This is a genomic window from Microlunatus parietis (assembly GCF_013407955.1).
In the GTDB taxonomy this organism is placed as follows: domain Bacteria; phylum Actinomycetota; class Actinomycetes; order Propionibacteriales; family Propionibacteriaceae; genus Microlunatus; species Microlunatus parietis.
Genome location: NZ_JACCBU010000001.1, coordinates 3,614,680 through 4,067,818, shown reverse-complemented (window position 1 = coordinate 4,067,818; position 453,139 = coordinate 3,614,680). Strand labels below are relative to the sequence as shown.

421 protein-coding genes, 2 tRNA genes, 2 pseudogenes and 3 riboswitches (2 of these 428 running past the window's edge) are annotated in these 453,139 nt (G+C 69.8%); of the genes and pseudogenes, 215 read left to right on the top strand and 210 right to left on the bottom strand.

The genetic code is table 11. The features are described 5' to 3' along the window. A protein-coding gene (locus BKA15_RS19435) for a hypothetical protein (RefSeq protein WP_179753505.1) crosses the window boundary here: on the bottom strand, positions 1-713 show its 5' portion. The gene continues 202 nt to the left of window position 1, outside the view; 713 of the gene's 915 nt are visible here — the first part of the coding sequence; the start codon lies at positions 711-713; its stop codon lies off the left edge, out of view. Positions 714-840: 127 nt separating this feature from the next. Here BKA15_RS19435 and BKA15_RS36450 point away from each other — a divergent pair, with 127 nt between their 5' ends. Further along, on the top strand, positions 841-1,308 hold the full coding sequence (locus BKA15_RS36450; RefSeq protein WP_218871483.1) for a tyrosine-type recombinase/integrase: 468 nt from the start codon (positions 841-843) through the stop codon (positions 1,306-1,308). Positions 1,309-1,368: 60 nt separating this feature from the next. On the opposite strand, the gene BKA15_RS19425 is transcribed toward BKA15_RS36450, so the two are convergent. Next, positions 1,369-1,442 (bottom strand) — tRNA-Gly (locus tag BKA15_RS19425). A 95-nt stretch (positions 1,443-1,537) separates the two neighbouring features. On the opposite strand from BKA15_RS19425, the gene BKA15_RS19420 reads away from it, so the two are divergent. From BKA15_RS19420 to ppgK, 6 genes are all read left to right on the top strand, one after another. Next, positions 1,538-2,341: a MerR family transcriptional regulator gene (locus BKA15_RS19420; protein WP_179753503.1), complete on the top strand. Its 804-nt coding sequence runs from the start codon at positions 1,538-1,540 to the stop codon at positions 2,339-2,341. Between the two features lie 19 nt (positions 2,342-2,360). Then, positions 2,361-2,705, top strand: a complete 345-nt coding sequence (locus tag BKA15_RS19415; RefSeq protein WP_179753501.1) for a VOC family protein — start codon at positions 2,361-2,363, stop codon at positions 2,703-2,705. A gap of 86 nt (positions 2,706-2,791) precedes the next feature. Beyond that, entirely contained in the window at positions 2,792-3,451 is a 660-nt protein-coding gene (locus BKA15_RS19410) for a DUF1707 SHOCT-like domain-containing protein (RefSeq protein WP_179753499.1), read from the top strand. 37 nt (positions 3,452-3,488) lie between these two features. Then, positions 3,489-3,977: a PH domain-containing protein gene (locus BKA15_RS19405; protein WP_179753497.1), complete on the top strand. Its 489-nt coding sequence runs from the start codon at positions 3,489-3,491 to the stop codon at positions 3,975-3,977. Positions 3,978-3,995: 18 nt separating this feature from the next. After that, positions 3,996-6,365: a PH domain-containing protein gene (locus BKA15_RS19400; protein WP_179753490.1), complete on the top strand. Its 2,370-nt coding sequence runs from the start codon at positions 3,996-3,998 to the stop codon at positions 6,363-6,365. A gap of 10 nt (positions 6,366-6,375) precedes the next feature. Further along, positions 6,376-7,173, top strand: coding sequence for a polyphosphate--glucose phosphotransferase (gene ppgK, locus BKA15_RS19395; RefSeq protein ID WP_179753488.1), 798 nt, complete (start codon positions 6,376-6,378; stop codon positions 7,171-7,173). Positions 7,174-7,236: 63 nt separating this feature from the next. On the opposite strand, the gene argS is transcribed toward ppgK, so the two are convergent. Further along, entirely contained in the window at positions 7,237-8,874 is a 1,638-nt protein-coding gene (argS, locus tag BKA15_RS19390) for an arginine--tRNA ligase (RefSeq protein WP_179753486.1), read from the bottom strand. 71 nt (positions 8,875-8,945) lie between these two features. Between argS and BKA15_RS19385 the strand changes: the two genes are divergently transcribed. Beyond that, on the top strand, positions 8,946-9,461 hold the full coding sequence (locus tag BKA15_RS19385) for an ATP-binding cassette domain-containing protein (RefSeq protein WP_179753484.1): 516 nt from the start codon (positions 8,946-8,948) through the stop codon (positions 9,459-9,461). Beyond that, positions 9,458-10,063, top strand: coding sequence for a diacylglycerol/polyprenol kinase family protein (locus tag BKA15_RS19380; protein WP_179753482.1), 606 nt, complete (start codon positions 9,458-9,460; stop codon positions 10,061-10,063). Before BKA15_RS19385 ends, BKA15_RS19380 begins: the two co-directional genes overlap by 4 nt. Here the strand turns inward: BKA15_RS19380 and BKA15_RS19375 are convergent. Then, positions 10,047-11,039, bottom strand: coding sequence for a UbiA family prenyltransferase (locus tag BKA15_RS19375; protein WP_179753480.1), 993 nt, complete (start codon positions 11,037-11,039; stop codon positions 10,047-10,049). The genes BKA15_RS19380 and BKA15_RS19375 overlap by 17 nt on opposite strands. Positions 11,040-11,216: 177 nt before the next feature. Between BKA15_RS19375 and BKA15_RS19370 the strand changes: the two genes are divergently transcribed. Further along, positions 11,217-11,810, top strand: coding sequence for a hypothetical protein (locus BKA15_RS19370; RefSeq protein WP_179753478.1), 594 nt, complete (start codon positions 11,217-11,219; stop codon positions 11,808-11,810). A 676-nt stretch (positions 11,811-12,486) separates the two neighbouring features. Here BKA15_RS19370 and BKA15_RS19365 read toward each other — a convergent pair. Continuing rightward, positions 12,487-13,119, bottom strand: a complete 633-nt coding sequence (locus BKA15_RS19365; RefSeq protein WP_179753476.1) for a class I SAM-dependent methyltransferase — start codon at positions 13,117-13,119, stop codon at positions 12,487-12,489. A 120-nt stretch (positions 13,120-13,239) separates the two neighbouring features. Here BKA15_RS19365 and BKA15_RS19360 point away from each other — a divergent pair, with 120 nt between their 5' ends. Then, positions 13,240-14,064: an aldo/keto reductase gene (locus BKA15_RS19360; RefSeq protein WP_179753474.1), complete on the top strand. Its 825-nt coding sequence runs from the start codon at positions 13,240-13,242 to the stop codon at positions 14,062-14,064. 20 nt (positions 14,065-14,084) lie between these two features. On the opposite strand, the gene BKA15_RS19355 is transcribed toward BKA15_RS19360, so the two are convergent. Continuing rightward, the gene (locus BKA15_RS19355; RefSeq protein ID WP_179753472.1) at positions 14,085-14,609 is read right to left on the bottom strand and encodes a GNAT family N-acetyltransferase; all 525 of its coding nucleotides are present in this window, start codon (positions 14,607-14,609) and stop codon (positions 14,085-14,087) included. 119 nt (positions 14,610-14,728) lie between these two features. Here BKA15_RS19355 and BKA15_RS19350 point away from each other — a divergent pair, with 119 nt between their 5' ends. Together BKA15_RS19350 and BKA15_RS19345 are read left to right on the top strand one after the other, a co-directional pair. Next, on the top strand, positions 14,729-16,645 hold the full coding sequence (locus BKA15_RS19350; protein ID WP_179753470.1) for a glycogen debranching N-terminal domain-containing protein: 1,917 nt from the start codon (positions 14,729-14,731) through the stop codon (positions 16,643-16,645). Between the two features lie 4 nt (positions 16,646-16,649). Next, positions 16,650-17,060: a VOC family protein gene (locus tag BKA15_RS19345; protein WP_179753468.1), complete on the top strand. Its 411-nt coding sequence runs from the start codon at positions 16,650-16,652 to the stop codon at positions 17,058-17,060. Between the two features lie 22 nt (positions 17,061-17,082). On the opposite strand, the gene BKA15_RS19340 is transcribed toward BKA15_RS19345, so the two are convergent. From BKA15_RS19340 to BKA15_RS19330, 3 genes are all read right to left on the bottom strand, one after another. Beyond that, a complete protein-coding gene (locus BKA15_RS19340) occupies positions 17,083-17,595 on the bottom strand; it encodes a PIN domain-containing protein (protein WP_218871480.1) in 513 nt (170 codons plus the stop codon). Positions 17,596-17,681: 86 nt separating this feature from the next. Beyond that, positions 17,682-17,960 carry an excisionase family DNA-binding protein gene (locus tag BKA15_RS34940; protein ID WP_218871479.1) on the bottom strand — a complete coding sequence of 93 codons (279 nt, stop codon included), beginning with the start codon at positions 17,958-17,960 and terminating at the stop codon, positions 17,682-17,684. A 20-nt stretch (positions 17,961-17,980) separates the two neighbouring features. Beyond that, positions 17,981-18,763, bottom strand: coding sequence for an Fpg/Nei family DNA glycosylase (locus BKA15_RS19330; protein WP_179753466.1), 783 nt, complete (start codon positions 18,761-18,763; stop codon positions 17,981-17,983). 28 nt (positions 18,764-18,791) lie between these two features. Between BKA15_RS19330 and BKA15_RS19325 the strand changes: the two genes are divergently transcribed. Both BKA15_RS19325 and abmR read left to right on the top strand, forming a co-directional pair. Further along, on the top strand, positions 18,792-19,439 hold the full coding sequence (locus tag BKA15_RS19325) for a SanA/YdcF family protein (RefSeq protein WP_218871478.1): 648 nt from the start codon (positions 18,792-18,794) through the stop codon (positions 19,437-19,439). Between the two features lie 162 nt (positions 19,440-19,601). Continuing rightward, positions 19,602-20,345, top strand: coding sequence for an ATP-binding transcription factor AbmR (abmR, locus tag BKA15_RS19320; protein WP_281385297.1), 744 nt, complete (start codon positions 19,602-19,604; stop codon positions 20,343-20,345). 571 nt (positions 20,346-20,916) lie between these two features. Here abmR and pgi read toward each other — a convergent pair. The 4 genes from pgi to BKA15_RS19300 are packed head-to-tail and all read right to left on the bottom strand — an operon-like array spanning position 20,917 to position 25,015. Next, on the bottom strand, positions 20,917-22,593 hold the full coding sequence (pgi, locus tag BKA15_RS19315; RefSeq protein WP_179753462.1) for a glucose-6-phosphate isomerase: 1,677 nt from the start codon (positions 22,591-22,593) through the stop codon (positions 20,917-20,919). A 36-nt stretch (positions 22,594-22,629) separates the two neighbouring features. Beyond that, positions 22,630-23,238, bottom strand: coding sequence for a response regulator transcription factor (locus BKA15_RS19310; protein WP_179753460.1), 609 nt, complete (start codon positions 23,236-23,238; stop codon positions 22,630-22,632). Then, entirely contained in the window at positions 23,235-24,413 is a 1,179-nt protein-coding gene (locus tag BKA15_RS36915) for a sensor histidine kinase (protein WP_179753458.1), read from the bottom strand. Before BKA15_RS36915 ends, BKA15_RS19310 begins: the two co-directional genes overlap by 4 nt. Continuing rightward, entirely contained in the window at positions 24,410-25,015 is a 606-nt protein-coding gene (locus BKA15_RS19300; protein WP_246322381.1) for a hypothetical protein, read from the bottom strand. The genes BKA15_RS36915 and BKA15_RS19300 overlap by 4 nt, the downstream gene beginning before the upstream one ends. A 214-nt stretch (positions 25,016-25,229) precedes the next feature. Between BKA15_RS19300 and BKA15_RS19295 the strand changes: the two genes are divergently transcribed. From BKA15_RS19295 to BKA15_RS19285, 3 genes are read left to right on the top strand one after another with little or no spacing between them, the layout of a single operon-like run. Further along, positions 25,230-26,639 (top strand): MFS transporter, encoded by a 1,410-nt coding sequence (locus BKA15_RS19295; protein WP_218871477.1) that lies wholly within the window; start codon positions 25,230-25,232, stop codon positions 26,637-26,639. 57 nt (positions 26,640-26,696) lie between these two features. Beyond that, complete coding sequence (locus BKA15_RS19290) at positions 26,697-28,235, top strand: deoxyguanosinetriphosphate triphosphohydrolase family protein (protein WP_179753456.1); 1,539 nt, start codon at positions 26,697-26,699, stop codon at positions 28,233-28,235. A 3-nt stretch (positions 28,236-28,238) separates the two neighbouring features. After that, complete coding sequence (locus tag BKA15_RS19285) at positions 28,239-29,009, top strand: M50 family metallopeptidase (protein ID WP_246322380.1); 771 nt, start codon at positions 28,239-28,241, stop codon at positions 29,007-29,009. A gap of 69 nt (positions 29,010-29,078) precedes the next feature. Here the strand turns inward: BKA15_RS19285 and BKA15_RS19280 are convergent, their stop codons facing one another. Then, positions 29,079-29,234 carry a hypothetical protein gene (locus tag BKA15_RS19280; protein WP_179753454.1) on the bottom strand — a complete coding sequence of 52 codons (156 nt, stop codon included), beginning with the start codon at positions 29,232-29,234 and terminating at the stop codon, positions 29,079-29,081. Between the two features lie 137 nt (positions 29,235-29,371). On the opposite strand from BKA15_RS19280, the gene BKA15_RS19275 reads away from it, so the two are divergent. Beyond that, complete coding sequence (locus tag BKA15_RS19275; protein WP_179753452.1) at positions 29,372-29,872, top strand: SRPBCC family protein; 501 nt, start codon at positions 29,372-29,374, stop codon at positions 29,870-29,872. Positions 29,873-29,883: 11 nt separating this feature from the next. Continuing rightward, a complete protein-coding gene (locus BKA15_RS19270) occupies positions 29,884-31,032 on the top strand; it encodes a serine hydrolase domain-containing protein (RefSeq protein ID WP_179753451.1) in 1,149 nt (382 codons plus the stop codon). A gap of 823 nt (positions 31,033-31,855) precedes the next feature. Here the strand turns inward: BKA15_RS19270 and BKA15_RS19265 are convergent. Next, on the bottom strand, positions 31,856-32,314 hold the full coding sequence (locus tag BKA15_RS19265; RefSeq protein ID WP_179753449.1) for a MarR family winged helix-turn-helix transcriptional regulator: 459 nt from the start codon (positions 32,312-32,314) through the stop codon (positions 31,856-31,858). A 57-nt stretch (positions 32,315-32,371) separates the two neighbouring features. Here BKA15_RS19265 and BKA15_RS19260 point away from each other — a divergent pair, with 57 nt between their 5' ends. Beyond that, on the top strand, positions 32,372-32,716 hold the full coding sequence (locus tag BKA15_RS19260; protein WP_179753447.1) for a VOC family protein: 345 nt from the start codon (positions 32,372-32,374) through the stop codon (positions 32,714-32,716). Positions 32,717-33,307: 591 nt separating this feature from the next. On the opposite strand, the gene BKA15_RS19255 is transcribed toward BKA15_RS19260, so the two are convergent. The 3 genes from BKA15_RS19255 to BKA15_RS19245 form a co-directional block, all read right to left on the bottom strand. Beyond that, a complete protein-coding gene (locus BKA15_RS19255; RefSeq protein WP_179753445.1) occupies positions 33,308-33,772 on the bottom strand; it encodes a hypothetical protein in 465 nt (154 codons plus the stop codon). A gap of 101 nt (positions 33,773-33,873) precedes the next feature. Further along, positions 33,874-34,935, bottom strand: coding sequence for a VldE C-terminal domain-containing protein (locus BKA15_RS19250; protein ID WP_179753443.1), 1,062 nt, complete (start codon positions 34,933-34,935; stop codon positions 33,874-33,876). A 222-nt stretch (positions 34,936-35,157) separates the two neighbouring features. After that, positions 35,158-35,748 carry a DNA-3-methyladenine glycosylase gene (locus BKA15_RS19245; RefSeq protein ID WP_179753441.1) on the bottom strand — a complete coding sequence of 197 codons (591 nt, stop codon included), beginning with the start codon at positions 35,746-35,748 and terminating at the stop codon, positions 35,158-35,160. Positions 35,749-35,820: 72 nt separating this feature from the next. Here BKA15_RS19245 and BKA15_RS19240 point away from each other — a divergent pair, with 72 nt between their 5' ends. Next, on the top strand, positions 35,821-36,174 hold the full coding sequence (locus BKA15_RS19240) for a VOC family protein (protein WP_179753439.1): 354 nt from the start codon (positions 35,821-35,823) through the stop codon (positions 36,172-36,174). Positions 36,175-36,184: 10 nt separating this feature from the next. Here the strand turns inward: BKA15_RS19240 and BKA15_RS19235 are convergent, their stop codons facing one another. Genes BKA15_RS19235 through BKA15_RS19225 form a run of 3 tightly spaced genes read right to left on the bottom strand, consistent with a single transcriptional unit; the run spans position 36,185 to position 40,904 of the window. Further along, entirely contained in the window at positions 36,185-38,746 is a 2,562-nt protein-coding gene (locus tag BKA15_RS19235) for a PEP/pyruvate-binding domain-containing protein (RefSeq protein ID WP_179753437.1), read from the bottom strand. A gap of 2 nt (positions 38,747-38,748) precedes the next feature. Then, positions 38,749-39,339, bottom strand: coding sequence for a TetR/AcrR family transcriptional regulator (locus BKA15_RS19230; protein ID WP_179753435.1), 591 nt, complete (start codon positions 39,337-39,339; stop codon positions 38,749-38,751). A gap of 32 nt (positions 39,340-39,371) precedes the next feature. Beyond that, complete coding sequence (locus BKA15_RS19225) at positions 39,372-40,904, bottom strand: MFS transporter (protein ID WP_179753433.1); 1,533 nt, start codon at positions 40,902-40,904, stop codon at positions 39,372-39,374. 54 nt (positions 40,905-40,958) lie between these two features. On the opposite strand from BKA15_RS19225, the gene BKA15_RS19220 reads away from it, so the two are divergent. The 7 genes from BKA15_RS19220 (at position 40,959) to BKA15_RS19195 (ending at position 46,841) form a co-directional block, all read left to right on the top strand. After that, positions 40,959-41,861 carry a helix-turn-helix transcriptional regulator gene (locus tag BKA15_RS19220; RefSeq protein ID WP_179753431.1) on the top strand — a complete coding sequence of 301 codons (903 nt, stop codon included), beginning with the start codon at positions 40,959-40,961 and terminating at the stop codon, positions 41,859-41,861. 55 nt (positions 41,862-41,916) lie between these two features. Next, positions 41,917-42,309, top strand: coding sequence for a VOC family protein (locus tag BKA15_RS19215; RefSeq protein WP_179753429.1), 393 nt, complete (start codon positions 41,917-41,919; stop codon positions 42,307-42,309). A 239-nt stretch (positions 42,310-42,548) separates the two neighbouring features. Continuing rightward, positions 42,549-43,130, top strand: coding sequence for a type 2 periplasmic-binding domain-containing protein (locus BKA15_RS35675; RefSeq protein ID WP_246322379.1), 582 nt, complete (start codon positions 42,549-42,551; stop codon positions 43,128-43,130). Then, a complete protein-coding gene (locus BKA15_RS19210; RefSeq protein ID WP_246323028.1) occupies positions 43,046-43,879 on the top strand; it encodes an extracellular solute-binding protein in 834 nt (277 codons plus the stop codon). The genes BKA15_RS35675 and BKA15_RS19210 overlap by 85 nt, the downstream gene beginning before the upstream one ends. A gap of 17 nt (positions 43,880-43,896) precedes the next feature. After that, positions 43,897-44,880, top strand: a complete 984-nt coding sequence (locus tag BKA15_RS19205) for a carbohydrate ABC transporter permease (protein WP_218871475.1) — start codon at positions 43,897-43,899, stop codon at positions 44,878-44,880. Further along, complete coding sequence (locus tag BKA15_RS19200) at positions 44,877-45,728, top strand: carbohydrate ABC transporter permease (protein WP_179753427.1); 852 nt, start codon at positions 44,877-44,879, stop codon at positions 45,726-45,728. Before BKA15_RS19205 ends, BKA15_RS19200 begins: the two co-directional genes overlap by 4 nt. Before the next feature lie 84 nt (positions 45,729-45,812). After that, positions 45,813-46,841, top strand: a complete 1,029-nt coding sequence (locus tag BKA15_RS19195; RefSeq protein ID WP_218871474.1) for a LacI family DNA-binding transcriptional regulator — start codon at positions 45,813-45,815, stop codon at positions 46,839-46,841. A gap of 65 nt (positions 46,842-46,906) precedes the next feature. Here BKA15_RS19195 and BKA15_RS19190 read toward each other — a convergent pair whose 3' ends face one another. Then, positions 46,907-48,049, bottom strand: coding sequence for a Gfo/Idh/MocA family protein (locus BKA15_RS19190; protein ID WP_246322378.1), 1,143 nt, complete (start codon positions 48,047-48,049; stop codon positions 46,907-46,909). Between the two features lie 147 nt (positions 48,050-48,196). Between BKA15_RS19190 and BKA15_RS19185 the strand changes: the two genes are divergently transcribed. Next, positions 48,197-48,550, top strand: a complete 354-nt coding sequence (locus BKA15_RS19185; protein ID WP_218871473.1) for an AbrB/MazE/SpoVT family DNA-binding domain-containing protein — start codon at positions 48,197-48,199, stop codon at positions 48,548-48,550. Next, the gene (locus BKA15_RS19180) at positions 48,547-48,993 is read left to right on the top strand and encodes a PIN domain-containing protein (RefSeq protein ID WP_179753421.1); all 447 of its coding nucleotides are present in this window, start codon (positions 48,547-48,549) and stop codon (positions 48,991-48,993) included. Before BKA15_RS19185 ends, BKA15_RS19180 begins: the two co-directional genes overlap by 4 nt. A 63-nt stretch (positions 48,994-49,056) precedes the next feature. On the opposite strand, the gene BKA15_RS19175 is transcribed toward BKA15_RS19180, so the two are convergent. Continuing rightward, positions 49,057-50,175, bottom strand: coding sequence for an epoxide hydrolase family protein (locus tag BKA15_RS19175; RefSeq protein ID WP_179753419.1), 1,119 nt, complete (start codon positions 50,173-50,175; stop codon positions 49,057-49,059). A gap of 71 nt (positions 50,176-50,246) precedes the next feature. Here BKA15_RS19175 and BKA15_RS19170 point away from each other — a divergent pair, with 71 nt between their 5' ends. After that, positions 50,247-51,221 carry a helix-turn-helix transcriptional regulator gene (locus tag BKA15_RS19170; RefSeq protein WP_179753417.1) on the top strand — a complete coding sequence of 325 codons (975 nt, stop codon included), beginning with the start codon at positions 50,247-50,249 and terminating at the stop codon, positions 51,219-51,221. 75 nt (positions 51,222-51,296) lie between these two features. On the opposite strand, the gene BKA15_RS19165 is transcribed toward BKA15_RS19170, so the two are convergent. Beyond that, a complete protein-coding gene (locus BKA15_RS19165; RefSeq protein ID WP_179753415.1) occupies positions 51,297-51,899 on the bottom strand; it encodes a dihydrofolate reductase family protein in 603 nt (200 codons plus the stop codon). 123 nt (positions 51,900-52,022) lie between these two features. Between BKA15_RS19165 and BKA15_RS36445 the strand changes: the two genes are divergently transcribed. Next, positions 52,023-54,752, top strand: coding sequence for a helix-turn-helix transcriptional regulator (locus BKA15_RS36445; RefSeq protein ID WP_281385296.1), 2,730 nt, complete (start codon positions 52,023-52,025; stop codon positions 54,750-54,752). A 10-nt stretch (positions 54,753-54,762) separates the two neighbouring features. Here BKA15_RS36445 and BKA15_RS19155 read toward each other — a convergent pair whose 3' ends face one another. Next, positions 54,763-55,374, bottom strand: coding sequence for a TetR/AcrR family transcriptional regulator (locus BKA15_RS19155; RefSeq protein ID WP_218871472.1), 612 nt, complete (start codon positions 55,372-55,374; stop codon positions 54,763-54,765). A gap of 100 nt (positions 55,375-55,474) precedes the next feature. Between BKA15_RS19155 and BKA15_RS19150 the strand changes: the two genes are divergently transcribed. Next, a complete protein-coding gene (locus BKA15_RS19150; RefSeq protein WP_179753413.1) occupies positions 55,475-56,548 on the top strand; it encodes a saccharopine dehydrogenase family protein in 1,074 nt (357 codons plus the stop codon). 7 nt (positions 56,549-56,555) lie between these two features. Here the strand turns inward: BKA15_RS19150 and BKA15_RS19145 are convergent, their stop codons facing one another. Then, a complete protein-coding gene (locus BKA15_RS19145; RefSeq protein ID WP_179753411.1) occupies positions 56,556-57,437 on the bottom strand; it encodes a transglutaminase-like domain-containing protein in 882 nt (293 codons plus the stop codon). 28 nt (positions 57,438-57,465) lie between these two features. Continuing rightward, entirely contained in the window at positions 57,466-58,347 is an 882-nt protein-coding gene (locus BKA15_RS19140) for a transglutaminase-like domain-containing protein (RefSeq protein ID WP_179753409.1), read from the bottom strand. Positions 58,348-58,494: 147 nt separating this feature from the next. Here BKA15_RS19140 and BKA15_RS19135 point away from each other — a divergent pair, with 147 nt between their 5' ends. The 3 genes from BKA15_RS19135 (at position 58,495) to BKA15_RS19125 (ending at position 60,849) form a co-directional block, all read left to right on the top strand. Next, the gene (locus tag BKA15_RS19135) at positions 58,495-58,896 is read left to right on the top strand and encodes an FAD synthase family protein (protein WP_179753407.1); all 402 of its coding nucleotides are present in this window, start codon (positions 58,495-58,497) and stop codon (positions 58,894-58,896) included. Between the two features lie 423 nt (positions 58,897-59,319). Beyond that, the gene (locus BKA15_RS19130; RefSeq protein ID WP_179753405.1) at positions 59,320-59,814 is read left to right on the top strand and encodes a DinB family protein; all 495 of its coding nucleotides are present in this window, start codon (positions 59,320-59,322) and stop codon (positions 59,812-59,814) included. A 186-nt stretch (positions 59,815-60,000) separates the two neighbouring features. Beyond that, positions 60,001-60,849, top strand: a complete 849-nt coding sequence (locus BKA15_RS19125; protein WP_312879135.1) for a phosphoribosylaminoimidazolesuccinocarboxamide synthase — start codon at positions 60,001-60,003, stop codon at positions 60,847-60,849. Positions 60,850-61,079: 230 nt separating this feature from the next. Here the strand turns inward: BKA15_RS19125 and BKA15_RS19120 are convergent, their stop codons facing one another. From BKA15_RS19120 to BKA15_RS19100, 5 genes are all read right to left on the bottom strand, one after another. Beyond that, positions 61,080-61,514, bottom strand: a complete 435-nt coding sequence (locus BKA15_RS19120; RefSeq protein WP_179753403.1) for a VOC family protein — start codon at positions 61,512-61,514, stop codon at positions 61,080-61,082. 1 nt (position 61,515) lies between these two features. Beyond that, positions 61,516-62,268, bottom strand: coding sequence for a nucleotidyltransferase domain-containing protein (locus BKA15_RS19115; protein ID WP_376766836.1), 753 nt, complete (start codon positions 62,266-62,268; stop codon positions 61,516-61,518). Positions 62,269-62,337: 69 nt separating this feature from the next. After that, a complete protein-coding gene (locus BKA15_RS19110) occupies positions 62,338-63,138 on the bottom strand; it encodes a sugar phosphate isomerase/epimerase family protein (RefSeq protein ID WP_179753399.1) in 801 nt (266 codons plus the stop codon). Positions 63,139-63,202: 64 nt separating this feature from the next. Then, positions 63,203-63,634, bottom strand: coding sequence for a hypothetical protein (locus BKA15_RS19105; protein WP_179753397.1), 432 nt, complete (start codon positions 63,632-63,634; stop codon positions 63,203-63,205). A gap of 320 nt (positions 63,635-63,954) precedes the next feature. Beyond that, on the bottom strand, positions 63,955-64,749 hold the full coding sequence (locus tag BKA15_RS19100) for a GNAT family N-acetyltransferase (RefSeq protein WP_179753395.1): 795 nt from the start codon (positions 64,747-64,749) through the stop codon (positions 63,955-63,957). A 50-nt stretch (positions 64,750-64,799) separates the two neighbouring features. On the opposite strand from BKA15_RS19100, the gene BKA15_RS19095 reads away from it, so the two are divergent. Further along, entirely contained in the window at positions 64,800-65,612 is an 813-nt protein-coding gene (locus tag BKA15_RS19095; protein ID WP_179753393.1) for a hypothetical protein, read from the top strand. 87 nt (positions 65,613-65,699) lie between these two features. On the opposite strand, the gene BKA15_RS19090 is transcribed toward BKA15_RS19095, so the two are convergent. From BKA15_RS19090 to BKA15_RS19080, 3 genes are all read right to left on the bottom strand, one after another. Continuing rightward, on the bottom strand, positions 65,700-66,344 hold the full coding sequence (locus BKA15_RS19090) for a DedA family protein (RefSeq protein WP_179753391.1): 645 nt from the start codon (positions 66,342-66,344) through the stop codon (positions 65,700-65,702). Between the two features lie 123 nt (positions 66,345-66,467). Further along, positions 66,468-68,801, bottom strand: a complete 2,334-nt coding sequence (locus BKA15_RS19085) for an asparagine synthase-related protein (protein ID WP_179753389.1) — start codon at positions 68,799-68,801, stop codon at positions 66,468-66,470. Between the two features lie 69 nt (positions 68,802-68,870). Continuing rightward, positions 68,871-69,890 (bottom strand): phosphotransferase, encoded by a 1,020-nt coding sequence (locus tag BKA15_RS19080; RefSeq protein ID WP_179753387.1) that lies wholly within the window; start codon positions 69,888-69,890, stop codon positions 68,871-68,873. A 49-nt stretch (positions 69,891-69,939) separates the two neighbouring features. Here BKA15_RS19080 and BKA15_RS19075 point away from each other — a divergent pair, with 49 nt between their 5' ends. Both BKA15_RS19075 and BKA15_RS19070 read left to right on the top strand, forming a co-directional pair. Continuing rightward, positions 69,940-70,827 (top strand): phosphotransferase family protein, encoded by an 888-nt coding sequence (locus tag BKA15_RS19075; protein ID WP_179753386.1) that lies wholly within the window; start codon positions 69,940-69,942, stop codon positions 70,825-70,827. Positions 70,828-70,922: 95 nt separating this feature from the next. Then, complete coding sequence (locus tag BKA15_RS19070; protein ID WP_179753384.1) at positions 70,923-72,047, top strand: hypothetical protein; 1,125 nt, start codon at positions 70,923-70,925, stop codon at positions 72,045-72,047. Here BKA15_RS19070 and BKA15_RS35665 read toward each other — a convergent pair. Both BKA15_RS35665 and BKA15_RS37330 read right to left on the bottom strand, forming a co-directional pair. Beyond that, positions 72,013-72,813 (bottom strand): exo-beta-N-acetylmuramidase NamZ family protein, encoded by an 801-nt coding sequence (locus BKA15_RS35665; RefSeq protein WP_281385295.1) that lies wholly within the window; start codon positions 72,811-72,813, stop codon positions 72,013-72,015. The genes BKA15_RS19070 and BKA15_RS35665 overlap by 35 nt on opposite strands. 64 nt (positions 72,814-72,877) lie before the next feature. Further along, positions 72,878-73,069, bottom strand: a pseudogene (locus BKA15_RS37330) (exo-beta-N-acetylmuramidase NamZ domain-containing protein); the annotation flags it as partial. Here BKA15_RS37330 and BKA15_RS35660 point away from each other — a divergent pair. From BKA15_RS35660 to BKA15_RS19040, 6 genes are all read left to right on the top strand, one after another. Then, complete coding sequence (locus tag BKA15_RS35660) at positions 73,019-73,309, top strand: hypothetical protein (RefSeq protein ID WP_246323485.1); 291 nt, start codon at positions 73,019-73,021, stop codon at positions 73,307-73,309. The pseudogene BKA15_RS37330 and the gene BKA15_RS35660 sit on opposite strands and share 51 nt — an antisense overlap. A 49-nt stretch (positions 73,310-73,358) precedes the next feature. Continuing rightward, positions 73,359-74,015, top strand: a complete 657-nt coding sequence (locus BKA15_RS19060; RefSeq protein ID WP_179753382.1) for a pentapeptide repeat-containing protein — start codon at positions 73,359-73,361, stop codon at positions 74,013-74,015. A 51-nt stretch (positions 74,016-74,066) separates the two neighbouring features. Continuing rightward, complete coding sequence (locus BKA15_RS19055) at positions 74,067-74,321, top strand: hypothetical protein (RefSeq protein WP_179753380.1); 255 nt, start codon at positions 74,067-74,069, stop codon at positions 74,319-74,321. A gap of 31 nt (positions 74,322-74,352) precedes the next feature. Beyond that, positions 74,353-74,748, top strand: a complete 396-nt coding sequence (locus tag BKA15_RS19050; protein ID WP_179753378.1) for a VOC family protein — start codon at positions 74,353-74,355, stop codon at positions 74,746-74,748. Between the two features lie 187 nt (positions 74,749-74,935). Further along, positions 74,936-75,502: a hypothetical protein gene (locus BKA15_RS19045; RefSeq protein WP_179753376.1), complete on the top strand. Its 567-nt coding sequence runs from the start codon at positions 74,936-74,938 to the stop codon at positions 75,500-75,502. Further along, the gene (locus BKA15_RS19040) at positions 75,499-75,822 is read left to right on the top strand and encodes a winged helix-turn-helix domain-containing protein (RefSeq protein ID WP_179753374.1); all 324 of its coding nucleotides are present in this window, start codon (positions 75,499-75,501) and stop codon (positions 75,820-75,822) included. The genes BKA15_RS19045 and BKA15_RS19040 overlap by 4 nt, the downstream gene beginning before the upstream one ends. A gap of 141 nt (positions 75,823-75,963) precedes the next feature. On the opposite strand, the gene BKA15_RS19035 is transcribed toward BKA15_RS19040, so the two are convergent. Further along, a complete protein-coding gene (locus BKA15_RS19035; protein WP_179753372.1) occupies positions 75,964-76,566 on the bottom strand; it encodes an HAD family hydrolase in 603 nt (200 codons plus the stop codon). A 429-nt stretch (positions 76,567-76,995) separates the two neighbouring features. Here BKA15_RS19035 and guaB point away from each other — a divergent pair, with 429 nt between their 5' ends. Continuing rightward, positions 76,996-78,483 carry an IMP dehydrogenase gene (gene guaB, locus BKA15_RS19030; RefSeq protein ID WP_179753370.1) on the top strand — a complete coding sequence of 496 codons (1,488 nt, stop codon included), beginning with the start codon at positions 76,996-76,998 and terminating at the stop codon, positions 78,481-78,483. A gap of 9 nt (positions 78,484-78,492) precedes the next feature. Here guaB and BKA15_RS19025 read toward each other — a convergent pair whose 3' ends face one another. Both BKA15_RS19025 and BKA15_RS19020 read right to left on the bottom strand, forming a co-directional pair. After that, positions 78,493-79,545, bottom strand: coding sequence for a serine hydrolase domain-containing protein (locus BKA15_RS19025; protein ID WP_179753368.1), 1,053 nt, complete (start codon positions 79,543-79,545; stop codon positions 78,493-78,495). A 21-nt stretch (positions 79,546-79,566) separates the two neighbouring features. Then, positions 79,567-80,619, bottom strand: coding sequence for a DUF4037 domain-containing protein (locus BKA15_RS19020; protein WP_312879134.1), 1,053 nt, complete (start codon positions 80,617-80,619; stop codon positions 79,567-79,569). A gap of 60 nt (positions 80,620-80,679) precedes the next feature. Between BKA15_RS19020 and BKA15_RS19015 the strand changes: the two genes are divergently transcribed. Further along, complete coding sequence (locus BKA15_RS19015) at positions 80,680-81,087, top strand: helix-turn-helix domain-containing protein (RefSeq protein WP_179753365.1); 408 nt, start codon at positions 80,680-80,682, stop codon at positions 81,085-81,087. Between the two features lie 34 nt (positions 81,088-81,121). Then, positions 81,122-81,529, top strand: a complete 408-nt coding sequence (locus tag BKA15_RS19010) for a VOC family protein (protein ID WP_179753363.1) — start codon at positions 81,122-81,124, stop codon at positions 81,527-81,529. A 66-nt stretch (positions 81,530-81,595) separates the two neighbouring features. On the opposite strand, the gene BKA15_RS19005 is transcribed toward BKA15_RS19010, so the two are convergent. Next, complete coding sequence (locus BKA15_RS19005) at positions 81,596-82,117, bottom strand: DUF1697 domain-containing protein (protein WP_179753361.1); 522 nt, start codon at positions 82,115-82,117, stop codon at positions 81,596-81,598. Between the two features lie 417 nt (positions 82,118-82,534). Between BKA15_RS19005 and BKA15_RS19000 the strand changes: the two genes are divergently transcribed. The 5 genes from BKA15_RS19000 to BKA15_RS18980 all read left to right on the top strand — a co-directional run bounded on the left by BKA15_RS19000 (position 82,535) and on the right by BKA15_RS18980 (position 91,426). Beyond that, a complete protein-coding gene (locus BKA15_RS19000; RefSeq protein WP_179753359.1) occupies positions 82,535-84,388 on the top strand; it encodes an acyl-CoA dehydrogenase in 1,854 nt (617 codons plus the stop codon). Positions 84,389-84,523: 135 nt separating this feature from the next. Further along, a complete protein-coding gene (locus tag BKA15_RS18995) occupies positions 84,524-85,375 on the top strand; it encodes a hypothetical protein (protein ID WP_179753357.1) in 852 nt (283 codons plus the stop codon). Further along, positions 85,362-85,703 (top strand): hypothetical protein, encoded by a 342-nt coding sequence (locus BKA15_RS18990; RefSeq protein ID WP_179753355.1) that lies wholly within the window; start codon positions 85,362-85,364, stop codon positions 85,701-85,703. The genes BKA15_RS18995 and BKA15_RS18990 overlap by 14 nt, the downstream gene beginning before the upstream one ends. A 299-nt stretch (positions 85,704-86,002) precedes the next feature. Further along, positions 86,003-90,262: an ExeM/NucH family extracellular endonuclease gene (locus BKA15_RS18985; protein WP_218871469.1), complete on the top strand. Its 4,260-nt coding sequence runs from the start codon at positions 86,003-86,005 to the stop codon at positions 90,260-90,262. 33 nt (positions 90,263-90,295) lie between these two features. After that, complete coding sequence (locus BKA15_RS18980; protein ID WP_179753352.1) at positions 90,296-91,426, top strand: DUF4282 domain-containing protein; 1,131 nt, start codon at positions 90,296-90,298, stop codon at positions 91,424-91,426. A 3-nt stretch (positions 91,427-91,429) separates the two neighbouring features. On the opposite strand, the gene BKA15_RS18975 is transcribed toward BKA15_RS18980, so the two are convergent. Next, positions 91,430-94,228 carry an AfsR/SARP family transcriptional regulator gene (locus tag BKA15_RS18975; protein WP_179753350.1) on the bottom strand — a complete coding sequence of 933 codons (2,799 nt, stop codon included), beginning with the start codon at positions 94,226-94,228 and terminating at the stop codon, positions 91,430-91,432. A gap of 168 nt (positions 94,229-94,396) precedes the next feature. Between BKA15_RS18975 and BKA15_RS18970 the strand changes: the two genes are divergently transcribed. Continuing rightward, the gene (locus BKA15_RS18970) at positions 94,397-96,136 is read left to right on the top strand and encodes a phospholipase D-like domain-containing protein (protein ID WP_179753348.1); all 1,740 of its coding nucleotides are present in this window, start codon (positions 94,397-94,399) and stop codon (positions 96,134-96,136) included. 276 nt (positions 96,137-96,412) lie between these two features. Then, complete coding sequence (locus BKA15_RS18965; protein WP_179753346.1) at positions 96,413-96,856, top strand: hypothetical protein; 444 nt, start codon at positions 96,413-96,415, stop codon at positions 96,854-96,856. 100 nt (positions 96,857-96,956) lie between these two features. Here the strand turns inward: BKA15_RS18965 and BKA15_RS18960 are convergent, their stop codons facing one another. The 5 genes from BKA15_RS18960 to pdhA all read right to left on the bottom strand — a co-directional run bounded on the left by BKA15_RS18960 (position 96,957) and on the right by pdhA (position 104,531). Then, a complete protein-coding gene (locus BKA15_RS18960; RefSeq protein ID WP_179753344.1) occupies positions 96,957-98,735 on the bottom strand; it encodes an ABC transporter ATP-binding protein in 1,779 nt (592 codons plus the stop codon). After that, positions 98,728-100,578 (bottom strand): ABC transporter ATP-binding protein, encoded by a 1,851-nt coding sequence (locus BKA15_RS18955; RefSeq protein WP_179753342.1) that lies wholly within the window; start codon positions 100,576-100,578, stop codon positions 98,728-98,730. The genes BKA15_RS18960 and BKA15_RS18955 overlap by 8 nt, the downstream gene beginning before the upstream one ends. A 418-nt stretch (positions 100,579-100,996) precedes the next feature. Next, positions 100,997-102,409, bottom strand: a complete 1,413-nt coding sequence (locus BKA15_RS18950) for a dihydrolipoamide acetyltransferase family protein (RefSeq protein WP_179753340.1) — start codon at positions 102,407-102,409, stop codon at positions 100,997-100,999. Positions 102,410-102,423: 14 nt separating this feature from the next. Then, a complete protein-coding gene (locus BKA15_RS18945) occupies positions 102,424-103,401 on the bottom strand; it encodes an alpha-ketoacid dehydrogenase subunit beta (RefSeq protein WP_179753338.1) in 978 nt (325 codons plus the stop codon). Continuing rightward, the gene (gene pdhA / locus BKA15_RS18940; RefSeq protein ID WP_179753336.1) at positions 103,398-104,531 is read right to left on the bottom strand and encodes a pyruvate dehydrogenase (acetyl-transferring) E1 component subunit alpha; all 1,134 of its coding nucleotides are present in this window, start codon (positions 104,529-104,531) and stop codon (positions 103,398-103,400) included. Before pdhA ends, BKA15_RS18945 begins: the two co-directional genes overlap by 4 nt. Positions 104,532-104,800: 269 nt before the next feature. Here pdhA and BKA15_RS18935 point away from each other — a divergent pair, with 269 nt between their 5' ends. After that, complete coding sequence (locus tag BKA15_RS18935; protein WP_179753334.1) at positions 104,801-105,988, top strand: endonuclease; 1,188 nt, start codon at positions 104,801-104,803, stop codon at positions 105,986-105,988. 129 nt (positions 105,989-106,117) lie between these two features. Beyond that, positions 106,118-107,062, top strand: coding sequence for a type IV toxin-antitoxin system AbiEi family antitoxin domain-containing protein (locus BKA15_RS18930; RefSeq protein WP_179753332.1), 945 nt, complete (start codon positions 106,118-106,120; stop codon positions 107,060-107,062). Positions 107,063-107,090: 28 nt separating this feature from the next. Here the strand turns inward: BKA15_RS18930 and BKA15_RS18925 are convergent, their stop codons facing one another. Further along, positions 107,091-107,642, bottom strand: a complete 552-nt coding sequence (locus BKA15_RS18925) for a CGNR zinc finger domain-containing protein (protein WP_179753331.1) — start codon at positions 107,640-107,642, stop codon at positions 107,091-107,093. 74 nt (positions 107,643-107,716) lie between these two features. Between BKA15_RS18925 and BKA15_RS18920 the strand changes: the two genes are divergently transcribed. Further along, on the top strand, positions 107,717-108,697 hold the full coding sequence (locus BKA15_RS18920) for an EamA family transporter (protein ID WP_179753329.1): 981 nt from the start codon (positions 107,717-107,719) through the stop codon (positions 108,695-108,697). Here the strand turns inward: BKA15_RS18920 and BKA15_RS18915 are convergent. The 8 genes from BKA15_RS18915 to BKA15_RS18880 all read right to left on the bottom strand — a co-directional run bounded on the left by BKA15_RS18915 (position 108,694) and on the right by BKA15_RS18880 (position 118,511). Continuing rightward, positions 108,694-109,368: a class I SAM-dependent methyltransferase gene (locus BKA15_RS18915; RefSeq protein WP_179753327.1), complete on the bottom strand. Its 675-nt coding sequence runs from the start codon at positions 109,366-109,368 to the stop codon at positions 108,694-108,696. The two genes, BKA15_RS18920 and BKA15_RS18915, sit on opposite strands and share 4 nt — an antisense overlap. 377 nt (positions 109,369-109,745) lie before the next feature. Continuing rightward, a complete protein-coding gene (locus tag BKA15_RS18910; protein WP_179753325.1) occupies positions 109,746-110,705 on the bottom strand; it encodes a phosphotransferase enzyme family protein in 960 nt (319 codons plus the stop codon). After that, positions 110,702-112,387 (bottom strand): dipeptide ABC transporter ATP-binding protein, encoded by a 1,686-nt coding sequence (locus tag BKA15_RS18905; protein ID WP_179753323.1) that lies wholly within the window; start codon positions 112,385-112,387, stop codon positions 110,702-110,704. Before BKA15_RS18905 ends, BKA15_RS18910 begins: the two co-directional genes overlap by 4 nt. Continuing rightward, a complete protein-coding gene (locus tag BKA15_RS18900) occupies positions 112,387-113,286 on the bottom strand; it encodes an ABC transporter permease (RefSeq protein WP_179753321.1) in 900 nt (299 codons plus the stop codon). Before BKA15_RS18900 ends, BKA15_RS18905 begins: the two co-directional genes overlap by 1 nt. After that, positions 113,283-114,314 (bottom strand): ABC transporter permease, encoded by a 1,032-nt coding sequence (locus BKA15_RS18895; protein ID WP_246322376.1) that lies wholly within the window; start codon positions 114,312-114,314, stop codon positions 113,283-113,285. The genes BKA15_RS18900 and BKA15_RS18895 overlap by 4 nt, the downstream gene beginning before the upstream one ends. A gap of 4 nt (positions 114,315-114,318) precedes the next feature. Continuing rightward, the gene (locus BKA15_RS18890) at positions 114,319-116,145 is read right to left on the bottom strand and encodes an ABC transporter substrate-binding protein (protein WP_179753319.1); all 1,827 of its coding nucleotides are present in this window, start codon (positions 116,143-116,145) and stop codon (positions 114,319-114,321) included. Between the two features lie 143 nt (positions 116,146-116,288). Then, positions 116,289-117,725, bottom strand: a complete 1,437-nt coding sequence (locus BKA15_RS18885) for a glycosyltransferase family 39 protein (protein ID WP_246323018.1) — start codon at positions 117,723-117,725, stop codon at positions 116,289-116,291. Positions 117,726-117,893: 168 nt separating this feature from the next. Next, positions 117,894-118,511 carry a TetR/AcrR family transcriptional regulator gene (locus BKA15_RS18880; RefSeq protein WP_179753315.1) on the bottom strand — a complete coding sequence of 206 codons (618 nt, stop codon included), beginning with the start codon at positions 118,509-118,511 and terminating at the stop codon, positions 117,894-117,896. Between the two features lie 71 nt (positions 118,512-118,582). Between BKA15_RS18880 and BKA15_RS18875 the strand changes: the two genes are divergently transcribed. The 5 genes and pseudogenes from BKA15_RS18875 to BKA15_RS18860 all read left to right on the top strand — a co-directional run bounded on the left by BKA15_RS18875 (position 118,583) and on the right by BKA15_RS18860 (position 122,399). Further along, entirely contained in the window at positions 118,583-119,065 is a 483-nt protein-coding gene (locus BKA15_RS18875; protein WP_179753313.1) for a DUF1453 domain-containing protein, read from the top strand. Positions 119,066-119,082: 17 nt separating this feature from the next. Further along, entirely contained in the window at positions 119,083-119,889 is an 807-nt protein-coding gene (locus BKA15_RS18870) for a phosphotransferase family protein (RefSeq protein WP_179753311.1), read from the top strand. Positions 119,890-120,438: 549 nt separating this feature from the next. Next, positions 120,439-120,720 (top strand): annotated as a pseudogene (locus BKA15_RS36440) (NAD(P)-dependent oxidoreductase); the annotation flags it as partial. 12 nt (positions 120,721-120,732) lie between these two features. Beyond that, positions 120,733-121,491: a uroporphyrinogen-III C-methyltransferase gene (gene cobA, locus BKA15_RS18865; RefSeq protein WP_246323017.1), complete on the top strand. Its 759-nt coding sequence runs from the start codon at positions 120,733-120,735 to the stop codon at positions 121,489-121,491. Beyond that, positions 121,488-122,399, top strand: a complete 912-nt coding sequence (locus tag BKA15_RS18860; RefSeq protein ID WP_179753307.1) for a phosphotransferase enzyme family protein — start codon at positions 121,488-121,490, stop codon at positions 122,397-122,399. The genes cobA and BKA15_RS18860 overlap by 4 nt, the downstream gene beginning before the upstream one ends. Here BKA15_RS18860 and BKA15_RS18855 read toward each other — a convergent pair. Together BKA15_RS18855 and BKA15_RS18850 are read right to left on the bottom strand one after the other, a co-directional pair. Further along, a complete protein-coding gene (locus BKA15_RS18855) occupies positions 122,380-123,057 on the bottom strand; it encodes a potassium channel family protein (RefSeq protein WP_179753305.1) in 678 nt (225 codons plus the stop codon). The two genes, BKA15_RS18860 and BKA15_RS18855, sit on opposite strands and share 20 nt — an antisense overlap. A 17-nt stretch (positions 123,058-123,074) precedes the next feature. Further along, positions 123,075-128,573 carry an ATP-binding protein gene (locus BKA15_RS18850; RefSeq protein WP_179753303.1) on the bottom strand — a complete coding sequence of 1,833 codons (5,499 nt, stop codon included), beginning with the start codon at positions 128,571-128,573 and terminating at the stop codon, positions 123,075-123,077. Between the two features lie 172 nt (positions 128,574-128,745). Between BKA15_RS18850 and BKA15_RS18845 the strand changes: the two genes are divergently transcribed. After that, positions 128,746-129,294 carry a cobalamin biosynthesis protein gene (locus BKA15_RS18845; RefSeq protein ID WP_179753301.1) on the top strand — a complete coding sequence of 183 codons (549 nt, stop codon included), beginning with the start codon at positions 128,746-128,748 and terminating at the stop codon, positions 129,292-129,294. Between the two features lie 7 nt (positions 129,295-129,301). Here BKA15_RS18845 and BKA15_RS18840 read toward each other — a convergent pair whose 3' ends face one another. Further along, entirely contained in the window at positions 129,302-131,161 is a 1,860-nt protein-coding gene (locus tag BKA15_RS18840; RefSeq protein ID WP_218871466.1) for an ABC transporter ATP-binding protein, read from the bottom strand. Continuing rightward, entirely contained in the window at positions 131,158-133,101 is a 1,944-nt protein-coding gene (locus BKA15_RS18835; protein WP_246322374.1) for an ABC transporter ATP-binding protein, read from the bottom strand. Before BKA15_RS18835 ends, BKA15_RS18840 begins: the two co-directional genes overlap by 4 nt. Positions 133,102-133,299: 198 nt before the next feature. Here BKA15_RS18835 and BKA15_RS18830 point away from each other — a divergent pair, with 198 nt between their 5' ends. Next, complete coding sequence (locus BKA15_RS18830) at positions 133,300-134,076, top strand: CPBP family intramembrane glutamic endopeptidase (protein WP_179753299.1); 777 nt, start codon at positions 133,300-133,302, stop codon at positions 134,074-134,076. Between the two features lie 157 nt (positions 134,077-134,233). On the opposite strand, the gene BKA15_RS18825 is transcribed toward BKA15_RS18830, so the two are convergent. Next, entirely contained in the window at positions 134,234-135,151 is a 918-nt protein-coding gene (locus tag BKA15_RS18825) for a sigma-70 family RNA polymerase sigma factor (protein ID WP_179753297.1), read from the bottom strand. 152 nt (positions 135,152-135,303) lie between these two features. Here BKA15_RS18825 and BKA15_RS18820 point away from each other — a divergent pair, with 152 nt between their 5' ends. Together BKA15_RS18820 and BKA15_RS18815 are read left to right on the top strand one after the other, a co-directional pair. Continuing rightward, complete coding sequence (locus tag BKA15_RS18820; RefSeq protein WP_179753295.1) at positions 135,304-136,389, top strand: S-(hydroxymethyl)mycothiol dehydrogenase; 1,086 nt, start codon at positions 135,304-135,306, stop codon at positions 136,387-136,389. Further along, entirely contained in the window at positions 136,386-136,994 is a 609-nt protein-coding gene (locus BKA15_RS18815) for an MBL fold metallo-hydrolase (protein WP_179753293.1), read from the top strand. The genes BKA15_RS18820 and BKA15_RS18815 overlap by 4 nt, the downstream gene beginning before the upstream one ends. Here the strand turns inward: BKA15_RS18815 and BKA15_RS18810 are convergent, their stop codons facing one another. After that, positions 136,995-138,020, bottom strand: a complete 1,026-nt coding sequence (locus tag BKA15_RS18810) for a serine hydrolase domain-containing protein (protein ID WP_179753291.1) — start codon at positions 138,018-138,020, stop codon at positions 136,995-136,997. A 54-nt stretch (positions 138,021-138,074) separates the two neighbouring features. On the opposite strand from BKA15_RS18810, the gene BKA15_RS18805 reads away from it, so the two are divergent. Then, complete coding sequence (locus tag BKA15_RS18805; RefSeq protein ID WP_179753289.1) at positions 138,075-138,464, top strand: phage holin family protein; 390 nt, start codon at positions 138,075-138,077, stop codon at positions 138,462-138,464. Continuing rightward, positions 138,457-138,951, top strand: coding sequence for a low molecular weight protein-tyrosine-phosphatase (locus BKA15_RS18800; protein ID WP_179753287.1), 495 nt, complete (start codon positions 138,457-138,459; stop codon positions 138,949-138,951). Before BKA15_RS18805 ends, BKA15_RS18800 begins: the two co-directional genes overlap by 8 nt. 133 nt (positions 138,952-139,084) lie before the next feature. Here the strand turns inward: BKA15_RS18800 and BKA15_RS18795 are convergent, their stop codons facing one another. Beyond that, a complete protein-coding gene (locus BKA15_RS18795; protein ID WP_179753284.1) occupies positions 139,085-139,606 on the bottom strand; it encodes a winged helix-turn-helix transcriptional regulator in 522 nt (173 codons plus the stop codon). Between the two features lie 93 nt (positions 139,607-139,699). Between BKA15_RS18795 and BKA15_RS18790 the strand changes: the two genes are divergently transcribed. Next, complete coding sequence (locus BKA15_RS18790; RefSeq protein ID WP_179753282.1) at positions 139,700-140,260, top strand: dihydrofolate reductase family protein; 561 nt, start codon at positions 139,700-139,702, stop codon at positions 140,258-140,260. 87 nt (positions 140,261-140,347) lie between these two features. After that, complete coding sequence (locus tag BKA15_RS18785; protein WP_179753279.1) at positions 140,348-140,974, top strand: hypothetical protein; 627 nt, start codon at positions 140,348-140,350, stop codon at positions 140,972-140,974. Here the strand turns inward: BKA15_RS18785 and BKA15_RS18780 are convergent. The 6 genes from BKA15_RS18780 to BKA15_RS18755 all read right to left on the bottom strand — a co-directional run bounded on the left by BKA15_RS18780 (position 140,971) and on the right by BKA15_RS18755 (position 150,524). Beyond that, the gene (locus BKA15_RS18780; RefSeq protein ID WP_179753276.1) at positions 140,971-141,720 is read right to left on the bottom strand and encodes an energy-coupling factor transporter transmembrane component T family protein; all 750 of its coding nucleotides are present in this window, start codon (positions 141,718-141,720) and stop codon (positions 140,971-140,973) included. The two genes, BKA15_RS18785 and BKA15_RS18780, sit on opposite strands and share 4 nt — an antisense overlap. Continuing rightward, positions 141,717-143,372: an ABC transporter ATP-binding protein gene (locus BKA15_RS18775; protein ID WP_179753272.1), complete on the bottom strand. Its 1,656-nt coding sequence runs from the start codon at positions 143,370-143,372 to the stop codon at positions 141,717-141,719. The genes BKA15_RS18780 and BKA15_RS18775 overlap by 4 nt, the downstream gene beginning before the upstream one ends. Next, positions 143,362-143,961, bottom strand: coding sequence for an ECF transporter S component (locus BKA15_RS18770; RefSeq protein WP_179753269.1), 600 nt, complete (start codon positions 143,959-143,961; stop codon positions 143,362-143,364). The genes BKA15_RS18775 and BKA15_RS18770 overlap by 11 nt, the downstream gene beginning before the upstream one ends. After that, complete coding sequence (locus tag BKA15_RS18765) at positions 143,954-144,568, bottom strand: YkoF family thiamine/hydroxymethylpyrimidine-binding protein (protein WP_179753267.1); 615 nt, start codon at positions 144,566-144,568, stop codon at positions 143,954-143,956. Before BKA15_RS18765 ends, BKA15_RS18770 begins: the two co-directional genes overlap by 8 nt. Before the next feature lie 46 nt (positions 144,569-144,614). Then, positions 144,615-144,723: riboswitch (TPP riboswitch) on the bottom strand. Positions 144,724-144,886: 163 nt separating this feature from the next. Then, positions 144,887-147,832: a YhgE/Pip domain-containing protein gene (locus tag BKA15_RS18760; protein WP_179753264.1), complete on the bottom strand. Its 2,946-nt coding sequence runs from the start codon at positions 147,830-147,832 to the stop codon at positions 144,887-144,889. Between the two features lie 16 nt (positions 147,833-147,848). Beyond that, entirely contained in the window at positions 147,849-150,524 is a 2,676-nt protein-coding gene (locus tag BKA15_RS18755; protein ID WP_179753263.1) for an MMPL family transporter, read from the bottom strand. A gap of 135 nt (positions 150,525-150,659) precedes the next feature. Between BKA15_RS18755 and BKA15_RS36910 the strand changes: the two genes are divergently transcribed. Next, positions 150,660-151,280, top strand: a complete 621-nt coding sequence (locus BKA15_RS36910; RefSeq protein ID WP_179753262.1) for a TetR/AcrR family transcriptional regulator — start codon at positions 150,660-150,662, stop codon at positions 151,278-151,280. Positions 151,281-151,433: 153 nt separating this feature from the next. Here BKA15_RS36910 and BKA15_RS18745 read toward each other — a convergent pair whose 3' ends face one another. After that, positions 151,434-152,072, bottom strand: coding sequence for a nucleoside/nucleotide kinase family protein (locus BKA15_RS18745; RefSeq protein ID WP_312879123.1), 639 nt, complete (start codon positions 152,070-152,072; stop codon positions 151,434-151,436). 71 nt (positions 152,073-152,143) lie between these two features. Between BKA15_RS18745 and BKA15_RS18740 the strand changes: the two genes are divergently transcribed. Genes BKA15_RS18740 through BKA15_RS18730 form a run of 3 tightly spaced genes read left to right on the top strand, consistent with a single transcriptional unit; the run spans position 152,144 to position 155,286 of the window. Next, entirely contained in the window at positions 152,144-152,839 is a 696-nt protein-coding gene (locus BKA15_RS18740) for a response regulator transcription factor (RefSeq protein WP_179753259.1), read from the top strand. A 13-nt stretch (positions 152,840-152,852) separates the two neighbouring features. Further along, positions 152,853-154,289: a HAMP domain-containing sensor histidine kinase gene (locus BKA15_RS18735; protein WP_179753257.1), complete on the top strand. Its 1,437-nt coding sequence runs from the start codon at positions 152,853-152,855 to the stop codon at positions 154,287-154,289. A gap of 4 nt (positions 154,290-154,293) precedes the next feature. Beyond that, on the top strand, positions 154,294-155,286 hold the full coding sequence (locus tag BKA15_RS18730) for a phosphotransferase enzyme family protein (protein ID WP_179753254.1): 993 nt from the start codon (positions 154,294-154,296) through the stop codon (positions 155,284-155,286). A gap of 239 nt (positions 155,287-155,525) precedes the next feature. Here BKA15_RS18730 and BKA15_RS18725 read toward each other — a convergent pair whose 3' ends face one another. The 4 genes from BKA15_RS18725 to BKA15_RS18710 are packed head-to-tail and all read right to left on the bottom strand — an operon-like array spanning position 155,526 to position 158,498. Continuing rightward, on the bottom strand, positions 155,526-156,479 hold the full coding sequence (locus BKA15_RS18725; protein WP_179753253.1) for a DNA-3-methyladenine glycosylase family protein: 954 nt from the start codon (positions 156,477-156,479) through the stop codon (positions 155,526-155,528). Further along, positions 156,473-156,931 carry a GNAT family N-acetyltransferase gene (locus BKA15_RS18720; RefSeq protein WP_179753251.1) on the bottom strand — a complete coding sequence of 153 codons (459 nt, stop codon included), beginning with the start codon at positions 156,929-156,931 and terminating at the stop codon, positions 156,473-156,475. The genes BKA15_RS18725 and BKA15_RS18720 overlap by 7 nt, the downstream gene beginning before the upstream one ends. Positions 156,932-156,945: 14 nt before the next feature. Continuing rightward, entirely contained in the window at positions 156,946-157,710 is a 765-nt protein-coding gene (locus BKA15_RS18715; protein WP_179753247.1) for a YaaA family protein, read from the bottom strand. Beyond that, entirely contained in the window at positions 157,710-158,498 is a 789-nt protein-coding gene (locus BKA15_RS18710) for a DUF3152 domain-containing protein (protein ID WP_312879122.1), read from the bottom strand. Before BKA15_RS18710 ends, BKA15_RS18715 begins: the two co-directional genes overlap by 1 nt. Before the next feature lie 181 nt (positions 158,499-158,679). On the opposite strand from BKA15_RS18710, the gene BKA15_RS18705 reads away from it, so the two are divergent. Then, positions 158,680-160,260 carry a YibE/F family protein gene (locus BKA15_RS18705; RefSeq protein ID WP_179753243.1) on the top strand — a complete coding sequence of 527 codons (1,581 nt, stop codon included), beginning with the start codon at positions 158,680-158,682 and terminating at the stop codon, positions 160,258-160,260. A gap of 6 nt (positions 160,261-160,266) precedes the next feature. On the opposite strand, the gene BKA15_RS34925 is transcribed toward BKA15_RS18705, so the two are convergent. From BKA15_RS34925 to BKA15_RS18685, 4 genes are all read right to left on the bottom strand, one after another. Beyond that, a complete protein-coding gene (locus tag BKA15_RS34925; protein WP_218871464.1) occupies positions 160,267-160,944 on the bottom strand; it encodes a hypothetical protein in 678 nt (225 codons plus the stop codon). A gap of 495 nt (positions 160,945-161,439) precedes the next feature. After that, a complete protein-coding gene (locus BKA15_RS18695; RefSeq protein WP_179753241.1) occupies positions 161,440-162,102 on the bottom strand; it encodes a class I SAM-dependent methyltransferase in 663 nt (220 codons plus the stop codon). Positions 162,103-162,126: 24 nt separating this feature from the next. Continuing rightward, positions 162,127-162,678, bottom strand: coding sequence for an AAA family ATPase (locus BKA15_RS18690; protein WP_179753239.1), 552 nt, complete (start codon positions 162,676-162,678; stop codon positions 162,127-162,129). After that, positions 162,675-163,199, bottom strand: coding sequence for an HIT family protein (locus BKA15_RS18685; RefSeq protein ID WP_179753237.1), 525 nt, complete (start codon positions 163,197-163,199; stop codon positions 162,675-162,677). Before BKA15_RS18685 ends, BKA15_RS18690 begins: the two co-directional genes overlap by 4 nt. Positions 163,200-163,364: 165 nt before the next feature. Here BKA15_RS18685 and tyrS point away from each other — a divergent pair, with 165 nt between their 5' ends. Genes tyrS through BKA15_RS18665 form a run of 4 tightly spaced genes read left to right on the top strand, consistent with a single transcriptional unit; the run spans position 163,365 to position 165,895 of the window. Beyond that, entirely contained in the window at positions 163,365-164,573 is a 1,209-nt protein-coding gene (gene tyrS / locus BKA15_RS18680) for a tyrosine--tRNA ligase (protein ID WP_179753233.1), read from the top strand. Positions 164,574-164,613: 40 nt separating this feature from the next. Beyond that, entirely contained in the window at positions 164,614-164,895 is a 282-nt protein-coding gene (locus tag BKA15_RS18675) for a type II toxin-antitoxin system Phd/YefM family antitoxin (protein ID WP_179753231.1), read from the top strand. Next, complete coding sequence (locus BKA15_RS18670) at positions 164,892-165,290, top strand: type II toxin-antitoxin system VapC family toxin (RefSeq protein ID WP_179753230.1); 399 nt, start codon at positions 164,892-164,894, stop codon at positions 165,288-165,290. The genes BKA15_RS18675 and BKA15_RS18670 overlap by 4 nt, the downstream gene beginning before the upstream one ends. Positions 165,291-165,328: 38 nt before the next feature. Then, positions 165,329-165,895, top strand: coding sequence for a hypothetical protein (locus BKA15_RS18665; protein ID WP_179753229.1), 567 nt, complete (start codon positions 165,329-165,331; stop codon positions 165,893-165,895). Between the two features lie 12 nt (positions 165,896-165,907). Here BKA15_RS18665 and BKA15_RS18660 read toward each other — a convergent pair whose 3' ends face one another. Further along, the gene (locus tag BKA15_RS18660) at positions 165,908-167,362 is read right to left on the bottom strand and encodes an aldehyde dehydrogenase (NADP(+)) (RefSeq protein WP_179753227.1); all 1,455 of its coding nucleotides are present in this window, start codon (positions 167,360-167,362) and stop codon (positions 165,908-165,910) included. Positions 167,363-167,468: 106 nt separating this feature from the next. Here BKA15_RS18660 and BKA15_RS18655 point away from each other — a divergent pair, with 106 nt between their 5' ends. The 3 genes from BKA15_RS18655 to BKA15_RS18645 are packed head-to-tail and all read left to right on the top strand — an operon-like array spanning position 167,469 to position 170,339. Beyond that, on the top strand, positions 167,469-168,524 hold the full coding sequence (locus tag BKA15_RS18655; protein ID WP_179753225.1) for a LacI family DNA-binding transcriptional regulator: 1,056 nt from the start codon (positions 167,469-167,471) through the stop codon (positions 168,522-168,524). A 56-nt stretch (positions 168,525-168,580) separates the two neighbouring features. Continuing rightward, positions 168,581-169,255 carry an SDR family NAD(P)-dependent oxidoreductase gene (locus tag BKA15_RS18650; RefSeq protein ID WP_179753223.1) on the top strand — a complete coding sequence of 225 codons (675 nt, stop codon included), beginning with the start codon at positions 168,581-168,583 and terminating at the stop codon, positions 169,253-169,255. A gap of 1 nt (position 169,256) precedes the next feature. Next, positions 169,257-170,339 carry an S-adenosylmethionine:tRNA ribosyltransferase-isomerase gene (locus tag BKA15_RS18645; RefSeq protein ID WP_179753222.1) on the top strand — a complete coding sequence of 361 codons (1,083 nt, stop codon included), beginning with the start codon at positions 169,257-169,259 and terminating at the stop codon, positions 170,337-170,339. Here the strand turns inward: BKA15_RS18645 and BKA15_RS18640 are convergent. Then, complete coding sequence (locus tag BKA15_RS18640; RefSeq protein ID WP_179753219.1) at positions 170,294-171,289, bottom strand: TIGR01777 family oxidoreductase; 996 nt, start codon at positions 171,287-171,289, stop codon at positions 170,294-170,296. The genes BKA15_RS18645 and BKA15_RS18640 overlap by 46 nt on opposite strands. Before the next feature lie 1,148 nt (positions 171,290-172,437). Then, positions 172,438-172,890: a PaaI family thioesterase gene (locus BKA15_RS18635; RefSeq protein ID WP_179753217.1), complete on the bottom strand. Its 453-nt coding sequence runs from the start codon at positions 172,888-172,890 to the stop codon at positions 172,438-172,440. A gap of 67 nt (positions 172,891-172,957) precedes the next feature. Between BKA15_RS18635 and BKA15_RS18630 the strand changes: the two genes are divergently transcribed. Further along, on the top strand, positions 172,958-173,464 hold the full coding sequence (locus BKA15_RS18630) for a DUF4395 domain-containing protein (RefSeq protein WP_179753215.1): 507 nt from the start codon (positions 172,958-172,960) through the stop codon (positions 173,462-173,464). 26 nt (positions 173,465-173,490) lie between these two features. On the opposite strand, the gene BKA15_RS18625 is transcribed toward BKA15_RS18630, so the two are convergent. Then, positions 173,491-173,979: an NUDIX hydrolase gene (locus tag BKA15_RS18625; protein ID WP_179753214.1), complete on the bottom strand. Its 489-nt coding sequence runs from the start codon at positions 173,977-173,979 to the stop codon at positions 173,491-173,493. Then, positions 173,976-175,484 (bottom strand): lysine--tRNA ligase, encoded by a 1,509-nt coding sequence (lysS, locus tag BKA15_RS18620; protein WP_179753213.1) that lies wholly within the window; start codon positions 175,482-175,484, stop codon positions 173,976-173,978. Before lysS ends, BKA15_RS18625 begins: the two co-directional genes overlap by 4 nt. A 79-nt stretch (positions 175,485-175,563) precedes the next feature. On the opposite strand from lysS, the gene BKA15_RS18615 reads away from it, so the two are divergent. The 3 genes from BKA15_RS18615 (at position 175,564) to BKA15_RS18605 (ending at position 177,162) form a co-directional block, all read left to right on the top strand. Next, positions 175,564-176,013, top strand: coding sequence for a hypothetical protein (locus BKA15_RS18615; RefSeq protein ID WP_179753212.1), 450 nt, complete (start codon positions 175,564-175,566; stop codon positions 176,011-176,013). A 73-nt stretch (positions 176,014-176,086) separates the two neighbouring features. Then, the gene (locus BKA15_RS18610) at positions 176,087-176,926 is read left to right on the top strand and encodes a YbjQ family protein (protein ID WP_179753211.1); all 840 of its coding nucleotides are present in this window, start codon (positions 176,087-176,089) and stop codon (positions 176,924-176,926) included. A gap of 41 nt (positions 176,927-176,967) precedes the next feature. Further along, on the top strand, positions 176,968-177,162 hold the full coding sequence (locus tag BKA15_RS18605; protein WP_179753210.1) for a DUF5302 domain-containing protein: 195 nt from the start codon (positions 176,968-176,970) through the stop codon (positions 177,160-177,162). 2 nt (positions 177,163-177,164) lie between these two features. Here BKA15_RS18605 and BKA15_RS18600 read toward each other — a convergent pair whose 3' ends face one another. Next, positions 177,165-177,854: an HAD family hydrolase gene (locus BKA15_RS18600; protein ID WP_312879120.1), complete on the bottom strand. Its 690-nt coding sequence runs from the start codon at positions 177,852-177,854 to the stop codon at positions 177,165-177,167. A gap of 122 nt (positions 177,855-177,976) precedes the next feature. Between BKA15_RS18600 and BKA15_RS18595 the strand changes: the two genes are divergently transcribed. The 3 genes from BKA15_RS18595 to BKA15_RS18585 are packed head-to-tail and all read left to right on the top strand — an operon-like array spanning position 177,977 to position 182,412. Next, positions 177,977-178,624 (top strand): TetR/AcrR family transcriptional regulator, encoded by a 648-nt coding sequence (locus tag BKA15_RS18595; RefSeq protein WP_179753209.1) that lies wholly within the window; start codon positions 177,977-177,979, stop codon positions 178,622-178,624. Positions 178,625-178,678: 54 nt separating this feature from the next. Further along, positions 178,679-180,415, top strand: coding sequence for an ABC transporter ATP-binding protein (locus tag BKA15_RS18590; protein ID WP_179753208.1), 1,737 nt, complete (start codon positions 178,679-178,681; stop codon positions 180,413-180,415). Positions 180,416-180,444: 29 nt separating this feature from the next. Next, positions 180,445-182,412, top strand: a complete 1,968-nt coding sequence (locus tag BKA15_RS18585; RefSeq protein ID WP_376766833.1) for an ABC transporter ATP-binding protein — start codon at positions 180,445-180,447, stop codon at positions 182,410-182,412. Between the two features lie 93 nt (positions 182,413-182,505). On the opposite strand, the gene BKA15_RS18580 is transcribed toward BKA15_RS18585, so the two are convergent. Next, on the bottom strand, positions 182,506-183,501 hold the full coding sequence (locus BKA15_RS18580) for a methyltransferase (RefSeq protein ID WP_179753207.1): 996 nt from the start codon (positions 183,499-183,501) through the stop codon (positions 182,506-182,508). 367 nt (positions 183,502-183,868) lie between these two features. Here BKA15_RS18580 and BKA15_RS18575 point away from each other — a divergent pair, with 367 nt between their 5' ends. Beyond that, positions 183,869-186,367 (top strand): ATP-binding protein, encoded by a 2,499-nt coding sequence (locus BKA15_RS18575; protein WP_179753206.1) that lies wholly within the window; start codon positions 183,869-183,871, stop codon positions 186,365-186,367. A 24-nt stretch (positions 186,368-186,391) separates the two neighbouring features. On the opposite strand, the gene BKA15_RS34920 is transcribed toward BKA15_RS18575, so the two are convergent. From BKA15_RS34920 to BKA15_RS18560, 3 genes are read right to left on the bottom strand one after another with little or no spacing between them, the layout of a single operon-like run. Then, a complete protein-coding gene (locus BKA15_RS34920; protein WP_218871458.1) occupies positions 186,392-186,838 on the bottom strand; it encodes a type II toxin-antitoxin system CcdA family antitoxin in 447 nt (148 codons plus the stop codon). 29 nt (positions 186,839-186,867) lie between these two features. Continuing rightward, entirely contained in the window at positions 186,868-187,542 is a 675-nt protein-coding gene (locus tag BKA15_RS18565; protein ID WP_179753205.1) for an ArsR/SmtB family transcription factor, read from the bottom strand. A gap of 2 nt (positions 187,543-187,544) precedes the next feature. After that, entirely contained in the window at positions 187,545-188,975 is a 1,431-nt protein-coding gene (locus tag BKA15_RS18560; RefSeq protein ID WP_218871452.1) for an MFS transporter, read from the bottom strand. 94 nt (positions 188,976-189,069) lie between these two features. On the opposite strand from BKA15_RS18560, the gene BKA15_RS36435 reads away from it, so the two are divergent. Next, entirely contained in the window at positions 189,070-190,683 is a 1,614-nt protein-coding gene (locus BKA15_RS36435) for a molybdopterin-dependent oxidoreductase (RefSeq protein WP_312879118.1), read from the top strand. On the opposite strand, the gene BKA15_RS18550 is transcribed toward BKA15_RS36435, so the two are convergent. The 8 genes from BKA15_RS18550 to BKA15_RS18515 all read right to left on the bottom strand — a co-directional run bounded on the left by BKA15_RS18550 (position 190,684) and on the right by BKA15_RS18515 (position 200,945). Beyond that, the gene (locus tag BKA15_RS18550) at positions 190,684-191,028 is read right to left on the bottom strand and encodes a cupin domain-containing protein (RefSeq protein WP_179753204.1); all 345 of its coding nucleotides are present in this window, start codon (positions 191,026-191,028) and stop codon (positions 190,684-190,686) included. It abuts the gene before it with no gap. A gap of 27 nt (positions 191,029-191,055) precedes the next feature. Continuing rightward, positions 191,056-192,060: a dienelactone hydrolase family protein gene (locus BKA15_RS18545; protein ID WP_179753202.1), complete on the bottom strand. Its 1,005-nt coding sequence runs from the start codon at positions 192,058-192,060 to the stop codon at positions 191,056-191,058. Then, positions 192,050-193,342, bottom strand: coding sequence for an ABC transporter substrate-binding protein (locus tag BKA15_RS18540; RefSeq protein WP_179753200.1), 1,293 nt, complete (start codon positions 193,340-193,342; stop codon positions 192,050-192,052). The genes BKA15_RS18545 and BKA15_RS18540 overlap by 11 nt, the downstream gene beginning before the upstream one ends. Before the next feature lie 83 nt (positions 193,343-193,425). Continuing rightward, entirely contained in the window at positions 193,426-194,715 is a 1,290-nt protein-coding gene (locus BKA15_RS18535) for an ABC transporter substrate-binding protein (protein ID WP_179753198.1), read from the bottom strand. Between the two features lie 829 nt (positions 194,716-195,544). Beyond that, the gene (locus BKA15_RS18530) at positions 195,545-196,354 is read right to left on the bottom strand and encodes an ABC transporter ATP-binding protein (RefSeq protein ID WP_179753196.1); all 810 of its coding nucleotides are present in this window, start codon (positions 196,352-196,354) and stop codon (positions 195,545-195,547) included. After that, complete coding sequence (locus BKA15_RS18525) at positions 196,351-198,267, bottom strand: dipeptide/oligopeptide/nickel ABC transporter permease/ATP-binding protein (RefSeq protein ID WP_179753194.1); 1,917 nt, start codon at positions 198,265-198,267, stop codon at positions 196,351-196,353. The genes BKA15_RS18530 and BKA15_RS18525 overlap by 4 nt, the downstream gene beginning before the upstream one ends. Further along, positions 198,264-199,244: an ABC transporter permease gene (locus tag BKA15_RS18520; RefSeq protein WP_179753192.1), complete on the bottom strand. Its 981-nt coding sequence runs from the start codon at positions 199,242-199,244 to the stop codon at positions 198,264-198,266. The genes BKA15_RS18525 and BKA15_RS18520 overlap by 4 nt, the downstream gene beginning before the upstream one ends. 12 nt (positions 199,245-199,256) lie before the next feature. Next, positions 199,257-200,945: an ABC transporter substrate-binding protein gene (locus BKA15_RS18515; protein ID WP_179753190.1), complete on the bottom strand. Its 1,689-nt coding sequence runs from the start codon at positions 200,943-200,945 to the stop codon at positions 199,257-199,259. A gap of 226 nt (positions 200,946-201,171) precedes the next feature. Between BKA15_RS18515 and BKA15_RS18510 the strand changes: the two genes are divergently transcribed. Together BKA15_RS18510 and BKA15_RS36905 are read left to right on the top strand one after the other, a co-directional pair. After that, positions 201,172-201,477 carry a hypothetical protein gene (locus tag BKA15_RS18510; protein ID WP_179753188.1) on the top strand — a complete coding sequence of 102 codons (306 nt, stop codon included), beginning with the start codon at positions 201,172-201,174 and terminating at the stop codon, positions 201,475-201,477. Beyond that, positions 201,474-202,109 carry a helix-turn-helix domain-containing protein gene (locus BKA15_RS36905; protein WP_179753187.1) on the top strand — a complete coding sequence of 212 codons (636 nt, stop codon included), beginning with the start codon at positions 201,474-201,476 and terminating at the stop codon, positions 202,107-202,109. Before BKA15_RS18510 ends, BKA15_RS36905 begins: the two co-directional genes overlap by 4 nt. Before the next feature lie 36 nt (positions 202,110-202,145). Here BKA15_RS36905 and BKA15_RS18500 read toward each other — a convergent pair whose 3' ends face one another. From BKA15_RS18500 to BKA15_RS18480, 5 genes are all read right to left on the bottom strand, one after another. Further along, a complete protein-coding gene (locus BKA15_RS18500) occupies positions 202,146-203,753 on the bottom strand; it encodes a glycosyl hydrolase family 28-related protein (protein WP_179753186.1) in 1,608 nt (535 codons plus the stop codon). Between the two features lie 164 nt (positions 203,754-203,917). Continuing rightward, positions 203,918-204,529 carry a HEAT repeat domain-containing protein gene (locus tag BKA15_RS18495; protein WP_179753185.1) on the bottom strand — a complete coding sequence of 204 codons (612 nt, stop codon included), beginning with the start codon at positions 204,527-204,529 and terminating at the stop codon, positions 203,918-203,920. 41 nt (positions 204,530-204,570) lie between these two features. Then, positions 204,571-206,811, bottom strand: coding sequence for a heavy metal translocating P-type ATPase (locus tag BKA15_RS18490; RefSeq protein ID WP_179753184.1), 2,241 nt, complete (start codon positions 206,809-206,811; stop codon positions 204,571-204,573). Beyond that, a complete protein-coding gene (locus tag BKA15_RS18485; protein ID WP_179753182.1) occupies positions 206,808-207,839 on the bottom strand; it encodes a DUF8832 domain-containing protein in 1,032 nt (343 codons plus the stop codon). The genes BKA15_RS18490 and BKA15_RS18485 overlap by 4 nt, the downstream gene beginning before the upstream one ends. After that, positions 207,836-208,048, bottom strand: coding sequence for a heavy-metal-associated domain-containing protein (locus tag BKA15_RS18480; protein ID WP_179753180.1), 213 nt, complete (start codon positions 208,046-208,048; stop codon positions 207,836-207,838). Before BKA15_RS18480 ends, BKA15_RS18485 begins: the two co-directional genes overlap by 4 nt. Positions 208,049-208,254: 206 nt before the next feature. On the opposite strand from BKA15_RS18480, the gene BKA15_RS18475 reads away from it, so the two are divergent. From BKA15_RS18475 to BKA15_RS18460, 4 genes are all read left to right on the top strand, one after another. Next, on the top strand, positions 208,255-209,139 hold the full coding sequence (locus tag BKA15_RS18475; protein ID WP_179753178.1) for an NAD(P)-dependent oxidoreductase: 885 nt from the start codon (positions 208,255-208,257) through the stop codon (positions 209,137-209,139). Between the two features lie 134 nt (positions 209,140-209,273). Beyond that, a complete protein-coding gene (locus tag BKA15_RS18470) occupies positions 209,274-210,371 on the top strand; it encodes an integrase core domain-containing protein (protein WP_179753176.1) in 1,098 nt (365 codons plus the stop codon). Then, positions 210,368-210,511: a hypothetical protein gene (locus BKA15_RS18465; protein ID WP_179753174.1), complete on the top strand. Its 144-nt coding sequence runs from the start codon at positions 210,368-210,370 to the stop codon at positions 210,509-210,511. Before BKA15_RS18470 ends, BKA15_RS18465 begins: the two co-directional genes overlap by 4 nt. Beyond that, entirely contained in the window at positions 210,508-210,756 is a 249-nt protein-coding gene (locus BKA15_RS18460) for a hypothetical protein (RefSeq protein WP_179753172.1), read from the top strand. Before BKA15_RS18465 ends, BKA15_RS18460 begins: the two co-directional genes overlap by 4 nt. A gap of 1,865 nt (positions 210,757-212,621) precedes the next feature. Here the strand turns inward: BKA15_RS18460 and BKA15_RS18455 are convergent. Then, positions 212,622-213,521, bottom strand: a complete 900-nt coding sequence (locus BKA15_RS18455) for a M56 family metallopeptidase (protein WP_179753170.1) — start codon at positions 213,519-213,521, stop codon at positions 212,622-212,624. Between the two features lie 6 nt (positions 213,522-213,527). Further along, a complete protein-coding gene (locus BKA15_RS18450; RefSeq protein WP_179753168.1) occupies positions 213,528-213,932 on the bottom strand; it encodes a BlaI/MecI/CopY family transcriptional regulator in 405 nt (134 codons plus the stop codon). A gap of 84 nt (positions 213,933-214,016) precedes the next feature. Between BKA15_RS18450 and BKA15_RS18445 the strand changes: the two genes are divergently transcribed. From BKA15_RS18445 to BKA15_RS18425, 5 genes are all read left to right on the top strand, one after another. Continuing rightward, the gene (locus tag BKA15_RS18445; protein ID WP_179753166.1) at positions 214,017-215,420 is read left to right on the top strand and encodes a cytochrome ubiquinol oxidase subunit I; all 1,404 of its coding nucleotides are present in this window, start codon (positions 214,017-214,019) and stop codon (positions 215,418-215,420) included. A gap of 9 nt (positions 215,421-215,429) precedes the next feature. Then, positions 215,430-216,440, top strand: a complete 1,011-nt coding sequence (gene cydB / locus BKA15_RS18440) for a cytochrome d ubiquinol oxidase subunit II (RefSeq protein ID WP_179753164.1) — start codon at positions 215,430-215,432, stop codon at positions 216,438-216,440. Continuing rightward, positions 216,430-218,157: a thiol reductant ABC exporter subunit CydD gene (gene cydD, locus BKA15_RS18435; RefSeq protein ID WP_179753162.1), complete on the top strand. Its 1,728-nt coding sequence runs from the start codon at positions 216,430-216,432 to the stop codon at positions 218,155-218,157. Before cydB ends, cydD begins: the two co-directional genes overlap by 11 nt. After that, entirely contained in the window at positions 218,144-219,709 is a 1,566-nt protein-coding gene (cydC, locus tag BKA15_RS18430; protein ID WP_179753160.1) for a thiol reductant ABC exporter subunit CydC, read from the top strand. Before cydD ends, cydC begins: the two co-directional genes overlap by 14 nt. Positions 219,710-219,860: 151 nt before the next feature. Continuing rightward, a complete protein-coding gene (locus BKA15_RS18425) occupies positions 219,861-220,439 on the top strand; it encodes a hypothetical protein (protein WP_218871450.1) in 579 nt (192 codons plus the stop codon). Between the two features lie 10 nt (positions 220,440-220,449). On the opposite strand, the gene BKA15_RS18420 is transcribed toward BKA15_RS18425, so the two are convergent. Continuing rightward, the gene (locus tag BKA15_RS18420) at positions 220,450-221,706 is read right to left on the bottom strand and encodes an RNA polymerase sigma factor (protein ID WP_179753158.1); all 1,257 of its coding nucleotides are present in this window, start codon (positions 221,704-221,706) and stop codon (positions 220,450-220,452) included. Then, the gene (locus tag BKA15_RS18415) at positions 221,693-222,061 is read right to left on the bottom strand and encodes a YciI family protein (RefSeq protein ID WP_179753156.1); all 369 of its coding nucleotides are present in this window, start codon (positions 222,059-222,061) and stop codon (positions 221,693-221,695) included. The genes BKA15_RS18420 and BKA15_RS18415 overlap by 14 nt, the downstream gene beginning before the upstream one ends. Before the next feature lie 176 nt (positions 222,062-222,237). Here BKA15_RS18415 and BKA15_RS18410 point away from each other — a divergent pair, with 176 nt between their 5' ends. The 4 genes from BKA15_RS18410 to BKA15_RS18395 all read left to right on the top strand — a co-directional run bounded on the left by BKA15_RS18410 (position 222,238) and on the right by BKA15_RS18395 (position 225,073). Continuing rightward, entirely contained in the window at positions 222,238-222,684 is a 447-nt protein-coding gene (locus BKA15_RS18410; protein WP_179753154.1) for a hypothetical protein, read from the top strand. A gap of 82 nt (positions 222,685-222,766) precedes the next feature. Further along, positions 222,767-223,174 (top strand): hypothetical protein, encoded by a 408-nt coding sequence (locus BKA15_RS18405; RefSeq protein ID WP_179753153.1) that lies wholly within the window; start codon positions 222,767-222,769, stop codon positions 223,172-223,174. 10 nt (positions 223,175-223,184) lie between these two features. Then, positions 223,185-223,709, top strand: a complete 525-nt coding sequence (locus tag BKA15_RS18400) for a P-loop nucleotide/nucleoside kinase family protein (protein WP_179753151.1) — start codon at positions 223,185-223,187, stop codon at positions 223,707-223,709. Between the two features lie 29 nt (positions 223,710-223,738). Next, positions 223,739-225,073, top strand: a complete 1,335-nt coding sequence (locus BKA15_RS18395; RefSeq protein ID WP_179753149.1) for a CoA transferase — start codon at positions 223,739-223,741, stop codon at positions 225,071-225,073. A 1,101-nt stretch (positions 225,074-226,174) separates the two neighbouring features. Here the strand turns inward: BKA15_RS18395 and BKA15_RS18390 are convergent. The 4 genes from BKA15_RS18390 to BKA15_RS18375 are packed head-to-tail and all read right to left on the bottom strand — an operon-like array spanning position 226,175 to position 229,191. Continuing rightward, positions 226,175-226,888, bottom strand: coding sequence for a queuosine precursor transporter (locus BKA15_RS18390; protein WP_179753147.1), 714 nt, complete (start codon positions 226,886-226,888; stop codon positions 226,175-226,177). 6 nt (positions 226,889-226,894) lie between these two features. Continuing rightward, the gene (locus tag BKA15_RS18385; RefSeq protein WP_179753145.1) at positions 226,895-227,929 is read right to left on the bottom strand and encodes a nucleoside hydrolase; all 1,035 of its coding nucleotides are present in this window, start codon (positions 227,927-227,929) and stop codon (positions 226,895-226,897) included. A gap of 7 nt (positions 227,930-227,936) precedes the next feature. Beyond that, on the bottom strand, positions 227,937-228,110 hold the full coding sequence (locus BKA15_RS18380) for a hypothetical protein (protein WP_179753143.1): 174 nt from the start codon (positions 228,108-228,110) through the stop codon (positions 227,937-227,939). Between the two features lie 49 nt (positions 228,111-228,159). Then, a complete protein-coding gene (locus BKA15_RS18375; RefSeq protein WP_218871448.1) occupies positions 228,160-229,191 on the bottom strand; it encodes a sugar-binding transcriptional regulator in 1,032 nt (343 codons plus the stop codon). Between the two features lie 162 nt (positions 229,192-229,353). Here BKA15_RS18375 and BKA15_RS18370 point away from each other — a divergent pair, with 162 nt between their 5' ends. The 14 genes from BKA15_RS18370 to BKA15_RS18305 all read left to right on the top strand — a co-directional run bounded on the left by BKA15_RS18370 (position 229,354) and on the right by BKA15_RS18305 (position 243,838). Beyond that, entirely contained in the window at positions 229,354-230,445 is a 1,092-nt protein-coding gene (locus tag BKA15_RS18370) for a zinc-binding dehydrogenase (protein WP_179753141.1), read from the top strand. Between the two features lie 70 nt (positions 230,446-230,515). After that, positions 230,516-231,910: an ABC transporter substrate-binding protein gene (locus tag BKA15_RS18365; protein ID WP_179753139.1), complete on the top strand. Its 1,395-nt coding sequence runs from the start codon at positions 230,516-230,518 to the stop codon at positions 231,908-231,910. Positions 231,911-231,921: 11 nt separating this feature from the next. After that, positions 231,922-232,866 carry a carbohydrate ABC transporter permease gene (locus BKA15_RS18360; RefSeq protein WP_179753137.1) on the top strand — a complete coding sequence of 315 codons (945 nt, stop codon included), beginning with the start codon at positions 231,922-231,924 and terminating at the stop codon, positions 232,864-232,866. A gap of 3 nt (positions 232,867-232,869) precedes the next feature. Then, the gene (locus BKA15_RS18355; RefSeq protein ID WP_179753135.1) at positions 232,870-233,736 is read left to right on the top strand and encodes a carbohydrate ABC transporter permease; all 867 of its coding nucleotides are present in this window, start codon (positions 232,870-232,872) and stop codon (positions 233,734-233,736) included. Then, entirely contained in the window at positions 233,736-234,860 is a 1,125-nt protein-coding gene (locus tag BKA15_RS18350; protein WP_179753133.1) for an ABC transporter ATP-binding protein, read from the top strand. The genes BKA15_RS18355 and BKA15_RS18350 overlap by 1 nt, the downstream gene beginning before the upstream one ends. A gap of 2 nt (positions 234,861-234,862) precedes the next feature. After that, positions 234,863-235,975 (top strand): ABC transporter ATP-binding protein, encoded by a 1,113-nt coding sequence (locus BKA15_RS18345; protein WP_179753131.1) that lies wholly within the window; start codon positions 234,863-234,865, stop codon positions 235,973-235,975. Positions 235,976-235,988: 13 nt separating this feature from the next. Next, positions 235,989-237,713 (top strand): dihydroxyacetone kinase family protein, encoded by a 1,725-nt coding sequence (locus BKA15_RS18340; RefSeq protein WP_179753129.1) that lies wholly within the window; start codon positions 235,989-235,991, stop codon positions 237,711-237,713. Positions 237,714-237,722: 9 nt separating this feature from the next. Beyond that, a complete protein-coding gene (locus BKA15_RS18335; RefSeq protein WP_179753127.1) occupies positions 237,723-238,190 on the top strand; it encodes a ribose-5-phosphate isomerase in 468 nt (155 codons plus the stop codon). 4 nt (positions 238,191-238,194) lie between these two features. Next, the gene (locus tag BKA15_RS18330) at positions 238,195-238,989 is read left to right on the top strand and encodes an alpha/beta hydrolase (RefSeq protein WP_179753125.1); all 795 of its coding nucleotides are present in this window, start codon (positions 238,195-238,197) and stop codon (positions 238,987-238,989) included. Between the two features lie 39 nt (positions 238,990-239,028). After that, complete coding sequence (locus BKA15_RS18325) at positions 239,029-239,271, top strand: hypothetical protein (protein ID WP_179753123.1); 243 nt, start codon at positions 239,029-239,031, stop codon at positions 239,269-239,271. Between the two features lie 82 nt (positions 239,272-239,353). Next, a complete protein-coding gene (gene map / locus BKA15_RS18320) occupies positions 239,354-240,124 on the top strand; it encodes a type I methionyl aminopeptidase (protein ID WP_179753121.1) in 771 nt (256 codons plus the stop codon). A gap of 30 nt (positions 240,125-240,154) precedes the next feature. Beyond that, positions 240,155-241,330, top strand: a complete 1,176-nt coding sequence (locus tag BKA15_RS18315) for an MFS transporter (RefSeq protein ID WP_312879113.1) — start codon at positions 240,155-240,157, stop codon at positions 241,328-241,330. Positions 241,331-241,392: 62 nt separating this feature from the next. Further along, positions 241,393-242,721, top strand: a complete 1,329-nt coding sequence (locus BKA15_RS18310; protein WP_218871446.1) for an SGNH/GDSL hydrolase family protein — start codon at positions 241,393-241,395, stop codon at positions 242,719-242,721. Then, entirely contained in the window at positions 242,699-243,838 is a 1,140-nt protein-coding gene (locus BKA15_RS18305) for an Rv2578c family radical SAM protein (protein WP_312879111.1), read from the top strand. The genes BKA15_RS18310 and BKA15_RS18305 overlap by 23 nt, the downstream gene beginning before the upstream one ends. Positions 243,839-244,261: 423 nt before the next feature. Here the strand turns inward: BKA15_RS18305 and BKA15_RS18300 are convergent, their stop codons facing one another. Further along, positions 244,262-246,619: a HelD family protein gene (locus BKA15_RS18300; RefSeq protein WP_179753115.1), complete on the bottom strand. Its 2,358-nt coding sequence runs from the start codon at positions 246,617-246,619 to the stop codon at positions 244,262-244,264. Between the two features lie 185 nt (positions 246,620-246,804). Here BKA15_RS18300 and BKA15_RS18295 point away from each other — a divergent pair, with 185 nt between their 5' ends. From BKA15_RS18295 to BKA15_RS18285, 3 genes are read left to right on the top strand one after another with little or no spacing between them, the layout of a single operon-like run. Further along, the gene (locus tag BKA15_RS18295) at positions 246,805-248,061 is read left to right on the top strand and encodes an ABC transporter substrate-binding protein (protein WP_218871442.1); all 1,257 of its coding nucleotides are present in this window, start codon (positions 246,805-246,807) and stop codon (positions 248,059-248,061) included. Beyond that, complete coding sequence (locus BKA15_RS18290) at positions 248,058-248,969, top strand: carbohydrate ABC transporter permease (protein ID WP_179753113.1); 912 nt, start codon at positions 248,058-248,060, stop codon at positions 248,967-248,969. The genes BKA15_RS18295 and BKA15_RS18290 overlap by 4 nt, the downstream gene beginning before the upstream one ends. Then, entirely contained in the window at positions 248,966-249,781 is an 816-nt protein-coding gene (locus BKA15_RS18285) for a carbohydrate ABC transporter permease (protein ID WP_179753111.1), read from the top strand. Before BKA15_RS18290 ends, BKA15_RS18285 begins: the two co-directional genes overlap by 4 nt. Here the strand turns inward: BKA15_RS18285 and BKA15_RS18280 are convergent, their stop codons facing one another. Together BKA15_RS18280 and BKA15_RS18275 are read right to left on the bottom strand one after the other, a co-directional pair. Beyond that, complete coding sequence (locus BKA15_RS18280; protein ID WP_179753110.1) at positions 249,782-250,381, bottom strand: TetR/AcrR family transcriptional regulator; 600 nt, start codon at positions 250,379-250,381, stop codon at positions 249,782-249,784. Next, positions 250,381-251,349, bottom strand: coding sequence for an alpha/beta fold hydrolase (locus BKA15_RS18275; protein WP_179753108.1), 969 nt, complete (start codon positions 251,347-251,349; stop codon positions 250,381-250,383). Before BKA15_RS18275 ends, BKA15_RS18280 begins: the two co-directional genes overlap by 1 nt. Positions 251,350-251,493: 144 nt before the next feature. On the opposite strand from BKA15_RS18275, the gene BKA15_RS18270 reads away from it, so the two are divergent. The 7 genes from BKA15_RS18270 to BKA15_RS18240 all read left to right on the top strand — a co-directional run bounded on the left by BKA15_RS18270 (position 251,494) and on the right by BKA15_RS18240 (position 260,484). Further along, a complete protein-coding gene (locus tag BKA15_RS18270) occupies positions 251,494-252,495 on the top strand; it encodes a Bug family tripartite tricarboxylate transporter substrate binding protein (protein WP_179753106.1) in 1,002 nt (333 codons plus the stop codon). Then, complete coding sequence (locus BKA15_RS18265) at positions 252,492-253,052, top strand: tripartite tricarboxylate transporter TctB family protein (protein WP_218871440.1); 561 nt, start codon at positions 252,492-252,494, stop codon at positions 253,050-253,052. Before BKA15_RS18270 ends, BKA15_RS18265 begins: the two co-directional genes overlap by 4 nt. Then, positions 253,052-254,557 (top strand): tripartite tricarboxylate transporter permease, encoded by a 1,506-nt coding sequence (locus tag BKA15_RS18260; RefSeq protein WP_179758546.1) that lies wholly within the window; start codon positions 253,052-253,054, stop codon positions 254,555-254,557. The genes BKA15_RS18265 and BKA15_RS18260 overlap by 1 nt, the downstream gene beginning before the upstream one ends. Before the next feature lie 149 nt (positions 254,558-254,706). After that, the gene (locus tag BKA15_RS18255) at positions 254,707-256,467 is read left to right on the top strand and encodes an ATP-binding protein (RefSeq protein ID WP_179753104.1); all 1,761 of its coding nucleotides are present in this window, start codon (positions 254,707-254,709) and stop codon (positions 256,465-256,467) included. Positions 256,468-256,599: 132 nt separating this feature from the next. Continuing rightward, positions 256,600-258,423 carry a gamma-glutamyltransferase gene (ggt, locus tag BKA15_RS18250; protein ID WP_179753102.1) on the top strand — a complete coding sequence of 608 codons (1,824 nt, stop codon included), beginning with the start codon at positions 256,600-256,602 and terminating at the stop codon, positions 258,421-258,423. 13 nt (positions 258,424-258,436) lie between these two features. Continuing rightward, positions 258,437-260,080, top strand: coding sequence for a long-chain fatty acid--CoA ligase (locus BKA15_RS18245; RefSeq protein ID WP_218871438.1), 1,644 nt, complete (start codon positions 258,437-258,439; stop codon positions 260,078-260,080). Next, a complete protein-coding gene (locus tag BKA15_RS18240; protein WP_179753100.1) occupies positions 260,077-260,484 on the top strand; it encodes an NUDIX hydrolase in 408 nt (135 codons plus the stop codon). Before BKA15_RS18245 ends, BKA15_RS18240 begins: the two co-directional genes overlap by 4 nt. A 21-nt stretch (positions 260,485-260,505) precedes the next feature. Here the strand turns inward: BKA15_RS18240 and BKA15_RS18235 are convergent, their stop codons facing one another. Then, positions 260,506-261,519 (bottom strand): LacI family DNA-binding transcriptional regulator, encoded by a 1,014-nt coding sequence (locus BKA15_RS18235; RefSeq protein WP_179753098.1) that lies wholly within the window; start codon positions 261,517-261,519, stop codon positions 260,506-260,508. A 105-nt stretch (positions 261,520-261,624) separates the two neighbouring features. Here BKA15_RS18235 and BKA15_RS18230 point away from each other — a divergent pair, with 105 nt between their 5' ends. Continuing rightward, entirely contained in the window at positions 261,625-262,800 is a 1,176-nt protein-coding gene (locus BKA15_RS18230; RefSeq protein WP_179753096.1) for a DUF5005 domain-containing protein, read from the top strand. A gap of 13 nt (positions 262,801-262,813) precedes the next feature. Here BKA15_RS18230 and BKA15_RS18225 read toward each other — a convergent pair whose 3' ends face one another. The 5 genes from BKA15_RS18225 to panD all read right to left on the bottom strand — a co-directional run bounded on the left by BKA15_RS18225 (position 262,814) and on the right by panD (position 266,713). Further along, entirely contained in the window at positions 262,814-263,158 is a 345-nt protein-coding gene (locus tag BKA15_RS18225) for a hypothetical protein (protein WP_179753095.1), read from the bottom strand. A gap of 16 nt (positions 263,159-263,174) precedes the next feature. Beyond that, a complete protein-coding gene (locus BKA15_RS18220; protein WP_218871437.1) occupies positions 263,175-264,359 on the bottom strand; it encodes a L,D-transpeptidase family protein in 1,185 nt (394 codons plus the stop codon). A 194-nt stretch (positions 264,360-264,553) separates the two neighbouring features. Next, positions 264,554-265,450, bottom strand: a complete 897-nt coding sequence (gene panC / locus BKA15_RS18215; protein WP_179753093.1) for a pantoate--beta-alanine ligase — start codon at positions 265,448-265,450, stop codon at positions 264,554-264,556. Between the two features lie 10 nt (positions 265,451-265,460). After that, a complete protein-coding gene (panB, locus tag BKA15_RS18210; RefSeq protein ID WP_179753091.1) occupies positions 265,461-266,321 on the bottom strand; it encodes a 3-methyl-2-oxobutanoate hydroxymethyltransferase in 861 nt (286 codons plus the stop codon). Next, entirely contained in the window at positions 266,321-266,713 is a 393-nt protein-coding gene (gene panD, locus BKA15_RS18205) for an aspartate 1-decarboxylase (protein ID WP_376766809.1), read from the bottom strand. The genes panB and panD overlap by 1 nt, the downstream gene beginning before the upstream one ends. Positions 266,714-266,874: 161 nt before the next feature. Between panD and BKA15_RS18200 the strand changes: the two genes are divergently transcribed. Beyond that, positions 266,875-267,933 carry a DUF6282 family protein gene (locus BKA15_RS18200; protein WP_179753087.1) on the top strand — a complete coding sequence of 353 codons (1,059 nt, stop codon included), beginning with the start codon at positions 266,875-266,877 and terminating at the stop codon, positions 267,931-267,933. A 12-nt stretch (positions 267,934-267,945) separates the two neighbouring features. On the opposite strand, the gene BKA15_RS18195 is transcribed toward BKA15_RS18200, so the two are convergent. Beyond that, positions 267,946-269,490 carry an ankyrin repeat domain-containing protein gene (locus tag BKA15_RS18195; protein ID WP_179753085.1) on the bottom strand — a complete coding sequence of 515 codons (1,545 nt, stop codon included), beginning with the start codon at positions 269,488-269,490 and terminating at the stop codon, positions 267,946-267,948. 212 nt (positions 269,491-269,702) lie between these two features. Here BKA15_RS18195 and BKA15_RS18190 point away from each other — a divergent pair, with 212 nt between their 5' ends. Beyond that, on the top strand, positions 269,703-270,809 hold the full coding sequence (locus tag BKA15_RS18190) for an FAD-dependent oxidoreductase (RefSeq protein ID WP_179753083.1): 1,107 nt from the start codon (positions 269,703-269,705) through the stop codon (positions 270,807-270,809). Here the strand turns inward: BKA15_RS18190 and BKA15_RS18185 are convergent. Next, complete coding sequence (locus BKA15_RS18185; RefSeq protein ID WP_179753081.1) at positions 270,783-271,220, bottom strand: hypothetical protein; 438 nt, start codon at positions 271,218-271,220, stop codon at positions 270,783-270,785. The two genes, BKA15_RS18190 and BKA15_RS18185, sit on opposite strands and share 27 nt — an antisense overlap. A 314-nt stretch (positions 271,221-271,534) precedes the next feature. Between BKA15_RS18185 and BKA15_RS18180 the strand changes: the two genes are divergently transcribed. The 4 genes from BKA15_RS18180 to BKA15_RS18165 all read left to right on the top strand — a co-directional run bounded on the left by BKA15_RS18180 (position 271,535) and on the right by BKA15_RS18165 (position 276,073). After that, positions 271,535-272,725: a pyridoxal phosphate-dependent aminotransferase gene (locus BKA15_RS18180; protein WP_179753080.1), complete on the top strand. Its 1,191-nt coding sequence runs from the start codon at positions 271,535-271,537 to the stop codon at positions 272,723-272,725. Next, positions 272,722-273,900, top strand: coding sequence for a sensor histidine kinase (locus BKA15_RS18175; protein ID WP_179753078.1), 1,179 nt, complete (start codon positions 272,722-272,724; stop codon positions 273,898-273,900). The genes BKA15_RS18180 and BKA15_RS18175 overlap by 4 nt, the downstream gene beginning before the upstream one ends. Continuing rightward, on the top strand, positions 273,897-274,553 hold the full coding sequence (locus BKA15_RS18170) for a response regulator (protein ID WP_179753076.1): 657 nt from the start codon (positions 273,897-273,899) through the stop codon (positions 274,551-274,553). The genes BKA15_RS18175 and BKA15_RS18170 overlap by 4 nt, the downstream gene beginning before the upstream one ends. A 62-nt stretch (positions 274,554-274,615) precedes the next feature. Then, complete coding sequence (locus tag BKA15_RS18165; protein WP_179753074.1) at positions 274,616-276,073, top strand: alpha/beta hydrolase; 1,458 nt, start codon at positions 274,616-274,618, stop codon at positions 276,071-276,073. Between the two features lie 34 nt (positions 276,074-276,107). Here the strand turns inward: BKA15_RS18165 and BKA15_RS18160 are convergent, their stop codons facing one another. Beyond that, entirely contained in the window at positions 276,108-278,600 is a 2,493-nt protein-coding gene (locus BKA15_RS18160; protein ID WP_179753072.1) for an alpha-L-rhamnosidase, read from the bottom strand. A gap of 342 nt (positions 278,601-278,942) precedes the next feature. Between BKA15_RS18160 and BKA15_RS18155 the strand changes: the two genes are divergently transcribed. Next, positions 278,943-280,448, top strand: a complete 1,506-nt coding sequence (locus tag BKA15_RS18155; RefSeq protein ID WP_179753070.1) for an MDR family MFS transporter — start codon at positions 278,943-278,945, stop codon at positions 280,446-280,448. Between the two features lie 48 nt (positions 280,449-280,496). Here the strand turns inward: BKA15_RS18155 and BKA15_RS18150 are convergent, their stop codons facing one another. Further along, positions 280,497-280,736, bottom strand: coding sequence for a KTSC domain-containing protein (locus BKA15_RS18150; protein WP_218871435.1), 240 nt, complete (start codon positions 280,734-280,736; stop codon positions 280,497-280,499). Between the two features lie 49 nt (positions 280,737-280,785). Here BKA15_RS18150 and BKA15_RS18145 point away from each other — a divergent pair, with 49 nt between their 5' ends. From BKA15_RS18145 to BKA15_RS18135, 3 genes are all read left to right on the top strand, one after another. Continuing rightward, positions 280,786-281,787 (top strand): winged helix DNA-binding domain-containing protein, encoded by a 1,002-nt coding sequence (locus BKA15_RS18145; protein ID WP_179753068.1) that lies wholly within the window; start codon positions 280,786-280,788, stop codon positions 281,785-281,787. Positions 281,788-281,857: 70 nt separating this feature from the next. Further along, a complete protein-coding gene (locus BKA15_RS18140) occupies positions 281,858-282,454 on the top strand; it encodes an NADPH-dependent FMN reductase (protein ID WP_179753066.1) in 597 nt (198 codons plus the stop codon). Further along, positions 282,451-283,914, top strand: a complete 1,464-nt coding sequence (locus BKA15_RS18135; RefSeq protein ID WP_179753064.1) for a DHA2 family efflux MFS transporter permease subunit — start codon at positions 282,451-282,453, stop codon at positions 283,912-283,914. The genes BKA15_RS18140 and BKA15_RS18135 overlap by 4 nt, the downstream gene beginning before the upstream one ends. Here BKA15_RS18135 and dnaB read toward each other — a convergent pair whose 3' ends face one another. Next, a complete protein-coding gene (gene dnaB, locus BKA15_RS18130) occupies positions 283,915-285,258 on the bottom strand; it encodes a replicative DNA helicase (RefSeq protein ID WP_218872185.1) in 1,344 nt (447 codons plus the stop codon). Positions 285,259-285,876: 618 nt separating this feature from the next. Here dnaB and BKA15_RS18125 point away from each other — a divergent pair. After that, positions 285,877-286,173 (top strand): metal-sensitive transcriptional regulator, encoded by a 297-nt coding sequence (locus BKA15_RS18125; RefSeq protein ID WP_179753060.1) that lies wholly within the window; start codon positions 285,877-285,879, stop codon positions 286,171-286,173. 19 nt (positions 286,174-286,192) lie between these two features. Here BKA15_RS18125 and BKA15_RS18120 read toward each other — a convergent pair whose 3' ends face one another. From BKA15_RS18120 to BKA15_RS18075, 11 genes are all read right to left on the bottom strand, one after another. Next, positions 286,193-290,434 (bottom strand): LysM peptidoglycan-binding domain-containing protein, encoded by a 4,242-nt coding sequence (locus tag BKA15_RS18120; protein WP_179753058.1) that lies wholly within the window; start codon positions 290,432-290,434, stop codon positions 286,193-286,195. Further along, positions 290,434-290,565, bottom strand: a complete 132-nt coding sequence (locus BKA15_RS36430; protein WP_281385294.1) for a hypothetical protein — start codon at positions 290,563-290,565, stop codon at positions 290,434-290,436. The genes BKA15_RS18120 and BKA15_RS36430 overlap by 1 nt, the downstream gene beginning before the upstream one ends. A 2-nt stretch (positions 290,566-290,567) precedes the next feature. Then, positions 290,568-291,464, bottom strand: coding sequence for a type II secretion system F family protein (locus BKA15_RS18115; RefSeq protein ID WP_179753056.1), 897 nt, complete (start codon positions 291,462-291,464; stop codon positions 290,568-290,570). 13 nt (positions 291,465-291,477) lie between these two features. Then, on the bottom strand, positions 291,478-292,350 hold the full coding sequence (locus tag BKA15_RS18110; RefSeq protein WP_179753054.1) for a type II secretion system F family protein: 873 nt from the start codon (positions 292,348-292,350) through the stop codon (positions 291,478-291,480). Then, positions 292,347-293,870, bottom strand: a complete 1,524-nt coding sequence (locus tag BKA15_RS18105) for a TadA family conjugal transfer-associated ATPase (protein WP_246322372.1) — start codon at positions 293,868-293,870, stop codon at positions 292,347-292,349. The genes BKA15_RS18110 and BKA15_RS18105 overlap by 4 nt, the downstream gene beginning before the upstream one ends. Next, entirely contained in the window at positions 293,867-294,649 is a 783-nt protein-coding gene (locus BKA15_RS18100; protein WP_179753052.1) for a CpaE/TadZ family protein, read from the bottom strand. Before BKA15_RS18100 ends, BKA15_RS18105 begins: the two co-directional genes overlap by 4 nt. A 2-nt stretch (positions 294,650-294,651) precedes the next feature. Beyond that, positions 294,652-295,389: an SAF domain-containing protein gene (locus BKA15_RS18095; RefSeq protein ID WP_179753051.1), complete on the bottom strand. Its 738-nt coding sequence runs from the start codon at positions 295,387-295,389 to the stop codon at positions 294,652-294,654. 102 nt (positions 295,390-295,491) lie between these two features. Then, positions 295,492-295,905 carry a pilus assembly protein TadG-related protein gene (locus BKA15_RS18090; RefSeq protein ID WP_179753049.1) on the bottom strand — a complete coding sequence of 138 codons (414 nt, stop codon included), beginning with the start codon at positions 295,903-295,905 and terminating at the stop codon, positions 295,492-295,494. Further along, complete coding sequence (locus BKA15_RS18085; RefSeq protein WP_179753047.1) at positions 295,902-296,321, bottom strand: TadE/TadG family type IV pilus assembly protein; 420 nt, start codon at positions 296,319-296,321, stop codon at positions 295,902-295,904. The genes BKA15_RS18090 and BKA15_RS18085 overlap by 4 nt, the downstream gene beginning before the upstream one ends. Before the next feature lie 32 nt (positions 296,322-296,353). Then, positions 296,354-296,731, bottom strand: coding sequence for a TadE/TadG family type IV pilus assembly protein (locus BKA15_RS18080; RefSeq protein ID WP_179753045.1), 378 nt, complete (start codon positions 296,729-296,731; stop codon positions 296,354-296,356). 6 nt (positions 296,732-296,737) lie between these two features. Beyond that, on the bottom strand, positions 296,738-296,929 hold the full coding sequence (locus BKA15_RS18075; protein WP_179753043.1) for a hypothetical protein: 192 nt from the start codon (positions 296,927-296,929) through the stop codon (positions 296,738-296,740). Between the two features lie 740 nt (positions 296,930-297,669). Between BKA15_RS18075 and BKA15_RS18070 the strand changes: the two genes are divergently transcribed. Continuing rightward, positions 297,670-298,920, top strand: coding sequence for an MFS transporter (locus BKA15_RS18070; RefSeq protein ID WP_179753041.1), 1,251 nt, complete (start codon positions 297,670-297,672; stop codon positions 298,918-298,920). Positions 298,921-298,942: 22 nt separating this feature from the next. Here the strand turns inward: BKA15_RS18070 and BKA15_RS18065 are convergent, their stop codons facing one another. Next, the gene (locus BKA15_RS18065; protein ID WP_179753039.1) at positions 298,943-299,377 is read right to left on the bottom strand and encodes a cytidine/deoxycytidylate deaminase family protein; all 435 of its coding nucleotides are present in this window, start codon (positions 299,375-299,377) and stop codon (positions 298,943-298,945) included. Positions 299,378-299,427: 50 nt separating this feature from the next. On the opposite strand from BKA15_RS18065, the gene BKA15_RS18060 reads away from it, so the two are divergent. Genes BKA15_RS18060 through BKA15_RS18050 form a run of 3 tightly spaced genes read left to right on the top strand, consistent with a single transcriptional unit; the run spans position 299,428 to position 302,619 of the window. Next, positions 299,428-300,798, top strand: a complete 1,371-nt coding sequence (locus BKA15_RS18060) for a dihydrofolate reductase family protein (RefSeq protein ID WP_179753037.1) — start codon at positions 299,428-299,430, stop codon at positions 300,796-300,798. Positions 300,799-300,832: 34 nt separating this feature from the next. Beyond that, the gene (locus BKA15_RS18055; protein ID WP_179753035.1) at positions 300,833-301,486 is read left to right on the top strand and encodes a TetR/AcrR family transcriptional regulator; all 654 of its coding nucleotides are present in this window, start codon (positions 300,833-300,835) and stop codon (positions 301,484-301,486) included. After that, positions 301,483-302,619: an acyltransferase family protein gene (locus BKA15_RS18050; protein ID WP_179753033.1), complete on the top strand. Its 1,137-nt coding sequence runs from the start codon at positions 301,483-301,485 to the stop codon at positions 302,617-302,619. The genes BKA15_RS18055 and BKA15_RS18050 overlap by 4 nt, the downstream gene beginning before the upstream one ends. On the opposite strand, the gene BKA15_RS18045 is transcribed toward BKA15_RS18050, so the two are convergent. After that, entirely contained in the window at positions 302,612-303,166 is a 555-nt protein-coding gene (locus BKA15_RS18045; RefSeq protein ID WP_179753031.1) for a TetR/AcrR family transcriptional regulator, read from the bottom strand. The two genes, BKA15_RS18050 and BKA15_RS18045, sit on opposite strands and share 8 nt — an antisense overlap. Positions 303,167-303,247: 81 nt before the next feature. On the opposite strand from BKA15_RS18045, the gene BKA15_RS18040 reads away from it, so the two are divergent. Further along, positions 303,248-303,769 (top strand): nuclear transport factor 2 family protein, encoded by a 522-nt coding sequence (locus tag BKA15_RS18040; protein ID WP_179753029.1) that lies wholly within the window; start codon positions 303,248-303,250, stop codon positions 303,767-303,769. Here BKA15_RS18040 and BKA15_RS18035 read toward each other — a convergent pair. Next, on the bottom strand, positions 303,712-304,704 hold the full coding sequence (locus BKA15_RS18035; protein WP_179753027.1) for an LLM class F420-dependent oxidoreductase: 993 nt from the start codon (positions 304,702-304,704) through the stop codon (positions 303,712-303,714). The genes BKA15_RS18040 and BKA15_RS18035 overlap by 58 nt on opposite strands. Before the next feature lie 78 nt (positions 304,705-304,782). Here BKA15_RS18035 and BKA15_RS18030 point away from each other — a divergent pair, with 78 nt between their 5' ends. Next, the gene (locus BKA15_RS18030; RefSeq protein ID WP_179753025.1) at positions 304,783-305,895 is read left to right on the top strand and encodes a hypothetical protein; all 1,113 of its coding nucleotides are present in this window, start codon (positions 304,783-304,785) and stop codon (positions 305,893-305,895) included. Here BKA15_RS18030 and BKA15_RS18025 read toward each other — a convergent pair. After that, positions 305,818-306,327 carry a 2'-5' RNA ligase family protein gene (locus BKA15_RS18025; RefSeq protein ID WP_179753023.1) on the bottom strand — a complete coding sequence of 170 codons (510 nt, stop codon included), beginning with the start codon at positions 306,325-306,327 and terminating at the stop codon, positions 305,818-305,820. The genes BKA15_RS18030 and BKA15_RS18025 overlap by 78 nt on opposite strands. Before the next feature lie 83 nt (positions 306,328-306,410). Between BKA15_RS18025 and BKA15_RS18020 the strand changes: the two genes are divergently transcribed. Then, positions 306,411-308,771 carry a phosphoketolase family protein gene (locus BKA15_RS18020; protein ID WP_179753021.1) on the top strand — a complete coding sequence of 787 codons (2,361 nt, stop codon included), beginning with the start codon at positions 306,411-306,413 and terminating at the stop codon, positions 308,769-308,771. Between the two features lie 5 nt (positions 308,772-308,776). Here the strand turns inward: BKA15_RS18020 and pyrH are convergent, their stop codons facing one another. From pyrH to BKA15_RS18000, 4 genes are all read right to left on the bottom strand, one after another. After that, positions 308,777-309,502, bottom strand: a complete 726-nt coding sequence (pyrH, locus tag BKA15_RS18015; protein WP_179753019.1) for a UMP kinase — start codon at positions 309,500-309,502, stop codon at positions 308,777-308,779. Beyond that, positions 309,502-310,026 carry an SRPBCC domain-containing protein gene (locus BKA15_RS18010; RefSeq protein WP_179753017.1) on the bottom strand — a complete coding sequence of 175 codons (525 nt, stop codon included), beginning with the start codon at positions 310,024-310,026 and terminating at the stop codon, positions 309,502-309,504. The genes pyrH and BKA15_RS18010 overlap by 1 nt, the downstream gene beginning before the upstream one ends. After that, positions 310,023-310,403 carry an ArsR/SmtB family transcription factor gene (locus BKA15_RS18005; RefSeq protein ID WP_218871433.1) on the bottom strand — a complete coding sequence of 127 codons (381 nt, stop codon included), beginning with the start codon at positions 310,401-310,403 and terminating at the stop codon, positions 310,023-310,025. The genes BKA15_RS18010 and BKA15_RS18005 overlap by 4 nt, the downstream gene beginning before the upstream one ends. A 76-nt stretch (positions 310,404-310,479) precedes the next feature. Continuing rightward, entirely contained in the window at positions 310,480-310,620 is a 141-nt protein-coding gene (locus BKA15_RS18000; protein WP_179753015.1) for a DLW-39 family protein, read from the bottom strand. A 73-nt stretch (positions 310,621-310,693) separates the two neighbouring features. On the opposite strand from BKA15_RS18000, the gene BKA15_RS17995 reads away from it, so the two are divergent. The 5 genes from BKA15_RS17995 to BKA15_RS17975 all read left to right on the top strand — a co-directional run bounded on the left by BKA15_RS17995 (position 310,694) and on the right by BKA15_RS17975 (position 316,806). After that, positions 310,694-311,308, top strand: coding sequence for a hypothetical protein (locus BKA15_RS17995; RefSeq protein WP_179753013.1), 615 nt, complete (start codon positions 310,694-310,696; stop codon positions 311,306-311,308). A gap of 144 nt (positions 311,309-311,452) precedes the next feature. Then, positions 311,453-312,757: a sensor histidine kinase gene (locus BKA15_RS17990; protein WP_179753011.1), complete on the top strand. Its 1,305-nt coding sequence runs from the start codon at positions 311,453-311,455 to the stop codon at positions 312,755-312,757. 10 nt (positions 312,758-312,767) lie between these two features. Next, the gene (locus tag BKA15_RS17985; protein ID WP_179753009.1) at positions 312,768-313,427 is read left to right on the top strand and encodes a response regulator; all 660 of its coding nucleotides are present in this window, start codon (positions 312,768-312,770) and stop codon (positions 313,425-313,427) included. A 109-nt stretch (positions 313,428-313,536) separates the two neighbouring features. After that, on the top strand, positions 313,537-314,325 hold the full coding sequence (locus BKA15_RS17980) for an ABC transporter ATP-binding protein (protein WP_179753008.1): 789 nt from the start codon (positions 313,537-313,539) through the stop codon (positions 314,323-314,325). Next, complete coding sequence (locus BKA15_RS17975; protein ID WP_179753006.1) at positions 314,326-316,806, top strand: ABC transporter permease; 2,481 nt, start codon at positions 314,326-314,328, stop codon at positions 316,804-316,806. An 18-nt stretch (positions 316,807-316,824) separates the two neighbouring features. On the opposite strand, the gene BKA15_RS17970 is transcribed toward BKA15_RS17975, so the two are convergent. Continuing rightward, positions 316,825-317,211, bottom strand: a complete 387-nt coding sequence (locus tag BKA15_RS17970; RefSeq protein ID WP_312879105.1) for a winged helix-turn-helix transcriptional regulator — start codon at positions 317,209-317,211, stop codon at positions 316,825-316,827. Between the two features lie 55 nt (positions 317,212-317,266). Here BKA15_RS17970 and BKA15_RS17965 point away from each other — a divergent pair, with 55 nt between their 5' ends. Then, on the top strand, positions 317,267-318,109 hold the full coding sequence (locus tag BKA15_RS17965) for an NAD(P)H-binding protein (protein ID WP_179753004.1): 843 nt from the start codon (positions 317,267-317,269) through the stop codon (positions 318,107-318,109). A gap of 59 nt (positions 318,110-318,168) precedes the next feature. Here the strand turns inward: BKA15_RS17965 and BKA15_RS17960 are convergent, their stop codons facing one another. The 3 genes from BKA15_RS17960 to BKA15_RS17950 all read right to left on the bottom strand — a co-directional run bounded on the left by BKA15_RS17960 (position 318,169) and on the right by BKA15_RS17950 (position 322,128). Further along, positions 318,169-321,000, bottom strand: a complete 2,832-nt coding sequence (locus BKA15_RS17960; RefSeq protein WP_179753002.1) for a helix-turn-helix transcriptional regulator — start codon at positions 320,998-321,000, stop codon at positions 318,169-318,171. Between the two features lie 79 nt (positions 321,001-321,079). Next, entirely contained in the window at positions 321,080-321,385 is a 306-nt protein-coding gene (locus tag BKA15_RS17955; protein ID WP_179753000.1) for a hypothetical protein, read from the bottom strand. Between the two features lie 134 nt (positions 321,386-321,519). Further along, positions 321,520-322,128 carry an acyl-CoA-like ligand-binding transcription factor gene (locus BKA15_RS17950; RefSeq protein ID WP_218871432.1) on the bottom strand — a complete coding sequence of 203 codons (609 nt, stop codon included), beginning with the start codon at positions 322,126-322,128 and terminating at the stop codon, positions 321,520-321,522. Positions 322,129-322,233: 105 nt separating this feature from the next. Between BKA15_RS17950 and BKA15_RS17945 the strand changes: the two genes are divergently transcribed. Both BKA15_RS17945 and BKA15_RS17940 read left to right on the top strand, forming a co-directional pair. Beyond that, positions 322,234-323,124, top strand: coding sequence for an SDR family oxidoreductase (locus BKA15_RS17945; protein WP_179752996.1), 891 nt, complete (start codon positions 322,234-322,236; stop codon positions 323,122-323,124). A gap of 59 nt (positions 323,125-323,183) precedes the next feature. Next, positions 323,184-324,656, top strand: coding sequence for an AAA family ATPase (locus BKA15_RS17940; RefSeq protein ID WP_179758539.1), 1,473 nt, complete (start codon positions 323,184-323,186; stop codon positions 324,654-324,656). A 28-nt stretch (positions 324,657-324,684) separates the two neighbouring features. Here the strand turns inward: BKA15_RS17940 and BKA15_RS17935 are convergent, their stop codons facing one another. Beyond that, a complete protein-coding gene (locus BKA15_RS17935; protein WP_179752994.1) occupies positions 324,685-325,512 on the bottom strand; it encodes a phytanoyl-CoA dioxygenase family protein in 828 nt (275 codons plus the stop codon). Positions 325,513-325,625: 113 nt separating this feature from the next. Between BKA15_RS17935 and BKA15_RS17930 the strand changes: the two genes are divergently transcribed. Next, positions 325,626-326,153: a helix-turn-helix transcriptional regulator gene (locus BKA15_RS17930; protein WP_179752992.1), complete on the top strand. Its 528-nt coding sequence runs from the start codon at positions 325,626-325,628 to the stop codon at positions 326,151-326,153. Further along, positions 326,150-326,536, top strand: coding sequence for a hypothetical protein (locus tag BKA15_RS17925; RefSeq protein ID WP_179752990.1), 387 nt, complete (start codon positions 326,150-326,152; stop codon positions 326,534-326,536). The genes BKA15_RS17930 and BKA15_RS17925 overlap by 4 nt, the downstream gene beginning before the upstream one ends. Here the strand turns inward: BKA15_RS17925 and BKA15_RS17920 are convergent. Together BKA15_RS17920 and BKA15_RS17915 are read right to left on the bottom strand one after the other, a co-directional pair. Further along, entirely contained in the window at positions 326,511-327,524 is a 1,014-nt protein-coding gene (locus tag BKA15_RS17920; RefSeq protein ID WP_179752987.1) for a Gfo/Idh/MocA family protein, read from the bottom strand. The genes BKA15_RS17925 and BKA15_RS17920 overlap by 26 nt on opposite strands. After that, a complete protein-coding gene (locus BKA15_RS17915; protein ID WP_179752985.1) occupies positions 327,517-328,311 on the bottom strand; it encodes a ThuA domain-containing protein in 795 nt (264 codons plus the stop codon). The genes BKA15_RS17920 and BKA15_RS17915 overlap by 8 nt, the downstream gene beginning before the upstream one ends. Positions 328,312-328,519: 208 nt before the next feature. Between BKA15_RS17915 and BKA15_RS17910 the strand changes: the two genes are divergently transcribed. Then, positions 328,520-329,536 carry a LacI family DNA-binding transcriptional regulator gene (locus BKA15_RS17910; protein ID WP_179752984.1) on the top strand — a complete coding sequence of 339 codons (1,017 nt, stop codon included), beginning with the start codon at positions 328,520-328,522 and terminating at the stop codon, positions 329,534-329,536. Positions 329,537-329,639: 103 nt separating this feature from the next. Then, positions 329,640-330,875 carry a DUF418 domain-containing protein gene (locus BKA15_RS17905; RefSeq protein ID WP_179752982.1) on the top strand — a complete coding sequence of 412 codons (1,236 nt, stop codon included), beginning with the start codon at positions 329,640-329,642 and terminating at the stop codon, positions 330,873-330,875. Here BKA15_RS17905 and BKA15_RS17900 read toward each other — a convergent pair. Continuing rightward, positions 330,848-331,105, bottom strand: coding sequence for a hypothetical protein (locus BKA15_RS17900; RefSeq protein WP_179752980.1), 258 nt, complete (start codon positions 331,103-331,105; stop codon positions 330,848-330,850). The genes BKA15_RS17905 and BKA15_RS17900 overlap by 28 nt on opposite strands. 59 nt (positions 331,106-331,164) lie before the next feature. Then, entirely contained in the window at positions 331,165-331,374 is a 210-nt protein-coding gene (locus tag BKA15_RS17895; protein WP_179752978.1) for a hypothetical protein, read from the bottom strand. 71 nt (positions 331,375-331,445) lie between these two features. Here BKA15_RS17895 and BKA15_RS17890 point away from each other — a divergent pair, with 71 nt between their 5' ends. Then, positions 331,446-331,949, top strand: coding sequence for a GNAT family N-acetyltransferase (locus tag BKA15_RS17890; RefSeq protein ID WP_179752975.1), 504 nt, complete (start codon positions 331,446-331,448; stop codon positions 331,947-331,949). 339 nt (positions 331,950-332,288) lie between these two features. Here BKA15_RS17890 and BKA15_RS17885 read toward each other — a convergent pair whose 3' ends face one another. From BKA15_RS17885 to arfA, 4 genes are all read right to left on the bottom strand, one after another. Beyond that, a complete protein-coding gene (locus BKA15_RS17885; RefSeq protein WP_179752973.1) occupies positions 332,289-333,605 on the bottom strand; it encodes a family 43 glycosylhydrolase in 1,317 nt (438 codons plus the stop codon). A 22-nt stretch (positions 333,606-333,627) separates the two neighbouring features. After that, entirely contained in the window at positions 333,628-334,554 is a 927-nt protein-coding gene (locus tag BKA15_RS17880) for a glycoside hydrolase family 43 protein (protein ID WP_312879102.1), read from the bottom strand. A 120-nt stretch (positions 334,555-334,674) separates the two neighbouring features. After that, positions 334,675-336,903: a glycoside hydrolase family 43 protein gene (locus BKA15_RS17875; protein WP_179752969.1), complete on the bottom strand. Its 2,229-nt coding sequence runs from the start codon at positions 336,901-336,903 to the stop codon at positions 334,675-334,677. 37 nt (positions 336,904-336,940) lie between these two features. Beyond that, positions 336,941-338,545 (bottom strand): arabinosylfuranosidase ArfA, encoded by a 1,605-nt coding sequence (gene arfA / locus BKA15_RS17870; protein WP_179752967.1) that lies wholly within the window; start codon positions 338,543-338,545, stop codon positions 336,941-336,943. Between the two features lie 453 nt (positions 338,546-338,998). Between arfA and BKA15_RS17865 the strand changes: the two genes are divergently transcribed. The 5 genes from BKA15_RS17865 (at position 338,999) to BKA15_RS17845 (ending at position 344,561) form a co-directional block, all read left to right on the top strand. Beyond that, a complete protein-coding gene (locus BKA15_RS17865; RefSeq protein ID WP_179752966.1) occupies positions 338,999-340,342 on the top strand; it encodes an ABC transporter substrate-binding protein in 1,344 nt (447 codons plus the stop codon). After that, complete coding sequence (locus BKA15_RS17860; protein WP_179752964.1) at positions 340,342-341,328, top strand: carbohydrate ABC transporter permease; 987 nt, start codon at positions 340,342-340,344, stop codon at positions 341,326-341,328. The genes BKA15_RS17865 and BKA15_RS17860 overlap by 1 nt, the downstream gene beginning before the upstream one ends. After that, the gene (locus BKA15_RS17855; RefSeq protein WP_179752962.1) at positions 341,325-342,215 is read left to right on the top strand and encodes a carbohydrate ABC transporter permease; all 891 of its coding nucleotides are present in this window, start codon (positions 341,325-341,327) and stop codon (positions 342,213-342,215) included. Before BKA15_RS17860 ends, BKA15_RS17855 begins: the two co-directional genes overlap by 4 nt. A gap of 16 nt (positions 342,216-342,231) precedes the next feature. Then, on the top strand, positions 342,232-343,233 hold the full coding sequence (locus BKA15_RS17850) for a LacI family DNA-binding transcriptional regulator (protein ID WP_179752960.1): 1,002 nt from the start codon (positions 342,232-342,234) through the stop codon (positions 343,231-343,233). A gap of 149 nt (positions 343,234-343,382) precedes the next feature. Beyond that, positions 343,383-344,561: a DUF418 domain-containing protein gene (locus tag BKA15_RS17845; RefSeq protein ID WP_179752958.1), complete on the top strand. Its 1,179-nt coding sequence runs from the start codon at positions 343,383-343,385 to the stop codon at positions 344,559-344,561. Here BKA15_RS17845 and BKA15_RS17840 read toward each other — a convergent pair. Continuing rightward, the gene (locus tag BKA15_RS17840; RefSeq protein ID WP_179752957.1) at positions 344,515-344,973 is read right to left on the bottom strand and encodes a rhodanese-like domain-containing protein; all 459 of its coding nucleotides are present in this window, start codon (positions 344,971-344,973) and stop codon (positions 344,515-344,517) included. The two genes, BKA15_RS17845 and BKA15_RS17840, sit on opposite strands and share 47 nt — an antisense overlap. Continuing rightward, positions 344,970-345,452 (bottom strand): cysteine dioxygenase, encoded by a 483-nt coding sequence (locus BKA15_RS17835; protein WP_179752955.1) that lies wholly within the window; start codon positions 345,450-345,452, stop codon positions 344,970-344,972. The genes BKA15_RS17840 and BKA15_RS17835 overlap by 4 nt, the downstream gene beginning before the upstream one ends. Before the next feature lie 213 nt (positions 345,453-345,665). Next, a riboswitch (SAM riboswitch) is annotated at positions 345,666-345,778 on the bottom strand. A 113-nt stretch (positions 345,779-345,891) separates the two neighbouring features. Here BKA15_RS17835 and BKA15_RS17830 point away from each other — a divergent pair. Together BKA15_RS17830 and BKA15_RS17825 are read left to right on the top strand one after the other, a co-directional pair. Continuing rightward, positions 345,892-346,218 carry a hypothetical protein gene (locus BKA15_RS17830; protein WP_179752953.1) on the top strand — a complete coding sequence of 109 codons (327 nt, stop codon included), beginning with the start codon at positions 345,892-345,894 and terminating at the stop codon, positions 346,216-346,218. Positions 346,219-346,289: 71 nt separating this feature from the next. Further along, complete coding sequence (locus BKA15_RS17825) at positions 346,290-348,782, top strand: glycoside hydrolase domain-containing protein (RefSeq protein WP_179752950.1); 2,493 nt, start codon at positions 346,290-346,292, stop codon at positions 348,780-348,782. Here the strand turns inward: BKA15_RS17825 and BKA15_RS17820 are convergent. Beyond that, positions 348,776-350,503 carry an ABC transporter ATP-binding protein gene (locus tag BKA15_RS17820; RefSeq protein ID WP_179752948.1) on the bottom strand — a complete coding sequence of 576 codons (1,728 nt, stop codon included), beginning with the start codon at positions 350,501-350,503 and terminating at the stop codon, positions 348,776-348,778. The genes BKA15_RS17825 and BKA15_RS17820 overlap by 7 nt on opposite strands. A gap of 191 nt (positions 350,504-350,694) precedes the next feature. Between BKA15_RS17820 and BKA15_RS17815 the strand changes: the two genes are divergently transcribed. Next, positions 350,695-351,324, top strand: coding sequence for a hypothetical protein (locus BKA15_RS17815; protein ID WP_179752946.1), 630 nt, complete (start codon positions 350,695-350,697; stop codon positions 351,322-351,324). A gap of 70 nt (positions 351,325-351,394) precedes the next feature. Then, complete coding sequence (locus BKA15_RS17810) at positions 351,395-352,396, top strand: phosphotransferase (protein ID WP_179752944.1); 1,002 nt, start codon at positions 351,395-351,397, stop codon at positions 352,394-352,396. On the opposite strand, the gene BKA15_RS17805 is transcribed toward BKA15_RS17810, so the two are convergent. Then, complete coding sequence (locus tag BKA15_RS17805; RefSeq protein WP_179752942.1) at positions 352,344-353,186, bottom strand: phosphotransferase; 843 nt, start codon at positions 353,184-353,186, stop codon at positions 352,344-352,346. The genes BKA15_RS17810 and BKA15_RS17805 overlap by 53 nt on opposite strands. Positions 353,187-353,331: 145 nt before the next feature. On the opposite strand from BKA15_RS17805, the gene BKA15_RS17800 reads away from it, so the two are divergent. After that, the gene (locus tag BKA15_RS17800; RefSeq protein ID WP_179752940.1) at positions 353,332-353,769 is read left to right on the top strand and encodes an HIT family protein; all 438 of its coding nucleotides are present in this window, start codon (positions 353,332-353,334) and stop codon (positions 353,767-353,769) included. A gap of 75 nt (positions 353,770-353,844) precedes the next feature. Here the strand turns inward: BKA15_RS17800 and BKA15_RS17795 are convergent, their stop codons facing one another. The 5 genes from BKA15_RS17795 to BKA15_RS17775 all read right to left on the bottom strand — a co-directional run bounded on the left by BKA15_RS17795 (position 353,845) and on the right by BKA15_RS17775 (position 357,695). Beyond that, on the bottom strand, positions 353,845-354,807 hold the full coding sequence (locus BKA15_RS17795) for a hypothetical protein (RefSeq protein ID WP_179752938.1): 963 nt from the start codon (positions 354,805-354,807) through the stop codon (positions 353,845-353,847). A gap of 111 nt (positions 354,808-354,918) precedes the next feature. Beyond that, positions 354,919-355,401, bottom strand: a complete 483-nt coding sequence (locus tag BKA15_RS17790; RefSeq protein ID WP_179752936.1) for a PIN domain-containing protein — start codon at positions 355,399-355,401, stop codon at positions 354,919-354,921. Next, positions 355,394-356,248 carry a hypothetical protein gene (locus BKA15_RS17785; protein ID WP_179752934.1) on the bottom strand — a complete coding sequence of 285 codons (855 nt, stop codon included), beginning with the start codon at positions 356,246-356,248 and terminating at the stop codon, positions 355,394-355,396. The genes BKA15_RS17790 and BKA15_RS17785 overlap by 8 nt, the downstream gene beginning before the upstream one ends. 134 nt (positions 356,249-356,382) lie before the next feature. After that, positions 356,383-356,955 (bottom strand): DinB family protein, encoded by a 573-nt coding sequence (locus BKA15_RS17780; RefSeq protein WP_179752932.1) that lies wholly within the window; start codon positions 356,953-356,955, stop codon positions 356,383-356,385. After that, complete coding sequence (locus tag BKA15_RS17775; RefSeq protein WP_179752930.1) at positions 356,928-357,695, bottom strand: VOC family protein; 768 nt, start codon at positions 357,693-357,695, stop codon at positions 356,928-356,930. Before BKA15_RS17775 ends, BKA15_RS17780 begins: the two co-directional genes overlap by 28 nt. A gap of 72 nt (positions 357,696-357,767) precedes the next feature. On the opposite strand from BKA15_RS17775, the gene BKA15_RS17770 reads away from it, so the two are divergent. Next, positions 357,768-358,709, top strand: a complete 942-nt coding sequence (locus BKA15_RS17770; RefSeq protein WP_312879099.1) for a phosphotransferase — start codon at positions 357,768-357,770, stop codon at positions 358,707-358,709. Positions 358,710-359,023: 314 nt separating this feature from the next. On the opposite strand, the gene BKA15_RS17765 is transcribed toward BKA15_RS17770, so the two are convergent. Together BKA15_RS17765 and BKA15_RS17760 are read right to left on the bottom strand one after the other, a co-directional pair. Further along, positions 359,024-359,097 (bottom strand) — tRNA-Ile (locus BKA15_RS17765). Between the two features lie 73 nt (positions 359,098-359,170). Then, positions 359,171-359,983, bottom strand: coding sequence for a helix-turn-helix domain-containing protein (locus BKA15_RS17760; RefSeq protein WP_312879098.1), 813 nt, complete (start codon positions 359,981-359,983; stop codon positions 359,171-359,173). Positions 359,984-360,054: 71 nt separating this feature from the next. Here BKA15_RS17760 and BKA15_RS17755 point away from each other — a divergent pair, with 71 nt between their 5' ends. Next, positions 360,055-360,870: a phytanoyl-CoA dioxygenase family protein gene (locus BKA15_RS17755; RefSeq protein WP_179752928.1), complete on the top strand. Its 816-nt coding sequence runs from the start codon at positions 360,055-360,057 to the stop codon at positions 360,868-360,870. Positions 360,871-361,233: 363 nt separating this feature from the next. Here BKA15_RS17755 and BKA15_RS35635 read toward each other — a convergent pair whose 3' ends face one another. The 3 genes from BKA15_RS35635 to gyrB all read right to left on the bottom strand — a co-directional run bounded on the left by BKA15_RS35635 (position 361,234) and on the right by gyrB (position 367,235). Then, entirely contained in the window at positions 361,234-361,962 is a 729-nt protein-coding gene (locus BKA15_RS35635) for a DUF3566 domain-containing protein (RefSeq protein WP_179752926.1), read from the bottom strand. A 485-nt stretch (positions 361,963-362,447) separates the two neighbouring features. Further along, positions 362,448-365,081, bottom strand: coding sequence for a DNA gyrase subunit A (gene gyrA / locus BKA15_RS17745; protein ID WP_179752924.1), 2,634 nt, complete (start codon positions 365,079-365,081; stop codon positions 362,448-362,450). Positions 365,082-365,147: 66 nt separating this feature from the next. Beyond that, positions 365,148-367,235: a DNA topoisomerase (ATP-hydrolyzing) subunit B gene (gene gyrB / locus BKA15_RS17740; protein WP_179752922.1), complete on the bottom strand. Its 2,088-nt coding sequence runs from the start codon at positions 367,233-367,235 to the stop codon at positions 365,148-365,150. A 347-nt stretch (positions 367,236-367,582) separates the two neighbouring features. Between gyrB and BKA15_RS17735 the strand changes: the two genes are divergently transcribed. Next, positions 367,583-368,281: a hypothetical protein gene (locus BKA15_RS17735; RefSeq protein WP_179752920.1), complete on the top strand. Its 699-nt coding sequence runs from the start codon at positions 367,583-367,585 to the stop codon at positions 368,279-368,281. Here the strand turns inward: BKA15_RS17735 and BKA15_RS17730 are convergent, their stop codons facing one another. From BKA15_RS17730 to BKA15_RS17705, 6 genes are all read right to left on the bottom strand, one after another. Continuing rightward, a complete protein-coding gene (locus BKA15_RS17730; protein ID WP_179752918.1) occupies positions 368,282-368,992 on the bottom strand; it encodes a hypothetical protein in 711 nt (236 codons plus the stop codon). After that, on the bottom strand, positions 368,989-369,618 hold the full coding sequence (locus tag BKA15_RS17725) for a hypothetical protein (protein ID WP_179752916.1): 630 nt from the start codon (positions 369,616-369,618) through the stop codon (positions 368,989-368,991). The genes BKA15_RS17730 and BKA15_RS17725 overlap by 4 nt, the downstream gene beginning before the upstream one ends. Next, positions 369,615-370,976 carry a hypothetical protein gene (locus BKA15_RS17720; protein WP_179752914.1) on the bottom strand — a complete coding sequence of 454 codons (1,362 nt, stop codon included), beginning with the start codon at positions 370,974-370,976 and terminating at the stop codon, positions 369,615-369,617. The genes BKA15_RS17725 and BKA15_RS17720 overlap by 4 nt, the downstream gene beginning before the upstream one ends. A gap of 137 nt (positions 370,977-371,113) precedes the next feature. Then, positions 371,114-372,784, bottom strand: coding sequence for a fucose isomerase (locus BKA15_RS17715; protein WP_179752912.1), 1,671 nt, complete (start codon positions 372,782-372,784; stop codon positions 371,114-371,116). A gap of 33 nt (positions 372,785-372,817) precedes the next feature. Continuing rightward, positions 372,818-375,319: a GH116 family glycosyl hydrolase gene (locus tag BKA15_RS17710; protein ID WP_179752910.1), complete on the bottom strand. Its 2,502-nt coding sequence runs from the start codon at positions 375,317-375,319 to the stop codon at positions 372,818-372,820. A gap of 1,068 nt (positions 375,320-376,387) precedes the next feature. Beyond that, entirely contained in the window at positions 376,388-377,377 is a 990-nt protein-coding gene (locus tag BKA15_RS17705) for a LacI family DNA-binding transcriptional regulator (RefSeq protein WP_179752908.1), read from the bottom strand. A gap of 204 nt (positions 377,378-377,581) precedes the next feature. Here BKA15_RS17705 and BKA15_RS17700 point away from each other — a divergent pair, with 204 nt between their 5' ends. Continuing rightward, entirely contained in the window at positions 377,582-378,679 is a 1,098-nt protein-coding gene (locus BKA15_RS17700; protein ID WP_179752906.1) for a glycoside hydrolase family 172 protein, read from the top strand. An 81-nt stretch (positions 378,680-378,760) separates the two neighbouring features. Here the strand turns inward: BKA15_RS17700 and BKA15_RS17695 are convergent, their stop codons facing one another. From BKA15_RS17695 to recF, 3 genes are read right to left on the bottom strand one after another with little or no spacing between them, the layout of a single operon-like run. Beyond that, positions 378,761-379,639, bottom strand: a complete 879-nt coding sequence (locus BKA15_RS17695) for a TerC family protein (protein ID WP_179752904.1) — start codon at positions 379,637-379,639, stop codon at positions 378,761-378,763. A gap of 51 nt (positions 379,640-379,690) precedes the next feature. Next, a complete protein-coding gene (locus tag BKA15_RS17690) occupies positions 379,691-380,251 on the bottom strand; it encodes a DciA family protein (RefSeq protein ID WP_312879096.1) in 561 nt (186 codons plus the stop codon). Continuing rightward, the gene (gene recF, locus BKA15_RS17685) at positions 380,244-381,383 is read right to left on the bottom strand and encodes a DNA replication/repair protein RecF (protein WP_179752902.1); all 1,140 of its coding nucleotides are present in this window, start codon (positions 381,381-381,383) and stop codon (positions 380,244-380,246) included. Before recF ends, BKA15_RS17690 begins: the two co-directional genes overlap by 8 nt. Positions 381,384-381,432: 49 nt before the next feature. On the opposite strand from recF, the gene BKA15_RS17680 reads away from it, so the two are divergent. Continuing rightward, positions 381,433-381,912, top strand: a complete 480-nt coding sequence (locus BKA15_RS17680) for a GNAT family N-acetyltransferase (protein WP_179752900.1) — start codon at positions 381,433-381,435, stop codon at positions 381,910-381,912. Between the two features lie 276 nt (positions 381,913-382,188). Here BKA15_RS17680 and gnd read toward each other — a convergent pair whose 3' ends face one another. The 3 genes from gnd to dnaA form a co-directional block, all read right to left on the bottom strand. Beyond that, entirely contained in the window at positions 382,189-383,085 is an 897-nt protein-coding gene (gene gnd, locus BKA15_RS17675) for a phosphogluconate dehydrogenase (NAD(+)-dependent, decarboxylating) (RefSeq protein WP_179752898.1), read from the bottom strand. Positions 383,086-383,116: 31 nt separating this feature from the next. After that, positions 383,117-384,277 (bottom strand): DNA polymerase III subunit beta, encoded by a 1,161-nt coding sequence (dnaN, locus tag BKA15_RS17670; RefSeq protein WP_179752896.1) that lies wholly within the window; start codon positions 384,275-384,277, stop codon positions 383,117-383,119. Positions 384,278-384,835: 558 nt separating this feature from the next. Further along, the gene (gene dnaA / locus BKA15_RS17665; protein ID WP_179752894.1) at positions 384,836-386,398 is read right to left on the bottom strand and encodes a chromosomal replication initiator protein DnaA; all 1,563 of its coding nucleotides are present in this window, start codon (positions 386,396-386,398) and stop codon (positions 384,836-384,838) included. A 517-nt stretch (positions 386,399-386,915) separates the two neighbouring features. Between dnaA and rpmH the strand changes: the two genes are divergently transcribed. The 6 genes from rpmH (at position 386,916) to rsmG (ending at position 390,131) form a co-directional block, all read left to right on the top strand. Further along, positions 386,916-387,053 (top strand): 50S ribosomal protein L34, encoded by a 138-nt coding sequence (gene rpmH, locus BKA15_RS35630; RefSeq protein ID WP_152365128.1) that lies wholly within the window; start codon positions 386,916-386,918, stop codon positions 387,051-387,053. 15 nt (positions 387,054-387,068) lie between these two features. Beyond that, the gene (gene rnpA, locus BKA15_RS17655; protein ID WP_179752892.1) at positions 387,069-387,437 is read left to right on the top strand and encodes a ribonuclease P protein component; all 369 of its coding nucleotides are present in this window, start codon (positions 387,069-387,071) and stop codon (positions 387,435-387,437) included. Beyond that, positions 387,434-387,727: a membrane protein insertion efficiency factor YidD gene (yidD, locus tag BKA15_RS17650; protein ID WP_179752890.1), complete on the top strand. Its 294-nt coding sequence runs from the start codon at positions 387,434-387,436 to the stop codon at positions 387,725-387,727. Before rnpA ends, yidD begins: the two co-directional genes overlap by 4 nt. Before the next feature lie 45 nt (positions 387,728-387,772). Beyond that, complete coding sequence (gene yidC / locus BKA15_RS17645; protein WP_179758535.1) at positions 387,773-388,792, top strand: membrane protein insertase YidC; 1,020 nt, start codon at positions 387,773-387,775, stop codon at positions 388,790-388,792. 107 nt (positions 388,793-388,899) lie between these two features. Then, positions 388,900-389,514, top strand: coding sequence for a Jag family protein (locus tag BKA15_RS17640; RefSeq protein ID WP_376766832.1), 615 nt, complete (start codon positions 388,900-388,902; stop codon positions 389,512-389,514). After that, complete coding sequence (gene rsmG, locus BKA15_RS17635; protein ID WP_179752888.1) at positions 389,511-390,131, top strand: 16S rRNA (guanine(527)-N(7))-methyltransferase RsmG; 621 nt, start codon at positions 389,511-389,513, stop codon at positions 390,129-390,131. Before BKA15_RS17640 ends, rsmG begins: the two co-directional genes overlap by 4 nt. A gap of 119 nt (positions 390,132-390,250) precedes the next feature. On the opposite strand, the gene BKA15_RS17630 is transcribed toward rsmG, so the two are convergent. Further along, on the bottom strand, positions 390,251-390,958 hold the full coding sequence (locus BKA15_RS17630) for an endonuclease/exonuclease/phosphatase family protein (RefSeq protein ID WP_246322990.1): 708 nt from the start codon (positions 390,956-390,958) through the stop codon (positions 390,251-390,253). Between the two features lie 1,804 nt (positions 390,959-392,762). On the opposite strand from BKA15_RS17630, the gene BKA15_RS37325 reads away from it, so the two are divergent. From BKA15_RS37325 to BKA15_RS17615, 4 genes are all read left to right on the top strand, one after another. After that, positions 392,763-393,650 carry a phosphotransferase gene (locus BKA15_RS37325; RefSeq protein WP_376766808.1) on the top strand — a complete coding sequence of 296 codons (888 nt, stop codon included), beginning with the start codon at positions 392,763-392,765 and terminating at the stop codon, positions 393,648-393,650. Between the two features lie 611 nt (positions 393,651-394,261). Beyond that, entirely contained in the window at positions 394,262-395,215 is a 954-nt protein-coding gene (locus BKA15_RS17625; protein ID WP_179758533.1) for a ParA family protein, read from the top strand. After that, a complete protein-coding gene (locus BKA15_RS17620) occupies positions 395,212-396,165 on the top strand; it encodes a ParB/RepB/Spo0J family partition protein (RefSeq protein WP_179752884.1) in 954 nt (317 codons plus the stop codon). Before BKA15_RS17625 ends, BKA15_RS17620 begins: the two co-directional genes overlap by 4 nt. Before the next feature lie 118 nt (positions 396,166-396,283). Continuing rightward, entirely contained in the window at positions 396,284-396,757 is a 474-nt protein-coding gene (locus BKA15_RS17615) for a hypothetical protein (RefSeq protein WP_179752882.1), read from the top strand. 21 nt (positions 396,758-396,778) lie between these two features. Here BKA15_RS17615 and BKA15_RS17610 read toward each other — a convergent pair whose 3' ends face one another. From BKA15_RS17610 to BKA15_RS17595, 4 genes are read right to left on the bottom strand one after another with little or no spacing between them, the layout of a single operon-like run. Then, entirely contained in the window at positions 396,779-397,159 is a 381-nt protein-coding gene (locus BKA15_RS17610; RefSeq protein ID WP_179752880.1) for a DUF3817 domain-containing protein, read from the bottom strand. A 2-nt stretch (positions 397,160-397,161) separates the two neighbouring features. After that, entirely contained in the window at positions 397,162-397,914 is a 753-nt protein-coding gene (locus BKA15_RS17605) for an SURF1 family protein (RefSeq protein WP_179752878.1), read from the bottom strand. Continuing rightward, positions 397,911-398,867: a D-alanine--D-alanine ligase family protein gene (locus tag BKA15_RS17600; protein WP_312879094.1), complete on the bottom strand. Its 957-nt coding sequence runs from the start codon at positions 398,865-398,867 to the stop codon at positions 397,911-397,913. The genes BKA15_RS17605 and BKA15_RS17600 overlap by 4 nt, the downstream gene beginning before the upstream one ends. 46 nt (positions 398,868-398,913) lie before the next feature. Next, complete coding sequence (locus BKA15_RS17595) at positions 398,914-400,266, bottom strand: aminotransferase-like domain-containing protein (protein WP_179752876.1); 1,353 nt, start codon at positions 400,264-400,266, stop codon at positions 398,914-398,916. A gap of 66 nt (positions 400,267-400,332) precedes the next feature. On the opposite strand from BKA15_RS17595, the gene BKA15_RS17590 reads away from it, so the two are divergent. The 8 genes from BKA15_RS17590 to BKA15_RS17555 all read left to right on the top strand — a co-directional run bounded on the left by BKA15_RS17590 (position 400,333) and on the right by BKA15_RS17555 (position 406,448). After that, complete coding sequence (locus tag BKA15_RS17590) at positions 400,333-400,503, top strand: hypothetical protein (RefSeq protein ID WP_179752874.1); 171 nt, start codon at positions 400,333-400,335, stop codon at positions 400,501-400,503. Beyond that, complete coding sequence (locus BKA15_RS17585) at positions 400,503-401,144, top strand: GNAT family N-acetyltransferase (RefSeq protein WP_179752872.1); 642 nt, start codon at positions 400,503-400,505, stop codon at positions 401,142-401,144. Before BKA15_RS17590 ends, BKA15_RS17585 begins: the two co-directional genes overlap by 1 nt. 13 nt (positions 401,145-401,157) lie before the next feature. Further along, positions 401,158-402,294 carry a Gfo/Idh/MocA family protein gene (locus BKA15_RS17580; protein WP_179752871.1) on the top strand — a complete coding sequence of 379 codons (1,137 nt, stop codon included), beginning with the start codon at positions 401,158-401,160 and terminating at the stop codon, positions 402,292-402,294. Positions 402,295-402,443: 149 nt separating this feature from the next. Next, complete coding sequence (locus BKA15_RS17575) at positions 402,444-403,865, top strand: extracellular solute-binding protein (protein ID WP_179752869.1); 1,422 nt, start codon at positions 402,444-402,446, stop codon at positions 403,863-403,865. 6 nt (positions 403,866-403,871) lie between these two features. Beyond that, positions 403,872-404,804 (top strand): carbohydrate ABC transporter permease, encoded by a 933-nt coding sequence (locus BKA15_RS17570; RefSeq protein WP_179752867.1) that lies wholly within the window; start codon positions 403,872-403,874, stop codon positions 404,802-404,804. Between the two features lie 2 nt (positions 404,805-404,806). Next, positions 404,807-405,730 (top strand): carbohydrate ABC transporter permease, encoded by a 924-nt coding sequence (locus BKA15_RS17565; protein WP_179752865.1) that lies wholly within the window; start codon positions 404,807-404,809, stop codon positions 405,728-405,730. A 32-nt stretch (positions 405,731-405,762) separates the two neighbouring features. Further along, positions 405,763-406,035 carry a type II toxin-antitoxin system VapB family antitoxin gene (locus tag BKA15_RS17560; RefSeq protein WP_179752864.1) on the top strand — a complete coding sequence of 91 codons (273 nt, stop codon included), beginning with the start codon at positions 405,763-405,765 and terminating at the stop codon, positions 406,033-406,035. Then, positions 406,032-406,448, top strand: a complete 417-nt coding sequence (locus tag BKA15_RS17555) for a type II toxin-antitoxin system VapC family toxin (RefSeq protein WP_218871427.1) — start codon at positions 406,032-406,034, stop codon at positions 406,446-406,448. Before BKA15_RS17560 ends, BKA15_RS17555 begins: the two co-directional genes overlap by 4 nt. Before the next feature lie 88 nt (positions 406,449-406,536). On the opposite strand, the gene BKA15_RS17550 is transcribed toward BKA15_RS17555, so the two are convergent. Further along, a complete protein-coding gene (locus tag BKA15_RS17550; RefSeq protein ID WP_179752863.1) occupies positions 406,537-407,475 on the bottom strand; it encodes a hypothetical protein in 939 nt (312 codons plus the stop codon). A gap of 323 nt (positions 407,476-407,798) precedes the next feature. On the opposite strand from BKA15_RS17550, the gene BKA15_RS17545 reads away from it, so the two are divergent. Together BKA15_RS17545 and BKA15_RS17540 are read left to right on the top strand one after the other, a co-directional pair. Further along, positions 407,799-409,076 (top strand): alpha-L-fucosidase, encoded by a 1,278-nt coding sequence (locus BKA15_RS17545; protein WP_179752861.1) that lies wholly within the window; start codon positions 407,799-407,801, stop codon positions 409,074-409,076. A gap of 106 nt (positions 409,077-409,182) precedes the next feature. Beyond that, on the top strand, positions 409,183-410,430 hold the full coding sequence (locus tag BKA15_RS17540) for a GNAT family N-acetyltransferase (RefSeq protein WP_179752860.1): 1,248 nt from the start codon (positions 409,183-409,185) through the stop codon (positions 410,428-410,430). Between the two features lie 57 nt (positions 410,431-410,487). Here the strand turns inward: BKA15_RS17540 and BKA15_RS17535 are convergent, their stop codons facing one another. Beyond that, entirely contained in the window at positions 410,488-411,909 is a 1,422-nt protein-coding gene (locus tag BKA15_RS17535) for a glycoside hydrolase family protein (RefSeq protein WP_179752859.1), read from the bottom strand. Between the two features lie 127 nt (positions 411,910-412,036). Here BKA15_RS17535 and BKA15_RS17530 point away from each other — a divergent pair, with 127 nt between their 5' ends. The 9 genes from BKA15_RS17530 (at position 412,037) to manD (ending at position 422,167) form a co-directional block, all read left to right on the top strand. After that, on the top strand, positions 412,037-413,422 hold the full coding sequence (locus tag BKA15_RS17530) for an ABC transporter substrate-binding protein (protein WP_179752858.1): 1,386 nt from the start codon (positions 412,037-412,039) through the stop codon (positions 413,420-413,422). Next, the gene (locus BKA15_RS17525) at positions 413,419-414,321 is read left to right on the top strand and encodes a carbohydrate ABC transporter permease (RefSeq protein ID WP_179752857.1); all 903 of its coding nucleotides are present in this window, start codon (positions 413,419-413,421) and stop codon (positions 414,319-414,321) included. Before BKA15_RS17530 ends, BKA15_RS17525 begins: the two co-directional genes overlap by 4 nt. A gap of 10 nt (positions 414,322-414,331) precedes the next feature. After that, positions 414,332-415,210: a carbohydrate ABC transporter permease gene (locus tag BKA15_RS17520; RefSeq protein ID WP_179752856.1), complete on the top strand. Its 879-nt coding sequence runs from the start codon at positions 414,332-414,334 to the stop codon at positions 415,208-415,210. Beyond that, on the top strand, positions 415,207-416,430 hold the full coding sequence (locus tag BKA15_RS17515; protein WP_179752855.1) for a glycoside hydrolase family 32 protein: 1,224 nt from the start codon (positions 415,207-415,209) through the stop codon (positions 416,428-416,430). The genes BKA15_RS17520 and BKA15_RS17515 overlap by 4 nt, the downstream gene beginning before the upstream one ends. A gap of 9 nt (positions 416,431-416,439) precedes the next feature. Beyond that, positions 416,440-417,453, top strand: coding sequence for a LacI family DNA-binding transcriptional regulator (locus BKA15_RS17510; protein WP_179752854.1), 1,014 nt, complete (start codon positions 416,440-416,442; stop codon positions 417,451-417,453). A 99-nt stretch (positions 417,454-417,552) separates the two neighbouring features. Beyond that, complete coding sequence (locus BKA15_RS17505) at positions 417,553-418,389, top strand: sugar phosphate isomerase/epimerase family protein (protein ID WP_179752853.1); 837 nt, start codon at positions 417,553-417,555, stop codon at positions 418,387-418,389. Next, complete coding sequence (locus BKA15_RS17500) at positions 418,386-419,585, top strand: Gfo/Idh/MocA family protein (RefSeq protein ID WP_179752851.1); 1,200 nt, start codon at positions 418,386-418,388, stop codon at positions 419,583-419,585. The genes BKA15_RS17505 and BKA15_RS17500 overlap by 4 nt, the downstream gene beginning before the upstream one ends. Positions 419,586-419,621: 36 nt before the next feature. Continuing rightward, entirely contained in the window at positions 419,622-420,932 is a 1,311-nt protein-coding gene (locus BKA15_RS17495) for a mannitol dehydrogenase family protein (RefSeq protein WP_179752849.1), read from the top strand. Continuing rightward, positions 420,929-422,167, top strand: coding sequence for a D-mannonate dehydratase ManD (gene manD, locus BKA15_RS17490; protein ID WP_179752847.1), 1,239 nt, complete (start codon positions 420,929-420,931; stop codon positions 422,165-422,167). The genes BKA15_RS17495 and manD overlap by 4 nt, the downstream gene beginning before the upstream one ends. Before the next feature lie 59 nt (positions 422,168-422,226). On the opposite strand, the gene BKA15_RS17485 is transcribed toward manD, so the two are convergent. Beyond that, on the bottom strand, positions 422,227-423,021 hold the full coding sequence (locus BKA15_RS17485; RefSeq protein WP_179752845.1) for a hypothetical protein: 795 nt from the start codon (positions 423,019-423,021) through the stop codon (positions 422,227-422,229). Between the two features lie 345 nt (positions 423,022-423,366). Further along, positions 423,367-423,471, top strand: a riboswitch (TPP riboswitch). 56 nt (positions 423,472-423,527) lie between these two features. Between BKA15_RS17485 and BKA15_RS17480 the strand changes: the two genes are divergently transcribed. Continuing rightward, positions 423,528-424,157: an ECF transporter S component gene (locus BKA15_RS17480; protein WP_218871425.1), complete on the top strand. Its 630-nt coding sequence runs from the start codon at positions 423,528-423,530 to the stop codon at positions 424,155-424,157. Between the two features lies 1 nt (position 424,158). Further along, positions 424,159-426,516: an ATP-binding cassette domain-containing protein gene (locus tag BKA15_RS17475; RefSeq protein ID WP_179752843.1), complete on the top strand. Its 2,358-nt coding sequence runs from the start codon at positions 424,159-424,161 to the stop codon at positions 426,514-426,516. Between the two features lie 97 nt (positions 426,517-426,613). Here BKA15_RS17475 and trxA read toward each other — a convergent pair whose 3' ends face one another. From trxA to BKA15_RS17435, 8 genes are all read right to left on the bottom strand, one after another. Then, positions 426,614-426,937, bottom strand: coding sequence for a thioredoxin (trxA, locus tag BKA15_RS17470; protein ID WP_179752841.1), 324 nt, complete (start codon positions 426,935-426,937; stop codon positions 426,614-426,616). Positions 426,938-426,972: 35 nt separating this feature from the next. Then, complete coding sequence (gene trxB / locus BKA15_RS17465; RefSeq protein ID WP_179752839.1) at positions 426,973-428,025, bottom strand: thioredoxin-disulfide reductase; 1,053 nt, start codon at positions 428,023-428,025, stop codon at positions 426,973-426,975. Positions 428,026-428,112: 87 nt separating this feature from the next. Next, complete coding sequence (locus tag BKA15_RS17460) at positions 428,113-429,297, bottom strand: MFS transporter (RefSeq protein ID WP_179752837.1); 1,185 nt, start codon at positions 429,295-429,297, stop codon at positions 428,113-428,115. 278 nt (positions 429,298-429,575) lie between these two features. Continuing rightward, on the bottom strand, positions 429,576-430,286 hold the full coding sequence (locus BKA15_RS17455; protein WP_179752835.1) for an anti-sigma factor: 711 nt from the start codon (positions 430,284-430,286) through the stop codon (positions 429,576-429,578). Positions 430,287-430,429: 143 nt separating this feature from the next. Continuing rightward, complete coding sequence (locus BKA15_RS17450; protein WP_179752834.1) at positions 430,430-430,909, bottom strand: hypothetical protein; 480 nt, start codon at positions 430,907-430,909, stop codon at positions 430,430-430,432. A 57-nt stretch (positions 430,910-430,966) separates the two neighbouring features. Then, on the bottom strand, positions 430,967-431,629 hold the full coding sequence (gene sigM, locus BKA15_RS17445; RefSeq protein WP_179752833.1) for an RNA polymerase sigma factor SigM: 663 nt from the start codon (positions 431,627-431,629) through the stop codon (positions 430,967-430,969). Beyond that, positions 431,626-435,411 carry a murein biosynthesis integral membrane protein MurJ gene (murJ, locus tag BKA15_RS35625; protein WP_179752832.1) on the bottom strand — a complete coding sequence of 1,262 codons (3,786 nt, stop codon included), beginning with the start codon at positions 435,409-435,411 and terminating at the stop codon, positions 431,626-431,628. The genes sigM and murJ overlap by 4 nt, the downstream gene beginning before the upstream one ends. A 13-nt stretch (positions 435,412-435,424) precedes the next feature. After that, positions 435,425-437,566, bottom strand: coding sequence for a DUF6049 family protein (locus BKA15_RS17435; RefSeq protein ID WP_179752831.1), 2,142 nt, complete (start codon positions 437,564-437,566; stop codon positions 435,425-435,427). 201 nt (positions 437,567-437,767) lie between these two features. Between BKA15_RS17435 and BKA15_RS17430 the strand changes: the two genes are divergently transcribed. Then, positions 437,768-439,201 carry a CCA tRNA nucleotidyltransferase gene (locus tag BKA15_RS17430; protein ID WP_376766807.1) on the top strand — a complete coding sequence of 478 codons (1,434 nt, stop codon included), beginning with the start codon at positions 437,768-437,770 and terminating at the stop codon, positions 439,199-439,201. Between the two features lie 118 nt (positions 439,202-439,319). On the opposite strand, the gene BKA15_RS17425 is transcribed toward BKA15_RS17430, so the two are convergent. Together BKA15_RS17425 and BKA15_RS17420 are read right to left on the bottom strand one after the other, a co-directional pair. Then, positions 439,320-439,814: a hypothetical protein gene (locus tag BKA15_RS17425; protein ID WP_179752829.1), complete on the bottom strand. Its 495-nt coding sequence runs from the start codon at positions 439,812-439,814 to the stop codon at positions 439,320-439,322. 35 nt (positions 439,815-439,849) lie between these two features. Beyond that, positions 439,850-440,515 (bottom strand): TetR/AcrR family transcriptional regulator, encoded by a 666-nt coding sequence (locus BKA15_RS17420; protein ID WP_179752828.1) that lies wholly within the window; start codon positions 440,513-440,515, stop codon positions 439,850-439,852. A gap of 63 nt (positions 440,516-440,578) precedes the next feature. Between BKA15_RS17420 and BKA15_RS17415 the strand changes: the two genes are divergently transcribed. Beyond that, a complete protein-coding gene (locus tag BKA15_RS17415; protein ID WP_179752827.1) occupies positions 440,579-441,481 on the top strand; it encodes an SDR family oxidoreductase in 903 nt (300 codons plus the stop codon). Between the two features lie 10 nt (positions 441,482-441,491). On the opposite strand, the gene BKA15_RS17410 is transcribed toward BKA15_RS17415, so the two are convergent. The 3 genes from BKA15_RS17410 to BKA15_RS17400 form a co-directional block, all read right to left on the bottom strand. Further along, a complete protein-coding gene (locus BKA15_RS17410; protein ID WP_179752826.1) occupies positions 441,492-442,439 on the bottom strand; it encodes a hypothetical protein in 948 nt (315 codons plus the stop codon). Between the two features lie 63 nt (positions 442,440-442,502). Continuing rightward, on the bottom strand, positions 442,503-443,855 hold the full coding sequence (locus tag BKA15_RS17405) for an MFS transporter (protein ID WP_179752825.1): 1,353 nt from the start codon (positions 443,853-443,855) through the stop codon (positions 442,503-442,505). Positions 443,856-443,885: 30 nt separating this feature from the next. Then, on the bottom strand, positions 443,886-444,941 hold the full coding sequence (locus tag BKA15_RS17400) for an LCP family protein (RefSeq protein ID WP_179752824.1): 1,056 nt from the start codon (positions 444,939-444,941) through the stop codon (positions 443,886-443,888). Between the two features lie 151 nt (positions 444,942-445,092). Here BKA15_RS17400 and BKA15_RS17395 point away from each other — a divergent pair, with 151 nt between their 5' ends. Genes BKA15_RS17395 through BKA15_RS17385 form a run of 3 tightly spaced genes read left to right on the top strand, consistent with a single transcriptional unit; the run spans position 445,093 to position 446,557 of the window. Then, on the top strand, positions 445,093-445,497 hold the full coding sequence (locus BKA15_RS17395) for a hypothetical protein (RefSeq protein WP_376766806.1): 405 nt from the start codon (positions 445,093-445,095) through the stop codon (positions 445,495-445,497). Then, complete coding sequence (locus BKA15_RS17390) at positions 445,494-446,132, top strand: IMPACT family protein (RefSeq protein WP_312879090.1); 639 nt, start codon at positions 445,494-445,496, stop codon at positions 446,130-446,132. The genes BKA15_RS17395 and BKA15_RS17390 overlap by 4 nt, the downstream gene beginning before the upstream one ends. Further along, on the top strand, positions 446,129-446,557 hold the full coding sequence (locus tag BKA15_RS17385) for a GNAT family N-acetyltransferase (protein WP_179752822.1): 429 nt from the start codon (positions 446,129-446,131) through the stop codon (positions 446,555-446,557). The genes BKA15_RS17390 and BKA15_RS17385 overlap by 4 nt, the downstream gene beginning before the upstream one ends. A gap of 139 nt (positions 446,558-446,696) precedes the next feature. Here the strand turns inward: BKA15_RS17385 and BKA15_RS17380 are convergent, their stop codons facing one another. From BKA15_RS17380 to BKA15_RS17345, 8 genes are all read right to left on the bottom strand, one after another. Continuing rightward, positions 446,697-447,320 carry a nucleoside kinase gene (locus BKA15_RS17380; protein WP_179752821.1) on the bottom strand — a complete coding sequence of 208 codons (624 nt, stop codon included), beginning with the start codon at positions 447,318-447,320 and terminating at the stop codon, positions 446,697-446,699. Positions 447,321-447,397: 77 nt separating this feature from the next. Beyond that, entirely contained in the window at positions 447,398-448,093 is a 696-nt protein-coding gene (locus tag BKA15_RS17375) for an NAD(P)-dependent oxidoreductase (RefSeq protein ID WP_179752820.1), read from the bottom strand. 163 nt (positions 448,094-448,256) lie between these two features. Further along, complete coding sequence (locus tag BKA15_RS17370; RefSeq protein WP_179752818.1) at positions 448,257-448,514, bottom strand: hypothetical protein; 258 nt, start codon at positions 448,512-448,514, stop codon at positions 448,257-448,259. 124 nt (positions 448,515-448,638) lie between these two features. Further along, entirely contained in the window at positions 448,639-449,817 is a 1,179-nt protein-coding gene (locus tag BKA15_RS17365; RefSeq protein ID WP_179752816.1) for a sialidase family protein, read from the bottom strand. Next, positions 449,814-450,740 (bottom strand): phosphotransferase enzyme family protein, encoded by a 927-nt coding sequence (locus BKA15_RS17360; RefSeq protein ID WP_179752813.1) that lies wholly within the window; start codon positions 450,738-450,740, stop codon positions 449,814-449,816. The genes BKA15_RS17365 and BKA15_RS17360 overlap by 4 nt, the downstream gene beginning before the upstream one ends. 4 nt (positions 450,741-450,744) lie before the next feature. Next, positions 450,745-451,500, bottom strand: coding sequence for an ABC transporter ATP-binding protein (locus BKA15_RS17355; protein WP_312879088.1), 756 nt, complete (start codon positions 451,498-451,500; stop codon positions 450,745-450,747). 37 nt (positions 451,501-451,537) lie between these two features. Continuing rightward, positions 451,538-452,410: an ABC transporter permease gene (locus BKA15_RS17350; protein WP_179752810.1), complete on the bottom strand. Its 873-nt coding sequence runs from the start codon at positions 452,408-452,410 to the stop codon at positions 451,538-451,540. 191 nt (positions 452,411-452,601) lie between these two features. Next, positions 452,602-453,139: the 3' portion of an RNA/DNA-binding domain-containing protein gene (locus tag BKA15_RS17345; protein ID WP_218871424.1), read on the bottom strand. 1,232 nt of this gene lie beyond the right edge of the window; 538 of the gene's 1,770 nt are visible here — the last part of the coding sequence; the start codon falls outside the window, past its right edge; it ends in the stop codon at positions 452,602-452,604.

Sequence of the window (453,139 nt, the reverse complement as noted above, 5' to 3'; positions counted from 1 at the left end):
GCCGCGGCCTTCAAGGCGGCTTCCTGAGCAAGCACGGCGTTGGCGTACGCCCTTCCGCACGAGTCGGTCACCCGATCGCACAGAATTTGGGCGTCTATTACCCCGCTCATGGCTGAGAGATCCCGCTTGACCGTGCTTCCCCACCCATTCCAGGCCAGAAGCTCCTGCGGTGGGAGTATCGCGCTGGCGGTCACGGATCTCTCGCCTGAGTCGTCGAGTTTCTCGTTGATCTCCAGTCGCATGACGGTTCCAGCGTGCTGCATGAAGTTTCTCAGCTTGTACGCGATTCGGTAGGCAGCCTGGTTGTCGTATTCCAAGCTCAATGCAGCCTTGAAGACTCGGTACGGCTTCGACTCCTTGCCGTATTTTGCGGATAACGACGCACACGTCTTATCGTCGAACGCACGGAGCGAGGACAGAAAATTCTCCAATGCAGTTGAGACACGCCGGCGTAAGGCCATGTATTCCGCATCCTGGTTGCTCCACTCCTTGACGACGTCCGCCAGCACCAGGTCCAATGCTCGCCGCTGGTCCCGTAGGACGAAGTAGGCAGAATTCGTGTTTGCATCGAGAAGCTCGTTCTCCGCGTGATGAATCGCCTTGACTTCGGCCGAACTCAGCTGATCCGTCGTGTGGAGCGGCGCCGTTCTATCAGACGTCTTGGGGCGCCAACGGCCAAGGTAGTGGCGCACCGGATGCGAGTCGCTGATCATGTGATCAATAATGCCAAGGCGGATGCAGAAGCGGCGCGGCCCGCAGCGAAGCGAGGACACGCGCCGCCGCGCCGGCGGAGCCGGCGCCTTGATCTAGTAGAGGTCAATCCGGCAGATTGAGCGGGCCGTGTCCCAGATCGGTGCGCGCCAGGTGATCAAGGCGCCAAAGACGGCAGCCGGCATCCGCACCGTGACCTTTCCTGAGTGGCTGGTTCCCGAGGTCGAGCAGCACTTTGCGACCTTCGGCGAGCTCGGCGGTCTCCGTCGCGTGTTCGTCGGACCGTACGGTGTGACGCCGGCCCGGACCAACTTCTCGAAGATCTGGGCACGTGCCCTGAAGGACGCCGGCCTGGCCGGGATTCACATCCATGACCTGCGGCACACCGGTAACCACCTGGCGGCGATCTCGGGCGCCAGCACCCGCGAGCTGATGGCTCGGATGGGGCACGCCAGCGTTGACGCCGCGCTCGTCTACCAGCACCGGAGTGACAGCCGGGACCGGGTGATCGCCGAGTCGTTGAACGCCATGATCAAGACCGCCCGACCGGCGAACTCCCGTCGTTCGGGGCACGTTGAGGGCACGCACACTGGCTAGCCTCGATGTTCGAATAAAACCCCTAGTGGCGATTTGGCCTGCCACTAGGGGTTTCGATCTTGGAGCGGATGACGAGAATCGAACTCGCATTCTCAGCTTGGGAAGCTGATGTTCTGCCATTGAACTACATCCGCGCTGACCGGCAGCATACCGGCGCAGAGAGCAGTGTAGCCAACTCGTCCGGGCGCTGCTTGACCCTCCCATTGTCGGAGGGTGCAGTGTTGCGGTCATGAGCGTATCGGTACCGATCGGGGAGTTCTCCCGGTTGACTCATCTCAGCGTCAAGATGCTCCGGCACTACCACGAGATCGGGCTGCTGGAGCCGGCCGAGGTGGATGCGACGACCAGCTATCGGCGGTACGGGATCGGGCAGGTCCCGACCGCCCTCCTCATCGCCAGACTCCGCCACCTGGACATGCCGCTGCCGGAGATCGCGACGGTGGTCCGGGCGGACTCGGAGGAGGCGCGGAACGCGATCATCGCCGACCATCTGCGCCGGATGGAGGAGGAGCTGGACCGGACCCGGGAGATCGTCGGGTCGCTGCGCCGGCTGCTCTCCCAGCCCAGGATCGGGTACGAGTTCCGCTCCACGAATCAACCGGAGCAGCGGGTCGCCGCGATCGTGGACCGGGTCGACCGCAGCGTGATCGACCTCTGGTGCGCGCAGACGTTCCCGAGGCTGTACGAGAGCCTCGGCGCGGCCGGGATCGCACCGATCGGCCCCGGCGCCGCGACGTACGACGACTCCTTCTTCACCGACAGCATCGGCGAGGTCGTCGCCTACGTCCCGATCCCGACCTCGGCGCCGCCGGGCCTGCGGGAGCTCACGCTGCCAGCCGGCCGGTTCGCGACCACCGTGCACCACGGCAGCTTCACCGACATCGACCGTACCTACGCCGCGCTCGGCAGCTACGTCGCCGAACGCGAGACTCTCGCGCCCGGACCCGTGCGCGAGCTCTACCTGGTCGGTCCGGGCGACGTGACCGATCCGGCCGACTACACCACCGAACTCTGCTGGCCCATCGCCGGCTGACCGAAAGGACCAACTCAGCATGCAACTCGGACAGATCGTGATCGACTCCGCCGACCCGACCCAGCTGGCCGGCTTCTACGCCGGCGTGATCGGCCGGCCGGTCGCCGACGGCGGCAATCCCTTCATGGCCCAGATCCACGGCGACGGCGCCTTCCCTTCGCTGATGTTCCTGGCCGTGCCCGAGCCCCGTACCGGCAAGAACCGGCTGCACCTCGACCTCGTCTCGGACGACTTCCAGGCCGCGGCCGAGCGGGCAATCGGGCTCGGCGCGACGAAGGTCGGCGAGTTCGAGGAGTACGGGACGGCCTGGGTCACGTTGGCCGATCCGGAGGGCAACGTCTTCGACATCGGCCGTCCGCATTGATCCGCGCTCGGGGTTCGCCCGGGTTCCTCCATTGTCTGACCGACGAGCAGTTCGGACCTCGGAAGGAACGCGTTACGGTACGGGGTGTGACCGCGAGCAACAACGTGCCGGAGCCGTTCGGTCGGGAGCCGCGCGACGTCGGACCGATCGCCGGTGGCAACCTGCGCGCGTCCGACGCCGACCGGGAGCAGGTCGCGAACCTGCTCGGTACGGCGTTCGCGGAGGGCCGGCTCACCCACGAGGAATACGACGAGCGTCTCGAGCAGGCGATGAGCGCGCGAACGTTCGACGACCTGGTGCCGATCACCAGCGACCTCGTTCCGGTGACCCCGCCCACGCTGCCGCAGCCACAACCGCAAGCTCAGTCCAACTTCACCATCGACCAGTCCCACCCGGCCGAGGAACGCGACACCATGATCGCGATCTTCGGTGGCGCGTCGCGCAAGGGGAAGTGGCGGATTCGCAAGTCCAGCACGGCGATCGCGGTGTTCGGCGGCGTCGAACTCGATCTTCGCGACGCGGTCTTCGAGGCTCCGGTGGTGGAGATCATCGGGTTCTGGTGCTTCGGCGGGATGGACGTCCTGGTGCCGGAGGGCGTCGAGGTCCGTGATCAGACCGCGGGCGTCTTCGGCGGCACCGACATCACCCGGCTCGGCGATCCGGTGCCCGGCGCACCGGTGATCGTCCTCAAGGGGATGTCGCTGTTCGGCGGCGTCAGCGTCAAGGGACCCAAGAAGCGCCGCTGACGTGCGTCAGGCGTAGGACACTAGGGTGGGAGTCGCTATGGATGACCTGTTCGCGCCCCCGCAGTACGAGTGGAAGCGCCTCGCTCCCCCGTACCGGACCTTGCGCCGCCTCACCACCGGAATCGCCGCGGTCGTCTTCCTCGTTCCGGCGGTGATCTTCGGTGTACTGACCCAGCTCTGGTGGGTCAGCGCGATCGTGATCGCCATCGGCCTGGCGATCACCGTGCCCCGGTGGCTGCTGGTCGAACGGCACTACCGCTCCTGGGGGTACGTGGAGCGCGAGGACGACCTCTACATCACGCACGGCGTCATGTTCCGCACCTTGGTCGCGGTGCCGTACGGGCGGATGCAGTTGGTCGAGGTCGAGTCCGGCCCACTGGAACGGGCGCTCGGCCTGGCCCACGTCACCCTGGTCACCGCCAGCGCATCCACCAACGCAACCATCCCGGGCCTGGTCCCGGATGAGGCGGCCCGCCTGCGGGACAGCCTGACCCAGCTGGGCGAGGCACATGCCTCGGGCCTGTGATCGCCGGAAGCCCGGACGATGACCGACCAAGATCATGATCAGGCGACCGCGCCGGCCGAGCTGGCGCCGGTGGTCGAGGGCGCGCCCGCGGTCAAGCAGACCGAACGTCCGCACCCGCTGACCCCGTTCATCCGCGGCTGGCTCGTGCTGGTCGCGATCATTGTGGCCGGCGGCCGCGAGTTGATCCCGGACTCGTCCAACGGCCGGGGCGGGTTCGTGCTGCCGGAGCTGCGCTGGCTGCTGCTGGGGATCGCGGTGATCGTCATCCTGGCCGCCGCCGTCGGCTTCGTCAGTTGGTACTTCACCCGGTTCGTCATCGACGACGAAGAGCTCCGGGTCGAGACCGGGGCGATCTTCAAGAGTTCCAAGAAGGTCCCGTTCGAACGGCTGCAGTCGGTGGACATCATCCAGCCGTTCGCGGCCCGGATCTTCGGCCTGGTCGAGCTGCGGCTCGAGGTCGGCGCCGGCGACAACACGATCAAACTCCGTTATCTGCAACGGGATCGGGCGGCCCGACTGCGGGACTACCTGCTGGTCCGCGCGCACGGTGAGCAGAGCAGCCTGCACGGTGCCGAGCACGGCGAGAAGACCAGCGCCTTCACCGACCTGCGCCAGTCCGACCGGCCGCTGGTGGTGATCAATCCGGCGATGCTGGTGGGCAGCTTCCTGCTGTCCAGCGAGTTCTTGATCACCGCCTTCCTCACCGTCGGCGCGCTGGTCGTGACCGGCGTCCTCGGCGTGATCATCTACGCGCTGCCCGGCCTGGTGCCGGCGGTGATCGGTCTGGTGTCGCTGGTCGGCCGCCGGCTGATCGCGATGTTCAACTTCACCCTGGCCGAGTCGTCCCGGGGCCTGCGGATCACCCGCGGCCTGACCGCCCTGACCAGTCAGTCGGTGCCGTTGGACCGGATCCAGGGGCTCTCGGTGTCGCAGCCGATGCTGTGGCGCCGGCTCGGCTGGTGGCGGGTCGACGTCGACATCCTCGGCTACGGCACGTCCGAGGGCGAGAACAACGACAACAACGCCACCAGCGTGCTGCTGCCGGTGGCCAACAAAGATCAACTTCAGGTGACCCTGGACCGGGTGCTGCCCGGCGTCGACCTGTCGGCGATCGAGTTGCATCCGTCGCCGCGCCGGGCCCGCTGGCCGGCCTGGTACAACTTCTGGACCCTCAAGTACGGCTACGACGACCGGGTCCTGATCACCGAGCACGGTTGGCTGACCCATCGCCGCGACATCGTGCCGCACGCCAAGAGCCAGTCGGTACGGATCGAGCAGGGCCCCTGGCAGCGGGGGCTGCGGCTGGCCGACGTCCACGTCGACACCCCGAAGGGCCCGGTCAACGCGGTGGCCCGGCAACTGGACGAGACCGCCGCCCGCGAGCTCGCGCTGACCCAGCTCGACCGGGCCCGGACCGCCCGTGCCGCGGACCGCCAGCGACGGCTGTCCGCGGGCCGGCCCGGTGCCACCGACCGCGACGAACTGGCCGTGTTGGACCGGTTCCGGATCGGGCCCGAGGCGCTGCTCGGCGGTGGTTCGGAGTCGCAGGTGTTCGCCCTCGACGACGACCGGGTGCTGCGGCTGCAGGCGCCCGGCGCCCGGCCCGAGGTCGCGGCGCAGCGGCGGGCGCTGGCCGACCTGTGGGCCGCCGTGGATCTCGGCTACGCGGTCCCGCGGGTGCTCGACGCCGGCGAGTTCGCCGGCCGGCGCTACACCGTCGAGCACCGGATCGAGGGCGAGGAGCTGCGCGACCATCTCGCCGCGACGCCGGATGAGGGCCTCCGCCGGCTGAGCCTGGAGCGCTATCTGACCGCCGCGATGGATCTGCAGCGGCTGCCCGTACCCGTGGCCGGCTTCGCCCAGCTGATCGGCCCGGATGCGCCCCGCCGGTTCGACACCCTGGCCGACCTGCTGGCGGCACAGCTGCACCGGACCGTCGGGTCCGTACGGCCTCGGCTCGAGGCCGACCTGCCGGACCTGACCGAGCGGTGGCAGCAGCTGTTCGACGCGCTGGCCCGGCGGCAGACCTGGCCGGCGCTGGTGCACGGCGACTACTTCCCGGGCAACGTCCTGGTCCGTCGCGAACCGGACGGGTCCGCGTGCGTCACCGGCGTGGTCGACTTCAGCCCGCACACGCTGGCCGCCGATCCGATGATGGACGTCGCGGGAGCGATCGCGTTCCTCGGACTGGAATCCAGGACCGCGCATCCCGGTGACGAGGAGTGGCTGACCGACCTCGCCGTCGCCCGGCTCGGCGACGAGGCGCGGTTCTGGATCGAGGTCTACCGCAGGTTCTACGCCTTCTACTTCGCCGAGGATCCGGCCATCTATGACTGGTCCGTGGAACAGCTGCGGCGCGACCTCCGGGGTACCGAGACGCGCCGCTAAGCTCAGCGGCATGACCGAACGTCCAGTGTTGGGGATCGATATCGGCGGGAGCGGAATCAAGGGAGCCCCGGTTGATCTCGCCGAAGGTGTGTTCGCGGAGAAGCGTCTCCGGATCGAGACCCCGCAGGAGTCGACGCCGGAGAATGTCGCGGCCGTCGTCAGCGAGATCGTTGATCATTTCGCCGACCAGATCGGCGACGGACCGATCGGGGTCACCGTGCCGGCCGTGGTGACCCACGGGCGCACTCGGTCGGCCGCGAACATCGACAAGTCCTGGATCGACGCCCCCGCGGAGAAGATCTTCGAAGATCGACTCGGCCGGCCGATCGTGCTGGTCAACGACGCCGACGCGGCCGGGGTCGCCGAGGTGCAGTACGGCGCGGCGAAGGGGCATCCGGGCCTGGTCCTGATGACCACCCTCGGCACCGGGATCGGCAGTGCGCTGATCTACCGCGGCGTGCTGATCCCCAACTCCGAGCTGGGCCACCTGGAGATCGACGGCCACGACGCCGAAAGCCGGGCCGCGGCCAGCGTGAAGGACAAGACGGGCATGTCGTACGAGGAGTACGCGGTCCGGCTGCAGCGCTACTACGAGGTCGTCGAGGCCCTGTTCTGGCCGGACCTGATCGTCGTCGGCGGCGGCGTCAGCAAGGACTCCGACGAGTTCCTGCCCCACCTCAAGCTGAACAGCCCGATCGTGCCGGCCACGCTGCGCAACAAGGCCGGCATCATCGGCGCCGCGTGGCTCGCCAACGACGCCCAGGAGCACCCGGACCCGATCAAGCACGTAGGCCCCAACGCACCCTGAGCTTGGTCGTTGGGCCGAGCCCATGTGACCTGCCCTTCGACAGGCTCAGGACGCGGAGTTTGGTTACATCCGTTCCAGGGCTTCGATTCCGAGCAGGTCCAGGCCGGCGGCGAGGACCCGCTTGGTGGCCAGACAGAGGGCGAGCCGGGAGGCCCGGATCTCGCCCTCGGCCTTGAGCACCGGGCAGTTCTCGTAGAAGTCGGTGTAGGCGACCGCGAGGTCGTACAGGTAACCGCAGAGCCGGTGCGGTTGCAGCGTCTCGGCCACATCCGCGACGGTCTCGCCGTACTTGGTCAACTGGAGCGCGAGAGTCTGCTCCGCCGGCTCGTCGATCACCGTGATCTTGGTCGGCACGTCGAACTGCTCGGCCTCGGCCTTCCGGAGCACCTGGCTGCACCGGGCGTGCGCGTACTGCAGATAGGGCCCGGTGTTGCCCTGCGCCTTGACCATCCGGTCGATGTCAAAGACGTAGTCCTTCTGCAGCCCGCTGGACAGGTCGGCGTACTTGATCGCCGCCAGCGCGATCGGGGGTGACGCCTTCTCCTCGGCCGCGTCGAGCAGGTTGATCAACTTCATCGTGCCGCCGTCCCGGGTCCGCAGCCGCTTGCCGTCGGCGCCCAGGATCAGGCCGTAACCGGCGTGCTCGGCGACCACGTCGTCCGGGAGATAGCCGGCCTTGCGGCAGACCGCGAAGACCTGGTTGAAGTGGTACGTCTGCTCGGTGCCGACCACGTAGATCATCCGGTCGGCCTTCAGATCCCGGACCCGGTGCCGGACCGCGGCCAGGTCCGTGATGCCGTAGCCGTACCCGCCGTCGGACTTGCGGATGATCATGGGCGAGTTGAAGCCCTCGACGAAGACGCACAGCGCGCCGTCGTCGATCACCGCCGTGCCGCTCTCCTCCAGCTCGCGGGCGACCACCGCAAGATCATCGTTGTACGTCGACTCGCCGGCAAGATCATCGTCGGTGAGCTTGACGTGGAGCCGCGCGTAGACGCCGTTGAAGCCCGCCACCGAGAGCGTGATCAACTGTCGCCAGATGGACAGCGTCTGCTCGTCGCCGGACTGCAGCGCGACCACCCGCTTCCGCGCCTTGTCGGCGAACACGGGGTCTTCCTTGAAGTGCTCGTTGGCCCGCCGGTACAGCTCCTCGGCCTTGATCAGGTCGAACGTGGACGCGTCCAGGCCCTCCTCGAGGATCTGCTCGACCAGCATGCCGAACTGGGTGCCCCAGTCGCCGAGGTGGTTCTGCGGGATCACCGTGTGGCCGAGCGCGGTCAGCACCCGGTTGAAGCAGTCCCCGATCACCGTCGACCGAAGGTGGCCGACGTGCATCTGCTTGGCCACGTTGGCGCCCGAGTAGTCGATCACCACCCGCTGCGGCATGTCGGTCGGCACCACTCCGACCGCCGGGTCGGTCAGTTGCCGGCTCGCCTCAGCAGCCAGCACGTCGGCCTTGATCCGGAAGTTGATGAAGCCCGGGCCGGCGATCTCCAGCGGCTCGCACCATTCCGACACGTCGAGGGTGTCGACGATCCGCGCCGCGACCTCGCGCGGCGGCTTGCCCTCGGCCTTGGCCAGGCGGAGCGCGACGTTGGACTGGAAGTGTCCGAACTGCGGCTTCGTGGCAGGCCGGAGCTCGGGGTCGACGCCGGCAATCGCCTCGACCGCGGAACTCAGCAGGGTGGGAATCGATGACACGGGAAGCAAGTATTCCACTCTCCGAACGGCCGCTCCGCCCGGTTTCCGATCGCCCCCGTACAGTGCGGCTCATGGCTGCCGCGGCTCTCGTGCTGATCGGCCCGAGCGGGGCGGGCAAGTCGACCCTGCTCCGGGCCCTGAGCGCCCAGTTGCCCGATCTGCGGACCGTACGCACGCTCACCACTCGACCCCGCCGCCCGGGCGAGACCTCCGACACCCACGAATTCGTCGACGAGGCCGAGTTCGCGGAGCGGAAGTCGGCGGCGCTCGGGGTGCACCGGCACTACGGCCACGACTACGCCCTGCCGCGGCTGGACTCCGAACCGGGTCACCCGGTCGCGGCCTGCCTGCGGGCCGTCGTCCTGGACCGGCTGCGGGCCCTGCATCCCGACCTGTATGTGGTCGCCGCCGAGGCTCCGGTCCCGGACCTGCTGCGGCGGCTGCGCGAACGCGGCGACCTGGAGCGGGCCGAGCCGGAGGTGCTGGCCGCCGAGCTGGACCACGGTCGCCGGCTCGCCGACCTGGTCGTCGACACCCGCGAACCCGTACCGGAGTGCCTGGACCGGATCCGCGAGGTCTGGCCATGATCACCGCGGTCACCGTGGTCACCACGGTGGCGCTGCTGGCCGGCTTCCTGGCGATCAACGAGGTCGTCGCCCGGCGGTGGGAGCCGCCGCCCGAGCTGAGCCGCAAGATCGCCCACGTCGGCTCCGCGCTGCTCGCCGTCCTGTCCTGCCTCTGGCTCGACTTCCGGTGGTACGTGCTGATCGGGTTGCTGTTCTCCGCGGCGCTGCTGCTGGCCCGCCGCTACCTGCCGCTGCGCAGCCTGAGCTCGCGCGCCGAGGGATCCTGGGGCGACCTGCTGTTCGGGGTCGGCGTGGCACTGGCCGCGTTGCTGGCCGACAACGCGATCGTCTTCGTCTTGGCGGTGCTGATCCTCGGCCTGGCCGACACCGCGGCCTACCTGGTCGGGCGGCGGTGGCCGATCCGGACCATCGTGCTGGGCCGCTCGGTCGGCGGGGCACTCACCTTTCTGGTGGTCGCGTTCCTGATCACGCTGCCGGCCGGTCCGATGCCGGCGGCCGTGGTTGCCCTGGGCTGTACGGTCACCGAGCTGGTAAGCCCGCGCGGCACCGACAACCTCACCGTGCCGGCGATCGCGGCGATCCTGATCAGCGCGCTCGCCTGAGCTCCTCGCGGTACGGCAGGAACGAGAACGCGAACATGATCACGCCGAGCGCGGTCACCACCTCCTGCTGCCACCAGGGTCCTGGATTCCAGCGGCTCACGGCCAGCGACACCGTGCAGCAGAACGTCCACAGGCTGGCCAGCCGGCCGACCAGGCCGACCCAGAGCAGCCGCCGGTTCAGCCCTTCGGCCAGGCCGACCTTGATCAACAACAGCGGCGCGCCGACCGCCGTGATCACGGCCGCGAGGATCAGCGCGTACCGGGCCGGCGGCATGATCGCCAGCGCCATGATCACCACGCCGAGGACCAGCAGCACGGCCGACGCGACCAGCGTGGCCGGCAGCCCGTGCCGGACCAGGAAGGTCCGCTTCCCGGTCCGCCGGTCGCCCTCGACGTCGCGGATGTCCTTGAGGAACAGCCTTCCGCAGAGCAGCAGGTAGAGCCCGGCCACGCCGATCAGGCCGCGCCCGTCGACCGGCGGCTGGCCCGAGATCGCCCAGACCACGACGGCCGGGAAGATCACGTACCCGATCGGGAGCAGCAGCTGGGCGGCACCGCCGCGGCCGGACAGCCGGACCGGCGGCAGCGAGTAGGCCAGGTTGAGCAGCACCATGATCAAGCCGGCCAACCCGAGCCACGGCGATAACAGCAGCCCGATGATCACCACCGCCGCGGCCAGCAGCCAGCCGGTCAGCCGCAGCCGGCCCACGCTCGCGGTCCGGTTGATCAACGGCCGGTCCGCAGCCCCGGCCAGGTTGATCGCGTCCGTATCGGCGTCGCTCAGGTCGTTGATCGCCACCGCGTGGGCGTACCAGAGCGCAAGCAGGACCAACCCGCCCAGGAAACCCAGCGGATGCGGCGCGGGCAGGCCGAGCAGCAGGTGACAGAGCAGAGCCTGCAGCAAGATCAGGATCGCCGTGCCAGGCCGCAGCAGCTGCCACAGCAACGGCGAGCGCCTCTCCCTCGTCCGCACCACCCTCCCGACCCTAATCCCCCACCCCCACCCAAACCTCCGCCGACCGGTCACCAAAGCAGCGGTTTTTGCGGCGTGTCGGTGCACAACTGACCGGTCACCGGGGTTTCGGACAAGGTCGACGGACTTACGGACCGCGCCGTTCGGGCGGTTGATTCGGCGAAGTGGGACGATGCGGGCATGGACACCGGACCGCTGGCCATCATCCTGGTGAACCTCGTCGGAGGCGCCGCGGTGCTCGCCCTGCTGCTGCCCGCGTACGTGCTCGGGCGGCGACGGCTGGTCGCGTCGGAGGAGCCGCTCGCCCACGACCCGGCGCTGCTGGCCGGCTATCGCCACGTCACCGGTGGGGCGCGCCCGGTGTTGATCTTCCTGGCCGTGGTCCTCGGCGTGATCGTGGTCGGCCTGGTGATCCAATACCTGATCACCGAGCAGCTCGAGCCCGACGCCGGCATGATCGCCGCCGGGGTGTCGGCCCTGGTCTTCATCGCCGCGCCGGTCCCGATCGTGCTGGCGATCGTGCTGATCGCCATGCTGATCTGGCTGATCGCCACCACCCGGGCCCGCTACCACTACCTGGAGCAGATCGCCCACCAGCCGGGCGCACCGGAAGCGGCGGCTCAACTGCGCAACGAGCGCGGCTCGCTCGGCATCGCCGGTGCCGCCGGCTTCGCGGCCGTCACCTGCCTGCTGCTCGGGATCGGCTGGATCGCCCTCCTGTTCGCCGCCGCCGGCGGAGCGATCCAGTGCGTCCGCAACCCGAAGTGCCTTTAGCCCGGTTCCCCGGACGGGCGGCCTGGCGCACGGACGACACCACCACATACCCTCCCGGTGCCGGCCGCAAGGCGTCCGGTCGAGGGACTGTCGACGCAAAGCGGTGCCCGAGCGGCGGTCGAGCGTCAACGCCGCAGCCACCACGCTCCGCGCTGGCGCTCACAGACCCGGATGGCGGGCATGTCGGAATTCCTCCACGGACGGGGCATTTCCACGTGGCAGTCGCGATCGGTTGCTCGCCCGTGGAGAAATAACGACATCACTTTGGAGGCAGGTGCGCGGCTGAGGCGACGGGTCCACGGATCCAGGTTGGGCTCGAGAGGCCGGCGGCTTCGGCAGCGAGTGATCGGCAGCGGCCTGGGTAGGTGGAGCGAGCCCGGACACGGTGCCCGGGACCCGCAGATTCGCCAGGGCGTGCGCCGAGCGAATCCTTGGCCCTGCGCCTGCCGCCGGATCGAGGTCAAGGCGTCCGTTCAGTGTCGGGACCCGCTCAGTGTCGGGGACCGGGCCGATCGTGGTCTGGCTGCAAGATCTGCGTGGCACGCCTGGACGGAGCGATCCAGCGTCGACCCGATGTGGCGCCAACGATGGTGGGGTTGTCGACATTCGTACGTCTGGCTGGCGAAATCAGGGTGCGGTTGTCGACAAACCCACGCTCTCGATCCGGCAGGATCCCCTACCGCCGGAACTCGGCCAGCCAAGGTGACAGATCGGGGCGATCCGGGCGTTCCCAGCGGTTGATCGCGATCGGTTCGAGGCCGTACTCGCCGAACCGTTCGACGTCGGCCCGGTCCAGCGGCCAGGGCGGCCCCGGTTCCCGCACCGCGTCGTCGAGCGCCGAGGCGATCACCAGCACCGTGCCGCCGGGAGCTGCCAGGCGGGCGATCGCGGCCGTGGCGTCGCTGCGCTGCTCGCGCGGAATGGACTGCACGGTCAGGCTCTCCACCACGAGGTCGAAGGCGCCGTTCCACTCCGGCGGCAGCGCGAACAGGTCGGCCACCCGAAGATCGAATCCGGCGTCGGGATGGCGCCGCCGGGCACCCTCGATCGCGTCGGCCACGTAGTCGAACCCGGTGGTACGGAAGCCCAGCGAGGCCACGAACGCCGCATCGTCCCCGTACCCGCAACCGACGATCATCGCCGACCGGCCGCTGCCGCTGATCTTGTTCTCCCGCACCCACCGGACCAGATGCGGGTGCGGCGCCTGCCAGTCCCAGGGCGGTTGCCGGCCGCCGGCGTTCGCGGCCCGATACGTGTCGGTGAACATCGTGATCATCTCGCCCTGCTGCGGTCGGCTCTGACCGGACATTCCGATCCTCCCTACTCCTGCTCCGGTGGCGGGCACCATCGTGCCGTACCCGGGTCGATTCCGCATCGCGGATCGGAAATACTCACCTCTGACAACCCGACACGAGAAGGAGCAACGGTCATGAGCCAGGTGCCCACGATCACCCTCAACGACGGCAACGAGATCCCGCAGCTCGGGTTCGGCGTATGGCAGGTCTCGACCGAGGACATCGTCACCTCGGTGGCCAAGGCGCTCGAGGTCGGCTACCGGCACATCGACACCGCCGCGATCTACGGCAACGAGGAGGGCGTCGGGCGCGCGATCGCCGAGTCCGGCATCCCGCGCGAGGAACTGTTCGTCACCACCAAGCTGTGGAACGACAAGCACGCCCACGACGACGCGCTCGCCGCGATCCAGACCAGCCTGGAGAAGCTCGGTCTCGAGTACGTCGATCTCTACCTGATCCACTGGCCGACGCCGGAGAAGGACAACTACGTCGAGGCCTGGCTGGCGCTCGAGGAGATCAAGTCGAAGGGCTGGTCCAAGTCGATCGGCGTCTCCAACTTCCTCGAAGATCATCTTCGTCGCGTCGTGGCCGAGAGCTCTACCGTGCCCACGGTGAACCAGATCGAGCTGCACCCGACGTTCAGCCAGGAGCCGCTCGTCGCGGTGAACAACGAGCTCGGCATCGTCACCCAGTCCTACAGCCCGCTCGGCCTGGCCAAGGACCTGGCCAACCCGCAGATCCAGGAGTTGGCCGGCAAGCTCGGCCGCACCCCGGCCCAGGTGATCTTGCGCTGGCACATCCAGAAGGGCTACGTGGTGTTCCCGAAGTCGGTCACGCCGGCCCGGATCGAGGAGAACTTCGACATCTTCGGGTTCGAGCTGTCCGCCGACGACATCGCAGTGATCGACGCGGTGAACGTCGACGGCCGGAACAACCCGCACCCGAACGAGTTCAACTGATCATGAGTGCCGGCGGCTGATCATGGTCGCCGGCACCAGATCCGGTCGTCGTCGACCCGGTCGCCGAGCATGAAGGTGCACCGGCCGACCTCAGTGAAGCCATAGCGCCGGTAGAAGCGCTTCGCCCGCTCGTTGTGGTCGAAGACGGTCAGATAGACCTCCGGTGCCTCGGCAGCGGCGGCCAACGCCCACTCCATCAGCCGATCGGCGACGCCGGTGCCGTGCCATTCCTTGAGTACGTACAGCTGCTGCAGTTCCAGAGCGCCCGGCAGCGGAGCTTCGGCCGGAGCCCGGAGCGGGGTCAGCTTCGCGTACCCGATCGGGCCGGCGTCGCCGACCGCGACGAACCACCGTAGTTCCGGGTCCTGGAGGTCGCGCGCCATGCCGCCGTCCGGGCCGTAAGTGGTTTCCAGGAAGGCACCGAACGGCTCCGGATCGTAGTGCCGGGCGAACGTGTCCGCGAAGCAGCGGCGGGCCATCGCCCGCAGCGCGTCGTGCTGGTCCGCCGTCGGGGCGGCGTAGTCGATCACTCGTTGATCATCCATCTGCGTCTCCTCTCGTGGAAGACGCCCTTGACTGATCATCCGGTCGGTCCGAGCGTGGCGGGTCTCCTCGCTGCAGCGTCTCTCGGACTCGCGCCCAGTGTAGGAGATAGCCTCGACACATGAGTCGACTGCATCCGTTGCTGCACGACGTCCTGATCTTGGTCGCCGCTCCGACCCAGGTGCTGTCCGGTGCCGACGGGGCCATCCGGGCCGACGCCCGGACCGCGCATGGCGTGCTGCACGCAGACTGCCGGGTGATCAGTGAGGCGACGGTGACGGTGGTGGCGCCGGACGGTGGCGAGAGCGCCGGCGAGTCGATCGCCCGCCTCGGTTCCGGGACCGCGGCGACGTTCACCGCGCTGCTCCGCGAGCTGAGCGTGGCGCCGAGCCCGGACCCGGTGCTCCGGCTCGACCGGGAGCGCACCGTCGCACCCGGCACCGTGACCGAACGGATCACCGTGTCGTCGGTCCTCGAGGATCCGGTGGAATGTCTGGTACGGCTTCGGCTGGCGGCCGACCAGGCGGGCATGGACGCCATCCGGTCCGGGACTCCGGTGGAGCCGATCGAGCTGCCGGAGCCCGACGGCGGGTCGGTGACCTGGGCCGACGTACGGACCTCGACCACGATCACCGCCGACGACGCCCGGCTGCGGCGAACCGACGACCACCGCACCATGATCATCGAGTGGCCGATCACGGTGCCGGCGCGCGGATCGGTGACCTGCGCCTGGCGAGCCGAGATCACTGATCAACAGCCGGTGATCATCGCGGCGGGCAGCGCCGGGCTCGCCGTTCATGATCACGTACGGGCCGCCGGGGAACGACTGGCCACCCGCCCTGAACCGCGGCTGGGTCGCTGGCTGGAGCTGGCGTTGACCGACCTGGACGCCCTGCGGATGGCGTTGCCCGACTCGCCGCCGGACGCCTTCTTCGCGGCCGGGGCGCCCTGGTATCTCACCTTGTTCGGCCGGGACAGCCTGTGGACCGCCCGGCTGCTGCTGCCCGTTGATCATCGCCCCGCCCTGGGTACGTTGCGTACCCTCGCCGGGCTGCAGGGCAGCAAGGACGATCCGGAAACCGGCGAGCAGCCGGGCAAGATCATCCACGAGCTGCGCCGGGCCACCCAGGGTTACGGGGACAGCTGGCTGCCGCCGCGCTACTACGGGACGATCGACGCGACGCCGCTCTGGGTCTGCCTGCTGCACGACACCTGGCGGGCCGGCGGGGTTCCGGAGCAGGAACTGACCGCCCTCGCGCCGGCGCTGACCGGCGCGTTGTCCTGGATGATCGACTTCGGTGACGCCGACGGCGACGGGTTCTTGGAATACATCGACGCCAGCGGTCGCGGGCTGGCCAACCAGGGCTGGAAGGACTCCGGCGACGCGGTGCGGTTCAGCGACGGCAGCCAGGCCGACGGGCCGGTGGCCCTGTCCGAGGTGCAGGGCTACGCGTACGAGGCCGCGATCAAGGGCGCCGAACTGCTGGACCTCCTGGGTCTCGACGGCGCTCATCGTTTCCGCAGCTGGGCAGCCGCTCTCGCCGACCGGTTCCGCGGCGCCCTCTGGTGCGAGCGGGACGGTGAGCGCTACCCGGCGCTGGCCCTGGACGGGTCGAAGCGTCGCGTGGATTCGCTGACCAGCAACATCGGCCACCTGCTCGGCACCGGCATCTTGGACTCCGACGAGGAACGCCAGGTGGCCCGCATGATCGCCACCCCGGAACTCGACTCCGGACTGGGCCTGCGCACGATGTCGATCAAGGACGGCGGCTACTCGCCGCTCAGCTACCACTGCGGCTCGGTCTGGCCGCACGACACCGCGATCGTGATCAACGGCCTGGTCCGCTCCGGCCAGGCCGAGCACGCGACCGGCCTGATCGAGGGCCTGCTCCGAGCCTCGGTCCTCTTCGAGCAACGGCTCCCGGAACTCTGGTCCGGCGAAGGCCGCCCGGTCCCGTACCCCGCCGCCTGCCGCCCCCAGGCCTGGTCCGCCGCAGCCGCCGTCACTGTCGCTCAAGCCCTCGGCGCCCTGCCCTGACGACATGGGACTCGGGTTCAGCGGCATCCATCACCTGACCCTCCGGGTCCGTGATCTTGATCGCGCACGCTGGTTCTACGGCGAGGTGCTCGGCCTGGAGATCGATCAGGACTTCCCGCCCGAACCGGACTATCCGGGGAAGCTGCGGCTGCGGCTGCCGGACGGAACCAGGATCGTGCTGGTCCGGCCGCTTCCCGGCACCGCTGCCGACGACCGATTCAGTGAGCGCCGGATCGGACTGGATCATGTCTCGCTGTCAATGCCGGGCGAGCTGCTCGAGCCGCTGGTCGAGCGGCTCCGCAGCCACGGCATCGACACCGAGGGAGCACGGCACGATGAGCTCGGACCGCGACTGGTTTCGTTCCGGGACCCGGACAACATCGCCTGGGAGTGCTTCGAAGATGATCAAGGCTGACTTCGAGGCACCAGATCGGGGGTTACGCCGCAGGCAGCTGACATAGATGCTGCAAGACCCTTACGGCGAAACTCGGGCAACCCACGTCACGTAGCGCTTGCGCCAAGGACTTCGAGCCCGGGATAGCGCTCCAGTACTTGTCCTGTTCCGCCGTCACCCTCCGCACGATGTACGGCCAGGAGTCATCGACGAAAACGAAGAAGTCATCTGGCTTGTAGACCTCGTACGGCAGATCATCAAGCTCGATCGTTGACGATCGGAACCCGCCGTCGACCGTCATCAGATAACTGGCTTCACAGGCCATGGCGGCCGCGTGCACGTGCTGGTCCTTCGGATCGGGACCGGGATAACTCCCGTCGATGACGAAGTCGGCCACGCGTCCGCCTGACATCGCGCCGGTGATGCCGTCTCGGATCGCGGTGATCTGCCCGCCATCCCAAGAGGGATGGTCCTCGCGGAGGTTGGTGACGACCTCCGCGAGGATGTCCTCAGTCCAGTAGTTCTTGAAGAGTCCACCCTTGGAGCGCAACTCCAACAGGATGAGCCAATCTCGCAGTGTCCTGGACTAGAGCACGTTGGCATCCGCAAGCACCCGCGTGACCACCATCGGAGAAGGCTGGTTCACTCCGCAATCGTCCGCTCCAGTTCACGCAATCTGTCGAACGCGATCTGCTGTTGCTCCAGGCGGTCCCGCTGGAAGTCCAGAACATCGGCCAGCTTGAGCCGTCGATGACTGCCGACCATGTGAGCCTTGATCTCTCCTGCCTTGATCATTTTGACGAGCGTGGGACGAGACAGGCCCAACAGATCCGCCGGCACGCTCCGCCGCCCCGGAGTATGCGCGCTGAGCGTCGAGGTCCGTGGTGTCTTCTCCACCAGTTCGCGGGCAAGGCGCAACACGATCGCTCAAGCCACCTTGATCAGGGCTGGCAGGTCGGGCACCAGTAGCTGCGCCGCTCCTGGCCGTCCGGGCCGAACTCCTCACTCATGATCATGGTCCGGCAGCGGCGGCACGATTCGCCGGCGCGGCCGTACACATAACTGCGGGCGCCCGCGCGAAGATCACCGGTGCTGGTCTGCTCGGGGCGCTCTCGATTGGCCATGATCAACCGGTGAGCCCGGTCGACCAGGCGGCGCAGGTTCGGCACCTCGGCGACGGGGCGGCGTGGATGGATCCCTTGCAGGAAACAGATCTCGGCCCGGTAGAAGGTGCCAAGGCCGGCCAGGTTGCGCTGGTCGAGCAGCGCCTCGCCGATCGCCCGGTCGGGGTCTGCGCCGAATCTGCGTACCGCTTCGTCGAGGTCCCAGTCCGGGCCGAGCAGGTCTGGGCCGAGGTGACCGATGACCAGGTCCTCGTCGGCGGTCGGCAACAGGTCCAGCACCGGCAGCCGGTAGCCGACGGCAACCTGGTCGGCGTTGGCCAGCAGGGCCCGGATCTCGTGCGCCGGACCGCCCCGGACCGGTCGCCCGCTCGGGAAGATGCGCCAGGTGCCGTCCATCCGGAAATGGCTGTGCAGGGTCCGCCCGTCGTCGAACCGGAACAGCTGGTGCTTGCCCCGGGACACCACCTCGCGCACCGTACGCCCGACCAGGTCGGCGGTCGCCAGGGTCGGTACCCGGAGTTCGGCACGGACCAGCGGGCGGCCGGCCAGGGCGGCGTGCAGCCGCCGGCAGGCCAGCCAGACCGTGTCGCCTTCGGGCATGCCGCCCATTGTGGCCCACCCTCCTAGGGTGGGACGCGTGAACAGCCCGGCACCCCTGCTCGACAACCTCGGCCGACTCGTGACCGGCGGCGCGGTGTTGGGAGGGCTGGGACTGCTCGCCTCGATCGGGTACGTCCGCGGCGCCGCCGTCGGCCACGTGCACACGCTCGAGGACGTACCGGCGGCACCGGTCGCGATGATCCTCGGCGCCAAGGTGCACCCCGACGGGCACCCGTCCTCGTTCCTGTCGGCCCGGCTGGACCTCGGCCGGCGGCTCTTCGAACTGGGCAAGGTGGAGCGCCTGCTGGTGTCCGGCGACGGCCTCCGCCCGGAGTACGACGAGCCGGCCGCCATGATCAACTACCTGACCGACGCCGGTGTCCCGGAGGACGTGATCATGGCCGACCGGGCCGGGCTGGACACCTACGACTCGTGCCTCCGCGCCAAGACCTTGTACGGCTGCCGCGAGTTGATCATCGTCACTCAGACCTACCACCTGGCCCGCGCGGTCGGCATCGCCCGCCACCTCGGGCTGGTCGCCCACGGCGTCGGCGACCGGTCCGTCCGCCGGCACCGGCGTCCCTGGCTGATCGGCTCCGTGCGCGAACAGCTCGCGTACCTGAAGGCGGCCGGTGACCTGATCAGCCGCCGCGACCCCGCCACACCAGCCACCTGAGTCCCACTCCACCAACCTTCTTGGCGCTTTACGCGAGAAGCATCTCTGGTAAGGCGCCAGTTTTTCACGTTACGTGAAAAACCGACGAGGCCCCCCTACCAGGATTGACGCGCGCCTGCAAGCGTGTAATGCTGTAATCAAGTAACGCGAAAGGAGAGTCAGATGACCTGGCACTCACCATGGGACGAGGGCACGCGGGAACGCCGCGGGCGCCCCGGACTACGAGACGACCGCCGGCGTGGTGCCGGCGAAGGCCGCGGGCGGGGACGCCGCCGCGGCGAACCTGAAGATCCGACCGCCGAGGGGACCGAGGACGACCCCCGCGAACGTCGCCGCCACGAACGTCGTGGCGGACGTGGCTTCGGCCGCCCGGGCGGCTGGCAGAACGTTGACCTGCCGCTGGCCGACGACGCTCAGGCCTGGTTCGAGGGACGACTTCCCGACGGCTGGTTCTCCGACGTCGAGGTCAGCGTCGACCGCGAGGAGATCCTCGTCATCGGCACGCTGCCCGACGACACCACCGACGACACCGCGGCGGCGGAGGGCCGGATCAGCCGGTTCCGCGCCGACACCCGCAGCACCCGGATGCAGATCGCCGACGAGGCTCAGGCCCGGTACCGGCGGAAGGTGTCCTGGGGCGCCGAACTCGGGGACGTACGCACGCTGTTCACGCACATCTCCGTTCCGGTGATGACCCGGCTCCGGCAGCCCGAGCGGCAGGTCCTGGACACCCTGGTCGACGCGGGCGTCGCCCGGTCCCGGTCCGAGGCGCTGGCCTGGGCGGTGAAGCTGGTCGGCGAACACACCGAGTCCTGGTTGTCCGGACTGCGCGACGCCATGGCCGAGGTCGACAAGCTCCGCGCCACGGGCCCGAAGCTCGACCGGGACGACGATTCCGACGACTGACCGAGGGCTGGTCGGGCCCGCCCTGTGGATCCCCGGCTCGCGGGTCGCGCTGCGACCCGAGCCGGGACGATCCAGCGCACCGGAGGCCGTACCACTGCTGTTGCGGGTGCTGGCCGAACTCGGACTCCGAGCCCGCCGGCCCGGGCCGAAGGGCCCGACCCGAACTCCCGGGCCCGAATGACACGACCCGGCCCTACACGGCTCCCTTACCGGACCGCCCTCCCGGCCCTAACCACAGAATCCGTGGATCGGCCACCGTTGCGGTGAGCATCGGCTGGACATTGAGTGGATGACCCAAAGGGCACGGATTCCCGGAACAGCCATTTGGGTCCGCTCGGAGTGAGCCCGGCACCGGTCGAGGGGCCGTAGCGAGCGGGTATGGGGGGGCGCGCAGTCGGCGGGCCATTCACGGATCGAGGCCAAGGCCCTGCCCGGCCGACTCGGGTCAACCCGAACCGAACCGATGGCACTCCCGCCGACCCGAACCGATAACCCTTCCGACCACCGAACTTCTGATCGACCGGTCAGTTCTGCAGCGACACGCCGCAGAAACGCCTGCTTTTGTGACTGGTCAGCGGGTTCTTTGGGTGCGGTAGTAGGTGATCAGGGAGCGGGTGGAGGAGTCCTGGGCGGCCAGCGCGGCCTCGTCGCCGGCGACCGCGGGCGCGAGCTGCAAAGCCAGTTGCTTGCCCAGCTCGACGCCCCACTGATCGAAGCTGTCGATGCCCCAGATCGCACCCTGGACGAAGGTCAGGTGCTCATAGAGCGCGATCAGCTGGCCGAGCACGGCCGGCGTGAGCGCCGGGGCCATGATCGAGGTCGACGGACGATTACCGGAGAACACCCGAGCCGGCACGATCGGCTCGGGTGTTCCCTCCTCCCTGACCTCGTCGGCCGTCTTGCCGAAGGCCAAGGCCGCGGTCTGGGCGAAGAAGTTGGCCAGGAACAACTCGTGCACGTCGGTGTCGCCGTCCCGCAGCGGGTGCGCCGGGTTGGCGAACGCGATGAAGTCGGTCGGGATCAGCCGGGTGCCCTGGTGGATCAGCTGGTAGAACGCGTGCTGGCCGTTGGTGCCCGGCTCGCCCCAGAACACCTCGCCGGTCTCGGTGGTGACCGGCGACCCGTCGTAGCGGACGCCCTTGCCGTTGGACTCCATGGTCAGCTGCTGCAGGTAGGCCGGGAACCGGTGCAGATATTGCGCGTACGGCAGCACGGCGTGGGTCGCGGCGCCGAGGAAGTTGCCGTACCAGACGTTGAGCAGGCCGAGCAGGATCGGCAGGTTCCGGGTCGGTTCGGCGGTCCGGAAATGATCATCGACGGCCCGGAAGCCGGCCAGGAACTCGGCGAACCGCTCCGGGCCGATCGCGACCGCGAGCGAGGTCCCGATCGCGGAGTCGACCGAGTAGCGGCCGCCGACCCAGTCCCAGAACCCGAACGCGTTGGCCGGATCGATGCCGAACGCGGCCACCTTGTCCAGCGCGGTGGAGACCGCGACGAAATGCTTCGCCACCGCCGTCTTGGCTTGATCATCTCCGGCGTCGATCACGCCGGCGGCGCGCAGGCTGTCCAGCAGCCAGGCCCGGGCCAGCCGCGCGTTGGTCAGCGTCTCCAAGGTCCCGAACGTCTTCGAGGACACGATGAACAGCGTCGTCTCCGGGTCCAGGCCGGCGGTCTTCGTGGCCAGGTCGGTCGGGTCGATGTTGGAGATGAAGCGGGCCTCCAGGCCCTCCTTGACGTACGGCTTCAGAGCTTCGTACGCCATCACCGGACCAAGATCGGAACCGCCGATGCCGATGTTGATCACCGTACTGATCGGCTTGCCGGTGACGCCGGTCCACTCGCCGCTGCGGACCCGGTCGGCGAAGGCATACACCTTGGCCAGTTCGGCGTGCACCTGCTCGACGACCTCGTGGCCGTCCACCGCCAGCCGCTCGCCCTCCGGGGCCCGGAGCGCCGTATGCAGCACGGCCCGGTCCTCGGTGACGTTGATGTGCTTGCCGGCGAACATCGCCGCGATCCGGTCGGGCAAGCCGACCTCGCCGGCCAGGTCAACCAGTGCCGCCAGCACCTCGTCGGTGATCAGGTTCTTGGACAGGTCGGCCCGCAGCTCGGCCGCTTCGAAGGTCAGCCGCTCGGCCCGGCTGGGATCGTCGGCGAACCAGGCCCGCAGGTCGGGTCGCAGCGAGTCGGCCAGCCCGGACAGGGTCCGCCAGGCCTCGGTTCGAGTCGGGTCCACCGGTGCGCTCATGGAGGCCATCCTGCCAGGGGCGGATCCGGGCCGGGATCAGAGCCAGCCCTTGACCTCCGCACGGCGGGCCGCCTCCACCCGGTTGCTGGTGCCGAGCTTGCGGATCGCGTTGGACAGGTAGTTGCGTACGGTGCCCGGCGACAGGTGCAGCCGGTCCGCGACGGCGCTGATCGAGGCGCCGTCGGAGGCAGCCCGGAGCACGTCCCGTTCCCTTTCGGTCAAGGGGTTCTCGCCGTCGCGGACCGCCGTGATCGCGAGGTCGGGGTCGATCACCCGCTCGCCCGCGGCGGCCTGCCGGACCGCCTCGGCCAGCTCGGACGCCGGCGCGTCCTTGAGCAGGAAGCCGACCGCGCCGGCCGCCATCGCCCGCCGCAGATAGCCGGTCCGGCCGAACGTGGTCAGCATGATGATCTTGGTCCCGGGCAGCTGCCGGGTCAACTCGGCGGCCGCGCTGATCCCGTCCGTGCCGGGCATCTCGATGTCCAGCAGCGCGACATCCGGCCGGCCCGCCAGGGCGGCCGGCAGCACCTCGTCGCCGCGGGACGCCTCCGCGACGATCTCGATGTCGCCCTCCAGCGAGAGCAGCGCGGACAACGCCCCGCGCACCATCGCCTGGTCCTCGGCGATCAGCACCTTGATGATCATGGAACCTCCGGTTCGGCCGGCACAGTGACCCGGAGCCGGAAGCCGGGTCCGAGATCCTCGATGGTCAGGGTCGCGCCGTCGGCTTGGTGCACCCGCTCCGCCAGCCCGGCCAGCCCGCTACCCGGTCCGGCCAGGCCACTGCCCGGACCGGCCTGGCTCGGCAGGGTCCGGGCCGGCCCGCGGCCGTCGTCGTCGACGACCAGGCAGATCAGCCGGCCGGACCGCCGGAGCTCGATCCGGCACCGACCGGCGCCGCTGTGCCGGACCACGTTCGTCACCGCTTCCCGGACGGCCCAGGCCAGCACCGCGTCGTGCCGGATCGGGTCGCCGTCGAGTTGATCATCGATCACGGTCTCGATGCCGGCCGATTCGAGCAGTTCCCGGGCCCCGTCGAGCTCGGTGGTGAGGACCGGGCGGCGATAGCCGCCGACCGCCTCGCGGACCTCGCGCAGGGAGCGCCGGGCCACCGCGTGCGCGTCGGCAATCTCCGTGCGAGCCCGTACCGGATCGGCGTCGATCAACCGCTCGCCCAGCTCCGTCTTCAGGCTGATCAAGGAGAGGCTGTGGCCGAGCAGGTCGTGCAGGTCGCGGGCGAACCGCAGCCGCTCCTCGGCCACCGCCAGCTCGGCCAGCCGTCGCCGGGCCATGATCAACTCGGCCAGATTCGCGGTCTGGCCGATCGTCGCGGCACCCCACAGGCCGAGCAACCCGACCGGCAACCCCAGGAACGACAGCCCGTACGGCCAGCCCAGCACGAGCAGGACGACGACCAGCACGGCCACGCCGAGATACGCCTCGCGGACCGGCAGCATCACCCCGACGGCCATACCGACATGGAAGAACAGCGAGAGCCAGGCCGGACCGGTGACCTGGGCCAGCATGATCAACAGCACGGCCAGAGCGATGATCAAGCCGCGGCGCAGCCACAGGCCGGCCGCGGCCGGCGGGCCGACCAGCAGCGGAGCGGGCCGCAGCCAGCACATCAGGTACGTGAAGCCGGCCGCGAACAACACCGCACCCGCGAAGCTGATCATGGACGTCGGCAGCGCCGGCCCGGCCTCGACCGCGTTCCGGATCGGATAGCCGAGCATGATCAGGCTGAGCGGCGTCAGCACCTGCCACCAGTGCCGGTAGAACAGCCGTGGCAGTGAGCGCAGGTCCGCTCCGTTGATCACGCCGAGCGCCGCTTCCGGATCCGGCCCCACGGCTTGAAGACCGCCAGCACCATCGCGATGGTCAGCGCGGTGGGCGAGACGATCGGCGGGTAGATGATGTTGCTCAGGTCCGCCGTCGCGGTCGGATCGGCGGCCAGCAACCGCCCGTACGCGCCGAGCTCCTGCACTCCGCTCATCAGCGACAACGGCACCAGCGCGGTCAAGATCAGGTTCAGCACGAGCTTGATCAACACCCACCAGTAGCGGACGATGCCGTACCGCGAACCCCAGCCGAGGAGCACGCCGGTGATCAAGCAGACCAGGCCGGCGCAGAGCAGCGGCATGACGGTGATCGTCTCCAGAGCCTGGAACAGTGCCGCGGCCAGCTGCGGGTCGTCGGTGGTCAGTCCGGTGAAGACCGCGAAGGCCATCGCCACGTCCAGCCCGATCCAGATCCCGGCGGACATGATGTGCAGCAACAGCACGAGCTTGCGTACCGGAGCCTTGAGCCGCAGCCGGATCGGTGACCCGGCGCTCTTCGTCGTGGTCGCCATCTCGTCGCCCTCCTCGCTGACGCCAACCCTGCCCGGAGGCCGGTCGGCCAGGCCAGTGACTTCTGTCATTCCGAAATCCTCGCCGAGCGGGCCGCCGCTGTCGTCGGTCGAGCAACGGCCGTCGGCTCAACATCCGGCGCAGGCCCGCCGCCCGTCACTACGTTTCCCGACGTAGTCGCCGCCGTGCTCGCGGATTCGCCCGGCCTTTCTCGGCGGCGGTGTCGATCTGGCGACCGGGACCTTCGTCGGTGGGGCAAAGAAGGCTTCACGGAGGGAGAATCCGATGTCCAGCACCGCAATCCAGACCGAACCCGCCGCGAGCGTCGCGACGGCCAGGCCGAAGCGCGCCGCAGCCGGCCTCGTGCTGGGGCTGGCCTGCGCGGCCGACGCGATGGTCGGCCTGGACATGGCGATCGTCAACGTCGCGCTGCCGTCGATCCAGCGAGATCTCGGCGTCGGCCAGGGCGCCGTGCAGTGGGTGATCGTCGCCTACGGGCTGCTGCTCGGCGGCTTCCTGCTGTTCGGCGGGCGGCTGGGCGACCAGTTGGGCCGGAAGCGGGTCTTCATCGCGGGCCTCGCCGTCTTCACCGTCTCATCGCTGCTGGCCGGTCTCGCCGCCGAGGCCTGGCAGCTGATCGCGGCCCGGGCGGTCCAAGGCTTCGGCGCCGCGCTGATCGCTCCGACCGCGCTGTCCCTGCTCGCGGTCAGCTACGCCGAGGGACGTGAGCGCAATCGCGCGCTCGGCATTTTCGGAGCCGTCGGCGGCGTCTCCGGCTCCGTCGGGGTGGTGGCCAGCGGACTGCTCACCGGCGGTCCGGGGTGGCGCTGGGGCTTCTTGATCAACGTACCGGCGGGGATCTTGATGATCACGCTGGCCGCCGTCTTCCTCGCCTCCGACCGGGTCACCCGCCGGACCGCCCGGCTCGACACGGCCGGCGCGACGACGGTCACCGGCGGCCTGCTGCTCCTCGTGTACGCGCTGCACCACGGCGCCAGTCACGGCTGGCTGACCTGGTCGACCCTGGCGCTGGCCGCCGCGGCCGTGGCGTTGTTGATCGTCTTCGTACGGATCGAACGCCGCAGCGCCAACCCGCTGGTGCCGCCGTCGACCTGGCGGAACCGGACCCTCGTGGTGGCCAACGCGGCGGCGTTCCTGACCACCTGCGCCTTCCTGTCGTTCATCTTCATCGCCTCGCTGCTGATGCAGCAGGTGCTCGGCTACTCGCCGCAGCTGACCGGCCTGGCCTGGCTGGCCACCACGGCGACGATCTTCCCGGTGGCCATGATCGGCGGCCGGCTGACGGCCCTGGTCGGGGTCCGGCCGCTGCTCGTCGTCGGGCTCGGGCTGTTCGCCGCCGGAGCGTTCTGGCTGGGCCGGGTGCCCGCGACGGGCAGCTACTGGACCGACCTGCTGCCGTCGTTCCTGGCCGCCGGAATCGGCTTCGGGTTGTGTGTTCCGGCCTTGCAGGTCGGCGCGCTGGCCGGGGTCTCCGAGAAGGACTCGGGGCTGGCGTCCGGGCTGGTCGAGACGATGCGCGAGGTCGGCGGTGCGGCCGGCGTCGCCGCCGTGTCGACCGTGCTGGTGGCCGGTTCCGGGTTGGCCGGGTTCCACCTGGCCTTCCTGTTCATCGGCATTGTGGCCGCGCTCGCGCTGGTCACCGCCGCCCTCGGGTTCGCCGGCCGGCGAGCCTGACCATCCGATCCGGGCCGCTGGCGCTGCGGGGTTCGGCGTCCCAGTAGATTCCCCATCATGGGTACGGACAGCCGGCAGGCCCGGGCGCGCGCCGAGCAGGCCGAGCAGCCCGTCCGGGACGGCGCGCCGACGGGCACGTCGCCGTACCGGACGGATCTAGAGCGGATCCGCTTCGCGCCGTCGTTCTCCCGGCTGGCCGAGGTGACCCAGGTGGTCGCCTCGGCTGCGACGGCGGGCGTCGTGCACAACCGGCTGACCCACACGATCAAGGTCACCGCGGTCGCCCGGGCGCTGGCCGAGCGGCTGGTCCGGAGCGAGCCGGCGGAACTTCTGCGGGAGCTGGGCGGGCTGGATCAGGTCGTGGTCCAGGCGGCGGCCAGTGCGCACGATCTCGGCCATCCGCCGTTCGGGCATCTGGGCGAGCGGGTGCTGGACCGGCTGGCCCGGCAGCGGTTCGGCCTGCACGACGGCTTCGAGGGCAACGCGCAGACGTACCGGATCATCACCGAGCTCGAGGTCCGCGGCCCGGGCGAGGAGGGGCTGAACCTGACCGCGGCGGTGCGGGCGGCCGTGCTGAAGTATCCGTGGGGTCGGCTCGACGTACCGGATCCGCATCCGAGCGGCTGGCCGGAGACGCCGCGCGGGGCCCGGGTCGGGATCGACGGTCCGGGGTCGGCGAAGTTCTCGGCGTACGTGATCGACCTGCCCGAGTTGATCGCGGCGCGGGCCGCCTTTCCGATGCTCGGGCCGGGCCGGCAGACCGTCGAGTGTTCGGTGATGGATCTGGCCGACGACATCGCCTACTCACTGCACGACCTGGAGGATTTCCACCGGTCCGGAGTGCTCCAGTTCTCGCCCGTGTCGGCCGAGTTCCGGGCCTGGGCGGCCGACCGGAAGACGCTGGCCGGCCTGGAATCCGAAGCCGTGCAGCAACTGGACCGCAAGCCCGGCGCCGGACTTGAGCGGCTGCGGCGCCGGTTGCGGGACCGGGACGGCTGGATCTTCGACGAGGAGCTCTTCGCGGGGGCGGTGGCCCGGGTCGGCGACGAGTTCGTCGACGGGGTGCTGGACCGGCCGTACGACGGGTCGATGGCGGCAGACCGGACCATCTCGGGCTTCACCGGGCGCTGGATCGACGAGTTCATCGCGGCCGCCCGGCTGGATCCGGCTCCGAAGATCAGGGCCGGCTGGGTCGAGCCGACCCCGGAGGCCTGGCACCGGGTCCAGGTGCTCAAGTTCGTGCACGCCTACTTCATCCTGGAGCGGCCGGATCTCGCGATGTTCCAGCGCGGCCAGGCCGAGATCCTGTCCCGGCTGGTGGCCGCCCTGGACGACTGGCTGTCGGACCGGCTGGACGCCGGCCGGGCGCCGCGGCGATTGCTCGATCTGGTCCGGGTGGCGACGCTGGCGTACCGGAGGATGGCGGAGGAGCGCCCGGACTGGCTGGGCGGGCGGACCGGCGACGGCGAGCTGGCCCGGATGGGGCGGGGCCGCGGCATCATCGACTACGTGAGCGGACTGACCGACGAGCAGGCGGTCGCGTTCTCGTCCCGGCTCTCCGGCGGCAACAGCATCCTGTGGAGCGGGGCGGTCTGACCCTTGGATTCGCTGCAGGAGTTCGCCCGGGCCGCCGGGACGGTGTTGCGGGAGATCATCAACCGGGCGGTGTCGGTGCAGCCGGCGCCGCCGAGCGAGGTGATCCTGGTCATCGCCGCGATCGCCGCGCTGGCCGTGCTGCTCCGGCCGGTCTGGCCGGCCACCCGGCTGTTGATCACGATCACCCACGAGGGCGCGCACGGCGTCGCGGCGCTGCTGACCGGGCGCCGCCTGCACGGCATCCGGCTGCACTCGGACACGTCCGGCGTGACGCTGTCCAGCGGCAGGCCGGACGGGCCGGGCATGATCATCATGCTCGCGGCCGGCTATCTCGGGCCGGCCGTGGTGGGCATCGGCGCGGCGCTGCTGCTCGCCGCCGGCCGCAGCGTCGGCCTGCTCTGGCTGTTGTTGATCTTGCTCGCGCTACTGCTGGTGCAGATCCGGAACTTCTACGGGCTGCTGGTGATTCTCGGAGTCGGCGCCGGCCTGGTGGCGATCAGTTGGTACGCGCCGCCGACGGTCCAGTCCGGGGTCGCGTACTTGATCACCTGGATTCTGCTGATCGCCGCGCCGAAGCCGGTGATCGAACTGATCCGGCACCGGAACCATCCGCAGACCGCCGGTTCGGACGCCGCCCAGTTGGCCGGGCTGACTCGGCTGCCGGCGCTGGCCTGGTCGCTGCTGTTCCTGGTCGCCAACGTCGCCGGACTGGTCCTCGGGATCAGCTTCCTACTGCCGGGCCTGATTCAGCGGCTGATGGCACTGGCCGGCTGAATCGCCTGTAAAACAAAGGACTCCCGGCCGGAGCCGGGAGTCCCTTTCTGGGGAGGAAGGGAAGTTCGATCAGCGGTGCGGGCTGAAGACGCCGTGACGCTGCGCGACCATGATCAGCTCATCGCGCATCGCCGGAGTGGCGGCGTTGCTGATGGCGCGGGTGATCTCGCGGCGGGTCCGAACGATCTCACGGCGGCTTCGAAGAGCCTTCGCGAGGCGTGACATGCGTGGTCCTTTCACAGGGGTTGGTGAGTGGCAGCTTCGGCGTCGAAACTTTCGATTTCGAATTAATCTTACCTCGCCCGGCAAGCCGATCCGAAGCCGGCAGCTATGATCTCGCCCACACGGCTGGGAGGTGTCGGATGCCGCAGGTGGAAGCCCGGGTTCGGGTCGCGGTCGACCCCGCGACCGCCTTCGCGGTGTCCCAGACCACCGGGCCGACCAGGCTCCGCTGGGACCCGTTCATCCGGCGCCAGCACTTCCTCGACGGTGCCACCACGGCCGGCCGCGGCGTTCGTACCTTCACCCGGTCCCGGCACGGACTTTCCATGATCAGCAGGTACGGCTCGTACGCCCCGCCGGCGCCGGGCCGGGACACCGGCAACGTCGGCATGACCATGGAACGCGGGCCCTGGTTCTTCGAGACGTTCGGCGGCGGCTGGCGCTTCGTACCGGACGGCGAGGGCGGCACGGTGGCCACCTGGAAGTACACCTTCAGTTGCCGGCCGGCCTGGGCGCGGCCGGTGCTGGAGCGGCTCGGCAGCTGGCTGCTCGGCCGGGACATCCGCCGCCGGATCGCCGGTTTCGCCAACGGGTGCAGCGATCCCGAGGTGCTCGCGGCAGCCCGGTCCGGGTCGGGATAGGGTCGAGCGTCATGGACACCGAACCGTTGGCACGGTTGCTCCGCAGCGGGCTCGCGGCCCATCCCCGACCCCTGTTCCCCGGTGCGGTGTGCGCCGTCGATCATGGCGGGGAACGCGACGTGATCATGGTCGGCGACGCGTACCGCTATGCGGCTCTGGACGGCGCCCGGGTGCCGGAAGAGCAGCGGACGCCACTGGCGACCGACACCGTCTTCGACTTGGCCTCGCTGACCAAGCTGTTCACCGCGATCTTGATCATGCAACTGGTGGACCAGGACCAGGTGGAGCTGGACGCGCCGGTCGCGGACTACCTCGAGGCGTGGTCGGACCGGGAGCGTTCCTCGGTGACCGTACGGCAGTTGCTGACGCACACGAGTGGTCTCGCTGCCGTACTCGGGCTGTGGCACGAGCCCGACCCCGACGCCCGGGTCCGCGCGGTCCTCGAGGCTCCCCTGGAATCACCGCCGGGCACGGTCTTCCGCTACTCGTGCGTCGGCTATCTCAACCTCGGCCTGCTCTACCAGGCGATCACCGGCATCGACCTCGCGCACGCGGTGATCAACCGGATCTGCCGGCCGCTCGGGCTGATCGAGACCGGCTATCGGCCGTTGGCCGCCGGGATTCCCCGGGAGCGGATCGCGGCGACCGAGATGCGGCCGATCGCCTGGTCTGCGGACCTGCCGCCGGCCGGGCCGGACGAACCGGCCCAGGACCACCGCGGCATCGTGCACGACGAGAACGCCGCCTCCCTCGGCGGGATCGCCGGGAACGCCGGAATCTTCGGTACGGCCGCCGACCTGCTCACGTTCGGCCGCGCCGTGCTGACCGGGCTCGCCGGCGACGGCTCGGCCCTCGGCCTCCGATCGGAGACCCTGGCCGAGATGGCCAGGCCGCAACTCCCGGACGGCCTGAACCCCGACTTCCAGCAGGGGTTGGGCTTCCGGATCGGCCAGACCGGCTTCATGGGGCGGCTCGCCGAGACCGCGGCGATCGGGCACACCGGCTACACCGGGACGTCGATCACCATCGACCCGTCCCGAGACCTTGTGCTGGTGCTGCTGACCAACCGGGTGCACCCGTCCCGGGAGTGGTCCGAGCTGAACCCGTTCCGCAGCCAGGTCTCCGACCAGGTCGCCGACCTCCTCGGGCCTCCGGCCTGACGCGGGGGTTGCGCAAGCGGGGGACGGGCACCGACTCCCGGCCCACGCGGCCAGTCTCATGCCCCCCCCCCGCGACCACGTAGCGAACCGGCCGCACCGCCGCGTCCCGCTGCGTCCGCCATCCCGCATCGCCGGCCGATCCCCCGCCGTGCCCGGGCACCGACATCCGCGGCCGACCCGAGGATCAGCCCGATCTGCTCACGAGCCTCGTACCGCTAGCCCCCGGACCGTTCCCGGTCCGCCCGAACCGGCCGGCACGCCTCCTGACCCCGTGTCCGCCAACGATTCACGCTTCCGCGACCGCTCCAAGATCAGACCCGGCACCTCAGCCGTCGGGTGCAATTCCTGCGCCACCTCAGCGCGTTGCAGAATTCCATCCGTAGGCGCGATCGCCGACGATCTTGCGGCCCTGCCCTTACTCGATGCACACGACTACTCGATGCACACGACCGGAGTGAGTTTCAGCCGGTCAGTCGCGGCGGAAATCCACAGCGGGTCGGGTTGTGGGGTGGACGCCATCCAGCGGGCCGGCGAATGGCACGGTTCTGCACTTCGCTGCACTGGGTCACCGATCTCTCGGCCCTCGAGCCGCAGCAAAGTGCAATTTTGTGCCACAACCCGTTGAGCAACAGCAAGCTGCGCGCCGCGCCACTCCCCCTTCACTCAGCGGACGCGTTGACCTCCATTCGGGCCGGATTCGCCGGTCAGGGCGTCCGCTCGACGACGTCACCGCACCAAAAGACCTCCGCGGGGTCGCACGACCGTGCCGAATCCGCAACAAGCTCACTTGACGCCGGGCGCAGGCCCAACTCTGCCCGGACGGTCAGGCCTCCAGTCCGGATGGCCGGGGTGCGGCGGTCACGCAGGCGGCGAGGTCTTCGCGGAGTCGGCGTTGCCGCTCGGGCGACAGGGGCGAGAAGACCTGCTTCTCGACAGCACGGACCGCGACGCTCGCCCTCCGCAACAGCGCCCGGCCGTCGGGCGTGAGCTCGGTCGGCCGGCTCCGGCCGTGGGGTGCCTGATCGGGCCTGGTGAGCAGTCCGTGATCTTGGAGCCGGCGGACCACGAGGTTCATCGACTGGCGGGTGACGAACGCACCGCGGGCCAGTTCGGAGTTGGAGAGTCCCGGACGCCGGCCGAGCAGCTCGAGGCAGGCGTATTGCGGAACCGTCAGGTCCAGCGGCCGCAGCGCCTCGTCCATCGCCGTGCGCAGGGACGCATGCACCTGCTTGAGCACGTACCCGACCGACAGCCCGAGGTCTCCGACCATCTCTTGCGCCATGTCAGTAGTCTGACATAGCCTCGATGTCAGCACACTGACATCGCCGAAAGGAAGATCATGAACGGGAACGTCACGTACTTCGAGGTACCGAGCCGCGACATCGCCGCCACGGAACGCTTCTGGGGCACGCTGTTCGACTGGAAATTCAAGGGGGGCAACTTCCCGGGCTACTCGATGATCGACGGCCCCGAGCCGATGGGCGGCGCCCCGCACGACGACGCGTCGCGACACCCGCGGATCTACTTCGCCGTCGACGACCTCGAGACCGCCCTCGCCCGAGTACGTGAGCTCGGCGGCACCGCCCAGGACCCGGTGACGATCCCCTCCGGCGCGTTCGCCCACTGCACCGACGACCAGGGCGTGGAGTTCAGCCTGTTCCAGGATCCCGTCCCCGCGGACTGACCGACAGGCGTCGCGAACGTCCCCGCTGTGGGCCCATCCGGCCGAATCGCGCGGGTTCTGCCCAGAGCGAGAGATGTTCGCGACAACGCGGGCTTCACCGCGCACCCGCGACAACGCGAGGCCCCCACCATCAGCCCGGCCGCGACGAGTCCGGGCCCGCACCACCATCGGTCCCGACCGACCCCGCGAGAACGCCGGGCCGCCCGACCATCAGCTCGAGCCATCGGAGCGGTCCCGGCCGAGCAGCCGGGCCAGCTCACCGGCGTGCGGAGGGCATCGCCGCGCGACCGGCAGCCAGCGGCCTCGACCGACGCCGGGATCGCGCTGGCGACCGGCCGCCCGACCGCGCCCTGCCCGGCGACCTGACCGCCCTGTCAACCTGGGCCGGTCTGATCGTCGCCCGGAGGAGTCCCCGCCCGACCTTCGCGTAGGCAATCCGACAAGCATCAGCCCGATCCTGCCGGGCGGACTCCCTTCGCACCACTCCCTCCACCACGGCGCGACTCCCGGCCGCGCCATCCCTGCCGACCGGTCACCAACGCAGCGACACGCCGCAAAAACACCTGCTTTTGTGACTGGTCGGCGGGTTTGTCAGGCGGCTCGGCCGTAGCCGGTGGAGAGGACGACGCCGGCGCGTTCGAGTTCGGCCTCGACGCGGAGGCGCTCGATGTCGCGGGCGTGGCCGGCCAGGCCGCTGTCCAGCTCGTGTTCGATGCCGAGCATGGCGCAGCACTGGACCAGCAGCCGGTCGTAGGCGAGGCGGTTGCCGAGCTGGTGGGCCGCCGACGAGCCGGCATCGGCAGCGACGATCCGGCGCAGCCGACGTAGGTCGGCGGCCAGGCGTTCGATCGGGATGCCGCACTGGTGCCGGAGTGCGGACACGTTGCGGTGATGCTCGGCCCGCTGTCTTACGGCTTCGGCGACTCGGTCCAACAGGTCCGCCTCGGAAGCTTGGAGCCGTCGGCGACGGCGCCACCGGGAACCGGCCCACCAGAGGGCCGCCAGTCCGCACAGCAGGCCGGCGAACACCAGGTATCCGAGCACCAGCCAGCCCACAGTTGAACTGTAGGCACGGTGTGAGCTAACACACAAGGAAGTTCAGACATGGCTCTGCCCGGCCGGACATGTTCCGGCCGGGCAGATCCTCAGGCGTTGGATTATCCGGTGCCTTCGTTGCCGTACACGGAGACGTGCACGTGGTCGTAGTGGTTCGCGGTCGCCGAGCCGCGATCCTCCATCGAACGCCAACCTTCGCTGCTGCGCTGGACCGTCCAGATCTTCTGGGAGTAGATCACTTCCATCACACCCAGCTCCTTGGCGTTCGCGCGGACCCAGCGGGCCACCTCCCAGCCGAGATCGCCGTCCACCATCGCGTCGAGCGCCCGGCCGGAGCCGTGGTAGCCGTACGCAGCAGCCCGGACGCCGCCGTAGTCGGTGATGGACGGGAACCTGTGGCAGATCGCGCGGTGCACCCGGATCGCGTCCTTGGTCAGGCCGTCCTCGACTCCGGATCCGCTCGGGCAGGGCTCCGAGGAGAACCCGTCATCGCCCGACGAGTCGCCGCCGTCGTCCTCACGCGGCTCCGGCTTCGTCTTGGACAGGTACTCGGTGGCCAGCCAGCGCGGCTCGCCCGAGTAGATGACGAGGGTGTAGTCGCGCTCCTCGGTCGAGGTCGCGGTGACCTTCTCACCCTCCGGCAGAACCTTGAGGATCTTGCCCTCGGGCGACGGCTCGAGGCGGAGGTTGAGGGCCGTGGTCACGTACCGGTCGCCGACTTCCTCCCAGTCAGTCGGCGCCCGGTACGCATCCTCGGATCCCGAGTCCCCCGACTTCTCCTCCGAGTCCCCAGACTTGCCCGATTTCTCGGACCCGTCACCGGACTTCTGCGACCCCGCTCCCTCGGAGTCGCCGTCCGATTCCTTCTCCTGGGCCTTCTTCTCAGCGGCTTCCTGCTCGGCCTTCTCCTTGGCCGCCTTGTCCTTGGCGGCCTGCTCTTCAGCCGCCTTCTTGTCGGCGGCCTTCTGCTTGGCGGCCTTTTCCTTGGCCGCCTTCTCCTTGGCCGCCTTCTCCTTGGCGGCCTTGTCAGCGGTGGTGGGCGGTGTCGACGGGCGGTCGGTGCTCCGATCCGGCCGGTCCTCGCGGGAATCGGTCAGCGGTGTCGCTGACGAGGGGATTGGTGGCTCCGCAGTGACTGACTCTTGTTGGGGCCAATACGCCACAGCAACCCCCGTCGCCAGGGCTACCGCAGCCACGGCCGGAATCCCGATGCGGGCGATCCGGACGATCATGGGCGGTCGCGCCGCGCGGCGGGGTCGTACCACGAAATCTGCCTCCTGCGTTTATCAAACCGTTACCAAACGCTGGCAGTCTAACCACACGGGTGCCGGATTCGGCAAACGTGGCCGCAAAAAACCTGCAGGAAGTCCTCCGGACCAGGCCTTTCAGGACCTTTCCGGTACGGGAGCGCGGGGGCTTCTGCGGTATGGCGACACGCTGGGATCACCGTCGAGCCAGAACCGCCACGGCCGGTCCGCGGCGACCGAGACGCCCACCCGCGGGCCCTGCGCCACGCCGCGGGCCGGCCGGGTCGCGAGCGTGAGGCTGACCGGCCCGTCGCCGAACAGGTCGGCACCTCGATGCTCACCGGTCAGGCCGAGCGCCTGGGTGAGCCGGCCCGGGCCGCGAGCAAGATCACGATCCTTCCTCGCCGACAGCCGCCGGCTCCGGGCCAGCTCGATCCCGTCGATCACTTCGCCGGCCCGGAGCAGCACCGCGGCCGACTGCCCGTCGGGGCCGCAGACGACGTTCGCGGCCCAGTGCACGCCGTAGGAGAAGTAGACGTAGAGGAATCCGGGCGGGCCGAACATGATCGCGTTCCGCTGCGTCAGTCCGCGGTATGCGTGCGAGGCGGGATCGTTCCCGCCGTCGTACGCCTCCACCTCGGTGAGCCGGACCGCGACGTCACCGTTCCGCAGCACCGCGTTGAGCAGCCGGGGCGCCACCTGCGCCACCGGGCGGGCAAGATCGATCATCGGCGGCGGCGCTCCCGGAGTCGGATCATGATCATGATGGTAGTCAGGTCGTCAGGGACTAAGGTCTGACCCATGGCCATCCGTGCAATGACGCTGATCATGGACGATCCCTCGCGCGCGGTCCGCGCGCTCAGCGACGTCTTCGGCTGGACGATCGAGAGCGACTTCGGCAGGTTCGCCTCGGTGTTGCCCCCGTCCGGCATCCCAATCTGGATCAACGTGCCCGGCGAACCCGGCGCCACCACCGCCCACCTGGTCGTCCACCTGGCCACCGAAGATGTCGACGCCGATGCCGCGGCTGCCGTCAGCCGCGGCGCGCGGATCCTCCGCGGCCCGGTCGACATGGGGTACGGCGAGCGGTCTGCGGTCGTCGAGGTCGAGGGCGTCCCGGGCGTCACCTTCGACTTCTCGCGCCCGCTCGCTTAACCCCTCACGATCACGTCAGCAGTTCGACCGTCCCGGCCGACCCGTCCACCCGGATCCGGTCCCCGGAGCTGATCCGCATGGTGGCCGTACCGGTGCCGACGACGGCCGGGATGCCGAGCTCGCGGGCCACGATCGCGGCGTGGGAGAGCGGTGCGCCGATGTCGGTGACGACCGCGGAAGCCCTGGGAAACAAGGGAGTCCAGCCAACATTGGTGATCGACGTGACGAGGATCTCGCCCGGCTGCAGACGGTCACCTTCGGCCGGGTCGATGATCACCCGGGCGACGCCCTCGACGGATCCGCCGGCGCCGGCGAAGCCCGTGATCTTCGCGCCGGTCTCGTGATCATCGGCCCGGCCGGGCGCCCACAGGTCGGTCCGCCGGTTCGGCTGCGCGGCCCAGCGGTACGGGTCGAACGGGCCCAAGATCAAACTCGGCGGGGCGGGCAGCGCCCGGTAGTGCTCGTACGCGTCCCGCCGCTCCATGATCAACGTCGCGTCCACCGGCGCGCAGCGCAGGGCGGCGATCAGTTCGTCCAGGTCGAGGAAGTACGCGTCGTCGCCGATCCCGAGCAGCTCGCCGGCCCGCCGGACGAAGTCGCGGATCACCCAGAAGTAGCGGACCACCTCGCTGCGGGTCTGCTCCCGGTCCCGGCTCATCTTGGCCCAGCGCGCCAACAGCGGGCGCAGCCGGGTGGCCTGCTTCGGGTGTGCGGCGGCCAGCCGGTCCCACGCCTCGCGTTGCTGTTCCTGCTGCCGGGTGATCATGGTGGCGAAGTCCGGCCCGTCGCCCTGCTCGGCGAGCCGCTGCTCGATCCAGTGTGGGTCCTCGGCCGGCCGCGGGCTGGACAGTTCGAACTCGTGCGGCCCGCGGTGGGCGTAACGCCGGTTGAAGGTCTCGACGTCGAGCTCGCCGCGGGCCAGTTGATCAAGGCCGGCCACCAGACCGAGGCTGGCCAGCTGGCCGGCGCTGGCGCCGAGCCCGGAGGTGATCTTGGCCGCCTCCGCCTCGCCGACCAGGGCGGCCAACTTCTCCGGCGTCGTGATCGGCCCCATGCCGGTGCTGCGGGTCGCGGCGGTGAGCATCTCGCTGGCCCGGTCGAGTTCCGGCCGGAGGGTGTCGGTCCACAGCGCGGCCAGCATGCTCGGGTCCTCGATCCCGGCGATCTCGGCCCGGCGCCGTTCGCAAAGCGCGGGGTGTTCGGCGACGTACTGATCGATCTTCGGGGCGTTCCGGCGGACCAGGATCCGCATCCAGATCACGATCGGCAGCAACGACCGGATCGCCCGCCACCGGCCGATGGCCGCCTTCGGGATCGGCAGGTCCTCCGGGATCCGGCCGAACACCGTGCCGATCATGGACCGGAACCTGGCCTCGCCGACGCCGACCGCGCCGAGCAGGCTGGCCTGCATCGACAGGTCGAGATAGATCCGGCCGGCGATCCGTCCGTAGCCGAGGTAGCCCGGGATGCTCGCCGTCGGCATCGTCCCGGCCATGAACAACTGCACCGCCGACCAGGAGGCCGGCGTGAGCACATCCGGGATCGCCTCGCCGACGTTGGTGTTGGCCCACAGATGATCACTGAACCGGGCGTCGTTCCACGGGTCCGGTCCGCTCGCCGGCACGGGCTCGGCGGCGACCGCGGTCACCGGCCGGGACTGCAAGATCTGCAGCCGGTCGCCGGTCCGGCACCATTCAACGTCGCGTTCGGAGCCGGACCAGTCGGCCAGCCGGATTCCCAACTCCGCAAGGGAGACCGCCTGTTCGGTGGTCAGCGCGGGCGCGGTCCGAAGGTCGGCCGGGACCGGGCGTTCCTCGGTGCCGCCCTCGGTCAGCACGGTCATGATCGTCTTGTAGGCGACGGTCGCCTCGATCACCGTACGGTCTCCACGCCGGACCCGGTAGACGTCCGGCGTGACGGCACCGCTGACCACCGCCTCGCCGAGTCCCCAGGCCGCGTTGATCACGATCTGGTCGGCGGCTCCGGTGACCGGGTCCACGGTGAACAGCACGCCCGAGGCGTCGGCCTCGACCAGCCGCTGCACGACGACGGCGAGCGCGACCTGATCATGGTCGATGCCCTGCCGGACTCGGTAGGCGATCGCCCGGTCGGTCCACAGCGAGGCCCAGCAGTCCCGGACCGCGGCCAGCAACGGCTCCGGCCCGCGGATGTTGAGGAAGCTGTCCTGCTGACCGGCGAACGACGCCGACTCCAGGTCCTCGGCGGTGGCGGACGAACGGACCGCCACCGGCGGTGCCCCCAAGTCGGCGTACGCCTTCTCGATCGAGGTCGCGACCGCCGCCGGCACCGGGTACGACCGGAACAGGCCGATGATCTCGGCCGACGCGGCGGCGGTGCTCGCCGGATCGCCGGGTTCGACCCGGGCCAGCGCCGCGTCGATCGGGCCGCGCAGTTCATGATCGTCGACGAAGGCGCGGTAGGCGTCGGTGACAACCTGGAAGCCGTCCGGGACGTCGAAACCGGCGCCGATCATGGCGGCCAGTGAGGCGCCCTTGCCGCCGACGTCGGCCAGCCCGGCACCGGGATCGGCGAGCTCGCGTACGAAGATCATGATCATTCCTTCGGGGGGAGGAGGATGCCGCGGCTCCGCAGGTCGTCCGCCGCGGCCTTGACGCGCTCGAGGACGTCCGGGTCGAGCAGGCTGACCCCGCCCAGCCGGGCCGCGATGGCGTCACCGAGCATCATGGACGCGGCGTTCCAGCTGGCCAGGATCGCCGCGTAGGCCTCGAGATCGTCCACCGGCCGGATCCGGCCGGCCTCGATCCCGGTGACCAGGTTGTTGCGAGCGGCGTCGATCATCCGGTCGAACATCCGGCGGCTGGCCGCGCCGCCGATCAGCAGTGCCTGAGCGAGATAGCGGGTCATCGCGATCAACTCCGGGTGATCACCCAGGTAGTCGGCGACCGAGTCGATCGTTGTGCCGCCGCGCAGGTAGTCGTCCCGCAGCTTCTCGATGTGGCCGAGGACGTAGTCGTCGCAGTGCCGGATCAGGCCGTCCTTGCTGCCGAAGTGGTGCATGATCAACGCTGGCGAGACCTCGGCCCTCGCGGCGATCGCCCGCACCGTGGTGCCTCCGAAGCCGGCCCGGCCGAACAGCTCGACCGCGGCCTCCCGAATCCGGATCAGACCCGAGTCGTCACTCACCCCACCAGACTAAACATGTGTTCAGCCAACGGTCAACGGTCGTTCATGCGACGTTCATCACCACGGCCACCGACACCCGCGCAAAGGGCCGTGATCCCTGCCAGGACAGCCATTCCGGCGAACACGATCGCGGTCAGCCAGGCCCAGCCGGGCGAGTGCACCGGACCGTGCGGTTCGGCGAACAGCACCGCACCGAAGACCGCCGCACCGAGCGCGATGCCGATCTGCTGAGTGGTGGTCAGCACCCCGGCGGCCGTTCCGGCCCGTTCGGCCGGCAGCTGGGCCAGCACCTGGCCGAACACCGGGATCATCACCAGACTCTGTCCGATGCCGAGCATGATCAACTCCGGCAGCAGGGACGTCCCACTGAGGGTCGGGTACGTCAGCCAGGACCGCACCGCGATGATCAGGTTCGCCACCACCAGGATTGCCGCGCCGGCGATGATCACCCGGACGCCGAACCGCCGGACCAGCCACGGAATGATCATGGAACAGGCCAGGAACCCCAGTGCGTAGGGCGTGAGCACCAGGGCCGCGCCGAGCGCGCCGAGGCCGAGGCCGCCCTGCAGCACGAAACCGATCACCAGGAAGAAGCCGCCGAGGCCGAGGAAGAAGGCGAGCGCGGTCACCAGCCCGCGCCGGAACGGCCGCAGGGCGAACAGCGACGGCGGCAGCAGCGGCATCCGCCCGGCCGCCTCGATCCGCCGTTCCACGGCGACGAAGATCACTACCGCCGGGACCGCCGCGAGCAGGCTCAGCCAGGTCCACACCGGCCAGCCCAGCCGCGCACCGAGGCTGAGCGGCAGGAGCAGCAAGATCAACGGCAGCGCCAGCAAGGCGCCACCGAGGATGTCGATCTTGACCGCCTGCCCGGTCGTCTCCGGCACCAGCCGGACGGCCAGCAGGGCCAGCAGCGCCGCGACGACGACCAGCGGCAGGAAGATCGCCCGCCAGCCCAGGCCGCCGAGATCGTACTCGGCGATCACGCCACCGAGCAGCTGACCGCCGGCCGCCGCCAGACCCAGCGTCGAACCGAACCAGGCGATCGCGCGTTGCCGGGCGGCTCCGCTGAACGTGGCCTGGATCGTGCCGAGCACCTGCGGCGTCAGCAGAGCCGCCGCCGTACCCTGCACCAACCGGGCCGCGACCAGGGTCCAGAAATCTGGCGCGATCGTGCAGCACAGGGTGCCCAGCGCGAAGGCCGCGGCGCCGATCACGAACATCCGGCGCCGTCCGTACCGATCGCCGAGCCGGCCGCCGGCCACCAGCAGAGCCGCGTACGGGGTGCTGTAGCCGGCCACCAGCAGCGGCAACAGCCCCGGGTCGGCACCGAGCTGGCGACCGATCGTCGGCAGCGCGACGTTGATCACGAAAAAGCTTCCGGTGGCCAGGAAGGCCCCGGCCAGGATCACCACCAGGCCAGGGATCCCGCCCGTCGTCCGCTCGCGCGTCGTCAGGTTCCGGGTCAAGTTCCGGGCCCGAGTTCGGGGTCGGGTCAACACCCGTTCGTCGGTCACGCTGATCACCCTCGGCTCGCCGGGAACCTGGTACCAGAGCGTCTTCATCCTGGTACCGGAAGCACCTGGAAACCGGTCAGCGGCACGGGGCACGATGGACGCATGTCGACCGCGGTCAGCCGTACCGAACTCGCCGCCTTCCTGCGCTCCCGGCGGGAACGTGTGCAGCCGGAGGAGGTCGGACTGCCGAGCGGTGGTCGGCGCCGGACGCCCGGGCTGCGCCGCGAGGAGGTCGCGCAGCTGGCCCGGGTCGGCGTCACCTGGTACACCTGGCTCGAGCAGGGCCGGCCGATCAACGCCTCGCCGTCGGTGCTGGAGGCGATCGCCGGCGCGCTGCGGCTGGACGGCGGTGAGACCACGCACCTGTTCACGCTGGCCGGGGCGACCCCGCCGCCGGCCGTCGACGACGCGGCCCAGGTCGACCCGGTCACCCGGCACGTGCTCGACGCGGTCGCCCCACTGCCCGCCTGCCTGGTCAACACGAGGCTGGACGTGATCACCCAGAACGGGCCGTCGGAGCAGTTGTTCGGAGCCACCCAGGAACTGCCGCCGGGACGCCGGAACAACCTCTGGCTGGCCTTCGCCGAGCCGCGCTGGCGGACCATGATGGCGGACTGGGACCTCGAGTCGGCCCACCTGATCGGGCTCTACCGGGCCGCGCTGGCCGAGCACCTCGGCGAGCCGAGTTGGCAGGATCTGGTGGACGAGTTGATCGAGATCTCCCCGGAGTTCCGGAGCATCTGGGCGGAGCACCGGGTCGCCCAGCCCGGCGGCCGGACCAAGCTGTTCCAGCACCCGACCGCGGGGCTGCTCCGCTTCCGTACCGCCAGCCAGTGGTTGCAGCCGCGGGCCGGGCTGCGGATGGTGATCTACTGCCCGGTCGACGCCGCCACCGACCACACTCTGCACCGGTGGCAGCAGGACGGTCCGAAGCCGTTCACCCACTGGTCCGACCTGGCCCGATACGGCCGCTGTGCGAGCGCGCCGCTGCAGCAGGTCGGCTGACGATAGGTCGGATTTCTTCAAGCTCGCCCGGGCCCGTTGCGGTTGACTCGGCGTCATGAGTACAGAGGAAGCTGCCAAGGCAGCCGCGCCGGCCAGCGTGGCGATGTTCACGATCGACTGCGCCGATCCGGCCCCGCTGGTCGACTTCTACACGAAGCTGCTCGGGATGACCGTCGCCTACCAGGACGAGAACGTCGCCATGATCACCAGCGACGGCGGCCCGGCGATCGGTTTCGGCAAGGTGGACCACTACACCCCGCCGCCGTGGCCGGACGACGACAGCGCCAAGCAGTTCCACCTCGACCTCAAGGTCGACGACATCGACGCCGTGGCGAGGCAGGCCGTCGAGCTCGGCGCGACCCAACCGGAGCACCAGCCGGGCGAGACCTGGCGCGTGCTGCTCGACCCGGCCGGCCACCCGTTCTGCCTAGCTCTCTGGCAGAGCTGAAATACATCGAAGCGAATATTTCGTGATCAGTTGGCGATCTTTCTGACCTAGCCGATGCGGCATTAGGACCCGAGTCACCCTTGTGTGGCTCGGGTCTTGGCCCGTCCGAGCGGTTGACATCGCCTGGGACGAGGCGCATGCTGAACAAAGTCGTACGAATCTTTTCGTCGACCTGCGACATTTTTCGTTCATCGCCGAACAGCAGCCCGCGACGGCGCGTGGCCGCGGAAGGGCAGATCATGGCGACATCGCTCACCGCGCTCGCTCGACGGGGATTCCTCGGCCTGGCCGCGACGGCCGGCCTGGCCGGTGCCGGCGCCCTGGCCGGCTGCAACCGGGCGGCCGACAACGGCGGGGCCGGCGGGACGACTCCGCTCAAGTTCTGGAACATGCCCTGGGGCAACACCGAGTTCAACGTCGTCGACGAGAAGATCACCACCGCCTACCAGCCGGCCGACGGGCTCAACCCGGCCAGCTACCAGGTGATCCAGTGGGCGAACTTCACCCAGACCTTCTCCTCCGCGGTCGCCTCCAACACCGGGCCCGCGGCCAGCTCCGGCGGCGGCACCCAGGCGTTCCAGTTCGAGGCACAGGGCAAGATCGCCTACGCCGACGGGCTGCTGGAGTCCTGGAAGGCCGACGGCCTCTACGACGACTTCCTGCCCGGCCTGATCGACACGATGAAGGTCGAGAAGGGATACGCGGCGATCCCGTACAACCTCGACATGCGGGTGCTCTGGTACAACGAATCCCTGCTGCAAAAGCGGATGCGGAGCCGCCGAAGGACTGGCCGGGCTTCCTCGAGACCTGTGCCGCGCTGAAGAAGATCGGCGTCTACGGGTACGGCACCGCGGCCGGCGCCGGCGCGTACACCGGCAGCCACATCCTGGTCAGCTGGATGATCAACAACGGCGGCGGGCTGTTCGGCGCCGACCAGCAGCCGGACATGCTGACCGACGCCAACCTCGAGGCGATCGAGTTCGTCCTCGAATGCGTCGGCAAGGGCTACGTGGACCCGGCCAGCCCGACCTACACCAGCGACAACGCGCAGTCCCAATGGCGGGCGCAGAAGTACGGGATGGGCTTCGACACCGCGGGCCTGGCCAACAACGTCGGCGGCGACATCGCCAAGCAGCTGGCCGTCGGCAGCCCGCTGACCAGCCCGGCCGGGAAGCAGGGCATGCTCTACTTCCCGAACAACATCATGATGTACACGAACACCCCGAGCCAGCCGGCCACCGAGGCGTTCGTCACCTACTACTACAAGAACATGGCGCCGCTCTGGACCGAGAACACCGGCATCGGGCTGCCGCCGCTGAAGTCGATCACCGAGACCGAGGGCTTCCGCAAGGACGCCAACGCCGTGAAGGCGATCACCGAATACCAGCCGATCGCCCGGACCTGGGCCGCGCCCGGCTCGGACGCCCTGTTCCTCGGCGTCACCACGGTCGACGGCACGCCGGCGATGGACACGTTCACCCAGTCGGTGCTCGGCGGCAAGACCACGGCCCGGGACGCGCTGACCAAGCTGCAGGACGCCGTGGCCAAGGCGATCGAGGCCCAGGGCTGAGCGGGCGGGTGTCCGACGTGACACGCGCGACCGCCGGTCTGGCCGACCGCCTCGCCCGAGCCGGGCGCGGCGTCGGGATGGCCGGTCCCGGCCGCCGACCGGCCCCGAGCCGCTCCGGCGGCCGTCCCCGCCGCGGCGTGCGCCGGTCCGTGATCACGCTGGTGCTGCTGGCCCTGCCGTCGTTGATCTTGCTCCTGTTGATCAACCTCTATCCGCTGCTCTACGCGGGCATGCAGTCGGTCCGGGCCGGCAACCTGATCAGCCTGGGCCGGTTCGTCGGGCTGGACAACTACGCCGACGTACTGCAGAACCCGGACTTCTGGAGCTCGGCGCGGTTCACCGTGATCTTCACCGTGACCGGGGTCTTCGGCAGCTGGGTGATCGGACTGACACTGGCGCTGCTGCTGCGGACCAGGATCCCGGCCGGCGGCGTGTTCAAGGTGCTGCTGCTGTTGCCGTGGGTGGTCCCGATCGTCGTGTCCGCGACGGCCTGGAACTGGCTGGTCGCCACGCCGCAGAGCCCGCTGCCGGTGCTGGCCGAGGCGATCGGCTTCGGGAATGTCTTGTTCCTCGCCGATCCGCTGCTGGCTCAGGTCACCGTCTGCGTGTTCAAGGTGTGGGTCAGCTTCCCGTTCATGATGATGATGATGAGTTCGGCGCTGGCCGGAGTCGATCAAGGTGTGTACGAGGCCGCGAAGGTGGACGGGGCGACCGGCTGGCAGGCGTTCCGGACGATCACGATGCCGTTGATCTCCCGCTCCACGTACATCAGCTGGATCCTGATGACGATCTTCTGCGTGAACGACTTCCCGACGATCTTCCTGCTCACCGGCGGCGGCCCGGTCAACGCGACCACCTCGCTCGTCGTGCTGGCGTACCGCACGGTGTTCCAGAACTTCCAGACCGGACCGGGCGTGGCGATCGCGTTCCTGATGACGCTGGTGCTGGTCGTGATCTCGGTGCTGCTCTACCGGCAGATCAGGAAGGTGGCGATCGAATGACGGAGACCGTACGCGAGCGGCGCCGGAACCGGCGAGCGCCGCTGGAGGACCGCGGCCGGTGGTGGCGGTTCGTGCTGATCTTGATCGTCACCGCCGTGACCGTGGTCCCGATCGCGGCCGTGGTCTACCTGTCCCTGCAGCCCGGCCTGGGCAGCGCGACCACCGGCGTCACGCTGGAGAACTTCGCCCTGGTGTTCAGCCAGACCAACGTGGACTACTGGCTGGAGAACAGCCTCGGCGTCACCCTGGTCACGGTGATCATCTCGCTGGCCGTCGCGGCGCCGGCCGGCTACGTGCTGTCCCGGGTCCGGAACCGGCTCGTCTCCGGCTATTCGCTGACCCTGTTCATCGTGCAGTCGCTGCCGGTGGTGACCGCCGTGATCCCGCTGTTCATGCTGTTCTCGACGCTCGGCCTGGTGGACAACCTGGGCGGGGTGACGATCATCTACGTCGGCTCCACGCTGTCGGTGGCGATCTGGATGATGGCGGCCTACTACGACTCGATCCCGATCTCGCTGGAGGAGGCGGCCTGGATGGACGGCTGCTCGCTGTTCGGCGGGTTCGTCCGGGTGGTGCTGCGGAACGCGCTGCCGGGCGTGCTGTCGACGGCGATCTTCTGCTTCCTGCTGGCCTGGAACGACTACCTGATCTCGGTGGTGTTCCTGCGTTCCGACGTGAACTACACGCTGCCGGTCGGATTGCAGACGTTCTTCCAGCAGAATGCGACCAACTGGGGCCCGGTGATGGCGGTGGCCGTGATCATGATGCTGCCGCCGGTGATCTTGTTCGCCGCACTCAACCGGTACTTCAGTGTGGGAGGCATCGGCGGTGCGCTGGCCGGCCGCTGACCGGAACACGGTGCGGCGCGAATCCCTGGTTCTGGTGCAGGATGGGCCCGAATGACCGCGGGAGCGGTCCCGGAGGGAGGCAGCGTGGACACCACGGACAACGGCAGCGACGTCGCGCGGTCGACCCTGTCCCGGATCGCGGCGGACGCCGACGTCTCCACCTCCACCGTGTCGAAGGTACTGAACGGGCGGGCCGGCGTCTCCGAGGCGACCCGGGCCCGGGTCGAGGCCCTGCTGCAGCAGCACGGCTACCAGCGGCGCGGGCTGCGCGATGCGGCACCGCTGATCGAGCTCGTGTTCGCCCGGTTCTCGTCGGTCTGGGCGCTGCAGATCCTGCGCGGCGTGCAGCAGGTGGCCCGGGAGCGTGGTCTCGGTGTCGTGGTCACCGAGAGCGGTGATCATTCCGGGCCGGGACCGGAGTGGGTGGACGGGCTGATGCAGCGCAATCCGGCCGGCATCGTGCTGGTGCTGTCGGGCATCTCGCGATCACAGCGGGATCAGTTGCGGGCCCGCGGGATTCCCTTTGTGGTGGTCGATCCGGCCGGCGATCCGGCGCCGGACGTCGCGTCGGTCGGCTCGGCCAACTGGAACGGCGGGCTGCTCGCGACCCGGCATCTGCTGTCCCTCGGCCATCGCCGGATCGGCGTCGTCGGCGGCCCGGTCGACACCATGTGCTCACGGGCTCGGCTGTCCGGCTTCCGGGCGGCGATGGAGGAGGCCGGCGCTCCGGTCTGCGAGGAGTTGATCGTCTTCGGCGACTTCGAGCGGAACAGCGGTCTGGCCCGCGGCCGCGAGCTGTTGGACCGGCCCGAGCGGCCGACCGCGATCTTCGCCTGCAACGACCTGATGGCCCTCGGCGTGTACGAGGCCGCGCGGCTGGCCGGGCTCGCCATCCCGGAACAGCTGTCGGTGATCGGCTACGACGACCTGAGCGTGGCCGAGTGGGCCGGACCGCCGCTGACCACGATCCGGCAGCCGCTGGCCGAGATGGGTCGGCAGGCGGCTCAGCTGGTGCTCGACCTCGACGACACCGCACCGGCGCCGCGGCTCGACCTGGCGATCGACCTGATCATCCGCGGCAGCACGACCACTGCACCGAACCTCGCGCCCTGAGCCTGTCGAAGGGCCAAGCACGCTGTGACCTGCCCTTCGACAAGCTCAGGGAGCGTCGGAGAAGCTCAGCCGACCTTGACCCAGGTCTTCTCCGCGTCGGAGCGCAGCATGGCGTCGCAGATCTCGGCGGCACGGACCCCGTCGGCGAAGGTCGGCAGGCCCTGCGGGGCCTCGCCGGTGCCGGACGTCTTGGCGTCGATCGCCGCATACGAATCCGCGACGTAGTGCTCGAAGCACTGCGCGTAGCCCTCCGCGTGACCGGCCGGCAGCCCGGCCAGCCGGCGCTGCTCCGGCGAACCCTGGTTGGGATCCCGGACCAGCAGCGTGGTCTCCGCGTCGGCGCCGATCCACAGCTGCTCGGCATGTTCTTGATCGAAAACGGCGCTCTGCGTACCGCCGTCGACCTCGATCCAGAGCCGGTTCTTCCGGCCCGCGCTGAGCTGCGAGATCACCGCCGAACCGGCGATCCCCTTCTGGGTCCGGAACAAGATCAACGCACTGTCCTCGGTGGTCACGTCGACCAGTTCGGCGTCGCCGCCCTCGACCGCGCTGAACGAGGCCGCGGTCGCCGCCGGCCGCTTCGGGATCGTGATCGACGTGGTCGAGACGAGCTCGGCGATCCGGTCGCCGGTGACCCATTCGGCAAGATCACACCAGTGCGAGCCGATGTCGCCGAACGCCCGGGAAGGCCCGCCGGCCTTGGCATCGACGCGCCAGCCGCTGGCCATCGGGTTGAGCATCCAGTCCTGCAGGTAGCTGCCGTGGATCAGGTTCACCGCGCCGAACGCGTCGGACTGCACCCGGGCCCGGAGCTCGCGGGCCATCGGATGGAACCGGTACGCGAACGGGATGGTGTTGATCATGCCCGTCCGCTCCGCGACCGCCGCCGCCTCGCGGGCCTCGTCCAGCCCGGTGCCGAGCGGCTTCTCGCACAGGACGTGCTTGCCGGCCTCCATCAGCTGGATCGAGTACGGAACGTGGGAGGAGTTCGGCGTGCAGATGTGCACCGCCTCGACATCGGACGCGGCCACCTCGTCGATGCTGGCGTACGCCGTCTCGACACCCCATGCGTCCGCCACCTCGCGGGACCGCTCCGGGCTGGAGGCCATCACGCCGGCCACCTCGGCCCCCGCCAGCACCGCCGCCCGCCGATGCACCTCGCCGATCATGCCGGCACCCAGGATCGCTACTTTTCGCCTCGTCGCCATGCCGATCATCCTATTGAGATCGACTCCTGCGCCGCGCCCGGATCCTCGCATTCGTGGACGGCTGGGTTGCGCGGAGCACTGGGCTTCGGCTAGCCCAGTGATTCGGTGCCCTGGCAATGATCTCTGATCTGACATAGGCTTGGCCGCATGGCAGACCGGATGGACTTTGACACGAAAGTGAGCAATGAGGGCCGGGTCGTGATCCCTGCCGCTGTCCGCTCGGTCCTGGGTGTCGGGCCGGGCGACCGGGTTCGGTTCGTGGTTCAAGACGGTGAGGTGAGGCTCGTGACGGCCAGATCTCTGCTGTTCGCCATCTGGGCCAACAACAACAACGGTGGCGATGCAGGCGATTCGACGTCAGCCGTGCGACAGGCGCGGCGTGTCGACATCGAGCGGGCGGCCGGCAAGTGGGCCCGGGTCGAGATCACCGCGCGCGAGGAAGCCCGCACCGAGGATGAGATCGAGGACGGACTCCTGGCCCAGCTCGGGCTTCGACGGTGACCGCCCTCTGTCTCGACTCGTCGATCGTGTGCACGCTGCTGCTGCAGGAACCCGGCTGGCAAGCCGTTCACCGGGTCATCCTGCGCGACGACGTCGACGGCATCCTGCCCGGCCCGGCCCTGACCGAGTCCATCACGGTGGTGCGACGGAAGGGCAACACGAGCACGCCGAAGCACCTCTACGAAGCCCTCACTGCGCTCGGCCTGGCAGTCGAGCACCCGACCGACACCGACCTGATCCGAGCCGCAGAGCTGATCGAGATCTCCATCGACAACCCCGGTCCCCCGTCACCGCGATCCGATCAGGACGCGACTCTGTCGCTCGGCGATGCGCTGATCCTTGCCGTGACGGAGCGTCTGGGCTGCATGGTGTTGACCCGGGACACCTACTGGAAGTGGATGGTCGATCAGGGCCTGCTCGGCGTCCGGGTCGCCGTTCCCTGAAGCGAGTTCCAGCCCGCCGAAGGACTGGCCTTCGACGGGCTGGGCCCGACTGATCCGGTCTTGTCAGCCGGCGAAGAAGGTACGGATGTCGACGGCGACGTCGGCCGGGCGTTCCATTGCGGCGAAGTGGCCGCCGCTCTCGTACCGGCTCCAGTGGTCGATCGCGGCGTTGTCCCGTTCGGCGAAGACCCGGATGGTCTGGAAGTCCGAGGCGAAGACGGCGACGCCGGTCCGGGACTTGTTGACCTGCGGCTCGGCCTGGGCCCGGGCCTCCTCGTAGTAGAAGCGGGCGGCGGTCGCACCGGTGTTGGTCAGCCAGTAGAGCGAGACCTGGGTGAGCAGCTGGTCCCGGGTGATCAGGCTGGTGCCGTTGCCGAAGGACTCGAGGAGTTCCGAGTACGCCAGCTGGGCGACCGGCGAATCGGCGAGGCCGGCGCCGATGGTCTGCGGCCGGGACGCGTTCATCCCGTTGTAGCCGCCGACCGACTGGAACCACTGCATGTGCTCCAGGCCCGCGTAGTCGGCCGGCTCCAGCTTCTCGAACTCGGCCGGATCGCCGCTCGGGAAGGAGAACAGCTGCAGCACGTGCAGGCCGAGGAAGCCCTCCGGCTCGAGCAGCCCCAGCTCGCGGGCGACCATGGCGCCGGCGTCGCTGCCGTGCACCCCGTACGCGTCGTAGCCGAGGTCCCGCATCAGGGTGTCGAAGGCCTTGGCCACCCGGGCCAGCGTCCAGCCGCCCTCGGCCAGCGGGGTGCTGAAACCGAAGCCGGGAATCGATGGGACGACCACCGAGCAGGCGTCCTCGGCCTTGCCGCCGTGGGCCTCCGGGTCGACCAGCGGGCCGATCACGTCGAGGAAGTCGGCGAACGATCCCGGGTAGCTGTGCACCAGCAGCACCGGTGTCGCGCCTTCCACCTTCGACGGGACGTGCAGGTAGTGGATGGTCTGGCCGTCGATCTCGGTCAGGTACTGCGGGAACGCGTTCAGCCGCTCCTCCTGGGCCCGCCAGTCGAACTCGTCCTTCCAGTACGCGACGGTCTCGGCGAGGTAGCTGTTCGGGGTGCCGTAGTCCCAGCTGTCGCCGGGGGCGGCCTGCGGCAGGCGGGTCCGGGCCAGCCGAGCCTTGAGGTCGTCGAGGTCGGTCTGCGGGATCTGGACGGTGAACGGGGTGTGGTTCGTCATGGGCACTACTATGGAGCCCAATCAGGCACGTTTCGTTCCTGTTTGAAGAACTCCGTCGAAGGAATTTCTCGATGGCAACGCGTGGGACTGGTGAGGGGGCCGGCCGGCTGCTCGCCCTGCTCGGGCTGCTGCAGACCCGCCCGGACTGGACCGGACCGGAGCTGGCGCAGCGGCTCAAGGTCAGTGAGCGTACGGTGCGCAACGACATCGCCCGGCTGCGCGAGCTCGACTATCCCGTGGATGCGGTCCGCGGCGCCGCGGGTCACTACCGGCTCGGGGCCGGCGGGAAACTGCCGCCGCTGCTGCTCGACGACGCGGAGGCGGTCGCCGTGGCGCTCGGCCTGCGCGCCACCACGGGCGTCGGTGGCATCGAGGAGAGCAGCGCCCGGGCACTGGCCAAGCTGGAGCAGGTGCTGCCGAACCGGCTGAAGCGGCGGGTCACCGCCCTGCACGAGGCGACCAGCCAGGGACCCCGGAACACCGCCACCGCCGATCCCGAGGTCGAGGTCGACGCCGAACTGCTGAGCACGCTGGCGGCGGCGGTACGGGACCGCGAGCTGGTCCGCTTCGACTATCCGAACGCCGAGCTGCCGCTGACCGTCGAGCCCTATCGGCTGGTGGCCTGGCAGGGCCGCTGGTATCTGGTCGGCCGCGAGTCCGACCGCTGGCGTACGTTCCGGGTGGACTGGATCGAGCCGCGGATGGCCACCGGACGGCGCTTTGCGCCGGTGCCGCTGCCGGGCGGCGACTTCACCGCCTTCGTCCTGCGCGACGTCGCCGCGACCGGCTGGAACGTGCACGTCCGGATCACCGTACTGGCGCCCGCGGCGGAGGTGCTGTCCAAGATCAATCCGGCCGTCGGGCTGGTCGAGGAGATCGATGATCATCGCTGCGTGCTGGTCACCGGCGCCGACAGCGTGGACACGGTCGCGGTTTACATCGGCATGCTCGGCCTGGACTTCCGCGTCACCGAGCCGCCGGAACTGGTGGCCGCACTCCGTACCGTCGCCGAGCGTTACCTGCGGGCGATCGAGACCGCCCCATGATCATCAGGGGCCGGCGGCGAAGGTCATCGCCGCCGAACCGGATCCTGATCATGTTCGGAGTCAGCCGTTCGGCGCTCAGCGCTGCCGGTCGTACTGCAGCACCAGGGCACCGGTGTCGGTGCTGACGACGTCGGTCAGGCTCCACGAGGTCGACGGGAAACCGTCCTCGAACATCCGGACCCCGCCGCCGGACAGCTCCGGGCACAGGGTGACGATCAACCGGTCCAGCTCGTCGGCGGCCAGCAGCGCGCGGATCAGGCTCAGACTGTTGTTGATCACGATGTCGCCGCCGGGCAGATCGCGCAGCTCCCGGATGATCTTGGCCGGATCGTCGTTGACCATCCGGGCGTTGTTCCAGTCGGTCTCGGTCTGGGTGGTGGAGAAGATCACCTTGTCCACCTGCTCGATCCACTGTCCGTAGGCGCGGTCACGGGGGTCGGCGGTCTCGTCCCGGCCGACCGGGACCCAGTAGCCGCGGAACCCTTCGGCGTTCACCCGGCCCAGCACGGCGGTGGTGCCGTTGACGATCCGGGTCAGGATGTCCCGCGCCTGGTCGCTCACCGCGTGCTTAGCCACCCAGCTCATGTCGGCCGGCCCGCCCGGCCCGGTGACGTAGCCGTCGATCGACATCGTGAAGTTGGCCAGAACGGTCCGGGTGGTGGTCTGCTGCTCGGTCATTTCGGTCGTTCCTCTCGGTTTGGCTGCGGTGTTTCGCAGTGATTCGATCCTGTCCGGAGGGGGTGGGCGGCTACATCTGCCAGGTGGCCGATCTTCCCGAGCCGGGTGGCAGACTCGACCACCATGGGGATCCCTCCTTCGACAGGCTCAGGACGGCGGCTGCCGGGCGAGCTGTCGTCGTTCGTCGGGCGCGCCGGCGAGTTGGAATCGGTCGCCCAGGCGCTGGCCGGCAGCCGGCTGCTCACCCTGGTCGGGCCGGGCGGCTGCGGCAAGACCCGGCTCGCGATCCGCGCCGCCCGGAAGGCCGGCCCGGCCGACGTGGTCTGGGTCGATCTGTCCGAGGAGGGGCGCGACGAGCAGGTGGTGGCGCGGGTCGCGGAGGCCGTGGCGGCACCCGTCCCGGGTTCGGATCCGACCGCCGTGGCCGCAGCGCTGGCGGACCGGCCGGCCCTGATCGTGATCGACAACTGCGAGCAAGTACGGGCCGGGGTGGCCGCGTTCGCCGAGACCGCGCTGCGCCGGCACCCCGACCTGACCGTGCTGGCCACCAGCCGGGAGCCGCTCGGCGTGACCGGGGAGCGGGTCTGGCGGCTGGCGCCGATGATCTTGGACGAGGCGATCGCACTGTTCCTGGACCGGGCCGGCGCCGACCCGGAGGACCCCGACGCGAGGGCTGCGGCACGCCGGATCTGCGACCGGCTGGATCGACTACCACTGGCGCTCGAACTGGCCGCGTCGTGGTCCGGAACCCTTTCCCTGCAAGAGATCTCGGAGTTGTTGATCAAGGAGTCGGGGCATCCGCTGCTGGACGGCGACGGCCGGTCGGCACCGTTCCGGCAGCGCACGCTGGCCGAGTCCTTCGCCTGGAGCCATCGGTTGCTGACCGAGGACGAACGGGTGCTGCTGCGCCGGCTGGCGCCGTTCCAGCAGTTCGGCGTCGAGACCGTACGGGCACTGGCCGAGGGCACCGGCCGGACCGCCGAAGATCAACTCCGGGCGCTGCGTAGCCTGATCGACAAGTCCCTGGTGGTCTGCGACCCGACCGGTCCGCGGGCCCGGCACCACCTGCTCACGATCATCGGCGAGTACGCGCTGGCCCGGCTCCGGGAGGCCGGCGAGGAGGAGGAACTGCGGCATCGGCACGCGCGGATCGTGGCCGATCAGCTCGCCGCCCTGGCGCCGCTGCTGATCACCGACAAGGACGCCTGGCGGGACCGGGTCCGCGACCTGCGGGCCGACCTGGTCGCGGCCGCGGAATGGTGCCTCACCCGCCGAACGCGCACTGAGCCTGTCGAAGTGCCAAGCCAGACCGGGCCCCGCCCCCTTCGACAGGCTCAGGACGACGCTTCGACAGGCTCAGGGAACGTGTCCGACACCATCCAACTGGGCCGGCAGCTCTGTGCCGACGCGGCCTGGTGGTGGCACCTCACGGGCGACCGCTCCGGTTTGCGGCTGCTGCAGCGAGCCGCCGAACTGAACCCGGGCACCGACGGCGCCTTGCAGGCCAGGGTCCTGGTCGGACTCGCCCTGGTCGGCGACGTGGTCGATCCCGGCGTCGGCTATCCGTCCGCCGAGCGTGCCCTGGCCCTGGCCGAGGCGGCCGGCGACCGGGCTACGGTCGGGCTGGCCCGGCAGCTGATGGCGATCGGCCGGATCGGTTTCGACCTGGCGGCGGCGCGTGAGCTGGCGTACCTCGGGCATCAGGAGGGCGCCGCGAGCGGCGACCTCTTCGCCCGGGACGCCGGCGGAGTGCTGGTCGGTCTCGTTCACTCGCTGCTGGATCAGCACCGGGAGGCGATCGACTGGCTGAGCCGCTCAGTGCCGGGACTGGTCGACCGCGGCGACCGCGGGATCGCCGGCACCGGCCTGTGCGCCCTGGCCCTGAGCCAGGCGGCGGTCGGGGACCTGGCCGCGGCCGAGCAAGCGGCCCGCCGGGCCCGGGAGGTGACCGAGCCGCTGCACGACTTCGCCCGGGTCGGCGTGGCCACCTGGGGGCTGGCCCGGATCCTGGCCCTCCGCGGCGGCCTGGCCGAGGCCGAGGCCCTGCTGGACGAGCTGCAACGGCTGATCGATCGGGCGGAGGAGGAGCCCTACTTGCCCGGCTGGTACGCCACTCGCGCCCGGATCGCCTTGTGGGGCGGCGATCCCGCGGCCGCGACCGGTTGGTGCGAGCGGGAGCGGTTCGCGGCGACCCCGGACCTGCTGATCGTCCAGGCGGCGGCCCGCCGGACGGCCGGTGATCATGACGGCGCGGCCGCCCTGCTGGACCGGGCGCAGGACTCGCCGATCCTCGCGGCGATGCCGGCGATCCGGGCGGAGTTGATCTTCGAACGGGCTCGGCTGCGCGAGGCGGACGACCCGGTCGGCGCGGCGAGTGCGCATCGGGAGGCGCTCCGGCTCCGGTCCGAGCACGGCCTGGTGCTGGGCCAGGTCGACAGCCTGGAGGCCCTGGCGGCGCTGGCCGGGACGCCGGACCGCGCCGCGATCCGGTACGGCGCCGCGGACCGGGCCCGTACCGACACCGGCTACCGGGCCGGGCGTCCGGAACTGCCCCGGGGTGAGGAGTTCGCGGCCGGACTCGACCGGGGCCGCGCACTGACCCTGGAGCAGGCGGTCGAGCGCGCCCTCCGGGTCCGGTCGGCCGACCGCGCCACCTCCGGCTGGGCCAGCCTGACCCCGGCCGAGCGCTCCGTCGTCGACCTCGCCGTGCGCGGGCTGTCCAATCCCGAGATCGCCGCCGAGCTGTTCATCGGCCGCGGCACCGTGAAGACCCACCTCGCCCACGTGTACGCCAAGCTGGGCGTGGCCAACCGGACCGAGCTGGCCCGCAGCGCCGGCGAGTCCGGCCCTTGATCGGCGGCGATCAGGCCGGCTGCCGCTGTCCGCGGACCGTGGCCACGCACTGGTCGTACAGCTGCTCGAGCGGCACCGAGTCGTCCTCGATCCAGGTGTCCAGCGCCGCATCGAAGCAGGCGAACGAGGTCGCGATGACGGCCCGCGGCCGAGGGTCTGCGGGCTGGTCGCCGAGTCCCATCCGGTCCGCGATCAAGGGCAGCAGGTCGGACTGCCAGCGGAGCCGCTTCTCCAGGTAGCGGGCCCGCAGCGTCGGGATGGTCAAGATCAACCGGAACCGGTCGCGGAAGTGCTCCGGCGCGTCATGCGCGGCCAGGACCGCGACGATGCCGGCGCGCAGCGCGGCCCAGCTGGACGCCCTGGCCGGCTGCTCCGCCACGGCTTGGCGGAGCACGTCGCCGAACACCTCCTGATCACCGCCGATCAGGTCCTCTTTGGTCCCGAAGTAGCGGAACAGGGTTCGCTGGGACACGCCGGCCTCGCGGGCCACCTGGGCGATGGTCGTCGCCTCGAAGCCTTGTTCGGCGAACAGTCGCATGGCGGCGTCCATGATCGACTGCCGAGCCAGCAGGCGAGAGCGGTCCCACAGTGTCGGCGGCGCCTCCTCGGTTGACCTGGTCACGAGGACACCTTAGGCGAACCCTGCCGACAAGACAGCTTCCGCCAGCTTGGCAGTCGCTGCCACTTCTGTCTAGACTCGATGGCGAACACAAGGAGTGGCCATGGACGAGATCTGGATCCTGGGCGCGACCGGCCGCATCGGACGCGCCGTCGCCGCGCGCCTGGTGGAGCTGCACCGGTCGGTGGTGCTGGTCGGACGGGACGAACCACGGCTCCGCGCCCTCGCCCGCGAGCTCGGCGACGCGCCGTCCGTGCTGACCGAGGAATCACTGGAAGGCGTCGCCCGGCGGATCGCGGAACGCGCCCCGGCCGTCGTTGTGAACACCGTTGGCCCGTTCGGGACGACCGGCCCCTTGATCGCCGACAGTTGCCCGGCCGGAACGCACTACGTCGATCTGGCCAACGAACTTCCCGCCGTGACGGGAATGCTGGACCGCCACGACGCCGCGGCCATGAGCGGCCACTGCGTGGTCACCGGCGCCGGCTTTGGCGTCCTCGGTACGGAGAGCGCGATTCTGCAGGCCCGTGCCGACCGGTCCGCCCCGGTCCGGGTCCGAGTCGATGCCCTCGCCGAGTATCGCGGCGGCGGCACCGTCGGCGCGGTGCTGGCCGAGACCATGGTCGACGTCTTCGCCGGCGGCGGTTTCAGCTACCGGTCGGGGCGACTGACCCCGGCCCGACTCGGCGGCGGAGCCGAGCAGCTCACCCTGCCCGACGGGCGAACCGCCACCACCGCCGCGGCGCCGTCCGGCGAACTCGTCGCCGCCCAGCGCGGCAGCGGCGCACCTGAGGTCGTCGCCGCTTCCAAGGAGATCCCGGCCGGGCGGATGGCAAGCCTCGCCCTGCCGATCGTCGGCGCCCTGCTGAGGGTTCCGCCGCTCCGGCGCGCCGCAGTCCGGTTGCTCGCCGGGATCGAGGTCAAGGACAGCCTTGGGTCCCGCGAACCGACCACCTGGGCTCGAGCCCGCGCCACCTGGGCCGACGGTTCCGACCGGGTGGTCTGGTTGCGCGCCGACGACGGGATGGACTTCACCGCGGCAGTCGCCGCCGAGGTCGCGGACCGCCTGGTGAGGGGCGCCGGCCGGCCGGGTGCCTACACCCCCGGCGCCCTCTTCGGCCCGGACCTGGCCGAAGCGGCCGGCGGCACGTTCCTGGTCGAGGACCGGGTCGACTGAGCGCTGATCAGCCGGCCGCGGACGATGCGCCGTCGCGGGTGAGATCGACGGTGATCGGCGGCTCCCCGTACGGCGACAACTGGGTCACCGTAGCGGTCGGCCGCAGCCGCGGATCGGCCCGGAACCGCTGCTCCAGTTCGGTCTCGGCTTCCTCGTCGCCGGCGTCGGCCTTGATCAACAGCGCCGCGATCCGGTCCGTCTCCTGGTCCGTGACGCCGGTGCCGACGACGTCCCAGAGCAGCAGTTCGTTGCCGTACCGGTGGTTGAGTTCGAGGAAGACGTACGTCTTGATCAACGCCGGCCCGATCAGCTCCGAGCCCGGCATCACCCCGTAACGGTCGGGATCCAGCCGACCGGCCCGGTAGCCGGTCCAGACCTCGGCCGCGGTCGGGAACGGTGAGTCCTCACCGATCGCAAGATCGAGGACGTCGAACGGATGATCTTGCTGCCGCAGCCCCGGGTCGGACCGCTGCCAGCGGTTGCCCTGCCACCATTCGGCGACGACGTGGTCGTAGTGGAAGTCGGGGCCGAAGTAGCCGGCGAAGCCGACCCGGGTGCGGGCCGGGATCCCCTGCTCGCGCAGCCCGGCGACCGTGAACAGCGAATGATCACGACAGCAGCCGGCGACCCGGCTGTCCGGCGGCCGCGGGGTCAGCAGGGAGCCCGGGTGGCGTTGCTGGTCGACGTCGAGGATGACCCAGACCCACCGGGAGTTGATCTCGTCCTTCCGGTCCTCGTGGAGCAGCTCGGCCTCGCCCCGGTAGTGCAGGATGAGGTTCCGCGCCGTTGCGCAGAGTTGCTCGATGCCGACCGGTTCGCGGAGCAGCGCGGCGTGCCGGCCGGGATCGGTGAATGCCGTGTGGGCGGCGAAGCGGTGTGGTGTGGTCATGGTCGCCAGCGTGCGCCCTGACACCGTGTCAGAGTCCAGCCCGGACCGGCGGCCCGGCCGCGAGATCGATGATCACCGGCGGCTCCCCGTACGGCGACAACTGGGTCACCACCGCCGGCGGCCGCAGCCGCGGGTCGGTCCGGAACCATGGCTCCAGTTCGGATTCGGCCGCCTCGTCACCGGCATCCGCCTTGATCAACAACGTCGCCAGCCGGTCGGCGTCCTCATCGGTGACGCCAGCCCCCAGTTCGTCCCAGAGCAGCAACTCGTCGCCGTACCGGTGATGGAGTTCCATGATCACGGAGAACTTGATGAAGGTCGGGCCGGTCAGCGCGGCAACGCCCGCGACGCCGTACTGCTGCGGGTCGAGCCGCCCGGCCCGGTAGCCGGCCCAGACCTCCGCGGCGGTCTCGAACGGCGCGCCTTCGCCGGTGGCCAGGTCGTGCACGTCGAACTCGCGCGTCCCCGGCACCAGCTCCGGATCGGCCCGCTGCCAGCGATCACCGTTCCACCAGTCGAGGACGACATGATCACCGTGGAAGTCCGGATCGAAGTAGCTGGTGAAGCCGACCCTGGTGCGGGCCGGGATCCCCTGCTCCCGCAGCATCGCCACGGCGAGCAGCGCATGATCACGACAGCAGCCGGCCACCCGGTCGCCGGGAGGCCGCGGCACCAGTACTGGTTCCGGGTGCCGTTCTTGATCAAGATCAAGGATCACCGAGACCCAGCGCGCGTTGATCTCGTACCGTCGATCGTCCGGCAGCAGATCCGCCTCGGCCCGGTAGTGCAGCACCAGATTGCGCACCGCCTCCCCGATCGACCCGATGCCGACCGGCTCGCGCAGCAGCGCCGCATGGCGGCCTGGATCGGAATAGGGCGAGTGAGCGGCGAAGTGTTCCCGAGCGGCCATGACCCGATCTCACGCCAGAACCCGCCGAAATGTCCAGAAATCCGCCGCCGTCCTGGACGGTCCGCGGGACGGCCGGTGGCGTCACCCGGTCGCTGCCGTACGTTCCCGTAGAGTTGACCGGAAGTTCACGAGGGAAGGGCAACTGCGATGGCTGACACGACGGTGATCACGTTCGGCACATTCGACGTGTTCCACGTCGGGCACGTCAGGGTCTTGAACCGGGCGGCCGAGTTCGGCGACCGGCTGCTGGTCGGCGTCTCCTCCGACCAGCTCAACCTGGCCAAGAAGGGCCGGCGGCCGGTGTTCACCCAGGACGAGCGGATGGAGATCCTGACCAACATCAAGGTCGTCGACGGCGTCTTCCTCGAGGAGAGCCTCGAGCTGAAGCGGCAGTACGTCGAGGAACACCAGGCCGACATCCTGGTCATGGGCGACGACTGGGCCGGCAAGTTCGACTTCCTGAACGACATCTGCAAGGTCGTCTACCTGCCCCGCACCCCGTCCGTCTCGACCACCGCGATCATCGAGCACATCACCACCATCGCCTGACCGCAGTTGTCCCCAGGACCCTGTGCACAACATGTGGACGAGGGTAGGGAAACGGTGGGTATCCGGCCGGTGACTGTGGATCGACCGGTGGACGAAGAATTGCTCAGAATTCTTTTGCAGGAGGCCTTGCGGACCCCTGGCACCGGGTGTAGAACTTACTCACTGGAAGCCGCAAGGCAACCGGGATCGGATGAAGGAAGGTCCATACGGAGGGTTTCGGCCCACCGCGTCGGTCGTGACGGACCGCGGGACCGGAGAGCATCCGATGGTCAGACAGCGTCACCCGTCGGGCCCCACCAGTAGGGCCCGTCCAACTCATACTTGGACGGGCCCTACACCCATTTTCACACACGTCCATTCCCGGGGCGAACCTACGAAACTGCTCCTGACACCGACTGCGGAACAGCCGACGTTAGGTCACCGATGACCCGTGTCCGCCACGGCTCCGAGCGCGAGTTGCTGCAGGCGTTCATCGATCAGCAACGCGACGTTGTGCTGTGGAAGATCGACGGACTCACCGATGAGCAGTTGCGCCGGCCCGTCGGAGCGTCGCGGCTCTACCTGCTGGGCATCGTCAAGCACCTCGCTGCCGCAGAGCAGTACTGGCTGTGCGAGCTGTTCGGCCGCCCAGCCGAGCCGCTCAGCCTCGCAGCAACGGACGACCTCCAGGCCGAACCCGGCGACACGACCGATTCCGTCCTCGCCTATTACGCCAGGGCACGTGCCGCCTCGGATGCCGCGATCGCCGTCGTCGATCTCGATACTTCGGCCAGGACCTGGACCCACGACACCGTGAGCTTCCGGTTCGCCCTGCTGCACATGATCGAGGAAACCGCTCGGCACGCGGGACACATCGACGGCATCCGCCAACTGCTCGACGGAAGGACCGGCTACCTTCCTCACGACGCGCCGTACTAGCCGGCGATCGTCGGCCCGGTCCCCTGGGTCAGGGCAGCGCGAGGTCGACCAGGTCGGCGTTCGTCCCGGCCGAGCGGACGGACACGGTCTGAAGATCACGAGCTGGAAGGCCGGCGGTACCGAGCGGGTCACCACACCCGGCGGGCCCTGACAGCGCGGCGCGGCTCGCCTGCCAGACTGCTGCCCGTGACCGAGTTGACGCTGCTGCATCAGGGCAAGGTTCGCGACATCTACACCGATCGGCCGGGTGAGATCCTGCTCGTCGCGTCCGACCGGGTTTCGACCTACGACGTCGTGCACCCGACGCCGATCCCGGACAAGGGAAAGGTGCTGACGGCACTCTCCCTGTGGTGGTTCGAGCAGTTCGCTGACGTACCCAATCATGTGCTGTCGGTGACCGATGTCCCGGAGCAGTTCGCCGGGCGGGCGATGCGCTGCCAGCAGGTCGAGATCGTGCCGGTGGAATGCATCGCTCGCGGCTATCTCTCCGGCACCGGGTTGAGGGCCTATCAGCAGTCCGGCGAGATTTCCGGGGTACGGCTTCCGGAAGGCCTGGTCGAGGCCTCGCAACTGCCGGAGCCCACGTTCACGCCGTCCACCAAGGCGCCGGTCGGACAAGGGCATGACGAGCTGATCACGTTCGACGACGTTGTCGGCCTGGTCGGCGCGGAGACCGCCGAGAAGCTGCGCAGTCTGACCTTGGACCTTTACACTCGGGCCGCCGAACTCGCCCGGAGCCGGGGCGTGATCATCGGCGACACGAAGTTCGAGTTCGGCCGCACACCGGACGGCGAGATCCTCCTCGCCGACGAGATCTTCACCCCCGACTCGTCCCGCTTCTGGGCCGCCGAGGAATGGGAACCGGGCCGCCCGCAGAACTATCTCGACAAGCAGTACCTGCGGAACTGGGTCGAGACGACGGACTGGGACAAGACACCGCCGGCGCCGGAACTGCCGGCCGAGGTCGTCGCCGAGACCCGGCGCCGCTACATCGCCATGTACGAGCGCTTCACCGGCAACACCTGGTCCGGCTGACCGCAAGAACCCCGCGAAAGATGCGGACCCTTGACCGGTAGATCCGGGGGCCGAAATGGGGGCAAGGCGTCCGCTCAGTGAGTGGGAGCGCTCGCCGGGGGTTGACCGTGTTGCGGATTCGGCCCGTTCACCTCACGCCACGACCGCTGTGGATTTCCGCCGCGACTGACCGGCTGAAATTCACTCCGGTCGTGCGGCTCGAGTCCGGGGCGGAGAATCACCCTCGATCGCTACTCCGGCGCGAACAACTCGGGCGACATCGCGATCGGTGTGCTGATGTCCAGCACGGTGCCGGCCGGATCGCGGGTCAGGAACCGCCGTTGACCGTACGGCTCGTCGCGGAGCCGGAGCACGATCGGCAGCCCGATCCGTTCGGCCTCCGCGAACACCCGGTCGACGTCGTCCACGACGACGTTGATCACGCCGCTGCCCTGGCCGCGGACCGCCGGCGGGACCAGGTCATGATCACGTTGCCAGACCGCGACCTCGGCAGCGTCGTTGCCCGGCGCCTTGAGGTTGGCGAACCAGTCGCTGTCGAACGCGATCTCGAAGCCCAGCAGGGACACGTAGAAGTCCCGCACCCCCGCGACATCCTCCGCGAAGATGATCGGCATCACCCGGGTGATCAACAAACCGCGGCCCTCCATGGTCGAGACTGCTCCCACCCTAGCGATGCGTCGCGAAGGCGACGGCCAACTCGATGAACCGGCGAGCTTGCGGCCCGACCCGGACCGGCACCGCGGAAAACAGGGCCGGGCCGGCGGGTCGCAGTTGGTCCATCCGATCCGCCAACGCGGCGAGAGTGCGGAACGGGTCCGGGGCCGGAGCCGGCGCTGCCTGGTCCCGACCGAGGAAGCGCGCGACGTCGGCCACCGCGCCGATGGTCGCGGCCAGCATCGGCAGTGAGCCGTCGTGCCGGGCCGCGTGCTTGGCGTTCCACAGCAGCGTCATCCAGAACCATGGGACAGCATGACAGGCGATCTCGAACTCCGTACGTTCCGGTGCCGGGCCGGGCCCGGTCGGCTCGGTCGCCGACATCCGCACGGATGGAAGCTCCCGGTCGATCAAGATCACCGACTCGGCCGGCCTGCGGGCGGAACGCCGGGGCAGCCATGCCCAGTCGATCTGCTGCGGACCGGCCTCCCCGGCGGTCAATGACGTCAGGAAGGCTCCTCCTGGCGGTGCGTTCTGCGGCGCCTCGAGCAGCAGCAGCGGGTCGACGACGGACGCCACCCAGCGGCCCCGCGGCGAGTCCAGCACGCTCCGATAGTCGACCGGCGACCGCGGCCCGGCCGCGACCTCATTGATCAACTCGTCCCGAACGACGACCACGAGGTCAAGATCACTGAGTGCGTCACCGCCGCCCCGGGCCGACGAGCCGTACAGCCAGGCCGCGCAGACGCGCTCGTCGTCCGCCAGGGCGGCGGTGATCGTGGCCAGCAGGCGTCGACGTTCGTTCAGCCGCCGGCCGATGAGGTCGTCCAGGGCTCAGCCGAGAGTGTCGGTGAGGAACAGGTAGCTCTGGGCGATGCCGTCGAAGGTGTCGCCTTCGTAGTGATCGAATTCGACCACCGCGTAGGGAATCGTCAGGTCGGAGGTCAGCACGTCGGCCAGCGGGACGTCGCCCTGGCCGGCGGGCTGCTGGTCGTTCGGCAGTTCCCGAGCGCTGATGCCCGGGCGCATCGGGCCGTCCTTGACGTGCACCGCGATCACCCGGTCGCCGAGCTTGCGCAGCAGCGGCAGCAGGTCGGCGCCGCCGGCGAACGCCCAGTACAGATCGACCTCCAGCAGCACCGACGGGTCGAGCTGCTCGGCGAAGAGCTCCAGCACCGGGCGGTCGTCGATCTTGGCGGTGAGTTCGTGATCATGGTTGTGGTAGCCGACCTTGAGGCCGAACTCCTTCGCCTGCTCGGCCCGCTCGTTGAGCCGCTCGGCGTTGCGCTTCACGTCGTCCGCGGTGGCCCAGCGGTCCGGAGCGACGAACGGGTCGATCACCACCTGGACGCCGAGAGCGTTGGCGGCGGCGAAGGTCTCCTCGGCCGGCGGCACGGACAGCAGGCCGTCCGGCGTGGCCACGCCGGCCTCCTCCAGCAGCAGGGCGTGCGCGGTCGGCGAGGTGAGACCGTGCTTCTCGAAGGACGCCTTCAGCGCATCGACGCGGCGCACGAAGTCGAACGCCTCGACGGTCCGGAACCCGATCTCGGCGAGCTTCGCCAGGGAGCCGTCCAGGTCGGCCTCCAACTCGGGGTGGATGGAATACAGCTGCACAGAGATCTCGGGCGTCGCCATGTTGATCATCCTCACGTGATGCGGGCAGGGACGGCCAGTATCTCCCGCCGCCGCCGGGCGTCTGTTACCGGGCGAGGCTGAACGTCACCGTTGAGGATTCGCCGCGGTCCATGCCTGCGGCCGCCGTCCTCACCTCGGCGTTGAGGGAGCCGTCGGCCACGCCAGGGATGCCCAACGGTTCACAGTCGGCCGGGATCGTCGCGGTGCCGTGCCAGGTCGCCACGACTTCGGACTCGGGCGGCTGGTGGGTCGAGGCCGGCACCTGGAACGTCACCGTGTCGGCGAACGTCGCGTTCTCGCAGAGCGCCTCGATGATGATCTTGGTCCCGACCGGTTGCTTGCCGTAGTTGTGGAAGTCGAGTGACAGGTGGAGCGTCTGACCGGGCCGCACCAGATACTGACCCTCGTCGTTCGTCGGCCCGTCGACCTTGAGCTCCCCGGGTTCCGCTCCGTCCAGGACGCCAACGCCCTTCGTCGGCGGGCCGAACGAACCCACTGGCTCCTCGGGTAGGGGCGGGCTCGGCTGTGGCGCGGGTGCCTCGGATGTGCACGCAGTCACTACTAGTACGACGAGCAGCGCGAAGCCGCCTCTTCGCAGTCTCATGCACGAACGCTACCTCCGGGCGGCGCCGAAGCAGGCGACACCACCGCTTGGCCTGCCCGCCAAACTCGAGCCCGCCCTAGAGCCGAATCCGCGACCGTTGCAGGCGTCCGCGACTGTTGCAGCGGTCGCGCACGAGTGGAACGGTCGCGGATTCGAGTCGCTCGCACGTCGGGTGGAGGCGCAGTTGCGCGATCTCGCGTTCGGTCAGGTGATCATGCTGTCCGGTCATCGCCGTTGCCTTCCGGATGATCATCCTGAGCGGGGACGGAGTGGTCGATCCAGACGTTCGGCTCGACGTAGCAGCCGATCCCGAGGGAAACGGAGACGGCCAGCGGGGCCAGGCCGCCCGGGATCGCGACCGGCCCGTCAGCGTCGAGCGGGAGACCGGTCCAGGTCCGCCAGCGGTCCAGGCCGGCCGAAACCGTGGCCGAGCACGGAGCGATGGCGCGGATCCGGCCACCTTCCCGGACATGGACCCGGAGCCACGGATCCTCCGGCAGGCCGTCGTCACGGGTCCGGCGCGCGTACTCCACCATCGGGGTCCACGGCTCGTCGGCCTTCCGCGGCGGCCGGACCGGGGCGATGAAGCGGGCGAATCCCGCGTCCACCGCGTTTTGCCGCATCGCCTGCAGGGCCCGGATCGAAAGGCCTCGACGTTGGTGATCCGGGTGTACGGCGATCTCCAGGGCGCACAACGTGTCCGGCTCGCGACCGTCCAGTGCATCCTCGGTCGCCCAGACCACCGCCTGTTCCCAGCCGGCTTCCGGGTACGGATCCCGTCCCGGCACCGTCGACGCGTACGGGATCGTCACGCCGCGCGCCACGCAACTACCGTCGTCGTCGACCAGGGCAACACTCAGTTCCGGCCAGCGACGAGCCAGCCGGGGCCGCGACACGAGCTTCGCGATCAGGTGGCCGGCCATGAAGCCGCCGGGGCCCTTCCCGTACGGGATCGCGAACGCCGCCTCGGCCACGGCGTCGGACTCGGCGAGGTTCGTCCAGCGCATGGCCGCCAGTCAACCAGCCCGGACGACGCCCGCGTGTGAGAATCGGGGCCGTGGAGTTCTCCGAGATCGCCGCCGAACTGTACGCCGGGTCGCCGGACGGGTTCGTCGCGCGGCGGAAGGAGTTGGCCGACCAGGCCAAGAAGGAGGGCGACAAGGAGCTGGCCAAGCGGGTCGGGGCGCTGCGTCGGCCGACCAAGTCGGCCTGGCTGGTCAACCTGTTGGCGCACCACGACCCGGATCGGATCGAGTCCTGGCTCGAGCTGGGTACGGCGCTCTCCGACGCGCAGCAGCGGCTCGCCGGTGATCAACTTCGGGAGCTCAACCAGCAGCGGGCGACGGCCGCCCGGCAGCTGTCCCGGCGGGCGGCGGAGCTGGCCAAGGAGGCCGGGCAGTCGACCACCGACACCGCGCTGCAAGAGGTCGCCTCCACTCTGCAGGCCGCCTGGACCGACCCCGAGCTGGCCGAGGCGGTCCGCAACGGCTGGGTCAGCCAGGTCGTCGCCTACGGCGGGTTCGGCCCGCTCACCCCCGGAGCCGTACCTGCTCCGGCACCGGCCAAGGCCGCCAAACCCAAGCCGGACGAGAAGGCCGCCGAGGCGAAGCCGAAGACCGAGGATCCCGAGGTACGGAAGGCGCGCGAGGAGGCCGAGCGGAAGCGGGCCGAGCAGGCCCGGCTGCGCAAGGAGTTGGATCAGGCCAAGGCGGAGCTGGACGCCGCGGCCGAGGTGCTGGCCGAACTGCGGGAACGCCAGTCCGAGCTTTCCGAGCAGCTCAAGCAGGTCACCGCCGAGGAGCGGGAGCAGGCGAAGGTCGTTGCCGAACTGCGGGCCAAGGCGACCACGCTGCGCCGCGACCTGCCCTGAGCCAGACGTGCCGCGAGCCTGTCGAAGGGGGCCAAGCCACAACGTGCTGTGGCTTGGCCCTTCGACAGGCTCAGGAACCGTGGGAGTTCAGGAAACCTTCGCCGGCTCGGCGTCCTGGTCGGCAGCCTCGGGCAGCCGGCTCCGGCCGGTGAGCCGGCCGACGATCTTGTCGATCGCGAAGCCGATGATCATGGCGGCGACGATCGCGATGCCGGCACCCAGGATCGGGTTGTCCTTCACCCAGTGGCCGGCGAGGGCGCCGATCAAGATCGAGTACGCGGCCCAGGACGTACCGGCCAGAATGCTCAGCGGGAAGAACCGGCGCCAGGAGAAGCCGGTCGCCCCGGCGGTCATGTTCACCGCGACCCGGCCGACCGGGATGTAGCGGGCGGTCAAGATCAACAGGGCGCCGCGGTGCTGCAACTGCCGGTGCGCGAAGTCGAACACCCTCGCGACCCGCGGCCGGCGCATCCAGGCGAACCGGCCCACGCCGAGCTTCCGGCCCATCAGGAACGCGATGTTGTCACCGGCGATCGCACCGAACGCGGCGACGATGGCGATGCCGATCACCCACGGCTGGCCGGTCGCGACGCCGACCGCAGCGAGCGCGACGACGACCGACTCGCTGGGGACCGGCGGGAAGAACCCGTCGATGCAGGCGGCCAGCAACACCAGCACGTAGACCAGCGGCGAACCAGCGGCCCCCAGAATGAAATCGGTCAGCGTCTCCATATCCACTATCCAACGCAATTCCGCCGGACAGCACATTGAGGTAGTCACCCGAATCGGTGTCGGGTTAGCCCTACCCGGAGCCGGGGTCCGGGATGACCCCGACCCTGATTCGCTCCCGCTGCGTCAGGGCAGTTCGAAGACGATCGCGAGCGGCGTCTGCTGGCTGCCCTGGCCGAGCGGATTGTCCGCGAACATCTCCTCGTAGACCCGCGGCTCGCCCGGCACGTCCTGGCCGAGCGCGTTCCGACCAAGATCATTCGCGTCCATCACGACGGTGCCGGCGAACGTGCTCGCGTACGGCTCCGGGAGCAGCGGCCGGATCGCCGCGGTCAGTTCCGCGGCCACCTTGTCCGGGTCCTTCGGCGGCAGCTTCGCCGACACGTTCGAGGGATAGGCGGAGTATTCGGTCGGCCCGTCGATCGCCCGTACGTCGTGCCCGACCAACTGGTAGAAGACGCCCGACTTGCCGGCCAGCTTGCCGACCACGCTGCCCGCCGACGCGAACAGGATCCGCGGCAGCCCGGCCTCGCCGATCGCCAACTGCATGGTGAACGGCGACCCGAGCCCGATCCCGGTCGGGGTCCGGGTGACGAAGCGGGACAGCACCCGGGCCGCCCAGCTGACCTTGATGTCCCAGACGAACATCGAGCGGCCCTGCGTGATCGCCACGATCTTCTCGCTGATGAAGAAGTACCAGCGGCCGGCGGTCGCCACGCGATGATCTTGGTCCGCCGTACTGCTGAGGGTCTGGAAGAACTCGCCGACGCGCTCGACCACGCGTGCGGTCAGATCGTCGCTGGCGCTGAACAACTCGGTTCGCAGCGGGTAGCGCCGCACCGAGCGCCCGTTCGGCAGGACAAGATCAAGTTCCTTGCCCTCGTTCGCCTCCAGGTCGGTCTTGATCTTGACCTCGGGCGCCGGCTGGGCCTTGTCGAAGAACTCGCGACACCAGAGCTCGACGTTGAGGATCCGCCAGAACACGGCGGCCGCGGCACTGCTCGGCCGCTTGATGAACGCCTCGAACGACTCCACCACAGCGGTCTGGTCGAAGTAGCCGCGGTTCGCGAACGACTCGCTCATGAACACGTCGTACACGGTGTTCTTGATCCGCAGCAGCCAGTCGGCCTGCGACGGCTCGCTGTCGTGCTGGGTCGCCCCGCCCAGCAGTTTGATCAAGGTCTCGTCGTCCTGGCCGAGCAGCCAGCGGACCGTGCCGAGGTCCAGGTACGGCAGCGCGAACCGGGTCCCGAAATGGTCGGCGGTCTTGGCCAGTGACCGCAGCCGGTACGGCAGCGAAGTCGAGGTCAACGCGTCCACCCGGAGCCGGACCGGCTCGACGGCCAGCGGCGCCGGCCCCTCGTCGGAGTAGCGGGACCGCAACTCGTCCGAGAGCAGGCTCACCGACAGTTCGGCCCGCCCGCCGCTCGCCGCCCCGGTCACCGCCCGGACGCCGCCGCGGACCACCGCGCCGACCAGCATCACGGCACCGGCGATCCTGTTCACCGACGGCGCGGTGCCGAGCAGCAGCTGCGCGGCGCCCTCGGAGTTGATCAAGGTCTCCAGGTCCGCGCCCTCCTGGGCCAGCCGGTAGTGCAGGTACGCGGCGGCCGAGCCGGTCGGCTCCTCCTGGACCCGGATGAAGTCCGACCAGTCCGCCTTGAACTGGTCGGCGGTCAGCCGCACCCGGCCGGGCAGGGGCGCGGTGCTGGCCTGGGCGTGATCCGGATACTCCGGGGTCAGGGTGGTGTCGGCCAGCCCGGACAGCGCCGCCGAGCCCGGACCGGCGACGACCACGGCCACGGGCTGGTCGGGCGTCCCGACGGTCGCGGCCAGCCGACGGCGCAGCTCGGCCTCGGGGTCGGCGGACGACGCGGACGGGTCCGGACGCAGCAGGTCGGAGACGTGGCGAGGGGTCGGGCGCAGCAGTTCGGTCCCGGCCCGCAGAAACGCCTGGCGCCGGACGCCGCTCGACTCGGCGATCAGGGCCTGGCCGGGCAGCACCCGCTCGACGCCCTCGAAGAAGGTGGCCGGCTCGTCGTCCAGCGCGCCGGTGGACAGATAGCGGTGCACCACGCGGGCGGACGGTGTCGGCTCCGGACCGTCGGCGAGCACGGCCGCGATCGTGGACCCGTACCGCACTCGGCAGCCGTCCGCGTCGTGCCGGAAATAGAGCTGCTCGACCCCGAGCGGGTCCCGGGCCAGCACCAGCCGATCGGCGTCGGAGATCGCCAGCGCGAACGTGCCGGACAGCCGACGGAACCCGTCGATCCCCCAGATCCGGTACGCCTGCAAGGCCAGCGTGGCGTCGTCGGCCCCCGCGGCCGGAGCCGCCTCCGGGTCGGCCTGCCGCATCTCGGTGACCAGCGACTCGGTGTCGGTGAGCCGGCCGCTGAACTCGATCGTCCCGTCCGACGACGTCAGCTCGGCACAGTGGTACGACCCGGCCAACGCGATCATCGAAACGTCCTTACATCCAGGGGGCTTTGGGGGCCGGACGATCCTACCGAAGCGTCCGACCGCCCGACCTTAACGTGTACTGGACACTGACCCACACAACAACGAACTCAAATAGCCGACGTGGCTCTCCAACATGTCCTTCGGCAGGTACGGCAGCAGCCGGTGCCACGAGTTGTACCGGTGCAGGCGCCCGATCACCAGGGCCGGCTCGACCAGCCGACGCAGCTCGGCGAGCGGAGCCAGGTCCGACCAGCACTCGAGATAGGCGTCGACCAGCCGGTCCAGCCGCGGGTCGGCGCCGGTCACGGACCACTCGTCGCAGGACCACTCCTGGGCGAGTACGACCAGCGTCACGTGCAGCACACAGAACGGGTGGCCCCAGACCGCGTCGCCGAAGTCGAAGAACTGCAGCGGGTGTCCCGGCTCGGCGGCGAACGCGTTGTTCTGGTGCAGGTCGTTGTGCTGCAGCGACGACGGGATCGGTGTCTCGGCGAGTCGGTCGGCGGCGGCCACGAGCACCGGGCGGTAGCCGGCGGCCCGAGCCAGCAGGTCGGCGCGGGCGTGCAGCGGGTGCCCGGCCGGAAGCGCCGCGAGTTCTGCGACCTGGCCGGCCACGTGGTCGGCGGTCCGTTCCGGTTCCAGGGCCGGCAATCCGGTGCCGACCAGCTCGGCGCCGTGGCCGGCCAGTTGTCGCTGCAGCTCGGCGTACTCGGTCAGGATCCGGGTGAAGCTCGCCTCGTCGGCACCGCCGGTCTCGCGCACCGTACGGCCGCCGTCGGGCACCAACAGCCAGCCGCGGTCGGCCGCCACCGCGACCGGATCCAGCACCCGGCCGGGGATCAGGTCGGAGAGCCGGGCGACGAGGGCGGCCTCGAAGGCCATGGCCGGGTTGTTCTCCTTGAACCAGTACCGGCCACGGTCCGTCGGCACCACCAGTTGGGTGGACCAGGGCCGTACCCGCGGCTGCTCGATCGCGCCGGTGACCACAATCCCGGCCGCGCCGAGCTGGTCCCGGATCCAGTCCTCCGCCTCCGCCCGCCAGGCCGCGCTGGTCCAGAGCGCCACCAGGTCGACCCTCGCCGTAGTCATCAGGGCATCCTGGCAGTTCGTTTCCGCGACGACCGGAAGGCCCCCGAGGATGAACGCGCAGTTCCCGCCCCCGATCCCCCGGCTCGATCCCGCTCGGCTGATCATGGCCGTGGCCGAGCAGCACGGCATCCGCCTCGACCTGATCGGCACCGCCGCCGAGGGCGAGGTCGGCGCCGCCTTCGTCCGCTGGCCGGACGGCCGGGAGGGCGTCCTCGGCACCGTCGGCGATGCGAGCCCCGAGACCGGCCACCGGTTGGGCCGGACCGCCGAGGCGCTGCAGCTGGCCCGCACCGCGGGCGTTCCGGTGCCGCGCTATGACCTGATCGTTCCCGTCGACGGCACCCATGTCGTGGTGCAGGAACGCCTGCCCGGCCGGCCGCCGGCATCGGTCGACGCCGCCCTGATCGACCGGATGATCATGGTCACCGAGCCGTGGGCCGGGCTGCTCGCCGGGTTCGAGGCAGCACCGGCCTCACTGCACCTGACCGAGAGCGGCCCCGGGTTCTGTGTGCACGAATCGTTGGAGCGCTACGATCCGCGGACCCGGCGGCTGCTCGGTCGGGTACGGGAGATCGGCCGCACCGGGCCGAACGTGATCATGGGCGATGATCTGGTCCACCTCGACTATCACGCGGGCAACATTCTGGTCGAGGACGCCGGTGTGATCACCGGGATCATCGACTGGGACGCCGCCGCCCGGGGCGATCGGTGGTTCTCGCTGGAAACCTTGTCGCAGTGCGTGATCCGGGCCGGCCGGGCTCCGGAGTCGCAGCACCGGCTCCGGGAACTGATCGAGGCCGCGGTGCCGCCGGACCGGCTGCGGTCCTACCGGGCTCATCTGGCGCTGCGGCAGGTCGACTGGTCGATCCGGCACCACGGCCCGGCCGACGTGGACTTCTGGCTGGACGTCGCGGCCGACCGGCTCGAACCATGGTGATCAAGATGCCGGGGTAGGCCGAACTCCCACGCGTGGCGGGCCGGTTCACCCGTGCCGGGGAGGCCTTGGCGGCCGGGGACCGTGAGCATCGAGGCATGCATCCTCGTCGAGCTCGGAGCTTGTTGATCATCGCGGCGCTGTGGTCGGCCGGCTATCTGGTGGTCGCGGTCGCGTGGGCCGCCGGAGCTCCCGGCTACCCGTACGGCGATCACTGGGATCCGGCCCCGGGACCGGTGTCGCTGCTCGATGCCGTACCGGCGCCGACCGGTTCCTTGATCATGATCATCGCGGCCGGGCTCGGGCTGCTGACCGCCGCCTGGCTGCTCACCCACCCGCGCGGCGGTGGGCCGGCCCGCGTGCTGACCGGCGGCATCCTGGCGGTCGGTGCCGGGATCATCGTCGCCGGCGACTACCGGCTCCTGATGGCGATCGGCCGCACGCCGGTGTTCCTGATCACCAAGCTCACCACCGGCTTCCCGCCCGACATGAGCTTCGGCCTGTTCTTCGCCGAGATGTACAAGCTTCCGGTCCTGCACCAGCTCTGGCTCCTGGTCGGGCTCGCGATCTGGCTGATCGCGCTCCGGGCCTACTGGACACACGCACGAGGCGGCTGCCCTGCCTGCGGCCGGCCCGAACGGCTGCGCTGGTGGGCCACCCGGCGCGGCGCCCGGCGCTGGGGGCTGGTCGCGACCGCGGTCGCCGTCGTCTGCCCGCTGCCGTACGTGGCGAGCCGGTATCTGCTGGCGGCCGGCATTCCGGCCGGCGGCTTCAGCCGGGACGAAATGGTCCAGATGAACGCGGAGGCGCCCGGACTCTGGCTCTTCGGCGCGGGCCTGGCGACGTTCGGCCTGATCGGGGCCCTGCTCACGTTGGGCCTCGTCCAGCGGTGGGGCGAACGCTGGCCGTTCTGGGTGCCGGTCCTGCGCGGAAGGCAGATCAACCCGCTGGCCGCCGTCATTCCGGCGGGCCTGGTCTCGCTCCTGCTGCCGGGCGCGGCACTGATGCTGGTCCGGATCGACCTGGTGCGCTATGCGGCCGGCGAGTTCAACATCGTGCCCCTGCTGTTGACCGCGCCCTGGGTGCTGTGGGGCTTCGCCCTGGCCGCGGCGACGCTGGCGTACTGGCTCCGCCGACGGCCCGACTGCCCGGTCTGCCGGGTCGACGCGACGGTTCCCGACCCGTCGCTCAGTAGTGCAGGAAGCGCCGCCGCAGCCCGTTGAACCGGGCCAGGTCGTCCTGCCAGCCGGCGACGATGGCGTCCACGTCGTCGCCGGCGTCGACCGCGAGCCGGACCCGGTCGGAGCCGGTCAGGTGGTCGATCCACCACTGCGGCTTGGCGTCCGTACCCGAGTTCAGCCACGCGAAATCCCTGGGATACAAGGACTTCAGCGTGACCAGCAGCGCGATGCCGAGCGCGACCGCGTCGACCTTCGCCTGGTCCGTGACGTTGATGTCGACGCCGCCACAGTTCTTGCCCTGATAGGTGGAGAACGTCGGCGTGAAGTAGGCCTCCCGAAACGCCAGGCCGGGCAGCCGGCGTGCGGTCAACTCGGCCGCCCACCGGTGATCGATGAACGGCGCTCCGACCAGCTGGAACGGGCGAGTGGTGCCGCGGCCCTGGGACAGGTTGGTGCCGGAGAAGAGACAGCTACCCGGGTAGACGTACGCGGTCTCCAGGGACGGCAGGTTCGGCGACGGCAGCACCCACGGCAGCCCGGTCCGGTCGTACGAGAGCTCGCGGCGCCATCCGCGCAGCCACTGCACCGACAGCTCGACCGGGCCGCTCGGCCGCTCGGGCAGGAATTCGGCGTTGAACAGTTCGGCCAGCTCGCCGACCGTCATCCCGTGCTGCTGCGCGATCGGCGCCCGCCCGACGAACGTCGCGTACTCCGGATGCAGCACCGGGCCGGTGGCACGGCGCCCGGTGATCGGGTTCGGCCGGTCCAGCACGACGAACCGTTTGCCGGCCAGTGCGGCCGCCTCCAACGAGAAAGAACATCGTCCAGATGTAGGTGTAGAACCGGGCGCCGACGTCCTGCACGTCGAACAGGATCGTGTCCGCCTCGGACGCGGTGAAGAGGTCCGCGAGCTGCTGCCCCGACGTCTCGAACGTGTCGTACACCGGCAGCCCGGTCTTCGGGTCGGTGAAGAAGTCCTCCGAGTCTCCTGCCTGGGCGGTGCCACGGAACCCGTGCTCCGGCCCGAACACCGCGACCAGGTCGACGTCGTCACTCTCGGCCATCACGTCGACGCCGTGCCGCAGGTCCGGCAGCACACCGGTCGGGTTCGTGATCACGCCGACGCGCTGGTCGCGAAGATCACGGAAGCGGTCCCGGACCAGGAGTTCCAGGCCGGTACGCACTCGGCCCTCGTGAGCGCCGGCCGGTGCTCCGAGCCCGAACGCTCCGGCCAGGGCGCCGGCGCCGATCAAGGCTCCGCGTCTGGTCATCGTCATGATCATGAGGCTAACGACGCCCGGTGACCGGCGGCTGACGTACGGGTGTCGGGAGGCTGGCGTACCGTGAGGTGGCATGGAGAGCCGGGAGCCGAAGCCGCCGAAGATCACCGCCGTCCGACTCGGGGAGCTGACCCGGCCCGACCTGCGGGACGTGCTGGACGGGGACCTGCGGGAGGGCGAGCAGTATGTCCGGGCCGACTTCACCGACCGGGACCTGACCGCCGCCTCGTTCACCGGTTGCGAGTTCGATCAGGTGCAGCTGCTGGACGCCGAACTGCGCGGTGCGCACTTCGCCGGTGGCCGCTGGCGTGACGTCGACGCACCCGTACTGCGCGGACCGCGGACCGGCTGGCGGAACATGATCATCGAGCGGTCCCGGATCGGCTCCGCGGAGTTGTACGAGTCGAACTGGCGCGACGTGACGATCACCGACTGCAAGCTGGGCTACCTGAACCTGCGCGGGTCGGAGTGGCGGGATGTGATCATCGCCGACTCCGGGATCGAGGAGCTCGACCTCAACGGCGCCAAGATCAACCGGCTCGCGATCCGCAACTGCCGGATCGGCACGCTCGACCTGACCGACGCGAAGCTGACCGATGTTGATCTTCGTGGCGCCGAGCTGTCGACGATCAACGGGCTGGCCGGGATCGCCGGGGCGACGATCAGCGAGGAACAACTGATGCTGATGTCCCGCCTGCTGGCCCGACAGCTCGGGCTCAACGTCCTGTGACGTCCGTCAGGATATCTTGACAACCTTGGGATTGTCAGGGATTCTTGACACATGATCGCGACCACGGAACACGAAGATCAGGACGGCACGCCCGTCCACGTCAAGGTGACCGTCGGCATCAGCGGCGACTGGCGCGCCGAGCCGATCAAGGTCATCACCGGTATCACGGAAGGCATCCGCTCGCTCGACAGCACACTCGCCGAGGCCGTACGGCTGGCCCGGAAGCAGGGCGTGACCTGGGCCGAGATCGGCTCGGCACTCGGCGTCAGCCGGCAGGCCGCGTGGGAGCGCTTCTCGGTCGACTGACGTTCACGGCACGACGTGGTTGACTCGTTCGATGAAGATCACCGAGATCAACCTCGTCGTCGAGGACCTCGCCCGAAGCCACGCGTTCTATGCGGCGCTCGGCTGCACCCTGCGCCAGGTTTCCGAGTCGAGTGAGGAGACCTCGGCCTGGCTCACCGCCGGTGGGCCGATCCCGGTTTCCTTGCACAGCAGGGAATTCGCCGCCTGGTGGGATGCGTCCGCACCACCCGTCGCTCCCGGCTCGGCCACCATCGATCTCACCGTCGACTCCGCCGAGGAAGCCGAGGCCGTCCTGGCGAAGGCGGAGCAGGCGGGCGGCCGGGTGATCGCCGCGGCCCGGCCGATGCCCTGGGGCCAGCAGTACGCGATCTTCGCCGATCCCGACGGCTACCGCTGGGGCATCAAATCCCCGCCCCGCCCCAGCTGATGATCAACCTGCGTGTCCCGATTTCTCTTGGCATCGAGGGCTCCCGGGCACCCAATGCGCTTTATCGGTTCATGCGAAGAGAAATCGCGACATGCACTTCGCCAGCTGTGAGTTTGTGGTGCAGACTAGTTTCCTTTGCGCGGTACTTTGTGTAGGCTGGTCGCATCGGCGAGATGGGGGCGATGACGTGACGGGCGAATTCGATCAGGGGCACGCATCGGTCCGCCGCGCAGCCGACATTGCCGCCGACTACGAAGGTCTGCAGGGGCTGGTCAACGCCGGACTCGGCGTCGCCTTGCTCTACATGGCGGCCAGCGGCAATGTCGCCGCCGGCGTCGCGCTCATGGCCGGTTTGATGGCGGCAGGTCAGGGCTACTACCTCAAGAAGTACGGGCGGGCGATCAATTCCCCACGCCGCACCTGGGCGATTGTTGCCGTGTCGATCCCGGCCTGCTTGCTCACGGTCGGCGGTCTCGCCCTTGACGCCTCTGGCGGGGCACCGATCGCGTTGGGGGCTCTCTTCGCGGCGGTCGCCCTGGTCGGAGTGGACCTGATCACCTACCGCCATGTCGGAGTGACGGCTCTCCATTGGGCCCTGATCGTGATCTTGGGACTGGCCGCGCTCGTGCCGACGCTGGGCTGGCCGAGCACCGGTCTTTGGCAGTACTCCCTGACCTTGATCGGGACAGCGCTCCTGATCCAGGGCGCGAGTGACCACCTGCGACTGACCCGCGCCATGGCGCCCGCCCGATGAGCCAGGCACAGAAACGCTCGCGGCCAGGCAGACAGCCGGAAGAGATTGACAAGCTCGTCCGCGATCACACCCGGATGGGCATCTTGACTGTCCTCTCCCGACTCCAATCGGCCGAGTTCCTGTTCCTGCAGTCGACCCTGAAACTGACCCAGGGGAATCTGTCCAGCCATCTCGCCAAACTGGAGTCGGCCGGGCTGATCAGCGTGCTCAAGTCATTCCGTGGCAAGAAGCCAGTCACCACGCTGGCCATCACCCCGCTCGGACGAGAGGCGATCGACCGACACTGGGAGCACCTCGAAGCGCTGCGCCGGATCAGCTGACATCCCGGCCGGCAGGGCCCCATTCGCGGAAGTACGCCGCCGCGGCTGACTCCCTGGAGACGGACGATGCGATCTTCGGCGGTCACGACGGCTACCGCTGGGGCGTCGAGTTCCCGCTCGCACAGCCTGCCGACCATCCAGTCAGCGAGCTCCGGTCAGGGCGCCGAGCGGGTACAGGTCGGCTACCGAGGAGAAGTGGATGCCGGTCATGCCGAGCGCCCGGGCCGCGTCGACGTTCTCGCGCCGATCGTCGATGAAGAGGCATCTCCTGGGTTCCGTACCGGCAGCCTCGGCTGCGAGCTCGTAGATGCGGCGGTCGGGTTTCGCGACACCGACCCGCGCGCTGCTGATCACCGCATGGGCGTAGTCGGTCAGGCCGACCCGTTCGAGATGCTCGTCCAACGTGTCGGTGGCGTTCGTCACGATCACGACCGGCACGTGAACCATCGCGCGATCCAAGATCTGCTTGACTTGTTGATCAACCGAGAACGGAACCTCGACGAACTCCTCCATCGCCCGGCGAGCCCGCTGATCACCACCGAGTGCGTCGATGACCGACTCGATCCACTCCCGTTCGGTCGCCTGGCCGAGAGTCGCCGGCCCGATGAGCGCGGGGTCGAAGGCGGTACGCATCAGCGGCAACGCATAGCGAGCCTCGATCTCGGCCTGGACCTCATGATCGAAAACGCGAAGCACCCCGTCGAGATCGCAGAGCACGGCCCCGATGTCGTTGATGATCTTCACAACTCGACCTCCGGCTGATCGCGGTCGCCCCAGGCTACGACACGCCCGCCGCCCCAACCCGGATCGCCCATCCTCAGCGCCGGGAGCGGTCAATGGGCGTCGGCGGAGTCACGCCGCGACTGACTGCCGGGCCCCGGACGGTTCGCCACGACCCATCAAAAGCGCCCTCGCCCGTGTCCCACCTGCGCTCTGGCCGAACCTTCCACCCCCACCTCTTCCCGCCTGCAGGCCGGCGGAACACCCGGGACTCTCGCCGCAACTCCCACCACCGTGCACCCGCGCTGCCGGCAAGCGAACTCATCGACCGGACGCTAAGGGCACATCCCGGGCGCCCAGAGTTGCCCATCCCGTCCGCTCAGTGACCACACCCCGGCCGGGCTGACAGGTTAGTAGTTGTGCGTGCAACTACGGTTGGGGTTAGAGTTGGGCATGGACAAGCTGAATTGGGGATTGACCTTCGACGACGTACTGCTGCAGCCCGGGGAGTCGGAGGTGATTCCTTCGCAGGCGGACACCCGGTCTCGGGTGTCTCGCAACATCTCGGTCAAGGTGCCGCTGCTGAGCTCTCCGATGGACACGGTGACCGAGGCTCGGATGGCGGTGGCGATGGCTCGGGTCGGCGGGCTCGGGGTGATCCATCGCAATCTCCCGCCGGACCAGCAGGCCGCGCAGGTGGATCAGGTGAAGCGGTCCGAGTCGGGCATGATCGACGACCCGGTGACCATCTCGCCGGACGCGAGCCTGCGCGACGTCGAGGAGGTGTGCGCGCATTACCGGATCTCCGGGGTGCCGGTGGTCGACGCCGACGGGCGGCTGGTCGGGATCGTGACCAATCGCGACCTGCGGTTCGAGACCGATCCGCTGCGCCGGGTCGACGAGGTGATGACGCCGATGCCGTTGATCACGGGGCGGGTCGGCATCGGGCGTACGGAAGCGCTCCGGCTGCTGGCTGCGCACAAGATCGAGAAGTTGCCGCTGGTCGACGAGCATGATCGACTTCGCGGGCTGATCACGGTCAAGGACTTCGTGAAGGCCGATCAGCACCCGGACGCGACCAAGGACGAGCAGGGCCGGCTTCGGGTCGCGGCCGCGGTCGGGTTCTTCGGTGATGCCTGGGAGCGGGCGATGGCGTTGATCGATGCCGGGGTCGACCTGTTGATCGTGGATACGGCGCACGGGCACACCCGGGCCGTGCTGGACATGATCAACAAGCTTCGGGTGGAGCCACGGGCCGACCAGGTGGACATCGTCGGCGGCAACGTCGCGACCGCCGCCGGGGCGCGGGCCCTCATCGAAGCGGGTGTGGACGGGATCCGGGTCGGCGTGGGGCCGGGCTCGATCTGCACCACCCGGGTGGTGGCCGGCGTCGGCGTGCCGCAGGTGACGGCGATCAGCGAGGCCGCCTCGGTGGCCGGTCCGGCCGGCATCCCGGTGATCGGTGACGGCGGTCTGCAGTATTCGGGCGACATCGCCAAGGCGCTGGTGGCCGGCGCCGACACGGTGATGCTCGGCTCGCTGCTGGCCGGCTGCGACGAGAGCCCGGGCGAGTTGATCTTCGTCAACGGCAAGCAATACAAGGAGTATCGCGGGATGGCTTCGCTGCCCGCCTTGTCCGGCCGGGGTCGCCAGGGCTCGTACTCGAAGGACCGCTACTTCCAGGGCGACGTCACGGCCGAGCGCGACCTGGTGCCGGAGGGGATCGAGGGGCGGGTGCCGCACCGCGGGCCGGTCGCCGCGGTGGCGTACCAGCTGGTCGGCGGGCTGCGGCAGTCGATGTTCTACGCGGGCGCTGCGACGATTCCTGAGCTGAAGGAGCGCGGCCGGTTCGTCAGGATCACCTCGGCCGGGCTCCGTGAGTCGCACCCGCACGACATCCAGCTGACCGCCGAGGCTCCGAACTACACCGGGCGCGGCTGAGCGGCAGGGTCAGCGGAGCAGCCGCAGCACGGCGCTGACCACCTCGGACCCGCGATCACCGTTGGTCAGGACCACCACCCCGAACCGTTCCCGCGGGTTCACCACCAGCCGGGCGTAGTAGCCGCGGTTCACGCCGAGATGCCCGACGTGGTCCGGGTGATCGATCTCGACGCCGAGCCCGTACTTCCCGTCGGTCCCGGCCTCGGCCGTACGCAGCCGCACCGCAACCGGGTCGGCCGAGCCGAGCCAGGCCGCGAACCGACCAAGATCATTCGCGGTGCTGCACAGGCCGGCCGCGGCCGCCTCCGGATAACGGTAGCCCGGCGTCGGCCGGCCGTGTTGATCATGACCTGGTACGACCTCGGCGCCACAACCGAAGCCGCTCCGCTCGAGCCGCAGCGGCGCCAGCACCTGATCATGGACCAGGTCGGCGAACGGCCGGCCGGTGTCCGACTCGGCGAACAGCTGCGCGACGGTGTAGCCGCCGCCACTGTAGCGGTACGGTCCCGGCGCCTCGCTCTGCCGCACCGGATCGGCCCCCGTCCGGCCGTTCAGTGAGTCGATCGTCGAGCCGCCCTGCACCGTGCCGAGGTAGCCCGACACGTTCATCCCGGCCGTGTGGCTGAGCAGCCGGCGCAGCGTGATCGCCTCCGGATCGGGCCCGCCGGGCGGCAGGGTCCAGCCGCGCAGCCTGCTCACGATCGGCTCGTCCAGCCGGTCCGGATAATGCCCGACCAGCGCCGCCGCGGCGACGGTCTTGGAGATCGAGCCGGCCTGGAAGACGGTGTCGCCGGTGACCGGCGCGCCGGACCCGCCCGCGATGCCGTACCCGCGGGAAAAGATCACCCGGTCCCCGGACACCAGCGCCACCGCGGCCGCCGGCACACGCGTCGCGGCCAGCAGGCCGGGCAGCTCCCGGTCCAGCGCCGCGGTCGTCCCGGCAAGATCACGCGGCGGCCAGAGTCGCGGCGGCTCGTCGGCGGACCACCAGAGGCCGAGCCCGGCACCGGCGGCCAGGATCAGGATTCCGGCCAGGATGCGGCGGAGCCAGCGGCTGATCATCGGGTCCGCCCTTCGACAGACTCAGGGAACGTTCGGGCGAAGGACCATGGCCGCGGCGGCGTCACGCAGACCATGATCATTGAGCGCGTCGGTGCTGTCCAGGTACTGGTCCGCGGCGCCGACCCGGGGCAGGCTCCGCAGCGCCGGGTCGGTGATCGACTCGATCAGCGCGTCGGCGTAGCGACCGGCGGCCGGCACCAGGAACGGCCGGGTGTGGAACGGGACCAGGGCCGGCTCGATCGGCGCGGTCAGGCCGAGCGCATTGTGGGCGCGGCCGGCCGCCAGATAGGCCTGATTGAGCAGCCGTTCCCGCTCCGGCCAGTCTCGGGCGGTGAGAGCGCCGGCCAGCAGCGGCTCGATCTCGGCCGCGATCGGCAGCCGGCGGAAGGCGGTGCCGAGCCATTTCGGGTACGGCGGGTAGCAGCGCTCCATCAGCAGGCACAGCTTGATCACGTCCCGGGCCAGCCGGCCGGCGATGATCATGGAGCCGACATCGTCGCCGACCTCGGCGCAGCGCCCCGGGAACGGCTCCTCCTGGCTGATCCGCGCCCACTGACAGGCTAGCAGGTAGCGCCACACGTCGTCCGGATACCAGGCCAGTTCCTCCCGAATCCGGCCCAACTCGCCGGGTTCGTCGTGGAAGACCGCGCCACCGGTGACCTCGGCCAGCAGCTGGGCCGGCACGCCGAGCCAGTCCCGCAGCCCCGTTCCGGCCCGCGGATCGAAGCCGAGCCGCCGGCGCAGCCAGTCGCCCAGCCCGGCGACCGCGACCCGATGATCACCCTCCGGGAAGACCGTCGGGAACCCGTGGAACCGCTCCGGCAGCCGCCGCCCGACCGCCTCCCGGACCTGCGCAGCCCGTTCCGCATGATCATCGTCGAGGAAGATCAACAACCGCGGTCCCCAGTCGTGATCGGTGGACCGCTCGGTGTCGTACCCGAGAACCTCGGAGCCCGGACCGATCAGAGCAGCCGCGTACGGCAGCCCCGGGTAGTCCGCCGCCAGCCCGGGGCCGACCACCTCGACGTACAACCGGCGGGCGAGTTCGATCCCGGACAGGAAGGCTGGCGGCACCCGCCAAGTCTGGCCAGCCCGCCGCCGTCTCGTCCAAGGGGTTTCCGGCAGGATGGCCCCATGAGCCGGGCCGTCGAGGACACCCATCGGCGGATGCTCCGCGCCCGGGACGCGATGGATCGCAGCTACGCCGAGCCGTTGGACATCGCGGAGCTGGCCCGGCTGGCGCACGTCTCGGAGGCGCACTTCATCCGGACCTTCCGGGCCACCTTCGGCGAGACGCCGCACCGTTATCTGCAGCGGCGCCGGGTGGAGCGGGCGATGCGGCTGCTCCGGGAGACCGAGCGCAGCGTCACCGACATCTGCCTCGAGGTCGGGTTCAACAGTCTCGGCACGTTCAGCCGGACGTTCCGCGACATCATCGGAGAGTCGCCGACCGAGTTCCGCCGCCGGATCGTCGGGCTGCCGCCGCTCGTCGCGCCGACCTGCTTCGCGAAGGCCTGGCTCAGACCGAGCAGTTTCGGATAAGCACCGGACCGGCCGCGACCCCTAGGTTCGAGGCATGTTCAACGCCATCACGATTTCCTCGATCTTCGTCCTCGACCAGGACGAGGCCCTCGCCTTCTACGTCGACAAGCTCGGCTTGGAGGTCCGCACCGACCAGGACCTCGGCTTCATGCGCTGGCTCACCGTCGGCGTGCCCGGCCAGCCCGACCGCGAACTGTTGCTGGAACGGCCCGGCGCGCCGGCGCACGACGACAGCACCGCCGAGCAGGTCCGCGAGCTCGTCACCAAGGGCGCCGGCGGTGGCTGGATCGGCCTGGCCACCGACGATGTTCACAAGACGTACGAGGAGCTGACCGCCAAGGGAGTCGAGTTCACCGAACCGCCCACCGAGCGCCCGTACGGGATCGACTGCGGGCTGCGGGACCCGTTCGGCAACGCGATCCGGATCAACCAACCGAAGTAGTCCCTACCCAGCGGTATCCCTGCCCGGCGACCGGCGGGCCGGCCACCCAGGTCAGCCGGCCGGTCGTCAGGTCAGGAGCTCCACCAACTTCTGCACCGTACGCAGGTTGCGCCCGGTCGCGGTGACGCCGATGACCTTGTCCCCGGCGCCGGCGAGCTTGCTCCGGCCGATCCCGTCCCGGTAGTCCACCACGACCTCCTGGCCGACCACGGCGACTGGTTCCGCGTCGGTGGCCAGCCGGGCCATCCGGTCCAGCACGTCGGGCGGCGGCGGGCTCGCGCAGAAGTTGATGATCAGCCGCGACGGGTCCGCGTCCGGAAACGGATTCGCGGCCAGCACCTCCCGGAGTTGATCAACGGTCCGGACGACGACCGGCACCTCGAAGCCGAACCGCTCCGCGATCGCGGGCTCCAGCAGCTCCCGTACCGCCTCGGCCTGGTGGTCGCTCGCGATGATCAGATTGCCGCTGTTCAGATGGGTCCGGACGTCCTCGAAGCCGGCCGCCTCGGCGACCTCGCGCAGCTCGGCCATTGCGACCTTGCGCCGGCCGACGTTGATCCCGCGCAGCAACACCGCGTACCGCGTCATGGCCCCATCGAACCACGGCCGGACCGCGGACTTTGTCAGGATGTGAAGATCATCAAGATTTTGCTTGTACGGCAGAAAGACGGGACCAACTTCCCCTACCGCGACGGGTCGCCGAAACCTAGAATGTAGCTCTCTCTTCTGCCGGGTATCTCCCCGGAATCCGGCAGGTCAGGAGTGTGAATCGGCGAAGCTCGTAAGACCGCACTCAACCCCACCTTCTCGTGGCCCGTGTGGCCGAGCTACCCGTCCGTGCTGATCACACCCTGCTCGAGAGAGTGACGCCGGGTGAGGCCATGGTGCCTCACCCGGCGAATCACTTTGTCCGCGACCGTTCGCCCGGATCGGCTTGCCAGGGTTACCAGCGAGTAGCATACTTCTGGTTACTGGCGGGTAACTTCGGTCCTGGCGAGGAGTCCCATGGCGCACTACAAGTCCAATGTCCGCGACATCGCGTTCAACCTGTTCGAGGTGCTGCACACCGAGAAGGTGCTCGGCACCGGCCCGTACGCGGAGCTCGACCGGGAGACGGCCGAGGCCATGCTGGCCGAGGTCGACCTGCTGGCTCGGACCAAGCTGGCCGAGTCCTTCGTCGACGGCGACCGCAACCCGCCCGTGTTCGACCCGGTGACGCAGACGGCGCCGCTGCCCGAGTCGTTCAAGAAGTCGTACCAGGCCTATATCGACTCCGACTGGTGGCGCGTGGTGCTGCCGGAGGAGCTCGACGGCCAGCCGACGCCGCCGAGCCTGGCCTGGGGTCTGGCCGAGATGGTGCTCGGCGCGAACCCGTCGATCTACATGTACGCGGAGGGCCCGCACATGGGCTACGCGGTGTGGCGCAACGGCACCGAACGGGACAAGAAGATCGGCAAGCACATCGTCGACCGGAAGTGGGCGGCGACGATGGTGCTGACCGAGCCGGACGCCGGCTCCGATGTCGGCGCGGGACGGACCCGGGCCGTACCGCAGCCGGACGGCTCCTGGCACCTCGAGGGCGTCAAGCGCTTCATCACGGGCGGTGAGCACGATCTCACCGAGAACATCATTCACCTGGTGCTGGCGCGGCCCCACGGCGTCGAGGGCGAGGGCGGGCCCGGCACCAAGGGGCTCAGCCTGTTCATCGTGCCCAAGTACCACTTCGATCATGAGACCGGTGAGCTGACCGGGGAGCGCAACGGCGTCAACGTCACCGGACTGGAGCACAAGATGGGGCTCAAGGTGTCCAACACCTGCGAGCTCACCTTCGGCGACGGCGACACTCCGGCCAAGGGCTGGCTGCTCGGCGAGGTGCACAACGGGATCAAGCAGATGTTCGAGATCATCGAGCACGCCCGAATGCTGGTCGGCACCAAGGCCATCGCGACCCTGTCCACGGGTTATCTCAACGCGCTGGAGTATGCGAAGGCGCGGGTCCAGGGGCCCGACCTGGCCAAGGCCGCCGACAAGGCGTCGCCCCGGGTGACGATCATCAACCACCCGGACGTCCGGCGTTCGCTGATGACCCAGAAGTCTGCCGTGGAAGGGATGCGGGCCCTGGTGCTGTACGCGGCGAGCATCCAGGACCGGGTGGCGGTCGCGCGCGCCGAGGGCCGTACCGACGAATTGGCGGAGCGACTCAACGATCTGATGCTGCCGATCGTCAAGGGGTACGGGTCCGAACGCTCCTGGGTGTTGCTCGGCACCGAGTCCCTGCAGACGTTCGGCGGCTCCGGCTTCATCGCCGACTTCCCCCTGGAGCAGTACGTTCGCGACGCCAAGATCGACACGCTCTACGAGGGCACCACCGCGATCCAGGGCCAGGACCTGTTCTTCCGCAAGATCATCAAGGACCAGGGCAAGGCGCTCGGGGCCCTGTCCGCGGAGATCGGCGCGTTCGCGGCCGGCGGCGATGATCAAGGTCAGCTGAAGGAGGAGCGAGAGCTGCTCCAGAAGGGCCTCGAGGACGTCGGTTCGATCGTCGCCGCGATGATCACCCGGCTGCAGTCCTCCGCCGCCGGCGAGCCGCGCGACCTCTACCAGGTCGGGCTGAACACCACCCGGCTGCTGATGGCTGCCGGCGACCTGATCTGCGCCTGGCTGCTGCTGCGCGGCGCCGAGGTCGCCCTGCAGGCCCTGGCCGGCAACGTGTCCGACGCCGATCGCGCCTTCTACGAGGGCAAGGTCGCCGCCGCCCGCTGGTTCGCCCGGACCATGCTGCCGCGCCTGACCGCCGAACGGACCATCGCCGAGCAGACCGACAACGCGGTGATGGACCTACCCGAGTCCGCATTCTGAGCCGATCCCGGACCGCATCGAGCGGGGCGCTTCCGACGTCCTTCATCCCCCCGAAGTGAAGGAACCGCCCCGCTCGGTGCCCGGCTCGACGCCGAGCGGTAGTCGCCGGCCGCTCCAGCCTCGTATCGTCGAGCCATGCGGATCGACCGACCGTCAGGCCGGCCAGACGACCCTGGCGAGATCGAACGACCACGGCCACCGGAACCGGTCCAGGAGGACCGGTCCCGCTACGCGTTGCGCGACGACAATGGGCTGACGCCGGCCGAGTACATCCGCGAGTGGAACAAGAAGGTGGATTCCGGACAGGCCGAGACCGAGCAGGTCGATGCCGAGCGTCCTCGCCGGGACCCGGTCATGAGGGACGCCGACGGTATGACCGCAGCCGAGCTGCGGTTCGAGCGCAACAAGCGGATCGACGAGGCCAAGGCCGCGACGGACATGAGCGCGCCTGTGGAGAAGGTCGAACCCTCGGCCGAGCCGCGCCGAGATTCGGTCATGCGGGACTCGAACGGGCTGACGCCCGTAGAGTACATCCGCCAGCACAACCGTCGGATCAAGGAAGATGCCGAGAAGTCGGCGCCCGAACCGGCCAACGAGGGCGACGAGAAGCCCGAGAAGCAGCGCGAGTTCAAGACGCTCACTGAGGAGTTCGGAGAGTCCAGGACCTTCAGCACCTTCGACGCGGCCCGGCGGGCGAGCATCCGGGAGCACGGGCCGCGGCCCGGCCAGGACTTGCATCACCTGGTGGAGCGCTCGCAGGCCCGGCCAGAGCGCTCCGGGTTCACCCCGGAGCAGATTCACTCCAGTGACAATCTGGGCTGGCTCGATCGACCAGTGCACGAGAAGATCACGGCACGCTATAACAAGGGCATTCCGGGTTTCTCGCACCTGCGGGACTCGCTCGACGGGCTGCCGTTCGAGACGCAGCACGCCTTCGGCCGGAACGTGGTCGACGAAGAGATAGGGAAGTACCGTGGCGACGCTTGACGAGGACCGTAACGAGGTCCGGCACCAACTGCTGGAAGCCGAACGCCTGCTCAGCGGCGACGACCCCGAAGCCACTGCATCGAACGCAGCCACGGCCAAGATGGAAGCAATCGCCGCGCGTCACGACGCCGCGGGACACCTCGTTGAGCTGCTAGCTCCCCTGCTCGCGGAGGCCGAGGACAAGCAGGTCCGCTTCGGAGCCGCAACGTTCCTCCTGAGCCGTGGTCACGCCGACCTGGCCGTGCCCGTGCTGGAGACCATTGATGTCCTTGAGGCCAGCATCGTCCTGGCCCAGTGGCGTCGCCGGCAACAGCCGGGCACCGCGTAGCCCCCTGCTGTGCCCGAGTGGCACAGAATTGCATCTCGCGACCCCGCCGAAGCCGAGAAACCGATCTCCGAACCCAGCAGAACGCAATTCTGTGCCACTCGCCGCCGAGGCCCGCTGCGCAGGTGACGTCTGCGCGAATTTCTTCGGAGTGGGTTGCGAACCGGGGCCGGGCGCGAGAGGTTGTCCCAGGGGATTTCCGCGGTCCGATCGGGGTCGCGGTGGCGGACTCGGAGGAGACGTAGGTGCTGGTGTCAGGTCACGGCCGCAGGATTCGGATCATCCTCTCGACGCTCTTGGCCGTGGCACTGGCCCTCGGGCTGTTCCTGACCGCTCCACCGGCCTACGCGGCCGAGCCGGTCGCGATCGCCGACATCCAGGGCACCGGTGACAGCACGCCCCTGAACGGCCAGGAGGTGACCACCGAGACCTCGGTCGTGACGGCGGTCTATCCCAAGGCGGGCAACGGGTTCAACGGGTTCGTCATCCAGACCCCGGGGACCGGCGGCGAGGACAAGGATCCGGCCGGGGCATCCGATGCGATCTTCGTCTACGCGGGCAATGTCGCGTTCGACGTCGAGGTCGGCGACGGCGTGACGGTGACCGGCACGGCCGGCGAGTACCGGGGCCTGACCCAGCTCGCGCTCAAGTCGGTGACCGTCGTCGAGGCCGACGTCGAGCCGCCGGCGCCGGTGACGACGGCCTGGGCGGAGACGGCGGAGCACCGCGAGAACTTCGAGTCGATGCTGTACGAGAGCGACGAGGAGTTCCTGGTCAGCGACACCTACCCGCTGCTGGCGTACGGCGAGCTCGGCCTGGCCGCCGGCGGCGAACTGCCGGTGCAGCCGACCGACGTCGGGGCGCCGGGTTCGGACGCCGCCGCGCAGCAGGCCGCGGCCAACCTGATCAATCGGGTCAACCTCGACGACGGCACCAACCGCGGGACCGCCGGCCAGACGCTGCCGTACCTGAAGACGGGCGAGGGCGTCACGGTCGGCGACACTCTCGAGCTGACCGCGCCGGTGATCATCGACTGGCGCAACGACAAGTGGAAGTTCAACCCGGCCGGACCGATCGAGGCGGGCGACGAGCCGGCTAAGATCGACGCGGGCGAGACGCCGGCGGCGCCGAAGCCGGAGGGCGACTTCTCGATCGCGTCGTTCAACGTGCTCAACTACTTCACCACCACCGGCCAGGGCCGGACCGACTGCGTCGGCGGCAACAAGTCGCTCGACGCCACGTTCAACGTGACCTTCGACTGCGACGTGCGGGGCGCCTGGGACACCGACGACCTGGCCCGGCAGCAGGCCAAGATCATCAACGCGATCAACGAGCTGGACGCGTCCGTGGTCGGCCTGATGGAGATCGAGAACTCGGCCAAGCTCGGCGAGGATGTCGACGAGGCGACCGCGACCCTGGTGTACGCGCTGAACGGGGCCGCCGGTAGTGACAAGTGGGCCTTCGTCCCGTCCTCGACGCAATTGCAGCCGGTCGCCGATCAGGACTTCATCACCAACGCGCTGATCTACCAGCCGGCCGAGGTGGAACTCAACGGCAACGCGTACGCGCTCGGCTCGGCGGCAACCGACGACGGCGCGTTCGCCAACGCGCGGACCCCGATCGCGGCCAGCTTCACGGCGGCCGAGGGCGGCGAGCCGACCCTGGTCGTGGTGAACCACTTCAAGTCCAAGAGCAGCTCCGGCGCGACCGGCGACAACGCGGACACCGGCGACGGGCAGGGCGCCTACAACGGCGACCGGGTCCGGCAGGCCGAGGCGCTGGTCGACTGGCTGCCGACGCTGCGCCGGAGCACCCGGGCGAACTCGATCGCGCTGGTCGGCGATTTCAACGCCTACTCGCAGGAGGACCCGATGCGGGTCCTCTACGACGCCGGGTTCGCCGCGGCGGCGCCGGCCGACCAGTACTCGTACAACTTCTCCGGGCTGGCCGGCTCTCTTGATCACATCCTGATCAACCGGCCGCTGGCCCAGCGCAAGACCACCGCCGCGGTCTGGAACATCAACTCCGGCGAGTCGACCGCGCTGGAGTACTCGCAGTACCGCACGACCAAGATCGACTACTACACCGACGACGTGCGCCGGGCCAGTGATCATGATCCGGTGATCATGGGGATCACCGCCGGTCGCGGCGGCACCCCGAAGGTCGCGGCCGCCGGCGACGACCTGACCTTGCTCAACCTGAACGACTTCCACGGCCGGATCGCCGAGGAGTTCCCCAACACGGTCGCCCTGTTCGGCACGGTCGAGCAGCAGCGCGAGCAAGCCGGCGAGGACAACACGCTGTTCCTGAGTGCCGGCGACAACATCGGCGCCTCGCTGTTCGCGTCGTCGATCCAGCAGGACCAGCCGACGATCGACGTACTGAACGCGGCCGAGCTGGCCGCGGCGGCGGTGGGCAACCACGAGTTCGACCGCGGCTTCGCGGACCTGACCGACCGAGTGATCAAGAACGCCGACTGGACCTACCTCGGCGCGAACGTCTACCGCAAGGGCACCACGACGCCGGCGCTGCCGGAGTACGCGACGTTCGAGAAGGCCGGCCGGACGGTCGCGGTGATCGGCGCAGTCACCGCCGAGACCCGGTCCCTGGTGGCCCCGGACGGCATCGCCGACATCGACTTCGGTGATCCGGTGGACGCGGTGAACCGGGTCGCGAAGAAGCTCAGCGATGGCGACGATTCCAACGGCGAGGCCGACGTGATCATCGCCGAGTACCACGAGGGCGCCGTCGAGGGCGAGCCGAACGGAACCCTCGAGGACGAGGTGTCCAAGGGCGGCACGTTCGCCAAGATCGTCAACGAGACCTCGGCGGAGGTGGCGGCGATCTTCACCGCGCACACCCACCAGGCCTACGTCTGGGACGGCCCGATTCCCGGTGTCCAGGGCAAGACCCGGCCGATCCTGCAGTCGGAGTCGTACGGTGCGCTGCTCGGCAAGGTGACGCTGCGGTTCGACGAGGCCGGCGCCGTCGCCTCGTACACGGCGGAGAACGTGGAGATCACCGAGACGCCGAACGACGAGTTGATCACGAAGTACCCGCGGGTCGCCAAGATCAGCAAGATCGTCGCCGACGCGCTGGCGAAGGCGGACGAGCTGGGCAGCAAGGTGATCGGCGAGACCACCGCACCGATCACCCGCGGCGTCGTCGAGACCGACGAGGGTCCGCTGGAGGACCGGGCCGCCGAGTCGACGATCAGCAATCTGGTCGCCACCATGTTCCGGGAGCAGCTGTCCGATCCGCAGCGCGGCGGCGCCCAGATCGGCATCCAGAACGCCGGCGGCAACCGGGCCGATCTTGATCAGGGCGACATCACCTACTCCGAGGCGGCGGCCGTGCTGCCGTTCGCCAACACGCTGGTGACGCTGGACCTGACCGGTGATCAATTCAGGACGCTGCTGGAGCAGCAGTGGCAGACCAACGCGGACGGTTCGCCGTTCACCGGGTCGAGGCCGTACCTGCAACTCGGGCTGTCCGACAACGTCAGCTACACCTACGATGAGTCGCAGCCGTGGGGCCAGCGGATCACGACGATCATGATCGACGGGAAGCCGTACGACCCGGCTGCCACCTACCGGATCGGCACGGCCAGCTTCCTGGCCGCCGGCGGCGACAACTTCCACGTGCTGGCCGACGCCGCGAACAAGCGCGACTCCGGCCTGATCGATCTTGATTCCTGGACCGAGTACGTACAGCAGGCCTCACCGCTCAGCCCGTCGTACGCCAAGCGAGCCGTGTTCCTCGACGGGCCGCTGCAGGACCTGAACCGCGACGACTGGTCGATCCTGAAGATCGGCAGCGCGGACCGGACCACCGGCGGCCCGCTGAACACGATCGACTTCACCGGTGCCGAGGCACCGAAGAACAAGACGATCACGGCCAACATCGGCGATCGCACGGTGGGCACCGGGACGGTGCTGGACGGGGTCGCCGAGTTGCGGATCGATCTCCCGGCCGACCTCCCGACCGGCCCGGCGACGATGGTGATCACCGCCGAGCCGACCGGGACGACGATCAGCTTCCCGATCACGATCTACAACAATCCGGACGAGTTCGAGCCGAAGATCAAGATGCCGGCCGAGGCCTCCCCCGGCGAGCGGATCAAGCTTGAGTTGTACCAGTTCGAGCAGAACGGCGACACGATCGAGATCAGTCTGGTCCGTGGCGACGCCCCGAACGACAGCGAAGCCGTGCCGCTCGGCTCCGTCGATCCGGACGAGAACGGCAAGGCGACGGCCTGGGTGACGATCCCGGAGGACACCGAGCTCGGCCCGTACGTGATGGTCGGGTCTGATGGCAAGGCGCAAGCCCGGACCAGGTTCATGATCGTCAAGGGCTCCGATGAGCCCGGCCCGGGCAACGGCGGCGAGAATCCGGGCGGCTCGGGTGAGGATCCGGGGGACGACGGCGAACTGCCCAACACCGGCTCCGACATCGGGCTCTGGCTGCTGATCGTGGCCGGGGTCGCGGTGGTCGGCGGCGGCACGTTGTTGATCATCTCGCTGATCCGGAAGCGGGCTGCCGCGAACAGGTCGGCGTCCTAGCCACGGAGAAGCAAACAAGAGATAGTTGGGGACATGTCACAACAGCCAGGAGACCCGAACGACCACGGTCCGAACCAGGACGGACCGGCGAACGAGCCGGGTCCGGCGGCCTTCGGCCAGTCCAGCGAGACGCCGAGCCGTCCCGATCAGGGGCCGGCCGCCACGCCGCGGCACGCGTTCGAGCAGCCGGAGGACACCGCGCCCGGCGGCTCCGGGCCGGGTTCGGACCAGGGCAGCGGCTCCGACCGGCCGAGCTTCGGCTCCTCGGATCCGGACGCGACCGTGCTGTCGCCGCCGCCGCCGAGTGCTGCCGTACCGCCGGTGCCGCCGAACCGACCGGAATCGTCCTCGGCTCCGTCGGCCTCCTCGCAGTCCAGCGCACCGCGCCCGACCCCCTGGGGTTCGCCGGCCGGTTCCCCGGTCTCCAGCTCGGTGCCCGAGGAGACCCAGCAGCTCGGCGGCCCGGGCCAGTTCAACTGGGGTGACCAGCAGCAGCCCTACGGCGGCCAGCAGCAGTACGGCGGTCAGCAGCAGTACGGCCAGGCCCAGAATCAGCCGCAGTACGGCCAGGCGCAGCCGCAGTACGGCCAGCCGCAGCAGGCCCAGCAGCAGTACGGTGACCAGCAGCAGCAACCGCAGCAGCAGTACGGCGAGCAACAGCAGCAGTACGGTCAGGCGCAGCCGCAGTACGGGCAGCAGCAGGGCTATGGCCAGCAGCAACAGCAGCAGTACCAGCCGCCGCAGCAGCAGCAGGGCTTCGGCTATCAGGGCGGCCAGCAGCCGGCTCCGGTGGCGTCGCCCTACAAGATCGACAAGGGTCCATCCGACGCGAACCCGGTGGCGGCTCTGTTCGACCTGTCCTTCGGCAAGTACGCAACGCCAGGACTGGCCAAGATCGTGTTCGTCGTGGCGATCGCCGTCGGCGTCTTCTACTGGCTGATGGCGATCATCGGAGGCTTCTCCGCCGGTTCCGGAATGGGCGGCGGCAGCCCGGTGCTCGGCATCCTGGCCCTGCTGCTCGGCTGGATCCCGGTGCTGTTCTGGATCCTCGTCGTCCGGGTCGGGCTGGAGGCCGCCATCGCCAACGTCCGTACGGCGACCGACATCCGGGCCGTCCGGGACAAGCTCGCCGAGGCCGACGAGGACGAGCAGAAGACCGACTGACCGTCAGGTATTGCGGCGGATGATCTCCGGCGGCTCCGGGCAACCGGGGCCGCCGATCCGTTCCCGCTCCGCGGCGTCGATCAGGCCGAGCTCGTCGAGGATCCGGGCGGATTCGCGATGCTCGGTGGCGGCGCGTTCGGCGTCGCCGAGATCGTGGTGGGCTCGGCCGATCCCCCACCGGATCTCGGCGTCCAGGAAGGTCTGGGTCCGCTCCGAACTCCCGCTCGCGTCCAGGGCCCGGGCGAAGACGGCGAGCGCCTCGGCGGGTCGGCCCACCCGTCGGGTCGCCTCGCCGAGGTTCGCCAACACGTTGGCCAGCCAGTTCCGCTCCGGCAGCGTCTCGGCGATCGCGGCGGCCTCGGCGTGGACGGCGAGTTCGGCGTCCGGCTTCCCCATCCGGCGGTACGTCAGCCCGAGGCTGGTCAGGCAGTCGACCAGCGCGGTCCGCCGGGCGATCCGGCGGTTGATCTCGATGGCCCGGGTGGAATGCGCGACCGCCTCGGGCAGCCGGCCGAGCAGCCGGAACGCGGTCGCCATCGCCGCCAGCTGGACGGCCGCACCGGCCGGGTTCCCGGCACGCTCGAACCCGTCGCACGCCGACCGCAGATGGTGCAGCGCCTGCTCGGGATCACCACAGCGCAACAGCGCCGAGCCGAGACAGTCGTGCGCGATCGCCCGCAGCTCGTCGTTCTCGGCGGCGGCCGCCAGCGCGACCCGGCCCAGCTGCAGCTTGTCCTGCGCCCGGCCGCGGAGCGTCAGCACCAGCCCGACCGCGGCACAGAGCGCGCCGACCAGTCGCGGCCCGTCGTCCGGCAGCGCCGCCGCCTGCCGGAACACGCCCGGCAGGTTCGGCGACTCGGCCCGCAGCCAGGCGTAGGCCTCGTCCCGGTCGCGCAACCCGAGCCCGGCCCGGCGCGGCAGGTCCGGGCCGAACCCGGTCCGCCAGGTCGCGTCGGCGTTGAGCAGCAGGCAGGCGGTCCGCGCCGTGGCCAGATAGAAGTGCACGGCCCGCCGGGTCAGCCCGTCTCGCTCCGCCGAGGTCGTACCGGCTTCGAGGTGTTCCCGGGCGTACAGGCGGATCAGGTCGTGCAGCCGGTAGCGGCCGGGCGACGGACTGTCCACCAGTTGTACGTCGACCAGGCCCTCCAGCTGAGCCTCGGTGGATGCCGGGTCGGCGCCGGCCAGCGCGGCCGCGGTGGGCAGCCCGATGTCGGCGCACTCGAGCAGGCCGAGCAGGCCGAAGGTCCGCTGCTGCCGCGGGTCGAGCTGGCAATGGCTCGCCTCGAAGCCGACCCGGACCGCGCGGTCGGCGGTGGCGAGTTCGTCGAGCCGCTGCGCCTCGTCCCGGAGCCGGTCCGCCAGGTCGCGCAGGGTCCAGGCCGGCCGGGAGTTCAGTCGGGCGGCGGCGATCGAGATCGCCAGCGGCAGGCCGCCGCACCAGCGGAGCATCTCGGCGGCCGCCGCGCGGTCCCAGCGGACCGGGTCGACCAGCGCCTGTGCCATGGCCAGCGCCCCGGCCTCGTCCAGTACCTCGACCGGCAGATGGGTCACCCCGGCCAGCCCGACCAGCGGCACTCGCGCGGTGATCACGACCCGGCAGGTCCGGCTGGCCGGGATCAGCGGCGCGACCTGGGCGGCGTCGCGGGCGTTGTCGAGCACGATCAACAGCCGGCGGCCCTCGGTCAGCGACCGGAACCGGGCTGCGGCCTCGTCCGGGTCGGCCGGCACCGAACGCTCGTCGGCGCCGAGCGAGCGCATCATCCTGGTCAGCGCCGCCAACGGCGTGACCGGCTCGACGCCCGGGGTCGAGCCGCACAGGTCGACGTAGAGGCGCCCGTCGGGCAGGTCAGCGGCGGCACGGTGCGCGGCCTGGACGGCGAGTTCGGACTTCCCGATCCCGCCGGGGCCGGAGACGGCCACGACCACGGTCTGGTCCGCCTCCGGGCAGCGCAGCAGGGCGGTCAGGCGCTCCAGCTCGGCGGTCCGGCCGCTGAAGCCCGGACTGGCCCGCGGCAGCTCGGCCGGCACCACCGACCTCTCCGGTGCCGGTGCGGGTTCGGGTTCGGACTCGGGTTCGGGTTCGGCGAGGATCCGCTGGTGCAGGCGGCGCAGCGCGGAGCCGGGCTCGACCCCGAGTTCCTCGACCACCTTCGCTCGCCCGTCGCGGAAGCAGGCCAGCGCCTCGGCGCGTCGCCCGGTCCGCCACAGCGCCGTCATCAGCAGCGCCCGCAGCCCCTCCCGGATCGGCGCGGCGTCGACCAGCCGGGCCAGCTCGTCGATCAGCCACGGTGCGCGGCCGCGGGCCAGTTCGAGCCCGTACAGGTGTTCCGCGATCCGCAGCCGCAGCTCCTCCAGCCGGTGCGCGACCGGTTCGAGGACGTCCAGCTCGACGTCGTCGTACGGCCTCCCGCGCCACAGGCCCAGCGCCGACCGGAGCAGCCGGACCGCCTCGTCCCGGCCCGCGGCAGCGGCGTCCCGCAGCGCCCGTTCGGCGAGGTGGGCGTCGATCCGTACCGCCTCGGAGTCGAGCCGGTAGCCGGTGCCCGTGGTCTCGATCGCGTCCGCGGGCGCGCCGGCCCCGGCGAACGCCCGGCGCAGGCCGGACACCTGGATGGACACCTGGGTCCGCGCCGACGCCGGCGGGGCAGGCCCCCAGACGGCGTCGATCAACCTGTCGGTCGACACCGCATTCCCGGCCTCCGCAGCGAGCACCGCCAGCACCTGGCGCGAGCGCCGGCCGGTCAGTGTCACGAGTGCGCCCGACTCCACCACTTCGAGAGGCCCCAACACTCGTAGGTCCACCCGCTCAGGCTAAGCAGCGCCCGGGTCCCGGTGACCGGACCCGGGCATGCCGAGAACCGAATGGGCCGGTTCGGGGGCGGTTATAACCGCTCGATAAGGCGCCGATAACGCTGCTGCCTACGCTGCGGAACCTTGCTTCGTGCACAGCCTGACTGACGGGAGACTGTGGTGTTCCGGACCCCCGCTGGACGATCGCCGCTGCTCGTCGCCGTGCTCGCGGCGGCCCTCGTCGTGGCTGGGGCGGTGATCGCGATCGGGCCGGCGGCGGCCGACCCGAAGGCGGCATACTGCGCCAGGACGGGTGCGATCTTCAACAACCCGCACACCGATCCGCGCCGGATCCACGAGCACCTCGAGTGCCTGATCGACGGCACGCCCGAAGGTGCCGAGATCCGGCTGGCGAGCTATCGGTTCGCCGACGCGGAGGTGGTGGCCGCGCTGCACCGGGCCGTCGATCGCGGCGTCAAGGTCAAGATCATCGTGGAGCACCGGTTCGTGTCCGACGACGAGCAACCCGACTTCGCCCTGTTCTGGGGACTGCAGGAGAGGATCGGCAGTGACAAGGCTCAGGACTCGTGGGCGGCGCCTTGTCCCGGCGAGGGTTCCGACGGCGCCTGCATCGGCAGCTTCAAGATGCACAACAAGCAGTTCACGTTCTCCGAAACTCACGGCGTTCCCGACGTCACCTTCATCACGTCCTCCAATCTCGAGGACCAGAAGATTCCGGAGAAGGACAACGACGGCATCTTCATGTGGAACAGCGGTTATACCGCCGCCGATGATGCACCGCTCTACGACTGGTTCGCCAACCAGTATTTCCATGATCTCGCCGCCGATCATCCGGCGAACGACGACTATTACGCCGACCGGGGACTTCCGGTCCGCATCGGGAATTATCAGGTGTTCCACGCGCCGCGGAAGTCCGGGAACACTGTGCTGGACATTCTCGACAAGGTGGAGTGCCACGACAACACGACCGGCGGTACGAATCCGGGGAATCGCACCATCGTTCGCGTCGCGGTGTGGGCGATCAGCGGCAACGAATTGAGCGACCCCGGGGTCAAGATCGCGAAGCGGCTGTGGGACCTCGACAACGAGGGTTGTTACGTCGACATCGTCGCGGACCGCATCGATGCGGGAACGAACGGCCCGCTGCGGACCTTGTTGCGCAAGCCCGAGCGGACGGAGATCGGCAAGCAGCAGAACTACCACGGCCCGGAGGTGCGGGAGTTCTACAGCCGGCAGCACCGCGGGACCCATCAGAAGAACCTGCTGATCGAGGGCAACTACGACGGCCGGCCGAATCAGAAGATCGTCTTCACCGGCAGCGTCAATTTCACCTACCGGTCGGTCCGCGTGAACGACGAGACCTGGCTGCAGATCAACGACGCAAACGTCTACGACCGGTTCGCCGAGAACTTCGCCGAGGTACGGAACGCGGCGCACACCTGCTGGCAGACCAGCAAGGCCGACGGCTGCACCGACGATCGCGAGCGCCCGGAGCCCGTCAGGCCGTTCACCTGTCACGAAACGGCGGACGAGTACCGCGACTCCGGAAACCTGTACCTCTACCGGGGCGAGGTCTGCGATGGCGGCAACGACGCCAAGGATGCCGACAACGACCAGGACTACGGCGATGGCAAGGGCGACATCAAGGACTTCGACAACGAGACCGTGTCGATCGTCAACACCACGAAACGGCACGTGAAGTTCTACAACTATCCGCGCTACAACGCCGGCCATCCGGAAGGAGACAGCTTCTGCGTGCGCCCGGGCCAGTGGGTGAACCGCCTCTCACCGTACAGCGACAACGACGGAGGCTGGACCGGCAGCATCAGTTCCCACGAACTCGTCGACAAGCGCGACTGCGACCGCTGGTTCGGCGGCTATCACGAGCCGAATCAATGATCATGAGCTAGGCGGACAACACCGAATATCTCCCGAAATTGCCGGGTTGAGCGGACCCGGCAATTCGGCATGCCTTCAAGGAATTCCGCACAGTTGATCATGATCGTTCTCGTATATCTTCGGTGACCCTTTCATGTGCCAGTTTTGTGCAGGAAATGTATCTGGAAATGCCAGCGTGGACCACGGTTGCGAAATCCGCGACCAGGGAAGGGAGAGATCATCAGCATGATCAACGACGAAATCGGAATCCAACCGCGAAGCGCAGCTCGGCGCGTCTTGACTCGCATCCTGGCCGGTGCGGCCGGCGTGGCCGCGACGGCGGCGATGCTCTCGATCGGGCCGGCGCCCGCCGCTGCGGACACCCGGGCGAGCTGCGGCAGCGACAGCGGCGGGAAGAACGTCACGGCCAAGTACGGCAGCAACTACGTCGCCAAGTTCTGTGCCCGTGGCGAGAAGCTGCACGTCAGCGACGGCGTGACCGACGGCAAGGCGGCCTATGCCTACGTCCGGGTGCTCCGGCCGGACCCGCACTCGCCGGACGGCTGGATCCACTACGACTCGGACTCGTTCAAGGTCCCGTGGCGGGCCACCTACGGCCTCGACTCGCCGGACAGCGCCAGCGGCATCACCGAGGGCTATCCCGTCGGGGTCCAGGTCTGCAAGGGCGCCAAGAAGAAGGATGAGAGCAACTGCTCCAAGATGGTCTGGGGCCGCGCCTGATCCACTGACCCGCGCCCCCCAAAACCAGCCGACCGGGCACAAAAGCAGCGTTCGGAGCCTGTCGAAGGAGCGTGTCGCTGCTCAACTGCCCGGTCGGCGGTCAGTGGTAGCCGCGGGACTGCAGCCGGTAGAGCTCCGCGTAGTGCCCGCCGCGGCGGATCAGCGCGTCGTGGGTGCCCTGCTCGATCAGCCGCCCGCGGTCCAGGACGAGCACCAGGTCGGCGTCGCGGACGGTGGCGAACCGGTGCGTCACCAGCAGCGTGATCGCGCCCCGGTCGACGCCCTCCCGCGCCTGCTCGATGTAGCGCTCGAACAGCTCGTGCTCGGTCTGCGCATCGAGTGCCGCGGTCGGCTCGTCGAAGACCCGCAACAGCGGCGATTCCCGCACCATGGCGCGGGCCAGGGCGAGCCGCTGCCACTGGCCGCCGGAAAGATCAACTCCGCCGTGCCACTGCGCGCCGAGCTGGGTGTCCAGGCCGTCCGGCAGCGCCTTCCGTAGCCCCTCCGCGGCGGCCAGCCGGAGCGCGCGGCCGGTCGCGTCCCGATCGTCGATCCGTTCCGGGTCGCCGAACCCGACGGCCTGCTGCGCGGTCAGTTCGAGCCTGAGATGATCTTGGAACGCAGCGGTCAGATGCCGCCGCCAGTCGTCGACGTCCAACTCGGCGAGGTCCACGCCGTCGACCAGGATCCGGCCGGTGCTCGGTCGGTAGAGGCCGGCCAGCAGCTTCACCAGGGTCGACTTGCCGGCACCGTTCTCGCCGACCACCGCGACGACCGACCCGGCCGGCAGGTGCACCTCGATGCCGTCCAAGGACGGCCGATCGGCCCCGTGGTACGTGAAGCCGACGTCGTCCAGGGTGATCCCGTGGCGCAGCCGATCCGGCGTCGGGCGGCGGCCGGCGAAGTCGTGGCCGACCGTGGCGGCATGATCATCGAGCCAGATCATCCGGCGTACGTTGCGCAGGATGTCGGCCATCGAGCCGAACTGGCCGACCAGGCCGAACACGGTCCACTGGATCTGCCGTGCCGCGACCACCGCGACGGCGATGGCCGGCGCCGCGGTACCGGAACCGAGTTGCAGAATCAGCCAGAGCAGCACGGCCACCAGGACGGCGAGGAAGATGATCTCCTCCACCGCGGTGGTGATCGCGCCGCGGCGGGTGGCCCAGAGGGTGGGCCGGCGCCAACGATCAAGATCGGCGATCAGCCACCGGCCGAGCGTCGCCCGGACGCCGAAGGCGCGAAGCTCGCTGCCCGTACTCGGGCGCAGGGCCACGCCGGCGAGCTGCCGGGAGCGGCGGCCGGGCAGCGCCGACTCCTCTTCGGCCCGGGCCTTCCAGCGGTTGCGGAGCCGGGTGCCGATGATCGCCGGGATCGCGCTGAGCGTGATCAACAACAGCCGCGGGTCGATCGACGCGGCGACGCTGATCGAGGCGACGGCCATCGCGATCACGTTGACCGACCAGAGCAGCGAGGCGAGCCCGGTGCCGATCAGTCCCCGGGTGGAACGCAGGATCTCCAGTTGATCGAGATAGTCAGCCCGTTCCAGGTGTTCGATGCTGGGGATCGACGCGTTCAGCCTGGCGACCCGCCGGTCGAACGCGAAGCCGAGCTTCTCGGACAGGGTCATCCGCGCCTCGGCGCCGGTGAGACTGAGCGTCCAGCCGCTGGCGATCGTGATCACCATCGCCACCAGTCCGAACCAGATCCGGTCCGGCTGGCGTCGGATGACGCCGTCCACGATGATACCGATCCACAGCGCGGTGAGGATCTCGGCGACCGAGCCCAGCACCTCCAGCAGGACCAGCAGGCTCCGCCCCGGCGCGACCCGGGCACTGGTGCTGATCAACAGCCCGAGCGCCCGTAGCGTGTCACGCATCGTGATCACCCTCCGCTTCGGCGGTGACGAAACGCCGCGCCTGCAGCCGGAACATTCGCGCGTACGCACCGTCGGCGGCCAGCAGCGACGCGTGATCACCGTCCTCGGTGATCCGGCCGCCGTCGATCACGACGATCCGGTCGGCGTGCCGGACACTGTTCAGGCGGTGCGACACCAGGATGGAGGTACGGCCGCGGCTGACCTCGAGCAACCGCTCGAACAGCTCCGTCTCCGCCCTGATGTCCAACGCCGCGGTCGGCTCGTCCAAGATCAACACCTCGGCGCCGCGATCGAGGGCGTACAGGGCTCGGGCCAGCGCGACCCGCTGCCACTGCCCGCCGGACAACTCGGTGCCGTCCGGATAGCCGGCGGCCAGGACGGTGTCCAGGGTCAGCCGGGTCAACAGCTCCTCGGCCCCGGCCGCCGCCAGGGCCGCCTCGATCGCCCGATCATCGTCACGGTCGTCCCGGAAGGCCACGTTCTGACGCAGGCTCAGCTCGTACCGCCCGAAGTCCTGGAAGATCACCGCCGCACGGCGGCGCCCCGCCAGCGGAGACCGGCCGCCGATCGTCACCCGTCCGGAGTCGGGCGCGTAGAGGCCGGCGAGCAGCTTGATGCAGGTCGACTTGCCGGCCCCGTTCTCGCCGACGATCGCCAGCGCCTGCCCCTCGGGCACGTCCAGGGCGAAGTCGCGCAGCGTCGGTTCCGCGCGGCCCGGATAACGGAAGCTGACCGCGTCGAACGCGACCGTCACGGCGGATCGCCGTACGGAATGATCATGGTCCGGCTCTTCCGCCGGCTCGCCCTCCGCCGGCTCGTTCTCCGTCTGCCGGTCGAGGTCGTGCTCCAGGGCGTCGAGCTGCCGCAAGGCGGAGCCGGACCGGCTCAACTGGGCCCCGACATCCCCGTAACTGCTCAGACTCTCCAGCCCGTTCGCGGCCTGGATGATCACCACGACCGCCCCGGCCCCGAGGACGCCGGCGATCGCGGTCCAGCCCAGCCAGCCGAAGACAATCGCATAGGCGATCAGCAGCGCCAGGATCCCCAGCAGCAGGGGCCCGGCCGCCCGCCCTCGGCGCCGCCACAACCCGGACATGACGGCCTGCCAGGACTCGCCGAACCGGGCGTCCAGCCAGGGCACGGCTGCGAAGATCCGCAGTTCCTTCGCCCCCGCCGGCTCCATCAGCAACCGGCGCAGATATTCCGGCCGGCGGCGCTGATCCGCCACCGCCTCGTCCAGGTCGGCATAGATCGTGGCCAGCCAGCGCCGGAACATCCCGGTGAAGATCAGATAGCCGGTGACCAGCACCGGCGCGATCCACCAGGAGTACTGCAACAGCAGGATCGCCGCCGCAACCCCGGAGACCCGCCAGCGCAGCACCGTGAACACGGCGGTCACCGCCACCAACTGCACGCCCTCGCGGTGCGCCTCCGCCACGCCGTCGATCCGGCCCTTGAGCCGCGGGTCCTCCAGATGCCCGATCGTCGTCGGGGCCAGGGCCGCGGCAACCAGCGAACGCTCGACCTCGACCACGAACCGCCGGGACAGTTCGGCCTGGGCGACGTTGTGGATCGCGGCGAGCACCGGACTGATCACCGAGAGCCCGCCGAACCAGGCGAGCGCCGTCAACGCAGCGGTCACGTCCGCCGCCGCCACCGCGTCGACCAGGCGACCGGACGTGATCATGACGAACACCGGCAGCACGCCGAGCACGAGCGTCGTCGCCGTACAGCCCAGCGTCGGGCCCGGAGCCAACCGAAAGAAGGTCCGACCGAGCGTCGCGAGATTCTGCGGCCACAGCCTGCTGAGCCGGTCCCACCACCGACCGGTGCCGCCGCTCATGGCGCCCACTGTGCCAGAGGGCCGCCGCGCCGGCAGCCGATCGCGTCGGACAACTCACGACCCGGTCGGGACTCGCACCTGACGCCCTGCTCACCGCGCCGCCGTCGGGCCCGCATCTGACGCCCATTTATCGCCTCGCCGTCGGCCCCGCGCCTGACGCCCGTTCACCACCCGCCGTCGGCCAACGCCAGACGCCCCACTCACCACCGCTGCCGGACCCCGCGACGCCCGTTCACCGCCCCGCAGTCGGGCCCGCGGCAGACGCCCTGTTCACCGCGCCTCCCGATCCGGCCTCACGCTGACGCCCGCCCCATCGGGCTTCGGTCGCTCCCTTCCCCGATCGACCGGTCAGTTCTGCAGCGACACGCCGTCAAAATGCCTGCGTTTGTGACCGGTCGGCGGGCTTTTTGGGGAGGGTTTAGAACAGGAGGGCCTGGGCGGGGTCGGTCAGGACTCGGGCTACGTCGGCGAGGAAGCGGGAGCCTTGTTCGCCGTCGACCAGGCGGTGGTCGAAGCTGACGGCGAGGGTGGTCACCCAGCGGGGCTCGATGCGCTCCTCGGCACCCGTACCGACCACCCAGGGGCGGCGTTGGATCGCTCCCATGCACAGGATCCCGGCCTCCCCCGGATTGAGGATCGGGGTGCCGCCGTCGATGCCGAAGACGCCGATGTTGGTGATCGTGAACGTACCACCGCTGGTGTCGGCCGGCTGCGTCTTGCCCTCCTTGGCGGCCTTGACCAACTTGTCGATCCGGTGCGCCAGGGTGACCAGGTCGTCGGCGTGGGCGCCCTTGAGATTGGGCACCAGCAGGCCGCGCGGAGTGGCCGCGGCGATGCCGAGGTTCACGCCGCGGCGCAGCACGATCTCGCGGTTCGCCTCGTCCCAGGACGAGTGCAGTTCCGGGGTACGGCCGAGCGCGAGCAGGACCGCCTTGGCGACCACGACCAGCGGCGTCCAGCGGACCTCACCAAGATCACGGCGCTGCTTCAGCCGGTCCAGCAGTTCCATCGTCGCGGTCACATCGCAGGTCAACCACTCGGTGACGTGCGGAGCCGTGAACGCCGACGAGGTGACGGCCGCGGCCGTCGCCTTGCGGACGCCCTTGATCGGGATCCGCTCCTCGAACAGTTCGTGCACTGAGCTTGTCGAAGTGCCCAGGACCGGTGTGGCCTGACCTTCGACAGGCTCAGGGGATGTTGTGGTGGCGGCCTGTTCGACATCGGCGCGGGTGATCACGCCGCCCTCGCCGGTCCCGGTGATCGTGGTCAGGTCCAGGCCCAGATCCTTGGCCAGCTTACGAACCGGGGGCTTGGCCAGGACCGCGCCGCCGGTCGGGGCGGGTTCGGCCGGGGCCGGTCCGGGGTCGGGCAGCGGGCTGCCGCTCGGCTCGGCCTGGCCCGGGCGCAACGGCGCCTGCTCGTCGGCGCGCCGGGACACCGGGGCAGCGGTCTGGAACGCCGCCACGAACTGATCATGAGCCTCGGCCGGACCGGCCTCGGCCGCCGCCGCACCCTTGCGCGGCCGGCGTCTGGTCTCCGACTTCTTCGGCCCGCTGCCGACCAGGTTGGCCACCGGGGCCTCCTCGTCGGGCTCCTCGCCGTCGTCGATGATCACGATCGGCGTACCGACGTCGATCAACTGGCCTTCCGGAACGAGCAGTTCCTTGATCGTTCCCTCGAACGGGCTGGGCAGTTCGACCAGCGACTTGCTGGTCTCCACCTCGACCAGGATGTCGTTGATCTTGACCTGATCACCCGGCTTCACCCGCCAGGTGACGATCTCGGCCTCGACCAGGCCCTCGCCCGGGTCCGGGAGCAGGAAGTTCTTCATGATCGGACTCCTCCTCAGTAGGCGAGCGAACGGTCGACGGCGTCCAGGATCCGATCAAGATCGGGAAGGTAGTCCTCCTCGACCCGGCTCGGCGGGTACGGCATGTCGTAGCCGCCGACCCTGATCACCGGGGCCTCCAACGAATAGAAGCACTGCTCGGTGATCCGGGCCGAGATCTCCGCGCCGACGCCGAGGTTGAGCGGCGCCTCCTGGACGGTGATCAACCGGCCGGTCCGCTGTACGGACTCGACGGTGCTGGACAGGTCGAGCGGCGCGATCGTCCGGAGATCGATCACCTCCAGCTCACGGCCCTCCTCGGCGGCGGCCGCGGCGGCGTCCAGGCAGATCTTCACCATCGTCCCGTACGCGACCACGGTGGCATCGCGGCCCGGCCGGACCACCTGTGCTGAGTGCAGCGGCGGCGGGCTGGCCTTCTCGTCGACCTCGACGCCCTTCTCGTGGTAGCGCCGCTTCGGCTCCAGGAAGATCACCGGATCGTCGGAGGCGACCGCCTGCTGGATCATCCAGTAGCCGTCCACCGGGTTGGAACAGGTGACCACCTTGAGCCCCGGAGTGTGCGCGAAGTACGCCTCCGGGGACTCGCTGTGGTGCTCCACGGACCCGATGCCGCCGCCGTACGGAATCCTGATCACGAGCGGCATCCGGAGCTTGCCGCCGGACCGGTAGTGCAGCCGTGCGACCTGGCTGACGATCTGGTCGAAGGCCGGGAAGACGAACCCGTCGAACTGGATCTCGCAGACCGGCCGGTAGCCCCGCAGCGCCATCCCGATCGCGGTGCCGATGATGCCGGCCTCGGCCAGCGGCGAGTCGATCACCCGATGCTCGCCGAAGTCCTTCTGCAACCCCTCGGTGACCCGGAAGACGCCGCCGAGCTTGCCGATGTCCTCGCCCGCCAGCACCACCTTCGGATCGGCCTCCAGCGCGCGCCGCAAGCCGGCGTTGAGCGCCTTGGCCAGACTCATCTTGGTCATGCCCGTCCCCCTTCGCCCGTCTCCGCGAACGACGCCTGGTATTCCTCGAAACCGGCCCGCTGCTCGGTGAGATAGGGAGTCGTGTCCGCGTACACGTTGTCGAACAGTTCGCCCAGCTCCGGGTCGGGCAGGCTCAGGCAGGCCTGCCGCAGCTCGGTCGCGACCTGCTGCGCCTCCGCGTCGACCGCATCGAAGAAGTCATGATCAACAACGCCGGACCGGGTCAGGTACGCCCGCAGCCGCTCGATCGGGTCCTTCAGCCGCCAGTGCTCGACCTCGTCGCTGAGCCGGTACTTGGTCGGGTCGTCGGCCGTGGTGTGCGCGCCCATCCGATAGGTGTAGGCCTCGATGAACGTCGGGCCGTTGCCGGAGCGGGCTCGCTCCAGGGCCTCGGTGGTCACCGCGTGGACGGCCAGCACGTCGTTGCCGTCGACCCGTACGCCCGGGAAGCCGAAGCCAGAAGCCCTGCGATACAAGGGGATTCGGGACTGCCGTTCGATCGGCTCGGAGATCGCCCACTGGTTGTTCTGACAGAAGAACACCACCGGCGCGTTGTACGAGCTGGCGAACACCATCGCCTCGCTCACGTCACCCTGGCTGGTCGCGCCGTCGCCCAGATAGCTGATCACCGCAAGATCACGACCGGGCTCACCGGTGCCGACCAGGCCGTCCCGTTCGACGCCCATCGCGTAGCCGACCGCGTGCAGGGTCTGCGCCCCGATCACGATCGTGTACAGGTGGAAGCGGGACTCGGCGGTGTCCCAGGCACCAAGATCAACTCCGCGGAACATCGCCAGCAGCCGGACCGGCGGAACGCCGAGGCAGTAGGCCACGCCGTGCTCGCGGTAGGTCGGGAAGACGAAGTCCTTCGCGCCCAACGCTCGGCCGGAGCCGACCTGGGCCGCCTCCTGGCCCAGACAGGAGGCCCAGAGGCTGAGTTCACCCTGGCGCTGCAGGGCGGTTGCCTCGGTGTCGATCTTCCGGGTGATCACCATGTCGCGGTAATAACCCTTGATCGTTTCGTCGTCGCCGTTGAAGGCGTACCGGGGGTGGCTGAGCCGATCACCCTCCGGGGTCAGGAGCTGTACCAGCTCGACCTCGGCGTCGTTGACCTCGGTCACGTCGTACATCCTCTCGTCGGGACACGTCGGTATCCGTGCTTGCCGGCACCCGGTCGTGGGGTGGGCGTCCGGGTGAACTTGAGGGATTCCGCGGCCGCGGAACCGGGCCGTGATCATGCTGGGTGTGGCATCAACCCCGACCGTTCCCACAACGTACATCTTGATTGCCGGGTGCGAGAAAACTCCTCGGATGTCCTAGTGGTGAAGGGCACCTGAACGAGGCTCGAAACGCTCCGCCGACCATTGCGGTCGTCCGTGAATTCAGAAAAGACTGCCCTATGACCCTCGTCACGCGGAGTGATCAACCATCCCGGACCACCCCTCTACGTGCCGCGCTGACCGTGCTCCTCGCCGTCGCGGTCGCGCTCGCCGGCCTCGCCGTACCAGGACGGGCGCAGGCGGCCACGATCGTCGCCACCGCGATCGCGAACCAGGACGGATCGACGGCCTCCGTCACCGGCTACGTCGTCGGCCAACCGGTCGGCAGCGACCAGGTCGTCACGACCGACTTCCCGAACGACTACGCCCTCGCCCTGGCCGATGCCGCCGGCGAGACCGACCCCGCCGCGATGCTGTACGTGCAGTTGAGCGGCGCCTTCCGTGCCGACTGGGGTCTGAGCTCCAACGCCGGCCTGCTCGGCGACCGGATCACGGTGACCGGCACCCTGACCCCGTACTTCTCGCCGCACGCCGGGCTGAAGAACCCGACCGCGATCACCGCGGCCGGCTCGGGCGACCCGGATCCCGGCCCCGGCGATCCGGGAGATCCGGACCCGGGTACCGGCGACGACTACTACCAGCCGGCGATCGGCAAGACCGGGCCGGAATTGCGGGCCGCGCTGCACGGCATCATCGACGACCACACGCAGCTTTCGTACGACCAGGTCTGGGACGCGCTGAAGCGGACCGACGAGGACCCGGCCAACTCCTCGAACGTGATCGAGCTCTACTCCCGCCGCTCCGTACCGAAGTCGTCCAACGGCGGCGACCCGGACGACTGGAACCGCGAGCACACCTGGGCCAAGAGCCACGGCGACTTCGGCACCTCCCCCGGACCGGGCACCGACATCCATCACCTGCGGCCGACCGACGTCAGCGTCAACGCCGACCGAGGCAACCTCGACTTCGACCTCGGCGGGTCGGCCGTCGACGAGTGCTCCGGCTGCCGGCGCGACGGCGACTCCTTCGAGCCGCCGGACGAGGTGAAGGGCGACGTGGCGCGGATGCTGTTCTACATGGCGATCCGGTACGAGGGCGACGACGGCAAGCCGAATCTGGAGCTGAACGACCAGGTCGGCAACGGCTCCGCCCCGCTGCACGGCAAGCTCTCCGTCCTGTTGGCCTGGCACGCCGCCGATCCGGTCTCGGCGAGCGAGCAGCGCCGCAACGAGCTCATCTACACCGACTACCAGCACAACCGGAACCCGTTCATCGACCACCCGGAGTGGGCCGAGTCCATCTGGTAGCGGACCGGAGTGACTTTCCGCCGGTCAGTCGCGGCGGAAATCATCCACAGATCGACCGCACCCCAGCGCCTCATCCACAGACTTTCTTCGGGGCGGCGGAAACCGGGGATTCTGCACAGAATCCCCGGCATGAACCAGACCATCGATCCGCCATCGCTGCTGCTCCGGCTGGCGGCCGCGCAGGACGGAGTGCTGACCGCGGCGCAGGCGGCCGAGCTCGGGGTGGGACGGCACAGCATCGCCCGGTTGGTGCGGTCCGGCCGCTGGCGCCGGCTCGGTCCGTCGGTGTTCTTCGTCCACGACGTCGATCCGCCGTGGATCGCCCTGGTCTGGGCGGGCGTGCTCCGGGCCGGGCCGGCCGCGCGGGTCGGCGGCCTGGCCGCGGCCCGGCTGCACGAACTCTGCGACGACGAGCCGGAACTGATCACGATCTTGGTGCCGCGGCGGCAGCTGACCTCCCGGCCGCCGTGGGACTTCCACCGCGAACATCCTGGAGTCAGATCGCCCCGTTCGCCCGGAAACCCGCCTCGGCTGACCGTCGAGGACACGGTGTTGGACCTGTGCACCGACCCGAGCGCGACCGTGCAGTGGGTGACCGCCGCCGTCCAACGCCGGCGCACCTCGCCGGCGCGGCTCCGCGAGGCGGTCGAAGGAAGGGCCCAGCTGCCTCATCGGCGCCTGCTCGCCGAACTGCTCGCCGACACCCGGGAAGGAGCCGAGTCGCCGCTGGAGGTCCGCTATCTGCGCGAGGTCGAGCGTGCCCACGGGCTGCCCCGGGGTCGTCGCCAGGTCGGCCGGCACGGGCGCAGGGCCTGCCATGACGTCGGCTACCGCGAGTTCGGCCTGATCGTCGAACTCGATGGACTCCACGGGCACGAGGGCGCGGGCCGGTTCCGGGACATGAGTCGCGACAATGCGGCGCTGATCGACGGCTACGTCACCCTCCGGTACGGCTGGGCCGATGTCACCGAGCGCCCGTGCGAGGTGGCGATCCAGGTCGCCGACCTCCTCATCCGCCGCGGCTGGACCGGCCTCCCCAGCGGCTGTGCCCACTGCCGCCGCGTTCCACGGTGAATTTCCGCCGGTCAGTCGAGGCGGAAATTCACTCAAGACCTCGCTGGCGGGCGCGGTAGGCGGTGACGTGCATTCGGTTGGCGCAGTTGCCGGTGTCGCAGAAGCGCTTGGAACGGTTGCGGGAGAGGTCGATCAGTACGTCAGAGCAGTCGGTGGCGGCGCAACGCTTCAGCCGCGACCACTCGTCGGTCCGGATCAGGTCGAGGAAGGCCATCGCGGTCTCGGCAGCGATCCGCTGCTCCAGCGGCTGGTCGTTCCTGGTCAGGTGCAGATGCCAGTCGAGTTCGTCGTGCCGGATCAGGTACGGCCTCGCGTCGCACTCGGCCAGCAGTTCGTTGACCAGGTCCGCGGCCTGATCACGGTCGTCGACGTCCCAGAACCGGCGCAGCCGCGGCCGCAGGGCACGGACCTGGCGCAGTTCCTCGGCCGTGCCCAGGATGTCGCCGGAATAGCGCTCGTTGGTCAGGAACTCGTCCAACTGCGCCCGCTCGGTGAGCCGGTCCCCGTCGGTCGGGCTGAGCGAGTTGACCAGCCAGACGGCAGCCCGCAACACAGCCTCGGTGTCATGGGCGAAAATCACATTGACTCCTGACATGGCGGCGAACTACTGTCATGGGCGAACCAACTCTTTACCCCTTACAGCCTAGGCAGCCCATGTCCACTACCGAAGCGGTCACCGAGGCGGCGCGCAAGCACGGCGCGCGCTCCGGCCTCACCCTGGCGTTGTTCTCCGCGATGGCGTTCGGCCTGTCCGGCTCGCTGGCCAAGCCGCTGCTGGAGACCGGCTGGTCGCCCGCCGCCGTGGTCGCGGTCCGGATCGGCGGCGCCTTCCTGGTGCTGTTGGTGCCGTGCCTGCTGATGCTCCGCCGGTACGGGACGGGCGGCCGGCTGTGGCGACCGACCGGGCGGCAGGGCCTGCGCATGATCGGGTACGGGACGACCGCGATGGCGTTGGCCCAGCTGTGCTACTTCAGCGCCGTGCAGTACGTCTCGGTCGGAGTGGCCCTGCTGCTGGAATACCTGGCCCCGGTCCTGTTGATCTTCTGGCACTGGGCCAGGACCCGGGTCCGGCCGGAGCCGCGCCGCTTCCTCGGCGCCGGGCTCGCCGTCCTCGGGCTGTTCCTGGTGCTCGACGTGGTCCGGGGCGCCGCGGTACACCCGCTCGGGCTGCTCTGGGGTCTCGGCGCCGCCGCCTGCCTGTGCTGCTACTTCATCCTCGGCGACAACGGTGCGGACACTCCGGTGCCGCCGCTGGTGATGACGACCGTGGGCACCGGCGTCGGTGCCACCCTGATCCTCGGCCTCGGCGGGCTCGGCGTCCTGCCGCTGGCGGCCGCAGCGGCACCGATCCACATCCTGTCGGCGGCCGAGCTGCCCTGGTGGGTGCCGGCCCTGCTGTTGATCTTGATCACCTCCGTAGCGGCGTACCTGGCCGGAATCGTCGCCGTCCGCCGGCTCGGCGCTCCGATCGCCTCCTTCGTCGCGCTGACCGAAGTGATCTTCGCGGTGATCTTCGCCGCCGTCCTGCTGAGCGAGTCGCTGAGCCCGGTCCAGCTGCTCGGCGGCGCGCTGGTGATCGCCGGAATCACCGTGGTACAAGGGATCCGACTGCGCGGCAGAGCGAGCCGCAACTAGGTTCGCGTCCACTCCAGCGTGTACCGGAAGAACAGCCGACGCCTGATCCTGGCGCCCGGCAGCACCCGGCGTGCGGTCGCCGAGATCTCCGAGAACGTCTCAACGGGATCGCGTACCGGCATCTCGGGTCCGTCCTGATCATGAGGCCTCAGGACGGGCCGGGGATGCTTGATCAGCCCGACCACCGGATTGAGCAGCGATGACGCACCGTCCCAGGCGAAGTCGGCCGGGGACTCGGCCCAGGCCAGACCGACGACCAGCAGTCGGCCACCGGGTTCGAGCAACTCGGACGCGTGCCGCAGCGCGGGCTCCAGCGGCAGGTGGTGCAGCGATGCGATCATCGTGATCATGTCGAAGGTGCCGTCGATTTGCTCGAACCCGGCGTACCGCACGCTGACCGACGGATCCTCGGCGAACCGGGCGCCCGCGGCCGCCGCCATGGCGGCGTCGGCGTCCACACCCAGCACCTGGTCGAAGGCCCCGCGCAGCCGGTCGATCAGCAGACCGGCACCGCAGCCGACGTCCAGCGCGCGCCGCCGCCGGACCGGGAGCCGCCGCAGGATCCAGGCATGGAAGTGGTCGTTGTGGCTCCACGGGTGCCGGGCATTGATCGACGCCAGCCGCCGGCCTGCCGCACGGATCAAGGGGTTGGGCACAGTCCGGATGTCCATACGTTCACCGTAACGGCGCTGGCCGGCGCCTCGTTCGTGCTGCCCGGACTCGGAGCCGTGGCCAGGCGCTGGCCGCGATGTTGATCATGCTCGGCTTCCTCGGCTTCGGCTGGTACGCCCGCGGGGCCCGAATCGCCGAGTTCGCGCCGCCCGGCCGAACCGGCCCGATCCTCTGGCTGGCGATGGCCGGCAACCAACTCGCCGCCGCCCGGCGCCCCGCCGCTGCGCGACCTGCCCGCCCTCGCCCGCCCTCGCCCGCCATCGCAACACCTGACCCACCTCACCAACTTTCCTGTCGCTTTACGTGAGATGTTTCTCGCGGAAAGTGCCAGTTTTTCACGTAACGTGAAAAACCGACCGGCGCCGGCGAGTCGGGGTCAGGGGGCGGGGGCGAGCCAGCGGGTGGCGTCGGGGAGCCAGCCTTGGCGGAGCATGCCGGCGCCGACCAAGGGGTGCAGCCAGGCCTGTTCGGCGTCGGTGAGCGGGCGACGGTCGCTGTAGGCGGCGAGGAAGAGTTGCTGGGCTTCCGGGGTGATCGGCCGCCAGTCGCGATACCAGGTGCCGAGCAGGACCAGGGCGTGCGCGAGGTCGATCACCGGCGCCTCCAGCCGGGCCTCCTCGAAGTCGAGCACCGCACCGATCCGGCCGTCGTGCCAGAGCAGGTTGGCGCCGCGGAAATCGGTGTGTACGGGTTGCCGGCCGGGGCGGTCCGGCAGGTCGGCCGCCAGCCCGTCCAGCCGAGCCGTGAGCTCCGGCGCCGCCGCGGCGCTGTGCTCGGGAATCGCCAGGAAGTCTGCGCGTCCGTCGGGTGGACCGTCGGGGCCCCAGCGATGATCATGGTGCAGGGTGGGGCGGTCCGGCCAGGCCGCCAGATCCTCGTGCAGCGCGGCCAGGGTCGCCCCCGCAGCTCGTACCTGATCATGGTCGGAGCCGTCCAGGAGCTCACCCGGCAACACCGGCTGGATCCCGATCGACCAACCGTCCCGCCGCAGTTGCAGCTCGCCCGCGACCGTGCGGACCGGCCGAGCCACCGGCTGCCCGCGATCGGCGAGCCAGTCGACCAGCGCGGCCCGGGGCAGCAGCCAGTCGTGGCTGCCGCCGAAGCGGCAGACCTTGATCATCAGCCGCTGGTCGGCGCCGGTGACCCAGATCATCAGGTTCTGGGCGCTCAGCACCAGCCGGTCGACCGACCGGAGGGCGATCCCGTATTCGTCGGCCAGCAGGGCGGTCGCCCACCGGCCCGCGGCCTCGGCCGTGGCGAAGCCGAACCGGCGGGAAAGCTCCGCCACCGGATCGCTGGCCTCCCAGAGCATCTCCGGGGCCGGCGCCGTGATCATGACTGGCCGAGCTTCGACGGTACGACCTCGAGCAGCGTCTTCGTGTAGGGGTGCGTCGGCTCCAGCAGCACCTGCTCCACCGGCCCGGACTCGACGATCTTGCCCTGGTGCATCACCAGCACCCGGTCGGCGATGTTCCAGGCCAGACCAAGATCATGAGTGATCACCAGGGCGCCCAGCCCGAGATCGCGCTTGAGTTGCAGCAGCAGGGCCAGGATCTCGCCGCGAACCGACGCATCGAGGCTGGCCACCGGCTCGTCGGCGACCAGGTAGGACGGCTCGAGGGCCAATGCTCCGGCGATCACCACTCGCTGTCGCTGGCCGCCGGACAGTTCCTGCGGAATCGCTCCGAGGTAGCGGCTGGGCGGGGTGAGCTCGGCCTGGGTGAGTGCCTTCGCGACCCGTTCGGCCTCGTCGCCCGGCAGCCGGTGGATCCGGATGCCCTCGGCGACCGCCTCGTAGACGCTGTGCTTGGGATTCAGCGAAGCGCTCGGATCCTGCAGCACGAACTGCACCTGGCGGCGGTACGCCTTCAGACCGGCGCGATCGGTCGGCATCGGCCTGCCCTGGTACGAGATCCGGCCGGAGGTGGGCCGCTGCAGCCCGAGTACGGTTCGGGCCAGCGTGGTCTTGCCGGACCCGGACTGCCCCACCAGGGCGACGATCTCGCCCGGGTGGCAGGCCAGCGATACATGATCAACAGCCCTGGTGTGGCGGCCGCGGGCGTGGAAGTCCACCACCAGGTCCTCGACCGCGAGCAGCGGAGCCGATGCCTCTTCGACAGGCTCAGGGCGCGGGGAGTTCGGGCGGCCAGGGCGCGGTGGGTTGGGGGCGTCGGGGCGCGGGGAGGTGGTGATCATCCGGGAGGCCGGGTCGCCGATGATCGGGAACGCGGCGGCCAGCTCGCGGGTGTGCTCGTGCTGCGGGTTGCTGATCACCTCGTGCGCGGGGCCCTGCTCGACGATCCTGCCGTCCCGCATCACGACGATCCGCTCGCACACCGCGGCCAGCACGGAGAGGTCGTGGCTGATCATCATCAGGGTCAGGTTGCGGTCCCGGACCAGGCCGCTCAGCACGTCCAGCACCTGCGCCTGGATCACCACGTCCAGTGCCGTGGTCGGCTCGTCGGCGATGATCACGTCCGGGTCGCAGGCCAGCGCCATCGCGATCATGACCCGCTGTTTCTGCCCGCCGGACAACTCGTGCGGGTACGAGTCCGCGCGGGCCGCGGGCAACTCGACCAGCCCCAGCAACTCCGCCACCCGAGCCGCCCGGGTCTCCTTCGTGGATCCCTTCTCAACATGGAGTTCCAGCGCCTCGAGGATCTGCTTGCCGACGGTCCGGACCGGGTTCAGCGAGTGCATCGCACCCTGGAAGACGATCGCCGCCTCGGTCCAGCGGACCGCGCGGAGCCGGCCCCAGCGCATTGAGCCGATGTCCTCGCCGGCCAGTTCGATCGCCCCGCTGATCTCGGCGTTGCGCGGCAGCAGCCGCAGCACCGACATCGCCAGGGTGGACTTCCCGCAGCCGGATTCGCCCGCGATGCCGACGGTGCCACCGGCCTCGATCGCCAACGACAGCCCGTCCACGGCGGCGATCTCGCCGGAGTCCGAACGCGCCGTCCGGTAGGAGATCCGGACGTCCTTCCACTCCAGGGCCGTCGTCGTCTTTGGGGTGCTCATCAGCGCGCTCGCAGGGTGGGGTTGAAGACCGCTTCCAGCGCGCGGCCGACCAGGGTGAAGCAGAGCACGACGGCGACGATCGCCAGGCCGGGCGGGATGACGTACCACCAGTAACCGGCGGTCGCGGCGCCGGTGTCCAGGGCGGTCTTCAGCATCGAGCCCCACGATACGGTGCCCGGATCGCCGAGGCCGAGGAAGCTCAGTGTGGATTCCGAGATCACCGCCGAGCCGACGGTCAGCGTGGTGTTGGCCAGCACGATCGGCAGCACCGCGGGCAGCACGTGCCGGCCCAGGATGTGGCCGTCGCCGGCGCCGAGCGCCCGGGCCCGTTCGATGTAGGGCCGGGCCTCGATGGTCAGTGTCTGCGACCGGACCACCCGCGCGGTGCCGGCCCAACTGGTCACGCCGATCGCGATGATGATCGTCCAGACGCCGCGGCTGAGCACCGAGGACAGCACGATCGCCAGCACCAGGCCGGGAATCACCAGGAAGAAGTCGATGACCCGCATGATCACGGCCTGCGCCATCCCGGTGAAGTGGCCGGCCGCCATCCCGACCACGGTGCCGATGATCATGGACACCGCGGTCGCCGCAAAGCCCACCAGCAGGGAGATCCGGGAGCCCCAGAGCAGCATCCCGAGCACGTCCCGGCCGGCCGGGTCGGTGCCGAGCGGGTGGGCCGCGGTCGGCGGCTCGTTCTGCTCGGCAGTGATCTTGGTGACGTCCAGCGTCTCGGCCGGGACCAGGATCGGCGTGATCACCGAGAGCAGGATCACGATCAGCAGCAGCACCGCGCCGACCAGCCCGGACCGGGTCCGGGTGAACTCGGTCCAGTTGTCCTTGAACTGCTGCTTGCGCCGTTCGGCGACGGCGCTGCCACGAGTGATCGTCGCGCTCATGCTGCCTTCAATCTCGGGTCGAGCAGCCGATAGACCAGCTCGGCGACCAGGTTCATGACGATCACCAGCGCGGAGAAGACGACGAAGGTGCCCTGCAGCAGCGGCAGGTCCGGCGCGTCGAGTCCCTTGAACGTCAGGAATCCGAGCCCCGGCCAGGAGAAGACCGTCTCCACCGTGACCGCCCCGCCGATCAGCCCGCCCGCGGTCAGGAAGATCAACGTCACCGTCGGCAGCAGGGCGTTCGGCACCGCGTGCCGAGTCCGTACCTTGTCCTCGGGCAGACCCTTCGCCCGGGCCGTGGTCAGGTAGTCGGACGTCATCTCCTCCAGCACCGAGGCCCGCATCACCATCAGGTACTGGGCGTAGACGACGGCCACCATGGTGAGCACCGGCAGCACCAGATGCCAGGCCACGTCCAGCACCCAGGCCAGACCGGTGGCCGTGGTCCCGGCGGTCACCATGCCGCCGGCCGGGAACAGCCGCAGTCCCCCGCCGAAGATCAACAACAGCAGCAGGCCGAGCCAGAACGTCGGCACCGACCAGAAGATCAACGCCAGCCCGGTCTGCCCCTTGTCGAACAGGCTGCCGCGCTTCCAGGCGGCCCGCTGCCCGATCCACAGGCCGAGCACGATCGACACCACCGCGGCAGTGCCGGTCAGCAGCAGAGTCGGCGGGATCCCTTCCAGGATGAGATCCCCGACCGGCCGGTTGTAGACGTACGACCAACCAAGATCACCGCGGAACAGGTCGCCGACGAAGTTGAAGAACTGGATGATCAACGGCTGATCCAGGCCGAACTGGTGCCGCAGCCGCTCCACCTCCTCGGCACTCACCCGGCGACCCCGGGTCATGTTGATCGCCGGATCGGAACCGGGCAGGATCCGGAACGCGAAGAACCCGACGACCACCACCATGGCCAGGCTGACCAAGGCACCGCCGGCCTTGGTCAGCAGGTAGCGCGGCAGAGTCGAGCCGCGCGGAGCCTCCTCCTCGACGACCAGCGTTTCGCCGGCGGGGGTGATGCTCAACGCATCACTCCCGGTCGTCGGCGGTACGCCTACCGCGGAGCACCAGCAGCACCGCGCCGCCGGCGATCACGACCAGGACGGCGATACCGACGCCGATCGCCCAGCCGGGCACGCCGCCGCCGGTACCGGCTTGATCACCGGGCGCGCCGTTCCCGGCCTGTACCGGAGTCGCGCTGTAGAGGCCCCAGTAGCTGTTCTGGCCGGTGATCGGACCCTGGCCCTCCGGCTGCCGGATGAACCCGCCGAACTTGTCGCTGCGGTAGGCCTCCAGGCTGTCGGCGTACCAGAGCACCATGTTGACGGCGGACTCGTGGATCATGCTGAAGGCCTGCTTGACGATCTCGCCCCGCTTGGCCGGATCCAGCTCCGTGTGCTGGGCCTGGTAGAGCTTGTCGAACTCAGGGTCGCACCAATTGTTCTCGCTGGTGTTGCCGGAACCGTCGGCGTTCGGCCGCGAGTTGCACTGGTTGATCGACAGCTGGAAGTCCGGGTCCGGCCCGATGCCCCAGCCGGTGAAGTAGAGGTCGTACTTGCCCAGCGTCGAGTCGTCGTTCACCTGCTGCGGCGTGACCATCGAGACGGTGATCTCGATCCCGATCTCCTTCAGCCACGGCTTGAGGAAGTCGGCGATCAGCTGGTGCGACGGCTCGGTGTTGCGGCCCATCAGGCGCAGCTTGAGCGGTTTGCCCTCCTTGTCCAGCCGAATCCCGTCCGGACCCTTGGTGTAGCCGGCGTCGTCGAGCGCCTTGTTCGCGGCGGCCGGATCGAACGGGTGCGCCTTCACGCCCGGCGCGAAGCCGTAGTACTGCGGGTAGACGGTCGGCATCTCGGTCTCGCCGAGCTTGCCCAGCCCGTGCAGCACCCGGTCGAACAGGGTCTGCCGGTCGATCGCCATCATGATCGCCTTGCGCAGCACGGGATCCTTGAGCGCCGGGTGGCCGTCGCCCATCGGCTTGCCCTCGGCGTCGATGGTGCCCGGGTTGATCGCGATCGAGCTGTAGCGACGGCCGGCGCCGGTCACGGTGGTGATGCCGGGTGCGCTCTTCAGCGATTCGAACTGGGCCGCGGTCAGGCCGCTGACGATGTCGACCTCGCCGGTCTTCAGCGCCTGCACGGCCGCGTCGCCGTTCTTGTAATAGACCCAGGTCAGGCCGGACAGCTTCGCCGCGCCGCGCCAGAAGTGCGGGTTGGCGACGAGCTGGACGTTCTGGCTCTGCGCGTACGACTTGATCGTGTACGGCCCCGAGCCGACCGTGTCCGTGTCGTTCTCATACGTCGCCGCGTCGACCTTCTCCCAGACGTGCTTGGGCACGATCGGCAGCTCGCCGCCCGGGTTCGCGGCCTGCGGCGCGGTGAGCACGATCTCCAGCGTCTGCGGATCCTTGACGTTGACCGAGGCGACGTTCTCCACCAGACCGCCGTTGGCCTGCTGCAGCTTGTTGTCGTTCTTGATCGCGTTGAACGTCCAGGCCGCGTCCTCCGCGGTCAGCGGCTGGCCGTCGGACCACTTGCGGTCCTCGGGAATGTGGAACGTCCAGGTCTTCCCGTCCGGCGAGGTCTCCCACGTGTCGGCCAGGCCGGGCACGGTCTCGTTGTTCTTGCCCCAGGTGACCAGGCTCTCGTACTGGAACCGCAGGATCGCCGTGCTGGAGGCGAGGATCGCCTGGAACGGGTTGAACGTGTCGATGTCGGTGGTGATCGCCACCTTCATCACCGTCGCGGGGTCGTCGGCGGCAGCGCGCGGCGTCACCGGCCCGGTCAGCGCCGTGGTCACCGTCAGCGCGAGCGCGGCCGCGAGGCCCGCCAGGATCCGCTTCGGCTTGGCTTTCATGTCCGCCCCTTCGCAAACGTCGGAGAAAGAATCAAACGACAACCTACGGCCTCCGGCCCGGGTCGACGGGCCGTTCGGCGGCCCGTGGGTGAAGATTTACATAGGCGTGACAGATCAGGGAAGACTTCACCCTGAACTGGTCGTCAGCCGAGGTGGCGAACGTCGGGCCACAAGTCGGCCCAGGAACCGCGCGGCTCGGCGCAGAGGCGGAACGGGGCGCCGTCCTCCTCGTTGTCGACCCCGGGCGGCGAGGCGTACCGGAGCAGCAGGGTGCAGCGGCCGAACCAGCGGTCCAGGTCGGCCTCGTCGAAGTCCCCGATCACGAGCGCTGTGCGTACGGACTCGGGCGGCGGGCCCCACTCACCGAAGGCGTTGTGCCCGGAGTAGACCGGCGGCAGCGCGCCGGCCGGACCGGCCGGAGTGGCCAGGTCGAGCCGGCGGGCCCGGGCCAGCGACCCGGCCTCGCCGTAGTTGGCCGTCAAGATCATCGACGCGTCCGGCTGCTCGCGCGCGAGCCGGACCGCGGTCTCGGTGAAGCCGTCCCAGCCGACCGTCTCGGCTGCGTCCGGATTGACCGCGGTGGCCACCTGGAAAACCGGCGAACCGGGCGGCGCCAGCGGCAGCGAGAAGATCGCGGTCGGTACGGCGAAGATCACCAGGAGCGTGATCGCGAGAACCCGGCGCCAGGCGATCCTGGTCAGCCAATCCGACAGGGCCAGTACGCCGAGCCCCAGAGCCACCGGGAAGAACCCGGCCAGGTAGTACGGCTTGCCGCCGGTGACCACGACCATGATCAACATCAGGGCGTACGCGAGCGCCAGCCACCGGTGATCATGCAGCCGCCGCAGCGCGAAGGTGGCGACCAGGCCGGCGATCGCGAGCACCGCGAGCAGCGGGCCGATCAGCAACAGGTGCAGCGGGACGATCATGATCCGGTCCGCCGACGACACCGAGCCGCCGGCCGCGATGTTGGCGGCGATCTCGCGCATCGGGAACCCGTGCACGGCCTGCCAGATCAGGTTCGGTGCGGCCAGCAGCAGGGCGATCCCAGCGGCCAGCCACGGACCCGGACGGGCCAGCGGCGCCCTCGGCCCGATGATCAACAACCCGGCCAGGCAACAGGCCAGCACCAGCGCGGGCAGCACCTTGACCTCGAGCGCCACACCCGCGATCACGCCGAGCAGCAGCCAGCCGGGGAGCTGGTCCGGGGTCCGGAGGGCGCGGAGCAGGAGCATGATCACCGCGGCCGTGAGCAGCAGGTCGAACGTCGAGATCGAGAACAGGTGGCCGACCGCCATCGGGAACGAGCTGAGCGCCGTGACCAGGGCGGTCAGGGTCTGCTGCCGGGCGGTGCCGCCGAGCTGGCGGGCGGTCGCGGCGGCGGTCAGGATCGTGCCGGCCGCGGCCAGGGCGGGCAGGATCCGGAACAAGATCAGGTTCCCGCCGACCAGGTCGTGCCAGGCCGTCGCCAGCAGCGGGACCAGGATCGGGTTGTCCGGCTGCGCCCAGTCCGGGTGCCGGCCGCCCTCGATGAAGTAGAACTCGTCGCGGTGGAAGCCGTACCGGGCGGCGACCAACATCAGCGCCAAGAACAGCAATCCGGTAACGATCCAGGGACCCCGGGGACGCGGCGACACCGACCCACCCCCGTTCGCTCGATCCCGACGGCTGAATTCAACGCTCTGAGAGGCCTCCCGCGCAAGATCATCGAGGTACGGCGGACGGCGGAGCCGGTCCGGCCGGACGGATCAAGCGCGCATCGACCCGTCGGGATCGCGGTCCAATTGGCCGATGAGCAGGTGCCGGAGCACCTGCCGGGTGCGCCGGGGTGTCAGCCGACTGGGGTAGTGCACGCCGTTGAAGGCCAGCCCGTCGATCGCGGCGGCGATCGTCTCGGTGCGCAGCGCCGGCTGATCGACGGCCGCCCGGTCGACGATCCGCCGGATCAGGGTGCGAGTGCCGTCGAACAACCGCTCCACCGCGGGCCGGAGCGAGGGCACGGTGCGGGCCCGCTCCACCATGGCCAGCCAGACCGTCACCTCGCCGCGCCGACGCTCGTCCAGCGGCAGCAACTCCTCGAGCATGTCCAGCGCCACCTGGTAGCGACCCGCACGGTCACCGGGCGGCGGCAGCCGGTCCAGGTGCTCCAGCAGGCGGTCCGAGATCCGTTCCACCAGCGCTTCGCCGGCCGCGGTGAGCAGGTCGTCGTAGTCGGCGAAGTAGTGCCGGACCGAGCCGATGTTGAGTTCGGCCTCGTCGGCGACGTTGCGCAGCGAGGCCCGCTCGACCCCATGGTCGCGGACGAGTCGGAAGAAGGCGTCGATCACGACCCTGCGGCGCTCCTGCGCGTCGACCAGCTTCGGCATTCGATCATTTTATCCCACCTGTGCTAACTTTGTTTTATCGCGAGCGTGATAAATAAAAGGGAGGCTTGTCGATGCGTGATGTCCTGATGCCGGTACTGATCATCGGCCTGGTGATCTACGTCATCGTGCGGCGGTTCCGGGGCGAGCCGCTGGTCGCGAAGGACCTGGTCGTGACGCCGCTGATCATGCTCGGCATCGGCGTCTACAGCCTGACCAAGGTGACCGGGTGGACCGGCCTGGACGTCGGCTGGCTGGTGCTCGGGGTGGGCACCGGGCTGGTTCTCGGCGCGGTTCGCGGGGCGTCCAGCGAGTTGTTCGTCCGGGACGGCGTGCTGCACCAGCGCTACACCTGGAAGACGCTGGTCGTCTGGGCCGGTTCGGCCGCACTCAGCTTCGGTCTCGGTATCGCCGGCACGGCGCTCGGCGTCCACCCGGAGACCCGGCCGTATCCGCTGTCGATCGGGATCGGTCTGTTCGGTGAGATGATCACCTGCGGCCTGCGCGCCCTGCGGACCGGCGAATCCTTCGCTCCGCCGCGCCAGAACGTGCGCTGACCCGTAGGCTCGTGATCATGCACGTCGATCCGGCCGAGTTCCTGCCTCGATTGGGCGTGCCCGAGCCGGCGTCGGTCGAGGCGGTGACCGGTGGCGCGGACGGGCTGCTCTGGCGGGTCCGCTGCGGTACGCAGACGTACGCGCTCCGGGTGCTGGGCACCGATCGGCAGGCGCAGGCGAGCCGCGAAGTGACCATGCTGCGGTCGCTGGCCGACACCGAGATCCCGGTGCCCGGCGTCCGGGCAGCGGCGATCGACGCCGAACGTCCGGCGTACCTGATGGACTGGATCGACGGCCGGCCGTTGGCCGCGCGGCTGCTCGACCCGGCCGCGACCGAGGAGGTCCGGCGCCGGCTGATGATCGAGTTCGGACGCATCCAGGCCATGATCAACGCGCGCACCGGCCCCGCGCTGGACGACGGCCCGGACTGGATCGCCCGGCGCGGCGACCCGGTCCCCGGCGCGACCGGTCCGGCCCGGCTGCTGCACCTGGACTACCACCCGCTGAACGTGATGGTCCGCGACGACCGGATCGTCGCCGTCCTCGACTGGGCCAACGCGACCCTCGGCGACCCGCGCTACGACCGGGCCCGCACCGAATCCATCCTCGCCCTGATGCCCGATCCGGACGGCACGCTGGAGCCGCTACTGGCCCAGTGCATCGCCGACTGGCGCGCCGGCTACGGCGACCCGACCCCGCCCGGGCCCGAGTTCCGTCGCTGGGCCGGTGCCGCCATGGCCGCCGACCTGGCCCCGCGCCTCGACGACCCCGCCGTCGGTTGGCTCACCCCCGCCCACCTGGCCCGCATCCGCGCTTACCGCTGACGCGAGGCGGCCAACCCGCGTGTCGCGATTTCTCTTCGCATCAGAGCGTGCAACGTTGCACCGAGCGGTTTCGGGTCGATACCAAGAGAAAACGCGACATCACCCGGGGATCGCAGGGAGCGATCCGGGCTGACCGCGGAACGTCGACGCCCCCGGGCGAAGGGTCGGGTCCGATCGGGCCGAGCGCCGGCACTCGTTGCCGCACCGACTGCCCGCTTGACCCAGGCCTCAGCGCGGAACCTCGAGGCCATCCGAGATCTGTCGCAGGGACGTGTGGCGACATGCCGTGTCGCTCGCCGTGCACCCGACGGGCGCGGACCTGATCCCCGTAGCTCGAGCGGCGTCCGACCGGGCGCATCCCGTGCGGCCCGCGCCGATCCCGGCAAGGTGTCCCAAATCTGCAATGGAACCGATGTTCGAAAGCCATGAAAACGGTTGCAGACCTGTTCCATTGCAGATCTGTGACAGCCAGGCCCAGCCGCGGCCGGACTTCGACGCTCACCGTGGGGCGGAGGTTCCGGCTCGGCCGGTCCCGGTAGCGTCTGCGGTGTGGATGAGGTTGGGGTGGCCGGGTGTGCCGTGCTCGTGGTCGGCGGCGGCGCCGGAGTGTTGGCGACCGTGGCGGCGTTGCGCGAAGCCAGGGCTGTGGTCACGGTCGCGGCCGAGGACGTCGTGGCCAGTCTGGAGGACCTCGCCGACCGCGGGCTGATCCGGTGGCACCGCGGGCCGGTCACCGAAGACCTGATCCGGGCCGCTGCGCTGGTGGTCGCCGGCTCGGGCGACGCCGACCATGATCAGGACCTCGCCGAACGGTGCGAACGAGCGGGCCGGCCGGTCCGGCGACTGGAGGTTGATCAAGGAGCACCCGGGCAGGCGGGCGGCGAGGTGATCTTGGTCGGCGGCGGGCCGGGCGACCCGGGGTTGCTCACGGTCGCCGGCCTGGCCGCGCTGCGCCGGGCGGACGTGATCATCACCGACCGACTGGCACCGCTGGCCAGTATCGCCGAGGCACGGCCCGGCACCGAGGTGATCGACGTGGGCAAGGTGCCGGGCGGGCGCTCCACCCGCCAGGAGTCGATCAACGCGCTGCTGATCGAGCACGCGCGGGCCGGCCGGGTCGCGGTCCGGCTCAAGGGCGGCGACAACTTCGTGTTCGGCCGCGGCGGCGAGGAGTGGGAGGCCTGCAGCGAGGCCGGGATCCCGGTCACGATCGTGCCCGGCGTCAGCTCGGCGACGGCGGTGCCCGGGCTGGCCGGCATCCCGGTCACCCATCGCGAACTGGTCCAGGGCTTCACCGTGGTGACCGGGCATGTGCCGCCCGATCACCCGGGCAGCACCCTGGACTGGGCCGGGCTGGCCCGGTCCGGCACCACGCTGGTGATCATGATGGGCGTCGCCACGCTGCCCGCGATCGCCGCCGAGTTGATCAAGCACGGGATGCCGGCCGACCTTCCCGCCGCGACCATCGCGGACGGCGGTCTGCCCAGCATGGCGGTGGTCCGCGGGCCGCTGGAGCGGATCGGCGAGCTGACCGAGCGGGCCGGGATCCGACCGCCAGCGATCACCGTGATCGGCGCCGTGGCGGGACTCTCGTTCGGATGATCGGGCATCCGCTGGTCCGGAGCTGGGTCCGGCGGCATCCCGATCACGAGTTCGAGCAGTCGGCCAACGCTCCGGCGGTCCGCCGACTGCTCGACGAGCTTGATCTTGGTCCCGTTACCTGCGTCCTGAGCGGGGAAGATCATCTCAACCTCCTGGTCGGCGCCGGTCGGCTGGTGCTGCGCAGCTACAAGCCGTTCGTCACCCGGCCCCGGATCCTCGACCTACAACGGATCCGGGCCGGTCTGGCCGTGCAGGGGCTGCGGGTCACGGTCCCGATCATGATCGGCGGCCGGTCGGTCTTCCGGTGCGGCACTCGGTGGGCCGAGGTCGAGCCCTACCTTGATCATCAGGCCGGCCATGGCACGCCGGAGGAGTTGTTCGCGGCGATCGGGCGACTGCACCGCGCCCTGCGTCGGCTACCGCCACCGACCACCCGTGACCTGCGCCCCGCGTACGTCGATCCCGACCTGCTGGGACGCTGGCTCCGCCGCAACGCGGCCGACGGTGCGACGTCAGACCCGGATGAGCTCGCGCCGATGATCAAGGAGCTCGGGCGACGCTGGATCCCGGCCGAGGAAGTCCAGACGATCCACGGCGATCCACACGGCGCCAACTTGGTGCGCACCGATGACGGCCCGGTGTACTTCGACTTCGGCGGCCTGGCCACGGCACCGCGCGCCTGGGACCTGGCCGTCGCCCATGCCTACCTGCTCCGTACCCTGCAGGCACCCGACCCGGCCGGCCTCTACGACGCCTACGAGGGTGCGGCGGCGTCCGCGTTGACGCCGGGCGAGCGATCGGCGCTGCGGGTCTATCCGGCCGCGGCCGCGCTGATGTACGCGATCTGTGGCTGGGGCGAGGGCTGGCGCCGGATCGCCCGGGACCAGCTCACTGGTGATCACCAGTGACCCGCAGGGTGGTCAGCGCGACCAGCCGGGACACCACCAGCGCGACATAGCCCAGCCCGGCCAGCTGTTCGATCATGACCACGGACCGGGCATGGCCGGTGACCGGGACGATGTCGGACAGGCCGGTGCTGGACAGCGTGGTGAAGCTGAGGAACAGCAGTTCGGTCCAGGTCCGCGGCTGATCGGAATCGACGGCCGCGATGAAGCAACCGGGCTGCAGCACCTGCAGCAGGACATAGAGATAGGCGAAGCCCCAGGCGACCAGCGTGAACGTCGCGCCGACCGCGAACAGCTCGTCCGTGGTCACCTTCCGGTCGGCCAACATGTAGCGCAGCAGCACCACGGTGGCCCAGAAGTAGAAGGCCGCGTGCAGTGCGGCCGAGGCGACCTGGAGCACCGGGTTATGCCAGAAGATGTCGATGATCGCCAGCGCCGCCGCGGACGAGGCGAGCGTGATCACCACCCAGGTCGGGCCGGGCAGCTCGCGTACCGAGAAGATCGCCAGCAACAGCACCAGCAGGCCGAACGTCTCGAACGCCAGCCGCCCCGGCGTCGAGGAGCCCATCGCCGGGTAGAGCAGAACGCCGATCAACTGGACCGCGAGCAGCACGGCCGAAGGATGCCGGCGGACTTGACGGAACGCTGAGCTCACACTCATTCGCGAAGGGTAGCGTTCTACCGCTTCAGGCCGCGCTCGATCGCGTTGATCAACTGCGGCCGCAGTTCCTCGGGCGTGATCACCGCGTCGACGGAGCCGACCTCGACGGCGCGCCGGATGCTGTGCACCTGGTCGAACTCGTCGGCGACCTCACCGATCTTCTCCGTCCGTACGGCAGCGCGCAGCTCCGCCAGCTCGGCGGCCAGCCCGGCCCGGTCGGCTTCGTCGGCCTCGGCCAGCCGAGCCTCCAGTTCGATCACCCGCGGGTCGGCCGCGATCCGGCGCCGCACGTCACCGGCGAAGACGACCGCCGCGGCCGGCGCCCCGCCGATCACCGAGGCGAACGACCCCTCGACCGCGAGCACGGTCATCTTCGGGTTGAGCGCCTTGGAGAACACGACGAACGCACCACCGTGGTAGCGGGAGATGACGCAGAACACGATCGGGCCGCGGAAGTTGACGATCGCCCGGCCGATCTCGGCGCCGTACTCCAGCTGCAGGTTGCGCATCGAGTCCGGTGACCCGTCGAAGCCGGACAGGTTCGCCAGCACCACCAGCGGCCGGTTCCCGCTGGCCGCGTTGATCGCCCGGGCCACCTTCTTCGATGATCGTGGAAACAGGGTGCCGGCGGTCCAGGTGTCCGGGCCATCGGTGGGCGGGAATCCCCGTCGTGGCACGGGTTTCGACTCGATCCCGATCAGGCAGACCGGCAGCCCGCCGAGCCGCGCGTCCTGCACCACGGCCGTCTCAGCGTCCGCCATCCCGGCCCAGCGTTCCAGCACCGGATGATCAAGGTCGGCGACGGCCCGCATCACCGTCCTGATGTTGAACGCCTTCTTCCGGTCCGGGTTCGTCGCGGGCGAGAAGATCTCCCCCACGGTACGGAAGCCGCCCTCGCCCGGGTCGTGCGGATAGGCCGTCACGTCCCGCTCGTACGGGTCGGTCGTCTCGGCCCGCCGCGGCGTCGACTCGCCCGGCGCCAGATACGTGTAGTCGTAGTGCGACAGCAGGATGTCCCGCGCCCCGGCGAGATCCGGCGCCCAGTACTGCGCCTGCCCGTTCGGCCCCATCACGCGGTCGTACCCGCCGATGCCGAAGTTGTCCTCGGCCGACACCCCGCCGGAGAAGTCCAGCGACTGCTTCCCGGTCAGCACCATCGCGCTGTCCGGGGTCATGATCAAGATCCCCTTGGTGTGCATCAGCATGGTCGCCTCGGCGTTCCAGTACGGCTGCGCACCGACATTGATCCCGGCCACGACGATGTTGATCTCCCCGCCGGCCTGGGTGAACTCGACGATCCGCTTCAGCGCCTTGGCGACCCAGTCCATGTTCTCGGTGCCGGAGTCCATCGAGATCTTCGCGCCGGAGGACAGCGCGAACCACTCGACCGGCACCTTGAGCTTGGTGGCCAGGTCGAGCGCCGCGATGATCCGGGCGCACTCCGGCTCGGCCAGCGCACCGAGTGCCTTGGTCGGATCGCCCAGCAGCACCACCCGGGTCAGGCCCTTCGGGTAGCGCCGGGTCGGCGTGCTGACCACACCGGCGATGATCGCCGACGTGTTCTGGCCGCGCGGCCGCTTCACCGGGGCGAGCGTCCCGTTCGGCTTCAGGTCGTGCTCGACGAACGAGCCGCCGGTGCCGGCGATCATGCCCGCGAGTTCGTACGGGTAGACGGTGTTGCGCCGGCGCGCCCGGACCACCTTCTGCGCATAGTCGTCCAGCGGCAGCAGCGGTTCGGTCGGCGGCCGCTCGACGACGGTCTGCACGCCCGCCCCGGGCTGGTTGTAGAACCGGCCGACCACCGGCAGCGGGTCGCCGTGCGAGCCCGTGACCCGGCCCTGGATCAGCACCTCTTCGATCCCGGCACCCACGGTCAGCGGGGTGATGTTGCGTTCCAGCGCGGTGAGTTCGGCGACCTCGGCGTCGATCACCGGCCAGACCGTCACCCAGACATGGTTCATGTCCAGCTTGGCCCCGTCCGGCCGTTCGGTACGGGCTCGGCGGATCCCCTCCAGGCAGTTGGCGATCGCCCGCTCCACGTGCGGCAGCGAGGTGATCAGTCCGTCGTCGTCGCGGACCACCGCGAACTGGCGCACCTGGGCCAGCGCGACCAGCCGGACATCGGCCGGGTTCTCCCTGGCCACACAGTGATAGAGGAGGACGTCCTCGGGCGCGTCCAGCCTGGTGATCATGAAATCGCGGAGCCGCCACAGGTTCAGCCGGCGGCCGACCATCGGGTGCACCCCGCGGACGTTCTCGTCCTCGACAAGATCACGACGCTGCGGCCGGTAGGTGAAGTAGAAGACCGGTCGCCCGTCACCGGCCGCCACCGCAATGGCGATCCGGCGCATCCGCTTCCGGAACGGCAGCGCCGCGACCAGTTCCCGGAGCACGTCCGAGGCCTCCTGGACGTCGGTCGGCGCCTCCGGCCAGTGCAGATAGAGATCGGCCACCGTCTCGTAGCCGGACGGCCGGCCGCCGACCGCCGACTTCAGGTCCCGGACCAGCGTGCTCCGGCCGCTGGCCAGCTCCTCGACGGTGCCGACCGTGCTGACCAGGTACGTCTTCCGGTCGTCGAGTTCGTAGCCGGCCATGGTGAACGGGCGCCCGTGCAGGCTCTTGTTGGCGACGTCGTGCAGGCCGTACTCGAGGTAGTGCCGGCGGATCAGCACCTCGAGCATCGGCTCGGTCCGCGGCACTCCGCGTTCCAACCGGTCGGTGAGGAATCTGATCAACTGCTCCGGGATCGTGGCCAGCGCCTCGACCCGCTTCGCGTAGTCCCGCGCGTGCGGATGCGCGGCCAGATCGGCCAACTCGGACCGGACGCCGGCCAGCACCTCGGCCCGATCCTCGTCGACCTGCGGCTGGTCGAACCAGCGGAACCGGACCGACCGGGCCAGGTCGCCGATCTCCGGGAACCGAAGCTGGGTGGACAGCACCAGATGATCAAGGACCGCGTGGGTCTCCTCGGTCCGCTCCGGGGCGGGCCGCGGCTCCACCAGCCAACGCTCCAGCAGCGAGGTGACCAGCCGGACGTCCGGCGCCACCCGCTGCTGCGCCAGGAAGATCCGGAACACCGCGTCGACCAGCGGCTCGCTGCGGTCGAGGTCGGTGATGCCGTAGTGCCCGAGCACCCGTGACAGCCGGCCGACGAACGACTCCGGCAGCGCGGCCCGTTCGACGTCCAGTGTCTGCAGGTAGGCGTGGAACAGTTCCCGCGGCGTGTGCACCCGAAGTTCGGTGTCCAACTCCTCGCCGGCCGGCCGGTTCCGGCTCAGGTCGGCGACGTCGGCGAACAGCCGGAGCAGCGCACTGTCGGAGTCCATCGGCGGCTCGGGCAGCTCGGCCCGCGCCGCGAAGTACTCGGTCAGCGCCCGGCCCTCGTCGCGCGGATCAAGATCAAATCCGAGCAGCATGCTGCGCAGATCCTCGTACCCGCGGGCCAACCGCTCGGCCGGGCCCGGCTCGGCCGCCGGCGCCGGCAGTTCAAGATCAACGGAGGCCGACGACTCGGCGGCCAGGTCCTCCTCGCCGAGCGGCTCCAGCCGGATCAGCGGGGCGCCGGTCTCGACCTGGGTGCCGGTGCTCACCGACAGTTCGCGGACGACGGCCCGGAACGGCGCCGGGACGACCGTCTCCATCTTCATGCTCTCCAGCACCAGCACTGGAGCGCCGGCCTCGACCTCGGCGCCGACCGCGACCGGCGTCGCCACCACCAGGGCCGGCACCGGTGACCGCAGCACGCCGCCCTCGTCCCGGGTGACCCGGTGCGTGACGCCGTCCACCTCGACGAAGTGGACCGGGCCGTGGGTCGCGGTGATCAACCGGAATCGCTGCCCAGCAACGGAAAGCCGGGCCTCGTAGCTGTCGTACCGCTCCAGCTCGGCGTCGACCGTGCTGAGTTCGTCGCCGCTACGGACCGTGACCCGATAGCGGCGCGGGCCGATCCGCGCCACCGCCAGCCGGTACGGGGCCCCGCGCAGCTTCACGTCGATCGCCCGGCCCGCCTCGTGCTGCACCTGGGGCCGGCCGCCGAACGCGGACACCAACAACTGCTGGCGTTCCAGCGCCTCGGCCTCCTGATAGGCCTCGATGCCGGCCGCGACCAGCGCCACCCCGGAATGCCGATGCGTGATCAACTCGCCCTGCGCCCGGACCCGGTCGATCCAGCCGGTGTCGGCCCAGCCGGTGCCGCCGCCGGTGATCACCTCGGGCCGGCCGAGCAGCTCGAGGATGAAGCTCTTGTTCGTCGTACCGCCGTCGAGCACCACCGTCGTGTCGGCCACCGCCCGCCGCAACCGGCCCAGGGCCTCGTCGCGGGTGCGTCCGTACGCGATGATCTTGGCGATCATGGAATCGAAGTCGGCCGGAATGGTGTCCCCCTCGCCGACGCCGGTGTCGACCCGGATGCCCGGGCCGCGCGGCAGGTCGAGCCGGACGATCCGGCCCGGCGACGGGGCGAAGTCGCGGTCCGGATCCTCAGCGTTCAGCCGTGCCTCGACCGCATGGCCGATCTCCGGCGGCGGTTCCTCGGTCAGCCGTTCACCGGCCGCCACCCGCAACTGCAGCCGGACCAGGTCGACGTAGCGGGTCGCCTCGGTGATCGGGTGCTCGACCTGGAGCCGGGTGTTCACCTCGAGGAACGCGAACAGCTTCTCGTCCGGGTGATACAGGAACTCGACGGTCCCGGCGCCGCAATAGCCGACCGCGAGGGCCAGCCGCTCGGCCGACGCCTTCAGCTCGGCCACCTGTCCCGGATCGAGCACCGGCGAGGCGGACTCCTCGATGATCTTCTGGTTCCGCCGCTGCACCGAGCAGTCCCGTACGCCGAGCGCCCAGGCCGTGCCCTGCCCGTCGGCGATCACCTGCACCTCGACGTGCCGGGCGCCGGTGACCAGCCGCTCCAGGAAGACGACCCCGCTGCCGAACGCCCGTTCTGCCTCGTCCCGGGTCCGCTGGTAGGCGTCCCGCAGTTCGGCGTCGGATTCGATCACCCGGATCCCGCGCCCGCCGCCGCCGGCGGTCGCCTTGAGCATCACCGGGTAGCCGATCTGGTTCGCCACCGCCAGCGCGTCGTCCAACGTGTCCAGGGCCCCGCGGCTCCAGGCCGCGACCGGGACGCCGACCTCCTCGGCGATCAACTTGGAGCCGATCTTGTCGCCCAGCTTGCGCATCGCCTCCGGGCTCGGCCCGATGAACGTGACGCCGATCCGCTCGCACAGTTCGGCGAACCCCGGATCCTCGGCGACGAAACCCCAGCCGACCCACGCGGCGTCCGCCTCGGTCTCGATCAGGGCGCGCTCCAGCACGGCGTGATCGAGATAGGGGCGGTTGGCGGCCGGACCGAGCGGGTGGGCCAGGTCGGCCTCGCGGACGAACATCGCGGTCCGCTCCGCCTCGGTGTAGAGCGCCACCGTTTCGATCCCGGTGCCCTGTTCGGCATTCAGCTCGCGAACCGCGTTGATCAGCCGCATCGCGGCTTCCCCCCGATTGACGATGGCGATGCGCCTGAACACTGAGCGTTGCCTCCTGACCTCGGGGTTACGGTACGGGTTCGGACCGAAGGGACCAAAGAGACACATTTCCACCGAACCCGCCCGGGCGTCGAGTCGGACCCCACCAACATTCACCGTCCGGACTTGTGCCCTCCCTACAGTCGGTGCTCGCCGTGCGGCACAATCGGCTGACATGTCTGCGACCTCCCAACTTTCCCGCGTTGCCGGGCTTGCCCTCGGCTATCTCGCCGGGCGCATGATCGAACAGCCGCTCCGCCGCAAGCCGGTCGAGGGGTTCGAGCGCGTCTCGACCGCGATCGAGGACCGTACCTATGCCGACGACGCCAACTGGGGCACGGTGCACACGGCCACCGTGGTCGGCGGGATCGCCGTCGCCGGGCTGGCCGTGGAGCGGCTGACCCGGAACGTCCCGGTGCTGCACGCGCTCGCCACCGCCGCCGCGACCGCCGTCGTCCTGGAGGGCGGGCCGGACGACGAGCCGCGGCCGGCCCGGGCCGTGATCGGGCCGCTGATCTGGGGAGCCGCGTTCGGCATCCCCGGGCTGCTCGGCTACCGGGCCGCGCACGTCGTCGCCGACCAGATCGGCACCGGCGACGAGAAGTACGCCAGCTTCGGCCGGTCGGCGATCCTCCTGCGCGACCTGCTGGACTGGCTGCCGAACCAGCTCACCGAGATCGTGGAGGATTCGGCCGCGAACTCGCGGCCGAATCCTCCCCGCTGAGCTCGGATCAGGCCAGGGACTCGACCCAGGCGTCGTGCAGGGCTGCGTACCTGCCGTCCTGGGTCGCCATCAGCTGCTTGGGGCTGCCGTCCTCGAGGATCCGGCCGTGCTCCAGCACCAGCACCCGGTCGGCGATCTCGACCGTGCTCAGCCGGTGCGCGATGATCACCGCGGTGCGGTCCTTGAGGATCGTCTGCAGCGCCTGCTGGACCAGCCGTTCGCTCGGCACGTCGAGGCTCGAGGTCGCCTCGTCCAAGATCAACACCGCCGGGTCGGCCAGGAACGCCCGGGCGAACGCGACCAGCTGACGCTGGCCCGCGGACAACCGGGAACCCCGCTTGGCCACGTCGGTGTCGTAGCCCTGCGGCAGCGCGGTGATGAACTCGTGCGCGCCGACCGCCTTGGCCGCGTTGATCACCTCGTCCCGGCTCGCTGCGGGCTTGCCGAAGGCGATGTTGTCGGCGACCGTACCGTCGAACATGAAGTTCTCCTGGGTCACCATCACCACCGACTGCCGGAGATCGTCGTTGCCGATCTCGCGCAGGTCGGTGCCGTCCAGCGTGACCCGGCCCTCGGTCGGGTCGTAGAAGCGGGCCATCAGCTTCGCGATCGTCGTCTTGCCGGCGCCGGTGGTGCCGACCAGGGCGAGCGTCTGCCCGGCCGGGATCCTCAGTTCCAGGTCCGGCAGCACCGGCCGGTCCTTCACGTACGAGAAGGTGACCCGGTCGAAGTGCAGTTCGCCCTTGGCGTCGCGGACCCGGACCGGGTTCTTCGGCTCCGGCACGCCCGGCGCCTCCTCCAGCACGCCGGACGCCTTCTCCAGCGCCGACGAGGCCGACTGGAACGTGTTGTAGAACTGGCTGATCTCCTGCATCGGCTCGAAGAACATCCGCAGGTAGAGCAGGAACGCGGCCAGCACGCCGACCGTCATGTCGCCCTGGATCACCCGGTAGCCGCCGTACAGCAGGACGCCGCCGATCGTGATGTTGCCGATCAGCTTGATCCCCGGCTGGAAGATCGCGACCAGCCGGAAGGAGGTCAGGTTCGCGTCGCGGTAGCGCTCGGACAGGTCCTCGAAGATCTGCTGGTTACGCGGCTCCCGGCGGTACGACTCGACCGCACGGATCCCGGTCATCGTCTCGATGAAGTGGACGATGACCATCGCCGAGTGCTCGCGCACCTTCCGGTACGTGAGTTGGCTCTGCCGGGAGAACCAGCGGACCAGCACGATCAGGATCGGGAAGCCGATCAGGCAGATCAGGCCGAGCTGCAGGTCCATCGTCAGCAGCAGGATCGCGACGCCGACCAGGGTCAGTACGGCGGTGACCAGGCCGTCGAAGCCGCCGGCCAGCAGCTCCATGATCGCGTCGATGTCGTTGGTCAGCCGGGAGATCACCCGGCCGGACGTGTAGCGATCATGGAACTTGACGTCGAGCTTCTGGAAGTGCCGGTAGAGCCGCCGCCGGATCTCCAGCAGCACCTGCTGGCCGACCCGGCCGGAGTTGCGGAGGAAGAACCAGCGGGCGCAGCCCTGCATGATCAACGCGCCGAGCATCACCCCGAGCACCTTGAGCAGTTCGGTGGCCACCCCGCCGTTCGCCAGCGGCGGGACACCGAAGTCGATGCCCAGCTGGACCAGCCGCGGAATGCTTAGCCGGGCCGCGTTCTCGACCAGGACCACCGCGATCAAGATCACGATGAACTTGCGGTACGGCTTCAGCAGGCTGCCCAGCAGCGCGCGGCTGCGGCGCTTCAGGAAGACGCTGCCGCGGGCCTGGATGTCCTCGTTCTCCTCGGCCCCGACACCACGCCAGTCCTCGACCGCCAGCTTCTTCTTGTCCCGGGACTCGGTCTGGACGGCGGTCATCGGTTGGTCTCCTGCAGTTCGAGGCGGTCCAGTTCGGCCAGCTCGTCCTCGCTGTCGAAGTCGGCGCTGAGCAGCTCCCGGTACTCCGGCACCGTCTTCAGCAGCTGGGCGTGGGTGCCCACGTGGCTGATCGTGCCGTTGCTGAGCAGGGCCACCTTGTCGGCCAGCATCACGGTGGACGCGCGGTGCGCGACCACGATGCCGGTGACGCCGACCAGGACCCGCTTGAGCGCCTCCTCGACCAGTGCCTCGGTGTGCACGTCGAGCGCGGACAGGGTGTCGTCCAGCACCAGCACGCCGGGCTTGGCGAGCACGGCGCGGGCCAGCGCGAGCCGCTGCCGCTGACCGCCGGACAGGCTCATCCCCTGCTCGCCGATCCGGGTGTTCAGGCCCCACGGCAGGTCGTACACGAAGTGGGCCTGGGCCACGTCGATCGCCTGGGTGATCTCGGCCTCGGTCGCGTCCGGGTTGCCCAGGGTGAGGTTCTCCCGGGCGGACATCGAGAACAGCGTCGGGTCCTCGAACGCGGTGGCGACGATGGAGCGGACCTGCTCCAGCTTGAGGTCGCGAATGTCGACGCCGTCGATGGTGATCCGGCCGGCGGTGACGTCGTACAGGCGCGGCACCAGGGCGGTCAGCGCGGTCTTGCCGGAGCCGGTCGCCCCGACCACGGCAACGGTCTCACCCGGCTTGATGGTCAGGTTGAGGTCGTGCAGGACGTCGGTGTCGGCATCCGGGTACCGGAACGCGGCGCCCTCGAAGCGGAGCTCGCCGCGCACGTCGGTGAGCTTCTTGGTGCCGTCGGTGATCGTGTTTTCGGCGTCGAAGATCTCCGCGATCCGGTCGGCCGCCGTCATCGCCTCCTGCGTCTGCGAGAGCAGCAGGCCCAGCGCGGCGATCGGCCAGACCAGCGACAGCAGCATCGTGATGAACGCGACCAGGGTGCCCAGGGTGACCTCGCCACGGCCGGCCGCGAGGGCGCCCAGGCCGAGCACGATGATCACGGTGCCGCTCGGCACGATCTCCAGGAAGGTGCGGAACTTCGCCAGCAGCCGGATCCGCTGGTACGTGGTGTCGAACAGCTGGACGGCCTTGCCGTCGAACTTCTCGAACATGTGCTCGGAGCGGCCGAACGACTTGATCACCCGCAGGCCGTGCGCGCTCTCCTCGACCGAGGACGCGACGTCGCCGGTCTCGTCCTGCATCTTGCGGGACAGCCGGGTGAGCTCACGCTCGTTCTTCAGGCACATCAGGGTGATCGGGACGATCGCCGCCAGCACCACCAGGCCGAGCGGCCAGTACATGTTGAGCAGCAGCCCGACCACGACCGCGATCTGGACGATGTTGATCATCAGGAAGATCGCGCCGAAGTTGAGGAACCGGCGGATGGTGGACAGGTCGTTCATGATCCGCGACAGCAGCTGGCCGGACTGCCAGCGGTCGTGGAAGCTCATCGGCAGCCGCTGCAGCTTCGCGTACAGGTCGGTCCGGATCGTGTTCTCCGTCGCCAGGGTGCCCTTCGAGATCACCCAGCGACGGCCGAACACGACCAGCGCCTCGACGATGCCGATCGCCATCGCGGCCGCGCCGAGGGTGTAGAGCCCCACCTGGTCGCTGTTCGCGATCGGGCCGTCGATCACCGCCCGGGTGACCAGCGGGATCACGATGCTCGCCGCGACGCTGAGCACGGCGAAGATGATCATGACCACGAACCGCCACACGTGCGGCCGCAGGTAGGGACCGAAGCGGAACAGGGAAGAGAGCCGGCTGTGCCGGACCGTGCCGTCACGCTTGGGCTTGCCGGGTCGTGGTGGCGCCATCAGTGGCGGCCGATCCAGCGAGGTCGGCGGCGCAACCGGTGCGGTGCGTTGCGCGGGCTCGGCCGAATCGGGAGCTTCGTTGGGCGGGCAGGACGTGGGAGCCGAAATGTCGGCAGACATGAAAGGAGTCCTCAAACGGTGAGAGAAGATCGTGCAGACGTACGAATCTGTAACTATCCAACCCCATGCAAGTGCCCGATCCCAAACAATATTCCCGACCTCTGGGGTATTCATTACGTACGCCGATAGATCATGATTCAGTGATTAGCGTCACAATCCGGGGTTCGAGAACTCCTACGCCACCGTAGGGTTCTGGTCATGATCGAGCAGCCCGCCCACGCGTCCCCGCCGCCTGCTGAACGGCCGCCGGAGAACAAGATCACCATCGGTGCCAACGCGGCCGGGAAGCGGATCGGACTACCCGAATTCGTGATCGGCGCGCTGGTCTACTTCGCGATTCAGATCGGCGGAGTCTTTGTGATCTTGGCCGCATTCGGCGGCGACGCGCTGACCAGCGGCGCACCGGGTCCCACCTTGGTGCTGGTCCTCATCGCCGCGGTGTCGGCGGGTTTGGCGGCGCTGGTCGCCCTGCTGCCGCGGATCCGCTCGGCGGCAGCGCTCGGGCTGGTCCGGCCGGCGGCACGCTGGCTGCTGATCGGCGCCGGCTGCGGCCTGGCCGGCTTCCTGGCCAACCGGATCGTCATCCTGCTGTACGTCGCGATCACCGGCGACCAAGGCAATCCGCAGCAGAATCTGGCCGACACCGCGATGGGCGGCTCGGTGGCCCAGTTCGCGCTGCTGCTGCTGTTCGGCGCGGTGCTCACGCCGATCGGTGAGGAGGCGCTGTTCCGCGGCATCGGGTACGGCTGGCTGCGCCGCTGGGGCTTCGTGCTGGCCGCCGTGGTCAGCTCCGCGATCTTCGGCCTCGCCCACGGCATCAACGTCGTCCTCCCGGCCGCCGTGCTGTTGGGCCTGGTGCACGCCTGGCTGTACGAGAAGAGCGGCTCGATCTGGCCGGCCGTGATCTCGCACGCGGTCAACAACGGGATCATCTTCATCCTGACCCGGGTGGTCATCTCGCTCGGGATCAGCTGAGGCCCCTCCCGTAGGGGCGTTGTCCGTCAGGTGAGGGATAACGACCCCTTGGCAGCACGAAATCGGGTGCGTTGTCGCGCACTTGATGGAAGACGAACGCGGGGGGAGCGTCAGCTGAGGGCGGCGGCCGCGTGGATCTCGTCGGCCGGCGGCTCGGTCAGTCGATGATCTCGATCGAGAAGGAGTCGACCAACTCGCGGTCGGCGTACAGCTCGATGCCGGTGATCCGCCCGTTCCGCACGGTGAGTTCGAAGACCGAGATCGGCCGGCCGCCCGGCGCGTAGGTGGCGCCGATGTAGCCGTCGACCAGGGCCAGCTGAGCGCCCCGCGCGGTGCCGGACAGAGCGCTCGCGACGGCCTCCGAGCCGCGCAGCTCGGCCGCGATCCGCGGTGCGCCGCGATCGCCGAACCGGGTCGCGGCCAGCACGGCCGCGGCGTCGGCGCGCAGCACCACGTCGGGATCGAGCAGTTCGAGCAGCCGGTCGAAGTTGGCGTTCCGGGCGGCGTCGAAGAACGCACTGACGACCTCGGTCTCGCGGCCCTGGTGCCGGCGCCCGTCCCCGCCCGGCGGTTCCTCCGGCGGCCCGCCTCGTACTCGGCGCCGGGCCCGGCTGGCCAGCTGCCGGGTCGCGGCCGGGGTCTTGTCGACGATGGTGGCGATCTCGTCGAACGGGACGCCGAACAGATCGTGCAGCACGAACGCCATCCGCTCGGCCGGCGCGAGCGTGTCCAGCACGACCATCAGCGCGGCACCCATCGCGTCGGCCTGGACCGCCTGCTCCTCCGGCCCGGCCTCCTCGTCCTCGGCCGGTTCGACCGGCCGGACGTCCAGCGAGTCCTCCCGCCGTGCGGTACGGGAGCGCAGCTGGTCCAGGCAGATCCGGGAGACGACCGTGGTCAGCCAGCCGCCGAGGTTGTCGATCCGCTCCGCCTCGGAGCGGTTCAGCCGCAGCCAGGCCTCCTGCACCGCGTCCTCGGCGTCGCTGGTCGACCCGAGGATCCGGTACGCGACGTTGCGCAGCCGCGGCCGGTTCTCCTCGAACGCGGTCGCCAACACGTCGCCGTCGGATGCCATCCACCCATTCTGTTCGTTCTTCGATTCGGTAGCCACATCACGGTGACGAGCCGTGGCCCGCGGGTGTGACAGCGCCTGCCCCTCGCTGATCGCGGCTGACTACGATGCTGCCGAGGATCCTGACCAGATCACCAGTTCAGCGAGGAGCAGCTGTGCCGCAGCAAGTGAAGGGCGTCATCGCCCGTGCCAAGGGAGCACCCACCGAACTCGTCACGATCAACATCCCGGATCCGGGCCCGGGCGAGGCGGTGGTCAAGATCAGCGCCTGCGGCGTCTGTCACACCGATCTGCACTACCGCGAGGGCGGGATCGGCGAGGACTTTCCGTACCTGCTCGGTCACGAGGCCGCCGGCATCGTCGAGGCGGTCGGCGAAGGCGTTCGTGATCTTGAACCGGGCGACTACGTGATCTTGAACTGGCGCGCCGTCTGCGGGACCTGCCGGGCGTGCAAGCGCGGCCGGCCCTGGTACTGCTTCGCGACGTTCAACGCGACCCAGAAGATGACCCTCGAGGACGGCACTGAGCTGTCACCGGCGCTCGGCATCGGGGCGTTCGCCGACAAGACGCTGGTCGCCGCGGGCCAGTGCACCAAGATCGACCCGAGGGCGCGGCCGGCGGCGGCCGGGCTGCTCGGCTGCGGGGTCATGGCCGGCATCGGCGCGGCAATCAACACCGGCAACGTCGGCCGCGGCGACTCGGTCGCGGTGATCGGCTGCGGCGGGGTCGGTTCGGCCGCGATCGCCGGCGCCCGGCTGGCCGGGGCGAACAAGATCATCGCGATCGACATCGACGACCGGAAGCTGGCCAAGGCCAAGGAACTCGGCGCCACCGACGTGATCAACTCCTCCGGCGGTGATCCGGTGGAGCAGCTGCAGCAACTGACCGGCGGGTTCGGCGCCGACGTCGTGATCGAGGCGGTGGGCCGGCCGGAAACGTACCAGCAGGCGTTCTACGGCCGTGATCTGGCCGGCACCGTGGTGCTGGTCGGCGTCCCGACGCCGGAGATGAAGCTGGAACTCCCGCTGCTCGACGTGTTCGGGCGTGGCGGCTCGCTCAAGTCCAGCTGGTACGGCGACTGCCTGCCGGACCGGGACTTCCCGATGCTGATCGACCTCTACCTGCAGGGCCGGTTGCCGCTGGACGCGTTCGTCTCCGAGGAGATCGGGATCGACGGGATCGAGGGCGCGTTCGAGAAGATGCACCACGGCGACGTGCTGCGCTCGGTGGTGGTCTGGTGACCGCCCGGATCGATCATGCCGTCACGTCCGGTACGTTCTCGCTGGACGGCCAGACGTTCGACGTCGACAACAACGTCTGGGTGATCGGCGACGACAGCGAGTGCGTGGTGATCGACGCGCCGCACGACGTGGACGCGATCGCCGCCGTGATCGGTGATCGCCGGGTGCTGGCCGTGCTCTGCAGCCACGCCCATGATGATCATGTCCGCTACGCGCCCGAGCTGGGCGAGCGGTTCGAGGCTCCGGTGCTGCTGCATCCGGACGATCTGGTGGTCTGGCGGCTGACCCACGACTCCGAGCCGGACGGCGAACTGGCCGACGGTCAGCGGATCGTGGTCGCCGGCACCACACTGACCGTGCTGCACACGCCCGGCCATGCCCCGGGCGCGGTCTGCTTCCACGCGCCGGAGCTGGGCGTGGTGTTCACCGGCGACACGTTGTTCAACGGCGGGCCGGGCGCCACTGGCCGTTCCTACAGCAACTACGACACGATCGTCGCGTCGATCAAGGACCGGCTGTTCGCGCTGCCGGACGAGACGGTCGTCAAGACCGGGCACGGCGAGGACACCACAATCGGCGCCGAACGCGCCGCGCTGGCTTCCTGATCATGGTCGGAGCAGTTCGGCGCCGAGGTGGTCGACCGACTTCGAGGTGTTGCTGAGGACGACCGCGCCGAGCCGCGCGTCCGGCCGGAAGCCGAGGAAGCTCCGGTAACCGGGCAGTGATCCGTTGTGCCAGATGCCGTTCAGTCCGTCGCCGTCCGGCACCGGGCCGATGTGCCAGAGCAGGCCGATCCGGTTGTCGCCGAACGCGTCCGCGCGCGGAGTGGTGGTCAGCCGCAGGGCCGAGTCGGTGTCGGCGTCGCCGGTGCCGGCCCAGTGCGCCCGGACCAGGTTCAGCAGCGCCTCCGCCGACGCGATCAGGCCGCCGGACGCGACGCCGAGCGGATAGTCCGGGGTCGCGCAGGGCGCGCCGGCCGTGTCGTGACCAGGTGCCAGCCCTGCCCCGGCGAGTTGATCAACGATGCCTGCGGTGCCGGGGATCATGCCGAGTCCCTCCCGGAGCAGCGTCCCGAACGGCTGCCGGGTGCCGCCAGTGAGGGCCATCCCGATCAACTGGGCGCCCAGGTTGGAGTAGGCGTACTGGGTGCCGGGCGGGGTCGACGGCCGGAGCCCGACCAGCCCGCTGACGTAGCCGGCCAGGTCCAGCGGGCCGCGCTCGGGTCCCAGCCGCACGGTTCGGGGGAGCGTGGCGGAGGCGGCCTGCGCCGTGGGATGGTCCTGCAGCCCGTGCGGCAGACCGGCCCGGTGGGTGGCCAGGTGTTCCAGCGTGATCGTCTCGTACGGGTCCGCCGGCAGCTCCCACTCCGGCAGCAGTTCGCGGATGGGCCGGTCCAGTCCGACCTCGCCCCGGACCACGGCGCGCGCCAGCAGGGTCGCCGTGATCGGCTTGGTCACCGAAGCGATCCGGAAGCTCGTCAGCCGGTCCGGAATCCCCGCGCCGGACCCGCCGACCCGGCCCGCTCCCGCGATGACGAGGCGATCGTCCTCGACCACGCCGGCGACCACGCCCACGTGCCCGTTCCGGACCGCACGCTCGGCCAGCTCACGTACCTTCGCCTCGGGGTTCACCACCTCACCGTAGCCGCCGTGCCGATCTTGGCGTCCCGTGCCAGGATCGAGGGCATGAGGATGATTCTCCGCCTGCTGGCCAACGCCGCGGCCCTGGCGATCGCAACCTGGCTGCTGCCCGGGATCTCGCTGACGGCCGACTCGACCTCCGACAAGGTCATCTCGATGTTGATCATCGCGCTGATCTTCGGCGTGCTGAACGCGGTGGTGAAACCGATCTTCACCCTGTTCACGTCGCCGATCGTGCTGCTGACGCTCGGCCTGTTCCTGCTGGTGATCAACGCGGTGATGCTGCTGCTGGTCTCCTGGATCGCCGGCCTGGTCAGTCTCGGCTGGCACGTGGACAACTTCTGGTGGGCGGTGCTCGGCGCCCTGATCGTCTCCGTCGTCAGCTTCCTGCTGAACGCGTTCCTGAAGGACAAGAACGAGGGGCGGCGTGACTGATCGCGAACCGGTCCGGGTGATCTTCGTCTGCTGGGGCAACATCTGCCGCTCCCCGATGGCCGAGCGCATCGCGATCTCGTACGCCGAGCGGGACGGGCTCACCGGGGTCGAGTTCACCAGCGCGGCGACCAGCAGCGAGGAGCTCGGCGAGCCGATGGACCCGCGGGCGGCGCGCACCCTGCGCCGGCACGGCTACCCGGCCGATGATCATGTGGCGCACCAGATCGACCGGGCCGAGCTGGGCCGGGCCGACCTGGTGATCGCGATGGAGGACCTGCACGTCCAGCGCCTGCACCGGCTCGACCCGGACGCCGGGATCGCGCTGCTGACCGACTTCGACCCGGCCGCCGAGCCGGGCTCGGGCGTCCCGGATCCCTGGTACGGAAGCGAATCCGGCTTCCTGGACACGCTGAACGCGATCGAGGCGGCGATGCCGGGGATCATCGACCGGGCGCGCACCCTCGCCGAGTCCCGCGCCTCCGGCTGAGCCCGTACCGCTGAAGCCAAACGCGCAACAGCAGCCCCACCTCACCAACTTTCTTGTCGCATTACCAGAGAAGTTTCTGTGGTATTGCGACAGTTTTTCACGTTACGTGAAAAACTGCCCGGGGCCCCGGGAGTCAGGCCAGGGCGGGGGCCTCGGTGCGGCCGGCGACCACGTCGAGGTAGGCCTCTTGGAGGCGCTGCCGGACGGTCTTGCCCTCGGGGTCGGGCGGGATCACGGTGCCCAGGTGTTCGGCCCGCAGCTCGTCCATGAACCGGTCCCACAACGGCTGGCCGCCATCGGTGAGCAGCCTGGCCCGGATCGACAACTCGTCGCTGACCGGGAGCCATTTGGTGCCCCAGGTGCCGAGCGCGGCCATGATCGGGATCAGTTCGATCGAGCGTTCGGTGAGGCTGTAGATCGCCTTCTGCTTGTGGGTCGGGTCGTCCGATCGGGTCAGCATGCCCGCCTCGACGAGCCGCTTCAGCCGACTGGCCAGGATGTTGGAGGCGATCCCCTCCTCCGAGCCGGTGAGCAGTTCCCGGAAGTGCCGGCGGCCGCCGAAGATCATGTCGCGCAGCACCAGCAGGCTCCACTTGTCGCCGAAAACCTCGAGTGAGAGGTTGATCGGGCAACCCGAACGGTGTGCCTCGGTCATGTCCACCCCTTCTAGTTGCGCAATGCAACCATTGTAGCCTACCGTTCATTGTGCTTGCACTTCGCAAGCAGTTGCCTGGGAAGGGGCATCACCATGGGCCGGCTGATCTATTCGATGATCACCTCACTCGACGGCTACACCGAGGATGCGAACGGGGCCTTCGGCTGGAACGCCGTGGAGGACGAGGTGCACGCGTTCGTCAACGAGCAGTACGCGGACCTCGGCACCTACCTCTACGGCCGCCGGATGTACGAGACGATGGTCTACTGGGAGACCGCCGACCAGGAGCCCGGCCAGCCACAGATCATGATCGACTACGCCAAGGTCTGGCAGGCGGCCGACAAGATCGTCTACTCCAGCACCCTGGCCGAGGTGACCAGCAAGCGCACCCGGATCGAGCGGACCTTCGACCCCGAGGCCGTACGCAAGCTGAAGGAATCCTCCGACCGCGACCTGTCCGTCGACGGCCCGACCCTCGCCGGCGCCGCGATCAAGGCCGGGCTCGTGGACGAGATCCACCAGCTGGTCTGCCCCGTGATCGTCGGCGGCGGCAACCGATTCTTCCCGGACGGAGCCCGGCTCGAGCTCGAGTTGATCGACGAGCGGCGATTCGACAACGGCGTGGTCTGGCTTTGTCACCGCCCACAGAGTTGACGCAAGTTCTTCCCCTGAGGGGTGGATCTGGCGCAAGATAGGCGGGTCTCGGGGACAGCGTTGGTCAAAGTAAGGGGTAGGGACCACATGCGGTTTGCCGACGCCCAGGCTGTTGCCTGGCATGATCCGTGGCCGAGCGAGATGAAGATCGCCACCACGGTCGACGATGAATTCCTGTTGCAGTACTTGTTCTTCCGGGCCTCGCACGGGCTCCGGTCGTCGACGCCGATTCCGGAGCTCGAGCCTGATCCGCCGCCCAGTGTCCGTCATCTCTCCCGGCTCCAGCGGTCCGAGTGGGACGCCGCCTGGGACCAGGGTTGGCGTGACCTGTGGGCCTGGCGGAGCCGGCTCGACGGCTGCCGCAACACGGGCACCCTGCAGGGCTTGTTCACCCGGATCGGGAAGCCGCCGCTGTGGCCGATGGAGCGGGGCGCGTACTTCGACCGGGACGCCTTCAGCGCCTGGAAGGACACCTTGATCGACGCCGACCGCAGCCGAGCGGCCCGCGAGCGGCCGGAGAACCGGTTCGTCGCGGAGCTGGCCTCGGCCTGGCGGCGCGGGCTGCACGAGATCGTCGTGCTGCCGTACCGCGGGGAGTTCTATCGCTCCGTCGGCGGGTTCGCGTTGGAGCTGTCGCGGACGAGTTACCTCAGCCCGACGTCCTTCCCGGCGGCCTTGGCCGAGTTCGGGGTCAGTCGGCTCCGGTACGCCTAGCCGGCGAGTACCGCGAAACCGATCAGGACCAGGGCGACCGCCACGGCAACGGCGGCGGCCAGGACGAGGTCGGCCGGCCCGAACGGGACCGGCCGCCAGACCGTCCTGGGCCCGTCGCCGAGGCCGCGCGTCTCCAGGGCCAGCGCGGTCCGTTCCGAGCTTCGGATCGACGCCACCAGCAGCGCGAACGCCGCGCGGGCGAACTGGCGCGGACCGAAGCGCGGCCGGCCGCCCAGGCGGACCGGTCCACGGACCGCCTGGGCGGCCCGGATGGTCGACCAGCGGTTCGGCATCGCCTGCAGCATGCGGTGTCCGGCGAGGATCGCGTACGCGTAACGCGGGCTGAGCCGGGCCTGCCGGACCAGGCTGATCATCAGGTCGCGCGGCGGAGTCGAGGCCAGGAAACCGATCGTCAGCACGCCGATCACCAGGCCGCGGAGTGCCAGTGCGACGCCGAACGTGACGCCCTCCGCGGTGACCCGGACCGGCAGCTCGGGCAGCAGGTCCCGGCCGGGCCGGCTCAGCGCGTTGACCGCGACCAGGCCGACGCCGAAGGCCAGGAACGGCAGTTGGGCCGTCAGCAGGGTCCGCCACCGGACCCTGGCACCGAGCCGGATCGCGGCGAGGGCGCTGCCGTACAGGATGAGCAGCGGGTACGGATCGGTCAGGAACAACGTCACCACCGAGACGGCGAACAGCAACGCCACCTTGACGGCCGGGTTGCGGCGGCCGAGGACGCTCGTCATCGCGACACCTGCTCTCGGAGCGCGGCCGCGTCCAGCCCGGTGAGGATCCCTCGGAGCGAGGCCTCGTCGATCGGCTCGGCGGCGAGCCTTTGCAGCAGGCGTGGGGCCCTCAGTCCGGCTTCGGCCAGCAGGGCGTCGTCGCGGAGCAGGCTCAGCGGCGTGGTGTCGGCGAGCAGGGCACCCCGGCCGAGGACGAGCACCCGGTCGGCATAGCCCGCGACGGCACGCAGATCGTGACTGGAGAACAGGACACCGTGGCCGGCTGCCGCCGTTTCGGCGAGGATGCGCAGCATGGTGATCGTGGCCGGCCGGTCCAACCCGAAACCGGGCTCGTCGGCGAGCAGGAACGGACGGTCGTGCAGCAGCATCGCGGCCAGGCTGACCCGGCGCTGCTGACCACCGGAGAGCCGGTACGGGTTGCGGTCGGCGAGCTCGGCCAGGCCGAACCGACGGAGCAGCTCGGCCACCCTGGATCGACGTTCCGGCGGCAGGCCGAAGGCGAGTTCGTCGGCGACCGTGGCCGCGGCGAACTGGTGCTCCGGGTTCTGGAACACCAGGCCCGGCCGAGGCCCGTCGACGGTGCCGGCCAGCGGGCGTTCCAGGCCGGCCAGGCAGCGCAGCAGCGTCGACTTGCCGCTCCCGTTCGCCCCGACCAGCGCCGTCACCTCGCCCGGGCGTAGCTCCAGCTCGAGCCCGTCCAGCACCGCTCGGCCGCCCCGACCCACGGCCAGGTTTCGTGCCCTGAGCCTGTCGAAGGGCCGAGGTGATGCCACCTGGTCTCGCCCTTCGAGAGGCTCAGGGCGCGGTGGGGCGAGCCGGAGCAGAGCGTCGAGCACGGCGGGATCTTCCAGCCCGCCGGGCAGGCCGAGGGCGGCCCGGAGTTCCAGGTCGATCGGCAGCCAGCAGCCCTGCTCGACCAGATCGCGCAAGGCTTCCGTACCAAGATCATCGGGCGGTCCGTCGTGCCGGACCAGACCGTCGGAGTCGATCATGATCCAACGTTCCGGCAGCTCGAAGCCCTCCCCGGTCAGCTCGTCCAGCCGGTGCTCGACCAGGACGCAGGCCGCCCCGGTGCCGCGGCGCGCGGTCGCGATCGCGTTCCGGACCGCGTCGACGCCGGCCGCATCCAGCATCGAGGTCGGCTCGTCGAGCAGCAGCAGCCGCGGCTCGGCGGCGACGGCGGCGGCGAGTGCGACCCGTTGCAGTTCGCCGCCGGACAGCTGGCCGGTGTCCCGGTCGGCGAGCCGGGCGGCGTCGGCCCGGTCCAGGGCCTTGGCGACGGCCGGTCCGATCGCGGCCGGGTCCACGGCCAGGTTCTCCAGCGGGAAGGCGACCTCGTCGGCCACACCGGACAGGCAGACTCCGGACTCGGGATCCTGCGCCACGACGCCGATCAGGTCGGCCAGTTCGGCGATCTCGTGGTCGGCGACCCGGCGGCCGGTGACCGTGAGTTCGCCGGTGACCTCGGCGTCGATCGCCCGGGGCACCGCGCCGTGCAGCAGCCGGAGCAGCGTCGACTTGCCGGAGCCGGACGGTCCCAGGACGAGGACGTACTCCCCGGGCCGGACGACGAGGTCGACCGGACCGAGCCGGCCGCCGCCGGGATAGCGCGCGGCCAGCCCGACGGCGTGGACGGTCGGCTCAGCGGGCACGGCCCGCCTCGCGGACGATCGCGAACTGGTCCAGGACGCCGGTCCGGAGCAGGGCGTCGACGATGATCTTGGCCAGCAGGCCGCCGAGCACCAGGCCGGACGCGAGCTGCAGGCCGAGCCGGAGCAGCAGGATGTCCTGCCCGAACCAGGCGTACCGGAACGCCGAGAAGATGAACACCAGGCCGGCGCCGCACAGCCCGGAGAGCGCGTACGTCAGCCAGCTGAACCGCCGGTACCGGGTGATCGCGAACGGCAGCTCGCTGCCGGCACCCTGCAGCGCCGCGGCGACCATCAGCAGCGGACCGACCGGCGAGCCGAGGAACACGACCTCGATGACGGAGGCGATCACCTCGGCGATGATCCCGACGAACGGCCGCCGGATGATCGCCACCGCGATCGGCGCGACCAGCAGCCAGCCGCCGAGCAGCAGATGCTGAGCAAGATCACCGGCCGGCCCCATCGCCACCGCGAGCAGGTTCCAGGCCTGCACCAGCGCCCAGTAGAGGAAGCCGAACACGACGCCGAGCATCACCATCAGGACGATGTCGCGCAGCGGCAGCCTCTTGTTGATCTTCGCCCGGTCAGCCATGGGACGGACTGTTCAGCGAGACGGTCAGGTGGCTGGTCACGTGCTGCACTCTGCGGCCGACCATCACCCAGCCGGCGACCACGGTCGCCAGCACGGTGCCCAGGTCACCCTCCAGCCGGGTCACGAAATGCTCCGAGGCGCGGAACGTCCCGTTCTCCTTGGCCAGCTCGATCGCGGCGTAGATGTCGCGCATGTGATCCGGCTCGATCCCCGCCCGGACGTCGTCGGCCAGCGGGTAGAGCGCCCACTCGGCCGCGGCGAACCGCCCGGTCTCTCTTCCTTCCGGTACGTCGACCGGGCGCGGCCCGGCCCCGCCCGGCAGCTCGCAGACCACTTCGCCGGGGCAGCCGCGGGACAGCTGCACGGTGATCGAGGCGTGCTCGCCGGTCGCGGCGATCGCGGCGGCGAGGTCGGTCAGATAGCGCAGCAGCTCGGTCTCGCTGCCACCCAGGTAGGTGCTGACGTCGCCGGTCTGCACCACGAGGTCGCCCGGATCCGTTGTCTGTAAGGCGTTCGTGATGACGTCGACGTACCGGTCGGTCATCACGGCCACGGTCACCCGGGCCCCGACGCCGAACCGCATCGGGTCGTCGATGATCTTGGTCATAGCAGTCCCCCTTGCCTTCTCGTCGGCACGGGGACCGGGGCACGCTGCCCCACCCAAGTTCGCTTCCTGCGCTGGCATGACCCAGATCAGGTTCAACGGTCGGAGTTCGAGTACTCCCTCTCAGCCCGGCTCACCGGACTCCCGTGCTCATGCTGAACGTACTTCACCCACCTTGGTCTGGGTCACGCCGGTCCACACCGTGGAACTCCGGGCCCCGCTGTCGCGATTTCACTGCTGACGGGCCGTTGCCGCGTGGCAACGGCGCTTGGTGGCTGATGCCAAGAGAAATCGCGACATCCAAAGCAAGTCACCACCCGGTCAGGTGGCCTCCGCGGGCAGCGGTTGCAGGATGCGGCGCCTTGCAACAGCGAGGAGACCGGCGCCGAGGCCGACCACCAGCCAGGCCAGCAGGGAGAGGATCGCCGAGCTCACCCCGGGTCCGTCGGTGACGATCGCGCGCATGCCGTCCAGCGCCGGGGTCAGCGGCAGCAGGGGGCGGATCACGTCGAAGACGGCGGGGACGGCCGCGGTGATCGCACCGGCGGTGGCCAGCACGACCATGATCACCGAGACGAACCGGCCGACGCCGCCGAACCAGGCGACCAGCGCGTGGTTCACCGCGACGAAGGCGAGACCGCCGAGCAGGGTGAAGCCGATCAGCCCCGCGGTCTGGCCCGCGGACAGGTCCAGCAGCACCCGCAGCATCACGGCCAGCACGACCGACTGGACGGCCGCGATGATCACGCCCGGCAGCCAACCCTCCACGGCGATCCGTACCGACGACTTCATCGAGGTGAGCACCCGGGAGCTGACCGCCTGCACGATCAGGTACGTGGCCAGGGCGCCGATCCACAGGGCGAAGACGGCGAGGAACGTCGTCGTGGCGCTGTCGGCGAAGGCCTGGTCGGGCCGTTCCGTGGTGACCGGTGTGGAGACCACGTCGGCCAGCGCGGTCCGGTCGGCCGCGGTGTAGCTGGGCACCTGTTTCGCCCCGTCGGCCAGCCCGTCCGCGAGCTTCGTGGTGCCGTCGGCCAGTTGATCGCCACCCGCGGCCAGCTGGACCACACCTTGGCTCAGTTCGGCGGCGCCCGCGGCGGACTGCCCGGTGCCGTCGGCCAGCTGCCCGGCGCCGTCGCTCAGCTGCGCGGTGCCGGTCTTCAGCTCCGCCGCACCGGCGGCAAGCTCACCGATCCCCTTGGAGAGCGCCGGCATTCCTTCCGCCAGCTGCCCGGTCCCGGCCGCGAGTTGATCAAGACCGCCAGCCAGCGCCTTGGTCCCGGTGGCCAGTTGCCCGGTCCCGTCGGCGAGCTGATCACCGCCCACGGCGAGTTGATCAAGGCCACCGGCGAGCGCCTTCGTTCCGTCGGCCAGCTGCCCAGAACCCAGCGCCAATTGATCGCCGCCGTCGGCGAGTTGATCAAGACCGCCGGCCAGCTGCTCGTTGCCACCGGCCAGTTGAGCCGAACCCTGCGCGAGCTGGTCGGCACCCGCCGCGAGTTGATCAAGTCCGGGGGCGAGCTGGTCGATCCCGCCGGCCACCTGGCCGGAACCCTTGGCCAGTTGATCACCGCCGCCGGCCAGCTGCTCCAGGCCATCGGCCAGGCCGAGGTTGCCCGCGGCCAACCGCTGCAGGCCTTCCGCGAAACCGCCGACGCCTTCGACCAGCCTGGCGATCCCGGTGCTCAGTTCCTTGGCTCCCGCGGCCAACTCGTCTCCGCCGTCGGCCAGCTCCGGGCCGCCCTCGGCCAGCGACCCGGACAGCCCGATCAGGCTCGGATTGCCGTCCTGCTTGCGTTCCAGGCCTTCGACGGCGGCACCGGCACCGGCCTTGAAGCCCGCCTTGAAGGCCGGGCAGGCGGATTCGGGGATCTCGTCGGGGCAGGCGATGCCGTCCTCGGCCAGCTCTTCCATCGAGTCGCGGTACTGGTTGAGTCCGCGGTCCAGCCCGGCCACGCCCTCGGTGTAGTCGCGGACACCCTCCGCGTACTTCCGCACGCCGCCGGCGTTCTTCTCGGCGCCGGCCTTCAGCTCGTCCGCCCCGCCGCTCAGGTCGGTAGCGCCCTCGGCCGCCTTCTCGGCGGCGCCGGACAAGTCCCGCGACCCTTCGGCCGACTTCCGGGCTCCCTTCGCCAGCTCCTCGGCCCCGTCGGCGACGCCGCGGGCGCCCTCGGCCAGTTCCTTCGTTCCGCCGGCGGTCTGCCGCATCCCCTTCGCCAGTTCCGTGGTGCCGTCGGCGACGCCGCGGGCGCCCTTGGCCAGCTCCCGGGCACCGCCGGCCGACTGCCGGGCGCCCTTGGCCAACTCGCCGGTCCCCTGCGCGGCCGCGTCCGCGCCCTTGGCCAAGTCACCGGCACCCTTCGCGGTGTCCCGGATCCCCTTCGCCAGCTGGCCGGCACCCTCGGCCGTCTTGGCGGTCCCGTCGGCCAACTCACCTGCGCCCTGGGCCGACTGCCGCGCACCGTCGGCCAACTGGCCGACCTGGACCGGCAGGTCTCGCGTCTGCCGGGCCAGCTCGCCGGCGCCGTCGGCGAACTGGCCGACGCCCTTGTCAAGATCACGAATGCCGCCCGCGATGCCCTTCGCGCCGGTGTCCAGTTCGGCCAGGCCGCCGGCCAGTTGCTCGGTGCCGTCAGAGGTCTGGTGCAGGCCCTTGGCCAGATCACCGGCGCCATCGGCGAGCTTGCCGGCGCCGTCCGCCACTTCCTGGAACTGCTTGCCGGTGTCGTTGAAGCCGACGTAGATGTTCTTCAGGTACTCCTCGGTGAGCTGCTTGTTCACCGCGGTCTGGGCGGCGGCCGCGATGGCCTGCCCGACCACCGGGTCGGCGATGCCGGAGACCTGCGAGGTCTTCACGTCGAGCGTTGCCGACCGGGCCGAGTCCGCGTCGTTGGCCGCATAGGAAGTCGCGTCGGCTGAGAAGGATTCTGGGATCGTCACCACGGCGGCGTACCGGCCACTGGCCAGCCCGTCCGCCGCGTCGGCCTCGTCGCTCAGCACCCAGTCGAAGTTCGGTGCCTCCGCGTCGTCGGGGTCTCCCTCGACCAGGGCGCCGGCCAACTGCCGGCCCAGCGGCACCAGCTGCCCGTTCAGCTCCACCGCCTCGTCCTGGTTGACGATCGCCGCCTGGACCCGGCCGAGTCTCGTGTCGGACTGCCAGGTCGCCAGCAGCATGCCGCCGGCGATGATCAACGGAATCAGGATCAGACCGATGATCGCGATCGGACCGACCGGGTTCCCGGAGCGGGCGCGTTCCAGCTTCAGCATCGTGATGTTTCCTTGATCATCCGTGGTGGACGTCGGCGAGTTCGTTGACCCGACCGAGGGTGAGAAAGTTGTACGGGCCGCCGACGACCGGTTCGATCCGGTCCCGGTCCGGCGCGGACCAGACCAGAGCGCGGCCGAGTTCCCGGAGGGCGTCGACCTGTTCGGCCAGCCGGTCCCGCCCGGCAGCCGTACCCTCGCCGTCGACGAAGATCAACGACGCCCGACTGCGGACCGCTTCGTCGATCGCCTCGGCGTCCCAGTCACCCGCGACCACGGCGGTACGGGAGCGCAGTTCACCGGCCTGGCTCGGCAGCACCAGCCCGGCCACCTTGACCAGTCCCTCGGTCAGCCGCATCCGCCCGGCCAGGGTCAGCAGCAGGGCCCGGCGACCGGTCTCATCCGGCCCGTCCATGATCAACACGTCGCCCGGCCGGACCGCCACCGAAACCGACTCTCCGCCGACCCGTACCCCTTCGGCGTAGACGAGATGATCATCACCGGGGGCCGGCCAGTCGGCCAGCGCCAACTGGTGGGCCAGCCCCTCACCCTCGACGTCGAACGTCGGCAGCCGCCGCTCCAGCCACCTGGGCAGCCACCAGGCGGCGTTGCCGAGCAGCGCCAGGACGGCCGGCACCAGCGTCATCCGGACCAGGAACGCGTCGACGAACACCCCGACCGCGAGCCCGAACGCGATCGCCTTGATCGCCCCCTCGCCCTCCGGTACGAACGCGGCGAAGACGGCGAACATGATCACCGCGGCGGCCGTCACCACCTTCGCCGAAGCAGAGAACCCGGTCCCGATCGCGGCGCGCGCGTCGCCGCCGTGCACGTAGTCCTCCCGGATCCGGGAGACCAGGAAGACCTCGTAGTCCATCGCCAGCCCGAACAGGATGCCCATCAGGATGATCGGCAGGAAGCTGATCACCGGTCCGGTCTGGTGCACGTTCAGCGGGCCGGACAGCCAGCCCCAGTGGAACACCGCGGCGGTCGCCCCGAACGAGGCACCGACGCTGAGCAGGTAGCCGACGGTCGCCTTGATCGGCACCGCGATCGACCGGAACACGATCGTCAGCAGCACCAGCGACAGGCCGACCACGAGGACGCCGAACGGGAGCAGGGCATTGCCGAGCCGGTCCGAGACGTCGATCGCGACCGCGGTGTAACCGGTGACGGCGATCGTGACGCCGTACTCCTCCTCGAAATGATCTTTGAGAGCCCGGATCCGCAGCACCAGATCCTTGGTCTCGTCACTGTCCGGCGCCGTCTCCGGGATCACCTGGACGATTCCGACCTCGGCGTTCTGGTTCGGCGTGGCGAGCGGGATCTCGGCGACGCCGGGCAGCTCACGCAACTCGTCGGCGATGCCGTCCATCACGCCGAGCGGGTCGTCGGAGGTGACGATCGTGGTGGAGACGATCAAGGGCCCGTTGTGGCCGGGCCCGAAATGATCACTGATCAGGTCGTACGTGACCCGGGCCGGAGCACCCGGCGCACCGGCCCCGTCGCTGGGCAGCGCGAGCCGGAGATCCTTGGCCGGAATGGACATCACACCCAGCCCGGCGATCACGATCACGACGGTGATCACCGGGATCTTGGTGACCAACCGGACCCAGCGGGTGCCGAGCGGGATCCGCTCCGCCCGCGGAGCCTTGTTCCTCCGGGGCTTGCGCGGCTTCGGCCGCAGCGCCTCGCCGGCGAACCCGACCAGGGCCGGCAGCAGCGTCAGCGCGACGGCGACGGCGATCGCGACCCCGACGGCGGCGGCGACGCCCATCACGGTGAGGAACGGGATCTGTGCCACGGCCAGGCCGATCAGCGCGATCATCACCGTGATCCCGGCGAAGACGACGGCCGAGCCGGCGGTCGCGACCGAGCGGGCGATCGACTCCTCGACCGACATCCCGGAGCTGAGTTGATCACGGTGCCGGGCCAGGATGAACAGGGCGTAGTCGATCCCGACGGCCAGGCCGAGCATCAGCGCCAGCATCGGCGTCGTCGAGGACACGGTGCCCAGCCCGGTCGCCGCGAAGATCAACGCCATCGTGATCCCGACCCCGAGCAAGGCGGTCAGCAGGGGCATCCCGGCGGCCCGCAGCGAGCCGAGGGTGAAGAAGAGGACGATCAGCGCGATCACGACACCGATCGCCTCGGTGATGGTGAGCTTGGGGATGTTCTCGCTGAACACCTCGCCGCCGATCGAGGTGGTCGAGCCCGGCACCGCCGCCGCGATCGCGTCGGCCTCGTGCCGCAACGCTTCCCGAATGTGCTCCGGAATAGTGGCCGCCGCGCCCTCCAGCTGCACCGACACGATCGCCGCGCTGTCGTCGTCGGCGATGGCCCCGTCGATGTTCTTGTCGTATGGCGAGGCGACGGACTTCACCAGGTCGAGGTCATCGATCCGCTCGACGCCGTCCTCGACCGCGTCCCGGACCGCAGGGCCGCGGACCGACTCGCCGTCCGGCGCGACGACGATGATCCGGGCGGCCGAGCCGCTCACCTCGGGGAACGTGCGGGACAACGAGTCCAGCGCTGCCTGTGATTCCGTACCCGGAAGCGTGAAGGCGTCGTCGAACGACCGGCCGAGCAGGCCGGCCATCCCGCCGACGGCGGCCAGGACGGCGAGCCAGGCCAGCAGCATGGCGATGCGTCGACGGACCGCGTACCGACCGAGCCGGTACAGCAAGGACGACATGAGTTACCCCCGACCGAGCCGCCAGACAGTTCGATACAGTAATGTATCCAATACAGATGTGTATGCAAATCTCGCTGACCCGTGATCAGCACCACAGCCGGTAGGGTCCGGTCTGTCGACCAAGGGGACGGAACCATGACCGAGGCAGGCGCTCAGCCGACGGCCCGGCGCGCCCAGACGCAGGACAAGCTGATGGCCGCGGCGGTCCGGGTGTTCGCCGCGCGCGGGATCATCGGCGCCTCGGTCGAGGAGATCTCCGAGGAGGCCGGCTTCACCCGCGGCGCCTTCTACTCCAACTTCGGCGACAAGGACGAGCTGGTGCTCGCGCTGCTGAAGCGCCAGGTCGAGGAGCAGTACGCGGCGCTGGAGCAGATCGCCGAGCTGCCGCTGGACCCCGACCGGTCGCTCGACGACCTGATCTCCGAGTCCCTCGACGTGCTGCAGGGCGCCGCCCGGCCGGACCCGGAATTGATCTTGATCAACCAGGAGCTGATGCTCTACGCCGCGCGCCAGCGCAGCGTCGGCCGGCAGTACCTGACGTACCAGGACGAATGCCTGGCCCGGTTCCGGGTGTTGATCAACGACCTGCTGCACAAGCTCGGCCAGGAGTTCACGATCGACCTGGACGACGCTGTGACGCTGTGCGCGGCCGCCCACCACCAGGCCCACCTGCTCGCCGCCCTCAACAACAGCCGGCCGGACCTGCGGCCGCTGCACCTGCTGATCCGCGCGATCACCCGCCCGCTGACCCCTTGACGATCTTGGACCGCTGACCTCGGGCCAGCCCTCGTCACTCTGGCCCCAAGTTTTTCACGTAACGTGAAAAACTGGCGCCATACCCGAGAAGCTTCTGTGGTAAAGCGGCAGGAAATGTGGTGAAGACGGACCGGGCTCGTCGTGCTGCGGCCATCACCCGTCTCTGGTCCTGATGATCTTGGGTCGGTGCGGTTCGGCCGTGTCGATCACCAGATCGGCCCCGGCCAGGGGATCGTGCCGCGCGCGATAGAGCGCCTGCCCGGGCAGGTATTTCAGGCGATAGCGCCGCTCGACCTCCGCCGCGTCGCCGAAACGATCAAGGTCGCGCCGGAGCGCCCGCTGCAGGGTCACCCGCTCCGGGACGTGCAGGTAGCAGGCCAGGTCCCAGAACGGCGCCAGCTCGGGCCGGAGCAGGAACACGCCGTCGACGATCAGCACGCTCCGCGGTGGGACCTTGAGCTCGGTCCGGCGAGGTTGGTCCGTGTCCAGGTCGCGGATGCCGACGACTACGGACGGGTCCCCGGCGGCGAACCCACGCAGCGACGCGGCCAGCGCCGCCACGTCGAAGGAGTCCTCCAGGTAGGACTCCGGAGTCAGCCCGCGGGCCCGCCGGCGCTCGGCCGGGTGGTGGAAGTCGTCCACCGAGAGCCTGGTCACGGCCGAGCCGAGGAGGTCCGCCAGGTCGTCGGCCAGGGTGGTCTTGCCGGCAGCATCGGGACCGTCCACGGCGACCAGCGAGCGTGGCCCGGTCAGGGCTCGGATCCGTACCGCGAGAGTTTCGAGAACGTCCACCCCTCCAGTGTCTCGACACGCCGCGAGAGCCCGCGCGCCCGGGAGGTGGCGGCGGTTGGGATGCTTGGGCCATGCACATCCTTGTTGTCGACGACGATCAGGCCGTCCGAGACTCGTTGAAGCGCTCCCTCAGCTACAACGGGTACGAGGTCAGCACGGCCGGTGACGGTGCCGAGGCGATGGCCCGGCTCGCCGCCGTCCGGCCGGACGCCGTGATCATGGACGTCATGATGCCCCGGGTGGACGGGCTGGAGGCGACCCAGATGCTCCGCGCCGCCGGCAATGACGTACCCATCCTGGTCCTCACCGCGCGGGACGCCGTCGGCGACCGGGTGGACGGCCTCGACGCCGGCGCCGACGACTACATGGTCAAGCCGTTCGCGCTGGACGAGCTGCTGGCCCGGCTGCGGGCCCTGGTCCGCCGCGCCGGTACGACAGCGGAGTCCAGCGACCCGTCCAAGCAGAGCCTGACGTTCTCCGATCTGGTCCTGAACACCCACACCCGGGAGGTGCTGCGCGGCGCCCGCCCGATCACCCTGACCCGGACCGAATTCGCCCTGCTGCAGGCGTTCCTGGAACATCCGCGCCGGGTGCTGGAGCGCAGCTGGCTGCTCAACGAGGTGTGGGGCTTCGACTTCCCGACCACCGCGAACTCGCTCGAGGTCTACATCGGCTACCTGCGCCGCAAGACCGAGGCCGAGGGCGAGCCGCGGCTGATCCACACCGTCCGCGGTGTCGGGTACGTGCTCCGCGAGACGCCGCCGTGATCATGGTGGGCTCATGGTCAGCCCGCTGAGGCGGAAGTGGCGGAAGCTTCCGCTGCGCAGCCGGGTCGCCTACCTGACCTCGGTCGCGGTAGCGCTGGCCGTCGCGGTGACCAGCGTCGCCGGCTATCTGACGATCCGGATCTCGCTCTACCGGGCGATGGACGCCGAGTTGACCGCGATCGCGAACGACCTGACCCCTGCGGTCGCCCGGGACATCAGCCGGCTCGGCGGGCTGACCGAGGACGGGCTTCGGGCCGGTGGCATGTCGGTCGCGGCGATCCGGGCGGACGGCGAGATCTACTACGTCCCCGACCAGGGCGCCCACCTGATCCTCGGGCCGAAGGAGCTCGCCGTCGCGCGGCTGCAGACCGAGCCATCGGCCCGGACCGGTCTGACCACCCGCGGCGAGTCGTACCGGATCATCGCGGTGCCGATCCGCGGGCTGCCCTCGTACGCGCTGGTGCTCGGCCGACCGCTGCAGCCGACCCAGGACGCACTCAGCTCGCTCTGGCTGGTCTTGATCATCTTCGGCGGCGCCGGCGTGATCATCTCGGCCGCCGCCGGAGCGGCGATCGCCCGGTCCAGCCTGCGTCCCGTACGGGCGCTGACCAGGGCCGTCGAGCGGGTCACCGCCACCGATGAGCTGAAGCCGATCGAGGTCACCTCCGGCGACGACGAACTGACCCGGCTGGCCGAGTCGTTCAACCGGATGCTGCGGTCGCTGGCGTCGTCGCGGGAACGGCAGCGGCAGCTGATCGCCGACACCGGGCACGAACTGCGGACCCCGCTGACCAGCCTGCGCACCAACATCGAGCTGCTGGTGTCCGACGTCGAGACCGGGATGCTCCGGCCGGAGGACCGCGAGGAGATCCTGCACGACGTGTCGGCGCAGTTGGTCGAGTTCACCTCGCTGATCGGCGACCTGGTGCAGCTGGCCCGGGAGGACCGGGTGAAGCCGGCCCCGGAGCCGATCGACTTTCGCGACGTGGTCAACGCCGCTTTGGATCGGGTACGGCGGCGCGGGCCGGGACTGACCTTCGACGTCGAACTGAACCCGTTCTACGTGATCGGCGAGGCCGACAACCTGGAGCGGGCCGTGACCAACCTGCTCGACAACGCGGTCAAGTGGAGCCCGCCCGGCGGCACCATCCGAGTCCAGCTCGAGGGCGACCGGCTGCGCGTGGCCGACCAGGGCCCCGGCATCGCGGAGGAGGACCTGCCGTACGTCTTCGACCGCTTCTACCGCTCCGACACCTCGCGGAACACCCCGGGCACCGGACTCGGCCTCTCGATCGTGGCCCAGGCCGTACACCGGCACGGCGGCAGCGTCACCGCCGGCCGCTCCGCCCAGGGCGGCGCCGAGTTCACCCTCCGCCTGCCCGGCTCGACCACCCTGGAAGGCTTGGCCGCCACCCCGCCGCGGCTGACCGATCAGCAGCGCACCTCCTGATCCGATGACTGATCTGCTGTGCCTCCGAGCGCTGATCATGGACCAGTACGGCCTCGCCGACCCGCATATCAGCCGGCTCGCCGACGATCATCCGGTCTTCCTGATGATCACCGGCGCGGAGCGCTGGGTGATTCGGGTCGGGCACGACCTGGATCGCTATGCCGCGGTGCTCGATGCCCTGACCCGGGCCGGATTCCCCGCCCCACCTGTGCTGCTCACTCGCGATGGCCGGCCGGTGGTCGAGTTCCAGAAGGCGGCCGAGACCCTGCACGTCATGATCATCGGCTACGTCGACGGAGAGCCGACACCGTTCCGGCCGGAGCCTCTGGGCCGCCTTGGCGGGACCCTCGGCCGGCTTCATCGGGAGGGCACGGCCGCGATCGTGGCCGCCGCCGATCCGCGGCCCGGGCTTCCCGTGATCGACCGAGCCGGCATGTTGCCAGCCGGTGAGCTCCGGTTCGGGCTGAGTCGTTTGGCGGCGGCGAGCGGGCGCGGCACGGCAGCCGAGCGCAACGAGGCCGACCGGCTTGCCGAAGCCTGCCGGGCGGCGCTCGACTTCGGACCCGGTCTGACCTCGGTGTTCCTGCACGGCGACGCGCACCCGTGGAACAGCCTGCTCGCGGCTGACGGGTCGGTGATCTTGATCGACTGGGACAGCGCGGGTCCCGGGCCCGCAGTGATCGACCTCGGGTTCCTCGCCGTCTCCTGCGCGACCGGCGGGCTGGCCGGTCCACCCGCACCGCCCGACCCGGCCAGACTGGCGGCGGTCGCGGCCGGCTACCGGAACGAATTCACGCTGACCCGCACCGACCTCGACGCGCTGCCCTTCGCGGTGAGCTTTCGAGTCCTGGTCAACGCCACCGTCGGCTTCGGCAACTTCCTGATCGCCGGGCGCCACCCGCTGACCGAGCCGTCGATCCGGTGGAGCCTTGACCGCCTGCGCGCCGCGCCGCGGATCGCCGCCGATCTCCGCCAGCTGCTCGAGACCGGCACCTGATCCGGCGGACCGTGTCGCCAAAGCTCTTCAACTCAGCCGCTGGAGCCCGTATAGCGCTCCAGCGTTCGAGTTGAGGAGTACTCGCGACAGGGCGACCCAACCGAATCCTCGCTCGTTCCGTGCTGCTGGTCGCCGATCGGCGGGCCGAGGGCCTCGCCGAGCCGGGACCCGACTTCCCGTTCGGCGCCGACGACCTGGTCGAGGCCGCGGCCGACCTTCGGATCGTCCTCGGTCGGTGATCAACTTCGGCCGCGGGTGGCGTACGGCGTGTGCGTCGGCAGCGTCATCCGCGGGCCGCGGCGCGGGGGCGTGTGACCGGCCATCCCGAGCAGGGCCTGGACCCGGTACCGGTGTCCGCGGTAGGGCTCCAGGAGCTCGGTGCAGGCGTCGTCGTCGAGCTTCTCCCCGGTCAGTGCCCAGGTGATCGCCCTCCCGACGTGATAGTCGCCGATGCTCCACGCGTCCGGGTCGCCGTGGGCTCGCTGCCGTACCTCGGCGGAGGTCCACGGTCCGATTCCGGGCTGGCTCTGCAGGGCTCGGTCGGCGTCGGCGAAGGTCAGGGCCAGGGTCCGTTCCAGGGCGGCCGCCCGGCCGGCGGCGCGGACCAGCGGCCGGCTGCGCCGCTGCTCGACACCGGCCATCAGGAACTTCCAGCTCGGCACCCGGGCCCAGGTCTCGGGCGCCGGCGGCACCCGCATCCCGTACACCGGCGAGTCCGGATCGCCACCCGGGCCGGGCGGCACCTCGCCGTACTCGGTGACCAGCAGCCGCCAGGCGCGGAACGCCTCCTTGCCGGTCACCACCTGCTCGATGCAGGAGGGCAGGATCGCCTCGATCACCCGCTCGGTCCGGCCGACCCGGAAGTACGGGAAGCGCCGGTGCGCCTCGACCAGCGGCGGATGCTCGGGCAGCGGCCGGAAGCCGGACGGGTCGTCGTCGGCGCCGAGCAGCCGGGGCAGTTGATCAAGAGCCCACTGCGCGCCGTCGCCCCAGGCTCGCGCCCGCACCGTCCGGCCGGTTGCACCGATCATGATCAACACCGGTCCGCTCGGCGTCCGGGACGCGCGCAGCCAGCCGTTGCCGATCCGGCGGTGGGTCGGATCGCCCGACCCGCGGCGCAGGCCGAGCATGATCGAATCCAGCATCACGTCGTGGTCCAGGACGATCGTGCGCGTGTCGGGGCCGATCACCATCGCAGCCGGAATCTCACCGCGCCGGGCTCGTCGACATCGACCCGGACGAAGCCGTTCTTGATCAAGATCCGTTGCGAGCCGAGGTTGTCCGGCTCCGTCTCGGCGGTCACCTCGGTGACGCCGGCGTCCCGGGCGATCCCGATGATCGCGGCGCAGGCCGCCGACCCGATGCCCTGTCCCCACAGGGAATCCACGATGTCATAGCCGATCTCCACCCTTCCTTGATCATCGGGCGGTCCGTGGAAGCCGATGTTGCCGACCACCTGGTCGTCACGGACCACGTGATACATCCACCACGGCGTCGTGTCGGGTTCCGGCTGCCCGGCCTCCACCGACAGCCGGTAGCCGATCAAGGTGTTCTCGGTGGGGTACTCGGGATGCCAGCGGAGCCCGTCGGCCGGCCCCGGCAGCAGGCCCGTCGCCTCGAACCCGAGCCGATCCCGCTGGTCCAAGCGGCGCAGCGTGATCACATGATCACGTCCAGCGTGAAGCCGCGCCGGCCCTGGGCGGTCAGCTCACAGCGGTATTCGGCGGCGACCAGTTCGGCCACCCCGGCCGGCGAACGCGGTGCCGCCGGGGCCTCCAGCAGCAGCCGCGCGACCAGCCCGCGGGTGTGCTTGGCCTGGTGCGAGATCGCGACCCGCCGGCCGTCCACCTCGGCGAACACGCGCACGGCGACGTAGCGGTGCGCGGCGGCCGGCTCGGGCTGCCAGGCGCCCGTGTACGTCGACGAGCGGCAGTCGACCACCACCCCGGAGCCGGCCAGCTCGCCGAGCACCGGCCCGAGCCGGGACCGCCAGAACCGTGCCAGCGGGCCGATCCCGGGCAGCGAGACCCCCATCGACAGCCGGTACGGCGCGATCCGGTCACCGGGCCCGACCGGACCCCAGAGCGCGCTCTGCACCCGAACCGAACGATTGGCCCGGCGCCGGGCCGTGACCGACAGGCTGTCGTAGGAGAGCGCGTCGTAGAGCACACCCGTATAGACCTTCGACACCGGCTGAGCGGGCAGGGTGTCCAGCCGCGTGTTGAACTCAACCTCACCGGCCAGCCCGGGCGCGACGCCGAGAATCTCGAGGGCGTCGGCATGCCCGCTGGCCTTGATCAAGGCGTCCCGGACCGCGATCCGGGCCTCGGCGAGTTCGGGATGCGACAGCCGGTCGGGGTCGACCGGACGGCCGCGCCGGGTCGGCGCGGCCTTGCCCTCCGACGGCGGCAGCAAGATCAACATCAGTCGTCGCCCGCCGGCCAGGGATTCGGCCGGCAGCCGTCCACACCCTTGGTCTGCTGCATCATGATCGGCGCCGGCCGGCCCCGGCCCGGACAACCCACATGGCCGAAGCCGAGCGCGTGCCCGAACTCGTGATTGACCAGGTAGCGCCGGTAGTTCGTCACGTCGTCCCCGTACGCCTCCGCCCCGAACGCCCAGCGCTTCGCGTTCAGCACCACCTTGTCACCGTTGCGGCAGGACACCTCGCCACCGGTGAGCAGCGGGGCGCACAACTTGTCGGTGGTCTTCGGCGTCGCCAGATACGCGTGCAGGTCGGCCTCCTCGTCCGGCCCGACCAGCTCGAACCGCCATTGCCCGGTCCCGCTCCAGGACCGCTCGTCGTTGAGGATCGTGTGGATCGTCTTGGCGATGTCGTCGACCTCGTACGGCAGCCCCTTCTCGACCCGGACGTCGTAGGTGATCTTCTGGCCGGAGTCGCCGGCCGGCTTCGCGGTCCGCTGCTGCCGGTCGTAGGTGCCCTTCCCGGCGGCCGGGATCTGCGGCGTCTCCTTCGGCTTGGGCTGCTTCGACGGCGGCGGGTCGGAGCGGGACGGTCGCTCGGAGCGGTCGTCCCGCGGGTCGGGCTCGGGCTCCGGTTCGGGCGGCGGAGTCTCCTCCGGCGTGCCGCCGGGAGCCTCCGGCAGGTTCGGCGGAACCGCTGATCCGGCACCGGCGCTGGTGTCGGTCCGAGTCGTCCAGATGGCGATGCCGGCGGTCAGCGCGACGGCCCAGACCACGACGGTGAGCACCAGGACCATGGGTGCGGTGCGGGAGCCGGATTCGCCGGAACGCTGCGATCTGGGTCGTGAGCGGGTATCGTCGCCGCCGGCCCTAGGCCAACTCGGATCATGTTCTCGTTTCGCCGCGGGCAGACTCGACCGGGTAGCTTTCTTCTTGCCCTTCGGAATCTGGCTCACGGGAACTAAGACTATGACGGAGACTCACACTCACCACGAGGACGACCGCGCCCTGACGCAGGCCGACCGGGTCCGGCACCAGAAGGCGCTGCGGATCATGGTGGTGATTCTGATCCCGTTGCTGATCTGGACCATTGCCGGACTGGTCTTCCTGTGGCCGCGCGACGTCGAGTCCAAGATCGACCCGAGCCTCGCCAATCCGCCGGACATCACGTTCGTCACCGGCAAGGTGACCAACATCAACCAGATCAAGTGCGAGGGCCTGCCGGGCATGGTGACCGGCCGGACCGACCAGGTCTGTGCTGACCTAGCGGTGGAGCTGACCGACGGGCCGGAGCAGGGCCAGACGGTCCAGGTCGCGGTCTCCGACACGATCTTCAAGTCCGGTGTCTCGATCGGCCAGAAGTTGAAGCTGATGCGGGTGCCGGCCGAGCCGGGCCAGCCGCCCGCGTACCAGTTCTCCGATTTCGAACGTACGGTTCCGCTGGCGATCCTGGCCCTGATCTTCGCGGTACTCGTGGTGCTGGTCGCGCGATGGCGCGGGTTCGCGTCGCTGATCGGATTGGCGTTCGCCGGCTTCATCCTGATCAAGTTCATGTTCCCGGCGCTGGTGGTCGGCTCGAGTCCGATCCTGGTCGGCCTGATCGGGTCGGCCGCGATCATGTTCGTTGTCTTGTACGCGGCGCACGGGTTCAGTGCCCGAACCACGACAGCGTTGCTCGGCACCCTGTTCGGGCTGGTGCTGAGCGCGCTCTTCGGCTGGATCGCCACCAAGTGGGCGCATCTGACCGGGGTCTCGGCAGAGGACGACTACGTCCTCGCGGCGACCGCGCCGAACATGGAACTCACCTCGGTGGTGATCTGCGGCATCATCATCGCCGGCCTCGGCGTCCTGAACGACGTCACGATCACCCAGGCCTCGGCGGTCTGGGAGCTGGCCGATGCCGACCCGGACCGGAAGCGGCTGTTCTCCCGGGCGATGCGGATCGGCCGCGACCACATCGCCTCGACGGTCTACACGATCGCCTTCGCCACCGCCGGCGCCGTGCTGCCGGTGCTGCTGCTGATCGTGATCTACCAGCGGCCGCTGATCGAGGTGGTGCAGACCGAGCAGTTCGCGGGCGAGGTGATCCGCACCCTGGTCGGCTCGATCGGCCTGATCCTGGCCGTACCGCTGACGACCTTCATCGGCGTCGCCGTGGTCCGGGTCAGCGACCGGTCCAAGGCCGGATCGCCGGCACTCGCCTCGGGCGGCGGAGCCGTGGCCGCCAACCGCTCCCATACCGCCTCGGCACGGTCCGGCCGAACCTCCGGCTCGGGTCGCTCGGCCGGCTCCGGCCGGTCCGCCGAGTCGCCACGCTCGGCCGAGCCGCGGCCGCGCCCGGCCCGGAGCGCCGTCGGCCGGCGGTCCGAGCCGCCGGCGCCGGAACCGGATCCCGACTCGACGATGACCCAGACCGCGGTCGGCCGATTGTTCCGCCGCGGCGACACGAGCCACGGCGGCGCCCGCTCCCGCCGGGCCCGGGACGACGACGACTTCGGCGACTTCTCCCACCTGCGCGAGACCGACGACGACACCGACGGCGGCCGCTGACCCCCGTCAGCCCGTGAGGCCGATCGAGTGCAGGGCGATCGCCCGATCGATGGTCAGATCGGCGAACCGCTCCCGATAGGACCGGAACAGGGCGGGAGTCAGCCCGACGCTGACCGCGCCCATGATCTCCTCCAGCGGGGCGGACGGGTCGATCGTGTGCCAGTCCCGAATCACCTCGGCTGAGATCCCCATGCTGTGCAGACCGGCGACATCATCGAGCGTGATGCCGGGCCACGCGGCGCGGGCATCGGCGAAGGCCGCCGGGCTGATCCCGAGCGAGCCGAGCATGATCAGGTCGTCGATGCTGAGGGTCGGCTCGACGTCGAGGTAGGCGGCGACGCTGAGGGACGCCGGCTGCTCGGGGCCGCTCGGCTCGGCCTGCTCATCGGTCACGTCCTCGATACCCGCCCCGGCCCAGTCGCCAGAGCCGAACCTTGGGTCCGGTTCGACCCGCTCGTCCGTTTCGACCCGCGCGGTCGGCTCACTCATCTCGGTTGCCTCGCCCGGATCTCCCTGGTCGCGCGGCCCGGCGGCCGCCAGTTGCGGCGCTACGTGCTGGGTGGCGGTGGGCTGGGTGGGGCTGGGTTCGTCCGGGCGCAGCGCGGCCCGGGCCTGGGTGTAGTTCTCGCCGGTACGGGCCATCCGCTCACGTACCAGCTGCTTGAAATCGGCGTCTTCGGTCATGTCGAATCCTCCGGACGTACGACAGCCCCAGCCCGCCGGTCACGCCCAAGGGTCGAGTGACAACGCGCGAATTCCACTACGTCGGAGGATGTGCTCCCCTTCGTCGGTAGGTGCTGGAGCTGGGGTCCGGCACCGGACTGGGCGTCAGACGTACGCCGCTGCACCGATCTTCGCACGCGGCCCCAGCACCGGCAAGGGAGCTTCGCCTCGGGACCGGGGAATTCGGCCGGGTATAGAGGGTGTTGCGGATTCGTCCCGATTGGAGGTCAAGGCGTCCGCTCAGTTGGCGACCTTGATGGCGCGCCCGCCTCACGACCCCGACCGCTGTGGATTTCCGCCGCGACTGCCCGGCTGAAATTCACTCCGGTCGTGCGCAGTGAGTATGGGCAGGAGCGCAAGATCTTCGGCGAGGGTCCCTACGGACCGACTTCTGCAACACCCTCTGTACCCCCGCGGGATGCTCCGCGGTCGCGTGGCTGATCCAGGCCGGGACCGTCAGCGCGGTCGGCGGCAGCGAACCAGCAGCGCCTGCGGCAGTTCGGCGTCCCGCTCGGCGAATTCCTCGAACTCCAGCCCGGCCCGCAACGCCGCGTTCAGGTAGGTGGACAGCATCCGGTGGTTGGCGCCGACATGGCCCCGGACTCCGTCCCGGCCGGTGCTCCAGCGCCGCTCGGTCGCGTAGCCGCCGTCCTCCGGCCAGCTCGACGGAGTGTCGCCTCGGCCCGGGAAGCAGGGGTGGAACAGGGTGAAGACGAACCAGCCGCCCGGGCGGAGCACCCGCGCCACCGTGCTCATGGCGCCGGCCAGGTCGTCGATGTCCATCAGCGCCATGTTGCAGACCGCCCCGTCGAACGGTGTCCCGTCCCACCAGCGGGTGCCGGCGGCGTTCCCGACCAGATAGCGGATGCCGGCCGGATCGGACTGCTCCTGCTCGCGGGCCTTGCTGAGCAGTTGCGCAGCGAGGTCGACGCCGGTGACGACGGCGCCGCGCTCGGCCAGGATCCGGCTCAGTTGGCCCCAGCCGCAGGCCAGGTCGAGCACCGCCTGGCCGGTCAGGTCGGGCGGCAGGAAGTCGGCGGCCGCGGGCTGCCATTCCCGGGTGTGGGTCACGTACCAGTCGGCATGATTGTCGTACCGCGGCGTCGTTGTCATGATCATGAACCTACCCGATCCGGGGCATGATCAACGGCAATGCGGAGGCAATTCCACGGACCCGTCGCGGGGCCGGAATCCCGTGCGCTGGAACAGTTCCCGGACCATGTCGTCGGCCGACAGTTCGGGTCCGAAGACCACCTCGTCGCGCTCCGGCAGCAGGTCGTCGGGGGCGTACCAGGAGCGTACGGTCTCCTCCGGCACCTCGCCGATGTCCGGCTTGGTCCGGTGCCGCCGCATCGTCTCGTCCACCGGGATGTTCAGGTAGACGGCGACGCTCCGGCCCCGGTGATCATCAATCAGCCGGTTCAGCATGGCCGCGTAGCGGTCGACGTTCATGATCCCGTCGATGATCACGTCGTAACCCTCGTCCAGCGCGGTCCGGGCGATCGTGTCGATCATCCTGATGTTGCTCGAGCCGGGCCGGTCGTACTCCTGCAGCAGGATCCGCCGCACGTGGTCCTGCTGGATCAGCGCGACACCCCGGCCGACCCGTTCCCGGAGCAGCCGCGCCACCGTCGACTTCCCGGACGCCGAGTTGCCGCGGATGATCACCAGCCGCGTCTCCGCGCTACCCGTCATGCCGGCCACGCTGCCCCCAATCTCTCGCGCACGGCCGCGGTCAGGGCGGACGCATCCCGCAACGGGCGGCGTGGATCGACCAGGCGCCGAGACCCGATCGGCGTCCCGGCGTACCGCGGAATCAGTTGCAGGTGCAGGTGATTGTGCTCGCCGTCGCACATGGTCACCAGGTAGACCCGTTCGCACCCCAGCGCCGCCTTGAGGGCCAGGCCCACCTCCCGCGCCGCGTTGAACAGGACCGCCGTCTCGGCCTCGTCGAGGGCGAGGAAGTCCGGCACGTGCGGCAGCCACCCGACGATCGTGTGCCCGACCGCGCGCGGGTCGGCGGCGAGGGACACCTGCACCGGCCCGCGGGTGGCGATCACGGTCTCCCGGCCGAGCAACTCGCCGGCCACTTGTTGATCATGGCACTGGTAGCACCGGCCGGCCGCCTGCAGCCGGCGCACCTCGGCGTCCCGGGCCTCCCGCCGGGCCAATTCCGCGTCCGTGTACCCGTCCGGCGGACCCACATCCGTACTCACCGGCATCCTCCATCGCATGTTAGGGTCGCCCCATGCCGCAGCGGACGCACGACTATAGCCGGGCTCTGGGAGGAGCTCCGGTCCTGTCGTCGCGCTCCTAGCCGTCCGGCGCCCTCGCAGAGCCCGTACCCCTGTTCAGTTTCCGGCTCTCATCGAGGGAATCCCATGCCTGCAAGACCTTCCGCATCCACTGTCCTTGATCATTTCGCTCGCACCACGGAGCAGATCGTCGGCCGCGAGTCGTTCGTCGAGCGGCTCGAATCAGGTCGCCCGCTCCGGATCAAGTACGGCGTCGACTGCACCGCACCGGACCTCCATCTGGGTCACGCGGTCAACCTCTGGCTGATGCGCTACCTGCAAGATCACGGGCACCGGGTGGTCTTCCTGATCGGCGATCTGACCACCCGGATCGGCGACCCGACCGATCGGTCCGAGACCCGCCCGGTCCTTTCCGCCGAGCAGATCGACCGGAACGCCACGGCCTACCTGGACCAGGTGACCACCGTGCTCCGTACCGACGACGACCTGCTCGAGATCCGCCGCAACTCCGAATGGCTGGAGCCGCTCGGCGTCGGCGGACTGCTCGACGTACTCGCCCTGGTCACCCACGGCCGGCTGATCGCGCGGGACATGTTCGCCGAACGGATCAAGGCCGGCGCCGACATCGCGGGGCACGAATTGATCTACCCGGTGCTGCAGGGCTACGACAGCTTCGCCATGGACAGCGACCTGACGATCGTCGGCACCGATCAGCTCTACAACGAGATGATGGGCCGGCACCTGCAGCAGCGACTCGGCGCCGAGCCGCAGGTGGTGATCACGACCAAGATCACGCCCGGCCTGGACGGCGGACCGAAACAGTCCAAGTCGCTCGGCAACTACGTCGGGCTGGTCGACAGTCCGCAGGACAAGTTCGGCAAGCTGATGCGCCTGCTGGATCCCTTGATCGAGACGTACGCGACGGTCTACTCCGACCTTCCCGAGGACCGGATCACCGATCTGGCCCGGCGAGCCGAACTGGGCGGCCGCGATGCTCGGGATGCCAAACTGGACGTCGCCGAGGCGGTCGTGGCCCGCTACCACGGAGCCGAGACCGCGGCCCGGGAACGAGCCGCGTTCCTCAGCCTGTTCTCCGCCCGCGAGCTGCCCGACGAGCTGCCGACGCTCACGGTCGACCATGATCAACTCACGGTGATCGAGCTGCTCCGACTGGCCCGGCCCGACGCCAGCCGGAGCGAACTGCTCCGCCTGATCGTGCAGGGCGGCGTCTCCCTCGACGGGACCAAGCTGACCGACCCGGATGCCGTGACCGTGATCAACTCCGGGGCGGTGATCAAGCTCGGCAAGCGCGACCGGCGACGACTTCAACGCTGATCCAGCGACCGATCCGTCGCACGCGTGCTACAGTCGATTCATGAGTGCCGCCGAATCTTGGGACGAAAGCCTGTCGCAGCGAGAGCTGCGCAACGAGTCCGGCCGAGTGCTTCGCGCGGTGAGCGAGGGGCACTCATTCATTCTGACCAACAGCGGGGTGCCGGTCGGCCGGATCGTGCCGCTCGACGCGCCTGCCCCCTCCTTGGCGATAGCTCGTCCGGCACGGCGCGAGGGTGGCTGGGCGGCGCTGGGCATCGAGCGAAAGGCCGGCCGTCGAAGCCTTGAGACCATCCTGGACGACCTGCGCGAGGAAAGACTGTGACAGCTGGTCCGGTCGTCTATGTGGACACCTCCGCTCTCGGCGCCCTCCTGATCGACCAGCCCGAGAGCGAGGCTCTGGTGGACTGGCTCGATCAGACCCCGGCGATGCTGGTCTCCAGTGACCTGCTCGAGACCGAGTTGCGTCGAGTGGCGGTCCGGGAGGGTCTCGATCAGTCGGACGTGAGCCGCATCCTCGATGGTGTCGCTCTCGCAGCGTTGGACCGGGCGGTCTACCGCAGCGCGGGCTTCCTGCCGATGCCGTATCTGCGCACCCTGGACGCATTGCACCTGGAAGCAGCGATGCGCCTCGACGCCGCTGCCATCCTGACCTATGACCGCAGGCTCGGGGAGGCGGCCCGGGCGGCCGGACTCGAAGTGATCGCGCCCGGCACCTGAGGGCAACGCTGTCAGCGCGGCGCCGTACGGTCACCGCTATGGCGACGACGTGGACGAAGGCCCTGGCCGGGAGCTACCGGGGGAGCATCGACGAGCTGGCGGCGGTGCTCCGCGATTGTCCGGACGAGTTGTGGGAGGCCAGCATCATCGAGCCTCGCAAGACGGATCAATGGATGTGGCCGCCGACGGATCCCGAGGGTCGCCCGTTCGACGACCCCGAGATCCGGGAGCGCAAGTTCCGGGCGATGACGGCGGTCTGGCGGATGGCCTCCCACGCGCTCTTCTTCACGGACGTCGACCTGTCGGCAACGGCGGTCGGCTGGGCGCCGCCGGCACCGTTCTCACCGCAGGACGAGGACGGGTACGTGGTGCCGCCGACCTACTCCCGCGACCAGTTGCTCGGTTACGTCGAGCATTGCCGGACGAAGGCCGAGTGGGAGTTCACCGCCCTGACCGATGACCGGGCCGCGCAACTGGTCGACGAGCACCGGAACGGGGTGAAGACGCGGGCGGAGGTCCTGGTCGGCGGCCTTCGCCACCTCACCGGGCACGCATCCGAACTCCGGACCTTCCTCTCGATCCAGGGCGTCCGCCCCGGCGGCTAGTGTCGCGCGTCCCTAGTTCGGCGGGGTCAGCTTCCCGTCGATCCGCTGCCAGATGCCGAGCGGGTTGTCGTCCCGTACGGCAGCGGGCAGCAGGGCCTCCGGCACGTCCTGGTACGAGATCGGCGTGACGAACCGGCGCAGCGCCGTCGGGCCGACCGACGTGTGCACCGAGGCCGTGGTCGCCGGCCAGCCGCCGCCGTGCTGCATCGCCCAGGTGACTGAAACCCCGGTCGGCCAGCCGTTCCAGATCACCCGGCCGGCGTGACCGGCCAGCACCCCGAGCAGCTCGGGGGCGATCGGGTCGTCCTCGTCGCCGTGGATGGTCGCGGTCAGCTGACCGGGCAGCCGCCGGGCCACCGCGACCAGTTCCGCCGGGTCCTCGTACGAGACGACGACCGAGGCCGGACCGAACGCCTCCTCGAACAGCCCGTCCAGATCGTCCAGTGCGTCGTCGATGGTGGTCGCGAACAGCGACGGGCTCAGGCCGTCGGCGGTCTGGGTGCCCTCGCTGACCGGCTGCCACAGCTCCCGCAACTCGGCCAGCCGGCCGGTGAAGCCCTGCTGGATCCGATCGTTCAGCGGCGGCGCCGGCGCAACGGCCTTGACCAGACCGGCCAGTTCGTCCAGCACGGACTGGCTGTGCGGCGCGAACAGGACGCCCGGCTTGGTGCAGAACTGCCCGACGCCGAGGGTGTACGAGCTGACGAAGCCGGACAGGGTCTCGGACTGGCGGCGCAGCGCCGACGGCAGCACGAAGACGGGGTTGACGCTGCCCAGCTCGCCGTAGAACGGGACCGGGTCGGGCCGGCCCGCAGCGATGTCGAACAGCGCCCGACCACCGCGAATCGAGCCGGTGAAGGCGCCGGCCTTGATCCGCGAATCCTTCAGCGCCGCCTGCGCGTCGGCCTCGCTGCTGATCATGGCGAACGTACCGGTCGGCGCCCCGGCCTTGGTCAGCGCCTCGAGCACCAGCTCGCCGGTCCGGTCGGAGAGCTTCGGGTGCCCGGGGTGCAGCTTGAGCAGCACCGGGCAGCCGGAGCCGAGCGCGGAGGCGGTGTCGCCGCCGGCCACGCTGAACGCGAACGGGAAGTTGCTGGCCGCGACGACGAGCACCGGACCGAGCGGGCGGAGCACCCGGCGCAGGTCCGGCCGCGGCCCGGTCGGCCAGTTCGGGTCGGCATGGTCGATCGCAACCTCAAGCCAGGAGCCCTCGACCACGGCGTCCGCCGTCAGCCGCAGCTGGAACGTGGTCCGGCCCACCTCGCCCTCCAGGCGCGGCCGGGGCAGGTGCGTCTCCTCCTGGGCCAGCACGACGAGCTCGTCGCGGTGCGCGTCGAGTTCGTCGGCGATCGCCCGCAGCCAGTCCGCCCGGGTCGCCGGTTCCGAACCGGCCAGCACGATCGCCGCGCGGGCGGCCGCTCGCAGGGCCTGGTCGAGTCCGGGCTGGGTGGTCGGGCGCTCAGTCATGGGGTCCCCTCTTCTTGCACATCGATTCACCGGCGAGTCCGTACCGCCATCATTTCATTGTCGCGTCGCCGCGCTCTGGGGCGTCCCGGCTGCAACAATGACCCCCATGCCGCGACCGAACGGGCCGAGCCCGGTCACGCTGCACGATGTCGCCAGGGAGGCCGGCGTCTCGTTGGCGACCGCCTCCCGGGCGATCAACGGCAGCACGCGCCGGGTTCGCGACGACTACCGAGCTCGGGTGCTCGCCGCCGCCAAACGGCTGAACTACAAGCCGAACTACGCGGCCCAGGCGGTCGCGCGCGGGACCACGACGACGGTCGGGCTGCTGGTCGGCGACGTCTCCGACCCGTACTTCTCCCGGATCGCCGCGGGTGTCATCGAGGCCGCGGACGCGGCCGGGCTCGCGGTGACCATGGCGGCCACCGGGCGAGACTCGTCCCGCGAACTGGACCTGGTCCGCACCATGGCCGCCCAGCGTCCCCGGATCATGATCGTCGCCGGCAGCCGGCTCGCCGGCAACCCGGACCAGCCGGCCCTGATCGAGGAGCTGACCGCGCTGACCGAGTCCGGCGGCCGGGTGATCATGATCAGCCAGCCGGTGCTGCCGTTCCCGACGGTCGCGATGGACAACACCACCGGGGCCCGGCAACTGGCCGAAGCCCTGGCCGGCTTGGGCTATCGCCGATTCGCCGTGCTCCGTGGCAACGACGCGCTGGAGACCTCGAACGAACGGCTGCGCGGCTTCCGCGAGGGGCTGGCCGAGCACGGCATCGAGCTGGCCGACCGGCATGTGATCAGCACCGAGTTCACCCGGGACGGCGGCTACGCCGGGGCACTCGAGTTGATCAAGGAGGCTCGCGGCGAGGTCGAGTTGATCTTCGCCGTCAACGACGTGATGGCGGTCGGCGCCATGTCGGCGCTGCGGTCGGTCGGGCTGCGGCCCGGCGTCGACGTGGCGGTGGCCGGCTACGACGACATTCCGACGGTACGCGACGTCACGCCGGCCCTGACCACGGTCGGCATCCCGCTGGCCGAGATCGGCCGGGAGGCGGTACGGCACGCCCTGGAGACCCCCGAGGAGCGACCCGGCCGGCCGAGCATCGTCTGGACCGCCAAGTCGTCGGTGGTGATCCGGGAGAGTACGCCCGGAATCGGGACTTGAGTTCACGTCAACTTGAGGTTTGATACTGGCTTCCTCCAGTCATCGAGGAGGCAGTCATGCCGAACGCCATCGTCACCGGGGGATCCGCCGGACTCGGCCGAGCCCTGATCACCGAACTGGTCTCCGCCGGGTGGACCGTCACCACCACCGCCCGGACCAGCGCGGCCCTCGCCGAGGTCGCCGACCGTCTCGGCGAGCGGGTCCGCTGGCTCGCCGGTGACGTCGCCGACCCGGACCACCGGGACCGCCTGGTCCGGCTCGCCGCCGAGGCCGGGCCGATCACGCTGTTGATCAACAATGCCAGTGAGCTCGGCGGCAGTCCGCAACCACAGCTGCGTGACCTGGACGCCGACACGTTCGCCCGGATCCTCGCGGTGAACCTGATCGCACCCCTGGGATTGATCAACGCCGCCCGGCCCTGGCTGGCGCCCGACGCGGTGATCATCAACCTCTCCTCCGACGCGGCGGCCGATCACTATCCCGGCTGGGGTGGTTACGCGGCCAGCAAGGCCGGCCTCGACCATCTGACCGCGACGTTGGCCGCCGAGGAGCCGGACCGCCGCTGGTTTGCGGTCGATCCCGGCGATCTGCGTACCGCCATGCATCAGGCCGCGTTCCCGGGTGAGGACATCAGCGACCGGCCGCTGCCGGAGACGGCGGTGCCGGCGTTTCTCCGGTTGATCACCAACCGGCCCGCCAGCGGACGCTATCGGGCCGCCGAGGTCGCCTGAGATGAGCGCCCTGCAGGATCGCCCGCAGACCAGGTTCTCGGCGGGCGCGATCCGCCCGGCCACCGAACCGCCGGAACTGCGCGGCAGCGGATCCCGGCGACCGGCCCGGGACGGCGTGCGCCTACTGGTCGGCCGAGCGACCGGTCTTGATCATCTGCTGTTCCGTGATCTTGGTGACGTCCTGGTCCCGGGTGACCTGCTGGTGATCAACAACTCGGCCACCGTCGCCGGGCAACTGGACGGCGTGCGGGACGATCGGCGGCCCGTCGTCGTCCATGTCGCGAACCGGCTCACCGACGGGCGGCGGGTGATCGAGTTGCGGACCGCGCCCGATGCCGCGGACCCCGTCCTGGACGGCCGGGCCGGCGAGACGATCGAACTGCCGGCGGGTGCGTCGGTGACCCTGCTGGCTCCGTACCCGCGCCTCGGGTCGTCACCGACCGGCGTCGGCAACCGCCTCTGGCGGGCCGCCGTGCAGACTCCGGTCCCGCTGGTCGCCTACCTGGAGCGGCAGGGTCGGCCGATCAGCTACGGCCACCTGACCCGCAGCTTTCCGCTCGACCGCTACCAGACCGTGTTCGCGCTGCGCCCCGGCTCCGCCGAGATGCCGAGTGCCGGCCGCCCGTTCAGCACCGGCCTGGTCACCCGGCTGGTCGCGGCCGGGATCCAGTTCGCGCCGATCACGCTGCACACGACCGTGTCGTCGCCCGAGGCCGGCGAGGCCCCGCTGCCGGAGTGGTACGCGGTGCCCGAGGCGACGTCCCGCATGATCAACACCGCCCGGTCCCGGCGCCGGCGGGTGATCGCCGTCGGCACCACGGCGACCCGCGCAGTGGAGTCCGCGGCCGACCCCGACGGGACCGTACGGCCTCGGATGGGCTGGACCGACCTGGTGATCCGGCCGGCCCGACCGGTCCGCGCGGTGTCCGGCCTGATCAGCGGCTGGCACGAGCCCGAGGCCTCCCACCTGCTGCTCGTCGAGGCGGTCGCCGGTGCCGACCTCACCCAGCGCGCGTACGACGCCGCGATCGAGCACGGCTATCTCTGGCACGAGTTCGGCGACTCCACCTTGCTGCTCCCCTGACTCCCGCCCCGGGCCCGGCTCTCGAGTTCGGCCGCGGCCACGGCCCAGTCCGGGAAGGCGAACCGGAAGCCGGCCTCGAGCAGCCGGGTCGGCACCACCCGGCGGCTCTTCAGCAGGAGTTCGGTGTCCGCGCGCAGGGCGAACGCACCCAGTTCGGCCATCCAGCGCGTCGCCGGCAGCCCGAACGGCCGCCCGCAGGCCCGCCGCAGGACTCGCATGAACTCGGCGTGCGGCAGCGGATTCGGTGCGGCCAGGTTGACCGGACCGGACAGCTCGGGATGATCGAGCAGGAACAGGACGGCGCGGATCAGATCCTGATCATGGATCCAGGAGACGTATTGCCGCCCACCCGCCACGGTACCGCCCAGTCCGAGTCGGGCCAGGCCGCGGAGCACCCGATAGACGCCGCCCCGGCCGGGACTCATCACCATCGCGGTCCGCAGCGCGACCCGGCGCGTGTACGGGGTGTCGGCGTGCTCCTGCTCCGCCTCCCAAGTGCGCGCGATGTCCACGCTGAACGCCCAATAGTCCGGCACGTCCGGCTCGGTGCCGCCGATGATCCCGGTCCGCTCGTCGTTGGCCGCGTCGAACCGGTGGGCGTAGATCGTTGCCGTACTCATCTGCAACCAGACCGCCGGCGGCCGCTCCGCCTCCGCGATCGCCTGCCCGATCACCCGGGCCGAGTCGACCCGGGAATTCATCATGTCCCGCAGATTGTCCTCGGTGTACCGGCAGCCGACGCTCCGTCCGGCGAGATTGATCACCGCATCGGCCCCGTCGACCTCCGCCACCCACGCCCCAAGCGTTTGCCCGTCCCACACGACTTCCCGGATGCCGGAGGCACCGACCGGCCTCCGCGTGAGGACAACCACCTCGTGCCCCGCCGCTACCAGGGCCGCCCCGAGCACTTGGCCGAGATGCCCGCTGCCACCAGGAACAACGATCTTCATCCGCCTCACGACCTTCCACGACCCAGCTTAGACCGATTTTGAGCGATCGCTCAAATCCACGATGGGAGCCGTCGGCGAGTGGACGGGAACGACACGAATTGCCGCCCAGAATTGCCTTTCGGGTCCCGTCGGCGGTCCGGCTGTGTACGCCCCGCAACGCGATATCCGGCGAGCCTCCGATCGCCGTGGTCTCTCTTGCCGAGGTTGCGGTCTGAACCTCGGGAAGGACCGGATCCGCGACCGCTCCTCGCCTCCGCAGCCCGGAGGTTGTTGGCGAATCCGGAACGCCGTGGGACAAACCGCAAGATTTCGCGTCCGATGCCCGCACCGCATCCGTGGCGGTTCTCGGGGTTCATCGAGAGTGACGTTAACGACCGCGATTCGCGCCAGATGGGGTCGTTATGTCGCCACTCGACAAACCGCGTCCGGCCTGGGTAACGGGCCGTTGGGTCCAAGCCGAAGAATCTTCGATCGTGCCCGGGATTGCCGGCATTCGGCACTGGCCGCGCCGTGCGGCCGTACCGCGCCCAACCCCGGGCGGCCCCGCACCCGCCGACCGCCATCCCCTTCCTCGTCGCACCTCCACCGGCCCGACCTGCACGCGCCTGCCCGAGGTCGACGGCCATTCGTACAACCGTTGGCCGGATCCGCGGCCACCGTCAGAGTCGCGTGTCGTGGTGTGGGCTTGAGTCCGCCGCGCATCCATGTTGTGCGTGGGCCGAGCCTGCCGCGCCGACCGCGTTTGGTGCGAGCCGAGGCCGGGCGTCCTCGGAGCGACTCGAGATCTCAGGCGGTCGGCCCGGGCGGTTCGGGTTGCCCGTCACTGCGACGCTTCTCCGTCCCGCGCGGCGAATCGGGCGCCCGAGAACGCGTCCGGATCCACCCCGGCACCTCGCGCCTACTCCTGTGGTGGGCGCGAAGGTCGAGAAGGGCCAAGCCACGGTGGATCAGGGAGAGCGCAGCGGTCGCGCTTGCGAGGAACGGTCGCGGCTGGCCTCCGGGATGGCGGCGGGACAGACGCGAAAGATCGGTCGGCGTGGCACGGGGCACGCGGCGTGGCACGGGGCAGGCGAGGGGGAGCGGGCCACAGCCGCGAACGAGTCCCGGTTCCCAGATGGTGGCGGGCGGCGGGGGCAGGGTGGGCCGGGTCAGACCGCGTTTCGCGCCTCGGCGAGGGGAATCACCCGGGCGGTCGCGGTGGCGGTGGCGATCAGGGTTCCGTCTGGCTCGGTGAGCTCGGAGGCGAGGTGGGCGAGGTCGCCGGACCGGTGGACGATCCGGCCGTGGCCGAGCTTGCGGCCGGGGCGGGTCGGGCGGAGGAAGCGGGTGTTCAGGTCGAGGGTCGACTGGAACTGGTCCGGCTCCAGGGTCGCGATCAGGGCCGGCCCGACGGTGTCGTACAGCATCGCCGCGACGAACGCGCCGAGCACGTTGCCGGCCGGGTTGGTGAAAGCCTCGGTCGCGGTGAAGGCGAGCTCGATCGTGCCGCGGTCCGGGTCGACGGCGACGAACTCGAAGCCGAGGGTCGCGGCCGCCGGCGGCACCGGGGCCTCGCCGCGGACGGCGTCCCAGAACGCACCCGCTCGTTCAGCTCCGCTCATGACTCCGCAGGGTCTCACCCATCGGACACCGACCACAAGGGGCGGACGGCGACCTACGGTGGATTCCATGGCCTCGCTCTGGGGATTCCCCAATCCGGTGAACGAGAAGGCCGCCCGCGTGGTCGCCGGCGGTGTGGTCGTGCTCGCCGCGCTGACCTTGATCACCGGCTGGCACTGGCTGATCGTGCTGCTGGCGATCGGCTTCGCGGCCCGGGTCGCGGCCGGTCCGCGGTTCAGCCTGCTCGGCCGGCTGGCCACCCAGGTGATCGCGCCGAGGCTCGGCCTGCCGAAGTTCGTGCCCGGCCCGCCGAAGCGGTTCGCGCAGGCGATCGGGCTGGTGCTGACCACGGCTGCCGCAGTGCTCAGTCTGGGGTTCGGCCTGACCCTCGCCGGTACGGTGCTGATCGCGATCCTGTTGATCTTCGCGGCCTTGGAGTCGGTGGTCGGCTTCTGCGCCGGCTGCTGGCTGTTCGCACTGCTGATGCGGACGGGGATCATCCCGGCCGACACCTGCGAGTCCTGCAACGACATCTGGCGCAGGTACGGCACCGGCGCGGTGATCACCCAGCGCTGATCATGATCAGCACCCGTTGATCATGATCACCAGCCGTGGAGCATGATCGCCGGCACCCGGGATCGGCCGGCCCGCTCGTCGCGTACGGCCTCGAGCACCCGCAGCTCGTGCGGCACCACGGGATCGGGCAACCGGTCCAACGGGAACCAGCGCAGATCCGCGGCCTTCTCCGGCTCCATGATCTTCGGCTCGCCCTGCCAGGCCGTGACCACGAAGAAGTAGTCACACCGCTCGTCCTCGACCGTGCCGCGCCGCTCGGCCGGATCGTCATTGGTCCGGTGCAGCGTCGTCACGCCGACCAGGTCCTGCTCCCGTACGGTCACGCCCAGTTCCTCGGCGGCCTCCCGCACGCCCGCCGCCAGTACGGACTCGCCGGCCTCCACGTGCCCGGCCGCGGCGACCGCCCAGTGATCATCGCGGTACCCGGTCCCAGACCGATACTGCAGCAACACCTGGCCGTCGCGGAGGAAGATCAGGTACGCGGCCGGCACCACCGTGAATCGGGGAGAGGTCACCGATGCGCTTCCGGCCGGAGCAGCGGAAACAGGATCGTCTCCCGAATCCCGGCTCCGGTGAACAGCATGGCCAGCCGGTCGATGCCGACCCCGAGTCCACCCATCGGCGGCGCCCCGTACTCCAGCGCGGTCAGGAAGTCCTCGTCCAGCTGCATCGCTTCCGGATCGCCGGCGGCCGCGGCCAGCGACTGCTGGACCAGGCGCTCCCGCTGGATCACCGGGTCGATCAACTCGGAGAACGCGGTGCACAACTCGGTGCCGCCGATGATCAGGTCCCAGGCCTCGATCAGTCGCGGATCGCTCCGGTGCGGCCGCGCCAACGGCTCCTTCGACGCCGGAAGATCATGGATGAAGGTCGGCTGGATCAGCGTCGGCTCGACGATCTCGGAGAACAGCTCCATGATCAACTTGTCGGCGTCCCAGGCCGGATCGACCGGAATCGTCCTGGCGGCGGCGATCTCGCGCAGCCGGTCGGCCGGGGTGTCCGGCGTGACCTCCTCGCCGAGCGCCTCGGACAGGCCGGGGTAGATGCCGAGCCAGCGCCACTCGACGCCGAGGTCGACCGGGCCGGCCGCGGTTTGCACCACCCGGCTGCCGAGCCGGTCCGCGATGTCGAGAATGATCTTGCGCAGCAGGTCGGCGACGGTCCGTTGATCACCCCACGCCACGTACGCCTCGAGCATGGTGAACTCGGGGCTGTGGGTGGAGTCGATCCCTTCGTTGCGGAAGATCCGGCCGATCTCGTACACCTTCTCGATGCCGCCGACGACGGCCCGCTTCAGGAACAACTCCAGCGAGATCCGCAGCGTCATGTCGATGTCGAAGGCGTTCAGGTGGGTGCCGAACGGCCGGGCGTGCGCGCCGCCGTGGATCAGCTGCAGCACCGGCGTCTCGATCTCCAGGAATCCCTGCTCGTGCAGCGTTTCCCGGACGCTGCGCATGATCGTCGCGCGGGTGCGGACCATGTCGCGGGCCTGTTCCCGGACGATCAGGTCGGCGTAGCGGCGGCGGACCCGGGCCTCGTCCGAGAGTTCCTTGTGCAGCGTCGGCAGCGGCCGGAGCGCCTTGCTGGCCAGCTGCCAGGAGGTGGCCAGCACCGACAGTTCGCCGCGCTTCGACGCGATCACCCGACCGGTCACGGACACGAAGTCGCCGAGATCGACGAACCGCTTCCAGGTGGCCAGCGATTCCTCGCCCACCTCGGCCAGCGACAGCATCGCCTGCAGCCGTACCCCGGAATCGTCGAGGGTGAGACCCTCCTGCAGCGTCGCGAAGCAGAGCTTGCCGGTGTTGCGGACGAAGACCACCCGTCCGGTCACCGAGACCACGTCGGCGGTCTCCTCACCGGCGGCGAGATGGGCCCAGTCCTTGCGCACCTCCTGCAGGGTGTGCGTACGCGGGACCGCGACGGGGTAGGCGGGAATCCCCTCGGCGATCAGGTCCGCCCGCTTCTGGGTCCGAATGCGCTGCTGTTCGGACTCCTCGATGTCGCTGTCGTGGCTCACGCGGTCACCTTATCGATCCGTGCCGCCCGGCCTCCCGGGGTTTACCTCGCCGAACCAGCCGACCACTACGGTGTCCCCCATGTCTCAACCTCCGTACGGCGCCCCGCAACCGTTCGACAGTGCGCCGCAGCCCCCGATGGGGCAGTCCCAGCTCGTGGTCAACCTGCGCAAGCCGTTCGGCCTGCTGGCCGACCAGATGGTGTCGCCGGTGGTCAACATCAACGGTCACCCGGCACCGGCGAAGTGGGGGCAGAACTTCTACCCGACCCACGCCGGCCACCACCAGGTCGCCTGCTCCTCGCGCTATCTGTGGGAGTTCGGGCCGCAGACGATGGCGGTCGACATCCCGCCGGGCCAGTCGGTCGAGGTCCACTACACGGGCCCCGTGATCACCTTCGGCGCCGGCCGGATGGGCTTCACCGAACAGCCGCGGCCGGGCATGATCGCCTGGGTTCTGCTGATCTCGATCCCGGTCGCGGTGATCTTGCTCATGGTGATCGTCGGCATCGTCGCGGGCCTGAGCAGCTGATCGCTCGACCCCGGCTCGGACGCCGCCGTCAGGCCATGGCCGAGGGGTCTGCCCGAGCACTATGTTTGGCCGCATGAGCAATTACGGCCAGCAGCCCCCTTACGGCCAGAACCCGTACGGTCAGCCGAATCCGTACCCGCAACAGCCGGGCGGCCAGCAGCCGTACCAACAACCCCAGCAGCCGCCGTACGGCCAGCAGCAACAGCGCCCCGGCCAGTACGGGCAGCAGCCCGGCTGGGGCCAGCAGCCGCAGCAGTACGGACAGCAGCCCTACCCCGGGCAGCAGCAGTATGGGCAGCAGCAACAGCAGGTCTGGCCGCAGCAGCCGGAGCGCCCGCAGCCGCCGGAGTTGATCAAGCGCGCGGTGCCGGTCAGCACCACCGAGACGGTGCCCGGCCGGGCGGTGTCGGAGATCCTGGGCGAGGTGGTCGGCGTGGTCGCCCGGGCCCGCGAGTTGCCCCGCGAGCTCCGGACCTCCAATCCGGCCGAGAGCTACGTCGCGCTGCTCACCCGGTCCCGCCAGGATGCGGTCGGCCGGATGGTCGAGATGGCCACCGAAGCCGGCGCCGACGCGGTGATCGGCCTGCGGTTCGACTCCAGCGAGATCACCCAGTCGCTCAGCGAGGTCTCCGCGTACGGGACCGCGGTGAAGCTGCACCCGGCCGAAGCCGACGCCGACGCGACCGATCCCGGTGTCGCGACCGAGGACGAATCGACGCCACGCAAGGCCTTCGGCGGCGACGACATCACCGAGAACCCGCCGCCCGCTCCGGGCCTTTCCGGCTCGCCGACCGGCCGCGTCACGCCGGTCTCCTCGGCCTCGGCTCCCGAGACGGACGCGACCACGCTGAAGCGGCCGGACCAGCCGAATCCGTGGCCGCCGTCGAGCCCGGGCTGGCCGTCGCAGTCCTGACCGTCCCGGGGACCCTGCCCCGTGCCAATAGAATCGGTGTCATGAGTGCCGACAAGAACAAGAAGTCCAAGCCGCCGGTCGACGCGGCCGAGGACGAGACCAAGCGCAAGTTCCGGGAAGCACTCGAGGCCAAGCAGGGTCGCCGGGGTGAGGATCACCTCGACGGCAACGGCCCGAAGGTGCAGCCCCATGGCCGGATCGAGGCCAAGCGGACGTTCCGCCGCAAGACCGGCTGATATCAGCCCGTACGACTGTGCAGCCGGACGGTGATCTCCTCACCGTCCGGCCGGAAGCGGACCGCTGACAGGTTCGGCACGATGGCGTCGGCCTGCAGCTCGGCCGGCTCCGACGTCGTGAGTACGGCGAGCGTCGCGCACCCCGCGGCGTGAGCGGCGCGCAGCCCGTTCGGCGCGTCCTCGACCACCAGGCAGTCCTCCGGCGCTACGTCGAGCCGGCGGGCCGCCTCCAGGAACGGATCCGGGGCCGGCTTGCCGCGCCGGACGTCGTCGATCGTGATCAACACCGTCGGCGGCACCAGCCCGGCGGCCGCCAGCCGGGCCGCGGCGAGCGGGCGACTGGCCGAGGTCGCGATCGCGTTCCGGGCCGAGGCGAGGTCGCGGAGCGCGAGGTCGGCGCCCGGCAGCACCACGATGTCGGCCAGATCGGCCAGTTCCAGTTCGTTGATCCGCTCGATCGCCCGGGCCTGATCCGGCTCGGCGATCAGCCGCCGGACGACGTCCGCGGACGGCAGCCCGTGGCCGCCGGCGAGTTGCTCGGCGGTGATCCCGAAATCGATCGCCCACGCCGTCCACGCCCTGATGATCGCGGGCGTAGAGTCGACGAGCGTCCCGTCCATGTCGAAGATCACGGCGGCGAACCGCCGGTCCGCGAGTCCGGCCAGTGGGTCGGCTGCAGTTACGTCGGTCACCGCCTCATTCAACCAGCGGCTCCGAGATCCTCCGAAAAACCGGCTTGTGAGTGAGTGCTCACTCACCTATGCTGCTGGACATGGCCCGTGCTACCCCGATGTCCGCGGAAGACCGTCGCGCGATGATCATCGCCGCGACCGACCCGCTGCTGCGCGAGCACGGCCGCAGCGTCAGCACGAAGCAGATCGCCGAGGCCGCCGGCGTCGCCGAGGGCACCATCTTCCGGGTCTTCGACAGCAAGCAGGCCCTGATCGACGCCGTCCTGGAGCGAGCGTTCAGCTCTGAGGTGACCCGGCAGCAGTTGCTCGAGATCTCCACCGAGTCGAGCCTGCGGGAGCGGCTGGTGGAGATGGCCCGGGTGATCCAGCAACGCATGATCGAGAGCTTCACCCTGATCCACGCGATCGGGCCCCCGGCCGAGCCGAAGGAGGACGACCGGCGCAAGCTCCGGGACCGGATGATGGCCGACGCCGATCTCTTGACCGAGGCCATCACCGACCTGATCGGCGACGACGCCGACCAGCTCCGGGTGGACGCGACCGCCGCCGCCTACCTGCTCCGGTCGACCGTGTTCGCCGTCTCCCACCCCATGGTCGCCTGGGTCCACGGATTCCACCTCGAGCCGACCGACCCCGAGGCGATCATCGACCTGCTGCTGTACGGCGTCGCCGACGACGACCGGTCGGTGGGAAACCGGGTTGACCTGGCCGCCGCCTTCGCCCAGATCTCGCAGTCCGAAGCCCACAGCTGTGGCCGGCCCGCACCCTGACCCCGGCGCACCGCCCTGCGCCCCGCCCACTCCACCGAAACCCCGAGGACGCTCATGTTGATCAAGCTGCTCCGGACCTATCTGCGGCCCTACTGGGCCGCGGTGGTCGGGGTCGTCCTGTTCCAACTCATCGGTACGATCGCGTCGCTCTACCTGCCGAGCCTGAACGCCGCGATCATCGACAACGGCGTCGCCAAGGGCGACACCGCCTACATCACCAACACCGGAATGATCATGTTCGTGGTCAGCCTGGTCCAGCTGGTCTGCGCCATCGGCGCCACCTACCTCGGTGCCCGCACCGCGATGGCGTTCGGGCGTGACCTGCGCGGCGCGATCTTCGGCCGGGTGCTGCGCTACTCCGCCCGCGAGCTGAATCGCTTCGGCGCCCCGTCGTTGATCACCCGCAACACCAACGACGTCCAGCAGGTGCAGATGCTCGTGCTGATGACGTTCACCTTGCTCGTGATGGCGCCGATCACCATGGTCGGCGGGATCATCGCGGCGCTCCGGGAGGACGTCGGCCTGTCCTGGCTGGTTGCCGTCGCCGTGCCCGTGCTCGGCGTCTCGATCGGCCTGGTGGTCCGTAAGCTCGGCCCGCTGTTCCGCGTCATGCAGGGCCAGATCGACACCGTCAACCGGGTCCTGCGGGAACAGATCAGCGGCATCCGGGTGGTCCGCGCGTTCGTCCGCGAGCCGGAGGAGATCAAGCGCTTCGACACCGCGAACGGCGACCTCACCGCCACCGCGACGTCGGTCGGCCGGCTGTTCGCCTCGATGTTCCCGATCGTCATGTTGATCATGAACCTGTCCAGCGTCGCGGTGCTCTGGTTCGGCGCCCAGCGGGTCGAGAGCGGGGCCATGCAGGTCGGCTCGCTGACCGCCTACCTGACGTACCTGATCCAGATCCTGATGTCGGTCATGATGGCGACCTTCATGCTGATGATCGCGCCGCGCGCGATCGTCTGTGCGGAACGGATCTCGGACGTGCTGAACACCGAGTCGTCGGTGGTCATGCCAGACCGTCCGGTCGCCGTCGGCGGCAGCGTCGGCCAGGTGGAGCTGCGCAACGCCGAGTTCACCTATCCGGGGGCCGATCATCCGGTGCTGCGCGACGTGTCGCTCACCGCCCGGGCCGGTCAGACGACCGCGATCATCGGGTCGACGGGCGCCGGCAAGACCACGTTGATCTCCTTGATCCCCAGGCTCTTCGACGCCACCGGCGGCTCGGTGACGGTGGACGGGGCCGAGGTTCGTGAGCTGGACGGCGAGGCACTCTGGGCGAAGATCGGGTTGGTGCCGCAGCGGCCGTACCTGTTCACCGGGACGGTCGCCAGCAATCTGCGGTACGGCAACCCGGACGCCACCGACGACGAGCTCTGGCACGCGCTCCGGGTCGCCCAGGCCGAGGACTTCGTCCGGGCCATGCCGGACCAGCTGGAGTCGTCGATCGCCCAGGGCGGCACCAACGTCTCCGGCGGCCAGCGGCAGCGGCTCGCCATCGCGCGGGCCCTGGTCAAGAAGCCGGAGATCTACATCTTCGACGACTCGTTCTCCGCGCTCGACGTGGCCACCGACGCCCGGCTCCGGGCCGCGCTGAAGGCCGAGACCGCGAACGCCGCCGTGATCATCGTCGGGCAGCGGGTGGCCACGATCGCCGATGCGGACGTGATCATCGTGCTGGAGGACGGCGCCGTGGTCGGCCGCGGCACCCATGACGAGCTGTTGCTGGACTGCCCGACCTATGCCGAGATCGTCGATTCCCAGCTGAGCGCCGAGGAGGCTGCAGCGTGACCGAAAGTGTTGCAGACAAGGAGAACGCGGTGCAGCCGAAGGCGGCGGCACCGGAGCGCCCGAAGTACCAGCCGTCCGGTCCGAGCCTCGGCCCGCCCGGGCCGAAGCCGGTCGAGAAGTCGATGAACTTCCTGCCGTCGCTGAAGCGGCTGCTCGGCCACCTCGGCCCGGAGCGCAAGGTGCTCGCCGTGGCGATCTTCCTCGCCGTCGTCGGCATCCTGCTCAACGTGCTCGGGCCGATCATCCTCGGCGCAGCCACCGACGTGATCTTCGCCGGCTTCCTGAGCACCCGGCCGGCTTCGGAGATTCCGCCCGACGTGGCCGCCCGGTTGAACATCGTGCCAGGCGCCGGGATCGACTTCGCCCGGCTCGGTCAGATCCTCCTCGGCGCGATCGTGATCTACGTGATCGCCTCGCTGGTGCTGTGGTTCCAGGGCTACCTGGTCAACGGCGCGATCCAGCGGTCGATCTTCCGGATGCGCAACGAGGTCGAGGCCAAGATCAACCGGCTGCCGCTGAGCTACTTCGACCGGCAGCCGCGGGGCGAGCTGCTGAGCCGGGTGACCAACGACATCGACAACGTGTCCCAGTCGCTGCAGCAGACGCTGAGCCAGTTGCTCACCGCCCTGCTGACCGTGATCGGCGTGATCGTCATGATGTTCGTCGTCTCGCCAGTGCTGGCGGTGATCGCGTTGATCACCGTACCGGTGACGATCGTGATCACCACCTTGATCGGCAAGCGGTCGCAGAAGCTGTTCGTCGAGCAGTGGAAGAGCACCGGTGAATTGAACGCGCACATCGAGGAGGCCTACAGCGGCCACACCCTGGTCCGGGTCTTCGGCCGGTCCAAGGAGGTCGCGGCCGACTTCGACGAACGCAACCAGCGGATGTTCAAGGCCAGCTTCGGCGCCCAGTTCGTCTCCGGAACGATCATGCCGTCGATGATGTTCATCGGAAACCTGAACTACGTCGTGATCGCCGTCGTCGGCGGCCTCCGGGTGGCCAGCGGGACGCTCAGCCTGGGCGACGTGCAGGCGTTCATCCAGTACTCCCGGATGTTCACCCAGCCACTGACCCAGGTGGCGTCGATGGCCAACCTGCTGCAGTCCGGAGTCGCCTCGGCGGAGCGGGTCTTCGAGGTGCTCGACTCCGAGGAACAGTCGGCGGAGGCGACCGGGGTGCTCGATTCGACCCGGGGCCGGGTGGAGTTCGAGCACGTCTCGTTCAGCTACGACCCGGACAAGCCGTTGATCACCGACCTGTCGCTGACCGCCGAGCCGGGCCAGACGGTCGCGATCGTCGGCCCGACCGGGGCCGGCAAGACCACGCTGGTGAACCTGATCATGAGGTTCTACGAGCTGAACGGCGGCCGGATCACCATGGACGGCGTCGACATCGCCACCGTGCCGCGCAACGCGCTGCGGTCCCGGATCGGCATGGTGCTCCAGGACACCTGGCTGTTCCACGGCACGATCAAGGACAACATCGCGTACGGACGCCCGGGCGCGACCGACGCCGAGATCGTGGCGGCCGCCGAGGCCACCTACGTCGACCGGTTCGTCCACTCGCTGCCGGACGGCTACGACACCGTGATCGACGAGGAGGGCAGCAACGTCAGCGCCGGTGAGAAGCAGTTGATCACCATCGCCCGGGCGTTCCTGGCCGACCCTGCCCTGTTGATCCTGGACGAGGCGACCAGCTCGGTCGACACCCGGACCGAACTGCTGGTGCAGCAGGCCATGTCGGCGCTCCGCGCGGACCGGACCAGCTTCGTCATCGCACACCGCCTGTCGACCATCCGGGACGCCGACGTGATCTTGGTGATGGAGGACGGCGCGATCGTCGAACTGGGCACGCACAACGAACTGCTGGACCGGCAGGGCCACTACTTCGACCTGTACAACTCGCAGTTCGCCGCGGCGATCGAGATCGACGAGGAGGAGGCTCCGGCGCCGAGCGGTGGTGCTCCCACTCCGGCCCCAGCACTGCGTCGATGATCACGGGTCGATGATCATGGACTGACCACCACCGAACCGCGGGCCGGGATCCCCTCCCGGTCCGCGGTTCGGCGTCTGCACGTCAGAGGGTGATCATGGTTTCGTTCCGATGACGGCTCCGTTCGCCCCGGCCGCCTCGAACCAGACCGTGCTGACGTCGCGGAAGCCCAGGTCCCCGAGCCAGCTGCCGTACTCGGCCGGTGTGTAGTTCCGGCCGCCGGCGGTCTCGATCAACATGTTGAGACTCATCAGGGCCGCGGGCGGCGGCCCGGTCCGCTCGTCGTCGACCAGCAACTCGGAGATGATCACCCGGCCGCCGCTCGGCAGCGCCGCCCAGCACTTCTGCAGGATCGCGCGGCCGAGCTCCTCCGACCAGTCGTGCAAGATCATCGAGAGCAGGATGGTGTCGTATCCCTCCGGCAGCGGGGCGTCGGCGAAGAAGTCGCCGGACACCGTGTCGACGCGGTCCTGGAGCCCGGCCTCCTTGATCTTCTGGGCGGCGATGTCGGCGACCTTCGGCAGTTCGTAGACCGTCGCGGTCAGGCCCGGGTAGCGACGACACAGTTCGATGTCGAACGCTCCGGAGCCGCCGCCGACATCGAGCAGCCGGCGCGCCTCGCTCAGGTCGACGGCCTGACCCAGCACCCGGGCCGTGAACGTCGAGAGCGAGTGCATCGCCTCCCAGAACACCGCCAGCAGCTCCGGATCCTCACCGTCGAAGAGGGACTGCTGCCGCTCGGGATCCCAGGTGGTGGGGCGGTTGCTGCGGATCGCCTCGGTCAGCCGGCCCCACCCGGGATAGAGCCGCCGGTCGAGCATCTCCACCCAGCCGCCGAAGTAGTACGGCCGGCCGCGTACCAGGAACTCCTCGGCCAACGGGCTGTTGCGATAGCGGCCGCCGACCTTGGCGAGCAGCCCGAGCGCCGCGCACCCGGTGAGCAGCATCTCGGCCGGCCGTTCCTCGATCGCGAGCGTCTCGGCCAACTCTGCGCTCGTCGTACCGTCCGTGTCGGCCAGGCGGGAGAACAGGTCGAGTTCGTGCGCCGCGGCGAGCGTCTTGAACGCCCAGAAGCCGGTCGTCAGTTGCATCAAGGGGATGGGAGACAAGGCTCGGTCGGCCTCGCTGATCATGGAACCTCCACAAGGGTTGTCGTCGCTGTCCGGTTGAGGTGGACTCGCCACCGGCCGCAGCCACCGCAGTGCTCGTACGAGAGCAGGCCCTGGCTGGTCCGATGGCAGGACCTGGTCTGCCAGTCGTGGCGATGCGGCGGCTGCGCCGGGACCACCACGAGGTGCCGTTCCGGCCGTCGCGCGGTGCTCATCCGTCCTCCTCGTCGGGTTCGTCTGCTCGATCCTTCGTCGAGCGCCGCCCCGGTGGACAGGTCGCCGACCGGACACCTGGCGGACATCTCGGAGGGTGGGCGTCGGACTCTTAGACTTCGGCGTGGAGGCAGGTGTGAGCGGACCTGGACGACCGTCGAACTTCGGTGAGCTACTGCGTGCGTGGCGGGAGCGCGCGCTGCTCACCCAGGAGGAGCTCGGCCGCCGGGCCGGGCTGGATCCGCGAACCCTGCGGCGCTGGGAATCCGGAGCGTCAGCCCGGCCGCACGGCAGCTCCCTGCGCCGGGTCGCGGAGATCCTGGAACTGGATGCCGACGAGGCAACGGTGCTGGCGGCCGTGGCTCGCGGAGCCGTCCCGCCCGCGCCGGTCGTGCTGCCCGATCGGCCCCACCAACTACCGCCCGCCGCGTCGCACTTCGTCGGCCGCGGCGAGGAACTGGCCGAGTTGCTGGCCCACGCGGCGCCGGGCCGCTCCGTCATCGCCGTCGAGGGCATGGCGGGAGTGGGCAAGACCGCGTTCGCGGTTCAGGCCGGCCGGCTGCTCGCCGCCGACTTCCCGGATGGCCAGCTCTTCGTCGACCTGCACGGCTTCAGTGATCGCACCCGGCCGGTCGGCCCGGCGGAGGCGTTGGCCCGGCTGATCCGGGCGCTGAACGTACCGAGCGATGAGTTGCCGGTCGATGTCGAGGAGTGCGCCGGCCTGTTCCGCAGCCTGGTCGCCGGCCGCCGGCTGCTGCTCGTGTACGACAACGTCGGCACCGTCGACCAGGTGGCACCGCTGCTGCCGGCCACCGGGGCCTGCCAGGTCATCACCACCAGCCGGCACACGCTCGCCGGGCTGAATCGTGACGCGACCCTCAGGTTGGACATCCTGTCCCGGTCGGAGGCCGCCGAGCTGTTCGTCCGGGCCTCGGAGACCACCGGGGCGCCCGACTCCGCGCTGTTGACCGAGGCCGTCGAACTCTGCGGGCGGCTGCCGCTGGCGCTCCGGATCGCGGCAGCGAGGCTTCGGTCCCGGCCGTCCTGGCGGCTGGCCGACCTGGTCGGCCGGTTGCGGGAGCAGCGCGCCGCCGTACTCGACCGTCAGGACGACCAGACTCCGGGGGTGTCCGCGGCCCTCGATCTCTCCTATGCCGCCCTGGACGAGGCGACCCGGCGCGCCTACCGGCTGGTCGGACTCGCGCCCGGGCCCGACCTCGACGCCGCCGCGGCCGCGGCGCTGCTCGGCAGCGGCCTCGGCACGGCCGACGCGGCGCTGGAGAACCTTCAGGATCTGCACCTGCTCGACGAGGATCCGCCTGGGCGGTACCGCTTGCACGATCTGACCCGGACCCACGCGGCCCGGCGGGGCCGGGCCGACGACACCGCAGTGGAGCGGACCGCGGCGCTGACCCGGCTGCTCCAGCATCACTGCGCCTGGGCGAGTGCCGCGATGGATCTTGCGCATCCGTACACCCGCAGCCGGCGGCCGGTCCCGCCGTACGCCGTGTCGCCTTCCTGGACCGCCGAGCAGGCGACCTCCTGGCTCGACGACCGGCTGCCGAACCTGTTGGCCGGCGCCCGTACGGCTGCCGAGCTGGGGCTGCACCGGCAGGTCGTCGACCTGGCCGCCATCGTGCAGCGACAGTTGATCATGCGCCATCGGATCGCCGAGGCGGACGTCCTGAACCGGCTGGCGCTCCGGGCCGCCGAGGTGCTGGGGGACCGCGCCGCGGCGGCCGGAGCCCATCGAGACCTGGGCCGGGTGCGGCGACACCAGCTCGACTTCGGGGCCGCCGCTCGCCAGTTCGAAGACGCGTTGTCCCTGGCCGTCGCGGAGCGGCTGACCCTGGTGGAGATCGACGCCCGCATCGAGCTCGCGTCGATGGTGCAGTACGGGGCGGCCGCCGTGGATCCCGACGAACACTTCACCCGTGCGTTGCGGCTGGCGGAGGAGGCCGGCGACGAGCTCGGACTGCTCGAGTCGCACTACCTGATCGCCCACGCCCGGCTGGGTCGGGGCGCCTACCGGTCGGCGGCGGACCACTTCGACCAGACCCTCACCCTCGCCGGCCGAGTGGGACATCGTTCCGGACAGGTCGATGCGCTGATCGGCCGCGGCAGGGCCGAAGCGAGGCTGGGGCTCCTGGACTCCGCGGTGGACGCCTTTCGACGTGCCGTGGTCCTGGCCCGTCGGGAAGATCTTCCCGTCGGCGAGCTCGCCGCGCTGGCCAGTCTGGCCGACGCCGTCCGCCGGAGCGGCGACCCGTCGTCCGCACTGGACTGCTACCGCGACGCGCTCGCGGTCGCCCAGCGCACCGGAAACCAGAACTGGCAGTACGAATCCCTGCTGGGTCTGGGGCGCGCGTGTGTCGACCTCGGGGCCGGCGGACCGGCCGTCGAGCACTTCCGGCAGGCCCGCCGGCTGGCCGAGCGGGTCCCGGTCCGGGCCGATCTCGTGCGCGTCGAAGACGGACTCGGCGATGCCTGTGCCGTCCTGGGCGACCGCACACCGGCCCGGCGGCACTGGCGAGCCGCCCTCGCACTGCTCACCGACCTCGGAGTCGATCACACCGACGACCCGGAGACCAACCGGGAGTCGCTCACCGGGAAGCTGGCGGCTGCCGGTTCATGATCAACTTGGCCGGGGAGCAGGTGATCAGTTGACCGGACGGATCCAGGAGTCGGCGCGACTCAGGCGCTGGTCCGTGGTCACCAGGTCACAGTCCAGCCGCTCGGCGAGTTCGACATAGAGCGCATCGAGGATCCGGAGCCCTCGGCGTCGGGTCCAGGCTCCAGCGAGCAGACCGCCGAGCGGGTGACGGTCGACCGGCGCCTCGGTGAGAGCCCTGATCGCCTGGCCGGACGCCGTCGGGTCACTCACCGGGGCCGTCGCCAACTCGTCGCGGGCCTCGTTCAACGCGCGCAGCACCTGATCATGGGTGACACCGCTGGTGGCGCCCACATATCTGGCCAGCCAGGCATCGCTGGCGCGTCGGGCCAGCGCTGACTCGATGGCAGCGCGAGCCAGCGCCGAAACGTTCAGCCCCGCTTCGCGCGCGCGATCCGCCAGGTCGTCAGGCAGGTAGACATTCACTCGCGACATACACACATCATCCACACCTGCTGGGGCTGTCAGGCCGACTGCAGCCGGCCGCCGGAGCGGACCCAGCGGGCCAGGCCGCCGTCCAGTCGGCGGACCGGGTGACCGGCCCGTTCCAGCTGCTCGACGGCACGGCCGGAGGCGAAGCAGTACGGGCCGTCGCAGTAGGCGATCACGTCATGATCATCCGGGATCTCGTCCATCCGCTGCCGCAGTTCGGTGAGCGGGATCGAGACCGCGCCCGGGATGTGGCCGCGGGCGTAGTCCTCGGCCGCGCGGACGTCGATGATCACCGTGTGCTCGTCGCGCAGCCGCTCCCGGAATTCCTTGATCGAGACCCGCTGCAGGCCGCCCGGCTTGCGGCTCAACTCGTCCAGTTCGATCTTCATCCCGGCCAGCGTCTCCTCGGCGAACGTCTGGAACTCGCCGAGGAACCTCGACACCCGCCGGCCGGCCAGCCGGTAGTGGATCCGGACCCCGTCCCGCCGGGTCTCGACCAGCTGCGCGGCCCGGAGCTGCTGCAGCTGGGCCGACGTGTTCTTCACCGACTGGTGCGCCGCGCGGGCCAGTTCCTCGACCGTGAGCTCGCCCTGCTCCAGTAGGTCGAGCAGCCGCAGCCGTACCGGATTGGACAGGGCCTTGCCCAGTCGCGCCAGCTGGTCGTAGACGCCGGTGTCGTCGAAATCGTTCGGCTCTGGACGATTCATGATCACTTCCCTGAGGTACGGATCCGGAGGGCGCGGGCGGCGACGACCAGGGCCAGCACGCCGACCACAGCGTAGCCATAGCCCAACACCTGGGCCGATCCGATGATCCCCGGACCACCGAGCCCGACCAGCAGGCCGGCCAGCGCGGAGCCGAACGCGTTGGAGATCAACTGGACGGTGTTGACGCCGGCCGCGGCCTGTTGCGCCTCGGCCGGGTCGGTCGAGCTGGCCATCACCGCCGGCATCCACTGCACGAACGACATCCCGATCCCGGTCCCGGCGACGATCAGCGCGACGAACCAGAGCCCGATCAGCACCGGGCCGGGATCCGTCAGCTGCAACGCGGTGTAGCCGGCCAGCCCGATCGCGACCAGGGCCGGGCCGACCAGCCGGACCACCCGGGTCGCCGCCGGCCGGGACACGCCGCTGGACAGGATCGAGGCGAGGCTCCAACCCCAGGACAGCGACGCACCGAGCAGCCCGGCGCCGAGCGGCGACAGGCCGCCGATCCGCTGCCCGAACAGCGGCAGGAACGTCTCGATGGTGGAGCCGATCGCCAGCGCGGCGATGCTCAGGTAGAACCAGATCAGCACCGAGCCGCGGCGAAAGGTCCGGGCCGGCAGCACCTGGACCGAGCCGGCCCGTTCGGCGATCACGAAGCCGGCGACCAAGATCACGGCCACCGCGATCAGGGCGATCCTGATCACCGGCTGCTCGTTGATCGACGCCACGCTCACCGCAGTGGTGGCCAGGGTGAGCAGCACCAGCGACAGGACCGGTACGGCGGCGGGCGCGCTCGCCTGGCCGGCCGGGTGCTGGTCCGGCATGGCCCGGCGGACCAGGAGCGCGATGCCGAGTGTGCTGATCACCAGCAGCACGAAGGCTCCACGCCAGGCGCCGAACTGCGCGAACAGGCCGCCGAGGACCGGGCCGACCAGGTTGCCGACCCCCCACATCGCCGACAGCAGGCCGAAGGCTCGCCGCCACAACCGCTCCGGCAGGACCGTCCGGATCACCGCGAAGGCCAGTCCGGCCAGCAGACCGCCGCCCAGCCCCTGCAGCCCGCGGCCGACCAGCAGCACCGGCATCGTCGGCGCCACCGCCGCGACCAGGCTGCCGGCGCCGAACAGACCCAGCGCGATCCAGTACGAACGCCGCGGTCCGTGGCCGGACAGGATCCGGCTGACCAGCATCGAGGTGATCACCGAGGCGATCAGGAACACCGTCATCGCCCACGCGTAGAGTTCCATGCCGCCGATCTCGGCGACCGCGCTGGGCAGCAGGCTGGTGGTCAGATAGACGTTGATCGCGTAGAGGGCGACGCCGCCGCCGAGGACCGCCATCGGGCCGCGCGCCGCCGGCCCGAACAGATCTCGCCAGCCGTCTCCTGTTGCAGCCCCGGGCCGTGCCGTGGTCTCGCTCTCCTGACTCATATTCTAAGGATCGTTAGAACATCAGATATTGTCAAACTCTGACGGTACGCCGACCCGCGTTGCCCCGCCGACCGGGCGGGCGCACCATGGAGGGGTGACGACAGCCCGACCTGGCCCCGGCGCGCTCGGCGAGCCGAGCCGAACGCGCGCTGAGCCCGTCGAAGCGCCACGGCCGAATCATCCTGGCCCTTCGACAGGCTCAGGGCATGGAGGCGTCGCCGCACTGGCGGGCGCCGGCACCGGGCTGCTCGGTCTCGGCGTCGCCGAGTTCGGCGCCGCCGTGCTGGCGCCGGCCGGGTCGCCGCTGGTGGCGGTCGGCGACGCGGTGATCGCCGCGCTGCCCGGTCCCATGATCAACTTCGGCAAGACGTTTCTGGGCACCGCCGACAAGCCGGTGCTGATGATCATCATCGCCCTGGTCAGCCTGGCCGTGGCCGCGGTGGCCGGGGTGGTCGAACGCCGGTTCCGCTGGGCCGGCCTGGCTCCGGTCTCCATTCTCACCGTGCTGGCCCTGCTGGCGATCCAGGCCGGTGATCCGGGTGGCTGGCTGGCGTACGTCCCCATGATCATCGGCAGCACGATCGCGTACCTGATCATGAGGAGCCTGATCGGGCACCTGCGCCCGGACGCTCCGGTGGACCCCGCCGGGCGGCGGCGGGTGCTCGGTCTGGCCGCCCTGGTGGCCGGCCTCGGCGCCGTCGGAACCCTCGCCGGCCAGGCCATCGGCGGCGCCCTGCAGGCGGCCAACGAGGCCAGGCAGCGGATCCGGCTTCCCGCTCCGGCGCGTCCGGCCGACCCGGTGCCGGCCGGCGCCGAGTTGGCGGTGCCCGGCTTGGCCCCGTACGTCACGCCGAACGCGGACTTCTACCGGATCGACACCGCCCTGCAGGTGCCGCAGATCGACCCGGCGACCTGGCAGCTCCGGGTGATCGGCATGGTGGAACGGGAGATCACGATCACCTTCGACGAGTTGATCAACAAGCCGCTGGTCGAGCACCAGATCACCCTGGCCTGCGTCTCCAACGAGGTCGGCGGTTCGCTGATCGGCAACGCGACCTGGCTCGGCTGGCCGATCCGTGAGGTGCTGGCGGCGGCTCGGCCGCTGCCGGGTGCCGACATGGTGCTGTCCCGCAGCCAGGACGGCTTCACCGCGGGTACGCCGCTGGAGGTGCTCACCGATCCAGGCCGGCAGTCGCTGCTCGCGGTGGGCATGAACGGCGAGCCGCTGCCGTTCGAGCACGGCTTCCCGGTCCGGATGGTGGTGCCCGGCCTGTACGGCTACGTGTCGGCGACGAAGTGGGTGGTCGAACTCAAGGTCACCACGTTCGCCGACGATGCGGGCTACTGGACGCCACTCGGCTGGTCCGCGCTCGGCCCGATCAAGCTCGCGTCACGGATCGACACGCCGCGCCGTGGTGTCGCGGCGGGCACGGTCATGATCGCCGGCGTCGCCTGGTCCCAGCACACCGGGATCGGCAGCGTCGAGATCAAGATCGACGACGACGCGTGGCAGCAGGCCCGGCTCGCCGATGTCACCGGCCCGGACACCTGGCGCCAGTGGTCGTACGAGTGGGCCGCCAGCCCCGGTGATCACACGATCACCGTCCGTGCCGTCGACGCCGAAGGCACCCCACAGATCGAGGCCTCCGCCCCGCCCGCTCCGGACGGCGCCACCGGCTACCACTCGGTGGCGATCACGGTCCAGTAGTCACTCGAGCCACTCGGTCTCGAACTTGCTGCCCGCGTGGATGTGCACCGCCTCGTACCCCTGCGGGCCGGTGGCGAACTTGTGTGGGGTGTCGGCCGGCACCACCAGCACCTGGCCGGCCTTGCCGACCACCTGTTCGGTGCCGACGGTGAACGTCGCCGAGCCGCGCCGGATGATGAAGGTCTCGGCGTACGGGTGCTTGTGCAGCCGCGGCCCGATGCCCTCCTTCGTCGTCGACTCGAGAATGATCGAGATGCTGGCGTTGCCCGGCAGTTCCTCGTAGTTCTGTTCCCAGTCCTCGCCGTCGTCGCGGCCGTCCTCACGATTGATCACGAAGCCATCCATGGACCGAGGGTAGGTCGCCGGTGGCGTTCAGGCCAGCGCGCGCTCCAGCCAGGCGAAGGACTGCCAGCCGCTGACCTCGTGGCCGCCCGGATGCAGGTCGGTGCCGAACCGGTCCGCCACCCCGGCCGCCGCGTAGGCGTCGGCCACCTGGGCCGCGGCCCGTTCGAAGCCGCCGCGCGGGAAGATCGGGTCGCGCTCGCCCGACTCCAGGTACAGCCGCCGGGGCATGATCAACTCCAGCAGGTCCGGCTGTTCGGCCAGCGCCAGCACGCCCGGCAGGTAGTTGCACAGGCAGTGCCGGACCGAGCGGATCGAGTCGGCGAACGTGTTCGGGTAGCCGCACAGCACGCTGGCCCGGACCCGCTCGTCGAGCGCCGCAACGATCATGGACAGCATCGAGCCGCCGGAATGCCCGACGATGCCGATCCGGTGCGGATCCACGTCCTCCCGGGCCACAAGTTGATCAAGGACGCCGAGCAGTTCCGTCACCCGCAGGCCGGTCAGCGTGGCGCCCTGCATCAGCAGCGTGCTGGCCAGTCGGTAGCAGGCGTTGCCGGCGTCGGCGTCGTAGCTGCGGTCGGACCGGCTGCGCCGCTCGCCGAAGCCGACCACGTCCGGCGCGATCACCAGCAGGCCGCGCCGGGCCAGCGCCACGGCGAAGTGATGGTGCCCGTCAAGATCATCGGGATCCGGTGTTCCGTCGGGGAGCAGCCCGGTGATCTGCCGGCTGCCGTACCCGTGGCCGTGCACGGCGAGCACCGCCGGCGCCCTGGCCGGAGCACCGTCGGGGATCAGGACGTAGGCCCGGAGGCGCATGCCGGCCAGGAGTTCCACCTCGATCCGGTCCCGCCGGTAACCGTCACAGGGCACCTCCTCGATGATCTTCGCGTCGGCGTCGGTCCGCATCCGGAGGAACGGCGCGGTCAGGTCGCGGAGGTACGCCAGCCGTTGCTCCGCCGAGACGGCGTCCCGGTCCAGCGACCGGTCCAGCACGGACAGCGCCGGGTCGGCCCCTGGTTCGTCAACCCGCATCGAGCATCCCCTGCACCTCGGTCGTGAACTGGTCCGCGGCCTGCTCCGGGCTGAGCCTGGTGAAGAAGACGTCGGAGACGTACCGCTTGAGAACGTTCTGGACATCGCTCGAGCCCACCGGCGGCACCGGCGGCGCGTCCTTGATCTCGCCGGCGAGCCCGTCCAGGAAGCGCAACGACTCCAGGTCGACCGGCCGCAGCGCCTGCTCGACGGCCGGCCGGGTGGCCCGGTTGATCGGCGCGCCGCGGTCGACCAGCAGCGTCTTCGCGGCGTCCGGGTCGTTGATCAGGAAGTTCAGGAAGGTGATCGCCTGGTCCCGCCGTTCGGTCCGCGCCGACAGCGACCAGAACATGCTCGGCTTGTAGTAGAGGCCGTTGTCGGCCGCCCGCCCGGTCCGGCTGGGCGGCCTCAGCTGGACCAGGTCGGAGCCGCTGGTGCCTTCCAGCGAGCCGAGCTGATTGGTCCAGTACCAGGTCATCGCGGCCCGGTTGGTGCCGAACGCGGACTGTTCCAGGGAGGCGTCGGCCTCCTCGACGTAGCGCTCCGCTGCCGGGCCGGCGCCGGCGTCCATCAGCCCGTACAGTTCGGCGAAGAAGTCGATCAAGGTCTCCGGTCGGTAGCCGAGCCCGCCGTCCGCCGTGTAGAGCTGCTCGCCGCGCTGCCGCAACCAGATGATCAGATAGGCCTCGTTGATCCCGTACGCAGTGCCGATGATCTTGCCACCGGAGTCCTTGCCGATCTTGGTCGCGGCCTCACGGTAGTCGTCCCAGGTCCACGTCTCGTCGTCCGGCAGGTCCAGTCCGGCGTCGGCGAAGAGCCGGGGATTGGCGACCACCGTGTACGCGTTCTGGCCGGTGCTGATGCCGAACAGCTGGTCGGTGTAGCTGCCGGCGGCGAGGGCCTGTTCGTCGATCGTGGACAGCTCGAGGCCGGCCGCCTCACGGAGGTTCATCAGGGCACCGCGCTCGCCGTACTCGGCGATGTACTTCTGGTCCATGTTGATCACGTCCGGCGCGTCGTTCGCGGCAGTCATCGTGGCCAGCTTGTCCCAGTAGCTGCCCCACTCGCCTGGCTCCGGAGCGACCGGGATGTCCGGGTGCCGGCTGGTGAACAGGTCGATCACCGCCTGCGTCTGCCGGTTCAGGTAGTCGTTGCCCCACCAGGCGAACCGGACCGGCCGGCCGCCCGGCCCGGCCGTGCCGGACCGCCCGCAACCGACCAGGCCGAGTCCCGTCAGCCCGGCCATCGCCCCGAGCACCCCGCGTCGGCTCAGTACGCCCATCGGATCTCCTCGACTCTGAGAACCCTCGATCTGAGAAACCGCTTTCCTAGGCTCCTATCGTACGGGAGCCGTCAAGAGCCGGGTCAGCCGAGCGCAGCCTCCGACTCGGTCGCGAAACGGGCCGCGGCCTCCGGAGCGGTGATCTTCTGGAACAGCACGTCGGAGTGCGCCCGGGCCAGCACGTCACCGAGGATGGTGCCGCCGCCCGGTGGCGGGGACGGCGGGGTGTCGCCGAGGGCGGGCTCCAGGTCGGCGATGAACTTCGCGACCCGGCGGCCCTCCGGCGTCAGCTTGGCCTCGATCGCCGCAGCCACCTCCGTATTGGCGGGGTAGCCGCGTTCGTCCAGGCAGATCGACGCGCATTCGACGCTGTTCACCCACCAGTCGATCAGGGCGGCCACCTGCTCGGGATGCTTGGTCCGGCTGGAGGCGGACCACATCATCGACGGGTGGTACCAGGCCTTGAGGTCGGCCGCCTTCCCGGTCACGCTCGGCAACCGGAGCATCGCGAGCTCGCTGCCGGCGGCCTTGGTCGTCGCGGCGAGCTGGTTCGACCAGCTGATCATGAACGCGGTCCGGCCCTCGACGAGCGTGGACTGCTCCAGCGACTTGCTGCCGTCCTCGATCACCACCTCGGCCGGCGGCATCGCCTTCGCCTCGATGAAGTCGATCATGAGCGCGAAGTAGGACTCCAGATCAGCCGCGGTGAAGGCGAGCCGGCCCTCCGGCGTGAACAGGTCCGCACCGTGCTGCCGTAGCCAGGCCTGCATCGCCTTGTCGCCGAACGGGCTGGCGGTGCCGAAGATCCCGTCCCGCGACTTGGCGGTGACCTCGGCGGCCAGCTCGCGATACTCGCCCCAGGTCCAGGTCTGATCATCGGGAAGCTCGACCTTGGCCTGCTCCAGGACGTCCGCCCGAGCCATGATCACCGGCGTGTTGATGCCGGCGTTGATCCCGACCAGCTTGCCGTCGACCCGGCCCGAGTCCAGCGTGCCCGGCCCGAACTTCGTCACGTCGACCAGATCGGCCAGGTCGAGCAGCGCGCCCTTGGAGCCGTAGTCGCCAACGAAACCGTCGGCCATCTGGATCATGTCCGGGGCGTCGTTGCCGGCGGTCTGGGTGGCCAGCCGTTCCCAGTACGCCGAGAACTCCGCCGGCTGCTGGTCCACCGCCAACCCCGGACGGTCCTTCAGATAGAGCTCGATCGCCTGCCCGGTCTGGGCGTTGCGCAGGTCGTTGCCCCACCACGCGAAGATCAATGACACCGATCCGTCGCTCGCCGGAGCACCGCTGTTGCGGCCGCAGCCGGCGAGCCCGGCCACGGCAGCGCCGCCCGCGAGTCCCAGCAGCCCGCGCCTGGTCAGTCCGGCCATCGTTCCTCCTCGTCGAGAAAGTGGTTTCTGACCTCGAGGCTAAGCCGACGGAGACTGCGGGTCAATATTCACCTCCGCGCAAGCATGCCGACTGGTGTCGATCGAGGTCTGGCTCCTGGGTCGATCGCGCGCGGAGCTTGTCGAAGCGCTGGGTACGGGTTCGGCCCTCGACAGGCTCAGGGCGCTGAGTGATCATGATCACCACGCGGGAGAGATTCCGGCGGGGTTTGGCGGAGTCGTCGCTTGTCGGTAACCCGCAGCTAACCCGGGTCACGGCATCATCGTCCACGAGGCGCTCACCACCGGGTTCGATGCCGCGGGGAACCCGGTGGGGCGCCTCACCAATCGCCCGTGGGTGGCAGGGGACAGCCCGTCGGTCCCCATCAGGGCGCGACGTCGGTCTCGGCGCCCGGCCCCTCGTCCCGATCGACCAGGCCACCGCCCGACCTGCCTTGATCCGATCGGGTCCAAGCGGGTGATCCCCGAACTCGACGGTTGCGGCGGAGCGGTCCCGTCGGCACACCGTGCGAGCGTGCCCGTCCCGGTCCGGCGACCATGGGCGCGGCCAGTTCAGCCGGCACTCGTACCCATGACGGACCGGATGCATTCGTCCCGCCTCCCTGGCCGCGCCGCCCAACCCGCGACGAGGCCGTCACCTCCCTGACCCCGCCCACACCGCGACGAGGCGACAACCCCGGTCGTCGCCGATGCCGCGCCTGCGGCCGCTCCGGCCCCGGACTTCGCCGATTCCTGCCCCTGCCGCACTCGTCGACCGGTCAATACTGCAGCGACACGCCGCAAAAACAGCTGCGTTTGTGACCGGTCGGCGTTAGGGGAGGCGCTTGCGGGGGTCGGGGGCGGCGGCGAGGAGGCGTTGGGTGTACTCGTGCTGTGGGTCGGCGATCACCTGGCGGCTCGGGCCGCGCTCGACGACCTCGCCGTGATACATCACCAGGGTCTCGTCGGAGTAGGCCTCGGCACTGCCCAGGTCGTGGGTGATGTAGAGGATGGCGAGATTCTCCTCGCGGCGCAGGGTGTCGAGCAGGTCGAGCATCTCCTTGCGGATGCTGACGTCCAGCATCGACACCGGCTCGTCGGCCAGCAGCACCCTGGGTTCGGCCGCCAGCGCCCTGGCGAACGAGATCCGCTGCCGCTCGCCGCCGGACAGCTCGTGCGGAAAACGATCAAGGTAGCGCTCGGCGGGTTCCAGGTTGACCCGGCGGAGCAGGTCCAGCGAGCGTTCCCGGATCTCCGCCCCGGTTGTGGCCTTGCCGTGGATCTTCAGCACCCGACCCAGCACGTGGTTGATCCGGTGCAGCGGGTTCAGCGAGGCGAACGGGTCCTGCAAGATCATCTGGACCGAGCCGCAGTAGCGGGTGAACGCTTTGCCGCCGAGCGCCCGCACCGGTTGGCCGTCGAGCAGGATCTCGCCGGACGTGATCGGCTGCAGCTGCGCCATCAGCCGGGCCACCGTGCTCTTGCCGGAGCCGCTCTGGCCGACCAGTGCGGTCACTCGGCCCGGTACGAGCCCGAACGACACGTCGCTCACCGCACGGAACCGGGCCGCGGAACCGATCCGCCGGCCCGCCCGCCGGAATTCCTTGATCAGGTTCCTCGCCTCGAGGACGTAGTCGGTCATAGTTTCGCCCCCAGATCGGCGAGCGAGGTGAGCAACGATCGCGTGTACGGGTGGCCCGGCTCGGCGTACACCTCGACGGACGGGCCGTACTCGACCAGTCGGCCGGCCCGCATGATCGCGATCGAGTCGCTGATCTCCAGCAGTAGGGCAAGATCATGGGTGGTGAAGATGATCGCGAAGCCGAACTCGTCCCGCAGCGCCATGATCTGGTCGAGCACCTCACGCTGCACCAGCAGGTCGAGGGCGGTGGTCGGCTCGTCCATGATGATCACGTCCGGGTCGAGCACCAGGGCCAGCGCGATCGCCACCCGCTGCTTCATCCCGCCGGACAGCTCGTGCGGATAGTTGTACACCCGGTCCGGCTCGATCCCGACCTTGATCAACATCTGCTGGGCCAGCTCGGTCCGCTCGGCCCGCGTCATCCTGGGCCGGTGCACCCGCAGCACGTCGTCGAATTGGGCCCGGATCGTGGTGACCGGGTTCAGCGCGTTCATCGCCGACTGGAACACGATCGCGATCTCCGACCAGCGCAGCGACCGGAGTTCGGGCTGGGACAGCCCCAGCACGTCCACCACGGTCCCGTCGGCCGACCCGCGCCGGCGGTGGTACGTCACCGAGCCGCCGGTCACCTGCGCCGGAGCCCGGAGCAACCGGGTCACGGTGTTGGTCAGGGTCGTCTTGCCGCTGCCGGACTCGCCGGCCAGGCCGAGGATCTCACTGCGGTGCAGCGTCAGCGAGACGCCCTGGACCGCGTGCACCACACCGTGATCGGTCGGATAGTCGACGCTCAGGTCGCGCACCTCGATCACCGGCGCACCGTCCCGGCCGGGCCGATCCCGGATCACCGGCGCGGCCTCGGCGAACTCGCGCCGATCCGCCTCGCGGGCGGTCTCGACCACCGGCTCGCCCTCGGCGACCGGCATCGGTGCCGCACCGGCCGGCGCGCTCGCAGCGGTCAGGTCCAGGGCCGCGGCCCGGCGTCCGACGGTCGCCTTGGCCCGCCGCTTGCCGGTCCGGAGCCGCGGATTGGCGTACTCGTCGATGCCGAAGTTGATCAACGCCAGGCCGGCACCGAGCAGGGCGATGGCAAGGCCCGGCGGCACGAACCACCACCAGGCGCCGTACAGGAAGGCCTGCGAGCTCTGCGCGAAGTAGAGCATCGAGCCCCAGCTCACCGTGGTCAGCGAACCCAGGCCGAGGAACGACAAACCGGCCTCGGCCATCACGCCGCCGATCACCATGAACAGGAAGCCGGAGGCGATCAGCGGCAGCTCGTTGGGGATCACCTCGGTGAAGATGATCCGCCAGCGCGACTCGCCGGTGGCCCGGGCCGCCTCGACGAAGTCCCTGTTCCGCAAGGACATCGTCTGGGCCCGGAGCACCCGCGCCGACCCGGCCCAGGAGGTGATCGCGATCACCACGGCGACCGCCTGGATGCCTCGGTTGGGCAGATAGCCGGTCAACACGATCAGCAGCGGCATCCCCGGGATCACCAGGAACACGGCAGTCAGGATGTAGAGCAGGTCGTCGGTGACGCCGCGGACGTAGCCTCCGATCACGCCGATCAGGATCGCGATGATCTTGGAGATGACCGCCGCGAAGACGCCGACGGCCAGCGACACCCGAGCCCCGTAGACGAACTGGGCGAAGACGTCCTCGCCGATCTGGGTGGTGCCGAGCCAGTGCTGCGGCGACGGCGGCTGGAGCAGGTCGCGGCTGGTCGCGTCCGGCGGGTACTGGGCCAGCAGCGGACCGAACCCGGCGAACAGGACGAAGAAGATCGCGATGATCAAACCGGCGCGGACCTTGCCCGACTCCGGCCACAGACGGCCCAGGGCGGTGCGGATCGGGCCTGGCCCTTCGACAAGCTCAGGGCGCGTGGGGTTGGGCTCAGGGCGCGTTCGTCCGGTCATGGTTGCTCCTGCCGGGTGCGCGGGTCGAGGAAGACGTACACCACATCGGCGGCCAGGTTGGCGATGATCACGGCGAACGAGATGACCAGGAACATGCCCTGCATCAGCGGGAAGTCCTGGTTCTGCACGGCGGTGAAGAGGGCATAGCCGACACCGGGGTAGTTGAAGATCACCTCGGTCAGCATCGAGCCGCCGACGACCGCGCCGAGGGAGAGCGCGAACGAGGTGACCGAGGGCAGGATCGCGTTGCGTGCCGCGTACCCGAGCATCACCATCCGCTTCGGCAGGCCCTTCGCCTCGGCCAGCGTGACGTAGTCCTCACCGAGGATCGTCACGGTCATGTTGCGCATGCCCATCACCCAGCCGGCGAACGACGCCAGCACGATCGTGATCGCCGGTAACGCGGCGTAGTAGAGCACCGAGCCGATGAACTCACCGGTCCAACCCGGCGTGATCGCCGGGTCGTAGCCGCCGGCGATCTCGAACCAGCCGAGCGTCACGCCGAACACCAGCACCAAGATCAACGCCAGCCAGAAGTACGGGATCGCGTTGAGGAACGTGAGCACCGGCAGCAGATGATCGGTCCAGCTGCCACGGCGCCAGGCCAGCAGCACCCCGATCAGCGTGCCGATCAGGAAGCTGATCACCGTCGTGGTGCCGATCAGGCCGATCGTCCACGGCATCGCGTCCCCGACGATCTTGGCCACCGGCACCGGGTAGTAGCCGATCGAGAGGCCGAGATCCCCACGGAACAAGGCGAACAGGTAGTCCCGGTACTGCAGCAGCAGGTTCGTCTCGGTCAGTCCGTACGCCTCCCGCAGGGCCTGCAGCGCAGCCGGATCGAGGGTGCCCTCGATCCGTTCGGTGAGCAGGTCCACCGGATCGCCGGGCATCAGCCGCGGGATCAGGAAGTTGAGCGTGATCGCGGACCACGCGATGAACAGATAGAGGGCGATCTTGCTGATCAGATAGCGCATCGAGAACGCGGGCTACTTGGTCGGTTTCAGCTGCTTGATCACCAGCAGGTTGTCCGGGTAGGAGTACGGCGCCGGCAGCGCGTACGGGTTCTCCTTCGTCGGCCAGCCGTCGAAGTTCACCGTCCGGTACTGGAACCAGTTCGGGCTTTGCAGCAAGGGAATCAGCGGCAGTTCGTCGACCACGATCTGCTGCATCCCGGCGATCGCCTGCTGCTGCGCCGCGGCGTCGTTGCTCGCCTCGTACTTCGCGAACAGCGCGTCGGTCTGCTGGTCGTACCAACGGCTGTAGTTCGATGTCGCCGGCTTGCCCTCGGCGGCCTTGAACTCCGAGCTCATCATCGACCGGTAGAGGAAGTACGGCGCGGTACCGCCGGCCACCGAGGCGATCGTGATGTCGTAGTTGCCGAGGTTCCGGTTCTCCGCCCAGTTCTGCGTCGCGACACCCTGCGGCTTGAGATCGATCCCGATCTCCTTCAACTGCTCCTGCAGCAGTTTGCTCATCGCCACCCAGTCCACGTAACCGGACGGGATCACCAGGTCGAAGCTGAGCTTCTTGCCGTCGGGCGAGGTCCGGATGCCGTCCTCGCCACGGGTGTAGCCGGCGTCGTCCAAGATCTTGTTCGCCTGCGCGGGATCGTGGACGAACTTGGCATCGGCGTACTTCGGATCCATCGCGGACTCGAACGCGGGCAGCACCAGGCCGGTCGGGTGCGCCGGCGGCGTGTAGCCCTGCATCGCGGTGTCGGACAGCACCTGCCGGTCGACGCCGAGGCTGATCGCCTTGCGCAGTTCAAGATCATCGAACGGCGCCTTCTGCTGGTTGACCAGAAGATTGACCGCGCCGTCGCCGGGGAACCAGTACTTGTTGTGCTCCGGGTCCTTGGCCACGAAGATCTGTTCGATGTTGGCGACGAAGCCGCCGGACCAGTCCAGCTTGCCTTGCTGCAGGCTGGTGGTGAACGTCTGCGTCGTCGACGCCGGGAACGCGATCTGCTCGACCTTGATCGACTCCGCATCCCAGTAGCTCGGATTCTTCTGCAGCGTGTAGACCTGATCACTGAACGACTTCAGCGTGTACGGCCCGGTGCCGATCGGCTTCTCGTTGGTGAACTCGACCGGCTTTTCCTTGCCGAACACGTGTTCCGGCAGTGGCGTTGTGTTGCCGATGCTCGGCATCCGGGCGAACGCCGGCTCGGTGAACGCCACCGTCACGGTGTCGTCGTCCACCTTCTTCGCCGACTTCACCGGCAGCGCGCCCGTGTTGGTCGCGGGCTCCTCGACGTACAGATTGAAGGTGTACGCGACGTCGTCGGCCGTGAACGGCTCACCGTCGGACCAGGTCACCCCGGCCCGCAGGTCGAGGGTGAGCTCGGTGCCGTCCTCGTTGAACTCGGCCTTCTCGGCGAGCCACGGCTGGCCCTCGTTGGGCTTCATCGGCGTGTACGCGATCAACGGCTCGTAGATCAACCCGCGGGTGCCCGGCAGGAACGTCACCGAGATCGGGTTGAAGTTCGCCTGGTACGTCGGCGTCGAGCTGGCGTGCACGTTGAGCACCGGCTGCTCTCCCCCGTTCTGGCCGGGCTGTTGGCCGCCGGTGCCGCCCGTGCCGCAGCCGGTGATCATCAACGCCGCGGCACCGATCAGGGCAGCCGCACGGAGCGAGAACCTCCGGGTAGGGAAGGTCCGGGGGTGGAACGTCATGGGTGTCGTCTCCTCATCGCCGCAGCCTGCCGGCAGGGTATTGAGTGACCGTAGGGGCCCGCAAACGTCGATGTCAAGGATTTACAAGATCTGTCGCTGTTTAGTTGTTCTGCGACAGAAACGGTGCTGTTCGCGGGTGCTTCACCGGGCGTTCGACCGCCGGTTCACCGGACCTTCCGAAACTGGGTGACGATCGACTTGGGCCGGGATCGGGGAGGTCGTTGCGTTGAGCGCCACAGCGGTGGGACGCGATGATCACGACGACTCCGTACGGCTGGATCGGCGGTCCGTGCCGCTGACCGCGGTCGGCCGCTGGGCACCGGTGATCGCGGCGGCGCAGACCACCCGGCTCGCGGATGCCGATCAACTGGAGTTCTCGCGGGTTGCCTCCCGGATGTTCCTGCATGTCGTCGCCGGCACCGGCTCGGTCGAGGTCAACCGGACCCGGTTCGAGCTGGAGCCGCCGCCATCGTCGGGATGCCGTGGCTGCATTCGGTCCGTTACCGGCCCAACCCGCGGGACCCACTGGTGATCACCACCGTGCATCTGATTCCTCGGCATCGGCTCGACCACCCGATCGAGCTCGCGGTGCCGCACGAGCCGGACGAGCCGCTGGCCGACGCCTCGTGGCGGGCCGACGGCCCGCTGCAACTTCCGCAGGGCCCGTTCCTGAGTCATGATCGGGAACGGCCCGGACTGGCGGCGTTGATCGACTACGTCGGTCGCACCTGGCGCCGACGGCAGCCGCCGATCGGCCTCGCACTACGGCTGGGCGCGATCCTCGTGTTCGAGCTGAACGCCGGCGTCCTGCAAGCCGAGCCGTACGAAGATCCGGCGTTGCCACCCCGACTCCGGCGGGCGATGGCCTGGGCCCGAGGTCATCTGTACCGGTCGATCACGGTCGATGATCTCTGCTCGGCCGCCGACGTCAGCCCGTCCACCCTGCGTCGCCAGTTCCGGCGCCATCTCGGCACCTCACCGCTGCTCTGGGTGCAGCAACTCCGGCTCCAGCGAGCCACCGACCTGCTCAGCGAGTCGATGCTCGGGATCGGACATATCGCCCAGCGGCTCGGCTTCTCCGACCGGCACTACTTCGCCCGGCTGTTCGCCCGCAGCTACGGGATGTCGCCGAGCGAGTGGCGACGCCGCCGGGCCCAGCACTGACTCCGCGGTTGGCGGTACGTCAGGCGCGCCGCATGATCACTCCAACTCGTTGCCGCGGACGGTGACGCCGCGCGGCAGCGGCTTCGGCTGCTCGAGTGGGTCCGTGAAGCCGGTCAACTCGTTCCGGGCCACCCGGCCGGGCGATCCCTGGCCGATCGCGATCCCGGTGGCCGGGCCGGTGGTGTCGGCCCGGAGGGTGTTGCGCTCGATCCGGTAGCGGCTGCCGGCCAGCGCGATCACCGGCCCGGGGCCGGTGATGCCGGACGTGTCGTTGGAGGTGATCACGACGTCGGTGCAGGAGGCCTCGATCCGGGCCAGCACGCTGCCCCGCTCGAGCTTGTTGCCCGAGACGGTGATCTTCGCGGCGTGCCGGGCCTCGATGGCCGGCGTGCTGCGGCGGCCCTCGTGATCAAGGCCGACGAAGGTGTTGCCGGAGATCTCGATGTTGCTGAGTTCGCCGCCGTTCGGCAGGCCGCGGAGGAAGATCACCGACTGGAGCGGGGTCTCGTCGTCACCGGCGACGAAGCCCTCGAACCTGTTGTTCCGGACGGTGATCTCGCTGCAGCCGAGGGGGTTCTCAAGGGTCTTCTTGATCGGCGGGAAGCTGTTCGGGTCGGACTCGGTCGCGATCACGTACGAGGCGGCCGCGAAGGAGATAGCCCTGATCATCCGGCCCCTGGTCTGGACGAAGCGGTTGTTCTCGATCACTACCCGCTTGGACACCGGGAGGTGTACCGCGCCGAGCGCGATCCCCTGGTTCGGGCTGTCGTCGGAGGACGGGCCGTGGATCGGGTCGACGATCAGGTTGCCGGCGAACCGCAGGTCGCTGAACCACGAGTCCTCCTTGAGGCCGTGGCTGCCGAGTGGATTGGGACACGGATAGTCGACGCCGTCGACGGTGGCCGGCAGGAACTCGCAGTCCTCGACCGTGATCCGGCGGCTCATCAGCCCGTCGTGCGAACCCTCGGAATCGTTGTAGGACAGGGCGCCGTGGTAGCTGTAGTCGACCTGGATGCACTCCGCGCCGTTGTAGGCCGGGCCCTCGTTGTTGTAGTACCCGAGCCAGCGGCAGTTGCGGATCACGATGTCCTCGCAGCCGCCGAGGTCGATGCTGTGCCGGGATCCCTGGACCTGCTCGAAGACGCAGTTCTCGATCACCACGTCGCTGGCATGATGCAGCGCGAACGGGGCCATCAGCCGGGTCCTGGGATAGGAGCCGAGGAACCGCAGGCCGGAGATCCGGACGTTGCGGCACCCGGAGCCGTAGCCGGTCCTGCCGCGGGACAGGGCGACGAACAGGGCACCGTTGGCGCCGGCCTTGAGCAGGGTCGCGTCCTGGCCGATGATCTTCAGGTTGTCCCGCAGCCGCGGACGTTCCGGACCGCCGACCGGGTACGTTCCGGGCGGGAAGATGATCGTGCCGCCACCGTTGGCCTCGACATCGTCCAGCGCGGCGTTGAGGACCGCCGTGTCGTCGGTGACCCCGTCGCCTGCCGCGCCGCGGTCGCGCAGGTTGATCACCATTCCGGTCTCGGCACGGGCCGCGGACGGCGCCCGGCCGGCGATCAGCGATCCGCCGGCGACGGCGGCGGCAACGGTCAGGGCACTGCGTCGGGAGACTAACGGGGCATGATCGGCGCTCATGATCATGACGGTCGGTCGGCCGGATCGGACCGACAAGGGCGGATGTCCCGGGATGCGCGTCCAGTGCACGAACTGGCCGGATCGTCACCCCTCACCGGGACGGCACAGCGTTCCCTGAGCTTGTCGAAGGGCGAGCCCGAGGTGGTCCGCTCGCGGTCAGCCGGCTATCGCGGGCGGCGCGCCTCGCGAACGGTCTGGTCCGTTCGATCCAGGCGATCCATGAGTTGGTCGTACGTGCGCTCGGCGGCCCGCGCGACCAGCGGGTCCGGATCGCCGGCCGCGGAAGCCAGAGCGGGCAGGTGTTCGCCCTCGCCGACCACGGCCAGCCCGCGACAGGCGGCGGCCCGGACCCGCGGCGTCGGGTCGTTCATGATCAACTCGGCGAGCCGTTCGGCGGCGTCCGGAACCTCCCGCTTCGCGATCACCTTCGCCGCCAGCTCCCGTACCCGCCAATGATCATCGCCGAGGGCCGCGGCCACGGCAGGGCCGGCGCCATCGTCCCACACGTAGAGGAGTGCGCGACAGGCCCAGACCCGGGCCCAGTAGCGGTGGCCGGGCGGCTTGCCGCCGGCCAGCCAGTCCCGGGTCGCGCCGCACTCCGCGATCCCAGGCTCGGAGCCGGACCTCAGCATGGTGATCAACTCGAGCGACTCGCCGGAGACGACCTCGGCCGGATCGGTGCCCAGGGTCTCGGCCGCGACACGGACGACTCGGCCCGCACCCCACTGCCGGACCGCGTACGCGACCCGCTCGGCCGGGGTGTCACGGTCGTCCATGACACCCCAGCCTAGGGGCCACGACGCTCCCTGCGGCCCTGCTAGCGGAAGGACCGCAGCCGGAGGCTGTTGCCGACCACGAACAGGCTGGACGCCGCCATCGCCGCGCCGGCCAGCATCGGGTTGAGCAGACCGGAGGCGGCCAGCGGGATCGCCGCCGTGTTGTACGCGAACGCCCAGAACAAGTTGATCTTGATCGTGGACAGCGTTCGCCGGGACAGCCGGATCGCGTCCGCCGCGGCCCGCAGATCGCCGCGGACCAGGGTCAGGTCGGCCGCCTCGATCGCCACGTCCGTCCCGGTGCCCATCGCGAGCCCGAGGTCGGCGGCCGCCAGGGCTGCCGCGTCGTTCACGCCGTCGCCGACCATCGCCACCACCTTGCCCTCGCCCTGCAGCTTGGTGATCACGTCCACCTTGTCCTGCGGCAGCACCTCGGCGATCACCCGGTCGATCCCCACCTCAGCGGCGACCCGGTCGGCGACGGCCCGGTTGTCGCCGGTCAGCAGCACCGGGGTCAGGCCGAGCTTGGCGAACCGTCGGACGGCCTCGGCACTGGTCGGCTTGATCGCGTCCGCGATGATCAACACCGCGCGCGCCTGGCCAGCCCAGGCGACCAGGACCGCGGTCCGGCCCTCCTGCTCGGCCTCCTCGCGAGCCTTGATCAACTCGTCCGGCACGGCCACGGATTCCGAGACCAGGAAGGATTCCCGGCCGACCAGCACCTCGCGCCCTTCGACCGTGGCGCGGACGCCGCGGCCCTCGACATTGGCGAAGTCGACCACCGGCGGCAGCTTCCCGGCCTCGGCCGCGGCGGCTGCGATCGCCCGGGCGATCGGGTGTTCGGAAGCGTCTTCCACCGCTCCGGCCAGCCGGAGCGCCTCGTCCGAGTCCGTACCCGCGGCGGCGACGACGCCCTGCAGCGCCATCTTCCCCGTGGTCACGGTCCCGGTCTTGTCCAGCACGATGGTGTCCACCCGGCGGGTCGACTCCAGCACCTCCGGCCCCTTGATCAGGATGCCCAGCTGGGCGCCGCGGCCGGTGCCGACCAGCAACGCGGTCGGTGTGGCCAGCCCCAGCGCACACGGGCAGGCGATGATCAGGACCGCGACAGCGGCGGTGATCGCTCCCGCCGGCCCGGAACCGGCGCCGAGCCAGAAGCCCAGCGTGACCGCCGAGATCGCGATCACGATCGGGACGAACACACCGGACACCCGGTCCACCAGGCGCTGTACGGCGGCCTTGCCGGACTGCGCGTCCTCGACCAGCCGGGCCATCTGGGCCAGCTGGGTGTCGGCGCCGACCCGGGTGGCCCGGACCACAAGCCGGCCGCCGGCGTTCACGGTCGCGCCGGTCACCGGGTCGCCCTCGGCCACCTCGACCGGCACCGATTCACCGGTCAGCATGCTCGCGTCCACAGCGGAGCGTCCCTCGACGATCACGCCGTCGGTCGCGATCTTCTCGCCCGGCCGGACCACGAACCGGTCGCCCACGGCCAGCTCGCCGATGTCGATCAAGGTCTCGGTGCCGTTCCGCAGCACCGACACCTGCTTCGCACCGAGATCGAGCAGCGCCCGCAGTGCGGCCCCGGCCTGCCGCTTGGACCGCTTCTCCAGATAGCGGCCGGTCAGCACGAACATGATCACGCCGGCGGCGACCTCGAGATACATGTTGGCGGCGCCGTCGCCGAGTTCGATCACCAACCGGAACGGGTGCTTCATGCCCGGCATCCCGGCCGAGCCGAGGAACAGCGCGTACAGGGACCAGCCGAACGCCGCGAGCGTGCCGAGCGAGATCAGCGTGTCCATCGTCGCCGTGCCATGCCGCAGATTGAGCCATGCAGCGCGGTGGAACGGCCAGCCGGCCCAGAGCACCACCGGTGCGGCCATGGCCAGCGACGCCCATTGCCAGTAGTTGAACTGCAGCGCCGGGATCATCGCGAGCAGGATCACCGGAATGCTGAGGGTGACGGCACCGATCAGCCGGTGCCGCAGCGAGGTCAACTCGAGGCCAGCCGGGTCGGGGCGCTCCGGCTCGTCCCGGCCGGCCGGCGGTGCGGGCACCGCCGCGGAGTAGCCGGTCTGCTGGACCACGTCGATCAAGGTCGCCGGTTCGACTCCGGCGGGTGCGGTGATGGCAGCCTTCTCGGTCGCGTAGTTGACCGTCGCCGACACCCCGTCCAGCCGGTTCAGCTTCTTCTCGATCCGTACCGCACAGGAGGCGCAGGTCATCCCGCCGATCTCGAGTTCGATGGCGCGCATCGGCTCAGACTCGGTGGTGGTCATCGCTCTTCCTGTTCTCCTGAATCGTGTCCATGATCATCGGAATCCTCGGATTCGTGATCTTGTTCGTGGCTGTCGTCGCCGCCGAGGACGAACTCCGCGGTGCGCACCTTCCCGTCCACCTGGAAGTCGAAGTAGAGCAGGTAGCGGCTCTCGGTCGGCGCCTGCGCGATGAAGGTCACCTCGGGCCCGGACGTCTCGCCCTTCTTGGGCTCCGCCCCTTCCGGGTGTACGTGCAGATAGCCGAGATCGCCCTGGCGCAGGATCACCAGGTGGCCGTACGCGCCCAGGTAGGGCTGCAGCGTGGTCACCGGCTTCCCGTCCTTGGTCACCGTGACGGTGAGTTCGGACTCGCCGTGCGCGGTCAGCTCGCCGGCCAGCTTCACCTGATAGCCGTCCACCGTGCTGGTGGTCTTGATCTTGGTCGCCGGTTGTGGACGCAGCTCGCCCGGGATGTCGAAGGCGTACCCGAGCGTGGTCGGGTCACCCGACGCGGTCGGCACGAAGTCGGCGAACATCCGGTAGCTGCCGGCCGCCGGCCACTGCCACGGGATCGACCAGGTGCCGTCGGCCGCCATGGTCGGGTGCACGTGCCGGAACTCCCGGCCGTCGTTGCGGACCACGATCAGGTGCAGCTTCTTCTCGTGCGACACCTCGAAGTCGGTGACCGCCTTGCCCTCCGCGTCCATGATCATGAACTCCAGCGTGCCGCGCTGCCCGACCCGGTCGGGCGCGGTCGGCGGCGACAGCCGGAAGCCGTCCTGTTCCAGGGAGAGCCCGCGGACCTCGCCCGAGCCCCCGCCCTCGTGGCCGCCGTGCCCGTCGGACTCGCCGGGGGCCGGCGTCTCGCCCGGCTTCTCGCCGCCGTGCTCGGAGCCGCCGCCGTGGCCGGACATCGTCGGCGACGGCGCCACGGGCGCCGCCTGCTGCGCGGGGTCCTCGGGCAGCAGGATCCGGCCCGCGGCGAAGCTGCCCCCGACCAGCAGGACCAGCCCCACCGCGAAGCCGCCGAGCTTGACGGCCGGGCTCATGCTGCCGGGACGGCCGAGTAGCCGGCCTCGTCGACGGCGGCCTGGACCTGCTCCACCGTGATGGGCGCAGCGGAGGTGATCACCAGGCGACCGGTCGCGGAACTGACCTCGATGCCCTGGACCCCGTCGAGCTGTTCGACCTCGGACCTGATGGCCGCCTCGCAGTGCGCGCAGGACATTCCGCTCACCTGGTATTCGGCGACAGTCATCTCGGTTCCTTTCGTACGATTGATACCCCCTAGGGGTAATTCTTGCCTCAATGTATACCCCTGCCGGGTATGAGAGTCAAGCGCGGCCGGATGCTGACTTCGGGGTGAGTGACCCACTTTGAAGTGCGTACTTGTGAGACCTTCGATTCGGGGTGAGGCTTGCCGTCGGCGCCACAGATCTCCATCCGTACAACGAAAGTGAGCCCATGTCCGACCCCACTCCCGTGACCGTGATCGGCCTCGGCCCGATGGGCCAGGCGATGGCCCGGGCGTACCTGGACCGCGGTCACCCGACCACTGTGTTCAACCGCACACCGAGCCGCGCCGACGCGCTGGTCGCCGAGGGTGCGAAACGGGCCGAGACGGCCGCCGGGGCGCTCGACGCCAGCCCGGTCATCGTGCTCAGCCTGACCCACTACCAGGCGATGTACGACCTGCTCGGGCCGGGCGTCGACCTGCTCGCCGGGAAGACCCTGGTCAACCTCAGCTCCGACACCCCGAGCGCCTCCGCCCGGGCCGCCGCCTGGGCCGCCGACCACGGGGCCACGTTCATCACCGGCGGCGTGATGGTCAACCCGCCGCTGGTCGGGAAGGAGGGCGCGTACGTCTTCTACAGCGGGCCGTCCGAGGCGGTCGAGCGGCATCGGTCGACTCTCGAGGTGCTCGGCCGGGTCGACTACCGCGGCGACGCGCCGGAGCTGGCCCAGGTCTGGTACCAGGCCATGCTCGACCTGTTCATGACGATCCTGGCCAGCACCTCGCACGCCGCGGCCCTGGTCGGCTCCGCCGGCGTGCCGGCCAAGGACTTCTTCCCGTACGCGGAGGAACTGATCGGCCAGATGCCGTACTTCATGCAGGGCATGGCGGACGAGATCAGCAGCCGGAGCTACCCCGACCAGGGCGGCAACACGGCCATGATGGCGGCCGGCATGGAGCACATCACCGACGCCACCGTCGAGGCGGGCCTGGACCCGGGCCTGCCCGCCGCCGTACGGGACCTCTATCGGCGCGCGATCGCCGTCGGCCGCGGAGCCGAGAGTTCGACGGTGCTGTACGAGATGATCGTCGACCCCGCCGCCGGGCGAGGCTGACTCGGAGAACCACCGCCGAGCGGACCCGTTGACCTCGATTTCGGGCCGATGCGCCGGTGTCCTGACTTGTGTTCGACCGGACAGTTATGTCTCGGGTTCGTCCGGACAGTTCGGACGAACGCATGCTGGCGTTCATGGCAGACAGGGTGGTCTCGGTGGACATTCGTGTTCAGATCGCGTTCTGGCCCGAGGACGCGCCGCGGGGCGCGGTCTCTCGGTTCTGTGAGCGGCACAAGCTGTCGCGGTCCTGGTTCTACGAACTCCGGGCTCGTGCTCGAGCGGAGGATCCGGCGGCGGCGGTCCAGCCACGTTCGCGGTCGTGGCCGCAGGGGCATCCGCTCGCGGTCGGGCTGGAGATCGAGGAGTTGGCGGTCCGGCTCCGGAAGGAGCTGAGGGATCAGGGCTGTGACTACGGACCGGTCTCGGTCCGGTTCCGGATGGACCGGCTGGGTGTGACGCCGCCGGCCGCGTCGACGCTGGCCCGGATCTTCTCCCGTCGCGGGATGGTGGTCCCGCAACCGCAGAAACGACCGCGGTCGGCGGTGCGACGGTTCGTGTTCGCGCTGGTGCATGAGTGCTGGCAGCTCGACGCGTTCGACTGGGTGCTGGCCGCTGACCGTGCGTGTGTGATCTTCCAGCTCGTGGATGATCATTCCCGGTTCATGATCGCCTCGCTCGCGGCGTGGGGTGAAACGGTGGAGGCGGCGATCCTGGTGGTCGACAGGGGTATCGCTGCGTTCCAGGTGCCGTGTCTGCTGCTCACCGATAACGGCAGCGCGTTGAATCAGACCCGGATCGGCCGGCGGAGCCGTCTGGTTGATCATCTGACCGGACTGGGGTGTCGTCCGATCACCGGCCGGCCGGGGCATCCGCAGACCCAGGGCAAGGACGAACGGGTTCATCAGACCGTGCAACGCTGGCTGAGAGCCCGGCCGAGGGCGACCTCGTTGGCCGAGTTGCAAGCACAGCTGGATCAGTTCGACCGCTACTACAACCACGACCGTGGCCATCAAGCCCTCGGCCTGCGCACACCGGCCGAGGTCATGGCCGCTGGGCCGGTCGCGGTCCCGCCGGTCCCGGCCCCACCGGCACCGGCACCGGCACGGCCGGCACGGTCGAAACAGCCCAGAGTCGCCGCGAACGGCAGCGTGCGGGTCGACGGTGTCCGGATCCAGCTCGGCCGTGAACATGCCAAGACCACCGTCACCACGATCAGCCCGGTCAGACCGTGACGATCTTCGATGGCCGAGGCCGCCACCTCCGGACCCAGGTCCTCGAACCCGGCAAGACCTACTACAGCAACGGACGGCCCCGCGGCGGCCGGCTGCCCCTGCTGATCCACCAACAACGACAACGCAAGGAACAACCATGATCAACAACGATCGTGAACCAGACGCCGCTGAACCAGACGAGACCAAGATCGACCTCCGCGACATCCACGGTCCAGGCTTCACCCAAGATCAATACCGGGCAGCCCTGGAAGCCGGCTACGAAACCGGCTGGTGGGACGACACCGGCCGGCCCGCACCCTGGCCCGACGACTTCCTCGACGAATCCAGCGGCTGGCAACCAGAACACGGCAGCCGCGACGCCACCGAGCGGTCCCAACCCTTCTAGCGGCTTCGGCCCAAACCCGCCACGCTGAAGCTGACCGCGAATCGGCAGGCGCCCGGAGACGAGGTCAAGGCTTGGCCGAAGGCCAACCCGAAGGGCCCCGGCCTTGACCACGACGAGGACGACGCCACCCTCCTCGCAGCTCCCGCGCGGCCCCGACCCTTGACCAACCACACCACCATCTGTCCACACTGACCTCGGACATACTGTCCGGACGAACCCGAGACATGACAGGGCCGATGCGCCGGTCAAGGGGTCCACTCGGCGACGTTGTGCGGGCGCGGGGGCGCGCAGCGGGCGTCGCCTGGTACGGGAGGGCGGCGCGGAGAAATCGGGCCGGCCTCGCGGGATGAATCGGGCCCACCTCGCCCGGGGCGGGCATCGCCAGGGCAGCCATGACGCAGTGGGGGTGACACCGCCGGGCGGGCATCAGGCGGGAGTCCGCGCAGAGTCGGGCGCTGCCCCCGGGCGGGCACCAGGCAGGAGTCCGCACAGAGCCGGGCGGGCACCAGGCGAAAGTCCGCGCAGAGCGGGACACCGGGGCATCGCGCGAAGCGGGCCGCTGCGCGGGCAGGCACCCGGGCGTCGCGCGGGGCGGCGCACCCCGGCATCGCGCGGAGCAGCGCACCGGGCATCGCGCGGAGGGGTGGCCACCAGGACGGAACACCAGGGCCCGCGCGCGGCGGGACACCGGGGCATCGCGCGGGCCGGTTCGTCGCGTGGGCGGGCGGCGGTTCATCGCGCAGGCACTCTTCGAGCGTCGAACCTTCGAGTGGTGGGCAATCGACCTCGATCACGCCGAACCGCGTCGATCTCTCGCCCACTCGACCGCGGCGCGCCAGGTGCCGGCCGGAGCGAGGTCGCGTCGACGGTCGGGCGGGCGACGGTGACGCGGCGCTCGGGAGCCTTCCGCCGGCTCGCCCTGAGATCGAGGACGCGCGCGGCCTGACCTCGCACCCAGACATGCCCAAGACGTTCCCGCGGGAACGCCCTCAGCCTCCACCCCGCCCCCGGCCTTGCGGGATACGCAACACATTCGAGTGGCGAGAAATCGACCTTGATTCCGCCGAACCGCGTCGATTTCTCGCCACTCGATCCGCAGGCACGACAAGTCGATGAGTGCAGCGCGGATCGAGGAGGGCATGGAGTCCTCGCGGCGACTCCGCGGGCACAAGTGAAGGCTCGGTCCGTCACGCAGGTGCACGGCCTGGTCCAACACGCGGGCACAAGTCCGGTTCACCACGCGAGCACAAGTCCGGTTCACCACGCGAGCACAGCGGCCGGACCATCGCGCGGCGCGAGCATCACGCAGCACCTCGGCCCCGGCTCCAGCACGCCCCAGTACCCGGACGCGAACGCGACTCCAGGCCTCGACCCGATCCACCGGGCACCTCCGCAGCGACACTCCGCAGAAGCGCCTGCCTTGGTACCCAGTCGGCGTAGAGCCCGGTTCCTCACGACCACAGAGCCCGGTCCATCACGCGAGCACAGCGGCCGGACCATCCCGCGGCGCGAGCATCACGCAGCACCTCGGCCCCGACTCCAGCACGCCCCAGTACCCGGACGCGAACGCGACTCCAGGCCTCGACCCGATCCACCGGGCACCTCCGCAGCGACACTCCGCAGAAACGCCTGCCTTGGTACCCAGTCGGCGTAGAGCCCGGTTCATCACGACCACAGAGCCCCGGTCCATCACGCGAGCACAGCGGCCGGACCATCCCGCGGCGCGAGCATCACGCAGCACCTCGGCCCGACACCACCACACTCCCGTACCCGGACACGAACTCGACTCCAGACCTCGACCCGATCCACCGGGCACCTCCGCAGCGACACGCCGCAGAAACGCCTGCTTTTGTGCCCGGTCGGCGTTAGGAGAGGAGCAGGAGGGTGATCAGGGGGAGGGCGATCAGGGCGGCGGCGAGCACGTAGACCAGGGCGGCCAGGGCTCGGCGGCGGGCGGCGGGCGGTCTGGGCTCGGCCAGCCGGATCACCCGGAGGGCGATGTCGCGGTCGCCGGCGGCCAGGGCGGCGGAGGGGCTCGGGGCGCCGGCCATGGCGACCAGGGCGCGGGCCAGCGGCAGCGGTCCGGTCCGGCGCCGGGCGGCATCGTCGGCCAGCATCTCCACCAGCAGTTGGGAACGGTGCCACGGCATCTCGCTCCGCACCATCACCGGGAACGCCCGGTGCAGGGCCTGGAAGCCGTCCAGGACAAGATCATGACGGGCCCGGACATGGGCCGCCTCGTGCTCCAGCACCGCCGTGATCTCCTCCTCGGTGAGCCGGTCCAGGGCGCCGGCACTGAGCACCACGCGGGATTCCCGGACGCTCGGCAAGCAGTACGCCATCGGCAGCTTCTCGGCCAGGATCCGCAGGCCCCGGACGGAGCGGGTGTCGTCCGGCCGGCCGAGCAGATCGACGGCCAGCCGGTGCCGGCGCCGCCGCGCGCTGGTGTCCGCGCCGACCTTGATCAACGACCAGACGAGCCGACCGATCACGATCGCGGTGAAGGCGGCCACCAGGGCGGTGATCACGGCCTCGGCCGGCGGCATCCGGGTCAGCAGCGCCGGATCGGCCAGCAGCGGCAGCGTGATCAACACGCCGGCTCCGATCACCGAGACCAGGGCCGCTACCGTGCCGGCCTGCCAGAGCACGATCGCCGCCCGGGGCACCTGCTGCAGGAAGCGCCAGCGGCCGACCCAGAGCGGACCGGGCCCGACCAGGATCACCGTCAGCAGGCCGAGTGCCGCCGCCGCGAGCGTGATCCCCATGATCAGTCAGCCCTTGGGTGCGCGCGTCTTGCGCCGCTTGGTGACCGGTTCGCCTCCCGAGGTCTCCAGGGAGTCCAGGGCCGCCCGCATCGCCGCCGCTTCGCTGTCGCTGACCCGGCCGACGAACGCGACCAGGGCGGCGGTCCGGTCCTGGCCCGACTCGAGCGCGGTGTGCATCAGCTCGGCGACCATCTCCTCCCGGTTCTGCACCGGCAGGTAGCGGTAGGCGCGGCCGTCGCGTTCGCGCCGCACGACGCCCTTCTTGGCCAGCCGGTCCAGCACCGTCATCACGGTCGTGTACGCGAGCTCCCGGTCCTGACTCAGCGCATGGTGGACATCACGGACCGACTGCGGGCCGGCCGCGTCCCACAGCTGCTCCATCACCTTGCGTTCGAGTTCTCCGAGTGCCACGCCGCCATCCTACTACCCAACCTCGTACTACTTTGCTTAGTACGACGCTCGGTAGTAGATTGCGGAGCGAGGAGGCCACCGCACATGGACGCACTGACCCTGGCCCGCTGGCAGTTCGGGATCACGACGGTCTACCACTTCTTCTTCGTGCCGCTGACCATCGGGCTGTCCGGCCTGGTCGCAGTCCTGCAGACGATCTGGCACCGCACCGGCAACGAGGCGTTTCTCAAGCTGACCAAGTTCTTCGGCAAGCTGTTCTTGATCAACTTCGCGCTGGGGATCGTCACCGGAATCGTCCAGGAGTTCCAGTTCGGGATGAACTGGAGCTCGTACTCGCGGTTCGTCGGCGACATCTTCGGCGCCCCGCTGGCCCTGGAGGGACTGCTCGCGTTCTTCCTCGAGTCGACCTTCCTGGGCCTGTGGATCTTCGGCTGGGACCGGCTGCCGAAGCGGATCCACCTGGCCTGCATCTGGATCGCCTCGATCGGCACCGTGTTCAGCGCGTACTTCATCCTGGCCGCCAACTCGTTCATGCAGAACCCGGTCGGCTTCACCTACAACCCGGTCACCGATCGGGCCGAGCTGACCGACTTCGTCGCCGTGCTGACCAATCCGGTGGTGCTGGTGACGTTCCCGCACCAGATCTTCGCCTGCTATCTCGTCGCCGGAGCCTTCCTGGCGGCGGTCGCCGGTTGGCACCTGTGGCGGAAGCCGAACGGTGATGATCATCGTGCGTTCCGGACGGCACTGCGGATCGGGGCCGCCGTGATGATCATCGCCGGCGCCGGGGTCGCGGTCAGCGGCGACGCGCAGAGCAAGGTGATGGTCGAGGTGCAGCCGATGAAGATGGCGGCCGCCGAGGCACTGTACGAGACCGAGGCGCCGGCCTCGTTCTCGATCTTGACGATCGGCACGCTGGACGGCCAGCACGAGCTGTTCTCGATCCGGATCCCCTACCTGCTGTCGTTCCTCAGCACCGGCGATCCCGAGGGCGAGGTGAAGGGGATCCGGGAACTGCAGCGGACGTACGAGGAGACGTACGGGCCGGGTAGCTATGCGCCGATCATCCCGACCACGTACTGGACGTTCCGGCTGATGATCGGGCTCGGGATGGCGTCGGTCGGCCTCGGCGCGCTGCTGCTCTGGGTGACCCGGGGGGAGCGGGTGCCGAGGGCACGGTTCTGGGGTCCGGTCCTGGTCGCCCTGCCGCTGCTTCCCCTGTTCGGCAACAGTTTCGGCTGGATCTTCACCGAGACCGGGCGACAGCCCTGGCTGGTGTTCGGCCTGCTGCCGACGGCGGCCGGTGTCTCGCCCGGCACCACGCTCGCCGAGGTGGCGATCTCCCTCACGACGTTCACCCTGATCTACAGCGCGCTGGCCGTGATCGAGGCCCGGCTGCTGCTCACCTACATCCGGGCCGGGTTGCCCGACGTCACGCCGCCGGTGGCCAAGGACGGCGAGGAAACCCCGCTCACGTTCGCCTACTAGGAGTCGATCATGGAACTCACCACGCTCTGGTTCTGCCTGATCGCGTTTCTCTGGGTCGGCTACTTCGTCCTGGAGGGCTTCGACTTCGGCGTCGGCCTGCTGGTCGGGCTGCTCGGCCGCAGCGATCGCGAGCGCCGGCTCGTGATCAACACGATCGGCCCGGTCTGGGACGGCAACGAGGTCTGGCTGATCGTCGCCGCCGGCGCCACCTTCGCGGCCTTCCCGGAGTGGTACGCGACGCTGTTCTCGGGCTTCTACCTGCCGTTGCTGATGATCTTGGTCTCGTTGATCCTGCGCAACGTCGCCTTCGACTATCGCGGCAAGCGGACCGATCCGGCCTGGCGGCGGCGCTGGGACTGGTGCATCATCGCCGGCTCCGCGGTGCCGGCACTGCTCTGGGGCGTGCTATTCGGCAACCTGGTCCGGGGTGTGCCGATCGACGCGGACGGGGAGTACGTCGGCGGACTGGCCGACCTGGTCAACCCGTTCGCCCTGCTGGCCGGGCTGGTCACGCTCACCGTGTTCCTCACCCACGGGGCCGTCTTCCTGGCCTTGAAGACGGACGGTGAGATCCGGGGCCGGGCCCGCCGGTTGGCAACCCGGGTCGGGGTGCTCGCGGTCGCGCTGGCGGTGATCATGCTGGCCTGGGCCAATCTGCAGGCGGAGGCGGTCGTCGGCTGGGTGCTCGCCGGGGTGGCGGCGGCAGGTTTGATCGGCGGGCTGGTCGCCAACACGGCCGGCCGGGAGGGTTGGGCCTTCCTGGGCACGGCGGCGGCGATCGTGGCGATCTTCAGCAACCTGTTCGTGATCTTGTTCCCGAACGTGATGCCGAGCAGTCTGGATCCGGCCTGGAGCCTGACGGTCACGAACGCCGCCTCGACCCCGTACACGCTGACGATCATGACCTGGGCGGCGCTGTTCGCCACTCCGGTCGTGCTGGCCTATCAGGGCTGGACCTACTGGGTCTTCCGGAAGCGTCTCACCCTGGCCTCCATCCCGGAGGACCAGCATGCCCACTGAGCCTGGAACCGGGCCGGGAGCGGTACGGGCTCGCGGGCCGGTCGATCCGCGGCTGCTCCGCCGGGCCCGGTCGGTCCGCCGGTTCCTGGTGCTGGCGGTGCTGATCGGGTCCGCGACCGCAGCCGCCGTCGTCGGGCAGGCCTGGCTGATCGCGTCGGCCGTGGGCGCCGGCTTCGCCGAGCGGAGTCTCACCCCGGCGCTGGCGGTGCTGCCAGGGCTGGTCCTGGTGATCATGGTCCGGGCCGGCCTGAACTGGCTCACCCACACCGTCGGTGCCCGCGCCGCAGCGGCGGTCAAGTCGCAACTGCGGTTGGAGATCATGACCGCCCGGCTCTCCGCACCGGACACCCCGGAGGTTCCGGCCGGGCGGTTGGTGACCATGATCACCGGCGGCCTGGACGCGCTGGACGGCTACTTCGCCAAGTATCTGCCACAGCTCGTCCTCGCGGTCACCGTACCGTTGATCATCGGCGTCGCGATCCTGGCCGCCGATCCGGTCTCCGCCCTGATCGTGGCGCTCACGCTGCCGCTGATCCCGCTGTTCATGATCTTGGTCGGCTGGATGACCCAGGCGCTGACCCGGCGCCGGTTCGCCGCCCAGTCCCGGCTGGCCCACCACTTCGCCGACCTGGTCGCCGGGCTGCCGACGCTGCAGGTGTTCGGCCGGGCGCGAGCCCAGGCGGAGGGTTTGCGCCGGTCCGGCGAGTTGCACCGGCGGGAGACCCTGCGCACGCTCCGGGTCGCGCTGCTGTCCGCCCTGGTGCTCGAAGTGCTGGCGTCCCTGTCGGTGGCCCTGGTCGCGGTCGGCATCGGGCTCCGGGTCGTCGAGGGCGACCTGACCCTGACCATCGGCCTGTTCGTGTTGATCCTGGCACCGGAGGCCTACCTGCCGCTGCGGCTGGTCGGCGCGCACTACCACGACTCCGCCGACGGGGTGGCTGCCGTCGAGCAGGCCTTCGCCGTGATCGATCACCGACCGCACCCTGAGCCTGTCGCAGCCGCCTTCCCGCTCGGAGCCTCGACCATCGAACTGGCCGAGCTCACGGTGCGGTATCCGGACGCCGATCATCCCGCGGTAGCGGACGTCGACCTGGTGATCAATCCCGGGGAACTGGTCGCGCTGGCCGGACCGAGCGGTTCCGGAAAGTCCACCCTGCTTCAGGTCCTGCTCGGGTTCCGCCGACCCACCGCGGGCACGGTCAGGATCGGCGGGACCGCGTTGGCCGACCTTGATCAGGACCGCTGGCGGGCCCAGCTGGCCTGGGTGCCGCAGCAACCGGCCCTGATCAGCGGGACGGTCGCCGACAATGTCGAGCTCGGTGCGCCCGGGGCGCCGCCGGGACGGATCCGGGCCGCGCTGCTCCGCGCCGGAGCCCAGGACATCGACCCGGACCGGCCGCTGCCGGCCGCCGGCGCCGAACTGTCGGCCGGCGAACTGCGCCGGGTCGCCCTGGCCCGGGCCCTGCTCAAGATCGACTGCGGCGGCGCGCGCTGGCTGCTGCTGGACGAGCCGACCGCCGGGCTCGACCCGGACACGGAACTGGCCGCCATCGCGGGGGTCCGAGAGCTGGGCGTCGGCGGGCTGGTGGTCAGTCACCGGGCCGCCGTGCTGGACGCCGCGGACCGGATCGTCGCGCTGGCCGGTTCCTCGGGCGATGATCAGGTGGCTTGCCCTTCGACGGGCTCAGCGAACGGTGGGCTTGATGATCATCGTTGATCGGAGGCGGCTGGCCGGAGCGGTCGGGCTCGGCGTGCTGGCGCAGGCCGCCGCGGTCGGACTGCTGGCGACGTCGGCCTGGCTGTTGTCCCGGGCCGCGGAACACCCGCCGGTGCTGTATCTGCTGGTCGCGGTCGTCGCGGTCCGGGCGCTCGGTCTCGGCCGGGGCGTGTTCCGTTACCTGGAACGGCTGGTCGGCCACGACGTGGCGCTGCGGGCGCAGGCGGCGCTGCGGCTGGACAGCTACCGGGCGCTGGCCCGGACCACCTGGCTGGGCCGCCGCGGCGGCGATCTGTTATCCCGGATGATCAACGACGTCGAGGCGATCCAGGATGTCGTGGTCCGGGTGATCGTGCCGATCACCGCCGCGGCCCTGGTGATCGTCGGCGCCCAGATCATGATCACGGTGATCGCCCCGGCCGCGGGGCTGGCCACCCTGGTCTGCGTCGCGGTGGCCGCCGGGCCGGTCCCCCTGCTGGCGGCCCGGCTGTCGGCCGGCTTGGACCGCTGGGTCGCGCTGCTCCGCGGCGCACTGGCCGAGGCTGTCGCCGAGGCGACCGAGGCGGCCCCCGATCTGATCGCGTACGGGCCGCAGGTCGCCCTGGACCGGGTCCGCCGCGCCGACGAACGGCTGCGGCGGGCCGAGCAGCGGGCCGCCCTGGCCCAGGGTGTCGCCGCGGCCGGCCAGACCCTGGGGGTCGGCGCCGCGGTGATCGGGGCGCTGCTGCTCGGCTCGGCCGGGCTGGCCGCCGGAACCGTACCGCCGGTGCAGTTGGCCGTTCTGGCGCTGACCCCGCTCGCCCTGGCCGAGGTGGTCGCCGCGATCCCGCCCGCCGTCCAGACCCTCAGCCGAGCCAAGGCCGCGCTCGGCCGGGTCCGGCAGGTGATCGAGGCGCCGGCTGTCGGCACCGGTGATCGTCCGGACGGGGCGGCGACCACACGGCCGGGCGTCCGGCTGGCCGGGGTCACGGCGGGCTGGCCGGACGGACCGGTCGTCGTCAGTGGCCTCGACCTCGAGCTGCGGCCCGGCCAGCGGGTCGGGCTGATCGGGCCGAGTGGCAGCGGGAAGACCACGGTCGCGGCGACGATCATGGGGCTCATCCCGGCGACGGCGGGCACGGTGGACGTCCGCGGCCGGGTCGGCTACCTGGCCCAGGACGCGTACCTCTTCGACACGACGGTCGCCGAGAACCTCCGGCTCGGTCGCCGCGAGGCGGACGACCGGGAGTTGATCATGATGCTGCACCGGGTCGGGCTCGACCTCGAGCTGGACCGCCTGGTCGGCGTCCACGGCACCCGGCTGTCCGGCGGCGAGGCGCGCCGGCTCGCGCTGGCCCGGGTGCTGCTGACCGACCCGGACGTGTTGATCTTGGACGAGCCGACCGAGCATCTGGACGGGCCGACCGCGGAACGGCTGCTGGCCGACCTGGACCGGCTCTCTGCCGGCGTCGCCGTTCTGATGATCACCCACGATCCGCGGGTGGCGCGGCGCTGCGACCGGCTGATCGACCTCGGCCGTACGGTCGACCTCAGCGTTGCCGAACGCGGGTAGCCTCCGTCCGTGATCATCTCAGGACAGGCCGGCGGACAATGACCGGGCGGCGGTTGGTGCGGGTGTTCTGGGGGTCTCGGCCCGAGTCGGCGGAGCAGTTGGCCGGGCGCTGGCGGCAGAGCCTCGACCGGATCGGCGCGGGCTCCCTGCGGTGGGAGTGTCCTGGAGCCAGGTCCATCCCGACCGGCCCGCGACGACGATCGAGCCGGACCTGGACTCGTTGGTGCGGATGCTCGGCACCGCCGAACAGGATGCGGCCTGGTCCGACCGGACCGGGACCGGTCTGCGGTTGATCGGGACGGGCCTGCCGGGCTGGCGGCTGGAGCTCAGCGGGCTGGGCGGCGGGCGGCCGGAGTTCGTCCTCCAGTCCTTCGTCGTCACGATCGAAGGGCCCGACGACCTGGCGGACCGCCTGTTGGTCCCGCTCGCCTCGGCCTGGGACCCGGACTTCGGCGACGTGACCGACGAGGACGTGCTGGACGCGCTCGAGGACGCCGGCTATGCCGTGGGCGACCCGGTGATCGGACGGGCCGGCTATCTCTCGCCGAGCCGCGCCGCCCGCCTCCCGGCCGCCCTGCGGACTGCGGGCGAGACGCTGCCGGACGGCGGCATCGTGCTCCGTCTCGCCGCCGCGGGTGACCCGGCTGTCGTGGTCGACGGCTACCGGCAGCTCCGGGACCGCGGTGCCTTGGAACCGCTGCCCCGGCCGCTGACCAGGTCCCGACTCTGAACGGCCGGCCTCAGGACGGCGCCAGGCTGGCGGCGCGCCGAATCAGGTAGTCGCGCTCGACGGTGTTGTCGGTGAGCTCGGCGGCGGCCCGGTAGTCGGCGACGGCCGCGGCGGTCGCACCGCCGCGCTCGTGGAGATGGGCCCGCACGGCGAAGACCCGTTGCCGGACCAGCCGGTCGTCGGACAGTCCGTGCTCGTCCTCCAGCCGGGCCAGCAGGGCGAGTCCGCGTTCGGTCCCGTACGCCTGCGCGACGGCGACCACCCGGCTGAGCCGGACCGGAGCGGTCGGCTGGGCCCGCTCCAGCCAGACATAGAGGGAGGCGATCTGCCGCCAATCGGTGTCGGCGGCCGTCTCGGCCTGCGCGTGCACGGCGGCGATCGCGGCCTGCAGTTGGTACGGACCGACGGTGCGACCGGACCAGGCGCGGTTCAAGATCGCCGTACCCTCGTTGATCTTGACCCGGTCCCAGCGGGTTCGGTCCTGATCCTCCAGCGGCACCAGGTGGCCGTCCGGTCCGGTCCGCGCCTCGGTACGGGACTCGTTGATCAACATCAGCGCGAGCAGGCCGGCGATCTCCGGATCGTCCGGCAGCTGCCGGTGCAGCATCCGGGTCAGCCGGATCGCCTCGCCGGTCAGCTCGGACCGCGCCAGCCGATCACCGGCGCTCGCCGTATAGCCCTCGTTGAAGATCAGATAGAGCACCCGCAGCACGATCGCCACCCGCTGCTCCCGCTCCTCTGGCGCCGGCAGCGCGAACCGGGCACCGGCCTGCCGCAGCTGCTGCTTGGCCCGGCTGATCCGGCTGGCCAGGGTCGCCTCCGTCGCACCGTACGCGTGCGCGATCTCGGCCGTGGTCAGCCCGCCGACCGCCCGCAACGTGAGGGCCACCTGCGAGTCCGGGGTGAGCGCCGGATGGCAACACAGCAAGAGAATCTGCAGGCTGTCATCGGCGTCGACGACGTCCGCGGCCCGGGCCGGTTCCTGCATCGCCAGGTCCGCCGCGCCGAGCTCCGACTCGCGCCGGTGCCGGGCCTGCTCGGACCGCAGCAGGTCGACCAGCCGGCGGTAGCCGATCTTGATCAGCCAGCTCCGCGGCTGATCCGGAACGCCGTCCTCGGGCCACTGCCGGCTGGCCGTGAGCAGGGCCTCCTGGACCGCGTCCTCGGCGATGTCGAACCGGCCGAATCGGCGCGTCAGCGCACCGAGCACCTGCGGCGCCTCGGCGCGCAGCAGCTCCTCGATCGCCTTCGGGTCAGGCGAAGTCATCGCCCATGATCGGCCGGATCTCGATCGGCTCGCCGAGCACCTGGACGATCCGGCCGGCGATCTCGACCGCCCGTTCCTGGTCGGCGACGTCGATGATCGCGAAGCTGGCCAGCACCTCCTTCAGCTCGACGTACGGCCCGTCGGTGGCGGTCACCCCGTCGGCCGACTTCCGGACCGTCACGCTGACCGCCGGATGGCCGAGGCCCTCACTGGAGACGAACTCGCCGGTCGCCCGGAGCTCCTCCTCGAACTTCTGGTACGCGGCGAAGGCCGCCAGCGCCTCCTCGTTCTCGTTGTCCGGCACCGCGGCGTCCCAGGCCGCGGCCGGGGTGTAGCCCAGCAGCAGGTACTTCATGATCGTGAGCTCCGTCTCGTCGGGCCGATGCGCGTGGTCGCGACGATGGTAGCCAGGGCCCCTGATCCGAAACGTATGTGACGCGAGTCACACCAGCTCGAGGTCAAGGCAGGGGCCGCCGGCTCCGAGGTAGCAGTGTCGCGGGGAGGCCGCGAACGACCGAGAAGGAGACCACGATGAACACCAACGACATCGCCGGTGAGACCCAGCAGACGCCGAGCGACGCCGTCCGCGCGCTGGACCGGTTGGTCGGCAGCTGGACCGTGACCGGCGGCGCCGAGGGCACCGTGCGGTACGAGTGGGGGCCGGGCGGATTCTTCCTGCTCCAGCACATCGAGTTGATTCAGTACGGGCAGCCGGTCAGCGGGTTCGAGGTGATCGGCCAGCTGCGGCCGTTCGGCGAGCCGTCCAGCACCGACGTGCACTCCCGGTTCTACGACTCGCTCGGCAACACCTTCGACTACGTGTACGAGCTCGACGGCGACACCCTGACCATCTGGGCCGGCGCCAAGGGCAGCCCCGCCTACTTCCGCGGCACCTTCGACGCCGACGGGACCACTATGGACGGAGCCTGGGTCTACCCCGGCGGTGGCGGCTACGACTCGACGATGACGCGCCGTTGAGCTTGACCATCCGTCGAGAAGCGACCCCGGTGCACGCTTCTCGACGGATGTCCGGCCCGGTCCGGATCCGTACCGTCGAAGCATGGACGTGATCAAGAAACTGCACTGGCCGCTGATTCTCGGGCTGGCCACGCTGGCGCTCGTCCAGCCGCTGGTCGGCATGATCACGGCTGCCGGCGGAGTGCCCGCCGCGCCGCCGGTCCGGGTCGGGCTGGCGATCATGATCTCGATCGTCTGGATCGCGGTCGTCGGACTGACCCGGGTCCGGCACCCGGTGCTGACGCTGGTCGTCGCCGGGATCAGCTACGGGGTCTTCGAGACCGTACTCAGCGGGGTCATGTCACCGGTCCTCACCGGTGACCTCCGGGGTCCGCTCGCGATGCCCTGGACGATCATCGCGGTGTTGATCACCAACGCGATCTGGGGCGCGATCGCCGGTTTGCTCGCGCTCGCCGTACAGCGGCTGCGGGGGTTCCGGCCGCAACAGTAGGCTCGGCCCCATGAGCACCGGGTACGAGGCCGTATTGATCAACGGGACCGTCGGCGTGGGCAAGACGACGGTCCTGGATGCACTGGGCGATCAGCTGGCAGCCGAGGGGATCCCGGGCGTCGCGGTCGATCTGGACGAGCTGGGCCGGCTCTGGCCGAAACCGCCCGGCGACGGGTTCAACGTCGCCTTCACGCTGGCGAACCTTCGCGATCTCTCCGCCAACGCCAAGGCCGCCGGCGCCGAGAAGTTGATCATGGCCGGCGTGGTGGAGACGCCGGACCAGCGGCGGCGCTTCGCCGAGGCGGTCGGTGGCCGCCTGCACCTGGTCCGGCTGACCGCCGACTTGGAGTTGATCAAGGAGAGGATCCGGCAGCGACACGAGCAGGACCCGGAGGGCCGCGACTGGCACCTGGACCGGGTCCGAGAGCTCACCGAGATCCTGGACCGGGCCGATGTCGATGATCACGTCATCGACGTCACCGACCTCGCCCCGGAACAGACGGCAAAGCGGATCCGGACCCTCATCCCGCTGTGAGTCATTGCTAAAGAGGGGGTGCCGGTGCCATGAATCGCCTCGTGCGTGACGTTCTGCCCGCGCTGGCACTGGACGAGGCGTCGGTGGAGCGCCTCGACCTCGCGGCCGACGGCGCGCTGTCTGCCGCACTTCCCGTCAACACCCTCGCGTGCGGTTCGGTGGCTCTGGCCGCCCTGGCGGCGGCGGCCCTGCGCGGCAACGGGGCGAGCGTGCGGGTCGAGCCCCGCCAGGTTTCGGTCGCGTTCCGCAACGATCAACTCCAGACGGTCGACGGTGAGCGGGAGCCGGCCTTCGCCCCGCTGTCCGGGTTCTTCGCGGCCCGGGACGGCTGGGTCCGTACGCACGCGAACTACCCGCACCACCGGGACCGGCTCGCCCGTGCCCTGGACCTACCGCACGACGCCGGCCGGGACGCCGTGGCCGCGGCGATCGCCGCCCGCACGGCCCAAGAGCTGGAGGACGTGGTCACCGCCGACCACGGCATCTGCGTACGAGTCCGTACCCACCGGGAGTGGCTGGCGGGCGAGCAGGCGCAGGCCGTCGACCAGCATCCCGTCCTGGCGGTGGACCGGCTGCCGTCCCAGGCGCCGAACGTGCCGGTACCGGCGCGGCCCCGGATCCTGGACCTGACCCGGGTCATCGCCGGACCGGTCGCCACCCGCACGCTCGCCTTCGTCGGCTGTGACGTGCTGCGGATCGACCCTCCCGGGCTGCCCGAGCTGCGGGCCCAGCACCTCGACACGAACGCGGGCAAGCGGTCCACCTTGGTCGACCTGCACGACGAGCACGCCCGCCGGCGCGTCCACGAACTGCTCGACCGGGCCGATGTCGTGGTGACCGGGTACCGGCCGGGCGCGCTCGCGGTCTACGGGCTCGACGCCGAACACCTCGCGCGGACCCATCCCCACGTGATCCACGCCAGCCTCGCCGCCTGGACGCCGAGCGGGCCGTGGGGAGGTCGGCGCGGCTTCGACAGCATCGTGCAGGCGGCGACCGGCATCGCGATGATCGAGTCGGCCGACGGGGTCCGCCCCGGGGCCCTGCCGGCGCAGGCTCTGGACCACGCGACCGGCTACCTGCTGGCTGCCGGGGTGCTCAGCGCCCTGCGGCGCCGGGCTGAGCAGGGCGGCACCTGGCGGGTCTCGGCCCATCTGGCCAGGACCGCCCACTGGCTGCTGCGCACCGATGCGCGCGACGGACCTGCCCACCCCGTCGCCGACCCCGACCCGTGGCTGGTCGAGACCCGGACCGAGCTCGGCCTGATCCGCCAGTCCCGGCCGGCGTTCCAGCTCGACGGCGGCCGACGGGAGTTCGCCTGGGTCGGGCGGCGGTACGGCCGGGACGCCGCGGAGTGGGTCGACTAGTGCTGCGTCGCCGCCGACAGGCAGCCTGGCCTCGACGCCCGAACCCATTCATCGGCTTTGACCGCGCGCCCGTCCCGGCCGGGTGACCCAGCGGCACTCGTCGGCGCCCGACCGCCCTGGTGCGCGCCGCAGCCGCCCATAGCCCTGCGAACGAATCCAACCACTTCTCGATCGTCTCGGCGCACGTCACGCAGGCGCCGCCGCGGCGGCCCACGACGTTCCCTGAGCCTGTCGAAGGGCGGACCCGCAACTGGCCTGCCCCTTCGACCGGCCGGCACCCGCCGACCCGCAGGTCAGGACCCAACTCATCGAGTGTGACGTTACGACCTATGTGAAATCGATTTCACAGATACGCAACGTCACACTCGGCGCATCTTCAGCCCGACAACTCGCTTCATGGCGTCTCGAGCGCGCCATTCGTCCCGTCGACTCCCTCGCCCCCGCGCCGTCGACTCGGCACTCGACCCAACGGCGCTGACCCGTCCATCGACGAGACCCGCCTTCCGACCGGCACCCCGCGCACCGACCCCGACCCGGAGACCCGGCGACCCGGCGACCCGGGCATCCTCGACCCGCGACCGGCAATCGGGCACGCGCTAACCCGCGACCGGGCACCGCGACCCGTGCCCCGGACACCCAGGACCCGCGACGAACTCCCGCGATCCCGCGCACCGCCTTCGCCTCGCCCGAGGCCTCGCCCCCCGCCCGCAGGCTCCCTCGTCCCGGAACCCACGCCAACCCGTCCCGGCCACCAGACACTTCCGCAGCGACATACCGCGAGAACGAAACCCGTGACCCGGACAGCCGCGACCACGACTCTCGACCCACAATCCGTGACCCGGACCCGGACCCGGACACCCGCGACCGGCGACCGGCGACCCACGACCGGGCAGCGCGACCCGTGCCCAGACACCCGCGCCTGCGCTCCCGCGATCCCGCAACACCGCCATCGCCTCGCCCGAAGCCCCCGCCTCCCGTCCGCTGGCTCCCTCGTTCCGGGACCCACGCCAACCCGTCCCCGGCCAACCCTTCCGCCGACCAGTCAGCTCTGCAGCGACACGCCGACCAAACGCCTGCTTTTGTGACCGGTCGGCGGGTTGGTCAGGCGGGGGTCGGGACCTTGGCGGGTTCGGGGTAGGTGGGCTCGCGGCGCTTGAGGATGGCGATCACGCGGTACGTGATCGGCATGACCAGGACCTCGACCAGGGTCTTCCAGAGGAAGCCGACGATCACGTAGTTGATGAAGTCCGCGGCGGTCGAGATGCCGATGGCGCCGGCGGCGATGCTGCAGAAGATCAGCGTGTCGGCGAACTCGCCGACCACGGTCGAGCTGATCAGGCGGACCCAGAGCCGGCGCTCGCCGTACCGGTTCTTGATCCAGACCAGGACCGCGGAGTTCAGCAGCTGCCCGACCAGGTAGGCGATCACGCCCGCCAGGACCAGCCGCGGAACGACGCCGATCACGGACTCCAGCGCCGCCTGGTTCTCGTAGAACGACGCGGCCGGCAACTGGATGACGATCCAGAAGCAGGCCGAGGCGAGCAGCAGGGTGACGAAGCCGGTGATCACGGTGCGGCGGGCGGCCCGGAAGCCGTACACCTCGCTGAGCACGTCGCCGAGGACGTACGCGAGCGGGAACAGGAAGAACGCGCCGTCCGTGTTCAGCGGCAGGATCTGCAACGGACCGAGGGCGAGCGACTGATCACCGAAGAAGCTGACGCCCTTGCTGGCCGCGACATTGGAGATGATCAAGGTCGCCGTGAACAGGGCGGTGATGATCGGGTAGAAGCTGCGGGGCGGTTCGGCGTAACTCACGGGAGACTAGTCTGCCCTGCCGAGCCGGCGGGCCAGCAGTCCGATCCGCTCGATGAGAACGTCGAAGAACCGCTCCGGGTCGGTCCGCACCGCGACCCAGACGTTCGGTTCGCGGCCCCACTTGCCGTCCCAGTCCGCGATCGTCGTACCCCGGGTCAGGGTTCCGGTCAGTTCCACGTCCACGGTCGCGGCGCGCAATTCGGCCCAGTTCTGGTCGAGGGCGACGGCGGCCGCGAACGGGTCGTGCAGGTGGGCGAACCAGCCCCAGTTCCAGTCCCGGTGGAACTCGAAGTAGAACCGGATCGCGTCGGTCAGGTGCCGGATCAGCGGACTGCTCGCAGTCGACCGGGTGCCGTCCGGTTGGTCCGGCGAGGGCGCCTCGGCCGGCGTCGATCGGGCCAGTTCGGCCAGCCTGATCACGTGTTCGGGCCGCAACGCGATCGTTTCGGTGACGTTGAGCCCGCAGACGATCGGGCGCCGGTCCTCCGGCAGGCCGCTGAACGCGTCGAAAACGATCTTGGCCGCGTCCGGGTCGACCGCGATGTTCCACTCCGAGGTCGGCGTCGTGTTGCCCGGATGATCGAAGGTGCCGCCCATGATCACGATCCGCTGCAGCAACCGGGGCAACTCGGGATCCTTGCGTACGGCGAGCGCCAGGTTGGTCAGCGGCCCGGTGATCAACCCGACCACCTCGCCGGGATGGCGACGCGCCACGTCACTCCACAGTTCGACCGCGTGCCGGTCCGAGATCCGGCGGGTCGGCGCCGGCAGCTCGGCCCAGCCGATTCCCTGCGGGCCATGGGTTTCCGGCGACGTCTTCAGCGGCTGGATCAGCGGGATCTCCGAGCCGAGGCAGACCTCGATCTCCGGCGCCCCGACCAGTTCCAGCCAGGCCAGGTTGTTCAGCGCCACCTGCCGGGCGGAGACGTTGCCGGCCGTACCGGAGATGCCGAGGATCTCCGCATCCGGCGAGCCGAGCAGGTAGAGCAGGGCGAACGAGTCGTCGATCCCGGTGTCGACGTCGAGCAGCAGCTTGGTCACCCGATGATCATGTCAGGGATCGGTCGATGCTGATGAGGACGGCCGCCAGGTCGGCGGCGAAGTCCGGGTCCGGTGATCGGACGCCACGCAAGCCGGCGATCACCTCGCTCAGTTCATGTTGCCCCACGGCTTCGCGAACAGTCTTGGGTACGCGGATCTCCTCTGCACGCACCGAGGCCATGCGACGAGCATACGGACGAATCCGTACGGTGACGTGCGGATTTGCAAGGTCAGGCCGCGGCCGCGACCAGCCTCTCCGCCGTGGCCGGGTCGGTGACCAGGCGCTTGAAGTAGCCGGCCTGGGCGCCGGCCAGGATGGAGTTGATCTTGTCCGGACCGGAGGCGACGGCGATCGAGATCGGGATCCGCTGCAACTCCTCCAGGGACAGGGCGATCAGCCGTTCACTGCCCGGGTACGGGACCGGCTTCCCCTCCCGGTCGTAGAAGCGGGAGCAGACGTCGCCGACCGCGTCGACCAGCGAAGCCGCGCCGGCGGGCACGAAGAGCGGCATGTCGGACCGGACCATCGGCGGCGCGCCGACACCGGTCAGCACGCAGCGGGCCCGCGGCCACAGGTGCAGCACCCGCTGGATCGACGGGTCCTTGATCAAGGTCTTGTAGAGGTCCGGGCCGGGCAGGGCGGGCGCGAACAGGTAGGTCGCCCGGCCGCCGACCCGGGCCGCGATCATCCGGGTGATCTCGTTCGTCTGATACCAGCCCTCGGGCTGATCCTGCCCGCCGACGGTCGGCGCGACGACCACCCCGGGCAACTGCCGCAGTTCACAGCGGGCCACCTCGTAGACGGTCCGGCCGGACGAGACCAGCAGCACGTCGCCGGAGGCCAGATTCGCGTCGGCGAGCGCCGTACTCACCGCCGGGGCCAGCGCCGGACCGAGCGTCTCGCCGGCCGGCAAGGCCCCGCGCAGCGACGCGGACAGATAGACCCGCTCCAGGCCGAGGGCCGCGGCCAGCCGGTCGGCCAGGCCGGTATCGGAGTCCTCGCCGGGCGGGATGATCTCGATCCGGACGATGCCACGGCGCCGGGCCTCGGCCAGGATCCGGGACACCGTGGCCCGACTGGTACCGAGCCGGCTGGCCACGTCGGCCTGCGTCGCCTCGTCGTCGTAGTACATCTTCGCCGCGGTGTAGAGCAGTGAAGCCGGGAAGTGGCCGGCCTCGTGATTGCGGCTGCCCTGGGTGGCGCGGCGCCCCGGCTCCGCCGGCCGCTCCGCCGGCGGCTCGGACCCGTTGGTCATGGCCATGCGGACCAGTATGACCCACGCCCGACCCGAAACTGAACGATTGTGCACATCTCTCTCATGCGTGCAACTTTGTTCTGGACATATGTACGGAAGCTCGCCTAGAGTCGTTCTAGCACGCCGGAGCGTGGCTCTCCGGTGCAGGCCCGGACTTGGAGGAGCTCGATGTCGAACCCCGCGGAGATCCCGCAGACCATGCAGGCCGTCATCTGTCACGGCCCCGAGAACTACACGTTGGAAGAGGTTCCGGTCCCCACGCCGGGGCCGGGCGAGGCCCTGGTCAAGGTCGACGCGGTGGGCATCTGCGCGAGCGATCTGAAGTGCTATCACGGTGCGGCGAAGTTCTGGGGCGACGACTCCCGGCCGGCCTGGGCCGAGACCGAGGTGATCCCGGGCCACGAGTTCGCCGGAACGGTTGTTCAGCTGGACGACCTCGCCGCCGAGAAGTGGAAGGTCGGCGTCGGCGACCGGGTGGTCAGCGAGCAGATCGTGCCCTGCTGGAAGTGCCGCTACTGCCTGCGCGGCCAGTACTGGATGTGCGGCCCGCACGACCTGTACGGGTTCAAGCGGCGCACGCCGGGCGCGATGGCGGAGTACATGATCTACAACGTCGACGCGCTGGTGCACAAGGTGCCGAACGAGATCCCGGCCCATCACGCCGCGTTCGCGGAGCCGCTGTCCTGCTCGCTGCACGCCGTCGAGCGGGCGAACATCGGCTTCGACGACGTGGTCGTGGTGGCCGGCTGCGGCCCGATCGGGCTGGGCATGGTGGCCGGCGCCAAGTCGAAGAACCCGGCCAAGGTGGTCGCGCTGGACATGGCGCCGCACAAGCTGGAGATCGCCAAGGAATGCGGCGCCGACGTGGTGATCAACATCGCCGAGGAGGACGCCGACAAGATCGTCAAGGACCTCACCGACGGTTACGGCGCGGACGTCTACCTGGAGGGCACCGGGCACCCGGCTGCCGTACCGCAGGGACTCAAGCTGCTCCGCAAGCTCGGCACCTACGTCGAGTACGGCGTCTTCCGCGACGACGTCACGGTGGACTGGTCGATCATCAGCGACGACAAGGAACTCGACGTGCTGGGCGCCCACCTCGGCCCGCACTGCTGGCCGGCGGCGATCCGGCTGATCGAGTCCGGCGCGCTGCCGATGGACAAGATCTGCACCCACCAGCTGCCGCTGGCGGAGTTCCAGAAGGGCCTCGACCTGGTCGGCGACGGGACCTCGTCGATCAAGGTCTCTCTGATCCCCTGATCTGTGGTGTCGGCCCATCCGGGCCTCGGGTGGGCCGACGCTCACGTACTCAACGGAGAGGCAAGAAACGATGGCTGATCACAGACTGACCCGGCGCGCGGCGCTCGGGCTCGGCGCCGCGGCGGCCGCAACTCCGCTGCTCAGCGCCTGCGGCATCGGCGGTGCTCCGGCCGTCGTCAACGGTGCGGCCGGGGTGACCGGCGGCTTCGACTGGAAGAAGGCGGCCGGGACGACGATCAAGGTGCTGCAGACGCCGCACCCGTACCAGCAGTCCTTCCAGCCGCTGCTCAAGGAGTTCAGCGAGCTGACCGGCATCGAGGTGATCACCGACCTGGTGCCGGAGGGCAGCTACTTCACCAAGCTCAACACCGAGCTGGCCGGCGGCACCGGCAAGCACGACGCGTTCATGCTCGGCGCCTACTTCATCTGGCAGTACGGCCCGCCGAACTGGCTGGAGGACCTCAAGCCCTGGCTCGAGAATTCGTCCGCCACCCACGACGAGTACGACTTCGAGGACATCTACGAGGGCCTGCGGCAGTCGACCCAGTGGGACTTCCAGGCCGGCAGCCCGCTCGGCAGCGGCGGCCAGTGGGCGATCCCGTGGGGCTTCGAGAACAACGTCGTGACGTACAACAAGAAGTACTTCGACAGTCAGGGAATCCGGCTGCCGGACCGCTTCGACGACTTCATCCAGCTGGCCATCGACCTGACCGACCGGACCGAGAACCGGTACGGCGTCGCGGCCCGCGGCTCCAAGTCGTGGGCGACGATCCACCCCGGCTTCATGACCCAGTTCAGCCGGGAGGGTGGCGTCGACTACACGTTCGAGAACGGTGCCTACACCGCCCAGATGAATTCCGACCTCTCGGTCGCCTTCCACGAGAAGTGGATCGAACTGATGCGGCGGGCCGGGCCCACCTCGTGGACGACGTACGAATACCCGCAGGCCACCGGTGATCTTGGTGACGGCGTCGCGATGATGTGTTACGACGCGGACTCGGCGACCTATCCGAAGAACCGGCCCGGGGTGTCCAAGGAGTCCGGCAACCTCGGCTGGTACGCGGGACCGGCCGGCCCGGACGGCAACTACAAGACGAACCTGTGGACCTGGTCGCTGGCGATGAACTCGCAGGCCAAGAACAAGCTCGGGGCCTGGCTGTTCATCCAGTGGGCGACCGGCAAGCAGGCGCTCAGCAAGGCGGTGGCCGGCGGCAAGTTCGCCGACCCGGTCCGAGCCTCGGTCTTCGACTCGGTCTTCAAGCAGCAGCTCAGTGATCAACCGGGCTACCTGGAGGCGTTCGAGACGGTGATCAAGGATTCCAAGATCCAGTTCTCGCCGCAGAAGAAGTTCTTCGGCACCACTGAGGACTGGGCCGTCGCGCTGCAGGACATCTACGGCGGCGAGGACGCCCGGCGCCGACTGGACAGCCTGGCCCGTACCAACACGTCCAAGATCAACTTGTAGGGAGGCCGACAATGACGACGACCGAGACTCCCCCCGACGCCCCGCCGCAACGGACCGCAAGAACCGGGCCGCCGGAGGTGCCGGACTGGCGCCGCAAGCTGCGCCCCTATCTGCTGTCGGTGCCGGCGGTGGCGATCATCATCGGCATCCTCTACCCGTTCGCGATCGGCGCCATCTACACGGTGCTCAACTATGCGGCGGTGAACCCGAACCCGCGCTTCGTCGGGCTGGCCAACTTCGAGTCGGTGCTCACCGACACCAAGTTCTGGGGCAGCGTCGGCGTGACCCTGCTGTTCGCGGTCGCGGCCACCGCGCTGGAGACCGTGATCGGCGTGATCATCGCGCTGCTGCTCAACCGGTCCAGTCTGATCGGCCGGATCTTCGAGAAGGTGCTGATCCTGCCGCTGATGATCGCCCCGGTAATCGCCGGCGTGATCTGGAAGCTGATGTTCAACCCGCAGTTCGGCGTGCTGAACCACATCTTCGGCCTCGGCGCGACGTTCGACTGGCTGAGCCGGCAGAACGCGCTGCTCTCGATGATCCTGGTCGACATCTGGATCTTCACGCCGTTCGTGGCGATCCTGGTGCTGGCCGGGATCCGGTCGCTGCCGAAGGAGCCGTTCGAGGCGTCCGACGTGGACGGCGCGAACTGGTTCTACATGTTCCGGCGGCTGATGTTGCCGATGATCTGGCCGTACATCCTGGTCGCGGTGATCTTCCGGTTCATGGACAACCTCAAGGTGTTCGACCACATCTACGTGCTGACCGCCGGCGGACCCGGCGTGGCCACCCGGACGCTGCAGATCGGCGCCTTCGAGGACTCGATCACCAACATGGACTACTCGCGCGGCTCCACCTACATGTTGATCTTGTGGATCATCGTGTTCATCACCGCGCGCTACCTGGTCGGCGTGCTGGGCAAGGCCCAGGCCCGCGCCGCCGGAACGGAGGGCTGAGTCATGGCTCGCGAGCTGTTGCCCGGCCAGCGCCGGTTCACCCCCGCCGGCATCGGCGGTGACCTGATCCTGCTCGGCTGGTTCCTGTTCTCGCTGTTCCCGATCTTCTGGATGGTGCTGCTGTCGTTGAAGACGTCAGCCGAGCAGACGACGACGTTCTTCGTCTTCTCGCCCACGCTGGAGAACTTCGCCACCGTGCTGTCCCAGCGCGGCACCGACCTGACCAGCGTCGACTACAAGGCGGCCCTGCTGACCAGCTTGATCAACTGCGGCGGCGCGGTGATCGTCTCGCTGGTGATCGGCATCCCGGCCGCCTACGCGGCGGGCCGCTGGAAGTACCGCGGCTCGAACGACCTGATGTTCCAGATGCTGTCGTTCCGGTTCGCGCCGGAGCTGATGGTGATCGTGCCGCTGTTCGTGATCTACAACCAGGTCGGGCTGTTCGACACCCAGGTCGGCATGATCTGGGTGCTGCAACTGGTCACGATGCCGCTGGTGGTCTGGATCCTCAGGTCGTACTTCCAGGACCTTCCCGAGGACCTGGAGCAGGCTGCGCTGCTGGACGGCTACACCCGCCGGCAGGCGTTCGTCATGGTGGCGCTGCCGCTGGTCCGGCCCGGCATCGCCGCGGCCGCCCTGCTGGCGTTCATCTTCGCCTGGAACAATTACGTCTTCCCGTTGATCTTGTCCGACACCGCGGCCAGCACGGTCACGGTGGCGATCACCAAGTTCCTCGGCGGCGGCGGCCAGGCCTACTACAACCTCACCGCGGCAGCCGCGGTGATCGGCGCCCTGCCGCCGCTGGTGCTGGCGTTGACCATCCAGCGCTACCTGGTGCAGGGCCTCTCGTTTGGGGCGGTGAAGTCCTGATGGCAACCGTGGCAGTGGCCAACCTGACCAAGCACTACGGCAAGACCGTAGGTGTCGATGATCTTTCGCTCCAGATCGGCGACGGCGAGTTCTTCGTGATCTTGGGCCCGTCCGGGGCCGGGAAGACGACGACGCTCAAGTCGATCGCCGGGCTGCTCGACATCGACGGCGGTACGGTGCACATCGGCGGCACCGACATGACCCGGGTGGAGCCGTACCACCGCAACGTGGCGATGGCCTTCGAGTCGTACGCGCTCTATCCGCAGAAGACGCTGCGGCAGAATCTCGCCTCGCCGCTGAAGTCCGGCCGCACCGGCAACTACACGGCGGCCCAGCAGCAGGAGCGGATCGACCAGGTCACCACGACCCTTGGCATCAACCACCTGCAAGACCGTTTCCCGCGGGAACTGTCCAACGGGCAGCGGCAGCGGGTGGCGCTCGGCCGGGTGCTGGTCCGGCCGGCCGACGTCTATCTGCTGGACGAGCCGCTGAGCCACCTGGACGCCAAGCTCCGCGCGGAGATGCGGGCCGAGCTGAAGACGCTCGGCGCGATGTCCAACACGACGACGATCTACGTCACCCACGACTACCAGGAGGCGCTCGCCCTGGGCACCCGGATCGCGGTGATCAGGAACGGCAAGCTGGTCCAGGTCGACACCCCGGCGGAGATCTGGCACCACCCGGCCGACACCTTCGTCGCCCGGGCCCTCGGCCAGCCGGAGATCAATCTGGTCGACGCGGTGGTCGACGGCGGCAACGTGATCATCCCGGGCACCAAGTTCGCGATCCCGGTTCCCGGTGATCTTGGGCTGGGCGCCGGCGACAAGGTACGGATCGGCATCCGGCCCAGTGATCTTGACCTTGTCGCGCAGGCCGAGGAGAGCGCAGGCCACGTGACGGTGCCCGGCCGGGTGATCCTGGCCGAGCGGCTGGGCCGCAACATCGAGGTCTCGGTCGATCTCGGCGGCACCACCCTGATCGGGCTCTCCCCCGGCGGTCCGCTGGCCGAGGAGGGCGTCGACGTGGCGATCCGGGTCGACCTCGAGCACGTCCACCTGTTCGCCGCCGGTGACGGCGACACGGCACGACTCGGCAGCGCGGCACAGCGCCGGAAGGAGTTCTGATCATGAGCACCGCAACGGCGACCACCCAGGTGGCGCAGAGCCTCACCCTCGACGCGCTGAACAAGATCTACAACCCGCAGGGCAAGCACGAGTTCCATGCGGTCAAGGGGATCGACCTGGAGATCGCGCCCGGCGAGCTGATCGCCCTGCTCGGCCCGTCCGGCTGTGGCAAGACGACGACACTGCGCATGATCGCCGGCTTGGAGACCGTCACCAGCGGTTCGATCAAGATCGGCGAACGGGAGATCAGCCAGCTTCCGCCGGGCAAGCGCGGGATCGGGGTCGGCTTCGAGTCGTACGCCCTCTATCCGCCGCTGTCGGTCCGGGAGAACCTCGCGTACGGACTCAAGGCGCGGAAGGTGCCCGGCGCGGCCGACCTGGTGACCAAGATCGCCGAGCGGCTGGAGATGACCGACCTGCTCGAGCTGCGGCCGTCCGCATTGTCCAGCGGGCAGAAGCAGCGGGTCGCGCTGGCCCGGGCGCTCGTTCGCAACCCGCCGGTGCTGCTGCTCGACGAGCCGCTGTCGCACCTGGACGCCTCGGCCCGGAACCGCGTTCGGCGGGAGCTGAAGCTGCTGCAGCGGGAGTTCGGCTATACGACGATCGTGGTCACCCATGATCAGGTCGAGGCGCTCAGCCTGGCCGACCGGCTGGCCGTGATGGACGGCGGCGTGATCCAGCAGTTCGGCACCCCGGACGAGGTGTTCGACGACCCGGCCAACCTGTTCGTGGCCCGGTTCGTCGGCGAGCCGCAGATCAACATCATCGAAGGCACCTTGATCGTTTCCGGTGATCGGCGCGCGGTCCGGATCGGCGACGGCGAACTGCCGGTGGCCGTGACCGGCGGCGCCGACGGTGAGCGAGTGCTGATCGGGATCAGGCCGCAGGATGCCTTGTTGGCCAGGGAAGGGGACGGGGTCGAGGTGACCGTGCAGTACTTCGAACACCTGATGGAGTTCGGCCAGGCGACCCTGGACCTGGCCGGTGACGGTGCCGACGTGATCGTCCAGACTCCCGCCGCCGAGACGTACGCGGTCGGCGACCTGGCCTGGCTGACGGCCCCGCCGGAACGGATCTACCTGTTCGACCCGGCCACCTCCGAACGCCTCCGCTGACCGAAGGATTGCGATGACCAAGCTGTGGAACGATCCGGCGACCTTCACCGAGGACCTGGTGGCCGGCTTCCTGGACGCCAACGCCGAGTACGTGGTGGGTGTGCCCGGCGGCGTGGTCCGGGCGACGACGACCCGGTCGGGCAAGGTCGCCGTGGTCACCGGCGGCGGCTCGGGGCACTACCCGGCGTTCTGCGGGACGGTCGGGCCCGGCTTCGCCGACGGCGCAGTGATCGGCAACGTGTTCACCTCGCCGTCCGCTGCCGAGGCCGCCTCGGTGGCCCGAGCCGCGCACGGCGATGCGGGCGTGATCTTGACCACCGGCAACTACGCCGGCGACGTGCTCAACTTCGGGCTGGCCGTCCAGCAGCTGCGCGCGGCCGGGATCGACGCCCGCTATCTCGCGGTCACGGACGACATCGCCAGCGCCGGCCCGGACGAGCACGAGAAGCGGCGCGGCATCGCCGGCGATTTCACCGTCTTCAAGATCATGTCGGCGGCCGCCGAGGAAGGGTACGGCATCGACGACGTGTACCGGGTCGGCAAGGCGGCCAACGCCGCGACCCGTACCCTCGGCGTCGCGTTCGACGGCTGCACGCTGCCCGGCGCCGACCAGCCGCTGTTCACCGTGCCGGTCGGCCGGATGGGTGTCGGACTCGGCATCCACGGCGAGCCCGGCGTCTCGGAGCAAGATCAACCGCGCGCCGATGAGCTGGCGACGTTGCTCGTCGAGGGCGTGCTGGCCGAGGTGCCCGCGGACGCCCCGCGCCGGCTGGCGGTGATCTTGAACGGGCTCGGCCGGACCAAGTACGAGGAACTGTTCGTGGTCTGGGGCACCGCGGCCCGGCTGCTCCGCGAGGCCGGCTTCGAGATCGTCCGGCCGGAGGTCGGCGAGCTGGTGACCAGCCTCGACATGGCCGGCTGCTCGCTGACGATCACCTGGCTGGACGAGGAACTCGAACGGCTCTGGCTCGCCCCGGCCGACACGCCGACCTTCCGCCGTGGCGCCTTGCGTCCTGAGCCCGTCGAAGGACAACGCCGGGACCAGAGCGCTTCGACGAGCTCAGCGCACGTCGAGATGGTTGCGGGTGACGCGGAGTCGCAGCAGGTCGCGACCAAGATCGCGGACGCCCTGGCGGCGATCGCCGAGGCGATGGCTGCCGACGAGGAGGAGCTGGGCCGGATCGACGCCGTCGCCGGCGACGGTGATCATGGTCGCGGCATGGTGAAGGGCTCGCAGGCGGCGAGCACGGCGGCCCGGGAGGCGGTCGCTGGAGGAGCCGGTGCCGGCGGGACGCTGCGGGCGGCCGGCGAGCAGTGGGCGGCCCGGGCCGGCGGTACCTCCGGGGTGCTCTGGGGCGCCGCGCTGACCGCGTTCGGGGCGCGGCTCGGCGATGCCGGCCGGCCCGACGGTGCGGCCGTGGCGGAGGCGGTACGAGCCTCGTACCAGGCCTTGATCGACCTCGGCGGAGCCCAGCCGGGCGACAAGACGATGCTGGACGCCTGGCTTCCGTTCACCGAGACCGTCGAGGCCGAGATCGGCCGCGGCGCGGACTGGCCGACGGCCTGGACCGCCGGAGCCAGGGCCGCCACGGAGGCGGCCGAGCGGACCGCCGAGCTGCGGCCCAAGGTGGGCCGGGCCAGGCCGCTGGCCGAACGTAGTGTCGGGACGCCGGACGCGGGCGCGGTGTCGTTCGCCCGGTGTGTCACCGTGGTGGCTGAGCTGTACCGGAATGGATAGGAACCGAAGATGAGTGAATCGAAGTGGCGGATCGTCGTCGGCTGTGACGACGCAGGCCTGCAGTACAAGGAGATCCTGAAGCAGGACCTGACCGCGGACGACCGGGTGACCGAGGTGATCGACGTCGGCGTCACCGCCGATGAGAACACCGCCTACCCGCACGTCGCGGTGGAGGCCGCCAAGCTGATCGCCGAGGGCAAGGCCGACCGGGCCCTGCTGGTCTGCGGCACCGGGCTCGGCGTCGCGATCAGCGCCAACAAGGTGCCCGGCATCCGCGCGGTGACCGCGCACGACTCGTTCTCCGTCGAGCGTTCCGTGCTCAGCAACGACGCGCAGGTGCTCTGCTTCGGCCAGCGCGTCGTCGGCATCGAACTGGCCCGCCGGCTGGCCCGGGAATGGCTCGGCTACGTCTTCGACCCGTCCTCCGCCTCGGCCGCCAAGGTCGCCGCGATCGGCCAGTACGACGGGTCCTGCTGAGAAGATGACCGTCTCGACCATCGAGGGCAGCCATGGCACCGTCGCGGTGCACGACTGGCCGGTCGCCGACCCGAGCTGGATCGCGATCCTGGTGCACGGTTACGGCGAGCATCTCGGCCGCTACCCGCACGTCGCGGCCCGGCTCAACGCGGCCGGCGCCACCGTGTCCGGACCTGATCATGAAGGGCACGGCCAGTCGGCCGGCGAACGCGTCCTGATCGAGGACTTCGAGACCGTGGTGGACGACCTGGACGCCGTCGTTTCCCGTGCTGTGACAGCGAATCCGGACCTTCCGGTGATCATGATCGGCCATTCGTTGGGCGGCATGATCGCCTCTCGCTATGCCCAGCGACATCATGACCGGCTGCTGGCGCTGGTGTTGTCCGGGCCGGTGCTCGGGTCGTGGCAGGCGACGGCGCTGGCAGACCTGGACGAGATCCCGGACGACCCGCTGGACACCTCCACGCTGTCCCGGGACGACGCGGTCGGTGCCGCCTATGCGGCCGACCCGCTGGTCTGGCACGGACCCTTCAAGCGCCCCATGCTGCGGTCGATCGCCCGTACCCTCGAGACGATCAACCACGGCGGCGACCTGGGCGACCTGCCGACGCTGTGGGTGCACGGCGAGGCCGACACGCTGGTGCCGATCGGGCCCAGTCGGGCCGGCATCGAACGGATTCGCGGCACCGACCTGACCGAGATCATCTACCCCGAGGCCCGACACGAGGTCTTCAACGAGACCAACCAGGACGCGGTCCTGGACGACGTGATCGACTTCATCCGCGTCAAGCTGGCGTAAGGGTTGTCTTTCACAAGGGCATGACCCGACGATGGGTTCGTGTTCCCGCCGCACAGATTCCCCCGTCCCGCCGGCTCGCACGGCTGGTCCGCCGGCACGACCATCGAGCCCGACGACCGCCACTACCAGCGCTGCACCTGCGGCGCCTGGCGGATCCTGCACCGCGGCGAGGAGACCTGGCGCTCGACCGACGCGTCCTGTCCGGACGCGCCCCTGATCGAGCCGGTCCCACGCGGCTGGCCGTACCGCAAGGCCTGGGGCGCCGCCCGCCTCTTCGGCTGACCGCAGTGAACTTCCGCCGCGAGTACCCGGCGAGAACTCACCCTCCATCCGCTCGGCTCGGGCGACAAGGCAGAATCGGGCTGTGATCGAGTATCGAACCCCGGCAGAGATCGAGCAGATGCGTCCGGCGGGCCAGTTCGTGGCCTCCGTGCTGACCGCGTTGCGCAAGCACGCAGATGTCGGCGTCAACCTGCTGGAGCTGGACGAGCTCGCCCACCAGATGATCAAGGACCGCGGCGCGACGTCGTGCTACATCGACTACCACCCGTCGTTCGGCGCCAGCCCCTTCGGCAAGGTGCTCTGCACCTCGGTCAACGACGCCGTGCTGCACGGGCTGCCGCACGACTACCAACTCGCCGACGGTGACCTGCTCAGCGTCGACTTCGCCGCCGAGGTGGACGGCTGGGTGGCCGACTCGGCGCTCTCCGTCGTCATCGGTACGCCACGCCCGCAGGACCTGAAGCTGATCGAGACCACCGAGGTCGCGCTGGCCGCCGGGATCGAGGCGGCCCGGGCCGGCAACAAGCTCGGCGACATCTCGTACGCGATCGCCCAGATCGCCACCAAGGCCGGCTACAAGATCAACACCGACTTCGGCGGCCACGGCGTCGGCCGCACCATGCACGGCGATCCGCATGTGCCCAACAACGGCCGGCGCGGCCGCGGGCTGCCGCTCAAGCCGGGCCTGGTGATCGCCATCGAACCGTGGTTCCTGGAGACCACCGACAAGATCTACACCGACCAGGACGGCTGGACCCTGCGCAGTCAGGACGGCTCCCGCGGCTCGCACTCCGAGCACACGATCGCGATCACCGCGGACGGCCCGATCATCCTGACCCAGCGGGACGCGTGATTCCTTCCTTGTCGTGAGATCGGCCTGCCGGTGACCCCGGCCAGTCCCGCCGGAGGGGCACGCCTGCCCCGGGCGGTGATCGTGCTCGGGATCATCGCCTTCTGCGTCGCGGTCGGACTCGGGGTGCTGATCCCGGTGCTGCCGGTGTTTGCGCGGACGTTCGGTGTCGGCAACTTCGAGATCGGCGCGGTGCTCTCCGCCTTCGCGTTGATGCGACTGGTCAGCGCCCCGTTCTGCGCCAGGATGATCGTCCGGTTCGGCGAGCGACTGGTGCTCGGTACCGGCATGTATCTGGTCGCGATCTCGGCCGCCCTGGCCGGGCTGGCGCAGACGTACCCGCAGTTGTTGATCTTGCGCGGCATCGGTGGGATCGGGTCGGCGATGTTCACCGTGTCGGCGATGACACTGCTGCTGGCGTCGGTCTCGCCGGACCGGCGCGGCCGGGCGACCGGCTTCTTCCAGGGCGGCTTCCTGATCGGCAGCATGGCCGGGCCGGCGGTCGGCGGAGGGCTGTCCACGATCTCGCTCACCGCCCCGTTCTTCTTCTACGCGGCCGCTCTGGTCGTCGCCGGCACCATCGGGTTGGTCCTGCTCCGGTCCTCCGAGACCGGCCGGACCGACGGCGCGAGTGCGTCGATCCCGCTGGCCGATTTGATCAAGGACCGGCGGTTCCAGGCCGCCTGTTTCGCCAACGTGGCCCACGGCTGGACGTCGTTCGGTGTCCGCAATTCGCTGGTGCCGGTCCTGATGGTCGAGGTGCTGCACGGGCAACCGGCCTGGACCGGGATCGCGTTCGCGGTTGCCTCGGTGGTCCAGACGATCATGGTCCTGCCGGCCGCGCGGATGACCGACACCGTCGGTCGTCGGCCGGCCATGATCACCGGCTGCCTGACCGCCGCCGCCTCGGCGCTGGCCATCCCGTTCGCCCCGAATGTCTGGGTCCTGGTGATCATTCTCTGTGTCTACGGCATCGGCGCAGCCTTCCTCGGCCCGGCGCCTGCCGCGGCGGTCGGTGACGCGGCCGGCGGGCGAGCCGGGCGCGGTGTCGCGATCTTCTCCATGTGCGGCGATCTCGGCGCAATCGCCGGGCCGCTGGTCGCCGGCGTGCTGGCCGACCATGTCTCCTACCCGGTCGCGTTCGGAGTCGGTGCCCTGCTGATCTTTGCGGCCGCGGGACTCTCGTTCCGGATGCCGTCCGGCCGCTAGCCCTTGACTTAGAGTTCTGCTTGAAACATCGACCGGCTTGACGGGGGTTCACGGTGCCTCGGTTGACAGCACGCCTCGCTACGGCGGTCTTCGCGTTCGCTGTCCTCCTGTTCGGCGCCGTCCCGACCGCCACCGCGGCGGTCGTCGACAGCCCCGGGGCGCCGACCTCCGGCTCCAGCACGTACGACTGGGTCGGCAGCTGGATGACCGCGGCCGAACGGCCCGGAACGCACGGACCGGCCGGCACCGGCTTCGCCGACCAGACGCTGCGCCAGGTGGTCGACCTGTCGCTCGGCGGGGAACTGGTCCGGGTGCGCCTGACCAACGTGTTCGGCGATCGGCCGCTGCGGGTCGGCTCGGCCTCGCTCGCCCGCCGGCTCGGTCCGTCGGGAGCCACCACGGCCGGTCGGCCGGTGCCGCTGACCTTCGGCGGGCGCCGGGCGACGACGATCCCGGCCGGGGTCGAGGTGCTGTCGGATCCGGTCGAGCTCGCCGTACCGGATCGGGCGCATCTGCTGGTCAGCCTTTACTTCCCAGAGCCCACCGGGCCGGCGACCTGGCATCGGCGCGGCTGGGCGACCACTTTCCTGGCCGAGGGCGACGCCGGGGCCGATCCGCGGGCCGACCGCTTCGCCGCAGTGGGTACGTCGACGTACTTCCTGGCCGGGATCGACGTGCTGACCCGGTCCGCCGGCGCGATCGTGGCGTTCGGCGACTCGATCACCGAGGGCTGCTGCGAGGAGCTCTCGATCGACGCCGACACCAGCTATCCGGACCGGCTCGCCGAGCGGCTCCGGGAGCCCGGTCAGCGGCTGGCCGTCCTCAACGCCGGCATCAGCGGCAACCGGCTGCTCAGCGACGGGTACGGGCCGAGCGCGCTGAGCCGGTTCGACCGGGACGTGCTGACCCGGCCCGGTGTCCGCACCGTGATCATCCTGATCGGCATCAACGACCTGATCCGCAGCCACGGGACCGTCCGGTCGGCGCAGTTGATCAAGGGGTACGGCGAGCTGACCCACCGCGCCCGAGCCGCCGGGCTGCGGGTGATCGGCGCGACGCTGACACCCTACGGCGACTCGCGCGGCTTCACCCGGGCCGGTGAAACCCAACGACGCAACGTGAATCGGTGGATCCGCACCGGTGGCGCGTTCGACGAGGTGATCGACTTCGACGCGCTGCTCCGGGACGGTCGCCATCCGGCCCGGCTGCGGGCCGACTACGACCCCGGCGATCATCTGCACCCGACCGTCGCCGGCTATGCGGCGATGGCCGAGGCCGTCCGGGCCGCCACCGAGTCGACCGTCGTCGACCCGCCCCCGCGGCGGCATCCGGCGGCCACCGTGCTGACCGCGATCCGTACCTTCCTGCGTGAGGACGAGCGTCACGATTGACATCGATTCGAACTTGTGTTCGACTCGATGCACCGGGGTCCCCGCGACGTTGTTCGGGGGAGCGAAGCGGAGGAGAAGAACGTCGTGGGGTGGTCGTGTGCGCTGGGAAGGTCGACGAGTGGATGCGGTCGACGAGCACGCACTGCCGGGCCTCGGCCGCTTCAGCGGGCTGGTGCGGAGCGTCCGGACGCCGGAGTTCGCTGGCATCACGTTCCACGAGGTGCTGGCCCGGTCGGCGCTGAACCAGGTGTCGGCGCAGAGCGCGATCATGCCCGGCGCCTGGACGATCAATCCGTATCGCGGCTGTCAGCACGGCTGCGTCTACTGCTTCGCCCGGCCGACGCACAGCTATCTCGATCTTGACGTCGGCACCGACTTCGACACCCAGATCGTGGTCAAGATCAACATCGTGGACCGGCTGCGCCAGGAGCTCGGCCGGCTCGGTGATCGGGTCGGCGGGGTCAACCTGGGCACCAACACGGATCCGTACCAGCGGGCGGAGGGGCGCTATCGGCTGATGCCCGGGATCATTTGGACGCTGGCCGAGCACGGCAAGCCGGTCTCGATCCTGACCAAGGGCACCCTGCTGCAACGTGATCTCGACCTGCTGGCGGACGTGGCCCGGCGGGTTCCGGTCAGTCTGGCCGTGTCGATCGCGATGTACGACGACGCGATCCGCGACTCGGTCGAGCCGCACACGCCGACCACCAAGGCCCGGCTCGGGCTGGTCCGGGCCATTCGTGATCATGGTTTCGACTGCACCGTGCTGGCGATGCCGGTGCTGCCGTACCTCACCGACAGTGTTGATCATCTCGACACCGCGCTGCGCCGGCTCAGCGAGGCCGGTGCCACCGACCTGCACGTCGGCGCTCTGCACCTCAAGCCCGGCGTGCGGGAGTGGTATTACGGCTGGATTGAGCGGACCCGGCCCGACCTGTTGCCGCGCTACAAAGCGTTGTACCGGCGCGGATCGTACGCACCGAAGGACTACCGGGAGGCGCTCACGGCCAAGGTCGCCCCGCTGCGCCGGCGGTACGGCTTCGACCGGCCGGGCCGGCGCCAATTGATCGTTCCCGCACCGGCCGCGACCGTGGATCCGCAGGCCCCGCTGTTCTGATCAGGGCGCGAGCGGCCGATAGCAGTCGTACCGGCCTCGTCGAGAGGACGCGTTGACCCGGCAGAATCGGACACCCGGCAGAATCGGCCGAACCGAGGTCAAAGCGCTCAGTGACGGTAAATCGGGCGGGCTGCCCGCGCAGCCTGTGGAATCGTCGAGGGGCTGCCACCTGCAGACGACAAGAGCGAGCTTCCGCCGGTCAGTGAGCGTGTTGTGGATTCTGCCCCGTGCACCTCACGACACGACCGATGTGGATTTCCGCCGCGACTGACCGGCGGAAATTCACTCCGGTCAAGCTGCGGCACGCTTCTGCACCTTGTGGCCTGGGGGTGCGGGCGGGGCCGGCCAACCCGCCCCGCACCGACCGGGCACAAGCGCAGCGACACGCCGTCACATCGCCTGCTTTGTGCCCGGTCGGCGGTTTCAGGGGAGTTGGAGGAGGCCCAGGCGGCGGGTGGGTCGGGTGGCGGCGACGTAGAGATCGGCGTGGCCGCGGGGGCCGGCGGCGCGGATCTCGTCCGGGGCGACGATGATCACGCTGTCGAACTCCAGCCCCTTCGACTGCTCCGGGGTGAGGACGGCGACCGGGGCTTCGAGGAAGTCCTCGTCGGCGAAGGAGGCCGCCTCCGGGAACGCGCTCCGGGCCAGGGCGAGGCAGTCGTCGACGCGATCGGGCGTGGTGATCACCGCGACGTTGCCCTCGCCGATCAGGTCCCGCTCCCCGGCCAGGCGCTCCGGCAGTTCCCGCACCAGGTCGGTCGCCGTGCTCGTCCACGGTTCGTCGCCGTCCGGGCGGGCCGCTCGCGGGGCGGTCGCGTCGGAGCCGGCGGCGGCCAGGATGCCGTTCGCGTACTCCAGGATCGGGCCGGTCGAACGGTAGCTGACGGTCAGGGCCTCCCGGCGCCAGCGGCCGGCGGCGACCGGGTCCAGGGCGGCGGCCCAGGACTGCGGGCTGTCCGGGGCGGCGGCCTGGGCCAGGTCGCCGACGGCGGTCATCGAGCCGGTCGGGCAGCGTCGGGCCAGCATCCGCCAGGCCATCGGGGACAGTTCCTGGGCCTCGTCGACGATCACGTGGCCGTACGCCCATTCGCGGTCCCGGCGGGCCCGGTCGGCGAGCGGCTCGATGATGCCCTCGTCGTAGTAGCGGGACAGCACCTCGGAGCCCTCGATCAGGATCTCGCCGTGGTCCTCGTCGGCGTACTCGAGCGCGAGCTCGGCCGCCTCGGCGGCGGCCAGGTCCAGCTCCAGACTCTCCGAGTCGCGCTGCGCCTGGGCCCGGCGTTGTTCGGCTGCCTCCCGGTCGAGGAGTTCCTGGGCGGGGCCGAGGAGTTCGGCGAGTTCGTCGAGGAGGGGTACGTCGGAGATGGTCCAGGGCTCTTCGACAGGCTCAGGGCGCGTGAGGGAGTCGCGTTCGGCTGGCGTGAGGCCGGTCGCGACCCGGTTGCGGAAGTCGGCGTCGGTGTAGAGCTCGGTCAGCAGGCCCTCCGGCGTCAGTTCCGGCCAGATCAGGTCGGCGGCGCGGGAGAACGCCTCGGACTGGGCCAGGTTGGCGCGCATCCCCTTCGGGTCGAGGAAGCCGCGCAGGTCCAGGTCCTCCTCGCCCTCGATCAGCTCCGGTACGTCGACCTCGTCGATCATCTTCTCCAGCCGATCGAGTTCGCGGCCGACGAGTTCGTCCAGCAGCCGCTCGACCACGAACGGGCGAACCCGGTTGTGCGGCAGCTGCAGCTGCGCGGCACGCTCCCGTGCCCTGTCCCTGAGCGTCCTGCAGAAGTCGGCGTCCAGGCTGTGCTCCTCGTCCCCGACCCGGACCGTCAGCCCGTCCTCGGGGTAGCGCTGATGATCGACGATCGCGGCCGCGACCAGGTCGACCATCCGCGGATCGCCCTTGATCATCGCCGTCGCCGGCGGGTCGACGGCGGCGGTCCGCAGCGGCGGGTAGAGATCGCCGATCGAGCCGAGGACGACGTCGGTCTCGCCGAGACCGGGCAGCACCTGCTCGACATAGCGGAGGAAGGTACGGTTCGGGCCGATCACCAGGATTCCCTTGTCGGCAAGGCGATCCCGGTGCGTGTAGAGCAGGTACGCGGCGCGGTGCAGGGCCACCACCGTCTTGCCGGTGCCGGGCCCGCCCTCGACCACCAGGATGCCGGACAGCCCGGACCTGATGATCTTGTCCTGCTCGGCCTGGATGGTGGCGACGATGTCGGCCATCCGGCCGGTCCGGGCCTGCCGCAGTGCGTTCAGCAGCGCCGCCTCGCCGGCCAGCTGCCCGTCGCCGTCGACCGCGGTGAAGTCCAGCACGTCGTCGTCGATGCCGATCACCTCGCGCTGCCGCAGGTGCAGGTGACGGCGGCGCCGGATGCCGAGCCGCTCGGCCGGGGTGGCCCGGTAGAAGGCGGCGGCGACCGGGGCCCGCCAGTCGATCAGCATCGGTTCGGCGTCATCATCGGCCATCCCGATCCGGCCCAGATAGAGCCGGTCGCCGGTATCGGTGTCCAGCCGGCCGATCACCAGGCCGCGCTCGGCGGCGGTCAGCGCGGCGGCGCGCTGGGCCAGCCGCTCGGCGAAGTGCTGGCGCTCGCGTACCCCTTGATCGGTGTCGGAGGTGGCGGCGCGGATGGTGCTGGCGAGTTGCTCCTCGGCCTGCCGGCGCAGGTGGTCGAGGCGGTCGTAGAGGGTGCTGACGCGGGCCTGCTCGGCGGCGATCTCGGCCTGCGTGATCTCGGACTGGCTGGTCTCGGACTGCGTCATCTCGGGCTGGGCGGACGAAACACTCATGCGGAAAGTTCGCTCCTGAATGCCGGATTCCCTGGGCGCCGGATGCGGCGCGGGCGTGAGCGTACCCCATCGGGTCAAGGGCACTAGGGTAGTTGAACGCAAGGAATCCGAGAAGAATTCCGTACGGGGGCCGGAATTTCCGAGACGACGAGGATCGGAGCGCTGTGGGCCGAACCACGACACGCATGTCCGCCCTGCTCGGGGCACTGCTGCTGATCATGGCGCTGGCCGGCTGCGCCGACGACGCCGCCCGGGCCAGGCAGGTCAAGGTCACCCTCGCCAACCACGTCTGGAGTACGGCGATCCAGGAGTTGATCGGCGAGTTCGAGGCGGAGACCGGCCTGGACGTCACGGTGACCACGCTCGGCGAGAGCCAACTGTCCGACCAGTACAACGTGAAGCTCAACGCCGGCACCGACGACATCGACGTGATGATGTTCCGGCCGCTGCAGGAGGGCCGCCAGTTCATCCACAACAAGTGGCTGGCCGACGTGACCGACCGGACCGGCGACCCCGCCTACCAGTGGGACGACTTCATGGAGTCGGCCCGGGACGCGGTCAGCGACGGCGAGCGGGCCTACGGCGCACCGTTGATCACCGAGCGGGAGATCCTCTACTACAACGCGGACCTGCTGCAGCGGGCCGGGATCGACGGGCCGCCGGAGACGCTGGACGAACTGGTCGCCGACGCGGCCCAGGTCAAGGAGCGGGTGCCGGACACGTTCGGCTTCGTCAGCCGCGGCCAGCGGTCGCCGGCGGTGACCCAGTTCTCCAGCTACCTGTTCTCCTGCGGCGGCGATTTCGACGACGGTACGGCCTCGACGCTCGACTCGCCGGAGGCCGTCAAGGCGTACCAGGTCTACACCGATCTGCTCCGCGAATCCGGCCCGCCGGGCACCTCCAACATGAACTGGCCGGACGCGTTCGCGGTGTTCCAGCAGGGCCGGGCCGCGTTCCTGACCGACGCGGACAGCCTGTTCGCCAACGTCACCGATCCGGAGAAGTCGCGGGTCGCCGACCAGGTCGGGTTCGCCCGGTTCCCGGCCGGGAGCGCCGGTTCGAGGCCGTACAACGTGACGTCCTGGGCCCTCGGCATCAACGACGTCTCGGAGCACCAGGAGAACGCCTGGCGGTTCATCCAGTGGGCCACCTCGCCGGAGATCACGCTGCGGATGCAGCAGGCCGGTACGCCGAGCGCGCGCACCTCGGTCTGGGACGACCCGTCCGCCACCGCCGACCTGCCGCCCGAACTGGTCGAAGTGATCAAGGACAGCTTCAACGGCTCGGTCGGCCATGACCGGCCGCGGGTGATGAAGGTGCCGCAGGCCCGCGACATCGTCGGCGGCCCGCTCGTCGTCGGCCAGCAGGGTGGCGACATCGCGGCCGCGGCGGCCAAGGCGGCCGAGGAGTACGACGAGCTGCTGGCGAAGGAGCGCCGATGAGCTCCCCTTCGACAGGCTCAGGGCGCGTAGGTGGCTTCCTGAACCGGCACCGCAAGTGGGTGCTGGCCGGTCCGGCGTTGATCTTCGTGGTGGCGATGCTGGCGTTCCCGCTGGCCTGGACGCTTTATCTCAGCGTCACCGACGCGTCCGGTTCGGTCCGGGCGGACAAGACGTTCATCGGGCTGGACAACTACGCCGAGGTGCTCACCGATGTCGAGCGGTTCTGGCCGGCGGTCGGCCGGACGGTGGTGTTCACGGTCGGCGCGATCGCGCTCGAGGTGGTCTTCGGCATGATCATCGCGCTGCTGCTGTGGCGGCCGTTCCGCGGCCAGGGGCTGGTCCGGGTGGCGATCCTGCTGCCGCTGGTGGCGACCCCGGTCGCGGTCGGCATGATGTGGCTGTTGATCTTCGAGCCGACGATCGGTGCGGCGAACCAGTTCCTGGAGCTGATCCGGATCCCTGCCCAGGGCTGGATCTCCGATCCTGATCAAGCCCTGCCGACGTTGATCTTCGTCGACGTCTGGCAGTGGACGCCGATGGTGACGCTGATCTTGATGGCCGGGCTGACCGCTCTGCCCGGCGAGCCGGACGAGGCGGCCCGGGTGGACGGCGCGTCGGGCTGGCAGCGGTTCTGGCACGTCACGCTGCCGCTGCTCGCGCCGACCGTGATCGCTGCGGTCCTGTTGCGCAGCATCGACGCCCTGAAGACGTTCGACATCCTGTACGCCACCAAGGGCAAGGGCGGCGGCTCGGCGCACGAGGTGGAGACCCTGAACATCTACGCGTACGGCCTCAGCTTCGACTACAACGAGTACGGCCTCTCCTCGGCCGTGTTGATCATCTTCTTCCTGATGATCGTGGCAGTGGTCGCCGTACTCGTGCTGCGGCGAGGAAAGGCGGCACCATGACCCGGAAGCGCCTGCTCGGGATCGGCCGCGGCGTCGCGCTGGCCGTGATCGTGATCGGCTTCGCCGTGCCGCTGATCTGGATGGTGCTGGCCGCGTTCAAGAGCAGCCTGGACATCACCGATCCGACCAAGACGTTGATCTTCACGCCGACCCTGGACAACTTCCGGACCGTGTTCGGTCAGCAGAACTTCCTGCCGTTCATCGGCAACAGCCTGGTCGTCGGCGCCCTGTCCACGCTGCTGTCCCTGCTGCTCGGCGTCCCCGCCGCGTACGCGATGAGCCGGTTCCGGATGGGCGGCTCGGCCGGTGTCGTGCTGCTGGCCCGGATCATCCCCGGAGTCAGCCTGCTGGTGCCGTGGTTCTACGTGTTTGCGAACCTGCGGCTGGTCGGCAACTACTCGGCGCTGGTGCTGTCGCACATGTTCGTCACGCTGCCGCTGATCGTCTGGATCATGATCGGCTACTACGACCAGATCCCCGAGGAGCTGGAGGAGTCGGCGCAGGTCGATGGGCTGACCCCGTTGGCCGCGTTCGCCCGGATCACGCTGCCGCTGTCCACCCCGGGCATCGCGACCGCGAGCATCCTGGCCTTCATCTTCTCCTGGAACAACTTCATGTTCGCCCTGGTCCTGTCCGGCGAGAACACCCGCACCCTGCCGGTCGCGATCTTCAACTTCATCGCGTACGCCAGCATTGACTGGGGCGGCCTGATGGCGGCCTCGGTGATCATCACCGTACCGATCATGATCATCGCCCTGTTCACCCAGCGCTACATCGTGGCCGGGATGACCGCGGGGGCGACCAAGGGCTGATCAGGGAGCGGTCGCGCCGTGCCGGAGCAGTGCAAGCAGTTCGTCCGTGGCGGCGGCCGGGTCGGGGGCGGGATCGTCGGTGAGGAAGCGGGCGGCGATGCCGTCGGCGGCGCCGCCGAGGATGACCGCGAGCCAGTCCGGGTCGAGGTCCTTGCGGTACCCGCCGGACCGCTGGGCGGACTTGATCAAGGTCGCCAAGGTGGCGTTCTTGGCGGACGGATCGGGGTTGCCGGCGGCCTCGTTCGCGCCGGATTCGATCATGGTCTCGGTGAGCAGGCGGGCCTGCGCCGGGTGCGCGGCGACGTAGTCGATCATGCCGGTCAGATAGGCCTCGACGGCGGCCGCCGGATCGGGCGCCGCGTCGACCCGGGCGCCGACGTGCTCGACCACCCTGGCGATGACGAAGTCGTACGCGGCCTTGATCACGGCGTTCTTGCTGGCGAAGTGGTAGATCACCGCGGCCTTGGTGATGCCGGCGGCGTCGGCGATCCGTTGCAGCGACGTGCCCGCGTAGCCGTGCCGGGCGACCAGGTCGATCGTCACCTCGACCAGCTGGGCCCGCCGGGCCTGCTCCGTGAAGGTCGTACGACGCGCGGACATCAGCGGAGTCCCTTGGCGAAGGCGGCAAGATCATCGGCGATCTCCTGCGGATACTCGCCGTTGATCGCGTGCGAGGCCTCCGGATAGAGCTTGACCGTGCCGTGCCGGAGCGTCTGCTCGGCGACCCGCGCCGCCTCGGCGGAGTCGTGCATGACGGACCGTCCGGCCATGATCACCAGGATCGGTACGTCGATCGCGGCGAGTTGTTCGGCCGGGAAGCGGGCCGGCGAGGGCAGTTGCTTGGCGTAGCTCTGCATGCCGACCTCGATCAGGTCCGCGACCGGTACGTCCTCGACCGGCGCACCGTTGGCGGTCCAGCTGTTGAAGTCGTCCCGCCAGCTCTTCGGCGCGAACGGCAGCGCCACCGGGATGGACCGCAGGATCACCGACAGCGGCAGGTCGTTGAACGTCGTCGCCGGGTCCAGGACGACCGCGCCGGCCACCTTCCCGGTGCGGTGCACGACGTGGTTCATCACGTTCCAGCCGCCCAGCGACACCCCGAACAGGATCACCCGCTCCTCCGGCAACTGGGCCAGCGCCTCGTCCAGCCAGCGCGCCTGGTCCGCGCCCGAGGTGATCGGCCGCTCCTGCACGCTCCTGCCGGGCTCGCCGATCATGTCCAGCGCGTAGACGTCGCCGACCTCGAGCAGCGACGGCAGGTTGTCCGCCCACATCGGGGTCGAGGCGGAGGTGCCGGGCAGCAGCACCACCGGCGGATTCCCCGTCCCGGTTCCGGTCCAGCGGTAGAGCCGGACCACGCCGAAGCTCGTCCGCAGATCGATCACCCGCTCCGGCTTCGGCAGTTCGGCCATCGCCCGCTCGTACGCGGCGCCGAACCGGTCGTACCCCTCGGCGGACCGGAAGTGCCCGACCGGCGAGGGTTCCCGCAGCACGAACGTTACGACTCCCGCAGCGACCAGCAGACCGGCCAGCACGGGGATCAGCACCCGTCCTCGTCGTTTCGCCATTCCATTTCTCCTAACCGTATGGTCAGTGAACCTACCACATGGTCAGTCGCGAGGTCGTACGGTAGCCTGCCGGGAACCTCGGGGGTCCCGGGATGCTGCGACCGGGCCCTCGGAACCGAGCCCGCCCGACGCCGAGTAGGTGCCATGTCCCCACCCCGCTCCAGGCCGAAGCTGATCGGCCTGATCATCTACGCGATCGTGTTCGTCACCGCGACCACGACCGCCGTCGTCTTCTCGGTCCGGTCGGCGAGTTCCGGGACGGATCTGCGGTCCAACCTCACGTTCATCGCGCCGGCCGGCGTCGGCGGCGGCTGGGACTCGTTCGCCCGGGAACAGCAGCAGGCCATGCGGTCCGCGGGCATCGTCAACAACGTCCAGGTGGTCAACATCCCCGGTGCCGGCGGGACGATCGGGCTGAGTCGGTTCACCACCATGACCGGGCAGGCGACCAACGTGATGGCGACCGGGACCGCGATGCTCGGCGGGATCGAGTTGAACGACAGCCCGGTGGACCTGAGCGACGTCAAACCGATCGCCCGGGTCGCCCAGGACTACGACGCCGTCGTGGTCTCGGCCGAGTCTCCGTACCGGAGCATCGACGACATCGTCGCGGCCTGGCGCCAGGACCCGAAGGCGGTCACCTGGACCGGTGGTTCGGCCGGCTCGATCGACCATCTGATCATCGCCGCGCTGGCCCTGGAGGTCGGCGTCGACCCGGCCGGCATGACGTTCATCCCCAAGTCCGGCGGCGGTGAGGCGATGCAGACCCTGCTCAACGGGACCACCGACGTCGCGGTCACCGGCTACAACGAGATCGCCGACCAGGTCGAGTCGGGCCGGGTCCGGGCGCTGGCGATCTCGGCGCCGGACCGGCTGCCCGGGGTCGACCTGCCGACCCTGGTCGAGGCCGGCTACCAGGTGGACCTGGTCAACTGGCGCGGCGTGCTGGCTCCGCCCGGCATCACGGACGAGGAGCTGGCCGAGCTCAAGGCGATCATCGAGGAGACTCGGAACTCGACCGCCTGGCAGGACGCGCTGACCCGCAACAAGTGGGTCGACTCCTACCTCACCGGCGCGGAGTTCGACGAGTTCATCACTCAAGATCAACAACGGATCGCGGAGCTGATCAAGGAGTTGGGCCTGTGAGCGCGGCAGCACTGCGCCGCTGGGGCGAGGGGCGGTCCGGTTTGATCATGGCGGCGATCCTGGCCGGGTTCGCCACCTATCTGATCATCGGCGTCGCCGTGATGGAGATCCCCGAGGGCACCGACCCGCCCGGCCCCGAGGTGTTCCCGATGATCATCGCGATCGCCGGGTACGTGATCGCGGTGCTGCTCGCGGTGAGTTGGCTGCGCACCCCGACCCCGGCGAAGCCGGCCACCTACACCGAGGACGACGACGTCTCCGACGAGGAGCGCCGGGAGGCCGAGGCTGCGGCCCAGGTGCCCTACCGGGCCTTCTCCGACTGGCCGTCGCTGGCCTGGGCGTTCGGCGGCTTCGCCGCGTTCGCGGCGCTGCTGGAGTTCGCCGGCTGGATCATCGCGGCGGCCCTGCTGTTCTGGTGCGTGGCCCGGGCCATGGGCAGCCGGCGGCCGCTGTTCGATCTCACCCTGGCGCTGACCGTGAGCAGCCTGGTCTATCTGGCGTTCGACGTAGCGCTCGGGCTCAATCTCCCGTCCGGGATCCTCGGAGGTGGTGCGTGATGGAAACCCTGGGGATGCTGATGGAGGGGTTCGCCCACGCGTTCACCCCGCTCAACCTGCTCTTCGTCGTCGTGGGCTGCCTGCTCGGCACCGCGGTCGGCGTGCTGCCCGGCCTCGGCTCGTCGATGGCGGTGGCGCTGCTGCTGCCGATGACGTTCGCGCTGGACCCGACGGCGGCGTTCATCATGTTCGCCGGCGTCTACTTCGGCGGCCTGTTCGGCGACTCGACGATGGCGATCCTGATGAACACGCCGGGCCAGGCGTCGGCCATCGCGTCGACGTACGAGGGACACAAGATGGCCCGCTCCGGCCGGGCTCCGCAGGCGCTCGCGACGGCGGCGATCGGCGCGTTCATCGGCGGCATGGCGTCCTGCATCGTCGTCGTCTTCCTGGCGCCGACCTTGGCCGACATCTCGACGAGTTTCGGGCCGGCGGAGTATTTCGCGCTGGCCCTGTTCGCGTTCGTGGCGACCTCGTCCGTGGTCGCCGACTCCGTACTCAAGGGGATCGCCTCGCTGATCCTCGGGCTCGGCATCGCCACCATCGGCATCGACTCCGTGACCGGCACCGAACGGCTCAGCTTCGGCGTGCCGGACCTGTTCGACGGCATCTCGCTGGTCACCGTGACGGTGGCGCTGCTGGCGCTGGGCGAGGTGTTCCACATCGCCTCCCGGATCCGGCGCGACCCGGCGTCGAGCTCGATCCGGCGCTCCGGCCGGCCGTTCCTGTCGCTGCGCGAGTTCCGCGAGGCGCTGCCGGCCTGGCTCCGCGGCACCGGCATCGGGCTGCCGTTCGGCGTGATCCCGGTCGGCGGCGCGGACGTCCCCACCTTCATCGCGTACGGCGCCGAGCGGGCGCTGGACCGGCGGCGCAAGCCACCGCAGTTCGGCAAGGGCGCGATCCGCGGCCTGGCCGCACCGGAGGCGGCCGGCAACGCCACCACCGGTACCGCGATGGGCGCCCTGCTGGCGCTCGGCCTGCCGGTCTCGGCGACCGCGGCGATCATGCTCGCCGCCTTCCGGCAGTACGGTCTGCAGCCGGGACCGTTGCTGTTCGAGCGGGCGCCCGAGCTGGTCTGGGGTCTGCTGGCCAGCTTCTTCCTGGCCATGATCGTCTTGTTGATCTTGAACCTGCCGTTCGCCCAGCTCTGGGCGAAGCTGCTGCTGATCCCGAGGCCGTACCTCTATGCCGGCATCGCCGTCTTCTGCGGGCTCGGCGTCTATGCGACCTCGTCCTCGGTGTTCGACCTGTTCCTGCTGCTCGGCATTGGCGTGCTGGCCTTCCTGATGCGCCGGTACGCGTTCCCGATCGCGCCGCTGTTGATCGGGATGGTGCTCGGTCCGCTCGCCGAGACGAGCCTGCGGGACGCGCTGCTCAGCTCCGGCGGCGACTACGCCGTGTTCGTCAGCAGCCCGATCGCGATCGTCATCCTCAGCCTGCTGCTGATCGCCGTGTTGATCTCGATCATCGGCCGGTTCCGCGCCCGGCAGAGGAAGGACTTCTGAGCGCGCTGGCCGTAGGTCGGTGATCATCTGCTCCAGATGCTCGGTGAGCGCCGCAGCCTGTCCGGCCGCGTGCCGGTGGTTGGTCTGATGATCATCGAGCGGGATCTCGGCGGCGACGTTGGCCAGACTCACCCTGAACAGTCTCACTGATGCTCATTGAGGGCTTCATTGATACAGTGAGGCCCTCACGAAACTACAGTGAGGATTCGGTGGGGAGGGAGAGCGTGCATCCAGACCAGCTCGACCAGCTTGTGCGCCAACTCCGGATACAGCGCAACGACGACGCACGGTGTGAAGTCAAAGCATGTACTTCCGATCTAGGAAGTGCCGTTTGGGATTCCGTCAGTGCGTTCGCCAACACCAGCGGCGGAATGCTGCTCCTCGGCTTGGATCAGGAGTCCGGATTCGCACCGGCACCCGGCTTCAATCTCGACCGCGTACGAGACCAGTTCGTCGACGGCATCGGCGACGGCGGCTCACCCGGCCGGCTCGTCAAGCCGCCCAGTTACGCAATCGAGCGAGGCGAGGTGGACGGGGCTCCAGTCTTGCTGGTTGAGGTTGCCGAGAACGACCTCGGAAGCAAGCCCTGTTACGTCCGGGCGAAGGGAGTCCAAGGCGGAAGCTTCAAGCGCGTTGATGACAAGGACATCAAGCTCTCCGCTTCCGAGATCTTTGAGATGCAGGTCGCCCTCACATCGCAGGACACTGACCGGCGCCCTGTCAGCGAGGCCGAGATCGACGACCTTGACGATGCACTGGTGGAAGCCCTGCTGGACAGGCGTAAAGGTTCCAAAGCACTCCGGGGTGCCAAGGGCCGCGCAGAGCAACTGTCTCGCCTCAACGTCACCACGAAAGACGGCATCGTGCGCCTGGCCGGCCTGCTGGTGGTCGGGCGTTATCCACAACAGTTTCTTCCCCGGCTCCTGATCGATGTCACGGTCCACCCCGCGAACGAGAAGTCGGCTCCGGGCGAACCGGTGCGTTTCATCGATCGAGAACAGTGCGAAGGGCCCCTCGCTGAAGCCATCGACCAGGCGGTCTCTGTGACGGCCCGCAATCTGCGAACCTACTCGACGGTTGAGGGAACTGCACGTGTCGACCACCTTGAGATTCCCCGGGAGGTCCTCCGCGAAGCCATCGCCAATGCAGCCGTGCATCGTGAATACCACCAACTGTTTCAGGGCCAGCCCGTCACCGTCGACGTCTACCCCAATCGCGTCGTCGTCACCAACCCAGGAGGCCTGTGGGGCGGCAAGACACTCGAAAGTCTCGACGACGGAATCTCTCGCTGCCGGAACCAGACGCTGATGCAGTTGCTTCAAAGCGTGCCGGTCGCCGACACCGCCGGCGTCACCGTCGAGGGCCAAGGTGGCGGGATCAAGATGATGATTCACGAAATGGAAGCTCACGCGCTCGACCGCCCCCGGTTCCGAATCTCGCCCGACCAGGTTGTGGTTGAGCTGCGTCGTCACGGTGCCGAGATCCCGGCCCTTCGCGCCTGGCTCGGCGGGCTCAGCACCGATCCCCTCAGCGACTACGACGACGCCGCCCTCCTTGTCGCCAAGAGGGAGGGGAAGGTGGGCGTCACGGACCTTCGCGACCTTCTGCGCCTTGATTCCGACGACATCCGCCAACTACTCAGCGACCTCAGCAATCGAGGCCTGCTCCGCTTCATCGGCGGCGAGAGCTACGAACTGTGGAGCGATGAACCGCGACTTCGTACGTCGGACGAGCAAGTCATAGCCGCCTTGTCGGCGGAGTCGCCCTTGGATATCCACGAGCTGTCGGCGGCGGTTGGCAAGTCTCCGAACACGCTGCGCCCGATCCTTCGCCGCCTCATCGGCGACGGCCATGTGACACCGACGGCCCCAGCAACGAGTAGGAGCCGTAAGTACCTTCGGACCCGATGACGATCCGGAAGGTTTGAACAGGCCAACATCCAGGTCGATCTTGATCCGACCCGCCGGACGATCGCGCGTCGCCACTTGGCACGGGCACCAGATCTGCCAAGAATGGGAGCCTGCGAACCGAAGGAGACGGCGATGTCCGATCGAGTGTCCCGACGAACCCTGATCGCGGCCGGAGCTTCGGCGGCAGTCGGTACGACCATGATCGGCGTCCCGGTGGCGCGGGCAGACCGCGGCGGTGGCGGGCCGGTGCCGGAACCGATCAAGGTCCGGGAGGCGATCGGGCGCGGCGGGGCGGTGGCCTCGGTCGACCCGTACGCGAGCGACGTCGGGATCAAGGTGCTCCAGGCCGGCGGCAACGCGGCCGACGCGGCGATCGCGATGGCGGCGACGCTCGGCGTCACGGAGCCGTACTCCTGCGGGCTCGGCGGTGGCGGCTTCTTCGTCTTCTACGACGCGCGCAGCCGCAAGATCAGAACGATCAACGGCCGCGAGACCGCACCGGCGAGCTTCACCGAAGATCAGTTCACCGACAGCAACGGCAAGCCGCTCGACTTCGCCACGGTGGTCAGTTCCGGACTGTCGGTCGGCGTCCCCGGCACGCCGGCCACCTGGGCGGTCGCCGCCCGCCGGTTCGGCACCCGGCGGCTGGCCGACCTGCTCCGGCCCGCCGAGGAGCTGGCCCGGCGCGGTTTCGTCGTCGACGCGAACTTCAACTCCCAGACCGCGGCCAACGCCGAGCGGTTCGCGATGTTCCCCGAGACGGTCCGGGTCTTCCTGCCCGGCGGCGAGGTACCCGAGGTCGGCAGTGCGCTGCGCAACCCGGACCTGGCCGACACCTACCGGCGGCTCCGGGAGTGCGGGATCGGCGACTTCTACCGCGGCCGGCTGGCCCGCGCCGTGGTCTCCGAGGCCCGCCGGCCGTCGACGGCGCCGGGCGTCGAGGTGCTCGGCGGCAAGATCACGCCGGGCGACCTGCGCCGCTATTCGGCGCCGGTGCAGCAGCCGACCAAGAGCAAGTTCGGCCATCTCGACGTGTACGGGATGAGCGTGCCGAGCTCCGGCGGGATCGCGGTCGGCGCGGTGCTCAACCTGCTCGACGCCTACCTCGAGGTGTCCGGGCTGCCGCTGTCCGAGCTGACCGAGGTGGAGTATCTGCACCAGTTCTCGGAGGCCTGCGCGACCGCGTTCGCCGACCGGAACCGCTGGGTCGGCGACGTGCCCGCCGTGCCGGTGAAGGAACTGCTCAGCAAGGGGTTCGCGCACGAGCGGGCCAAGCTGTTCGACCCGGACAAGGCGCAGCCGCGGCCGATCCCGTTCGGCTTCCCGGACGGCGACTACGACGACCCGCCGGGCACCGGCGACCGGCAGTCCGAACCGTACGAGGGGCGCTCGACGACCCACCTCAACGCGGTCGACCGGTGGGGCAACGTGGTCGCGTACACGCTGACCATCGAGCAGACCGGCGGCTCCGGGATCACCGTGCCGGGCCACGGCTTCCTGCTCAACAACGAGCTGACCGACTTCAACTTCGTCCCCGTGACACCGGGCGTGCCGGACCCGAACCTGCCCGGCCCGGGCAAACGGCCGCGGTCCTCGATGAGCCCGACGATCGTCCTCGAGGGCGACCAGCCGGTGCTCGCGGTCGGCACCCCAGGCGGCGCGACGATCATCACCAGCGTGGCCCAGATCATTGCCGGGCACCTGGGGCGCGGGCTGCCGCTGGTCGAGGCAATCGCGACGCCCCGGCTGAGCTCGCGCAACGGCACCGAGCAGGGCGACCTCGGCCTGGTGGACTCCGAGACCGGCGCTGCTTTGCGGTCGCTCGGGCACGATCTCGCGGCGGCGACCTGGATCGGCAACGCCTCCGGCATCGCCGTCGACGGGCGTCGGCTGACCGCTGCGGCCGAGACCGAACGCGGGGGCGGCGGCGCGGCCCGCGTCGTCCGGCCGGACTGAGAAGGAGCCGGGGATGAGTTTCGCCAGCACGATGATGGACGTGCCGCTGCAGGTCCGGCGGCTGCTCGAGCACGGGGCCCGGATCCACGGGTCCAGCCGGGTCGTGACGGCGACCGATGAAGGGGTACGGACGCGGACGTTCGCCGAGACCGGGGCGCGGGCCGCGCAACTGGCCCACGGCCTGCGCGAGCTCGGCATCGGCAGCGGCGACCGGGTCGGCACGTTCCTCTGGAACAACGACCGGCACGTCGAGGCCTACCTCGCGGTGCCGTCGATGGGCGCGGTGGTGCACCCGCTCAACATCCGGCTGTTCCCGGAGCAGTTGATCTTCACCGCGAACCACGCCGGCGACCGGGTGATCATCGTCGACGACTCACTGGTGCCGGGCTTCGCCAAGCTGCTGCCCGCGCTGCCGAAGGTCGAGCACGTGATCGTCGCCGGCGACGGGGCCGATCTCGCCGTGTTCGATGATCTTGACGTCGCCGTGCTCTCGTACGAGGAGTTGATCAAGGACAGGTCGACGACGTACGACTGGCCCGACGTCGACGAGCGCAGCGGCGCCGCGATGTGCTACACGTCCGGCACCACCGGCGATCCCAAGGGCGTGGTCTACAGCCACCGCTCGATCTACCTGCATGCGCTGGGCGAATCGCTGCCGGACGTGTTCGGGCTGTCCTCCCGCGACCTGATCCTCGGCGTCGTCCCGCAGTTCCACGTGCTCGCCTGGGGACTGCCGTACGCGGCGTTCGCGACCGGCTGCTCGATGGCGATGCCGGACCGCTTCCTGGCACCGGAGCCGCTGGCCCGGTTCATCGCCGAGGCCCGGCCCAACAAGGGCGCCGGGGTGCCGACGGTGTGGGCCGGCCTGCTGCAACACCTGGCCGCGAACCCGGACGTCGACGTGTCGTCGATCGAGGAACTGGTGGTCGGCGGCTCGGCGCTGCCGCCGGGCATGCTGCGGGCGTACGGCAATCGCGGCATCACCATGGTGCACGCCTGGGGAATGACCGAGATGAGCCCGCTCGGCACCCTGGCCCGGCCGCCGGCCGGCGCGGCCCCGGTCGACGAAGAGCGCTACCGGCTCAGCCAGGGCCGGTTCGTCGCGTCGGTCGAGCCACGGCTGATCGGGCCGGACGGCGACGAGCTGCCCTGGGACGACGAGTCGGTCGGCGAACTTGAGGTCCGCGGTCCGTGGGTGGCCGACGCCTACTACGGCGTCGATGATCAGGAGAGGTTCCACGACGGCTGGCTGCGCACCGGCGACGTCGGCGTGATCAGCCCGGACGGCTACCTGCGGCTGACCGACCGGTCGAAGGACGTGATCAAGTCCGGCGGCGAGTGGATCAGCTCGGTGGAACTGGAGGGCCAGCTCGCGGCCCATCCCGACGTGGTCGAGGCGTCCGTCGTCGGCGTACCGGACGAGAAGTGGGGCGAACGCCCGTTGGCCGCCGTCGTGGTCCGGGAGGGCGCGGCGGTCACGTTCGAGGAGCTGCGGGAGTTCCTGACCGACAAGGTGGCCCGCTGGCAGTTGCCGGAGCGGTGGACGATCGTGGCGGAGATCCCGAAGACCAGCGTCGGCAAGTTCGACAAGAAGCGGCTCCGCCGGTCCTACCGCGAGCAGGAGCTCGACGTGACGACGCTGACCGCCGACTCATGATCAATGATCATCGAGTACGGGAGAAGGTGGCCTGGATCCTGCTCCGGGATGATCAACTTCTGGTGACCCGGGTGCACGGCCGGGACCGGTTCTATCTGCCCGGCGGCATGCGCGAGGAGGGCGAGACCGACAGCCAGACACTGGTCCGGGAGATCGACGAGGAGCTCCAGGCCGTGATCGATCCGGACACGATGCAGCACGTCCACACCGCCGAGATCCCGCCCGGCCACTCGGCCCACGGGCCGTTCCGGATGATCTGCTACGCCGCCGATCATCGCGGCGAGCTGGTGCCCGCGCGTGAGATCGCGGAGAAGGCGTGGTTCCGTTATGCGGATCGGGATCGGGTGTCCGTCGTGGACGCCCTGGTCTTCGACGCCTTGCACGAGAACGGCCGCCTGCCCTAGCGCCACAACGTTGGGCACGTCCTAATAACTGCGCTCGGCGTTGATGATCAATGTCGCCTCGAGTTCGCGGCGGCGCGGGGGCGCGGCGGGGTCGGTCAGGCGGTCGAAGAGGAGTTCGGCGCCGGCCCTCCCGACCTCGTACGGGAGGCTGTCGATCACCGTGATCCCGAAGGCCGCGGCCAACGGGAAGTCGTCGAAGCTGACCACGTCCGGGCGGGTCTCGGCGAAGGCCGCGGATTGGATCAGGCCGACGCAGAGGCGGTTGTTGTCGACGAAGATCGCGTCCGGTTCGGCCTTGATCAACAAATCTCCGGCGGCCCGCCGGGCGTCCTCCTCGGTGATCAACTCGTCCCGGACCAGCGCGGGATCGACGGGCAGCCCGGCGGCGGTCAGCGCGGCGACGTAGCCGGCCCAGCGCTCCTGCGCGCCACTGCCCCGGCGGGGGTGGCCGAGGTAGCCGATCCGCCGCCGGCCGGCCGCCAGCAGGTGCTCGACGCCCTGCCGGGTGCTGGCCTCGTTGGTGGTGGTGACGGAGTCCATCGAAGCGCCGAGACCGGGCGGCGGCGAGTCGACGAACACGATCGCCGAACCGTACGCGGCCTCGTGGGCCAGATAACCAAGATCATCGCCGACCGGCGCGATGACCAGCCCGGCGACCCGGTGCTCGAAGAACGACCGGATCTGGCGGCGTTCCAGGTCGGGATCGTTCTGCGCGTCGGCGGTCAGCACCAGGTAGCCGCGTTCGGCGGCGACCGCATGGATGCCGCGCAGGATCGGGGCGAAGAACGGGTTCATGCAGTCGCCCAGCGTGACGCCGATCGTCGTCATCGCCTGGCTCTTGCGGCGCAGCCCGGCGGCCACGTCGTTCAGCCGGAAGCCGAGCCGGTCCGCCTCCGCGACGACCCGCTGCCGGGTGGACTCCCGCACGGCCGCGTCGCCGCGGAGTGCCCGCGACGCGGTCTTGATGCTGACCCCGGCCGCCTCCGAAACCTCCTGCAGCCGCGGTCGCCGCGGCACGGGCGGCTCGGTGGTCATCTCGGGATTCTAAGCCGATCGTTGACACCCGAAACGGCACCCGCCTAAGGTCGTCTCACCGCGATGACAACGTTGACATTTCGTGATCGGGAAGGACCACCTGCCATGGCTGGATCTCCGAAGACCGTGGGCGCCGCGCTACTCGCCGGCGTCACCCTGTGCGGCCTGCTCGGTCCGTCGGCGCTCGCCGAGACGACCGGTTCGGCCGCCGGGACCGTACCGGCTGAGCGGTGCAGCGCCGGAGCCCCGTACCACTCGGACGAGCCGCTCGGCGCGCCGACCGCCACCGCGAACACCGAGGTGACCGAGGCGTTCCGGACGTTCGGCAACAACGGCGGCGGTTGGCCGAACCGGGGCGGCTGGGCCGCCTCCGACGGGGTCTACTCGACGACGGTGCCCGGGAAGGGCGTGGTCTGGCTGATGAACGACACGTTCCTCGGCCCGGTCAACCCGGACGAGAGCATGACCGAGCCCGGCTTCATCCACGGGTCGATCCTGCTCGGCGGCCGGGACGGGCTGCCGGACACCACGATCACCGGCGGCACCCGGGAGGACCCGACGTCGATCGCCGACCCGCCGGGCGCCGTCAACGGCGACCCCTGGTACTGGAACGGCGACGGCATCGTCGACGGTGGCCAACTGCGGGTGTTCGAGTACCGGACCGGGAAGACCGACGGCGAGCCGCCCTGGAACTTCGGCTGGATCAGCACCGACATCGTCACCTACTCGAGGGACTTCAAGGTCCGGGAGATCACGACCACCTACGGCGCCGCCGGCGGCGTCAGCTGGGGCACTGAGTTGGTCCAGTGCGGCCGGCACACCTACGTGTACGGGCTCAAGGACAGCTCCATCCATCTGGCGCGCGCCCGCGCGGGTGCCCTGACCGGGAAGGACTGGGAGTTCTGGACCGGCTCCGGCTGGTCGTCCGATCCCGACTCCACGGTGGCGATCACGACCGACGTCGGCGCCTCGTACAGCATCACCCCGATGGGCGGCCAGTTCGTGCTGACCACGACGTCGCGAGCGATCTTCACCGACCACCGGATCTACGTCTCGACGGCGCCGACCCCGCTCGGCCCATGGAGTCCGCGGACCGCCGTCTACACCGCGCCCGAGGGCGGCGTCGGCAACCTGTACGCGCCGTACAACGTGGCCGCCCATCCCGGCCTCAGCAAGCCCGGCGAACTGGTGATCTCGTACAACGTCAACAGCGAGAAGGGCGAGGACCTGCTGGCGAACGCCAACAACAACCGGCCGCGATTCGTTACCATCCGCTTCTGATCATGATCATGGATCACTGCTTCCGGGCGAGCTCGACGAAGTAGCGACCCGCGCAGCCCCGCAGGTGCTCTGGCGGGTCGACGACGTCCTCGTCGACGCCGCCGGTTGCCTCCAGCACCGCACCCAACGCGATGACGCCATATCCGGGCATCTCGATGGCAGTCCCGTCGGCAACAAGCTTGGAGCCTGGCGGCGCCACCAGCACATACTCGTCCCCGCCCACGGTCACACAGCCGGCGGCGTCGATGAGCCGGGCGATGGATCCGGCGGTGGACTGTTCGTGCATCCCGCTGCCGCCAGGATGAGGAGGACGGCCGGGATTCGGGTGCTCATGATGATCATCATCCGCCTGGTACATCCCAGCCGCTGCCTGATCAGGAGTAGACGATCACCTTGTCGCCGACCCGGGCCTGCGCGTAGAGGGCGACGATCGCGTCCCAGTTCCGTACGTTCACGCAGCCGTGCGAGGCGCCGTTGTAGCCGCGGGCGGCGAAGTCGGCCGAGTAGTGCACGGCCTGGCCGCCGCTGAAGAACATCGAGTACGGCATCTTCGTGTGGTACAGGTTCGAGATCACGTCCTTCTTCTTGCGCAGAACGGAGAACGTGCCCTCGCGGGTGGGCAGTTCGTCGGAGCCGAACCGGACGTCCATCTCGAGCTTGGGCTTGCCGTTGATCAGCCAGACCAGGTGGTTGGTGCGCTTGCTGATGCAGATCGCGCGGCCGGTCAGGCAGCGTTCGTCGAGGTCCTTGGCGGAGCCGGTCGGGACGGCGTCGGCCAGTTCGGCCGCGGTCGGCTTGCGGGTCAGGCCGAGCAGCGTGTCCCAGGTCTTCTGATCCACGGCGCCGGTCACGTCGAGCTTCCGCTTCTCCTGGAAGCCTTCCACGCCGGCCTCGGTGACCGGGCCGTACGTTCCGGTGATCAACTCGTCGAACCAGTCGAGCTGCTTCAGCCGGGCCTGCAGCTCCTTCACCTGGTCGCCGGCGTCGCCGCGGGACAGGATCGCCGGCTTGGCGGGCTTGTCGGCGAGTTCGGCCTTGGTGGGCGTACGGGTCCGGTCGAGCAGGGCGTCCCACGTCTTCTGGTCGACCTCCCCGGTGGTGAGGAGTTCGCGCTTCTCCTGGAATCCCTTGACGGCGGCCGCGGTGACCGGGCCGTAGTTTCCGGTGATCTTCTCGGCGAACCATTCCAGCTGCTTCAGCCTCGCCTGCAGCTCCCGTACCTGATCACCGGAGTCGCCGGCGGCCAGGATCGCCTTCGGTTTCGGCGCTTCCGTGGGCTTCGGCGTCATCGGCGGCGTCGGTGTGGGCGTCGACGCGGACGGCGTCGGAGTTGTGGTTGACGGGGTCGACGCCGAGGGCGTCGGCGTGATTGGCGTGGGGGTCGGGGCGACCGGTCCGGGCGGCCTCACCGCCGGGCGGGCGACCGGCGTGGGCTGGCCGGCCAGCGGGTCGGCGAACTGGACCTGCGAGCCGCAGCCGGCGACCAGCAGCGATCCGCCGACGGCCAGCCCGGCCAGGATCCGGATCCCGCGACGGAGCCGGTCAGCGACAACGACCATGTGAGTACGGCCTCCCCTTCGACCGGGACGCTCGTCGCGTGCAAGTTTCCCGCAACTCATGCGTCACACCAGTCACAGAAGTTACACGGACGGGCCACAGTGGCACGAGGTTTCGCGGCGTGTCGTGACGCGACCGGTATCGACCGCTGTGAATTTCCGCCGGTCACACGCGGCCGAATGTCACTCCGGAACGGCTATGAAGTCCGGGCGGCACCTACGCGGTTGTCGGCGGAGTCGTCCTCGGTCGGGGCGGCGAGGGTGAGCTCGACGTTGTCGATCAGCCGGGTGGTGCCGACCAGCGCGGCGGCGGCGAGCAGGGCCGGGCCGCTGTCCTCGTCGTCCAGGACCGCGAAGGTGTCGGGGTCGACCACCTCGGCGTAGTCGAGGACGAAGTTCGGGTTGTCCAGGGCGGCCTGGTCGAGCACCTCCAGCGCCGTACGCCGGGCGGCCGACGCGGTCACCTCACCGCTGGCCGCCTTCAGCGCGCGCCAGAGCGCCTGCGCGGACTGCCGGTCCGGCGGCGACAGGTACTGGTTCCGGCTCGACATCGCCAGCCCGTCGGCCTCCCGGACGATCGGCGCCGGCACGATCTCGACGTCGACGTTGAGGTCGGTCACCATCCGCTTCACGCTGGCCAGTTGCTGCGCGTCCTTCCGGCCGAACAGCGCGATGGTCGGCTGGACCAGGTTGAGCAGCTTCAGGACGACTGTCAGCATCCCGTCGAAGTGCCCGGGCCGCGACGCCCCCTCGAACACGGCGCCGAGCGACCCGGCCTGCACGCTCACCTGTCGCGCCGCCGGGAACAGGTCGTTGACGCCCGGGTTGAAGACGATCTCGACACCGGCCTTCTCGCAGGCCTCGAGGTCCTGCTGCAGCGGCCGCGGATAGCGGGCGTAGTCCTCCTCCGGCCCGAACTGGAGCGGGTTGACGAAGATGCTCAGCACGACGACGTCGGTCAGCTTGCGAGCGATCTCGACCAGCGACAGGTGCCCCGGGTGCAGCGCGCCCATCGTCGGCACCAGGCCGACCTGGGCGTCGCCGAGTTGGGCCCGGGCCAGCTCCAGTTCGTGGATCGAGTGAATGACTTTCATGCTGCGTCCCCTAGGAAGGATTCGTCCGGCCGTTGCCGAAGGTGTGCTCGGCAGTGGGAAACCTGCCCTCCCGCACGTCGCCCGCGTACGTCTCCGCGGCCCGCCGCAGCTCGCCGGCGAGGTCGGCGTACTGCTTGACGAAGCGCGGCAGCGGGCCGGTGCGCAGCCCGGCGAGGTCCTGCCAGACCAGCACCTGGGCGTCGCACTCCGGGCCGGCGCCGATGCCGACGGTGGGAATGGACAGTTCCTTGGTCACCCGGCCGGCCAGTTCACCGGGCACCATCTCGAGTACGACAGCGAAGGCGCCCGCCGTGGCCACCGCGTGCGCGTCGGCCAGCAGTGCCTCCGCGGCGACCCCGCGGCCCTGCACCCGGTAGCCGCCGAGCGCGTGCTCGCTCTGCGGCGTGAATCCGATGTGCGCCATCACCGGGATCCCGGCGGCGGTGATCGCCTCGATCTGCGGCGCGGTACGGACGCCGCCCTCAACCTTCACCGCATGGCAGCCGGTCTTCTTGAGGAACCGGACCGCCGTGGCGAGGGCCTGCTCCGGCCCGCTCTCGTACGAACCGAACGGTAGATCCGCCACGACGAACGCCCGGCGGGTGGCCCGGACGACGGCCCGGGCCAGCGGGACCAGTTCCTCGACGGTGACGCCGATCGTGGTCTCGTAGCCGTACACGTTGTTGGCGGCCGAGTCGCCGACCAGCAGCACGTCGATCCCGGCCGACTCGAAGATCGCGGCGGTGTACTGGTCGTAGCTGGTCAGCATCGCCCACGGCCGGCCGTCCTGCTTGGCTCGCTGCAGGTCACCGATCCGAACCCTGCGTTGGGCAGGGTCCGCGGACGGGCCGTACGGGGCGGGTTCGGGCATCAGCCGTCCCGCTGCAGGACGAGGCCGGGCGCGGCCTCGGCGGGGTCGTGGCCGACGGTGATGATCGCGTTGCCGGCGTCGACGTGAACGACGGTCGGATCGTAGCTGCGGGCCTCCTCGTCGGTCATCGCCGCATAGGAGATGACGATCACCAGGTCACCGACCTGCACCAGGTGCGCCGCCGCGCCGTTGACGCCGATCACCCCGGAGCCGCGCTCGCCGGGGATCAGGTACGTCTCCAGCCGCGCCCCATTGGTGATGTCGACCACCGAGACCTGTTCGCCGGGCAGCAGGTCCGCCGCGTCCATCAGGTCCTCGTCGACCGTGAGCGAACCGATGTAGTTCAGGTCCGCCTGGGTCACCGTGGCGCGATGGATCTTCGACTTGAACATGGTGCGTAGCAACGGTCACGGCTCCTCAGGGGTCGGCCCCGAGGCGGTTGGTTCCAACACAGCACCCAAGCTTAGGACCTCGTGTCCACTGCCCGCTCCCGGAGCCGTCAGGACCGTACCCCCGAGTTCCTCGGTTCGGGCGGGGCGAGGAGGATGAGCGCATGATCAATCCCGGGCCGGAAGACTTCTTCTGGCGATCCATGGAGCTGCCGGACGAGCTCCTCGTCGGGGCGATCGACAGTCATGTCCACGCGGGACCCGTGCTGTCGTCCAATCCCGGCCACACCGACCCGATCGAGATCGCGGTGGAGGCGCGAGCGGCCGGAATGCGGGCCATCGTCTACTACGACGTCTTCGGTGGGGCCTCCGGGACGGCCTGGATGGTGAACCGCCATGTGCCGGGCATCCGGACCTACGGCGGCTACCTGATGAACTCCGGTCACGGCGGGCTGAACCCGCGCGCGATCAAGACCGCTCTGCACATCGAGGGTGGCTGCCGGATGATCAGTTTCGGCTCACACTGCACCTATCATCAGGCCTCCCGCGAGGCGACCGTGATCGATGGGCAGCGGGTCCCGCTGCATCAGGCGTACCCGAAGTTCGCCGCGGACGAACTGTCCCGGGCGGTCCGGATCCCCACCAGTGGGACGATTCCGGAGGAACTGGCCGAGATCCTGGAACTGGTCGCGGAACGGCCGGAGGTCTACCTCAACACCGGGCATGTGTCACACGACGAGGTGTTCCGGATCGTCGAGCTGGCCGCCGAGTACAAGATCGCCAAGGTGCTGGTGGCCCATCCGGCGCGTGGCCTGCTCAGCATCGACGAGCAGCGAGAACTCGCCGCGCGCGGGGTGTTCCTCGAGGGTGCGCTGGTCGACATCTTCGCGACCGGCGTGCCGCTGACCCACTACTACGTCGAGCGGGAGTACATCGACCGCGGCCACGAGTTGCCGCAGACCCGGCAGCCCGTCGCGGACTACTTCGAGACGCTCCGCGCAGTCGGGCCGGAGCACATCGTGCTCGGCACCGACTATGGCGTCCGCAATCTGCCCACCGCCGTCCAGGGCATGCGGACCTGGATCACGCTGCTGCTGGACTACGGTTTCTCGACCGAACAGATTCGTCACATGACGGCGGAGAATCCGGCTCGCCTGATCGGCATCGACCAAGATCAGGAACCCGCACGGAGCCGGATCGCCCGCTATCCCGAACCGACCTGACCGGCCGCCGACTCAGCCGCCGAGCAGCGTGATCACGGCGGTCCGGTCCTGCCCCTCGCTCGCCGCGTGCTCGGCCCAGCCCAGCGCCGTGGCGTTGTGGTTGGTGTCGGTCAGCGTCGGGTCGGCACCCAGGTCGAGCAGGGTACGGACCAGGTCGGCGTCGCCGCGATAGGCGGCCTCGTGCAGCGCGGTATGCCCGCCGCGCTCGGCACCGGCCTGGCCCCAGCCGGTCTCCCGCCAACCGCCGTCGACCGGCACGTCGGACCGGCCGAGGGAGTTGACGTCGAGGCCGAGCCCGACCAGCAGCCGTACGGTCTCGCTGCGGCCGTCCGCCGAGGCGGCCCAGGGCAGCAGGTTCCGGCCGCGGGGCCCGCGGATCGCCTCGACGGCCTCGGGATGGTCCCGGGCCAGCGCCTCGACGGCCGACCGGTCGGCCCGGAACACGGCCGCGACCAGGGCGTCCGCCGGATTCTCCGCGGTGGGCTGATCGACCCCGGCCTCCCGGAGCGCGGCGATCACGTCCGGCCCGCCGTACAGCTCGGCGATGCCGAGCGGCGTCCGCCCGTCCTCGTACGGCGAGCGCACGTCGACCCCGTTGGCGGCCAGCAGCCGGACCCGGTCCGCGAACCGGTGCTCGATCGCCCAGCGCAGCTGGACCCGGAGCTTGCCGGCCGGACCCTGGTGCACGTCGCCCATCCGTTCCCGCCAGGGACCGGGCCGGTCGCCGGTGCCGAGGCCGTACGCGAACAGCAGCTCGAGGTGATCGTTGTCCGGCCGGAACTGCCGGTTGTACAGCGTCTGGTCGTCGACCGGATCGGCCCCGGCCTCGAGCAGCAGACGGGCCAGCGCGAGCGAGTGCGGGCGCCGCGGCTGCTTGACCGGGCCCTGCTCACCCTCGCCGAACGCGCCGGTGAGCAGGGTGAACACGTACGGCCCGCCGCTCCACAGGTAACCCTCGTTCGGATCGCCACCGGCGTCGAGCAGTAGTCGGGCAATCCCGAGCACCCGGTCGGCCGAGACGTCGGGATCGAGCCGGGAGTAGACGAGGTAGAACAGCGGGCTCCACCGGTTCGGCCCGCCCCGCCGGGTGGCCAGCGACGGATCTGCCCGGACCAGCCGAGTCACCTCGGTCAGGTCTGCGGCCACGGCGGCGGACCAGACGTTGTCCCTGGTGAGCCCGGGGTTGTCGGCCAGCAGCGCCCCGGCTCGGGCCCAGCGGTCCGGGCCGTCGACGTTGGAGTACGCGAGGCAGGCGAGCCAGCAGAACTCGTCGGCGACGCCCTGGCCCGGATCGGTCGGGTCCCAGCGGAACTCGGCGACGGTCTCCAGGTAGCGCTTCAGCCGCGGCCAGCTGGGAAAGCCGTACTCGCGAGCGACGACGAGTTGGGCCTCACTCAGCCCGAACTCGGTCGGGTCGGCGGGCACCCCGCCGGGATAGCGCTCGACCACCCGTCCGGCGGCCTCGGCGTCGCCCGCGCGGACGGCGCGCTGCAGTGCCTTGGCCTGCTGGCGCAGGTGATCGAGGTGGGGTTGGTCGGGCAGAGTCTTGGTCGGCATGCCGACCTCCTTTCGACAGGCCCGATGTCCGTGTCGTCGGGCGAAAGGAGGCAGGTGTGTGCCAACTCCAAGATCAAGATTCAGGTGGACTGTGCCCTTCCCACGGACCGGGGGCTGCCTGATCAACCGTCCTGACCATAACCCCCGCCGCCCGGAATGATCAAGCACCACGGTGCGGGAACAAGGCGGCGCCGGCCGCGGTTGTGTCGGACATGGAGGCGCCCCGCGAGATCGACATCGTCGTGATCGGGGCCGGTCAGGCCGGCCTCTCGGCCGCCTATCACCTGCGTCGGCTCGGCGCCGATTTCGTTGTCCTGGATGGGAATGCGCGGGCCGGCGGCGCCTGGCAGCACCGTTGGGAGACGCTCACCATGGCCGACGTGCACGGCGTCGCCGCGCTGCCCGGGATGGCGGTCCCGGCGCACGACGAGGGACGGCCGGCGCGCGAGGTCGTACCGGACTATTTCGAGCGGTACGAGGAGCGGTTCGACCTCCCGATCGTCCGGCCGGCCCACGTCGATCGAGTACAGAGCGTGGATCGGGTCGAGAGCGAGACAGCAGGAACGCTGCTGGTGCGGAGCGATCGGGGCGACTGGCGGGCCCGGGCGTTGATCAACGCGACCGGGACCTGGCGGACTCCGTTCCTGCCGTACTACCCGGGACAGGAGACGTTCCGCGGGCGGCAACTGCATCCGGTCGACTACCCCGGACCGGAGGCCTTCCGCGGGCAACGGGTCGTGGTGGTCGGCGGCGGCGCGTCGGCGGTGCAGCTGCTCGGCGAACTGGCTCCGGTCGCCGACACGCTCTGGGTGACCCGGCGGCCGCCGGTCTGGCGGACCGAGGAGTTCACCGAGGACGCCGGGCGGGCGGCGGTCGCCCTGGTCGAGGAACGGGTCCGCAACGGCCTGCCCCCGCAGAGTGTGGTGTCGGTGACAGGCCTGCAGCTGCGCCCGCAGGAGCAGCGAGCCCTGGAGCTGGGCGCCTATCAACGGCTGCCGATGTTCGCTTCGATCGAGCCGGACGGCGTGCGCTGGGCGGACGGCCGGTTCGAGCGGGTCGACGCGATCATCTGGGCCACCGGCTTCCGGCCGTCGGTCGGCCACTTGGCGCCGCTGCGGCTGCGCGAGGCGAGCGGCGGGATCCGGCTGATCGCCCGGCTGGACCAGCACACGCCGACCACCGCCGCTCGTGATCACCGGATCCAGTTCGTCGGGTACGGCCCGTCGGCCTCGACGATCGGCGCCAACCGGGCCGGCCGGGTGGCCGCCGTCGCGGCCGTGCGGACCGTACAGTCAGCCATGGAATCCGTTGTGGCGTAGCCGTCCGAGCAGATCGGCCATGATCAACAACAGGGCCGGTACGACGAACGTGAGGAACCCGCTCGGCCCGAGCAGGAAGCAGCAGAACGCGGCCCAGCCGAGCAGCCCGTACCCGACCCAGGGGCCACACCGACGCCCCTCCCGCGCCACGCGGATGATCATGAAACCGAGGAACGCCACCGGCACCGCGAAGCCGCCGATGCCGGCCCAGAACGCGCCCAGCCCGAAGTCACCCGGAGCCGCCGCCCGCAGATCACCGGCCAGCCAGCCGGGCCACAGTCCGTGCCCGCTCATCGTGATCAGATGCAGCGCGGCGATCACCAGCATGGCGATGCCGGCCGCGGTCGTGAGCCGACCGGCCGCGACCGACCCGGTCCGGCGTTCAGCGAGTTCCTCCGTGTGCGACGTCATAACCCCACCCTCCCGCGCCCGCCGAACCCGATCCTCCCCCGAGCCAGCGAGTTCGCGGCGCCATCCGGGGGAACACCGCCCGCCCCGGCTCCCCCCAGCCCTGCCGCGCCCGACTCACCCAGCCCGCCCAGGCCCGCCCGACCCGGCGCGCCCCGCCCTCAACCGCCGCCCGAACCGGCCCGCAGTTTTTCACGTCCCGTGAAAAACTGTCGCTTTACCACAGAAGCTTCTCTGGTATAGCGCCAACTTCTCGCGGGTGGTGGGGCTGCTGTGACGGCTGGGATGGACCGGCTCGGATCTGGTTGGCTGGCTCCATGCAGCATGTCGGCCCGTCCTCGCGTTCCCAGGTGCCGCCGTTCACGGTGATGACCGTGCTGGCCCGGGTGGCCGAGTTGCGCGCCGCCGGCCGGGAGGTGATCTCGCTGTGCGCGGGCGAACCCTCGCAGGGTGCGCCGACTCCGGTCCGGCGCCGGATGGCCGAACTGATGACCGAACCGATCCCGCTCGGCTACAGCGAGACGTTCGGGATCCGGCCGCTGCGGGAACGGCTGGCCGGCCACTACGCCCGCTGGTACGGCCTCGAGGTCGACCCGGCTCGGATCGCGATCACCACCGGTTCGTCCGGCGCGTTCCTGCACACCTTCCTGGCCGCGTTCGACCCCGGGGACCGGGTGCTGCTGGCGCGGCCGGGCTATCCCGCCTACCGCAACATCCTGGCCTCGCTCGGCTGCACCGTGGTCGAGCTCGACTGCGGCCCGGAGCTGCGCTTCCAGCCGAGTGTTGATCAACTCGACCGGGCCCTGGCCGACGGCCCGGTGACCGGGCTGGTGCTGGCCTCGCCGGCCAACCCGACCGGCACCATGATCGACGATGATCAACTCGCCGCACTGGCCGGCTGGTGCCGTGATCATGAGGTACGGCTGGTCAGCGACGAGATCTACCACGGGATCAGCTACACCGGGTCGGTCGGCAGCTGTGCACTGGCCCATGATCAACAATCGGTGATCGTCTCGTCCTTCTCCAAGTACTGGGGCATGACCGGCTGGCGGCTCGGCTGGACAGTGCTGCCCGAGGACCTGGTGCCCGGCTTCGACGCCCTGGCCGGGAACATCGCCCTCTGCCCTCCGGTGCCGGCCCAGCACGCTGCTCTGGAGGCGTTCACCGAGGACGCGTACGCGGAGGCCGATGCGGCCGTCGCCGGCTACGGCGAAGCCCGCCAGTTGATCTTGGACGCGGTCGGCGACCTGGGCTGGTCCGGGCTGGCCCCGGTGGACGGCGCGTTCTACGTCTACGCCAGCATCGCTGATCAACTGGGGACGCGCTACCGGACCAGCGCCCACTGGGCGGCGGCCCTGCTGGACGACCAGGGCGTCGCCGTCACCCCAGGCCTGGACTTCGACGGCGTCCACGGCGACTCCTGGATCCGCCTCTCGCTGGCCGCCGGACCGGCCGCGGTGGCCGAGGCGGTCGACCGGATCCTGACCTTCCAGCGACAAGGCCGATGACCGAGCAGCCGGGAGCTTGGCGGCGGGTCACCGGAGGCTGGCGGCGGCTGCCCGGACCGGCCAAGGACGCGCTGCTGGCCGGCCTGCTCTGGCTCTGCGTGCTGCTGCTGCCGCTGCTGGACACCCTCAGCCTTTCCCTCGCCGACTCGCTGCCCGCACCGACACCGGTCGCGGTCGCGACCCACATCGGGTTCGCCACCCTGCTCTGCGCGCCGCTGCTGGTCCGCCGGCGGTTCCCGGTCCTCTCGACCGCGGCGATCGCAGCCGTGATGATCTTGGCGTTCGTGCTGCGGATCCCGTTGTTCCACGGGGGTCTGCCGGTGATCGTGGGGTTCATCGCGGCCACCTCGGCGGCGTACTACCGGACCGGCTGGTGGCGGCTGCTGCTGGCCGCGATCATCGCCTGCGCCACGCTGGCGACCGGCTTCATCGGCCGGCAGGTGCCCACGGCGTCGGATCTGTTCCTGCTGGTCTCGTCGACCTTGCTGCCGGTCACCCTCGGCTGGGTGTTGCGGCTGCAGCGAGACCGTACCCGCGAACTGATCCGGCTCCGCGAGATCACGCATCGGCAGGCCCGGGCCGAGGACCACACCCGGATCGCCCGCGAGGTGCACGACTCGGTCGGCCACCACCTGAGCTCGATCCGGCTCCGCGCCGTCGGCGCCCTGGCCGACCCGGCGACGCCCGCCGCCGAGCCGTTGCGGGCGATCGCCGACACCTCAGCCCAGGCGCTGGCCGAGATCCGCCGCCTGCTCGGCCTGCTGCAGGCCGATCTCGCCGACCCGCCGGTGCCCGTCGCCGACCTCCAGGCGCTGGCCCGCGAGGCGAGCGACCGGAACCGTACCGTCACCGTTGCGATCGGCCCCAAGGTCGCCGACGCGATCCCGCACGACGCCTTCCGGATCGTCCAGGAATCCGTGACGAACGCGGTCCGGCACGGGGCGGCCGGCGACGTGCGGATCAGCCTAGAGCAACTCGACTCCGCCTTGATCGTCACGGTGATCGACAACGGTGCCGGGCGGCCGGGTACGCCGGTCAAAGCCGGCTTCGGCCTGGCCGGCATGGCCCAGCGCGTGCACCGGGCCGGCGGCACCTTCGTCGCCGGTCCGCGAGAACCCCACGGCTGGTCGGTCCGGGCCGTGCTCCCGCCGTCCGGCGCACCGGAGTTCCCATGATCAAGGTCCTGCTCGCCGACGACCAGGAATCCGCCCGGATCGGCCTGACCCAGTTGCTGGCGGCCGCGGCCGACCTCGAGGTCGTCGGCGCCGCCGTCGACGGACGCGACCTGCTCGATCGAACCCGCCGGCTCGCCCCGGACGTCGTCGTGACGGACCTCCGGATGCCCGGCATGAGCGGCATCGTCGCGATCGAGCGGCTGATGGAGTCAACACCACGGCCGGCCGTGATCGCGCTGACCACGTTCGACACCGACGAGCACCTGTACGGCGCGCTGCGAGCCGGCGCGGTCGGCTTCCTGCTCAAGGACAGTGATCCGGCGCTGCTGGTCGATGCCGTCCGGGTCGCGTACGACGGCCAGGGACTGATCGATCCGCAGGTCACCCGTCGCCTGGTCACCCGCTTCGCGGCGACCTCGCCCAGGCCGACGCCGCCGCTGGCCGAGCCGCTCACGCCGCGCGAGACCGAGGTGCTGACCGGCATCGCCCGCGGCTGGTCCAACGCCGAGATCGCCGAGGCGCTCGTGATCACCACCGGCACAGCGAAGATTCACGTCGCCCGGGTGCTGACCAAGCTCGGGGTCGGGACCCGGGTGCAGGCGGCGATCTTTGCCCACCGGCACGGCCTGGTGACCTGGTCCGAGTTGGACTAGCGGCCCGGTAGATATGCCGTTCGGCAGATGCCCGGACGAGTCCCGGTCCGTACGGTCGAAGGATGACCACCGCACTCCGCCGCTCCCTGTTGATCATGATCGCCCTGACCATGATCAACTCGTTCTTGATCATGACGATCCGGCCGGCGGGGGCCGAACCGGAGCGGGGCCTCGAGTGGGTCGACTGTGCTGACGGACTGCAGTGCGCGACGATGCCCGCTCCACTGGACTGGCGGCACCCGGACGGGCCGAGCACGCCGATCGAGTTGGGCCGTCTGCCGGCGCTCGACCAGGCCGCCAAGCGCGGCACCCTGCTCGTCGTCACCGGCGGCCCGGCGCCGACCCTGCCGGTGCTGCGGGCCGTCCCCGAGTTGTTCGCCGACCTCCGGAAGTCGTACGACCTCGTCGGCGTCGACCCGCGCGGGATCGGCGAGCAGCATCACTACGCCTGCCCGAACGGGATCGGCACCTCGGCCTTCGCGAGCGACCTCAGCCGGGCCGCCTGGCAGCGGTTCGCGGAACGGAACGCGGCCTGGGACGCGGCCTGCCGACGCGACACCGACCCGGTCGTCGATCACCTGAACGCCTGGCAGGTGGCCCATGATCTCGAGGCGGTCCGGGTCGCGCTGGACCTGCCCGACCTGACCTACTACGGAAATTCGTACGGCACGGTGTACGGGCAGGCGTACGCCGAGTTGTTCCCGCGCACCGTCGGCCGGATGGTGCTGGACAGCGTCGTCGACCACACCCGAACCGGTCTGGCGGCGCTCTCGAAGGAACGCGCCCTGCGGATCGAGCAGGCGTTCGCCGACCATGCCCGCTGGTGCGCCACGACCTCGACCTGTGCGCTGCACGGGCGAGACGTCCGCCTGGCCTGGGACGCGCTGATGGCGAAGGCGGCCGAGCACCCGGTGCCGGCGCCGTCGGCCGGACCGGGCGTCACCGTCACCGCCGACGAGATCCGGCTCTTCACGGTGTTGTCGGTCGACCAGTTGCCCGGTTCGCCCAGCTGGTCGGCGCTGGCGGAGGCGATCGTCGCCGCCGAGCACGGCGACGCCGCGGCGTTCCGCTACGACGACTCACCGCACGACGTGGTGATCAACCGGTACGCGAACTGCGCCGACTTCCCGCTGCCGCAGACCTACGACGACTACCGGGCTGCCGAACGCCGGCTGCGGGCCGTCGCCCCGAGACTCGGCTGGCTGCAGCCGCGGCTCGACTTCGCCCGCTGCGTCGGCCTGACGATCATCGACCCGTACCGGCCGCACCGGCTGCGGGCTCCCGGGCTGCCGCCGGTGCTGTTGCTCGGCGGCACCGCGGACTCGGCCACCCCGGTCGCCGACGGCCGTCGGGTCGCGCGGCAACTGCCCGGGTCAGGCTTCGTCACCGCCGTCGGCAGCTACCACGGCGTCTATCTGCGCGGGAACCGGTGCGCCCGCGACCAGGTGCACCGCTATCTCGCGACGGGGAAGGTGCCGGCCCGGTCCCTGACCTGCCCGGCCGAACCCGGAGCCGGCTGACGGTCCGGCCGGCCTCCCGCACGCAGGCCGCGGATCAGCCGGTCTGCGACCCGGTGAACCGCCAGACGCCGGAGCTGACAACGAGCTCGCCCGCCGCGTCCACCGCGACGCCGGCCGGCGACTCCAGGTCGACGCCGGGCACCGAGACGGTGGCCGTCGCTCCCGGCGGTACGGTCACGTCGAGCTCGACCCGGTCGTCGGTGCGGGACCAGCGCACGCCGACGCGGCCGCGGACCGTGTCGATCACGTGCGAGGCATGATCAAGATCGCCGAGCAGCCAGGGCCGGACCCGGAACGTACGCCAGCCGTGATCACCGCAGGCCAGGCCGGCCAGGTCCTCGATCAGCCACTGCACGACGGTGCCGTGGAAGTAGTGATCACGGGACCGGGTGGAGTCCTCCCAGAACTCCCACATCGTGTCCGCACCCTGGTCGAACCAGTAACCCCAGCTGGGATACGTGCGCTGCCGGGCCAGCGCGAGCGCCAGCTCGCCGTGGCCGTTCCAAGTCAGTGCCTTGAGCAGGGTCTGGGCCCCGATGCAGCCGACGTTGTGGTGCCGGCCACGGCTCTCGACGTCGGCGACCAGCCGGGCCACGACAGCGGGCACGGCGTCGTCCGGGATCAGCCCGTGCACCAGCGCCGTCGCGTTCGCGGTCTGGCTGTAATGATCACCCACGATGATCGCGTCCCGCTCCGGCGCCAGGCAGCGCTGCAGAAGTCGATCATGAAGCTCGTCGGCCGCCGTGCCGAAGCGGGCACCCTGGTCCGGCACGTTGATCAGTTCTGCGATCTCCACCGCGTACCGGAGTGCCCTGATCAGGAAGGCCGCCGCGGTCAGCACCGAGTCGTCCGGGCCGTTCCCCTGGGTGCCCGGCGCGAGATAGTCGCCGAGTTCCGACACCGGCAGCCCGTCGACCAGCTTGGCCAGCTCCCAGTCCAGGTAGCGGACCACGGCCGGCCAGTGATCATGGAGCAGCGAACGGTCGCCGTAGTGGCGGTACAGCTCGCGCACCAGGTAGGGATAGACGGTGGTCCATTCCGGCGACGGAGCCAGCTCGTGGTAGCCCCAGCCGGCGGTCGGCGCGATCACCGGCAGCGCGCCCTCGGGGGTCATCCCGTCCCGAAGATCATCGAGCCATTTCCGTAACAGGGACTGGACATCGAACAGACTGATCATGGTCGGCGCGCCGAGCTGGGCGTCGCCGGTCCAGCCGTTCTTCTCGTACACCGGGGTGTCGGTCGGCACGTGGTGCAGGTTGTTGGTGATCGTCCGCGCCATCGCGTCGGCGAACGTGACGAACAGCGGCTCGGAGCACTCGAACACCCCGACCCGGTCGACGTCGTTGTGCGCGGCGCAGGCGGTCAGGGTGCGGGCGTCGGGCAGGTGGGTCAGCCCGTCCAGCTGGACATACCGGAATCCCTTGTACGTGTAGCGAGGCTGCCACTGTTGATCAAGCTCACCGTTGCCCCGGTAGCTGTCCACCTGGAACCGGTCGCCCTCGACGTGCACGCTGCGCGGCCGGAGCAGCCCGTCCTCGTCGACCGCCTCGGCGTAGGTGATCATGACCTCGGCGCCGGCCGCCTGGTCCGTCCGGAGCCGGACCCAGCCGGCGATGGTGCGGCCGAAGTCGGCCACCCAGGAGTCGCCGACCCGGGTCCAGGTCGGCCCGCCGGTCCAGGTGACCCGGACCGGCGGATGGGCCTGCGGCCGGAGCTCGCCGGCCGGCGGGTCGACCGGGGCCGCCGGCACCGGGTCTCCCGGCGGCAGTGTCGCGTCGTACGCCTCGCCGGCGTAGTAGCAGTTCAGTGTCGTGCCGCCGCGCGTCACGGTCCAGGACTCGTCGGTCCCGATCAGTTCCCGGCTCCCGTCGGCGTACCGCAACTCCAGTTCGGCGACGACCCGCAGCGGCCCCAGCCAGGGCGGCGTGTGCCAGTTCCAGACGTTGGGCGTCGGCACCGCAAAGAAGCCGTTGCCGAGGGTGATCTCGAGCTCGTGCTCGCCGAGGCCGAGCCGGTCGGTGACGTCGCTCGGCACGTACCAGACCGTGCGGTCGAACGCCGCGAACGGCGGGCTGAGCCGGTGGTCGTTGGCCGGGCGGCCGTCGATCGCCGGGCGCTGCAGGCCGAGTCCGCAGACGTACCAGATCGCCTCGGCGACCGGGCGGTCGATCCGGATCGTGCGCCGCAGCACCGGCTCGCCGAACTCGGCGCCGCCCGGTGCGCCGATCCACCGGCCGACCGTCGGAAAGTCGGCCGGCGCGGTCCGGAACTGCGCCTCCGCCCGCTCGGCACCCGCCTCGACCCGCCAGCGATACCTGGTGCCCGGCCGCAACGGGCCGCCCGCGTACTCCACCCCGGTGGCCGGATCGCCCAGGTCGGTCGCCTGCCACACCGGATTCCCAGGGTCGTCGGCCGGCCAGACCAGGATTCGGGCCTCCGCCTCGGTGCCGGCCCAGCTGAACCGGGGCCAATCGCCGGCCACCGCCAGCGGTGCGGCTTGATCATCGACGCGAAGCCGGCGAGTCATGGCGCCCATCCTGCCGAACCCGATTGAAACGTGCCACAGGCCCAGCCCGGCCTCCCGAGGGACGGGCTGGGGATGCCGTGAGACTGGCGTCACTCTGCCGCCGGCGAAAAACTGGTGACGCCTGTCAGCGGCGACCCGTAGGGTTGACGACATGTGAGTTTCATGCTGCCCGACGGCCACCGGAGACCCCGGATTTCGCGCCGAAGGGCCAAATGGCGGGACTATCCGGGCTCGACCCGACGTTCCCACCGATGACTTTCGGTCCGCCGACCAGTCTCCATGCCTGACCACTCAGCGCCGCTGCTGCCCGACTCCCAGCCCGACGTCACGAAGGACCACCGGATGACCGCGCCAACCCAACCCGTCGACGCGACCTCACGGAGCGGCCAACCCGTCTCCCACACGAAGATCATCATCACGCTGCTGGTCGCCGCGTTCGTGGTGATCCTCAATGAAACGATCATGGGCGTCGCCCTGCCCAGGCTGATGGGCGAACTGCAGATCACGCCGGGGGTCGGTCAGTGGCTGTCCACCGTGTTCATGCTGACCATGGCCGTGGTGATCCCGACCACCGGATTCCTGCTGCAGCGGCTGACCACCCGCCAGGTGTTCATTCTGGCGATGTCGCTGTTCTCCGCCGGCACCCTGCTGGCCGGGCTGGCACCGGGCTTCACCGTGCTGCTGATCGCTCGGGTGATCCAGGCGTCCGGCACGGCGATCATGATGCCGTTGCTGATGACGACGGTGCTCGGGCTGGTGCCGGTCGCCAAGCGCGGCGTCGTGATGGGCAACGTGAGCATCGTCATCTCGGTCGCCCCGGCGATCGGGCCGACCCTGTCCGGGCTGATCCTGCAGTTCCTGTCCTGGCGGTTCATGTTCCTGCTGGTGCTGCCGATCGCCCTGATCGCGCTGGTGTACGGGGCGGTGAAGCTGGTCAACGTCGGCGAGCAGTCCCGGCCGAAACTCGACTTCCTGTCCATCCTGGTCTCGGTGCCCGGCTTCGGCGGCATCGTGTTCGGCCTCAGCCAACTCGGCGAGGCGAGCCACGGCGGCAGCATCGTCGTCGCGATCGCAGCGCTGGTGATCGGTGTCGTCTCGCTGGTGATCTTCGTCTGGCGGCAGAACCGGCTCTACGCGCCGGGCAACCCGCTGCTGGACCTGCGGGTGTTCCAGTTCCCGATGTTCCGGGCCGGCGTCGGCCTGCTCTGCGTGGCGATGCTGGCCCTGTTCGGCACGATCATCCTGCTGCCGATCTACCTGCAGAACGTCCGCGGACTGGATCCGCTGTCCACCGGCCTGCTGGTGCTGCCCGGCGGTGTGCTGATGGGCGTGCTGGCGCCGATCGTCGGCCGGCTGTTCGACCGGTACGGGCCGCGGGCCCTGGCCACGTTCGGCGCGACCGTGATGGTGCTGGTGATGTGGGGGCTGACCACGGTCAACCCGACGACGCCGATCTGGCAGCTGCTCGGCCTGCACCTGACGCTGTCGCTGGGCCTGGCCGCCATGTTCACGCCGGCGTTCACCACCGCGCTGAACCCGCTGCCGGTGCACCTGCACTCGCACGGCAGTGCGGTACTGAGCACGCTGCAGCAGGTCGCCGGCGCCGCCGGCACCGCGCTGCTGGTGACGATCATGACGATCCGCAGCCAGTCGGCACTGGGCACCGGCAGCCCCGAGGTGCTGGCGCAGAACCAGGGCATCCAGCTCGCCTTCGGCGTTGCCGCCCTGATGGGCATCGCGGCGATCGTGCTGGCCGCGTTCCTGCGTACGACCAAGGCCGAGCCCGACGAGCCGGGCGAGCCGACCGTCGAGCCCGAGGTCGAGCCCGGAGCCGCCGAGCTCCGCTGAACCACGACGCGCACCCGGGTCGCTGTCCGCGGCCCGGGTGCCGGCCGGTCAGGAGTTGAGTGACTCCGACGGGTAGCGGGGCTTGATCACCGAGTTGACGTGCCGGCCGATCGACTCCGCCGCCAGCAGTTCTCGGTACGCCGACGGCGGGACCCCGTAGTAGACGTAGCGGCCGCCGCCGGCGAAGTCGATCACCAGGCGGGCGTGCTCGCTGTCGTACCCGACGGCGCGGATGCTGCTGGACTCGACCCGCCGCATCGCGGGAAGCCCGTCCCGTTCACGAGGCATGTCACCGATTCTGCCCACCGATCGCGGTCGTGGCGCCGGGCGGTGCACAATGACCACCGTGTGGGACCGGGAGGCGTTCCTTCGGCGCCAGGCGCTCGGCCAGGCGTCCGGCCTGTCCGTCGAACAACTCGTCGAGGCCCTCGGCGGAATCAACGCGCAGACGGCGCGCGGTCCGCTGGTCGGGCTGTGGACCCGGTCGGCCGAGCTGTCCCTGCCCGCCGTCGACTCGGCCCTGCAGGACTACCGGCTGATCAAGGCCAACCTGCTCCGCGGCACCGTTCATCTCATGACCCGCCGGCAGTACGTCACCTGGCGGCGCGCCTTGCAGCCGATGTTGGAACGGGTCGTCCGCGGCTTCAATCCCGGACTGTGGCAGCAGGTCGACCATGATCAACTCCTGGCGGCGGGCACCCGGCTGCTTCGGGAGCGGCCGGGACTGACCCGTTCCGAGATCGGCGCCGCGCTCACGGAGGACTTCCCCGGCCCGGAACCGCGGCAGCTCGGCTTTGCGATCCGGATGTTGCTGCCGGTCGTTCAGGTCGCCGACCACTCCTGCTGGTCGCCGGCCCGGACCCGCTACCTGCTCGCCGAGCAGGTGATCGACGAGCCGCTCGCCGACCCCGACGCGGCGGACCTGATCCGGACCTTTCTGCGCGGCTTCGGGCCCCGGACCGCCGCGGACGCCGGCTACTGGTCCGGGATGACGCGGCTCCGCCCGATCCTGGCCGACGTGGCCGACCGGAGGACCGGCGAGGCGTACGACGTCGAACCGATCATCGACGAGCCGCCCCGGCGCACCGCGGTCCTGCCGGAGTTCGACAACGTCTACTTCTGCTCCCGGGACGGCTCGGTCGGGCTCGTCGCGGCGAAGCGCCGCCTGGTCCGGGGCGGTGCGATGCCCGGCTCCATGATCACCGACGGGACGGTCCGGGCCGATTGGACGGCCACCACGACGACGGCGCCCGAGTTGCGCGCCTGGAGCGTGCTCGATGATCAAGAGAAGAACGAGTTCGCCCGGTTCCGGGCGTGGTGGTCCGGCCAGCCTCGGTGACCGTACTCACAGCGCGTCGTCGGGACCGCACCTTGACCTGAACTTCACTTGAAGTTCTACGGTGCTGATCATGACGTTGCCCGATCAGCACAGTGATCCGCTGCGCCTCGTCGTCCTGCAGGGCAGCGTCCGCTCGGAACGGGTCGGGCCGGCGATCACCGACTGGGTGCTGGATCGGGTCGACCGCAGCGACCGGTTCGTGCTCGACGTGATCGACCTGGCCAAGGTCCGGTTACCCGAGCCCGAGGAACTGCGGCCGACCGGCACCGGTGCGCGCAGCGAGATCGCCGACCGGCTCGAGGCGGCTGACGGGTTCATGATCATCACGCCGGAGTACAACCGCGGTCTGCCGGCCACCTTGAAGCACGCGATCGACTGCCACTACGTCGAGTGGATGTTCAAGCCGGTGCTGCCGGTGACGTACGGGATGACCGGCGGGGTCCTGGCCGCCGAGCACCTCCGCAGCGTGTTCGCCGAGCTGCACGCCGTCACCACCCGCCGGGCCGTCACCGTCGCCGAGCCCTGGGCCCACCTTGATCAGCACGGCCGGCTGGAACCGACCGCAACCGCGGAGCGGACCCTCGGCATTGCGCTCGGCGAGCTCGCCTGGTGGGCCTCCGCGCTGCGGCGGCAACGTCTCCTCGAACCGTTCCCGCACCCGCGATGAACGGCGTCCGCCGGCTCGCGCTGGTCCTGGTCCTCGGCGGCCTGCTGGTCGTCCTCGACGCGGTGGCGACGATCATCGCGCTGCCCGCGATGGTGGCCGAGTTCGCCTCGACGCTACCGGTCCTGCAGTGGGTCACCACCGGTTACACGCTGGCGATCGTGGGGATCCTGCCGGCCACCGCGGCCCTGACCGGGCGCTACGGGACCAAGCCGGTCTACCTGGGCGGGCTGGCCGTGTTCACCGTCGCGTCGGCGCTGTGCACCGTGGCCTGGAGCCCGGAGTCGCTGATCGCGTTCCGGGTGCTGCAGGGTCTCGGCGGCGGTGTGCTGAACCCGGTCGGCCAGACCATCGCGCTCGGCGCCGTGCCGACGGAGCGTCGCGGCCGGATGATGAGCTACCTCGGACTGCCCGTGCTGATCGGCCCGCTGGTCGGCCCGCTGCTGGCCGGCTGGCTGGTCGACGTGTCGTCGTGGCGCTGGATCTTCGCGATCAACCTGCCGCTCGGGGCCGTCGCCATGATCTGCGCGGCCCGACTGCTGCCGCGGCAGCCGAAGCCGGAGCGCCGCCCGCTCGATGTCCTCGGCCTGGCGCTGCTGCTGCCGAGCGTGGTCGCCCTGGTGCTCGCGGCGTCGCTGATCGGAGACGCCGGCGGCCGGGTGACGCTGCCGCCGGTGATCGTCATCGCGGCGGCGGGAGTGTTGATGATCTTGTTCGTCGGACGGTCGCGCAGGCTGGCCCACCCGCTGCTCCGGATCCGGCTGCTGCTGACACCGGGCTTCGCGGCCGGGGTCGCGGTGCTGTTCTGCTTCGGTGCCGCGTACTTCGGGGTCGGCACCGTGCTGCCGATCTACGTCCAAGCCGTCCGCGGCGACTCCGCGGCCCAGGCCGGGCTGCTCGGCATCACCACCGCGCTCGGCGCCGGGATCACCATGCAGGTGGCGACCCGGCTGATCGACCGGCTGCCGGCGCGCCGGATCGTGCTGTTCGGGACCGGCGTCGGCCTGCTCGGCCTGGCCGGCCTGGCGCTCTCGGTCGGCCTCAACGCCGCCTACCCGGTGATCATGGCGGTGAACCTGTTGCTCGGTATCGGCTCCGGCGCCGCGATCCTGCCCACCATGGCCGCGACCCTGCGCCGGCTGGACGGCGACCAGACCCCACACGGCGCCGCGATCATGGGCACCCTGCAACAGATCGCCAGCGCCCTCGGCATCGCGGCCAGCACCGCGACGCTCACGATCATGCTCACCCAGGCCGCGCCGGACCTGACCGGCGGCCTGAGCACCCTGCTCGAGCTCGGTCCCGCTCAGCGAGCCGCCCTGCTGCCGAGCCTCGGGCCGGCGGCCGGGCTGACGTACCTGATCATGCTCGTGCCGATGCTCGCCTCCTGGCTGATCGCCCTGATCCTGATCCGGGAGCCGGCCCGGGTCGAGCCGGTCACCGCGCGCCAGCCGATTCCATGATCAGTGCTGCATGTCGACGAAGCGGGAGTAGTGGCCCTGGAAGGCGACGGTGATCGTCTTCGTCGCGCCGTTACGGTGCTTGGCGATGTCGAAGTCCGCCTCGCCGGCCCGCTCGGACTCCTTGTCGTAGAGATCGGGCCGGTTGAGCAGCACCACCAGGTCGGCGTCCTGCTCCAGCGAGCCGGACTCACGCAGGTCGGACAGCATCGGCTTCTTGTCGGTCCGTTGCTCCGGGCCACGGTTCAGCTGGGACAGCGCGACGACCGGGATGTCCAGCTCCTTGGCCAGCAGCTTCAGCTGCCGGGAGAACTCCGACACCTCCAACTGGCGGGATTCGACCTTCTTGCCGGACGTCATCAGCTGGATGTAGTCGATCACGACGAGCTTGAGGTCGTGCCGCTGCTTCAGCCGGCGAGCCTTGGCCCGGATCTCCATCATGGTCAGGTTCGGCGAGTCGTCGATGTAGAGCGGCGCCTCGGACACCTGGCCCATCTTGGTCGCCACCCGCTGCCAGTCGTCGTCGCTCATCCGGCCGCCGCGGATGTGCGACAGCGGGATCGAGGCCTCGGCGGACAGCAGCCGCATCGTGATCTCGATCTGGCTCATCTCCAGCGAGAAGATCGCCGAGGTCAGGCCGTTCTTGATCGAGGCGGCGCGGGCCAGGTCGAGCGCAAGGGTCGACTTACCACAACCGGGCCGGGCCGCGACGATGATCATTTGCCCCGGATGGAGACCGTTGGTCAGCTCGTCCACCTCCGCGAAGCCGGTCGGCACCCCGGCCAGCCCGCCGCCGCGGGAGGAGATCGCCTCCATCTCGTCCAGCGTCGGCTGCATCAACTCCGACAGCGGCTTGTAGTCCTCGCTGGCGCGCCGGTCGGTGACCGCGTAGACCTCGGCCTGGGCCCGGTCGACGATGTCGTCGGCGTCGCCCTCCCCGGCATACGTCAATTGGGAGATCCGCAGCGCCGCGTCGGCGAGCCGGCGCAGGATCGCCTTCTCGCGCACGATCTCGGCGTAGTAGCCGGCATTGGCGGCGATCGGCACGCTGGCCAGCAAGGTGTGCAGGTACGGGGCGCCGCCGACCCGGGTCGTCTCGCCCCGCTTGGTCAGCTCGTCGGCCACCGTGATCGCGTCGGCCGGCTCGCCGCGCCCGTACAGGTCGAGGATCGCGTCGTAGATGAGCTCGTGTGCCGGGCGGTAGAAGTCGACGCCGCGGATCACCTCGACCACGTCGGCGATCGCGTCCTTGCTCATCAGCATCGCGCCGAGGACGCACTGCTCCGCCGCCATGTCCTGCGGCGGGGTGCGGTCCGGGGGTCGCGGAGCCTCGTCGTAGGACGGCATCACCTCGGCTACGCTCATCACACCTTCTGTTCCGTGGCTCGTTCGTACGTCGGCGACACTCCGACCGGCCGTCGTTCTCGCACCTGAACGGTGCAGCTCCGGAGGGGTCAGAACCACCCGCGAGAGCCGCTGACGCCGGTGCTGGAACAACGGTAGGACCGAGGACTGACAACCCCGCAGCAGGTCGCCGTTCCGGACGCGTATCGCTCGACTTCGCGCAACCGTACGCCCTGTGAGAGCCAGCCGAAAGCCAGTTATCCACAGGCCCTGGGGACAACTCCGTGCAGCCTGTGCGGGACACGCTCAGACGTTGTGCGCAGCCTGGGTACGAAGCTGGGGACAACTTCGGGACAACTTCACAAACCTTGACTTGACCAGGGAGAACGCGATCTACACACGGTGGACGAAAATCGGTGGGCGAGAATCTCCAGCGGCCCGGACGACCCCGGTTCAACTTGACACCGACACCGTCCGACCAGTAGTTACGCACAGCGACTGGGGATAACCAAAGCAGTCCATCGCTATGTGCCTTTGTCGACATGTCGCTGTAGACGCGGATACCACCGACGGGTTCGATTGAATACCCTAGGGGGGTACACTGCCTGGTGGAGGTGCAGGATGACCGAAGAGCACAGTCACGGCTACATCAGCAACAAGGACGCCTATCTGAAGCGGATGCGCCGGATCGAGGGGCAGGCCAGGGGTCTGCAGAAGATGATCGACGAGGAGAAGTACTGTATCGACATCCTCACCCAGGTGTCCGCGATGACCAGTGCGCTGCAGTCCGTCGCCCTCGGCCTGCTCGAGGAGCATCTGAACCACTGCGTCGCCGGTGCGCTCGAGAACGGCGGCGCCGAGGCCGATGCGAAGGTGACCGAGGCGACCCAGGCGATCGCTCGACTGGTGCGTTCCTGACCACCCTCTCCTGAGCCGGTCACACGAGCCGGGCCCTGACCTGGCCCTCCATCACCTGCTGCAGCACCCGGACGGTCTCCGGGTCAAGATCGACGCCGAGGACTCTGGCGTGCCCGGCCAGTTGCAGCGCCAGGCGCTCGGTCTCGGCGTGGTTGCCGGCCTGGTGTTCGGTACGGATCCTCGCCACCATCAGCAGTTCGTCGCCCGGCGCCGCCACCAGGGCGCGCGCCGCCGACCAGCGAGCCAGGTCGATGTCGTTCCGGTCGAGGGCCCGTCGGCACAGCTCGACACCGAGGTCGCGGACCACGGACACCATGTCGGTCCGCAACTCCTCGGCCCAGTGCCACTGACCTGGCGCGGCATCGGCCAGCGGCGCACCGCGGACCAGTTCGAGTGCCGCGAACAGCGCGTCGTCGTCGGCCCGGTTCACGCCGCCGAGGGTCAGGATCTGGAGCCGGTGCCAGTCGGAACTGACCGCCGGGTGCAGCGCGATCCGGCCGCTGTACGCGTCGGGCAGGTAGGGATCGCCGTCGCTCGACGTACCGAGCCAGGTCCGGAGCCGGCTCATGTTCGACCGCCGGGTCCCCTCCGCGATCGCGAGCGCCGAGGCCATCGCCCGAGCCGTACTGCCGGGATGTTCCAGTAGCCAGCCGCAATACTCCAGACACTGTTTGTCGGCCCGCGGCGGCATCGGGCCGGTGGCGCCGTCGAGCTCGATCGGGCCGAGGATGCGCAGGGTCGGGTGATGAACCGTGCCCGGTCCATTCGATCCCGATCCGTTCATCGCCGCCCTCGCTCGTTCGTGCTCTGTCGCTGACTCGCCCCAGGTCCCGCCGCTCCGGTCGTTGCCTGTCACCGGGTCCGGGGGATCGGCGCCGAGCGGCGGGGGCTCGGCCGTACTGTCGGGCGGCGATCCGGCCGCCGGCTCCGGCAGGTTCAGCGCCGCCTGGTCCAGCCGGTGCCCGCGGGCGGAATGCCCGTTGGTCTCGTGTCGCCACCACGGCGCCGGTTCGGTCTCCTCGGTGCCGGTCGCGGTGATCAATTCGACCACCGCATCGACCGCAGCCGGCCGCAACAGTTGCGGGACGAGTTCGAGGCCGAGCGGCAGCAGTTCGGCTCGGACGGCGGGCACGGTCGGATCGGACGGGTGCAGCCGCAACGTCCAGTTCGACCGGTCTGATCCGCCCGGAACGACGATCGCCATGGTCACGGTCGGGAGTTCATCGATGATCCGGCTGATGCGTTCCAGCTGTTCCTCCGTGGGACGGCGGTCGATCAGGACGATCTCCGGCGCCCACGGGTCGGCGAGGTCCGGATCGCTGCGCAGCAGGGCGACCGGGCGCTCCGCCTGCTCCCGGCGTTGGACCGTGGCGCGCCGCTCGAGCTGGGTGAGCAGGCCATCGAGATCGTCGGTCTGGGTCACGTTGTGCCGGCCGAGCGGCCCGGCCAGCTGTGGGTGCTCGCCGACCAGGGTCAGCACCAGTTCATCGGCCCAGGGAGTGAGGGACAACTCCGTGGCCGCGGCTGCGAGGAAGGCCGGCGCCAGTTCCGGGTCCTCGGACTCGACGGCCAGCACTCCCATTCCTTCAAGGTCGGCCAGCACCGCTCGGCCGCGCGGGTCGGTGCCGATCCCGACCAGGGCCGGGTATGGCCGGGTCGCCTCGCCGAAGCCCGGGATCGTCCGCAGATATCGGAGGTCGTCGGCGGTGACCACCCAGGCGGTGCCACGGACCGTGAACCCGGCCGGTGCCCGGTCCACGAAGGTTTCCATGATCAACTCCAGTTCGGCGTCACCCACCACCGCCAGCCGTAGCGGCGGCAACGGGGCACCGGCCGTGTGGCAGTGGGCCGAGAGCGCCCGCAGCGCCTGATCAAGATCACGCAGGTTGAGCGGCCGCTGCCGCCGGCCGAGCGCCGACTCGACCGCCCGCGCCGGCGCCGTCGGTGGTAGCAGCCGGCGACCGAGCGGGCGCTGGTGCAGTTGCACCAGCCGCCGCGCGGCCAGACCGTTCACCACTGCCGCTGCGAACAGTCCGCCGACCCCGGCCAGGCCCGCGACCGCCGCCGCGACCTCCGGGGCCTCGAACTCGACCGCACCGAGTGCCTGAGCCCCGGCCGCCGTGCCCGGAGCCGCCGGGTCCGGAGCCGACGTGCCCGGAGCCGCCGGGTCCGGAGCCGATGGGCCGGGGGCCGCCGGGCTGGGAGCGACACCGGGTCCAGGAACGGGATCGGGCCGTCGATCGGGAGCGGCGCCGGGGCTCCGGTTGGACGGAGCGGGCATCGGCGATTCCGACCCCGGCGTTGCGGACGGCAGACCCGGGTTGGGACTGGCGCCGGATTGAGTCGACCCGGGAGTGCTCTGGGCGGGACCGGGAGCGCTCGGGGTGGCACCGGGAGTGCTGGGTCCCGATTCGGGAGCGCCCGGCGCGGAACTCGGAACACCCGGCGCGGGACTCGGAACACCCGGCGCGGGCCCCGAACGGCTGGGCGCGGGATGACCGGGGGTGGGTCGGCCAGGTGTGGAGCCGGGATAGCCGGGCTTGGGTTCGGAATGGCCTGGCCCGGGTGTGGGACGGCCCGCCCCGGGTGCACTCGACTCGGGCCCGGGATCGCCCGGCGCCCCATCGGGGGTCCGTTCCTCGGCAGCGCCGAAGCCTGTCCCGGGCTCTGGTCCTGGCTGAGGACCCCGGGACCACCGGTCTCCTTCGTGCTGCCGAGGGTCACCGCGCTGCGACGACTCGCCAGGCCCGGCCCCACGCTCGCGCGTCCCGTCGTCCCCGCCCTCGGTCTGCTTCTGCCGCGCCTCCCTGTCCCGCGCAGCCTCTCTGTCCCGCGCAGCCTGCCTGTCCGGCCCCGCGTCCCGATCGCGCTCCGTGTCCTGCTGCCTCTGGTCGGCGTTCCGGCCCTGGCCTCCATCCCGCCCGTAGCTCCGGTCCCGCCCGGTCTCGCCGTCCCGACCCGTCCCGCCGTCCCGGCCGGCCTCGCGGTCCCGATCCGGCTCGCCGTCCCGCCCCGTCCTGCGGTCCCGCCCGGTCTCGCCGTCCCGACCCGTCCCGCGGTCCCGCCCGGCCTCGCCGTTCCGCCCGGTCTCGCCGTCCCGACCCGCCTCGCCGTCCCGACCCGTCCCGCCGTCCCGGCCGGCCTCGCGGTCCCGACTTGTCTCGCCGTCCCGCCCGGTGCCGTCGTTCCGCCCCGCCCCGCGGTCCCGCCCGGTCTCGCCCTCCCGACCCGTCCCGCGGTCCCGCCCGGCCTCGCCGTCCCGACCCGCCTCGCCGTCCCGGCCCGGCTCCCCGCCCCGCTCCGACGCTCGGCCTTGCTCGGAACGCTCGCCGCGTTCCGGTTCCCGGCCGGGGTCACGGCTCTGCCCGCCCCGGGCGTCCCCTCCGGAGGGCAGCAGGAGCAGCATGCCGGCGTCGAGCTCGTCGGGGTCACTGAGCTGGAACCGGTTGGCTCGGTAGAGCTCCGGCCACCGCTCCGGGTCGCCGTAGACCCTGCCGGCGATCGACCACAGCGAGTCGCCCTGCTGGACGCGGAGCGTGTCTCCCGGCGGCGCGACGCGTCGGCCGGCGTCGGGGATGATCAGCCGCCAGCCTGGTTTCAGCACATCGGGACCGCCGCTCAGCCGGTCCGGGTTGGCCAGGGCGATCTTGCGCCACTGCCGCCCGTCGCCGTAGTAGTGCTCGGCCAGGCTCCACAGATCGTCGCCGGGTTTGACCACGTGCCGTCCCGCGTCCGACCCGGGCGGCTTGGCCGGTGCCTCCGTTCGGGGCGTCCGCAGGTCCGGCGGCCGGTCTCGAACGGCCCTGGGCGAGCCGGTCACCGGCGGCGTCGGGGCTTCCGCGACCTGCGCCCGCTCCTGATCGCCCCTCTCGACCAGGACGGTCGGCGCAGCCTCCGCCCGGGTCTCGGCCTCGGCCGGGCTGCCGATCATGGTGATCACCGCGACGACGAGGCCAGCAGCCCACCGCTGGGGCGCCGCCAGACCCGGCACCTGGAGGGTGATCTCGTACCCGGAGATCCGGCCGGTGATCTCCACCAGGACCGACAGGGTGAACACCAGCCAGGCCACCCAGGCGACGATCGTGATCAAGCCCATCAACACGGTGCCGTCGTCGGGCCGGAACAGCGCGGCGACCAACTCGTCCCAGCCGAAGCGCTCCGGGAACGGATTCCCGCCGAGCAGGATCAGGGCGAACGGGACACCCGCCACGACGGCGACCAGGAGGATCAGGGCGCCGATGCCACGCAGGAATCTCCCCATCACGCACCGCGTTCCGGGGGATCGTTCGGGTGCTTCGGCACGCTCATCCGTCCAGCCTGACCGATCCTGCCGCGCCGCTGAAGTGGCGTGGTGTTGTCCATCGATCCGCGATGTTGTCCGATGTCGATCATGGTCACCAGCCTCCGACGATCCGGAGGACGGCCGGCGTGATGAAGATCAGTCCGAAGATCAACACCGGCACCGTCATGTAGATCGTCATGCCCTCGGCGGCACTGCTCGCCGCGACCTGTTCGGCGTTGATGTGGGCGTCCCGCAGCTCGCGGACCCGGGCCCGCAAGGTCCCGGCCAGGGCGGCGCCGGTCTCGTCCAGTTGCATGATGTCGGCGAGGTCGGCCAACTCGGGAAGTTCGAGTTGGTCGGCCAGCCGACGCAGTTCGCCGTACGGCGGCTGTTGCTCGAGCCGGGCCCGGTCCAGCGCGAGCCGGATCTGCCGGAACAGCGGCACGTCGCTGATCTCCGCCGCGTGGTGCAGCGCCTGGGTCGCCGACGCGTTGGCCAGCCGCTCCAAGGTGACCAGGTCGATGTAGACCAGCAGCGCCTCCACCGCCGAAGACTTCCGCTGCGCCGTCGTACGCAACAACAACAGGTCCGGAACGAAGAAGCCGATCACGAGTCCGATCAGCGCAACGATCACCGGCAGCGCCGGGGTGACGCCGGTGAGCAGGCTGATCGCGGCGCCGACGAAGGCCGGCATCACAGCACCGACGATCGCCATCACGACCTTGTCGGCGTAGAACTCCGCCATCGACTTGCCCTGCATCAGCAACCGCCGGCGCTGCCCGGCCGTGATCACGAACGGCAGCCGGCGATAGAGCCAGGCGCCCAGCTGTTCCGAGGTGCCCTCGGCGGCGACCTGATCACGCTGCGGGGACACCGCCCAGCCTGCCTGGCCCTCGATCCGGGCCAGTGCCGAGGCGAGCCGCGGCGTCGACGGCAGCACGGCGGCGAGACACGCGACGACTCCACCGGCGACGAGTAGCCCGGCCAGCAGCACCAGTCCGACGGTCATCCGAGGCCTCCCGTCATGTCGGCGTTCCGATCAGGATCCGATCACCGGCACGGTGCCGGGCCTTGCGGCGCATCAACACCAACGACCCGACGTACGCCATGATCAACACCGCCAGCAGCACCTGCCCGAGCGGTGTCCGGTACGGCTCGAAGAAGGCACCGTTGAACACGAAGGCGATGGTCAGGACGACCAAGGTGATCACGGTGACCTGCCGGACCACGATGTACGGCTTGGCCCGCTCCGTCTCGATCAACCGGCGCCCCTTCAGCTGTGCCTGCAGGGAATCGGCCAGCGCCTGCAGTGTGACCGAGGCGCCGGTCCCGCCACGCCGGTCGGCCAAGATCACCGCGGCGATCACCGAGTCCGCGTCCGCGGAATCGAGTTCGTCGGCGAACCGGAGCAGGGCGTCGGCCGTCGGCCAGCGGTTGTTCAGCCGATTCACCAACAACTGCAGGGAATCGGCGATGATCGGCGGCGCGGTCCGCCGGGAGGTCCGGATCGAGTCGGTGATCGACTTCCCGGTGGACAACGTCGAAGCGAGCGATCGTACCCAACGGTCCAGGGCTTCGAGCATGATCACGTCCTGCGCCTTCGGCAACAGCAACAGGTACGGGATCCCGAAGGCCAGCACCGGCCCCAGCGGGATCGCGATCAGCCAGCCGGTGATCAGCGCGATCACGAAGCCGACCAGGAGACTGCCGACCAAGATCAGATCGCGCTGCCGGCCGCGGCGTCCCGGTGGCCGGCGGGTCAGTCCCGACCAGGCGGCACCGAGCCCCGAACGCCGCCTGCTGGGCGGAGTCCAGGTCCGCTGCAGCCCGGCGACGACCACGACCAGACCGGCGGCAACCAGGATCCCGGCCGCAGCTGCGAGAACGGCGTTCATCGCGCCTCCCCGTCGATCATCGCCGCGGGCAGCGGGCGCCGGAACGCGGCAAGTTCGGTGGCGAGGTCGGGATGCGGGAAGAAGCCGGCCGGCCCGCTGCTGGTCGGCGCGGCCTGGTACGTCAGGTGGGTGACCGGCCGGTTGTTCTCGATCGCCCGGGTGAGCTGCCGGATCTCGGACACGTAGCGTCGCCGGACGCCGCCGCGCCAGGTCTCGTCGACGAGCGCGATGTGCAGCAGCAGGTCCACATTGAGCGCGATCTGGCGATAGGCCTCGTCGATCGTCAGCACGCCGCCCTGCGCGACCCGGGAGGCGAGCCGGTCCATCGTGGACTCGGCCGAGTGCGAGTGAGTCGTACTCATCGTCCCTAGACCCGTCTGGGCTGCTTCGAACATGGCGGCGGCTTCCCGGCCGCGGACCTCGCCGACGATCAACCGGGACAGGTTCTGCCGCAGCGCCTCCGGCATCAGCTCGGACAGGCCGAACTCGCCGATCGCCGCGCCGCCGGCCGACTCGCCGTGCCCGACCCGCGACTGCAGTGCGAGGACGTGCTGCCGGCCCGGTTGCAGATGGGTCATCAGTTCGTAATCGGTCTCGAGCGTCCCGAACCGCTCGGTCTCCGGGATCGAACTGATCAGGGCCCGGAGCAGAGTGGTTTTGCCCGCGCCCTGGTCCCCGGAAATGATGATCGACTTCCGGGCCAGGACGGCGGCGTCGAGGAAGCGGGCCACCTCGATCGGCATCGTGCCGGACCGGGCCAGATCGGCCAGCGTGACGTTGGTCAGCGTGTGCTGCCGGATCACGACGCTCGGACGGTGGGACAGGCCGAACCCGATCGCATGCAGCCGGAACCGGTCGCCGAGCGCGAGGGTCAGCGTCGGGTGCGCGTCGTCGAACGGGCGCGAGGGTCGACTGTTCTGGCCGATGAAGCGGATCGCGTCCACGAGTTCGGCGTCGCTGTCGGCGACCGGGGGCATCCGCTCCCGGCGTCCGTCGCCGTACTGGACCGTGACACAGTCCCAGCCGTTGATCTCGATGTTCTCCACGTCCGGCCGGAGCAGCAACGGTTGCAGCCGGCCGTATCGGAACACGGCGTCCTCGACCGCCTGGACGTAGGTCTCCTCCTGGGCCGTCGACCACAACTCGGCCCCGGAGCGGTGCAACGCCCGCACATGATCACCGACGATCCGGCGGATCAGTGACCGGCCGAGCAACACCCGGTCGGTCTCGGTCAACGGCGCCCCGGTACGGGAGCGCGCCGCCTCGGTCTCGGCCGTGATCGCGTCCGATGCCAGCCGGCGCAGCTCGACCACCTGAGACCAGTCCACGTCCTGGGTCGGCAGCGCCTCCCGTCGCGCTGCGACGGTCTCCCGATCGAAGCTGCTGAGCCGCTCGAAGTCCGAGTCCGGGCCATGATCATCACCGGCTTCGGGAAGCTGCGACCCGGACGACCCGTAACCGGCGAAGAGCGGAGTGGACGACAGGGCCGGGCCGGTGGTCGTCGAATCGTCCATGATCATCGACCGACCAGTTCGGTGGCCTCGGCGCAGCGGTCCCGGAACGCCTGCGCGGTGGTGTGCAGCGAGCGGGTCAGCGCCGAACGCTCGAACTTGCGCGGGCGCGGGGCTCCGTCGGAGAGATGGGCGGCGGCGACCGGGTCCAGCGCGAGCCGGGCCAGCACCGGCCGGCCGAGCGCCGCGGCGATCTCACCGCCCGCATAGGGCCGGCCCTCGCCGACGACGATCAGTCCCAGACCGGCCGCGCCACCCACCGGGACGCCGCGGTCCTCGATCGCGGCGAGCATCACCCGGGTCGACATCACCGAGCGCAGGCTGGACCGGAGCACGATCCCCACCAGTTCGGCGGCGTCGACGACCGGCGGCGGCAGTCCCTCACCGGTGGATCGGCCGAGGTCGAGGATCACGTCGATCCCGAACTCGTCGAGGCGCCGCATCGCCTCGAGCAACTCCGGCCACACGCCGGCGAACAGGCGGGCGTTGCCGGGTTTGGCGAAGCCCGGCAGGAACAGCCGCCGGGAGCCGGCGTCCTCGGCGAGTTGGATGGCCTGGTCGATGATCACCTCGCGCAGCGGCCGTTGATCCCGGTGCGCCTCGGCGACCCGGACCAGGCCCCGGCCACCCGGATCCTGCCCGGCCAGGAACCCGGCGAGCACGGCCTGGTGCGCACCGGGATCGGCGTCGACGAGCACCACCGAGCGGGGCCAGCAGAGCGCGACTCCGACCGCCGTCGTGGTGGCGCCAGGGCTTCCACCGGCCGCGGTCAACGCAAGGATCGCCATGATCAGCGCCCGCCGTCCGAGTCGCGGACCGCGGCCAACCGGTCCTGGGCGGCCAGCAGGGCGACGGCCGCGGCCTGGTCGGCCGGGACGTCGACGTTGACCAGCACCGACATGCCGTCGGCACCGGGCGTCGCATCCACGACCAGGGCCGGGTACGCGCTGCCGGTGTGCTGATCGGTGAAGTCGGGCTCCGCGCCCTGCGGCGGAATCGCGATCAGCCGGACCGCCGCGCCGGGATGCAGCAGGCCGGTCGCGGGTGCCCGCCCCTCGACCAGCCGGATGCCGACGACCGTCCGGCCCTCCGCCGGGATGATCACCTCGCCGATCGCTCCCGCCGGGACGATGCTGCCGGCCACCAGGTCGTAGACCGCGGTCTGCCCGACCAGGTCGGCGGCCCGGCCGGCCGGCAGCGCGTTGCCGACTCCGGTCCCGCTGACCGTCACCGTCGCCAGGTCCTCCGCGGCGATCACCGAACCGCGATAGACCGTCCTGGTCATGATCAACACGGAGCTCTCGGCGGCGACCTTCGCATAGATCAGGTACGAGAGCAGGGCGCCGAGGCAGATCGCGATCACTCCGAGCGCGATCCACTTCGGATTGCGCCGACCGGGCAGCCGAGGCGGCGGCGAGGTCTGGGCTTCCGGGCCGGCGGCACCGATCCCGGCGGCCGCCAACTGGCCGGCCGGCCCGTCATTGTCCGCACCGTCGCGGCCCTTGTCCCGTCGCTCGATCCTGAGCATCCGTGCCTACCCCTCTCCCCTCGACCCGCACCCGACAAGCCGCACCCGACAACTTGCACCTGACAACCCGCCCGCCCGGCGCCCGCACCGGGTCCGACCCCGTCAGCCGTCCGCCCCGGTCGGGACCAGCCTGGCCTCGGCCGATCCCTGCGCGATCACCTCCCGGATCCCGATCACGCCGAGGAACAGCGTCGGCTGGCGGGTCACGGTGGACACCCGGACGATGCCGCCGCTCAGCCTGACCTCACCGGCCACGTCGGGCTGCCCGGCCAGATACGTCCGGGCGGCCCGTACCGCGGCGGTGGCCTGGCCGTAACCGGCCAGCCGCTGTGATGCCGCGGCATTTCCGGCCGCCCGGGCCGCTTCGGCAGCCACCGCCTCGGCCCGGCTGGCTGCGGCGATCTGCTGCCCGCCGTCGACGACCAGTCCGGTCGCCGCGATCAGCGCGGCCAGCACGACGATCGCGTACACACTGACCGACTGGCCCCGTTGATCAAGCTCCGGCGCCCGACTCATCCCCGGCTCCGGTAGGTGTCGAGCGCTGCCGCCCCGGTCGCCGACAACGCCATCCCGCCGGGGAGACCCGGCAGCACCACGTCGGCCAGCGACACCGTGCAGCGGACCGTCGCCGAGACCGTCGCGGGCCGTCCGGGCGGGACCCGGAAGGCGGCCGTGGCCACCGAGACGCCGACCTGCCGGCACACCAGACCGGCGGTGGTGAGCGACCGCCGCCCGGCCGAGTCGGCCGCGATCCGGGCCTCGGTCGCCGTCCGGGCCAACGACCCGGCCCGGGCCGCCGAGTAGGCCGCCTCGAAGACGATCGTCCGGGCGTACCAGAGCCGACCGCCGGCGACGAGCAGGGCGAGCATCAGCATGAAAGCGGGGACGATCATGGCCAGTTCGGCAGTCGCAGCACCGCGTTGATCCCGCATGCTGAACGGTCGTCGACCGCCGCCGGCCCCGGTCATTGCCCCGGCACTCGTTCCAGAGGCGCGGTCGCGCGTTCCTCCACGCGGCCGATCCCGAAGCCGATCAGGGAATGGGCCTGCCCGGTCACCTGAGCCTCGACCCGGCCCTCGATCCGCAGCACCCGGACCTTCACGTCGCTCAGGCCGGCATGGGTGGCGACGTCAAGAGCGAGGGCCCGGGCCCGGTCCGGCGACCCGGCGGCGCCCCGGGCCTCGTCGACGGCCACGTTGGCGGCGCGAATCGCCGCGTTGCGGCCGTGCAGCCACAGGCCGGTCTGGATGACGGCGACGGTGGCCATCAGCACCACCGGCCAGATCAGCACGAGTTGCAGGGACTCGGCGGCACCGCGCTCCGTCCTTCGCGAGGTCGTCACCCCGGATCACTTGGGCATGTGGTTGGTGACGTAGATCGTGATCGCGCCGATCACGATCGTCGCGACGGCGACGGCGCCGGCCAGCAGGATCGCGTTCTCGGCCGACTGGCTGAGGCCCCGCTCGTCCCGGACCGCCGGAGATCGCAGCGACACGATCATGCCGATCAGGTGCTGGACCTGTTGTCGGAGTTGGTGCATCGAACTTCCTCCTTCACCACCGGTCGAATGCGGGCGTGACCGGTGAAGCCGCCCTGAGGTGGTCCGCAGCAAACGGCCGCACTTGCCCGCCGGTCGCTCTGGTCCGTGGTGCCGAGCCGGGTCCCCGATGACCCCGCCCGGAAGTACGTGTTCGCAGCTAACGCTAGGCCAACCCGCCGCAGATCCGATCCGAATCGCGGTGACCGCTTGATGACATGTCCTCAACCGGACGCGGCTTCTTCGGCGTGTCGCCCCGAACCGCGGCCGAGTGGATGCCGATCCGAGCACGGCCCTGGAGTAACTCCGTGAGTGGCCACTCGACCTCCGGTCCGTGCCCGGATCGACGCTCATGGTCCGCCGTCCGGCCGGGTGGACTCCCCCGACGATGTCCCCCGGACGGCGGCGCGGACCGGCCGCGGGCGGGGTCGGTCGGCCGGGTCCTTCGAAGTTCATTCGCACGATCGGGCTCCTTTCCGGGTCGTTGTCCGTTGTGGTGTCCATGCTGGCGAGCGGGTGTTGGCGGAGGTGTTGTCCGAACGGCCTGATGTGTCGTTCGAGCGCCGTACCTGTTGTCGGATGGGCGTCATCTCGTCCAGGATTGGCACCGAGATTCCAAAGCGGGATGCCTGCTTGGCACCGACGTCGGGTCCCCCAGTGGCTCGCGGGGTCATTCGGGATTGGACGTCGTTGGCCACGGGCGGGGTGAGGATGAGCCGGCAGAGACTGAGTAGGTTGAGGCGGTGATCGCTCCGCGCCGCGCCGTCTTCCCGATGAACGCGCCGCGCAACGTGGTCGGCTGGATCTTCGGGTTCGTGTCCTCGCTGCTCGCCGACAACATCTATTTCATCGCGCTCTCGGTGGTCGCGATCCAGATCACCGATCCGGCGATGGCGGGCGTGATCGTGGCGGCTTCGGCGGTCCCGCGACTGCTCATCCTGCTCGTCGGCGGCACCATCGCCGACCGGGTCAGCGCGAAGCGGATCATCCTGATCACCGACACCGCCCGGGCGCTGATCCTGATCGGGATGGCCGTGGTGCTGTTCACCCAGGCCGACTCGATCGGCGCCTTCGGGCTCCTGGTGATCGCGCTGGTGTTCGGCGCGCTGGACGGCCTGTTCGCGCCGGCGATGGGAGCGGTCCCGGCCCGGATCGCCTCCGATGATCAATTGAGCCGGATGGCGGCCGTCCGCACGGTCGGCCAGCGGCTGGTCCTGCTGGCCGCCGGCCCACTCACCGGCTGGCTGCTGGTCCTGTTCGGTCCGCCCGCGGCGTTCGCCGCCGCCGCGATCCTGTTCGTGGCCTCGGTCAGTTCGCTGGTGCTGTTGCAGGTGCCCCGGCCGCTACCGTACGAGTTGCGCGAGATGGCGGAACGGTCCATCCTCAGCGACACCGTCGCCGGCCTGCGATCGACCTGGGCCAACCGGCCGGTGTTCTGGCTGCTCGTGGTGATCGCCGCGGTCAACTTCGGCTTCGCCGGACCGGTCACCCTCGGCTATCCCCTGCTCGCCACCGAGAGCAGCTGGGGCCCGGTCGGCGTCGGCTACCTGTTCGGCGGTCTCGGGCTCGGTGCCGCCGTCACCGCCACCGTCCTGTTGATCATCAAGCGGCCGCCGCGAGCCGGCCTGTTCGCGTTCGCCTCGCTCGCGGTGATGGGGATCACGCTGATCCTGCACGCGGTCGCCTTGTCGCTCGAGGCTGCCGTCGTGACGGCCGTTCTGCTCGGTTTCGGCACCGGCGCGTACGGAACCCTGCTGCTGGGGCACCTGATGGCGATCACCCCGAAGGCGGAGATCGGCCGCGTGATGGGCCTGCTCTCGCTGGCCCTCGAGGGCGTGGTCCCGATCAGCAACTGGCTGACCGGCGTACTGACCGGTCCGTTCGGCGCCAAGCTTCCGTTCATCTGCGGGGGCGTCATCGTCCTCGCCTCCACCCTGCTGGCCCTGTCCCAGCCCCGCCTGCGCCGGTTCGAACTGACGAGCCAGCAGCGATGATCATGGGCAGCCCGGCTGTTGATCAGAGTCCGAGGTGACGGTTCGGTTCTCGGGCGGCGGGCTCGTACTCGGGGAGCAGGTCGACGGTGATCCCGGCGGCCCGGAGGAGTTCGACGCCTTCGCAGCGGGCGACGAAGAGCGGGGGCTCGCGCCAGGCGATCACGACGCGGCGGATGCCGGCCTCGATGGTCAGCGCGGCGCAGCTGTACGGGCTCGAGGCCCTGGTGGAGCACGGTTCGAGGGTGGAATAGAGCGTGCCACCGGCGGCGGCTCCGGCGGCCAGCTTGGCGAAGGCGGACTCCTCGGCGTGCACCCGGTCGGTCTCCCGGGAATAGCCGCGGGCCAGCTCCCGGCCGGCCGGGTCGATGATCACCGCGCCGACCGCGAAGGCGCTGTCGCTGCGCGGCGACTGCCGGCTCAGCTCGACGGCCAGTTCCATCCAGTGCCGGTCGCTCATCGGACCTCCCCAGTCATGATCACCCGATCGTCGCACAGGTGCGCCGGACCATGACCGACCGCCCGTACGTCACGCTCAGCTGCGCCGTCTCGCTGGACGGCCGCCTGGACGACACCTCGCCGGCTCGGCTGCTGCTGTCCAATCCGGAGGACTTCGACCGCGTCGACGCAGTACGGGCTCGGCACGACGCCATCCTGGTCGGCGCGAACACCGTCCGCCGGGACCGGCCGCGGCTGATGATCAGATCGCCAGAACGCCGCGCAGCAAGAGAAAGGCGCGGTCTCCCGGTGGATCCGGTCAAGATCACGATCACGGCGTCCGGTGATCTTGACCCGGGCTCACCCTTCTTCATCGCCGGTACGGCAGCGAAGATCATCTACACCACCTCGAGCGCCCGTGACGCCGTCGCCGGACGCGGCTTCGACGCCACGGTCGTCGACGCGGGCCAGCCGCTCGCCCTGGACCGGCTGCTGGACGACCTGGCCGGGCGCGGCATCCGGCGGCTCCTGGTCGAGGGCGGCGGGATGATCTTGAGCGAGTTCCTGGCCCACGGCTGCTACGACGAGCTGCACCTGGCGATCGCGCCGATCGTCGTCGGTGACCCGGCCGCTCCCGGGCTGGCTGCCACCAGGCTCGACGACCGCCTCCGGCTCACGGAGGTGCGCCGGCTCGGCGACGTGGCGGTCCTGCACTACCGCACCTCGACCGCGCTCGACCATTCACTACGCCGGCTGCTGGCGCCGGCCCGGGCGGTGCTGCTCGACTTCGACGGGCCGGTCACCCCGCTGCTGGCCGACGGCCGGGACGCGCTGGTCGCCGACCGGGTCCGGCAGGCCCTGGCCGCTAGCCGGATCGAGCTCCCCGACGAGCTCCGTACCACCTCGGATCCACTCGACCTGCTGGACTGGGCCACCGCGACCCGGCTCGGCGCCGACACCGCGGCGGCGGCCGACCGCGCCTGCACCGAAGGAGAGGTGGCGGCGGCCCGGATCGCCCCGCTGACCACCGACGCCGACGCCCTGCTCCGCGCCTGCCGGACGGCAGGACTTCCGGTGATCGTCGTGAGCAACAACGCGTCCCCCGCGGTGTCCGCCTTCCTCGACCGGCACGGCCTGGCCGGCCTGGTCGCCGGCATCGTCGGCCGGGTCCCCGGCCGCCCGGAGCTGATGAAGCCGGCTCCCGACCCGATCCGGCGCGCCCTCACCCTGCTCGTCCCGTACGGCATCGAAGCGGCCTCCGTCTGCGTACTGATCGGCGACTCGGTCACCGACATCGAGGTCGGCCGGCGCACCGGGATCCCGACGATCGGCTACGTCCGCTCGGGCCGGCGGCCGGCCCTGGACCAGGCCGGCGCCGACGCCACCGTCGACGAACACGCCCCGGTCATGGCGGCGCTCATGAATCAGGGGATCCCCCGGTAGACCGCTGTTTGGCCGCTCGGCTAAATTTTTGGCCATGGGGTCAGATTCTGAGCAGCCCGAGGAGAAGCCGGAGAGTTTCATCCGGTCCAACCGGCGCCGGCAGATCCTCGAGGGGGCGATCGCGACGCTCGCCGCGGTCGGGTTCGCCGGCGCCTCACTGGCCCGGATCGCCAAGGATCTCAGCATTTCCAAGGGCGTGATCTCGTACCACTTCGAATCCAAGGACGACCTGATGATCAAGGTCGTCGAGTACGGCTACCAGGCCATGGTCGAGGCGGTGCTGCCGCAGATCCTGGAGCAGAAGACCGTCGCGGACAGCCTGCGGACCCACATCCCCGAACTCGCCCGGTACGCCCTCGACCACCGGCCGACCCTGCTCGCGATCGGCGAGGTGATGGGGCACCTGCGCCGGCCGGACGGGCGGCTCCACTACGGCGCCGAGGGCAACGAGATCTTCTACGAGGGCCTCGAGCAGATGTACCGCTCCGGCCAGGAATCCGGCGAACTGCGCGACTTCGACGTCCGGGTGATGGCGATCACCCAGCAGGCCTCGATCGACGCCATGTTCGCCTACTGGGCCAACCATCCCGAGCACGATCTGGTCGCGCACGCCGAGCAGCTGGCCGACCTGTTCATCCACGCCATCCGTCGCGAGCCCACCCCGCGAGCCACCAGAAGGAAGTCATGAACCTCGACACCCGCGCCGCCCCGGCACCCGACGCCGCCCGACCGTCCGGTCGGCCCCGGCTCTACTGGATCGACACCGTCCGGATCGCCCTGACCGTGCTGGTGCTCGCGCACCATTGCGCCGTCACCTACGGCAACATCCCGGTCTGGTTCTACAACGAGCCGCCGCACGACCCGTCGGCCTCCGTGCTGGACATCCTGGTGGTGATCAACCAGAGCTACTTCATGGGCTTGTTCTTCCTGATCTCCGGCTACTTCGTGCCCGGCTCGATCGACCGCAAGGGTCCCGGAGCCTTCGCTCGGGACCGGCTGGTCCGGCTCGGGCTGCCACTGCTCGCGTTCGTGATCTTGATCCGGCCGCTGGCCAGCTTCTGGTCCTGGCGGACCAACCACGCCGACGTGCCGTACCCGCTCTACTACCTGGTCTCCTTCGATCCCGGGCCGACCTGGTTCCTCGAGGTGCTGCTGGTCTTCTCCCTGATCTACGCCGGCTATCGAGCCCTGCGCTCACGAGCCGTACCGAAGCCGACGGACGACGGCAAGCTCCGCTGGATCGTCGCCGCCGGCACGGTCGTCGGCCTGATCGTGATCATGGGCATCCTGATGGCGGCCTGGCGCCAGCTGGTCCCGGACGGCACCTACTGGCCGATCGTCGGCCTGCCCACGCCGTCCTTCCTGCCGCAGTACGCCCTGATGTTCGCGGCCGGAGTGCTCGCGGCCCGTCGCCGTTGGCTGGAACGGATGCCCGGCTCGCTGGCCTTCCTCGGCGGCGGACTGGCGCTGCTCGCCGCCGTGCTGCTCGGCCCGTCGGTGATGGCCACCGACCCGCTCACGGCCGGCATCGCCGGCGGATTCGCGATGGCCGTTCTCGGCGTCGGGCTGAGCCTGGTGGTGCTGGTGATCTTCCGCCGGTTCGCTCCGGGCACCGGTCCGATCCGGCAGTTCCTGTCGGCGAACGCGTTCGCGGTGTACGTCATCCACCCGGCCGTCCTGGTCGCGATCGCGCTGCTGCTGCAGGGTCTGGTCGCGCCCGCGATCGTGAAGTTCGCGGTGCTGTTGATCTTGTCGATCCCGGCCTGCTGGCTGCTCGCTGCACTGCTCCGCCGGATCCCGGCGGTCGGCAGGATCATCTGATCAAGGTCTGCACGGCGGGCCGGAGCAGCTCGATGATCACCTCCGGATCGGCGCCGTGCAGACCCTCCAGCTTGAGCAGGTCGCGGCCGAGTACGGCAGCCAGCGTGATCATGCCGACCAGCGCGGCCCGGGTCATCGCATCCTCGCCGCCGAGCCCGGCCGCGACCTGCCGTTGCTGCTCGGTGATCGACTGCCGGACCCCCTCGGCGGCGGCAGGGTGGGTCAGCATCGAGCGCAGCAGCGCGAGCGTGCCGGTGTCCCCGGTGGTCAGCTTGTCCCGCAGCGCGGCGAGCAGCAGGTCCTCCACCCGCCCCGGTGAACCCTCGATCGGCGGTTCCGCGCCGGCCTCGGCGACCTGCCGGAAGAGCTCCTCCTTGGAGCCGAAGTAGCGCATCACCAGGGCCGGGTCGGTCGCGGCCGCGGTGGCGACGGCCCGGATCGTAGTCCGGTCGAAACCGTTCTCGGCGAACAGGTCCCGGGCCGCGGTCAGGATCCGCGCCCGGGTCCGCTCGCGGCGTTCGGCTCGACTGGTCGGCTCACTGCTCATCGGTTCAGTCTACAGCCGTTGACTGAACCAAGGGACCGCGCTACAGTTTCAGTCAACGCTTGTTGATTGAATGGAGACCCGATGCCCGAACCCCGCACGCCGCACCAACTGCTGGAGCGCTCCCAGGAGCTCTTCCTGCGCAAGGATCTCGACGCCTTCGCGGACCTGTTCGCCGAGGACGGCACTCACGAACTGCCGTTCGCACCGCCCGGGGTGCCGGCCTACCTGCGCGGCCGGGAACCGATCCGCCGCTACCTCACCTCGATCACCTCGACCCCGCTGGAGATCAAGGAGTTCCGCAACCAGGTCGTCCACGACACGGCCGATCCCGAGGTGATCATCGCCGAGTACGAGGCGGCCGGGGTGGTCACCGCCACCGGCCGCCCGTACTCCGTCCGCTACGTCCAACTGCTCCGGGCCCGGGCCGGCGAGATCGTCACCTGGCGCGACTACTGGAGCCCGCTGGACGGTGTCCGGGCGCTCGGCCTGCGCGGCCTGCTGCCGGTGATCGTCCAGACCATCCGGGCCCGGATCGCCCGTGGCCGTCAGGCGACCAGCGGCGCCAGCGTCTTCCCGGCCAGTTCGACGATGCCCGGTACGTGACCGTTGGTGATCATGTTGATGATCACGCCGTCGACGCCGGTGTCGATCACCTTGCGCTGCAGCTGATCGGCGACATCGTCCGGGGTGCCGACAAAGACCCGATCGGTCATCGCGGCCTTCGCCTGATCGTCCAGAGCCTCGAAGTCCACACCGGTCCGGGCCAGCTGCTCCCGCATCAGCCGGCGGGCCGTGTCGCCGTCCTCGTCCATGATCACCATGGCCAGCGCGCTGGTCTCCAACTCGGCGAAGTCCCGGCCGACCTCGTCGCAACGCTCGGCCAACACCTCGAGCTTCCGCGGCAGCTCCGCCGGTGCGCTGTTGATGTTGAGGTGATCGGCATAGCGCGCGGCCAGCCGGAACGTCTTCTTCTCGCCCTGGCCGCCGAGCATGATCGGCAGGTCGTCCCGGAACCGTGGCTCGTTCAGCGTCCCCTTGGCCCGGTACCAGGTGCCGTCATGATCAGGGGTACGGCCGCGCAGCATCGGCTCGATGATGTCGAGGGCCTCGGTGAGCCGCTCGAACCGATCGCTGAAGGTGCCGAACTCGTAGCCCAGTTGATCATGCTCCAGCTCGTACCAGCCGGCACCGATGGCCAGCACGGCCCGGCCGTGGCTGACCACGTCCAGCGTGGTCACCGTCTTGGCCAGCATCGCCGGGTTCCGGTACGTGTTGCCGGTGACCAGCGTGGACAGCTGGATCGTCTCGGTCGCCGAGGCGAGCGCACCGAGCGTCGTGTACGCCTCCAGCATCGGCTCCTCTGGCCTGCCGATCATGGGCAGTTGATAGAAGTGGTCCATCACGAGCACGGTGTCGAAGCCGGAACCTTCGGCTTCCCGCGCCTGCGCCGCGACGGTGTCGAACAGGGTGGCGGGACCGCCGGGATAGCTGAAGTTGGGGATCTGATAGCCGAGTCGGATGCGTCGTGCCTTCGTCATGATCGCGACGGTAGACCTTAGAGCGCACTCCAACGCAAGCCCCGATCCACGGACCCGGGCCGGGCTAGGGTGAACCCGGTGATCGAGCTGCCCCGGACCCCGGCCGACCGTGCCGCCTGGCTGCTCCGGATCGCCCCGCTGCTGTGGCTGATGATGCTGATCAACGACGCCGGCATGGTCACCCTGGTCGCGCTGTTCGGTGAACCGCTCGCCTTCCCGGGGCAGGACCGCCACGACGCACCGTACGACATCCCGATGGTGCCCATCTCACCGGAGCCGCTGCTCGTGGTCGCCGCGTTCGCCGCCGTCTGCTCGGCCGCCGAGCTGCTGATCGCGAGCCGGCTGCCGGCCGGGCGCGGCCCGGCCCTGGTGCTGCTCGGGGTGGCCACGGCGCCGTACGCGCTGCTGGTGGCGGCCGCGGTCGCGTTCAATCCGTTGACCGTGATCACGTTCGGCGGCGGTGACGCGGGCATGCCGGAGGTCGCCCCAGGTCCGTTCTGGTATCAGCCGACCCGGGGCATGCTGCTGGTCGTGATCACGCTGCTTCGGATCGGAGCCGTGATCATCGCGGGCCTGCGCGACCCGGACCGGACCACGGACGTCGTGCCGACCCGGCGCCGCCCGTTCGGGGTCCTGCTCGCCGCCCTGGCCCTGCCGGCCCTGATCGGCGTCGCCGGCCTGATCATGATCAGCAACGGTCTCGCGGTGGTCGACCAGGTGAACCGCGCAACAGCGCTCGGCCCGGAACCCTTTGCGCTCAAGACGTTCTGGTGGCGCACGGTCAGCCGAATGCTGATCCTGATCGCGCTGCTCGCGGTCGTCGGCGCGGCCTCCGTGATCACGCTCCGACTGGTCCATGCGGTGACGGCGCGCCCGGCCCGGGCCATCGCGGCCGGCTTCACCGCGGCCGCCTGGCTGCCGGTGCTCTATTTCTGCCTGTTGATCAATCCCGGCGGCTGGCGGGCGCCGCTCCGGCTCGGAGCCCAGCGGATGGAGGTCGCCTGGTATCCGCCGGTGCTGACCGTGATCATGATCGTCGCCGTCGTGGCCCTGGTCGCCCTGGCGATCGCCCTGATCTGGCCCGGCACGGCGCACTGGCTGGCGACCGGCACCTCACCGGATCCGCGTCACGTCCCCGCGGCCGACCACGACGGCGTTGATCGAGACGGCGGTGCCGCTGATCGGCAGTGAGGCGCGGGCGGTCGCCACGGCCGGCCCGATCTGCCGTTCCGGCAGGCGTTTCGCGACCGTGCAGTGCGGCACCAGCCGGCCGGGCCGGAGTTGATCAAGCTGCCGTACCGCACCGTCGTCGAGGATCCCGTGCAGCACCCGGTGCAGCTCGGTCAGCTCGGGGGTGAACCGGACGGCGAGGAAGACGACGCCGCCACGGCCCGGGAAACAGCCGGCGGCGTCCAGGTGGATCGCCGGCAGTGGCGGCAGTTCGGCGGCGATCCGGTGGATGATCTTCAGGTCCGGATGATCACCGACCGCGAGCGTGACGTGCGGATGCTGCCGTACCGGAGCCGACGCCAGGGAAGCGATTCCCTGCCGCTGCAGCGTTTCCCAGACCTCCCGTACCGCCCGGTCGGTCTGGTGATCGAAGAACAGCTCGATCGCGATCATGACACCGAAGCCTAGGTGTAGCCAGATCCGGTCGCGGGTACCTACGGTGGAGGCGCGCTCGGATCACACGACGAGGGGACCCGATGTACGAACTGCCGGACTCAGAACTCGCCAGCATCGACGCCTGGTGGCGGGCCGCGAACTATCTGACGGTCGGCCAGATCTACCTGCGGGACAACCCGCTGCTGCGCCGGCCGCTGACACCCGAACAGATCAAGCCGCGGCTGCTCGGCCACTGGGGCACGAGTCCCGGCCTGTCCTTCATCTACGCCCACGTGTCCCGGATCATCCGCGACACCGGCCAGTCGACGATCTACCTCACCGGACCCGGCCACGGCGGTCCGGCCCTCGTCGCGGCCGGCTGGCTGGAAGGGACCTACACCGAGGTGTTCCCGGACGTCACCCGGGACGAGGCCGGGATGCGCCGGCTGTTCCGCCAGTTCTCCTCGCCCGGCGGCATCCCCAGTCACGTCTCGGTGACCACGCCCGGCTCCATCCACGAGGGCGGCGAGCTCGGCTACGTGCTGGTGCACGCGTTCGGCAGCGTGTTCGACAATCCCGACCTGCTGACGATCGCGGTGGTCGGCGACGGTGAGGCGGAGACCGGACCGCTGGAAGGTTCCTGGAAGGGGATCTCGTTCCTCAACCCGGTCCGCGACGGCGCCGTGCTGCCGATCCTGCACCTCAACGGCGCGAAGATCGCGAGCCCGACCGTGCTCGGCCGCAAGTCGGACGCCGAGGTGCGCTCGCTGCTCGAGGGACACGGCTACCGAGTCGTCGAGGTCAGCGGCTCCGATCTTCCCGGCATGCACCGGCGGTTCGCCGCGGCGCTGGCCGAGTGCTACGCGTCGATCCGGGAGATCCAGCGAGAGGCCCGCGATCGCGGGACACCCGGCGAACGCCCGCACTGGCCGATGATCATCCTGCGGACGCCGAAGGGCTGGACCGGTCCGGCGGTCGTGGACGGTGAGCAGGTCGAGGGCACTTGGAGATCGCACCAGGTCCCGCTCTCGGGGGTACGGGAGAATGCCGATCACCTGGCCCAGTTGGAGTCCTGGCTGAGGTCGTACCGACCCGACGAACTCTTCGACCGCACCGGCACCCCGATCGCCGAGATCCTCGCGGCGAACCCGACCGGCCAGCTCAGGATGAGCGCCTCTCCGCACGCCAACGGCGGCCTGCTCACTCGTGATCTTGACCTGCCCGACCTGCGCCGCTTCGCAGTCACCGACGACGAGTTCGGTACGGCGATCGAGTCGACCCGCCGGCTCGGCGACCTGCTGGCCGAGCTGTATCGCCGCAACCCGGACCGGTTCCGGTTGTTCTGCCCGGACGAGGTGAACAGCAACCGGCTGGGCTCGGTGTTCGACGTCTCGGACCGGATGTTCGCCGAACGGGTCGAGCCCGGCGACACCAAGATCAGCGCCGACGGCCGGGTGATGGAGGTGCTCAGCGAGCACAACTGTCACGGCTGGCTGGAGAGTTACACGCTGACCGGGCGGCACGGCTTGTTCGCCAGCTACGAGGCGTTCGCGATGGTCAGCGCGTCCCAGACCGTCCAGCACGGCAAGTGGCTGGAGGAGGCGAACCACCTGCCCTGGCGGGCCAAGGTGCCGAGCCTGAACATCCTGCTCACGTCGACCTGCTGGCGCAATGATCACAACGGCTTCTCACACCAGGGACCGGGGCTGATCCAGAACGTGATCACGCACCGCGGCGACGTGTCCCGGGTCTACCTGCCGCCGGACGCCAACTCCCTGCTGCACGTGGCCGATCACTGCTTCCGGTCCCGCTCCTGCGTGAACCTGATCGTGATCGACAAACAGCCGCAGCAGCAGTGGCTCACCTTCGACGAGGCGGCCGACCAGGTCGAGCGCGGCGCGGCGATCTGGCCGTGGGCGGGCAACGACGGCGGCACCGCCGATCCGGACGTGGTGCTGGCCTGCGCCGGCGACGTGGTCACCATGGAGACGATCGCCGCGACCGAGATCCTCAACGAACGGATGCCCCAGTTGACGGTACGGGTCGTCAACGTGATCGACCTGATGGCGTTGCCGCGCCGCCGTGATCATCCGCACGGGCTGACGGACACGTACTTCCGCGAGCTGTTCACCGATCATGTGGACGTCGTGTTCTCGTTCCACGGCTTCCCGGGCGCGATCCATCAGCTGGTGCACGGCCGCCCGGACGCGGACCGGTTCCACGTCCGCGGCTTCATCGAGCAGGGCAGCACGACCACCCCGTTCGACATGACGGTCCGCAATCGCGCCTCCCGGTTCCATCTCGTGATGGACGCGATCAACAACGCCCGGCGCACCCCGCCGGGAGCGTCGGAACTGCTGGCCTGGTGCGAGGAACGGATCGCCGATCATGAACGCTACGTCGTGGAGGAACTGGAGGATCTGCCGGAGATCCGGGACTGGAGCTGGACCCGGAAGGGCTGATCAGCTCAGCGGTGCACGATCGTTCCGAGGTCCTCGCCCTCGCAGATCCGCTGCATGACGCCGTGGCCGTCGATGTCGAAGACGTGCATGACCAGGCCCTGCTCGCCGGCCAGCACGAAGGCGGCCGCGTCCATGATCGAGATGCCTTTCCGGATCGCCTCGTCATAGGTCAGGTCGGTGTAGCGGCAGGCGTCCGGGTTGATCTTGGGATCGCTGTCGTACACGCCGTCGACCCCGCGCTTGGCGACCAGCAGCGCGTCGGCCTCGAGCTCGAGGGCCCGCTGCACCGCCGGGTAGTCGGTCGTCACGTACGGCTGCCCGATGCCGCCGGCCAAGATCACGATGTAGCCGCGGGACAGGTGCGCCATCGCGCGCAGCCGGATGAACGGTTCGGCGACGCTCTGGATGCCGATCGCCGTCATCACCCGGATCTCGGTCTTCGCCTTCGCGGTCAGCACGCCGCGCAGCATCAGCGCGTTCATCACGGTGCCGAGCATGCCGATGTTGTCCGCCTCGGCCCGGCCGATGCCCCAGGTGTCGGCCATCCGGCCGCGGAAGTAGTTGCCGCCGCCGACGACCACGGCCACCTCGACACCAAGATCATGAACGGTGAGCACCTCGTCGGCCAGCCGGTCCAGCACCGCCGGGTCGACGCCCCAGCCACCGTCATCGCCACCGGCGAGTGCCTCGCCGCTGAGCTTCAGCACGACCCGTTTGTAGCGCGATGCCATCAGCCGTCCCCTTCCAGCACGCGTCGCCAGGCCTCGTGCGCCGCACGCTCATGATCGTCGAGCCGGTCGGCGGTCCAGCGCTCGGCTCCGGCTTCGGACCCGAGCGCGAGCAGGCACCACTCCCAGCCGCCACCGTACCCGACGACGAGCGGCTCCGAGGCCACCGCGTGATGTCGGAGGGTGAGCTCCACGTGATCTTGGTCGACCGGGCGCAGCGCTGCCGTCACCAGCGACGCCGGCCGGCCCTGCCACTCCCAATCCACCGCGAGATCGGTCGGCGGCGTGCAGCGGCGCACCGCGACCCGGGCCGGAGCCAGGGCGTCGCCGGAGCCGATGTTGATCACCAGGGTGCGACCGTCGGCCGACCGTTCGGCGACCGGCCCGAGCCAGCGCGCGATCCGGTCCTCGGTCGTCAGCGCCGCCCAGAGTCCCTCGGTCGAGGTTCGGTAGCGATGCCGGAAGGTCTGGTCGAAGCCGGCTCCGGACCTGGTCACCGACCGTTCGAAGAGTTCGACGACGTTCATGCTGAGGCCTTTCCGGGCTGGTCGGCCGGCGGGTTCCGGCGACGGGATCGGTGTCCGCGCGCGACCTCGGTCTCCAGCGCGGACAGGGCGCCGGCCCAGACCGACCGGCGCCGGCGCAGCCAGCCCTCGGCCTCGTCCAGGGACTCCGGGCGCAGCGTGTAGATCCGATGCCGGCCCTCCGGGGCGCAGTCGGCGACCCGCGCGTCCCGGAGCAGCCGCAGCGCATTCGATACCGCGGGCTGGCTGACCCCGAACTCGTCGATCACCGCTGAGGTCAGCTCACCGGCCGTGTGCGGGCCCTCCGACAGCAGCTCGATCAGCCGGCGCCGGACCGGGTCGGCCAGCACCTCGAAGATGCCGGTGCGCGGATCGTTCACCGTACAGTTATATCATTAAACAGTGATATTTGGGTACGTGAAGCAGCACTGATCCGGCTCGATCAGGAGTTTCCGGCTACTGGTGCGGGCTGGACACCCGGTCCGTCGCCTCGGCCCAGAGCTCCGCATCGGCCTGCATCTGGAGGTTGCGTCGCCGCGCCGCGATCAACGCTCCGGCCACGACGGCCCCGACTACCAACAGCACCTTCCATTTCACCCGGCCACCATAGCCCCCCGTTCGGAGTCGAGGCGATGCGCGGCGTCGTCGACGCTCCGATTACCGTGTGTCCATGAGTCGCACTGCGGCCACCGCCGCAATCTCCCGCCGCACCCGCGTTCGGTGGCTGACCCGCCGCCTGGTGCCGACGCTCACCGCCGGTCTGCTGCTGTTCGGCGCGAGCTGCACCTCGACTCCACCGCCGTCCGCTCCGCCGAGCCCGGCGCCCTCGACGCCCGCCTCGTCGGCTCCCAGCTCCGAGGACGGCTTCACGTTCGACGACATCGCGGAGTTCGAGAACGGCCTGACCATCGAGGTCGCCGGAACTCCGCTGGCCCGCAACGCCGGCAGCCACGAGAAGGGCGCCGAGGAGACCAACGGCGAGCTGATCGTCGTCGCGGTACTGATCAGCAACGGCGGCACCGAACCGTTCCCGGCCCAGGACAGCCTGATCACCGTGCAGTACAAGGACGTCGAGGACGCGAGGCTGATCGTCGACGACACCGGCGAACTGCAGGCCGGCTTCAGCGAACCGATCCCGGCCGGCGACGACGCGACGGTGACGCTCGGCTTCGCGGTCCCGTTCAGCGCGCTGGACCAGATCTCGGTCACCGTCGACCCCGGCGACGACGTGAACGAGCCGGTCACCTTCACCGGCGCCGCGGAACGTGAGGACGAGGCCGGCTGATCCGACCCCGGACACGCACCGGTTCCGACCGTGGACCGATGAACGGGTCCGGATCTGCTTCTAGTCTGGCCCCGTCATGAAGTCGCCCCACACAGCGATCCTGCTCCGCCGCGCCCTGCCGAACCGTGCCGCGGAGGCTCCGTCATGACCGCGACCTCCGGGTACCTCAGCGGGCCCGCCCCGGCCGGCCCGCCGCCGACGGTCCGGGACCCGCACTGGGCCTTCGACTTCGGCTTCTGCGTCGCGCTGCAGATCGTCTGCGTGGTCCCGTACCTGCTGGGTTACGAGGGACTGATGTCCACCGGCGACGGCCTGATCGCCGCCGCCCTCTCCTTCGCGCTGACCGCGACGGTCATGATCCGCCGGCAGCTGCCCCGGCTCGCCGTCCTCGCCGCGGCCGGGCTCGCGCTGATGATCGCGGCCCTGATCAGCGAGCCGGTGATGGCGATCATCGTGGTCCCGATCATCGTCTACACGGCGGCCCGGTGGACCGACCGCCGGTGGGGCCGGATCGCGCTGGCTCTGGCCATGTTCGGGTCCGTTGTCGGCCCGGTGCGGTGGGTGTTCCGGTTCGGCTTCGACGTCGACAAGGGCGCCCTGCTGATCGTCACCGCGTTCGCCTGCGCGTCGATCACCGGCGGCGCCTATCTGCTCGGCCGGCGCCGCAACGAGTGGGCCGAGAACGCGCACCAGCGGGCCCAGTCCGAGCTGGAACGGCAGCGGCTGCTGATCGCCGAGGAGGCGCAGCGGGAGCGGGCCGCGACGATGACCGAACGGCAGCGGATCGCCCGCGAGTTGCACGACATCGTCGCCCACTCGCTGTCGGTGATCGTGGTCCAGGCCGAGGGCGGCAAGGCCCTGGCGGCCAAGCGGCCGGAGCGGGCGCCGGAGGTGCTCGGCACGATCGCCGAGACCAGTCGGCAGGCGCTCGCCGAGATGCGCCAGATGGTCCGGCTGCTGCGCGGCGAGGCGGAGGAGTCCGATGCCGAGTACGTACCGACGCCGGGGATTGATGATCTTGGTGACCTGGTCCGGCGGACCAGCCCGCTGGCCGGCTTCAACGAGTACGGCGATCGGCCCGCGGTCAACCAGGCGCTCGGCCTGACCGTGTACCGGATCGTCCAGGAATCGCTGACCAACGTGCTCAAGCACGCCGGGCCGAACGCCCGGAGCTGGGTCCGGATCGCGTACACGCCGGGCAGTATCGAGCTGGAGATCAGCGACGACGGACGGGGCGCGGCCGCGGTCGGCGACGGGCGCGGCAACGGCCTGCGCGGCATGGCCGAGCGGGTCGGCGTCCACGGCGGTAGGCTCAGCGCACAACCGCGGCCCGGTGGTGGATTCGTCGTGCGGGCATCCCTGCCGCTGGACGGCTTCCGTTCGGGTCCGCCGCATCAGCCAGCAGCACCATCATCACCACCACCGCATCCGAACGTGCGTCCCTTCTAGGAGTCCCAGCGTGCCCATCCGTGTCTTCCTCGTCGATGATCAAGCCCTGGTGCGGGGCGGCTTCCGGATGTTGATCGAGGCCGAAGACGATCTTGAGGTGGTCGGCGAGGCGTCCGACGGCGCCAGTGGATTCGCTGCCCTGCAACGGACTCCGGCCGACGTCGTCCTGATGGACATCCGGATGCCGCGGATGGACGGCGTCGAGACGACGAAGCGGCTGGCCGCTGCCGGGAACCCGGTCAAGGTGCTGGTGCTGACCACCTTCGATCTCGACGAGTACGTCTTCGCGGCACTCAAGGCCGGCGCCAGCGGCTTCCTGCTCAAGGACTCCCGGCCGGAGGAGTTGCTGTCGGCCATTCGCAACGTCGCGGCCGGCGACGCCGTGGTCGCCCCGAGCGCGACCAAGCGGCTTCTTGATCATGTCGTGCCGAAGCTGCCCGGGACGTTCCCAGGCAAGACCGACGAGCGGCTGGATCTGCTGACCGCACGGGAGATCGAGGTGCTCGAGGAGATCGCGATCGGCGCCACGAACTCCGAGATCGCCGGCAAGCTCTACATGGCCGAGGGCACCGTGAAGACCCACATCGGCCGGCTGCTGTCGAAGCTGCAGATCCGGGACCGGGTGGGCCTGGTCCTGTTCGCGTACGAGGTCGGAGTCGTCGACCGCTAGTGCCCTTCAGACCGGGGTCGTAGCGGACTCCGGTCCGCGCTCCGATGTCTGGACCGGGCGTGGTTTCTAGGTTCGGGGGTGCAACGTCACCCATCGAGGAGCCAGCCTGATGTCCACCCCTGCCGCAGCCGCACGCCGGGCCGCCGTCGCCGAACCGCCGGTCGAGGAACTGCCGCGCGTGATCGCGTCGACGCTCAACCTGACCAAGGTGTACGGATCCGGCGCCACCGCCGTCCGGGCCCTCGACTCGGTCAGCGTCAACATCCACCGCGGCACGTTCACCGCGATCATGGGGCCGTCCGGCTCCGGCAAGTCGACCTTGATGCACTGCCTGGCCGGACTCGACTCGATCACCTCCGGCCGGGTGTTCCTCGGCGGCCACGAACTGAGCGGCCTCGGCGACCGGGAGCTGACCCGGCTGCGCCGGGACAAGGTGGGCTTCGTCTTCCAGTCGTTCAATCTCTTGCCGGCGCTGACCGCGGCGGAGAACATCGCACTGCCGCTGGACCTGGCCGGCCGCAAGCCCGACCATGATCATTTCCAGGCCGTGGTCGAGTCGCTCGGGCTGACCGGGCGGCTGCACCACCGGCCCAGCGAGCTGTCCGGCGGACAGCAGCAGCGGGTCGCCATCGCGCGTGCGTTGATCACCCGGCCGGACGTGCTGTTCGCCGACGAACCGACCGGTGCCCTCGACTCCAAGAACGGGCACGCCCTGCTGGCCGAGCTGCGCCGGGCCAGCCGGGAACTGGGCCAGACCATCGTCATGGTCACCCATGACCCGATCGCGGCCAGCTACGCGGGCCGGGTGTTGATCTTGGCCGACGGTCGGCTGGTCGATGATCTTGATCATCCGAGTTCCGAGGACATTCTGGCGACGATGCGGGAGCTGGGTCAGTAGATGTTGCGCCTCGCCCTGCGGGAACTGCGGAACGCGCCCGGCCGGATGGTCGCCGTGCTCGGTGCGATCGCCATCAGCGTCGCGTTCCTCTCCGCCTGTATGACCTTCCTGGAGACCGAACAGGCCGCGGTGGCCAAGGCCGCGACCGAAACCGTCTCCACCAGTGATCTTGTCGTCGACGCCGAGTCCTCCGATCCCGGCCAGCTGGCCGCGATTCGCGCCGTACCGGGGGTGACCGCGGCCGAACCGCTGTGGTCCGGCCGGCTCCAGTTCCGCGGGCCGGAGGGTGCCGGGGTGCTCCGGATCAACTCCGTCTCCGAGACACCCGCACTGCGCTGGGCCGAGCTCACCGAGGGGAGCTGGCCGCTGAGTGCGGACCAGGTCGCCGTCGGCCAGGCCACGGCGCGGCAGCACCGGCTCAAGGTCGGCGCCGAGGTGGCGGTCGACGACGGCAGCGACAAGCGCCGCACCATGATCATCACCGGCATCGTCGACCAGTCCCAGTCCCTGTTCTCCGGGATCCAGGACTCGGGCTACGTCTCCGGCGCCTACTTCCGGAGCCAGCAGGCCGGTGATCCCGCGGGTGCGGACCAGTGGCCGGTCCGCTATCTGATCACCACCGCGCCGGGCGCCGATCCCGGTCAGGTGATGGAGGCGCTGCGGGCGACACTGCCGCCGACGGCCGTGGTCGCCACCGCGGACGAGGTGGCCCAACAGACGCTGCTGATGCTGTCCGGCGGTGTGGACACGTACGGGTATCTGTTGCAGGGCTTCGGCGCGGTCTCGCTGCTGGTCGGCGGGATCATGATCGCCAACACGTTCGCGATCCTGGTCGCCCAGCGGCGCCGGCAGATCGGCCTGCTCCGGGCGGTCGGCGCGACCGGCGGCGACGTGCGCAGGATGGTCCTGACCGAGGCCTTGCTGGTCGGCGTCGTCGGCTCGGTCGCCGGGGTGGGGCTCGGCATCGGGCTGGCCACGATCGGCGCCGCCGTGTCCGGCTCGATCGGCAACGGCCTGGCCCTGCCCTGGCTGCCGCTGGTCCTGGCCGCCGCGGTCGGCGTCCTGGTCACCGTCGTCGCCGCCAGCGTCCCGGCGGCCCGGACCAGCCGGATCACTCCGCTGGAGGCGCTCCGCCCGGTCGATGATCATCGGGTGGAGCGGCGCCGGACCATGATCATCGGCGGCCTGGCCTCGATCTTGATCTTGGCCGGCGGCGCGGTGATCGGCTATGCGTTGACCGCGCGGACCGGGGTGCTGCTGCCGGCGATCGCCGGCGCGTTCGCCCTCGGTCTCGGCATCGTGGTCGCCGCCCCGGTCTACGTACCGCTGCTGGTGCGGGCGGTCAGCCTGGTACTGCGCCGGTTCGGTCCGGTCAGCCGAGTCGCGGCGGCGAACACGCTGCGCCATCCCGGCCGGGCCGCGGCGACCTGTGCGGCCTTGATGATCGCGGTCGGCCTGGTGGTGACGCTGCAGGTCGGCGCGGCGAGCGTCAAGGCGACCACGGACGCCGACGCGCAGCTGCGCTACCCGGTCGACGTCACGGTCTCCGCCGGCACCGAGCCGCTGCCGGTCGACCTGATCACGCAGGTCTCCGACGTGTCCGGGATCAGCGCGACGACCACGGTCCGGCAGGCCGGCGGGACGCTGACCGGGCTTTCCGACGGGCCGCTCATGGTCACCCTGGCCGGGCTCGGGCCGAACGCCGGCACCGTGGTCCGGGACGGCTTGGAGCCGTTGGCTTCCGACGACGTCGCGCTGATCGGTCCGTTTACGGCGCGGCAACTCGGCCTCGCCGAGGGTGATCAGGTCTCGGTCGAGGTCGGGGGCCGTACGGCGACGTACCGGCTGGCGGTCAGCCGGATCCCGGAGGACTTCATGCTGGTGGTCCGCGAGTCGGCTCTGGCCGCTGTGGCTCCGAAGGCGCCGATCGCCGCTGTCTGGGCGTCCGCGTCGGACCGGTCGGCCGCCCAGGCGGTGTCCGCCGGCGTCGTCGCGGCCGTCGACCAGCGGGAGGGCGTGGTGATCAGTGGCTCACTGGCCCAGGCGGCGCAACTGAACCAGCTGATCGACGGGCTGCTGGCGGGCGCGACCGCGCTGCTCGGTGTCGCGATCGTCATCGCCCTGATCGGCGTCGGCAACACGCTGGGCCTCTCGGTGATCGAACGGGAACGCGAGTCGGCCCTGCTCCGGGCCCTCGGCCTGGAGCGCCGGCAGCTGCGCCGGATGCTCGCGATCGAGGCGGTGGTGCTGGCCCTGGTCGCGGCCGCGGTCGGCGTCGGCGCCGGGATCGGCTTCGGCTTTCTCGGGACCACGGCGTTGGCCCGCGAAGCGGGCATGACGGCGACCGTGTACGCCATCTCGGTGCCGCAGACCGTGTTCGTGGTCGCCGCGGCCCTGCTCGCCGGTGCCGCCGCCTCGGTGCTGCCCGGGCTCCGCGCCGCCCGGACTCCCCCGGCCGCCGCCCTCGCCGCCGCCACCTGAGCTCGAGTTCGTATGAACTCAGCGGGGCAACGGCCCCGTGTACGCCGCCCGCGCCTGCTCGACCTCGGGCAGGTGGGCGGCGGACCATTCGCCCAGGGTGGCGAAGACCGGGGCTAGGCTCCGGCCGAGGTCCGTGATCTCGTACTCCACCCGTGGCGGCACCTCGGGGTGGTAGCGGCGCTCGACCAGGCCGTCCCGCTCCAATTGGCGCAGCCGCTGGGTCAGCACCTTCGGGGTGATCCGGTCCAGCCGCCGCTCGAGCTCGACGAAGCGCTGCGTCCCGAACTCGTGCAGGACCCACAGGATCGGGGTCGTCCACCGGCTGAAGACGACATCGACGACCGGCGCGATCGGGCAGGCCTGCACCGGATCGGTCGCCGGGTCCGGTCGCCAGGTCTTCTGCACGGCGCCAATACTATCCAGGGGGAACCTGCTTTCCCGATCCTCGTACCGTGCCGGCATGATCACTGTCACCGGTGCCACCGGAAACGTCGGACAACCACTCGTCACCGCCCTCCAGAAGGCCGGACACCCCGTCACCGCGGTCTCCCGAGGCGTCTCCGGACCGGCTCCGGCGCAGCCCGGGGTGCGTTCCGTCGTCGCCGATCTCGGCGATCCGGCGACCCTGCCGCCGGCCTTCGAGGGTGCCGACGCCCTGTTCCTGCTCGTCTCCGGAGCCGGCGCGCACGTGGACGGACCGCGGGTGCTGGCCCTGGCCCGGGACGCCGGGATCGAGCGGGTCGTCCTGCTCTCCTCGCAGGCCGCGACCACCCGCCCCGAACAGCCGTCGCACGAACCGCTCCGCGTTCTGGAGGAGGCCGTACGGACCTCGGGGCTGGACTGGACGATCCTGCAGGCCGGGGGCTTCCACAGCAACGCGGTCGCCTGGGCGCCGACCGTCCGGTCGGAGAAGGCGGTCTACGCGCCGTTCGGCGACGCGGCGCTGCCGAGCGTCGATCCCGGTGACCTGGCCGAGGTCGCCGCCGTCGCGCTCACCGAGCCAGGACACACCGGCCGGACCTACACGCTCACCGGACCCGTCGCGACGACTCCGCGGGAACGCGTGGACGCACTGGCGGAGGTGCTGGGTCATCCGCTGAGCTTCGTCGAGGTGAGCCGGGAGCAGGCCCGCGCCCAGCTGCTGCAGACAATGCCGGAGCCGGTCGCGGACGGCACGCTCGCCATCATCGGTGCCCCGACCCCCGACGAGGTCGCCGTCGGCCCGGACGTCGCGGCGATGCTCGGACGTGCTCCGCGGCCGTTCCGGGACTGGGCGGAGCGGCACGCGGCCCTGTTCCGCTGACCCGGCCCGCCGCGCCGACCGGTCACTTCCGCAGCGACACGCCGCCAAAACCGCTGCTTTTATGACTGGTCGGCGGATAGGTGGTGGGCTAGGGCGGCGGCTTCGCCGCGGTTGGTGACGCCGAACTTGGTCAGGATGTTCGAGACGTGGACGCTGGCCGTCTTCGTACTGATCACCAGCTCGCGGGCGATCTCGCCGTTGGTCCGGCCCTTCGCGACGAGGGTCAGCACCTCGCGCTCCCGCGGGGTCAGGCCGTCCAGCGGGCCGGCCGGGGCACTCGACTCCTCGGTGGGTACGAGACCGGCGCGGCGGCCCGCCTCGCGCAGGGCGCCGACCAGCAGGCCGGAGCCGAGGGTGGTCGCCGCGGCGGTGGCGTCGGTGATCACCTCGGCTGCGGCTTCGCCGGCGTCGGCCAGCACCTGGGCCAGCCGCAGGCCGACGTACGGACGAATCACGACCGGGCCGTCGGAGCCGTCCGTCGCGGCCCAGGCCCGGCGCCAGAGATCGATGGTCCCCTCGAGTTCGGCCTCGATGACGGGCTCCCAGAAGCCGCGGATCGTCATCGGCAGGCTGCGCCGGAGATGGTCACGGACGACCTCGCCCCGTTCCCCCGGCCCGCCGTCCAGCAGTCGGGCGGCCCAGGCGGCGACGGCCAGCGGCTCGAACACCATGCCGCCGTGCAGGCGGTCCCAGTGCCGCAGGATCTGACCGGTCGCTCGCCAGGTCCGGTCCGGGTCCTCGGTCCAGCGGCCCAGCCACAGCTCCAGGCCGAGCGCCATCATCCCGTACTGCGGCGACGTGAGGTCCTCGGTGATCATGGACCGGAACTCGGCGAGCAGTTGGTCGGCGGCCGCCACGTCGCCCCACCACAGGGTGAGCCAACCCCGGATCATCCGGAGATGGGTCCGGTGTTTCGCCGGCGGCTCCAGCCGCAGGGCGGTGTCGACGATCCGGCCCGCCTCGGCCCAGTCGCCGAGGGCCAGCAGCGGCCAGGCGGCGTTGCCCGCCAGCATCGCGCCCATGGTCCGGTCCAGGCCGAGACCGTAGGCGGCGTCGATGCCGGCCCGGGCCGTGGCGGCCGCGGTCCGGTAGCGGCCGGCCCAGTACTCGGCGTCCGAGCCGTTGATGTAGTACCTGATCATGGTCGACGCGTCGCCGCGGGCGAGCGGTTCGGCGAGCGCCAGTTCGGCCAGCCCGGCCTCTTCCTGCCCGGCGGCGACCAGGACGCTGCCGGCCGAGTTGTGTCCGTGCGACTCCAGGGCCGGCAGGCCGAGCCGCCGGGACAGGTCGATCAGTTCGCGGGCGACGGCGAGCCCCTCGACCTGGTCGCCCAACTCCAGCATCACGTCTATCGCCAGCCGGTTCAGCGCCTCGACCCGCAGCGGCGTCGGCGGGTCGGCCGGCACCAGGGCCACCGCCTGCCGGGCCGCCGCGACACTGCCCGGGCGGATCAGGGTGGTCAGCAGCCTGGCCTTGATGATCAACCGAGCCGCCCTGCCCTCATGATCGTCGGGCGCGGACTCGGCCAGCGACTCGTTGATCAAGGCCAGCGCCCGCTCCGGCTCGACCGCGGCCTGGGCCTGCTCCGCCGCCGCCTGCAGCACGTCCGCCCGCGGGCCGGCGATCGTCTCCGGCGCCTCCACCTGGTCCCACAGCTCCAGCACCCGGTCATACATCAGCAGCGACTCGTGGGCCGCCACGTCGGTCGTCCGGGCCGCCCGCAGCGCCCAGCAGAAGGCGAGTTTCTGATCATGAGCACCGAACCAGTGCCGCGCGATCTCGGTCACCCGGATCCGCTCCGGAAGGTGGGTCAGACCCTCCAGAACCGTTGCGTAGTTGGCGTGCAGCCGGGCCCGCTGACCGGGCAGCACGTCCTCGTTGATCGTCTCCTGCAGCAGGGCGTGGCTGAACACGTAGCCGGTCTCGTCGGTTCGCAGCACCTGCGCGTCGGTCGCCTCGCGGAGTGCGGCGTCGAGCTCGGTCGCCGTCGTCCGGCCGGCGGCCCGGGCCACCCCTTCGAGGACGGTGTGATCAACCCGGATGCCGCCGATCGCCGCAATCCGGAGCACGGCCTGGGTCTCGTCCGACAGGGCCTGGATCCGCAGGCCCAGGGCATCGCGCAGGCTGTCCGGAAGCGCGTCCCGGCCGTCCTGGCTGGAGCGGGCCAACTCCTCGATGAAGTACGGCACGCCCTCGCTGCGCTGCATGATCAACTCGATCATGGTCTGGTCCGGATCCCGGCCGATCAGGTTGATCAACAACTCGGTGACCTCGTCCCGGGACAGCCGGGGCAGCTCGATCCGGCGTACCTGCGGCAGCCGGCCGATCTCGGCCAGGAAGGTCCGCACCGGATGGCGCCGGGTCAGCTCGTCCCGGCGGAAGGTCATGATCATCAGCACCGGCGCGTCGACCAGGGCGCGGGTCAGAAAGCCGAGCAGTTGCCGGGTGGACTGATCGGCCCAGTGCAGATCCTCGATGATCAAGACGAGCGGCCGGACCCGGCTGGCCTGCTCGATCACGTGCGCGACCGCCTCGTACAGCTGAAGTCGCAAGGTCTCCGGCGCCACCGGGGTGGCCACCAGGTCCGGCAGCAGCGCGGACAGCCCGCCCCGGGACGCACCGGCCCAGGCGAGCACCCGGTCCGCACCGTGTACGTCGATCATCCGGCGCAGCAACTGACTGATCGGGGCGTAGGCCAGCCCCTCCAGCGGCACACACTCGGTCAGCTCGACGGCGACGTCGGCGCCCACCAGCCGGCTCGCGAAGGCGTGCACCAACGTGGTCTTGCCGCCGCCGGTGTCGCCGCCGACCAGGATCAGTCGACTGCTGCCACCGGCGACGGCTCCGAGCTGGCGGTGCAACTCCTCGAGTTGCGGCTCGCGACCCACCATGCGCTTCGGCATGTTATGTCCGAATCTCGTACCGCCCGGACGATCCATGCGTCCATCGTGTCATCACGGCGAGCTCCGCTCAGATCCCGTTGACCCGGCCGGTCCCGACCAGTTCGCGGGCCGACGCCTTCGGCCCCGTCTCGACCGGTTCCTGCTGCGGGGCCGGCTCCGGCTGCTGAGCCGGTTCCGGCTGCGGGGCGGGCTCCGGCGTCGGCTGAAACCCGGCGGGGTTGCGGCGCCGACGCTTGGCGAAGTGCCGCTGCAGCCAGTTCGGCCGGCCGGCCAGGGCCTCGCGCGCCAGTCGGTCCCGTTCGGCCTCCGCGGTCAGCTCAGCCACCCGCTGGGTCACTACGGCGGTGATGAAGTAGTCACTGTTGAGGCTCATCGGAGTACCTTCCACATCGTTCTTTCTCGATGTATCCAGACTCGGTCTAAGCCCCGGTCCCGCACATGAGTCAACTGCCCGATCTTTGCCGACCCGGGCACCTCAGTCGGCGCCTAAGGTACCTAAGGCAGCGACTAAGGTCCCCCGTCGGCACTGGTCAGGGAGGCCGGACCGGCCTCGAGGTGAGCCAGGCCGCGGTGCACGGAGCCGATCAGGTCCCGGTCGCCCCGGTCGAACGCGGCGAACAGGCTGGCGATGATCGTGCCCACCACGGCCCCGGTCCAGGCGACCACGGCCTCGTCGTCCGCCGGCCGCCCGACCCGCCGGCCGATCACCTCGGCGAACACCGGCAGGGTCGTCTCGATCTGGGCCGAGGCGGCGGCGCGCAACTCCGGCACCTCGCTGACCAGTCGCCAGCGGCTGGCCTCCAGCGCCAACTCCTCCGGACTGAGCGCCTCCAGCACCTCACGCAGCGCGTTCCGCACGGCCCGGAGCGGCGGCACGTCGGCCGGCTGGGCCAGGATCGCGTCGACGGCCAGCGGATCGAGCCGGTCGTACAGCACGGTGTCGGTCTTGGTCGGGAAGTAGCGGAAGAACGTGCTCGGCGAGACCTCGGCGGCGGCCGCGATCTGCTCCGTCGTGGTGCTGCCGTACCCCTGCTCCCGGTAGAGCCGGAGTGCGTGCTGCTGGATCGCGGTCCGGGTGCGCTGCTTCTTGCGCTCGCGCAGCCCGGGCGGATTCATGCCCGCCATTGTCGCCGCCGGGTCAGACCGAAGCAATGTGACAGTGACTTTTAAATGATGGTAACTGTCATTATTCTGGAGGTACGAACACGACGAGGAGGACGCATGAGGGACATCTCGGGCCGAACGGTCTTCATCACGGGCGGCGCGCAGGGCATCGGGCTCGGCATGGCGAGGGCGTTCGTCGAGGCCGGGGCGAACGTCGCACTGGCGGATCTCGACGAGGCTCGGGTGAGCGCGGCCGCGGCGGAGTTGAACGACCTGACCGGTCGACCGGAGGCGGCGGCGGGCTACCGGCTCGACGTCCGTGACCGAGCGGCGTACGGACGGGTGATCGACGAGGTCGAGCAGCGGTTCGGGCCGATCGAGGTGCTCTGCAACAACGCCGGCCTCGGTACGTTGGCGAAGGCCGGCGACCTCAGCTGGGACAACTGGGACCTGGTTCTCGGCGTGAACCTCGGCGGCGTCGTCAACGGCGTCCAGCTCGTGCTGCCGCGGATGATCGCCCGTGGCGGTCCCGGCCACATCGTCAACACGGCGTCCGGCGCCGGCCTGATCGCGAGCCCGAACCTGACCTACGCGACGAGCAAGTTCGCGGTCGTCGGGCTCTCCGAGTCGCTGCGGCAGCAGCCCGAGCTGACCGAGAACGGGATCGGCGTGACCGTGCTCTGCCCCGGCTTCGTGGCCACCGACGTGATCCGCAACAGCGCCCGGATCGAGGGCCGCGAGGACGATCCGCGGGTGGCGGTCGCGGAGACCCTGCTCAAGGAGCGCGGACTGTCCCCGGACGAGGTCGGCCGCCAGGTGCTCGACGCGGTCCGGTCCGGCGAGCTGTACGTGATCACCGACCGCTACATCGCGCCGGTGCTCGAGCAGCGCTTCCAGCTGATCTTCGACGCACTGCCGTCGGAGACCGAACGGGACCGGGAGTTGGCGCCGGACATCAAGACCCGGCTGGCCACCCTGGTGCCGCCCCTGGTCGGCGCCGATCGCTGACCCGAACGCGGGATGCTAAAGTACACTTTAGTAAACTGTACTTTAGTAAAGCGAGGGTGATGGAGAAGCCGCCATCGGTGTTCGATCGGCATCAGGAGTGGGCCGGGCTCACCGACTTTCTGCCGGCCCCCGGCTCGGCCGCGGGCGGCGCGACCCTGGGGGTGGTCTCGGGCCGGCGACGCCAAGGCAAGAGCTTCCTGCTCCGCGCGCTCACCGAGGCCGCCGACGGCGTCTATTTCGGCGCGACCGAGGCCACCGAGGCCGAGTCGATCCGCCAGTTCACCCGCTCCATCGCGCAGCAGACCGGCTCCGTACCTGGGGCGGATGTCCGAACCTGGGACGACGCGATCCGATACCTGTTCACCAGCGTTCGGGGCCGCCCACGGCCCGTGGTGATCGATGAGTTCCCCTTCCTCATCGCGCCCTCGCCCGCCTTGCCCTCGATTCTGCAGCGCGAGTTGGGGCCGGGCGGTTCCGGCGCCGACAGCAGTGCTCGACTGATTCTCTGCGGCTCCGCTCTTTCGGTCATGGGGCGGCTGCTCTCCGGGACCGCACCACTGCGCGGTCGCGCAGGCCTGGAGTTGATCATGAGACCGTTCGGCTATCGCGATGCGGCCGAGTTCTGGGGACTCAGCGATCCACATCTCGCTCTTCTGGTGCACGCGGTCGTCGGCGGCACTCCTGCCTATCGGTACGAGTTCAACCGCGGCGATGTGCCAGCCGGTCTGGACGACTTCGACGCCTGGATCGTCCGGGTCGTCCTCAACCCGCAAGTCCCCCTGTTTCGAGAGGCGCGCTACCTGCTCTCGGAGGAACCGGACATCAGGGATCCGGCGCTCTATCAATCCGTCCTTGCGGCCATCGCCGCGGGCCATTGCACCAACGGTGGGATCGCGAGCTACGTCGGGCGGAAGGCGGCCGAGATCGCCCACCCGCTCCGCGTGCTCGAGGATTGCGGCTTGACGGAGCGGCAGCCCGACACGTTCGGCGCCAAGCGCGTCCAGTATCGGATCAACGAGCCCTTGATCATCTTCTATGAGGCGATCATGCGAACCCGCTGGGCAGTTCTGGAATCGGGCCGGGCCGCAGAGGTCTGGCGGTCGGTCGAGCACACGTTCAAGGCTCAAGTGCTCGGACCCCATTTCGAAAGCGTCTGCCGTAGCTATGTTCGCGATCATGATGTCGACCTCCTCGGCGAGTTCGCGAACCGCGTGGGCAACGCCGTGGTCAACGATCCCGCAGCCCGCAGCCAGATCGAGATCGATGTGGCGGTGACCGCCGCCGAACAGTCGGAGCGGCCACGCGTCCTCGCCTTGGGGGAGGCGAAGTGGGCCGAGAAACTTGGCCTCAGCCAAGTCCGCCGTCTTCATCGGGCCCGGGATCTCTTGGCACAAAGAAAACTTGACGTCGACGACACCCACTTCCTGCTCTTCAGCGGGGCGGGTTTCACCCAGGAGGTCCAGGCGATGGCCGCGACCGACCCACGACTGCACCTGATCACTCTGGAACAGCTCTATCGCGATGCGGCCTGACCTGAACGCATGATGATGATCATGATCGTCAGTGGAAGCCGCGGAATCTCGGGCTCTCCTCGCCGCACGGACCGCCCCAGGCGGTGGTCTCCTTGGTCACCGGATTGCCGTCGAAGTCCATCATGTGCGGCAGGTACCAGCCGCCGATGTGGGTGGCGCTGACCGGCATGTAGTGGCTGATGAAGGAGCGCCGCCACTCGTTCTCGGTGGCGTTCGGGCCCGAGCCGTGGATGACGCTGCCGGTGAAGAACAGCATGTCACCGGGAGCGAGGTCCAGGCCGACCGGCTCATGGCCCGGCGGCGGCGCGACGTAGTCGTCGACGAAGCTGGTCGACAGGTCGGCGTCCTCGGGGCACGCGAGGTCCATCGTGTGGGTGCCGGGGCAGACCTGCAGGCCGCCGTTCTCCGGGTACGAGCGGTCGACGGCGAGCCAGGCCGCGATGCAGGTGTACGGCTGCACCAACAGGTAGTAGTTGTCCTGGTGGAAGGCCTGGCCGCGGGCGCCCGGCGGCTTGAAGTAGAACATCGTCTGGCAGCCGATGACCTCCTCGCCCATCAACTGCCGGAGCACCCGCTGCACCCGGCGATCGAGGTAGAGGTCGACGTTGGCCGGGTCGAGCTCGTGCGGGTGCATCACCCGCGGGTACCGGCCGAGCACGTCGGTCGCCTCCGGGTCGTACGCCCAGTGCCCCTCGATCGGCTCCCGCCGCTCCGCCAGCCGGTCGAACCGGTCCCGGATCGCACCGACCTCCTCGGCCGAGAACAGGCCCCGGGCCACGTGGTAGCCGTCGGCCTCCCAGGCCCGGAATTCCTCGTCACTCAGCGGAAGCGCCCGCTCGGACTGCACGCTCGTCATGATCACCATTCTCCGCGGAGTGATCACCGGCGAACCATGGAAGATCCCGTCAAGGCACCTGGAAGATTCCGCCGCAGCTTGGTTGCGACATATCTCGGAGATACATTGGTTGCGTGAAGTACTTCATCCTGGGCCTGTTGCTGGCTCAACCGCAGACGCTGTACGACCTGCACCGCCGGTTCGCCTCCGGGATCTCGCACATCTACGCGGCCAGCTTCGGCAGCATTCACCGCGCACTGCGCCAGCTGGCCGACGCGGGCGAGGTCGCCGTGGTCGGGACCCCCGACACGGCCCGGGGCAAGAAGCGTTATCGGGTCACCGCTCGCGGCAGGCGGACCTGGCTGGACTGGATGCGGACGCCCGGGTCGACCGAGGACACCGAGCTGGCCGCCCTGGCCCGGGTGTTCCTGCTCGGCCTGGTCGACGATCCGGACCAGCGTCACGAGGTGCTGCGCAGGCTCCACCAGCGGGCCGTCACCGATCACCGGTCGTTGCAGCAGGTCAAGACCGCCCTCGAAGCCGATCATGAAACCGGCCGCTATCCGCGCCGGGTGCTGGACTTCGGCCTGAGCGCCGGTCAGGGGCTGGTCGACTGGCTGGCCGAGCTGTTGTCCGAGACGCCGGCCGGAGCCCGACCATGATCACGGTCGCGCTGATCGTCGCCCTGACCCTGCTGGCCGGGCTGGCCGTGATGCAGGTGCTGCTGATCGCGGGAGTGCCCCTGGGATCGATCGCCTGGGGCGGTCGGCATCGCGTGCTGCCGAGCCGGCTGCGGTGGGCCGCCGTCGTCGCGCTCGGCCTCTATACGGGCTTCGCCGCCCTGCTGTTGAGCCGGGCCGGGGTGCTGCCCGGCAGCACGCTGCCCGTGATCATGGTGCTGACCTGGATCCTGTTCGGCTACTGCGTCCTGAGCATCGTGCCGAACGTGATCTCCCGGAGCCGCAACGAACGCATCGTCCAGGTCCCGGTCAGCACACTGCTCAGCGCGAGCGTGTTGATCATCGCCCTCGGTCCGACGGGGTGAGGTCGGCCAGGGCGACGGTCGTGCCGGTCTGGCTGGACCGGACCGCGGCCTCGACCATGGCGACGCTGTTGATGTTGGTACGGGCCTCGCTCTGCGGCGCCGCCCCGGTTCGGAGAGCCTGCACGAACTCGGCCAGGCTGCCGGCGATCTGCTCCGGCTCGGTGCCGACCTCGGACGGGATCGCGGTGCCGTCGGCCAGCTCCGCGACCGGAGCATGATCACCGTCCCAGCGGGCCGTGCCGGCGGCGGTGCTGGCCCGCCAACTGCCGTTCCAGGAGGTCTCCAGGCCGGGCGAGCACCAGCTGCCGACGAAGGTGAACACCGCGCCGCCGGCGAACTCGAAGGTGGCCTCGGCCGCCGCGTTGCCGGCGTACCAACTCCAGGACGGGTTGAAGGAACGGCAGCGGACCGACACCGGCTCGGCACCGATCAGCTTCCGGGCCAGGTCGAACTGGTGGATCGCCATGTCCACCAGCAGCGGTTCGGCCATCGCGTCCCGGAACCCGCCGAAGTGCGGCGCCTTGAAGAACTCGCAGGTGAGCAGCTCCGGCGGGCCCAGCTTGATCAACTGTCGCTCGAACGCATGCAGGGTACGGAAGTAGCGCCGGGACTGGGACACCATCAGCAGCCGGCCGGCCGCCGCGGCGGAGTCGATCATGGTCCGGCACTCCGCGACCGACGGCGCCAGCGGCTTCTCGCAGAGCACCGCCAGACCCCGTTCGAGGGCCTGCTCGGACACCGAGAGGTGCGCCTCCGGCACGGTGACGTTGATCAACGCGTCGGCCCCGACGCGCTCGAGCAGGTCCGGCACCGAGCCGGCGACCTCGATGCCGGCGAAACCATGATCGGCCGCGGCGGCCTCGGCCACCGCGGGATCCAGGTCGACCAGGCCGACCAGCCGGACGTCCGGGTTGGCGGCGATCGTCCGGAGCCAGGCCCGGCCCATCCCGCCGGCGCCGGCCTGAATCAACCGGAGCGGCTCAGCCATCGGCACCTTCCTCGGTCGACTCGCTCTTGATCGCGCCCGTGTAGCCGTGGCCGTTGAAGAAGTCGTCGGTCTCGTACCGGAGCAGCACCGGGATCTTCCGCTCGAGTTCCGGTCGGGCCCACTCGACGCCGTTCGCGATCACCGTCCGCACGTCCGCGTGGTGGTAGACCGGGTAGTCCTGATCACCGGGCGAGAAGAAGAAGATCTTGCCGCGACCGCGCCGGAACGTGCAGCCGGACCGGAACACCTCGCCGCCGGTGAACGAGGAGATGAAGATCAACTCGTCCGGCGTCGGGATGTCGAAGAACTCGCCGTACATCTCCTGCTCGTCGATGATGATCGGGTTCGGCACGCCCTGGGCGATCGGGTGGGTCGGGTTGACGGTCCAGACCAGTTCCCGGTCCTGTTCGCTGCGCCAGCGCAGCGTGCAGGTGGTGCCCATCAGCTTGCCGAAGATCTTGGACCAGTGTCCGGAGTGCAGCACCAGCAACCCGAGGCCGGACAGCACGTGCTCGTGCACCCGTTCGACCACGGTGTCGGAGACCTCGCCGTGCGCCGCGTGGCCCCACCAGACCAGGACGTCGGTGTTGGCCAGCACGTCGTCGGTCAGGCCGTGGTCCGGCTCGTCCAGGGTGGTCGTACGCACCTCGGCCCGGTCGCCGAGCCTCTCCGTGATCCCCTCGGCGATCGTGGTGTGCATGCCGTTCGGGTAGATCTCCCGGACGTGCGGCTCCACCTGCTCGTGCCGGTTCTCGCCCCAGACGAGCACCCGTACCGGTGCGGTCATGTTCACTCCCCTGTTTCCTTGATCATTTCACGGCGCCGCCGGCGAATCCGACAGCCCCTTCGCTGGTACTCGTGCGCCTAACCGCTCCGGCACCCCGTGGATCTGTGCGAGAGTGGAAGGAGAGGGATTAAAGCGCTTAACCTTGGCGCAGGTTCGATCCTGCAACGACCGGTTCGGCGCTGTCAAGGGTGTGCAGGAGGTCTACGAGATGGTCACCATGCGCGATGTCGCCGATCGGGCCGGCGTCTCGATCGCCACGGTCTCGTTCGTCGTCAACGGCACCAAGCCGGTCGCCGCCGACACCCGGACCCGGATCGAGCAGGCCATGGCCGACCTCGGCTTCCGGCGCAACGCCGTCGCCCGCGCGCTGGCCAGCCGGCGGACCCACATCCTGGCCATGGCGTACCCGGCGCTGGACCACGATCTGAGTTCGTCGGCGCTCGAGTTCTTCACCAGCGCGGCCGCCACTGCAGCGCGGCTCGATCATCATCTGGTGCTCTGGCCGGTCAGCAACGACGCGGCCGAACTGAAGGAACTGATCGGCGAAGGGCTGGTCGACGGGGTGCTGCTGATGGAGGTCCAACTGGACGATCCCAGGGTCGCCGTCCTGGAGGCGGCCCGGATGCCGTTCGCGCTGATCGGGCGGACCGCCGACCCGACCCCGTACGTGCACGTCGACATCGACTTCGACGCCACCATCCGGGAGGCGGTCGCGCATCTTCACGAGCTCGGCCACCGGCGGCTGGTGCTGGTCTCCGGCGACCGGTCCGACCCGGGCATGATCGACTACGGCCCGTACGTGCGCTCCGAGGCCGCCTTCCAGGCCACCGCCGAGGCGTACGGCTTGGAGCCGACCATCCTGCGCTCCGGTACGACAGCCGCCGCCGGCCGTGAACTGGCCGGGCGGCTGGCGCATGATCATCCCGACGTGACGGCGGTCATGATCATGAGGGAGTACGCCTCACTGGGCCTGGTCTCCGAACTTCGCCGGACCGGCCGCGACATCCCGGGCGACATCTCGGTCCTCCCCCTGGTCGCCTCCCGCGAACTGCCGTCGCTCAGCGATCCCGCCCTGACGATCATGCGGTCACCCGGACCGGAACTCGGCCGGCTCGGCGTCGAGTCCTTGATCACCCTGGTAGCGGGCGGCAGCGTTCCACCACCTCAGCTCATCCCCTGCCGGCTCGAGATCGCCTCGTCGACCGCACCCCCGCCCGAGTCCTGAAGCTCTCGGCGACGCGGCTCGGCCGGCACCCACCCTTGATCGACTTACGTCGTAAGTCTATGGTTGCTTACATTGTAAGCTTCTCGAGAGGGTGGGTGAGCGGATGAACGGATCGGCGCCGGCCGGGCGGATCGTCGCGCCGGACCTTGCGCGCGGGCTGATGCTGCTGCTGATCGCCCTGGCGAACGTGTCCTGGCACCTGTACGGGGCGCCCACGTCCGGACTCAGCGCCCATCGGGCCGGCGCCTCCGGACCGGAGGCGATCTGGCAGAGCATCGCGATCACGGTGATCGACGCGCGAAGCTATCCGCTGTTCGCATTCCTTTTCGGGTACGGCATCTGGCAGCTGTACACCCGCCAGCAGCGGCACGGTCAGGACGAGCGAGCGGCGCGCCGGCTGTTGCAGCGACGACACCTGTGGCTGATCGGGTTCGGCGCGGTTCATGCCGCCCTGCTCTGGTATGCCGACGTCCTCGGCGCCTACGGCCTGATCGGGCTGATCGTGGTCGGGCTGTTTCTGCGGCGCCGGGACCGGACCTTGATCGCCTGGATCGTCGTGCTCGGCGGAATCCTGGTCCTGCTGGCGATCGCCGCCCTGATCGCCGGAATGATCATGCCGCCCGAGGCCGCCCGGCTGGAGTTGACCGGCCCGCAACTGGCCGCGATCACGCCCTACCTCGACTCCGTACTGCCCCGACTCCAGCTGTGGCTGCCGGTGACGGTCGGGCAGGGCGTGCTGGGCCTGGTGGTCCCGCTGGCGGTGTTGATCGCCATCCTCTGCGCCCGGCACCGCGTCCTCGAATCACCCGGTGCCCACCGGGGAGTCCTGACCCGGGTCACGGTCGTCGGCATCGCGATCGGCTGGGCCGGGGCGACACCGTCGGTCCTGGTGCACCACGGGGTGCTGAGCCTGCCGCCGTGGGCGCCGCTGCTGCTGCACGGCTGCACCGGCCTGTTCGCCGCCCTCGGGTACGCGGCCGGCTTCGCCCTGATCGCCGCCCGCATCAGCCCGGCCCGGCCGGCCGGTCCCGTCGTCGGAGCGCTGACCGCCGTCGGCCGGCGATCGCTGTCCAGCTACCTGCTCCAGTCGGTGATCTTCGCCCCGCTGTTGAGTGCTTGGGGCCTCGGGATGGGCGGTCGGCTCACCGAGTGGCAGGCGGCCCTGGTCGCCGTGGCCACCTGGCTCCTGTCCGTGGCCCTCGCCGTCGCCCTCGACCGAGCCGACCGCCGCGGCCCGGCCGAGTGGCTGCTCCGCCGGCTGATCTACCGAACCAAGATCACGAACACATCAGGGCCGCCGGACCGGCGCCCTCACGAGACAGCCGTCCACCCGTCGTAGTCCCGCTCCAGCCGGCCCTTGAGCCGCGGCCAGGCGTCGGCGCCGGCGGGCTCGAGCGGGAGCAGCTCGGTGCGATCGTCGAGGAACCGCCGATAGCCCCAGCTGAACCCGACGACCGGCGTGAGCTCGCGGCCGACGACGTCGATCAGGAACGCGTCGGCCAGCCAGTCGAGGTCGAGATGATCAGGATTCGCCGGTGCGTCGGCGAACGTCGGGTGATAGCCCTGCACGTACAGCGGGTGGCCGTCGATCTCCTCATCGATGGTCTCCCCGTTGCGGACATGCCGGATCAGCTGGATCCAGGAGAACCACCCGGCCGGCCCTCCCCACCGAACTCCACCTCGGCCGTGAGCACCGGAAACCCCCTGAACGCCTCATGATCGAAGTTCTTCGCCACCCGATCATGCCCGGTCGCGTACGGATCGTCATTCGCCCGAACCTTGATCACGATCCGCCCATCCCGACCTCTGGCCCGGAACGGCAGCATCAGCGTCGACATGCGATCAAGGTACCGGCCAGGCACCGATAAATGGGGCACGAGAAGGCCGGCGGCCCGTCTAGCCTGCCGTGGTGGCTATTCGCGTGGGCAGGGCTGACGATGCGGAGGCACTCCAGCAAGTGGGCTTCTCCGGCACACCGGTCGACGTCGTGCGTGGGTGGCTGGATCCGCCGCAGGGTCCGGACCGTGTGCTGCTCGTGGCCACCGACCAGAACGACGTCGCGATCGGCACCTGCACGCTGACCCGCCGCCGGCACCGGATGGAACGGCACCGGGCAGAGATCGGCGGGTTCGTCATCAGAGCCGATCACCGAGGTACCGGGGTCGCCCGGAAACTGGTCGAGGGCTGTGCCGCCTTCGCACGTGAGCTGTGGTCATCGCAGACCCTCGAACTGGGCGTCCGCGGAGGAACGCACGCCGAGGACGCCTATCGCGGCCTCGGCTTCACCGAATGGGCACGGTTCCCCGGTGGCCTCCGAGATCGAGACGCCACCTACGACGACGTGCGAATGTTCCTCCCCGTGGGCGACGACCCGAGCGCAACTGTCGTCATTCCTCCACACCCGGAGCACTAGACGCCGATTCCGGGGCGAACTGGTCGAACTGAGGAGGTTTGACGACAGCGATCCGACTGCGCCACCTGCCAGGACAACGCCCACCCTCGGCACCACGCAACGCGATCGGTTGCAGCAGTCGTCACGACCACACCAGCGCTCGGCTCAAGCCCGTTCCCCCCCCCGGGGATCGGCGGCCGGAAGCGGGAATCTTGGGGGTGGGGGTCTGTGCGCGGGCGTGGATGGGACTGGCCGTCGAGCGCCCACAGAATGGCGGCAGCGGCACAGAATCACCGCGCGCGACTGGTTGTCCGCGCACAGACCCCCACCCCCAAGATTCCCGCGGCACGAACCCTCCCCCTACGCCACCTCGATCTGATCAATCTCAGCCCACCGCGAGAGATGAGTCAGCCGAATCGTGTTGGCTCCCGCCTTCAGGCGCACGTCGACCGACACCTCGCTCCAGTTCTCCCAGCCGCGATCCGGATAGTTCACAGTCACCGGCTTCCCTCCATTGATCGACATCGCGTGGCTGGCGTCCCCGTACCCGGCGGCATAGCTGATGTGGACGGTGTAGTCACCACCGACCGGCACGTGCACGGTGGACTCGACCCACGAGGTCGGGTTGTCGATCTTGGCGACGACCTCGCCCTCGGAGGCGGTGGAGGTCTGCCGGACGACGCAGTCGTTGAGCTTGCCGCGTTCGGCCTCGTACCGGACCCGGGAGCCGCGCATCACCGGGTTCCCGCCGAACCAGCCGAGCTTGGCGGTGTACATGCCGCGTCCGCCCTGGGCGAGATGGCCGTGGAACCAGATCCGGTTGTCGATCACGTCCTGCCCGCCGGGTCCGTTCACGGCGCCGTCGACGCTTTCCGTGGTGAGCAGGGGCCGGTAGGCGCGGGTGTAGGTCCCGCGCAGGGTCGCCGACCGCGCATAGCTGGTGTGGTAGGTGCCCTTCGTGTAGACGCCGGCGGAGAAGAAGAGGACGTACCCCTCGGGCCGCTTGACCAGCGTCGGCGCCTCGATCACGCCCTGGTCGGTCGGCGCGCTGTTGCGAAGCAGTTCGGTCCGCTCGCCGATGAAGTTGAGGCCGGTCTCGTCCACCTCCTGCAGCCAGAGGATCGCCGGCTTCTGCACCGCGTTGCCGTCGTTCTTGTACAGCAGGTAACGCTTCCCGTCGCTGTCGACGAAGCTGGACGGGTCGATGTCGCCGCCCTCGTCGGGGTTGCAGACGAGCGGGGTGTCCTCGCTGGTGGGAATGAACGGGCCGTTCGGGCTCGCGGCGGTCGCGGCGCCGAGGCACATCCGGCCGCTGGCGGTGTGCCGGCCGGTGAAGTAGAGCAGCCAGCTGCCGTCGGGTCGCTGGGAGACGTCCGGGGCCCAGAACCCGTGATTGGCCCGGGCCCAGGCCGGTTTGTGATCAAGGGCGTTGCCGACGATCGTCCAGGGACCGTCCGGTTCCGGCGCGGTGGCGTGCGGAACCGTGCCGATCCCTCCCGAACTGGTGGCGTACGCGTGCCAGGTCGTGCCGTCGAAGACGATGTCGGGATCCGGGAAGTCGCGGTTGATCTGGACAGCCGGGGCGACGGTGCCCGCGGCGTGGGCGGGACTGGCCGGCAGTAGCGTCGCGGCCAGACAGAGTGCGGCACCGGCAATGGCGGCGGTACGGATGCGCATGATCATCTCCTCGCTGGGTCGGTCAGGGGCGGATCGGGTAGTCGGTGCGCGGCGGTTCGACGGTCACGGTGCCGTCGTCGCCGAAGGTGACCTCGCTGAGCCACATCATCCGGCCCGGGATCGATTCGCCGACGGCGTCCGGGGCCCAGCCGTGATAGACCGTCCAGACCCGGCCCTCCTTGGCGAACAAGGCGTTGTGGCCCGGGCCGGCGGCGACATCGTTGCCGACCAGGATCGGTTCGGGTTGCTTGGTGAACGGCCCGAGCGGGTTGTCGGCGGTGGCGATGCCGACGGCGTAGTCCGGCGAGGTGAAGCCGTTGCCGGAGTAGAACATGTAGTAGGTGCCGTCCCGCTCCCAGAGGAACGGGCCCTCGACCAGCGGTCCCTCCCACGGCTGGTCCTGCTTGAACAGCTGCCGGGGTTCGCCGACCAGCTCGGTGCCGCTCTCGTCCAGCCGCTGCACCGAGATGTAGCTGTCCACGCCGACGTGGTTGCCGTCGTTCTTCCAGTACAGGTAGCGATTCCCGTCCCGGTCGACGTACGGGTGCGCGTCGATGCTGCCACCTTGATCGGATTCGCAGATCAGCGGGCCGTCATGATCATCGACGAACGGTCCGCCGGGCGCCTCGCCGATCGCCAGGCCGATGCATTGATGGTCCGGCTCGGGCGCCCTGGTCGTGTAGTACATCAGGTAGCGGCCGTCCGGGTGCCTGATCACCTCCGGCGCCCACACCTTGCCCGGCGTGCTCCAGTCCGGCAGCTTCGGCAGTGCGTCCGGGCCCTGTTCCCAGGTGATCAGGTCGGTGCTGATCAAGGTCTGCACGTTGGCGCCGTTGCCGTTGGTGGCGTACGCCCAGTACTTGCCGTCCTCGTTCGGCGCCCCGTCCGGCCCGGTCAGGATCAGCGGGTCGGGGAAGTTGCTGGCGTAGACCGGATTGGTGAAACCCACGGGTGACTCCTCGAGATCGATCGGTCGTTGGGTGGTGTCCGTGCACCCGGCCATGATCGACACTCCCGCGATGATCATGGCCGGGATACGCTTCGACAGGCTCAGCGCACGTTTCAAGGGTCAGTCCACGGCATAGAACCGCAGGTAGTCGAACGAGGCGACGGTGGCCGGGCTGGCGCCGCCGTGGGCAACCAGGCCGATCTTCGGTGCCTCGCCGGCCGGCAGGGCCCAGGTGGCACCCCAGGTCCAGTGCTCGCCGTCCCGCGAGCTGGCCGCCCGGTAGAGGTGCTCACCGGCCGCGTTCTGGTGGTACGCGAGCCGGAGCCAGGTCGTCTTCGCCGGGGTGCCGATCATGGCCGCCCCGTACGACAGCCGGCCCGCGTCGTTGCCGACCAACTCGCGGCCGTACTCCACCTGCCGGGTGTTCCAGATCGCCACGCTGCACAGGCGGGCCAGGTCGTTGTCATTGCGATAGACGACCAGACCGGCCTGCTGATAGTTGCGCACCGTGTTGGCACCAAGATCAAGTTCGACCTTCGCCTCGGCGATCCAGGATCCCTGCGGTGCCGTGCGCAGCAGCGCGCCGGCCTGATTGCCGGTGCCGACCAGGTCGCCGGCCTGCACCGGCCAGTCGAACGTCCCGTTGTTGATCTTGGCGGCCGGGTCCTCGCGGAGCCAGGTCCAGCCGTCCAGGGCGTCGTCGTCGAACTCGTCGGACCAGAGCAGGTCGCCGGTCTCCGGCGTCGGCACCAGCTTACGCGCCTGGTCCGCGACCGGGCGCACGGTGAGGTTGTCGATCACCGCGTCGCCGGCCAGGACCACCGGCGCCGCCGGCAGTCGCAGCCCGCGTGCCGTGAGCCGGACTTCGGCGCCCGGATCGGCGAGATCGGACTCGCCGATCGATGCGGTCACCTGATCACCGTCGACCTCGACGATCACGGTGCGCCAGGTGTCGGACTCGGTCAGCTTCGCCGTTCCGGTGCTCCGGCCGGCGATCACGCGCAGTTCGTCGCCCGGCTCGGCGGAGACCACGACCCGGTCCCGGCCACCGCCGAGCACCACCGTGAACTCCTCGTCGGTGCGGAAATCGAACCGCACCCTGGCCTCGGACCGCGGCGCGTCGGCCTTGGTCCTCGCGGCGCCGTCCAGCAGCGCGGTCGCACCGGCTTGATCATCGTCGGGCCCGGACTTCAGCCCGAGGAAGCCGCGGGCGGCCGGGTCGTCGGCGACGATCCCGAGCCCGGACGTGGTCACCGGTGCCGGCTGCGGACCGTCGCTCGGTCCGGCCCCGGCGCGGGTCCGCGGCCAGCCGTCGATCCAGTCGATCCGGTCCAGCAGCATCGGCCGCCGGTTGATCCCGAACGGGTTGCTCAGCCACGGTTCGTTGCGGTCGATCGCGTGGTAGACGATCCAGTCCCGGCCCTCGGCGTCGGTGGCGATCGCGTGATGGCCGGAGCCGATCCAGCGGTTGCCGTTCTGGGTGATCATCGTGGTGCCGCCGACGTGCGAGTCGAGCAGCGAGATCCCGTCGGCGTCGACGAACGGGCCGAGCGGGCTCTTCGACCGGCCGGCGAACACGGAGTAGCCGGTGGTCGGGCCGGCGCAGCAGTTCGCCGACGACCCCATCAGGTAGTACCAGCCGCCGCGCCGGACGACGTAGCCGCCCTCGTACCGGTTGTCGATCGCGACCTGGGTCAGTTCACCGGTCGCGGTCAGGCCGTCGGCGCTGATCTTGCTGGCCCAGATGCCGCCGTGGTAGCCGCCGAAGTAGAGGTACTGATCACCGTTGACGTCGGTGAAGCCGGCCGGGTCGATGGTGCCGAGGAACGTGCCGCCACTCGCCCGCGGCGCGATCACCGGCGCGTCGGTCGGCGTCCACGGTCCCGTCGGCGTCGGCGCCGTGGCGACACCGATCGCCTCGTCCTCACCCGGGTTCAGCACGGTGTCGATCACCGTGTAGTAGAGCACGTACTTGCCTTGGATGTAACGGATGTCCGGTGCCCACAGGAACGAGTTCGGCGTCGCCCAGGAGGGCCGGTTCGACTCGTTGAAGACGGTGCCCTGGTAGTCCCAGGTGATCCAGTCCTTGGTCCGGGCAATGTGCATCACCCCGTACGGATCACCGGCGCGGAGCGGGTCGGCGGTGGAGTACGCGTACCACCAGCCGTCCTTGCCCAAGATCACCGCCGGGTCGGCGAAGGTGTCGGCGAAGCTGTCGCTGATCGCGTTCGTGTAGCGGCCCGGCTTGGCCTGGTCGGCCGCGGCCGGGCCGGCCAGGGCGAGCCCGGCGATCACGGCCGCCGTAGCGACCATGATCAAGAGGGTACGGATCGGGCGGGGTCTGATCATCGTTGATCTCCTCGTCGTACAAAGGGGGTTGGGTCAGTCAGCCCTCGGAGCGTGAGCTGGTGGCGATGCGGATGCAGTGCCAGGAGGCGGCCGGCAGGACGCCGGTCAGCCGCCCGTCGTTGAGAGTGGAGGCGCCCGGCTTCGGGACCACGCGGTCCGGCTGCTCGGGCGAGTTGTAGGCGCGACGTTCGTCGTCGGCGATGTGCAGGTGCTCGATGATCTTGAGATCGGCGAACGCGCCGAGGTCGACGGTGAGGTCGAGATCACGGGCCCGGTCCCGGTTCGCGGCGAAGATCACCAACTCCCCCGCGTCGGCGTTCCAGACCGTGGTCGCGTGCAGCGCGCCGACCTCGCCGTACCGCTGGGTGTCGATGCCGGGTCCGCTGACGGCGGGCTGCAGTACCACGCCGTGGGCGTACTTCGCCGTCAGCGCGAACGGGTGGAAGATCGTCTGGCGCCAGGCAACACCGCCGGGCGCGGTCAGGATGGGGGCGATCACGTTCACCAGCTGGGCCTGGCAGGCGATCGCGACCCGGTCGGTGTGCCGGATCAGCTCGATCAGCAGGCTGCCGATGACGACCGCGTCCTCGACGTCGTAGACGTCCTCGATCAGCGCCGAGGTCTCCCGGATCTCGAGCTTCCGCTCGCCCTCCCAGCGCTTCTGGAACCAGACGTTCCACTCGTCGAAGCTGATCATGATCTTCTTGTCCGACTTGCGGGCGGCCGCGACATGATCGGCGGTCGCCACCACCGAGGAGATGAAGCGGTCCATGTCCTCGGCGCTGGCCAGGAACGAGTCGTGATCACCGTCGATCGGCTCGTAGTACGCGTGAGCCGAGATGTGATCGACCAGGTCGATGCAGCGGTCCAGCACGATCCGTTCCCAGCTGCCGAACGTCGGCATCGAGCGGTTCGACGAGCCGCAGGCGACGAGCTCGAGCTTCTCGTCGAACCGCTTCATCGCGCGCGCGGTCTCCTCGGCCAGCCGGGCGTACTCCTCCGGCGTCTTGAAGCCCATCTGCCACGGGCCGTCCATCTCATTGCCGAGACACCAGACCCGCACGTCGTACGGGTCCGCATGACCGTTCTTGGCCCGCCGGTCGGCGAGCTCGATGCCACCCTCGGCGTTGCAGTACTGCAGCAGCTCGCTGGCCTCGGTGATCCCGCGGGTGCCCAGGTTGACCGCCATCATCGGTTCAAGATCAAGTCGCTGGCACCACTGCAGGAACTCGTCGGTGCCGACCTGATTGGTCTCGATCGTCTTCCAGGCCAGGTCCAGCCGCACCGGACGTTCCGAGCGCGGGCCGACGCCGTCCTCCCACTTGTAGTTGGAGACGAAGTTGCCGCCCGGGTAGCGGATGATCGTCGGGCCCAGTTCGCGAACCAACTCCGCCACGTCGGCGCGGAACCCGTACTCGTCGGCGGTCGGGTGCTCCGGTTCGTAGATCCCGGTGTAGACGCACCGGCCGAGATGCTCGACGAAGGAGCCGAAGATCCGGCGGTTCAGCGGGCCGACCCGGAAGTCCGGATCGAGCTTGATGCGTGCCGGTACCGGTGCTCCGGTGGCTCCGTCTGGCTGCTGGTGATCGGTCAATGTTCCTCCTCGAACCGGCCGGCCCGATGGCGGCCACCGGGACGTCATTCTCACAGGGAGGGTTAACCGTTGTAAAGATCCCTTCCGCCCTCGCGGAATGCCGCTCGAGCGGCTCGCCGGGGCGATTCGTAATCGTTGTAAAAGCGCCCCGCTGGGATCGTGGACCTGCTGAGATCCCGATTCGTGGATCGAAATCCCTAGTCAGATCGAGATTGTCGACAGGCGTCTGGATCAGGGCGGATGATCACCCGATCGGGATCGATCGACCGCTCCCGATCCGGTCGTCGGCCGGCTCGGCTCGGACCGTTGCGGCCGGGTGGGGTGCCGGGTATGGTCCCGAGTAATCGTTGTAAGTCAGGGTGATCGTTGCTGGCCGGCCTGCCGCGGGGACCGCCGGCACGCAGACGTCGCACGACGAGTTCGACGATCATGCCCGGGTTCACATGCTTCAGGGAGGAAGACATGGCGAAGGCCAACCCGTTCGGTACCACCGTTCCCCGCATGAGCGGGCCCTCATTCAGTGGAGGGGCGATCAGTCGGCGCGGCCTGCTCGGCGGCGCACTCGGCGCGGCGGCCCTCGGGCTGACCGCCTGTGGCCCCGGCTCCGCCGGTCGGCCCGGCCAGCAGGCGCCACCCACCGGCGACGGCGGCGCCAGCGGCTACGACGGCCCGCCGGTGACGCTTGCGTACTGGAACGGCCTGACCGGTGGTGACGGTCCGATCATGCGCAAGCTGACCGACACGTTCACCAAAGAGAATCCGAACATCAAGATCACCACCACGACGATCGAGTGGGCGGAGTACTACCAGAAGCTGCCGGCCGCGGTCAGCACCGGCAAGGGCCCGGACGTGGGCATCATGCACGCCGACACGCTGGCGACGAACGCGGCCCGTCAGGTGATCCAGCCGCTGGACGACGTCGCCACCGCGCTGAATCTCACCGAAGCCGACTTCATTCCGCTGGCCTGGCAGGGTGGCATGTACGACGGGAAGCGTTACGGCATCCCGCTGGACGTGCACCCGGCCGGCCTCTACTACAACAAGCGGGTGCTGGAGAAGGCCGGCGCGGATCCGGACAAGCCGCCGACCGACCACGACGAGTTCATGGCGATCTTGGAACAGTGCAAGTCCAAGGGGATCCAGGGCTTCTGGGTGTCCGCCCTCAGCGCCGGCGGCCTGCTCTCCCAGTCGCTGGTCTACCAGTTCGGCGGCCACATGGTCTCCGACGACGGCTCGGCGGTCGGCTTCGGCGACGAGCCGGCGATCAAGGCGATCGAGTGGCTCAAGTCCTTGATCGACAACGGCTACAGTCCGAAGAACGCCGCCGGTGACGGCGACCAGGTGTCGCTGAACAACGACAAGGGCGCGTTCATGATCAACGGCCCGTGGATGACGACGCCGTTGAGTGAGAACAAGAAGCTGGAATGGGGTTGCGCCCCGATCCCGGTGATCGGCGGTCAGCAGTTCACCTGGTCCGGCTCGCACCAGTTCGTGCTGCCGCGGCAGCAGAAGGCGGACGAGAACAAGACCAAGGCCGCCCGGTTCTTCGTCAACTGGATCTCCCAGCAGTCGATCTCCTGGGCCGGCGCCGGGATGGTGCCCGCGCGTAACTCGGTCCGCGACCTGCCGGAGTTCAAGGATCTTCCGTACGTCACCGAGTTCGCCAAGCAGGTCGACTACCTGCGCTTCGTCCCGCCGGTGCCCGGCATCTCCGATGTCATGGAGGAATGGGGTCCGGGGGTCAGTAACGCGATGCTCGGCCGGAAGCCGATCGCCGATGCGCTCGGCGAGGCCGCGACGAAGGGCAACAAGCTGCTGGAGTCGAACAAGAAGAAGTACGGCTGATGAGCGCCGCCGTCCAGGAGCAGACGAAACCTCGGACGGGTGCAGGAGCTCAGCATCGTCGGCGCGGCAGGCTGCGACTGCACCATCCGTTGACGCCGTACGCCCTGTGTGCGCCGTACGTGATCTTGCTGCTCACCTTCGTGGTCGGCCCGGCGATCTTCGGCATCTGGATCAGCCTGCACGACTGGGACTACCTGCTGCCGGAGAAGCCGTTCGTCGGAGCCCAGAACTACATCGACCTGTTCGATCCGGAGTCGGTGATCTCGGAGCGGTTCTGGGTCGGCATGACGAACACGGGGATCTTCACCGTGGCCAGCGTGCCGTTCCTGGTCGTGATCCCGCTCGGCGTCGCCTTGCTGTTGAACCGGCGGTTCCCGGCCCGGACGTTCTTCCGGGCGATGATCTTCGCGCCGTTCGTGCTCGGCGTCGCGGTGATCGGCGTCCTGTTCAACTACCTGCTGGAGACCGACTTCGGCCTGATCAACGCCGTGATCGAGTTCTTCTACCGGGCGTTCGACCTCGTGCTGCCGCTGGCTCCGTACGAGCCGATCGGCTGGACCCAGACCCAGCCGTGGGCCTGGATCGCCCTGGTCGCGATGACGGTCTGGTGGACCCTCGGGTTCAACACCGTGATCTACCTGGCCGGCATCCAGAGCATCCCGGCCGAACAGTACGAGGCGGCCGAGATCGACGGCGCCGGCGGCTGGGGCAAGCTCATCCACATCACGCTGCCGGGTTTGCGGATGGTGATGGTCTTCATCATCACGATCACGATCCTGGCCAGTGCCAATATGTTCGGCCAGTCCTATCTGGTGACGAACGGCGGGCCGGGTGACAGTACCCGCACCGCGATCATGGTGATGACCCAGGAGGGCCTGCGCGAGTTCAAGATGGGCTCGGCGTCGGCGATGAGCTACATCCTGGCGATCTTCCTGGCGATCATCGCCGTGATCAACTTCCTGGCCCTGAGGGAGCGCAAGCCATGACCACCTCGACCGAGACCGAACCGACCAGGGCCAAGCCGACCACCGGCCGTCGCCGAGCCTATCGCCGGGATCGCAACGGCCCGGCCTTCTGGGTCGGGTTGGTGATCTTGTCCCTGATCTTCGTGGTGCCGATCCTGTGGATGTTCCTCACCTCGTTCCGGACCCAGGTCGATGCCCGGCGGATTCCGATCACCCTGATCCCCGACGAGATCACGTTCCGGGCGTTCGAGATCATCTTCAACGAGGCGCAGAACCCGGTTCTGCTCTGGGCCTTCAACTCGCTGGTCGCGGCCGTGCTGCACTCGCTGCTGGTGTTGGCGATCTCAGCGATGGCGGCCTACGCGTTGGCCCGAATGCAGTTCCGCGGCCGGAATCTGATCTTCGTCGTGCTGATCGCCACGATGTTCATCCCGGGCTTCGTGTTCCTGATGCCGAACTATCTGCTGATGGACCGGCTGTACTGGCTGGACACGATCTTCGCCCTGGTGGTGCCCGGTGCCGCGGGCGCGTTCGGCGTCTTCTTCTTGCGCCAGTTCTTCCTCTCCATCCCACGGGAGTTGGAGGAGACGGCGCTGATCGACGGCGCCAACACCTGGACGATCCTGACCCGGATCGTGCTGCCGATCTCCCGGCCGGCGCTGGTCACCCTCGGCATCCTGGCCTTCCTCGGCAACTGGAACGACTTCGTCTGGCCGATCTTCGTCCTGTTCTCGCCGGAACGGATGACGCTGCCGGCCGGTCTGTCCAGTCTGCGCGGTGCGTTCGCGGTCGACTATCCGGTGGTGATGGCCGGTGCGACCGTCGCCGCGATCCCGGTGTTGATCTTGTACGCTTTCGTCCAGCGTTACGTCATCGAGGGTGTCGCCACCAGCGGCATCAAGGGCTGAGCCCGCGGAGGGTGGGATGGTTGCCCGGCTGAAGGATGTCGCCGAGTTGGCCGGGGTCAGCGTCAAGACGGCGTCGAACGTCGTCAACGAGTACGAACACGTCAGCCCGGCCACCCGGGCCAAGGTGCAGGCCGCGATCGAGGAGCTGCGCTACCGGCCCAACGTCAGCGCACGGCAGTTGAAGCACGGCCGGGCCGGCTTCATCGCGCTGGCGTTGCCGCAGCTGGACTCGCCGTACTTCGCCGAGCTCGGCGCCCGGTTCAGTGCGGCGGCCGCGAAGCTCGGTTCGCTGCTGCTGCTGGACGCGACCGGCGCCGAGCCGGAGGCCGAACGGCTGGTGCTGAACGGCATGCGGTCGCACGTGATCGACGGCATGATCTTCTCGCCGCTGGCGGTCGACGCCGACGAGATCGCCGACCGGGCCGACGACCTGCCGCTGGTGCTGCTCGGCGAGCGGGCCGTGCCGCCAGGATTTGATCATGTCGCGGTCGACTCGGTCGCCGCGTCACGGGCGATGACCGACCATCTGATCTCGCTGGGCCGGACCAGGATCGCCGCGATCGGCCGGGAGTCGGTGGCCGGCACCGCGTCGGTCCGGCTCGAGGGCTACCGGCAGGCGTTGGCGAGCGCCGGGCTGCCGTACCGGCCGGAGCTGGTGATCGGAGTCGCCCACTACGACCGGATCGACGGCAAGCAGGCGATGGAGCAACTGCTGGCCCTGCCGGAGCCGCCCGATGCGGTGTTCTGTTTCAACGACCTGATGGCGATCGGCGCGGTCCGGGCCTGCGTCGAGGCCCGGGTCGACGTGCCGGGCCGGATCGCCATCGCCGGCTTCGACGACATCGCGGAGGGGCGGTTCGGCAACCCGACCCTGACCACCGTCGCCGCCGATCTGGAGTTCCTCGCCGCCGAGGCGCTGCGGCTGCTGCTGGCCCGGATCGAGGAGCCGTCCCGGCCCGCCGAGTCGATCGCCGTGCCGTGGACCCTCCGGCTCCGCGAGAGCTCGATGGGCCGCTAGGGGCCAAGCCACAACGCTCCCTGAGCTTGTCGAAGGGCAAGTCAGATCGCGCCTGGCCCTTCGACAGGCACAAAGCTCTGGCCGATCGGACCGGGGTTCTGGCCGATCGGGGGCTCGTGCGAAGTCCGTTCCGCTGCTGGGCTGGTGCCATGACCAGTTCACCCGGACGGATGCTCGCCCCGGACCTCGCCCGCGGCTTCATGCTGCTGCTGATCGCGCTGGCCCACGCCCCGTTGTTGATCACCGGTCAGGACCTGGTGAACGTCGACGAGCGGCTGCGGCCGACCGGCAGCCTGGCCGATCAGCTGGCCAACCTCGGCCTCACCTTCTTCGTCTTCAGCCGGTCGTTCCCGTTGTTCGCCGCCCTGCTCGGGTACGGTCTCGTGTTGATCATCGAGAGCCGGCGGCGGCGCGGCGAGCCGGACGACGAGATCCGGTCCCGGGTCCGGCGGCGCGGCCGATGGATGTTGATCTTCGGCCTGGGAATGGCCCTGCTGGTGACCCCGGTCGAGATCCTCGGCCCGTACGGCGTGATCACCATGCTGATCGCCGGCGTACTGGTCCGGGACGACCGGACGCTGCGGCGGGTGATCATCGTGGTCGCCGGCATCGCCGTGATCACCTCCGTAGTGCTGGGTTTCCTGTTGTCGGCCAGCCCGACCGAGGAAGCGCCGGCGCTGGCGCTCGGTCACCTGGGGTATGCACCGGCCGATCTGATCTACCGGCTGATCAGCTGGGTGTCCGGGGTGATCATCAACGTCACCCTGTTCCCGGTCGCGCTGGCCGTGCTGGTCGGTGTCTGGGCGGGCCGCCGGCGACTGCTCGAGGAACCGGAGCGGAACCTCGGCCTGCTGCGCCGGATCATCGCCGTCGGGCTGCCGGTCTCGATCGTCGGCGCGGTTCCGCTGGCCCTGATCAACACCGGGGTGCTCGCGCCGGGCCACGGTTGGTGGGCGCAGGCGCTCCATGTGACGTCCGGGCTCGCCGGCGGCTTCGCGTACGCGGCGATCTTCGGGCTGATCGGCCGCCGCGTCCCGGCCGACGCGCGCTGGGCCCGGCCGCTGACCGCGATCGGGCAGCGATCACTGACCTGCTACATCGTCATGGAGGCGGCGCTGATCCTGCTCTCGTCGACCGCGTTCCTCGGCCTCGGGGCCTGGGTCGGCCCGGCCGGTTCGCTGCTGATCGCGCTCGCCGCCTGGCTGACCGCGGCGATCGTGGCCAACCTGCTGCAGGCGGCGAACCGGCCCGGCCCGGCGGACTGGCTGCTCCGCCGGCTGGTCAACCGGCCGCGCCGGGTCGCCGAGCCGGTGAACTCGAGTGGGTGATCAGCCGCGCGAACCGGCCGGGCGGCGTGCCCGGATCGCAGACCAGCATCTCCGACCACTGCCGCCAGATCGCGTCCAGCCAACCGCGGTAGCCGCCGCTGACCCAGGTGACGTTGCCGCGACCGCGCCGGTGCAGCACCTCGGCCAGCCGGTCGGAGCGGTCGCCTGAGCCGCAGACCAGGATCACGGTCGCCTCGTCGGAGAGGTCGAGCTCGGCCACCTGGTCGGCGCCGAGCTGCAACGCCCCGGGCAGTTCCCCGGACCGGCGGCGTTCGGCCGGTGACCGGAGGTCGATCACGGTAGCGCCGGCGTCCCAGGCGTGCCTGGCCTCGGCCGGGGTCAGCGCCGGGAGTCGCGACGCGATCCGGCGGGGTGGCGCGGTGAGGGTCGTGCCGGCGGGGGAGAGGGTCACTGCGGCGCCCCGACCAGTCGTACGTCCACCGAGTCGAGCAGATCGCCGTAGCGCGCGTACCGCCTGGCCTCGACCAGGGTCGGCGGATACAGGTGCAGGCTGATCGCCGGATCGGGCGAGCTGTTCACCAGCCGGTGGATGTGGAACGGGCCGAACTCGGCGGGCCGCCCGGCCGTGTGCTCGATCGGCTCGGGATCGATCTGGGCCGGCCGGGTCGGGTCGCCCCAGGCCAGGTGCTCCAGCAGGGTGCCCTGCAGGACGAGAATGACGCCGCTGCCGGCGCCGTGGTCGTGCCAGTCGGTCGACTGGCCGGGCAGCCAGGTCTGCAGCCAGGCCTCGTAATCGGGCGCCGAGTGCAGATGGGTACGGAAGCGGCGGTCCGGGTCGAACGTGACCGCGGAGTGCCAGAGCCGCGGCGTGGCCGCGATGATCCGGGCGTGCTGGATCAGGTGGGGATTGGGGGAATCGAAGTCGGACATGATCATCCTCGGGGCAGGGCCGAGCCTCAGGCCGCCGTACGGCGAGCCGGGCAGGGCGGAGTTGTCGAAGGGACGCGGTCAGCGCATTCGACAACAGACGGCGCTCGCCGTCCGAGCAAGATCAACATGGAGCCGGGAGCGGAACGTCGCCGCGGGGTCCCGCCAGAGCGGTTCCGCTGTTCCCTTCGTGATCATTCGTGCCTCCGCATGTCTGGAAGTGGCTTGTCCGACGTTGTGCCGGACCAGGTCCTCACCCGGAGCACCCCACCCGCTTCCGCGAGGGTTGCCGGTCAGCGAGCCGGGGCTTGACGCTGACACTCATGACCTGCCGTCGATGATCCACGACGACCGGCGCCGGATTCAACCGAGTTCGCCGGTGTCCCACATCACGGACGGGGTCCAGGTTGGAAAAATCGCTCACCTGTTCGATACTGACGCCATGGCAGGTGTCAGGGACTCGTTCTGGTGGGAGAAGCTCTCGCCCGAGGAGCAGCAACAGGTCGAGAACGAGGAGTGGCCGGCGGGGGAGACTGCTCGCTACCTCAGCGACCACACCCGGATCGAGGTCGAGGCCCGAGTCGTCTGGGCCCGCGACGGGGAGGAATGGGTCCGCGGCCACGTCACCCGCTGGGTCCGCCCGGTGGTCCTGGTCGAGCTGCACGACCGGCGCCGGCAGCGGGTCTGGCTGCCCGCCGGCGACGTCCGCCGGGTGATCGAACCCGGACCCGACCGCGGCCCGCCGCCGGACGCGGAGCCAGTGGTCTAGTCGGGTTGGTTGTCGCCGTGCTCGGCCGGTTCCAACAATGAGGTTTCCACCGACTGTAGGGGAGTCAGCCGATGAAGCCGTTCCCGTTGTTCGCTGCCCTGGTGCTCGCCGTCGCCTGCGTGGCGACCGCGCTCACCGCACCGGCCGCCGAATCAGCTGCGAAGCCTTTGCTCTGGGCGGCGCGCGCGTCCACCCACGTCTTTCCGGACTCGCTGCCGGACGACACCGGCGGTGCCTCGGCACTCGCCCTCGACTCGGCCCGGAACGAGTTCGAGGCCGGCCAGGTGGTCGTCCGCTGGGACCGCGAGTTCACGATCAAGAAGGTCTCGTTCGGCTCGCTGACCGCCGGCCGGCACACGATCGCCGCGTCGAACCTGACGTACAACTTCGTCAAGTTCACCTCGCTGAACCACAACTCGGTCTTCGACAAGAACGGCAGCAAACAGATCGTCTACGCACCGAGCCGGCCGGCGCCGGACGACTTCCCGGACGGGCTGTCGAACACGCCGTCGATCAAGGTCGGGGCGAACCGGACCCAGCCGGTCTGGGTCCGGGTCAAGGTGCCGCGGGACGCCGCCGGCGGGGTCTACCGCGGCACGGTCACGCTGGAGACAGACCGAGGCAACCTGAGCCTGCCGCTGTCGATCAACGTCCGGCCGGTGACCATCCCGGACGCCAAGGACAGCGGCTTCACCGACGTCGAGTGGACGTTATTCTTCGGTACGGTCTCGTATCAGGAACCGCCGGTGGAGACGATGCTCGCCAACTACGGCTTCTCCCCGTTCAGCCCCGAGTGGTGGAAGCTGATGGAGGACTACGCGCGGATCCGCAAGGACTACCGCAACAACAACCTCTCGCTGCCGATGAGCACGCTGCTGATGCAGGGCGAGCAGACCAGGGTCGATCCCGACGGCACCGTGCACTTCGACTGGAGCCGGGTCGACGAGGTGGTCGAGTTCTTCACCGAGCGTGGCACCGTCAGCCGGCTCGAGGGCCTCTGGATGGCCGGCGGCCCCGGCTACTGGTCGAAGTGGGACGTCGAGACGCTGGCCACCGGGCCGGACGGGAAGTTGATCAAGAAGTACGTCGACTGGGACACCGCCGAGGCCGACAGCTACATCACGCAGTACGTCACCGCGCTGCGTGATCATGTGAAGGCCAAGGGCTGGGACCAGCGCTGGTGGATGCATGTCGGCGACGAGCCGCAGGGCGCGGTCGGCAAGGAGGGCTGGCTCGGCATCTACGGCAAGATCAAGGCGATCTGGCCCGAGGTCAAGATCGGCGACGCCACCTTCCACGAAGGCCTGGCCAGTGAGATCAGCCAGTACGAGGACGTCGTGATCCCCAACCTGCTCAACTACGAGACCCACCCGGCGGCCTGGGACAAGGCACGCGCGGAGGGCAAGGATCTCTGGCTCTACAACTGCAACATCCCGACGCTGGGCTTCCTCAACCGGTTCGTCGACCAGCCGCAGTACTACCAGCGCCTGATCGGCTGGCTGGCCGCGGCGCGCGGCGCGAACGGGCATCTGCACTGGGCCTTCAACAACTGGAACATCTCGATGGACGACCAGGAGGTGAAGGGCGACTTCTGGACGGTCAACGTCGACAAGGAGCACAAGGACCTGTTGGAGCGGACGCTGCGGCTGGAGTCGCTGCGGGACGGCATCGAGGACTGGGAGGTGATCGAGATCCTGAAGCGGAAGCAGCCGGGGCTGGCCACCGACCTGGCCAAGGCCCTGGCCAGCAAGCCGGGCACCTTCACCGGCGATGTCACCTACCTGGAACGGATCCGGGCGCTCGTCCTGGACGCCGCCGCCGGCAAGCCGCTGGCCGGGCGGAACCTGGCGAAGGTGATCAAGACCGGCGGAGCTGTTGATCTTGGTGCCCAGCACCAGGTGGACGGAGTCTTCGTCACCTGGGGTGATGCTCATCCGGAGTCGTACACCATTCAGACCTCCTACGACGGCAAGAGCTGGGTCGACGCCGGCACCCGGACCGGGTCCAAGGGCGGTGCGGAGTTCGTCGGGCTGAACGCCAAGGCGCGCTACGTCCGGCTGAAGGCCGCGGCGCCAGGCCTGGTCGACTTCAAGATCGCGGGGGCTCCGGTCGGCCGGCCGAACCTGGTCGGCGGGATGACGTACCACAAGTCGTGGGAACCGCCGAAGGACTTCGCCGACGACACGCTGCTGGAGTCCACCGACGGTGTCGTGTCGGACAACTTCGGCGACAAGAGGCCATACGTGATCCAGGGTGCTCCGGACGAGACGAAGGATTTCTCGGTGACCTTCGACTTCGATGCCCCGAAGACGGTGCGGGAGGTCGACGTGCAGGGGTACGTCGAGTACTCCTACTATCGCCCGGACACCGTGCGGGTGCTGACCAGCGTCGACGGCACGGCCTGGACCGACCGGGGTGGGCTGACCCGGCCGAACGACGCTTCCGGCAACCGCTACCTGGTCCGGTTCGCGCCGGTCGAGGCCAAGCACGTGAAGATCGCGTTCACCCGAACCTTCACGAAGCGGGACAACGGGGTGTTCATCGACGAGATCGAGGTCTACTGACCACCGCGCCCTGAGCCTGTCGAAGGGCAAAGCCGGCCCGAGGCGAGCCGCACGGTGCGATCAGCGTTCTCGATCGTGCTCGGCCGATGCGCGATGATCAGCAGCGTGCGGCCCGCCAGGTCCTCGGTGATCGCCCGGTGCAGCGCGGCCTCGGTCAGCGCGTCCAGGTGGGCGGTCGCCTCGTCCAAGATCACGATGTCGGGCTGGGCCAGGAACATCCGGGCCAGGCTCAGCCGTTGGCGTTCGCCGCCGGACAGCCGGAAGCCGCGATCGCCGACCACGGTGTCCAGCCCCTGCGGCAGACCGTCCACCAGCTCGGCGAGTTGGGCCCGGGCCAGCGCACGGCGAAGTTGATCATCGTCCGCACCCGGTCGGGCCAGGGTGAGGTTGTCCCGGAGGCTGGCGTGCAGGACGTACACGTCCTGGGTGACCATGCCGATCGCCCGGTGCCGGCTCTCGCCTGACAGCTCGGCCAGGTCGATGCCGTCGATCATGATCTTGCCCCGGGTCGGCCGATGGATGCCGGCGGCGAGCAGGGCCGTCGTGGTCTTCCCGGCACCGCTCGCTCCGACCAGGGCGGTGATCCCGCCCGGCACCAGGCTGAAGCTCAGGTCGGTCACGGCCCAGTCCTGATCAACCGCATCACCGGCCGCCTCGGCGGCAAGGTCCGGCAGGGTCGCGGTGCCCGGAGCCGGGTGCCGGAACCAGACACCGTCGAAGGACAGCCGGGTCGCCCGGCCGGGCAGTGACCGGCCACCGGTGCTCGGGTCGGTCGGCAGGTCGAGCAGTTCGAAGACCTTCTCCAGGGCCACCAGGCCGCCGCTCAGACCGAGTCCCTGGATGCTGATCATGATCAACGGGTCGTAGATCATCTTCACCAGTGCGGCCATCGCCACGATCTCGCCGACCGAGGCCCCGTTGATCGCACCGACTCCGTACACGACCGCAACGCCGACCGCCGCCAACGCCGTGGTGACGAGCTGTGACGTGTAGAACGTCCGGTTCCGACGGATCAGGATCTCCCGCAGCCGGCCGATCAGGCCTCCGAAGGCGGCCAGCTCGGTCGCCTCGGTGCGGTACAGCCGCCGGGCCACCGCGCCCTCGACGTTGCACCGTTCGGTCAGGAAGTGCTCCAGCTCGCTGCTGGCGGCGGTCTGGTCCCGGCCGGCCGCGAAGAGCCGGCGGGTGAAGCTCCGCATCGGGAGCAGGAACAGTGGCACCATTGCCAGGACCAGCGCTACGGCCAGCAGGTCGATCCTCGCCAATGTGATCACGGCGATGATCAACAGCACGCCCTGTCCCACCAAGGTGCCGAAGATCGTCTGGATGACACCCTGCGCCTCGACCGGGCTGCGGGTGAGGCGGGATACGACGGCGCCGGCCTTCGACTCGGCATGGAACGCGTATGGCTGAGTCAGGACGCGCGTGAAGAGTTCGTACCGCAGCCGCTCCGAGATTCGGGCACCGAGCTCGGCGCCGGTCGCGTTGGCGACCGCGTTCACCGTCGCTGCGACCACGCCGGCAGCGAGGGCGAGCCCGGTCCAGCCGAGCGCGAGGTCGACTCGGCCGGGAACCAGGCCGTCGTCGACGATTCGCTGGAACGCCAGCGGAACCGTCACAGCCAGGCCCGCCGAGACGAGCAGGGCCGTGAGATAGCCGACGAGTCGGAATCGTTGCATGATCAGCCGCGGCCAGAGCCGCAGCGGGAGAGAAGAATTCACCGAGACCTCGATTCGCTTCGCAGCGGGCCCCGGCTCTCGGTGTCAGGGTCTAGGTGCGGCTCTCGGGCAACGCTGTCACTGGATCGGACATGATCGTCACCCCCTTCGCACCTGACCCGGGCACGGTAGCAGCGCCGGGGGCGCGGGGGAAAGGACTTTTCAGGTCCGGCGAACCGCGGGACGATGGCCGGGTGGACGACGCCGACCCGACCGATCCGGAGATCCGTCGCCGCATCCTGGAACTGCGGGCAGCGGTGCGGCTCAGGGACGGCCGCCCGAACGACGGTCGCTGCGGTCACGTGTCGGAGGCGATCGAGGCCGAGTTCGGCTGGCCGCGCCGGTGCGGTTATCTGCTGTTGTTGGATTCCCTGATCAGCTGGGTGCACTGCTGGAATGTCCGGGCCGACGGCGCCATCGTGGACGCGACCGCCGACCAGTTCCAGGACCAGTGGCTCGGCGACGTGATCACGATCCCCCCGGGCGATCCGTACCATGATCATTACCGGATCCGGGCGCCGGAGTGGATGATCACGATCGACCCGTCCGGCCCCGTGCTGCACTGCCGGTCCGGTGACGAGACGCAGTTGATCATCGGCGACGATCCGGACCGGCCGTGGTTCGGCCTGGCTCGTTCCTTCGTGCTGATGCTGACCGGCCATGCCGTTCATGATCAAGTCATCGACCTGGCAGCCCGGGTGCTGCGCGCCCGTTCCGGTGCGCCCGACCCGATCCCGTCCCCGGAGCTGCTGCACCCGCTGGTGATCCAGTCCGTCCGGCTTTCGAAGCCCTGGGTCGCGCCGGAGTTCCGCGATCCCGTGTAGGGCTCAGGTTGCGACGGCCAGCAGCCCGACCAGCGCCCGCGGAGGTCGCGGTTCGCAGTACCGTGCCGGGATGACGGAAGCGGGAACCGGTCCCGGCCTGCGCGACGACCTGGCGGACGCGCTGGCGGCCTGGGAGCTCGAGCCGGTGACGGCGGTACAGCGCGCGGCCGGCGGCACGATGAACGAGACGTTCGTCGTGACGACCAGGACGCGCCGCGTGGTGCTGCGGCGGCACCGCCGGACCGATCGCTCCCTGATCGAGCGGGAGCACGCGGTGATCAGGTACGCGATCGGTCGGAGCATCCCGACCCCGCCGGCCCTGCCCACGCCGGCCGGGGAGGTGATCGTGTCCCGCGACGGGGTCTGCTACTCCCTGTTCGCGTACGCCCGCGGCACCCAGGTAGCCCGTGATCGACTCACCGTGGCCGAGGCCCGAGCGATGGGCCGAACCCTGGCCCACCTGCATCTCGCCCTGGCCGACTGTCCGGCGGCTGCACCGCCGCGGCCGCCGACCCCGGCGGACCGCTCACGTACCGAGGCTCGGCTGACCGAACTGTTGAACCTGATCATGGCCCGGCCCGACCGGACTGAGACGGATCGGTGGGCCGAGCAGCATGTGCGGACGAAGCTGGACTGGCTGTCCGGCCATCCCGAGCCGGCTCGGCACGCCGTTCCGATGGCGGCACAGCAGTTGGTGCACGGCGACTTCCAGGAGTCGAACCTGTTCTTCATCGGCGACGAGGTGTCGGACGTGATCGACTGGGACAAGGCGGAGACCCGCTGGCCGCCGGAGGAGATCATCCGCACCCTCGACCTCTCCTTCGACCTCCGCCCGGACCTCTGCGCCGCGCTGCTGGCCGGCTACCGCACCGTACGTGACGTCGCGCCGGACGAGCTCGACCGGGCGGCCGCCAACTACTCCCATGATCAACTCCACGGCCACTGGCTGTTCGACGAGATCTACCGGCGCGGCAATGATCGGGTGCGGGCGTTCCTGGAGCCCGGCCCGTATCTGCCCTTCACCGATCGCTGGGTTGAGCTCGGCTGGACCCTCGACGGAGAGCCTTGTTGATCATGGACGTCCACCGCGGGATCCGTCGCAAGGTGTGCCGGAGCCAGCCGAGGGTCTGGGAGGCAGCTTCGGCCTCTTCCTCGTGAGCCGAGCCGACGGCCGCCCACTGACCCAGCGACCGTTGGGCTTTGAACTCGTACCAACTCGCGATCCCGGCGACCCACTTGGCCCAGTCCGCCAGCCGCAGCGACTCGATCCGCGGCTCGCGCCTACCGGCTTCGTCCCAGTCGAGAATGATCAATTTCGCATCGTGGCCAAGACTGTTCTCCGGTTTGTGATCACAGTGCGTCGAGATCCCGCGCCCGGCATCCTCGACCCCTTCGGACACCAAGGCCTCCGCCTCCGCCAGCGTCGACCAGCCTTCCTTGATCAACTCGGGCCAGCGTGCCGCGAAGGCATCGTAGGTGGCCCGATCGGGCCGCCTCCACAACTGCTTGATCGGCAAAGCCGCGTCCCACGTCGCACCGAACGTCTGGATCCGAGCCAGTGATCGTCCGGCCTCGCAGACCGTCGCCTCGTCCACCGGCCGCCCGAACTCCCGCCCCTGGCTCCAGCCGTGCACCCGGACCAGCGCCGACTTCCCACCCGACCCGACCATCGGCCGCAGCAGCCGTCCCTCCCGATCCACGATCGGCTCCGCCATCGGCACCACGCCGGCCTCGAACACCGCCCGCTCGAACTCCGCAGCCCGCCCGAGCTCCTCCTGCACGGTGGACGCGGGCAGTTCCTTGATCACGCGGATCCCGGCCGCGGTCTCGAGACGCCAGACCAGATTGGCGCTGTTCCCCATGGGTCGGATGGATCGCGGAGCGCCGAGCCCGCACGCCGCGCACACCTCCCGGAAGAACTCCCGGCCACACGCGAGCACCCAGTCTTCCTGGCCCCAAGGCGGGAATCCAGTTGATTCCCGCCCCGAAACCCCGGAGCATCGCTGGATGTCCCGACCCTGCGTCTTCTGCTCTCTCCTCCACGACGAGGGACCGGCAACCTGGCTGCACCGCGGTGATCATGCTTCGGCGCTGCTGCCATTGCCGTCCGGACGGCTCGCCCCGGGCCACACGCTGGTAATCCCTTCCGAGCATGTGCTTGGTGTGCAGGACGCGCCGGCCGAGGTGCTGCGGGACACCGTCCTGTTGGTTCAGCGGGTGGCCCGGAGCCTCACGACTGCCCTCGACGCGGCCGGGGTGAATGTGCTCAACGCGAGCGGGCCGCACACCGGCCAGTCCGTCGAGCACCTGCACTTCCACGTTGTCCCGCGCTGGGAGGGGGACGGCCTGGACACCTGGCTGCAGGGGAGGTCGAGTCGCATGGTCGCAGACGACTGGCTGCACACGGTTCGGTCGGCGCTGCGTGATTCGCTGTCGCAGAATTGACGGTAGTTTCCCTTCCACCGTTGGAATCCGTCCGATCCGGAAACTACCGTCATTTCTGCGACAGTCAGGCTCCGGTCACTTGGTGCCGCGGTGGCTCAGGTCGACCCGCATGAGCGTGTACGGCGCGGCGACCTTCTCCGACAGCGTGAAGTAGGACGTGCCGTCGGCCTCGTACTCGATCGCCTCGCCCTGCCGCTCGGCGGTGTCGGTCAGTTCCACCCGCTCGCCCGTGAACGGCAACAGAGACTGGCGTTCGGCGCGGAACTCGTACACCTTCGTGTAGGTCCGCACCAGCAGCCGGTTCTTGCGCGGGTGGAACGCGGCGGCGGTGATCTGGGCCGAGTTCGCCTTCCCGTTGACGATCGGCAGGGTCAGGTCGGCGACCTTGATCAGCGTGCTGACCACGCCCGGCTTCGGCAGCGGGTTGGGGAACTTGTAGACCGGGCTGATTCCGCTGCTCGTCTTCAAGATCACGTAGATCTCGCCGGTGACCGGATGCACGGCGAGCGCCTCGGCGTCAGGCCGGCGCCCGTCGGGATACACGTACGGGAAGTAGTCGCCGGTCAGGGTGCCGCTGGTCTGGCCGGACGCCAGGTCCGGCTCCCGGACCCGTACCACGGACATGATGTTGTCCGGCTTCTCCGCGTACCCGCTGTTGGTGCCGATGTCACCGGCGAAGATGCAGCTGCCGGCCGGGCAGGGACCGACGGCCATGTCCTCCCAGTCGTACACGTTCGGGATCGGCACGGTGTATTTCCCGAGCACCTCGCCGTCGTGCTCGGACACGGCGATCATGGTCTGCCGGTCCTTCTCGCTCTGTACGTAGAGCACGTCGCGATTGACCCGGCTGGCGCCGAGCCCGGACGGCTGATCGAGCACGCTCAGCGGCAGTGCGGTGTTTCGCTGACCGTCCACGTACCCGTCCCACAGCTGACCGACCACGATCGGGGCACTGGACGGATTGGCGTGCGCCGCGGTCGGCGCGAGCACCGCACTGAGGACGATCAACGGGACGATCAGCCGGACGAAGAACTTCATGGACGACCTACCTGGAGTGATGAAGAGCGACGGGGCCGTTCCCCTGCCGGCGTCGAGCCTGACACAGTTTCTGCTACGTCGCAGACGACTCGGTCAAGGTTCCCCTGCGGTTCATCTGGGGCTCAGCAGACCTTTCCTGTCCGGAGGTCCGATCCCGTCCTGATCTTCGTCGAGGGCCTCCAGCAACCGCAGCTCGGGAACGCCCCGATAGATCGCGGCGCCGGTCAGCAGCGGCAGTTCGTACGCCAGGGCGGTGGCCGCGACCCAGGCGTTGCCCTGGTGCACCTTGTCGGCGAGGGCGTGCCCGCGAGCTCGACAGGCCGCCCGGAGTTCCGCCCAGGCATTGATCACCGCGGGGGTGACGGGGGCGGTCGGCGTGCGCTCGACCTGCGCGGTGAACCGCTCCGCGCTCTCGGCTTCCCACCGGTGGACCAGCGGAAGGAAGCGCAATTCCGCCTCGGTCTGCGCCGCGATCACGGGCTGCCTGCCGACGAGCAGCCGGCGCCACGTCGCGACCTCGGCGCTCTGGTCCCGGCGACCGAGGATGACCCGGCTCCAGACGTCGGTGTCGACCAGGACGAGTTCGTCAGCCATCGAGCGCCGCCAGCAAGTCGTCCAGCTGCTCGGGCGCCAACTCCAGCGGGGCGGGCGCGGGCTTCCTGGCCGCGGTGTGGACGACCTCGGTCAACGACGGTACTTCCGCAGCGCCGATCTGCCGGTCGAGATCCAGCCGCTCCGCGATGACGGCCTGCTCCATCCGATGGTGGCCGGTGCCGCGGCCGAGCGCCAGGACTCCGGTTGCGGTCACGGCCTCGCCGACCAGATGGGCGGCCGTCTCCGCGTTCCGGACGTCGATCAGGTCGATCCCGTTCTGCGCCGCGTCGCGGAGCCGGAACCGGGCGGTCCGCAGATCGACCATTTCCAGTACGCCGTGGATGCCGGACTCGCCGATGCCGCCGGGGATGCGTCGTCGCCAGGGATCGCGGCTGAGCAGGCTGGTCCGCACCTCGACCCGACCATGGCCGGGAACGGTGAGCTCGGCTCCCCTCGCGGCCTTGCTCAGCGCCACGACGAGCTGATCCACCGCGTCCGCGACCGACTCGGAGACGAACGCCGGCCGCCGGTTTGCCCGAAGCCCATGGGCCAGTTCCCAGAACGCCTCGTCCACCCCGGTGCTGATCGGGTCCGCGACATCGAGAACGGCCTCCTCGCCGACCACGAAGATCACCCGAGTGCTGCTCTCCGGAAGCCCGACCCGCACGGTGCCGAGCCGCTCCAGGGCGGCGTCGGTGCGCCCCAGTCCCGGCCGCTCGGCGACGGCCCGGGTGAGCCGGTACGTCAGTTCCTTGAACGCCTTGATCAGCGCCAGCGCATCACCGGCCAGCAAGGTGCCGTCCCGACTCGGATGGCCGAGGAGACGGATCTCGAACTCGCGCGTCATCTCCGCCCAACTTTTCCGTGATCAGCAACCATGGTCGTCGACCTCGACCCTAGGGTGCGGCTACGACAGTCGCGGCGGCCGGGTGGGTGCACCAACGAGCGTCCGGGCCCGCCTGCGACGCGCGGACTTCCGGCTCAATCGAAGCGGTGAGCGATCTTCGTGAGCCGCTTCGTGTACGCCGCCCAATCCGTGGCGTCGGGAAGATTGGAGTGACCAGGGAGGAGACCAACAGCACCGTCGAGTTGTTCGCGGAGGATGTCGACGTGCCCAGCGTGGCGCTGCAGGTCGGCGGTCTTGTGGATCATGACCTGGTGGAGCGTGACCTCCTCGTCGCCCCAATGGGCGACGTGGCCGATCGCGTCCAGCGGCAGGGCGTCGATGGTCTGGTCGGCGAACGACCGCACTCGGCGGTAGAGGTCGACGATGCCGGTGGCCGTCTCCGCTTCGGTGGCGTACCAGCCGGCCAGCGGATCGGGGTCGTCGGAAGCTACAAGCTCCTCCGGTGTGGCCCACGCGCGACCGAACGTCGGGCCGAAGTAGATCACCTCGGTGTTCAGCGCGTGCTTGACGATCCCCAGCAGGTTGGTCCCGGTCGGTGTTCGCGGCAACCGCAGGTCGCGCTCGGACAGACCTTCGAGTTTCCACAGCAGTACGTCGCGCGCACCCTGGAGGTAGTCCTTCAGAACGTCCTTGGCAGCGGCGACCATGCATCCAGACTGTCACGCGACCGGCGCCCGGCCGGACCGCCCCGGCCGAGGCTGAACGCGTGGCCGTCCGGGTCGGCCAACTCGACGCCGTCCGACGACTCGGACACCCGGGTCGCACCGAGCGAGACCAGTCGGTCCGACTCGCCGGCGACGTCCGCGGTGATCAGATCGAAGCGCTGCCAGGTCCTTGGGCTCTTGGCGTTGACCTCCTGCGCGCCCCATGAATCCCAGGAGATCTTGGTGCCGCCGAGCGGCGATTGGACCGCAGTCTGTTCGCCCCGGTCCCAGACCAGCGGCCACCCGAGTGCGTCGCGCCAGAACAGGCCGGCCGCCCTGGAGCCGTCGCACGTGACTTCGCCGAGGTAGCCCGTACCGGCCAGGAAGGTGTTGTCCGGCTCGATCACACACAGTGCGTTGCCGCCCGGGTCGGCCAACACGACCCAAGGGTCGTCGTGCCCTTGGCCCACGTCCAAGTGGCGACCGCCCAGCCGGAGCGCCTTCTCCACGGTTCGCTGCTGATCATCCGGGCTGCTGCTGGTCAGGTGCAGGTGCAGCCTCGACCGGCTGCCGTGTTCGGTGGCGGAGCTGACGAAGCGAAGCCCGACCTGGGTGTTGTCACCCGGCACCAGAACGCCACCCGGCTCCGTCACGACGCCCCGTCCGAGCAGCCCGGCCCAGAAGGCGGCTACCGCTGGTGCGTCCGCCACGTCGAAGCTCACCGCCTCCAGCCACAGAACCATCCCTGCACCCTAGGCCGAGCTTGTCGGCCGGGGCGACTGGTTTCAGCAGGTCGGAACACTCGGGTGAGTCTGGTGATCACCCTCCCGGCCTTGCGGCCCACACCTGCCTCGTTCCACCGTGACCTTCACACCGAATCTGATCGGCTGTCGGTGCCGTGCGGTAGGAAGATGCTCATGCTGGCTGAAGCTGATGCGGCAACTCTCGTTGATGAGGTCAATGCGGCGACGGGCGCCGATCTTGTTCTGCGAGGCATCGCGGCTCAAGGCGGAACTGGCGGCGCGGTGTTCGTGCGGTGGCCGGATGGTCGAGAGGGTGTAGCGACACCGTCGATCGCCCCACTGGCAGCGCTCCAACAGCAGGCTGAACTGATGATCCTGGCGCGATCACGCGGGATCTCGGTGCCCGAGTATCAGCTGGTTGTGCCATTGGCCGAGCGCCGGGTGATCGTGCAGGAACGTGTGCCGGGCGAGGTGAAGCGTCTGGACGTGGCGAAGCTGGAGACGATGATCGAGGTGAACGAGCAGTTCACTGACCTGCTTGCTGATCGCCCCGATGTGCCGGCGCCCATGCTGCTGCTTCGCCATGAGCGGGGCTGCGGCCCGCTGGAGACGCACAGTGCCCGAAGTCGCCGGTTGCTGGACTGCGTGCGTGAGGTCGGCGATGTTGAGATGCACGGGACTGATCTCGTGCATGCCGACCTCAATCACACCAATGTCCTGTTCGACAATGACGACACTTTGACTGGTGTCATCGATTGGGACCTGAGTACGGCTCGGGGAGATCGTCACTTTGGGCTGGTCAAGATGCGCTACATCCTTGAGTGGGAGGCGCCGGACCCCGTCGTACTGGCGCGGTTGGACGAGATTCTTGAGGATCTGATCGAGCCGGAGACGCTGCGGGCGTATTGGGCTCATTGGGGCCTTCGCCTGGTGGATTGGACGATCAGGCACTTCAAACCCAGGGATGTTGACCTGCACCTGCGTCTGGCGGAATCACGGCTGCTAGCCCTGTGAAGGGGCGAGCCAGGGGTCGGAAGTCCACCATCCTGCACTGGCGCCGCAATCCCACACCGGCGCCGCACTCCCACACCGGCGCCGTAGGGGGTCTGGGGGACTCGGTCCCCCAACGGAGGACCCCCGACCTAGGCGAGCGTTGCCACAGCAACCGAGCAGAGCGAGCCAGAGAAGTCGGACGTCCACCATCCTGCACTGTCGCCGCAATCCCACACCGGCGCCGTAGGGGGCCTGGGGGACTCGGTCCCCCAAAAGAGGACCCCCGACCTGGGCGAGCGTTGCCACAGCAACCGAGCAGGGTGAGCCAGAGGGGGTGGGCCTAAGTGGACTTGAACCACTGACCTCTGCCTTATCAGGGCAGCGCTCTAACCGTCTGAGCTATAGGCCCGCGACTGCGGAGTGCCCGAGTGGGCACGAACGGACAGATTAGTCCTTCCGGAGACCTTGCTCAAATCGGTATCTCAGCGGCCGTCCCGGAGCCGGTACGCGGACGGGCTGAGACCGACCTGGCGGCGGAAGCGGGTCGAGAAGTAGAGCGGGTCGGGGTAGCCGACTTCGGCGGCGATCTCGGCGATCGGGCGGGTGGTCAGGTCGAGGAGTTGCTTGGCCAGTTCGATCCGGCGGGCCTGGACGTACTGCTGCGGACTGCTGCCGACCTGCTCGGCGAACAGGTGGCCGAGGCGGGAGGGGGAGAGGTTGGCGACGGCGGCCAGGTCGGCGATGGTCAGCGGGTCGGTGAGGTGGCGGCCGACGTGTTCGCTGACGGCGAGGACCCGGTCGTCCATCCGGCCCTCGGCGGGGTTCTGGGTGTCGCACCAGAGCAGGGCGAGTTCGACTGCGTTGACGGCGAAGAGGCGGCCACGGGCCAGGCCGCTGAGCGAGTTCCGGGCCGCCAGGGCCAGGGCGTCGGCGACGCGGCCGGCCAGGGTGGGGGAGAGGTCGAGGACCCGCAGACCGGGGGCAGCCTCGGGCCAGTCGAGCAGGGCCAGCCACTCGGCGCGCGGGTGGAAGTGGGCGAACAACAGCTCCCAATGATCATGGTGGGAGCCGTAGTCGTGGACGGTCCCAGGCCGGAGCAGCGCGACCGAGTCCGGCCGGACGATCACCTCGGCCGCCCCGACGCCGAACCGGCCGGCGCCGCCTACGGTCTGGATCAGCAGCCAATCCGTGGTGCCGCGGCTGCGGTAGGTCGCGTAGTCCTCGCCCTCCGACAGGTGACCGGCCTCGACAGCGTCGATCTGCGGGATGTGCGACTCGACCCGTGTGATGCCCACAGCACGATCTTCCATGAAGACGGCCGTCGGTTCCATGGTCCGGTTCGAGGACCGGCCCGATGATCAGGTTTATGTCACATATCGTGCTTGATCAGGACGCCGACCTGGTCGACGCCTATCGCCGCAACGGGGTGGTCCACGTTCGGGGACTGCTCACCGCCGAGGAGATCGAAACGATCAAGGTCGCGTTCACCGAGCAGGTGGAGCGGGACAATTCGATCGGACACGACGACGGGGTCCCGCAGGACGATCCGCTGGCCCGCTATCCGCGATTCGTCCAGCCGCACCGCCGCTCCGATCTCGAGGTCGGCCGGCTGGCCCGGTCCTGGATGCTGGAACCCCGGCTGATCCAGCGGGTCCAGCGGTTGCTCGGGCCGACCTTCGCCGCCCAGTCGATGTTCTACTTCAAGCCGCCGACGGCCCGCGGCCAGGCGCTGCACCAGGACAACCTGTTCCTGCAGGCGCACCCGGAGACCTGTCTCGCCGCCTGGATCGCGGTCGACGACTGCGACGCCGAGAACGGCGGGCTGATGGTGGTGCCGGGCTCACACGTGTACGACCTCGAGTGCCCGGAGCCGGCCGACCTCAACGAGTCGTTCTCCGCGGTGCAGGTCTCGATCCCGCCGGGCCTGAGCACCGTACAGACCGAGATGCGGGCCGGCGACGTGCTCTTCTTCCACGGCAGCACGGTGCACGGGTCGCTGGCCAACAGCAGCGCCGACCGGTTCCGGCGGTCGTTGATCTTCCACTACGTGCCGCAGGCGAGCATGGAGATCGCGACGTTCTACCAGCCGCTGCTGACGCCGGGCGGCGACGAGGTGTGGATCGACGAGGCGGCCGGCGGCGGTCCGTGCGGGGTCGGTTGGGAGCTACCCGAAGGACACTGACTTCTGCGCGTACGAGAGCGAGACGCCCTGGGCCCGCGCTGGGCTCAGGGCGCTTTGGCTTGATCGGGGCCTGCCCAACGACCAAGCGACACGCCCCGACCTCCGCATACACGGACCGCCCCCGGGCCTACCGCGACCGTTCGCCTCACCATCGCAGCCTCGACATCGCCGAACGGACCGCTTGACCGGCAGAACTCGCCGAAAGTGAGGTCAAGTAGTCCGCTCAGTGACCTGGCGTCCGCACCTCGGCCGCGACGGCCGCGGTTCGCCGGGAACCCGGCTCAGCTGTTCCGGTTCGGGCGCGGTGGATTCGGGCTCAAGGAGCGTTGTGGTTGGGAAGCTCCGGGAGCGGGTGGCTCGGGATCAGTCCTCGGCGAGGGTGACCTCGAGGCCGCCGAGCATGGTGGCGGCGAGGTTGTAGAGGAACGAGCCGAGGGTGGCCAGGGCGGTCAGGATGACCACGTCGACGCAGGCGATCAGCGCGGCGACGCCCATCACCTTCGGCGTGTTCACGTACTCCTCGATCCGGAACGGCGTGGTGTCGTTCGGCGCGTCGGTGACGGACCCGATCATCAGGTTGACCGACTCGAACAGGCCGGAGCCCTGCAACACGGTCCAGATCGCGTAGACCGCGACCACCAGCACGATGCCGGCCGAGATCGAGAACAGGAACGACGTCTTCATCACCGACCACGGGTCCAGCCGGGACAGCCGGAGCCGGGCCTTGCGGGTCCGGCGGGCCTGACCGGCCTTCGGCGGCAGGCCGAGCTCGGCGCGGGAACGTTCGGTCGGCGAACCCGCCGATGCCGCGGTGCCGACGGTCCGGGTCGGCGAACCGACGTTGAGCATCTCGGTCCGGGGCGCGGACACCGGGCTGGTCGTGCCGGTGCGGGCGGTGTCCGGTCGAGGAACACCGGGCCGCGACGGTTCGGGCTGGCCGGTCCGGGCGGCCGGGCTCGGCTGCGGGCGGGCGCCCTGCTGGCCGGGCCGGGTGACGCCCGGCTGGTTGGCCCGAGCGACCGGAGTTCCGGGCTGCCGCGTTCCCGCAGCCGCTCCGGCACCCGCGGCGCCGGCAGCGCCCGGGCGGGCCACGGGCGGACGTTGGGTCGGAGCGCCGCCGGAGGACGGCGATCCGGCCGATGGACGCGGTGCGCCCGCGCCCGGCTGGGCCTTCTGACCGAGGCCGAGCTTGTTCCGCAGCGACTCCTTGGAGGCCCCCGGTTGCGGCGCCGGCTGGCGCCCCGGCACCGGCCGCGGCTGCGGGGACTGCGCCGAGCTCGGCTGCGGTCCACCCTGCCGCGGCGCACCCGGGCGGCCGGCCTGGCCGGAGCCGTTCCGGCCGTAACTGCCGTTCCCGTTCACCCCGTTGCCGTTCCCGTTCGGGGCCGGCTGCCCCGGAGCGGGAACGGGGCGCGGAGCGTTGGCGGGCCGTTGGCCGGTGACTACCCGACCGGTCCGGTTGGGCGATCCGGCGCTGTTCTGACCCCGAGCGGCGTTAGCCGGGCTGTCACCTCCGCCGGGTCCCGCACCCCGAGGAGGGATTCCCTCACGGGGAATCTGGCTCCGGTTGGCTTCGCTCACGTCTCATCCTCCTCAGCCCCGCCGGCTTCTGGTTCGTCACCAGCATCCGTTGCTTGCGGGGTGTTTGTCACGGCCTCCGGGGACACGTCCTGCGATTCGCCCACTGCCGCCTGATCGTCGGCGTCGGCGGACTCTGCGTCCAATTCGGCCGCTTCTGCTGTTGTCTCCGGATTCAGCGCGATGACCGCCACCGAATCCCCCTCGCGTACGCCAACGAACTTCACACCCATGGTGTCCCGGCCTTTGACCGGCACTTCAGCCACCGCACTCCGGGTGATCTGGCCACTGGCCTTGATGGCGATCACCTGGTCATTGTCCGTTACAACCAGCCCTCCGACCAAAGATCCGCGATCTTCGGCCAGCTTCATGGCCTTGATACCCAGCCCGCCGCGGCCCTGTTGACGGTATTCGGAGACCTTAGTCCGCTTCGCAAAACCGCCGTCCGTGACGGTGAAGACGTACAGCTCGTCCTCCTCGGCCTGCTCCCGGATGGTGGTCATCGAGAGCAGTTCGTCGCCGTCGCGGAACTTCATCCCGGTGACGCCGGAGGTGGCCCGGCCCATCGGCCGCAGCTGCTCGTCGCTCGCCGCGAACCGGATCGACTGGCCCTTCCGGGAGATCAGCAGGACGTGGTCGGTCGGCCCGCACGGCTCGGCGCCGATCAGCTCGTCGTCCTCCTCGCGGAAGTTGATCGCGATCACGCCGGCCTGCCGCGGTGAGTCGTACGCGGACAGGGCGGTCTTCTTGACCAGGCCGTGCTTGGTCGCCAGCAGCAGGTACGGATACGCCTGGTAGTCCCGGATCGCCAGCACCTGGGCGATCTCCTCGTCCGGCAGGAACGACAACAGCCCGGCGACGTGCCCGCCCTTGGCGTCCCGGCCGGCCTCCGGCAGCATCCACACCTTCGACCGGTAGACCCGGCCCTTGTTGGTGAAGAACAGGATCCAGTGGTGGTTGGTGGTCGCGAACAGGTGATCGACCTCGTCGTCCACCCGCAGCGACGCGCCCCGGACCCCCTTGCCGCCGCGCTTCTGCACCCGGTACTGGTCGGTGTTGGTGCGCTTGGCGTACCCGCCGCGGGTGATCGTCACCACGACGTCGGAGTCCGGGATCAGGTCCTCGGCACCGAGGTCGCCGTCGGCCGCGATGATCTGGGTGCGCCGGTCGTCGCCGTACTTGTCGACGATCTCGGTCAGCTCGTCGCCGACGATCTGCCGCTGCCGCTCCGGCTTGGCCAGGATGTCCTTGAGGTCGGCGATCCGGGTCTCGATCTCGGCCAGCCGGTCGATGATCCGCTGCCGTTCCAGGGCGGCCAGCCGACGCAGCTGCATGTCGAGGATCGCGTTGGCCTGGATCTCGTCGATCTCCAGCAGCTCGATCAGGCCGTCCCGCGCCTCCTCGGTGCTCGGGCTGCGCCGGATCAAGGCGATCACCTCGTCCAGCGCGTCGAGCGCCTTGACCAGGCCGCGGTAGATGTGGGCGTCCTTCTCCGCCTGGTCCAGCCGGTGCTGGGTACGGCGCTGGATGACCTCGATCTGGTGGTCGACCCAGTAGGAGATGAACTGGTCCAGCCGCAGCGTCCGCGGCACGTCGTCGACCAGGGCCAGCATGTTGCAGCCGAAGTTGTCCTGCAGCTGGGTGTGCTTGTAGAGGTTGTTCAGCACCACCCGCGGCTGCGCGTCCCGCTTGAGGACGATGACCAGCCGCTGCCCGGTCCGGGTCGAGGTGTCGTCGCGGATGTCGGCGATCCCGGTCACCCGGCCGGCGTTGACCAGGTCGGCGATCTTGACCGCGAGGTTGTCCGGGTTGACCATGTGCGGCAGCTCGGTGACCACCAGCAGGGTCCGGCCGGACTTGTCCTCTTCGATGTCGACCACGGCGCGCATGGTGATCGAGCCGCGGCCGGTCCGGTACGCGTTCTCGATCCCCTCCCGGCCGACGATCAGGGCGCCGTTCGGGAAGTCGGGGCCGGGGATCCGCTCGATCGCGGCGTCCAGCAGCTCCTCGGCGGTCGCCTCGGGATGCTGCAGATACCACTGCACGGCGGCGGCGACCTCGCGCAGGTTGTGCGGCGGGATGTTCGTCGCCATCCCGACCGCGATCCCCGGCGAGGGATTGACCAGGACGTTCGGGAACCGGCTCGGCAGGACGACCGGCTCCTGCTCCTTGCCGTCGTAGTTCGGCTTGAAGTCGACCGTGTTCTCGGTGATGTCGCGGACCATCTCCATGGCCAGCGGCGCCATCTTGCACTCGGTGTAGCGCATCGCCGCCGCGGGGTCGTTGCCCGGCGACCCGAAGTTGCCCTGCCCCTGGACCAGCGGTGCCCGCATCACCCACGGCTGGGCCAGCCGGACCAGGCTGTCGTAGATCGCGCTGTCGCCGTGCGGGTGATACTGACCCATCACCTCACCGACCACGCGAGCGCACTTGTTCCAGCCCCGGTCGGGCCGATAGCCGCCGTCGTACATGGCATAGAGGATCCGGCGGTGCACCGGCTTCAGGCCGTCCCGGACGTCCGGCAGCGCCCGGCCCACGATCACGCTCATCGCGTAATCGAGGTAGGACTTCTGGATCTCCTCCTGCAGATCGACGGGTTCCCGACGGTCCGCCGGCGGTGCGATCTCGCTCATTCAGTCACTCCATGATCATTTCGTACGAACTCGGGGGGACAAGACCCTTCGAGAGGCTCAGGGCACTCAGATGTCGAGGAACCGGACGTCCTTGGCGTTGCGCTGGATGAACACCCGGCGCTGCTCGACGTCCTCACCCATCAAGATCGAGAACATCTCGTCGGCCCGGGCCGCGTCGTCCAGCGTGACCTGGAGCAGGATCCGGTTGTCCGGGTCCATCGTGGTCAGCCACAGGTCGCCGGCGTCCATCTCGCCCAGACCCTTGTACCGCTGGATCGGGTTGTTGTTCGGGGCCGGCAGCTTCTTGTTCTCCTCGACCCCCACCCGGAGCAGCGCGTCCCGCTCCGCGTCGGAGTAGGCCAGTTCGTGCGGCGCGTTGGTCCAGCGGATCCGGAACAGCGGCGGCTGGGCCAGATACACGTGGCCGGCCTCGATCAGCGGCTTCATGAACCGGAACATCAGCGTCAGCAGCAGGGTCCGGATGTGGGCGCCGTCGACGTCCGCGTCGGCCATCATGATGATCTTGTGGTAGCGCAGCTTGTCGATGTCGAAGTCCTCGTGCACGCCGGTGCCGAGCGCGGAGATGATCGCCTGGACCTCGTTGTTCTGCAGGATCTTGTCGATCCGGGCCTTCTCCACGTTCAAGATCTTTCCGCGGATCGGCAGGATCGCCTGGATCCGCGGATCGCGACCACCCTTGGCCGAGCCGCCCGCCGAGTCACCCTCGACGATGAAGACCTCGCACTCCTCCGGGTTGGTCGACTGGCAGTCGCTCAGCTTGCCGGGCAGGCCGCCGCCGCCGAGCAGGCCCTTGCGGTTGCGGGCCGCCTCGCGCGCCTTGCGGGCCGCGATCCGGGCGATCGCCGCCGCCTGGCCCTTGCGGATGATCATCTTGCCCTCGGCCGGGTTCTGCTCCATCCAGTCACCCAACGCGGAGTTCACCGCCTGCTGGACGAACGAACGCGCCTCGGTGTTGCCGAGCTTGGTCTTGGTCTGGCCCTCGAACTGCGGTTCCTCGAGCTTGATCGAGATGATCGCCGTGAGACCTTCGCGGATGTCGTCGCCGGACAGCTTGTCCTCCGGCTTCTTGATCATGCCCCAGTTCTCGCCCCACTTGTTCGCCGTGTACGTCAGCGCGGCCCGGAAGCCCTCCTCGTGGGTGCCTCCCTCGTGCGTGTTGATCGCGTTGGCGAACGTGTGCACCGACGGCTGGTACGAGGTGTTCCACTGCAGCGCGACCTCCAGCCCGAGGCCCTGCTCCGGCCGCTCCGCCTCCAGCGCGATCACCGAGCTGTGCACCGGCTCCTTGCTGCCGGTCAGGTAGCGGACGTAGTCGATCAGGCCATCGTCGTACTTGAACGACTCGGCGAACCGCTGGCCGTTCTCGTCCACGTGATCCGGCCGTTCGTCGGTGATGTTGATCTGCAGGCCCTTGTTGAGGAAGGCCATCTCGCGGAACCGGGTGGCCAGCGTGTCGAAGTTGTACGTCGTCGTCTCGAAGATGTCCTCGGAGGCCCAGAACCGGGTCGTGGTGCCGGTCTCCTCGGTCGCCTCGTGCCGCTCCAGCGGGCCGTCCGGCACGCCCAGCGTGAAGGACTGGGTCCACCGGTAGCCGTCCCGCTTCACCTCGACCTCGAACTTCTGCGACAGCGCGTTCACCACCGAGGCACCGACGCCGTGCAGGCCGCCGGACACCTTGTAACCGCCCTGGCCGAACTTGCCGCCGGCGTGCAGCACGGTGAGGATCAGCGTCACCGCCGGCATCTTCTCGGTCGGGTGCTCCTTGACCGGGATGCCGCGGGCGTCGTCGGAGACCTGGATGCCGCCGTCGGGCAGGATCCGGACGTCGATCTCGTTGCCGAAGCCGGCCATCGCCTCGTCGACCGAGTTGTCGACGATCTCGGTGACCAGGTGGTGCAGGCCGCGCTCACCGGTCGACCCGATGTACATGCCGGGACGCTTCCGGACCGCCTCGAGGCCTTCCAGCACGGTGATCGACTCGGAGTCGTACTCACCGGGGATGCCGAGCCCTGGGCTTGGTTCGAGATCGGAGACCGGGATCTGGACCTGGGAGAGATCCGGTGCTGCGCCGCTGGTCTGGTCGTTGCCGTCGTTCTGGTCGGGCGTCACGGTCTCGTGATCGGTCACGCGCATAGGCTCCTGTCACACAGGCGCCGTCCACGGGCGTGGGGCGCTCGGGCCCCGTGCGGACGGCGCGGTCAAACACTTCGGACCCACCGCGACGAAGCCGCAGCGGACCCGTAGAACTTGTCCTTGCCATCCTAGCGCTTTTCTGCCTGATTCCGCTTCTGCAGCGGCCGGGTCTCGACCTCAGACTGCCATTCACAGACTGTGGGAGGCGGATCTGCCCGATTGAGAGGTACGGGTGACAGTCCCCGTACACGCCCGATGCCTCCACGGCGTTCTGAGGCCGTTTCAGCGAATCGCGCCCGAGCCTGCCGCGGGCCCCGTCGCCACCGCCCACTACTACACTGCTGCGCGTGTCGGAGCAGCAATCCCCGCCCGGGATCCCAGGGCCGCCCGCCGTCCAGGCGCCGCGGCTGGACGAGACGCCGATCGCGTCGGAATGGGGCCCGCCCGAGGACGAACCCGACGAACAGCGCCGACTGCCCGGGCCGGTTCGCGCGCTGATCGTCGTCCTGGTCGTCGCGGTCCTGGTCGGCGGCGTCTGGGCGCTCGGCGGCTTCAAGGTGCGGACCGACACCGACGAGCGGGTGCAGCCGGGGCAGACCATCGAGACCGGTCCGTACGAGCTCGCGTTCAGCGAGGCCACTGCGCAGAAGCACATCGACGACGACGGCACGGCGACCTGGTACGTCACCGTGCTGGGCACCGCCCGGACGACCGGCGACGAGGCCCTCTCGCCGCGGAACACGATGTTCGTGGCGAAGGATCCGGAGACCGTCGAGCAACCGGATGCCGGCGACGCCGAGATCGGGACCGGCGACACCGGGACCCATCCGGCCAATCTCACGCCGGGACTGCCGCCGGTTCCGTACCGGGTGATGTTCATGTTCAGCGAGCACTACCGGCCGACCGACAAGATCCTGTTCGCCGTCTACCGGCTCGAGGAGGGCAACGCCCTCCTCCTCGACACCGGCGAGAAGAGCTGGAACAACACCCGGTACGTGTTCCGCTACGACCTCCCGCTCACCGTGCTGCCGGAGAAGAAGACCTGATCAACGCGGCAGCGGCGGCTGGACCACCTGATACGGCGCGCCGTAGTCGGTGTACTGGACGGCGATCCCGAAGATCTCGTCGGCGAACTGCTTCGGCACCGTGTAGATCTCGACGAACCGGTACGGAACGCCGACCTTGATGTCGTCGGACTGGCAGTTCACCGGGGCCTTGCTGTCCTTGAGGTGGTCGATGTAGACCGACGACCGCGGCTCCAACTGCCGGTTCCCCTGCACGGCGAGTTTGGCCTGGCAGTAGAAGTGCTCGCCCTCCTCGACCCGCAGGATCTCGATCTCCGCCGCGACGAACACGGTGCCGGCGTCGGCGAGGTACGGCTGCTCGGGGTAGTCCGGGTTGTCGAACCGCTCGGTGACGAACAGCCGGTGCACCCGGTACTGCGCCTTGTTGACCGTGGTCGCCGACGGCTGGCCCGGCGGCAGCTGGACGAATCGGTCGTGCATGTGGGTGTCGGCGTACCAGATCCAGATGAGCAGGTACATCAGTACGAGGCAGCCGACGGTGACGAGCATCAGCCAGGACCGTCCGCGCGCGGTCAGCGGGCGCCGGCCCGGCACCGCCTGTTCCGGCGCCGGCTGCGACCACGATGCGGGCTCGGGAGCCGGCCCGGCCTGTTGCGGTACGGGACCCTCCGGCCGGTGGTCGTGCAGGCGCCAGTCGCCCGGCTGCTGCGGCCCGTGGTCCGGCGTACTCACTGGAGGACCCTCGTGCTCGAGATCCGGCGCTCGGTCAGCTGTCCGCCCTTGGCGGCCTCGCGCCACTTGTCGGCGTTCTCGGCCGTGATGCCGAGATGAATCCGGACCCGGTCGTGATAGCCGGACAGGAAGCCCTGGCTCCAGATCTCCAGGGTCAGGTCGTCGATCTGGCTCGGGTCGACCTCGTAGAGGAAGTCCGTCGTCTCGCCGTAGCCGGGATCCGCGGCGACGTTGCTCAACGATTCGTACGTCTTGTAGACCCGGTCGCCGGAGAGCAGTCGGGAATGGCCCAGGATGGACTTCTTCTGGCCGGTCGGGTTGGCCAGGTCGACCTGGACCTGGACGAACATCCCGGTGGCCTTGGCCTCGATCGACTCGTCCTGGATCAGGATCTCGCCGACCCGGACCTCGCTCACGGTCAGCTCGGCCCCGTTGATCATGACCTTCTCGTCCAGCTTTCCGGGAATGACCCGGAACTCCTTCTCCGGGTCGCTGAGCCGGGTCCCGATCGTCGCCACGACGATGCAGGCGACGACGGCCACCACCGCGAGCAGCTTCGAGCGCTGCAGGCGTTGGTTCCGGAGCCGGATCCGCTCCGCGCTCGGGGATGGCGGGGCCGTCGTCATGCCGCCACCTGCACCAGGGCGGCGGCCGGCAGCCGGTCGGCCGGGTGCGCCCGGGCCCGGAACAGCTCCAGGCAGCGGCGGAACGCGACGGCGAGCAGGCAGATCCGGAGCGGCTCGAACGGGAGCGTGTAGATCAGGTCGAGGAGCGGGTCGAACGGCACCCAGAAGTCGATGTCGTGGCCGCCGACGACGCCCTTGACCAGGAGCCGCAGGTAGTTGTCGAGGATCTGGTGGATCGCGTAGACGATCACGTACGCGCCGAGGAAGATCACGCCCGCCCTCAGGATCAGCCGGACCGAGTTGATCGTCGGCAGGTACTTGTCGTCGATGTCGCCGAGCACGGCCTCCTTGAACTCGACCATGGCCCGCTGCACCGGCGCGGACGGCGGCTTGATGCCGCGGAACCGGCGGCGATCGCTGCGGTCGTCGAACGCCGTCGCGCCACGGAGTCGGTTGGCCAACGGCTTCCGGCTCCGCCACAGCTCGGCGACCGACATGACGTGGGTGCCGTACACCAGGGCGGCGACGGCGAGCCAGATGATCGGCTGGCTGACCACCTCCCAGAACGACGGCCAGACGTTGTCGAGATAGAACCGCACCACCTGATCGATCAGCTCGGGGACCCGGAACGGCAGTAGCGCCAGCACGTCCCGGATCGTGTCCCGCGCGGTCGCCAGCCAGCCGACGAACGCGCGGCTCATCACCCAGTTGATGATCGTCTGGATCAGCCGGACGCCGCCGAACACCACGACCAGCATGAAGAACGCCTCGAGCAGCGCGACGCCGATGCCGAGCACCCGCCAGCCGGTCTTGTCGTGCAGCAGGTCTACGCCGCGGCGGACCACGTACGTGCCGACGACGACGGCCAGCATCAGCAGCGGCTGGTCTCTGGCGATGTTGCCCAGGTGGTTGATCACCGTGTCGGTGCCGATCGCGCTGTTGCGGACCATCTGGTTAATCCACAGTTCGTTCGCGGCGTCGTTGAGCTGCCCGAACGCCGCGTAGATGCCCATGAACGGGAGCAGCGTGACCGCGAGCAGGTGGGTGATCGAGTTGTCCCGGTCGTCCTGCGCGTTGTCCTCCTCCGGGATCATCTCCCGGATGCCCAGCTCCCGGCCGACCAGCCGCAGCATCAGCACGATCGGGACCAGCTTGGTCAGGAAGCCGAACGAGAAGATCGCGATGGTCAGCCAGACGTTCTGGCCTTCGACGAACGCCGCGAACTTGAGCGAAACCTGGAAACCCAGCCAGCCGAGCAGGAAGATGACCGCCAACTGGGGAAACAGCCGCCACCAGACCTTGATCGTGTCCACGATCAGGATCCGGATGTCGGTCCAGAGCTGGCTGAGCGGGTTCATCGCCCACGCATCCTATTCGGGTCCGCGGTCACCCCGCACCACACGTCTTCCGGTGCCGGATCGGCCCGACGCGTCCCGAGCCTGTCGAGGGGACCCGCAGACCCTTCGACAGGCCCAGGCACACGCGGTGTGAGCCTTCAGCCGGTCTGGACCAGCGACCGGCCGACCTCCCCGAGATCTCCGCAGACGTGCACCGGCAGCCCGAGCCGGTCGAACAGGGCCGCCTTCGCGGCGAGGGCGCGATCGGCGGTGTCGGCGTCGGGGGCGTACGCGACCTGGGCGTGGTTCGCCTTATGCCGGGCCATGAACTGGTCCCGGCTGACCCCGTGCAGCACGACGTGCATGATCGGCCACTCCGGGTTGGTGGCAAGCTTCCGCCGCTCGGTCTCCTCGGCCGGCAACTCGACCACGGTGGCCCGGCCGAGATCGACCTGGAGCTTGCCCTCGGCGATGTAGACCCGGGACCAGACGATCTCGCCCGGCTTGGAGACGCCGTTGATCGTGCTGCCGCCGGCCGGGAAGAAGACTGGCTGCTGCCGCCAGCCCTCGGCCTTGTCATAGCCGCCCAGGTGGGAGGCCGGGACCGAGCCGGAGATCTCGTACACCCAGACGAACTGGCCGTCGTACTCCTCGCCCCAGCGGACGTCGTGCAACGTGTTCGCCGGGTCGAGGCCCATCGCCGTCCAGATCCGGTTGGTCACCAGGGTGTCCACCGCGACGCCCTCGTCGGCCTCGTTGAAGTGCGGGAACGCCTCGCCGTCGGCGATCACCCGGGAACCGTCGCGAGTGGTCACCGGCGGCCGGTCGACGTTGTTCAGCAGGCCTTCGACCAGGTCGCTGGCCGGGACCAGGTCCTTCAGGCCCTGCTGGTATTGGATGCCGATCGCGTCGCAGCCGAAGTCGTCGGCGATCCGCAGCGCGGCGACGTACATCTTGTACTGCCAGCGCAGCTGGGCCTCGGTCAGTTCGGTCTTCTCGTCGGTGCCGAGCTTGAACGTCATGCCCTTGCCGGTCAGCCAGGCACCGATCTGGTCGGCTTCGGCGTCGTCGACCTTGAGCATCTCGGCGTAGAGGGCGCTCTGCGACAGGCGCTCCTTGTAGATGCCGAGCTGGTTGAGCAGCTCGTCGTCGAAGATCGCGTTGTACATGCCCATGCAGCCCTCGTCGAAGACGCCGATGATCGCCTTCTCCGTCACCAGCTGCTCGGCCAGCGCCTCGCCGAGCGCCTTCTCCGGACCCTCGGCGAACCCGGTCACCGGATGGACGTGGCTGCTGTCGTGGGTGATCGTGCCGGACTTCACCCATTCCGCGATCGCTCCGGTGAAGTAGTCGTCGGTGAAGTCGACGCTCCAGATCGTGCTGTACGGCTTGTTCATCTTGGTCAGGCCGGCGTTGAGGCCGAGCAGGCCGACCAGCCCGGGCCAGTCGCCGGCGAAGTTCGCCACGGTGAGGATCGGGCCCTGGTGGGTGCGCAGGCCGGCCAGCACGTGATGGCTGTACTGCCAGACCGCCTCGGCGACGATCAACGGTGCGTCGAGCGGGATCTGCTTGAACACCTCCAGGCCCATCCGCTGGCTGCTGATGAAGCCGTGCCCGGTCACCGGGTCGACCGGGTTGGCCCGGATCACCGTCCAGCCGTGGCTCTGGAACGCCCTGGTCACCCCGGCCTCGAGCTCCTGCTGGATCGGCCAGCCGGCCGTGTTGGCCGATTCGCGAAGATCACCGCTGGCGATCAGATAGGCGGTGTTCGGCGCCGCCGCCGGTCGGTCCAGCGGCGCCGGGACCGCATAGCTGGTGTTCGCTGACATCGTTGATCTCCTTGTCGAATCTGCCGTTGATCTTCAGGCCGCGGTGAAGCGGGCCGTGCGACCGGCCGGAACCGGTCCTTGATCAGCGGGGGTGAAGCTCCGGTTGTTGATCACCAGCTCGGCCACATCGAGGCTGCCGTGGTCCACGGTCAGCTCGGCGCTGTCGCCGGTGATGGTGACCCGGCCCTGGGCGGTGCCGGTGGTGAAGAGGGTACGGAACGGCCGGCCATGATCACCGACGACCGGGGCGAACGCGAGCCGGCGGGTGCCGGCGTCCCAGTCGAAGCCGGTGCAGGCGATGATCAAGGCCCAGCTGGCCATCGAGCGGGCGTAGTGGTTGCCACACTCCGCCTCGTTCCACGGATTGCGGTTGCGGCCGGTGAACCGCTGCCGTACCGCACGGGTGATCGTCAGCCCCTCGTCGACGAAGCCTTCGAAGATCAGATGCGCGGCGACCTGATACTCGATGCCGGTCCATACCTCGTCGCTGTAGACGAACGGGAGTTTGGGCCGGCCGCCGTCGGGCCAGGAGCACAAGATCAAACCGGCCTCGTCGTTGAGCGCGTAGGTCCGCTGGACGCTGACGTGCTCGGACAGGTCGGACCGGAAGTTGTGGTCGTACACGGCCTTGATCGCCGACCGGACATGATCTTGATCGAGCAGGTGACCGAGACCGGCGATATGGGCTAGGAACTGGCCGAGCAGTTGATCGGAGAGGACGCCGACACCGAACTGGTAGCGGTAGGCGTCCACGTCGTCGAGCTTCTGGACGTAGAACTCGCCGTTGAAGAGCAGCTCGTCCATCGCCTTCGCACCGGTGCTTGCGGCATCGGCGTAGCGCTTGGCGCGATCTTGATCGCCGACCTGCTCGGCCATCGCGGCCGCCGCCCGGAGCGCCCCGTAGAACATCACGCTGCCGAGCGGATTCGGCCCGTGGAACTCGATGTCGTACGTGTTGTGCTGCACCGACTCCAAGATCAGGTCGCCGTCCGGATCCCAATAACCGAAGGCGAAATCGACGGCCTCGGCGACCTTGGGCCAGAGGTCGGCCAGGAATTGATCATCGCCGCTGAAGCGCCACTCGCGATACATCCGGAGCACGGTGCCGAGCTGGCCGTCGACCGCCGGGTGCTCGAAGTCCCACGGCTGTGTGCCGCCGAAGACGCGCTGGCTGCGGAAGTGCATCCGGCCCCCCTCGTCGGTCTCGGTGAGGAACTCGTTGCGGCGGGCGCTGCGCTCCAGGCTCGGGAACACGTACGCGAGCGTCTGGGCGTAGTTCCACACGTGGGTACAGGTGCCGAGGCAGCTGCCCTCGCGGTCGAAGCTGCCCTCCCAGGCCAGGAACTGGCCCTCCGGGGTGCCGTTGTCGATCATGAAGCAGGTGGTGCTGCGGGCCACCGACAGGCTGGCCGCGGCGGCGTCGATCACCTCGGCCGGCAGCGTCGAGTCGAACAGCGCGTCGGTGAAGCCGCGGGTGCTGGCCTCCAGCACCGGCAGGTGTTCGTGCACGTGCCCGGCCACCGCCCAGGCGTCCTTGAACCGGGTGGCGTAGTGGTTCAGCACCACCTGGTGGTACAGCTCACCGCGCTCGTCCCAGGCGCGGTGCCGGTTCGGCACGTGCCAGGAGAGGACGTACTCGAAGTCGCCGGTCTCGCCGGGCGCCAGCGTGCGGTGCAGGGCCAGGCTGCCGATCCGGGCGCCGCCGGTGGGCGGCTTGTCGTCGTAGCTCTGCCGGGTCTCGGCCTCGAGCCGGCCGTCGGCGGTGAGGTCGTTCCAGAACGCCTGGACGCCGTCGGACCAGTGCCCGACCAGCCACTGCGGCTTGACCGAGACGTCGTCGTGGAGCGTGGTCAGCGTCGCGGTGCCGTACCCGAACGCACCCGGATCGCCGGCCGCCGCGAAGCTGAGCCCGCGGATCCCGTCGCCCTCGCGATACTCCACGCTCGGTGCGGTGGCATAGGTGGGGAAGCCGTTGTGCCGCCAGCCGTCCATGCCGACCGGGCTGGCCAAGGACAGCGCGAGGGTGACCTGCTGGGCCCGGTCGGTCGGGTTGTGCACCCGATAGCGCAACACCGCCGTCGGCAGCCCGGACTCGGCGGGGTCGAGCGGTACCAGCGGCGTGAAGGCCTCGAGCGACGGCCGGACCGGAACCCGGTCGTCGGCGAAGTCGGTCGTCAGCAGGGGATAGCGGCCCAGCATCTCGGCCGACTGGAATCGCGGCAGCCCGGCCACCCGGCCCCAGCCGTACCCGTCCTCACCCTCGTGCGGGCCGGGGAACCGCGCCTCGAGCACCTTCGTCACCGCCTCGCCGTCGGCCCCGTCGGCGGGCCGGACGTCGATCGAGCAGAAGGTGAACGGCAGCAGATTCCCCTTGCCCGGACTGTTCTGCATCTCCCAGTCCCGGAACTCGCCGCGGGCTCCGATCGAGACGTTGCCGGTACCGATTCCGCCGAGCGGGAACGCCGCGACAGTGGCGTCGGGACCGAGGGGATGCGTGGATGCGAGATGAAGGTCAGCTGGCTGCTCAGTTGGCACGTCCCCAGCATCGTCGAAATCGATTTCAGTCGTCAAGGGTGCGGGTCGGAGGGGATCGCCCTTCGAGAGCCTTTCGAGAGGTTCTTGGTGCTGTGGCTCGGGGTGGGCTTGGGGGTGGGTGCGCGGACAACCATCCGGCCGCGATGGTCTGGGTGCCGCTGCCGCGGCACTGCGATGCGGCCTCCCGCCAGGCCCATCCACGTCCGCGCACCCACCCCCAAGCCCACCCCGGTTGCGGCGATCCCCCCCTTTGTTTGGACTCAGGACGAGCGCTGATCTGCTCTGTTCTCCTGCCAGACCGGAGCGCTCGGCTGGTGATGAAGGGTGGGGCGTGCGTGGTTAGCGCGAAGGTCGGCGGTCAGGCGTCGTGGTGGGGTCGATCTCGGCGGCGACTCCGTAGTTGCGGGCTCGGCTGTCGCTTTTCCTCCACGGTTGAGGTGTTTCCACGTCGCAATCGCGATTCTCGCGTCACCCGTGGAGGAATAACGACACCCCGCGAGCATGATCAACCACGCTGTCAGGATCACCGACCTAGTCGATGGGCCCAAGGCCTCCGATCGTTCGCCGGATGCCCGTCCACCGGCGAGTCCGAGCCACTGCCATCGCTGCCACGCCGGCGATCGCGGGGCCCAGCCACCCCACGACCTGATCAGCGCTCGGCCACCCGAAGTCCCGCGACCCGGCTCTGGTCCTTAAACCACTGGGCGTGCAAAGGAAGCGGAGGGCTGAGGGGGTGGGGTGCGCGGACGAGGATGGGCCTGGCCGGCACCGACAGGACGAGCTCCGCGCGCCTTCGCTGCTACGCCGTCAACCGCGGGACCCGCGACCCAGGACGTGATCAGCGCTCGGGCACCCGCAGTCGGCGCAACCAGGTCAGCGAACGGCTCTGGTCCGTTAGATCCCTGGGCGGCGGAGACAGGGGAGCGGGGGTTTGAGGGGGTGGGTGCGCGGACGTGGATGGGCCTGGCGGGAGGCCGCATCGCAGAACTGCGGCAGCGGCACCCAGACCATCGCGGCCGGATGGTTGTCCGCGCGCCCACCCCTTCAGACCCCCGCGGGTCCAAGCCTTCAACCCCCATGAACGATGGTCGCCGGCTCCACGCTATGAGACAGAACAACCTCGCGGGCGGGTTCGGTGTCCCCTCCGATCCGGTCCAGCAAAAGCTTCGCCGCCCGTACCCCCATCTCCCGAGCCGGCAACCGGACCAGAGTGATGGCCGTCGGCGTGAGAGTGGTGAAGGGGAGGTCGCCGATCACGGCTACGCCGAACTTGGGTGGGGTGAGGCCCCGTTCGGAGAGCACCTGCAGCGCCCCGACGCCCATCAGGTTGTTCGCGGCGACGACGGCGTCCGGCGGGGGGTCGAGCGCGAGCAGTTCGGCGATGGTGTCGCGGCCACCCTCGACCCGGAAGTTCGCGTGCCGCAGGTAGGCCTGGGGATCGTCGAACTGCCCGTGTTCGGTGACGACGGCGGCCCAGCCGGCGGCCCGTTCCCGGGCGGTGCCGACGTCCTCGGGGCCGGTGATGCAGGCGATCCGGGAGTAGCCGGCCTCGATCAGCGACCGGGCTGCGATCTCCCCGCTGTCCCGGTTGGCCATCACGACCGCGTCGACGTCGTAACTGATCGGGCGGTCAACGGCTACCACCGGCCGGCCACGGCCGACCATGCGCTCGATCTGCGGCTGCTCGGACACGGCGGCGATGATCACGCCGGCCATGTTCTCCAGGGCCGCGATGTCGACGTAGGTGGCCTCCTTGGCCGGGTCGTCGTCACTGTTGCAGAGGACCACCGAGTAGCCGGCGGCCTGGGCGACATCCTCGACGCCGCGGGCGAGCGAGGTGAAGTACGGGTTCTCGATGTCGGGGATGATCAGGGCGATCACCTCCGACGCCTGCCGGCGGAGGGCCCGGGCGGTCCGGTTCGGCACGAAGTTGAGCTCTTCGGCGGCCTGGCGGACCAGCCTGGCCTTCTCCTCCGAGACCGGGGTCCCGTTGTAGACCCGGGACACGGTGGCCGGGGACACTCCGGCACGGGCGGCTACCTCGAAGATCGTCGCCATTTCTGACCTCCCGGTTTCGGACCACCCCGTTGGCATCGCGACGCCGGCCCGCTCCGCCGTCGCTTGTCTCGCAGTATCGCCGATGGGCGACGACAACGCCGCATTCCCATCGCCGGAGCCATCACCCTACCGGTTGCCGACGGGCGTTGAAATCGATTACACGCGCGTGTTTGAATTTGCGGACCCGACTACAAGGAGAAGTACGTGTCCCACTTCGGCTCGCTCGCCTCGCTGCGACAGGTTGAAACACGTTCGATCAGCCCCGAGAACTTCGACGGCTCCCGCGGTGGCGGCGGCCGGGCGACCGAGGGCACCGGCGCCCGTGCCGCGCGTGATCTCGGCCAGGGCTGGAAGGTGTCGCCGAGTGTGGCGATCAAGCCCGGCGAGACGTTCACCTTGGCCGACATCGACCAGGCCGGCAAGATCACCCACATCTGGATCACCACCCACCGTGACCACTGGCGGCAGTTGATCCTGCGGGCCTACTGGGACGGTGCCGCCGAGCCGGCCATCGAGGTCCCGTACGGCGACTTCTTCTGCAGTGGCTGGGGTGTCTTCGACCAGGTCAGCTCCGCCATGGTCGCCGCAAACCCGAACGGCGGCTTCAACTCGTACTGGCCGATGCCGTTCCGCGAATCCGCGCTGCTCACGCTGGAGAACACCACCGATGCCGAGCTGATCGTCTACTACCAGGTGACGTACGAGGTCGGCGGTGAGATCGAGAACACCGGCTACCTGCACGCCCAGTGGCGGCGCAGCAACCCGCTGCCGGACCGGACCACGCACGTCCTGGTCGACGGCGTCGAGGGCAGCGGTCACTACGTCGGCACCTACCTGGCCTGGGGTGTGAACTCGCCGGGCTGGTGGGGCGAGGGCGAGATCAAGTTCTTCCTCGACGATGACGAGGAGTTCCCGACCATCTGCGGCACCGGCACCGAGGACTACTTCGGCGGCGCCTGGAACTTCGACGTGCCCGGTCAGGGCTACACCGCCTTCAGCACCCCGTACCTCGGCATGCCGCAGGTGATCCGGCCGGACGGGCTGTACCGGAGCCAGCAGCGGTTCGGCATGTACCGCTGGCACGTGCCCGACCCGATCCACTTCGCGACCGGGCTGCGCAAGGTCGACATCCAGGCGCTCGGCTGGCACAGCGGCTGGCGCTACCTGCCGCTGCACGACGACATCGCCTCGACCGCCTGGTTCTACCTGGACCGGCCGTCGACGAACCGGCCGCCGGCTCCGACGTTCGACACCATGGAGATCAACGACGGCAGCGGTCATCCGCCGGCCGGCAACGCCTGAGCCTGAAGGATCCCTCGAGCCTGTCGAAGGGGACAATGATCATCAGGCCTTGCCCTTCGACAGGCTCGAGGAACTGTTGGATCAGGGGTACGAGCGGTCCTGGCTCTGGCTGCCGCTGACCGGCCGGTTGGACAGGCCGACCGAACCGTCGCTCTCTCCGTTCGCCGCCGCCAGCGCCTCTTGATCATCGGCGCGGGAGGCCGCATTGCGCAGGTGTACGGCATCGTCCGGCTGATCGAGCTTCCGACGCTGCCGGCCCCGGTACACCAGGTTGAGCGCCTCGACGCCGATCGCGAACGCCATCGGCACGTAGATCAACGCCTTGTCGACCTTGACGCCGAAGCCGTCGACGATCAGGAAGACGCCGATCATCACCAGGAACGACAGCGCCAGGATCTTCACCGACGGGTGCTTGTTGACGAAGCTGAAGATGAATCGGGACGAGAAGAGCATGATCCCGAACGACAGCACGACGGCGGCGATGATCACCAACAGGTTGTCGATCATGCCGACCGCGGTGATCACCGAGTCGAACGAGAAGACGATGTCGAGCAGCAGGATCTGCACGATCACGGCGCCGAAGTTCGCCCGAGCAGCCTTGGTGCCGTGGCCCGGCTCGGCGCCCTCCAGCTTCTCGTGGATCTCCTTCACCGCCTTGTAGATCAAGAACAGCCCGCCGAAGATCAGGATCAGGTCGCGGCCGGAGAAGCCCATCCCCAGAATCGTGAACAGGTCCGCCTTGAGGCTGATGATCCACGATGCTGCGAAGAGCAGCCCGATTCTGATGATCATGGCGAGGGACAGCCCGAGGTTGCGGGCCTTGGCCTGCTGCTCCTTCGGCAGCTTGCTGGCCAGGATCGAGATGAAGATCACGTTGTCCACGCCGAGCACGACTTCGAGGACGAAGAGGGTCAGGAACGCTACGAGCAGTTCGGGACTGAAGTCCAGCGAGAATTCCACCAGCGGAGGATAGCGGGGGCCGAGTCACCGCAGCTGTGCCGGGGCTGAGATTCAGCCGTAGGTGTCCCGAGGCCCGCGGCCGCGGACCGAGCGGCGACCGTGCTTCCAGGACGGCGCGTCCGGTCCGAGCACCCGGATCCGGGTCACCGTCCCGTCGCCCAACTGCTGGTTCAGGGTGGCGACGAGCTGCGGCGCCATCGACCGCAGGGACGTCGCCCACGCGGTGGAGTCGGCCCGGACGGTGAGCACCGTGTCGACATAGCTCTCCGGCTGGGTGTGCTGGGCGTTCGTCGGGCCGACCAGGGCCGGCCACTTCGACAGCAGCAGGTGGACGCTGACCTCCGTGGTCCAGCCACGACTGTCCACCAGCCGCTCGATCGCGCGGCCCAGCAGCTGGGGATCCCGGTCGTCCGGTCGGGCACCGGAGGACTGCGGCTCGGCGGGTTCCGGGCGCGGTTTGCCGGCGGATCGGCGGCGCATCCGCCGGGACTGGGCGCCGATCGACCGGGCGACGTTCCGGGCCAGGTTCAGCCCGGTCGGATCGTGGTCGTCGGCACCGGGTTCGGGAGCGTCCGCGCCGGACCGCGGCGGGTCCGGCTCGGTGTCAGTCACGGGTGACCTCGCCGCCCGCGACCGTGAACCGGCTGCCGGCCAGCTCGGCCGGGACGTCGGCACCGACCGCGGCCGTGACCAGCACCTGCTCGGCACCGATCACGCCGCGGGCCAGCCGTTCCCGGCGCATGGTGTCCAGTTCGGCGAAGACGTCGTCCAGCACCAGCACCGGCTGGATCCCGTCGTCCTGGAGCAACTGGAAGCTGCCGAGTTTGCAGGCCAGCGCGTACGACCACGACTCGCCGTGGCTGGCGTACCCCTTGGCCGGGAGCGAGCCCAGTGACAGCACGATGTCGTCGCGGTGCGGCCCGACCAGCGAGACACCGCGCTGCAGTTCGTCGGAGCGGCGGTCCCGGATCGCCGTCAGCAGTGCCTCGTTCAGGGCCTCGGCGTCGGTCGCCCCGGTGAGGTCGGCGGAGGCTTTGTATTCGGCGGTGGCGTCGTTGTTGGTCGGCGCGATGTCGGCGTAGCTCTTCGACACCTGCGGCATCAGATCGGTCAACGTGGACAGCCGGGCGGCCAGCAGCTCGGCGCCGTTGCGGGCCAGGTGCGAGTCCCACACCTCGAGCGTGGATTCGGCCTCCGGCCCGGGTTTGCGGCCGCCGCGAGCCCGGCCGGCCAACGATTTGAGCAGCGTGTTGCGCTGCCGGAGCACCCGGTCGTAGTCGGCCCGGATACCCGCCAGCCGGGGCCAGCGCGCCACCAGCAGTTCGTCCAGGAAGCGGCGCCGCTCGCTGGGATCGCCCTTGATGATCGCCAGGTCCTCGGGCGCGAACACGACGGTACGCAGCACGCCGGCGATCTCCCGGGGCCGCGACACGGGGGACTTGTTGAGCCGGGCCCGGTTCGCCTTGCCGGGCGTGATCTCCAGCTCGAGCAGCAGCCGGCGCTGATCCTCGATTCCTGCCCGCACCCCGGCCCGGACGATGGCGCGCTCGGCCCCGGCCCGGACCAGCGGGAGGTCGGTGGAGACCCGGTGCGAGGAGAGCGTGGACAGGTATTCGACCGCCTCGACCAGGTTGGTCTTGCCCTGGCCGTTGGCCCCGATGAACGTTGTCACGCCGTGGTCGAGGGCGATGTCGACCGCGGCGTAGGACCGGAAATCGGCCAGCTGCAGATGGTCGACGTACACGAGGCCCAGACTAACCGTGCGACCGGCGCGGACGTTCTACGCTGCCAGCGTGACTGAGATCCGCCTGGCCCGCCCCGACGACGCGGCCGCCGTCGCCCAGATCTGGTACGACGGCTGGCAGCAGGCCCACCGGGGCCGGGTGCCCGACGAGCTGGTCGAGGTCCGCACCCGGGAGTCCTTCGACACCCGCGCCGCCGCCCTCGTCGAGGAGACCAGCGTCGCCGATCGGGACGGCACGATCATCGGCTTCATCATGATCAACAACGACGAGGTCGAACAGGTGTACGTCGCCGAGGCCGGCCGCGGCACCGGCATCGCCGACACCCTGCTCGCCGAGGCCGAACGCCGCATCGCCGCCGGCGGCCACTCCCGGGCCTGGCTCGCCGTCGTCGCCGACAACACCCGGGCCCGCCGCTTCTACGAACGCAACGGCTGGACCGACGAGGGCCTTTTCGACCACCTGGCCCCCGGCCCGGACGGCCCGATCCCCGTCCCCTGCCACCGCTACGCGAAGCCACTCACCACGTGAAACAAACGCTGACGAAGCCTTCCCCTGTCCGATCATGATCAGCGCTCGCTCAGGCATGCCGCCCAGACCACACCGACGCTCGGCTCAAGACCGACTACCCCCACGAGCTCCGCCCGGGAGCCGTGGGCTGTGGGTCTGCGGGGTGTCAGGGCGCGGGCGTGGATGGGACTGGCCGTCGCGCGCATAAGGAATAGCGGCAGCGGCAGAGAATCACCGCGCGCGACTGGTTGTCCGCGCACTGACACCCCGCAGACCCACAGCCCACGGCGGGATGAATCAGATCTCGTCGATCTGCGCTGCTTCCTTCTGCACCGCATGCCCCCCGAACTGATTCCGCATCGCAGCAACCATCTTCATGGCCGGCGAATCCGGCTGCCGGGAGACGAACCGCGCGAACAGGGCAGCGGAGATCGCGGGCACCGGCACGGCCAGGTCGATCGCGGCGTCGACGGTCCAGCGGCCCTCGCCGGAATCCTCCGCATAGCCGCGGATCTCGGTGAGCTGCGGATCCTCCTGCAGCGCCCGGACCAGCAGGTCGAGCAGCCAGGACCGGATCACGGTCCCTTCCCGCCAGGAGTTGAAGGTGGCCGGCACGTCGGTCACCACGTCGGCGGTCTCCAGCAGTTCCCAGCCCTCGGCATAGGCCTGCATGATCGCGTACTCCATGCCGTTGTGGACCATTTTGGCGAAGTGCCCGGCACCGTGGGAACCGGCGTGCACGAAGCCGAACTCGCCCGGCGGCTTGAGCGCGTCGAAGATCGGCTGGACCACCGCGACGTCCTCGGCGTCGCCGCCGCACATCAGGGCGTAGCCGTTCTCCAGACCCCAGACGCCGCCGGAGACGCCGCAGTCGATGAACTTGATTCCCTTGCTGCCCAGGAATTCCGCCCGGCCGGCGTCACCGTCCCAACGGGTGTTGCCGCCGTCGATGATGATGTCGCCGGGCGCCAGCAGACCGGCCAGGTCCTTGATCACCGGCTCCAGCGCCTGCACCGGCACCATCACCCAGACCACCCGCGGGCCGTCGGTCAGCCGAGAGACCAGTTCGGCGAGATCCTTGACGTCGGAGATCTCCGGATTGGTGTCGTACCCGATCACTTCGTGGCCGGCCGCGCGGATTCGGGTGGCCATGTTGCCGCCCATCTTGCCCAGTCCAATGAGTCCCAGCTGCATGGAATTCCTCGCAGTCGAAAGCGGATGAGGGTCAGGCCGGCAGGCGCATCAGCATGATCACGTGCCGGTAGTCGGTCAGCGGCTCGCCGTCCAGTTCGGGCAGGCCGGTCAGCTGACACGGCTTGCTCGGGGCGGTGAAGGCGAGATTCACGTACGGAGTGTCGAAGACGCCGAGTGCGTCGAGCAGGTAGGTGGGGTTGAAGCCGGCGGCCGGCACCGCGATCTCGCCGCCGTCGAGCTGGTTCACCACGGCCTCGATCGCCTCGGAGGCCTGGGCCTGGTCGCCGGTCGCGGCCTCCAGGGTGATCGAGCTCTCGTTGATCAACATCCGCAGCGAGGTGTTCCGCTCGGCCACCAGCGCGACCCGGCGGGCGGCCGCGATCGCCTCGGCCGTGTTGACCCGTACGGTCAGCGCGGGCGCGAAGTTCATGATGTGCCGGACCTTGGGGAACTCGCCGTCCAGCAGGCGGGTCGTGGTCTGCCGGCGGCCCGCGGCACCGTCGCCCTCGAACCCGATGATCCCGTCGCCGGCTCCGGTGGAGGCCAGGCTCAGCGTCACCTTCTCGCCGGCGGTCATCGACTTCGCGGTGTCGGACAACACCTTGGCCGGGACCAGGGCGTTGGCCGAGGTCTGCGGCGACTGCGGGTCCCAGGTGATCTCCTTGAGCGCCATCCGGTAGCGGTCGGTCGCGAGCAGCGAGACCTGATCGCCCTCGATCTCGATCCGGATGCCGGTGAACACGGGCAGCAGTTCGTCCCGGCCGGCCGCGACGACGACCTGGGCGACCGCGTGGGCGAACCCGTCGGACGGCAGCGAGCCGGTGGACTCGGGCATCTCGGGGAGTGACGGGTACTCGTTGACGGGCAGCGCCTGCAGGGTGAACCGGGCACTGCCGCAGGTGAGTTCCATCTTGCTGTCGTCGGAGACGATGTCGACCGGCTTGGCCGGGAGGGACCGTGAGATGTCGGCCAGCAGTCGCCCGGAGATCAGCGCCTCGCCCTCGTCGGTCACAGTGGCGTTGACGTGGATCTGCGCGGACGTCTCGTAATCGAAGCTGGAGAACGTGACTCCGGTGGCGTCGGCCCGGACCAGCAGGCCGGCCAGGATCGGCACACTCGGCCTGGTGGGCAGGCTTCGAGCCGCCCACTGGACGGCCTCGGCCAGCACATCACGCTCGAGTCGGATCTTCACGGTTCCTCCTGTGCGGTGTGGCCCGGTCGCGGAGCTTGGTGGTCGGGAGCGTGACTTGTCGATTGCTGATGGGGGCGCGCTGCCGTACGCGATCCGGGCCGGCCGGGCGAATGCCCGACGATCATACCGACGATGGCTTCGGTGTGAAGCGGGCCAGGAGAGCCGGCCCGAGGTTGTGCACAAGCAGGTGGCCGGGTGACTTCGGCCTTTGAGGAGATGTTTGTCTTCTGGTCGTCGTCGTAGCGGTTGTGCAGACTGGGGACAACTACCTGTCGTACCTGGTCAGGCTGTGGTTCGACGCCGGGACAATCCTGTGGAATGACAAAAATTACACGGGGAGTATCTTGGGAAAGACTGTTGTTCCCACGGCTGTGTCCACCGGTCGTCCAGATACTTTCGGCCCGGTTCCACAGTTGTCCACAGTTCTTTCCCCAGCTGTGTGAGATTCCTCCGCGGCCGGATTGACCTGGGTACGTGATTTTTAACCTTCCGAATCCGGGCAGGCAGACGGGACGTGACGCCCTCGTCCCGTACGGAAGCGAGGGCGAGGATGCGGACTCAGCGCTGGGACTGGTTCTTGATCCGGTTGGTCAGCTCGGTGACCTGGTTGAAGATGCTGCGCCGCTCCGCCATCAGGTTGCGCACCTTGCGATCGGCGTGCATCACCGTCGTATGGTCACGGCCGCCGAACTGCTGCCCGATCTTCGGCAGCGACAGGTCGGTCAGCTCGCGGCACAGATACATCGCGATCTGACGCGCGGTGACCAGCGCGTGGGTACGGCTCTGGCCGCAGAGATCATCGATCGTCAGCCCGAAGTAGGCGGCGGTCTGGCCCATGATCGTGCCGCTGGTGATCTGCGCCTCGCCGCCCTCGGGGATCAGGTCCTTCAGCACCACCTCGGCCAGCGCCATGTCGACCTGCTGCCGGTTCAGGCTGGCGAACGCGGTCACCCGGATCAGGGCACCCTCGAGCTCGCGGATGTTGGTCTGGATCTTGCTCGCGATGAACTCCAGCACGTCCGAGCCGGCGGTGAGCCGTTCCTGGGCGGCCTTCTTGCGCAGGATGGCGATCCGGGTCTCCAGGTCGGGCGGCTGCACGTCGGTGATCAGGCCCCAGCCGAACCGGCTGCGCAGCCGCGGCTCCAGGTTCTCCAGCAGCTTCGGCGGCCGGTCGGACGTCATCACGATCTGCTTCTGCGCGTTGTGCAGGGTATTGAACGTGTGGAAGAACTCTTCCTGCGTCTGTTCCTTGCCCTCGAGGAACTGGATGTCGTCGATCAGCAGGACGTCGACGTCGCGATACCGGCGGCGGAACTCCGCACCCTTGTTCTGGCTGATCGCGTTGATGAAGTCGTTGGTGAGTTCCTCGGTCGAGACGTAGCGGACCCGGACCCGATCGAAGTAGTTGCGCACATAGTGACCGAGCGCGTGCAGCAGGTGGGTCTTGCCGAGCCCTGACTCTCCATAGATCGTCAGCGGGTTGTACGACTTACCGGGATTCTCGGCGACGGCGACGGCGGCCGCGTGGGCGAACCGGTTCGAGCCGCCGATGACGAAGGTCTCGAAGGAGTACTTCGGGTTCAGCCGGGAGTTGCTGTCGGGCCGGCGGCCTTCGCCGCTCGACCGGCCGTCGCCGTCGTAGGAATGCAGGCCGGCCAGCTGAGGCCGTTCGGGCGCGGGCTCCGGATAGGAGAAGGCACCGTCGCGTTGCGGCTGGTCGTCGTCGAGCCGGTCGCGGTCCAGGTGGTTGCGGTCCAGGTGGTCGCGGTCGAGCGGGTCGTGATCGCGCTGGGGACCGGCAGCCAGGTCGTCGTCGAGGCGGTCCGAGTCGGCGGGCTCCAGGTCGAGCGGCGGCGCGGTCTCCAAGGTGTCGTCCACCACGACGCCGAGCCGGATCGGGCGCTCGAAGCGGCGCCGCAGACTGGACTCGATCTCGTCCCGGAACCGGCTCTCCAACTGATCCCGGGTGAAGTTGTTCGGTACGGCGACGACGAACTGATCCTGCTGGAGGGCGAACGGGCGACTGGTGATCCACCAGGGGCGAAGCCGGGGTTCGGCCTCAGCGTGCACCTGCTGCCAGGCGAGGAGGCTCTCATCGGCGGAGCGGTCGGACTCGCTCATGTCAGCTCCGCTGCCGATGACTCACGCACGTCCAGCTCCCGGCTCGTTGAAGATCACTCCGCCATTATGTTGTGCCTGCGACCGTGGGGCCGGTCGGACTGCTGTTCAGACTAGTCGTGCTTCCACACACTTATCCACAAGCTGTGAACAAGACGAAGCAAAGCTTCGCCCAGTCCCGAGTCCAAGGGCGGTTCAATGAGCCGAATATGTGTCCGTCCGGGGGCGCAGCAGCCCAGTAGCAGTCGATCCCGCATCTCCTGCGATCCAGGACGGTAGCAATGGCCGTCATGCTTCTGCAACCCGCGCCGCTGCATTTGTTCATCTCGTCGGCGTGTCGGCTGGACGCTCGGCACTCTTTGTGGTGCGTGAGCTCGGTCTCGCTGGTTTGACCGGGAACGCTCGGGACCCGTACCGTTGGTCCGGTTGCCGGGACCCCGGCGCCCCGTTCGTTGTGCCCGTGCGTTCCACTCGTAGACCGCGGGACAGGTTTCAGCACTATAGATATGGGAGAAGTCCCGTGAGCAAGCGCACGTTCCAGCCAAGCCTCCGTCGTCGTAGCCGTACCCACGGGTTCCGGCTGCGGATGCGTACCCGTGCCGGCCGGTCCATCCTGGCGGCTCGGCGCCGCAAGGGGCGCGCACGACTCTCGGGCTGACCGGGGTGCGGTCAGATGTTGCCCGCCCGGCTGCGGATGCGTGCGTCCGCAGAGTTCCGGGCGACCATCTCGACCGGACGCAGGATTCGACGATCGACCTTGATGTTGTACGTGGCTGAGCCCAGCGACGCGGAGCATTCCTCCGCCGCCGGTCCGCGGATCGGCCTGATCGTCGGTCGTAACGTCGGCAACGCCGTACAACGGAATCGGGTGAAGCGCCGGCTTCGGCACGGTGTCGCGCGACTGCTCGAAGAGGAGCCAACGCAGGCACGGATCGTGATCCGCGCTTTCCCCTCTGCCGCGGCCGGATCGGACCGCGTGATCGAGGATCTTTCGTCGGCCTGGCATGCTGGGCTGAACGAGAAGAAGCGAATCCGGCCATGAAGTACGTGTTGATCGGCCTGTTGAAGGCGTACCGGCTGTTGATCAGCCCCCTGTACGGCGATGTCTGCCGCTACTGGCCGACCTGCTCGGCGTACGCGCTCCGGGCGGTCGAGGTGCACGGTGCGCTGCGCGGATCCTGGCTTGCGGCCCGGCGCCTGGTGCGCTGCCACCCCTGGGCCAGGGGTGGGTTCGATCCCGTACCGGGGACCCCTGAATTCGAGCGCGAGATGCGCGAACGGGCCGAGAAGGCCAGAACAATGGAGCTCCATGATCATGGTGCGTGCCGGTGATGAGGTGTTGTCGTGATTGACGGGTTGATCCCCCTGCTCGTACCGATGGAGACGGCCTGGTACCAGCCGATCGTCGACTTCGGCAGCACCCTGATGCAGCCGTTGTACTGGGCGGTTTCCGGGCTGTTGGTGCTGTTCCACTACCTGTGGTCCCCACTGCTCGGCGCGGACAACGGCTGGACCTGGGTGCTGTCGATCGTCTGCCTGACGGTGATCATCCGGGTGCTGTTGATCCCGCTGTTCGTCCGGCAGATCAAGTCGTCCCGGCAGATGCAGTTGATCCAGCCGAAGGTGCGTGAGCTGCAGAAGAAGTACGGCCACGACCGGCAGAAGCTCGGCGAAGAGACGATGAAGCTCTATCGCGAGGAGGGCGCCAACCCGATGGCGTCCTGCCTGCCGCTGCTGCTGCAGTCGCCCATCTTCTTCGCCCTGTTCCGGGTCCTCGACGGCGCGGCGCACGGAATCCCGCGCGGCCAGTGGCTGAAGGATCGCCGGCCGCTGCTGGATTCCCTGCAGAACGCGGAGATCTTCGGGGCGCGGATCTCGGACACCTTCATGGGTGTGGGGTTCGCCGGTGGAATCACCAGCATCCACATCGTCTGCGTGTTGTTGATCATCGCGATGACGGGCTCGATGTTCATCACGCAGCTGCAGCTGATGCGGAAGAACATGCCGCCCGAGGCGTTGACCGGTCAGTTCGCGCAGCAGCAGAAGATCATGCTGTACGTGTTTCCGATCGCGTTCGCGGTCGGTGGCATCAACTTCCCGGTCGGTGTGTTGATCTACTGGTTCACCTCGAACCTGTGGACGATGGCTCAGCAGTTCTACGTCATTCGCCGGAACCCGTCTCCGGGAACGCCCGCCTACGACGCGTGGGAGGCGCGGCGGCGTGCGAAGGGCAAGCCGGTCACGCCGGCTGACAAGGACAAAGCGTCGGCGCCGAACGGTGTCGCACGGCGGAACGGCAAGGGTGCCGAGCCGGCGACGGTTCCGGTGGAGCCGGACACGCCGAGGGTGGTTCGACAGCAACCACGCCGGCAGACCAGATCACAGCGCAAACGGTGAGCGCACAACCAGGAGGACCAGTGAACGACACCCAGCAGATCGACCAGGCGACGGTGGCGGATCCCGCGTCGGATGAACAGGTGCGCCCCGAGGTCGACGTACCCGAGGTGGCGGCGGACGAGGAAGCGGCGGCTCCGGTCGGCGAACTCGACGCCGACGCGGCCGAGGCCGTGGAGGCCGAGGACTTGGACGACGACTCCGACGACGACGCTGAGGATGACGACTCCGAGGACGACGACGATGACGACTCGGAGGACGCCGGTCCGACCAGCCGACTTGAGATCGAGGCGGAGGTTGCGGCGGACTACCTGGAGGAGTTGCTGGACATCGCCGACCTGGACGGCGACCTGGACACCTTCGTCGACGGCGATCGCGCGCACGTGTCGATCCTGACCGACACGGACGTGCTGGTCGGGTCGAACGGTGAGGTCCTCGACTCGCTGCAGGAGCTGGCCCGGCTGGCGGTGCTGACGGAGACCGGTGACCGGAGCCGGCTGATGCTGGACATCGCGGGCTACCGGGAGCGGCGCCGCAAGGAGCTGACGGACCTGGCCAGCGATGCGGTGACCGAGGTCAAGGAGAGCTCGGAGCGGGTCGCCCTCGCGGCGATGAACGCGTTCGAGCGGAAGATCGTGCACGACGTGGTCGCGGCCGCGGGCCTGGTCAGCGAGTCGGAGGGCGAGGAGCCGAACCGGCGCGTCGTGGTCCTGCCGAGCACGTGACCGACCGCTCGACGCTGGAACAGATCTTCGGGGAGAACACTAAAACCATAGAGCGATATGTCGACATATTGATTGATCGAGGTATCGCTTGGGGTCTGCTGGGGCCGCGGGAGGCGGAAGCCGTCTGGCCGCGGCACATCCTCAACTCGGCGGCGGTCCGGGAGCTGGTGCCGGAGGGTACGACCGTGGTGGACGTCGGCAGCGGGGCCGGACTGCCCGGCATTCCGCTCGCGCTGAGCCGATCCGACCTCGAGGTGGTGCTGCTCGAGCCGTTGCTGCGCCGGGTCACCTTTCTGCAGGGTGTGATCGACGAGCTCGGCCTGGCGCCGCGGGTCACCGTGTGCCGCGGCCGCGCGGAGGAGCACGGGGTGCGGTACGGGGCGGTCCTGTCCCGGGCCGTGGCACCCCTCGCCCGGCTGATCGGCTGGTGCGCCCCGCTGCGTAGCGACGACGGGCAGCTGCTCGCGATGAAGGGCAGCTCGGCCGACCGCGAGATCACCGAGGCCCGCCCCGTGCTCGCCGAGCACGATCTCACGGCCCAGGTGATCACCGTCGGTGGCGACGCCGCCGGAGCCACCGCCACCGTGGTCCGCATGGTGCCGCGACAGATGCGTTGATGATCTTTCCCGTTGCGTGATTCTCCCTTCTGTACAAGGGATTGCTCATGATCAACTTGCGGCCGCCGCGGCGAGAGTTGTTGATCACTGATCAGCTGCCACCGCGGACCCGGCGGTCGTCACTCGAGGGCCGTGGCGGTGGCCACGACCCCGAGATGGTCCGATGGATAGAACCCGTCCTGGTCGGGTCGATCACCGATCCGCCGCGTGGACACGGGTCGGAGGTCTGGGCTCAAGAACACGTAGTCCAGCCGCACGGCCGGGTCGTGGCTGGGCATCGTGGGTCCGGGGTGGCCTGGGTGGACGGCCGCCCAGGCATCGACAAGTTGACGCTCGCCCTGGCCGAGGAGCGCGAGCTCAGGCTTCTCCGGAGCGACGGTGTTCAGGTCACCGACGACGACCAGACGCTCGTAGGGCAGACCGGAGAGGTAGGCAATCAGCGCCTGTGCCGCGTCGATGCGTGCCGACGCCGATCGGGGCGTCCAGTGAGCCACCAGGAAGTTCGTGTCCCCGCCGGGTGCCGCGATGACCGCATGCAGGATGCTGGCTGATCCGTAACCGGCGACGGCCTCGTCCCGGGCGACACCGACAGTGAGCGGAACCACCGTGGACGACCTGATTCGGTGTGGGGTCAGTAGCGCGAGTTGGCCGTCGGGCGTTCTGGCGAGGTTCACGCCCAGTGCGTCGGCCAGCGTCTCCACGACCGGATCCTCACCTCGGCTCTCATCCGAGATCTCCTGCAAACCGACCAGGTCAAATTCGGCCCGCCGTAGAGTGTCCACGATCAAGGGGAGGCGTCGGCTCCAGACGCCGGTCGGCGGACGCATCGTGACCGCGGCACTTCCAGGTACGGCACCGCGGACAGTGTTCCGCTCGGCGGCGTAGCGCCAGGGTTCCCCGGTACGCCAGAGGTTGAAGGTTCCGATGGTCAGGCGCATGGCTTCCTTCTTCGTGGGTGCGGGTTGGTGCGCGACGAGGCGTGACGGACCGAGCTCGGCCGAGCGTCTTCACTGTTCTAGCGGATCTAGGAAGCCGCCAGGGCATCGGATGGCAGTGGTAGGGCGAGGATTGAGTGATCGCAGTTGCCGCCGGCCATGTGCTCGCGTGCCGGGTGGGGACGGCATGACAGGGGCGATGTTCGCCCGGGGAGGGTCTGGTTCAGCGTCGGGCTGTCGGGTGGACCGTCAGGGATCAGTGTGCGAGGTCGGGACGGGCGGCGCGAGTCGTCCAGTTGCGCCGGTAGCTGAGGCGTGAGAGGCGGTCTGGTGCAACTGCGACTGTGTCGCCGGTGGAACTCGGTCATGGAGCTCGTGCCGCACATGGCGGTGAGGGGCTCGCCGCGTCGGGATCCGGTGCCCTGGTGGAGCGGGTCCGTCGGGGTGGGACATGCGGGGATGGGACTCCCGTCCGGCCCTGGCCGGGCGTAGGCAGAGGTGAACTACGGCAGACCTAGCGACCGTCCAGCGGTATCCGCTCTGAGCTACGCCGCCGGCGCGATGATCTTGGACGCCGCCGAGCCGTGGCGGTGTCGGCTCCCGGCCGACTCATTCGAGCAGCGTACGCGGCACGGTCCGGCGCTGCCGGCTCCGCTTGATGGCAGCCTCCTGCTCCGCCGAGACCTCGGCGCCGACCGGGTCGACACTCACGTCGACGCTCGGCGATGGGCGGCGACGACCACGCCTCATCCTCGATCGGTCCCTGGGGCCCGGTGCTCGATTGGTGGTAGGTGCCATCGTGGGCAGGACGGAGCCGTGTGTCCACGGACGCCCGATCGGCGGAGGAGCCAGCGAGACGAGTGGCGATGCCCATTGGTTGCGGTTCAACGGTTGCCTGCCGGTTCCACGTGAAACAGACGGGCATCCAACATGCGAGGTCGGTCCATCCATATCGCGCCGACCTTGGGCGGTCTGCCGAAAGGAGTCGTGCCGATCAGCTGTAACGTTCGTTGGTCCGCCAACGGAGCGTCCCTGGTGAGCGGGCTCGACCACCCAGTGATGCGATCCCGTACCGGTCATGATCGAGTCCACCCAATGGCCGGTCGCAGCGAACTGCAGGCCGATCGATGTGGACGGCGATCTCCGCCGTCCGTCGGACGGACCGGGCGACGGGCACTCGGCCGCTCGCTTCTCTTGCCCTGCCGCACCGGTTCCGGCGCTGGCGTCCCGTGGTCGTGATCGGGACGGGCTGACGTTGGTGCGGCGTTGCCGTCGTCGGTGTGGTCCGTCGCCCGGGCGGGGAGGAGTCGGGCCCGGCGCCGACGTGACGATCCGATCGACCACCGGGCCCGGGCAGTCATGGACGATGCGCGCCGTACCGCGGCTCCGGCGTGCCGCACCGACTGCGACCCACCGTCATCCTCGATCACGACGCTGCGGGCGGCGTGAGGTGGACGGAGTCGACGGGCAGGACGCCGACCTACGGACGCGTGGCCCGAGATCAACGCCGGCAAGGGCCGGCCGGACGGTTCGTGGCTGCCCACGATGGACCGGATGTCCGTCCTGACGTTGGAGGCTCGCGGTTCAGCCTCTGCTGGCGGCCGTGATCGTTCCATTGCGGGGCGGCCGGGTCTTGTCGCCGAGCGAGCTCAATCCCGGAGGTGTGGGCATCGGGGGTCGTGGCGGGCGACGCACCATGGGGGAGACGGCGCGGCCCGCGGCCCGCTGCCTGGGCGTCGCCGGCGGTGCGGGATTCCTGTGGCTGTGTTCGCGGCAGACTCGACAGCGGCACGCATGGGAGGCTGCCTACATGAATCGAAGTCCGCTGAACGACTTGGTGCGACGGGCTGGTGAGGTCGTCGGGCGCGAGCTCAAGCTGACGGGTGAGTTGCTTGGCGGGGGGCATGCAGTAGCCGTGGGTGCTCGGGACGCCGAAGGGAACGAGTACGTGGTCCGTCACTTTCCGGTGGGTGATCGGGCGGTCGTCGAGGAAGTGCGGGTGATGGAACGCCTGGCCTCGTTGGGGCCTCTCGCGCCGCGGTTGGTCGGTCACTCGGTCGGCGATGCTGCCGGGTCCATCATCGCGACGAGCAAGCTGGCTGGTGGACACCCCGTCAAGGAACTGTCGCTTTCTGGGATCGGCACCGAGATGGCACGCGTGCCCGCGCGCATTCATGCGATCGACGGGCGCGGTCTTCGCCCGGTGATGACGGGGCCGCCGTCCGGCGACGGGCCGGCGGCTGCAGCAGCTCGGGACCGGGAGAGTCGTTGGACCGGACCGGAAGGGTCATGGTGCACTACGACTTCTGTGCGGGAATGCCCTGTGGCTCGGGAGCTCGCTATCCGGGGTGGTCGATTGGTCGGGCGCTCTCTGCGGACCTCGGGGGTCGATGTCGCGTGGTGTCGCCAGGACCTTGTTCTCCTTGGCTCGACGGAGGCGGCGGATCACTTCCTTCGAAAGTACGAGGAGGCAGCCGAGGGTGGAGATCGAGAACGTTGCGGCGTGGGATCTCGAGGCTGCTGGGCACGCGTAGGACGTGGTGGAGACGTGGGCGGTGAACTATGCCGGAATCGGCCGCCCTGAGATCACAGGAAGGGTCCTGCGCGAGCGGCTCAGTGCCTGGATTGCCGCGCTGTTGGCCTGATCTGTGAGACGCCTATCCGTGGCGCGGTGTGGATGGCCGAGTTGTGGGTGGGCGTCCAGTAACGTTGCCCTGTCGGTAGGGGAGGACGAACGTGCAGGGAACTGGGATGGTGGCATTGCGGCGGGGGATTCGTCCGGCCGCCCCGGGGGGACTGGGATGGCCAGGCGTCGCGCACGACGCCAAGTCACTTGGTTGGCCGACTGTTTCACGGGAAACATCGACCTCGGGATCCGTACCTCCCACCAACGGAGCGACGCGTGACGAGTTGCCCACGACCCCGGTCGGCGCAGCACCTGCCACAGGCGATCCCAAGATCGTCGTCTCCGCACCGGTTGTCGTCCCGCCCGATCAGTTTGCGGAGAAGGCCGACACGACTGACGCGCTGGCCGAGCCGGCTCACGCAACGCCCGACCCCGCCCCTGCGACGCCGGAGGTACCCAGTGTGGTCGAGCAGGTCGCGGTGACCGAACCGCTCACGGACCCAGTGGTCGCACCGGACAACGAAGCATCGGGCCAGGCGGACATCGCCACCCTCGCGCCGCCCGACGGGATGGCCGCAACCGTCGCGGATGTCCCGGTCCAGCACGAGGTCACGCACCCCGTACCAGCGGAGGCGTCGACGGACGATCTGGAGCCTCCGACGCCGGAGGCTCAGGCCGAGCCGGAGGCGGAGTCTGCTCCGGCACGACCGCTGATCGAACCGCTGCCGGCGCCACCGGACACGCGGATCATGGTGGTCGCCAACCAGAAGGGTGGCGTCGGCAAGACGACGACGACGGTGAACATCGCCGCAGCCCTTGCCATGGGTGGACTCTCCGTTCTGGTCATCGACCTCGATCCGCAGGGAAACGCGTCGACCGCCCTCGGGGTGGAGCACAGCACCGGCACCCGCGGAACGTACGAGGTCCTGCTCGACGGCGACGCGATCGAGGACCTCGTCGTCGTCTCCCAGGAAGCGCCGAATCTGCGGGTCCTGCCGGCGACCGTCGATCTGGCCGCCGCCGAGGTCGAGCTGGTGTCCGTCGTGGCCCGGGAAGGTCGGCTGAACAAGGCGCTCCGCACCTACCTCAAGGATCACCCGGCCGACTACGTCTTCTTCGACTGCCCGCCGTCGCTCGGCCTGCTCACCCTGAACGCGCTGGTCGCGGCGAACGAGATCCTCATCCCGATCCAGTGCGAGTACTACGCGCTCGAGGGAGTCTCGCAGTTGATGCAGACGATCAACCTCGTGAAGGGTGAGCTGAACGACGAGCTCGACCTCTCGACGGTGCTGCTGACCATGTTCGACGCCCGGACCAAGCTCGCCGCTCAAGTCGTCGACGAGGTACGGGCTCACTTCACCGAGCAGACGCTGCCGATGGTGATTCCGCGTTCGGTGCGTATCTCCGAGGCGCCCAGTTACGGGCAGACCGTCCTGACCTATCAGCCGGAGTCGACCGGCGCCGAGTCGTACCTTGCGGCAGCGCGAGAGATCGCCCGCCGCGGAGCAAAGGAGAATTCATGAGCGTCGGCGCCGAGCGTCGTGGACTGGGACGCGGACTGGGCGAACTCTTCCAGCGCACCGAGCCCCGGGAGACTCCCGAATCGCCGGAGCCGGCGCCCGCACACCCGGTCCCGGAGGGTTCCTACTTCGCCGAGATCGACGCGAACGCCGTCACTCCGAACCCGAGGCAGCCGCGCACCGTCTTCGATGAGGACGCGATGGCCGAGCTGGTCGCCTCCATCCAGGAGGTCGGCCTGCTGCAGCCGATCGTCGTCCGGCCGATCGCCGACGGGAAGTTCGAGCTGGTCATGGGGGAGCGCCGGTGGCGTGCCTCGCAGCAGGCGAACCTGGAGAAGATCCCCGCGATCGTGCGGGAGACCAAGGATCACGACCTGCTGCGCGACGCGCTGCTGGAGAACCTGCACCGGTCGCAGCTGAACCCGCTGGAGGAGGCGGCCGCGTACCAGCAGATGCTGGAGGATTTCGGCTGCACCCATGAGGAGTTGTCGCAGCGGATCAAGCGGTCGCGGCCGCAGATCTCCAACACGATCCGCCTGCTCAAGCTGCCGCCGACGGTCCAGCGCCGGGTCGCGGCCGGCGTCCTGAGCGCCGGGCACGCCCGGGCGCTGCTCGCCGTGGAGGACCAGGCGGCGCAGGAGCGGATGGCCCAGCGGGTGGTCGCCGAAGGTCTCTCGGTACGAGCCGTCGAGGAGCTCGTGACCCTCGGTGAGACCGGCGAGGACGAGCCGGTACGCAAGCGCCGATCGAAGCCGTTCGCACCGAAGGTCGCCGAGCTCGCCGACCGGCTGTCGAACCATTTCGAGACGCGGGTCAAGGTGGATCTGGGCAAGACGAAGGGCAAGATCGTGGTCGAGTTCGCCACCGTCGACGACCTGCACCGGATCGTCGCGGCCATGGGCCTGTCCACGCCGACCGCGCCCGGGAACGACCAGAACACCAACGCGAACTGACCACAAACAGATCTACCCCCATACCGATACCGCGACATAGAAATAAGTCGACAAATCGTCCTGGGGAAGTTCTGCGAGAGGCTGGGCAGGATCGCCAGGGGAGGCGGAGAATAGCGTGATGGAGGCCCCCGACAAGCACGTACTCGGTCCAGGTTTGCTCCCGACACCGTTCACGGCGGAGGAGATCCGAGAATCGAGTCGGGCCGGGAAGACGATCCGGCTGCTGGTCGAGGGACCCGACGGCTCGACCTTCGAACGGCTGAACCGCTTCCGCGACGGGGACGACACCGGCGCCACCCTGGACCGGTGGAACGCCGACGCTCCCGACGACGTGTCGACGAGCCGGGTCACCTGGCGGGAACTGCAGGGGCACGCCTCCTTCCCGGCCGATCGCACAGAGGTCCGCAACGAACTGGTCGAGCTCCCGCTCGGCCGCCTGGAATGCGTCCGCTACGACACCAGGCCGACCAGCGACGCCGAGGTGCAGACGTTCTGGTTCGCGCCGGACTATCCGGGAATGCCGGTCCGCTACGAGGTGCCGGACGGCAGCGGGATGATGCGGACCACCGTGCTCAGCGTCGAGACCGGCTGACCGAGGCGCTGAGCAGCACGATCAACGGCCGGGCTCGGCGACCTCGGAGGCTGCGGCACCGGGCTCTGCGGACTGCTCGGCCTTCTCCCGGGCCTCGAGCTTGGCGAGCTTCTCCCGTACGTCCTTGGTGGCCGAGCGTTCCGCGACGAAGGACAGGAACGGCACGGTCCCGGCCAGCGCGATCAAGATCAGCCTCTTCCAGGTCCACTTGGCCCGCCTGCCGAGGTCGAACGCGGTGATCAGCAAGATCATGTAGAGCCACCCGTGCGGCATCCCGGTCCAGTGGACCACGGTCTCGTCGTGCCAGATGTAGCGCATCGGAACCCCGACACACATCAAGATCACCAACAGGACCCCGACCACGTAGGCCATGATCCGATACCGAAGCAACGCACCGCGCATGACTACGACTCTACGTCGTAGTTCTTGTCGCCGTCCGGCCGGGGCCGACCGAGATCGCGGGCGACCTTGATCGCCATCCCGATCGCGAAGGCGGCGAACACCCACCACTGCACCGCGTAGGCACCGTTGCGCAGGCGGCCGGGCGCATCAGGCAGCCGGTACGGTGACGCCGCCAGTCCCTGCCCGGCCGCGTCGGCGGACGTCAGCGTGACGTAACCGTTGACCAGCGAGCCCGGCCACTGCTGCGCCAGCCGCTGCACCCGGATGGCCGTGATCACACCCGGCGCGTCCGGGTCGTTCTCGCCCGAATCCTCGGACGGCAACAGCAGCCCGGACTGGGTCAGCGTGCCGCTCGGCGGGGCCGGCGGCTCAGCCGTACCGGCGGGAAGTGACCCGCGCACCACGGCGACCAGGCTGCCGTCGGTCAGCTCGAAGCCGGTCAGCACCCGTACCTCGGGATCGTCGGACGACCGCACCACCAGCTGCAGGTCCGGCCGGTAGTGACCGGTGAACGTCACCGTCCGGCCATAGCCGTCCGTCACCGTGGCGCCGACCGGCGCCACCTCTGTGAGGGGCCGAGCGGGCTCGGCGGCACGGTGCGCGGCCGCCTCGAGTCCCTGCGACTGGTAGACCTGCGCCTGCCAGACACCGAGGACGCCCATGGCGGCGGCGAGCGCCAGGCCGAGCAGGATGATCCCGGCGCGTTGCACCGGCAGCAGGCGGGATCGGCCGGTGACGTCGGACACGACCGTCATCCACGACCCCGCCGGGCGGCCGCCCGGGCCAGGTCGGCGCAGGTCTCGCCGATGCCCCAGCCGGCGGCCTCGATCGCCAGCGGCACAGAGGACGTCTCGGTCATCCCGGGCGCGACGCTGACCTCGAGGAACACCGGCACGCCGTCCGGGCGGACGATGAGATCGGTCCGGGAAAGGTCGGCCAGGCCGAGCAGGCGGTGCACGGTGAGCGCAACCTCCGAGCAGCGCTGGGACACCGGGTCGGGCAGGTCGGCGGGGCAGAGGAAGCGGGTCGCGCCGGCCGTGTACCGGGCTGCGTAGTCGTAGATCCCGGAGTCGGGCCGGATCTCGACCGCCGGCAGCGCCACCGGGCCGTCGCCGCGGTCGATCACGGTCACCGCCACCTCGGTGCCGGCGATGAACGTCTCCACCACCGCAACCGACCCGTAGGCGAAGGCCGCGACCATTGCCGCCGGCAACTCGTCCGGGGTGGCGACCTTGGTGCAGCCCAGCGCCGAGCCGCTGCGCGACGGCTTGATCATCATCGGGAACCCGATCCGCTTCGCCAGCGCGGACACCAGGGCCTGGGCGCCGAGCTCGCGGAAGATCTCGTGCGGCAACGCCACCTGCTCCGGTGTGGCCAGGCCCGCGTCGGCGACCACGGTCGTCGCGATCGACTTGTCGAAGGCGACCCGGCAGGCGGCACCGTCGGATCCGACGAACGGTACGTCGAGCAGCCGGAACACCTCGCGCAACGCACCGTCCTCGCCGGTTTCGCCGTGCAGCAAGGGAAACACGACCGCACCGGGCAGCCCGTCGAGCCGCTCCACCAGCCCCGAGTCGACGTCGGACTCGATCACCTCGAGCCCCTCGTCGCGCAGGGCCTCGGCGACCTGCCGGCCCGAGCGCAGCGACACCTCCCGCTCGTGCGAGAGGCCACCCGCCAGCACCACGACGGTCCCGACGTCGGTCACCCGATCCCTCCGTTCATGATCATTTCCCATGATCAACAATCCATGATCAACTCTGGTTCGGCCGCGGTGCCTGGTACGGCAGCGCGGGCCCGGCCGGGTCCGCCGGCCCGACCGTGCCGAAGGTCTCGTGCAGGGCCGCCTCCCGGTTGAGCACCTCGCCCAACCGCCGGGTGCCCTCGATGATCCGCTCCGGTGTCGGATAACAGTACGACAGCCGCATGAAACGGCTCCCGAAACCGTCGGTGTAGAACGCGGTCCCGGGCACGTAGGCGACCCGTGCGGTGACGGCCCGGGGGAGCATCGCCTGCGCGTCGAGCCCGGCCGGTAGCCCGACCCAGACGAAGAAGCCGCCGGCCGGCGTGTTCCACGTGCAACCGGCGGGCAGGTGATCGGCGAGCCCGGCGATCATGGCGTCCCGGCGCTCCCGGTACATCTCCCGGAACACCTTGATCTGCCCGCGCCAGTCATGATCACGAAGGTAGGCGGCCACCGCGAACTGGGAGAACACCGGCGGGCAGAGCGTCGCCGATTCCTGGGCCAGCACGAGCTTCTCGCGTACGGCGTGCGGGGCGAGCACCCAGCCGATCCGGAAGCCCGGCGCGAACGTCTTGGAGAACGTGCCGAGATAGATCACCAGCTCCGAGTCCAGCGACCGCAGCGTCGGCAGCGGTTCATGATCGAATCCGAGCAGTCCGTACGGATTGTCCTCGATCAGCAGCAGGTCGGCCTCGCGGGCGATGGCCAGGATCTCCCGGCGGCGCTGCTCGGACTGGGTGACGCCGGCGGGATTGTGGAAACTCGGGATCGTGTAGAGGAACTTGACCCGCTTCCCCTGCTGGCGCAGGACTTCCAGGGCTTCCCGGAGTGCCTGCGGCGACAGGCCTTCGGCGTCCATGCCGACGTGCCGTACCTCGCACTGGTAGGCCCGGAACACGCCCAGTGCACCGACGTAGGACGGCGCCTCGCAGAGCACCACATCGCCCGGGTCGCAGAACAGCCGGGTGACCAGGTCCAGGCCCTGCTGCGAGCCGACGGTCACGGTCACGTCGTCCGGATGGGCGGCGATCCCCTCCAGGCCCATCACCTCGCAGATCGCCTCCCGCAGCATCGGCTCGCCCTGCCCGCTGCCGTACTGCATCGCGACCCGGCCGTCGTCGAGGACCAGCCGCTGCAGCGAGCTGCCGACCACGTCCAGCGGCAGGTCGGTGATGTTCGGCATCCCGCCGGCGAGCGAGACGACCTCGGGCCGATTGGCCACGGCGAACAGGGCCCGGATCGCCGAAGCGGTCATCCCGTGGGTACGCACCGCGTACCGGTCGACATAGTTGTCCAGCCGCGTGTCGCGGCGTCGGACCGGAGGCTCTGCGGGCCGGCTCGAAGGTTCGGGGGACGAGGTCACCCCACCAGGGTGCACCACGTCGGCGATCCGCTACAGCCCATCTCGCAACCGCACTAGCATGTGACCATGAACAGGGCGCGGCGATCCTCGGCGCAGCCGACCCCGGCCGGCCCCAGGCTGCGGCGGTGGTTCGGTTGGTTGCTGACCGGTCTCGCGTTCGGGCTGTTGATCGGCTTCGCCGCGGGCCTGACCCGGCCCCGCCCGGCACCAGGCTTCGCCGACCTCGGGTCTCGCTGATGCGGTCCCGCCGGATCCGCCCGCTCACGGCGAGTGACCTGAACCGGCTGCCGCCCAGCTGTCTCGAGGCGATGCCGGGCGTCGACGCCGGTTGGGCCGAGCAGGTCTGTGGCCGCTGGGGCGCCTGCGGCGTGATGACCGTGAACGCCGGCGAGGTGATCGGCTTCCTGCTGCTGGCTCCGCCCGACCTGCTGCCCAAGGGTTCGGTCTTCGCGGTCGGCGCCAGCCGGGACGCCGCGGTCCTGATCACCGGCTGGGTCGCCGAGCCGCATCGCGGTCACGGTGTCGGGAAACAACTCGTCCGGTCCGCGGCCGCGCTCGCGGTGCGCCGGTCGATCCGTGCGCTGGAGGCGTTCGGCTCCGGCGCCGCCGGCAGCAACGGAACCCGCGCCCATGTCCTGCTGCCGGTCGGCTGGCTGACCGCCGTCGGCTTCGAGGTGACCCGGCCGCACCCGATCACGCCGCGGCTGCGGCTGGAACTCCGCGCCACCGCCCGCTGGCGGTTCGAATTGAGTACGGTGCTCGGCCGCCTGTCCGGACTGGTCGCGCGTCCGGCTCCGCCGGAACCGGCCAGCTACGAGCCGACTCGGTTCGAGTCCGACCGGACCGGGGTGCCGACCCAGCAGTCGCACGGCATCTGAGAGAGTACGGGCCATGGCGGAGGGGTTGCCGCGGCTCGCGGTCGTCGGAATTCACGGGTACGGGGCGTCCCATCTTCGGGCGGCCACCGAACGGCTCGACAAGATCGACCTGGTCGGCGTCTGCGACACGAAGCCGGACGACAGTGGCCGGCTCGATCCCAGGGTGCCGGTCTTCACCGACGTGGCCGAGCTGCTCGACCGGACCCGGCCCGAGATCGTCACCATCGCGACACCGATCCACACCCACCTGCCGTTCGCCGAGGCGGCCCTGCGCTCCGGTGCGGACGTGCTGCTGGAGAAGCCGCCGGTCGCCACCCTGGACCAGTTCGACCGGCTGCTCGCGGTCGCCGCCGAGACCGGCCGGGTGGTCCAGATCGGCTTCCAGAGCCTGGGTTCGGCGGCGTTCCCGGCGCTCGACACCATGATCGACTCGGGCCGGCTCGGCGAGCTGGTCGGCATCTCCGGGGTCGGCGTCTGGCTCCGCACCTTCAGCTACTGGCGGCGTTCCGCCTGGGCCGGCCGCCGGGTGATCGACGGTGTGCCGGTGATGGACGGCGTGATCACGAATCCGCTGGCGCATGCGACCTCGGCCGCGCTGCGGCTGGCCCGCGCCCAGCGGGCGGACGACCTGGCCGAGGTCGAGGTGGACCTGTTCCGCGCCAACGCGATCGAGTCGGACGACACCTCGGTGGTCCGGGTCGTGACCAACGACGGGACCCGGGTCACGCTGGGCCTGACCCTCTGCGCGGAGCAGTCGCAGGAGGCGCCGTACGTCGAGGTGGTCGGCACCGAGCAGGCGGCCCGGTTCTTCTACACCCAGGATCTCGTCGAGCTGCGCCCGGCCGCCGACCTGACCGGTGCGCCGGCCGAGACGCTGACGTACGAGCGGACCAGTCTGCTGGACAACCTGCTCGCGCACCGGGCGACCGGCGAGCCGCTGCTCTGTCCGCTGATCGACACCGGCGGCTTCATGCGGGTGGTCGACGCGGTCGCGGCCGGTGAGCCGCGCCCGCTGGCTCCGTCGGCGACCGAACGGGTCGAGGCCGACGGCGAGCAGCGGATGATGATCCCCGGCATCGACGGCTGGGTTCGCCGGGCCGCGTACGAGCACGCGACGTTCACCGCGCTCGGCGCCCCGTTCGCCCGCTGACCCCCGTCGGTCGCTGAAAGGTATCAGCGGACCACCCGGCGAAGGTCCGGAAGCAGGCTATTGACCGCCCGAGAGGCTCTGGCCTAGTGTTTTGAATCCACGATCAAAACGATTCAATCGCGGATCGACGTACGAGGGGGTGCGTGCCGGTGACCGATGCTGCCAACCCGGATCGGGGTTCGACCGAACGACCATCGCTGTCCCGGCGCTCGTTGCTCCGGGCGGGAGGCCTGCTCACCGCCGGCCTCGCCGTCGGCGCGGGCGCCGGCTGCACGGTGGTCAGTTCGGGGCGCGACGCAATGAAGGTCCGTCCGAACAAGGAACCGGCTCCTGGGCGGAAGACGACGATCGAGATCTACAACATCTGGGGATCGACGACGGGCGCCGGCTTGGTCGAGTGTGCCCGGTTGTTCGAGGAGTCGCAGGACGAGATCGCGGTCCGGGTGACCTTCGGTCCGACGCCGGGCGGCGGCAGCACCATCCAGCAGAAGCTGTTCACCGCGATCGCCGGAAACCAGGCGCCCGACATCGGCTTCTGTGACGCGGCGCTGGCGCCGAGTTGGACGAAGCTCCGGTTGATGAAGGATCTGACGCCCTACTTCGAGCGCGATGGCATCCGCTTGGAGGATTTCTTCCCGGTCTGCGCTGCCAGCATGGCCTACCAGGACCGGGTCTGGAGTGTGCAGTGGGACGCCGACGCCAACTTCCCGTTCTTCTGGAACAAGGGACTGTTCGCCGAGTGCGGCCTGGACCCGGAACGCCCGCCGACCACCATCGACGAGATCGATCTGATGGCCGCCGAGATCAACAGGGTCGAGCGAGGGCAGGCAGTCCAGGTCGGCATCTTGCCGTGGAACCAGTACGGCGCCGCGAACTCGATGCTCACCTGGGGATACTCCTTCGGCGGGAAGTTCTGGAACACGGGTACCAACGACGTCACGACGGATGACGAGCCGAACATCCGGGCGCTGGAATGGATGACCAAGTCCGCCCAGGGCGTCGGCGGTGCCCAGGCGGCGGTCAACATCGCTCCGCCGTCGCTGCAGATCCACCCGTTCTCCACCGGCAAGATCGGCATGACCTGCCTGGTGACGCCGAACCTCGTCCAGATCAAGGAGCTCTACCCGGATCTCGACATCGGTGCCACGCTGCTGCCGTATCAACCGCCCGGCGCCAGCCGACCGGGTGAAGGTGCCTGGCTCGGCGGCTGGTCCTGCTTCATCCCGCGGACCGCCCCCCAAGCCGACGCAGCGTGGGAGTTCGTCAAGTGGTTCTCGATCTCCGACGAGGGAACGAAGGCACAGTGGGACAACATCGGCTTTCCGGTCGGCTATGCCAAGGCACCAGTCAACGAGGAGATCGCGGCTGATCCCGACGCGGGTGTCTATCACGAGACGCTGCGCAAGATGGAACACACCCGTCCGCTGGTCACGGTCAGCGAGTTCCACCACCAGCAGATGGAAACCATGGTTCAGGCCGCGGTCTACGGGCAGCTCAGTCCGAAGGAGGCGCTGACCCAGATCAAGAACCTGAGTCTGCGCGAAGCAGCACGATTCGATCGGGTTGGGTGATCATCGATGACGACGATTGACCGTACCGTGCCAGGCCTCGGACGAACGAAGTTCTCCCGTCGCACCAAGAGCAACATCAAATGGGGCCTGTTGTTCTGTTCACCGGCGATCGCCGGCCTGTTGATCTTCACCGCGTACCCGGTGATCAGGACCATTCAGGCGAGCTTCACCTCGGCGACCATGCTGACGCCGGGCCGGTTCCTCGGCTTCGACAACTATGCGGACCTGTTCACCGACGCCATGTTCTGGCGCTCGCTGGGCAACACCGTGTACATCTTGGCCTGGTCGGTGCCCCTGGGAATCGTTGTCGCCATGGGCTTGGCCCTGTTGCTCAATCTCAATGTCCACGGCCGTTCGATCTACCGGGTGCTCTTCTTCGTCCCGAGCATCGTTCCGCTGGTCGCCACCGCGGTCGTCTGGTACTACGTCTTCAGCCCGCAATACGGGATCGTGAACTCGATGCTCGGTCTCGTCGGGATCACCGGGCCGTCCTGGCTGACCGATCCCGCCTGGGCCAAGCCGGCGTTGATCATCATCGCCGTGTGGGGAGTCGGCAACCTGATGGTGATCATGCTCGCCGGGGTCCAGGACGTTCCGGTCGAACTGTACGAGCAGGCGAAGATTGACGGCGCCGGAGTGCTCTCCCGGTTCCGGCATGTGACGCTGCCCTTCATGTCGCCGCACCTGTTGTTCGCACTGGTCACCGGATTGATCGCCGGATTCCAGTACTTCACCGAGGTTTTCGTGATCACCAGCGGTGACGGACGCCCGGCCGGCTCGACCATGGTCGCGGGCCTGTACCTCTATCAGAATCTCTTCGCGTTCTTCAAGGTCGGCTACGCCAGCGCGTTCGCGTTGGTCCTGTTCATACTGTCCGCAACCTGCGCCGTGATCGTCTTCCGGACGGTCGGCCGCAGGGTCTACTACGGGGGGAGCTGATCATGGCCGATACAGCGACCGATGCATCCCTGGTCGGAGGGCCGACCAAAACCCTGGCCGATATCGAACCGCGCAGGATCGTTCAGCGACACCGGCCGCTGGTTCCACGCCTGCTGCTGGGTCTGGCCAAGCACGCGGTACTGATCGGACTTTCGATCATGTTCATCGTGCCGCTGTTCTGGATGGTCACCGGGGCGTTCAAGACCGCGGCCGACATCAATGCGAGCCCGATCGTCTGGTTCCCCGACGAGATCACCTTCGACAACTTCGTTCAGGCGGCCTTGCTGTTCCCGCTGGGGCAGTACTTCTTCAACACCGCGGTCATCTCCGTGCTGTCGGTGATCGGCGCCGTGTTCTCCTCGGCCATGGTCGGGTACGGACTGGCCAGGATCGAGTGGCCCGGTCGGAACGTCCTGTTCGTGATCATCCTGGCGACGATGATGATCCCGTTCTACGTGACGATGTTCCCGGCCTTCGAGATCTTCCGTACCTTCAACCTGACGAACACCTGGGCACCGTTGATCATCCCGCACTGCCTCGGAGTACCCGTCTACATCTTCCTGCTCCGACAGTTCCTCCGCTCGTTGCCGAAGGAACTGTCGGAGAGTGCGCGGATCGACGGCGCGAACGAGTGGCAGATCTTCATCCGGGTGATCCTGCCGTTGATCAAACCGGCGCTGGTGGCCGTCGGGCTGTTCCAGTTCCTCGCCTCCTGGAACGACTTCCTCGGCCCGCTGATCTACCTGACCGACCCGAACCTGTACACGATCTCGCTCGGGCTGAGCTTCTTCAGGGGGGAGTACGCCTCGGAATACGGCCCACTGATGGCGGTCAGCACCCTCGCCATCCTGCCGGTGATCATCCTGTTCTTCATCGCGCAGCGGACGTTCATCCAGGGCATCACGCTGACTGGGGTCAAGGGATAGCAGAACTACACCATCTGAGCTACCCTTACACCATGGCACTGAACATCAAGGACGCCAGGACCGAGGCGCTGGCTGCCGAGCTCGCCCGGCTCACCTCGGACACGAAGACGGGGGCGATCCGCAGCGCGCTCGAGGAGCGACTCGAGCGGGTGCTGCGGGAGCATCAACACGGGGCGCGGGCAGATCGGCTGAGGCGGTTCCTGGTCGATGAGGCCTGGCCGCAGCTTCCCGTCGAGGTCCGCGGTGTGGCGATCACGAAATCCGAGCGGGAGGAACTGCTCGGGATCGGGGCTGAGGGCGTGTGACCTCGTCCTCAGCGATCGTGGTGGACTCGTCGGCCTTGATCGCGGTGCTGACCGCCGAGCCCACCGGCCGGGCGTTGATCGACAGACTGGCTGCCGCGTCGAGGATCCGGATCGGTGCAGCGACCCTGGTCGAGACGGGGATCGTCCTGGTGGCGAGGATCGGGCTGCCCGGAAAGACCTTGTTGGCAAGGTTCGTCGAGGAAGCGGGCGTCGAGGTCGTCCCGATCGACGATCGGCACTGGACCGTTGCCGTCGACGCGTTCGCCCGCTACGGAAAGGGCCGCCATCCGGCCGGGTTGAACTTCGGTGACTGCCTCACCTACGCGGTCGCCCGGCTGGCCGGCGAGCCGCTGCTCTGTCTCGGCGACGACTTTCCACAGACGGATGTTGATCTTGTGGATAGAGACGTTTGATCAAGATCAGAAAAGGATCCCCTGCGCCAGGACGGACCGTGGCGCAGGGGATCTCTGGTGTTACGGAGCCCTTGTCAGTGACGAAGGATCAGAAGGCCTTGCCGGCGTCCTGTCCCTCGCTGACCGCGGCCGCCTTGCGCTCGGCGACCTTGCCCTTCAGCTCGACCAGCCGATCCTCCGGAGCCGCCCGGCGAGCCATCGCCGGGGGCTGCAGGTCGACGAACTGGCCGGACAGCGCACCGCGGACCCGGTTGTCCGAACCGACCGGAGCCGGGTCGTTGCCCTCGCCACCGAGATTTCCGCGGATGATGTTGCCGATCACCGCGACGCCGCCGTTGTTGTTGGCGATGGTGACGTTGCCGCCGAAGTAGTTCACGTCGGAGCAGTCGTCGATCAGGCTGCCGCCGCCGACCTGGACCGTGCCGTTGCCGTCGAACGAGGCCGCGCCGTCGATCTCGCTGCCGCAGACGACCGAGCCGTCGACATTGCCGGTGACGGTCAGACCGCCGGTGAGGGTGGAGTCGATCACGTCGGCGTACACGGTGCCGGCGCCGGACACCGAACCGGCGACGCTGCTGCCGCCGACGTACAGCTCACCGGAGGCGGACTGCACGTTCTTGGTGATCTTGCTGTCCTCGAAGTACACGAACGGGACGATCGTCTCGTCGCTGGGCGGCTGTCCCGCGTAGCCGGCCGACAGCGTGGAGGCACCGAAGGTGACCCCGTAGCCGCCGCGGCTGGTGACCTTGCCGGCCACCGTCGTGTTGTAGGCGTCGAGGTAGCCGTCCTCGACCACCACGACGGCGCCCTTGAAGACGCCGTCGGTGACGACCAGATCTGCCCCGGCCTGGACGGTCACCTTTCCTTCCACCGTGGTGCCCTCGAGGACACAGGACTTGCCGGCCGGGACGACCAGGTCGCCGGGCACGGTCACCGCGCCGCCGGTGCCGATGCAACGGGTGACGAGATCGGCAGAGGCCGTCGTGGTGACGGCTCCGGCCAGTGCGACGCCGGCCAACGAGGCCAACGCAAGAACGGTACGCGCTTTCATGATCGACTTTCCCCCTCAGTGATGAACGACGCAGCTGCGCGCTGTGACAGGGCGACAGTGCTCGATCGAAGTTTCCACAGCCTTGACGCTTGCCATCGGTTGCATGACGTGCGAACGACGGAGCGTCGACTGAAGGTAACCCGGGCCTAAGTGGCCGTCAACAGATCGGCACAACCGTTCCAGTATGGGCGGAGCCGTGTCCGACGAATTCAAATCCAGGCCCGGAACTACTGGCGTATCGAGGCAATCCTTGATTGAATCAGGACCAATCATCAGATGAATTTCGAGGAGCGTAGGCGATGACGCAGGACCACGCATGGTTCACTCACGACCGGTTCGGGATGTTCGTCCACTGGGGGTTGTACGCGCTGCCGGCGCGGCACGAGTGGGTGATGCACCGCGAGCAGACCCAGGTCGCCGACTACGAGCGCTACCTGCGCTACTTCGAGGCCGATCTGTACGACCCGGAGCAGTGGGCGGCGACAGCCAAGGAAGCCGGCATGAAGTACGTCGTGCTGACCACGAAGCACCATGAGGGCTTCTGCCTCTGGGACTCCAAGCTGACCGATTACAAGATCACCAACACTCCGCACGGCAAGGACGCGATCCGGCCCTACGTCGAGGCGCTGCGCGCGGCCGGGCTGAAGGTCGGCTTCTACCACTCGCTGATCGACTGGCATCACCCCGACTACACGATCGACGTGATCAACCCGCGCCGCGAGGACGACGACATCCCGCAGCAGAACGAGGGCCGCGACATGGCCCGCTACCGGGAATACCTGCACGGCCAGGTCCGCGAACTGCTCACCGACTACGGCCAGATCGACTACCTGTTCTTCGACTTCTCCTACCCCGGCCGGGAGCACCCGAACGGCGGCGCGCCGGGCAAGGGCCGCGAGGACTGGGACTCGGAGAAGCTGATGGCGCTCTGCCGGGAGCTGCAGCCGAACATCGTGATCAACGACCGGCTGGACATTCCGGGCGACCTGGTCACGCCGGAGCAGTACCAGCCGAGCGGGCCGATGATGAAGGACGGCAAGCCGGTGGTCTGGGAGGCCTGCCAGACCCTGAACGGGAGCTGGGGCTACGACCGGGACAACGACGATTACAAGTCGCCCGAGTTGTTGATCAAGATGCTGATCGACGGCGTCTCCAAGGGCGGCAACCTGCTGCTCAACGTCGGCCCGACCGGCCGCGGCGAGATCGATCCGCGGGCCCGCGCCTCGCTGGCCGAGATCGGCGACTGGATGGCGTACCACGACAAGTCGATCTACGGGGCGGGTCCGTCCGAGTTCACCGCGCCGGTCGACTGCCGCTACACGCAGCGCGGTGACCGGCTCTACCTGCACCTGTTCTCCTGGCCGCTGAAGCACGTCCACCTGGCCGGGCTCGGCGGACGGGTGGCGTATGCCCAGTTCCTGCACGACGCCTCGGAGATCTTCTTCAAGGAAGCCGATCCGCAGGCGCAGGCGCAGAACACCAGCCGCGGCGCCGAACCCGAGGGCACGGTCACCCTGTCCCTGCCGGTACGGCCGCCGAACGTCGCCGTGCCGGTCGTGGAGATCTTCCTGAAGTAGACCGATCCGGTGTCGGATGCGGTGCCTGTCGCGGGCGCCGCATCCGCCCGACCCGCGCCTGCGGAAATGGCGTGCGGGGGGTTGAATCATCGGGTTGACTGTCGGCATGTCTGCACGTACTGCGCCGCATCGGGCGACCCCGGAACTCCGCACCGTCACCGAGGAGACCCGGGAGGACTATCTCAAGGCCGTCTCGCGGGGGTTCCACGACACGTTCAACGCCGAGGACTGGGGTCCCGGCGTCGAGCAGATCGAGTCGGAGCGGAACTTCGGGTTCACCGTCGACGGGCGGTGGGTGTCCACCACCGGCGCCTGCACCAGGGTGATGACGACGCCGGGCGGCTCCGTTCCGGTGGCGGCGGTGACCGTGGTGACGGTGGCGCCCGGCTATCGGCGGCGCGGACTGCTCACCCAGATGATGCGGCATCAGTTGACCCAGGACGTGATCGCCCGCGGGACCGAACCGCTGGCGCTGCTGTGGGCATCGGAGTCGTTGATCTACGGGCGGTTCGGCTACGGCCGGTCCACCTCCCTGCTGAGCATCTCCGGCGCGACCCGCGAGATGACGTTCCTGCCCGGAGTCGATCTTGGTGGCGGCTCGGTCGACGAGGTGACCAAGGACGAGGCGCTGGCCGTGGCGCCGGGGGTACGGGAGAGCTTCCTGGCCGACCGGCCCGGCGCTCTGAACCGCACCAAGCTCGAATGGGACTCGAACGCGCACGACCCGGAGAACCGCCGTCGTGGCGCCTCGGAACGCCGTTACCTGCTGCACTTCGCGGCCGACGGCACCCCGGACGGCTTCGCCGCGTTCCGCACCAAGTGGACCGATGACGGCGGCGAGGTCATGATCAACGAACTCGACGCCGCCACCCCGCAGGGCTATGCGCGGCTGTGGCGGTTCCTGCTCGACCTGGACCTGATCCGCAAGTTCCGGTTCCGCAGCGTGCCCACCGACGAGCCGCTGCGCCAGCTGGTCGCCGACCAGCGGGCGATCAAGACCGAGCTGCACGACGCCACGTACGCCAGGCTGACGGATCTGCCGCGGGCCCTTGCGGCCCGGAAGTACACCGCCGAGCTCGATGTGGTCCTCGACGTCGCCGACGCGTTCCTGCCGGACCTGGCCGGGCGCTACCGGGTGCAGGCCGGCCCGGAGGGTGCCGAGGTGACCCGGACCGACGCGTCCGCCGACATCAGCCTGACCGTGCGCGACCTCGGCGCGATCTACCTCGGCGGCACCCCGCTGACCGCCCTGCACCGGGCCGGCCTGATCGGCGAACACACCCCGGGCAGCGTTCAGGCCGTGACCACCGCCTTCTCCTGGCCCCGCGCCCCGCACTGCCCGGACGACTTCTGATCACCGTGCCCTGAGCCCAAGCCCCAGGGGGCGTTGTGGTTTTGCCCTTCGACAGCCTCAGGGAACGCTGGGGCGGGTCGTGACGGTGACGGCGGAGACGTCCACCGTGCCTTCGCCGGCGAAGACACCGAGCCGGCCGGTGCGGTGGTCGTAGATCCGGGCACTGAGCACGACGGCGTCGTCGATCACCGCCACCAGCACGGTGTCCTCCATGATCAACTCGATGGTGTGCTCGCCGGGCGGCAGTGGGCAGGGCCGTTCCAGTTCGATCGCGTACGGGACGTCGCCGGACAGCTGCCACTGCTCGTCGCCGGTGCGCGTCCGCGGCCAGCGATCAAGAACCACCCGGTTCCGCCGTGGCTCGAGCCGGAGCCGGTAGCCGGTCTCACCCTCGTCATCGGTGCGCAGCAGCAACCCGCACTCGGTGATCGGCTCCGGCCACGCGAACCGCGCGGTGACCCGGACGGTCGTGGGCAGGTCGACGTCGTCGACGGCGACGGCGAGACCGTCCGGCGCCGCCAGTCGGCGCGGCTCGGCGAGCACGGTCGGCACCTCGTTCGCGAACGTCGCCGTCAACTCCGGCGGCAGGCCGAACGCGAGCGTGCCGTCCGGCCGCTGCCGGGCCTCCAAGATCGACATTGTGCCGGCCCACTGGTACGCGCCGTCGTCGGCATCCCCTTCCCTGGTGGCGATCCAGCCGCAGAAGAAGCGGCGGTCGCCGTCCCCGACCGTCTTCGCGGCGTAGTAGGCGCGGCCGTCGATCGTGTCCGATTCGGGCACCTGCCACGGGCCGTCCGGGTCGCGGGCCATCCGGTACCGGGTGGTGAAGGACTCGGAGAACTCCGAGTAGATGAGATACCACCAGTCGCCGAGCCGGAACACGTCCGGGCACTCCAGGGCGAGGTAGCGGCCGGGGTCCCAGAACGGTTCGGCCGGTTCCCAGGTCTCCAGGTCGCTCGAGGTGAGCTGGGCGATCACCCCGCGCCGCCGATCCGGGCCGACCTTGTGCCGGGCCGAGACCAGCATCCGCCAGGCCTGGTCCGGGCCGGTCCGGAAGACGAACGGATCCCGCCAGTCCGCCGTCTCGTAGCCGGCCGGCGGCCGCACCACGAAGCCCGGCTGCTTGCGCCAGGTGATCAACTCCTGGTCGCCGACCGCGTGCAGCACGACCTGCTCCGGCCGGCCGTCCGGACCGAACCGCCGCGGATGGTGGCCGGTGTAGAACAGATGCGCCGTGTCGCCGTCGATCAGCACGGATCCCGTGTAGGCGTTGAAATCGGGAGCATCCTCGCCGCCGCTGGGCAGCACCACTCCGTGATCATGGAAGTGGACGAAGTCCGTGGTCGAGACCAGCGCCCACGGCATGCCGGTGCCGTCGCGCGCCTCGTACAGGTAGAAGAGCCAGAACCGGCCGCGATGCCGGAACGGGATGACGTCACCGACCCAGGCACCGGTCGGCGCAAAGAACACGTGAGACACAGGGAACACCTCGGACACAACTCCTCCTCGTCGAGCACTTGACACGTGTCAGGTCCTGGGAGACAGTAAAGCATCCGAAGACCTGACACGTGTCAGGATCTACGAGTTCACAGGGAGGTGAACCCATATGGTCGACCTATCCCGCCGGGCCGTGATCGGCGCGCTCGGCGCCACCGCGGTCGGCACCGCACTGTCCTGGCCGCGGCTGACCGCCCAGGACATCCCGGGCCGCGGCGAGGACGTCCTCACGATCTGCTTGTTCGGCACCGCCCAGGACGCGGCCGCCCGAACCCAGCTGGTCGCCGCGTTCCGGGAACAACACCCCGACATCCGGGTCCAGATCCGGCGGATCCAGGGTGTCGACTGGAGCGACTTCCTGGCCAAGATCCTCACCCTGGTCGCCGCCGGAACGCCGCCGGACCTGGTGCTGGTCGCCACCGAGGGCACCCAGCTGTTCGCCGAACGACTCGGTGAACCGCTGGATCCCTATGTCCGCAGGGATGCCGAGGATCTGCGCGGCTACTTCGCCGACGTGCACCCGGCCCTGGTCGAGTCGTTCATGTATCAGGGCAGCCTGTTCCAGATGCCGAACGGCTTCAATGCCGCGAACCTCTACTACAACGCCGAGCTGTTCCGCTCGGCCGGGCTGGACCGGCCCGCCGACGACTGGACGGCCGAGGACTTCCGGGACACCGCGCGAGCCCTGACCCGGGCGGCCGGGCCGGACTTCCGGGCGTTCTTCTGGACCAACCGGCTCTGGGGCGGCGTCGTGCCGTGGCTGTACGTCAACGACACCTCGATCCTGTCCACCCGCACGATGCCGGGCGGCGACTGGCTCTGGTCGGAGTTCTATCCCGAGGAGACCGGTCGCGGCGGCGGCTTCGCGTACGAGGCGTCGAACGCGCTCGATCCGCGGGTGGAGGAGAGCTTCGCCTATCTGGCCGAGCTGACCGCCGAGGGCCTGGGCAGTTCGCCGGCCCAGGGCGGCGGCTCGGAACTGGTGTCCCGGTTCGCCCGCGGTCACATCGGGATGACGCCGGCCGGCGGCTTCTGGATGGACGGCCTCTACGAGGGCGGCATGTCGTCCGACCAGTACGACGTCTGCTACTTCCCGCGGATGCGCGGCCAGCGGCACCAGTTCGGCGCCGACGGGTACGCGATCATGCGCGAATCGCCGCGCAAGGACGCGGCCTGGGAATGGATCAAGTTCTGCCTCACCCCGGAGGCGGTCCGGCTCGCCATTCGGACCCCGAACACGACTCCGGCCCGCCGCTCGGTGATCACCGAGGAGTGGCTGCAGGGTCGCGGGCCGAAGCACTGGCGGGTCTTCTACGACACGCTGGACAAGTTCGGCGACACGGCACCGATCCCGGCGCCGCCGAACCAGGCCGCGGTCGAGACCGCCATGATCAAACACGTCCAGTCGGCCGTCACCGGGCCGCCGCAGAACCTGCGCGGAGTGCTCGGCGCGATGGATCGTGACCTGACCCGAGCGCTGCGGAGGTCCTCATGATCACGAACACGAACACGGCCAGCCGGCGCACCCAGCGCCGCATCCTGGCCGCCGTCTTCCTCGCCCCGACCATGATCGGCATCGGCGTCTTCGTCCTGGTCCCGATCATCGTCTCGCTGATCTTGGCCTTCTTCCGGTGGGACGTGATCAGCGCGCCCGAGTTCATCGGCCTGGACAACTTCGCCGCGATCGGGAACGACCCGACGGTCCGGATCAGCTTCCTCAACACGTTCGGCTTCGTGATCATCGCGGTGATCTTGCAGCTCGGCCTGTCGCTCGGGCTGGCGATGCTGGTCCAGGGCCGGCTGCCCGGCTGGCTCCGGACCTTCTTCCGGTCCTCGCTGTTCTTCCCGTTGATCTTGTCGGCAGCATCGGTGTCGCTGGTGATGGCGTACCTGTTCAACCAGGAGTTCGGCCTGGTCAACGCGGTGCTCCGAGCGGTCGGACTGCCGGCCGTCGGCTGGCTGACCACGCCGACCGGCGCGGCCGCCGTGGTGATCGCGGTCTACGTCTGGCAGAACTTCGGCTTCACGTTCCTGCTCTTCCTGGGCGGCCTGGCCGGGATCCCGCGGGACGTCTACGAAGCCTCGGCGATCGACGGCGCCCGCGGCTGGAGCCAGTTCCGGCACGTCACGCTGCCGCTGGTCTCGCCGACCCTGCTGGTCGCCTCCGTGATGGCGGTGATCAGCGCGCTGCAGATCTTCGACCAGCCGTACGTGCTGACCCGCGGTGGCCCCGAGGACGCCACCCGGACCGCCGTCATGGTGATCTTCGAAACCGCGTTCCGGCAGCTCGAGTTCGGCCGGGCGTCGGCGATCGGGCTGGTGCTGACCTTGATCATCATCGCCGCCACGGCGGCCCAGTTCGTGATCAGCCGCCGGCTGGTCTTCTACCAGTGAGGAGTTGATCATGACGGCACTCACCACCACGCCTCAGACTCGGGTCGCGGCACCGGTCTCCGGTCCGGTCCGCCGCCGGCCCCGACGCCTGATCACGCCTGGCGACGTCGGCCGGCTGGTCGGACTGATCGTCGCCACCGCGCTCACCCTCGGCCCCGTGCTCTGGACGCTGTGGACCGCGCTCACCCCGCTGGACACCGAGACCGGGCAGCGGGTCTTCGGACTGGCCGCGTTCGCCGATGTGCTGGACCAGGTCAACCTGGGCCTGCTGATCTGGAACTCCGCGCTGGTCACGATCCTGGTCGCGGCCGGCCAGATGATCACCGCGGCAATGGCCGGCTACGTCTTCGCCAAGATCGAGTTCCGCGGCCGCCGGCTGCTGTTCGGGCTGGTGCTGGCCACGATGATGGTGCCGCTGCAGGTGACCATCGTGCCGGTCTTCATGCTGCTCCGCGGAATGGGATTGGCCGACACCCTGCTGGCGTTGATCATCCCGGCCCTGCCGACGGCGTTCGGCACCTTCCTGATGCGGCAGTACTTCCTGACCCTGCCGACCGAGCTCGGCGAGGCGGCCGAGATCGACGGCGCCGGGCCGTGGCGCACGTTCTTCCTGGTCTACGCGCCGCTCGCGGCACCGGGCCTGGCGATCGTCGGCATTCTGGCGTTCAACTACCACTGGAACGAGTTCTTCCGCCCGTTGATCTTGACCATCAGCGAGGAGAACTTCACCCTGCCGCTCGGCCTGGTGTCGCTGCAGGGCAACCTCGGCACCGGGTCGGTAGCCACCGTCCTGGCCGGCGTGGTGATCTCGATGATCCCCGCCTTGATCGTTTTCGTCTTCGGGCAGCGACCGCTGCGCGAGGGCCTGACCGCAGGGAGTGGCAAGTGACCGATCCGTTCTTCCCCAGACTGCACCCGCGCCCGGACCGCGGCTGGATCAACGACCCGAACGGGCTGGCCCGGATCGACGACCGCTGGCACGTCTTCTTCCAGTGGAACCCGGACTCGACCCGGCACGAACGGATCCACTGGGGGCACGCCTCGTCGGCGGACCTGCTGCACTGGCGGGTCGAGCCGGCCGCACTGCGGCCGCGACCGGGCCGCCCGGATGCGTACGGCTGCTACACGGGTTGCCTGGTCGACGACGACGGCACCCCGACCGCCGTCTACTCGGCGGTCACCGACCGGTCCGGGAGATCCGACGTGCTGCTGGCCCGCGCCGAAGCGACCGCGCGCAACTGGCGGCAGGACGAGCTGCCGGTGCTGCCGATGCCGGACGACCCGCGGTTCTCCGACATCCGGGACCCGTTCCTGTTCGAGTTCGATGATCATCGGTGGGCGATCATCGGCGCCGGGCGGCCGGGCGGCGATCCGGCCGTGCTGGCGTACCGGGTGGACAAGCTGACCGACTGGATCCCGGCCGGAACCCTGCTCGATCACACCGATCCGGTGGCCGCGGAGGTCGCCCCGGCCGACATCTGGGAGTGCCCGAACCTGATCCGGGTGGACGGGCACTGGGTCTTGATCATTTCGCTCTGGCGCGCGGTCAGCCATCCGGGACAACGCGAACTGGCCGGCGTCCGGGCGCTCCTCGGCGACCTGGATCGCGACGGTGATCAACTCCGGTTCCGGCCACGGACCGGCGGCCCGGTGGACACCGGCCCGGCGTTCTACGCACCGCAGGTGCTCGCCACGCAGGAGCGGGCCCTGCTCTGGGGCTGGTCCTGGGAGCTCCGGGATGCCGACGAGTCGGTGACCGCCGGTTGGGCGGGCAGCCTCACCCACCCGCGCGAGTTGGCGGTACGGGACGGGCGGCTGGTCAGCCGGCCGGCGCGCGAGCTCGAGGCCCTGATCGGTGCCGAGCTCACCGGGCCCACGACTCCGGCCTTCCTGGTCCGGTTCGCCGGTCCCGGGACGCTGGACGCGGATGGCGCTGCGGTGATCACCGTGGCCGGGCCGGCCGAGGTGTGGGTGGACGGCTCGGTGGTGGAGGCCTACCCCGAGTCCGGCACCCCGTTCACCACCCGCGGCTATCCCCGGAACGGCTGGAGCGTCACCGGGGCGGCCGAGGTGTACGAACTCCGGCTCCCTGGAGACCGTACGGAATAGGGTGACTGCATGCCGAGCAAAGCGACCGCGAAGGACGTCGCCCGCCGGGCCGGCGTCTCCCGGTCGGCCGTCTCGATGGTGCTCAACGGCCACGGTGCCGGCAACATCGCCGCCGACAAACAGGAGGCGATCCGGCGGGCCGCCGCCGAGCTGGCGTACCAGCCGAACCGGGCGGCGGTGAACCTGCGCCGGCAACGGACCCACACGATCGGCGTGGTCACCGACGCGATCGCCAGCCACGCGTTCGCCGGCGCCCTGCTGACCGGGGCGGCCGAGGCGGCGCTGGCCCGCGGCTACGTGCCGCTGGTGATCGACACCGGCGACGACGCGGACCGGGAGCGGCAGGCGGTGGCGACCCTGAACGAGCGCCAGGTCGACGGCTTCCTGTTCGCCGCGTTGTCCTTGCGACATTGGGATCTCGGCGATCTGACCGAGGCTGGCACCGCCGTCCTCGCCGACGCGATCGACCCCACGGACCGGGTCGCCGCGTTCGCGCCGGACGAGGTGGCCGGCGGCCGGACGGCCTGCCGGGAGTTGATCGACCACGGCCACACCAAGATCACCGCGCTGGTCGGCGCCGCGGGTTCGCTGGCGGCCGAGCGCCGCTGGCAGGGCCATCGGGACGCGATGCGGGAGGCCGGGCTGAAACCCGGCCGGCCGGTCCGGACCGGCTGGACCATCCGGGAGGGTTACGAAGCGGCGCAACGGGTGCTGGACCGGCCCGACCGGCCGACCGCGATCGCCTGCGCCAACGACCGGGTCGCCGTCGGCGTCGTGCTGGCCGCCCTCGGCCTCGGGCTCTCGGTGCCCGGCGACCTCTCCGTGCTGGGGTACGACGACGACGAGAACGTGGCGCCCGAGATGGCGCCCGCCCTGACCACGGTCGCGCTGCCGCACCACGCCATGGGCTGGCAGGCGATGACCCGGCTGCTCGACGTCCTCGACGGCGGCCCCGACGAACCGGGCCTGACCCTGCTGCCCGGCCCGCTGATCCGACGCGACTCGGTCGCCCCGCCGCGTTGAGCGTGCCGTTCCGGTCCGTGGGACACATCGGCTGCAACCGATGGCAACTGATGGCAAGCGTTTGCCCCCGCGGTTCGGCCCAGCTTAGGGTCGGTAGGCGTGACCACGACGTGGACCTTGTCCGGTTTCGGGGACGAGATCGACCCGGATCCGGTCGTTCAGGTCGCGGTGCTGCAGGCGCTTGGCGCCCGGCACCTCGAGGTCCGCAGTGCCTGGGGGACCAACGTCGTCGAGTTCGACGATGATCAACTTTCCCGGCTCAAGACCGTCCTCATCGAACGCGAGATGGGGGTCTCCGCGATCGCCTCGCCGATCGGCAAGGTCGAGGTCGCCGCGCCGATCGAGAACGAGCTCGCCCGGCTGGACGCGGCGATCAAGGCCGCCCAGACGCTGGACGCCGGGTTCATTCGGATCTTCTCCTTCTACCGGGCCGAGGGCGTCGCCGTGGAGGCGATCCGGGACCAGGTGATCGACCATCTCGGCGCGCTCGCCGACCGAGCCGACCGGGCCGGCCTGGTGCTGGTGCACGAGAACGAGAAGCACATCTACGGCGACATACCGGCCCGGGTGCACGACGTGATCACCGCGGTCGACTCGCCGGCCCTCAGGGTCGCCTGGGACAACGCGAACTTCGTCCAGTGCGGGGTGCGGCCCTACACCGACGGCTTCGAGCTGCTGCACCCGTACGTGGCGTACCTGCAGGTCAAGGACGCCCGCGCCGCCGACGGCCAGGTGGTCCCGGCCGGCCAGGGCGACGGCGAACTGGCCGAGACCGTCGCCGGGCTTCGTGATCATGGTTTCGCCGGCTTCGCTTCGCTGGAGCCGCACCTCACCCACGCCGGCCAGCTCGGCGGCTTCTCCGGTCCGGCCGCGTTCGGCACCGCGGCCCGTGCCTTCGCCCATCTCGCCGAAACCCAGGGAGTGAACCTTCGATGACGAGCCAAGAACTGCCGCGGACCGCAGGACCCGGACCGACCCGGGTCGTGATCATCGGCTGCGGCGTGATCGGCAAGCACCACGCCCTGGTCGCGACCCAGCACGCCGACTTCGTGGTGACCGGTCTGGTCGACACCGACCCGGCGGCGATGGAGCAGGTCGCCGACGTGGTGGTGGAGCAGGGCGGTGACCGGCCGGGCTCGTACGGCAGCATCGCCGAGGCGCTCGCCGCCGGCGCGGACCTGGCCGCGATCTGCACCCCGAGCGGGTTGCACATCGACGAGGCCGAGGAGTGCCTGGCCGCCGGCGTGCACGTGGTGATCGAGAAGCCGCTCGATGTCAGCGTCCAGCGCGGCGTCGAGTTCGCCCGGCTGGTCGAGACCGCCGAGCAGCGCGGCCAGGTGGTCAGCGTGATCAGCCAGCACCGGTTCGACCCGGGCAGCCAGGTGGTCCGCACGATCATCGAGGAGAAGAAGCTCGGCACCATCACGTCGGCGATGGCGAGCATGGCCTGGTTCCGCAGCCAGCAGTACTACGACTCCGGCGACTGGCGCGGCACCTGGGCGCTGGACGGCGGCGGCGCCGTGATGAATCAGGGCGTGCACACGGTCGACCTGCTGCGCTGGTTCCTCGGCCGGCCGGCCGAGATCTATGCCCACACGGCGCAGTTGGCCCACGAGCGGATCGAGATCGAGGACACGGCGACCGCGACGATCAGGTTCGAGTCCGGCGCGCTGGCCGCGCTGCACCTGACCACTGCCGCCTACCCGGGCCTGACCGTCCGGCTGCAGGTGCACGGCTCGCTCGGCTCCGCGATCATCGACAACGACGAACTGAAGTACCTGCACGCCGGCGACGGCGAGGTCGACGCGAACCTGCGCAGCGCCAAGGACCGGGCCAACCAGGCCGAGCAGGCGACCAAGGCCGGGGACGAGTTCTCCGGCAGCCGGAACGACCCGAACGCCTTCCTGGCCGGGCATCTGCGCCAGTACGACGACATCGCCGCGGCGATCAAGGACGGCAGCCGGCCGCTGGTCGACACCAACGAGGCGCTGCTGTCGCTGGCGCTGGTCCGGGCGATCTACGTCTCGGCCACGCTCGGCCAGCCGGTCGCCTTCGACGACGTCCTGAACGGCAAGTACGACGACGTCGAGCCCGTGATCAAGGGCCGACCGGCCGCCGTCGCGGACGCCTGATCGCCCGGAATCGTTGAGAGACAAGGGACTTCAAGGATGAGCGCACGCGCCGTACATCTCGGACTGGGCGCGTTCTTCCGCGCCCACCAGGCCTGGTACACCCACCGGGCCAACCAGGATCAGCCGGGCGGTCCCTGGCTGATCACCGCCTTCACCGGCCGCCAGGTCGAGCTGGCCGAGACGCTGACCGCCCAGGGCTGCCGCTACACCCTGATCGAACGGGCCGCCGACGGTGATCACGGCACCGTGATCGAGAGCCTCGGCGCCGCCGTACCGGGTGGTGATCATGAGGCCTGGCTGACCGCGCTGGCCGACCCGGGAACCGCGGTGCTGACCAGCACGGTCACCGAGGCTGCGTACCGGATCCATGATCAGGATCGGGACCGGCTGGCCGCGGGCGAGCCCGGAATCTCTGCTCCGGCACGGATCCTCGACGGATTGCGGGCCCGGTTCCAGGCCGGCGGCGCCCCGCTCGCCGTGCTCTGCTGCGACAACCTCACCGACAACGGGGCCATGCTCCGCGGCCGGGTGCTGGACCTGGCCGGTGAGCTCGGCGACGACGAACTGACCGACTGGGTGGACGGGTCGATCACGTTCCCGTCCAGCATGGTGGACCGGATCACGCCGGCCACCACGCCCGATGATCTTGTCATCGCCAAGCAGCTGAGCGGCTGGGATGATCAAGCCCCGGTGGTCACCGAACCGTTCAGCGAGTGGGTGATCACCGACGCCTTCCCGTCCGGACGGCCGGCCTGGCACACCGCCGGGGTACGGCTGGTCGACGACGTCGAGCCGTACGAACAGCGGAAGCTGTGGCTGCTCAACGGGGCCCACTCGCTGCTCGCCTACTACGGGCTGCACCGTGGCCTGGCCACCATCGCGGAGGCGATGGACGACCCGGCTTGCGTGGCGGCGATGGAGGACGTCTGGCGCGACGCCGCCGCCGTGCTGCCGTTCCCGGACGCGGAGATCACCGAGGCGACCGACGCCCTGCGTGAGCGGTTCGGCAATCCGCGGATCCAGCACCGGCTGGCCCAGATCGCCGCCGACGGTTCGCAGAAGTTCCCGGTCCGGTTCGGCGAGGTCTACCGGCGCCGCCGGGCCGCCGGACTCGACCATGGAACCGGGCTGCCGCTCGCCGTGGCCGCCTGGATCCGGCACCTGGCCACCGATCAGGTCAAGGACGCCGGCGCCGCCGAGTTGATCACTCGGCTGGCCGCCACCACGAACAATGCCGACCGGGTCCGGCTGGCCCTCGGTGTGCTCGGCCCGGAAGCGGCCGACGATAATGATCTTGCCCGGGACACCGGAGCCCGGCTGACCGAGTTACAGGAGCACAAGTCGTGAAGATCGAACGCGCCGAGGTGATCGTCACCTCGCCGGACCGCAACTTCGTCACGCTGAAGTTGACCACCGACGACGGACTGACAGGACTCGGTGACGCCACCCTGAACGGTCGCGAGCTGTCCGTCGCGTCCTACCTGTCCGACCACGTCGTGCCGTTGTTGATCAACCGCGACGCGCACCGGATCGAGGACACCTGGCAGTTCCTGTACCGGAGCGCCTACTGGCGGCGCGGGCCGGTCACCATGGCCGCCATCGCCGCCGTCGACGTGGCACTCTGGGACATCAAGGCCAAGGCTGCCGGAATGCCGCTCTACCAACTGCTCGGCGGGGCCAGCCGCAACGGCATCCTCGCCTACGGGCACGCCAGCGGGGCGACCACCGAGGGATTGTTCGACAGCATCCGATCCCACCAGGAGCAGGGTTATCGGGCGATCCGGGTGCAGACCGGCGTGCCCGGCCTGAACGCGATCTACGGCGTCGCCGCGAACCGGACCACCGAGGGCAACAAGGGCAAGCGGTACGACTACGAGCCGGCCCAACGCGCCGCCCTGCCGGCCGAGGAGGACTGGGACACCCGGTCCTACCTGCGGCACCTGCCGACGGTCTTCGAGGCGGTCCGGGGCGAGTTCGGTCCGGAGCTGCCGCTGCTGCACGACGGGCATCACCGGATGACGCCGATCCAGGCGGCCAAGCTGGGCAAGGCCCTCGAGCCGTACGACCTGTTCTGGCTGGAGGACTGCACCCCGGCGGAGAACCAGGAGGCGCTCCGGCTGGTCCGGCAGCACACCACGACGCCGCTGGCGATCGGCGAGATCTTCAACACCGTCTGGGACTACCAGACGCTGATCCGCGAGCAGTTGATCGACTACGTGCGCAGCGCGGTGACCCACACCGGCGGCATCACGCAGCTGAAGAAGATCTTGGAATTCGCCGCGCAGTACCAGATCAAGTCCGGCATCCACGGCCCGACCGACATCTCGCCGGTCGGCATGGCCGCGGCCCTGCATCTTGATCTTGCGATCCACAACTTCGGGATCCAGGAGTACATGAAGCACGGCGAGAAGACGAACGCCACGTTCCAGCAGACGTTCACGTTCGACGACGGCTACCTGCATCCGGGTGATCAGCCGGGGATCGGCGTCGAACTGGACCTGGACGAGGCCGGCAAGTATCCGTACCAGACGGCCTATCTGCCGTTCAACCGGCTGGCCGACGGGACCGTACACGACTGGTGATCACCGACGGAAAGCCCTGAGTCCCGACGCTGGGACTCAGGGCTTTTCGCTGTCCGGGCTCAGATGCAGACGATGCCGAGCAGGTCGATGATCTTGCAGTCCCGATCATCGTCATCGTCGTCGTCCTTGGGCGGCTTGGTCGGCTTGCCGGTCGGGTCCTGGGTGGGTTCCTCGGTCGGCTCGCTGGTGGGGTCCGGATCGTCGGTCGGCGAGGGCTTCTTCGTCGGCTCCGGATCGTCGGTCGGCGCCGGGGCCTTGCTGGTGGGCGCCTTGGTCGGTTCGGGTTCCTTGGTCGGCTCAGCCTTCTTGGTCGGAGCCTTGGTGGGCTCCGGTGCCTTCGTCGTCGGCTCCGGATCCTTCGTCGGTTCCTTGGTCGCCGGCGCCTTCGGCGTCCGGGTCGGTTCCGGCTTCTCGGTCTGCGGATCCTTGGGCGTCGTGGTGCGGCCCGAGGTGGAACGCTCGGGCGGCGGGCCCGCATCGTCGGAGGATTCGTCCCGATCGCCGGACTGGCCCTGCGGCGTACGCTCGGTCTCCGCCGGCGGCGTCGGATCCTGCGACTTGTCCGTCGGCGACGGGTCGCCGGGCGGGGTCGACGGCGGCGGCTCGCCGGTCGTCGGCGGGTCGGTCGGCTGCTGGTTCTGCTCGGCCTCCAGCCGGATCCGGTCCAGCTCCTCCTGCCGTTCCTTGGCCAGACGCTCGGCCTCGGACTGGCCGGGCTCCTCGGCGCCGGCGCTCCAGATGCCGGGCAGGATGATCCGGGTGCCGGGCGCGACGCTCGAATTGACCGGCTGGTTCTGGCCGAGGACGGCGGTCGTGCTGACCGCCAGCGACAGCCCGAAGCCGGCGCCGATCACCAGCAGTCGCCGGAGCCCGGACTTGCGGGGTGGTCGGTTGTCCCCGTCAGGGGGTCCGTCCTGTGGCGACGGCGCTGCCGCCCGTCGCGGGTGGGGTGAGTTGCCGGCTGCGGGTGTGGATCGGCCTGACACCGAGTCGTCCCTCCTCGACGCGCCATCGGGCCCCGGCGCGTGTCTTGCCAACAACGGCGAACGTCCCCGATACACGTCCGTTGTCACACGTACGGCCCCGAACTCCCTCCCAAGGTTCGGAACCGAAGGGCCCAGACTATCGATGCGGTCGGCCCACCGGTACCTGCACAGGCGAGTGATTCTGAGAAAGTCTGAGCCGGGCGTTATCGTAGTGGGGAACGACAGGGGAGCGCCGTAGGGCGCTGAGAGTGCGACAGATCGCAGACCCTCGAACCTGATCCGGTTGACACCGGCGTAGGGAGTCGGGCCTTTCTCGAGCCGCGACGGGTCACCGTCCGGCTTCCCTTCCATCGACCGTTGGAAGGTTCACGATCATGACCACCGAAACCACCTCGGCCGACCCGCATCGCGCGGTCGGGCCGCTGCTGCGCTGGCGTACCGTCGATCTGATCACCGCGGTGATGATCGGCGTCGCGTTCGGCATCGCCTTCATCGGCTGGGCCCAGGTGACCAACCTGACCGGACCGCTGTTCCTCGCCCTGCCGCCGCTGGCCGGGCTGCTCGGCGGCTTCTGGTGGCTGCCGGCCGTGATCGGCGGCCTGATCATCCGCCGGCCCGGTGCGGCGCTACTGGCGATGCTGGTCGGGGCGAGCGTCGAGCCGCTGCTCGGCGGGCAATGGGGGATCAGCACGCTCGGTTCGGGCCTGTTCCAGGGCATCGGCGTCGAGCTCGGCTTCCTGATCTTCGGCTACCGCCGGTTCACCGCGTTGTCCGCGATGCTCGGCGGGCTGCTGGCCGGGCTGCTGGAGACGCCGTACGAGTGGCTGACCTACTACCAGGAATGGGCGCTGCCGTACATCTCCTTGTACGCGGTGACGATGATGATCTCCGGCGCCCTGCTCGGCGGCCTGGTCGGGCTGGCCCTGGTCAAGGCGCTTGCCGCGACCGGGGTGCTGGCACCGTTCCCGCCCGGCCGGGAGCGCGCCGCCGCGCACCAGGTCTGACGTGGCGGAGTCGAGTCCGGTCGGGATCGAGACCGGCGAGGTCGTCGCGGCCGGAGTGTGCTGGCGGCCGCACGGGCGCCGGGAGCCGACGCTGCGCGAGCTGACGCTGACCCTGCGACCCGGCGAGCGGGTGTTGCTCGCCGGCGCCAGCGGGTCGGGCAAGTCGACCCTGCTCCGGCTGCTGGCCGGGCTGGCCGACGAGAGCCTCGGCGAGCTGACCGGCGAGTTGCGGCTGCCCGGTGACGGCCGTCCGGGGCGAGCCGGACTGCTGCTGCAGGACCCGACCCACGCGGTGGTGGCCGAACATGCCGGGCGGGACGTCGCGTTCGGCCCGGAGAACCGGCGCGCGGACCGGCCGGAGATCGCCGACCGGACCCGTCGGGCGCTGACCGCGGTGGGCTTTCCGTACCCGGCGGCACGGCGGTCCACCGACTTGTCCGGCGGGGAACTGCAGCGGCTCGCGCTGGCCGGCGCGCTCGCCCTCGACCCGGAGCTGCTGCTGCTCGACGAGCCGACCGCCATGCTCGACCCGGACGGCGCCCGGACGCTGCGGGACGCGGTGATCGGAGCCGTCGCCGACCGGCCGGTCACCGTCGTCGTGGTCGACCACCGCCCCGGCGACTGGCTCGACTTCTGCGACCGGATGCTGGTGCTCGGCCCGGACGGCCGGCTGATCGCCGACGGCCCGGCCCGGGCTGTGCTGGCCGAGCAACGGGACGAACTGCTCGCGGCCGGCGTCTGGGTGCCGGGCGAACCGCCGCCCGAACCGGTACGGATCGACTGGAGCCGGCCGTTGGCCGGTCCGTCGACGGACTCGGTGCGCGGCGGGATGGGCTTACGGCGCAGGGAGGTGGACCTGGGGCGCGCGGCGGTGGATTCGGCGGCCGAGGGATCGGCGACGGCGCGCGACGCGGAGGCTGTTCTGCGGGTTCGCGGGCTGGGGCTTGGTACGCCCGGGGCCGCGACGCGACCGTTGGTGACGGGACTGGACCTGGATCTCCGCCCCGGCGACCTGGTCGCGGTGTCGGGACGCAGCGGCAGCGGGAAGTCCACCCTGCTTCGCGCGCTGGCCGGGCTGCAGCCGGCCGACGCGGGCGAGTTGGCGGTACTCCGGGAAGGTACCGAGCTCCCGCTGGACCGGCTGGCCCGACGCTCCCGGGAGCTGGCCCGGGTGGTGGCCTGGCAGCCGCAGCATGCGGAACAGCAACTGACCCGGCGGACCGTCGAGGCGGAGGTGCTGGCGACCAGTGAGGCGGTCTACGCCGACGACCCGGAGCGGCTGGCGGCCGCGCGACGGCGCGCGGAGGCGCTGCTGGTCGCCCTCGGCCTGGACCGGTTGCGCGGCGCGGATTCGTACCAACTGTCGGGCGGGGAAGAGCGCCGGGTCGCCCTCGCGGCCGCGGTGGCACATGGGCCCGTTGTCGTGCTGCTGGACGAACCGACCGTCGGGCAGGACCGGCAGACCTGGGCGGCGGTGGCCGGCGTCATCGACGCGCTGCGGTCCGACGGGACCGCGGTCGTCGTCGCAACCCACGACCGGGAGCTGGCCGACCGCGCCGGCCGGCGGCTGGAACTGGACGGCCCGGCGGCGACTGCGGCCGAGTGGCCCGACTACACGATCGCGCCGGTCGTCGAGCCCGGCGACCCGCCCGCCGCACGGTGCAACACGGTGGCGCTGCTGATCATCGCGCTGGGCGCCGCGATCGGCTCGTTCTTCGTGGCGGACTGGCGGGTCGGCCTGCTCACCCTGGCGCTGTCGCTGTTGCTGGCCCCGCTGGCGGTTCGCGGTGTCCGGGCGACGCTGGCCCGGCTGGTGCCGGTGACGCTGGCCGCGATCACGGTCGGCTGGTCGGCGCTCGCCTTCTCGGACCGCGGCTTCCTGGCCCCCGACGCGTGGCCGGTGGCGGCGGCGGAGGTGACTCGGATCGCGTGTCTGGTGATTCCGGGCGTGCTGCTCATCCCGTCACTGCCGCCGAGCCGGCTCGGCGACGCGCTGGCGCAGCGCTGCCGGCTGCCGCATCGGCCGGTGGTGGCCGCCGCGGCGGGCCTGCTCCGGCTGCAGCAGTTGCTCGAGGTGTGGCGGACCATGGCCGACGTACGGCGGATCCGCGGCCTCGATCCCGGCCGGTCGCCCGCCGGCCGGGTCCGGCAGGCGGCCGGGCTGACGTTCGCCCTGCTGGTCTATGCGCTCCGGTCGGCCCAACAGTCGGCGCTGTCGATGGATGCCCGCGGTTTCGCCGGCGCCCGCCGCCGCACCTTCGCCCTGCCGTCACCGTGGCGCGCTGTGGACTGGCTGGCCGTCGCCGTCGCCGCCCTGCTCACGGTCGTGCCGCTCCTGCTGTCCCGGATCCTCAGCTGAACCGCCTCACCAGGTTTCCTGGCGCAATACCAGGGAAGTTTCTCGTGGGAAGCGGCAGTTTTTCACGTTACGTGAAAAACTTGAGGCCAGAGTGACGTCAGAGGTATTCCTCGATCGCGCCGAGCAGGACGGACTTGGACTTGGCGCCCTTGAAGGCTTTGACCAGTTCGCCGCCGACGTACACCTGGATGGTGGGCAGGCCGAGCACGTGGTTGTTGGCCGGGGTGACCGGGTTGGTGTTGGTGTCCAGCTTGACGAAGGTGACCTTGTCGCCGTGCGCCTGCGCCAACTCCTCGATCACCGGGGCGACCTGCTTACAGGGACCGCACCAGTCGGCCCAGTAGTCGACCACGACCGGCTTCTCGGACTTGAGGACGACTTCCTCGAAGGTGTCGTCGGTGACTTCGCTGACGGAGCCCATGTCTCTCCCTGCTCTCCTGTTTCGGTGCTGTCTTCTCAGACGCCGGCCGGGACGGCGACCTCGCTGGCCTGATCCGCGAGATCGGCGAGGTAGCGCTCGGCGTCCAGCGCGGCCGAGCAACCGGTGCCGGCCGCGGTGATCGCCTGCCGGTAGGTGTGGTCGACCAGGTCGCCACAGGCGAACACGCCGGGCAGGTTGGTCCGGGTGCTGCCGGGCTGGGTCAGCACGTAACCCTCGTCGTCCAGGTGGACCTGGCCGCGGACCAGTTCCGAGCGCGGGTCGTGGCCGATCGCGATGAACAGGCCGGAGATCGGCAGCTCCCGCTGCTCGCCGGTCCGGGTGTCCCGGAGCGTGACGCACTCCAGCGCGTGGTCGCCCTTGATCTCGGCGATCTCGGAGTTCCAGTCGAACGTGATCTTGGGATCGTTCTCGGCCCGCTTGGCCATGATCTTGCTCGCCCGAAGTTGATCACGCCGGTGGATCAGCGTGACCGACTTCGCGAACCGGGTCAGGAAGGTGGCCTCCTCGACGGCCGAGTCGCCGCCGCCGACCACCGCGATGTCCTTGTCCCGGAAGAAGAATCCGTCACAGGTGGCACACCAGGAGACGCCGTGCCCGGACAGCCGGTCCTCGTCCGGCAGGCCCAGCTTGCGGTAGCCGGAACCCATCGCCAAGATCACGGCGCGCGCCGAGAAGGAGTTGCCGTACGCGTCCTGGACGGTCTTCACCTCGCCGGTCAGGTCGACCGCGGTGATGTCCTCGGCGACCAGCTCGGCGCCGAACCGCTCCGCCTGCGCCTTCAGGTTCTCCATCAGGTCCGGGCCGAGGATGCCGTCCGGGAAGCCGGGGTAGTTCTCCACGTCGGTGGTGTTCATCAACGCACCGCCCGCGTCGACCGAGCCGGTGAACACCAGCGGCTTCAGCGCGGCCCGCGCCGCGTAGATCGCCGCCGTATAACCGGCCGGCCCGCTGCCGATGATGATCACGTCGCGCACCTCGCCGGACGGCTTGACGGCCACCGTCTCGGCGGCCGGGGTGGACAGCGTGATCGCGTTGACGGCGGGAACGATGCCGGAGAGGTTGCTCATCGAGATCCTTGTGGTCGGGTCGTTTTCGGGGCTGTACGGCTTCCGCCATCGCCACCCTACAGCGACCAAACGCCCTCACCGGGCCGACTATTCCGGCACGGACCGGCGGGCCAGCAGGGCCACGCCGACCGCCCCGAGCAAGGCTACCGGCGGTAGCAGGAACAGTCCCCGGACGCCGAGGTACGGCAGCGCGGCGGCGGCCAGACCGCTGCCGGCCGCGCTGGCCAGCAACGAGGCGCAGACCAGCGTCGAATAGCCGCGGGCCAGGTCCGGCGCCGGGACCACCCGGTCCAGCAGGCTGGAGAGCAACACGCCGAGCGGTGCGCCGAGCAGGCCGCCGCCGAAGCCGGTGACGAGGAGCAGCCACGGGATCCCGGCCACCGCCCAGGCCGCCGCCGCGACCAGCGCTGCGATGCCGGCCACCACGGCCACCCGGGTCAGCGCCCGGCCCGGCCAGATCCGGGCTGCGTAACCCAGGGCGCCGGCGACGTCGCCGAGCGCCGCGGCCGACGCGACCGCCCCGGCCAGGAACGCCAGCCCGGCCGCCGAGGTCACGCCCGGAACAGCCACCGCGGTGATCCCGGCGGCGAGCCCGACGGTGACATTGATCCCGAGCAGCCAGCCCAGGCCGCCGCGCCACCAGCGAGACCCGGAGCGGGCCGCCTCGGCGGGCCGGGTGACGGCGGGGCGCGACCGTACGGCGGCGCGGAAGAGGATCGCGGAACCGAGCATCAGCACGGCGATCAGGCCGAGCCCGGCGGCCGGCATCGCGATCGCCACGGCGAGGCTGACCAGCAGCGGGCCGATCAGGACGGCGGCCTGGAAAAGTACGGCCAGCAAGGCATAACCGGCGGTTCGACCGGCCGGGTCGGTGATCACGCCGGGCAACCAGGCGCGGACCGCGGTGGTGATCGCCGGCACCGCCAGGCCACTGATCGCGACGACACCGATCATGATCAACTGCGGTCCGCCGGCGTACCCGATCATGATCAGGCCGGCGAACCCGGCCGCCGAGACGATACCCATGACCATGATCAAGTTCGCCGAGCGGCGGCCGCTGAGCAGGCGGCCCTGGATCAGCAGCCCGACCGCGTTGCCGGCGCCGAAGACCCCGGCCAGGGTGCCGGCCCACTGCAGGGAGCCGGTCCATTGCTGGACGCTGAGAATGATCGCCAGGCCGGCCATGCCGATCGGCAGGGCGCTGACGAAGACGGCGGACAGGGCGGGAACGACGGCAGGCGTCGACCAGAGTTTCCGATAGGGCTGCAACATGTGGGCATACCTCCATGAGGCTGCCCACCCACCCATGCCGGTGCGACTCACCGGCTCGTATGCGCCCAGGCTAGCCGAGATCCCACCCCGGCAGAACGCTGATCTCGATCGCCGGTCCCCAAACCAGCAGTCGCGGACGGGGAGGAAAGTCAGGGACGCGAGGGGTGCTGGCGGTCGAGCCACAGCCGCGACTGTTGCTCGCATACGCGACTGTTGCAGCGGTCGCGCGTGGGAGGAGTGGTCGCGGCTGGGTTCTGGGAGGACGGTCGCTTTGGCGGCTACTCGGGCAGGGGGGTGGTGGTGCCGGCCTTCGGATCGTCGGGGCAGCCGGTGACGACGGTGACCCGGGCCTGCCCGCCGGACGACGTGTAGACGAGGAGGGCGGGGGCGCCGTCGACGGTGACCCGGGCGATGTCGGTGATCCGGCCGTCGGTCACCTTCCCGGCGCAGGACCAGGACCGGGACAGCCAGTGCGAGTCGAGGTCCTCGGTCGAGCGGAGCGACTCTGCCTGGGCGGCCAGGTCCTTGCTGGTCAGCGGCGACCGGATTGCCTCAGGTTCGCCGAGACCGGCCCGCGCGCTCACCGCGTAACCGGCGAAGCCGATCCCGACGGCGGCCACGCAGGCCACCAGGGCCCGGCCGAAGAAGCGGGACCGGGACGGCTTGTCCAGATCGCTGCCGAGGGTGCCGAGGCTCGGCTTGGGCCGGTCGGCGAGTTCGCGGCGGTGCAGGTCGGCGGCGTCGGCAGCCCCCGAGCTGCGCCGCTGCTGCTCCAAGGCGATGACGTCGGCGAGGCGGTCGGCGACGGCCGCCGGCATGGCCGGTACGGGTTCGGCGGCGAGCCGTACGCTCACCTGGTCGAGGTCGGCCTGGCTGGCGGAGCATTGCCGGCAGCCGGCCAGGTGAGCGTCGATCTCCGCAACGCGGGCAGCGTCGAGCAGGCCGGCGGCTGCGTCGGCCAGTTCGTCGACAGTCAGATGAGCGGCCACAACGGGTTCCTTGGGCTGGAGAGGGGAAGAGCGGGGGCGTGGCGCCGGAGCGCCGTGCGCTTGGACGTCGCTGGCACCGGTTCTGGTTCCCGGCCTGGTCGACGGGTTTTCCGAGTCTCGTTCATGGTGTCACCGCCGCCCAGTCAAGCATGGCCGGAGTCAAGCAGTCCCTGGCTCCGGAGCCGGTCGATCGCGGCCTCGGTCGCCGGATCACGGGTCGCCTGCGGGGCGTACCGAACCAACCAGCGCAGCAGGGTCGGCCCGCCGTCGCGGAGCAGCGAGGTGGTGACCGTTCGCCGGGTGCCGTCGGCCAGGGTCAGCCGGTAGCCGGGGCCGGTCAGGGTCCGCAGTCGCCGTACGGCAGCGACGTCGGTGCCGGCCACCCGATGTTTGGTACGGAAGCGGCGCACGGTCGCCCAGGCGCCGTCCACCTCGAGGTAGGCCCGGGTCCGGGACCAGACTACGGCGAGCAGGACGAGCCAGCAGACCACCAGCACCGCGAGCACCGCCACCCACCCGGCCGCCCGCTGGCTGACCAGCAGCGTGGCGCAGGCGAACAGGCCGACGGTCGACACCAGGATCGGCGTCCGCCAGTTGTAGGCCAGGTCGAGCGGATGGGACATGGAGGGGTCTCTCGGTGGGCCCTTCGACAGGCTCAGGGCGCGGGTGGTGGAAAGGGTTCAGGGTGCCGGACCCTCGCGCTGTCGCCCCGGCGTCCGGACCCGCGGCCCGGCCGGCTCCGGTTCCGGTGCCTCCGGTCCCGGCCCCTCGGGCTCGACGCGCAGATGCTTCAGCAGCGGAACGAGCTTGGCCCGGCCGCGGGCGCAGCGGCTCTTGATCGTGCCCGGCGCGCAGCCGAGGATCGACGCGGCTTCCTCGACCGAGTAGCCCTCCATGTCGACCAGCACCAGGGCGGCCCGCTGGTCGGCATTGAGCTGACGCAGCGCCGCCGCGACGTCGCTGCGTTCCTCCTTCACCTCCATCGGATCCACCGTCGCGGTCACCCCGAGCTCGGCGGCGCGGTCCGGGTCCTCCGGCAGCGGCTCGGCCCGGCGGACCTTGTTGCGCCGGATCCGGTCCAGGCAGGCGTTGACGACGACTCGATGGAGCCAGGTCGTCACCTGGGCGTCGCCGCGGAAGCTGCCGGCCCGCCGGAACGCGGAGATGTAGGCGTCCTGGAGCGCGTCGGCCGCCTCCTCCGGATTCCGCATGGTCCGCAGGGCGATCGCCCAGAGCCGCTCCTGATGCCGCCCGACCAGTGTCGCGAAGGCCTCCGAGTCCCCGGCGACGTGGGCGCGCAACAGCTCGAAATCGCTGGGACCGCCCGGGGGCGATCCAGTCACCGATAAACCTCGACCTCGTGAATCCCACCGCGGAAGCGCTGGGGTTCCTCCTCGGGCAGCGAGGTCAGGTAGACCAGGACGAACCGGGTGGTGACCGGCTGTTCCAGGGGTACGTCGATCTGCTCGCCGGCGTTGTTGACCTCGGCGACCACGCGCCAGTCCTTGTCGGTACCCATCGGAGGCCTGTTCACGCCCTCCTCCTCCGGCACCCGCAGCTCGAAGTCGGTGCCCTTCCCGCTGAGCATCAGCTTCACCTCACGGACCGGCACCTCCTCGCCCAGGTCGAAGACCACGCCGACGCCCCGCTTCAGGCCGCCGAGCTTCGGGTCGTTGCGGTACTGCATGGTGCGCCAGCGGCTGTCCGGTTCGCCGTCGTACGCGTTCGGCACCTCGTCCGGGTTCTCGTCCGACGGGTCGCCCTGCGGATCAAAGTCGCGGGCGTCCTCGATCGGCACCAGCACCGGATCGGCCGGCGGCTGCGGCGCCTCGCTGCTCTGCTGCGGCGGGTTGTTGATCGGGTTCGGCAGGCCGGTCGGGCGGATCACGAAGGTGGCCACGATCGCCGCGATCACCAGCAGCACGACCAGCGCCACCAGTAGGACGATCCAGCGCTGCGGCTTGCTCGGCGTCCCGTTGCCGTTGCGCGGACGTACGTGCGGGACCAGCGGCGCCCCGCCGTCCGGCGGCGGTGGCTGCCGGATCATCGTGGAGCGGGCCGACTCCGGGCTGGTCGGCGAGATCGAACCGGCCATCGGCAGCGCCGGCCCCTGCCGTACCTGCTCCTCGGTCGGATTGTTGTCGGGGGTGCTGGAGATCGGCGAGTCGGGCCGGTCGACGGCCGCCATCATTCCGGTCGGCTGCTCGCTGAGCGGGATCTCGCCGGTCTCGTCCGGGCGGACCCGCGGGATCGGCTGGCGCAGCCGGCGCTCCAGATCGGCCGTGGCATCCGCGGTGCCGAGCACCTTGGTCAGCGCGTTGACGACCTCGTTCGCGGTGTCCAGCTGCGGCGCGTGGTGCCGCGGCGGCCGGCCGAGGATCTGGTCGGTGACGTGGTCCAGCGCCGGTGAGACGCCGGCCCGGACCTGGCGCGGGGTCGCCCAGCGGCCGCCGAGTTGTGGGGCGGCGCCGAGCCCGTACGCCGGGCCGCCGGGCCAGCGGGAGACCAGGCAGCAGTAGAGCAGCCGGCCGAGGTCGTACACGTCGGCCGCCTCGCCGTGCCCCTCGGCCGGTTCGCCGCGGACCGGCCGCAGCGCGGACTCGATCACCAGGCCGATGATCTTGACGTTGCCGGTCGGGGTGACGACGACCGTCTCCGGGTTGATCCGCTCGTGGAACAGCCCGAACCCGTGCACCGCCGACAGGGCGTCGGCCACCTCGCGGGTCACCCAGGCCGCCTCGAGCCCGGTCAGCGGACCCTGAGCCAGGATCGCGCTGAGCGGCTGGCCGGTGGCGTACTCACAGACGATGTAGGAGCCGATCCGGGTGTCGTCGGAATAGACCGCGTCGAGCACCCGGAGGAACCGGGAGTCGGTCGCAGCGGCGCCCCGCCGGGCGGCGTCCAGCACCTCCGTCGCATGCGGATCGAGCGGTGGCAGCAGATGCACCAGGACCGATCGGGAGAGCACCTGGTCGAACGCCCGCCAGGTGATCGTCGGATCGTCCGCGGCCAGCATCTCCTCGAGCCGGTAGCGGCCGGCGAGGACGGTGCCGGGGGCGGTGACGGAGGCGCCGGGAGCGGTGTCGGCCGTGCCCGAATCGTCCCAGCCGGGATCGGCGGCCGCAGGCGTCGCCGCAGCGGCGCTCGGGGACTCCTCCGGACCGACCTGGTCCGGGGTGTCAGCCGAGGGCGCGACTGGTGTGGTCATCTCGGACCCGGGCTTAGCTGACATCGTGATAGGACGGCCATGGTGTGACCGGTCGGGAACGATCTTAGGATGCAAGGCCGCCCGACGAGCGGTCTGGTGCGAATCTGGGACGATCCTAGGCTCCGGTGCGCCCGTTTCGCCGTAGAACTCGCGCAACGGACGGATCACGGTCTGGATGCTGGCCTCGTCCTCGATCGGCGCCGGCGCCGGCTGCCGGCGGCGCAGCACGAACGCGAGGATCTGGCTGACCTCGGAGATCTTGAACAGCCGCGCCAGCAGCAGGAACACCACGACGGCGACCAGCCCGGCGACCACCAGGGCCAGCGCCTGGACCAGCTTCGCCGACGACCACAGCTCGAACCCGCGGGTGATCGCGTACGCCAGAACACCGGCCGGCGCGACGGCGGCGAGCAGCTTGCCGGCGTGCCCGGCCACGCTGCGGATCGGCATCCCGGACAGCCGCCGGGACAGCACGCCGACGGCCAGGATCAGCCCGATCGTGTACGCGATCACGTGCGCGACGGCCAGCCCGACGGCCGTGGTGGCGGGTGAGTTCAGCAGCAGCACGATGAGCACCGCGAGCGAGGCGTTCGCGGCACCGATCGCGATCTGGATCAGGAACGCGGTCTTGTTGTCCTCGAGCGCGTAGAACGTCCGCAGACACAGGTAGTGCAGGCTGAACGGGACCAGCCCGAACGCGAACGCCATCAAGGTCCAACCGGTCAGGTAAGCGTCGCTGGTGCCCTTGCCGAAGCCGAACACGAACTCGGCCAGCGGCACGCCGAGGGCGAAGAAGGCGACCGCCGCCGGCACCATCGCGGTGAGCAGCAGCCGCATCGTGCCGAGCGTCTCGTCCCGGACCCCGGCCAGGTCGCCGGCCGCGACCAGCCGGGACGCCGACGGCAGCATCGCGGTGGCCAGCGACACCGCGATCAGCGAGTGCGGCAGTTGATAGGCGGCGTAGGCGTACGAATAGACCGTCAGACCGCCACCGGTACCGCCCGTGGTCGCGCCACCGGCGACCTTCTGGATCACCACCAGGGCGGCCTGGTTGACCAGCACGAAGCCGAGCGTCCATTTGGCCAGCCGGACCGTCTTGCCGAGGCCGGTGCCCTTGAAGTCGAACCGCGGCCGGAACTTGTAGCCGACCGCCTTCAGGTACGGCAGCAGCACGATCGCCTGGGCGACGATGCCCAGGGTGGAACCGAAGCCGAGCAGCAGCTCCTGCTCGGTGGTGAACGCGCTGGTCCCGTCGCCGCTGCCGAAGACGACGAAGAAGACCGCCAGGACGCCGATCGAGATGATGTTGTTGGCGATCGGCGACCACATCATCGGGCCGAACCGGTCCCGCGCGTTGAGCACCTGGCCGGCCAGCACATGGATGCCGTAGAAGAAGATCTGCGGCATGCAGTAGTACGCCAGCCGCACCGTCGAGTCGTAGCTGCGGGCCAGCTCGGGCACGTGCCAGGACTCCGGCGTGTAGATCCAGATCACGAGCGGCGCGGCCAGCGTGAGCACGACCGTGAGCAGGCCGAGGACCAGGATGCCGAGCGTCATGATCCGGTTGGTGTAGGCGTCGCCGCCGTCCGGGTCGTGCTTGATCGCCCGGACGATCTGCGGCACCAGGACCGTGTTCAGGATGCCGCCGGCCAGCAGGATGTACATGCTGTTCGGCACCGTGTTGGCGTAGTTGAACATGTCGGCCTGCCGGGTGGCGTTGCCGAACAGCGCCACCAGCAGCGCGAACCGGCCGAAGCCGAGCATCCGGGACACGGCCGTCCCGGCCGCCATCAAGACGGTGGCCGAGACCAGCCGGGACCGGCCCTTGGGCGGATCGGCGGACCGGCCGGCCGAGCCGCCGGAAACGTTCGACGAAGCGCGGCCGGACATCGCGGCCGGGTTGCGAGCGGAATTCATGCGGGAGTGCCGTTCATGGGCGCGCCCGTCGCGGCCCGTCGACGGAGCCGGCCGGCGGCGGCGCGGCCGGGTCGACCGGTTCGACCGGGACCGCCGCTCGCTCCACGGTGTCGTCGTCCTCGCGCTCCTGGGCCCGCTCCCGGGCCACCTGCTGGATCCGGAACACGGTGGTCCCGATCAGCACGATGCCGGCGGCGATCGCGATCACCCAGCCGACCGTGCCGGCCTGGGTGACCGTCACCTCGACCCTGGCCGGCTTGCCGACCGGCCGGCCGGTGGCGGTGACCAGCTGGGCGGTCACCTCGACCGGACCGTTGGCCCGCGCCTCGATCTGGGTGTTCCGGGTCACCGAGGCGTTCCGTTCCGGGTTGGCCCGGATGACGATCGGGTCGATCGGCTTCACCGTCAGCCGCTGGGACTGGGCCGAGGTGAACGTGATGCCGACCCGGATCGAGTTCTGATCGCCGGGCTGTTCCGGCCCGGGCAGCGTGTTGGTGACCGTGATCGGGAAGCTGATGTCGTTCTGCCCGGTGGTGGTGAACCGTTGGACCAGGCCGATCTTGACCGCGTCCCCGATCACCCGGTCGACCTGGTCCAGCCGGGACTCGACCAGACCGGTCCAGCCGTCGTCGCCGCGCCAGGTCGCCGAGACCGCCTTGGCGACGGCCGCGTCGGCGTCCTTCTTCGCCTGGGCCGGGTCGAGCAGCAGCTCGGCATAGGTCTGGTACGAGTCCGCCAGGTCGTCCACCTCGCGCAGGCCCCTGGCCGGCAGTTCCGCCCGCTGCGCCGCCTTCGGGTACGCGAGCTTGTCGGCCAGCCGCTCCGGCCGCTGGCGGAACAGGTCCGGCAGCGGCACCGAGCGCAGCCACGGTGCCGTGAGCTGACGTACGCTGCCCGCCTCGGCCGGCGTCGTGATCAGCCGGACCCGGCCGCCGAGATCCCCGCCGGCGCCGCTCGCCTCGATCCAGGTCTCGGCCAGGGTCCGCTGCCGCTGGTGGACGGCGGTGTTGCTCGGGTCGGGTCCGGGACCGCCGGCCGAGCCGGAGCCCTGGTAGTTGATGATCGGCGGCCCGTCGCCGTCGCGGAGCAGCGGCGCGGAGCTGCCGGTGGTGCCGTCGGAGAGCAGGATGCCGGCCGGGTCCAGCTCGGCGGCCGCCCGCAGCGTGGCCGCGTCGGCCGCCCCGTCGCCGGGCCAGACCAGCAACGGCAACGCCGACGTCTCCGGTATGGCAGCGCCGGCCGCCTTCACCCGGTCCAGCAGCTCGGTCCGGTCGGACCGGACCAGCGCGGCCAGGTCCGGCGTCCCGTACAGCAGCCGGTAGCCGGGATTGCGGTCGAGCAGCTGCTGGAAGCCCTGCAGCCACGCAGCCGCGCGCTCGGTGCCGATCCCGGCGGTCAGGTTCCCGTCCGCGTCTCGGACCTGGTAGCCGGCCCGCATCGCGGTCAGCTCCTCGATCAGCGACGGGTCGACGGCGAACGTGGTGCCCGGGTTCTGAGCCGCGGCGAGCAGTTGGGTCAGCCGGCCGCCCGGTCCCACCTCGTCGGCCAGGTGGTCGTCGGTGAAGATCCGGTCCTGCAGCCGGCCCGGCCGCGAGTTCAGGACCACCACCGACGAGATCGGCAGCACCTGGTCGGGCGGCTCGTTGAGGATCGGCGCGAACAGGCGGGCCCGGCCGATCGCCGGCGCCCGGTCGGTGCCGTCCAGGACGTGCACGCCGATCAGGTAGATGCCGGCGGTGTCCGGCAGGTCGAGTTGCTCCGGGGTCGCCGACACCGTGAACTTCGCCGATTCGCCCGGGTCGAGCGTCGGGTCCGCCTCGGTCCACAGGTGGAACCGGTTCTGCACGTCGGCGGTGACCCGGGCGCCGAGCGGGTCGGTCGGGGCCGAGTCGAGTGCGGTCCCGAAACCTTCCTGATCGGTGATCGGCGCCTGGTTCCGCCAGAAGTAGACCCGGGGCCGGTCGATCGGCTTCTTGCCGGTGTTGGTGACGACCCCGGTCAGCGTGATCGTGTCGGTGGGGGTGGGCAGGCTGGGCGACATCGCGGTGATCCGGATCGAGACCGGGGCGTCCGGATCGTCGGCCGCGGCCGGCGTGGCCGTGCCGACGATGATGATCAATCCGGCGAGCGCGTACGACAGTGCGAACGACAACACCCGGAGCACCGTCGAGCACCGGGGTCGCCGGGACGCAACAGTTGCCCCCCGAGCTTCCGGTCTCCCCACCCCGACATCCTAGGGTGTGCCACGCAATCCCTAGTCGGCTTGGCAACGCTCACCGGCGCCTTCTCAGCCAATGTTCGCGATTCGGAGAATCCCAGATGGCGCCGCGGGCGCGCGCGACTACAGTCTTCGCTCGTGACAACCTCTGCCGCCCAGTCGAACGTGGTCGCCGCGCTGCGCCGGATCGCGCCGATCGCCGATGACCTCGGTCGGGTCTTCGCGGCGGCGGGGCACCGGCTGTACCTGGTCGGCGGCAGCGTCCGGGACGCCCTGCTCGGCCGGCTCGGCCACGACCTCGACTTCACCACCTCGGCCCGGCCGGACGAGATCGAGCGGCTGCTCCGGTCGGTCACCAAGGCGGTCTGGACGATCGGCAAGGAGTACGGGACGATCGGCGCCAAGTTCGCCGTCGGCGGCCACGAGTGGGTCGTCGAGATCACCACGTTCCGGGCCGACGCGTACCGGCCGGACAGCCGGAAGCCGCAGGTCGCGTTCGGGGACACCCTGGACGGCGACCTGGTCCGGCGCGACTTCACCGTGAACGCGATGGCCGTCTCGCTGCCGGACAAGGAGTTCCACGACCCGTACCGGGGGTTGACGGACCTCGCCGAGCGGCGGCTGCGGACGCCGGCGACGCCGGAGCAGTCGTTCAGCGACGACCCGCTGCGGATGATGCGGCTGGCCCGGTTCACCGCCCAGCTCGGCTTCGAGCCGGCTCCGGACGCGGTCCGGGCGGCGACCGGGATGGCGGACCGGCTGGACATCGTGTCCGCCGAACGGGTCCGCGACGAGCTGTCCAAGCTGCTGCTGGCCGGCCAGCCGAGGGCGGGACTCAACCTGCTGGTGGCCACCAAGCTGGCCGACCGGATGCTGCCGGAGTTGCCGGCGCTGCGGCTGGAGCGGGACGAGCACCACCGGCACAAGGACGTCTACCAGCACAGCCTGACGGTGCTGGACCAGGCGATCGAGCTGGAGGACCGGCTCGGCGGGCAACCCGACCTGGTGAACCGGCTGGCCGCGCTGCTGCACGACATCGGCAAGCCGAAGACCCGGAAGTTCGAGCCGGGCGGCAAGGTGTCGTTCCATCACCACGACGTGGTCGGCGCCAAGCTGGTCCGGAAGCGGCTGGCCGCGCTGCGCTATCCGAGCGACCTGATCGATGCGGTGGCCAAGCTGGTCGAGCTGCACCTGCGCTTCCACGGGTACGGGGAAGGCCAGTGGACCGACTCCGCCGTCCGCCGGTACGTCCGCGACGCCGGCGACCAGCTGGACCGGCTGCACGTGCTCACCCGGGCCGACTGCACCACCCGGAACCAGGCGAAGGCGAACCGGCTGCGCTCGGCGTACGACGACCTGGAGCAGCGGATCGCCGAGCTGCGGGACCAGGAAGAACTGGACGCGATCCGGCCCGACCTGGACGGCAACCAGATCATGGAGATCCTCGGCATCCCGCCCGGTCGGGAGGTGGGCGAGGCGTACAAGTTCCTGCTCAACCTGCGGCTCGACCGCGGCCCGCTCACCCCGGCGGAAGCCGAGGCCGAACTGCGCACCTGGTGGGCCACCCGCTAACCCCAACCCGCCCGCAGTGCCCAACCCGCCCGCAGCCGCGACCGTTCCTCGCATTCGCGACCGTTGCACCGGTCGCGGATGGGTGCAGCGGTCGCGGCTACGCCGCCGGTCCGGGCACTCACCGTACGGTGGGGATGAAGCCGATCTTCGAGACGTAGCCGTGGTAGAGCCGGGCCGCCTCGCCGACCGGGATCTGCCCGAAGTCGATCAAGGTGCGCAGGCCGTCCAGCTCGGCCGAGCAGGTCTCGGCGGCGGCCACCCGGCTGCTCAACTGCTGGCTGTTGGCCAGGTTGATCGTCACCGTCGTGGCCACCGAGACGATCAGCGCCATCAGACAGAGCACCTGCCAGACGATCGAGGTCTGCTGAAGTCCCACCAGATCGGTCACCGTCTGGGTGAAGCCGGGCCCGCCGAACGCCGGTCCGGCGGTGAAGGCGGCCGACGCACCACTGAAGATGATGCCCGCCACGGCCAGCCGGCTGCCGCGCGGCCGAGCCGTGCGCAGGTAGCCGACCAGGTCCTGCTGCCGCGCGTCGATCATGGTGATCAGCTGACGATCCGGTGTGATCGCGTCCATCATGGCCTCCCCGGCCGACGCGGTGCCCCGTCGCACCGACTCCAGCAGAAGTCTAGGGAGCAAATCCCGAGTCAGCTGGGATTCTGTGCGAGCAGCCCGGCCAGGACGACCGACAGGAACCGCTGCATGTCGGCGACGAAGTCGATCTTGAACACGGCCAGGTCGGGATGTGCGTCATAGACGGCCCGCAGCACCTCGGTCGGCTGGGCGTGGACCCAGAGCGCCCCTGCCGTCAGCTGGGTGGCCGCGGCGAAGAGCCGGGCCGTCTCGTCGTCGAGCTCCGGCAGGGCCCGCCGGACGATCGCACCGAAGTCGGCCATCGCGGCCAGTGACGCCCGCTTGTGCCGGGCGGCGACCTCGACCGACACGTTCCGTTCCAGAACGGCGGCCTGGCTCCCGATCAGATCGCAGAGCACCGGCCGCCGGGCCAGCGACTCGGCGATGGCGGTCGTGAGTCGACGGCTTCGGGTGCTGACGGCACCGCGCGGCTTGGGCAGCCGGGACAGTTCCGCGAGCCAGTCGGTCGATTGTGCGGTCAGCAACTCCAGCAGGATCGCCTCGCGCGAGTCGAAGTAGCGCAGCACGTTGGACTTGGCCAGCCCGACCCGGCGGGCCAGCGCGTTCAGGCTGAGCTCGGCGACCGGCTGCTCGCCGAGCATCGTCGCGGCGACATCGAGGATCGCGGTCCGGCGGGCGGCCCGCTGCTCCTCGCTGCGGGCGCGGTGGAACGTGGCCATGCCGCCAGTATTTCAGACCACCGGTCTCTTGAGAACAGACCACCGGTCTCTTAAAGTGGAGGCATGTATCAGGTACCCGATCAGACCGGCAAGATCATCATCGTCACCGGCGCGAACAGCGGCACCGGCAAGGAGGCGGCCGCCCGGCTGGCCGGCGCCGGTGCGCACGTGATCATGGCGGTCCGGACGCCGGAGAAGGGCGAGCAGGCCCGGCTGGAGATCCTGGGCCGGCAGCCCGGGGCGAGCCTCGAGGTGCGCCGGGTGGATCTGGCGGACCTGGCCTCGGTGGCCGACTTCGCGGCCGGCGTCGACCGGGTGGACACCTTGATCAACAACGCCGGCGTGATGATGCCGCCGACCCGGCACACGACCGTGGACGGCTTCGAATTGCAGTACGGCAGCAACTTCCTCGGCCCGTTCGCGCTCACCGTACGGCTGCTGCCGGTGCTGCTCCGCGCGGCCGCGCCCCGGGTCGCGACGATGAGCAGCGGGATGGCGCACTTCGGCACGATCCGGTTCGACGATCCGCAGTTCCAGCGCGGCTACGGACCGACCCGGGCCTACGCCCAGTCGAAGCTGGCCAACGTGATGATGACGCTGCGGTTGGCCGAGATCGCCACCGAGCGCGGCTGGCCGCTGCTCAGTACCGGCGCGCATCCCGGCGTCACCAGGACCAATCTGCAGACCGCCGGGCCGAACCTCGGCCGGGACCGGCCGCGCCGCGGCTACCACGGCCTCGGCCCGTTCCGGCTGCAGGAGGTCGGCGTCGGCACCGAGCCGCTGCTGTACGCGGCGGCCGATCCCGAAGCACGCCAGGGCGGCTACTACGGCCCGACCGGGTTGCTGGAGTTCCGCGGGACCACCGGCGTCGCCAGGATCCCCCGCCGGGCGCGCGATGCCGGGGCCGCGCGCCGGCTCTGGGACGAGGCGGAGCGGCTGACCGGAGCCTCGCTGGCGGTGTCCTGACCGGCAGGGATCAGAACGGCTCGGTCGGCTGGGTGCTGGCGTTGCCGCCGATCCGCTTCTTCAACTCGATCTCCCAGTTGGACTGCGGCAGGAAGGACAACTGGAACTTCTGGAACGCGCAGCCGCGGGTGAAGGTCTTCCGGTCGTCGTCCCAGTCCGTCCCGGTCTTGTAGTAGACGGTGTAGGTCTTGGCGGCCAGGTTGTACAGCGTGGTGTCGGAGTTGGCACGGACGTAGATGCTCGCCATCGGCTTCTTCGGGTTCTTCGTCACCGCGGCCACCACGTAGTCCGACGGGGTGTCGTTCTTGATCTTGAGGAAGCGGCTGCCGCGGCTGCCGTTGCGTTCGATCACCTCACCGTTGTCGGCCCGCCGCTTCTTCTTCGCCGGCGGCTCAGGCTTGGCCGGCAGCAGCTTCTGGCCCCAGCGGTAGCCGATCTTCTTGAACTGGGCGGTGACGTGCTTCAGCCCGTCGGGCTTGACCGACTCGTGCACGGCCCGCTTGGCCTGGATCACCTGCTCGGTGGTGCTCGGCTTGAGACCGCACTCGTTGGCCTTGGCGTTGCTCGGTTCGAACTTCGGCGCCGAGGCCTTGAGCAGGCGGAGCAGCTCCCCGTCGGCGGCCAGCGCCTCGTCCGGCGCCTCTGTCGTGTTGATCTTCTGCGCCTCGCCCGACATCACCCCGGCCAACTTGTCCGCAGCGGCCTGGACCTCCTTGATCGACTTCGCCGCCATCACCTGGTCGAAGCCCTTCCGGACGGCGGCCTCGGACGCGGTCAACAGCTTCTGGTACGCGTCCTTGGACAACGGCTCCGGCGTCGGCGACGGGGGCGGCGCGACCGGTGCGGAGGAGGTGCCGGGCTCCGGGGCGGCCGGATCCTCGGGCGTCGAGCCCGTACCGCAGCCTGCGCCGACCAGCAGGATCAAGGCAACGGTGGCCCCCAGCACGCGCGTCCTCATGGTCCAAGGTTAAGTTGATCGGCGGCGGCGCGGGTAGAGCCGGCGAAAGTCGGCGAGACGGGTTCAGCCGCGGTGCTCCTCGGCGGCCGCCTCGTCGTCGATGGCCTCCCGCATCGACTCGGTGCCGGCGTTCAGGTCGAGGCCGCGGGTGACGATCAGGAACGCGACGCCGATCAGCGCGTAGCAGGCCGCGAGTCCGATCAGGACCGGCACCGAGCGCCCGTCCGGCGGCATGATCAACGCGGTGATGCAGGCGGCCGCCACCAGCGCGACGTTGAAGATCATGTCGTAGATGACGAACGCGCGGCCCTTGACGTCGTCGTCGACGTGCGCCTGGACCAGGGTGTCGACACAGATCTTGACGCTCTGCGCGGTGACGCCGAGCAGGAACGCGGCGATCATCAACGTGACCTTGGTGTAGATCGCACCCGGGAACACCTGCAGGACGGCGGACAGCAGCAGCGCCGCGACGACCCAGGCCCGGACCCCGGCGCGGGCGGTGATCAACGGCGTGATCGCCGCCGCGACGACGAAGCCGGCCCCGGTGATCACCGCGAACAGGCCGAGGTCGGCGATGGCCGGGTTCACGTCATCGATGCTGTGGAAGTGGTTCCGGAAGATCAGGATCGTGGCCACCGTGACGACGCCGAAGATCAGCCGCTGCAGGCCGATCGTGAGCAGCCCGATCCCGGCCGCCCGGCGCTCGCGCAGGTGACGCAGCGCCACGGCCAGCCCGGCGATCACGTCCCGGGCCGAACGGGTGCCGCGCTCGTCCGGGCCGAGTTGATCACGCGGGATCCGCAGGGCCAGGCAGGCACTGAGCACGTACCCGCCGCAGGCGACGATGAACAGCGTCGCGTCCGCCGCGAAGGAGGGCACCTGGCTGCCCAACACCAGCCGGAGCAGCGTGCCGAGCGCCGCCCCGACCAGCGCGCCGGCCGGGCCGACGGTCGGCACCACCGAGTTGGCGACCATGTATTCGGTCGGCTCGATGGTGTGCGGCAGGGCGGCCGACAACGCGGCCAGCAGGAACCGGTTCAGGCTCATCGCGAGCAGGACGCCGCCGTAGAACAGCGCCTCGACCGAGCCGGTCCGCAACCCGGTGGCGACCAGTGCGGCCAGGCCGAGCACCAGCACGGCCCGGATCAGGTCGACCACGACCAGCACCTGCCGGCGCGACCAGCGATCCAGGATGACGCCGACGAATGGGCCGAGGACCGAGAACGGGAGCAGCGTGATCGCCAGCACGGCCGCGATCGAGCCGGCGTCCGGCTGGCGTTCCGGCGAGAAGAGGACGTACGAGGCGAGGGCCACCTGGAGCAGCCCGTCGCAGGACTGGGTGGCGATCCGGACCGCCATCAGCTTCCGGAAGTAGCCGTGTCGCCACAGCAGTCGCAGGGCGCGGATCCACTCCATGGTCGGCAAGTCTCTCGTAGGGTCTGTCGCCTATTCCTTCGGAGGGTACTTCGCGACGTACTCGTCGAGCGTGTCGTCCCGGAGCGCCTTGGACAGCTCGGCCATCTTCTCCTCGTCCACCAGGTCGATCGCCTGGCCGTCGTCGGAGGTGCCGAAGCCCGAGATCGGGGCCTGCAGGCTGTAGATCTGGGACGGCGGCAGCCGGAGCGAGAACGCCAGGTCGCGGATCTTGTCGTCGGTCAGCGCGTTGTCCACGGTGAGGTGCGAGGCGACGCCGCCGACGAAGGTGGTGAACCGCTGCGGGTTGGCGATCGTCTCCGGGCTGAGGCCCTTCTCCAGGATCGCCTGGATCACCTTCCGGTGGTTCTTGGCCCGATCAAGATCACCGTTCTTCAGGGCCTTCCGCTCCCGGACGAACCAGAGCGCTTCCTCGCCCATGATCGTGATCTTGCCCTTGGGGTAGTGGAAGCCGTGCGAGCTGAACTCTTGATCATTGGTGACCGTCACGCCACCGAGCTCGGTGGTGAGCTCGGTGAACCCGTCGAAGTCGATCAAGGCCAGGTGGTCCATCCGGGCACCGGTGAGCGACTCGACGGTCTTGATCGTCAGCTTCGGGCCGCCCCACGAGTACGCGGCGTTGATCTTGGCCTTGCCCTTGCCGGGGATCTCGACCCAGAGGTCGCGGGTGAACGAGATCAGGTACGCCTTGTCCCGGGCCGCGTTGAGGTGGGCCACGATCAGCACGTCGGACCGGCCGGTGCCGCTCTTGTTGTCCGGGTCGCGGCTGTCGGAGCCGAGCAGCACGAAGTTGACCGCGCCCTTCTCCTGCGACGGCTGCTTCTCCGGCCGCTCGGTGTCGTCGGGGTCCGGCATCGAGTCGTCGGTCCGCTGCAGGTTCTCCGACACGGACCGGTTCAGCGAGGCCGCGTACAGGAAGCCGGCGACCAGGGCCAGGACGAGCACGCCGGCGACGGCGATCAGCACGGCCGGCAGGGCCCGCCGCTTCTTCTTGGGCGGGCGCGGGCGACGCTCTCGCGGTTCCTCCTCCTCGCTGAAGGTGAACAGGTCGACCGGCGTGTCCGGCATGGCGTCAAGACCCTTCGCTGACTGATACTCCCCGAATGTGCCGCGGACCTCTGGCCGCACGGCCTGCCCGATTGTAGTGGTCCGAGCAAGTCAACTCCGGCCGAAGCGGATCAGTTCCCGGGCCACGCGGCGGATGGGTAGGGTCATTCGGGTGACCGATCCGCGCTCCGCCCGCGCCGAGGGCGCCGCCCGCCGGGCCGATCTGGCCCAGGGTCAGCAGCGGACCGAGGCGGTCAAGGCGCAGCGGCTGATCGACGCCTTCGTCGCCGAGGCCCGCCGGCGCGGCCTGCCGACCGAGCGGCTGCGGGCGCGGCTGATGTCCGGCGCCGAGGCCCGGACCGACCGGACCGGCTGGTATCTCCGCCGGGACCGTTCCGTCGCGATCGGCGAGAACGGCGAGTACTTCGTGCTGCTGGTGCCGGGCGGGCTGGCCGAACGCGTCCGCGGGGTCAAGCTGACCGCGACTCCCCCGCCGCTGGTGGTCGGCCGCGGCGGACCCGACGGGGAGGCCGGTGACCTGGCCGAGTTTCTTCGGCGGCGACTGGACCAGGAGTGACGCTCGCGCGGTCGGTGACGGTGGCCGGGCCCGGGATTGGACGGTACGAGGCCAAGGGTTCGGTCTTCCTCGGCCGGGTCGAGCGGGTGGCCACGGAGGACGAGGCGCGGGCCGTGATCGACCGGGCCCGGCGGGAGCACCACGACGCCCGGCACCACTGCTCGGCGTTCGTGCTCGGCCCGGACGGCCGGATCACCCGCAGCAACGACGACGGCGAGCCGTCCGGCACCGCCGGAGCCCCGATCCTGCAGGTGCTCGTCGGGGCCGGAGTGAGCGACGTGGGCGCGGTGGTCACCCGCTGGTTCGGCGGTACGTTGCTCGGCGCCGGCGGCCTGGTCCGCGCCTACACGGCGGCGGCCCAGGCCGCGCTCGCCGACGCCGGGACGCTGGTCCGCGAGCTGCGCACCCTGGTCGAGATCTCCGTACCGGCGGCGCAGGCGGGAAAGCTGGAGAACACGGTCCGCCAGGCCGGCGCCGACGTCGGCGAGGTCCGCTGGGCCGACCCGGTGATCATCCCGGCCGCCGTACGCGACCCGGACGGCCTGGCACGGCTGGTCGCCGAGGTGTCCGGCGGGGCCGCTGAGCTCGCGGTCGTCGGGCAGTCCTGGGTCGACGTGGAGGGAGCGGGCTTATGAGCGACGTACGGGTACGGCAGGCCGTCCCGGAGGATCACGACCGGATCCACCCGGTGCTGGACGACTGGTGGGGCCGCCCGATCGCCGCGGTCCTGCAGCCCCTGTTCCTGGACCACTTCTTCGGCACCAGCTTCGTCGCCGACGACGACCAGGGCCTGGCCGGCTTCCTGGTCGGCTTCCTCTCCCCGTCCCGCCCCGAAGTCGCCTACGTCCACTTCATCGGCGTCCGCCCCGACCTCCGCCGAACCGGCCTCGCCGCCGACCTCTACGACCGCTTCTTCGACCTGGCCCGCCGGAACGGCCGTACCGAGGTCTGGGCCATCACCTCCCCGTTGAACGACCGCTCGATCGCCTTCCACCAGGCGCTCGGCTTCGAGGTCACCCACCAACCCGACGGCCCCATCCGCTTCCGCCGCCCCCTCTAAAACCCGCCGACCGGTCACAAAAGCAGGCGTTCTGGCGGCGTGTCGCTGCAGAGGTGACGTCTCACGGATCGAGCGACGACCGAATCCGAACCCAAGGTCCCGGCGGTAGGCGGCTCGAGTCGGCTCGCCGAGTGGCGACTTAACGACCTCCCGCTGGCCCGATCGCGGTCGCTGACGTCACTCTCGATGCGCTCCGTCGGATGATCTCGTCGACGACCTCGGTGAGCGGTCGTCTGGTGTCGACCACGATGGCGTCCTCGGGGACGCGGAGATCCCGGAGGCGGGCCGCGCGCGTCCGGTGCCGGAGCGCCACGAGGTCTCGTTCGGACTGCTTGCCGCCGAACTCGTCCTCCGGCCGCCGCGCCAGCCGGCTGAGCAGGGTTTCAAGATCGACATCGAGAACGTACACGCCGTCGAAGCGACTGTTGATCTTGGTGACGTTTCTCGAGCCGCCGCAGAAGAAGGTCACCGACTGACGGTGATCGGCGATCATGGCCTGCACCCGATCAAGCTTCCAGACCCAGAACCGGTCGGCCCAGGCCAGGCATTCCAGGCAGTCGCAACCGGCCCCGTGCCGGCCGGCGAACGGACCGCGGGCAGTGACCTCGGCGTCGGTCAGGGGTGCGCCGGTCTCCGGATCGCCCTGATAGGCCAGCACTCGATCGCCGTGGATGGCTTCGTAGCCGCGCCGCAGCAGCTCCGTGCAGACCGCGGTCTTGCCGCTGCCGGACACTCCTTCGATCAGGTAGTTCCGTACGCCCATCGCAGGGAGCGTAACGGTCGATGCCGACGGGACACGACCGGATTTCCTCGCGTCCGTCGAGCGCGGAGCGCGGTCGCTCACGGCTTGGCGAGTGCCTCGCGGCGGATCCACTGGAACAGGGTGGGGTTGCCGACCGTGGTGATCACGCTGACGGTCCTTCGCACGTGCCGATCGTCGTCGAGGAGGGCCAGCAGGCTGGCGGCCACGTCGACGCGGGCGGTGAACCGGCCGTCGGCGTGTCCCTCGACCACGGTGTAATCGGTGATCGACGGCAGGTGGAAGAGCCCGCTCGGGCGCACGATCGTCCAGTCCAGCTCGCTGTCCCTGACCAACGCCTCCATCCGGCGCATGTCGTCATACAGGGTCTTGCCCAGCACGCGCGTCACGTAGGGCAGGAGCACGCGATTGAACAGGATCCCGCCGTCGGTATACGGCCGCGGATCGACCCCGCTCGAGCTGACGACGGCCAAGCGCCGGACCCGATGCCGGCGCATGGCGGCGATGACGTTGATCACCCCGCGCGAGTACGTGCTGATCGGCTCCCGGCTCGCGGGTACGCCGAGCGTCGACAGCACCGCCTCCCGGCCCGCCACAGCCGCGTCGACGGCCGCCGAATCGAGGACGTCGGCACCAACGACTTCGAGTCGATCATGGTGCAACGGGAACGAGTCCGGCCGCCGGGTGACCGCGGCGACCTCGTGCCCGGCGGCGAGCGCCTGCTCGGTGAGCAGGCGGCCGGTGAGGCCGTGGGCCCCGAAGACGGTGATACGCATGCGGCTGTCCCTCCCGTGGTCGGTGGCACTTCGTGCCTAGAGCCGAACGGCGACGCGATTCCTGACCGGGAACGGCTGTGGCGTCGCTCACGGGTGAGGTCACTCAGGAAGGGTGTACCGGAGGATCTCGTCGACGACCCGGCGAGCGGACGGCCGGTGTCGATCACGATCGCCCCTCGGGCAGGCGGCGATCCCGGATGCGGTCCGCCCTGGTCCGGTACCGCCCTGCCAGGAAGTCTCGCTCGGCCTGCTTGCCGCCGAACTCGTGCTCCGGTCGACGGGCCAATCGGCGCAGCAGGGTTTCCCGATCGACATCGAGGACGAACACGGTGTCGAAGAGCTCGATGATCTTCGCGAGGTGCCGCGAACCCCCGCAGAAGTAGGTCACCGGGTGCTGATGATCATCGGCCAGGGACCGCACCGGGATTTCGTCGCGCCAGGGCGCGTGATTCCGGCGTGCACTGAGCTTGTCGAGGTGCCGAGCCAGATCGGGCCTTGCCCTTCGACAGGCTCCGGGAACGTGTTCGACGCGGGAGTGTGGAAGGTTACGCCGGGTCTGGTGGCCCCGACTTTCCACGTTCTCGGGTCACGAGGCGGTTGGGGCGGGACCAGCGGATCCGGGCGACGATCGTGTCGCCGTCGAAGCCGGTCCTCGGGTTGTGTTCGCCGACGGTGATCCAGGACTCGTCCGGGCTCGCGGCGACGGTGGCGAAGTTGCCGAGCATCGGGACGGTGTTGGGTACGGCACGGCCGTCACCGCGCATCCGGACGGCGATCCGCTCGGTGGCCCGGATCAGCCGCAGCGTCCCGGGATCGACCCGGGCCAGGAAGAGCGGCGCGCGGTGCCTCGGCACGGCAGGGTTGTCGGGAGTCTGCCGGGTGTAGCAGAGGTAGAGCCCGTCGCTGTGGGTCAGCCACTGCTGCTGCGTGGTCGTGGTCGGCAGCGGCTCCCCGTCGTCGTACGTCCACGGCCGCGGGTCGGCCCAGTCCAGCCCGTCGACCGACCGGCTCACGTACGCCAGCCCGTCCTCGGCCCGGATGGTCAGCAGGAACTGATCATGAAACAGTGCCAGGCTCGGCTCCAGCAGGCCCCGGTCCACCGGATGCCGCAGGATCCGCCCGTGTTCACGCACGGTCAGCTGCTCACCGTCGAAGCCGCAGCGCAGGGTGGTCGCGGCCCGATCCCGCCGCCCATACGGCGAGCAGCTGAGCGGCACCAGGACGTCACCGTCGGGCAGCACCAGCCGCTGCCCGCAGCCGCAGGACTGCGACGCCGTCGCCTCGGGATGGCCCCAGTCGAGCTTCCGCCGCGGACCCCAGGTCCCGCCCGGATCCCGTACCGCGTAGAAGATGTAGCGATCCTGCAGGGGTGTGCGCAGCGCACCGTCCTGATACCAGGTGTTCTGGCCCATCGCGATCACGGTGCCGGTTTGCGGATGCAGGCCGGGCGTCACATCGAGGATCGACTCCTCCAGCCCGCCGCCATGATCGATTCGGGCCAGCGACGGGATCGGCTCCGGCCGGCTCCAGGTGGCGCCACCGTCACCCGTCCGGGTCCAGTGCGAGCCGAGGTAGTTGTCGTTGTCGATGATCTCCTGCAGCAACATCAGGACCGAGCCGTCGGGGAGCCGGTCGGCGCGGGTCTGGAACCAGGACACTCCGTCGACCGCGTACCGGAAGACGATCTGCTCGTCGATCCCGGTGATCAACTCGTCGGTGATCATGGAACCAGAAGCTTAAGCGCCTCCAGGTTGCCCGACACCCATCCCTCGCCGAGCGTCTCGCTGCCCAGGATGGCCGGCTTGCGGATCAGGTGGAAGTCCAGGTGCTCGATCGTGGCGGCGATCCGGAGCCACGGCAGCGCGGCGAGTTGATCATCGTCAAGATCACGGACGGTACGGTAGCCGGCCAGAAACGCCGGCCACTGCGGCGTGCCGGCGACCCCGGTCAGATCGTCCACCAGCGGTCCCGGGCCGGCCAGGTCGAAGTCGTAGATGATCATGCTATCGCCCGCGAGCAGCAGGTTGTCCAGCGTCACGTCGCCGTGCCGGACACCCGGCTCCAGCGCCGGCAGCAGCGAGGTCAGCCGTCCCGTGGCCAGGGCGGCCGCCCGTTCCACGAGCTCCCGGTCGGCCGGTGCAAGCCCGTCGACTACGAGCACCCGCCGCAGCGGTGCCAGAATCCGCCCGTCGAGGTCGTACGGCCTCCTCGGCAGCTCACAGACGAAGCCGCGGGCCGCCTCGTGCAGCTCCGCGACCGCCACCCCGAAGCGGCGATAGAGCGCGTCGTCGAACGGCGGCCGCGGCTTGTCCCCGACCACGTACTCGGACAAGGTGACCGGCCGTGGTCCCTCGGGAAAGTCGATCACCGGCACCGGCCCGCCATCGAGGCAGTCACGCACCTGCGGCACCCGGATCCCGCACCCGGTCAGGTGCCGCGTCAGGGCCACCTCCCAGGCCACCTCGTCCACACTCGGCCCGCCGTGCCGGTAGACCTTCAGCAGCTGATCGCCGGACCCGGAACGGACCCGGTACACGTCGTTGACGAAGGACCGGACCAGCACGACCGAGTCGACCGCGAGCCCGTACCGCTCACGGATCAGGGTGGCCAGCCAGTCCGGCCGGGCCAGCGATCGCAAGATCGACAAGAAGTCAGATGTCCTCGGTCGTCGTCGCCGACTTCTTCACCTTGAGGAACTTCATGTACGCGTCGACGACCTCTTCCGGCTCGCCGCGCATCATCAGCTTGCCCTTGTCCAGCCAGATCGCCTCGGTACACATCTCCTTGATGCTGCCCAGGCCGTGCGAGACCAGGAACATGGCCCGAGCGCTCTCACGCAGTTCGGCCATCTTGGCGTTCGCCTTCTCCCGGAAGTGTGCGTCACCGGTGGACAGCGCCTCGTCGATCATCAGGATGTCCGGCTTCATGTGCACGGCGACCGAGAAGCCGAGCCGGGCCGACATGCCGGACGAGTAGGTCCGCATCGGCATGTCGATGAAGTCGCCCAGTTCGGTCCATTCGGCGACGTCGTCGGCCTGCTCCTCGACCTCCTTGCGGGAGAGCCCGGCGGCCAGGCCGCCGAGGATGATGTTCTCGCGGCCGGTCAGGTCCTTGTTGAAACCGACGCCGAGGGCGAGCAGGGTGCTGGCCCGGCCCCACACCTCGATGGTGCCGGAGGACGGCGGCAGGATGCCGGCCATCGCGCGCATCAGGGTGGACTTGCCGGCGCCGTTGGCACCGATGATGCCCATTGCGGTCCCGGTGGGCACCTCGAACGAGACGTCCCGGAGGGCCTTGACCTCCTTGACGGCACGCTGGCCGCGGCCGAACCGGATCAGGGCCTGTTTCAGCGTGGGCTTGCGCTCGAAGGACGTCTTGTACGTGATCGAGAGTTCCTCGACCTTCACCGCGAGCGAGGGTGACGGCGCCTTCGAGGTGTCGGGGTCAGACGAGACGGACAGCAAAATCACGCTCCCTCGACATGAAGAACAGGAATCCGACCACGACGGCCGCCAGGGCCCAGGCGGCGGAAGCGATCCAGGTCACCGGGCCCGGCATCGGACCGTTCTGCACCAGGTCGGTCAGGCCGGTCAGCATGTGGTAGGCCGGGTTGAGCTGGACGACCGTCTGGATGACGCGGTCCATCTTGCTGAGCATCTCGAAGTTCCACAGCACCGGCGACAGGTAGAGCCACAGGCGCAGGAAGTACGGCAGGAAGCTCGACGTGTCCCGGAAGTAGACCTGCATGGTGGCGAAGATCGCGGCCAGGCCCATCCCGAAAATGACGATGCAGGCGAGGAAGTAGAACGAGAGCAGCATCCTCGGGTGCCAGGGCAGGCCGAGGGCTATGTGCGCGATCAGGTACACCGGCAGCGTCGGCAGGAACCGGAAGAACGCGGTCCGCACCGCCGACAGCGGGATCAGCAGCCGCGGAAACGCTGTGTTCATCACAAGTTTGCCGGAGCCGGTCACCGAGGTCGCCCCGGTGCTGACCGAGGTCTGGATCAGCGTGAACGCGAACAGGGCCAGCATCAGGTGGGTGAAGAACGTCGGGTCGTGCCGATTCCGGATGATCGTGACCAGCAGGTAGTAGATGCCGGACATCAGCAGCGGGTTGAGGATCAGCCAGGCCTGGCCGAAGAACGTCGTCGAGTTGGCGCCCCGCATGGTCGCCTTGCTCAGTTCGGCGGCGAAGCCGCGCCGGTGCCACAGCTCCTTGAAGTACGGCACGAAGGGCGGCAGGCCGGCCTTGTGCGCGCCGTAGGAGTGGTACACCGGGTTGAATTCGCGGTCGTCCGTGCGCGTCGGCGTACTCATCCCACCACCGCCTTCATCCTCAACTCTCCATGCCTCTCGATTCCGCCACGGCTCGGCGAATCCCCACGTGCCGGCCGGGCGTCTCCACCTTCTCAAGGCCGATCGAGCGAGGCTAGTCTGCCACGCCCACCCCCTGACGCCCGATTCCGCCGTGTCAGGGGCCGGAACGGGTTGCAGTCCGGGCGGTCTCCTCACTCGTCGAAGAACGCCGGCGCGGCATCGTCGGTCGACTTGACCGCGGTGCGTCTGCGTCCTTTCTGCGGAAACTTCGGCCCCGGCCCGTACCTGACTGCCACTCCCCGGGTTTGCTCGGACACGCGAACCAGCAGTTCTCGGCCGACGAGATCACGAAGCAGATCGCGTGCCTGATAGACGTCGACATCGAAGATCCGCTGCAGGGTCGAGTTGTTGATGGTTCCGTAGTCGCGTAGGTGATCGATGACCTTGCGGTCGGTCTCGGAAGCAGTACGCCTGCTGTAGGCAACGGCAGGTCCGAGTGCCGCCAACGCTGCGCCGGTGAATCGGTAGTTGGGTTGTCGACGGTTCACTGTCCCGGCCGTTGGTTCCAGGATCTTGGCGTCGCCGTGAGCGAGCCGCCGGAGCACTCCTTCCGCCTCCCTCGGATCGCGCTGAATTGCTGTTGAGACGTCCTTGGCAGTGACGCTCCTCTTCTGGCAGAGGAGCAGCGTGATCAGAAGGGCATCGGTGTCTCTCTGTTCGGCTTCCGGA

What these genes read in the sequence shown, in the direction of transcription:
- BKA15_RS19420 (WP_179753503.1), top strand. Translation starts at nt 1,538, where the DNA reads ATGAGCGTATCGGTACCGATCGGGGAGTTCTCCCGGTTGACTCATCTC.
- BKA15_RS19415 (WP_179753501.1), top strand. Translation starts at nt 2,361, where the DNA reads ATGCAACTCGGACAGATCGTGATCGACTCCGCCGACCCGACCCAGCTG.
- BKA15_RS19405 (WP_179753497.1), top strand. Translation starts at nt 3,489, where the DNA reads ATGGATGACCTGTTCGCGCCCCCGCAGTACGAGTGGAAGCGCCTCGCT.
- BKA15_RS19400 (WP_179753490.1), top strand. Translation starts at nt 3,996, where the DNA reads ATGACCGACCAAGATCATGATCAGGCGACCGCGCCGGCCGAGCTGGCG.
- ppgK (WP_179753488.1), top strand. Translation starts at nt 6,376, where the DNA reads ATGACCGAACGTCCAGTGTTGGGGATCGATATCGGCGGGAGCGGAATC.
- BKA15_RS19385 (WP_179753484.1), top strand. Translation starts at nt 8,946, where the DNA reads ATGGCTGCCGCGGCTCTCGTGCTGATCGGCCCGAGCGGGGCGGGCAAG.
- BKA15_RS19380 (WP_179753482.1), top strand. Translation starts at nt 9,458, where the DNA reads ATGATCACCGCGGTCACCGTGGTCACCACGGTGGCGCTGCTGGCCGGC.
- BKA15_RS19370 (WP_179753478.1), top strand. Translation starts at nt 11,217, where the DNA reads ATGGACACCGGACCGCTGGCCATCATCCTGGTGAACCTCGTCGGAGGC.
- BKA15_RS19365 (WP_179753476.1), bottom strand. Translation starts at nt 13,119, where the DNA reads ATGTCCGGTCAGAGCCGACCGCAGCAGGGCGAGATGATCACGATGTTC.
- BKA15_RS19360 (WP_179753474.1), top strand. Translation starts at nt 13,240, where the DNA reads ATGAGCCAGGTGCCCACGATCACCCTCAACGACGGCAACGAGATCCCG.
- BKA15_RS19355 (WP_179753472.1), bottom strand. Translation starts at nt 14,609, where the DNA reads ATGGATGATCAACGAGTGATCGACTACGCCGCCCCGACGGCGGACCAG.
- BKA15_RS19350 (WP_179753470.1), top strand. Translation starts at nt 14,729, where the DNA reads ATGAGTCGACTGCATCCGTTGCTGCACGACGTCCTGATCTTGGTCGCC.
- BKA15_RS19345 (WP_179753468.1), top strand. Translation starts at nt 16,650, where the DNA reads ATGGGACTCGGGTTCAGCGGCATCCATCACCTGACCCTCCGGGTCCGT.
- BKA15_RS19330 (WP_179753466.1), bottom strand. Translation starts at nt 18,763, where the DNA reads ATGCCCGAAGGCGACACGGTCTGGCTGGCCTGCCGGCGGCTGCACGCC.
- abmR (WP_281385297.1), top strand. Translation starts at nt 19,602, where the DNA reads ATGACCTGGCACTCACCATGGGACGAGGGCACGCGGGAACGCCGCGGG.
- pgi (WP_179753462.1), bottom strand. Translation starts at nt 22,593, where the DNA reads ATGAGCGCACCGGTGGACCCGACTCGAACCGAGGCCTGGCGGACCCTG.
- BKA15_RS19310 (WP_179753460.1), bottom strand. Translation starts at nt 23,238, where the DNA reads ATGATCATCAAGGTGCTGATCGCCGAGGACCAGGCGATGGTGCGCGGG.
- BKA15_RS19300 (WP_246322381.1), bottom strand. Translation starts at nt 25,015, where the DNA reads ATGACAGAAGTCACTGGCCTGGCCGACCGGCCTCCGGGCAGGGTTGGC.
- BKA15_RS19295 (WP_218871477.1), top strand. Translation starts at nt 25,230, where the DNA reads ATGTCCAGCACCGCAATCCAGACCGAACCCGCCGCGAGCGTCGCGACG.
- BKA15_RS19290 (WP_179753456.1), top strand. Translation starts at nt 26,697, where the DNA reads ATGGGTACGGACAGCCGGCAGGCCCGGGCGCGCGCCGAGCAGGCCGAG.
- BKA15_RS19280 (WP_179753454.1), bottom strand. Translation starts at nt 29,234, where the DNA reads ATGTCACGCCTCGCGAAGGCTCTTCGAAGCCGCCGTGAGATCGTTCGG.
- BKA15_RS19275 (WP_179753452.1), top strand. Translation starts at nt 29,372, where the DNA reads ATGCCGCAGGTGGAAGCCCGGGTTCGGGTCGCGGTCGACCCCGCGACC.
- BKA15_RS19270 (WP_179753451.1), top strand. Translation starts at nt 29,884, where the DNA reads ATGGACACCGAACCGTTGGCACGGTTGCTCCGCAGCGGGCTCGCGGCC.
- BKA15_RS19265 (WP_179753449.1), bottom strand. Translation starts at nt 32,314, where the DNA reads ATGGCGCAAGAGATGGTCGGAGACCTCGGGCTGTCGGTCGGGTACGTG.
- BKA15_RS19260 (WP_179753447.1), top strand. Translation starts at nt 32,372, where the DNA reads ATGAACGGGAACGTCACGTACTTCGAGGTACCGAGCCGCGACATCGCC.
- BKA15_RS19245 (WP_179753441.1), bottom strand. Translation starts at nt 35,748, where the DNA reads ATGATCGATCTTGCCCGCCCGGTGGCGCAGGTGGCGCCCCGGCTGCTC.
- BKA15_RS19240 (WP_179753439.1), top strand. Translation starts at nt 35,821, where the DNA reads ATGGCCATCCGTGCAATGACGCTGATCATGGACGATCCCTCGCGCGCG.
- BKA15_RS19235 (WP_179753437.1), bottom strand. Translation starts at nt 38,746, where the DNA reads ATGATCTTCGTACGCGAGCTCGCCGATCCCGGTGCCGGGCTGGCCGAC.
- BKA15_RS19225 (WP_179753433.1), bottom strand. Translation starts at nt 40,904, where the DNA reads ATGAAGACGCTCTGGTACCAGGTTCCCGGCGAGCCGAGGGTGATCAGC.
- BKA15_RS19220 (WP_179753431.1), top strand. Translation starts at nt 40,959, where the DNA reads ATGTCGACCGCGGTCAGCCGTACCGAACTCGCCGCCTTCCTGCGCTCC.
- BKA15_RS19215 (WP_179753429.1), top strand. Translation starts at nt 41,917, where the DNA reads ATGAGTACAGAGGAAGCTGCCAAGGCAGCCGCGCCGGCCAGCGTGGCG.
- BKA15_RS35675 (WP_246322379.1), top strand. Translation starts at nt 42,549, where the DNA reads ATGGCGACATCGCTCACCGCGCTCGCTCGACGGGGATTCCTCGGCCTG.
- BKA15_RS19200 (WP_179753427.1), top strand. Translation starts at nt 44,877, where the DNA reads ATGACGGAGACCGTACGCGAGCGGCGCCGGAACCGGCGAGCGCCGCTG.
- BKA15_RS19190 (WP_246322378.1), bottom strand. Translation starts at nt 48,049, where the DNA reads ATGGCGACGAGGCGAAAAGTAGCGATCCTGGGTGCCGGCATGATCGGC.
- BKA15_RS19185 (WP_218871473.1), top strand. Translation starts at nt 48,197, where the DNA reads ATGGCAGACCGGATGGACTTTGACACGAAAGTGAGCAATGAGGGCCGG.
- BKA15_RS19175 (WP_179753419.1), bottom strand. Translation starts at nt 50,175, where the DNA reads ATGACGAACCACACCCCGTTCACCGTCCAGATCCCGCAGACCGACCTC.
- BKA15_RS19170 (WP_179753417.1), top strand. Translation starts at nt 50,247, where the DNA reads ATGGCAACGCGTGGGACTGGTGAGGGGGCCGGCCGGCTGCTCGCCCTG.
- BKA15_RS19165 (WP_179753415.1), bottom strand. Translation starts at nt 51,899, where the DNA reads ATGACCGAGCAGCAGACCACCACCCGGACCGTTCTGGCCAACTTCACG.
- BKA15_RS36445 (WP_281385296.1), top strand. Translation starts at nt 52,023, where the DNA reads ATGGGGATCCCTCCTTCGACAGGCTCAGGACGGCGGCTGCCGGGCGAG.
- BKA15_RS19150 (WP_179753413.1), top strand. Translation starts at nt 55,475, where the DNA reads ATGGACGAGATCTGGATCCTGGGCGCGACCGGCCGCATCGGACGCGCC.
- BKA15_RS19145 (WP_179753411.1), bottom strand. Translation starts at nt 57,437, where the DNA reads ATGACCACACCACACCGCTTCGCCGCCCACACGGCATTCACCGATCCC.
- BKA15_RS19140 (WP_179753409.1), bottom strand. Translation starts at nt 58,347, where the DNA reads ATGGCCGCTCGGGAACACTTCGCCGCTCACTCGCCCTATTCCGATCCA.
- BKA15_RS19135 (WP_179753407.1), top strand. Translation starts at nt 58,495, where the DNA reads ATGGCTGACACGACGGTGATCACGTTCGGCACATTCGACGTGTTCCAC.
- BKA15_RS19130 (WP_179753405.1), top strand. Translation starts at nt 59,320, where the DNA reads ATGACCCGTGTCCGCCACGGCTCCGAGCGCGAGTTGCTGCAGGCGTTC.
- BKA15_RS19110 (WP_179753399.1), bottom strand. Translation starts at nt 63,138, where the DNA reads ATGGCGACGCCCGAGATCTCTGTGCAGCTGTATTCCATCCACCCCGAG.
- BKA15_RS19100 (WP_179753395.1), bottom strand. Translation starts at nt 64,749, where the DNA reads ATGCGCTGGACGAACCTCGCCGAGTCCGACGCCGTGGCCGAGGCGGCG.
- BKA15_RS19090 (WP_179753391.1), bottom strand. Translation starts at nt 66,344, where the DNA reads ATGGAGACGCTGACCGATTTCATTCTGGGGGCCGCTGGTTCGCCGCTG.
- BKA15_RS19085 (WP_179753389.1), bottom strand. Translation starts at nt 68,801, where the DNA reads ATGATCGCGTTGGCCGGGTCGTACCACTGTGCCGAGCTGACGTCGTCG.
- BKA15_RS19080 (WP_179753387.1), bottom strand. Translation starts at nt 69,890, where the DNA reads ATGACTACGGCGAGGGTCGACCTGGTGGCGCTCTGGACCAGCGCGGCC.
- BKA15_RS19075 (WP_179753386.1), top strand. Translation starts at nt 69,940, where the DNA reads ATGAACGCGCAGTTCCCGCCCCCGATCCCCCGGCTCGATCCCGCTCGG.
- BKA15_RS19070 (WP_179753384.1), top strand. Translation starts at nt 70,923, where the DNA reads ATGCATCCTCGTCGAGCTCGGAGCTTGTTGATCATCGCGGCGCTGTGG.
- BKA15_RS19060 (WP_179753382.1), top strand. Translation starts at nt 73,359, where the DNA reads ATGGAGAGCCGGGAGCCGAAGCCGCCGAAGATCACCGCCGTCCGACTC.
- BKA15_RS19055 (WP_179753380.1), top strand. Translation starts at nt 74,067, where the DNA reads ATGATCGCGACCACGGAACACGAAGATCAGGACGGCACGCCCGTCCAC.
- BKA15_RS19050 (WP_179753378.1), top strand. Translation starts at nt 74,353, where the DNA reads ATGAAGATCACCGAGATCAACCTCGTCGTCGAGGACCTCGCCCGAAGC.
- BKA15_RS19040 (WP_179753374.1), top strand. Translation starts at nt 75,499, where the DNA reads ATGAGCCAGGCACAGAAACGCTCGCGGCCAGGCAGACAGCCGGAAGAG.
- guaB (WP_179753370.1), top strand. Translation starts at nt 76,996, where the DNA reads ATGGACAAGCTGAATTGGGGATTGACCTTCGACGACGTACTGCTGCAG.
- BKA15_RS19025 (WP_179753368.1), bottom strand. Translation starts at nt 79,545, where the DNA reads ATGATCAGCCGCTGGCTCCGCCGCATCCTGGCCGGAATCCTGATCCTG.
- BKA15_RS19015 (WP_179753365.1), top strand. Translation starts at nt 80,680, where the DNA reads ATGAGCCGGGCCGTCGAGGACACCCATCGGCGGATGCTCCGCGCCCGG.
- BKA15_RS19010 (WP_179753363.1), top strand. Translation starts at nt 81,122, where the DNA reads ATGTTCAACGCCATCACGATTTCCTCGATCTTCGTCCTCGACCAGGAC.
- BKA15_RS19005 (WP_179753361.1), bottom strand. Translation starts at nt 82,117, where the DNA reads ATGACGCGGTACGCGGTGTTGCTGCGCGGGATCAACGTCGGCCGGCGC.
- BKA15_RS19000 (WP_179753359.1), top strand. Translation starts at nt 82,535, where the DNA reads ATGGCGCACTACAAGTCCAATGTCCGCGACATCGCGTTCAACCTGTTC.
- BKA15_RS18995 (WP_179753357.1), top strand. Translation starts at nt 84,524, where the DNA reads ATGCGGATCGACCGACCGTCAGGCCGGCCAGACGACCCTGGCGAGATC.
- BKA15_RS18980 (WP_179753352.1), top strand. Translation starts at nt 90,296, where the DNA reads ATGTCACAACAGCCAGGAGACCCGAACGACCACGGTCCGAACCAGGAC.
- BKA15_RS18960 (WP_179753344.1), bottom strand. Translation starts at nt 98,735, where the DNA reads ATGCGTGACACGCTACGGGCGCTCGGGCTGTTGATCAGCACCAGTGCC.
- BKA15_RS18955 (WP_179753342.1), bottom strand. Translation starts at nt 100,578, where the DNA reads ATGAGCGGCGGCACCGGTCGGTGGTGGGACCGGCTCAGCAGGCTGTGG.
- BKA15_RS18950 (WP_179753340.1), bottom strand. Translation starts at nt 102,409, where the DNA reads ATGAAGAACTTCCTGCTCCCGGACCCGGGCGAGGGCCTGGTCGAGGCC.
- BKA15_RS18945 (WP_179753338.1), bottom strand. Translation starts at nt 103,401, where the DNA reads ATGACCAAGATGAGTCTGGCCAAGGCGCTCAACGCCGGCTTGCGGCGC.
- pdhA (WP_179753336.1), bottom strand. Translation starts at nt 104,531, where the DNA reads ATGTACGACGTGACCGAGGTCAACGACGCCGAGGTCGAGCTGGTACAG.
- BKA15_RS18935 (WP_179753334.1), top strand. Translation starts at nt 104,801, where the DNA reads ATGACCCTCGTCACGCGGAGTGATCAACCATCCCGGACCACCCCTCTA.
- BKA15_RS18930 (WP_179753332.1), top strand. Translation starts at nt 106,118, where the DNA reads ATGAACCAGACCATCGATCCGCCATCGCTGCTGCTCCGGCTGGCGGCC.
- BKA15_RS18920 (WP_179753329.1), top strand. Translation starts at nt 107,717, where the DNA reads ATGTCCACTACCGAAGCGGTCACCGAGGCGGCGCGCAAGCACGGCGCG.
- BKA15_RS18915 (WP_179753327.1), bottom strand. Translation starts at nt 109,368, where the DNA reads ATGGACATCCGGACTGTGCCCAACCCCTTGATCCGTGCGGCAGGCCGG.
- BKA15_RS18910 (WP_179753325.1), bottom strand. Translation starts at nt 110,705, where the DNA reads ATGATCACGGCGCCGGCCCCGGAGATGCTCTGGGAGGCCAGCGATCCG.
- BKA15_RS18905 (WP_179753323.1), bottom strand. Translation starts at nt 112,387, where the DNA reads ATGAGCACCCCAAAGACGACGACGGCCCTGGAGTGGAAGGACGTCCGG.
- BKA15_RS18900 (WP_179753321.1), bottom strand. Translation starts at nt 113,286, where the DNA reads ATGAGCGCGACGATCACTCGTGGCAGCGCCGTCGCCGAACGGCGCAAG.
- BKA15_RS18890 (WP_179753319.1), bottom strand. Translation starts at nt 116,145, where the DNA reads ATGAAAGCCAAGCCGAAGCGGATCCTGGCGGGCCTCGCGGCCGCGCTC.
- BKA15_RS18885 (WP_246323018.1), bottom strand. Translation starts at nt 117,725, where the DNA reads ATGTTGGTCGCCGCCCGGTACGGCTTCCACCGCGACGAGTTCTACTTC.
- BKA15_RS18880 (WP_179753315.1), bottom strand. Translation starts at nt 118,511, where the DNA reads ATGCCGAAGCTGGTCGACGCGCAGGAGCGCCGCAGGGTCGTGATCGAC.
- BKA15_RS18875 (WP_179753313.1), top strand. Translation starts at nt 118,583, where the DNA reads ATGCGTGATGTCCTGATGCCGGTACTGATCATCGGCCTGGTGATCTAC.
- BKA15_RS18870 (WP_179753311.1), top strand. Translation starts at nt 119,083, where the DNA reads ATGCACGTCGATCCGGCCGAGTTCCTGCCTCGATTGGGCGTGCCCGAG.
- BKA15_RS18860 (WP_179753307.1), top strand. Translation starts at nt 121,488, where the DNA reads ATGATCGGGCATCCGCTGGTCCGGAGCTGGGTCCGGCGGCATCCCGAT.
- BKA15_RS18855 (WP_179753305.1), bottom strand. Translation starts at nt 123,057, where the DNA reads ATGAGTGTGAGCTCAGCGTTCCGTCAAGTCCGCCGGCATCCTTCGGCC.
- BKA15_RS18845 (WP_179753301.1), top strand. Translation starts at nt 128,746, where the DNA reads ATGTCTGCGACCTCCCAACTTTCCCGCGTTGCCGGGCTTGCCCTCGGC.
- BKA15_RS18840 (WP_218871466.1), bottom strand. Translation starts at nt 131,161, where the DNA reads ATGACCGCCGTCCAGACCGAGTCCCGGGACAAGAAGAAGCTGGCGGTC.
- BKA15_RS18835 (WP_246322374.1), bottom strand. Translation starts at nt 133,101, where the DNA reads ATGTCTGCCGACATTTCGGCTCCCACGTCCTGCCCGCCCAACGAAGCT.
- BKA15_RS18830 (WP_179753299.1), top strand. Translation starts at nt 133,300, where the DNA reads ATGATCGAGCAGCCCGCCCACGCGTCCCCGCCGCCTGCTGAACGGCCG.
- BKA15_RS18825 (WP_179753297.1), bottom strand. Translation starts at nt 135,151, where the DNA reads ATGGCATCCGACGGCGACGTGTTGGCGACCGCGTTCGAGGAGAACCGG.
- BKA15_RS18805 (WP_179753289.1), top strand. Translation starts at nt 138,075, where the DNA reads ATGAGGATGATTCTCCGCCTGCTGGCCAACGCCGCGGCCCTGGCGATC.
- BKA15_RS18795 (WP_179753284.1), bottom strand. Translation starts at nt 139,606, where the DNA reads ATGACCGAGGCACACCGTTCGGGTTGCCCGATCAACCTCTCACTCGAG.
- BKA15_RS18790 (WP_179753282.1), top strand. Translation starts at nt 139,700, where the DNA reads ATGGGCCGGCTGATCTATTCGATGATCACCTCACTCGACGGCTACACC.
- BKA15_RS18785 (WP_179753279.1), top strand. Translation starts at nt 140,348, where the DNA reads ATGCGGTTTGCCGACGCCCAGGCTGTTGCCTGGCATGATCCGTGGCCG.
- BKA15_RS18780 (WP_179753276.1), bottom strand. Translation starts at nt 141,720, where the DNA reads ATGACGAGCGTCCTCGGCCGCCGCAACCCGGCCGTCAAGGTGGCGTTG.
- BKA15_RS18770 (WP_179753269.1), bottom strand. Translation starts at nt 143,961, where the DNA reads ATGGCTGACCGGGCGAAGATCAACAAGAGGCTGCCGCTGCGCGACATC.
- BKA15_RS18765 (WP_179753267.1), bottom strand. Translation starts at nt 144,568, where the DNA reads ATGACCAAGATCATCGACGACCCGATGCGGTTCGGCGTCGGGGCCCGG.
- BKA15_RS18760 (WP_179753264.1), bottom strand. Translation starts at nt 147,832, where the DNA reads ATGCTGAAGCTGGAACGCGCCCGCTCCGGGAACCCGGTCGGTCCGATC.
- BKA15_RS18755 (WP_179753263.1), bottom strand. Translation starts at nt 150,524, where the DNA reads ATGTCGTCCTTGCTGTACCGGCTCGGTCGGTACGCGGTCCGTCGACGC.
- BKA15_RS36910 (WP_179753262.1), top strand. Translation starts at nt 150,660, where the DNA reads ATGACCGAGGCAGGCGCTCAGCCGACGGCCCGGCGCGCCCAGACGCAG.
- BKA15_RS18740 (WP_179753259.1), top strand. Translation starts at nt 152,144, where the DNA reads ATGCACATCCTTGTTGTCGACGACGATCAGGCCGTCCGAGACTCGTTG.
- BKA15_RS18735 (WP_179753257.1), top strand. Translation starts at nt 152,853, where the DNA reads ATGGTCAGCCCGCTGAGGCGGAAGTGGCGGAAGCTTCCGCTGCGCAGC.
- BKA15_RS18730 (WP_179753254.1), top strand. Translation starts at nt 154,294, where the DNA reads ATGACTGATCTGCTGTGCCTCCGAGCGCTGATCATGGACCAGTACGGC.
- BKA15_RS18725 (WP_179753253.1), bottom strand. Translation starts at nt 156,479, where the DNA reads ATGGTGATCGGCCCCGACACGCGCACGATCGTCCTGGACCACGACGTG.
- BKA15_RS18715 (WP_179753247.1), bottom strand. Translation starts at nt 157,710, where the DNA reads ATGTTGATCTTGCTGCCGCCGTCGGAGGGCAAGGCCGCGCCGACCCGG.
- BKA15_RS18705 (WP_179753243.1), top strand. Translation starts at nt 158,680, where the DNA reads ATGACGGAGACTCACACTCACCACGAGGACGACCGCGCCCTGACGCAG.
- BKA15_RS34925 (WP_218871464.1), bottom strand. Translation starts at nt 160,944, where the DNA reads ATGACCGAAGACGCCGATTTCAAGCAGCTGGTACGTGAGCGGATGGCC.
- BKA15_RS18695 (WP_179753241.1), bottom strand. Translation starts at nt 162,102, where the DNA reads ATGATCATGACAACGACGCCGCGGTACGACAATCATGCCGACTGGTAC.
- BKA15_RS18690 (WP_179753239.1), bottom strand. Translation starts at nt 162,678, where the DNA reads ATGACGGGTAGCGCGGAGACGCGGCTGGTGATCATCCGCGGCAACTCG.
- tyrS (WP_179753233.1), top strand. Translation starts at nt 163,365, where the DNA reads ATGCCTGCAAGACCTTCCGCATCCACTGTCCTTGATCATTTCGCTCGC.
- BKA15_RS18675 (WP_179753231.1), top strand. Translation starts at nt 164,614, where the DNA reads ATGAGTGCCGCCGAATCTTGGGACGAAAGCCTGTCGCAGCGAGAGCTG.
- BKA15_RS18665 (WP_179753229.1), top strand. Translation starts at nt 165,329, where the DNA reads ATGGCGACGACGTGGACGAAGGCCCTGGCCGGGAGCTACCGGGGGAGC.
- BKA15_RS18660 (WP_179753227.1), bottom strand. Translation starts at nt 167,362, where the DNA reads ATGACTGAGCGCCCGACCACCCAGCCCGGACTCGACCAGGCCCTGCGA.
- BKA15_RS18655 (WP_179753225.1), top strand. Translation starts at nt 167,469, where the DNA reads ATGCCGCGACCGAACGGGCCGAGCCCGGTCACGCTGCACGATGTCGCC.
- BKA15_RS18650 (WP_179753223.1), top strand. Translation starts at nt 168,581, where the DNA reads ATGCCGAACGCCATCGTCACCGGGGGATCCGCCGGACTCGGCCGAGCC.
- BKA15_RS18645 (WP_179753222.1), top strand. Translation starts at nt 169,257, where the DNA reads ATGAGCGCCCTGCAGGATCGCCCGCAGACCAGGTTCTCGGCGGGCGCG.
- BKA15_RS18640 (WP_179753219.1), bottom strand. Translation starts at nt 171,289, where the DNA reads ATGAAGATCGTTGTTCCTGGTGGCAGCGGGCATCTCGGCCAAGTGCTC.
- BKA15_RS18635 (WP_179753217.1), bottom strand. Translation starts at nt 172,890, where the DNA reads ATGAGCGGAGCTGAACGAGCGGGTGCGTTCTGGGACGCCGTCCGCGGC.
- BKA15_RS18630 (WP_179753215.1), top strand. Translation starts at nt 172,958, where the DNA reads ATGGCCTCGCTCTGGGGATTCCCCAATCCGGTGAACGAGAAGGCCGCC.
- BKA15_RS18615 (WP_179753212.1), top strand. Translation starts at nt 175,564, where the DNA reads ATGTCTCAACCTCCGTACGGCGCCCCGCAACCGTTCGACAGTGCGCCG.
- BKA15_RS18610 (WP_179753211.1), top strand. Translation starts at nt 176,087, where the DNA reads ATGAGCAATTACGGCCAGCAGCCCCCTTACGGCCAGAACCCGTACGGT.
- BKA15_RS18605 (WP_179753210.1), top strand. Translation starts at nt 176,968, where the DNA reads ATGAGTGCCGACAAGAACAAGAAGTCCAAGCCGCCGGTCGACGCGGCC.
- BKA15_RS18595 (WP_179753209.1), top strand. Translation starts at nt 177,977, where the DNA reads ATGATCATCGCCGCGACCGACCCGCTGCTGCGCGAGCACGGCCGCAGC.
- BKA15_RS18590 (WP_179753208.1), top strand. Translation starts at nt 178,679, where the DNA reads ATGTTGATCAAGCTGCTCCGGACCTATCTGCGGCCCTACTGGGCCGCG.
- BKA15_RS18580 (WP_179753207.1), bottom strand. Translation starts at nt 183,501, where the DNA reads ATGCAACTGACGACCGGCTTCTGGGCGTTCAAGACGCTCGCCGCGGCG.
- BKA15_RS34920 (WP_218871458.1), bottom strand. Translation starts at nt 186,838, where the DNA reads ATGTCGCGAGTGAATGTCTACCTGCCTGACGACCTGGCGGATCGCGCG.
- BKA15_RS18565 (WP_179753205.1), bottom strand. Translation starts at nt 187,542, where the DNA reads ATGAATCGTCCAGAGCCGAACGATTTCGACGACACCGGCGTCTACGAC.
- BKA15_RS18560 (WP_218871452.1), bottom strand. Translation starts at nt 188,975, where the DNA reads ATGAGTCAGGAGAGCGAGACCACGGCACGGCCCGGGGCTGCAACAGGA.
- BKA15_RS18550 (WP_179753204.1), bottom strand. Translation starts at nt 191,028, where the DNA reads ATGGATGGCTTCGTGATCAATCGTGAGGACGGCCGCGACGACGGCGAG.
- BKA15_RS18545 (WP_179753202.1), bottom strand. Translation starts at nt 192,060, where the DNA reads ATGCGGGTTGACGAACCAGGGGCCGACCCGGCGCTGTCCGTGCTGGAC.
- BKA15_RS18540 (WP_179753200.1), bottom strand. Translation starts at nt 193,342, where the DNA reads ATGGGCGTACTGAGCCGACGCGGGGTGCTCGGGGCGATGGCCGGGCTG.
- BKA15_RS18535 (WP_179753198.1), bottom strand. Translation starts at nt 194,715, where the DNA reads ATGGCCGGACTGACCAGGCGCGGGCTGCTGGGACTCGCGGGCGGCGCT.
- BKA15_RS18530 (WP_179753196.1), bottom strand. Translation starts at nt 196,354, where the DNA reads ATGACCGACTACGTCCTCGAGGCGAGGAACCTGATCAAGGAATTCCGG.
- BKA15_RS18525 (WP_179753194.1), bottom strand. Translation starts at nt 198,267, where the DNA reads ATGACCGGACGAACGCGCCCTGAGCCCAACCCCACGCGCCCTGAGCTT.
- BKA15_RS18520 (WP_179753192.1), bottom strand. Translation starts at nt 199,244, where the DNA reads ATGCGCTATCTGATCAGCAAGATCGCCCTCTATCTGTTCATCGCGTGG.
- BKA15_RS18515 (WP_179753190.1), bottom strand. Translation starts at nt 200,945, where the DNA reads ATGACGTTCCACCCCCGGACCTTCCCTACCCGGAGGTTCTCGCTCCGT.
- BKA15_RS18500 (WP_179753186.1), bottom strand. Translation starts at nt 203,753, where the DNA reads ATGAGCGCCGATCATGCCCCGTTAGTCTCCCGACGCAGTGCCCTGACC.
- BKA15_RS18495 (WP_179753185.1), bottom strand. Translation starts at nt 204,529, where the DNA reads ATGGACGACCGTGACACCCCGGCCGAGCGGGTCGCGTACGCGGTCCGG.
- BKA15_RS18490 (WP_179753184.1), bottom strand. Translation starts at nt 206,811, where the DNA reads ATGACCACCACCGAGTCTGAGCCGATGCGCGCCATCGAACTCGAGATC.
- BKA15_RS18485 (WP_179753182.1), bottom strand. Translation starts at nt 207,839, where the DNA reads ATGAGCCCGGCCGTCAAGCTCGGCGGCTTCGCGGTGGGGCTGGTCCTG.
- BKA15_RS18480 (WP_179753180.1), bottom strand. Translation starts at nt 208,048, where the DNA reads ATGACTGTCGCCGAATACCAGGTGAGCGGAATGTCCTGCGCGCACTGC.
- BKA15_RS18475 (WP_179753178.1), top strand. Translation starts at nt 208,255, where the DNA reads ATGTCCGACCCCACTCCCGTGACCGTGATCGGCCTCGGCCCGATGGGC.
- BKA15_RS18470 (WP_179753176.1), top strand. Translation starts at nt 209,274, where the DNA reads ATGGCAGACAGGGTGGTCTCGGTGGACATTCGTGTTCAGATCGCGTTC.
- BKA15_RS18460 (WP_179753172.1), top strand. Translation starts at nt 210,508, where the DNA reads ATGATCAACAACGATCGTGAACCAGACGCCGCTGAACCAGACGAGACC.
- BKA15_RS18455 (WP_179753170.1), bottom strand. Translation starts at nt 213,521, where the DNA reads ATGGGGATCACGCTCGCGGCGGCGGCACTCGGCCTGCTGACGGTGATC.
- BKA15_RS18445 (WP_179753166.1), top strand. Translation starts at nt 214,017, where the DNA reads ATGGACGCACTGACCCTGGCCCGCTGGCAGTTCGGGATCACGACGGTC.
- cydB (WP_179753164.1), top strand. Translation starts at nt 215,430, where the DNA reads ATGGAACTCACCACGCTCTGGTTCTGCCTGATCGCGTTTCTCTGGGTC.
- cydD (WP_179753162.1), top strand. Translation starts at nt 216,430, where the DNA reads ATGCCCACTGAGCCTGGAACCGGGCCGGGAGCGGTACGGGCTCGCGGG.
- cydC (WP_179753160.1), top strand. Translation starts at nt 218,144, where the DNA reads ATGATCATCGTTGATCGGAGGCGGCTGGCCGGAGCGGTCGGGCTCGGC.
- BKA15_RS18420 (WP_179753158.1), bottom strand. Translation starts at nt 221,706, where the DNA reads ATGACTTCGCCTGACCCGAAGGCGATCGAGGAGCTGCTGCGCGCCGAG.
- BKA15_RS18415 (WP_179753156.1), bottom strand. Translation starts at nt 222,061, where the DNA reads ATGAAGTACCTGCTGCTGGGCTACACCCCGGCCGCGGCCTGGGACGCC.
- BKA15_RS18410 (WP_179753154.1), top strand. Translation starts at nt 222,238, where the DNA reads ATGAACACCAACGACATCGCCGGTGAGACCCAGCAGACGCCGAGCGAC.
- BKA15_RS18405 (WP_179753153.1), top strand. Translation starts at nt 222,767, where the DNA reads ATGGACGTGATCAAGAAACTGCACTGGCCGCTGATTCTCGGGCTGGCC.
- BKA15_RS18400 (WP_179753151.1), top strand. Translation starts at nt 223,185, where the DNA reads ATGAGCACCGGGTACGAGGCCGTATTGATCAACGGGACCGTCGGCGTG.
- BKA15_RS18395 (WP_179753149.1), top strand. Translation starts at nt 223,739, where the DNA reads ATGAATCGCCTCGTGCGTGACGTTCTGCCCGCGCTGGCACTGGACGAG.
- BKA15_RS18380 (WP_179753143.1), bottom strand. Translation starts at nt 228,110, where the DNA reads ATGGCCTCGGTGCGTGCAGAGGAGATCCGCGTACCCAAGACTGTTCGC.
- BKA15_RS18375 (WP_218871448.1), bottom strand. Translation starts at nt 229,191, where the DNA reads ATGGCCATGACCAACGGGTCCGAGCCGCCGGCGGAGCGGCCGGCGGAG.
- BKA15_RS18370 (WP_179753141.1), top strand. Translation starts at nt 229,354, where the DNA reads ATGTCGAACCCCGCGGAGATCCCGCAGACCATGCAGGCCGTCATCTGT.
- BKA15_RS18365 (WP_179753139.1), top strand. Translation starts at nt 230,516, where the DNA reads ATGGCTGATCACAGACTGACCCGGCGCGCGGCGCTCGGGCTCGGCGCC.
- BKA15_RS18360 (WP_179753137.1), top strand. Translation starts at nt 231,922, where the DNA reads ATGACGACGACCGAGACTCCCCCCGACGCCCCGCCGCAACGGACCGCA.
- BKA15_RS18355 (WP_179753135.1), top strand. Translation starts at nt 232,870, where the DNA reads ATGGCTCGCGAGCTGTTGCCCGGCCAGCGCCGGTTCACCCCCGCCGGC.
- BKA15_RS18350 (WP_179753133.1), top strand. Translation starts at nt 233,736, where the DNA reads ATGGCAACCGTGGCAGTGGCCAACCTGACCAAGCACTACGGCAAGACC.
- BKA15_RS18345 (WP_179753131.1), top strand. Translation starts at nt 234,863, where the DNA reads ATGAGCACCGCAACGGCGACCACCCAGGTGGCGCAGAGCCTCACCCTC.
- BKA15_RS18340 (WP_179753129.1), top strand. Translation starts at nt 235,989, where the DNA reads ATGACCAAGCTGTGGAACGATCCGGCGACCTTCACCGAGGACCTGGTG.
- BKA15_RS18335 (WP_179753127.1), top strand. Translation starts at nt 237,723, where the DNA reads ATGAGTGAATCGAAGTGGCGGATCGTCGTCGGCTGTGACGACGCAGGC.
- BKA15_RS18330 (WP_179753125.1), top strand. Translation starts at nt 238,195, where the DNA reads ATGACCGTCTCGACCATCGAGGGCAGCCATGGCACCGTCGCGGTGCAC.
- BKA15_RS18300 (WP_179753115.1), bottom strand. Translation starts at nt 246,619, where the DNA reads ATGAGTGTTTCGTCCGCCCAGCCCGAGATGACGCAGTCCGAGACCAGC.
- BKA15_RS18295 (WP_218871442.1), top strand. Translation starts at nt 246,805, where the DNA reads ATGTCCGCCCTGCTCGGGGCACTGCTGCTGATCATGGCGCTGGCCGGC.
- BKA15_RS18290 (WP_179753113.1), top strand. Translation starts at nt 248,058, where the DNA reads ATGAGCTCCCCTTCGACAGGCTCAGGGCGCGTAGGTGGCTTCCTGAAC.
- BKA15_RS18285 (WP_179753111.1), top strand. Translation starts at nt 248,966, where the DNA reads ATGACCCGGAAGCGCCTGCTCGGGATCGGCCGCGGCGTCGCGCTGGCC.
- BKA15_RS18280 (WP_179753110.1), bottom strand. Translation starts at nt 250,381, where the DNA reads ATGTCCGCGCGTCGTACGACCTTCACGGAGCAGGCCCGGCGGGCCCAG.
- BKA15_RS18275 (WP_179753108.1), bottom strand. Translation starts at nt 251,349, where the DNA reads ATGGCGAAACGACGAGGACGGGTGCTGATCCCCGTGCTGGCCGGTCTG.
- BKA15_RS18270 (WP_179753106.1), top strand. Translation starts at nt 251,494, where the DNA reads ATGTCCCCACCCCGCTCCAGGCCGAAGCTGATCGGCCTGATCATCTAC.
- BKA15_RS18260 (WP_179758546.1), top strand. Translation starts at nt 253,052, where the DNA reads ATGGAAACCCTGGGGATGCTGATGGAGGGGTTCGCCCACGCGTTCACC.
- BKA15_RS18255 (WP_179753104.1), top strand. Translation starts at nt 254,707, where the DNA reads ATGCTCATTGAGGGCTTCATTGATACAGTGAGGCCCTCACGAAACTAC.
- ggt (WP_179753102.1), top strand. Translation starts at nt 256,600, where the DNA reads ATGTCCGATCGAGTGTCCCGACGAACCCTGATCGCGGCCGGAGCTTCG.
- BKA15_RS18245 (WP_218871438.1), top strand. Translation starts at nt 258,437, where the DNA reads ATGAGTTTCGCCAGCACGATGATGGACGTGCCGCTGCAGGTCCGGCGG.
- BKA15_RS18240 (WP_179753100.1), top strand. Translation starts at nt 260,077, where the DNA reads ATGATCAATGATCATCGAGTACGGGAGAAGGTGGCCTGGATCCTGCTC.
- BKA15_RS18235 (WP_179753098.1), bottom strand. Translation starts at nt 261,519, where the DNA reads ATGACCACCGAGCCGCCCGTGCCGCGGCGACCGCGGCTGCAGGAGGTT.
- BKA15_RS18230 (WP_179753096.1), top strand. Translation starts at nt 261,625, where the DNA reads ATGGCTGGATCTCCGAAGACCGTGGGCGCCGCGCTACTCGCCGGCGTC.
- BKA15_RS18225 (WP_179753095.1), bottom strand. Translation starts at nt 263,158, where the DNA reads ATGTACCAGGCGGATGATGATCATCATGAGCACCCGAATCCCGGCCGT.
- BKA15_RS18220 (WP_218871437.1), bottom strand. Translation starts at nt 264,359, where the DNA reads ATGGTCGTTGTCGCTGACCGGCTCCGTCGCGGGATCCGGATCCTGGCC.
- panC (WP_179753093.1), bottom strand. Translation starts at nt 265,450, where the DNA reads ATGAAAGTCATTCACTCGATCCACGAACTGGAGCTGGCCCGGGCCCAA.
- panB (WP_179753091.1), bottom strand. Translation starts at nt 266,321, where the DNA reads ATGCCCGAACCCGCCCCGTACGGCCCGTCCGCGGACCCTGCCCAACGC.
- panD (WP_376766809.1), bottom strand. Translation starts at nt 266,713, where the DNA reads ATGTTCAAGTCGAAGATCCATCGCGCCACGGTGACCCAGGCGGACCTG.
- BKA15_RS18200 (WP_179753087.1), top strand. Translation starts at nt 266,875, where the DNA reads ATGATCAATCCCGGGCCGGAAGACTTCTTCTGGCGATCCATGGAGCTG.
- BKA15_RS18195 (WP_179753085.1), bottom strand. Translation starts at nt 269,490, where the DNA reads ATGCCGACCAAGACTCTGCCCGACCAACCCCACCTCGATCACCTGCGC.
- BKA15_RS18190 (WP_179753083.1), top strand. Translation starts at nt 269,703, where the DNA reads ATGGAGGCGCCCCGCGAGATCGACATCGTCGTGATCGGGGCCGGTCAG.
- BKA15_RS18185 (WP_179753081.1), bottom strand. Translation starts at nt 271,220, where the DNA reads ATGACGTCGCACACGGAGGAACTCGCTGAACGCCGGACCGGGTCGGTC.
- BKA15_RS18180 (WP_179753080.1), top strand. Translation starts at nt 271,535, where the DNA reads ATGCAGCATGTCGGCCCGTCCTCGCGTTCCCAGGTGCCGCCGTTCACG.
- BKA15_RS18175 (WP_179753078.1), top strand. Translation starts at nt 272,722, where the DNA reads ATGACCGAGCAGCCGGGAGCTTGGCGGCGGGTCACCGGAGGCTGGCGG.
- BKA15_RS18170 (WP_179753076.1), top strand. Translation starts at nt 273,897, where the DNA reads ATGATCAAGGTCCTGCTCGCCGACGACCAGGAATCCGCCCGGATCGGC.
- BKA15_RS18165 (WP_179753074.1), top strand. Translation starts at nt 274,616, where the DNA reads ATGACCACCGCACTCCGCCGCTCCCTGTTGATCATGATCGCCCTGACC.
- BKA15_RS18160 (WP_179753072.1), bottom strand. Translation starts at nt 278,600, where the DNA reads ATGACTCGCCGGCTTCGCGTCGATGATCAAGCCGCACCGCTGGCGGTG.
- BKA15_RS18155 (WP_179753070.1), top strand. Translation starts at nt 278,943, where the DNA reads ATGACCGCGCCAACCCAACCCGTCGACGCGACCTCACGGAGCGGCCAA.
- BKA15_RS18150 (WP_218871435.1), bottom strand. Translation starts at nt 280,736, where the DNA reads ATGCCTCGTGAACGGGACGGGCTTCCCGCGATGCGGCGGGTCGAGTCC.
- BKA15_RS18145 (WP_179753068.1), top strand. Translation starts at nt 280,786, where the DNA reads ATGACCACCGTGTGGGACCGGGAGGCGTTCCTTCGGCGCCAGGCGCTC.
- BKA15_RS18140 (WP_179753066.1), top strand. Translation starts at nt 281,858, where the DNA reads ATGACGTTGCCCGATCAGCACAGTGATCCGCTGCGCCTCGTCGTCCTG.
- BKA15_RS18135 (WP_179753064.1), top strand. Translation starts at nt 282,451, where the DNA reads ATGAACGGCGTCCGCCGGCTCGCGCTGGTCCTGGTCCTCGGCGGCCTG.
- dnaB (WP_218872185.1), bottom strand. Translation starts at nt 285,258, where the DNA reads ATGCCGTCCTACGACGAGGCTCCGCGACCCCCGGACCGCACCCCGCCG.
- BKA15_RS18125 (WP_179753060.1), top strand. Translation starts at nt 285,877, where the DNA reads ATGACCGAAGAGCACAGTCACGGCTACATCAGCAACAAGGACGCCTAT.
- BKA15_RS18120 (WP_179753058.1), bottom strand. Translation starts at nt 290,434, where the DNA reads ATGGGGAGATTCCTGCGTGGCATCGGCGCCCTGATCCTCCTGGTCGCC.
- BKA15_RS36430 (WP_281385294.1), bottom strand. Translation starts at nt 290,565, where the DNA reads ATGATCGACATCGGACAACATCGCGGATCGATGGACAACACCACGCCA.
- BKA15_RS18115 (WP_179753056.1), bottom strand. Translation starts at nt 291,464, where the DNA reads ATGACCGTCGGACTGGTGCTGCTGGCCGGGCTACTCGTCGCCGGTGGA.
- BKA15_RS18110 (WP_179753054.1), bottom strand. Translation starts at nt 292,350, where the DNA reads ATGAACGCCGTTCTCGCAGCTGCGGCCGGGATCCTGGTTGCCGCCGGT.
- BKA15_RS18105 (WP_246322372.1), bottom strand. Translation starts at nt 293,870, where the DNA reads ATGATCATGGACGATTCGACGACCACCGGCCCGGCCCTGTCGTCCACT.
- BKA15_RS18100 (WP_179753052.1), bottom strand. Translation starts at nt 294,649, where the DNA reads ATGGCGATCCTTGCGTTGACCGCGGCCGGTGGAAGCCCTGGCGCCACC.
- BKA15_RS18095 (WP_179753051.1), bottom strand. Translation starts at nt 295,389, where the DNA reads ATGCTCAGGATCGAGCGACGGGACAAGGGCCGCGACGGTGCGGACAAT.
- BKA15_RS18090 (WP_179753049.1), bottom strand. Translation starts at nt 295,905, where the DNA reads ATGAGTCGGGCGCCGGAGCTTGATCAACGGGGCCAGTCGGTCAGTGTG.
- BKA15_RS18085 (WP_179753047.1), bottom strand. Translation starts at nt 296,321, where the DNA reads ATGCGGGATCAACGCGGTGCTGCGACTGCCGAACTGGCCATGATCGTC.
- BKA15_RS18075 (WP_179753043.1), bottom strand. Translation starts at nt 296,929, where the DNA reads ATGCACCAACTCCGACAACAGGTCCAGCACCTGATCGGCATGATCGTG.
- BKA15_RS18065 (WP_179753039.1), bottom strand. Translation starts at nt 299,377, where the DNA reads ATGAGCGACCGGCACTGGATGGAACTGGCCGTCGAGCTGAGCCGGCAG.
- BKA15_RS18060 (WP_179753037.1), top strand. Translation starts at nt 299,428, where the DNA reads ATGACCGACCGCCCGTACGTCACGCTCAGCTGCGCCGTCTCGCTGGAC.
- BKA15_RS18055 (WP_179753035.1), top strand. Translation starts at nt 300,833, where the DNA reads ATGGGGTCAGATTCTGAGCAGCCCGAGGAGAAGCCGGAGAGTTTCATC.
- BKA15_RS18050 (WP_179753033.1), top strand. Translation starts at nt 301,483, where the DNA reads ATGAACCTCGACACCCGCGCCGCCCCGGCACCCGACGCCGCCCGACCG.
- BKA15_RS18045 (WP_179753031.1), bottom strand. Translation starts at nt 303,166, where the DNA reads ATGAGCAGTGAGCCGACCAGTCGAGCCGAACGCCGCGAGCGGACCCGG.
- BKA15_RS18040 (WP_179753029.1), top strand. Translation starts at nt 303,248, where the DNA reads ATGCCCGAACCCCGCACGCCGCACCAACTGCTGGAGCGCTCCCAGGAG.
- BKA15_RS18035 (WP_179753027.1), bottom strand. Translation starts at nt 304,704, where the DNA reads ATGACGAAGGCACGACGCATCCGACTCGGCTATCAGATCCCCAACTTC.
- BKA15_RS18025 (WP_179753023.1), bottom strand. Translation starts at nt 306,327, where the DNA reads ATGATCGCGATCGAGCTGTTCTTCGATCACCAGACCGACCGGGCGGTA.
- BKA15_RS18020 (WP_179753021.1), top strand. Translation starts at nt 306,411, where the DNA reads ATGTACGAACTGCCGGACTCAGAACTCGCCAGCATCGACGCCTGGTGG.
- pyrH (WP_179753019.1), bottom strand. Translation starts at nt 309,502, where the DNA reads ATGGCATCGCGCTACAAACGGGTCGTGCTGAAGCTCAGCGGCGAGGCA.
- BKA15_RS18010 (WP_179753017.1), bottom strand. Translation starts at nt 310,026, where the DNA reads ATGAACGTCGTCGAACTCTTCGAACGGTCGGTGACCAGGTCCGGAGCC.
- BKA15_RS17995 (WP_179753013.1), top strand. Translation starts at nt 310,694, where the DNA reads ATGAGTCGCACTGCGGCCACCGCCGCAATCTCCCGCCGCACCCGCGTT.
- BKA15_RS17990 (WP_179753011.1), top strand. Translation starts at nt 311,453, where the DNA reads ATGACCGCGACCTCCGGGTACCTCAGCGGGCCCGCCCCGGCCGGCCCG.
- BKA15_RS17980 (WP_179753008.1), top strand. Translation starts at nt 313,537, where the DNA reads ATGTCCACCCCTGCCGCAGCCGCACGCCGGGCCGCCGTCGCCGAACCG.
- BKA15_RS17975 (WP_179753006.1), top strand. Translation starts at nt 314,326, where the DNA reads ATGTTGCGCCTCGCCCTGCGGGAACTGCGGAACGCGCCCGGCCGGATG.
- BKA15_RS17965 (WP_179753004.1), top strand. Translation starts at nt 317,267, where the DNA reads ATGATCACTGTCACCGGTGCCACCGGAAACGTCGGACAACCACTCGTC.
- BKA15_RS17960 (WP_179753002.1), bottom strand. Translation starts at nt 321,000, where the DNA reads ATGGTGGGTCGCGAGCCGCAACTCGAGGAGTTGCACCGCCAGCTCGGA.
- BKA15_RS17955 (WP_179753000.1), bottom strand. Translation starts at nt 321,385, where the DNA reads ATGAGCCTCAACAGTGACTACTTCATCACCGCCGTAGTGACCCAGCGG.
- BKA15_RS17950 (WP_218871432.1), bottom strand. Translation starts at nt 322,128, where the DNA reads ATGAATCCGCCCGGGCTGCGCGAGCGCAAGAAGCAGCGCACCCGGACC.
- BKA15_RS17945 (WP_179752996.1), top strand. Translation starts at nt 322,234, where the DNA reads ATGAGGGACATCTCGGGCCGAACGGTCTTCATCACGGGCGGCGCGCAG.
- BKA15_RS17940 (WP_179758539.1), top strand. Translation starts at nt 323,184, where the DNA reads ATGGAGAAGCCGCCATCGGTGTTCGATCGGCATCAGGAGTGGGCCGGG.
- BKA15_RS17935 (WP_179752994.1), bottom strand. Translation starts at nt 325,512, where the DNA reads ATGACGAGCGTGCAGTCCGAGCGGGCGCTTCCGCTGAGTGACGAGGAA.
- BKA15_RS17925 (WP_179752990.1), top strand. Translation starts at nt 326,150, where the DNA reads ATGATCACGGTCGCGCTGATCGTCGCCCTGACCCTGCTGGCCGGGCTG.
- BKA15_RS17920 (WP_179752987.1), bottom strand. Translation starts at nt 327,524, where the DNA reads ATGGCTGAGCCGCTCCGGTTGATTCAGGCCGGCGCCGGCGGGATGGGC.
- BKA15_RS17915 (WP_179752985.1), bottom strand. Translation starts at nt 328,311, where the DNA reads ATGACCGCACCGGTACGGGTGCTCGTCTGGGGCGAGAACCGGCACGAG.
- BKA15_RS17910 (WP_179752984.1), top strand. Translation starts at nt 328,520, where the DNA reads ATGGTCACCATGCGCGATGTCGCCGATCGGGCCGGCGTCTCGATCGCC.
- BKA15_RS17905 (WP_179752982.1), top strand. Translation starts at nt 329,640, where the DNA reads ATGAACGGATCGGCGCCGGCCGGGCGGATCGTCGCGCCGGACCTTGCG.
- BKA15_RS17895 (WP_179752978.1), bottom strand. Translation starts at nt 331,374, where the DNA reads ATGTCGACGCTGATGCTGCCGTTCCGGGCCAGAGGTCGGGATGGGCGG.
- BKA15_RS17885 (WP_179752973.1), bottom strand. Translation starts at nt 333,605, where the DNA reads ATGCGCATCCGTACCGCCGCCATTGCCGGTGCCGCACTCTGTCTGGCC.
- BKA15_RS17875 (WP_179752969.1), bottom strand. Translation starts at nt 336,903, where the DNA reads ATGATCAGACCCCGCCCGATCCGTACCCTCTTGATCATGGTCGCTACG.
- arfA (WP_179752967.1), bottom strand. Translation starts at nt 338,545, where the DNA reads ATGACGTCCCGGTGGCCGCCATCGGGCCGGCCGGTTCGAGGAGGAACA.
- BKA15_RS17865 (WP_179752966.1), top strand. Translation starts at nt 338,999, where the DNA reads ATGAGCGGGCCCTCATTCAGTGGAGGGGCGATCAGTCGGCGCGGCCTG.
- BKA15_RS17860 (WP_179752964.1), top strand. Translation starts at nt 340,342, where the DNA reads ATGAGCGCCGCCGTCCAGGAGCAGACGAAACCTCGGACGGGTGCAGGA.
- BKA15_RS17855 (WP_179752962.1), top strand. Translation starts at nt 341,325, where the DNA reads ATGACCACCTCGACCGAGACCGAACCGACCAGGGCCAAGCCGACCACC.
- BKA15_RS17850 (WP_179752960.1), top strand. Translation starts at nt 342,232, where the DNA reads ATGGTTGCCCGGCTGAAGGATGTCGCCGAGTTGGCCGGGGTCAGCGTC.
- BKA15_RS17845 (WP_179752958.1), top strand. Translation starts at nt 343,383, where the DNA reads ATGACCAGTTCACCCGGACGGATGCTCGCCCCGGACCTCGCCCGCGGC.
- BKA15_RS17835 (WP_179752955.1), bottom strand. Translation starts at nt 345,452, where the DNA reads ATGTCCGACTTCGATTCCCCCAATCCCCACCTGATCCAGCACGCCCGG.
- BKA15_RS17830 (WP_179752953.1), top strand. Translation starts at nt 345,892, where the DNA reads ATGGCAGGTGTCAGGGACTCGTTCTGGTGGGAGAAGCTCTCGCCCGAG.
- BKA15_RS17825 (WP_179752950.1), top strand. Translation starts at nt 346,290, where the DNA reads ATGAAGCCGTTCCCGTTGTTCGCTGCCCTGGTGCTCGCCGTCGCCTGC.
- BKA15_RS17810 (WP_179752944.1), top strand. Translation starts at nt 351,395, where the DNA reads ATGACGGAAGCGGGAACCGGTCCCGGCCTGCGCGACGACCTGGCGGAC.
- BKA15_RS17805 (WP_179752942.1), bottom strand. Translation starts at nt 353,186, where the DNA reads ATGGGGAACAGCGCCAATCTGGTCTGGCGTCTCGAGACCGCGGCCGGG.
- BKA15_RS17800 (WP_179752940.1), top strand. Translation starts at nt 353,332, where the DNA reads ATGTCCCGACCCTGCGTCTTCTGCTCTCTCCTCCACGACGAGGGACCG.
- BKA15_RS17795 (WP_179752938.1), bottom strand. Translation starts at nt 354,807, where the DNA reads ATGAAGTTCTTCGTCCGGCTGATCGTCCCGTTGATCGTCCTCAGTGCG.
- BKA15_RS17790 (WP_179752936.1), bottom strand. Translation starts at nt 355,401, where the DNA reads ATGGCTGACGAACTCGTCCTGGTCGACACCGACGTCTGGAGCCGGGTC.
- BKA15_RS17785 (WP_179752934.1), bottom strand. Translation starts at nt 356,248, where the DNA reads ATGACGCGCGAGTTCGAGATCCGTCTCCTCGGCCATCCGAGTCGGGAC.
- BKA15_RS17780 (WP_179752932.1), bottom strand. Translation starts at nt 356,955, where the DNA reads ATGGTCGCCGCTGCCAAGGACGTTCTGAAGGACTACCTCCAGGGTGCG.
- BKA15_RS17775 (WP_179752930.1), bottom strand. Translation starts at nt 357,695, where the DNA reads ATGGTTCTGTGGCTGGAGGCGGTGAGCTTCGACGTGGCGGACGCACCA.
- BKA15_RS17755 (WP_179752928.1), top strand. Translation starts at nt 360,055, where the DNA reads ATGTCACATATCGTGCTTGATCAGGACGCCGACCTGGTCGACGCCTAT.
- gyrA (WP_179752924.1), bottom strand. Translation starts at nt 365,081, where the DNA reads ATGAGCGAGATCGCACCGCCGGCGGACCGTCGGGAACCCGTCGATCTG.
- gyrB (WP_179752922.1), bottom strand. Translation starts at nt 367,235, where the DNA reads ATGCGCGTGACCGATCACGAGACCGTGACGCCCGACCAGAACGACGGC.
- BKA15_RS17725 (WP_179752916.1), bottom strand. Translation starts at nt 369,618, where the DNA reads ATGACGACGGCCCCGCCATCCCCGAGCGCGGAGCGGATCCGGCTCCGG.
- BKA15_RS17720 (WP_179752914.1), bottom strand. Translation starts at nt 370,976, where the DNA reads ATGAACCCGCTCAGCCAGCTCTGGACCGACATCCGGATCCTGATCGTG.
- BKA15_RS17715 (WP_179752912.1), bottom strand. Translation starts at nt 372,784, where the DNA reads ATGTCAGCGAACACCAGCTATGCGGTCCCGGCGCCGCTGGACCGACCG.
- BKA15_RS17705 (WP_179752908.1), bottom strand. Translation starts at nt 377,377, where the DNA reads ATGGCGACGATCTTCGAGGTAGCCGCCCGTGCCGGAGTGTCCCCGGCC.
- gnd (WP_179752898.1), bottom strand. Translation starts at nt 383,085, where the DNA reads ATGCAGCTGGGACTCATTGGACTGGGCAAGATGGGCGGCAACATGGCC.
- dnaA (WP_179752894.1), bottom strand. Translation starts at nt 386,398, where the DNA reads ATGAGCGAGTCCGACCGCTCCGCCGATGAGAGCCTCCTCGCCTGGCAG.
- rnpA (WP_179752892.1), top strand. Translation starts at nt 387,069, where the DNA reads ATGTTGCCCGCCCGGCTGCGGATGCGTGCGTCCGCAGAGTTCCGGGCG.
- yidD (WP_179752890.1), top strand. Translation starts at nt 387,434, where the DNA reads ATGAAGTACGTGTTGATCGGCCTGTTGAAGGCGTACCGGCTGTTGATC.
- yidC (WP_179758535.1), top strand. Translation starts at nt 387,773, where the DNA reads ATGGAGACGGCCTGGTACCAGCCGATCGTCGACTTCGGCAGCACCCTG.
- BKA15_RS17630 (WP_246322990.1), bottom strand. Translation starts at nt 390,958, where the DNA reads ATGCGTCCGCCGACCGGCGTCTGGAGCCGACGCCTCCCCTTGATCGTG.
- BKA15_RS37325 (WP_376766808.1), top strand. Translation starts at nt 392,763, where the DNA reads ATGGGGGAGACGGCGCGGCCCGCGGCCCGCTGCCTGGGCGTCGCCGGC.
- BKA15_RS17625 (WP_179758533.1), top strand. Translation starts at nt 394,262, where the DNA reads ATGGCCGCAACCGTCGCGGATGTCCCGGTCCAGCACGAGGTCACGCAC.
- BKA15_RS17620 (WP_179752884.1), top strand. Translation starts at nt 395,212, where the DNA reads ATGAGCGTCGGCGCCGAGCGTCGTGGACTGGGACGCGGACTGGGCGAA.
- BKA15_RS17615 (WP_179752882.1), top strand. Translation starts at nt 396,284, where the DNA reads ATGGAGGCCCCCGACAAGCACGTACTCGGTCCAGGTTTGCTCCCGACA.
- BKA15_RS17610 (WP_179752880.1), bottom strand. Translation starts at nt 397,159, where the DNA reads ATGCGCGGTGCGTTGCTTCGGTATCGGATCATGGCCTACGTGGTCGGG.
- BKA15_RS17605 (WP_179752878.1), bottom strand. Translation starts at nt 397,914, where the DNA reads ATGACGGTCGTGTCCGACGTCACCGGCCGATCCCGCCTGCTGCCGGTG.
- BKA15_RS17590 (WP_179752874.1), top strand. Translation starts at nt 400,333, where the DNA reads ATGAACAGGGCGCGGCGATCCTCGGCGCAGCCGACCCCGGCCGGCCCC.
- BKA15_RS17585 (WP_179752872.1), top strand. Translation starts at nt 400,503, where the DNA reads ATGCGGTCCCGCCGGATCCGCCCGCTCACGGCGAGTGACCTGAACCGG.
- BKA15_RS17580 (WP_179752871.1), top strand. Translation starts at nt 401,158, where the DNA reads ATGGCGGAGGGGTTGCCGCGGCTCGCGGTCGTCGGAATTCACGGGTAC.
- BKA15_RS17570 (WP_179752867.1), top strand. Translation starts at nt 403,872, where the DNA reads ATGACGACGATTGACCGTACCGTGCCAGGCCTCGGACGAACGAAGTTC.
- BKA15_RS17565 (WP_179752865.1), top strand. Translation starts at nt 404,807, where the DNA reads ATGGCCGATACAGCGACCGATGCATCCCTGGTCGGAGGGCCGACCAAA.
- BKA15_RS17560 (WP_179752864.1), top strand. Translation starts at nt 405,763, where the DNA reads ATGGCACTGAACATCAAGGACGCCAGGACCGAGGCGCTGGCTGCCGAG.
- BKA15_RS17545 (WP_179752861.1), top strand. Translation starts at nt 407,799, where the DNA reads ATGACGCAGGACCACGCATGGTTCACTCACGACCGGTTCGGGATGTTC.
- BKA15_RS17540 (WP_179752860.1), top strand. Translation starts at nt 409,183, where the DNA reads ATGTCTGCACGTACTGCGCCGCATCGGGCGACCCCGGAACTCCGCACC.
- BKA15_RS17530 (WP_179752858.1), top strand. Translation starts at nt 412,037, where the DNA reads ATGGTCGACCTATCCCGCCGGGCCGTGATCGGCGCGCTCGGCGCCACC.
- BKA15_RS17525 (WP_179752857.1), top strand. Translation starts at nt 413,419, where the DNA reads ATGATCACGAACACGAACACGGCCAGCCGGCGCACCCAGCGCCGCATC.
- BKA15_RS17520 (WP_179752856.1), top strand. Translation starts at nt 414,332, where the DNA reads ATGACGGCACTCACCACCACGCCTCAGACTCGGGTCGCGGCACCGGTC.
- BKA15_RS17510 (WP_179752854.1), top strand. Translation starts at nt 416,440, where the DNA reads ATGCCGAGCAAAGCGACCGCGAAGGACGTCGCCCGCCGGGCCGGCGTC.
- BKA15_RS17500 (WP_179752851.1), top strand. Translation starts at nt 418,386, where the DNA reads ATGACGAGCCAAGAACTGCCGCGGACCGCAGGACCCGGACCGACCCGG.
- BKA15_RS17495 (WP_179752849.1), top strand. Translation starts at nt 419,622, where the DNA reads ATGAGCGCACGCGCCGTACATCTCGGACTGGGCGCGTTCTTCCGCGCC.
- BKA15_RS17480 (WP_218871425.1), top strand. Translation starts at nt 423,528, where the DNA reads ATGACCACCGAAACCACCTCGGCCGACCCGCATCGCGCGGTCGGGCCG.
- trxA (WP_179752841.1), bottom strand. Translation starts at nt 426,937, where the DNA reads ATGGGCTCCGTCAGCGAAGTCACCGACGACACCTTCGAGGAAGTCGTC.
- trxB (WP_179752839.1), bottom strand. Translation starts at nt 428,025, where the DNA reads ATGAGCAACCTCTCCGGCATCGTTCCCGCCGTCAACGCGATCACGCTG.
- BKA15_RS17460 (WP_179752837.1), bottom strand. Translation starts at nt 429,297, where the DNA reads ATGTTGCAGCCCTATCGGAAACTCTGGTCGACGCCTGCCGTCGTTCCC.
- BKA15_RS17450 (WP_179752834.1), bottom strand. Translation starts at nt 430,909, where the DNA reads ATGTCCCATCCGCTCGACCTGGCCTACAACTGGCGGACGCCGATCCTG.
- murJ (WP_179752832.1), bottom strand. Translation starts at nt 435,411, where the DNA reads ATGAATTCCGCTCGCAACCCGGCCGCGATGTCCGGCCGCGCTTCGTCG.
- BKA15_RS17420 (WP_179752828.1), bottom strand. Translation starts at nt 440,515, where the DNA reads ATGGCCACGTTCCACCGCGCCCGCAGCGAGGAGCAGCGGGCCGCCCGC.
- BKA15_RS17415 (WP_179752827.1), top strand. Translation starts at nt 440,579, where the DNA reads ATGTATCAGGTACCCGATCAGACCGGCAAGATCATCATCGTCACCGGC.
- BKA15_RS17410 (WP_179752826.1), bottom strand. Translation starts at nt 442,439, where the DNA reads ATGAGGACGCGCGTGCTGGGGGCCACCGTTGCCTTGATCCTGCTGGTC.
- BKA15_RS17405 (WP_179752825.1), bottom strand. Translation starts at nt 443,855, where the DNA reads ATGGAGTGGATCCGCGCCCTGCGACTGCTGTGGCGACACGGCTACTTC.
- BKA15_RS17400 (WP_179752824.1), bottom strand. Translation starts at nt 444,941, where the DNA reads ATGCCGGACACGCCGGTCGACCTGTTCACCTTCAGCGAGGAGGAGGAA.
- BKA15_RS17385 (WP_179752822.1), top strand. Translation starts at nt 446,129, where the DNA reads ATGAGCGACGTACGGGTACGGCAGGCCGTCCCGGAGGATCACGACCGG.
- BKA15_RS17380 (WP_179752821.1), bottom strand. Translation starts at nt 447,320, where the DNA reads ATGGGCGTACGGAACTACCTGATCGAAGGAGTGTCCGGCAGCGGCAAG.
- BKA15_RS17375 (WP_179752820.1), bottom strand. Translation starts at nt 448,093, where the DNA reads ATGCGTATCACCGTCTTCGGGGCCCACGGCCTCACCGGCCGCCTGCTC.
- BKA15_RS17365 (WP_179752816.1), bottom strand. Translation starts at nt 449,817, where the DNA reads ATGATCACCGACGAGTTGATCACCGGGATCGACGAGCAGATCGTCTTC.
- BKA15_RS17350 (WP_179752810.1), bottom strand. Translation starts at nt 452,410, where the DNA reads ATGAGTACGCCGACGCGCACGGACGACCGCGAATTCAACCCGGTGTAC.